Source organism: Lactococcus sp. FSL K6-0773, assembly GCF_038006485.1.
GTDB classification, from domain to species: domain Bacteria; phylum Bacillota; class Bacilli; order Lactobacillales; family Streptococcaceae; genus Lactococcus; species Lactococcus lactis.
In genome coordinates this window covers 519,043-980,415 of sequence record NZ_JBBOVF010000001.1, presented here as the reverse complement: position 1 = coordinate 980,415, position 461,373 = coordinate 519,043, and the positions used below count along the sequence as shown (strand labels likewise).

Genomic DNA, 461,373 nt, shown 5'->3' with positions numbered 1-461,373 from the left:
AGGATATTGACTTTGAACAGGGGGTCATTTACTTGAAGACACAGCTTGATAGTACTTCAACCGTCACAGCACCAAAAATCAAACCTTTAAAAACTACGAAGTCAGAGCGTAATATCACTCTAAAAACAAGAGAAATCGAGATTTTGTTATGGTTCAAGGAAAGAAATTATGACGGAAATGAATTTGTTTTTGTCCAGGAGAATGGCCACTTATTTAGTCAGGGCGTGATTAACAATTATCTAAAAACCTTTCATGAGGTTCTTCCGTATAAACTCATTACTTCTTTTGTTTCTCATGCCATGCGGCACAGTAACGTGCTGGTGCAAAAGGAATTGGGGGTTGATGAACAGATTATTGTGGCACGAGGGGGCTGGGCTGATACGCAGATGATTAGTCGTGTGTATGGTCGACACGTTACCCCTGTTCTGCTTGAAAAAGCAGATCACGTTCTCAAAGACTTCTCCGTCAAAAATTCACAAAAAATTCACAAAAAAAGTAGGAATATTGAGGAATTATTGGGAAAAGCAGCGAAAGCTTAAAAATGAAGCAATCAAATAGGGTGGGCCTTTGGGACGCATGATGAAGAAAATGACAAAGGCCCTTCCTTTTTGGTATAATAAGGGATAAAACTAAAAATTAAGAGAAGTTTTAAGTGAAGGAGATTTTTATGCTCAAGCTTCAAAAAAAATTAAAAAATGATTACGGATTAGTCTTCAATGATGAAGATTTATTAAAAACAGCTTTTACACACTCTTCATTTACAAATGAAGAACGGCTCCCAAAGATTGCAAACAATGAACGTTTGGAATTTTTGGGAGACGTTGCCCTATCTTTGGTTATTTCTGATTATCTTTATCGGACTTATCCTGAGAAATTAGAGGGAGAACTTTCCAAAATGCGCTCAAGCATTGTTCGGACAGAATCACTTGCTAATTTTTCACGCTCATGCGGTTTTGGTGAGTTCTTGCGATTAGGTCATGGTGAAGAAAAAATGGGCGGTCGTGACCGCGAAACAACACTAGAGAACCTTTTTGAGGCTTTTTTAGGTGCGCTTTTTATTGACCAAGGAATGGATGAAGTTCGTAAATTTATCCAACATGTAGTCATTCCTCACGTTAAAAATGATGATTATGTTAAAGTGATTGACTATAAAACAGAACTTCAAGAAGTGTTACAAATTGGTGGAGAAACAACGATTAGCTACAAGATTCTGAAAGAAGAAGGGCCAGCTCATGACCGTTCCTTTGTGGCCGCGGTTTTTAACAATGGTAAAGAACTCGGACGAGGGCTTGGAAAATCTAAAAAAGTTGCAGAACAAAAAGCAGCAGAAAATGCAATAAAAGGGCAAAACCATGTATCTTAAAAAAATGGAAATTGTCGGCTTCAAATCTTTTGCCGATAAGACTAAAGTTGAATTTGATAAAGGGATAACCGCAGTTGTCGGTCCAAATGGTTCTGGGAAATCAAATATTGTTGAAGCATTGCGCTGGGTTTTGGGCGAGCAATCGGCTAAAGCACTTCGTGGTGGAAAAATGCCCGATGTTATTTTTGCTGGAACTGAAAAAAGACGTGCTCTTAATTATGCTGAGGTTATTGCTCATTTTGACAACTCTGATCATTACCTGCAAGGACAAGATGAGAATGAAGAAGTTGTTATTACCCGACGTTTATATCGAAATGGCGATTCCGAATTTTTGATGAATGGTCGTAAATGTCGTTTACGTGATATTCATGATTTATTTACAGATACTGGGCTTGGTCGTGACTCTTTATCGATTATTTCCCAAGGACGAATTGAATCTGTTTTTAATTCTAAACCGGAAGAAAGACGTGCCATTTTTGAAGAAGCGGCAGGTGTTTTAAAATACAAAAATCGACGAAATGAAACTGAATCAAAATTAAATTCAACCCAAGATAATCTTGACCGTTTAGAAGATATCATTTTTGAATTAAATAGTCAGCTCGTTCCCTTACAATCGCAAAGAGATACTGCACTTCGTTTTCAAGAACTAGAAGCAGAACGTTCAGACTTGTCACTTTCTGTACTGGTTGGTCAGTTGGAATCTAAAAAAGCCAAATATGATCAAACAGAACTTGATTTGGCGCAAGTGGCACAGGAATTAGCGAGTTTATCAACTCGTAAAAAAGTTTACGATGAGCAAGTCAGTCAATTACGTACAGAACGCCAAAAAGTAGAAGCCGAGCAAGAAAAATTGCAAGCTGACCAACTTAATTTTTCTAATCTAAAATCAGATTTAACAAGAAAAATTGAATTATTTGATGTTCAAAAAGATTCATCAGAAAAATCAGCTGCGGAACGCGAAGAACGTTTAGAAAACTTAAAAAGTCGTTTAGAAATCACTCAACAAAATTTGGCAGAAGTTCAAAAAAAATCAGAACTTTTACTGACAGAAAAAAATGACTTAGATAAATTACTGACAGAGCTGTCAGCAGATTTAGCGACCTTATCTGAATCACCAGAAGTGGTCATGGAACGGTTACGTGATGAATTTGTTCAATTAGTTGAAGAAGAAGCCCAAATCTCAAATGAAATCGTTAGAAATAAAGCTGAAATTACAGATTTGAGCCGTAGACAATCTGAACAGGATGAGTCTGTCAGAGAAAATTTGACTAAATTTGAAAAAATCAGTCAAGATTTATCTGAAGCACAGGAAAATTTAAATACTGTTAAAAAAGAAATCGAGACCCTTTTAGCGAAATTTGAAGAAGGAAATCAAGCAGAGAAAAAACAGGCAGAATTAGAACGTTTAGCCCAAAATAAAATGTATGATTATCTGCAAGAACTTAACCAACATAAGGCCCGTTTGACTTCCTTGCAAAATATCCGTGAGAGTCATAGTAATTTATTTGCTGGTGTCCGTGCCGTGATGCAAAATGCTTCACAAATTGGTGGTGTGATTGGGGTTGTTTCTGATTTATTGACCTTCGACCCTAAATATACAACAGCCATTGATATTGCTCTAGGTGGCGGGAGCCAAAATGTAGTCACAGAAGACGAAAATGCGGCTAAAAGAGCAATTGCTTTTCTACGTGAAAAAAGATTAGGACGGGCGACTTTTCTACCGTTGACAACGATTAAAGGACGAGACTTTAATGGTTTAAATCGTATTCAAAATATGACAGGATTTGTTGATTTAGCAATCAATCTTGTAAGCTTTGAAAGTCGGTTGCATAAGGCGATGAGCTCACTTTTAGGAACAACGGTGATTGTTGATTCTGGAGAAAATGCAACTGCTATCGCTCGAGCAATGAATTATAATGTTCGGATTGTTACGCTTGACGGAACACAGATTAACCCTGGGGGTTCTTATGCAGGGGGAGCTGGGAAACGTAATTCAACAACTTTTACTTCTGTTGAAATAAGTAATTTAGAAAAACAAACTAAGTTATCAGAAGAGCAGTTAAAAATTTCAGAAAAAGAAGTTCAAAAAGCCCAAAGTGCTCGTCAAGAATTGCTAAAAGAAATTGAACTTTTGAAAACTCAAGGGGAAGAAAAACGTTTTGTTGAACAATCTTTGAATTTGAAAATTGAACAATTAACAGAACAAAAAGTTGCGCTAGAACAATTAACTAATCTGTCAGCAAATCAAGAAGCAACAGGTAATTTGCTTGAATTAACTAAAGAAAATGAACATAAAGTAGAAGTTCTTGCAAAAATTACAGAGCGAAAAGCTGAAATTGAAAAGCAACTTGAAGAAGTTAAAACGAATAGTCAAGCGCATAAAGCCTTGCAATCAGAGAAAACAAGTGCTTTAAATCAGGCTCAACTTCGTCAATCAGAAGTGGTCAGTGAATTGAAATTCACCAAAGCAGATGAAAAACGTTTACTGACAGACTTGTCAGCCTTGACAGAAGAAAAAAATCAACTGATAGCACTTTTAAACCCTGTCCAATTTGATGAAACAGAAAGAAATAATTTCTCAAAACAACTGACAGAAGTAGAAGAACGCTTGAGTCAAATTAATGTCCGAATGGTTAGTTTAAAATTTGAACGTGAAGATTTAGCAGCTCAAATGGAAGATTTAGAACATCACAATCAAGATTTTATCCAGCAAACACAAGAACTTAACACGAAAAAAACGCGTTATGAAATGCAATTGGAACAAATCGAAGGACAATTGATGACACTTCAAGAAACGTTGAATAGTGAATATCAAATCAGTTTCGAAGAGGCGCAAGCCACTGCAAAAATAGTGGATGATTTAGCGGAGGCTGAGCAAAAACTCAAAAATCTAGAACGTCAAATCAAGGCATTAGGACCAATTAACTTGGATGCCATTGCTCAATTTGATGAAGTCAATGAACGCTTTACTTTCCTTTCAAGTCAAAAAGATGATTTATTAGAAGCTAAAAATCTTTTATTGAGTACAATCGATGACATGAATGATGAAGTTAAAATTCGGTTTAAAACAAGTTTTGATGCGATTCGTGAAAGTTTCAAAACGACCTTTGCTCAAATGTTTGTTAGTGGGCTTGCTGATTTAGAATTAACAAGCGACAACCTTTTAGAAGCTGGGGTTGAAATTAAAGTACAACCGCCAGGTAAAAAATTATCAAGTTTAAATTTGATGAGTGGTGGAGAAAAAGCGCTGACAGCTTTAGCTTTAATTTTTGCAATCTTAAGAGTACGAACAGTACCTTTCGTGGTTCTTGATGAGGTTGAAGCGGCACTTGATGAAGCCAATGTTAAACGTTTTGGTGATTACATGAATCACTTTGATAATAGTAATCAATTTATTGTTGTAACACACCGTCGTGGAACTATGGCGGCAGCAGGTTCAATGTATGGCGTTACAATGGCTGATGCCGGGGTTTCTAAGATGATTTCGGTGAAACTTGATTCGGCTATTAATTGAAATTTAAGATAGTTTTAATCTATAAATGCTACACTATAAATTGATTTTTGAAGGACTGCCTAATTTATGGCTTGGTATATGATTTGCCTAAAAATAAGGAAAGTCGTATAATTTAAGCAACAAAAACATGAATTTAAAAAATTTCATTAATTAAAAAAATAATGAAATTGGCGTTTTTCGTATTCATTAATAAGTTTTATATTAATGAATTGACTGCAGTTTTTCTTTAAATTAAGGAAGAATGAGTATATTTTCTGGGGATAATAAATTGAAAAAATTACTATCTGCTTTCAACACACGTGTTGGTTTGCTTAGTTTTATTGTATTTTTTGTATGGGTAAAATCGATGATTGCCTACTTTGGAGTTTTTAATCTTCGCGGAGTTGGTCCAGCAGAATTATTGCTGATGATTATTAACCCAATTGGTTTTACAGCTATTTGTTTTGCTGTTTTACTCTTTATTAGAAGAACTTCGCTTTTCTATTTAGCGACACTGGTCTTAACGATAGCTGCAAACTTTTTGCTCTATCTTAATATTCTCTATTATCGAGAATTCACCGATTTCATCACGATTGATACGATGACTGGTGGGGCCGGAATGTTCCAACATGGTTTCGATTTTGGCTCGGTGCCTGTTCATTTGATGGACTGGGTTTATTGGATTGACCTTGTAGTCATTATTGTTTTATTGATTGCTAAAAAAATGAAATTCGACCAACGACCGGTTGGTGCGAAAAGAGCATTTACTTATTTTTCAATGGGTTTGGCTTTGTTTGGGTTGAATTTCTGGTTTGGAGATTTTAATAAACACCAATTGATTTTGCGTAAGGCCCAATCAGATAAAACCTATATTGTTCGATATCTTGGCTTAGGCCCATGGATGTTAACAGACGGTTATTATACGAATTTAGCAAATACGCAACGGAAAGATGCCAGCAAAGAAAGGTTGCAAGAAATTCAAAAATACATTGCTTCAAATCGTTATTTAGCACCGAACTTGAAAATGTATGGAATTGCTAAAAACCGCAATGTTATTGAGATTCACTTGGAATCTTTCCAACAAGCATTGATTGATTTGAAAATTAAAGGAACAGACGGAAAAGAACATGTTGTTACGCCTTTCCTAAATTCAATCTATCATTCAAATTCGACTTACTCATTCAGTAATTTCTTCAATCAGGTTGGACAAGGAAAAACTTCTGATGCCGAAAATCTATTGGAAACATCAACATTTGGTTTACCAGCTGGCTCACTTTTTGCCAAATATGGTTCAACCCAAACTTTCCAAGCAATGCCGGCTATCTTGAATCAAACCGATGGTTATAGTTCAGCTGTGGTTCATGGGAACGTTGGTGCTTTCTATAATCGATTGAATACATACAAACAAATGGGTTATCAAAACTTCTTTGACCAAAGTTTTTTTGATAATTCCGCATCAAATATGAGTCCTTGGGGAATTAAAGATAAATTACTCTTCCGTGATTCTGTACCATTGCTTGAACAAATGCAACAACCTTTCTATGTTAAGTATTTGACAGTTACAAATCACTTAACATATACAATGGATGATGAAGACAAAGATCCGAACTTTGCAACTGTTGATTCAGGGAATAAATTAGTTGACGGTTACTTTGAAACGGCTCATTACTTAGACCAAGCAGTTCAACAATTTTATGATTATTTGAAGAAATCTGGCTTATACGATAAATCAATTATTGTGTTATATGGTGATCACTACGGAATTTCTGGTAGTGATAATAAGGCATTTGCGCCTTATGTTGGCTATAATGCTGATACTTTCAATAGTTACGATAGTACAATGTTACAAAGAACACCATTCATGGTAGATATTCCTGGACAAACAAATGGTCATATTATCAATACTTATGTTGGTCAACTTGATGTTATGCCAACGCTTGAGCATTTACTTGGGATTGATACGAAAAAATATGTACAGTTTGGTCAAGATATGTTTGCTTCTGGTCGTCAAGATTTTGTTGCTCTAAGAAATGGTGGATTTGTTACTCCAACCATTACTCAACCAAGTTTGAATGGAAACTATTATGATACTCAAACGGGCTTGCAGATTGAAAAACTTAATGCTCAGCAAGAACAATATGTTAAAGAAACCAAGCAAAAAGTTTCTGAGCTCTTAAAAGCATCTGATAAATTAAATAATCAAAATCTCCTCAGGTTCTATACGCCAGAAGGCTTTAAAGCTGTTGACCCTAAAGATTACAACTATACGGTCAAGGCAACCGAGAAGAGACTGAAGAAAGAAAATGAAGATTTAGCAGCTAGATCAAATAGTTTACTTAGTCAAAATCAAGGAAAATCAACTTTACCAGATTATTCGGTTGAAATTCCAGAAGTTGAAAAAGGACAAGATTCACCAAAGGTGAAAGATTAATAAAAATAAGATAAGTTACTGACAAAATGTTTCAAAATGAGTTAATCTAATTTTGAGGCTGGTCAGCACTTTATATTAAGAGAGGAACCAATGAAAACAGGATATTTTCTGCCAGTGTCACTTAATCATCGATTAGTTTTGCTCTGGGGCATCATCATTTTAAGCTTTGAGCGAACACTTTTTTATGAATTTAATAAAGAAGGCAACTGGTTTTTGACTATTTTGGCGATTGTTTCATATATTATCTTTATCACTTTGATTTGGCCACACCGTTTCTTCATTGCTGATGACGAGCTTCACTTTACAACTTTCCCCCGAGTGCGAATGAAAACAATTGAATTGAAATATATCACAGCCGTAAAAACAACTAAATTTGGTTTTGGATTTTCTTATGCTGGCAAACGTTATCAATTCTTCACTTTTGGAAAGTCTAAAGAAGCTTTAGCAACTTTGCATGATACGATAGAACATTCTGATAAAGTCAGTGATTTAAAAGCCTAATAAAAAAGACGGCAGTTTTGTCGTCTTTTGATTTGTCATAAAAAAATAGGACTAAAATTCATTGTTTTAGTCGATGAAAAAAGGAAAGTTATGAATATAAAATGGATATTCAAGAAAATGCTACTTCCCATAATCTTTGCTATTGTTGCATTTTTTCTTGTGAGTCATGACCAATTTTTGTACGAGGCGCCAGTTGGCAAAATTACGGTTGCCAAAACGGTAAGTAGTCACGAAGTGAGTGATGATTTTCAAAATAAAGACCGTCAAGTCACGCAAGAATTGTCAATAAAAGTCCTCAATACAAAAGGAGCAGAGCCTGGCAATTTAAATTTAAAAAACACAACAACTCTCTCTCAAACAACAGGACAAATTTATCGTGTTGGTCAGCAAGTAATTTTAAAGAAAATATCGGGAAATTATCAAATTGTGACCTTAAAAAGGGATGCACTAATTGTTGGACTACTCGTTTTATTTATTGGTTTTGTCATTAGTTTTGAACGATTTAGAGCTTCAATTTTTCTTTTCTTATCTCTGGTCTTAAACCTTCTTTACTTTGTGATTGTCATCGCCCTTAACGTTGAATTTAATCCACCTGTCATTTTGCTATTTGGGATTCTGTCAGTAATTTTTGCAGCTTCCTCCCTTTTATTTGTCTTGGGACCCACAAAACAGATGCTCTATACTTTTATAACTACCGTATTAACCACTGCTTTAACTTTTTCAATTGTTTTATTCGTTCTAAAAATGACAGGGAATTCGGGTATTCATTTTGAATACTTGGACTATGTCACCCAAAATCCATCAGAGTTTTTCTTTGTTGGGACAATGATTTCAGTTTTAGGGGCAATCATGGATGGTACAGGTGATATTGTTGCAGGGCTTTTTGGTATGGCTAGACAAAATAAATTGAACAAAATAAATATGGTCAGAAAAGATTACATTAAATCAGGAATTTCAATTGGGCAAGAGCTCATTGGAACTTTGACAAATGTTTTGTTCATGATTTTCATGGCGGAAACTTTGCCGATGACGCTTTTATTATTGAGAAATGGAAATTCTTGGTCTTATATTGCAACGGTTGGTCTTAATCTTGGGTTATTACGAACAATTATTTCGGCCATTGGAATCGTGTTAGCTGTGCCAATTACCGCTGTTTTCACAAGTTTTGCTTTGACTAGAAGTCATCAAGGAAAGGAGAGTTCTTTATGAATGCACTCTTGATCCTATTAATTTTACTGATTGTGTTGATGCTTATCGTTGCCAAAAAAGATGGCTTACGAAATTTAATTGGTTTGACCTTTAATTTTATTGCTATTTTTGTGTTAATTACTTTAATTTCTTGGGGATTTAATGCAATAGCAGTTTTGATAGTTCTGTCAGTAATTATTTTGGCAATAGCTATCTTTATGTCTGCTGATGAAAGTGAAGTCACGTTGATTGCTTTTAAAACGAGTATCATTGTTGTTTTATCTTTGCTCATTCTTGCTTTAATCATTCAACATTTTGGTCAATTTCAGGGATTTGCTACAGAAGATGTTGATGAATTGGAAAATCTGTCATTAAATGTGGGGCTTAATTTTTCAAATGTAGCCATTGTAGTCATGGTTATTTCCATGCTTGGAGCGGTAGCAGAATCAGCAATGGCTTTAGCAGCTAGCCTTTCGGAAGTTGTTGAGCAGGACGAAAACATGAGTCTTGACCAATTTAAAAATCAAAGAGAAATTATATCTCAACAAATTTTGGGAACGGCTGTCAATACCCTCTTTTTTGGAGTTTTGGGGGCAACTGTCGGTCTAATTCTCTGGTTTGTATGTTTAAACTATCGCTTGGCGGATATTTTTAATTCAAAATTGCTGATGGCCGAAGTTGCCGCCATGCTTTTAGGAATGTTAGGGATTCTATTTGCAATTTGGCTTTCTGGTTATTTTGTTCAAAAATCTTTTGAGCAAAAAAATACTGACAGATAATTCTGTCAGTAAAAACAAAAAGACTTGATTAATTATCAAGTCTTTTTTATTAGTTTAAATTACTGACAGAATCATTCTTTTTTCGATAACTGATAAAGATGATGAAATAAAGAATTGCTGTGAAGACAGTCACACCAATTGGATTAGTAAATAAAATACCAATCAGAATGAGAAAGAGAGCAATCAGTGCTAAGAGACTCATTGTTCTACCGGATAATGATTTTGTTTTAAGAGAGAGACCAAAACCAGCGAGACTAATTAAAATCCAAACGGCTAAAACAGTGTAAGAAAGGGAACCAGCCAAGTAATTAAACAAACGATCACCGACAAAATAAGAAAGAACAACACCGATATAAAGTGTACCTGAACAGAAAATAACTGCTCTTTGAGGAACGTGATGTTTATTTAAATGAGCCATTCTTTGAGCCATTTTACCTTGACGATTTTTTAAACGGAAATACAAAAGGCGAGATGAAGCATAGATTCCAGAATTAATTGATGAGAAGAGGGCAAGAATGATAATCAAGTTGACAATATCGCCAGCAAAAGGAATATGCATTTTATTAAAGACCATCACAAAAGGGCTCATTGAAGAAGTAGCCAACGTTTGCCAATTATAAATCACAAGAAGTAAGAACATCGGAATAATATAAAATGAAATAATTCGCCCGATTACACCGCGGATGGCTTTAGGAATGGCTCTTTTAGGATCTTCTGTTTCACTAACTGTAATAGCAATTAATTCAGAACCACCATACGAATAGATAACAATTAATAAAGAATTAATGACCCCTTTAAAGCCATGAGGAGCAAAGCCACCATGAGCGGTCATTCCAGAGAAAGTAGTCACTAGATTAGTATCAAAAATTTGTTTTGCCACAAGAAAAACACCAAAAATAATCAACAAAATAACAACACTAATTTTAATAAATGCCAACCAGTATTCTGTCTCAGCAAAGAGAGCAACTGAGAATAAGTTAATAAGGGAAGTTAAAAGGGCAATAATCAAGACAAAAACCCAAGTGGGAACATTAGCAAACCAGAGCTGCAAAAAACTTGCAGCAGCAACAGCCTCAGCAATGATATTAATCATCCACATTGACCAATAAACCCAGTCCGTAAAATCAGCCGTATGATTACCCAGATAAGGCTGAACAAGTCCGGACAAGCCGTGTGGATCTTTTGAACTTAGAACAAGCTTTTCTAAACTCTTCATTACAAAATAAAGAACGATTCCTCCGATAAAATAAGCGATTAAGACAGAGGGACCAGCGGCAGCAATGGCTGATGAGCTTCCTTTGAAAAGACCAGCACCAATTGCTCCACCAAGAGCAATCATAGTAATATGGCGTGCGGCCATTTTTTTCTTTAAGGATTGATTAGTTTCCAACGATAATTCCTAGCTTTCTAAATCAATAAGCAGAGACGTCTCTCTTTTATTGACTAATAAATTGATAATAAAACATTAAAAAAAGACGTCCTGAGGACGTCTCTTCGTCCTCGTTAATGACAAACGTCAAAGAGGACTCACACATTTAGCTTAAATTAGCTAGTGTGAGCCCTCCTTCAACAACAAGTTAAAAGAAGCTTGTAAATAAGTCATTTATTGGACCTCGTTTTTTTAATTATTCTAAGTGTAATCAAAAGATTTAGATTTGTCAAATATTTTTATGAATAATCCAAAAATATTAGTAAATAACAAATGAAGACGAATTAATAGTATTGCATTATATAATAAATAATTTTCATTCGTGTAGTTTTTAAATTGGTCTAGTGTGGTATAATATAGACTTATTATGTAATTTATCTATTAGCTGGTAGTTGCTAAAATGATTGATGAGACTGTTCAAATATTTGAAACAAAAACCAACATAGATTTAGATACAATTAAAGATTTTGAAAGATGATTAATTCCATGATTAAGAAAAAATATAAGATATTACTTCTTGTCCTTAGTGCCGCTATTCTTTGTATTAATTTTATTTTTATTTTGAATTTGAATCGATTCTCAGGTTATACCGGCGATGATTTTTTATACCATTTTGTTTATACTGGGGCATGGCCGAGTGAACATTTAAGGGAATATCATAACTTGTGGGACTGGATTTTAGCAGTACATACGCATATGTTGATTTGGAACGCTCGAATGACTTCAATAATCTTTGAAATTTTTGCGATGCAAATTCCTAAAGGATTATTCAATATCATTAATTCTCTTATCTATGTATTAATAGGTCTTTTAATCAATGTTCTTGTTAGTGGAAAAAAAGCATTTTTGAAACCGAGTCACTTATCATTAACCTTTCTTTTAATGTGGTTTTTTCTTCCGGGGATGGGCTCAACAGTGCTTTGGGTAAGTGGTGTGACAAATTATCTTTGGCCAAGTCTTGTGATTATTCTTTTCTTATTAGCTTTTCGATTTGATATAGCTGCTAGAAGTAATTGGATAAGTTTAGGACTATTTATTTTAGGACTTTTGACAGGCTTAACAAATGAAGTGGGTGGTGCAACAGCATTTTTACTTGCCTTGCTTTTTACAATATTTAATTATAGAAGACAGCCGAGTGAACGGGTACTTACGCAGATTTTTGGAGTACTTGGTGCAGGAATTGGATTTTTTATTCAGTTATTACTTTCTTCAGGCTCTTCAGAAACCCAAAATTATGGAAAGTCAGCAGGTTTTTTACAGCATTTAAGTGATGTGTTCACAGGTACCATGCAGTATTCAGGCTTTCTCTTATTGCCTATTATTTTGCTTGGTGGTCTTCTTTATCTGCGACGTATCCAATGGACTGAAAAAGTAAAAACATTAGTAATAACTAGTCTACTTTTCTTAGGGTCGGCTTTGGCAGGTTCTATTGCAATCTTAGCTTCACCAATTAGTCCTGCAAGGCTTTGGTTTGCTCCCAATATATTGCTGATTATAACTTTGTTATTGTTAATTGAAGCTTGGCAAGAACTCCGATTACAAGAAATTAAAACTAGTCTACCTGTAATTATTAGCATAATTATCCTCGCTTTTGTGGCGATTCCGAGTTACGCTTATAATTTAAAAGAGATACAAGCGTCTTATCAATATTTTTATACTGGTCAATCGATGGCTCAAAAAGCTAAAAAGGGAAAAGAAACCACTGCGCGTGTTCCAGGAATGCCTATCACAACCAATCCCTATAATCCTTATGCTGGGACACCTTATATAGCTGCAAGTGAGCATCCAGAAAAAGAATGGGTGAATACCTGGTTTGCAAAATACTATGGCTTAAATAAAGTTTATTTGGATAATACAGTCCCCTTACAAAAAGTTGCTGATAAAAACTTTAGATTAGTAACATGGACGATTAATAACTATGATAAGTATTTAGGAGATTTTCAAAAAGCAACTCTACCAATTGCTCCTAAAATAATTTTGAAAAGAGAAAGCTCATCTAATTTAATTACTTCTCCATCAAATTTAAAACCAAACAACAGCAATTTACCGGCTAATAAACCTTGGCTGCGCAATGCTTTGATTCGTTATGTAAATGTGAAAAATAATCAGGTTGTAGCAACTGAACAAATTACATCGCCATATAATGATGCTTATGATATTTCACATGCTTCTACCAAAGGCTACCAAACACTAAAAAATAATCCTAAATCTTATATTTTTAATCAATCATTTGAACAAACGATAGATATTAAAGTAAGTCCTGAGGTCCATCTAATCACATTATTCTTTAATGCTAAAGATGGGAAAAATGTAAGTACTACAAATACTAAAGGAGTAACAGGAGAGGTTCTTACAATCAAATTACCGGCTGGCTATCAGATTAATGGTTCAAAAACAATGACCTTATCTATTGATTCAGAGATTTCATGGAACAAAGAAATAAAGATGACTAAAATACCATTTTGGAAAGATTGGGGTAGATTTTCAAATTTTTATATTTTAATGATAGGATTTTTAATCTTTGGACTTTATGATTACTGGCTGAATCAAAAGATGAAAAAATAGCATATTCTAAAGTTCTAGGTGATTAAACTTCATTGTTTTTATTGCCCTAGATTTAGTTCCAAACAAAATGTCTGACTTTAGTGAGCATTATTGAACCTGACTGATACAGTGTGCTATAATTAAACAATGAATAAAGAAATTAAACTCATTGCCCTAGATTTGGATGGGACCTTACTCAACTCTTCAAAAGAAATTTCAAAAGAAAATCGTCTGGCTATTAATGCAGCAAGACAAAAAGGGGTCCAGGTTGTTTTAACAACGGGGCGTCCTTTGATTGCAATTCAACCCTTTCTCAAAACCTTAGAAATGCTTGATTTTGAAGATTTTTCAATTACCTTTAATGGTGGTCTGGTCCAAAGAAATACGGGTCAAATCTTATCTAAAAAAAGTTTTTCACATGATGAAATTTTAGAAATTAAAGAATTGACTTCAAATCTTGGCATTCCTTGCGATGTTTTGAGTGAAGAAAAAGTTTATATGACGAAAAGTAAAATTGACTCGCAATATGACACTTTAAATAAGCTTTTAACTTTTATCAAAGTTGATTTTGATCAAGTTCCACTTGATGTGGTTTATAATAAGATTGTTTCTTGTACAGAAAAAGAATTGTTGGACGCTAGTCTTGATAAAATTCCTGAATCTTATTTTGACCAATTTGAGATTTTTAAAACTCAAGCGAAGCTTTTAGAATTTATGCCAAAAGGAATTAATAAAGCTTATGGTTTGACACAATTGATTAATCAGTTAAACTTAAAACCAGAAAATGTAATGGCCATGGGAGATGAAGCAAACGATTTATCAATGATTTCTTGGGCAGGATATGGTGTTGCTATGGCGAATGCTGTCCCAGCAGTTAAAGAAGAAGCAAGAATTATTTCTGATTTAACTAATGACCAACACGCTGTTGCTCATATTATTGAAAAATATGTACTCTAAGGACTAATAATGAAAGATGAAGTTCAACTAAAAAAGTATTTGCCGAGTTTAATTTTTGCGATTATTTTACCAGTTATTGCCTATTTGTTTTTAAAAATGCTTGGGAATTCAGACACTTTAGCTTTAGGAATTGCAACAGCCTTTCCAGTTGTTCATATGCTCTGGTCTTTAATTAGAAAAAAAGAGTTAAATCCTGTTTCTTTAGTGGCAATTATTGGTTTTTTAATTTCACTCTTAGCTGTTTATTTGACGCATGGAAATAATCTTGCTTTCAAGCTCTGGCACCCGATTTTAACGGCTGCTATTGGAACGATTTTTTTGCTGTCAGTCCTTCTAAATCGACCGCTTTTAGAGCTTGCTAGCGAGGGTGAAAATCACAGAAAAATGTTAATAATGACTCTTTTTATGGGCTTGGTTTTTATTTTTCATGCTTTGTCAGTCATTTTATTAGCCTTTTTTGTAGAGACCACGGCTTTCGTTTTGCTTTCAAAGGTAATCGATTTTTCAGCCGTTGGAGTCCTTGTTTTAGGGCTTGCATTTTTAAGAAAAAAATTAAATTAAAATCTTTCATTATATGAATGAACTTTATCATCAAAATGTGATATTTTATTAAGGAGAAAAAATGGGACTTTTTGACCGACTCTTCGGAAAGAAGAAACAAGAGGAAACTAATCATGATGTGCCTGTCAGTGAAAATCAATCTAGTGAAATCACTGAAACAGTCAAGAATGAAAAAGAAAATGAAACTACTAAACGGCCTGAGGTAAATGAAGTGCCAGCAAAAGTAGAAAAAGTTACTGACGAGTCTGTCAGTAAAATGATTGATGTTGAGCCAGAAATTACGGATGAACCTGTCAGTGAAAATGAACCTATTATTTCTGAAAAGGTTGAAGTAGAAGTTACTGACGAACAAATTGTTAAACCAGAAAATGATGAAAAATTAGAAAAAATTACTGACGAAAAAGTAATCTCTGAAACTACAGAAGTGACTGAGAAAAAAGTTACTGACGAAGATGAGGAAGAAGAGATTGTCATTGATATTGATGCTCTGGCTAATATTTTCACTCAATCACGTGAAGAAACTGAGAAAAAATATGAACAGTCATTAACTTTAACTCGTAAGACTTTTTCTGACGGCTTTAATGAACTTTTTGCTAACTTCCGGACAGTTGATGAAGAATTCTTTGAAGAACTTGAAGAAACTTTAATTATGTCAGATGTCGGTGTGGATTTGGCAATGGAAGTGACTGAAGAATTGCGCAAGGAAGCAAAATTAGTTAATGCTAAATCAACAGATGACTTGCGTCAATTGATTATTGAAAAAATTGTTGATAAGTTTGACGGTGAAAAATTACCGACAAAATTGGATATCCAATCGGATGGATTAAGTGTTCTCCTTTTTGTTGGGGTAAATGGTGTTGGTAAAACAACGACCATTGGTAAATTAGCTGCTCGTTATAAAAATGAAGGCAAAAAAGTACTCTTAGCAGCTGCGGATACTTTCCGGGCAGGTGCTATTGACCAATTAGTTGAATGGGGAAATCGTTCAGGCGTTGAAGTAGTCACAAAACCAGCTGGTTCAGATCCAGCGGCAGTCGTTTTTGACGCTCTCGCAAAAGCTAAAGCTGAAAATTATGATATTTTACTTGTGGATACTGCAGGACGTTTGCAAAATAAAGATAATTTGATGAAAGAGCTGGAAAAAATTGGTAAAGTGATTAAACGAGAAATTCCAGATGCTCCGCATGAAACGATTTTGGCACTTGATGCAACAACAGGCCAAAATGCCATTCAACAAGCCAAAGAATTTTCAGCAGTTACTCCAATTACAGGAATTGCTCTGACTAAACTTGACGGTTCGGCAAAAGGTGGGATTGTCTTGTCAATCGTTCAAAGTCTTAAAATTCCAGTTAAATTGATTGGTTTAGGTGAAAAGCTTAATGATTTACAAGATTTTGATGAAGAATTTTTCGTCAGAGGGCTTTTCAAAGAGCTTTTATAAAATATAAAATAAGAAGTAAAAAAGTTTTGTTCAGTTTGGGCAATGCTTTTTTACTTGTCAACGGTTCCATTAAAATAAAGCCGATGAGCGTTTGAAAAAATTGAGAATTTAATGTAAAATAGAATTACATAAAATAGAACTGCTATGTTCTGTAGGAATTAAAGAAAGGCTCTTCATGTCGTATTCAAATTTGAAGTTGTTTTCGCTCTCTTCTAACCACGAATTAGCCCAAAAAGTGGCTAAAGAAATTGGAATTGAGCTTGGAAAAGTAAGTGTTGGTGCACATTCGGATGGCGAAACTGTCGTTCATATTGACGAATCAGTTCGTGGTGATCATGTGTTTATCCTTCAATCAACAAGTGACCCTGTCAATGATAACTTGATGGAACTCTTGATTATGATGGATGCATTGCGTCGTGCCTCTGCTGCATCAATTAACATTGTCTTACCTTACTATGGTTATGCTCGTCAAGACCGTAAAGCTCGTGCTCGTGAACCAATCACATCAAAACTCGTAGCAAACATGCTTCAAATTGCTGGTGCCGACCGTTTAATTACTTTCGACCTTCACGCACCACAAATTCAAGGATTCTTCAACATTCCAGTTGACCACCTTATGGGTTCACCATTGATTGCTGAATATTTCCGTCGTCAATTGGTTTCTGCTGGTGATGATATCGTTGTCGTTTCGCCTGACCATGGTGGAGTAGGACGTGCGCGCAAGTTAGCAAACTTCTTGAAAGCACCACTTGCTATCATTGATAAACGTCGTCCTCGTGCCAATGTGGCAGAAATTATGAATATCATCGGTGATGTTCAAGGGAAAAAATGTATCTTGATTGATGACATGATTGATACGGCTGGAACAATTACTTTAGCGGCCAATGCCCTTAAAGAACTTGGTGCAACAGAAGTCTACGCTTCATGTACTCATGCCGTACTTTCAGGACCAGCTATAGAGAGAATTAATAATTCAGCAATTACTAAACTCGTTGTTTTGGATACTATTGAAATGCCAGAAGAACGTCAAAGTGAAAAAATTGTTCAACTTTCAATTGCTCACTTGCTTGCTGATGCGATTATTCGTATTCACGAACGCCGTCCATTGTCACCACTCTTTGAATTACATCTTCCTTCAGAACAAATCTAAACTAGTAATTGTTGGAATTCAAAGTGGATTTAGGATAAGACTTCAAGCGACCAGAGGTCGCTTTTTTAAAAAATGGAACTAGAAAAAATTAGAAAACTTTACGAGAAAGTTGACCCCAGTCAACTGACAGAGCGAGAAAAGTTACTGACAGAATTGATTTTTACTGACAGAAAATTGAAGACTGATAAACTTCCTAATGGCCGCTATCGTATTTTACAATTTTCAGGAAATAATTTTGAAGAATTGGAAAATACTTTAAAGCTACTTTTACCTGATTTTGTAAAAAGCATTGGGGAAGAAAAAATTGTGATAGAAGCATTTTCAACTGATAGTCCCACAAACTCAGAACTTTTTGATATTTTTCAAACCCTTTCGCAAGATATGGGTGAAGAGGTGACGGCTTATGTTGGCCGTTTTGTCGAGAAAAATAAACTCTCTGAAGTATATTCTGAAGAATACAAAATTTTTGAAAGTCAGCAAACTTTTAGTGAATACATTTTATCAGAAAGCCTAAATCTATCAGAAAATAGAATTTTACAAGAAATCCGTAAAGAATTATTAGAAAATCCTGAAGACCAAAAACTAGTTGAAGCAATGTATAAAGCAAGTAGCAATCAAACGAAAGCAGCAAAAATACTTTATGTTCATCGAAATACGCTGATTAATAAAATCAAAAAATATGAGCAAAAATATGGCTTACAGCTTTCGGGAAGTGACCTAACTCTCGCTTATAATTTATTATAAAAGACAATTTACATTAGCAATATTATGAGAAAGGAACTGAGTTTAATAAAATTGAACTCAAATCTTTAATATGGAATACAATCATCAAGAAATAGAAGCCAAATGGCAAAAATACTGGGCGGATAACAAAACTTTCCGTACAGGAACAGATAAAAATAAACCAAAATTTTATGCTCTAGATATGTTCCCTTATCCATCTGGTGCAGGACTTCACGTTGGACACCCAGAAGGTTATACCGCAACTGATATTTTGAGCCGTTACAAACGCGCTCAAGGGTTCAATGTTCTTCATCCAATGGGCTGGGATGCCTTTGGTTTACCTGCTGAACAATATGCAATGGATACAGGAAATGACCCAGCAGAATTTACAGCTGAAAATATTGCTAACTTTAAACGTCAAATCAATAGCTTAGGCTTTAGTTATGACTGGGAACGTGAAGTTAATACAACTGACCCAAATTTTTATAAATGGACACAGTGGATTTTTACTAAACTTTATGAAAAAGGGTTAGCTTATGAAGCAGAAGTAGCTGTTAACTGGGTTGAAGAACTCGGAACGGCTATTGCTAATGAAGAAGTGCTTCCAGACGGAACTTCTGAACGCGGGGGTTATCCTGTTGTTCGTAAACCAATGCGCCAATGGATGCTTAAAATTACAGCTTATGCGGAACGTTTACTTGAAGACCTTGAAGAAGTTGATTGGCCTGAATCAATCAAAGAAATGCAACGGAATTGGATAGGGAAATCAGTAGGAGCAGATGTGACTTTTGAAGTTGCAGGAACCGACAAATCATTTGAAGTCTTTACGACTCGTCCTGATACCCTTTTTGGGGCAACTTATGCTGTGCTTGCACCTGAACATGATTTAGTTGATGCTATTACGACACCTGAGCAAAAAGAAGCTGTTGCTGAATACCGTCGCAAAGCGAGCTTGAAATCTGATTTAGCCCGTACAGACCTTTCTAAAGAAAAAACTGGAGCATTTACCGGAGCTTACGCGATTAACCCAATTAATGGCCGTAAAATGCCAATTTGGGTTGCAGATTATGTTCTTGCTTCTTATGGACATGGTGCTGTTATGGCAGTTCCTGCTCACGACGAACGTGACTGGGAATTTGCTAAGGTCTATGGACTTGAAATTTTGCCTGTTGTTGAAGGTGGAAATGTAGAAGAAGCTGTTTATACAGAAGATGGCCCTCATATTAATTCAGAATTTTTGAATGGACTTGACAAAGCACAAGCGATTGAAAAAGCCATTGAATTTTTAGAAGAAAAGAAAATTGGGAAAAAGAAAATCACTTACCGCTTGCGCGACTGGCTCTTTAGTCGTCAACGTTATTGGGGTGAACCAATTCCAATTATTCATTGGGAAGATGGCACATCAACAGCGCTCTCAGAAGATGAACTTCCTCTTGTTTTACCAGTAACCTCTGATATCAAACCGTCAGGAACTGGTGAGTCTCCTTTGGCTAACTTGACAGATTGGTTGGAAGTCACACGCGCAGATGGCCTAAAAGGTCGCCGTGAAACTAATACAATGCCACAATGGGCAGGTTCAAGTTGGTATTACCTTCGCTATATTGACCCAAATAATAGCGAAGCTTTGGCAGACCCAGAACTTCTCAAAGAATGGTTGCCAGTTGATATCTATGTGGGAGGGGCTGAACATGCTGTTCTTCACTTACTTTACGCTCGTTTCTGGCATAAAGTGCTTTATGATTTAGGAGTTGTTCCAACTAAAGAACCTTTCCAAAAACTCTTTAACCAAGGAATGATTCTCGGAACCTCTTATCGTGATCATCGTGGGGCCTTGGTTGCAACTGATAAGGTTGAAAAACGTGATGGTGGCTTTTACCATATGGAAACAGGTGAAGCCCTTGAACAAGCTCCAGCTAAAATGTCTAAATCTCTTAAAAATGTTGTTAATCCTGATGATGTTGTTGAACATTATGGAGCTGATACTTTACGTGTTTATGAAATGTTCATGGGTCCACTTGATGCAAGTATTCCATGGTCAGAAGAAGGCCTTGAAGGGGCTCGTAAATTCCTAGACCGAGCTGTTCGAATGATTGAAAATTCAGAGATTAAAGCTGAAAATAATGGAGAGTTGGACAAAGTTTACAATGAAACAGTGAAAAATGTTACTGAGCGTTTGGACTTGATGTACTTTAACACTGCAATTTCCCAATTAATGATTTTTGTTAATGCAGTTAATAAAGCAAAAGCTTTACCGTTAGAATACGCTAATGGCTTTGTCCAACTTTTGGCGCCATTTGCACCACATATTGCTGAAGAACTTTGGGTAAAATTAGGTAATGAAGCTGGAATTTCTTATGTTGCTTGGCCAACATTTGACGAAAGCAAATTAATTGAATCAGAAGTTGAAATTGTTGTTCAAATTAATGGTAAATTAAAAGCAAAAATTAAAATTGCTAAAGATTTAGCGCGTGAAGAACTTGAAAAAATTGGTCGTGAATCAGTTGCTGAGGCTCTTGAAGGTAAAAACGTGGTCAAAGTAATTGCTGTTCCAAATAAATTAGTTAATATTGTTGTAAAATAAAGATGACAATCTGAACATTTATCAGTTAAATCTTATAATAATTAGCTGTCAGTAAAAAAAATGAGAGCTAAAGAATAAAAAGTAAAATAAGCTGGTTGACAATTTGTCGACTGGCTTATTTTATTTTGGAAGTCACAGAAGAGTTTAGAGTTGACCCTCAAAATTCTGTCAGTAATTTATTTATTAAATAAAAATCGATACTGATGAGTTCGCTCAGGATAACAAATAAATAATCAACAACATAAGAAAGGTTGGGTCAGTAAAAATGATTGATTTCTTGCCCGAACAAGTTCGAACGCTCAATGAACTAGAAACTGCGACATTTAATTTTATCTTATCTAATTTATCAAGTATTGATAAAATGTCAGTCAGACAGCTTGCACAAGCTGTCCATGTTTCCACAGCAACAGTTATGCGCATGACCAGAAAACTTGGTTTTGAGGGCTGGGTAGAACTAAAATATTATCTTAAAAACCAAAATCAACTGACAGAAATTCCAGTTAATTACTATGAAAATTTATTACAACTCGACCTATTTTTACGAAAAATAACCTCTAAGGAAGCGGGAAGAAAATTAGAAGAAGCTGTCAAATTAATTCGAGAAGCTCGTTATATTATTTTTATTGGAGTAGGTTCTTCAGGAGCTTTAGCTGAATATGGTGCCCGCTATTTTACAAATATTGGCTTAGAATCTTATGCCATTTCTGATCCTTATCAGGCCGTTAAGGGCAAAGGTGCACCAGATGTTTTAAGCATTGTCTTATCCGCTTCGGGTGAAACAGATAAGATTATTGAACGAGTTGTCAAACTAAGAGAGGAAGCGCCAGCAAAGATTATTTCAATTACAAATCATCCAGAAACGACCTTATCCAAACTTTCAAATATAAATTTAACTTATGGATTCCAAACGGAATATTCCGCCTATGACCCACTTGAAAATTTGACTTCTCAGCTCCCAGTCATTGCTTTTATTGAAATACTAGCTCATCAGGCAATGGAAAAAGCTGATAAATGTAACTAATCCTGTAACAGGTAACAAAGATAGAAAAGCCCCTTGCAAAAAAAATTGTAAGGGGTATTATTGTATTGTAAGCGGTTTAATTAAAAGAGTATAGTCTTCAAAGTATCTGAACTGTCTTAACAAATTGAGTTCGACCTTCTTGAAATAAGTGAAAATGCGATTCGCCTTGCAACTTTGCCTTTTTATCACTTGCTTTAGCAAGTAGAGAAAACGGACAGCGTAGCTGATGAAATCAGCAAAGATAGTCGCTTATAGCGAATGGATTGCGTAGCAGCTTGCTGCGTAGATAGATAAAATACGTTGAGCATTCCAGCTAAGTGCTAAAGCACTTGTTGGCAGGGCAAAACATCAGCACAAAAGACAATTTCCTCATTTCAGAACAGTCGGACTCACATCTTAAAGGAGGTTTATTTATGAACGGCTTCATAAATAATAAAGTCTTACCGCCAATTATGAAATTCGTGAATACACGAGCGATGACTGCTTTGAAAAATGGAATGCTTTTTGCCATGCCATTTATCATTGTTGGGTCAATTTTCTTAATTCTGGCGAATATTCCAATTCCACCTGTGGCAAAATGGTTATCAGACAATGGCTGGTCAGCAATTTTTACCCAAGCATTTAACGTATCATTCGGTATTTTAGCGATTTGGGCAGCAGTCGGTATTGGCTATTCTTATGTCAAAGAAGCTGGATTTGGTGATGTTGCTTTACAAGGAGGATTAACTTCTCTCTCTGCATTTTTCATTGTTCAATCTCTAAGTATTGCAAATCCAATCACAGCGGCACTAGCTACTGGGAAAGAAGCCTCAGGCATTGGGAATCTCACAGGAACACAAGCAACGGCTGCTTTTGAAAAGCTTCCTCATGCCATGCAAGTCTTTCTAAATAATCCAGTGACAGGAGTGCTCAATTTAACTTGGAACGGTGGTCAAGGAATGATTGCGGCCATTATTATTGGTATTCTATCAGGCTGGGCTTATTCAGCAATGATGAAAGCAGGCTGGAAGATTACACTTCCTGAACAAGTCCCATCAAATGTTGCTAATCAATTCACTTCAATGATTCCAACAGGAGTAATTGTCGTCGCTGCTACGGTTGTCTATGCTTTATTTGATAAGATTGGTCATACCGATGCAGTAACTTTTATTTATCATTGGTTATCTGTCCCTCTACAAGGTTTAGGCGGCTCATTTGGTGGAATTATTATTATCTCACTCTTAGTTCCATTCTTCTGGTTCTTTGGGGTTCATGGTGGAATTATCATGGGAGCAATTACCTCTGCCTTTCTGATTCCAAATACCTTTGCCAATGCATCCCTTTATCAATCTCACAAATTGAGTTTAGCTAATGGTGCTCATATTGTGACCAATGAATTCTATAATAACTTTATTAATCTTTCGGGGTCAGGAATTACTTTTGGATTAATTATCTTTACGATTTTCTTTGCTCGTTCAGAACAGATGAAGTCAATTGGTAAAGTAGAGTTAGTCCCAGGTTTATTTAATATCAATGAACCTTTCTTATTTGGATTGCCACTTGTTTTAAATCCAGTCCTTGCTCTGCCATTCTTTCTTGTTCCAGTAGTCGTTTCGGCTACGGTTTACGGAGCGATTTATTTTCACATTGTTCCGCCAATGAATGGTGTTGCCGCGCCTTGGACCACTCCACCAATTATTTCTGGCTTTTTAATCGGAGGCTGGCAATATGCAGTGCTGCAAGTTATTGCGCTTTTAGAATCAATTTTGATTTATCTTCCATTTGCTAAAAAATATGACAAAATGTTGTTAGAACAAGAAGCAAATGCTGAAGTTGAAGAAGTTATTGCTTAGTAATTGAATAAGGAGATTAGAAACTCCGGAGAAACTTTTTCTTCGGGATTTCTTTTTATAAAATTAAAGATAAAAGGGGACAAAATGGAAAATAAAATGCCAAAAGATTTTTTCTGGGGGAATTCAACTTCGTCAATGCAAACCGAAGGCGGCTGGAATGAAGGAGGAAAAGGGCCCTCTGTCTATGATGTGAATACCGTTGGACGTTCTGCCAAAGATTGGCAAGTAACAAATGATAATTATCATCATTATTCCCAAGATCTAGATCTTATGAAAGAAATGAATATGAATATGTATCGTTTCCAAATTTCTTGGTCACGAATTGTTCCTGACGGCGATGGTGAATTTAATGAGGAAGGAATTGCCTTTTATAATCGTCTGATTGATGATTTGCTTGCTCGTGGAATTGAGCCTATGATATGTCTCTATCATTTCGATATGCCATTAAATCTGGCTGAAAAGTACAATGGTTTTTTGAGCCGAAAAGTGAAAGAAGCATTTGTAAGATTTGGGCAAGAAATGATGAAAAGATTTGCTGACAAAGTCAAATATTGGATTGTTTTTAATGAGCATAATCTTTATTTTGCTGACGGTTTTGAGCATTATTCGGGAGTTTTGAAAAAAGAGCTGACACTCTCTGATATGTATACTGTTTTTCATCACACCATGCTTGCTCATTGTGAATTGACCCAATTTTTGCATGAAAATTTTGAAGCAAAAATAGGAGGAATGTTGGCGACTACGGAAATATATCCCGCAACTTTTTCACCAAAAGATAATTTATATCTTAGAAAATTTGATGAATTTTATAATCGAAATCTCTGTGATGTTTATGCTTTTGGTCATTATTCGCATGAGGTTATGACCTATGTTAAAAATCAGAACATCCAAATGGATTTTCAAAAAGGAGATGAAGAAATTTTAAAAAATGGAATTTCTGACTTTATTTCTTTTTCTTATTATCGCTCAATTTTACTTGATGCAAGTCAGCTGACAGAAAATGATGCACCAAATTCTTATTTGACTAAAGGAATGAAATTAAATCCGTTGCTTGAACATAATCAATGGGATTGGTCCATTGACCCAGAAGGCTTTAGAAGAATTCTAAGTAGATTATATAATGAATTTGGATTGCCTGTTTTTCCTATTGAAAATGGCATTGGTCAGTCAGAAATCTGGGATGGGAAAACAAAAATTGCTGATGACTTGAGAATTTCTTATCATCAGAAACATCTTGAAGCCATGAAAAAGGCAATATTTACTGACGGGGTAGAAGTTATGGGTTATCTTGGTTGGGGATTGATTGATATTCCTGCTTCATCTGGTGCTATTGATAAACGTTACGGTGCTGTTTATGTGGATTCAAAAAGTCATAAACGTATTCCAAAAAAATCATTTCATTGGTTTAAAAATGTTTTTGCTTCAAATGGTGATCATTTGGATTAGAATAATCAGTGATAAAAATGAAATAATGATAGAAAACTTATGATTTACTCATATCTCTTAATTAAACTGATAGCTAGGCTGTCAGTTTTTAAATTCATCATTAAAAATTTTACTGACAGAATTTTTTTACTTATTGTCAGTATTTTTATCTGGCTGAAGAATAATCAGTTACTAGAAATCATAATTGGTCAGTGCTGACAGAATTTTTGTTACAATGAAAACATTGGAAAAAGCTTGAGAGGAAACAAAAATGTCTTTTTTTACAACAAATGATTTAGTAAAAATAAATTTTCATGATTATGGTATTCAGTTAAATCAACCTCTGATTCTAATTGGTGGCTATTCGTCCAGTGAAGTTACATGGTTTGCCCAAATAGAAACATTTGTAAATGCTGGTTATCGGGTGATTACTTATGATCATCGCTCACATGGAGATTCACAACAAGTTGATTATGGCTTGACTTTACACCGTTTGGCAATGGACCTAAAAGAATTAATTGACTATTTACAATTAAAAAATGTTGTCTTAATTGGCCATTCGATGGGTGCGGCAACAATTATGGCTTATGAAGAATTATTTACTGACGAAAATGTATCAGCAATAATTACAGAAGATCAGGCCCCAACTTTCTTCAAATCGGCAGATTGGCTCAATGGTCAATATGGGAAAACACTGACAGAGCTGTCAGTATTTATTGATGATTTTCCAAAAACTCGTTTGACACAAAAAAAGTTGTCAGATAGTGTAAAACGAACACTGGGACATGGAATGAAACCTTTTGATTTCAAACGCTATCGTCCTTTACTGCAAAATGTTATTTTGCAAGATTGGCGTCCTGAGCTTGGGCAAGAAAAAAAACCACATTTATTTTTTGCCGGCGAGAAATCTCCGATTTTTCCAGCAATTCATGCTCAAGTAGCGCGTGAATTACAAAACAATCCAAATTCAGAAGTTCAAATTTTTGAAGGATGTGGGCATATCTTACATTTGGAAGAAATTGAGAAATTCAACCAAGCAGTCATTGTTTTTCTCAACAAAATAAAAAAAGACTGATATGGTCAGTCTTTTTTGCTGACCGTCAGTAAAATTTAAACTAGTAAGAAAGGCAGTATTATAGTCTTAAAAGTATTAAATAAATTTTATTTTCATATCATTTTTTTCTCATAATAAAACTTGATAAAATAGAATTAAGAAATGGAAAGGAGCTAAACCATGAAAAATAATAACATGGAACTTGCCCAAGATTCAAAAACTGATGATCAGCAAAAACCAAAGCATTTTAAAATTGAAACAACCGTAATGAAATTAGTAGTAGATAGCTATCTCCATGGCGCTCAAACCTGTGAAGTTCAAAAAGGAAAAATTTTAGGCGTCAGTATTCATCAAGGAGCATGTGATAGTATTCACCTTTTTATTAACGACGACCATAAAGTTACAGTAGAAGTTAGTCAAGGCATTAGCCGAATTTCACTGATGCAAAAGAAAAATATTGAAGATATTGATTATATACTTCCTTTCATGAAATGTTTAGGTGTATCTGAGGGGCAAGTCTTAAAAAATTATTCAATTATTTAAAAAAGCCGTATACTGCGGTTTTTTATTTTAAAAATTACAGAAAGTAAATTTATAAACAGAAAAATGTATATTTATTTCGATAAGAGGTATAATATTTTTTGGAATTATTATTAGTAGGAGGCCAAGAGAAATGGCTAAGAAAAAAATCGTTATTGTAGGTGCTGGATTTGCTGGAGTTTCAGCCACACGCTTACTTGCAAAAAATTTGAAAAATGATGCAGAAATTACAGTTATAGATAAACATGATTTTCAAACTTCAATGACCCAACTTCATGAAGTTGCAGCGAGTCGTGTTGAGGCAGATGCTGTTCAATATCATTTGAATCGAACAATTGGAAAATTTAATAACGTTAAAGTGGTAAAAGAGTCACTTGTTGAACTTGATAAAGCTAACAAAAAAGTGATTACAGATAAAAATAGCTATGACTATGATTATTTAGTCGTTTCAATGGGTGGAGAACCCAATGATTTTGGTGTACCAGGTGTTAACGAATATGGCTTCACACTTTGGTCACTTGAAGATGCTTTGAAAATAAAAGCACATTTGAAAGAAATGGTTCAAGCAGCAGCTAAAGAAGCTGATTCAGAAAAACGCAAAAAATTGTTAACCTTTAGCGTGGCTGGTTCAGGATTCACTGGAATTGAAATGGCCGGAGAATTGATTGATTGGCGTAAAAAAGCATCTAAAAAATACGGCATTCCAGAATCTGAATTTACAATCAATATTGTTGAAATGATGCCAACAATTATGAATATTTTAGACCGTAGTTTAGCAGATAAAGCACTCGTCTACCTTCAAAATAAAAACATCAATGTCCTTGTAAATCATGGAATTACAGCTGTAGCACAAGATCATATCACTGTTAATGTTGGTGGGCGTGACGAGGAAAAAGTTGTTAAAGAAATTCCAGGAAATACCTTAATTTGGACAACAGGGGTACAAGGAAATACAGAAGCAGAAGCTTGTCAACTTTCCGAAACAGAACGTGGTCATCGTCTTCAAGCAAATGAGTACATGGAAGCGATTGGGGAAGAAAATCATGGCATCTATGTTGCAGGAGATGTATCAGGTTATATTGTTCCCGAAAATGGTCGACCAACTCCTCAAATTGTAGAAGCAGCAGAACAAACAGGAAGCACGGCCGCTAAAAATATCATTGCAGATATTAAAGGTGGCGAAAAAACCAAATTTGTTGGAAATTATCGTGGAACACTGGTTTCTATTGGTTCAGGCTATGCGGTTGGGACAGTTGGAAAAACAAAATTAAGTGGTTTTTCAGCAACATTCATGAAACACATGGTTTATCTTGTTTATACCTTTGAAATTCGTTCTGGTCATTATTTCTTCAAATATATCAATGACCAACTTTTCCACAAAGGGGCAATTTAAGTTAAAATAAAATATAAATATAAAACTTTTCCATAAAAAAATTTGGAAAAGTTTTTCTTGTGTAACAGTTTACAAATTGCTCTAAAAAGGATATAATAGTGCCTGACGTTATTATTATATTACTAGTAGGAGAACCATTCTAAATGACTAAGAAACAAATCGTAGTCATCGGTGGTGGTGTTGCAGGAGTACATGCGACGCGTGAGCTTTCTAAAAAGCTCAAAGCAGATGCTGACATCACACTGATTGACAAACATAGTTACCACACAACCATGACTCAACTTCACGAAGTTGCAGCAGGACGTGTTCCATTCACAACTGTACAATATGATTTCCAAAAGCTTTTAGGAAAACGTAAAAACGTTAGTCTTGTCACTGACTCTGTCGTCAGTCTTGACAAAGAAAACAAACAAGTAATCACAAAACATGGTCGTTATAGCTATGATTATGTCATTGTTGCCCTTGGTGGCGAACCAAATGACTTTGGAGTTCCTGGTGTTAAAGAACACGGGTTTACACTTTGGTCACTTGAAGATGCAATGCGAATCAAACGTCATTTGGAAAAAATCGTCCAATATGCATCAACAGAAGTTGATGATGAAAAACGCCGTGCTCTTTTAACAATTTCAGTTGCCGGATCAGGATTTACTGGGATTGAAATGGCAGGTGAATTGATTGATTGGCGTAAAAAAGTTTCAACAGATTGGAAAATACCTGAAGAAGAAATCACAATCAACGTTGTTGAAATGATGCCAACAATCCTTAATACTTTAGACCGTAAACAAGCAGATAAAGCTCATGCATATCTTGAAAAGAAAAATGTTCACGTTTTAACAAACCACGGTATTGTTGAAGTAGCAAAAGATCATATCAAAGTAAATGTTGGTGGGCGTGACGAAGAAAAAGTTGCCAAAGAACTTCCAACTCACACATTAATCTGGACAACTGGTGTTCAAGGAAATACAGCTGCAAAAACAGACCTTAATGAAACAGAACGTGGACATCGTCTTCAAGCAAATGAATACATGCAAGCTGTTGGTTTTGAAGGAAAAGGGATTTATGTTGCTGGTGACGTTTCAGGATATATTGAACCAGATACTGGTCGTCCAACACCACAAATCGTTGAAGCTGCGGAACAAACAGCACACACAGCAGCGGCAAATATTCTTGCAGACATCAATGGTGGAAGCAAACATAAACATGAAAGTAAATACCAAGGAACAATGGTTTCAATTGGTTCAACTTGGGGAGTTGCCAAAATCGGTAGCATGCGTCTAACTGGTTTCTGGGCAATGTTGATGAAGAATATTGTTTACTTTATCTATACTTTACAAATTCGTTCAGCACATTATTTCTGGCGTTATGCCTTGGATGAAGTCTTCCGCGTAAAAGATAATCGTAACTTTATGCGTGGTCATACTTCACGTCAAGGAAATGTACTTTGGGCTGTTCCACTTCGTATTTTCTATGGTGTGGTTTGGTTTACCGAAGCAATTAAGAAAATTGTCGGTGATGGTCAATACTTCAACCCAACGACTTGGTTTGGTAAAGGTTCTTGGTTTACAAATGACCTTAAATTCCCATTCTCATGGTTGCAAGAAGCACCAAAAGCAGCTGACGCAGCCGCAGGCGCTTCAACAGCTGCTTCATCAAGTTCTAGTGTAGCCGATGCAGCCGCAGGTGCTACAGGCGCAGCAACAACGGCCGCTTCAAGTGGTGGTGGCGAAGCTGCTCATAAAGCAACTGAATGGGGTCTCTCGTACGCTTACGGTTCTGACCCAATGACTGTTTTTGACAAAGTGCCACATTGGATGGAACCTATCTTTAAGTTTATGATTCCAAACCGTGAAGTCGCATTGTTCATGCAAAAATTCATGTCAATTGTTGAAATCTTCCTTGCACTTGCCCTTATTTTTGGATTGTTCACTTGGATTGCAGCAGCAGCAACAGCCGCATTGACTGTTATGTTCTCACTTTCAGGAATGTTCTACTGGGTTAACATTTGGTTTATTCCAGTGGCAATTGCACTTATGAATGGTTCAGGTCGTTCATTTGGTTTAGATAAATGGGTTCAACCTTGGATTCAAAGATGGCTAACCAAAATATGGTATGGTCAATCGCGTTCAATTTACAAAGGACGTCAATAGAAAATAGCTCTGCGGAGATATTTTTTTTTGCCTGAAAAAGCTTGAAAATTATGTTATGATATTTGAAGATAAAAGATAGTTTAAAAACTATCTTTGTAAGAACTGAGGTTTAAATGGATAATTTAAGATATAAAAGTGTCTTTGACATCATTGGTCCAGTGATGATTGGACCTTCAAGCTCGCACACAGCTGGTGCTGCTCGAATTGGTAAAATTGTACGTTCTATTTTCGGTGAACTTCCAGAAAAATTGGAGATCCATCTTTATGAATCTTTTGCTAAAACCTATCGGGGTCATGGAACAGATGTTGCTCTTGTTGCAGGTGTTTTAGGAATGGATACAGATGATGAACGTCTGCCAATGGCGCCTCAGCTTGCTTTTGAACAAGGAATGGAAATTTCTTATGTTCCACATCCAGAAGAAAAAGCAGAACATCCCAATACCGCACGTTTATTCGCCAAAAAAGGGGATCGAACAATGACCGTGACTGGAATTTCAATCGGTGGTGGAATGATTCAAGTGACAGAATTGAATGGATTTGATATCGCAATTTCGGCTAGTGTTCCGACATTTGTGGTCATTCATGAAGACGTTCCAGGGATGATTGCTAGAGTTTCTAGTGTCCTTTCAGAACATCAAATTAATATCGCACAAATGAATGTAACTAGAGAAGCTAAGGGTGAAAAAGCGATTATGATTTTAGAAGTTGATACACCAAATGTTAAGGAAGTAATTGAGGAAATGAAACTTATTCCTCGTTTGCACGCCGTTAATTTCTTTAATTAAAAGCAGTATAGGAATAAATATGTTTAAAAATATAGAAGAATTAATCGAGGATTCTAAAAATTATTCCTCGGTCATAGAATTAATGATTGCCATTGAAATGGAACAAACTGGACGAAATCGTGAACAAATTTGGGAAATGATGGAACATAACCTAGAAACGATGCTTGATTCTGTTAAAAAGGGGCTTGCTGGTAAAAAATCACTTACAGGTCTTACTGGTGGCGATGCAAAATTGATGGATGATTATATTAAATCAGGCAAAGCACTTTCGGGTGAGCTCATCTTAGGAGCAGCTCGTGATGCGGTTGCCGTCAATGAAGTGAATGCACAAATGGGGCTCATTTGTGCGACACCAACTGCCGGATCAGCCGGCTGTTTGCCAGGTGTTTTAACTTCAGCTATTAAAACTTTAGACTTGAGTCATGAACAGCAAGTGGAATTTTTATTTGTAGCAGGAGCCTTTGGACTTGCGATTGCAAATAATGCAACGATTTCTGGAGCAGAGGGTGGTTGCCAAGCAGAGGTCGGTTCTGCTTCGGCAATGGCATCAGCTGCACTCGTTTTAGCTGCTGGTGGTTCTGCAGAACAAGCAGGCTATGCGATTGCTATTGTCTTGCAAAACATGTTAGGCTTAATTTGTGACCCTGTTGCTGGTTTGGTTGAAATCCCTTGTGTTCACCGTAATGCAATGGGGGCGTCACAAGCAATGATTTCAGCTGATATGGCTTTGGCTGGGGTTAAAACAGTGATTCCAGTTGACGAGGTGGTCAATACCATGTATAATGTGGGACGTTCTCTACCAGCTGCTTTTAGAGAAACAGCTGAGGGTGGTTTGGCCCAAACACCCACTGGACGTAAAATTATGGAAGAATTATTTGGTTAAGATTAAACTTAAGAATTCGAATGATAAAATTCGAATTTTATTTTTTAGGTTGAATACTTGACTTTTAGTGTTTACACGTGTAAACTTATCTTATGAAAATGAATCGGGAAAGGAGAAAAAATGAACGAAGTAGAATTTAATGTATCAAATGCCGAATTAATCGTTATGCGTGTAATTTGGTCTCTGGGAGAAGCGCGAGTTGATGAAATTTATGCGCAAATCCCCCAAGAATTAGAATGGTCATTGGCCACTGTTAAGACTTTACTTGGTCGACTGGTAAAAAAAGAAATGCTTTCTACCGAAAAAGAAGGAAGAAAATTTGTTTATCGTCCATTGATGGAAGAATGTACGGCTATAAATTTAATGGCCGATGGTCTGATCCAAAAAGTTTGTGAAACGAAACATGTCAATGTTTTGCAAGAGATGATTGAAAAATCGACTTTGACGGCAAAGGATATTGAACTTTTGCAAGAATCACTTAATGCCAAAGAAGTGGTAGGACAAAAACATTGTAATTGCTTAGAAACAAGTGGACTTTGTGCTTGCAAACATGAACATGAGCAGATTTCTGCTTAAAAAGGAGAGTATAAAATGAAAGAAACTTTAAAAATTGAGGGAATGACTTGTGACCACTGTGTAATGCATGTGACAAATGCTTTGGAAGCTATTGATGGTGTTGAAAAAGCGAAAGTCTCTTTGAAAAAGAATGAAGCACTAGTTAAATTTTCTGCCCCAGCAGATATGGATAAAATGGCTGTTGCCGTTGCAGAGGCTGGTTATAAAGTAATTTAAAAAACACTTCGTTTGTGAATTGAATTTAAATTTGCTAGAATGAAATTGGTAAAGCAAACCCCAAATATTGTTTTACTAAATAATAACAGGTCATCTTCATTCCCCAAATGGAGATGATTTTTTCTTGACTTTTTTCGTTTACGGTTGTAGACTATATTTAGAGATAAAATATAGAAGAGGTAAAAATGCGGAGTCAATCATTTGTAATTACAGGAATGACCTGTGCAAATTGTGTAAATACAGTTTCAAAAACATTGAATCAGTCAGATAAAATTATGGAAGCAACGGTAAATTTGGCGACTGAGAAAGCCAAAATTGTTGCTGACGATAATATTTCTGACCAAGAAATTATTAACTTAGTGGAAAAAGCGGGTTATGGAGCCATTGTTAATGACAAAGCTCATCAGGAAAAAATTGCACGTCAAGCTGCAAAAAAAGCAAGAAATTTGGCTTTGTCTTTTTGGATTGCTTTAATTTTGACTTTACCTTTAGTAGTTGCAATGTTTGCTGATATCTTCGGAGTACATGCAAATTGGGTCATGTTTTTACATGAACCAATCGTACAATTGATTTTGGCAACTCCAGTACAATTCGTTATTGGTTGGCGCTTTTATGTTGGCGCTTATCATGCTTTGCGAAATAAATCGGCAAATATGGATGTTTTAGTGGCTTTAGGAACTTCGGTTGCTTACTTTTCGAGTTTGATTTTGGCTGTTTTTATGAGCCAAGCGAATGCTTTGAATTTTGAATCATCGATGGTAATTATCACTTTGGTGGTCATGGGTAAACTTTTAGAACATAATGCAAAAGAGAAAACAACGCAAGCAATTACTGGATTAATGTCTAGTCGAGCAAATTTTGTTCATACGGAATCGACTGATTTAGCGATTGAAGAAGTTCAAATGGGACAAGTGATTCGCATTTTGCCAGGGGAGAAAGTGCCTTTGGATGCGATGATTCTTTCTGGCAAAGCATCCTTTGATGAATCTATTTTGACAGGTGAAGCCTTACCTGTTGTAAAAATGGATGATGAAGTCATTTTTGAAGGAACAATTAATTTAGATGGTGAAGTTAAAGCGGTTGTTGTTCATGATTTAAATGATTCAACAATTTCAAGAATGGTTAAAATGATGAGTGAAGCACAAGGCTCAAAACCAAACATTCAAAAATTAGCTGACAAGATTTCAGGGATTTTTGTGCCAGTTGTGTTAGTTATTGCTCTGATAACTTTCATTGCGACTTGGGCTGTCAGTGGAATTTTACTGACAGCAATCATGCATTCAGTAGCAGTTTTGGTCATTGCTTGTCCTTGTGCGCTTGGTTTAGCTACACCAACTGCCATTATTTCTGGGACTGGTTTGGCTGCTAAAAATGGTTTGTTGATTAAAAATGCCAATGCTTTGGAACTTGCCGGATTAGTTAAAGCAGTATTTTTTGATAAAACTGGGACAATTACAACAGGTGAATTTGAACTGACAGATTTTAAATTGCTGACAGAAAGTGAAAAAGTTACTGACAGCTTTAATTCTATTGAAGAAAAACTAGCAAGTGATAAGTTTAAATTATTGGCTAGTCTAGAAGCTCACTCTAATCACCCTTTGGCTAAATCTCTTAAATTTCAAGGTGATTTATATGAACTGACAGATTTATCAGAACTTGCGGGTCGTGGACTTTCTGCTAAAATTAATGGTCAGGAATATTTTGCGGGCAATGATAAATTAATGACAGACTTAAATCTGTCAGTCCCAGAAACAGATGATACGGTCATTTATTTGGCAAATAAAGAAAAATTATTAGCGATGGCTGTTTTTAGTTCAAGTCTCAAAGATGATGCGCTTAAGACAATTCAAACCTTGCAAAAACGTGGTCTAAAGACTGTTATGTTGACAGGAGATAATCAAAATTCGGCAGAAAAAATTCAAAAACTTGTTCATTTAGATGAAGTTAAAAGTGGTTTAAGACCTGAAGAAAAAGCAGAAATTGTGCAAAATAGCCCAAATTCAATGATGGTTGGTGATGGAATCAATGATGCTATTGCTTTAGCATCAGCGACCGTTGGGCTGGCAATGGCAACTGGGTCAGATATAGCTATGGAAGCTGGTGATGTGACTGTTACTAGCGGTCAGCTTCATAAAATTTCCACTTTCTTTGAAGTAGCTAAAAAAACAATTTCTAAAATTAAGCAAAATTATTTTTGGGCTTTCGTTTATAATGTCATTGGCATTCCGCTTGCAGCTTTTGGATTACTCAATCCAATGCTCGCTGCAGCGGCAATGAGTTTATCATCAGTTTCTGTTATTTTGAATTCCTTACTTTTGACAAAAACAAAAATAAAAAACGTTGAATAATCAACGTTTTTTTGTTTAGAATTTACTGACAGAATTTTTTAAAGACAATCTGTCTTATTTTTTATACAATTCTGGGTCAAGCAAGCCACCTTTTTTGAAATTGACTTCAAAATGTTTGGTCTTTAAAGAATAGGAAACAGGGATGCTGACAGCAACTAGGATTCCGAGCGTAAAGGGGATAATTGATTTAGCTTTCATTTTTTGTTCCTCCAGATTTTTTAGGTTTATTAGTAAAATAGTTGTAACCAATAAATAACAGAATTCCTAAAATAAAGCAAATGATTCCTTCTTTTAGTCCATTAGGGAAGAATTTTAGTTCAAGACGATGACTGCCAGCAGGAACGCTAACTTTCATAAAACCAGATTGAGCTTTACTGACAGCCACTTTTTTTCCATCAACTTTTGCTGACCAGCCTTTATCATAAGGAATTGTCAAGAAAATATCGCCCTTTTCTTTTTCTCTATAAGTCATGCGAACCCCGTTTTTAATCATTTCTGTTTTAGGACTACGAGATTGTAGAAGTGCCATTTCTTTTTGATAAGCTTCAGTGTCCAGACGCCAGAATGAAGTGGTATCAAAAGTAACTTGTGAATTTTCCGGAAATGCTAAGGTCACTTTTAGCTTAGTTTCCTTACTGAAACTTCCTAAATTCAAGAAGGAGCCAGTATCATTTGTACCAACGTAATAACTATTGAGAGAACGTGTCATTTTTGGATTGGAAACATCAGAAATAGTAATCAATGTATTTTCAGCATTACTATTTAGATAAGTAATATTGGGAACAGATAAATAAATTTGACTATTTGCCGCCACGGTAATTCCGTAGGTGACTGAAACATCAGTAGCTGTAGAAGTTTTTGGCCGAGTCAGAGTAACAGAATTGCCAGCACCCGTGATTTTATCAGCAGTTTCTTCACTGGTCGTGTAAAATGGAGTAAAGAATGTAGTTTTCGATTTTGTCAAAGCGTTAACTAAAGCTGTTTGATTATTAATAAAGCTGCTAGCTTGAGCTTTATCAGTGAATTTAGCATCTTCAAATCCATTGGGAACGAAGACACCAAGACCCATCGCATTTGAGTTTTTGCTCAAATTACTGAGAGCATTGGAAACTGGTGAAAATCCAAATTTTGGAGGTTGAGCTTGGCTTATATTATATTTAATTCCAAAAATCGAATCCATCAGTAATGTATTCCCAGGATAACGTAAATTCAAATAAGTACTGTCAGTGTGAAAACCTAATTGACGCATGATTGAACTGGCGTTGCTGTTACGAACAGATGAAAATTGGGAAAGTGCATTAAAATTGTACTTCATGCCATCATTTGCTGTATCAGGAACAGTGTTATCCATTCTGGCAAAACCAGAACCAGTAAGTTCATTCACCTTATTGGCAATCGGTTCTATAGAATTCACTTGGGTATTATAGTAATCACGACTAGCAAAATTCCACTCTTTTTGTATTCCTTGAACCTGATAAAGGGCATTAACACCAGCTTCAACAGTCATGAAAACAAAGAGGATAATGACAAATAGATGAGCTGAAATCCATTTCCTAACAGAATTAATAGACAAGATTAAATAAGCAAGACCAAACAAGAAAGTCAACATAACTTGAGAAGTCATTACATATTTATAGTGTCCAAAAATTAAAGTAGCAAGAAAACCTGTAATTAGAAAAAGACTAATAGTCAAAATATGCCAAGTCTTTATTTCCTCCCAGCGAGATAGAGTTTCCAAAGCCATTAAAACAAGAAGCAAACTAAATAAGAAAGCATAGCGGTGCAAGAACATATTTGGTGAATGCATCCCTTGCCATAGTAAATCTAAAGCTTGAAGATAAAATGAAGCAACAAAGAAAGCAATGATTCCTAGAAAGGCAAATTTACTTCTGAGACGAATACTTTTAGTGAAAAAGAAGAGAATAGCCAAAGCTAAAGGCATCATTCCAACATAAATCATTGGAATGGCATTGAATTGAGTAGTATCATAAGTGCCAACAAAATTCTTAGCGAAAAGGTCAAAAAGATGAGAATTTTCTGTAAAGACACCTGACAAAGTTGAAAGAGCATCGGAATTATTAGACTTCAAATCAAGATACATGGGTAAGAGCATGATTAGGCTGGACAGACCAGCTAAAGCAGAAGAAACCACAAAATCAAGCACTTTTGTCCAAGACCATTTTTCGTAAGTCATCCGTGCCAAGAAATAGAGCACTAAGAAAATAGCCACCATAAAGCCAAAATAATAATTTTGGATAAATAGAATCAATAAACTAACGAAATAAAGCCAGCGTTTTCGTTCATCCATTAAGCGATGAAGTCCCCAAATAATTAGAGGCAAGAGAATGAAAACATCTAACCACATCGTAATTTCAAGCTGTGAGGTCAAAAAACTCATCAGTGCGAAAGCTGTACTTATTGACAAGACAATCAATTTAGAAAGCTTTTGATACATGTTTTTGAAACTGACAAATGCTGATAGACCAATCAAGCCAAATTTTAGTATGGTCAGTAAATATAAAGCATCAGGCATTGATTTTACATCAAAGAAAAATGTAAGTGGCATGAGAAAACTTCCCATGTAGTAAGCCGAAAAAGCATAAAGATTGAGGCCGAGACCACTGGTAAAAGTATATAAGAAACCAGAAGAACCGCCCGAATGTAAAATATTACGATAGAGAGAATGAATGGCGACATACTGATGATATGCATCCCCAGCCAAAATTGACCGTGAACTCCCCCAATAAATCCCAGTCATTGCAAGAACGATAACCATTAATAATAATGGAATAAAAAAACTTGCAAGAAGTGCCCATTTATTTTTCTTGATAAATTTCATATTTCTATTATACCAAAGATACAAAAATCAAACTTATATTAAGTGTATTAAAAAAATACTGACAAACCTGTCAGTACTTTTTATCTAAACGATTTCTAATCTCGTCAGCAATTTCTTCTAATGCTTCAATTCCATTGACTTGCGGGATTTTATAACCAATAAAATAAGGAGAAGTAATAAAGCGAGGAACAATTTTACAAATATATTTATCATCGAAATGATGGAAAAAGAGATTATAAGAATCACAACGCCCATTCATATAGTCTGTCATTAAATAAGAGGTAATCCCGTGAACATTGTCAGCCAATTTTTCAACATTTTCAAGTTCAGAAATAATAACATTAAATTCCACAAAGCCCATAATAGGTCGAGTAGACAAAGTAACAGTCAGACCATTTTTTTGATTTCGACTCCTTCAAAATTTTCTTTTGCAATTTGAGCATAACCGTCAGTTTCTTCTAAGCCAACGACTTGCAAATGAGGGTGGCGCAATGTTCCGCCAGAGCGAGGACCAAAATTTTTGAACATCAAAACGGATTGATATTTGCCAGATTGAATCATTTCATCCCAACATTCAAAAGCAAAAGAAAAAACCTCACGATTTTCTTCCACACCATAAGTAGAAATATCACCTAGATGTTCATCAGACTCAATAATCACAGTCATCATTGAATTTTTAAGTGTTGGAAATTTATTTTTTAACCAAATTTTATGGTCAGAAGTTTTTAAAATACCTGTCAGATTTTCCACATCACAAAAAGGACAAAGAACTTCCTTAGGTACAACTGTTTCATTACGTTTTTTTGTTCCAATAGCTGTATTGAAAACTAAAGGATTTTCACTATGTTTAATCATTATGACATTATACCACTTTTTTTGACTACTTTTTTTATTCAAAGGCTAGTTTTTACTTAGGCAATGTGTTATAATATTCCAGTTACCTATTAATGTTCAGCCTTCAACTGCAACATTTACAAAAGTCAGCCTTCAACTGATATTTTGTCTAACTTGAAAAGAAAAAATTTACTGACGAAATCGTCTAGTTTTTTTCGTCAGCAATTTTATTTCTTTTCAAAATCAAAATAGAAAGAGATGGTGAAAAATTAATGGATAACACACATACTCAACTTATGTCTGGTAAGAGTCCAGCACAAACACGTGTCGTTGTCGGAATGTCCGGTGGTGTCGATAGCTCAGTCACAGCTTTGCTTCTTAAAGAACAAGGTTATGATGTTATTGGTGTCTTCATGAAAAACTGGGATGATACCGACGAAAATGGGGTCTGTACAGCCACTGAAGACTACAAAGATGTAGCTGCAGTAGCTGATCAAATTGGCGTTCCTTATTACTCAGTCAATTTTGAAAAAGAATACTGGGACCGTGTTTTTGAATACTTCCTCGCTGAATATCGCGCTGGACGTACCCCAAATCCTGATGTCATGTGTAATAAGGAAATTAAATTTAAAGCTTTCCTAGATTATGCTATGGAATTAGGAGCAGACTACGTCGCAACAGGTCATTATGCCCAAGTTCGTACAGATGAAAATGGTATCGTTCATATGTTACGTGGTGCGGACAACAACAAAGACCAAACTTATTTCTTAAGTCAATTGACCCAAGAACAACTCAAGAAAACAATGTTCCCATTGGGACATTTGGAAAAGCCTGAAGTACGTAAGATTGCTGAAAAAGCAGGACTTGCAACTGCTAAGAAGAAAGATTCAACAGGAATCTGCTTCATTGGTGAAAAGAATTTCAAAAAGTTCCTTGGAGAATATTTACCAGCTCAACCAGGTAAAATGATGACACTTGACGGTATCGAAATGGGAAATCATGCCGGTTTGATGTATTATACAATCGGTCAACGTGGTGGTCTTGGTATCGGTGGACAACACGGTCAATTAACAAGTGACCCATGGTTTGTTGTTGGTAAAGACTTAACTACTAATACCCTTTATGTTGGACAAGGTTTCCATCATGAACACCTTTATTCAACAAGTCTTGACGCAAGCGATTTGAGCTTTACCAGAGAAATGCCAGAAACTTTTGACCTTCACTGTACAGCAAAATTCCGTTATCGCCAAGAAGATACAGGAGTAACTATTCACGTTAATGGTGATAAAGTAACCGTTGATTTCGACGAACCTGTTCGAGCAATTACTCCCGGACAAGCTGTTGTTTTCTATGATGGAGAAGAATGTCTTGGTGGTGCGATGATTGACGTAGCCTACAAAGCACAAAAAGTAATGCAATATCAATAAAATATTGACCTGTCAAAGTTTTGACAGGTTTTTTTGAAAAAAAAAAGAAACGGTTTTCATAACTTGTCGATAATATTTCTGTACATAATAAAATACTTATAACTTTTTTAATATAAATCAAGAAAAAAGCTTTCCCTAAGCGATTTTTTATGGTATAATGTTTTGTAAGGCTGTGTACCAGCCAAATTGTTGGAGGAATTTTTTTTACAAATGAACGAATTTGAAACATTATTAAACAGCGTTGAAGACGTTAAAGTACGTGACGTCGTTAAGGGTGAAATCCTTTCAGTTGAAAACGGGCAAGCAACTGTTGCCATCGTAGGAACTGGTGTTGAGGGTGTCCTTACACTTCGCGAAATCACTAACGATAAAGATGCTGATATCAATACATTCGTTAAACCTGGAGATGTTCTTGATTTGCTTGTTATCAAACAAATCGTTGGTAAAGAAGCCGAAGGTGCAAACGTATATCTCCTTTCATTGAAACGTCTTGAAGCTCGTAAAGCTTGGACTCAATTGGAAGGCAAAGAAGGCGAAATCGTAACAGTTAAAGTTACTAAAGACGTTAAAGGCGGACTTTCAGTAGACTATAACGGTGTTCGTGGATTTATCCCTGCATCTATGATTGACACTTACTTTGTTAAAGATACTAAGAAATTTGTTGGCGAAGAAATCGAAGCTAAAATTATCGAAGTTAACGCTTCAGAAAACCGCTTCATCCTTAGCCGTCGTGCAGTTGTTGAAGCTGAAGCAATCGAAATGCGTAAAGAAGCTTTTGCACAACTTCAAGAAGGCGATATCGTTGAAGGTACAGTTTCACGCGTAACAAACTTCGGTGCATTCGTTGACCTTGGTGGTATCGACGGATTGGTTCACGTTTCTGAACTTTCACATAGCCGTATCAAACGTCCATCAGACGCAGTAAAACCTGGCGATGTTGTTAACGTTAAGATTTTGAAACTCGACCCAGAAGCTGGACGTCTTTCACTTTCACTTAAAGCTACACAACCTGGACCATGGGAACAAGTTGAAGAAAAAGCACCAGTTGGATCAACTGTTGAAGGAACTGTTAAACGTTTGACAGACTTCGGTGCCTTTGTTGAACTTTATCCAGGTGTTGAAGGACTTGTTCACGTTTCACAAATTTCATGGGAACGTGTTGAAAATCCAAAAGATGTTCTTAAAGTTGGTCAAGTTGTGAACGTAAAAGTTCTTGACGTGAAACCTGCTGAAGAACGTATCTCACTTTCAATCAAAGCGCTTGAAGAAGCTCCAGCTCGTCCAGCTCGTAACAACGACAACGACGGTGAAAAACGTGATCGCAAACCACGCGCACCACGTAAAGCAGCTAAACCTTCATACGATTTGCCTGAAACACAAGAAGGCTTCTCACTTGCTGATTTCCTCGGTGAAGACTTCGATATTAACGATTTGTAAGAAAAATTCAAAAATATCCTCTAAAAGACCCGCTGGGTCTTTTTTTGTACATATAAGCAGTCAAACTAGCTTTGAATTGTCTGAAATATTTGCTATAATTTAATTGTTTAATAGTTAAGGATTATTTGTTTATTAAAAAGAGAGGGAAAAATGGAAGAAGGACAAGCGCATATTCAATTAAAGAAGACTGATGCTAGACTTGATGCAATTATTGTAGGTGATCCAGCTCGAATAGATCAGGTCGCAAAATTTTTGACCGATGTAAAAAACTTAAAATACAATCGAGAATTTCGCTCAATCTGTGGAACTTATAAAGGTAAGGAACTATTAGTTTTGTCAACAGGTGTAGGTGCACCATCAGCTGCTATTGCGATTGAAGAGCTTCATAATATTGGAGTTAAGAGAATTATCAGAGTAGGTTCTGCGGGTGCTTTGCAATTAGGGATCGATTTAGGAAGTCCAATTATTGGAGAAGGAGCAGTACGAGATGACGGTTTGACAAAAATGTATGTACCCGAACAATATCCAGCAGTTCCATCTACTGATTTGTTAAATAAAGCAAAAGAAATTGCTCCTGATGGTTTTTATGGAATTATTCGTTCTCATGATGGTTTTTATATGGATAATCATGAAGAAACTCAAGCATATTGGTCTAAATTTGGAATTGTGGGCGAAGATATGGAATCTGGTGCATTGTTTACAGTCGGACGTTTACGAGGAATAGAAACTTTATCCATTTTGAATAATGTTGTTGCTTACGGAGGAGATTTACAAGCGGGAGTCAATGATTTAGTTTCAGGAAATGATAAAGTTAATAAAGGTGAGCTTCGGACAATTGAGATTGCTCTAGAAATTTTAAATCGCTAATATAACTATTACTTGTAAATTGATTAAAGTTGAAAAATAGAACTGAAATTACCATCATATTTTAAATTAATAAAGCGGTAAGCGTTATTCTTGACTGCTTTTAAGCGTTAGGATAAAAAGGAGAAAAAATGACAAAAGATTCTTGGCTTTTTAAGCAACTTTTTGCAAATTGGAAGAAATTTGAAATCACATATATCTTAATTTTATTGTTCTTACAAGTGATTGTCTATATCATTGCCCCTGATTCTTTCATTGGAATGATATCTGGTGTATTTGGTGTACTTTGTCTCATTTATGGGATGAAAGGCCGTAAAATTAATTTTGCATTTGGTTTAGTTCAGACCTTAGCGATGACTTTAATTGCTTATCAGACTCACTCATGGATGAGTTTTGTTATGGGAATTTTTTATGTCTTATCTCAACCTGTGGGGTGGTTTTTTTGGGGACAGGATGATGCTATCCATGAATTTAGACCAAAAACTCGTCGTCTAATTTTTCTAGGTGCTTTTATTGCTTGGGTGGTCGTTTGGGGCATAGATGCCCTATTAAATGGGCAACTTCCTTATTTTGATGCTCTAAATTTAATTATTCCACTCATTGCACAAGTATTGTATATTTTGAAATATAAAGAAAATTGGTCGCTGTGGATTGTGGTTAACACGGCAGCAGTAATTTATTGGACAATTTTAACGGTACAATTTATTATGGGAGTAAACACCCAAGGGCAGTTAGGAATGTATTTATCGCAGGTTGCCTTACAAGGAGCCCTGCTCTTCAATGCAATCTACGCTAATCGAGTTTGGGCAAGTGGTGAAGCTGATAATGAAGGCGGAACTAAATAACAAGTGAAAATGACTCAAGTAAATGGGTCATTTTTTGTTTTATAAACGTCCAAAAGAAGAGCAGCTCCTACATTTTTTTGCTATAATAAACAATATGAATCAAACGATAAAAGCAAAGTTAGAACTATTACCAGATAGTCCTGGCTGTTATTTACATAAAGATAAAAATGGGACAGTTATTTATGTCGGAAAGGCAAAGAATCTTAAAAATCGAGTGCGCTCTTATTTTCATGGTTCTCATAATACCAAGACAGAATTACTAGTTTCTGAAATTGAAGATTTGGAATGGATTGTTGTAGGTTCAAATATTGAATCCTTAGTTTTGGAAATCAATCTCATTCAACGTTATAAGCCTAAATATAATATTATGCTTAAGGATGATAAATATTATCCTTTCCTAAAAATAACAAATGAAAAATATCCTCGTTTGTTGGTCGTCCGTAAAGTTCAAAAAGATGGTGCGACTTATTTTGGACCTTATCCAGATGTCAAAGCTGCCAATGAAGTTAAACGCCTTTTAGACCGAATTTTTCCATTTAGAAAATGTGGCTTACACGAGAAAAAAGTATGTTTCTATTTTCATATTCATCAGTGCTTATGCCCAGTGGTTAATCATGTTGATCCTCAAGTTTTTAAGGATATGACTCAAGAAGTGAAAGAGTTTTTGACAGGTTCGGATAAAAAAATTGTTAATGAACTCGAAGCGAAAATGATGGTTTCTTCTGATAATATGGAATTTGAGCAAGCTGCTGAGTATCGGGATGTGATTAAGGCAATTGGAACTTTAAGAACAAAACAACGGGTCATGAATCAAGATTTGAAAGACCGCGATGTTTTTGGATATTATGTTGATAAAGGCTGGATGTGTGTCCAAGTATTTTTTGTGCGCCAAGGAAAATTGATTCAGCGTGATGTGAATATGTTTCCTTACTACAATGATGCTGAAGAGGATTTTTTAACTTACATTGGACAATTTTATCAAGATAATAATCATATGATGCCAAGGGAAATTTTTATTCCGCAAGACATCGATAAGGAATCTGTGGAAGCAGTAGTTGCAGCTAGCCAAGAGGGAAATTTATTAACTAAAGCTCAAGCTAAAGAAGTGGATGCAAAAGTTTTTACGGCCAAGACGCTTAAATTTTCTGATCAAAAAGATGTTGAGCAATCAATTGTTAAACTTGATAAAGAATTATCAGCCGAAAAACGTTTATCATCACTTTTAGCTAAAACACAGATTGTTCAACCGAGCCGTGGTGAGAAAAAACAATTGGTTAATATGGCAACTAAGAATGCTCAAAGTCAATTACAATTGAAATTTGATGTGGCTGAGCGTGATATTTTGAAAACGACTAAAGCGGTTGAAAACTTGGGTAAAATTTTGGGAATACCAAAACCTGTAAGAATTGAATCTTTTGATAATTCAAATATTATGGGGACTTCACCAGTATCTGCAATGGTTGTTTTTATTGATGGAAAACCTTCAAAAAAAGATTATCGGAAATATAAAATTAAAACAGTGGTTGGTGCGGATGACTATGCTTCAATGCGCGAGGTGATGACGAGACGTTATTCGCGAGCTTTAAAAGAAGAAACGGCTCTTCCTGATTTGATTGCAATGGATGGTGGAGCTGGTCAAGTTAACATTGCCAAGCAAGTTTTAAAAGAGCTTGGGCTATCGATTCCGGTTGCTGGGATGCAAAAAAATGATAAGCACCAAACGTCAGAATTACTTTTTGGTGATCCTTTAGACGTGGTTCCCTTGTCAAGACAATCTCAAGAATTCTTTTTGCTGACCAGAATTCAAGATGAGGTTCACCGTTTTGCGATTACATTCCATAGACAACTACGTGGTAAAAATACATTTTCAAGTAAATTGGACGGTATTGTTGGACTTGGTCCAAAACGAAAACAAAAGTTACTGACAACTTTCAAAAATTTGAAAGCAATTGAAGAGGCAAGTGTACAAGAAGTGGCAGAAGCTGACATTCCTTATGAAGTAGCAGAACGTGTGAAAACAACTTTGTCTGGACCAATTCAAGAAAATGAAAATTGGGAATCACTCAAGGATAATGTTCCTCTTTTAGAAGGTAAAAAATAAAGTAATCAAAAGAATTGTCAGTAAATCTGTCAGTTCTTTTGATTCTTGAAAAAATATAAAAATTACTGACAGAAATTCTGTCAGTAAAATAAACTAGTTATTGCAAATCTGTCAGTAAATATTTACTGACAAACTAGGAATTAAGAAAGTAATTGGAGAATCGATGGACTGGTCTAAGAATCAAATAAAGGAATTTCAGCAAGATTTACTTTCTTGGTATGATGATAATAAAAAGCCACTCCCTTGGCGAAAAACAACTGAACCTTACAAAATATGGATTTCAGAAATCATGTCCCAACAAACACAGGTTGAAACTGTCATGCCATATTATGAACGTTTCATGAAAAAATATCCGACGATTGAAACTTTAGCTCAAGCTGATGATGCTGAACTTCTAAAACTTTGGGAAGGCTTGGGCTATTATTCTCGCGCTCGTAATCTAAAAATCGCAGCGCAAGAAGTTGTTGATAAATATAATGGAAAATTTCCTGACAATCTAGCCGATATATTATCATTAAAAGGAATTGGACCTTATACAGCCGCTGCAATTGCCTCAATTTCTTTTGGACTCGCTGAGCCAGCAATTGATGGAAATCTAATGCGCGTGACCAGCAGGCTGTTTGAATTAGATTGTGATATTTCTAAAAGCAGTTCAAGGAAAATTTTTGATGGCTACCTAAGAAAGCTCATCAGTAAAAAAAGACCAGGTGATTTCAATCAGGCGCTGATGGATTTAGGTTCTTTAGTTTGTAGTCCAAAGAGTCCGAAATGTGAAGCTTGTCCCTTACTAAACTATTGTGCAGCAGCAGCGTCAGGAAAACAATTAAATTATCCAGTAAAAACAAAAAAGATAAAACAAAAAGATTTGTATTTTACAGCCTTTGCCTTAGAAAATTCATTAGGAGAATATTATTTAGAAAAGCGTCCATCGAAAGGCTTGTTAGCAGACATGTGGACATTTCCACTGACAGAATTACCAGCAGCAGATTTTGAAAAAATGATTACTGACGGCTCTGTCAGTAAAAATATTGTCATTCCAGAACTTCCGGAAAGTATTTCAAAAATGGAATATATAGCTAATTTTACTCACATTTTTTCTCATCAAAAATGGAATTTGGCAATCATTAAATTAAAACCAGAAGAGACCTTTGAAGTTGCTGACGAATTATTATCAGAAGACAAAATGTGGGTTCATTTTGATTCAAAAGTACTGACAGAAAATGGCCAACCAAAAGTAAGTCGTTCACAAATTCCACTTGCTGGGCCACAAGTGAAGATGTTTGAGATTTTAGATAAGAAGAATAAGAAAATTGATCTGCTAAAATAGTGGAGTAACCATCGAAACCAAATTTTTGGTATAATAGATAAATATACTACTTCAAGGAGAAGATTATGACAACTATTGATTTTAAAGCCGAAGTTGAAAAGCGTAAAGACGCTTTGATGGAAGATTTATTTAGCCTTTTGCGCATTGATTCTGCAATGGATATGGAACATGCAGATGCTGAAAATCCATTTGGTCCTGGTCCAAGAAAAGCATTGGATGCATTCTTGAAGATTGCTGAACGTGATGGTTATACAACAAAAAATTATGATAATTATGTTGGACATTTTGAATACGAAAATGGTGCAAGTGATGATGCAGAAGTTCTTGGAATTATCGGTCACTTAGACGTTGTTCCTGCAGGTTCTGGTTGGGATTCAAATCCATTTGAACCAGAAATTCGTAATGGAAATCTTTATGCTCGTGGAGCATCTGATGATAAAGGTCCAACTGTTGCATGTTACTATGCTCTTAAAATCTTGAAAGAACTCAATCTTCCATTAAGCAAAAAAATCCGTTTTATCGTTGGAACAAACGAAGAAACTGGTTGGGCAGATATGGATTACTATTTTGAACATTGTGAATTGCCATTGCCTGACTTTGGTTTCTCACCTGATGCTGAATTCCCAATTATCAATGGTGAAAAAGGAAATATTACAGAATATCTCCATTTTGTAGGCAAAAATGATGGAGAAGTTGTTCTTCACAGCTTTAAAGCTGGTCTTGCCGAAAATATGGTTCCAGAATCTGCAACTGCAGTAATTTCAGGTGCTAAAGATTTACAAGCTGCACTTGAAAAATTCGTAGCTGAACATGCAAGCAAAAATCTTCGTTTTGACCTTGAAGAAAGTGCTGGAAAAGCGACAATTACACTTTATGGTAAATCAGCACATGGTGCGATGCCAGAAAAAGGTGTAAATGGAGCAACTTACCTTACTTTATTCTTGAACCAATTTAATTTTGCTGATGGTGCTGCTGCTTTCATTAAAGTTGGAGCTGAAAAACTTCTTGAAGACCATGAAGGTGAAAAATTGGGAACAGCTTATGTTGATGAATTAATGGGTAATACTTCAATGAACGCTGGTGTTTGGTCATTTGATGAGAATTCTGAAGGTAAAATCGCGCTTAACTTCCGTTTCCCACAAGGAAATAGTCCAGAACGTATGCAAGAAATTCTTGCTAAACTTGATGGTGTTGTTGAAGTTGAACTTTCAAAACATCTTCATGTTCCACATTATGTTCCAATGTCAGACCCACTTGTATCAACATTGATTGATGTTTATGAAAAACACACAGGCCTCAAAGGTTATGAAACAATCATTGGTGGTGGAACTTTTGGTCGTCTTTTAGAACGTGGTGTTGCTTATGGTGCGATGTTTGAAGGGGAACCTGATTCAATGCACCAAGCTAATGAAATGAAACCTGTCGAAAATATTTATAAAGCTGCAGTAATTTATGCTGAAGCAATTTATGAACTTACAAAGTAATTTATAAAATTAAAGAGTTTAGTGACTAAACTTTTAAGGGTTTAAAAATCTGGCATAATTTGCCAGATTTTAACCTTTTATTCCATAAATAGAGGTGGAAAAATGGTTTTTGGAACAGGTGTTGATAATGTAGAGCTTTCTCGAATTCAAAAAGCACTGACACGTTCTGAACGTTTTGTGGAACAGGTTCTTACGGCAGTGGAGTTAGAAAAATATAATAGTTTTCAATCTACAGCTCGTAAAACTGAATTTCTTGCGGGACGTTGGGCAGCAAAAGAAGCTTTTTCTAAAGCTTACGGTACGGGATTTGGTAAGGCTTTGGGCATGCATGACCTTGAAATCAAAAATGATGAATTAGGAAAACCCTTTTTTACTAAACATCCTTTTGATGGACAGGTTCATTTATCTATCTCGCATAGTAATTTAGAAGCTGTTGCTTTTGTTGTTTTGGAAAAGAATTAAGAAGTAATAAAAATTTTTGCTTAAACTAGAGGAAGGTTTAAAAGATGAAAACTTCTCCACATCGCAATACGTCAGCCATTGTTGACTTAAAGGCGATTAGAAATAATATTGAAAAATTTAAAAAACATATTCACCCTAATGCGGAAATTTGGCCAGCAGTGAAAGCAGATGCTTATGGTCATGGCTCGGTTGAGGTTTCTAAAGCGGTGAGCGATTTGGTAGGCGGTTTTTGTGTATCAAACCTTGATGAGGCAATTGAATTACGGAATCATTTGGTAACTAAACCGATTTTAGTTTTATCAGGAATTGTTCCAGAAGATGTTGATATTGCAGCTGCTCTTAATATCAGTCTTACTGCCCCAAGTTTAGAATGGTTAAAATTGGTTGTTCAAGAAGAAGCAGAACTTTCAGATTTAAAAATTCATATTGGTGTAGATTCTGGTATGGGTCGGATTGGGATTCGGGATGTTGAAGAAGCAAATCAGATGATTGAACTTGCTGATAAATATGCGATTAATTTTGAAGGGATTTTCACTCACTTTGCGACCGCCGATATGGCTGATGATACAAAATTTAAAGATCAACAGGCAAGATTTAACAAAATTATGGCCGGATTATCACGTAAACCAAAATTTGTTCACTCAACTAATACGGCCGCCGCTTTATGGCATAAGGAACAGGTTCAAGCTATTGAACGCTTAGGTATTTCAATGTACGGCTTGAATCCAAGTGGTAAAACTTTGGAACTTCCTTTTGAAATCGAACCTGCTCTCTCTTTAGTTTCTGAATTGACTCATATTAAAAAAATAGCCGCAGGCGAAACAGTTGGTTACGGTGCAACTTATGAAACAAGTGAAGAAACATGGATTGGAACCGTTCCAATTGGTTATGCTGATGGTTGGACTCGTCAAATGCAAGGCTTCAAAGTACTGGTAAATGGAGAATTTTGTGAGATTGTTGGTCGAGTTTGTATGGATCAAATGATGATAAAACTTGATAAATCTTATCCTCTAGGAACAAAAGTTACCCTGATTGGTCGTGATAAGACTAATGAAATCACGACGACAGATGTTGCTGATTGGCGTGGAACGATAAATTATGAAGTGCTTTGTTTACTTTCTGATAGAATCAAACGAATTTATAAATAAAATGAAAAAAACTGTATTTTTGCAGTTTTTTTCATTTAGGTTAAAAATGAATTAATTCCTAATTTTTTCCTCATGATACCCTTTACAAATTGTCTTTTTATGGTAAAATATAATTAAGATATAAATGAGAAAGCCATAAGAAAAAAATGAGGTGAACACTATGATAAAAATATACACAGTAGCATCTTGTAGCTCTTGTAAAAAAGCAAAAGAATGGTTGGAGAAACAAAATCTTGCTTACCAAGAAATAAATTTGGTTACGAGTCGAATTTGTAAGGAAGATATATTAGAGATTTTAGCATTGACTGAGGAAGGAACTGGAGATATCATTTCTAGAAGAAGTCAAGCTTATCAACGATTAAATATTGATTTTGAAACGATTAAATTAAATGATTTGATTCAAATAATTGAAGAAAATCCAACGCTCTTACGTCGACCTTTAATTGTCGATCATAAGCGACTACAAGTTGGTTACAATGATGATGAGATTAGAAAATTTTTACCAAGAAAAAAGAGAGAGATTCAAATTAAAGTGGCAACAGAAGCTTCTTATAATTTGGATATTGAAGAACAATTTCATGAAGGATAATTCAGTAGTTAGGCTACTGAATTTTTTCTATATAAAGCAAAATAGTTTATTATTTTAGAGAAAAAAAGTAGAATTAAGCTAAAGTGTTGTATCATGAGTACATTTTAAAGATCTATTAATAATTAGGAGGCTAAAGAATGTTTGATTATATTATTATTGGTGCCGGACCCGGTGGACTAGGATTAGCTTATCGTTTAAAGACTAAAGATAACAAAATCGGAATTATTGAGAATGATAAATGGGGAGGAACTTGTCCAAACTATGGTTGTGACCCAACAAAAATGATGATGGCAGTTGTCGAAGCCAAAAGTCGTGTCGAACAGTTAAAAGGGCAGGGTATTTCTGGTGAATTAAACATTGATTGGAAAGGGCTGAAAAGTCGTAAGCTAAATATTACTGACCCTTATGAAAAATCAACTTTTACTGGTTTGAAAAATGCTGGAATAGAAACAATATATGGCAGTGCCGCTTTTAATGACCAAGGAAAGCTTGAAGTTGAAGGGAAAACTTATCAAGCTAAAACTTACATTATCGCAACAGGAAGCCGTCCACGTCTTTTAGATATTGATGGAAAAGAATTTTTAAAAACAAGTAATGATTTTTTAGCGCTTGAAGAATTTCCCGCTCAAATCAGCTTTTTAGGGAGTGGGCCAATTTCATTAGAACTGGCTCAAATTGCTAAAGCGGCTGGAAGCGATGTTACTATTATTTCACGTAAAAAAGCGAGAGTTGCTCATTTTGATGAAGAAATGGGGCAAGAATTTATTAATTACCTTAAAGCTCAAGGTATTAAATTTATCGAGGATATTTCTGTAGATAAAGTCGAAAAAGTTGCTGACGGATTTTTACTGACTGACGGGACTGATTTTGAACATAAAACAGATTTAGTGATTGCGGGAGTAGGCCGTCAGCCAAATAGTGATAAGCTAAATTTAGAAAAAGTAGGTGTCGAAACGGATGCTAAAGGTATCAAGGTAAACGAATATTTACAAACAAGCAATTCTAAAATTTATGCGATGGGAGATGTACTTTCTAAAAATCAACCTCATTTGACGCCTGTTTCTTCTTTTGAAGGAGCTTATTTAGGTGAAAATTTAGTTAAGGATGAACCGCAAAAAATTGCTTATCCAGCAATTCCTACAATCATTTTTGGAACGGCAAAACTGGCTGAGGTTGGCCATTTGGCAGGTGAGGGGATTCATACCAAGACTTTGGATTTAAGTTCTTGGTATACTTATAAAAGAATTAATGACCCCTTGGCAAAATTAAAAGTTGCACTCAATGAAAAGCGAGAAATCGTGGGGGCATCAACGGTAAGTTCAGTGGCTGATGAAGTGATTAATTTAATTAATATTTTAATTCAACAAAAAATGACTTTGGCGGATGTTGAAAAAATGATTTTCACTTATCCAACAGTGGCTAGTGATTTAGAATATTTTTACTGACAGAAAATAAATTACTACCGACATTATAATAGTAGAAACAATAAGTTACGGCAGAATAAATTTTTTACTGACAGACTTTATTTTCAAGCTGTCAGTAAATTTTACTGATAGAAATGAGGACATTCATGATTGAATTCCAGAATGTGTCCAAGGCTTTTGCTAACAAAAAAATTCTTGATCATGCTAATTTTACAATTAAAGACCAAGAGTTTTTTGTGTTAGTGGGGCCGAGTGGAAGTGGGAAAACGACCACTTTAAAAATGATTAATCAATTAGTCACTCACAGTGAGGGAAAAATATTAATCAATAATGAAGAAATATCAACGGCAAATTTACGAAAATTGCGCTTATCTGTGGGCTATGTGCTGCAGCAAATTGCTCTCTTTCCTAATTTGACTGTCTCAGAAAATATTGCTTTAATTCCTGAAATGAAGGGGTGGGATAAAGCAAAAATTGCTGACAGAACCAATGAGCTACTTGATTTAGTTGGTTTGAATCCTAAAGATTACGCTCAGCGCCAACCTAGTGAATTATCAGGTGGTGAGCAACAGAGGGTAGGAATTTTACGAGCCATTGCCGCAAATCCCAAAATTGTCTTAATGGATGAACCTTTTTCAGCACTTGACCCAATTTCACGACGTCAGTTACAAATATTTATCAAAGACTTACAGAAAAAAATGAATTTAACAGTGGTCTTTGTGACACATGACTTAGATGAAGCGCTCTATTTAGCTGACAGAGTCGCTGTAATGAATGATGGATTAATCCAACAAATTGCTGAACCAGCAGATATCTATCAACATCCGGCAAATGATTTTGTTAAAACATTTTTTAAAGAATACCGTCAGAATTTATCAACGGTTTCTGTTGAAAATTTATTACTGACAGAGCTGTCAGTAAATCCAGAAGCGCAAGAAGTTGCTGACAATACGGCTATTTCGGAAATAATTAATCGTCTTTCTGATAAGGAAGTTTTAAAATACAAGGGCAAGTCAATTTCCTCAGATGATATTATATGCTATATCGCAGGAGGTGACAAATGAATCAGCTAATTTCAACTTTTCAAAGCCAGCAAGGCCAATTTTGGCAGGCGCTTTTAGAACATATCCAGATTTCATTAATTTCAATTTTTATTGCAATTCTGATTTCGATTCCTTTAGCTTTATTGTTACGACGTCTTCCCAAAATTGCTGAACCAGTTTTGCAAGTCACCGGAATTTTTCAAACTATACCTAGTTTGGCACTGCTAGGACTCTTGATTCCATTCATCGGAATCGGAAGTTTACCAGCAATTGTCGCTCTTGTTGTTTATGCGATTTTCCCTATTGTTCAAAATACTTATACTGGTTTAGAGCAAATTGAACCTTCTTTAATCGAAGCTGCAATAGCATTTGGGATGAATCGAAGAGAACGATTGATGAAATTTGAGCTCTCATTAGCGATGCCCTTTATCATGGCAGGAATTCGGACGAGTACAGTTATGGTCATTGGTACCGCAACACTAGCTGCTTTGATTGGTGCTGGAGGCTTAGGGAACTTTATTCTGCTCGGAATCAATATGAATGATGTTTCATTGATTTTAATTGGAGCAATTTCATCAGCACTATTAGCGATTATTTTCAGTAGTCTTTTAAAATTTTTAGAAAAAGCCAAGATAAAAACAATTCTCATCAGTTTTTTCATTGGCTTACTCGTTCTTGGAGGCTCTTATTATCGACCTCAAACTTCTAATCATCCACAAATTACAATTGCTGGTAAATTGGGAGCAGAACCTGATGTTTTGATTAACATGTATAAACTAATGATTGAAAAAGATAGTAATATTCGCGTGAACTTAAAATCTAATTTTGGTGATACCACTTTCTTATATAATGCTTTGAAAGCTGGAAAAATTGATTTATATCCTGAATTCACAGGAACCATTACTTCAACATTTTTGAAAGATCCAGTGAGTTCAACTGATCCTAATGTCGTTTGGCAAAAGGCAGAAGAAGGAATAAAAAAACTTAATCAATTTACATATCTGTCCCCAATGAAATTTCAAGATACATATGCAATTGCCGTCAAATCTGATTTTGCTAAAGAGCATCAGCTCACCAAAATTTCTGATTTAGCGAATGTTTCAGGTTTAACTGCAGGCTTTGACGTTGAGTTTGCTAATCGTTCAGATGGAAATATTGGTTTGAGAAAGCTTTATGGTCTTGATTTAAATGTCAAAACCATGCAAAATAGTTTAATTTATAAAGCACTAAATTCTGGTGCTGTGAATGTCGCTGAGGTTTATTCTACTGATAGTCAAATCAAGCAATATAATCTGACTGTCCTGAAAGATGATAAAAATCTTTTCCCACCTTACCAAGCAGCACCATTGATGAAAGAAAGTTTATTAAAAAAATATCCTGAACTCAAAAAGATTCTCAATAAACTGTCAGGAAAAATTACTGACCAAGAGATGATTGAGATGAATTATGATGTTAATGTCAAACAAGAAGATGCTGCGAAAGTAGCAGAAAGATATTTAAAATCTAAAGGATTGATTTAAAAGAAAAAGTCATTTTATAATGGCTTTTTTGCTTTAGATGATAAGAAAATCTAAAAGAGCGTGTAAAAGTGCAAGAATATGATGTTTTGGTGCTTTAGTGAAAGAGCAGCCTACCACTTTTGGTGGGCTTTTTTGTATTCTAAAAGTCTTGTTTTTAAATTAAGTTAAAATGATTACTTTATTTTTACCAAAGTTTCTAATTAAGCGTATAATATTAAATGATCAGAAAACAAAAAATATTCACTAAAAGGAGGTTTTGCATTGGAAAATCAGAAAAAGCACTTTCAGATGAAGTCATCAAGTAAATTTTGGTTACTTAGCACTGGAATTCTTTTAAGTTTGTTAGTGACTAGTCACCCTTTAGCAGTAAAGGCTGATGAAAATTCGGCTGTTACCCCACCAAGTCAAACTGAAGCTGTCACCAATCCAACTGTAAATTCTTCTCTTGCCGCGTCTGATTCGACAACCGAAGGAAATACAGAAAGTTCACAGGCAGAAACGCAAACTAAAGAGGCAAACTCACTAACTTCGCAGGCAAGCACAACACTAAGCGCCAGTTCAGTTTCATCATCTTCAACCAGTTCGGCTCAGGCTTCAAGTGTAGAAATAAGCTATAATTCGTTAGAAACTGCAAGTTCGACCAGTTCAGGCTCGGAAATAAACGCCTCAACTTCAAAAGCCCCAGGTGTTCCCCTTGATTCATCAAAAGCAAATGTCACAATTGGTTCAAGCCTATCGGCGAGCGGAACAATCATAAGTCCTGCTCTCACAAATGGTTCAATTGCCAGCCAAGCCAATGGTCAAGACCCTGTAATAAGCTCGATTTCTGCGACCGGTTCAGTCGCCAATGACATTACAGGACCAGCCACGCTAGATGGTATCAATATTACAATCAAGGCTAACAACCTTGTGCCAAATAACTTTTTAACGCCTGATGGTCTTCTTTGGTCGGCAAATACAGAGGTTATTCCAATCACAGGTCAAACAACAGGTCAAATCAGTACTGAAAACTTTGGACAAACGGATGGCCCGACCATACCTGCGACCACTTATACTATGAATGCAGGAGATTCTGGACGAATTACTAATGTTGGAAGGACCCTAGCCGGAACCAATCTAGATTTGATCTACAAAGTCATTTCAACAGATGAATCAAGTTGGCAAGCCCCCGCAGAAAGTACGTCTGACTGTCCGATTGGATTGGCTTTTACAGGCGAACAAAACATTGCCAACTCCGACGGAAACTCGATTGTCGCCCTCTACTACGGGGCAAATAATGTCAACCTCAATTATCAAATTGTCGCCCATAACACGAATTTTAAAATCCCTGTTCTCGCCTCTTTTATCACAACGGATATTGATATGGCCCAAAGAGTCAAAACCAATCTTGCCAACCTTTTAACGGTCATTCCAAAGACCACTAATCTTGCGACAGATTCAAGTGGTGTTATTTATGATACAACAATTCCTGATACCGACTTGAACGGTCAAGCTAGTCTCCCTTATGGCGGTTATCTGGGTGTCGGTTTTCTGTCAAAATTTGACTATGATTTTTACAGCCCAGCACCAGCTCGTAGTGAAAATTCCTATCAATATTCACAAGGGGTTCGCTATGACCTCTTTGGTTCAGCGCTTCAAGCACATTTGACGACCCAAGTCAGAGATATTGTTTATCTTAACTATTATGATGCGAACGAAAACAATCAGCTTATCGTTCCCCAACATCAATTTATCTGGTTTCCAAATGTTTCTTGGAATGTTCCAGCCAGTGAATTTCCACATTATGCTTATGGACAAGAAAGTCAGCACAGAAATGGGAACACAATAATAGTTGGTGATTATTATCATATCAAAAGTACCGTCACTTATGATTACTATGGTATGGACGGTACCTATCTAGGACAACAATCAACCACGGGGCTTTATAACAAGCCTTATTCGGTCAATGTGCCTTATCGATTTGGCAATTACTATATCGAAGGAAGCACGACACGGTCAGGACTTTATCCGAAAACTGATGAAACGCTAAACGTTTACTACAAATATATTCCACCGATTGTTTATTACAACACGAGCAATCCCTATGCGACGACTTATTATGCCAATGGCTATGAGTATGTGCCGAATTACATTGCGCCAGTTGTTTATTATGCACCAACTTATGGCTATTACGGTGGAGGTACTTCTTACTCTGGTGATTATGGTTATTCATCAGGAGGAGTATATAGTAATTCTAACGGAACTTACTATCCAAATTATGTACCACAATCTGCTTATTATTCTAAAGAAGCTCAACTTGTGGCGGAGGAAAGAGGATATGGCGGAGAACTTCCAGGCGGAGGAGATAGTGACAATTGGCTAGAAGGTGAGCTAGGGAGCCAATCAATCGGGATTAGCGGAGCTATCGGCTGGGCTAAATATGGTCCAGAATTAGCAGGAGCCTCTGATTTCGCCGGAGGTATCGGAGGAGGATTTTTAACCGCAGGAGTTGAACTAGCGACTGGGCATGATGCGAATGATGCTATGGCGAAAGGTTTTGCCAATGCGGGAATCACTTTGGCCGTTGGCACATTAGTTACTGGTGCAATTGCTGTGGCTGCGCCTGTAGCTGTAGCTGTTGGAGTAGGACTTGCAGTTTCCGCTGCTCTATCTTTTGGTTATGATTGGTTATATGACCATAGAAAGAGAAGAGGGTGAAATCCAATGTACTCTGATAAAGTTATAGTGGATATCGGTGGGAATGCTGATGATAGATATGGATATTCTTATAGAAGTAAGGAACTATTTATAAAAAGCAATAAAAAAATGACAGGCATGAGTATAATACCCGTTCTGATAATATCAGGAGCATTTCCGGCATCTGCGATGAATTTTGTAGAAAATCATTCTCTTGAAATTTCTCCTGTAGAATGGTTAGTTTTGACAACAGTTGCCTGTTTGCTTTTATCTTTTGTAGTAGCGATAATTTTATTATTTCTTTCGGAAAACTTTTTTAATTACAGAAACTTTGAAAAATTAGAAGATAGTAAAAAGGTAGAAAAACTTTATCAAATGCAGGACAGTAAAACAGGGGAAATCATTCTGATAGTTTTTGCTATGATTTGTGGAAGTGTGGGGATAACGTTAGCCGGTCTTTACATCGACTCAGGTGATGTAGGAATTTGGTTAATCTATATTACTGATTTAATTCTTGTGAATTTACTTGTGTATATCTACTGGATTTACATCAGGAGGGCAAGAAAATTTAGAACTTTAGCTCTCATGGAATTAAAAAAAGAACAGGAAATTGAAAAATGAAAGAAGAGATTGACGAAAATAAAGAAAAAGAAGTGATTCAAAAAGCTTATAAATACAATGGTTTGTTAGGAATCTGGATTATCGCTGTATTCATCAGTTTTTTACTACAAGTTGCAAAAATAATAACAGACTCATATCTAGTTTGGGGATTTGGTTTACTTATCCTGATTTATGCTATCGCTCTTCATGTTCAGAATCATAAATTAAGAATAAAAAGTATTGCTTCAATTTTAGTATATAGTCTCAATGTTTTGAGCGTGATTGGTGCTGTCTTGATCATTTTAGCCAATCAGGCACATAATCTTTTAGAGTTAGAGATAGGATTATTAGTAGGATTCGTGACAGTTATTTTGCAAGTTCTAGCCCTTGTATCTGCACTATTGGCAACAAGAAAATTACGAAAGCTCTATCCTGATGTTGTTGGCAATAGAAGAAAGAATATAAAATAATTTTTTTAACTAAATAATAATATAAAAAAATAGAAGAGCATAGGCTCTTCTATTTTTTATCATACCTCAATCCCATCGCGTTGATTGATACAATCACGGTTGAGATTGACATCAGGACTGCTGCAATGAGAGGGTCAATATAAATCCCTGTAAATGGATAAAGAATACCCGCTGCAACAGGAATAGCAATAATGTTATAGCCTGCTCCAAACCAGAGGTTTTGTTTCATTTTTCTAAGCATGCGTTTGGAGATATTAATCATATCCAAGACGTCACTTGGATTGGAGTTAACTAGGACGACATCAGCGGTACTGATAGCAACCGAAGTTCCTGCTCCAATCGCAAAACCAATCGTAGCAGTTGCAAGAGCTGGGGAATCATTGACACCATCACCAATGAAAAGCACGCCGGCTTTCTTTTGGTACTCTTTCACAATTTCTGCTTTATCTTCAGGTTTTAATTCCGCTCTAAATTCGGGAATATTTAGTGCACTAGCAATTTTTTGAGCAGTTTCTTTATTATCACCCGTGAGCATAACAGGGGTAATTCCTTGGGCTAATAAACCATTGATAAAGGCTTTCGCGTCTGCTTTAGGAGAATCTCCTAAGGCAATAAATCCTAAAACATCTTGTTGTTCATTGATTAGGAAAGATACAGTTAAACCTAAATCTAAATATTGAGCAATCTTTTTTTCATCATAAGAAAGTTGATTTTCACGAAGATATTTATAGTTAACAATTTGATAAAAGTTTTGATTAACTTGCCCTTTAATCCCAACTCCTGGAATATTTTCAACCGCTTCAACTTTTAGATTTTCAAGAGGTTTAGCAGCTGAAACGATTGATTGAGCAATCGGGTGGGTGGAACTTCCTTCAAGTGCTGCCATGATTTGGAGAATGTCTGTTTCATCAGTAAAATCAATAACATTACGAACAATAAACTTACCGTCAGTTAATGTTCCCGTTTTATCCATTAAGGCATATTTAATTGTATTTATTTTTTCTAGAGAAGTTCTGTTTTGAATTAATAAACCATTTTTAGCAGAAATACTGGTTAGGCGAGAAACAACAAGTGGAACCGCAAGACCTAAAGCGTGTGGACATGCAATTACAAAAACAGAAACCGCAAGAAGTAGAGCAAAACTAAAGTTAGAACTAATTGTCCAAAAAACTAATGAGAAGATACCAACAATAAGTGCGGCATAGAAAAGGTAACCAGCCACTCTATCTGCCATATTTTCCAAATTAGATTTTTGAGCTTGGGCTTTCTTGACTAATTCGGCCACTTGATTGAGAAATGAATCTTTTCCAAGGGTTGTGACTTTCATCTCAAATGGTTGGTTTTGATTGAGGGAACCACCATAAACAAGATCATTTGTTTTTTTATTGACTGCTCGGCTTTCACCAGTAATCATTGACTCATCAACGAGCGCTTCACTTAATATAAGGCCATCTGCAGGTATTTTCTCATTTTCTTTCACTAAAAGTAAATCGCCAACTTTTAGTTCTGAAAGCTCAACATCCTTCCCGCTTTTTAAGTGAGCTTTTTTGGGAACAAGGCTTGCTAAATCTTTCAATGCATCGCCAGCACCCATGATTGCTTTCATCTCAATCAGGTGACCAATCAACATAATGACAATTAAAGTTGCCAGTTCAAACCAGAAGTTCATGCCCATATGTCCGTTAAGACTCATGATTGTGGCGTAAACAGAATAAGCATAGGCAACGGTAATTCCCATTGTAATCAGCATCATCATGGCTGGCTTACGGCTTTTTAATTCACCTTTTGCTCCGCTAAAAAAAGGAGTCCCAGAGTAAAAGAAGATAATTGTACCAAGGATAAGTTGCAAAATTTCACTTCCGGGGAATTTAAGGATAGTAAAGCCAGCGATTGGTGAAATGAGTAGAAGGGGAATCATTAGAATGATAGCCACTTTGAGCTTTTTACTCATATCACCCATATGCATCATGTGTCCTCCATGATTCATCATATCCATATTGTCCATATCATGCATATTATCCATATTGTGCATGTTGTGCATCTCATGGTTTTCGTGCTCCATATCCATTATTTCATGATTATGATGATGCTCAGACATCATTTCATCGTGATTAGACGAATGAGTTTTATTTGACATATTTTCCTCCTAAATGAATGCTTTGAAATTTCTATCTATATATAGTTTACATTTGTAAACTATCAAAGTCAAGGAAAAAAATTATATTCTATAAATGTTACGAAATAATAATCTATAGGTTTCTTTTGTAACTTAAATGTGATATCATGATATATAATCATAGTGATACTTTATAAAAAGTATCAGCAATGAGAGAATAAATGAAAAAAATACGGCCAGAAGTGACTACTGTTACCTCCAAGTCTCATTTTCGAACTTGGAAATCAGGGAAAAGTTGGTTATTTGCTACTTCAGCATTAGCTATAATTATCGTTTCCGGAACGATTACTGACCAAAATGTAAAAGCGGACACAGCAATTGATAGTAGTCAGCAAATTAGTGGTATTACTGAGGTAACAAGTTATTCAGCACTAGCTTCATCGACAAATAGTGATGTAGCTGCTAGTCAAAATCAAGTTGCTTACGAACAAGCTAGTGACCAAAGTTCTAATAAATCACTGGCTAACACAGTAGAAACTGATACTGAGGGAATAACTTCAAATGTGTCAGATAGTAGCAACTCAATTAATGAAAGCCAAAATACGACAAGTACGGTGGTTATTCAAACTCCTACAAACAATATCGTATCGCTTGCAGATTCAAGCTCATCAAATGATAATGGCAGCAATTCTATATTAAGTTCTTCTAATGCTGCAGACAGTGTTGATTCGGCAGTTGGGTCTCAAAGTTCAACAAGTTCATCAGGAGTTTTGAGTGAAAGTTCAGCAATTGATAGTGGTATTGCATCAGTTTCTCAAAGTTCGGAAATGAATCTTGTGGGAAATAGTAGTGCTAGTGCTTCGAGTGCTGCTGTCGCTTCTTTTACAGCTATTCTAGCGACTAATCCGTCCATGGTGCCAATGCTTACTCAGGCACTAGCTGCAGCAGCGCCTGCTACAACAAGTGGTTCAGCTATTCTTAACACAACACTTGGAGATCTTGTAAATCAAGCAATTTCGACAGTGGGAATTAGTGGTTTAGCAAATATTTTTAGCACTCTTGGAACTTTTAATATTCCAGGAATGACTACAGCCGCGGCAGCTCTTAATGGTGTTGAACAAATCGTCAATATTGTTGGAAATATTCAGGAAGCAGCTGCTAATCCTGGAGCCTTTCTATTAAATGAAATAAAATCTGCAGGTTTAGATGTTAGCCAAATTCCATTAGTTGGAGGGCAAATTGCGGCGGCATTTAATGCTATCCCATCAATGAGCCCTGCTGCTATGCTTACTTTTCTTGAAAATCCAACAATTCCAGGACTTTCAAGTATTCCGGGGGCAAGTCTAGTACTAAGCCCAGTACTTAGCGCAATAAGTACTGTAACAAGTGGGATTGTTAATCAACTTAATACGACAACTTCCAATGCCTTGGGTGGTGTTAATTTTGATTTAGACACACTTGTCTCTCTTCAAGGAAATGATCTTGTCAACTACTTGGCTGGTTTAGTAGTTAATTCAGCGATTAATCGAGTAGGTCAAATTGCTTGGAGTCAATTATCTCCAACTATTAGTAATATTCCACTTGTAGGTACTACAGTTAATAATGTTTTAAGCCCAATATTAAATAATCTTACTGGAGCATCTTTGGGAGAAGTTGCGAATTTAACGGGAGTTTCCAGCCTTCTTGACCAAGTAAATAATAGTTTGGGTAATCTTACAAGCCTTGGTTCAACAGCCTTAGCCACGATTGAGAACACGCTCCAAAATAGTCTAAACTCATTTGGTAATCTTCCTGCTGGTGCTTCGGATATTCTTAACCAAGTGCTCAATCAATTGCAAAATGCGATCAATAATATTGTTGAAAGTGCGACGGGGATTGTAAATAATTTACCAGGTCTTGGAGCTATCGAAAATGGTCTTTCGAACACTATTAGTCAAATACAAAATAATATTAATAATTTCGTTAATAATGCACTTAATGGAATAACGACAATTATCAATTCTTTAACTCCAAGTGTTGGTGCTTCAACAGTTAATCCAAATTCTAGTGCTAATAGTAGCCAATCAAGCAGTAGTGCCAGTTCTTCATCAAGTGCAGCTAGTAGTTCAACTTCATCTTCAAATGTATCAAGCAACACGAGTTCTAATTCTAGTGAAGCAAATACTTCAAGTTCGACTTCTAATGCTTCAAGTTCAAGCTCAAGCTCAGAGGGTTCAAGTGCTTCAAGTTCAAATTCCAGTGAAAGTAGTGTTGCCAGTTCATCTTCGGTAGACTCGAGTCAGTCAAGTTCAGCTGGGGTAAATAGCTCAAGTTCAAGCGCAGAAGGTTCAAGTGCTTCAAGTTCAAATTCCAGTGAAAGTAGTGTTGCCAGTTCATCTTCGGTAGACTCGAGTCAGTCAAGTTCAGCTGGAGTAAATGGCTCAAGTTCAAGCTCAGAGAGTTCAAGTGCTTCAAGTTCAAATTCCAGTGAAGGTAGTGTTGCCAGTTCATCTTCGGTGGACTCGAGTCAGTCAAGTTCAGCTGGGGTAAATAGCTCAAGTTCAAGCGCAGAAGGTTCAAGTGCTTCAAGTTCAAATTCCAGCGAAAGTAGTATTGCCAGTTCATCTTCTGTGGGCTCAAGTCAGTCAAGTTCTACTGGGGTAAGTAGCTCAAGTTCAAGCGCAGAAGGTTCAAGTGCTTCAAGTTCAAATTCCAGTGAAAGTAGTGTTGCCAGTTCATCTTCGGTAGACTCGAGTCAGTCAAGTTCAGCTGGGGTAAATAGCTCAAGTTCAAGCTCAGAAGGTTCAAGTGCTTCAAGTTCAAATTTCAGTGAAAGTAGTATTGGCAGTTCATCTTCGGTAGACTCAAGTCAATCAAGTTCAAGCACAGAAGGTTCAAGTGCTTCAAGCTTAAGTTCAAGTGAAAGTAGTATGACAAGTTCTGGTGGGACAAGTGATTCAAATTCAAACACTGGTCAAACTAGTACTACAAGTTCATCTTCTAAAAATTCAAGTCATTCGAGTCTGAGTTCAAATGAATCAAGTAGTGCAAGTTTGACTTCATCTGAGTCAAGTGGTTCAACAACATCTTCAAGTATGTTGACTAATCCAAATTTACAATCTAATGATAAAAATGGCTCAAGTCTAACTTCAAATAGTTCGTATACTTCAGAAGTGAAACTAAATAACTTGAGTCACTCAAATTTATCTTCAAATGAAGCAAAAGTTTCGACTTTAATTTCTAAGGTATCAAGTAGTCCAAGTCTTTCAAGTTCATTAAGCGCAATGAGCTTGCAACTTGTACCAACTGTAACGAAAGAAGAGCTTCCCAAAACAGGTGCTGATGATGATTTAAGTTTAGTATTAGCAGAATTGGGATTGGGATTAGTGGCAACGTTAACTATTGGAAAAGTTAAATATAAAAAAAGGTTTTGAGTAGTATATTTTAATTAAGGACTTCTTTTCTTTGGAAAGAAGTTTCTTTTTAATTTGGAATTATTCCTTTATTAAAAATTACGAACAATTTAAAATAAAGAAAGAAAAAGGAATGATGATGATTAGAGGATGAATGTTAGCTTATGGTATAATAGTTCTATGAACTTGATAGATGGAAAAGCACTTGCTGCTAAAATGCAAGCTGAGTTGAAAGTTAAAGTCGATAAATTAAAAGAAGCGGACAATGTTCCAGGTCTTGCCGTTATTCTTGTGGGCGAAGATCCTGCGAGTCAAATTTATGTCCGAAATAAAGCACGACAAGCCACAGCAATTGGTTTAAATTCTAGTGTGGTTCGTCTACCAGAAACTGTGTCGGAACAAGAACTGTTAGATTTAATTGAACAGTATAATCAGTCAGAACAATGGCATGGTATTTTGGTACAATTGCCATTGCCAGAACATATTTCTGAAGAAAAGGTTTTACTAGCTATTGATCCAGAAAAAGATGTGGATGGTTTTCACCCAATGAATATGGGACGTTTGTGGTCTGGAAATCCTTTGATGATTCCTTCAACTCCAGCCGGTATTATGGAAATGTTCCGAGAATATGATGTGGAACTTTCTGGTAAACGTGCAGTTGTGATTGGTCGTTCAAATATCGTCGGAAAACCAATGGCGCAATTATTAATGATGGCTGATGCTACTGTGACGATTGCTCATTCGAAAACAGAAAACTTGCGCGAATTGACTAAGGAAGCTGATGTTTTGGTGGTTGCTATTGGCCGTGACCGGATGATTAAAGCTGAGGATGTCAAAGAAGGTGCAGTTGTAATTGATGTTGGGATGAACCGTGATGAAGATGGAAAACTTCATGGCGATGTTGATTTTGATGAAGTAAAAGATGTTGCAAGTTTGATTACCCCCGTTCCTGGTGGAGTTGGTCCGATGACGATTACAATGCTTATGGAACAGACAGTTCGTGCAGCAAGTAGAAAAATGAATGAAAATAAATAGTTAATTAATAAAAGAGTAACTAAGTTTATAGTAATTTCTAAGGACTTATTTTTAAGTTAGAAGTTTTTTGAAGATAAACTTTTTACTTTTTTTCGATTTTAGCAGTAGAAATTTTACTAACAGAATGATTAGTAAAAAGATTAATTGAGAACTAAAGAGTGAGGGAATGACAGAATATTTATCAGTATCAACCTTAACAAAATATTTAAAAGCGAAATTTGACCGTGATCCATATCTTGAACGGGTTTATTTGACAGGAGAAATTTCAAATTTTAGAAGAAGACCAAATCATCAATATTTTGCACTTAAAGATGAGGGCGCTGTGATTCAAGCTACGATGTGGGCGGGACAATTTCGCAAATTAGACTTTGAATTAGAAGAAGGGATGAAAGTTTTGGCTGTCGGTCGAATCAGTATTTATCCACCTTCTGGCTCTTATTCTATAAATATTGAAAGTTTAGTTCCAGATGGCGTTGGAGCTCTTGCGGTTAAGTTTGAACAGTTGAAGAAAAAGCTGACTGCTGAAGGGCTATTTGAACAACGTTGGAAACAAACTTTGCCACAATTTTCTAAGAAAATAGCTGTGGTAACTAGCCCGTCAGGAGCGGTCATTCGAGATATTATCACGACGGTTCAACGTCGTTTTCCGATGAGTCAAATCGTTCTTTATCCGACAAAAGTTCAAGGACAAGGTTCGGCTGAAGAAATTGCTGGAAATATCCGTCGAGCTAATCAACGTGGTGATTTTGATGTCATGATTATTGGTCGTGGTGGTGGGTCTATCGAAGATTTATGGGGATTTAATGAAGAAATTGTGGTTCGAGCAATTTTTGAATCACGTATTCCAATTATTTCATCGGTTGGACATGAAACAGATGTGACTTTAGCTGATTTTGTTGCTGATAGTCGTGCAGCGACTCCAACAGCGGCAGCCGAATTAGCAACACCAAATACGAAGGTTGATTTAATAAATTGGGCGAATGAGCAGGAAAAACGACTTTTTAACCGCTTAACACATGTAATTAAAATAAGGCGTGAACGAGTAGATAAATTAAGCCAGTCAGTCGTTTTTAGACAGCCAGAACGCTTGTACGATGGACACTTACAAAAACTTGACCGTCTGTGTGAACGTTTGTCAGTGCTGACGGAAAATAAAGTTGCAAATATGAAACACCGTTATGAGCTGTCAGCTGGGAAATTAATTCCGACTTACGGAAAGATAGTTGAAGCTAAAAAGAATAAGACGGAGCAACTTTATCAGTCTTTACTTTTATTAGATATTTCGAAAATAAAAGCGCGTGGTTTTTCCCTCGTTACTGACGAAAAGGGAAAGATTATTAAATCCGTAAGTGATGTGAAAAAAGGTCAGACTTTAGATGTTGAATTGACTGACGGAAAAGTAATAGTGGAGGTAAAATAATGGCAACCAAAAAAGAAGATGTAAAATTTGAAGATAATTTGGCAGAGTTAGAAAATATTGTTCGTAAGTTGGAATCTGGTGATGTAGCATTGGAAGATGCTATTGCTGAATTTCAAAAAGGAATGAAAATTTCGGAAACCTTGAAAAAAACACTCAATGAAGCGGAAGAAACATTAGTAAAAATAGTTGGAAAAAATGATCAGGAGAGTGATTTCTCTCCGGAACAGAAAGACTATTAAAATAAAAAACCTTTGATTTTTCAAGGTTTTTTATTTTAAACAAAATTTTACTGACAAAAAAGCCTATTATTCTAATATCAATCTTATTTGTTATATACTAATAGTAGATAGAGTTATGGTCAAGTCTTTTATAGAAAGAGTAGATTAAATGAAGAAAAAATTTGTATTAGCGCCAGATTCTTTCAAAGAAAGTTTGAGTGCGCTGGAAGTTTGTCAAGCAATGGAAAAAGGAATTAAAAAAGTTTTTCCTAAAGCTGAAATAATTTCTATGCCAATGGCTGACGGTGGTGAGGGGACAACAGATGCTTTGATTGATGCAACGGGTGGACGACGGGTATATAAAAAAGTACAAGGTTCATTTGCAAATACAAATGTAGAGGCCTATTTTGGTATTTTGGGAAACTCAAATACGGCGGTCATTGAGATGGCAAAGGCAAATGGTCTGGAATTGGTTGCTTTGGAAGATAGAAATCCAATGATTACATCAACCTATGGAACAGGACAATTAATTAAGGCTGCAATGGATGAAGGAGTAGATAAAATCATCATTGGCATTGGTGGAAGTGCGACTAATGACGGTGGCTCTGGAATGGCTCGTGCTTTGGGAGCTAAATTTTTAAATAAAGACCAAGAAGAGATTCCACTTGGTGGAGGTTTCCTTAAAGAAGTTAGAACAATTGATATGAGTGATTTTGACCCAAGAGTGGAAGAAATTGAAATATTAATTGCTACTGATGTCACCAATCCTTTAACCGGAAATAATGGCGCTTCTTATGTTTTTGGACCACAAAAGGGAGCAACTGAGGAAATGGTCAAAGTATTGGATGAAAACTTGAAGCATTATGCAGAAATTGTTCATAATGATCTGGGGAAAGATGTTAAAAATAAACCGGGAGCTGGTGCAGCAGGTGGTTTGGGAGCAGGTTTGCTTGCTTTTACCAATGCAAAAATGCAATTAGGAATTGAGCTTGTTGCACAAACAATATACTTAGAAGATAAAATTAAAGAAGCTGATTATGTATTTACAGGTGAAGGTGGAATGGATTATCAGACAAAATTTGGTAAAGCACCCTATGGCGTCTGTAAAATTGCTAAAAAATACAAGAAACCTTGCTTTGCTTTGGCAGGATATATTGGGGATGGAGCAGATGTTCTTTATGACGAAGGAATGACCGCTATTTTTGGTGTTTTGAGTCAAGCACAATCTTTGTCAGATGCCTTGGCTGACGGCGCAAAGAACGTTGAGCGAACGAGTGAAAATATTACAAGAGTATTAGCAATGAATGAGCAAAAGGCTCACTTATAAAAATGAAATGGATTTAAAAAATAAAAAAATTTCCACAAATCATCACGGTTTTTAGCCGTGAATTTTGGTATAATTAGGGTAATGGATACGAAGATACTAAAGTTAGAAGACTTTTTAACTGAATTTTATGAAAGCGCTGAATTTCCAACTGGCTTAGCCGAATCAGCAAAATATTCTTTATTGGCAGGCGGTAAACGAATTCGCCCCCTCCTTTTTTTAAACCTATTAGAGGCTTTTGATTTAGAATTGAGTAAGGCTCATTATCATGTGGCAGCCGCACTTGAGATGATTCATACGGGTTCTTTAATCCATGATGACTTACCAGCAATGGATAATGATGATTATCGTCGAGGGCAGTTAACTAATCACAAGAAATTTGACGAGGCAACTGCAATTTTAGCTGGTGATACTTTATTTTTTGACCCTTTCTTTATCCTTTCAACTGCTGATTTATCCGCAGAAATAATAGTAGCGTTGACGCGTGAATTGGCCTTTGCTTCAGGTTCTTATGGAATGGTTGCGGGTCAAATCTTGGATATGGCTGGTGAAGGAAAAGAGTTGACATTAGCTGAAATTGAGCAGATTCATCGCTTGAAAACTGGGCGACTTTTAACTTTTCCTTTTGTAGCTGCTGGAATTGTTGCTCAAAAATCAACGGATGAAGTTGAAAAACTTCGTCAAGTGGGGCAAATTTTGGGATTGGCTTTTCAAATTCGAGACGATATTTTAGATGTCACAGCAACTTTTGCTGAGCTTGGAAAAACACCAGGTAAGGATATTTTAGAGGAGAAATCAACATATGTTGCTCATTTAGGACTTGAGGGAGCAAAAAAATCACTGACAGGAAATTTGTCAGAAGTTAAAAAATTACTGACAGACTTATCAGTTACTGACAGCTCTGAAATTTTTAAAATTATTGAGCAATTGGAAGTGAAATAAAAAAAATAGAAATATAAAAAGAAATTATTAGTTACATTTCTAAGAAAAATACGTATAATTACTATAAAGAAAGATCTACATGAAAGAAAGAATTGACGTACTTGCCACGAATCAAGGTTTGTTTGAAACACGAGAGCAGGCCAAAAGAGGAGTAATGGCTGGTCTAGTTGTTGATAGTAAATCAGGAGAGCGTTACGATAAACCTGGTCAGAAAATTGATGATGGAACAGAACTTCGTCTTAAAGGTGAAAAGTTAAGATATGTTAGTCGAGGAGGGTTAAAATTAGAAAAGGCTCTTAAAGAATTTCATTTAGAAATTAATGGAAAAACTTGTCTTGATATTGGTTCTTCAACTGGTGGTTTTACTGATGTAATGCTTCAAAATGGTGCCAAATTAGTCTATGCTTTAGATGTTGGAACCAATCAATTGGCTTGGAAAATTCGCTCAGATGAACGCGTTGTCGTTATGGAACAATTTAATTTCCGAAATGCTGTTTTAGCTGACTTTGAACAAGGAAGACCGTCATTTACTAGTATAGATGTTAGTTTTATTTCTTTAGATTTAATTCTACCGCCACTTTATGAAATTTTGGAAAAAAATGGCGAAGTAGCAGCTCTTATTAAACCGCAGTTTGAAGCGGGACGTGAACAAGTCGGAAAAAATGGAATTATTCGTGACCCCAAAGTTCACCAAATGACTATTGAAAAAGTTTTAAAAACAGCCACTCAACTTGGTTTTTCAGTAAAAGGTTTGACCTTTTCGCCAATCAAGGGTGGGGCTGGAAACGTTGAATTTCTTGTCCATTTACTTAAAGATGGAAAAGCAGAAATTGCTCAGCAGGTTAATATTGAATCAGTTTTACAAAAAGAAAGTGAAGAACTATGAAAAGAGAAGACCGATTAAACTTTATTGCTCAATTTATCCGTGAAAACGAAATTAAAACGCAAGAAGAACTTGTGAATACCCTCTTAACTCATGGAATTGACGTTACTCAAGCGACCGTTTCCCGCGATATTAAATCACTTGCCCTAATCAAGGTGCCAGCTGAATCTGGTGGTTATCGTTATGATTTACCAAAAAACAAGGAAGTTTTACAGTCAAGCCTTCATAAAGCCTTAGCTTTTGATGCAATTACGGGAACAAAAATCAAAGATAATATGCTCTGGATTCTTGCTAATCCAGGGACAACAAGTCTTGTGAAAAATTATCTTTTGGAAGAATATAGCGATGATATTTTTTCAATCATTATTGATGATGATAGTGCTTTAGTTATTTTTGAAATGGAAGAAGATGCTAAAAATCTTTATAATTTACTGACAGAATTTTAAATTTACTGACAAGAATATTGTGACAAAATTCTGCTGAATATTTTGAGCGAATTAATAGCTGTCAGTAAAAAAAGAATCAAAGTAGGAAAGATAAGGTTATTGGGTTACTAATAGCCTTGTCATTTATTTTTGAGAAAGGAAATTTTGATGTTACAAGAGATTTCAATCAAAAATTTTGCAATTATTGAAGAAATTCATCTATCCTTTGAGAGTGGAATGACGATTTTAACTGGGGAAACTGGTGCGGGAAAATCAATAATTATTGATGCAATGTCTTTATTATTAGGTGGGCGTGCTTCGAGTGATTTTGTGCGGCATGGGGCAAACAAAGCCGAAATAGAAGGTCTCTTTTTCTTTGATAAAACTCCAGAATTGAAGGCGGTATTATTAGAACTTGGCTTTGAAGAAGTAGATTCTGAAATTATTTTAAGACGTGAGATTTTTGCTAATGGTCGTTCCGTTTGTCGAATCAATGGTCAAATGGTTAATTTAGCTACGCTAAGACAAGTGGGTGAATTATTAGTTGATATTCATGGTCAACACGATAGCCAAGAATTGATGAACCCGAAAAGCCATCTTCGTTTACTTGATGAATTTGGTGACGAAGCCTTTGATCAGATAAAAAATAATTACAAACTCAAATTTGAAAACTTCAAAAATTTGCGTCAACAGCTCAATTTACGACAAAAAAATGAGCAAGAATTTGCTCAAAGAATTGAAATTCTTCAATTTCAGGCTGAAGAAATTGAAGCGGCGGAAATTAATCTTGAAGAAGATGAACAATTAGTTAATCGCCGAGAAAAGTTAAATAATATTAAAAATATTGCTGATTCGCTTAGTAGTGCTTATCTAGCGCTTGATGATGAAGATAATGATTATTCAAGTCTTAATAATATCCGAACAACAATGACAGAATTGGATAAAATTAGTAACTTTGATAATGACTATCAAGAACTTGCTGACAAGACAGCTGAAAGTTATTATGTATTAGAAGAAGTTGCTAATCAAATTCAAAGAATCATGAGTGATTTAGAATTTAATCCAGCTGAACTTTTACAAATTGAAGACCGGATTATGACCTTGACCACTTTGAAGAAAAAATATGGGCCAGAACTGTCCGATGTGATGAACTATTTAGAGAAAGTCCAACTTGAACTCTCAGAACTGACGGGTTCGGAAAATGACTCAGAAAATCTAGAAAATTCAGTTAAAGTTGCACAAGTTCAACTCATTGAAGCAAGTAAAAAACTTAATGAAGCGCGCCATAAAATTGCCAAAGAAGTTGAAAAAGATATTAAACACGAACTTTCTGAGCTTTATATGGAAAAAGCTGATTTCAAAGTTAGTTTTGAAGGGGCAAAGTTTTCGGCAAACGGGAATGAGCATGTTGAATTTTTTATTCAAACCAATCCGGGAGAAGGATTTAAACCGCTGGCAAAAACAGCTTCGGGTGGTGAACTTTCACGTTTAATGCTCGCTATAAAATCAAGCTTTTCAAGACGTGAAAATAAAACAGCCATTGTTTTTGATGAGGTCGATACTGGTGTTTCTGGTCGTGTTGCTCAAGCGATTGCTAATAAAATATATAAAATTGCTAGACATGGGCAAGTTCTTGCAATTTCTCACCTTCCACAAGTTGTGGCCATTGCCGATAGACAATTTTATATTGAAAAAGCTTCAACCGATGACATTACTACTTCCACAGTTAGAAAATTAAACGCTGAAGAAAGAGTAAATGAAATTGCGAAAATGCTTGCTGGTGAAGATTTAACTAAAGAAGCCTTAGCTCAGGCTAAACGTTTATTGAGCAAATAAATCGAATATTATTAAGAAAAAGTCTTGATTTTTAATCAGGGCTTTTTATCTTTTAAATGACGAAATCGTAATTAGTGTAAAATTGCAACCACAAATGTGTATAAACCGAAAATAATAAATGTTAAAATTAAATTGTAGTTACACTATTAAAAATATTGGAGTATATGTGAAAGTAAATAAAATTTGGGTTTTAATCATTTTGGTCTGTTTGTTTTTTTCAATTTATGGGCATTATAATCAAAATTATTTTTTCTTGTTCGTAGGTATTGTTGGTGCCTGTGCGGGAATAATCTGTATGTTATGCGAAATGCTGATCCAAATTCTTAGAAATCAAAAGATAAAAAAATAAATTTTAAAAAGCTAGTTTTAGATAAATTTCTTTGAGTTGTTAGCAAATGTTACTGACAAGCCTTTTGAAAAAGGCTAAAATATCTTTATATACTATGTGCCAACTTCCAAGTCAAAGAGCCATAGATAAAAACGCCTTCTCCTATATAAGATAAGGGCGTTTTTATTATAAATTCGAAGCCTCAATTTATTGGGGCTTTTTATCTCCAAAGGAGATATTATGAAGTAAAATTAGATTTTTTACCATTAAGAACTTCTGTTAAAGTTCTTTTATGAATTAAACTCAATATGTTATAATGAGATATCAACCATAGTACTGAAAGGAGAGGTTTGTAATTTAAAAACTGAAGTCGTATTTTATAATTTAGTAGTTAAAAATGAGTAAAACACGTTTAGAAGCATTTACGGATGCTGTCATCGCAATTATCATGACTGTCTTAGTTTTAGAATTGGTCCGTCCAGATTCAGATAGCTTACAAAGTTTTATTGCTTTACTTCCGCATCTGGGTGTCTATTTTGTAAGTTTTTTTATACTGGCTATTAACTGGGTCAATCACCATCATCTTTTTCAAAGCATCAAAAGAATTAATGGAAAAGTTCTATGGATAAATATTAGTTTTCTTTTTGTCTTATCACTTATTCCTATTTTTTCTAACTGGGTATCAATCTATCCTAATTCATTTATCCCAGAATTAGGCTATGTGATTATCTTTTTCTTCGGGAATTTTATTTATCTACTTTTGACAAGAGAATTATTGAAAATCAATGGACATCGTAAGACGTCTGAGACAACGATTAGAAAAAATATCCTAAGTGTTGTGCTCAATATTGTCAGTATTTTATTAGGTTATTTTATAGCTCCAGTAATCATGCTTGTTGGTTCAGCCTTAATTTTTTCAATGTGGGTGATTCCAGATAAAAATATTGAAAAAATGTTTAAATAATCTTTTAATAAAAATATGAGTTTACTTAATAAAAAAGTTTGGAATAAATAACTGACCTTCTGTCAGTAAATAATATTATAAGTAAAGAGGAATAACAATGATTAAAGCATACATCAAATATTGGAAAAAAGCAGGAGATTTAAAATCTTATTCAAATCGTTCGGATTATTGGTGGGTTTTCTTGACTAATTCAATCATATTTGCGATTCTCAGCATTTTAAACTTTATGGTGACAATCCCTAAAGCTGGGAAAATAATGAGCCAATCTGCAACTTTATCACAAAAAGAAATTATTCAACAGGTGACAGACTTATATGCCAACCCCACGGGTGGAGCATTAGTAATAGTTATTGTTACAGCTCTCATTGGTCTAGCTATTCTTGTTCCTAATATCAGTTTGACAGCTCGTCGTTTACGTGATGCTAGGTTTCCTTGGTGGATTGCTCTTGTTTTTGGAGTAGCTGCAATTTATGGGCTGGTTACAATGTTTATTCATCAAGATCTTCTAGCAAAAATGGGTTATTTTGTTGGATTTATCAATTTCATTATTTATATTCTTTGCCTTTTTCCAACCAAATATGGCATTGACGAAGAAGATGATTCAAGAACTTATGAATAATTAAAAAATAGAGAGGTAAAATATGGTTCAAGCTTATAAAAAATTTTGGCTGGGAGCTTTCACTTTCAATAAAAAAACCAGTCGTAAAGATTTTTGGTCAGCCTTATTAACTCATATCATAATATTTGTCATCTTGTTTAAAGCTTATCATTTCTTTAATCTACTAGATTTTTATCAACTAACGACTTTATGGCAAACTTTTGCTTCATTCTTTCAATTAATATTTAATCTATATTTCTTTGGAAGTTTATTGTCCTTCATTGCTCTAACTGTTCGGAGATTGAATGATGCAGATTTACCTTGGGGACTTATTTTTCTTAATTTTATCCTTGGTCTAGGAACTCTTGTGCTCTTGATACTTAACCTATTTCCAAGTTCGCCTAGAGCTTTAAAATTCAAGGAATACGAGATTAATTCTTCTCAAGAATTTAATAATTTACCAGAGACAAAGACATTATCAGGTATATTCAAGGACTATTTTAAAAATTACTTTGAATTTCGCGGAAGAACGACAAGAAGAAATTTTTGGTGGGTGCAACTGTTTTGGGGACTGACCGTTATTCTTTTTCTGTTTTTAATCTATCTTTTCAATCAATTTGAACAAATAATGTTTGGCTATAATTTTATTGGTAGTATGGTCTTGCGTTTATTCTTTTTCCTATTTATCTTAGGAACATTTTTCCCACAACTTACGATTCATGTAAGACGCTTAAGAGATGCTGGTTTGAGTAATTTAGGATTATCACTTTTGTTAGGTGGAACAAGTGGAATATTAATTTTCTATCAAATGTTCACGAAGACATTAAAAATAACATATACAACCGGTCACTATCAATTAGTTCAATATCTCTTATTTTTACTAGTAATGATTGCAGTATTGAGTTTAATTCTTGTAGAAGTAATGGCGACAGGAGAATTAAAAACGAATAAAAAAAATTCTTTATTTGAAAAAATAGACTGATTAATTTCAGTCTATTTTTAGTATTAATTGTTAAACTATAAAAAGTCATGTTTACACAACTTGTAAATTGAATTGACATCAAAGAAGCCAGTAATAGATGCAAATGCAGTTCATGTAAGCCTTTTTATTAAAAAAATCTTTACATAATCATGTAAACTACTACAAAAATAGAAAAAAAGTGATATAATAAACTGTAAGTATACAAGGAGGACGGCGCTCTTGCCAAAAACAATAGCATTTAAGCATGATACAGTCTTACTACATGAAACCGTAGATATGCTTGAAGTAAAGCCAAATGGAATTTATGTTGATGCGACACTAGGTGGCGCAGGACATAGTGAGTATCTTCTTAGTAAACTGACTAATGGTCATCTTTATTCATTTGACCAGGATGAAACTGCTCATGAAAACGCAAAAGTACGCTTAAGTGAGCAACTTGCAGAAGATAAAGTAACATTGATTAAAAGTAATTTTCGCTATCTTAAATCAGCTTTAGCTGAATTAGGAGTCACGAAAATTGATGGAATTCTTTATGATTTAGGAGTTTCCAGCCCACAATTCGATGATAGTCAACGAGGTTTCTCTTATAAAAAAGAGGCAAGATTAGACATGCGGATGGACCAAAATCAAACTCTTTCTGCTTATGAAGTTGTAAATGATTATCCTTACGAAGCATTAGTTCGCATTTTTTTCCGCTACGGCGAAGATAAATTCTCTAAACAAATTGCTCGTAAGATTGAACAAGCAAGAAAAATTAAACCTATTGAGACAACAATTGAGCTTGCAGATTTAATAAAATCTGCATTGCCTCAAAAAGAACTCAAGAAAAAAGGGCATCCAGCCAAACGCATTTTCCAAGCGATTCGTATTGAAGTAAATGATGAACTTGGAGCAGCGGAAGAATCAATCGAACAAGCCATTGATTTATTAAAAGTTGATGGTCGAATCTCGGTAATTACTTTCCATTCTTTGGAAGATCGTTTAACAAAAACAATTTTCAAAGAATATAGTACAGTTAATGTTCCCAAGGGATTACCGATGCTTCCTAAAGATATGGAAGCTAAACTAAAATTGATTAATCGCAAACCAGTTCTTGCAAGCGAAGAAGAACTCGAATTTAATAATCGAGCTCATAGTGCAAAATTAAGAGTAGCGCAAAAACAAAGAGATTAATCAAATAACAAGTTGGTCTAATAAAGAGGGTTTTCCCACTTGAGGATTGTTTTTGGATGTCTTATATAAATGAAATAACAATATTTAGCTTTTCTCTTTTCAATGGTGAAGAGAGTAAGCTGAATTTCTTTAGTAAGATAAACGAGTGGAGGCAAAGATGGCAGCACAGCCTAAAGAATACTTCGATATAGAAACTGCGGCGAAAAAAGATAGTTATCTCATTGATACGGAAACTTTAGCGCCAGAAGTTCTAGCAAGTAAGTTTAAAAAGTTTTCTGGTGTTGAAAAGGTATTCTATCTGACAATGGTAGTTGCTGCTTTAGTGTTGGCTGTTGGTCTACTTTATGTTAAGACTAAGACACTTGAAGTTCAAGGAAATACAATGGACTTACGTTCAAAAATTTCTCAAGAAACAACCCGAAAAACTGAGTATGATCAACAAATTTTAGATTTAACATCAGGTACTAAAGTGCTTGATACGGCGAATAAAGCTGATTTAAAACAAAATCCTTCTAATGTATTGAAAGCAACGAAATGATAAAATTTTTAAAAAAACTAATTTTCTTTCCTTTTAGAAAAGTATCACGAAATGCCCGAAAAACGAATTGGAGTACAGAAAGAAATCGTAAACGAGTAGGTAAGAGCCTGTTTTTCCTAGCTATTGCGCTGTTTACGGTTTTTATATTTCGTTTTGTCTGGCTAATTACCGTCAATCATGTCGGTGGAACCAATCTTACAACGATGGCCAAGAGCAACTATCAAAGCACAGAAACAGTTCATGCGAAGCGTGGAACAATATATGACCGTACAGGTGCGGCTATTGCGGTAGACTCAAGTACCTATACAATTTATGCTGTAATTGATAAAACACAGGTTGATTCAAATGGAAATCCTCTTTATATTGATAAGAAAGATTTTACCAAAGTTGAAGATTTCTTAAATAGTAAACTTGGAATTGACCGCGATTTAATTAAAAAGCAGCTCAATTCTAAATTGAAACAAGTTCAATTTGGCCCTAAAGGTAGTGATATCTCTCTTGAAAAAATGAAAGAGATTCAAAAAGCGGCTGAGAATGAAAAAATTGTTGGACTTGGTTTCACGGCAAATATTTCTCGTTCTTATCCTTTTGGAAATTTTGCTTCTCAATTTATTGGTATTGCTCGTCCTAAAGATGAAAATGGTACTCAAGATCTCAAGGGTGATATGGGCTTGGAAAAAGCCTTCAATAATGTTTTGAGTGGTGAAAATGGTAAAGAAACTTATCAAAAAGATATCTATGGTCGCCCAATTCCAGGAACAACTAAAGTCATTGAACCTGTTAAAAATGGTCAAGACGTTTATACTACACTTGATGCACAACTTCAAAGAAATCTTGAAGGATATATGGACAAGGCGGCTACGGATACTGGAGCACAACAACTTTCAGGAACTTTAGTTGATGCTCATACCGGTGAGATTTTAGCAACAAGTCAACGTCCAACCTATACGGCAACAACGATCAATGATGCTGAGAAACAAAAGTATTTCACTTGGAACAGTTTGCTCTCACAATCAGCCTTTGAACCGGGTTCAACATTTAAAACTTTCTTGATGGCTGGAGCGCTTGATAGTGGAAAAGTAAATCTTAATGAAACTTACCAACGGAAACTTCAAGTTTATGATACAACGATTAATGACTGGGATGTAACAGAAAATAAAAGTTATACTTTGCCAGAAACCGTAACCTATGCTCAAGGTTTTGCTTTATCTTCAAATATTGGGATGAGTAAAATTGAAATGAATATGGGAGATGCTTTATGGGGAAGTTATCTTAATAAATTTAAATTTGGTCTTAAAGTAAGAGCCGGTTTAGATGGTGAAAATCCGGGAGCCCTTCCTTCGTCAAATGCCGTTTCGCAAATTCAATCTTCATTTGGTCAAGGGGTTGCGGTTACTCCACTTCAATTGATTAGAGGTTGGACGGCTATTGCTGGAAATGGAACAATGCTTGAGCCACATATTGTCAGCAAAGTAGTAGATCCGAATACAAAAACAAGTTTGACTTCTAAAGCAGAAGTTGTTGGACATCCGGTCTCTAATGATGCAGCAAGTGGTGTGCGTGATTTGATGTTAACAGTAAATACTGACCCTGTTTACGGAACATCTTATTCAACAAGTGGCGATTCTGAGCAAAATCTTGCTGCTGGTCCTTTATTTATGGTCAATGGTGAACCGGCTGCGGTTAAAACGGGGACGGCCCAAATTGCCTCAACAACGGGTGGTTATATGACAGGTTCTCAAGATTACCTTTACTCTGCTGTTGTGATGTATCCTGCTAAGAATCCTGATTTTATTTTCTATATGAATGTAAAAATTCCTACAGAAAGTTGGACACTTAAATATATTGCTCGAGTGGCAAATCCATTGTTAACAAGTGCTGAAGCAATGAAAAATGATTTATCAGTTAGTGCTGATACTGATACTAAAGCTGGTAAAGTGACCATTGAGAATTATAAAGGCAAAGATTCAGGAGATACTGCTGATAGCTTACGCCGCACTGTCCTTAGTCCAGTTATTATCGGGACAGGGGCAAAAGTAACTGCTCAATCGATTGCTGAAGGTGAAAAAGTTTCAGCAAATTCACGAATTTTACTTTTGACGAATGATAAAGATCAGGTGATGCCTGATATGTATGATTGGTCGAAAAAAGAAGTTGAGCAATTGGCTAATTGGTTTGGAATTAAAGTAACTTATGAAGGGTCAGGAAATAAAGTCTTGACTCAAAGTATCGAAACTTCTACCAATGTTAAAAAAGGTCAAACTCTAACTGTTAAAATGGGAAATTAAAAATTATTAATTGAGGCTCCACAGACACTAGTCTATGTGGAGCTTCAAAAATTAGGAGAAGAAAATGTTATTGAATGGGATAGTGGCGGCGGTAATTACAATGATTATAACAATCATTGGTATTCCTCGCTTCATTATGTTCTTCCACAAGAAAAAATTGGGTGGGCAACCAACCCTTGAAGATGTAAAACAGCATGCAAGTAAAGCTGGGACTCCTACAATGGGCGGTTTTGTCTTCGTTGTTGTGAGTTTAGTAGTTTCATTAATTGCCGCTTTGGTTTTTGGCAAATTTAGTCCAGCTTTCATTACTGCGTGGTGGGTCTTTGCCATGTATGCTGTCATTGGCTTCTTAGATGACTTTTTGAAAGTATTCAAACAAATTAATGAAGGTTTGACTGCCAAACAAAAAATGTTGGCTCAAATTTTAATTGGGATTGTTTCCTATTTCATTTATAGTCATGGGGAAAAATCTCATATTATTCATCTTTTAAGTTGGGAATTTAATATTGGGATTTTCTTTTCAATTTTCATTATTATTTGGCTTGTGGGTTGGTCAAATGCGGTCAATCTTACTGACGGAATCGACGGTCTTGCTTCAATCACTGTTGCGATTTCACTGACAGCTTATGCAGTTATCGCAGTAGCACATCAACAGTACGATGTTTTGTTGATTATCTTGTCAGTCATTGGTGGTTTGCTTGGATTCTTTGTCTTCAATCACAAACCAGCAAAAATTTTCATGGGTGATGTTGGTTCCTTGGCTTTGGGTGGTTTTCTTGCAATTGTTTCAATCTTACTTCATGCCGAATGGACTTTGCTTTTAATTGGTGCGGTTTATGTCATTGAAACACTTTCAGTGATGCTACAAGTTGCTTATTTCAAGAAAACAGGTGGTAAACGTATTTTTAGAATGACTCCTATTCATCATCATTTTGAACTCGGTGGATTTTCTGGAAAAGCAGCTGGTTGGTCAGAATGGAAAATTGACATTGTCTTCTGGTTATTTACAGCAGTGCTGTCAGTAATTGCGCTTTGTATTTACTTTGCTTTTTAATTAATAAATTTACTGACAGAATGGTCAGTGAAAAGTCGCTCTTGTGAGCGACTTTTTTTTATTTTTTAAAGTTAATATTTTACTGACAGAATACTCAAGAAAATATTATTTAACTTTTAGAAAAGCTTAAGTTTTACTTGGGTTGAAATTAAGTTTTAACAATTATAATCAATTTATCAAGAAAAGAAAGGATTCCAAAATGAAAAAAGTTCTTAAACTTTTAAAGGGGAAAGAAATTATTTTTGTTTCATTACTAACATTAATTGTTGGTGGAGTAGGTGGCTTTTTCATTGGTAAGGGCCAAAGTAATCAATCACAGCAAAATAATTTTCAAGAACAAATGCAAAATCGCTTTGGACAAAATGGACGTAGTCCAGACACTAATAGCGGTGCGACTACGGGTGGTTCTAACAGTCAGTCAGGTAATTCAGGAACGACGCAAGAAAGTAGTGACGAAAGTGGAACTGCATCAGCATAAAGGACCAAGTGGTTTTTAAGGACGTTGAGCCAATCATTCTTTCCGTCTTTATTTTTAATAAATTGACTGACGTGCTTAAAATCGACTTACAAAAAAGAGTCTATCAGAAGAAGACTCAGAAATGAGGAAAATATGGATTTTATAAGACGTGCATGGCTTTTCACTAAAGCCAAAATTGGACGGACAATACTTTTAATTGTTGCCTTTTCAGCAATTTTAATTTTTGTACTTTCAGGATTAATTATTAATAGTGCAGCTAATGTTTCTATTGATAATGCTAAAAAATCAGCTGGAGCAACCGTGTCACTCTCTGTTAACATGCAAAATGTTATCAAAGAAGCACAAAATAGTGCAATATCAAGTTCAAGTAGTAGCAGTTCAAGTGATACTGCTGAAGCAGGTAAACGATTTAATATTGATTTACCAACGATTTCAGAAACAACTGCTGAAAAAATTGCCAAACTTGATGGTGTAAAATCAGCAAGTTTCACTTATCAGGCTCAAGCATCAGCAAGTTCTGGTATTGAAAAAGTTTCAACAAGTAGTAGTTCTTCAAGTTCATCAACAGATACGCAAGCAGCTGGTGGGTTTGGTGGACGTGAAGGAGGAATGGGCGGAGGTTCCCAAGAGGATTTCACAATCAGTGGGACAAATGATTTAGCAGCAAGTACAAGCTTCACAGATTCTTATAAGATTAGTTCTGGACGCGCAATTAAGGCTTCAGATGAGGGGACGAACAATGTTGTCATTGAATCAACCCTTGCTAGCCAAAACTCATTAAAAGTGGGTTCAACTTTCACAATCAAAGATAGTAATGACAAAACATATAAAATGACTGTTGTTGGTATCTATACAACAACAAGTAGCTCGACAGAAAGCTCAATTCAATACATGAATACAATGTATACTGCACTTTCTGTAGCAAATTCTATCAAAGGTACGACTGGCAAAGTATCAAATGCAACTTACAGCATGGAAAATCCTGCACAAGCAGATACTTTTGTAAAAGCTGCTAATAAATTAGTTAATGACAGTAATTTCCAAGTTTCTAAAAATGACCAAGCTTATCAAAATGTAAAATCATCATTGAATAATGTTGCAAGTTTTGCTAGAAATATTGTACTCATTGTAGCAATTGCTGGAGCAATTATCTTAGAGCTTATCGTGATGCTCATGGTTCGCGAACGTCGTTTTGAAATTGGTGTTCTGATGAGTCTTGGAGAATCAAAACTCAAAATTATTGGCCAATTTTTCTTTGAACTCTTCATGGTTATGATTGTTTCGGTTGGTATTGCATCAGCTGCTGGAAATGTAGTAGGAAATGTCGTTGGACAACAACTTTTAAAACAAGAAACAACGCAGACAACGGCAAGCACAAGCAACATGCAAGGAGCTCCAGGAGCAAATGGAGGCAAAACCGAAGGTCAAAGACCATCAGAAAATGCTGGCGGATTTATGGGGCGTGCAGGTGGAGCAATTGGCTTTGGACAATCAGCTTCTGAAGCAAAAGCACTTGAAAAATTGAATATTAAAACTTCTGTCAGTGAAATTTTACTTCTTGTTGCTATTGCGATTTTGATTACACTAATCGCTGTCGGTCTAGCAAGTATTGGAATTCTCAGATTGAATCCTAAACAAGTTTTAACAAATTGATTTCTAAGAAGAACCAGTCTAATAATTTACTGACGCCTTCATTTTTTATCAAAAATTAATCACCAGATTTTGTCAGTAAATTTTTAAAATGAGAGGAGCAAAGATGACTCTAAAAGTTGAAAATTTAACTTATTATTATAGCAACCCCGATGACTATCTATTTAAAGATGTCACAGAAAGTTTTGAAAAAGGCACGATGTATGCCATTCTAGGACAATCCGGCTAGGAAAAACTACTTTTCTTTCCCTGCTTGCCGGACTTGATACACCAAAATCTGGAAGTATGTCTTTTGATGATAAAGCAATTAAATCAAGTAATTTAACAAATTATCGCAAAAAAACAGTAAGTACCGTTTTTCAAGCTTATAACTTACTGACCTACATGAGTGCTTATGACAACGTCAAAACAGCCGTAAAAATCTCGTCAGTAAAATTTGAAAATGAAAAAGCAGCAATAGAAGAAGCGTTCAATAAAGTAGGATTGAGCACAGACCTAATTTATAAACCTGTCAGTAAACTTTCAGGTGGTCAGCAACAAAGAGTGGCCATCGCTAGAGCATTAGTTTTAAATCATGAGATAATTATTGCTGACGAACCCACAGGGAATCTCGATGAAGAAACAACAGCCCAAATTGTTGAACTCTTTAAAGAAATTGCTCATAAAGATAATAAAATTGTGATTCTGGTTACTCACGAAAATGAAGTTGCCAAAGCATCAGATGTTGTATTTACCCTTAAACATCGTAAATTTGAAAAGACAGCATAGAATATAAAAACCATTACAATAATTCTAATGGTTTTTTATCCAGCCAAAACAGATAAACTCAAGGTTTATGGACAATTAAACTAGAGTTGCTCAATAATACTTATGGCACTAAGAATAATTACAAAATTATGTTAAAATAGCTTCTAGGAGTATAGCCATGAGTTTAAATTTAAGAGATCTTGAATATTTTTATCAATTGTCAAAATTGCGTTCGTTCACCAATGTTGCCAAACATTTCAGGGTTAGTCAACCCACTATTTCTTACGCAATCAAACGTTTAGAAACCTACTATGACTGTGATTTATTTTATAAAGATTCCTCGCATCAGGTAGTTGATTTAACTCCGGAGGGCGAACTTTTGGCAATGAGAACCAATGAAATTCTCTCTGAACTAAATCACACGAAAAAAGCTATTCATCGTTCGAGTATGAAAGATTTTAAAGTTGGTTTTCCGCCAATTATAAGTTCATATCTTCTATCAAAGCAAGATAATTTGAACTTTTTGAATGCCTTACATATGATTTATGGTGGTTCTAATGAACTCTTGAGCCTACTTTTAAATGAAGAAATAGATTCGAGCCTTTTAGGAAGTCTAGAAAAGATTAAGCATCCCCAATTAGAAATAGGAGAACTCTTTCAAAAAGAATTTTTTATCATTATGTCGGATAGTCATCCACTAGCCAATGAAAAAGAATTAGGATTTAAAGACTTACTTAATGAAGACTTTATCTTATTGGGAGAGCATAATATCCACTTTAATGCCTTTAATCGTTTAAATGAAAAATATAATCAATCAGCTAATGTAGTTTTGAAATTAGATGATGCTCATACCATAAAAGAACTTGTCAGGAAAAATTTAGGGATCAGTCTTATGGCAGATATCCGCTTATCAGAAGACTTTAAAAATCTAGTTAAAGTACCATTTATTGAAGAAGATAAACAATTCTTTCATATTAATTATGCCTATCAAAAAAATTCTATTCTCTCTGAAAGTGAAAAAAACTTTTTAGAAATATTGAAAACATTAAAATAAATATTGCATAAGAGCATCAATGATTTGGTGCTTTTTTGATAGTAATTATTTACAGTAGAAAGCGCACAAAAAACTTTCAGGAAATGTTATAATTAGAAGTATGATGTGAATCGTTTTTAGAGCAAATAGCATTATCCAGTCAAAGAAAAATATAAGGAAATTATATTATAATTTATTAATCACTAAATATTTGAGAAGAAATTAATAAGAAGATAAGACTAGATAGGAATTAAAGTAAAATGGAAAAAGATTATTTAAAAACAAGATTTGAACCAGAAGAATTTGAAAAATTAAAAAAGAAACTTGTCAGATATGAGTGTGCTTTAGATGTTGTCAGAACTCAACTTTCTAATCTAAATACCTATTATAATAATTTTGAGGCGATCAACCCAATTGAGCATATCAAACATCGTTTAAAATCACCGGAAAGTATTGCAGGAAAGCTGAAAAAGAAAGATTTGCCTGTGACCGCCGATGCTGCTGATGAACATTTATCAGATATTGCAGGAATTCGTATTATTTGTTCTTATGCTAAAAATATCTATGAGATTGTTGAAATTATCAAAAGCCAAGAAGCTTTTACAGTTGTTAGCGAAAAAGATTATTTAAGAAACGTTAAAAAAACAGGTTATCGTAGTTATCATATGATTGTCGAAGTTAATTTAGGACATCTATTTAGTGAACAAACTTGTCGAGTTGAAATTCAGTTACGAACTTCGGAAATGGATTTTTGGGCAACGTTGGAACATAAAGTTCGTTATAAATATGATGGACAAATTCCTGAGCAACTCAGTGGTGAACTACAAAATTGTGCAGAGCAAATTCATGCGCTTGATGAGAGAATGTATCTTATTCATAAAGTTGTGGACATGATTAATCAGTCTGAAGTTGATATTGAACAAATTGGTTACTGATAAAACTAAAAATAAGAACTTGTCAAAGGATGGATAATCTGTTATACTTATTGAGTATGTTTTTGCATACTAATAAAACTGTTCATCCGCTGAGCTTAATTTGCTAGATGCTGCTTAATGATGGGCAAGAGGAGAAAAAAATGAACCTTATCGAATCTATCAACGCTGCGCAACTCCGCACTGATATTCCTGACTTCCGTCCTGGTGACACTGTACGTGTTCACGCAAAAGTTGTCGAAGGAACTCGCGAACGTATCCAAATGTTCGAAGGCGTTGTTATCGCTCGTAAAAACTCAGGAATTAACGAAACTTACACTGTTCGTAAAATTTCAAACGGTGTTGGTGTAGAACGTATCTTCCCAGTTCACACTCCACGTGTTGAACAAATCGAAGTTATCCGTCACGGTAAAGTACGTCGTGCGAAACTTTACTACCTCCGTGCACTCACAGGTAAAAAAGCTCGTATCGCTGAACGTCGTCGTTAAGATACACCAGTTTAACCGCTCTATTGAGCGGTTTTTTATTTGGAAAGATTTATGGTTATGCTCAAAGATTTAAGGATATTGTTTTATTGAATCTACTGTGCTAGGTTAATGAAGTAGTTCATAATTTAAAATAGAAGAAGTTGAATAATAAGAGCCGTTTGGTAATTTATCAAGACGACTTTTTTTGTAGTTAAATAATGACATTGGTGATGGATTTTAAGGAAAAAAATGCGATAATTATTTAAATGTAGTTTATAGAGTACAGTGCAATTAAAAAAGATCAGAAAGGACTGAAATGAAAAAAAATATCAGTCGAGAAGAAGCAAAGAAATCTTTAGTCTATGACCCTTATTTTGAAAAAGGCCATTATGGGAGTAAAATTTTTCAAACTATAATTGCTCTTTTAGGATGGTGTGGTGTTATCATACCATTTTTATGGATTATCTTTCCTTTTGTTTTTCCAAATCGAGCACGTTTTGATCATATCATAATTTATAGAGAAGAAAAATCTACACTTTTATTTCTTTTCATTTTTCTTTCTATATCTTTTATTTTCCTATCTATTTTGTATATTATCCTAACTTTTTTGAATAATTATCGTTTTAAACATTTTCTACAAAAAGAAAAGCAGTACGATGCTGAACGTGTCGATGTAAGACGAAAGTTAATAAATCAAGCTTACGATGAACGATTTGGCACAAAAGATTTTCGCCATAATGTTTGTTTTTATTCGGTCAAAGAAGAGCAAAATTTGGAAACAGATTTTGTGAAAAAACTTTATCAGAAGGGAGAAAACAATGATTAGTTTTGTTCAAACGGGAAATGGCATTGTTGACTTTATTCTGACACTGATATTTCTGGTGTTAATTACTTACCCAATTTTAGGCGGATTCGCCTGGTTTATTGGAGTCTTATGTTATAGCTTTTTGTTCAAATATAAGCAAAAGAATTGGGATGATATTCCAGTAGAAGTTGAACCTTTTGTTACTATAATGGTTCCAGCTCATAATGAAGAAATAGTCATTGAAGATACACTTAATTATTTAATGACAAAAATTAATTATGAAAATTATGAGGTTCTAGTTACTGATGATGGTTCAACTGATAGAACTCCCGAAATTTTAAAAGAATTACAAGAAAAATATGATAAATTGCGCGTGATTAGAATTGAAAAAAATAAAGGAAAAGCGCATGCCTTTAATATTGGTTTAGGATTTGCAAAAGGAGAACTAGTTTTAAGCAACGATGCAGATACTGTTCCAGAACCTGACTCTTTAAATCGCTATATCAATTATTTTATTCGACAAGATTCTACTAACATCTCAGCAGTAACAGCTAATATGGATGTTCAGAATCGTGCAAAATTGATTGCGAAATCTCAAACAGTTGAATTTTCTAGTATTGTAGGAATTATTAAACGGACTCAACTTGGTGTGCTAGGGAGTATTTATGCCTATAGTGGTGCAAATACGATGTATCGAAAAGATGCCTTAATTGATGTCGGTTTGTTTCGACAAGATAGAGCCACAGAAGATATTAGTATTGCTTGGGACCATCAAATGGACGGTTGGTTATCATTGTTTGCGCCTCGTATTATGTTTTTTATGGAGGTTCCAGAATCTCTGAAAATGCTCTATCGTCAAAGGAAACGGTGGGCCAAAGGTGGAACAGAGGTTTGGCTGACTAATTTTAAAAAAGTATTTTTACACCCTTTTGACAACGTTGGCCGAACAATTATGTTTATTGACCAAAGTTTCAGCATTATCTGGTCATTCTTTTTCTGGATTTCGTCAGTAATTTTTATCTGGTCTTTATTTCAATTTGCCATTACCGGAAACTTAGAACGGATTTATCACATGTTAACGATGGCCTTTCTCTTTGTTTGCTTTGAAATGATTTCGGGAACTTTTCAATTAGTCGCTTCATTAATAGTTGATGACCGTGGAAGAAAAGTAAAATATCTATTATTTGCTCCACTTTATATGCTTTTTTACTGGGTAATGAATGCATTAACCATTGTAACGACTTTTATTCCAGCAGTAAAAACTATTCTAGGTTTAGGGTCTGGAACCTGGAAAAGTCCGGAGCGTAAAGGGATAAAAGTGACAAATAAAAAAGATAATTGAAATTACTAACGATAAAAGTTTGATTTTATATCTTATCATTTGAAAATTTTTGAGGAGTTAAAGTACTCCTTTTTTTGAATTAACTTTTTTTAAGAAGACTAATAATAAAAATAAAGACTTGTATAAAGACAACTAAGCGTAATTTTTAATCATCATAAATAAAATATTGTATCCATTATGTTATAATTAAATGAGAATTGAAGAATATTTTTTGGAGGTAAAGTTATGTTAACAGATTTTGAAAAACTTCGACGCGGAGTCGGATTTAGTGGGATAATTTCAATTATTATTGGTTTATTGATATTATTCTTACCTACAAAAACAGCAGCTATTGTCGCCGCTCTTGTAGGGGTAGCACTCGTAATTATGGGTGTCATTTATATTGGAGCAAATCTAGTCAAAAGAAGTGAAGAAAAAGGAAATTTCTGGAGAATTTCTCATCTCTTGTTGGGATTTATCTACCTATTTCCAGGAATTTTTGTTTTTTCAGATTTGAATGCAGCCGCAGAATCCCTTTTTGTCCTTATTGGTATTTTTGTAGGGATTAGTTGGATTGTAGATGGAATTGTAACTCTTACAGTTTTGACTAATTTCAATAGTAAATTTTGGGGGATTTTCTTAAGTGTAATTAGTATCATTGCTGGTTTTACTTTAGTATTTTCTCCGCTTTGGGGAGGGGTAACTTTGTGGTTACTTCTTGGAATCGAATTTTTAATTGTTGGGTTCATCAAAATGATTCACTATTACAGATGGGATAAATAGAAACGAAAAGGCCGATGAATATCGGCTTTTTTATTTATGCAACTTTATTAGAGATAAATAAAATTTTTATGGAACAAAATTGATAATGATTGGTCTCAAAAAAAAACTAAAGAATATATTTGGAAGCGTCTGACAATTTTTTATTCGTGATATAATTTTTAGTGGACGTTTTTTGACGTTCTTAGATTGGGGATGAGAATGAAAAATTATCTCAAATGGCTCAAAGATGAGCTAAAATCAATTAATACAGCCGGAAGCATCATGCTTTCGTTTATCATAGGAGTACAGTTGGCTTTCTTTTTAACGTCAACAATTACGGTCTTATCAATTATCACTTTGATTGCTACCTTAATGGGGTCGGCATGTACAGTTTACATGATGATTGGAAAACCAATTAATGGTCTTTTGGGGCTGATTAGTGCTTTTGGTTATATCTATATTAACTGGACTGCTGGTCACTATGCCTCTGTTTTAGATCAAATTGTTTTTGTTTTGCTGATTGACTTGCCATTGATTTTCACTTGGAAAACTTGGGGACATCGAATTGAAAATGGGGTCAAATTCATGAAGACAAAAGGATGGATTTTGACAATCAGCAGTATGTTGGTTCTTTGGTGGCCAATTACAGTCATTTATACAAAACTTGGAGACACCAATCCTTTATGGGATGCTATTACTTTAATTATTGGAGCTGCGGCTTCAATCTTGGTTGTTAGAGGTTATGGGGATAGTTACTCACTTTGGCTCTTATCTGATGTGGTCATGATTATTTTATGGGCAACAGCACTTATGGATGGCTATTCTGCAAGTTCTTTAGCAATGCTTCTAACTATTACTTTCTATTTGGTTACTTCTTTATATGGAAAATTCTTTTCTATTTGGAAGAATGACAAGAAGGCAAGTGGAGAAGTAGTAACTGAGAGAAACTAAAAAGGGAGTTGCTCATTGAGCAACTTTTTTTATTTAAAGTATAACAAAAGCACCTACTCTCAAAATTAAAGTAGATGCCTTTATCGATTGGGATACTCGCCCATTTTTTTCTCCTTAAACTAATTGTTCTAAGTTTTGTACAGCTTCTTCAATAGTATCTCCAGCACCATAAATATTTGAATCATTTACAAGTGATGCTCTGAAGATATTATGAGAAGTATCTAGAGTTACTGTATATTGGAAAAATTTATTTTTGTTAGTGAATGTCATAGTGCATTCTCCTTTCTTTATTTATTATACGAAAGGGAACCAAATTGGTTCATAACGAAATTCCAACTAAATTGTAGCATAAAGAAATCAGAATATCAAAAAAAGTGATTTAATATTTTCATAAAATTATATTTTTACTTCTAAGTAAAATTGGAAAAAAAGTCTTAAAAATAAAAGTTTCTTCTAAAAATATAGTGAGTGTTTAGTTGGACTTCTTAAATATTTTATCATAGAATATAGTAAAGGAGGCGTTTACAATGAGAGATGAATACAAGAAAATTTTAGTTGCAGTTGATGGCTCTGACCAATCGAAAGAAGCAATTCACGAAGCAGTCGCCATTGCCAAAAGAAATAAAACTTCATTATTTGTTTTACATGTTAAAGACGAAACAAGACTTCGGGGAACTCCGTATGCCTTGGCAATTAATTTGGATGATTTAGAAACAGAATCTAAAGAAATTATTGCTGAAGTTGAGGTTCTGATTAATGATGAAGTTGAGTTTGAAGTCCATGCCTTTACAGGAAATCCAAAGAAAGAAATCATTAATTTTGCAAAGCAATTTGAATTGGATTTGATTGTAGTCGGTTCAAATGGTAAGGGATTATTAGACAGGATGCTAGTAGGTTCGACGACAAGTTATGTTGTTAATCATGCACCTTGCAATGTTATGGTTGTAAAATAACCAAAAAATCTTGGCGTAAGCTAGGATTTTTTATGAAGATTTATATGATGACAAAAGAATTCACTAGAGTTAGTGAAGAAAAGGATGATAGGGGAATGTAGAAAATAGGAGGAATGAGTTAATGGCGTCGAAACAGGAGTTAATTGATTATGTAGCAGACCGTACAGAACTTTCAAAAGTAAATGCAGCAAAGGCAATCAATGCCTTTGTCGAGGCAATCACTTACTATATTTCTGAAGGGACTCCCGTACATATTTCAAATTTTGGGACTTTTGAGGTTCGTAAACGTGCAGCCAGAGTCAGTCATGATGTTCATTCAAGAGAAAAAATTTTAGTAGGCGAACAAAATATTCCGGTATTTAGAGCTGGAAAAGCTTTAAAATTGGCTACGAAACAAGAACTATCTGATGAAGATATGGTGATTGAAACATTGAGCAATATGATTTTGGAAGTTCAGCAACATGATTAACACCTGTTAATGGCTGTTATTTTCCAAATAGAATGATAAAAAACGATTCTTCTAAAAGAACCGTTTTTTTTTTAATTTATGAGCTCAACTAATAGATTAGCAATTTGAGTAGGTGTTTCCTTTTGTTTTCGACGAATCCACGATTGAGTAGTTCCAAAAATAGCATTAGCATAGTAGGTTGTCGCATAAATTTCCCCTAATTTTCCTAATTTAAGATGTTTAGATTGAGGGAAAAAGGAACTTTGAATAAGTTCTTTGAGTTTTTGCAACATAAACTGGTGGATTTCTTTGCTACCATTTTCCGAAAGAAGAGCGGCATATATTTGATTTCCTTTTAGAAATTCAAAAGTTTCAAGCATCGTTGCATGAATATTTCCGTTATTTTTTTCAAATACATATTGAATAGTCTCAAAAAGTCGACGTTGATAGGCTTCAATCATGTCATATTTATCTTGATAATGAGTATAAAAACTACTACGACTAACTTTAGCTAATTTCACAAGTTCAGTCGTTGAAATTTGGTCAAAAGATTTCTCGCCTAAAAGTTGAATCATGGCATCTCGTAATTGAAGTTTTGTACGATCTTTTCTGCTGTCATTGGACATTATAGGGGAACCTCCGTCCTTTTTAGAATGTAAGTGCTTTATTTAGACAGATTTAAAAATCTGTCCAAAACTGAATGGATAATAATTGTCAAATTTTCTAAAAAGTTTATAATACGTATTGTAACAATTTTTGGACGTATTGTCCATAAAGAAAGGGGAAAAGATGTTAAAAAAAGAATGGCAAGCCATTTTAAAGCACAAATTTTTTATTATTGTTATTATCGCTTTGGCACTTGTACCAGCAATTTATAACTATATTTTCTTAGGTTCTATGTGGGATCCTTACGGTAAATTGAATGACTTACCAGTAGCGGTTGTAAATTTAGACAAGACGTCTGAATTGAACGGAAAAAATTCAAACTTGGTGATGATGTCATTGCTGAAATGAAAAAATCAAAGGATTTAGATTATCATTTTGTTTCGGAGTATAAAGCTTCTAAAGGGATAAAAAAAGGTGATTATTACATGGTTATCACTTTTCCAGAAAACTTTTCAGAAAATGCAACAACCTTAATGAATAAGAAACCAAAAACGGTTCAGTTAGATTATCAAACGACACGTGGTCATAACTATATTTCATCAAAAATGAGCGAAAGTGCGATGAATCAGCTGAAATCAGAGGTTTCTAAAAATATCACGGAAACTTACACCAAAGAAATTTTCGCTAAACTTGGTGATATGAAGTCAGGAATGAAAGAAGCTTCTGACGGTTCAAATAAATTGGCTGATGGAACTTCGTCAGCATTAAATGGTTCAAAAGAATTAAGTAGTAATTTGAATACTTTATCTTCATCAAGTTTAACTTTTACTGACGGCGCAAATAATTTGAATTCAGGCTTAAATAAATATGTATCAGGAGTGAATCAAGCTGCCAATGGGGGACAACAACTTTCTTCTGGTGCAGACCAATTTGTCAGTGGAACGCAACAATTAGCAGCAGGTACACAAACACTGGCTGATAAATCAAAAGAGCTGTCAGCAGGAATTTCACAAATTTCTCAAGGGTCAGAAGCGGTGAGTCAATTGCAATCGGGTGTGCAACAATTATCTGAAGGCTTAAGTCAAATGGCTCAAAAAACAACTTTATCCGAAACTCAACAGCAAAATATTAGTGCTGTACAAAATGGTCTTACTGAATTAAATCAGGAGTTACAAAAAAATACGATTGACCCAAATTTGGCTGCCAATATCCAAAATAACTTGAAAGGTCTTGGAGCTACGGTCACAAATCTAGCTAATGATCAAGTGGCGGCCTCTAAGACAGCAGTTGAAAGTACTGAGACTTTTAAAACTTTAAGCGAAAGTCAGAAAACAGATATAAGAAATGCATTAGATAATTCTGTTGGTGCTGGAGCAGTTCAAACCGATTTACTATCTTTAAATAAGAATATTAAAGGAGTCCAAGACAGTCTTACAAGTCTACTACCAATGTTTGGAAAAATTGCTGATCTTAAAACATTAGTTCCAGGAGCAAGTCAAATAATTGCTGACCTTTCAGGTGGTCTGAACGAAGTAAACACTAATGTAAACACAAAATTTATTCCTGGTATCAATCAGTTAAATGCTGGTTTGACGAATTTTAATGACCAGTTAACTTCTGGAAGTCAAAAATTAACTTCTGGTTTTGCCCAATATGCTGACGGAGTTAATCAAGCAAACGCTGGCGCTCAACAATTAGCAAGTAAATCAAAAGATTTACAAAGCGGGACAATGCAATTAGTTTCTGGATTGTCACAATTACAAGCGAATGGTTCAACTTTAACTTCAGGTTCAAATCAATTGGCAGGGGGTGCTCAACAAATTTCCTCTGTTTCACAACAATTGGCAAATGGAGGTTCAAGTTTAACAAGTGGTTTGGGAACGCTAAATACAGGGGCTAATAACTTGTCAACAGCGTTAACCAAAGCAGATGATACTCTCTCAGCAACTAATAATTCTAATGAAAATGCTAAAAAAGTAGCTGCACCGTTGAAACTTAAACATACTGACCATGACAATGTACCAGAAAATGGTGCAGGAATGACACCATACATGATTAATGTTGCTCTCTTTATTGGTGCCCTTGCGACAAATGTTGTGATTGGAATTGGTTTCTCAGGTGAAAAATGGAAATCTGGTCGCGAATTTATGTTGGCGAAAATTGGTACAAATGGTTTGGTAGCACTTTTACAAGGAATCATCGTCTGGGGAGCAGTTGCTCTTCTTGGATTGAGACCAAATCATTTGTGGGAAATGTTGTTGTCAGTACTTTTAATCAGCTTCGCTTACATGGCAATCAATACTTTCTTCTTAACGGCTCTAGGTAAGATTGGTGAATTCCTTATGATTGTTGTCTTAGTTCTACAACTGGCGACGAGTGCAGGAACTTACCCCTTACAACTTGCGCCTAAAATATATCAAGTCATCAGTCCTTGGTTACCAATGACTTATGGTTTAAAAATGTTACGCGAAACCATTGGTTTGAATGGAGCAATTTTACCAGAAGCAATCCTATTTGTGGTTATTATCGCTCTCTTTACTTTCATGTTGAGTTTCTTCAAGAAATTCTCACGTTTTGCATAAAATAAATTACTGACAGAAAAAATTTATTCATAAAATTTTCTGTCAGTAATTTTTTATCTAGAAATTTTAAAATAAATTTGGTAAAATAAAGCTGTAAAAAGAATTTGACAATTTGGATTTGTCCTAGAAAGCACATTCGTTCAACTTTTAAAGTTTTGCTTTTTATGACAGCCTAAGGAGATAAAATGGCAGATAAATACACAGAAGAGCAAGTGAATGAAATCAAGGACAAAATTCTCTCTGCCCTTGAAAACGTCATTGACCCAGAGCTTGGGATTGATATTATCAACCTCGGATTAGTTTATGAAATTAGCTTTGAAGATAACGGATTTACAGAAATTAAAATGACATTGACAACAATGGGTTGCCCTTTGGCGGACCTTTTGACTGAACAAATTCATGATGCTTTGAAAGAAGTGCCAGAAGTTGGTGAAATCAAGGTGAACTTGGTTTGGTATCCAGCATGGACAGTTGATAAAATGAGTCGTTATGCCCGTATTGCTTTGGGAATTCGATAAATATAATAAAAAACTCCTTAGTCAGCATTGACTAGGGAGTTTTTTATTTATTAACGAAATTCATTATTCAATTATAAGCTTTTTGTCTGTATATTTTAATCTTTGGTATTTTATTTTAAAAAATAATATTTTTGTCTTAGTTCTAATTTCTAAAAAACTTAGTCATAACAAGAGGTTTAATCCAATAAAAAAATATTTAATTTAGGTAATGCATTTATTATTTGACTAAAAGTATAGGTCGTGTTATAATTTTTTTGCTTAGGAAATATTTTGAAAATTTAATTTAAGCAATTTTGGTTAGAGATTTTCTAACCATCGGTAGGTGAGGCTACCACAGGGATACGGGTTGCTGCCGCAGAGTCGTGGAGACACGATGAGAGGGCCAACAGTTCACGTCGAAAAAAGAAGGCGTGAAATAGTGCAACAACATCGCCCTGCGGAGCTAAAGCTTGAACGATACTGGGTACTTTAGTTCACTTGATAGTGTATCTTTTTGAAATCATACCTTGTCTACGTTCAACCGGCGTAGGCAATTTTTTTATAAAAAAGGAGGTGGTGAAAATGGAAGCACAGAATAACAGTGGCTCAGACCCTGGGAGCTGTAGGAAGAAAGATAGCTTAAAAGTGGAAATGCATTTTTATCACTTCAATCTAATCTAGTTCTCTGAGTTGGAGCTGTACAATCAAAATCTACTATAAATCAGAAATTGAGGTACAAGCCGATGACAAAAATATTAATTCATACAACAATAAAAAATAAAAAAATAAGAAAGAAAAAGTTATTCATTGATTTGCAACTAGAAATACTCTTGGCGTTCATTTGGAAAATTAACGAAGAGGGATTCATTTATGGATAAAAAAATTACAAAAAATAGTTTTTTAGATTTATCTATTTTGATTCCTTATTTGATTCTTTCAGCTGTTGGCTTACTCATGGTGTTTTCAGCAACTGTCCCCTATCAAATTAACCGAGGACTATCTCCTTATCGATTGGCAATTTCTCAAGGAGTTTTTATAATTATAAGTTTTGTGGCTTTAATTATTATTTATCGAGTAAAATTAAGAATTATAAAAAATGAAAAGATTTTAAAAATAATTTTTCTAATTATTATCTTGCTGATGATTTATTCAAGGGTGGGTCCTAATACATCAGCGAATGGAGCGCATGGATGGATTCCCTTATCAGGGATTGGAACTATTCAGCCGGTTGAATTTGCAAAACTTTTTACAGTTTGGTTTCTTGCTTCTATCTTTTCTAACAGACAAGAAGAGATTGAGAAAAATGATATTCAAGCAATTTTTAAGGGTAACAATCTCATAAAAAAAGTTGTAGGGGGATGGCGATTTCCGATTATCTTACTAATGATAGTGGAACTCAGTATGCCTAATTTAGGAAATACAGCAATTATTGGGCTCTTAGCCTTGATAATGATTGGTGCAAGTGGAATTTCTTGGCGATGGTTTTCAGGTTATGGGAAGATGTTGCTTACGATTAGTCTTAGTTTTTTGCTCTTTCTTTTTATCAGTGGAGGCGATTTGATTCCAGGATCTTATATTAATGCTCGATTTAAAGCATTTGTTAATCCTTTTACTGACTTGGCTTCTTCGGGTCATCAACTTGCTAATTCATATTATGCGATTGTAGATGGTGGCTGGTTTGGAAGAGGGCTGGGGAATTCGATTGAAAAACAAGGATTTTTGCCTGAAGCTCATACAGATTTTATATTTTCAGTAATAGTAGAAGAATTGGGAATCATTGGTGGAATTATAATCCTAGCTGTCATTTTTTTCATGATTACCCGAATGCTTTTGGTGGGGATGCGGGCAAAAGATCCATTTAATTCAATGATTTCAATTGGTTGTTCATCTTTTTTGTTGATACAAGTTTTTGTCAATTTAGGTGGAGCAATTGGTTTGGTTCCAGAAACAGGTGTCACCTTTCCCTTTTTATCACAAGGTGGATCATCATTTTTAATTTCAACTTTGGCAGTAGGACTGGTTTTGAATAGCTCGGCTGACGAAAAATTAAAGAGTTTAAGTAAGTTATAATTTTTAATAAAAGAAAGAAGTATTCTTGATATGAAAAGAAAAGAAATTAGACAAAAGAAAAAAATAAAAAGGTCTAAAAAAGTATATTTTGTTCGTTTTATGTCCCTTTTTGTTATTTTAGTCGTGGCAGTTAGTGCGGTTATCTATGTTCAAGCAGAGAAAACATTAACGAAAACTCATGTAAATACAAAAATAAAAAGTTCTAGTATATCTGCAAAAAAACCACTAACTATTTTGCTTATGGGAGTGGATACTGGTGATAATAGTAGGGGTGGTGCAGATTCATGGAATGGAAATTCAGATTCTCAAATTATTTTAACATTGAATCCTCGGACAAAAACAACCACTATTATTTCAGTGGAACGAGATACGATGACGAATATTGAAGATGCATCTGGAAAAATTCAATCTACTCAAAAAATGAATGCTGCTTATCCTTTAGGATTTAATAATGGTGGGTTATCATCTGCTGTTACTTATGCCATGAAAACGATTGGTAATCAAGTAGGGCTGAATCTTAATATTTTTATGATTGTTAATATGGACGGTTTAGTAAATCTTGTGAATGACGTTGGAGGAGTATAAGTTGTCAATGATACTAATGGCTCAGATGTCTATCAAGGGACTGATTCAGGTAAAATAACTTTGCCTGGTTCAGATAAAACTGTAGATAGTGGAGCGATTTATATCTCAAATACAGAACCTGAATATAAAGCTTATGTTCCTTATCTTTCAGGAAATCCTAAGCAGCTCATCAACGGAGAACAAGCTTTAGTTTTTGCCCGAGATAGAGATACGTTAGCTAATGGGAATTATGGACGCGCCGCTCATCAACGAGAAGTTATGACTGAATTAATGAACAAGATGCTTAGTCTTAATAGTGTTTTTAAATATCAATCATTTTTAAATGATATTTCATCAGATTTTAAAACGAACATTTCGATAAATCTTGCTAATTTGACCGCACTTATGGCTTATAAAGATTGTCTTAACAAGGTAGTTTCTATTCAATATCAAGGGGTAAGTCAAATGGTGGATGGTGGAAGTTATGAATTCATACCAGAAAATGTGGATTTGGCTATTCAAAATATAATGAGACAAGCAAATGATGAGTCTGTCAATGATAAGCTTGATCAAAGTGTCATTACTTATGAAAACTATTTTGGAAGTGAAACTGACCAATATTATATGCCTTCTGCGACGGTAACTATCAAAGGTGAAAAAAGTGAAACTTATGGAGTGGATACTAAAGGGAGTCTGGTAAAAATAAATAAGGAGAATGCTCAAGACTATGTTTCAAGTCAAGGAGGAGCTTTAGTCGCTAATTAAAATAGAGAAAATAAAATAAAATAATGTTAACCAGTTGACATTGTTTTATTTATAGGATATACTTAACTGGTTAACTAAATTAATAAATGAAAGGATAATATTTTGGCGAAGAAATCAAAAATTGCTAAATTTAAAAAGCGACAAAAATTAGTTGCTCAATATCAAGAGCTTAGACAGGAACTTAAGAAAGAAAAAAATTATGAAGCTCTCCGAAAACTCCCTAAAGATTCTCATCCCAATCGAATGAAAATGCGAGATCGAATTGACGGAAGACCCAGAGCCTACATGCGAAAATTTGGTATGTCACGAGTTAATTTTAGAAAATTGGCGCATGAAGGTAAGATTCCAGGGGTTAAGAAGTCAAGCTGGTAGAAATCTTTTTGAAAAATTTTATGGGATATGATAAAAATATTTTTATTATGTAATTTAAAGAATACTTCATCTTAATGAATGGAGTATTTTTTCTCTATTTTTCTTAAGTAAAATTTAAGTCTTAAGTCCGAGAAAAAGTAAGCTTTTTTTTGGTACAATAGATTTATGAATAAAAAATTGAAAGCAATCTTTATTATAGAAATTTTTATTGTATTAGGATTGATTTTTCATGTGATTAGTACACCGCGTATGTGGGTAGTTCTAGCTTTAGCTATTCTCTTTACTATCTTGGCGACTCGTTCGCGTGCGCGTGTATTACGTATCATCAGTTTCATTTTTTGGGCAATATCGGTAATGATTCTCTTCACAGTTGGATGGTTCTGGTTAGCAATTATCTTCCCTACGATTGCTTGCATCGTTTTTTGGAAAAATAATCCACGAGAAGGAGGAGTAAAAAATTTTTCTTACGAAGATATTTCTCAAGATGAATCTGAGTCAATCATGAATGAAAATCAAAATGATATCATTGATCTTGATGATGTTACTTTTAAACCTTCTGGAAATAGTCTTTCTATTAAAAAAATGACAGGTAATACAAAAATTATTGTTCCTGAGGACGTAGGAGTTTCGCTTGATTTAACAACAAATGCTGGGCTTGTAAAGATTTTCAATGAGGCAGCACAAATTAATGCGGGAAATGTTCGTTATTTTAGTGAAAATTTAGATCAGGCGGAAAAACGAATTAAAATCAATATCCGTGTTGATTCAGGAAATATTGAGGTGATTAGAGGATGAAAAAATCACTTTTCACAACCTTTTTAGCAGTTTTTAGTATCATCCTTATTATGTACCTTCTACTATTTATAATGATGAATAGTGGTCAACCTTTAGGGGGACTAAATACCGCTAATATTATTAGGGAACTTCGAGATAATTTCTATGGTTTATGGATATTTATATCAGTTGCAGGATTACTTGCGCTGATTTTTACCCTTTTTAATCATATTGAAAATATGGCTATTCAACAAAAATTTCAAGATGATATTAAACTTTTAGAAGAAAATCAACAACCTGAATCTCCTGAATTACAAGCTGTTCATGATAAAATTATGAATATGTCAGCTGAACTCCAAGAATTATCTAAGCAAAAATCTGCTGACAAAGCTGAAATTATTGAATTAGAGCGTAAAAGAATTTCACGTGAACTTCATGATTCTGTCAGTCAAGAACTTTTTGCAGCGACAATGATTTTATCTTCTGTTGCTGGTTCGACACAAAATTTGACTAAAGAACAAATCGAAACACAGACACAATTGGTTTTAAAAGTGCTCCATTCTGCACAAAATGAAATGCGAGCACTCTTACTACATCTTAGACCAGTAGAATTAGATGGTAAGAGTTTAGCAGAAGGGCTGTCAGCACTGACAGACGAGCTCCAAGCGAAAATTTCAGCAAATATTACAGTTAAATTGGCTGACATTGAAGCGACGAGTAATGTTGAGGACAATTTATTTCGAATGGCTCAAGAGATTTTATCGAATACTTTGCGTCATTCGCAAGCCGAGCACATTGAAGTTTCTTTAAGAGAATCACTTGGAAACATTTTTTTGAAAATTGCTGATGATGGAGTTGGTTTTGATGTTTCTACTAGTGATAAGACGGCCAGTTACGGTTTAGCCAATATCAAAGAACGTGCTTTATTAATCGGCGGAGATGCCAAAGTAATCTCGGCACCAGGTGCGGGGACAACTGTTGAAATCATTATCCCTAAAGCGAAGCCGAGCCTTTAAAAATGATGCGTATTTAGAAAGAACAAAATGGAAAAAATTAAACTTTTAATTGTTGATGACCACCAGATGGTGCGACTAGGTTTATCAAGTTTCATGAATATTCAACCCGATATCGAAGTGGTTGGTGAAGCTGCCGATGGCGAGTCAGGATTTTTAAAAACTGAAATGCTTGACCCTGATGTTATTCTCATGGATTTAGTGATGGATCGACTTGATGGAATTGGAGCAACTCAAAAGATTTTAGCCAAAAATCCAGAACGAAAAATTTTAATTCTAACGAGTTTTATTGATGACGAAAAAGTTTTTCCGGCTTTAGCTGCTGGAGCTAAAGGTTATATTCTTAAAACATCACAAGCCGCTGATATTGCATCTGCAATCAGAAAAGTTGCCAATGGAGAAGATGTCCTTTCCGATGCTGTCAAGGAAAAGATTGCTCAACAAAAACATCGAAAACATGAATTATATGATGATTTATCAAAAAGAGAATTAGAAGTATTAAAAGTACTTGCGACGGGACTTTCTAATCAAGAAATTGCTGATGAACTTTTTATCAGTTTAAAAACAGTCAAAACTCATGTTTCTAATATTTTTAATAAGCTTGAAGTGTCAGACCGAACTCAAGCAACAATTTATGCCATTCAACATCACTTAGTTTAAACCTGAGGAAAAACAAGTTAGAAATATGATATAATTAAGTTTGTACAAATAAAATTAAAGTGAAAAAAAGATGGAAAAAATATTAGAAAAAGCCCCAAAAATAAAAATCATTTTTTTTGATATTGATGATACTTTGAGGGTCAAAGATTCAGCTTTCATGCCTGAATCAATTACTGAAGTTTTTTATAAACTTCGTGAAAAAGGAATTATGACAGGAATTGCAACGGGAAGAAATCTTTTCGGAGTTGTTCCAGAAGTTAGGGCATTAAAACCAGATTTCTATGTAGCAATCAATGGTGCCTATGTTGAAAATGCACAAACAGGAGAAGTATTATATAAAAATACTTTTTCTAAGGAGTTAATTGAAGAAATTATCACTTGGCTGAAAAATGAACAAAGTGGATATTCTTTTGTAGCTGCGGATAGTTTGAAAATTTCAAAATGGGATAAAATTGCTAGTGATGCAATTGGTCCAGTTTATTCTGAATTGGAAGAAAATCCCAATTATTATAAAACAAATGAAATTTATCAAATGTTGACAATTTCTGACCATGATGACCAATTAGAATTACCAGAAATTTTATCCGATAAAATTCGTTTGGTTCGTTGGCATCCAAACAGTTCAGATATTGTTCCAATGGAAGGTTCTAAAGCAATCGGCTGTCAAAAAGTTTTACAAGAACTTGGTCTGAAAGCTGAGAACATGATGAACTTTGGTGATGGACTTAATGACCGTGAACTCTTTGATTTTGCCGGTCTGTCAGTAGCTATGAAGATTTCACATCCTGAAATTTTAGAAAAAGCAGATTACATTACTGATTCTGTTGAAAATGATGGAATTCTAAAAGCCTTACAAGCCTTAAAAATTATTGATTAAAGCTATCAGTAAAAACTGTCAGTAAAAATTACTGACAGAAATTTATTAACTTATAAAAAGAAAGGAAGGTATTTTTAGAAATAAAAATACTAACTAAAAAATATGACTTACCCACAACTTGAACTTGAAAACTACAAAGGTACTACAGCAATTATCAATACAAATCATGGAAAAATGACTGTAAAATTATTTGATAATCTTGCTCCAAAAACCGTAAAAAACTTTATTGAACTTAGCAAAGAGGGGTATTATGATGGAGTAATTTTCCACCGTATCATCAAAGATTTCATGGTTCAAGGAGGAGACCCAACAGGAACTGGGATGGGTGGTTCTTCAATCTACGGAGAAAAATTTGAAGATGAGTTCTCAATGGACCTCTTTAATCTTCGGGGAGCTTTGTCAATGGCCAATGCTGGACCTAATACAAACGGAAGTCAATTTTTCATTGTTCAAAATAAAAACTTGCCTTATCCTAAAGATTCACTTATCCAAGGAGGGTGGCCTGAAGAAGTAGCTGAAACATATACTGGCGGCGGAACTCCTCATCTTGATGGCCGTCACACTGTCTTTGGTCAATTGGTTGATGAAGAAAGCTATAAAGTTCTCGATGAAATTGCAGCTGTTCGTGTAGGTGCGCAAGATAAACCAGTCGATGATGTCGTTATTGAATCAGTTGAGATTATCGAGCCATAATATGGAGAAGAAAAGTCCTAAAATCGGTGATATTGTTGAGGTTGAAATTATTGGAATGCAAGATTATGGTGCATTTGTAAAATTTTACCTGGATAATTCATCAAATAAAGAAAAAATTGAACAAAAAGGATTGATTCATATTTCTGAAATTCAATCTGGTTATGTCAAAAGTATTCATGATATTGCTAAAATTGGCCAAAAAGTGATGGCACAAATTATTGATATTGACGAATATAATGGCAAAATTAGCCTGTCAATTCGCAGTCTGGAAAAAAATCCGCAAGTTCACCATATTTACCGAAAAAAACATTTTACTGATTCTCGGGATAAAATTGGCTTTAAAACCCTTGCTAATTATTTGCCAGGTTGGATTGAAGAAAATGAAGCCTACCTTAAAGCCAAAAAAAATGCCCAAAGTGAGGATTTTCTTTGAATGATAACGTATTAAGATATATCAAACGAGTTTTTAATTTAATTACTATTCTTGGCTTTGTTGCGACAATTGTTGGTGGCATTTATTTATGGCGCCTTGGCGCATTTCAAAATCAAGCGGTCTTACAACAATTGATTGTGGCACATCGTTTTTTAGGACCATTAATCTTCCTTTGTATGCAAATTTTGCAAGTCATTGTTCCAATCATACCAGGTGGGATTACAATGGCAGCAGGGGTCATGATTTTTGGACCAGTTTGGGGTTTTGTTTATAATTACTTTGGAATTGTTGCGGGCTCTTTTTTACTTTTTCACTTTGGTAAAAAATATGGTTCTTCATTAGCCAAAACTTTTGTCAAAGAAAAAACATATAATAAATACATGGCTTGGTTGGATAAGGGGCAAAAACGCTTTAATATTGTTTTCGCGCTCCTCATTTTATCTCCTATTGCCCCAGATGATGCCCTTGTTTTAATAGCAAGTCAAACAAAAATGAGTTGGAAATTCTTCACTTGGAGTATCTTATTATGTAAACCATTGCCAATTCTCCTCTATTCTTATCTTTTGATTTTTGGAGGAGACCTTCTTGGGCACATTTTATAAAATGCTGAAAGTGCTTCAGTGTTTTTTTATTGGAATTTTTGAGAAAGAATGCCCAAATCATCCAAAAAAATTGTATAATAGAATGGATTTATGATATTAAACAGAAGTCACCTCAATAATAAAATTGTTTTTGTAAATTTGAAGCAAAAGTTAGAACTAAGTGATAGCAAATTGCCCAAATGAATTGCCAAAACAAGATTAAACTGACTGGAGCTAGTTTTGAAAAACAAGAAAGCAAATAGATTTACATTTGATTCACGAATTGATTATGGGCTAATTTTACCAGCCTTTATGTTAATATTGATTGGTCTTTACGCACTTTATGTTGCAGTAAGTCATGACCACCCCACGCAAGCAACGAATCTAGTTGTTCAACAAGGAACTTGGGTTATTGTCGGACTCTTTGTTGCTTTAATTGTCATGCATATGGATTCAAGGTTTTTATGGAATTTAACACCATTTTTTTACCTATTAGGTCTTATATTAATGGTTCTACCGATCTTTTTCTACGATAAAGCAACCTATGCTTCAACAGGTGCAAAAAACTGGCTCGCTTTTGGAGGACGAAATCTTTTTCAACCGTCCGAGTTTATGAAACTTTCCTATATTTTATTTTCGGCTAGGATTGTGGTTACCTTCCAAAATAATCTAAAAAAACGAGTACTCAAAGATGATTTCCGCTTAATCGGACTTCTGATACTTGAAACAATTCCAGTTGCCATTTTATCAGTCTTTCAAAAAGACTTCGGAACTTTCTTGGTCTTTGCAGCTATCTTTGCTGGAATTATTTTAGTTGCTGGTATTTCTTGGAAAATACTTGCGCCAGCTTTTTTTTTCGTAGCAGCAGTAGCTGTAGGAATTGTTGCTCTAGTTGCTTCACCAGAAGGACAAAAATTTCTTGAAAGTACCAGTTTTGCTCAGTATCAGGTCAATCGTTTTATCGCATGGTTACATCCTTTTGAATATTCTCAGACTTTCAGTCTTCAACAAGCACGCTCATTGATTTCAGTTGGTGTTGGTGGTCTTTGGGGTAAAGGAATTGGTGTAGCTAATGTCAATGTTCCCGTTCGAGAATCAGATATGATTTTCACTGTCATTGCTGAAGATTTCGGATTTATTGGATCAGCCTTTTTGATTTTCCTTTACTTTATGCTGATTTATCGAATGATTCGAGTAACTTTCAAATCAAATAATCAGTTTTATACCTATATTTCAACGGGTATTACTATGATGATTCTCTTCCATGTCTTTGAAAATATTGGAGCAGCGATTGGTGTTGTTCCTTTAACAGGTATTCCCTTACCCTTCATTTCTCAAGGGGGATCGGCCTTAATGGCAAATATCATCGGCTTAGGGCTCGTTTTATCAATGAAATATAATCAATTACCAGAATTTGTCAAGGAACAAAGACAAATTCCAGTTAAGGGTGATAGTCGAAAAAATCGTCGAAGAAATAGACATTAACAATTAATAAGAATACAAAAAGTAAAAGTTACTGACAGAAAATTCAGTAGCTTTTTTATTACGATAAAATATTTAAAAGTCTATATATACCAAGGAAGAAAACGCTTTAAATTTTTGTAAATTATTAGAAATAATGATAGAATAAACTCGTGAGAGAAATCTCAAATACTAAATTTAATTGATTGCCTGAAACGACAACCATCCTATATAGAGGAGGCGTTTTTATGCGCGCAGCACGTTTTTACGACCGCGGGGATATCCGCATTGATGAAATTAATGAACCAATAGTAAAAGCTGGCCAAGTTGGCATTGATGTGGCTTGGTGTGGAATTTGTGGAACAGATCTCCATGAATTTTTAGATGGCCCAATTTTTTGTCCGTCAGCAGAACATCCTAATCCAATTACTGGAGAAGTACCACCAGTCACTCTTGGACATGAAATGTCTGGGGTTGTAAATTTTATAGGTGAAGGAGTAAGCGGACTTAAAGTAGGTGACCATGTCGTTGTCGAACCTTATATCGTTCCCGAAGGGACTGATACAAGTGAAACTGGACATTATAACCTCTCAGAAGGCTCAAACTTTATTGGTTTGGGCGGAAATGGTGGAGGTTTGGCTGAAAAAATTTCTGTTGATGAACGTTGGGTTCACAAAATTCCTGATAACTTACCATTGGATGAAGCTGCTCTAATTGAGCCACTATCAGTCGGCTATCACGCTGTTGAACGAGCAAATTTAAGTGAAAAGAGTACGGTATTAGTTGTTGGTGCTGGACCAATTGGACTATTAACTGCTGCCGTTGCAAAAGCGCAAGGACATACTGTTATCATCAGTGAACCTAGTGGACTTCGTCGTAAAAAAGCACAAGAAGCACAAGTTGCTGATTATTTCTTCAATCCAATTGAAGATGACATTCAAGCTAAAGTTCATGAAATTAATGAAAAAGGAGTGGACGCAGCCTTTGAATGTACCTCTGTCCAACCGGGATTTGACGCTTGTCTAGATGCGATTCGTATGGGTGGAACAGTTGTCATTGTCGCAATTTGGGGCAAGCCGCTAGTGTTGATATGGCAAAATTAGTAATCAAAGAAGCTAACCTTTTAGGAACGATTGCTTATAATAACACTCATCCAAAAACAATTGATTTAGTATCAACAGGTAAAATAAAATTGGACCAATTCATCACAGCTAAAATCGGTTTGGATGATTTGATTGATAAAGGATTCGATACGCTGATTCATCATAATGAAACAGCTGTTAAAATTTTAGTTTCACCAACTGGTAAAGGTCTATAAAATAAATAAATAAAGGAGAAATAAGATGTCTAAAATTGCAGCAGTTACTGGAGCAGGTCAAGGAATAGGTTTTGCAATCGCAAAACGTCTCTATAATGATGGTTTTAAAGTAGCTATTATTGATTACAACGAAGAAACAGCTCAAAAAGCAGCAAAAGAACTTGGAGAAAACTCATTTGCGATTAAAGCTGATGTTTCCGACCGTGAACAAGTTATTTCAGCTTTGAATGCTGTTGTCGACAAATTTGGTGATTTAAATGTTGTAGTTAATAATGCCGGAATTGCCCCAACAACACCAATTGAAACAATTACACCTGAACAATTTCATCAGGTCTATAATATTAATGTTGGTGGAGTTTTGTGGGGGACACAAACATCAACAGCACTTTTTAGAAAATTAGGTCATGGAGGTAAAATTATCAACGCAACCTCACAAGCTGGAGTTGTTGGAAATCCAAATCTAATGCTCTATTCTTCTTCAAAATTTGCTGTTCGTGGGATGACTCAAATTGCTGCTCGTGATTTAGCAGAAGAAGGAATCACAGTTAATGCTTATGCACCAGGGATTGTAAAAACACCAATGATGTTTGATATTGCGCATCAAGTTGGTAAAAATGCTGGTAAAGATGATGAATGGGGAATGCAAACTTTCGCAAAAGATATTGCCATGAAACGTTTATCTGAGCCTGAAGATGTGGCAAATGTTGTTTCATTCTTAGCTGGCCCTGATTCAAACTATATTACCGGTCAAACAATTATTGTTGATGGAGGAATGCAATTCCATTAATCTAAAAATGAACTGTCAAGTTTTTATCTTGACAGTTCATTTTATTTTATGCTATAATTGTCTTAAATAAATGAACGAGGTAAGGTCTATTGAAAATCTAAGTTTTGAACTTTAAAAATATTCGTAAAAATCGAGTGTTTTTGTTGTCTTCATAACTTAGAGAGAATAGACTTTTATTATGTTTACAGATTGGGCAATTTGTCAGAATTTGTATCTTTTAAAGCTCTTTTCACCTAAGTTGTGAAAAGAGTTTTTTAATTTAAGGAGAAAATAATGAATCAAAAACAAAAAGAAATGCAAGCTAAACTAGAACAAATTAAGAAGAATAAACCGCAATTTGCTGGGAAAAATACTAATGGGATGACAGCAGTAAAAGCAACCAAGCAAAATCAACACGGAGCAAAAATTAATGCTCCAAGAAAAGCGGGAATTTGAGATTTATGAACATTCAGAGGAACTCACTCTGAGTTTTCTACTCAAATTAGATTTCTTAATTCTCACAAATGAGAGGAGAATTAAATGTCAAATATTGAATTTAAAGACTTAACCTTTGGCTACGGGGATAATCTGATTTTCAATCATGCCCAAATAAATATTGATGACCGTTGGAAATTAGGATTAGTAGGGCGAAATGGCCGTGGAAAATCAACCCTTTTAAACTTACTACAAGGTAAAATAACTACTGACAGCTCGATAACTACTGACAAAAACTTTGTTTACTTCCCCCAATTACTGACAGAAGAAGATTTTAATGATAAAGATAAATCTAAAAAACAAAATACTGCTGATAAATATTCTGTAGAAAGTCTGTCAGTAAAAATTACTGACAGAAATTCACAATTAACTTATTATGTGCTAAATGAATTAGCCGAATTTGAACAATGGAAATTAGAACGTGAATTATCTTTATTGAAAGTTGATTTAGAAATTCTTTGGCGTCCTTTTGGAAGTTTATCAGGTGGGGAACAAACCAAGTGTCTCTTGGCAATTTTATTTTTAGATGAGGACAATTTTCCACTAATTGATGAACCAACAAATCAATTGGATCTGGAAAGTAGAAAAATAGTTGCTGACTATCTTCAAAAGAAATCAGGATTTATCGTTGTATCACATGACCGAAATTTTCTTGACGAAGTCTGTGACCACACCTTGGCAATTGAACGTCAGCAAATAGTTCTCTATCAGGGAAATTTCTCAACCTATGAACGAGAGAAACAGTTGCGTGATGACTTTGAACTTGCTGAAGACGAAAAATTACGTAAAGATATTTCAAGGCTGAAAAAGACTTCGTTAGAAAAAAGAGATTGGTCTAATCAACGAGAAAATGTTGCCGGAGCAACCTTTGTGGATAAAAAAGTTGCCAAAAAACAGAATCAACGAGCAAAATCAATTGAAAAACGAATGGGACAGGAAGTTGAGAATAAAGAGAAATTACTCAAAAATATCGAAAAAACTGAACCTCTTATCATGAATTTTCAACCTTCACATCATAAAAGACTGATTCAGTTTGAAAATTTTTCTCTTGGATTTACCGAAAAATTACTTTTCCAGCCGATTGATTTTTCTTTGAAAGTGGGAGAGATTGCAGCAATTGTCGGACCAAATGGTCAAGGGAAATCAAGTATTTTTAAATATTTATCGGGTGATTTTTCTGGTGAGCACAGTGGATTTGTTCAATTTCCTCAGGGAATAAGGCTATCATTTGTCCGTCAGATTTATGATAATCGTGGTTATCTGAAAGACTTTGCTACCGAATATCAATTAAATTATGAATTATTTTTAGCTAATCTCAGAAAACTGGGGATGGAGCGCAAGCAATTTAGCCAAAAGATAGAAACGATGAGTCAAGGGCAACAAAAAAAGGTTGAATTAGCTCGTAGTTTATCACAAGAAGCAGAGCTTTATCTCTGGGATGAGCCGCTTAATTATCTTGATGTGTTTAATCGTGAACAAATAATTCAACTTCTAGAAACTTATCATCCAACAATGCTTCTGGTCGAACATGATCAAGCTTTTGTTGAAAAAATTTCTAATCAAATTATTAACCTAAAAGATACATAAATTTAAAAAATAAAAGTAGAGTGATTTTACTCTACTTTTTTAGAATACTTTTATATAATAGAAAATATGAATAAAGCAAAGCGCACAATTTTGTTTTTATTTAAAAAAATGGATACTTTAGATACACAACCACCATTGACAAAAAATCTTAATCTTAAATTGTTTGAAACCCTGATAAATTAGGAATAGTAATAGTAGAAGAACAGTTTATCATTTAATAGTTATAAGCTAATTTTTACTACCATTTCTTTGATTAATATCATCTATTTTTATATAGAGACTTTTAAATAAACATTGACATTATTTATGCGTTATAAATAAAATTTATCAACACTAAGGAATTTGACTATAACGATAAAAGAAGTTTATAGTAATAAAGTAATAACATTAATTATAATTTTTATGGAGGTTGTACGATGCGTGCACATGAAATTTTAAACAATCCTTTTTTAAATAAAGGAACAGCTTTTACTATGAAAGAACGTCAAGAATTGGGGTTGATTGGTCTTCTTCCACCAACTGTTCAAACAATTGAGGAACAAGCTGAACAAACTTACGAACAATATTTGACAAAACCATCTGATTTAGAAAAACGTCATTTCTTGATGGAAATTTTTAATACAAACCGTACTTTGTTTTACTACTTATTCAACAAACATATTGTAGAATTTAATCCAGTTGTTTATGATCCAACAATTGCTGATACAATTGAAAACTACAGTCATTTGTTCGTAGATCCACAATATGCTGCTTATCTTGATATTAACCACCCTGAAAACATTACTGAAACATTGAAAAATGCAGCAGGTGACAGAGAAATTCGTCTTATTGTTGTAACTGATGCTGAAGGAATCCTTGGTATTGGAGACTGGGGAACTCAAGGTGTTGATATCTCAGTTGGTAAATTAATGATTTATACAGCCGCAGCAGGTATTGATCCAGCGTCTGTACTTCCAGTTGTTATTGATGCAGGAACAAATAGAAAAGAACTTTTAGAAGATCATTTGTATCTTGGAAATCATCAAGAACGTATTTACGGTGATCAATACTACAGTTTCGTCGATCAATTTGTAGAAACTGCAGAATCAATTTTCCCTAAATTGTACCTTCACTGGGAAGATTTCGGACGTTCAAATGCTGCAACAATTTTAAATAACTACAAAACAAAAATCCCAACATTTAATGATGACATTCAAGGAACTGGTATTGTTGTTTTAGGTGGTATTTTCGGATCACTTGACATTACAGGTGAAAAATTAACTGATCAAGTATATCTTTGCTATGGTGGTGGTTCAGCCGGTGCAGGGATTGCTGGTCGTGTTCATGCTGAAATGGTTAGTGAAGGTCTTTCTGAAGAAGAAGCTTACAAACATTTCTTCATGATTGATCAACAAGGTTTACTTTTTGATGATATGGAAGACCTTACACCAGCTCAAAAACCATTTGCTAAAAAACGTGCTGATTATAAAGATGCTGGAGATATGACTGACCTTCTTAACGTTGTTAAGACAGTAAAACCAACTATTTTAGTAGGAACTTCAACTAATCCAGGTGCCTTTACAAAAGAAGTTGTTGAAGCAATGTGTGCTAATACAGAACGCCCAGTAATCTTCCCTATCTCAAATCCAACTAAAAAAATGGAAGCTACAGCTGAACAAGTTATTGAGTGGTCTGATGGAAAAGCTTTTGTCGCTACTGGTGTTCCTTCAGGAACAATCAGCTACAAAGGTGTTGATTATCAAATTGGTCAAGCAAATAACTCACTTATCTACCCAGGTTTGGGCTTAGGAATGTTGGCATCTGAAGCAAAACTTTTGACAGATGAAATGATCGGTGCAGCTGCACATTCATTGAGCGGTTTAGTAGATCCAGGTAAACCAGGTGCTCCTGTTCTTCCTCCATTTGAATTTGTTGCTGATGTATCAATTAAAGTTGCAGAAGCAGTTGCTAAGAAAGCTCAAGAACAAGGTCTTACTGAATCTAAAGAAACTGATATGGCTAAAGCAGTTCGTGATCTTAAATGGTATCCAGAGTACTAAGGGGAATATCTTAAATGAAAAAACTTAAAGAAACGAAAATATCGGGAATTAGTCTTCCCTTATATGCCTTTTTCGTAGCTGTCATCATAGTTGTAACACTATTAGGAAAACTTCCACTTGATATGGTAGGGTTAACTCTCCTACTTGTAACATTAGGCCACCTATTATACTTCATAGGAGAAAAACTCCCTATTATGAATTCATACTTAGGTGGGGGATCTGTTTTCACTTTAATTGGTGCTACTCTATTATCTTTCTTCCACATTGTTCCTTCAAATGTTATTGGAGCAGTTTCCAATTTTATGGGTGGAAAATTTGGATTTCTTGATTTTTATATAGCTGCACTTATCTGTGGATCTATTTTAGGAATGAACAGAAATCTTTTGGTTAAAGCTTCCAAGAAATTTATTCCGATTGCTTTAATCACTATGGTTATTGGTTTCTTCTCAGTAGGTCTTGTAGGAATGCTTATTGGTAATGGATTTGCTGATTCTGTAATGTATGTTTCTATGCCAATGATGTCAGGTGGTATGGGAGCCGGAATTACTCCACTCTCTCAAATCTATGCAGCCGGATTGGCTCATGGAAACCAAGCAGCTATCTTCTCTCAACTTGCTCCAGCAGTTACTTTTGGTAATATTCTTGCGATTATTGGTGCCTTATCTATCGCTAAAGTATTCAACAAATCTAAATATAATGGACATGGGACTCTTGTTGCAGCAACTAAAGAAGAGTTGGCTAAACCTAAAATAAAATTAGATGCTCAACAAATCGGAACAGGAATGCTCTTTGCCTTTGCTCTTTTGATGGCTGGTGACATCTTGAACAAATTCTTCCCTAATATTCATCAATATGCATTTATGATTATTATTGTATTTATCTTGAAAGCAACAAATACTGTTCCTAAAGATTTAGAAGAATCTGTTGTAATGTTTAACCAAGTGATTATGACAAACCTTACTCATGCTGTTTTGGCAGGTATTGGTCTTGCTTTGATTGACTTGAATACTCTTGCTTCAGCATTTACATGGCAATTTGTTGTACTTTGCTTGACAAGTGTTGTTGTAATGGGACTTGCTAGCTGGTTCTTGGCTCGCCTCTTTGGACTTTATCCAGTCGAAACTGCCATTGGTGCAGGGATGATCAATAATTCTATGGGTGGAACAGGTAACATTGCTGTCTTGTCTGCATCAGATAGAATGGAAATGATTGCTTTTGCACAGATGGCTAATAGACTCTGTGGTGCAATTGTCCTTATCTTCGGTGGAATTCTTATCCGATTCTTTTATTAAAATAACCAAAAAAACATTTTATATAAAATGTTTTTTTTTGCAAAATTAACTGATTAAGGAAATAAAATAGTTGGGACTATATCGCCTATCGCATGAAGTAGTTCAAGTAAATATAAAATTTTGGAGCCATATTGATAGTAAAATAATGTAAAGATTTAACAAATTTTCTGCAAATCTTTAAGATACACACTCCTTGTTTGATAAAATATTAAGCTATTCTTTTAACTCCATTATGTCTTAAACTCACTAATAATCGAGAACGTAATTTATAAAAACATAATGATGATTGAACCCTAATGAACCCTCTTGATGTATGGTATAATATAAAAATGAATGTAAAAAAACAAATTTTTAAAGGCACACTTTATGCAGTAGTTGCCGGTTGTATGTGGGGAATTTCTGGCATTTTTGGTCAGCTTTTTTTCCGTGATTATCATGGTAGCCCGCTTTGGATTACATCAACACGTTTAACGATTGCTGGTATTATTTTATTGGCCATGTCTTTTTCGCGAGACCATAAGCGTTTTTTTGATGTCTGGAAATCAAAAAAGAATATGCCAACCCTCTTTTTGTATGTTTTTGGTGGGGTATTTTCTGTTCAATATTTTTATTATGTGGCCATTCAACTTTCAAATAGTGCTACAGCGACAATTTTACAATATACAGCACCTGTTTTTATTATGCTTTATTTACTCATTTTTCAACGTCAAGTACCAAAACCCAAATCGGTCTTATTCGTCATTTTAGCAATGATAGGTGTTTTTTTGTTGATTACGGACGGAAATATCAAACATTTATCAATCAGTCCCCTAGCTCTTGTAACAGGCCTTCTCGCTGGTGTAGCTGTTGTTATTTATTCAATCATCCCTCGGCCATTATTAGATAAATATGGCGCACTTAATATGACAGGTTGGGGAATGATGCTTGCGGGGATTGCCTGTAATATCTTCTATCCAGTTTGGCGTATTGATTTTCGAATTGAACCCTTGTCAATTTTTTATGTTTTAACAATTTCTATTGTTGGAACAGCACTGGCTTTTTTATTGCTTTTAAGAGCCTTTCAATTGATTTCACCGCTTGTTGTTTCTGTTGCAACAGCTACTGAACCATTGACTTCTGTTTTTTTAAGTATTCCATTATTTGGCTTGAAATTAACCCCACTTGAATTACTAGGAATTGTTATGGTCATCGTTTCTGTTATTCTTCTATCGAAATCAGAACAAGCTTAAAAGAAACCTAGGGGTTTCTTTTTTTAAAACTGTTTTATTAGAAAATTCTGATATAATATTTTTATTAGGAGAGAATTTTTATGGAAGAGTATTATTTACCATCGGAACTTAAAACGGACGTTTGGAAGTTAGCATTTCTTTGGTCAATTTTTATATTTTTGTCTTTTTTCGAGAATTTTTTTATTCAGGAATCTATCAATTCTGAAAGTTTGCGCCATATTATTTTAAGTTTATTAATTGGACTATTACTTATATATTTTTTGATATTTCTCATCAATCATTCTCGACGAAAGTTGGTCATCATCAACGAAGAAGGAATTCAATTACGGCTATTATTTCGTGAAGTTAAGATTGAGTGGAGAGATATCCGAGGAATGTATGTTCGTTCAGGTGTATTATATATTTGTGAACAAACTTCATTTAATCCTGTCTATATTGAAAAGAAAATTTGGTATAAACGGCTAAAGTTTTATCAAAATTATTTTGACCCAGGTCACAATTTAAAAATTGTATTGTCGATACAGGGCTCTATCATATCTATGGATATTAATGAACTTTCTATTATTTGTGAAGAAGTATGGTTAAAACAGAGTGGTTTTGAACAAAGGGATTTATTTACAGAAAATCCTTTTGAAAAAATTGATGAGGCCACTAGAGCAAGAAAATTAAATCCTTGGAAAAGGATTCTACTTTATGCTGTATTTTTTATTATTGCTCTGGGAGGTTTAATATTTAAAGATAAAATTAAAGAAACCTACAGTTTAGTGGATAATCAAGTTTATTATGTTGTAGATTCAAAAACAAATAATGTACAATTTGCCTTTGAAACTTCAACTTTTGAAAAAAAACAAGAAGCGAGTATTGTTACTGACAGAGCTATGAGAGAGCTTAGTTACTATTCAGAGGATTATTTCAATGATATTGAGAGAAAATATTATGATCATCAATTATTAACGGGAGAAAATTTTGCAATTGTAGCTGCAAGTCATCCAACTTGGTGGAAACAAACCTTTGATTTCAGTAGATATGTTAAGAAAAATCAACTTCAAAAAATTACATTAACGAGTATAAAAAAACCACTTTTAAAGAATTATTTAACAGCACAGATGGAACTAACTCAGAATCAATTTAAAGGTAAAAAATTTCCAGTTAAAATTTTGAAAGCAAACTAAAAATATCCATTTCTGACAAAATGTTAGCTACTAAAGTGTGTTATAATATTAACATGGACTACGAAAATTATATGTGGGATTTAGGCGGAACTTTATTGGACAATTATGAAAGTTCTAGTCATGCATTTGCTGCAACGCTTTGGTCAATGGCAGAGCGTGTTGTTTTGCGCACTGATGTATATGATGCGCTAAAAGTTTCAACGGCTTACGCTGTTGAAAAATATGCCAGTGATTTGCCAGGCTTTTTGGAAGAATACAAAAAGCTAGAAGCAGAGGAATTAGAAAAACCAATTCTCTTTTCCGGTGCTAAAAAAGTACTGACAGACCTATCAGTAAAAGGAAATAAGAATTTTATGATTTCACATCGAAATCATCAAGTTCTGACAATTCTGTCAGCAGCTGAAATTGATTCATATTTTACAGAGGTTGTCACGTCTGATAATGGCTTCAAACGAAAACCAGCACCAGAATCAATTAACTATTTGTTAAATAAATATAAACTCAATCCAAAGAAGACAGTGATGATTGGCGATCGTCCTTTAGATATTGAAGCAGGAAATGCTGCTGGGATATCAACAATTTATTTTGATAGCTCAACAGATTCAACTCTGTCAGGACAAGCGATTAACACTGTAAGTGATGGTTCGCTTAATAGCAAGCCAACTCACATTATTCATCAGCTGACAGAGATTATTTTGTAATCTTAAAAAAAATGAATTAATGATAAGCAGATTTTTAGTCAAAATTGCTTATTTTTTTTACAAGTTTGAGTGACAAAATACCATGCACTAGAGCTAAAATCGCTGATTTATGGTATAATAGTAGTAAGTTTTTCATAGAAATGAGAGTTAACTTTGAACGAAGAAAATAAAAATTTAGAAATGCTTGCAGACGAATATGACGCCAGTCAAATTCAAGTACTTGAAGGTCTTGAAGCAGTACGTATGCGTCCAGGGATGTATATTGGTTCAACCTCAAAAGAAGGGTTGCACCATTTAGTCTGGGAAATTGTTGACAATTCAATTGATGAAGCACTTGCAGGATTTGCAAGCCATATTGAGGTTTTTATTGAGCCTGATAATTCAATTACTGTTGTTGATGATGGACGTGGAATTCCGGTTGATATTCAAGAAAAAACGGGTCGTCCAGCCGTGGAAACAGTCTTCACAGTGTTGCATGCTGGAGGTAAATTTGGTGGAGGCGGCTATAAAGTTTCTGGTGGATTGCACGGTGTTGGTTCATCTGTTGTTAATGCTTTGTCAACAGTACTAGATGTTACTGTTCATAAAGATGGCCAAAAATATTATCAAGAATATCATCGTGGTCTCGTTGGAGATGATTTAAAAATTATTGGTGAAACTGACCGTAGAGGGACAACTGTTCACTTTGTACCAGACCCAGAAATTTTTACAGAAACTGTTGAATTTGATTTTGATAAGCTTGCAACACGTGTTCGTGAGTTAGCCTTTTTGAATCGCGGTCTTCGCATTTCCTTAACAGACAAACGTGAAGGAAATGAAAAAAATGAAGTTCACTTCCATTATGAAGGTGGAATTCAGTCTTATGTTGAATATTTAAATGAAAATAAGACAGTCATTTTTGAACCAGCAATTTTTACTGAAGGTGAAATGGATGGAATTGCTGTTGAAGTAGCAATGCAATATACTGATACTTATCATTCAGTAGTGATGTCCTTTGCTAATAACATCAACACTCATGAAGGTGGAACACATGAGCAAGGTTTTAGAACAGCCCTTACTCGTGTTATTAATAATTACGCAAAACAAAATAAAATTCTTAAAGAAAACGAAGATAATTTAACTGGGGATGATGTCCGCGAAGGATTGACAGCAGTTATTTCGGTTAAGCATCCTAATCCACAATTTGAAGGGCAAACCAAAACAAAACTTGGGAACTCAGAAGTAACAGGAATTGTTAACAAACTCTTTGCGGAAGCTTTGACAACATTTATGTTAGAAAATCCACAAGTTGCTCGTAAAATCGTTGAAAAAGGGATTTTGGCAAGTAAAGCAAGGATTGCAGCAAAACGTGCGCGTGAAGTGACACGTAAAAAATCAGGGCTTGAAATTTCCAACCTTCCTGGTAAATTAGCTGACTGTTCATCAAATAATCCAGAACAAACAGAATTATTCATCGTCGAAGGAGATTCGGCTGGAGGTTCGGCTAAATCAGGACGTAATCGTGAATTCCAAGCAATTTTACCTATTCGTGGTAAGATTTTGAATGTGGAAAAAGCAACGATGGATAAAATTTTGGCCAATGAAGAAATTCGTTCTCTATTCACTGCAATGGGAACTGGTTTTGGAGCAGATTATGATTTGTCGAAAGCACGTTATCACAAACTTGTTATCATGACCGATGCCGATGTCGACGGAGCACACATCCGTACGCTTTTACTAACACTCTTCTACCGTTATATGCGCCCAGTTGTTGAAGCAGGGTATGTTTATATTGCTCAGCCACCAATTTACGGTATCAAAGTTGGTTCAGAAACAAAAGAATACATTCAACCAGGTGAAAATCAAGAAAAAGATTTACAAGAAGCTTTAGCACGTTGGGCACAAGGAAGAACAAAGCCTACTGTACAACGTTATAAAGGTTTAGGGGAAATGGATGACCATCAACTTTGGGATACAACAATGGATCCTGAACACCGTTTAATGGCACGTGTATCTGTTGAAGACGCAGCAGAAGCTGACAAAATCTTTGATATGCTCATGGGAGACAGAGTTGAACCTCGTCGTGAATTTATTGAAAATAATGCTCAGTACTCGACAATTGATGCATAATATAGTAAAAACAACTCATTTTTGTTTGAGTTGTTTTTTTATTGAACATAATGTTAGCGCTTTATCGAAAAGTGTAATATAATGAAGTCAAGAAGGAGGTGGATTATGCCTGAAATAAACCCCAAATTAAGCAATGAGCAAATGAAGGAACTTGAAGATGAAGCACTCCGAAATGCAACAGTTGGTACGCAAACAGGAATTCAAGATACCTTTGAAAAGACCACAAGTAAAGCTGAGGAGCTGTTTAGTGAAGCTTCAAAAGCGCTCAAAGAAGTTGAAGAGAAAGAAAAGTAGGTTCTCCTACTTTTTATTATTAAGATGTATTTATTTATCTACTTAATGATTTTTTAAAGTGCTTATGATAGAATATGACTATAAAATATATAAAGATAATTAATCGAATTATGAAAGAAGATAGATGAACAAAGGAATTATTGCTCAAAAAATTGTAGTTTCCATGTAAATATTTATAAAATGATGAACTATATTTACATGGAGAATGAAAAATGAAACAAAATAAATATGATAATGAACGTTTTTTCAAAAATTATGCATCGATGTCAAGGTCCCAAAAGGGATTGAAGGCCGCTGGTGAATGGTCTGAATTAGAAAAACTACTCCCAAATTTTCAGGATAAAAAAGTTTTGGATTTAGGGTGTGGATATGGATGGCACTGTAAATATGTAGTCAATCATGGAGCTAAAGAAGTAGTAGGAATAGATCTTTCACACAAGATGCTTGAAGTTGCTCTTGATATTAATAATGATAAAAAAATTACCTATCAACAATCTGCAATAGAGGATATTAACTTTCCTGCAGATACTTTTGATGTTGTGTTTAGTTCATTAGCTTTTCACTACATTTCAAATTTTGAAGACCTGGTCTGCAAAATTTCAAAGTGGCTTAAAAAGAATGGTGAATTTATTTTCTCTGTTGAACATCCTCTCTATACCTCATCAGGGAAACAGGATTGGTGCTATGATGCAGAGGGTAAAATTCTTCATTTTCCAGTTGATAATTATTATTATGAAGGAAAACGTGAAGTCAATTTCTTAGGTGAGCCAATTATTAAGTATCATCGGACATTAACAGGCTATATAAATTCTTTGTTAAGTTCTGGTTTTGAACTTACTAATTTAATTGAACCCAAACCTCCTATAGAAATGAGAGAGCTTGAAGAAATGAAAAATGAGATGAGACGTCCAATGATGTTGCTTATTTCTGCAAGAAATAAAAAATCATAGTCATAAAGTAACTATAATAAGAGTTCCTATTCGAATAAAGTATGGGACTCTTATTTTTTATTTAGTTCGTTTAATGATATTAGTAGTTTTTTAATTACTTTTGAAGTAAAATTGTAGTTAGGAGAAGAAAAGATGAAAAAAATATATCTTGTTGCAATTTTTTTTGTAGCAACACTTGGAATGTCAGCCTGTAGTTCAAAACAAAATTCTCAAACAACAAAAGAAAGTTCTAAAAGTAGCCAAAGCTCACGAAGCTCTTCAATAACTCAGAGCACTTCGAGTACTACCCAGTCATCAAGTATTATTAAAGAGTCCTCTTCATCAATAGAAAAATCAATTTCCCCCTCAACTTCTACACAAATAAGAAAATGGAATCCAGAAAAAAATCAACGTCTTGCAGAGTTTATGTCAGCGTGGGGGATAGAAATGGGACAATCTTACAGTCAGTATGGTCCTAATCACAATCTTAATTTATATGGTCTCTCTATTCCTTGGTCAGTTATAGATAATAATTCAACTTGGAAAGCAGCAATAAATAATCAGCCTATTGAATTAAAATGGTCAGAAACGGGAGAAGATTCAGGAGGATATCAATTAGTTGATGTTTATTCAGATATGAATGACAAAAACTCTGGTGTTAATCATGTTTATCTTTTTGTTATTAAATCAGGAAATCCCATGGTGCTTTATACCGCACAAAATCAAGGAAATACAAATAATTATTTATATCTAAAAGAAACAGAGAATAATGAATTAAAAAATGCCTTCGCACGAATTGTTGGATAATTTTAAAAATAAAAAAGCCTATTTTGGAATAGGTTTTTTTATTTTAAAAAAAAAATAAAAACTAAAAATTTTTATTCTTGACAAAAGATAGTGAACGGATTATAATAGTTAACGTCGTTAGTAAATATTACCGTTAGGGAGGAGTGAAAATGGATTACAATAAGGCAGCGGAGGTTTTCCTCACAACTGTTATCAAAAGAGGAAAAGCAGAGATGATGCACCGCTTTAATACCTACTCCCAAGGGGAGCATTTGGTATTGGGCTATCTTTATAAGGAAGCTGGTAAGCAAATTGTTCCAAGTAAGATTGCAAAATTTACGCATACAAGTACTGCAAGAATTGCGACAATCTTGAATAATCTTGAGAGTAAAAATTTAGTTACCCGTGAGATTTCAAGAACAGACCGTCGAAAAATTTTAGTAGCCATTACTGATAAAGGACGTCATGTTGCGGAAGAAATTCGAGTAGAAGCTTGCTCAAATTTAGCACGCGTTTTTGAAGAAATGGGTGAAGAACGAACAGAAAGTTTCATTGAAAATTTCAAATTATTTTTAGAAATTGGAATGAAGCTAGCTAAAGAAGACAAAGAAAAAGAGGAGGAAAAAAATGCCTGATACATACGAAAAAGATTACCATTTAGATATACATGGTAAACATTATAGCCGAATCGGAATGCTTATTTTGATTCTGGTTGGTACATTTGGAGCCATGTTGATGCAAACATCACTCGGGACAGCAATTCCAACATTGATGAATGACTTCAACATCTCCATGTCAACAGCACAACAAGCAACAACATGGTTTTTATTAGCCAATGGGATTATGGTTCCTATTTCAGCATATTTAGCAACAAAATTCCCTACACGTTGGCTTTACGTAACAGCATACGCAACTTTATTTATCGGAATGTTTGTTGCTTACTCGGCTCCAACATCAAGCTGGTGGGTTTTCCTAGCAGGTCGGATTCTGCAAGCTATTGCAGTTGGGATTACAATGCCTTTGATGCAAGTTGCCCTTGTTAATATGTTTCCAGCTAAACAAATGGGAGCAATCATGGGGGTTGCCGGAGTTGTTCTTGTCCTTGCGCCAGCCTTAGGTCCAACATTTGCAGGTTGGTTAATTACTCATAAATTTAACCTTATCTTTTGGACATTTGCAGCAAGTTGGAGAACAATTTTCCTTATTCCAATGATTGTTGTCGGAGTTGTTTTCCTTATTTCAATCTTTGCAATGCGTGATGTTATTCCGAACCGTCCAATGAAATTAGACTTCTTGTCAGTTTTACTTTCAGTTGTTGGTTTTGGTGCTTTCCTATGGGGATTCACTAATGTTGCAACTGACGGATGGGGTAAATTCAACACCGTTATCGCCCCAATTGTTGGAGGGTTGATTATTATCTTCCTCTTTGGTTTACGTCAACTTAAAATGGACGATCCATTCCTTGATATTCGCGTCTTTAAAATTAGACAGTTTACTTTGGTAACTCTTGCACTTGCTTTAAGTACAATGGCAATGATGGGTGTTGAAATGATGCTTCCTCTTTACCTTCAAGATGTTCATGGACTTTCTGCCTTTAATTCAGGTTTGGTTCTCTTACCTGGGTCATTAATGATGGCTGTTGTTGCCCCACTTGCTGGTGGAGTTTATGACCGAATTGGTTCAAAACGTCTTGCGGTGATTGGTTTCCTCGTTTTAGCACTGGGAACTATACCATTTATGTTCTTTACAGCTACGACTCCTGATCACTTTGTTACTCTTCTTTATGGATTACGTATGGTTGGTGTTGGTATGGTAATGATGCCATTAACAACTAGTGCCATGAATGCAGTTCCAGTTAATGAAGTCGCTCAAGCAACAGCTTCAAACAATACAGCGCGTCAAGTCGCGTCATCAGTTGTTGTTGCCCTCCTTTCTTCAGTCGCTCAAAATGTAATTACTAACAATATGCCTGCTTCATCATTAAAATCAACAAATCCATTGCAATTTGCAAATAAAGCAATCGAAGCAATGTTACAAGGTTACCACGCTTCATTCGCAATTGGACTCGTCTTTGCCATTATTGGTATCGGAGTTGCTCTCTTCTTGAAGAGTGGTCGAATGATTTCTGGTGTCCCTGTTGAAGAACAAGACTTGAAAGGAGAAAATAAATAATGCTAATTATATTATTATTGGTAGTGTTTATGATTGGAACTTTCTTTGGTTTCATGTTTATAAAAAACACAATCGCTCATTGGTTAGTTGGTGGAATTTCCTTTCTCTTATTAGCTGGTTCTGTGACCATGCTAACTATGCATATCAGAGATAACTGGGGAATGAAAGAAGTAACAACTTCAACTACGCACCAAATTTATACTGCTGGAGATAAATCAGCTCCTTATGGAATGATGATTAAAGCAGAAATTGGTAAAAACACTGATAATTATGTCTTTGTTTACCGAAATAATGAAAAATCGGAAAAAGCCGACACTAATTTTAAACCTGATGAAAAACACATTTCAGAAGCTGTTAAAAAATCAGCGACTTATAAATTAGTGGATGATACTAAAGCAACAGTTACAACTAAAACGACAAGACGCGTTTGGTCATCTGACTTTTATAAATTACTATTTAGTGTAGGTGGTGAACAAAATGAATTAGTTAAACAAAATTCAGTTGTTTCAGTACCTAAAGATACATGGTTAGTTTTGACTCAAGATCAAGTTAAAAAATTGAGTCAAGAAGCTCCAGCAATGCAAAAACAAATGGAAGCTCAACTTAAAGCTGACCCACAAAAAGCGGCTCAACTTGCTGCACTTCAAAAATCAAATCCAACAGAATATGCTAAGATGCAAGTAAAACAAATTAAGCAACTTCTTGGAATTACTGAATAAATAATAAAAAGACTTCAAAATTATTTGAAGTCTTTTTATTACATTAAAGTTAAGTAAATATAAATAAAACAAAGAAAGTTACTTTTCGTTATTTTTCTTGACAATAAATGAAACTAATAATACAATTGATAAATAAACGCAACTTAAAATTCATGTGTAGTAAAAAAACCTTAAAAAAATAACGAATAATAAAATTATCGCTTGTAAGGTAATGCGTTTTTATATAATTGTTTATTTTTTTTTAATATCTAGCTGGTCATAATGATATAATATTAGAGGTTTTACATTACCAGGAATTCATCAGGTATGTTAACTAATAGCTTCGTGAATAAAATAACTTATTAAGAGTGGAAATATTTACAAACATTTTGTACAATGATGTACTGGTATTTCTTAAAATTGCATTTATAACAAACTATGTATCAATAATTACTATAGTCTAGGCCTTATTTAGTAGGGGTTTTGGATTTTTTAAGAAATTTCAAGGGTGATTATTTTAAAAGTTTCCGAAAAATTTGTGTTTTTCGGAAACTTTTTTTATACTCTTTTATGATTTTACTGGTAAAACAACACAAAATGTAATAGTTAAATTACTTAGATTGCTTTTACTTTTCTCTAAAGTATCTTGATAAATTAAGTGTAGTCATAAACTTAGCTCTATCTCAGGATTTACAATATTATTTGTATTCATTACATTACGATAATTTCCGAAAAACACAAATTTTTCTGAAATAAAAAAAATGTAATAAAGGAGTTTGATTAAAGTGGTAGAAAGTATTTTTTATAATCAATTAATTAGTTTAGCGCAAAAGCATTGTAAATCTATCAATAGGGTAGAAAAAGATTTAGGTTATCCAAGAAATGCTTTACATAACTATAAAAAAGGAGGATCTATTCCTTCAGGGATAAGATTAATGGAACTTGCTAATTATTTTGATGTTACTCCCGAATTTTTAATCGGTAAAGATTCACTATTAAAGAAAAAACAGGATCTTACGAGTAGAGAGATATTTGATAACATGTCGTTATCACAGCGGCATGAAATAGCCGAGCTTTGTCAAGAATGGTTATTATCACTTCCTTATAATTAAGTTAGAAAAATAGTCTAGTTTAAATATAAGAACTTGCTGTTAAAATTATTTACTAAAAATACCAGAAATAGTTTTAAGGTATAGATTAAATAAAGAAAGAAAAGTTGATGTTTAAAAAAATATTGTCAAAAAGCTTAGTTATATTATTTTTGGTAGTAATTATATGCTTTTTGCTAATCCTATCATTAGGGCACATACACGGCAGAAGTAAAAAAAATTCAGCAGTACAAACTCAACAAGTAAAAAAAACCTCAAAATCAAATGGTTATAGTCTTTCAGATTCTCAAATTTCAAATTCTGATAGATTAAAAGAAAATGATCAACCAGATATTTCAGTAGAAGATACAGGTAAAGCTGGTTGGCTTCAGATAGTTTCTCAAGGATCCGGAAAAAAATTTACAGATCTCTCAGATGGTAACTTTAAAATATATAAAGCCCATAGTCCGCAACTCTTGAAAACAGCAACCTCTGCCGATAGTCCCGTGATGAGTATGTCAGAAGTTGTAAGTAAATATCCCAACAGTTTAATTATGAACGCTTCGGGTTTTAATATGAGTACAGGTAAAGTTACAGGATTTCAAATTAACAATGGAAAGTTATTTAAAGATTGGAATTCCGATAAAAGAGCCAAAAATGCTTTTGTTTTTAACAAAGATGGTTCAGTGAAGGTATATGATTCATCAACGCCAGCAAGTAAAATTTTGCAAAATGGTGCTGAGACGAGCTTTAGCTTTGGTTCAATCTTGATAAAAGATGGTAAAAGTTTACCTAGTGACGGAACAGTGAATTGGGAAATTCATTCTTTTTTAGGGAATGATAAAAATAATAACATCTATTTAATAATTTCAGATACTAGTACAGGCTACCAAGCAATCATGTCAGAACTTCAAGCTCTTCACTTGGAAAATGCCATAGTAATGGACGGGGGAGGTTCTAGCCAGATGTCATTAAATGGACAACCAATTTATCCGAGTCAAGATAATCGCTCGGTAAATGACTATATTGTTTTGAAATGATAGAGCTAGATTGACGAATAAAGATGATTAAAATAGACACCAGTAAAGAAAGTCGTTGGAGAAAAGTTTATGGCGTTTTTCTGATAGCTGCAACAATTATGATTCTTCTACTTATTGGAGGAGAACTTTTTGCTTTTATAGATATAGATAAGCCTCCTTATGATTGGATTATCAATACAATGATTTTCTTCTTCACAGTGGACTATTTATGGCGCCTAAAGAGAGCAAAAAAAAAATGGAAGTTCATTAAAAATAATATTTATGATTTAATTGCAATTTTACCATTTAGTTTTTATTTTCTATCGTAGGTTTAACTTCTTTCATCAGCTTGGGACAAATTTCAAAGTTTGCTCTTATTGGTCGCTTGATAGGAATGTTTGGAAAGTTTAATCGCTCCTCTAATCGATTTTTAAATACTAATAGTTTTTATCAAGTTGCTAATATTGCGGTAGCGATAATAATGACAGATAGTTTTGTTTTTTCCCTTTTCGAAAAAATTTCTTTTGGAGATGCTGTATGGTGGGCGATTGTAACGACAACGACAGTTGGTTATGGGGATTTTTATCCTAAAACTATTGTTGGGAAATTTGCAGCAGCTATTTTGATGTTTTTGGGGATTGGTTTGATTGGTTATCTTACATCAACAATTACAAATTATTTTACAAATGATATGGAACAAAAAGAAAAAAGCCAAGAGCTCGAACAAATTTCAAAAATAGAATCACTAGAAAGAAAAATAGATTTACTTGTCAATAAAATAGAAACCTTAGAAGGAAATAATAGAAAAAATAAATGAACACCAATAAAGTAAAGATAAAAGCTGAATATCTAACTAAAAAATTTGAATTGCTTCCAGCAAAAAGTAGTAAAAATAAAGCCAAATCATTAATAGGATCTAATAGTAAAAACGAAAAAGACTTCTGGGCTTTAAGAAATATAAGTTTTGAGATTCGAGATGGTGAGTGTGTAGGAGTAATTGGATTAAATGGTGCAGGGAAATCTACACTTTCCAATATCATTAGTGGTCAAATTGCTCAGACTACTGGACGGGTGGAAATAAATGGTGATGTATCTATTATTGCAGCTAGTGCAGGGATGCAAAATAACCTTTCTGGTCGTGAAAATATTCGTCTTAAGGCGTTGATGGTTGGGCTGACTAATAAAGAAATTAAGTCAAAAATGGATGACATCATCGAATTTTCAGAACTAGGACCATTCATTGATCAACCTGTGAAAACATACTCATCAGGGATGAAAGCTAAGTTAGGCTTTTCCATTATGGTTCACCAAAATCCAGATATTATGATTATAGATGAAGGGTTATCTGTTGGAGATAAAACCTTTGTAGATAAATCTCAAAAGAAAATGTTTGAATTTCGAGATGAAGGAAAAACAATTCTTCTCGTATCTCACGATATGCGCACAATAAAAGAATGGTGTGATCGAGTAATTTGGTTAAATTATGGGGAAGTTAAGGCTTACGGAAGACCAGAAGAAGTCATTCCTGAATATGAAAAATTTGTTCAATGGTTCAAAAAACTTCCTAAAAAAGAACAAGAAAAATTTAAAACTGATCAAAGGCAAGCACAACTTGATTATTCTGTTGAAGAGTTAAAAGCGGAGATTGTGAGCCAAAATCCTTCTAAAAGTAGAAGAGTTCAAAGAGAAGTAACAGAAGAATTAAAAAATAAGAAAGACAATCATAAATTATCACTTATGTCTAAAGTTATTGTTTGGCTTTGCCTTCTTGCATTTATATGGATTACCCTTGTTTCTTTAAGCAATGCAACTTTGGCAGAGTCTTTGAGACATCCTAAAACATTTTTTACTGAACGTCTTTTCAAATCAGATACCAGAAATATGACTTCAACAACAAAAAAAGAAGCTGTAGTTAAAACTTCTTCAAGTCCAAAGAAAAAAGTATCTCAAGCTAAAAAGACTACAAAAGTTTCATCTACTCAGAAGAATACGAGTTCATCAAGCTCAACATCAAATCAAAATACGTATATCGTCCAAGCGGGAGATTCATTAAGTATTATTGCCGAAAATCATGGGTATTCTGTTGAGGAAATTCAACAAGTAAATCCAGGAGTAGACTTTAGCGTCATTCATCCAGGACAAGAAATAAATCTACCAGAACCAACAACAAGCGCAAACTCAACAACAGAACAATCAGACGGGGCCAATCAATAATGAAAGATGCGATTCTTTACATCAAAGAACAAATTAAATATTTCCGAATAGCAGTCAATCTATCAAAATATAGTACAAAGAGTACCTCAATGCAAAACCGTTTAGGGCGCTTATGGGAGATTCTTGATCCCTTGGTGCAATTGGCGATAAATTACATTATCTTTGGTATTTTAATGCACCGTTCTGCACCCGCAGGGTTACCGCCTCTTTCTTGGATGATTATTGGGATGGGTGTTTATTCTTTTGCTCAACATATCATCGTAACAGGTTCCAAAAGTGTCTCAACTCAGTTTAAAATGACTGCTAAAATGAAATTTCCAGTAAGTATTATGCCAACCGCTTCGATGATTGGGTTCCTTACGGAATTTTATATCATGGTTGGCGCTGGACTTGTGATCGCAATGTTTTCTGGATATTATCCATCGCTTTATTGGTTGCAATTACTATATTACTTACCAATGTTAATTATTTTTTCTCTTTCATTGTCATTATTATGTTCTTCAATTGAAATTGTATTTCCTGATTTTAAATTCTTTTTAAATTATATCTTTAAATTTTTGATGTATGGTTCAGGTGTTATTTTTGATTTAAGTCAATTCAAAATTATACCAAAATTTTTAATCCAAGCACAAATGGTAGATCCTTTTTACTATTTGATAGAGGGGTTTCGAGATATTGCTTTTGGGCGAGCTTGGTTTTGGCAAAAAGGAATATTTAATGTAAGTTTTTGGTTGCTCACTATATTTATATTAATTGTAGCAGCTAATTTCCATATGAAGATTCGTGATAGAATCTCAGATTATTTGTAATTTAAAAGACAGGATTTGATTATGAGTGTAAGAAAAGCAGTAAGAAAAGCAGTAAGAAAAGTATTACCTAAAGAATTTAGACAGAAATTAAAAGAACAGTTCAAAATTAAGACTGAGGCTGACGAAGAAAAAACTACTAGAACCAAAGCAAAAATAAGTTCAATTAAATCGGAAACGGTTGCTATTTTTTCAGATAATTTGAATGTCATTTTTGAAAATGAGAAATTTTCGGAAAATACAAAAATCTCTATAAGAAAAAGAGGAAAAGTAGAGCAAGAAATTATAGGTGGAAACTATTCTTCTTCAAAAATTATCATCCCAATAGAAATTTTTTTGGGTGAATTGCAAAAAATGGAAGAAAAAATTGAACGTTTTGATTTTTTTGCAGATTTCGGTAATGGTCATTGGATTCGTTTGAAATCTATGTTGCCTAAAGAGTCAAATCAGTTCGCTTATCAAAATGTTTCTGATGATAAAGTAGAATTAATAAAAATTTATACTACTCTTGATGGGTATTATGCTTTAGCTTTTAATAAATTTGATGAAGGTCTAGTACTTTATGAAATTGATGAAGAACTAGAAATACTTAAATTAAAAAACTTTTCTAACAAAGAAGATAAAGAATTATTGACATCTCATGGTAAACTTCTTTTGAATAAAAATTCAAAAGAAGATTTATCACTCTCCATAAATGAAATTATCAATTATAAAAATCAACAAATAGACGAACTTAATTTTGCACTTTTGGAAGCAAAAACAGTGATTCCTTTAATAGGTTTGACAATCACTTTATCAAGTAATTTGATTCAAAATCTAGTAAAAGTGCAGGTAGTAACAGAAAAATTCCCAGTTATCGAAGCTATTAAACAAGAAAATAAAATTATTTTGAAGACTCAAAATATGATTATTGGTTGGAATAATTCTTTGAGTGTTGTTGCGAAACGATACAATAAAATTACAACACTTTCTGCATCAGTCAGTGAGAATACGATAACGCTTGAAAACAGAAATGAAGACTTAATCAAAGATTTTGCATCGACACTTTACATTTGCAGAAACTTAGAAGAAGATACATCTGTTTTATCTAAACTAGTCATTAACACTCCAAATGAAGAATCAGATATTCTTATCGCTCAGTTGGAAGATGATAAGTTCAACTTTTTGCAAAAAAATGGAAATTTTGATTGTCTTTTTGATAATGAAGATTCAAAAACTTTGCTTTTGTCTAATCCTGCATTTGAGGTAACGGCTGTTTACCTTAGATATATAGAACGTCCTGTTTTTAAGAAAATTGAAATTAATAAAATTGGTGACTATCACATTGAATCAGAGTCTTTAAAAAACAAAGAATTTTTGAAAAATTTTATTGGGCTTCATATTGTCTATCAAGTGAGTGATAAATTTTATTATACATATAAAAAGATCTCAGATCTAATTGTACAGGATGAATTGGAGGCGTTATAATGGAAGAAAAAAATTAGCAATTATCGTTCCAATCTATAATGTAGCGGATTATTTAAAAGATTGTTTGAATAGCTTACTTAAACAAGGGGTTCCAGAGAAAGAGCTTCAAATCATTTTAGTTGATGAAGGGTCAACGGACAATAGCGCTCAAATTGCTCAAAAATTTGTTGAAAAATATCCTAATTTCTTCGAATTACATCAGTTTGAAAATGCGGGACTAGGGGCTGCGCGTAATAGAGGGACAAGATTAGCTCGCGCAAGGTTTATCACATATGTTGATTCAGATGATATAGTTGCTCCGAACAGTTACGAATATATGCTCGGTATATTAGAAAGAACAGGAAGTCAAATTATAACCGGAAATGTACACCGTTTTAACTCGAAAAAGGAATGGCTTAATAATATTCATGCCAGGAGTCATTTGGGAGACTTCGAAAACACGAGCTTAAAAGAACATCCTGAATTAATCTGGGACTCAACTTCATGGAATAAAATTTTCTGTTTAGACTTTTTGAAAGAAAATAATTTATATTTTCCAGAAGGAGTTTTATATGAAGATATTCCTATGATAAATCCTGCATTTGCAGCTGCTAAAAGTATTGATATTGTTAAAAGAATGGTTTATTTGTGGCGAGCAAGAGAAGGATCTATTACAGAATCTTCGACAGATGCAAAAGCTGTGCTAGACCGTATCACGATAACTGAAATCGCCTTAGCTGGACTAAAAAAATATAATGCTCCAAATGAAATATTAGATATACTGTATTTGAAATCTCTAAATTTGGGGATAATATCAATGTTAAGAAAAGAAAAGTATGAGTATATATCGCTTGAAAGAAAGCAAGAATTATTTAATTCCTTAAAGGAATATCTTGAAAAGTTTCCTTCTGATACATTATATCAAGCAAAGTTTGATAAACTCATCTATTTTGATAAAGTTCTGAAAGCCAAAACTCAAGAAGAATTTGATGAAATAACTTCTAAATATCTAAAAAATGAAATCGGCTTTTCTGGATACTGGAATGATGCTGGACAGTATGTTTTGAAAAGTGATTATTCAGATTTAGAAAAAATTGTGACATCAGATGATTTAGAAATTCATCCAAAAATAGAAGAAGTTGTATTTGAAGATGATTCATTAAAGATTCAAGGATATTTCTATGCAAAATACTCAGATATGTCTGCACCTGAAAACGTAAAAATATTAGGAATTTCTGCTTTATCAGATGATGGAAACACTATTAATGAGATTGTAGGAGAGAAAAGGAATTTTGAAAATCAAAGAATCACTGCAAAATTTGGTTATAATCTCAATCATTTTGTAAAAGACGGTGCTGATTTCAACTATGATTATTCTGGATATGAGCTAAAAATTCCACTTAATCATTTAGAGTTTGAAACAACTAATTCCCTTGCTTTTGTATTGGAAGTAGAGATAGATGGTTTGAAATTTGAAGTACCTATCAAAAATCCGATTTCAGGTGATAAGCCGCGTCCTAAAGTTGGATTATCGAATGCACAAGTATTTTCGGTTTCCTATAAAACCGATTGGAGTTTGGTTCTTTCGTTAAAAGAGAGAAGTGTAGAAGAACTTTATTTTTCAGAAGATGGTAAAGAGCTACGGATAAAAGGAAATGCCACTAAAATTGCTTTGAAATCTGGAAAAACAAAATTACCTTTAAAACTTGTTGGTGGACGGGTGATGATTTCACAAGCGGTTCAAGAAAAGATTAAATCGTTTGATAAATCTGTATTTCATTGGTGGCAATTTATTACTTACGTTAATGGAAAAGAAAAGTCAATTTATTATTCTGGTTTTCCTAAAAATTTCCAAAATGACAGTAATTTAGAAATCCTATTTTCTAACAATGGGGTAGCGACTCTTGGTATTTCTTATCTCTATCCACTTGTAGAAAAACTACAAGTTGAAGAAAATGTTTTAAAATTAGCTTTTAGTCTCAAAGGTTGGATGACAGAAGCTACAAAGGTACAGATAGTTGCAGATCCTACTTTGTCAATGATTTGGGAAACCGAGAAGATGAATGAAAACTTGTATCAACTTTCCTTACCGTTGACATTAGATGGTTTTTCAGATAAAGAATGGCTTAATTTTCACGTGCGCCTGACCTTTAATGATGGTTATCAGACAAATGAGTTGTTACGTTGGGGTAAAAAAGAGTTTGCATTGAAAAATGAATGGGTGTCGGCAAATGGTATTGGTTGGTTTTTCCGCTCTGTTGAACAAAAAGAGCATGGGGCATTTGCAATAAAGCGAACTGCTGATAGAGTGTTTCAAGAAAAAGTAGGAAATTTAGAATATGTTCTACAAGAAAAATATCAAAACTGGTTAAAGGAACCTGTTCTAAATGATTATATTATGATGTCTTCATTCTGGGGTAGAAATAATCACTTTAATGATAATCCGGAAGCTTTGTATAGGTATATTGAGAAAAATTATCCGAATATGACGACAATCATTGTCCTAAAAGATGCCATCCGTTCTTATCCAGAGTATCCAAATGCGAAAATAGTTTCTTATGGTACAGCAGATTATTGGTATTATTTGGCACGCTCAAAATATTTTGTTAATAATGTAAACTTTACAGAACCTCCTCGAATAAAACGAGAGGAACAAATTGAAATTCAAACGATGCATGGAACGCCATTGAAAACATTGGGATTTGATGTTCTAGGTGATTGGAAAGATTCAACATATAATGAAGTGCTTAGAAAAAATGGTAATTGGGATTATCTTACTGTCCCAAGTGATTGGGTGGCCAACTATGCACTAAAAGCATTCAGAGTTTCTCCTCAAATTATAAAAAGCGGTTATCCAAGAAATGATAAACTTTTTATAGATTACAAAATGTAAGAAAAAAATGTTATGAAACTTGCTATGGGGCTACCAATTGGGAAGAAAATAGTTGCTTATACACCTACTTGGCGCGATAAAGATGAAACTTCGATAAATAACTTTTTAAACGTTCAAGAGTTTTATTCAAAAATACCAGAGAATACAGTGATTGCTATTAAGAATCATCATTATCAATCGTGGAAAAAGATTGATAAACGATATGCAGATAAAATCATACTGTTGGATTCAAATACAGAAATTGAACAACTTTATCATATTTCAGATGCATTGATTACAGATTATTCGTCCGTGATGTTTGATTATAGTTTACTTAATAAGCCAATGATTTTTTGGGTGTTTGATTATGAAACTTATGTTAAAAATCGAGGACTAAACTTTGATTTTATCGCTGAAGCTCCTGGTCCAGTAATTTTCCAACAATCTGAATTATCGAAATGGATAGAAAACTTTAATAGCATACCAAATGAATTTTCAAATAAAATCCAAAGTTTTAGAAATAAGTTTGGTCAATATGATAGCGGTGATGCATGTGAAATTATTTTGAAGAAGGTGTTAAATGATTAAAGTACTATCCTTTGGCTGTCCTGCTACAAAAGATATATTAGATTATAATCCATTTAATAATAATAGAAACTATTCTTTGACTTACCACAAAGGATATCAAGCAATTCCTGAGTTAAATTTACTTTTAGATGAGATTGTTCCAGATAGTACAAACGTCGTGCTCTTTGATTTTGTATCAGAAGCAATGTTTGGAACTGTTTATCAAAATGAAAAAGTTACAACAAGAAATTTTTGGATAAAGAACTGGGGGAGTGAGCAAGTTTATACTTCAACGGATTTTGAAGCTACATTTGGAATTTGGAAAAAGGAAGTGGCTAAATTTATTCAATATTTTCTTGAAAAAAATATAGTTTTGGTATTAAACTCATTTCGATTTTCTCCTGAAATGGTAATAGATAATGAGAATCCTCAACCAACTTCAAAAGAATATCCAACAATTGAGAGACAAGAATACTACAATCAATTTCTCCAAAAAGCAGAGAAATATGTTGAAGAAAAATTTCCACAAGTAAAAATTATTAAATTTAATCAAAGTAGTAAAGTGGAAAAGAACCATCCGATTAAAGCTTATTCTTTTTATCTTAATGAAGATTATTATTTAGATAGCTTTGTACAATTTGAAACGTTGATAAAGGAACGATTTCTAAAAGATGTTACTGATTATAATCACGTTACCTCGGAAGAAGAAATTTATTTTCAGATGGGAAAAAAAAATTATTCCTTTTTAATTCAGAACGAATTTGAAAAAACTGATAATATGTTGGTAACTGCTTGGAAGAAAAATGACTCTGTAGAGCGTAAAATATTAAATGAGTCAGCCCTTGGAGACTATATCTTAGATGGAAAGTATGGAAATACTTATCGTTTTATACCCAGGAAATCCTTCTTTAGAAAAGAATTGAAAGAATTTATAACTGCTTCGGGGAATAAGATTTTTTTTACTGATAGAAGAGATGAAGTAAGAATGAAATCAGAAACATCTAAAAAAATCGTATTTTATTTTATGCCTATTTCAGGTGGAGTAGATTGGAGATCAGCCAATGCAATGAATAGATTGATGCCTTACTATTTTAAAAATCTTTCTAGAAGCCTAATTAAGAATACTATCATTATCCGTATAGCTGATATAAATGGCGTAAGAGGTTCTGGATATACAAATAGTTATAATTATGAAAATTATGAAAGCGATTTGTCCGAATTTATAGAAGAAATGATTTTAAGGTATATAGTAAATAGAAAGGATGTTGTGTTATATGGAGTATCCAAAGGTGGAGCAGGGGGATTATTTTATGCAGCAAAACACAACCTTAATTCGGTAACTGTGGACCCGTTAATTTCAAAAAATTATTCAATTAATTATGAAAATGATACTTATCTTTTTCATAAAATATCAAAAGATTTAGATTTAGTACCAATCATCAACGAAAAGTTAGAATTTTTGCCAGCACATAATTATGTTATTGGTAATCATTATGTTAAAGAGACATGGGATGAGATATTAAGACTAAAAGGAGTTCAAATTTTTGATATTGATGATGAAACAGTGAAGATACATCGAGATATTTCTCCTAATTGCGTTCCTGAACAACTTATGCTAATAAATAGATTATTGCTCAATATATAGTCTAGTATAAAAGTTCTTATGAACTTAAGAAAAAGAAAGAAAAGATGAAAAATTTTGTACCAAGAGAATATTATTCTCGGTTTTATGAACAAAGTTGCATTAATAGTGACACCATTCTCTATGAAAGTAGAGATGGATCAACCATCTCAGATTCTCCTCTGGCGCTTTTCTTATCACTTGCTAATAACAAGGACTATACTAATTTTCAACATGTTTGGGTTGTTATGGATAAATTATCTAGTTTGAATCTAATCAATGTTCCAGAAAGTTTAAAATCAAAAATACTTTTTGTAGAGCGGAATTCTAAAGAGTATGTTGACTATATGCTCACTGCCAAATATTTAATCACAAATTCAACTTTTCAATCATGGTTTTCTAAAAAGAAAGAACAAGTCTATATTAATACGTGGCACGGTACTCCTTTGAAAGCAATGGGATTTGATATTGAAAATCAGTTAGGGAATACTCAAAATGTCTTAAGAAATCTTTTAATGACTGATTATTTTCTCTCTCCTAATCCTCATACAACTAAAATTTTTGCAGGTTCTGGTTATAAGATGCGAGGAATTTACAAGGGAGAGATTATAGAGTCGGGTTATCCAAGAATTGATTTGACTAAAGAAACTTCAAGTGATGATGCCAAAAATTTATTAAAAGAACTAGGAATAGAGTTGGACTCAAATCTTCCAGTGGTTGTTTATATGCCAACATGGCGAGGAAATGATACACAAAATCCATCTGATTCAATTGCTCAAGTCATTGCTGAATTGAAGTATTTAAGAAAAGAATTTTTGGGTAAGTATAATATTATTTTAAAAGTCCATCCTTATCTTTATAAAAAAGCTAAAAATTATAAGGAATTGAGTGGAGTTTTAATTGATGATGCGATGGATGCTAATCTTGTATTAGCTGCAACGGATATTTTAATTACAGATTTTTCATCGGTATTTTTTGATTATTTAGTTACTGATAAGCCAATAATTTTCTATGCTTGGGATCAGGATATATATTCTGAAGATAGAGGGATGTATCTTGACATGGCTGAACTACCAGCTCCTATTTTAAAGACTGTCATTGAAATTGCTGATTATTTGTCTGATATTGACCAACTTTCTCAAGATTATCTTGGTAAGTATCTACGAGCGAAAGAAAAGTACGTTCCTTATGATGATGGGAATGTTTCTGAGAGAATTGTAGATTATATATTTAAAAAAGAGAAGTCAAGTCAGTTAGTTGTTAAAAAAATTGATTCTGAGAAAGAAAAATTATTATTTTATCCGGGAAATTTGGATAATAATGGGATTACTCAATCATTTATCAATCTAACAAATGCTCTTGATTATCAAAAATATGATGTGACTGTATTTACAAATACTCCTAAATCTCATTTTTTTCACAATTATCAAAAATTAAATAAAAATATTAGACTAATTTTTAGAACTGGTTCCCCAAACTTTAGTGAAAAAGAGCAGATGTTACATGATAAAATAAATAAATCTGGGCATATCACTAGTCTTCCCGAGGTTGCCTTTAAACGTGAGGCTCATCGATTATTTTCTGGATTGTCCTTTGATAAGGCGATTGATTTTTCCGGTTATAGTTTTTATTGGAGTAAGTTTGTAGCTTTTTCGGATTCTAGAGTCAAGATGATTTTTCAGCACAATGATTTATACGCTGAAATGACAAAAGAAATTGATGGAAAGTTTCCTCATAAAAAACTTACAGGAGTTTTTGAACTCTATCATTATTTTGATAAAGTGATAAGTGTTTCAAAAGCTTTAATGACTATTAATTCTCATAAGTTATCAAAATATATTGAAGCAGAACAACTTGACTATCTGCCTAATTTGATTTTTTTAGGAAATGATTTTGTTAGCGAAAAAAAAGAGGAAGCTCTTTTTAATTTGAATGGTATTTATTCTTTCATAAATTCAGAGATTCGGATTTTTCAAAATCCAAAAGTTAATTCCGTATTTGAAGTTAAATCGTTTTCTAAAAATGAGATTGTAAAAGTTTTATCGACTAAAAAAGTTCAGGATATAATTTTTGTAAAGATTTTAGTTAACGATATCTACCTTGGCTGGGTTGAGTTTTCTGAACTTAAGTTTTCGGGTAACGAAACAAAAAAGGTAGTGAAAGTAAAAAAAGTCGCAAGCATTGTAAAGAAACAAAATTTCTTAATATATCAGAATATACCCAATTTTTTTCCTGGGGAAAAAGATGAAGCAGTTACGGAAACAAAATATGTCACTCAACAATACTGGTTTGTGAATAAAGTTTTGTTCACCAAACAAGGTAAGGTAGCTTATATCTCTAATGGACTGGGCATAAAAGGATGGGTGCGTTATGGTGCTTTAAATAGATTTCATAATCTTGCGAATAAACCATATCTAGCATTGGGATTTTTAATCCATAATCTTCGCAATAAATGTTTGACCTCAAGTAAAATTACATTTGAGAAGTATCAGTTTAAGTTAAGAAAAAATAGTACGAGTTACTATTCGAGACCTAAAGGTTTGAAGTTTAGTAAAAAGTTAGAAGCAGGTTTCTTAAATCAATCGCTAGATTATTCAACGGATGAACAACAGATGGTAAAAGGGACTTGGTGGGTAAAAACTTATAATAATGGTAAATTTGTGTGCTGGTTGAAACTAGCAGATATTGAGTTAATCGATGGTATAAGTTCGATAAATAAAAACGAAAACTCTTTTGATGATATAATCCAAAAAATTATGTCTGATAAAAAGGATAAAATTCCTCAATTCGTAAATGTTGCTCGACTTTCTCCTGAAAAAAATCAAAAAGTTTTAATAGAAGCTTTCGCAAAATTGAAGACTACAGGAGTGGAAGCTAAACTATATATTTTAGGTTCAGGAATATTAAAAGAAGAGTTAGAAACTAAAATCATTGAATTAAATTTAAGTGGTTCAGTTCAACTTTTAGGGCATATGGAGAATATTAGAAACTTTCTGTCATTGATGGATTATTTTATATTTCCCTCTCTCTATGAAGGACAAGGAATGGCTTTGCTAGAAGCCATGTCTGTTGGACTTTTGCCAATTGTGAGCGATATTCCTACATCCAGAGAGATTGTGGCTGGAGGAAATTATGGGATTATTTCTGAAAGTAATGATGAACAAGGACTTGCATTAGCAATGATGAAGGCATTAAAAAAAGAAGAATTTTCTAGTTTTGACTTGGAATCTTATAATCAAAATGTGATAAATAGGATTAAGTTGATTTTATAGATTATGCACTACATTCGTAGGGCGTTAGGTTTAAATAGAAAGTCAAAAATGAGGAGAAAAAAGTAACATATTTCATAATTGCTTTAATTTTAATCATTATTGTTGGGATAATCTTTAAATCAAAAGCCGTTAATAATAGTTCTGATTATAAAATAACAAATACTGCTGAATTGGAAAAAGTCTTAAAGTCTCATCGTAATAATTTGGGTGGCCTTACACTTACGATTGATAATCCATCTTCAATTGTGTTTCCTCAAAAGGTGTATAAAGTAACGGAAGGCAATTTAGTTATTAATCTAGTAGGGTCTAGTGGGGCTGATATTGATTTTAATAATTCAACATTTTATATTGGAATTACTGGGAATTTTTTGATTCGAATGATTTCTGGAGGAGAAAGTTCAAATTATGAAACTATAAAAAATGCTTCTTTTTATGGTAGTGCTTCAAATACAGAAGAAGGTAAAGGACGTTTTGGGCTGAATGCTTTAAAAGCTCATAATGTTCATTTTGAATATTTAAGTTTTTATGATGCACAAAGTATGGGATATCATTTATTTGATTTAGCAGCTGTAGATAATTTTATTTTTAACGATTTAGAAGTACGGGGATTTGGAAAGGCAGGCTTATCTTCTTTAGACAGAGACCGATTATATAAAAGCAATCCACACGCTCTTTATTCGGAAGCAATACAAGTTGATTCGGCTTATGAAGGATGCTTTGGAACTTATGGATTTTCAGATTCAACTAATATTATTTTTAACAAAGAGAAAAAGGGTTTGCCTAAAAATGCAGACAGTAAATCCAAAATATCAACTAATATAACATTAAAAAACTCCTATTTTGGGCCTTATACTGGTGTAATAGGTCAGGGGAAAATTGATAATGAACGATATATGGCACGACAATATTTTTCGGCTACAGCTATCGGTTCTCACAGTGGGACAGGAACACCTAAAGTAACAATTATGGACAATACTTTTGAAAACACGATATATTCAGAGTTGACAACCACTGATAGTCGTTTATACCCTATTCATTTTAGAAATCCTAAACTTGATTTTATTTACCAAAGTAAAAATAATTTTATCAATCAACATGGAAATTCTAAAAAAAATGGATATCTTTTGAATAGTCGATATGTTGCTTGGTATAAAAATTAGTAATTAAGGGAGAAAAAATGGATAAAGAAAAAGTTGTTTTAGTTGCAGGGACGTTTGATATTTTACATGAGAGTCATGTTAATATGTTACGAAATGCGAAAAATTTGGGGAGTAAGTTGATTGTTATGCTTTCAACTGATGAGTTTAATGCTGGAAAAGGTAAAAAAGCTTTTCAAGATTATGATACAAGAAAGTATGTTTTAGAATCAATTCGCTATGTGGATTTGGTTGTGCCAGAGCAATCTTGGGATGATAAGAGCCTTTATATTGATATGTTTGATGTTGATATTTTTGCGATGGGTGATGACTGGAAAGGGAAATTTGATTTTCTAAAAGAAGAATTTCCTAATTTAAAAATTATGTATTTTCCACGTGGTAAAGTTTCTTCTTCAAATATAAAAAAGGAAATTGGAAAACTTTATTCAAAAAAGGAAAGCAGTGATAATACTACCAAATGAATAAGTGGTAAGAGCTAATTAATAGAAAATGAGTTTATGAGCGATTTAAGTCTGATTTTTTCTAAATTTTCTTTTTTAGGAAATCCAACTAAACTAATCAAAATATTTTTGCAACTTGAAAATTTGATAAAAAAACAAAAATCAAATTATCCTAAGCCAGATGACAGTGATGTGTTATACGTTAAAGTCGAAGATGATATCTATCGATTGCATAAGAAAAAGTTTATTAAAGAAGTGATTTTACCAAATGGAGCAAACGTGATTATTCTTTCAAAATTAGCGCTTGCCAATTCTTTAAAAATTGTAGGTAAACCGGGAGATGGTGATCTTAATCAAATTTTAAAAGCTTTGCGTAAAGAAAAGGATTTGAAAAAGTGTCAAGAAATTATTAATGAAATTTCAGATTCGTTTTTAACAAATTTATCAATTAAAGAGTTGATAAAAATTATTCGAAAACAAATGGGCTAAAATCATTTGAAAGGGGAAAAATGCTAAATTTATTAGTCAAAATGCGATTATTAATACTTAGAAAAATGTTATCTCTTTTCCTTTTGATTTTAGGGAAATTTGTAAAAACAGATGATAAATTGGTTATTTTCGCTTCTTTTAATGGAAAGGCTTATTCAGATAATCCAAGATATCTTTTTGAATATTTAAGAGATCATGAGGAATTTGCTAGTTATCATTTTGTCTGGGCTTTTAAAGTAAAACGGTCCGTTAATAGGGCTAAGGTAGTTAAATTTAACTCATTTAGTTATTATTATTTACTTTCCAAAGCAAAGTATTGGGTATTTAATTCAAAAATGGCTCCTTATTATCATAAAAAAGGGGAGCAGGTTTATTTACAAACTTGGCATGGAACGCCTTTGAAACGTTTGGGACATGATATTTTAGATAATGGTATTACTTATTATCGAAGTCGTTTATCTTATCAGCAGATGCTTAGGAGTTATGACGAGGATAGTAGGCATTGGGATTATTTGATTTCGCCTAATCCTTTTTCAAGTCAAGCTTTTACTAGCGCTTTTAATCTAGATAGAGGGAAACTATTGGAAGTTGGGTATCCGAGGGTTGATTTTTTGGTAAATGCTGATTCTAATAAATGCATGGAACTGAAATGCCGATATGGTCTACCACTTGATAAAAAAGTTGTTCTCTATGCTCCAACTTGGCGTGATGATTCGTTTGGAATAAGAGGATATAGATTTGAATTGGCTGTTGATTTTTATAAGTGGAAGAATCAGTTAGGTGATGATACGGTTATTTTATTTAAACCTCATTATTTGATTTCTAATGTCTATCAGATTCCGAATGATTTGAGTAATTTTGTGTATCTTATGGCAGCAAGTGCGGATATTAATGATGCTTATTTAATGAGTGATGTTCTAATTACGGATTACTCTAGTGTATTTTTTGATTATGCGAATTTAAACCGTCCAATTTATTTTTATATGTATGACTTTGAACAATATGAGCAAGAATTAAGGGGATTCTACTTAAATGTTCCTGATGAGTTGCCTAATGATGTTATTAGAACAGAAAAAGAATTGTTGAGAAGGATTAAAGAAGATATCTTTGACTATGACCGTTTGCAGGTATTTAATCAAGTCTTTAATTCATGGAATGATGGTAAAGTTAGTTCTAAAGTTGCTAAGAGGATTTTTTATGAAAACTAAATCAATTATTTTGACAATAATTCTTGGAATCTTTTATCCTTTTTCCCTCATTTTGAGGGTGAAGAAGAATCGGATTACTTTTATTTCTCTGGAACATGATAATTTATCAAAAGATTTTAAGTTGATTTATGATCGTTTGAAGAAAAAAGATCAATATGAATTGCGGACAGTTTTGTTCAAATTTGAATCATCACTTTGGGGAAATATAAAATATGGTTATGCTTGTATTCGCCAATTATTTTTGATTGAAAGTTCACGTTTAGTCATTATTGATTACAATAATTTTGTTGTTTCCAAGTTCCCACACCGTAAGAATGTTAAAGTTTTACAGTTGTGGCATGCGACAGGCGCTTTGATAAAATTTGGAAATGATGTGGAGCGAGACTATATCGTTAATCATTATGACTATACGATTGTTAACTCAGATTTTTTAAAACCAATTTTTGCGCGTGCATTTAATGTCATAGAGGATCAGGTTTTTGTTACTGGAATTCCAAATAATGATAAGATTTTCGACCAAAATTTTGTTGACCTGACTTGTCAGAGATTGGTAGGAAAATATCCTCTTTTAAAAGGAAAGAAAATTATCACATATGCTCCAACATTTAGAGGACGGATTAGTACGCATTTTAAGGAAGCACTGATTGATTTAGAAAAGATTCATCAGGCAATTGGAAATGATTATATAGTCATTTATAAAAGTCACCCACTTATTCAGCATTCAAATTATGAAAAAAATGAACATGTTTTATATATTCAAGATGAGTTGATTTCCTCACTCTTTTGTGTGACAGATATTTTAGTGACAGATTATTCGGCAATTGCAATTGATTGGATGGTCTTTAATAAACCAATTCTTGCTTATAGTCCTGATTTAATGACATATTCACATAAGCCTGGATTTACGATTGATTATGAAAATGAATTTCCAGGGCAAGTCACTAAAAATGAAGATGAGTTAATTAAAGCAATAATAGCTGTTAATGATGAAACAGAGAGTGATGATTTGAAACGGCAATTATTTACTGATAAAATGTATAAATTTAGAGATGGAAAATCAACGGACCGAGTCTTAGATTTGATTGAGTCAATTATGAGAGGTTAAGGAGAATAAAATGGTTAAATCCAGAGTGGCAGAAAATGGAAGGCAAATAAAACGTGGAAACAAAAAGAAGAAGAGAAAAGTTTTAAAAATATTTTTATTTGTACTTTTGTTTTTTATCATTATTTTAGGAGCTGTTGGTGGAAAAGTTTATTTTGATTTGAAAACAGCCGTAACGAAGGCTTATGTGAATCCGCCAACGCAAATGACCTCTATTTCCTTAAAAAAGAAAGAGCCATTTACGACGGCAATTCTTGGAATAAGTAAAATTGATGGGAAAGATGTATTGGTGTCGGCAAATTTGGCAGCAACAAACCCTCGTTTACAACAAACAACCGTTATCAATCTTTCTACAAGTGCCATACTTCCAGACAAACAAACCTTATTAACTCTCTATAATTCTAAGGGAGAAGCTGCGGTTATTAAAGAAATGGAAAAACTACTTCAGGTTAAAATTAATAAATTTGTAGGAAGGAATTTCGATCAAATGGGAGAATTAGTTCAAGCGATTGGTGGCGTATCCATTCAAAATGCTAATGAATTTTCGGCACAAGGGTTTAAATTTCCTCAAGGAACAGTTGCTTTAAATAAAGCAGAGGAAGTGGCAGCATATTTTACTTTGTTAAATGCTGGAGATACTAAAAAAGCTTTTGCACGTCAGCAAGAAGTAGTGATGGCAGTCGTTAGCAAACTCAAAAGTCCACGTGTTTTAATTAGACATTATGGTCAAATTTTGACGGCATTCCCTAAGGTTTTTAAAACAAGTTTTAACTTTGGAAATGTTAAGGCTTTAGCATTAAATTATAATGGAGCAATAAGGATTAAAAAAATTAATGTCCGTAGTAGCAAAGTAGCAGGTCAGTCAGAAGTTACAGCAATTTCACAATCAAATCTTGATTTGGCAAAAATACAATTTCAAGAAAGTTTAAAATAAAAAGAAAAAAATCATTGGACAAACATCTAATGATTTTTTTATGACATCTATTTAGTAGAAAATGCAATTTTTGACAAAAAGAATGTATTTTTTTAACAGCTTTGACTGCCCTTTTTGGAAGAGTTTATGTATAATAGAATTAGTTAGTTTTGCTATCGATATAGCAGCAGAAATGGAGAGATATAATGCCTAAAAAATTTGGTCGTATTCATCTTGTTGTAATGGACTCTGTCGGAATTGGTGCTGCACCAGATGCTGACAAATTCTTTAATCATGACGTTGAAACGCATGAAGCAATTAATGATGTGAACTCAGACACGATTGGTCATATTTCAGAAATTCGTGGGCTTGATGTGCCTAACCTTCAAAAATTGGGTTGGGGAAATATCCCGCGCGAAAGTCCGCTCAAAACGGTTCCAAAAGCTGATAAACCAGCAGCATATGTCACTAAACTAGAAGAAATTTCAAAAGGTAAGGATACAATGACTGGGCACTGGGAAATTATGGGCTTAAATATTCAAACGCCATTCCCAACTTATCCAGAAGGTTATCCAGAGGATTTACTTGAAAAAATTGAAGAATTTTCTGGCCGTAAAATCATTCGTGAAGCAAATAAACCTTATTCTGGAACAGCAGTCATTGAAGATTTTGGTCCTCGTCAATTGGAAACTGGTGAGTTGATTATTTATACTTCAGCAGACCCTGTTTTGCAAATTGCGGCACATGAAGATGTCATTTCTCGTGAAGAACTTTATAAAATTTGTGAATATGTTCGTTCAATTACCCTTGAAGGGTCTGGAATCATGATTGGCCGAATCATCGCTCGCCCTTATGTTGGAGAAGCTGGAAACTTTGAACGGACTGATGGACGTCGTGACTATGCTTTGTCACCATTTGCTGAAACAGTTTTGGAAAAACTTTATAAGGCTGGAATTGATACTTATTCAGTTGGGAAGATTTCAGATATTTTCAACACAGTAGGTGTGAAATATGATATGGGGCATAATCATAACGATATGGACGGGGTTGACCGTCTGCTTAAAGCGATGACAAAAGCTGAGTTTACCGAAGGATTTTCTTTCACAAACTTAGTTGACTTCGATGCTAAATATGGACATCGTCGCGATGTTGAAGGTTACGGAAAAGCAATTGAAGACTTTGACGGTCGTTTGCCAGAAATCATTGATGCAATGAAAGAAGATGATTTGTTGATGATTACTGCTGACCACGGAAATGACCCTTCGTACGTAGGAACTGACCATACTCGTGAATATATTCCACTCGTGATTTTCTCTAAATCATTGAAAGACCCTAAAGTTTTACCAGTGGGACATTTTGCTGATATTTCAGCAACTGTTGCCGAAAACTTCTCTGTAAAGAAGGCTCAAACTGGTGAATCATTCTTGGATGCTTTGGTTTAATAGAAAAAAATTTCTGTCAGTAAATTTTACTGACAGAGTTTAGAAAGATTTATTTATGGCTAAGAAAGCATTTTGTCAGTCGTGTGGAATGCCAATTGCTGATGATTCTTATAAGGGAACGCAAGCAAATGGAGAATTTTCAACAGACTATTGTATCTATTGCTATATGCAAGGACGATTTGTCCAACCAGAACTTACTTTTGATGAAATGGTCGAAATTGGGCGAAAAGGTTTAGATAATAATTCAATGCCCAAAATGCAAAAATGGCTTTTCAAAAGGCTTTATCCAATGCAACTCAAAGGTTTGAAACGCTGGAAAAATTAAGTTCTTAACTTACTGATGGAAACTCTGTCAGTAAATTTGATAATTATATTAAAAGAAAAGGAAATTAAAAATGCCAACACCACATATCGAAGCTCAAAAAGGCGAAATCGCAGATAAAATTCTCTTACCAGGAGATCCACTTCGCGCAAAATTTATCGCAGAAAACTTCCTTGAAGATGCTGTGCAATTTAACCAAGTTCGCGGAATGCTTGGCTTTACTGGAACTTACAAGGGCCATCGTGTTTCTGTTATGGGAACAGGAATGGGAATTCCTTCAATCTCAATCTATGCTAATGAATTAATTACAGAATACGGTGTAAAAAGATTAATTCGTGTTGGGACTGCTGGTTCTGTAAATGAAGATGTTCATATTCGTGACCTTGTCATTGGGCAAGCAGCTGCGACAACTTCAGCGATTATTCGTAATGATTTCCCTGATTTTGATTTCCCCCAAATTGCTGATTTTGATTTGCTTGATAAAGCTTATCATATTGCAAAAGACCTTGGAATTACAACTCACGTTGGAAATATTCTCAGCTCTGATTTGTTCTACGGTGGACCAGATGCAGTTAAAGTTGGAAAACTTGGTGTGAAGGCTGTTGAAATGGAAGCTGCTGGCCTTTATTATCTTGGGGCAAAATATAAAGTTCAAACTTTGGGAATTATGACAATTTCTGACCATATTTTGACTGGAGAATCAACAACTTCTGAAGAGCGTCAATTGACTTTCACAGATATGATGAAAGTTGGATTGGAAACTTTGATTTCTGAATAATTAGTTAAAGTTCTGTCTTAATGACAGGACTTTTTTATTTATTATCAATAAAAATGCATTTAATCATCTGTGCTTAAAAAATTTTGATATGATGGAATAAACTAGGAAATTAAATTTTCCTTCAAACAAAGGAGAAAAGATGACTTACGAAGATTTTATCAAAGAAGCAGGATTGGCAAGAGAAAATTTTAGGTGGGCTTGGGCATTTTGTAATGAGGTTGATGGTCCAATAACTGAGCCAGAATTGGCTGATAAACTTTTAGATTTAGTATTAGAGGGAAAGAAAAGTGCGACGGCTAGCGCTGTAGCTGAGTATGGTGAAGATGAACCATTCCCTTCAGTTGATGGAAAATTTGATATTTTACTAGATGGAAAAGGTCAACCAAGAGCTGCTATTACAACTTCTAAAGTTTATGTGCGAAATTTTTTTGATGTCAGCGCTGAGCATGCTTTTAAAGAAGGAGAAGGGGATCAAAGTTTAGACTACTGGCGGAAAGTGCATCAAGACTTTTGGAGTGACTTAAAAGTATATAGTCCTAATATGGAAGTTCTTTGCGAAGAATTTGAAGTTCTTTACCAAAACTAAAAGTAGTAAATAAAAATTGTTGACTATTTTTTAAGTCATGCTATAATTATTTTAAAATTATGCTTTATGAAAAGAGGAATAAAATGGAAGAAATACTTATTGTGACTACAAATGAAGTGGCTGGTTATCGAATTACTGAAGTATATGGTGAAGTTTTCGGATTAACAACGCGTTCAAGAAATTTATTTTCAAGTGCCGGTCAACAGATGAAAACTGTTGTAGGTGGCGAAATAAATGGTTATACAAAACTTCAACATGAAACCCGTGAAACTTCGATTGATCGTATGAGAGAGGAAGCTAAAGCCAAAGGAGCAAATGCAATTGTTGCGATGCGTTTTGACTCATCGACTTTCCAAAATATTGATTCTGTCGCTGCTTATGGAACAGCTGTTAAAATTGAAAAAATCTAAAGGCTAGCGAAAGCTAGTTTTTTTATTTCCGAACAATTTTTAGCTAAGCCTGCCAAAAGAAATACTATTAAGGGAAAATTCCTTCATTTTTTGTTAGAATAATATTAAAATTAGTATAATTAAACTCAAATATGAGAAGCCTTTAGAGGAGAATTATGAAAACGGATATTGAAATTGCTCAAGCTGCTGACATTCAACCTATTACCAAAATTGCTGAAAAGATTGGACTATCATTTGATGATATCGAACTTTATGGTAAATACAAAGCTAAAATTCCTTTAGAGGTTTTAGATAAGTTTGACCAACAGTCTGAAGGAAAACTTGTTTTGGTGACATCAATTAATCCCACACCTGCTGGAGAAGGAAAATCGACAGTTACTGTCGGTTTGGCTGATGCATTTGCAAGACAAGGTAAAAATGTAATGGTGGCCTTGCGTGAACCTTCTTTAGGGCCTGTTATGGGAATTAAGGGTGGAGCTGCTGGTGGTGGTTTTGCACAGGTATTACCAATGGAAGATATTAATCTTCATTTTACAGGGGATATTCATGCGATTACAACTGCCAATAATGCTATTTCGGCATTTCTTGATAATTCGCTTCATCAAGGAAATCCGTTAAATATCGACCCAAGAAGAATCATTTGGAAACGTGTTGTTGATTTGAATGACCGTGCCCTTCGTCATGTCACTGTTGGACTTGGTGGCCCTTTAAATGGTGTGCCCCGTGAAGATGGTTTTGATATTACAGTAGTCAGTGAAATTATGGCGGTTTTATGTTTGGCAACTTCAATCAGCGATTTGAAAGAACGTTTAGGAAAAATTGTTCTGGCTCAGTCTTATGACCGTAAACCTGTAACCCTTGGTGATTTGGGGGTTCAAGGGGCTATTGCGATGCTCTTGAAAGATGCACTGAAACCAAACCTTGTTCAGACAATTGAAGGAACGCCAGCTTTGATTCACGGTGGGCCTTTTGCCAATATTGCGCATGGTTGTAATTCTGTTTTGGCAACAAAAACAGCCTTAAAATTATCTGATATTGTCATTACAGAAGCTGGGTTTGGAGCTGACCTTGGTGGTGAGAAATTTTTAGATATCAAAACTCGTCAGCTCGGAAAACAACCTGATGCGGTAGTAATTGTGGCTACACTTCGTGCACTTAAAATGCATGGTGGCCTTGATAAAAAAGAATTGACTAAGGAAAACGTAGAGGCTGTTAAAAAGGGCTTTGCTAATTTAGAACGTCATATTAAAAATATGCAGAGTTACGGTTTGCCAGTAATTGTGGCAATTAATGAGTTTGCATCAGATACTAAATCTGAAATTTCAGCATTAAAAGATCTGACAGAAGCATTGGGAGTTCCAGTTTCATTGACCCAAGTCTTTGCTAAGGGTGGTGAAGGTGGTTTAGATTTGGCCGAAAAACTGTCAGGAATGTTACAAGAAAAATCTGATTTTAGCTATCTTTATGACCTAAAAGAGCCATTATCAGCTAAAATTGACAAAGTTGTGACAGAAATTTATGGCGGTTCCAAAGTCAATTATTCACCAAAGGCTAAGCGTCAGATGAGAGAAATTGAAGAAAATGGTTGGAATGATTTGCCAGTATGCATGGCTAAAACTCAATATTCATTTTCAGACCAACCAAATCTTTTAGCGGCACCAGAAGGCTTTGAAGTTACAGTTCGTGAACTACTTCCAAAAATTGGAGCTGGATTTATCGTTGCTCTTTTGGGGGACGTAATGACAATGCCAGGGCTTCCTAAAAATCCAGCAGCTTTAAAAATGGATGTCACTGATGATGGAAAAATCTCAGGATTATTTTAGAAATGAGTTTAAGTGGTTTTGTTACGTAAAGATTAAATGTAAATTTTTTCGGTAACAAATTTACAAAAAATTAAAAGCTTGTAAAACCGCTTGTCAGGCGGTTTTTTTGTGTTATACTTGCTAACAATGTTGAAAAAAATAATTATTTCTGCAGCACTTCTTACAAGTTTTAGTGCTGCCCTGATTGCGAATCCTGCAAAAGCAGATTCAGTATTTGATGATAATAAGGCACAAAGTTCACTGACAGATTTGTCAGCAGCAACAAATTCACTTGATGTTTTAACAAAAACAATGAATGATACTGTCAGTGCCGTTTCAAAAGTAGAAAAAACACAAAGTGCGGCTAAAGAAGTTCAGTCACGAGCTGACAAACTTGTCAGTACAGCCAAAAAATATTTAGGTGTTCCCTATGTTTGGGGTGGAACTACACCAGCTGGCTTTGATTGTTCAGGATTCACAAGTTACGTCTATAGAGAAGTTTTAGGTAAAGAAATTGGTCGTACAACTTGGGACCAAATTGCAAGTGGAAAACAAGTCGGACTTGACCAAGCCAAAGTTGGAGATTTGATTATCTTTTATGGTGGAGACCATGTGGGAATTTATCTTGGAAATGGCCAAGTGATTCATGCACCACAACCTGGTGAGTCAGTTAAAATCAGTTCAGTTACTGATATGTCGGCTGATTTTGCATTAGAGTATTAAATATAATAGAAGAAAATAGCATTTATTGCTATTTTTTTGTTATTCTTATAGCTAAATCTGGCTATAAGTTTTTTTTATGGCAAAGGTCTTAAGTTCGTGTTAAGATAGGTCTATCAAATTTTTAAAGGGGAACTTTTATGAGAACATCACTAAAGGTCACATTTGCCGCTCTTTCACTTATCGCTGCTGGAACTTTGGTTGCATGCTCATCAGGTTCAAAAGATTCATCAGATAAAGCAATATCTGTTGTGATTGCGACAGATGGGGCAACAAAGCCATTTACTTATTCAGATAGTCAAGGAAATTTAACGGGTTACGATATTGAGGTTGCTCGTGCGGTTTTCAAGAAATTGCCACAGTATAAAGTGAAATTTCAAGTGACAGATTTTTCTGGGATTTCACCAGGGATTGATTCTGGCCGTTACCAAATGGGTGCTAATGATTTTGGTTGGGAAAAAAGTAGAGCTGAAAAATATTATTTCTCATCACCACTTTCAAAATCAAACAATGCAGTTCTTGTGAAATCTGGGACTTATAAAACTTTGGCAGATTTGGCTGGAAAATCGACAATTGGTAATCCAGCATCAAATTATACAAAGTCAATTCAAGATTGGAACAAAGCCAATCCAGATAAAGAAATCAAAATTAGTTACTCAGCAGATTCTACTTCAATTAACACAAGATTCACGCAAGTTGAATCAGGAAAAATTGATTTCATGCTTTATGATAAGATTTCTTTAGAGTCTGCAGTTAAAGAACAAGGTTTTGACAATCTAAAAATTGAAGATATCAGTATGGATACTGGTGATGCTGAACATGACGGTTATGAATATTTCCTCTTTGGCAAAGATTCGCAAGGTAAAAAACTTCAAAAAGATGTGAATGGAGTTTTGGCAAAAATGCAGGCTGATGGTAGTTTGGCGAAAATTTCCAAGAAATATCTTGGTGGGGATTTCGTGCCAAAAGCAGAAATGTTTAAGTAAATTTTACTGACAAGAAATTTAACCTAAAATCGAAGGGCTGTCAGTAAAATATTTGTCTCTTGACCAATCAAAATTTACTGACAGTTCAGTTCGTAAAAAATAGGAGAAAAAAAGACCAAAATTTTGTATAATAGTAGAAGTGATGGTCAGGTAAAAAATCGAACTTATAAGTAAATGTAAAAATATTAAATAATAAGTTCAATAAATCCGAATAAACTCTGTCACTTTTTTACTGACAGAGTTTTCCCTATTAGAAAAATAAAAAATATGAAAAAAAATAAAAAAATAATTCTTGGGATTGTCTTGCTTTTGGCTTTAATTATCTTGCCAGCTCTTCCCTTTCTCTTAATCAAAGGTCAGTATAATTTTCATGACTTTTGGACCATGTTTTTCACAAAGATTTTTAGTTGGTCAGCATTTGTAGATGCCTTTTTACCAATTATAAAAATGATTCCGTCGTCTCTTGAAATGACAATAATTGCCATGGTCTTTGGGTTACTTTTAGGACTCATTCTTGCTTTGGTTCGTATTAATAAAATTCCAATTTTGAATCAATTGCGTGCTTTGTTTGTTAGTTTCATTCGTGGAACCCCTATTTTGGTACAATTATACCTTTCATATACGGGGATTCCGTTGATTTTAAAAGCAATCAATATGAATTATGGAACGAATTTTAATGTGAATACAATTCCAGCTATGCTTTTTGTCATTGTTGCTTTCGCACTCAATGAAGGAGCTTATAACTCGGAAACAATTCGTGCTGCAATTCAATCCGTTGATAAAGGACAAATCGAAGCAGCCAAATCACTCGGAATGACAAACTTCCAAGTTTTTATGCGTGTGACTTTACCTGAAGCAGCAACCGTTGCAACGGCTCCTTTAGGAAACGCTCTGATTGGACTTTTGAAATCAACTTCACTTGCCTTCGTTGCAGGTGTGGTAGAAATGACAGCTCGTGCTCAAATTATTGGGGGCTCAACCTTCCGTTTATTTGAAACTTATTTAGCCTTAGCTTTAGTTTACTGGCCAATTTGTATTATTTTTGAACTCTTAATTCGTGGATTAGAGCGTAAATTAGACGTAAGAATGCCAAATGATAAACGTAAAAATCGTGCACAAATTTCATTGAGCAAAAATCCATTTAACCAAGCCTAAGGAGGACGATAATGATTAAAATTACAAATATAAGTAAAACATTTTCGGGTAATCAAGTTCTCAATGACATTAGCTTGGAAATTGAAGAAGGAGATGTTGTTGCCCTTATTGGCGCTTCTGGTGCTGGGAAATCAACCTTTCTCCGCGCTTTAAATGATCTTGAAAGACCAGATAGTGGTCAAATTGAAATTGATGACTTAAAGATTGATTATTCGACAATCACAAAGCAAGAAGTACTTGAACTTCGCAGAAAGACTGGAATGGTTTTTCAACAATTTAATCTTTTTGAACGTCGGACTGCCCTTGAAAATGTAATGGAAGGGTTGATTCAGGTTAAAAAATTATCTAAGGCGCAAGCAAAAGAGATTGCCGAAGCTGAATTAGATAAGGTTGGTCTAACTGACCGGAAAGATTACTATCCAAAATTTTTATCAGGTGGTCAAAAACAAAGGGTTGGAATCGCTCGTGCTTTAGCGATGCAACCAAAACTTTTACTTTTAGATGAACCGACATCTGCCCTTGACCCTGAATTAGTTGGTGAAGTTCAAGAAGTAATTTTAAATGCAGCTCAAAATAAGCAAACAATGGTTCTTGTCAGTCATGAAATGGACTTTGTTTATAATGTAGCAACAAAAGTGCTTTTTCTTGAACAAGGGAAAATCATTGAAGCGGGAACTCCTCAAGAAGTTTTCTACTCACCAAAAAATCCTCGTACACGAGAGTTTTTATCACGTCATGTCAAGAATTTAGAGGTTAATAACTAAAATGATGATTTTACAGTTTTATTTAAAAGGTCTATTAATTTCAGCTATCTTTGTTTTATTGGTAGGTGGATTATATGCGTTCACTTACCTTGTGCGAAATACGAAAAAACCGTGGACTGAAAGAAGAAACCGAATTTTTGATTTAATTTTAGTTGGTATTTTAACGACGCCTATCCTGAGTTTTGCTGTTTTAGGAGTACTTGTAATACTAAGAATTCGTGGACTTTGATTTCTATTTATGCTTTAAATAAATCTAATTAATGGAAAAATATCGTTTGACAATGTAAAATGGTGCTATAAGATTTTAGATATTAGAAAAAAGAGTTTTTAGAACTAATAAAAAATGGCTCAAGTTTGCTGAAATGCTAGCTTGAGTTTATGAATTTAAGGGGAGTTCTTTAGCTCTTAGAAAAGGGATTAAAAATGACAGAAAAGAAATATGATGTTGTCATCATTGGTTCAGGCCCTGCGGGAATGACTGCAGCGATGTATACTGCACGTTCTGAAATGAAAACTTTGCTTTTAGAACGTGGTGTTCCTGGTGGTCAAATGAATAACACAGCTGAGATTGAAAATTATCCTGGCTATGAAACAATCATGGGTCCTGAACTTTCAATGAAAATGGCTGAACCTTTGGAAGGTTTAGGTGTAGAAAATGCTTATGGTTTTGTGACGGCTATTGAAGACCATGGGGATTACAAAAAAATTATCACAGAAGATGATGAGTTTGTCACTAAATCAATTATTATTGCGACAGGAGCTAATCACCGTAAGCTTGAAATTCCCGGTGAGGAAGAATATGGAGCTCGCGGAGTTTCCTACTGTGCCGTTTGTGATGGTGCTTTCTTTAGAAACCAAGAAATTTTAGTTATTGGTGGTGGTGACTCTGCTGTTGAAGAAGCTCTCTACTTGACTCGTTTTGGTCAATCAGTAACAATTATGCATCGTCGTGATAAATTGCGTGCACAAGAAATTATCCAACAAAGAGCTTTCAAAGAAGAAAAAATCAACTTTATTTGGGATTCTGTTCCTATGGAAATTAAAGGGGATGACAAAAAAGTTCAATCCGTTGTTTATAAAAACGTTAAAACGGGTGAAGTAACTGAAAAAGCTTTTGGTGGAATCTTCATTTATGTGGGACTTGACCCAGTTGCTGAATTTGCTGGGAATCTTGGAATTACTGATGAAGCCGGTTGGATTATTACCGATGACCATATGAGAACAAGTCTACCTGGTATTTTTGCCGTAGGTGATGTTCGTCAAAAAGATTTCCGTCAAATCACTACAGCTATTGGTGATGGAGCGCAAGCAGCTCAAGAAGCTTATAAATTTGTAGCTGAACTTGATTAAAATAAAAAATTACTGACAAAATCGTCAGTAATTTTTTATTAAAGGATTCGGAATGACTTTTAATCGAAAATATGGTAAAATGTAAGTAACGCAATTTTGAAAAAGGAGATTAGGTTTATCGCCTAAGTAATTTATAAGACTATGGAAAAAGTAATTTATGACATTTTGCTTGTTGCAATGCTTGTAGTTTCAGCATTTATTATTGTAGCGATTTTCATGCAACCTTCAAAACAAGATGGAGCAGCAGATGCTTTTTCGGGTGGAACAGGTGAATTGTTTGAACGTCGTAAAGCGCGCGGTTTTGAGGCAGTGATGCAGCGTTTTACAGCAATCATGATTGGCTTATGGCTAGTTATTGGATTTGCTCTTGTTGTTTTATCAACACGTTAAAATTGCGGGCTGAAAACAGTCCGTATTTTATTTTCTTATAAATGTTTTTCTAATTGCGTCAAATGTTTAATTGTCCAAATTGTCAGTGGTAGAATTGATTCTATCAGTCAAAAATGTCTGATAAAATGATTAATACCACTGATAATCTCTTAAAATATTAGCTAAAAAATCAAGTTAATATTTGAAATAAAAAAAAGAAAGGGGCTTTTTGTCCAATTTTTGTGGTCAAAAAGTTCATTGAGAGAATATAATGAGTATTAGAGAAGTAATCATGGACTATCTTGAGAATAGTTCAAAAAAAGCACTGTCAGTAGAAGAATTGTCAGTTGCGTTACATATGAATAAGGCTAAAGATTACAAAGTATTTGTCAAAACTTTAGCTTCACTAGAAGCCGAGCATTTGCTTAATTTTACTGCAAAAGGTAAAGTTGAACTAGCCGAAAAAGAAGAGGCAAAAGTTGTCATCAGCGGAATTTTACGGGCCAATGCAGCTGGCTTTGGTTTTGTCAGCATTGATGCTGAAGAACCAGACGTTTTTGTCGCAAGAGGCCAAACGGCTTTCGCCCTTGATGGTGACGAAGTTTTTATTGAAATTGATAAAAATGCCAATGCGCTCAAAGGAACTTCTGCTGAAGGGCATGTTGTCGAAATCATTCGCCATGACGTCCATCAGGTTGTTGGAACTTTTGTAGCTTTGAATGATGATGAAAAAGAGCAAACAGGACTGATTGGTTTTGTTAAATCTCGGAATAAAAAAATCCCTTATCGTGTTTATTTAGAAAATGAAGGTTTAATTCCTGAAAATAAAGCGATTGTTCGTGTTGAAATCACTCATTATCCAGATAAGGAATTTCCACAGACAATGCAAGGATTAGTCACTGAAATTATTGGTCAAGCAGATGACCAAGGAATTGACGTTTTGGAAGTTTTGGCTTCAATGGATATTGTTTCTGAATTTCCAAAAGAAGTTTTAGACCAAGCTGAAGCTGTTCCAGAAGAAGTTCCAGAAAATGAAATTGTGGGACGAGTCGATTATCGTAATGAAATCACTTTTACAATTGATGGAGCAGACGCAAAAGACCTTGATGATGCTGTGCATGCTAAACGTTTGGAAAATGGAAACTATGAATTAGGAGTACATATTGCGGATGTTTCACACTACGTCACTGAAAATTCTCCATTAGATAAAGAAGCTTACGAACGTGGAACATCTGTTTATGTGACGGATCGAGTAGTTCCAATGCTGCCCGAACGTCTCTCTAATGGAATTTGTTCATTGAATCCTCGAATCAATCGTCTAACGCAGTCTTGTGTCATGGAAATTAGTCCTGAAGGTCGAGTGATCAACTATCAAATTTCTCAATCAATTATTAAAACGACAGAAAGAATGACTTATGATGCCGTTAATCAAATGATTGCAGGAGATGAGGCAGCACTTGAAAACTATGCTAAAATTGCAGATTCTGTAAAAATAATGGTTGAACTTCACCATATTTTAGAAGCCATGCGTAAAAGACGCGGGGCCATTGATTTTGATACAGTAGAAGCGAAAATCATTGTCAATGAAAAAGGACTGCCAATTGAAATTAGAAAACGAACACGTGGCATTGCTGAGCGAATGATTGAATCATTCATGCTTGAAGCGAATGAAACAGTTGCGACACATTTCGAAGCGCATGGCCTGCCTTTTATCTATCGGATTCACGAACAACCAAAAGCTGATAGATTGCAACGTTTTATTGATTTTGCAGCAACTTTTGGAATGCAGATTGAAGGAACTTCAAATGGTATTGATCAGAAGGTTTTACAAGCTTTCATGAAGAAAATTAAAGGTCAGCCTGGCGAAATGGTCTTGTCAACTATGTTGTTACGGAGTATGCAGCAAGCTCGTTATTCAGAAAACAATGAGGGTCACTTTGGTTTAGCTGCGGAAAATTATACGCACTTTACTTCACCAATTCGTCGTTATCCCGATTTGTTGGTTCATCGATTGATTCGTGAAATTGGTGAGGGAAAAACACCAGCTAATATTTTACAAAAATGGGAAGATAAAATTCCTGAAATTGCAGAACATTCTAGTCATCGTGAACGCCGGGCGGTTGATGCTGAACGTGAAGTTGAAAAAATGAAAAAAGCCGAATTCATGGAAGAACATGTGGGTGAAGAGTATGAAGGGATTATTGCTTCAGTTACCCGTTTTGGAATGTTTATTGAACTTGAAAATACGATTGAAGGTTTAGTTCATATTTCAACCCTTAAAGGTGATTATTTTAATTATCAAGAACGAATGTTGGCGCTTATTGGCGAACGAAGTGGACTTACCTTTAAAATTGGTCAGCCTATTAAAATAAAAGTTGTCAAAGCTGATAGAATGACTGGGGAGATTGATTTTGAATATCTACCTTCAGAATTAGATTTGATTGATAAAGCAGCGAAAGCGAAGAAAAAACCTGATCATAAAGGTCGCAAAAAATCAAATCAATCTCTTAAGGTTAAATCAGTAGCGCCAAAATCTACTGACAAATCTGCTAATAAATCAAAAAATGGCAGAAGAGCTGACGAGAAATCTGAATTTGATAAAAAGAAAAAGAAATCAGCCAAGAAACCATTTTACAGTAAAGCTGCTAAGGGCAAATTTACTGACAAAAAAGATAATGGCAAAAAATTTACTGACGGAAGAAAAAAGCCACATAAAAGAGGCTAAAATTTGAGAGAAAAAAATATGACAACTTTGAATTTAGAAAAAACAGCCTTGGTTATTATTGACCTACAAAAAGGAATTGCAGGGCGTGAGGGATTTGCTCCTTATTCTGCACAAGAGGTTTTAGCTAAAAATAAAGAACTTGTAACAAGTTTAAAAAATACAGGCGCTTTAATTGTTTTTGTTCACGTCAAAAACTACGGTGGCGAAACTTTAAAACCAAAAACTGACAATCCAGCTGTTGCACAAGGACAAATTCCGGCAGATTTTGCAGATTTTGTCATGCCTGAAGCTTATGATAAAGAATATAATAATGTCATTCATGTCGCTAAACATAACTGGGGCGCATTTTACGGCACGGATTTAGATGTCCAATTACGTCGTCGTGGAATTGATGAAATACTCTTGACTGGAATTGCTACAACGATCGGTTGTGATACTACGGCCCGTGAAGCTTTCCAGCATGGTTATCAAGTTATTGCTATTGAAGATGCAATGACAGATTTTAATGGGCAACTCCATCAAGGAATTGTTGAGGGAATTTTCCCACGCCTTGGACGAGTTCGCTCAACACAAGAAGTTTTAAAAATGATTGAAGAAAGTAAATAAGTTTGGGATAAATATTTTACTGACAGACTGTTTAGGAGTGGCTGTCAGTAAATTTTCCTAGAATTATTTAGTGAATAATATGAAAAATCGCTTAAAGTTAATTGGAAAAATCCTTGTCAGCATTATTTTAGTATTTGCTCTGATTATTGGGTCTTATGTCATCTATGTTTATGCACAATATCATCGCCTTCCTAATGATATGAAGCAGACAATTAAAAATCCTCAAACTCAGCAAGTTGAGCTGGGGCAAACCTATAAAATGATGACTTTTAATATCGGTTATGGTTCTTACCCTCCTTCTTTCAATTTTTTCATGGATGGTGGGGATGATGTGCGAGCTTATAGTAAATCTGCTGTCAAATCTGCAATTCAAGAAGATATCAGACTTATTAATAAAGAGAAGCCAGACTTTGGAAATATTCAAGAAATTGATTGGCAAGGAGATCGCAGCCAACAAGTAAATGAACCTCAAATGGTTCGTGCTGGCCTTCCCGATTATACCAGTGTTCTGACACAGAATTACGATTCAGCCTATCTTTTTTATCCGGTTACCAAGCCAATTGGAAAAGCTAAATCTGGAATTATGACTTATTCTAAATATGAAATTGAAAGTTCAACAAGATATAAGTTGCCTATCGAAACTAATTTTAATAAATTTTTTGATTTAGACCGAGCTTTTTCTGTCAGTATTTTGCCAATTAAGAATTCAGATAAAAAATTCGTCATCTTTAATACACATCTGTCAGCATTTATCACTGACCAAAAAATTCAAAAACAACAATTATTGACTTTATTTGATGAGATGAAAAAGTATGTTTCTAAAGGAGATTATGTCATTTGTGGGGCTGATTATAACCATGCCCTAGCTGGTAAAGCTCATCCAGAATTAACATGGATGAAGGAATTTCCCACGGAAAATTTGACAAAAGGAATGCGAGTGGTCGCACCAACCAATGCCCCAACTGTTCGTTCACTTGATTATGCCTATGATAAGAAAAATCCCAAAAATACATTTGGAATTATTGACGGATTTCTTGTTTCAAATAATATAAAAGACTTAAAAATACAAACCATTGATAATCAGTTCAAATCATCGGACCACCAGCCGGTCGTCATGGATTTCTCTTTGGAAAAGTAAAAAAAGCGCTAAGCGCTTTTTTATTTTACTTAAAAATAATTCCCAGTAACAACGTAAGGGCAAGAGAAGCATTAAATAACATCAGATTGTCAATTTGAAGGTGGAAAGTCTCTGATTTACTTTGTTTGGCTCTAAATTTTTTAATATTAGGAATAACTTTCAGGGCAATGATGCTCATTAATAATGACCAAATTGGTAAAATTCCCAAAGCAATGGCAATTAAAATACAAAGTCCAGCAAATAAATATAGTCCAGTAAATACTTTTAAACTGAGTGGAATCTTTAGATAATAAGGTAAAGTATAACGCTCATTGCGAATGTCCTGTTCTAAATCGCAAATATTATCAGAAAACATAATATTAAAATTTTGAACAAAACACATTAGACCGACTAGAAGGATTGGTAAAAGAATTTTAAAGTCCCAAGTCCATGTCATGAACCAATTCCTGTCAAAATTAATGAAAAAATAGCCTTTATCATAAGAATTAATATAGACAGCAAGGAAAAGACCAAAGAACCCTTCGCAAAGACCCGCTAAAATTTCGCCCAAAGGAAAACGAGAAAAAGCAAAAGGACCATAAGTATAGAAAATAGCAATTAAGAAACAAAGTCCACCAATTGGTAAAATCGCAAGATTAGTCAAGAAAAGAACAATTAGTCCAACGACTACATCAATCGCTAAAAGTGCCAAACAAATGTTTAAAGCAAGTTTAGGATTAATCGATTTAGCAACGATAATATTCCATTTCTTATACTCAGGATCAAGTGCTTTTTGATAATCCATCAGATTATTCCAAGCCGAAACAAAAAGATTAATGCTTGCTAAACCAATAAAAAATAGAAGCGTAGGCCAAAAATGAAAACTTCCAAAGTACCAAAAGGCAAAAAGACAGCCAGCAATCGGTGATAATAATGCTGCGGGCAAGGTTTGAATACGTGTAAAATTAAAAAAAGTTTTTAAAGTCATGATAAGCTGATTATAGCAAAAACTAGCCAATAAATCATGAATGATTTTGACTGACAGAGCTGTCAGCAAAAGTTTATTTTACTGACAAGAAAATTGAATGAAAATTTAAATAAAAATGTTATAATAGGATAAAAATTTGAATGGAGAAACAAAATGCGCGCAGTTGTAACAGTAGTAGGAGCAGATAAAATTGGGATTGTTGCTGGAGTCACAGCAACATTGGCAGAACTTGAAGCAAATATCATTGAAATTTCACAAACCTTGATGAGTGGAGCTTTTACCATGATGATGGTAGTTGAAACACAAAATAGTGATTTTTCAGCCTTTCAAGCAGAACTTTCAAGAAAAGGTGAAGCCTTGGGTGTCAATATTCATGTTCAAAATGAAGCAATTTTTAACGCCATGCACAAATTATAATTTACTGACAGAAAAAAATTAGCCAATAAATGACTTTTATTTAAAAGTATTTTTACTGACAGCACGAAAAAAATTTCTGTCAGTAAAATTTTAATCAAAACTAAGGAAATTAAATAATGGATATTCAAAATATCAAAGAAACAATTGCGATGATTGAAGAACAAAATTTCGACATTCGCACAATAACAATGGGAATCAGTCTTCTTGATTGTATCGATGCTGATATTGATAAAGCAGCTGAAAAAATCTATCAAAAAATTGTCAAAAAAGCAGGAAAACTTGTTGAAGTAGGTAACGAGATTGGACATGAACTCGGTATTAAAATTGTCAATAAACGTGTTTCTGTAACACCCATTGCAATTATCGGAGCAGCAACAGCTGCTGATGATTACACACCACTTGCTCTTGCGATGGATCGTGCAGCAAAAGAGATTGGCATCGACTTTATTGGTGGCTATTCTGCTCTTGTGCAAAAAGGCTATCAAAAAGGTGATGAAATTTTGATTAAATCAATGCCTAAAGCACTAGCAGCAACTGAGCGCGTATGTGCTTCGGTAAATGTTGGTTCAACTAAAACAGGTATTAATATGACAGCAGTTCGAGATATGGGTGAAACCATCAAAATCATGTCTAAAGGTGATAAATGGCTCAATGCCAAACTTGTTGTCTTTGCTAATGCCGTTGAAGACAATCCATTTATGGCAGGAGCTTTTCATGGAGTTGGGGAAGCAGATACGATTATCAACGTCGGAGTTTCAGGACCTGGTGTAGTTAAACGTGCTCTTGAAAAAGTCCGCGGAGAATCTTTTGATATTTTAGCCGAAACCATTAAAAAGACAGCTTTTAAAATTACAAGAATTGGTCAACTTGTTGGTCAAATGGCTTCAGAAAGACTTAATGTTGAATTTGGAATAGTTGATTTATCACTTGCACCTACACCAGCAATTGGCGATTCGGTTGCACGCGTTTTAGAAGAAATGGGACTTGAAACTGTTGGGACTCATGGAACAACAGCCGCCCTAGCCATGCTTAATGACGCTGTGAAAAAAGGCGGAGTTATGGCAGCTGAACGTGTTGGTGGACTTTCAGGCGCCTTTATCCCAGTTTCAGAAGATGAAGGAATGATTGCCGCTGTCAATTCTGGGGCATTGAATATTGAAAAATTAGAGGCCATGACTTGTGTTTGTTCAGTTGGCTTGGATATGATTGCAATTCCTGAAGAAACACCGGCATCTACCATTGCAGCAATGATTGCTGACGAAGCCGCCATCGGGGTCATTAATCAAAAAACGACAGCAGTACGGATTATTCCAATGGGCAAAGAAGGCGAACAAATTGAATTTGGTGGACTTTTCGGTGTAGCACCAGTTATGAGAGTAAACAAAGCGTCGTCAGCAGATTTTATTGCTCGTGGCGGTCAAATTCCAGCACCAATTCATTCATTTAAAAACTAAAAATACTTTTAAAATTTAGCTCCTAAACATTTCTAAAAAATGATGAGCGCTTCCAAAAATGATATAATAGAAGAAGTGAAAAAATACGGAGGTTATTTTATGGCTTACAAAGTGAATTTTAAAGATGTAGAAACAGTTGGCTTGGAAACTTCGCCGGTAGCCGATTCTTTAGCAGGTTTACGAGCTAATGAAGCACGTTATTTTTGGAATAAGTATAAATTTGAGTATCTCACATATCCAGCTCATGAAAAAGCCGACGAAGTCGCTTTGTTTGAGAAAATTTTACTTGAAGAACGTAATTTAAAATTTTCAGCAAAAATACTCGAAGTTGCTATCTATGAAAATGATGAACTCTATTGGCCTGAATTCTATTACGAAGACGGTATGGTTTTAAATCTACTCTATGAAAAAGTTGGACAAGAGGGCAAGAAACCAAAACGGGCAGTTGGAATAAAGTTGTCAGTGGGTATGGAAATCCCCAAAGAACTTGAGGGAAAATTCAAATTTGCACGCCAACGTTCAAAACTCGCAGGTGAGATAAGAGGTTCCTACTTTACAATTAAACAGGAATGGCTGTAATTTTCTATATAGATAGAAATATCCTATCGTAATTTTTTTGTTAGAATCATTAAAAAGGGGAGTAGAAATGGTAAATATTTATTTAGTTCGACATGGAAAGACAATGTTTAATACAATTGGTAGAGCGCAAGGTTGGTCTGATACACCTTTAACTGCGGCAGGAGAACAAGGAATTATTGAACTTGGTCTAGGATTCAAAGAAAAAGGCATTAAATTTGACCGAGCTTATTCATCTGATTCTGGACGTACAATCCAGACAATGGGTTTTATCTTGGCTAATTCTGATAATGAAGGAATTCCATACACTTATGATAAAAGAATCCGTGAGTGGTGTTTTGGTTCATTTGATGGTGGCTATGACGGAGAACTTTTTGATGGTGTTTTACCAAGAATATTTACCGAAACTGGAAATCATCATACCGACGAATTTCCTCCAGATGAAGTAATTGCTAATGCGATTTTTGAAGTTGATACGGCTGGCTGGGCTGAACCTTGGGAAAAACTTTCAGGACGTATCATGGATGGTTTTACAGATATTGCCAAGGAATCTGAAGCAAAAGGGGCTAAAAATATTGTTATTGTCAGCCATGGAATGACCATTGGAACTTTTGTAAAACTCGCTCACCCAGAACTCCCTCGTCCACATGGTCTTGATAATGGTTCTGTCACCCATTTAAGTTTTGAGGATGGAAAATTCACCATTGGAAAAGTCGGAGACATGTCTTATCGAGAAATAGGGAGTGAAAAGTTAGCTAAAAAATGAAAAGAAGAATAACATTTAGTTTAATCGTGCTTGTTCTTTTAATCATTGGCGCTTTAGGATTTATTTTAATCAGCAATGATAAGTCAAATTCAACAAACGAATCAGCTAAAAAAACAAGTATTTCGTCATCTAAAGAGGTGGCAAAGAAAAAGGATTTACCTGACGCTAAACAATCAGATTGGGATTTAGTATTGGTGAGTCGAAAATCACCTAAAGATGAAATGAACCCAACACTGGCAACCGTAAATGGGATTCAAGTTGATCAAAGGATAGCATCAGCGGTTCAACAATTTTTAGCAGCAGCCCAACAAATATCACCAGCTGAACATTTAATCTCAGGTTATCGGTCAGTCTCATATCAAGAAGGGCTTTATCAATCTTATGTCCAAGCAGAAATGAATGGTCAAGGAACAGTAAATTCTAGTGGAAATCCAATTTCAGAAGAAGAAGCGATAAAAAATGTACAAACTTATTCTCAGCCGCCAAGAAGTTCAGAACATCAAACAGGATTAGCGATTGATATGAGTAATATTGATAGCCTAAATGAGAGTCAATATGCAAAACAAGTTGCAGCAATTGCTCCCAAATATGGATTTGTTCTTCGTTTTCCAGAAGGGAAAAAGGCAGAGACAGGAATTGGTTATGAAGACTGGCATTTTAGATATGTTGGTTTAGAAAATGCTAAATATATGACCGAACACAATCTTACTTTAGAAGAATATCTAAAACTATTACCAGCATAAAGGAAATGAAATCATGCTAAACCGAACCAGACTTCTACTCTATGTTAATGTTGCTCTATTTATTTACAGTGTCTCGGAAATGATTAAAGTTCTCCTTGTTCATAATAATTTCTTTAGTCAATTTTTTAATAACTTATCGACAAATATAAAAACATTAACGACTAAAATTTCGTCAACAATTACGAGTTGGCAAAGTTTAATCTATTTATTGATTTTTGCTTTATTAATCTTTCTATTATTGAAATTTTGGCGTTTTACTTTTATACTTTTAGAAATTATTTCGGCACTTTTGATTATAGATTATGCCATACTTTTCATTCAACATGAAGTAAAGTATGGAAGCCTCTTTGTCATTGCTGTAATGGTAATTACAGTCATGAATATTTGGCAAACATCCAAAGATTCCAATCTTTTATAAACGAAATTAGCACTCTAACAAAAAGAGTGCTAATTTTTATGTCTTTTTGCTTGACAAGGTATAAACAAAGGGTTATAATAAATTTGTTAGCACTTAGAGATGAAGAGTGCTAAAACAGAAAAAGCTTGTAGATACTAAACAGAAGTCAAAGGCTCAAGAAATTTTTGAGCTTGCGAAAGAAGTTTTGCCGAACTTCTTATCTGTGGAGAAAGGAGTAGTCATGATTACAGAACGTCAAAGACAAATTTTAAATTTGATTGTTTCTCTTTATGCCAAAGAGCATACGCCAATTGGTTCAAAGTCGCTCCTTGATAGTATTCAAGCTTCTAGTGCTACAATCCGAAACGACATGAAAGTCTTGGAAAAACTAGGTTTGATTCAAAAAGAACACACCTCAAGTGGACGTGTTCCAAGTGTTTCAGGTTATAAGTATTTTGTAGAAAATGTCATCCAGTTAGATGAATTTAGTCAAAATGACTTATTTAAAGTGATGAAAGCTTTTGATGGTGATTTTTATCGCTTATCTGACCTGTTTAAAACAGCGGCTAAAAGTTTATCAGGACTCACTGGTTTGACAAGCTTTGTACTTAATGCTCCCCAACGTGACCAACAATTAGTTTCATTTGAAATGGTCATGCTGGATAGTCATTCAGTACTTTCAGTTATAACATTAGGGACTGGTGAAGTAAGAACAAATCAATTTATTCTTCCAAAATCGATGACCGAAGCTGATTTAGCAGTCTTTAGTAATCTAGTTAAAGAACGTCTGGTTGGTAAAAAAGTGATTGATATTCACTATACTTTACGAACAGAGATTCCACAGATTGTTCAGCGTTATTTCAAAGTTACGAGTGAAGTTCTCCAACTCTTTGAATCAATTTTTGATGATTTGTTCAAAGAACGGCTGACCGTCGCTGGGCGTAAAAATATCTTTGATTATGCAACTGACAATCTTGCAGAATTATATAAACTCTTTAGCGATGATGAACGGATGCTTCATGAAATTCGCGAAATCACTAATAACGATGAAATGCGTGCCGTTAAATTTGACAATGACGAAAAATATATGAAAAATTTAACGATTATTTCGCAAAAATTTGTTATCCCATATCGCGGTTTTGGTACACTAACAGTCGTTGGACCTGTAGAAATGGATTATCAAAGGACGTTATCAGTTCTTGACTTAGTTGCTAAAGTTTTAACTATGAAGCTGAGTGACTATTATCGTTATCTTGATGGTAACCATTATGAAATTAGTAAATGATAAAAAAGTTATTTAAAAAAGGAGGGCCTATGTCCGAAGAAACTAAAGAAGAAATCAAAAATGAAAAAGTTGATGAAGAAGTGACTGAGGAGTTGACAGAGGAAGCACTTGAGGATATTGTTGAAGAAGAAATCAACGAACTTGATGAAGCACAAAAGTTAGCGACTGAGTGGGAAAATAAATTCCTTCGCGTTTCTGCAGAAATGCAAAACGTACAACGTCGTGGAAATGAAGAACGTTTGCAACTTATCAAATATCGTTCACAAGATTTAGCAAAAAAAATCTTATCTTCACTAGATAATCTTGAACGTGCACTTGCTGTTGAAGGATTAACGGATGATGTTAAAAAAGGCCTTGAAATGGTCCAAGAAAGCTTGATTTCAGCGCTTAAAGAAGAAGGCGTTGAAGAAGTTTCTTATGAAAGTTTCGACCATAATATTCACATGGCTGTTCAAACTGTCCCAGCTGATGATGAACATCCAGCTGACAGCATCGTGCAAGTTTTCCAAAAAGGTTACCAACTTCACGAACGTTTACTTCGTCCAGCAATGGTTGTCGTAGCACAGTAAATTAAAAAATAAATTGACCGCAAAGTCTTTAAACTATTCATAAGTAATAAGAAATAAAGGAGATTTAATAATATGTCTAAAATTATCGGTATTGACCTTGGTACAACAAACTCAGCAGTAGCAGTTCTTGAAGGAACTGAATCAAAAATTATTCCAAATCCAGAAGGAAATCGTACAACACCTTCAGTTGTAGCTTTCAAAAATGGTGAAATCATTGTCGGTGACGCTGCAAAACGTCAAGCGGTAACTAACCCAGAAACAATTATTTCTATTAAATCAAAAATGGGAACATCTGAAAAAGTTTCTGCAAATGGTAAAGAATATACACCACAAGAAATTTCAGCAATGATTCTTCAAAACTTGAAAGCTACAGCAGAAGCTTATCTTGGAGAAAAAGTAGAAAAAGCAGTTATCACTGTACCTGCATACTTCAATGACGCTCAACGTCAAGCAACTAAAGATGCTGGTAAAATTGCTGGTCTTGAAGTAGAACGTATCGTTAACGAACCAACAGCAGCAGCTCTTGCTTATGGTCTTGATAAAACAGATAAAGATGAAAAGATTCTTGTATTTGACCTTGGTGGTGGTACATTCGACGTTTCAATTCTTGAACTTGGTGATGGTGTCTTTGATGTTCTTGCAACTGCTGGTAACAACAAACTCGGTGGTGATGATTTTGACCAAAAAATCATTGACTGGATGGTTGCCGAATTCAAGAAAGAAAACGGAATTGACCTTGCCCAAGATAAAATGGCTTTGCAACGTTTGAAAGATGCCGCTGAAAAAGCGAAAAAAGACCTTTCAGGTGTAACAACTACTCAAATCAGCTTGCCATTCATCACAGCCGGTGCTGCTGGCCCTCTTCACTTGGAAATGGCTTTGACTCGTGCTAAATTTGATGAATTGACACATGATCTTGTTGAAGCGACACGTCAACCAGTTCGCCAAGCCCTTTCTGATGCTGGCTTGTCAACTTCTGATATTGACGAAGTTCTCTTGGTTGGTGGTTCAACTCGTATCCCTGCTGTTGTTGAACTTGTTCGTCACGAAACAAACAAAGAACCAAATAAATCAGTAAACCCTGATGAAGTTGTTGCTATGGGTGCAGCAATTCAGGGTGGTGTGATTACTGGTGACGTTAAAGATGTTGTTCTCCTTGACGTTACTCCACTTTCACTTGGTATTGAAACAATGGGTGGTGTCTTCACAAAATTGATTGACCGTAACACAACTATCCCAACTTCTAAATCGCAAGTCTTCTCAACTGCTGCTGATAATCAACCCGCTGTAGATATTCATGTCCTTCAAGGTGAACGTCCAATGGCAGCTGATAACAAAACTTTGGGTCGTTTCCAATTAACAGATATCCCTGCAGCACCACGTGGTATTCCACAAATCGAAGTAACATTTGATATTGATAAAAATGGTATTGTTTCTGTTAAAGCTAAAGACCTTGGTACACAAAAAGAACAAACAATCGTTATCAAATCAAACTCAGGTCTTTCTGATGAAGAAATTGATAAAATGATGAAAGATGCTGAAGCGAATGCTGACGCTGATGCAAAACGTAAAGAAGAAGTTGATACACGTAATGAAGCTGATGCTTTAGTTTTCCAAACTGAAAAAACTTTGAAAGACCTTGAAGGAAAAGTAGAAGAAGCTGAAGTTAAAAAAGCTGAAGAAGCTAAAGAAGAACTCAAAAAAGCGCTTGAAGGTGAAGATATTGATGATATCAAAGCTAAATCAGAAGCACTTTCTGAAATCGCTCAAAACCTCGCTGTAAAACTTTATGAACAAGCAAATGCAGCTCAAGGTGAAGCTGGACAAGCAACTGATGCTCAAGAAGCTCCAAAAGATGATAATACATTTGATGGTGACTTTGAAGAAAGCAAATAATAATTTATAAAAGCACTGATTCTTTTGTCAGTGCTTTTTTTATAAAAATGGACAAAATAGACATGTTGTCTAAAAACTATTTCAGATTCTTGCAATCATTTTCTTCTTGTACTATGATGAAATTAGTAAGAGATTGGAGGAAAATTAGAAGTAAAGAGACTAAAAAATTTAGTCAAACTGATGTTGTTTAGATTAGAGGAGGTTAATTATTATGCGTTATACAAATGGAAATTATGAAGCTTTCGTTCACCCAAGAAAACCAGAAAATGTTGATCAAAAATCAGCTTATATTATTGGGGCAGGCCTTGCAGGACTTGCAACAGCAGTATTTTTAATTCGTGACGGTCAAATGTCAGGGGACCGTATTCATATTTTAGAAGAGTTACCGTTGTCAGGAGGTTCTCTTGACGGTTCCTTTATTCCACATGATGGTTTCGTTGTTCGTGGTGGACGTGAAATGGAAAACCATTTTGAATGTCTTTGGGATTTATTCCGAACAATTCCGTCATTAGAAGTGGACGATGCGTCTATTTTAGATGAGTTTTATCGAATTGATCGGGATGACCCAAATTCATCTAACTGTCGTATTATCCATAATCGTGGTGAACGGGTTGATGATGATGGAAAATTTACCCTAAGTCCAAAAGCTCAAGAAGAAATAATCAAATTATTCATGACTAAAGAAGAACTACTTGTAGGTAAAACAATAGAAGATTGCTTTACTGATGAGTTCTTCAAATCAAATTTTTGGCTTTATTGGTGTTCAATGTTTGCTTTTGAAAAATGGCATTCAGCTATTGAAATGCGTCGTTACATTATGCGTTTCATCCACCATATTGAGGGGTTACCTGATTTTTCTGCCCTAAAATTTACAAAATATAATCAATATGAATCGCTAGTAAAACCATTAATTTCATACTTAAAAGATCATGGAGTTGATTTTAAATATGGAGCACAGGTTGAAAATGTTGAAGTTGACTTTTCAAATGGCAAAAAGGTAGCAAAAGCTATTGTATTTGCTGACAAAGAAATAAAAGAACTGACAGAAAATGACTTAGTTTTTGTCACAAATGGTTCAATTACAGAAAGTTCAACTCAAGGTTCACCAACACAAGCCGCTCCGAAAACTAGTGAACTTGGTGGCTCTTGGAAACTTTGGCAAAATTTAGCTAAACAATCAGAAGAATTTGGACATCCAGATGTTTTTTGTAAGGAAATTCCAAAAGAAGCTTGGGTTGTATCAGCAACTGTCACTTGGAAAAATTTAAAGATTCAACCTTATTTTGAAAAATTAACACATCGTCAATTGCGTTCAGGAAAAGTTGTCACAGGAGGAATTATTACTGTTAAAGATTCAAATTGGCTCCTTTCATTTACAACTCACCGCCAACCTCATTTTAAAGAACAAAATGACCAAGAAACAGTAACTTGGGTTTATGGTCTTCTTTCAAATACACCTGGGAACTATATCAAAAAACCAATTGAAGATTGTACAGGTGAAGAAATTACTCAAGAATTACTTTATCATTTAGGAATGCCAGAAGAAGAAATTGAAGCATTTGTTAAAGAAAATACTAATACAATTCCAGTATATATGCCTTTCATTACTTCTTATTTCATGCTTCGTGAACCAGGGGATCGCCCTCTTGTAGTACCTGAACAATCAGTCAATTTAGCGTTTTTAGGAAATTTTGCGGAAACTGAGCGTGATACAGTCTTTACAACAGAGTATTCAGTCAGAACTGCGATGGAAGCTGTTTATCAATTATTAAATGTTGATCGCGGTGTTCCGGAAGTCTATGCTTCGGCTTATGATTTACGAACTTTAGCAAGTTCAGCCTACTATCTATCAGATAAGCAAAAATTAGAAGATTTAGAGCTTTCATTTATTAAAAAACAAGCGCTCAAAGTTGGACTTAAAAAAATCAAAGGGACATATATTGAAGAACTTTTAGAAGATGCGGGTCTGATTTAAAATTTAAATGAAGTCACAAGAAATAGTGAAGGAGCAACCTTCGCTATTTTTGATACAATTATTTTTATGATTGAAGAAAATTTATACCAAGAGCTTGTTGAAATTAGACATTATCTACATGCTCATCCCGAAATATCAGAAAAAGAAGTTGAAACGACAAAATTTATTCGTCAAAAATTAGCAGATTGGCAAATTGAAATAATGGATAGTCAGCTTAAAACAGGACTTGTTGCAAAAATTGGCTCAGGAAAACCGATTATTGCGCTAAGAGCAGATATTGACGCCTTACCTATTCTAGAAGAAACAGGATTAGAATTTTCCTCTGTAAACAAAGGAGCAATGCATGCTTGTGGTCATGACTTACATATGACTAGTCTTTTAGGAGCTGCTAAAATTCTAAAAGAGAAGGAAAGTCAGTTTAGTGGGACAATCAAAATTATATTTCAACCTGCCGAAGAAATTGGCGAAGGATCCAAAGAAGTTCTAAAAACAGGATTAGTTTCAGATGTTCAAGCTTTTATTGGCTACCATAATATGCCTACTTTGTCAGCTGGAGTAATTGGCTTACGTGAGGGAGGAGTAATGGCAGCCGTTGAACGTTTTGAAATTTTAATAAGAGGTCAAGGAAGTCATGCGGCATATCCGCAAGAAGGTCAAGATTTGATTTTAGCTAGTGCTGCGATTGTTCAAAATCTACAACAAATTGTTTCTAGAAATATTTCACCACTGAGAGCTGCTGTTGTATCTGTCACACACATTGAAGCCGGAAATACTTGGAATGTTTTACCAAACAATGCTCGTTTAGAAGGGACAATAAGAACTTTTGACAATGAAGTACGTTCCTTAACAAAGAGAAGATTCAGTCAAATTATCGAGGCCACTGCAAAAGCTTATGATGTTGAACTAGAGATTAAATGGTTAATGGAAGCGGACCTTACGTTCAACGATTTCGAGTTGACAGATGTTATCAGGAAAAGAACCGAGCAATGGCATGATAAGGTAGTATATCCAGAGCCATCAAGTGCGGGGGAAGACTTCGCTAATTATCAAAAGCAAGCTCCAAGTGTCTTTGCTTTTATTGGTTCAAATGAACAAGGGGCCTCTGGACTTCATTTTGCTGACATGGTCGTTCAAGATGAAACTCTAAAAGTTGCTGTTGACTACTATTTGGAAAGCGCTCATCAATTACTTGAACACTTTAAATAAAAACTATTATTAGATAGTTTTTTATTTTTGAGTTTTTTTTGGAAGAAAATGATAGTTAATGATTGATTTTGAAAGATAAAGGTGTTATAATGATTTTTGTAAACGAATTCAGGAGATGGAAATGTTAGCAAATGAAAGAAAAAGACGGATTGTTGACTATCTAAAATTAAAAAGAAGAGCAACGATTGAAGAACTTCTTACGTTAATGGATTGCTCTATATCGACGCTTAGGCGAGATTTGAATGAATTGGAAAAAGAAAAATCTTTAAGACGAGTTCATGGTGGTGCAGAACTTACACAAGACTTATCGGAAGAATTAAGTATTTCTGAAAAAACTTCCAAAAACATTCAAGAAAAAGAAGAAATCGCTCAAAAAGCATTATCGAAAATTAAAGATGGGGATATTATTTTTTTAGATGCTGGGACTACAACTGGTATCTTAGCTGAACTTATCAATCAATCTCATCTTTATTTAACGATTGTAACCAACTCTGTCAGTCATTTGGCAAAATTAACAGATGACCGATTAATCGTCTATCTGCTCGGTGGACGAGTGAAAAAGGTAACAGATGCAATAATTGGGAGTCAGGCTTTAGAACAACTTTCTGCTTATCAATTCAATAGTGCTTTTGTTGGAGCTAACGGCTTTGACAATGAACACGGAGCAATGACGCCAGACCATGAAGAAGCAGCAATAAAAGGACTAGCAGTCAAACAAAGCCAGAATGCTTTCATATTAGCCGATTCTTCTAAATTAGGACAAATGAGTTTTGTCAAATTTGCTAATTCTGAAGAAGTTGAATTAATTACCGAGAACAATTAGCGTTTGTTTTTAAATGAATCGTGTGAAAAAAATTTCACTAAAAGTTAGTATTTGCAAACCTACGTCTTACATAAAGGAGAATTATGATTTATACAGTAACACTCAACCCAGCACTTGACTACTTCATGAATTATGAAGAGTTAGCACTTGGTGAGGTGAACCGAACAGGGAAAACACAGATTTCAGCAGGTGGTAAAGGAATTATGGAAAGTCGCATGCTAAGTCTTGTAGGTGCCAAAAGCAAGGCACTAGGCTTTCTAGGTGGATTTTCTGGTCAATATATTAAAGATTTCTTAAATGAGAATCAGATTGATTCGGATTTCACAGAAATAGAAGATTTGACAAGAATTAATGTCAAGCTGAAAAGTCAGGAAAACGAAACAAGTCTTGATGCGGCTGGACCAAAACTTCAAGAAAGTGAAATTAATCATTTTCTTGAAAAATTTGATCATTTGAAAGAAGATGATATCGTTGTCTTTGCAGGTACAATCCCTAAAAGTCTTGGTGAAGATTTCTATGAGCGTTTGATTGCTAAAGTCCAAAAGCAAAAAGCAACTTTTGTCATGGATGTTGATGGTCAAAAATTACTTGATTCGCTTCCTGCTCATCCCCTACTCATTAAACCAAACCGAGAAGAACTAGAAGCAATCTTTGAAACAAGCTTCAAAAATAATGAGCAAATCATTCCTTATGGTCAAAAACTTTTAGAAATGGGTGCTCAAAATGTTATCGTATCAATGGCTGGTGATGGAGCACTCCTCTTTACAAATGAGAAAGTTTATTTTGCTCAAGGGATTAAAGGAGAGTTAAAAAATTCTATTGGTGCTGGTGATTCGACCGTTGCAGGATTTTTAGCTGAATATAGCCAGTCTAAAGACCCGCTATTAGCATTTAGACAAGCAATCGCTTGTGGAACTTCAAAGGCATTCTCAGATGATATGCCAAGCCGAGCATTTTTGGAAGAAATTTATAAAAAAGTTAATATTTCAGAGGTGAAATGATGGAAATAAAAGATTTACTTAAAACAGAGGTTATGATTCTTGACCTCCAAGCAACTAGCAAAGAAGCCGTTATTGATGAAATGGTCAATAAATTAGTTTCTGAAGGTTATGTCAATGATTTCGCAACTTTTAAAGCAGGAATTATGGCCCGTGAGGCACAGACTTCAACCGGACTTGGCGATGGAATTGCAATGCCTCACAGTAAAAATACAGCGGTCAATGAGCCAGTCGTTCTCTTTGCAAAATCAAAAGTTGGTGTTGACTACGCCGCATTAGATGGACAACCTGTCAATCTTTTCTTCATGATAGCAGCACCAGACGGTGCTAATGATACTCACTTGGAAGCTTTAGCACAACTTTCAACTTATCTTCTTAAAGACGGTTTCCAAGATCGTTTGAGAAAAGTTGAGTATCCAAGAGAGGTCATTCAGCTTTTTTCTGAAAAACAAGAAGAAATTAAGACTGTTGAAAATGCTGAACATTATATTGTAGCTGTAACGGCTTGTACAACGGGTATTGCTCATACTTATATGGCTGAAGAAGCGCTTAAAAAACAAGCCTTGGAAATGGGCGTTGGAATTAAAGTTGAAACCAATGGTGCGCGTGGAATTGATAATAAATTAAGTGCAGCTGATATCCAAAAAGCAGATGCTGTTATTGTGGCTGCGGATAAGAAAGTTGAAATGAATCGTTTTGCTGGTAAAGAAATGGTTCAAGTTCCAGTTGCACATGCCATCCGAGATACTGAAGAATTAATTAATCGTGCACTGTCAGGTAAAGCGCCAATTTATGAAGCAGACGGATCTGATGAAGTAAAAGAAGAAGCATCTGGTGGATTAGGAAAAGCATTCTATAAACACTTAATGGGTGGGGTTTCTGCAATGCTTCCATTCGTTGTCGGTGGTGGGATACTTATTGCTCTTGCTTTCTTGATTGACCAAGCAATGGGAGTTCCTCAAAGTCAATTGGCTAATCTAGGAGTTTATCATCCTTTAGCAGCTTACTTTAAAAATGTTGGTGGTGCAGCTTTTGCCTTTATGTTACCTGTTCTAGCTGGTTTCATTGCCAACTCTATTGCTGATAAACCTGGTTTAGTTGCTGGTTTTGTCGCTGGTTCTATGGCATCTTCTGGTCTTGCATTTGGTCATTTAGATCCTGCTAAAATGATTCCGTCTGGTTTCTTAGGAGCCCTAGTTGGTGGTTTCCTTGCCGGTGGTGTCATTATCCTTTTACGTAAAGCTTTTGCAAAACTTCCTCGTTCACTTGATGGAATTAAAGCTATCTTGATTTATCCATTAGTTGGAACATTTATTACAGGTTTCCTAATGCTCTTTGTCAATATCCCAATGGCAGCAATCAATACTGGTCTTTCTAACTTCTTAGCGAGTCTATCAGGAGCATCTGCTCTTGTACTTGGTTTAGTTGTTGGTGGAATGATGGCTATTGACCTTGGGGGTCCAATTAACAAAGCTGCTTATATCTTTGCAACTGGTACTTTAGCAGCAACAGTTTCAACTGGTGGTTCAGTAACAATGGCTGCCGTTATGGCTGGTGGGATGGTTCCACCACTCGCAACTACAGTAGCTGTTATCTTGTTTAAAAATAAATTTACTAAAGAAGAACGCAATGCTGGTTTGACAAATATCGTTATGGGGCTTTCATTTATCACTGAAGGGTCAATTCCGTTTGGTGCATCTGACCCCGCACGCGCAATTCCATCATTTATGATTGGAGCAGCAGTAGCCGGTGGTTTGACTGGTATGGCAAACATTAAATTGATGGCACCACATGGTGGAGTCTTCGTTCTCGCTTTGACAAACAATCCTTTACTTTATCTCTTGTTCATCTTGATTGGCGCAATTGTTTCAGGCCTATTATTTGGTGCATTGAAAAAAGCAAAATAAAAATGAATGAGAATAATAAGAGCGGTTTAATACCGCTTTTTTTGATATAATAGAGGAAGTAAACTGGGGGATTGGGAGAGATTATTTTGAGTTTTATTGCACTTTTTGAGCTGGCGCTTTTTTTCCTTAATGTTATATTATCCTTTGTCATTATTTTTAGGGAAAGAAAATCAACAGCGGCAACTTGGTCATGGCTCTTTGTAGTTAATTTACTGCCTATCATAGGCTTTATTTTATATTTACTCATTGGACGTGGCATTTCGCATTATCGTATTTTTAAAGACCGAAAAAGGTTTCAGTTGGGTTTTGAAAAACAATTAGAACATGCTGAAAAATCTTACACAGATCGATTATTTATTAAAAAAATGAGACAAAATCATGTAATTGGTCAGTTGATTCATATGCTTTATGTTGAAGAAAAATCAATTATTTCAACAAATACTGGTGTGAAAATCTTCAATGATGGACGTCAGAAATTTAATGCTCTGATTGATGATATTAATAAAGCAAAACATCACGTTCATATGGAATATTATATTTTTCGGATGGATCGAATGGGTCATGAAATCTATGATGCTTTACTTGCAGCTGCAAAACGAGGAGTCGAAGTTAAACTTTTAATTGACGCTTGGGGTTCAAATAAAACAAAAATGTCTAATTTTAAAGAACTTCAGGAGGCTGGTGGGCATGTAGCGCAATTTTTTCCATTAATTATGCCTTTAGTTAATCCACGAACAAACTATCGTTTACACCGTAAAATTGTAGTTATTGATGGAATTATTGGATACACAGGTGGATTTAATGTTGGTGATGAATATGCTTCAATTACAAAGAAATTTGGCTATTGGCGTGACAATCATTTACGTTTGACTGGTGATATTGTTTATAGTCTACAACATCGTTTTATTTTAGACTGGAATTCTCAACATCATTTTGAAGTGACCGAGGGAGAGCCTTATTTCCCAGATTCGATTGTTGAAGGTCATGTAGCGACTCAACTTGTAACTTCGGGACCAGATGAGGACAAAGAGCAAATTAAATTAACTTACATGAAGATGATTTCAGGTGCAGAGCGAGAGATTATCATTCAAACCCCTTATTATATTCCGTCTGATGCTTTACATGAATCTATAAAATTAGCATTGTTATCGGGTGTACAGGTTAAATTATTGATTCCAAATAAGCCGGACCATCCACTGGTTTATTGGGCGACTTATTTCCATGCTGCTGATTTAGTTAAATATGGCGCGAAAGTTTATACTTACGAAAATGGATTTGTTCACTCTAAAACATTGATTATTGATGGAGAGTATGCCTCAGTTGGGTCAGCTAATTTAGATTATCGAAGTTTGCAATTATGTTTTGAAGCTAATGTTGTTATCTATGATTATGACATTTCTCAAAAATTACGAAATGATTTTATGAAGGATTTGAAATTGAGTCGTCCATTAACTTTAGAGCGTTATGAGGAACGCTCTAAGTTAGTTCGTTTTAAAGAAGGTTTAGCTCGTTTAATTGCACCAATGCTCTGATACCTATTATTAAAAATTGAAGTAGTAAGATTTATTGAAGAAAAAATTTAAAAGAGTAAGATGAAAATGGAGGAGAGAAATGGAGAATAAACTCAATATTGTGATTATTACAGGGATGTCTGGGGCAGGTAAGACGGTTGCCATTCAATCCTTTGAGGACATGGGTTATTTCACGGTAGATAATATGCCACCAAATTTAATTGAAAAATTTGTGGGCCTTTTGAATACACCAGATAATAAGATTGATAAAGTTGCCTTGGTTGTCGATATGCGTTCACGCGCTTTCTTTGAAGATATTCAAAGTATTGTGACTGAATTGACTGATAACGGGTCTGTTAATTTCAAACTTTTATTTTTAGATGCAAATGATACTGAATTGGTTTCAAGATATAAGGAAACTAGAAGAAGTCATCCTCTTGCAATTGATGGTAGAACGCTTGATGGAATTACTAAAGAACGTGAAATTTTAGCTGATTTAAAAAATCTTTCAGAAGTGGTTATTGATACAAGCGAATTGACTCCAAGAAATCTTCGAGCAAGAATTTTACAAAAATTTGCTTCTAGTACGGAATCTACATTTAGAATTGAAGTTATGTCATTTGGATTTAAGTATGGCTTGCCTTTAGATGCCGATTTAGTCTTTGACGTCCGATTCTTGCCAAATCCGCATTATATTACTGAATTACGTGATAAAAATGGAACAGATAAAGAAGTTTATGACTATGTTATGGAACATCCACAGTCGGAAGAATTTTATGAAAATTTGATGAAAATGTTAGTTCCAATTCTTCCAGCTTATAAAAAAGAAGGTAAATCAGTTTTAACAATCGCTTTTGGTTGTACGGGTGGTCAACACCGGTCGGTTGCTTTTGCTGAAAGAGTCTCTGCGGCTTTGAAGGATAAATGGCATCTCAATGTCAGTCATAGAGATAAAGACCGTAGAAAGGAAACGGTAAATCGTTCATGAGCAATCCAAAAGTTGTAGTTATTGGTGGAGGAACTGGAATTCCAGTTGTCTTAAAAGCACTTCGTAAAGAAAAAATTGATTTAACGGCTATTGTAACTGTGGCAGACGATGGTGGGTCTTCTGGGCGAATTCGTTCAGCGGTGAATATTGCACCGCCAGGTGATTTGCGTAATGTATTAATTGCCATGTCAGATATGCCCAAGTTTTATGCTGATATTTTACAATATCGTTTTGATAAATCTGATGGTGAATTAGCTGGTCATCCTCTGGGTAATCTAATTATTGCAGCAGTTTCTGAAATGCAGGGTTCAACTTATCGTGCAATTCAAACATTAGCTCAATTTTTTCATGTGGAAGGGAAAATTTATCCTTCGTCTGATGCCGCGTTGACCTTACATGCTGTTTTTAAGGATGGTCATGAGGTCTTAGGTGAAAGTCATATTGCTAGCTATAAGGGATTGATTGACCATGTTTATTTAACTCAAACAGCTAGTGGTGATAGTCCAGTTGCGTCCAAAAATGTAGTGAAATCAATTATGGAAGCAGATACCATTGTCTTGGGACCTGGCTCACTTTTTACTTCGATTTTACCTAATATCGTTATTCCAGAAATCTGCGAGGCTCTTTGGAAAACCTCGGCTAAAATTGTCTATGTTTGTAATATCATGACTCAGCGTGGGGAAACAGAACATTTTTCAGATGCTGACCATGTTCGAGTATTAAATGAACATATTGGGACAAAAGTGATTGATACTGTCTTGGTGAATATTCAAGAAGTTCCTGAAGAATACATGAATACGAATAAATTTGATGAATATCTGGTTCAAGTTGACCATGACTTTGAGGCATTAAAAGCAGAAGAGGTCAACGTTATCTCTAATAACTTCCTTGAACTTCGTGACGGCGGAGCCTTTCATAATGGTGAAGCTGTTGCTAAAGAAATTGTTGCAATTTCACAAAGGCAAGAGTTTAGACATTAAAATAATTTACTGACAGAATGTTTGTCAGTAAATTTTTATAAGAAAAAAGTCTGACAGAAAGAATAGAGCAGGAAAAAATATCCTGTCCTGTATAGAAAGAATTATGAGTTTCACAAGTGATGTAAAAAAAGAATTAACAAGTAATTTAGCAACAACTGGAGCACTTTTGGCACTTGTCAGAATGAATGGCTCTGTGGGTATTTTTAATGGATTAACTTTATCGATTACGACTGAAAATGCTGGAACTGCTAAATATATTTATCAAATGTTAAGAGAACTCTACGATGTTCATGCTGAAATTCGTGTTCATCAAAAGACTACGCTCTCTAAAAATCGGGTTTATACGGTTTTTATAACTGAGGGTGCGAGTGAATTATTAGATGAATTAAGTTTAGCAGATTCGTTGATGTTGGATAATGGTGTGCCAGAATTTGTTAAAAATGATGAATTTATCAAAAAGGACTATTTACGAGGTGCTTTTTTATCGGCAGGCTCTCTCCATAATCCTGAAAAAGGTGAGTATCAGTTATCAATTGCTAGTGTATATCAGGAACATGCGGAAGATTTACAAGAAATTTTTCGAGATTTTGGTTTAAATGCGCGCGTTATTGAAAGGAAAAATCGCTGGATACTCTATTTATCAAAAGCTGAAGAAATAATGGATTTCTTGACTTTAATTGGAGCGATGAAAGCAAGATTGAAATTTGAAGAGGCGAAGATTATGCGTGAAATGCGTGGTTTAGCTAATCGGCAGTCCAATTTTGAAAATGCTAATATTGCTAAATCAGTTATGGCGGCTCAAGAAGCAATTAATGCTATTAAATTTCTTAATGAGAGAAAAGAATTAGAACAACTTCCAGAGAATTTAAAGGAAATTGCTCGTGTACGTCTAGAAAATCCTGAAGCAACAATTAAAGAGTTGGGAGAGTTGCTTGAACCCTCTTTAGGGAAATCTGGAGTAAATCACCGACTTAGAAAACTTGTTGAACAAGCTAATGAGTTAAGAAAAATTGAGAATTAAAAAAACTAGCTAGATATTCTTGCTAGTTTTTTTATACTTTGTCTTATTTCCACCCATTGAGGAAAAAACGAGAAACGATTTCAGTTTTTTCTATAAGTAAATTCATTGATAAACCTTTCATTCCTGAATTGAAAATACTTAAAATCAGAAGAAAATCTTCTTGGCTATAATCACTAGAAATTTTTCCTTCCGCCTGGCCTTTTTGAAAAAGTAATAGATAAATCTGCTTCTGTAAAGAAAGGGCATCATCATCTAGTAATTCAGGACTATTTGTATATTGAGTCATCATGTTTTCTGAAAAAATCGGCTGATAATGTTCAAGTTGCTGAATTTTTAATTGAAGAATTGCTTGATAAGTCTGATTAAAATCTAAATTACTTTCAATAAGAGTTTTAATTTCCAAAGACAATTGATTGAGATTTTGCCTAATAACCTGGTTAATCAATTGATTTTTGCTATGAAAATATTTAAAGAGTGTCACTTTTGAAACATCCGCTTTGTGGGCAATTTCGTCAACGGTAATTTCTCTAATTGTTTTTTGGTTTAATAAGTGAAAAGTGGTTTCTAGAATCGCTTTTTTCTTTTTTTCTGTTTGATTCATAAAAGTTCCTTTCAACTTGATTGGATTTGGTATTTACTATCAAAAATTATAGCTTTTTTCTTGAACTATTTCAAATGTAAGCGTACAATATGAACTATAAGTAATGATTCAGTACATTTTATGATAATAGAGGATAAAATTCAGGAGGAAGAAAGATGTATAAGTTAGTTGAGGTAAAAGGACTTCAAAAAAACTTTGGTCAATTTCAAGCCTTAAAAGATGTTTCTTTTGAGGTAAATGCTGGAGAAGTTCTTGGCTATATTGGCCCTAATGGTGCTGGGAAATCAGCAACAATTAGAATTTTGCTTGGAATCATTCGAGCGACCCAAGGAAAAGTTCAAATTTTTGGTAAGGATGTCTGGCAAGATTCAATTGAGATTCATAAAAAAATTGCTTATGTTCCAAGGGATGTTTACCTTTGGCCAAATTTATCTGGCGGAGAAACGATTGATTTATTTTTAAAACTTCATGGAGCAAGCAATCAAGAAAAACGAGACCAATTAATTAAAAAGTTTGATTTAAATCCTAAGAAAAAAGTTCGCTCTTATTCTAAAGGAAATCGACAAAAGATTGCGCTCATTGCTGCTTTAGCAACTGAGGCTGAGCTCTATATTTTTGATGAGCCAACGAGTGGTTTGGATCCACTTATGGAAGCCGTTTTTCAAGAAGAAGTAAAAGCACTAAAAGCTGCTGGCAAAGCAATTATTTTATCAAGTCATATTTTATCAGAAGTTGAAAAATTAGCTGATAGAGTAGCGGTGATCCGAAAAGGAGAGATTGTTGAAACAGGCACACTTGATGACTTGCGACATTTGACCAGATATCAGTATAAAGTTGAAACGGAACAAGAAGCTGTTGGCTTAAAAGAATTATCTTCTGTTCATGATTTACAAATTAAAGAGAATGAAGCGACATTTCAAGCCGATTCAGATGCAATAGATGAAATTTTAAAAACACTCTTACTTTATGGGGTAAAGAAGCTGGAAGCCACACCACCAACACTTGAAGATCTGTTTATGCGACATTATCAATAGGGGGCTTACTATGAAACAACCACTTTATAATACAGGAGTTTTATTTAAGACTTTAATAAAAAGGGATTGGTTTAAGTTAGTTTTCTGGATTTTAGGAATGCTTGCTTTTGCTGCTTCAGGGGCAGGGAAAATGGAAGTTGCCTCGAATCCGGCGACGGCTAGTACTCTTTATACAATGTTTGTCAAAAATCCAGCAATGGTCGGATTATTTGGACCAACTCCAATAAATAATCCAACTAATTATAGTCTGGGGCCGATTTTTGGTCAAACCATGACTTTAATTACGGGGCTGACTTTCGCTATCATTTCGATTATTTATGTTGTTAATCGAAGCAGAAAAGAAGAAGATGATGGGATTACAGAACTTTTTCGGTCTTACTCTATTGGAAAATTGGCAAATACGACTGCTTTAGTCATGGAACTTTTGCTCTTAAATTTAATAATGGCTGTCTTATTAGCTCTTTCAATAGAGGTCCAAAACGTGGCTGGCTTGAATCATTTAGAAAGTAATTTTCTATTTGCTTTCACAACAAGCGCTCAGGGTTTCCTTTGGGGAATGTTTGCTTTACTTTTCGGTCAAATTTTCTCTGAAGCAAGTACAACTAAAGGGATGACATTTGGTTTACTGGGTTTGTTATATATTGTTCGAATGCTAACAGATGTAACAAATCTTTCCATAGATTGGTTCAATCCTCTGTCTTGGTCTTATCTAGCTTTTCCATATGTTAAAGGTCATGAAAATTGGTTAGCTGTCTTTTTGACTTTTCTCTTAGCTTTTCTAATTTTAGGAATATCCTATATTCTAGAGCTTAAAAGAGATGTGGGAGTGGGGTATCTTCCCGAAAGAAAGGCGCGACTTCATGGGAAAAAGGGACATTTCGGATTTCCTGGTCTCGTTTTGAATCTTGAAAAAAAGATGATTATCGGTTGGCTTTTGGCAAGTTTTGTTCTGGGCTTAGTTTATGGTTCAATGTTTGGACAAATGGACCAATTTATTTCAAGTAATAAAACCGTTAAGGAGCTTTTTGTTGGGAATGAAACGGCAGCGAGTGCGATTAGAGGAAACTTCATGGTCACTCTGTTTTCGATATTGTCAATCTTAATCGCAGCGTTTGGTGTAATTTTACTGACAAAAATGGTGAGCGAGGAAAGAAAAAATCGTCTGGAAGCTCTTTATGCTTTACCACTTTCACGACTAAAAGTGTATTCCACTTATTTACTGATAGCTATTCTGTCAGTAATTTTAGCTCAGTTTTTAGCGCTTTTTGGAATATTTATTGAACAGTTGGGTAATAAAAATGCTTTGAGCTTCTTAGAAATTATGAAATCTGGCATGATTTGGCTTGTTGCTGTCATATTTGTTTTAGCAATACTTAGTCTGTTACTTGGGCTTGTGCCTCGTTTGGCAGAATTAATTTGGGTATATCTTGCTTTCTTACTTTTTATGACTTATCTTGGAAAATTATTATCTTTGCCAAAATGGCTTGAAAATTTAAGCATTTATAACTATATTCCTAAATTGCCAGTTGAGAAAATGAATCTTCCTACCGTTTTATTCATATTAATTTTATCTGTCTTCTTAGTTTTACTTGGCTTTGGAGCTTATAGAAGACGCGATTTAATCACGGGGTAAAATAAATAAAAAAGCTATCATAATTGATAGCTTTTTTTTTATGAAAATTGATATTTTATAGATTACTTTCAAAAGTGTAAGAATAGTACTTTCTAAGTATAGTAAAATAAATATATATAAATTAAGATTTAGGGGAGAATTATGAAAAAAATTATTATTTTTGCTGCTCTTGCAAGTGTATTTACATTTGGCGCTTTTAATTATCTAAAAAAACCGGGGAGTGAGCTGGGAGTCTTGGCCACTAAAGCAGTCACACCTAAAATATTGAATCCTAAAAACAATGAAGTAAATGAGAAAAGTTTAGATAATTTTGCGAAGAATACCCATATAATTATATCGTCACCTGATAAAGAGAAGGCGATTGATGAGGTGGTAGAAGAAGAGTTAAATAAGAAAGATAATAAACTGAATAAGGGTGAATTATACGCTCTATATAATAATTCAACTGAAGCATTGGAAAATACTAGTCGTTCAGTTGCAGATTTTATGAATGATATATTAGGAAGTAAATAGCGAATAGCTTGACTTTTAAATTGTAAAATGAACAACAAAATGTCGTATAAGCCTGATTTTACAGTATTTCTTAGCATTAATAAGAAATTTATGATAGAATGAATGAGTTATTTTATAAATACGCTTTCAGGAGAAAAATTATCATGATGAATCCGGCAGAAATTTTATCTGCGACCATTCACCACGGTCAGGAAAAAATTAAACGTCCATTTTTAGAAAAAGCTGTGCTTGGTTTTATTGGCGGAGCAATGATTTCCTTTGGTTATTTACTTTATATTAGAGTAGTAGCTTCCGTTGCTGAGGAATTAGGAAGTCTTGCGAGCTTAATCGGAGCAAGTGTCTTTCCAATTGGCTTAATTGTTATCTTATTGGGAGGTGGTGAGTTAATCACTTCAAATATGACAGCTGTATCAACTTCATTATTTGCTAAAAAGGTAAGTTTGAGTGATTTGCTTAAAAATTGGTTGATTATTACTTTGTTTAATGTGATTGGAGCAATTTTTGTCGCTTTCGTCTTTGGACATCTCGTAGGATTGACTGGTACAGGAGATTATAAGACGGAACTTTTGAGTTTGGCTCAAGCAAAGATTAATGCGAGTTGGTCACAAGAATTTCTATCAGGGATTGGTTGTAATTGGTTCGTTGGTTTAGCTATGTGGATGTGTTACGGAGCAAAGGATGCGGCAGGGAAAATATTGGCCGTTTGGTTTCCAGTGATGGCTTTTGTTGCGATTGGTTTTCAACATAGTATTGCAAATGCTTTTGTTATTCCTGCAGCAATTTTTGAAAATGGAGCGAGCTGGCTAGATTTTGCTCATAATTTCTTGTTTGTTTATCTTGGAAATCTCTTAGGTGGATCAATTTTTGTTGCTGGTTTTTACAGTTTAGGGTATCGTAGACAGGCTAGAGAACAAGAAGGACTTAAAAATCAAGAATAAATAAAAAAGTTACTGACAGAAAGTCAGTAACTATTTTTTTAACTGATGATAACGATTGTACCAAATCTCGACGTACTCTTTAGAAAAAGGTCCTTTTTCATTGTTAATCCAGTCAACAAGAATTTTGACATTTTCTTTTAGAATATGATCAATTTCTTTTGGATAGTGCATTTTGCGGCGGTGGCGTTCATATTCTTCAACATCGAGTAATTTTTTTTCTCCATCTTTGAAGACCTTCACGTCAAGGTCGTAATCAATATATTTCAGCGCTTCGTTATCGAGGACGAAGGGGCTCGCTAGATTGCAGTAGTAGCTAACGCCTTCCTCACGAATCATAGCAATGATGTTAAACCAAAACTTTTTGTGGAAGTAAACAATAGCAGGTTCGCGTGTCACCCAACGACGGTCGTCAGATTCTGTCACTAATGTGTGATCGTTTACTCCAATAATTGAATTTTCATTTGTTTTTAGAACCATCGTATCGCGCCAAGTGCGATGAAGATTCCCATCATGTTTATAGCTTTGAATCGTGATGAAGTCGCCTTCTTTCGGAATTTTCAAGGCTATTCTCTCTTTCTCAATTCAAAGTTCTCATCTATTAATATACCATTTTTTAAATGAAATTTACAGTAAAAATGTTTAGTTTAAGCAATAAATTACTAATAATTGTTCGGATTTTTTTATTTTTATGTAGTAGAACTGTGTTTTTATACTATCAAGAAATATTAGTCATCCAAGTCAAAAATTGTCAAGGCAGACTGAAATTCTTCCCACAAATGGGCTTTACGAAATTTTAACCAATCGGAACTTTTGCGGATCGCATTGTATCTTTTGCGCAAATGCCAGTTTTCGGCAATTTGATACTGCGGATATTCTTCTAAAAAGTGATTAATCATCTGCTATTCATAAGGATAGCCTAGTGGATGAGCGTGATAGAGGACTTTATCAAAAGTTAATGGCAAGCGTCTTTGATGAAGATGACCAAAAATAACATCACTGATTTTGGGAAATTTCTTAAAGGTTTCATGAAAATGTTGCGAACCTAAGTAGGCATTAAATCGGGCAAATTTTTCATAACGAGTATTAATGATAAATTGCTGATGAGGAACGAAATGAGTACTGACAATAATTCTATCAATCTTAGGATTTGCTGATAGTTCTGTCAGTAACTTTTCTAATTTCTGTAATTCAAGATTTGTTATCTTGGTATCATCAAATTGACGATGAATTTTTCTATCAAAATAAAATGAATTTTTAAAAGCTATGATTTTTTTTATATCAATTTTTCCAGTCATGAAAGAATAATCATACCAACCGTGGAAACTGACAAAAGCAGTAGAAGCAAAAGTTTTTACTTGAAAATTACTGACAGAAATTTCTTCTTCAGAAAGACCAACCATATCGTGATTTCCAAGATTGTAAGTGACTGATAGCTCTGTCAGTAATTCTATTTGCTTGAAAAATGGTTCGGAAATTCCGTGAAAATCATTTGAAATATCACCAGCAAAATGTAAATCTGTAATCTTTAAATCCTTTAAAAGAGACAGAAAAATATCAATTTCTTCTTGAGAAAAATGATTAGAATCCATATGAAAATCAGAAATCACAGCCAAGCGTCTTTTTTTAGTCATAATAAAATTATAGCATGTGATAGAAGTTCTATCTAATAAATAAATTTTTGATGAATCCTTATCTATTGAATAGCTTACTTTAGGCTTATAAGTGGTGAATATGGTATAATGCTACTATGGAATTATCAGAAATTAGAAATTTACTTGAAGGATATGCTGAGAAGATTAATGGCTTTCGGGAATCATTAGATCTTGAGCGTTTGGAAGAAGAAATAGCTCTTTTAGAAAACGATATGGCTCAACCTGAATTTTGGAATGATCAAGCAGCGGCTCAAAAAGTGATTGATGAATCAAATGCTTTGAAAGCCAAGTATGACAATTATCAAGCGATGAATAATATGCTTGAGGAAGCGCAAACGATGCTTGAGATGCTTCAAGAAGAAGCTGACGAAGAGATGCAAGCTGAGTTAGAGGAAATGACAATTGCGCTCGGTCAAAAAATTGAATCTTATGAGCTTGAAATTATGCTCAATCAACCTTATGACCATATGAATGCTGTTCTTGAAATTCACCCAGGTTCTGGGGGAACAGAGTCGCAGGACTGGGGCTCAATGTTGATGCGGATGTACACTCGTTGGGGCGAAGCACATGGATTTAAGGTTGAAATTCTCGACTATCAAGACGGAGATGTTGCCGGATTGAAATCAGTTGCCCTTCGATTTGTTGGACGAAATGCTTATGGTTTTTTGAGAGGAGAAAAAGGAGTACATCGTTTAGTACGTATTTCACCTTTTGATTCAGCCAATCGTCGTCATACTTCATTTACCTCAGTTGATGTGATGCCTGAGTTGGACGATTCTATTGAAGTAGATGTTCGTGATGCCGATGTTAAAATGGATACTTTCCGTTCGGGTGGAGCTGGTGGACAAAATGTCAATAAAGTCTCTACTGGTGTGCGTTTGACTCACATCCCAACGGGAATTGTTGTGCAATCTACAATGGATAGAACGCAATATGGTAACCGGGATAAAGCGATGGCTATGCTGAAATCGAAACTCTATCAATTAGAAATGGATAAAAAGCAAGCTGAAGTTGATGAACTTCGTGGCGACCAATCAGAAATTTCTTGGGGAAGTCAAATTCGTTCATACGTATTCATGCCTTATCAATTAGTTAAAGATACGCGTACTGGTTATGAAACTGGACAAATTTCAAATGTGATGGACGGAGAATTGGACGGGTTTATAAATGCCTATCTCCGTTGGAACTTGTAGATTATAAATTAAAGTTTCGTATGTTTGAAATGTTTACGAAATATTAAAGTTATTAATGAAAAGGTTATAAAATAAAAGTGCCACCTAAAGCACTTTTATTTTGATATAATTATAAGAGTTCAATTGATGATTCATTCTATGAAGCTGTCAGTAGGGCTAAAAGTTCTGTTATTTTAGAAAAAAAGAAAAGGTACATGTGTGCCCGTTTTCTTGTTTTTTGAGAGCAGGATTTAAAAACATCCATAGTGATTAAAAAAATGGATTTTACGGACGAGGCTTAACGTTTGTTAGGACTTGGAAGAAAAATCTAGCATAGGAAAGGTACTATGAGTATTATAAAATTAAGCAACGTTTCCAAGAAATATTCTAATGGAACAACGGCTTTGCGTAATATCTCGCTTGAAATTGAGCCGGGAGAATTTACCTATATCGTTGGTCCATCAGGAGCCGGGAAATCGACCTTTATCAAACTACTTTATCGTGAATTAAAGATTGACCGTGGTTCTGGAACAGTTGCGCAATATGATTTATCTAAATTAAAACGTCGTGATGTGCCAATGCTTCGTCGCTCTGTTGGAGTTGTTTTCCAAGACTATAAACTTTTGCCAAAGAAAACTGTTTTTGAAAATATCTCCTACGCCATGGAAGTTATTGGGAAAAGTCCTCGTGAAATTAAAAAACGAGTGAATGAAGTGCTTGACCTTGTTGGTCTGAAACACAAAATTCGTTCATTTCCAAATGAACTCTCAGGTGGGGAACAGCAGCGTGTAGCAATTGCTCGTTCAATTGCCAATGCACCAAAAGTATTGATTGCTGATGAACCTACAGGGAACTTAGACCCTGAAAACTCTTGGGAAATCATGAATCTGCTTGAAAAAATTAATCTTCAAGGGACAACCATTTTGATGGCAACCCACAATAGCCAAATCGTTAACACTTTAAAACATCGTGTTATCGCAATTGAAAACGGACGAATTGTCCGCGACCAAGAGGAAGGAGTTTACGGCTACGATGATTAGAAATTTCTTCAAACACCTTTTGGAGTCGCTCAAAAACTTAAAACGTAATGGTTGGATGACAGTTGCGGCTGTTTCATCAGTAACAATTACTTTAGTTTTAGTTGGACTTTTCCTTTCAGTTATCTTGAATACTTCAAAAATATCTAATGGGATTGAAAACAATGTTCGGATTGTTGCCTACATGAAATTAGATGTTCATGATCAAGAGACAAAAATTCAAGATCCAAAAGATAATAAAAAAACAATCAATAATCCTGACCACCTGAAGATTTACGATTCAATCAAAAAAGTTCCTAATGTAAAAACAGTTGAATTCTCAAGTAAAGAAGCTCAGTTGAAAGAACTGACAAAGGCCTTAGGAAATAACTGGAATCTCTTTAAAGGTGATGCCAATCCACTTTACGATGCTTATATTGTTGAAGCTGATAAACCAGCAAATGTAAAATCAGTCACTTCAAAAATATCAAAACTTTCAGGAATTGAAAAAGCTACTTATGGTGGTGCAAATACTGCAAAACTTTTCCAAATTGCTCAGGGAATTCGAACTTGGGGAACTGCAGCGGCTATTCTGTTAATTTTCGTTGCTGTCTTCTTGATTTCTAACACCATTCGAATTACTATCCTATCAAGACAACGTGAAATTCAAATTATGCGTCTGGTTGGGGCTAAAAATGGTTATATCCGTTGGCCTTTCTTCTTGGAAGGCGCTTGGGTTGGACTTTTAGGTTCAATTATTCCAGGACTTATTGTTGCTTGGGCTTATCGTCTTGCTTTTGTTAGCTTGACACCAAGTCTTCAGTCACAAAAACTTGCAATGTTTGCTCCTAAAGAGTTCATTCCTGCAATAGTTGGATTGATGGCCGTGATTGGTATTTTGATTGGTTCATTTGGAGCCCTCTTATCAATGCGTCGTTTCCTTAAAATTTAATAAAAATAAAAGAGAAGTTAAATCTTCTCTTTTTTTGCTAAAAAAAGCTGTCAGTAAATAAGTTTTTACTTATTTACTGACAGACTCTTAAATTTGTTTAATTAGATCTCATAATCTTCATCAGACATGGCTTCCACTTCACCAAGAAGGTATGAATTACCAACTTGTGAGAAGAAGTCGTGGTTTGATGACGAAGTTGAAATTCCATTCATAACCACTGGGTTAACGTCTGCTGCGGTATCAGGGAAAAGTGGATCTTGTCCAAGATTCATCAAAGCTTTATTGGCATTATAACGCAAGAAAGTTAAAACTTCATCAGTCCAACCAACTTTGTCATAAAGTAAATGAGAATATTTTTCTTCATTTTCATAAAGTTGATAAAGCAATTCATACATCCAATCACGGAATTCACCTTGCTCATCTTCAGATAACTCATTAAAACCAAGTTGGAATTTGTAACCAATATAAGTACCGTGAACTGACTCATCACGAATAATTAATTTAATAATTTCCGCTGAGTTAATCATTTTGTTATTTCCAAGATAGCGCAAAGGGGTATAGAAACCAGAGTAGAAGAGGCAAGTTTCAAGGAAAACAGAAGCCACTTTCTTTTGCAAAGGAGTACCAGATTCATAAATTTTATTGATGATTTCGGCTTTTGTTTGCATATAAACATTGGTATCTACCCAATTAAAAAGTTCTTCAATTTCTTTTTTCGTGTTTAGAGTTGAAAAAATTGTTGAATAAGACTTTGCATGAACAGATTCCATAAATTGGATATTGTTGAAACAGGCAATTTCTTGAGGTGTTCTTGCATCATGTTTGAGCACTTCAGCACCATCAACAGATTGCAAAGTATCAAGCAATGTCAAACCAGCAAAGGCCTTAGCAAAGGTATCACGTTCCAATTGAGGAAGTTTACGCCAGTCATCTAAATCGTTAGATACAGGAACACGAGTATCTAACCAAAATTGACTTGTTAATTTTTCCCAAGTATATTTGTCAATAGAATCCTCAATAGAATTCCAGTCAATGGCACTGTAATAAGTGGGGACAGTAAGATTTTCAGTTTCAGACATATTTTAAGATATGAGCCTGCTTTAAAAAGGGCAAACTCAATTCCTTTCTCTCATTTATTTACTGACAGAAAATACTGTCAGTATTTTTAGCTTAGTCATAAATTCTGTCAGTAAATTTTCACTTACCAACGAAGCTGTCAGTAAAAATAGGGACTCATTAGACCAAAAACTTTCGATAATTTATCAAAAGTTAATGTCAATAATCGTTTTAGAACATTTCGCAAATGCTTACCCCATTTTCATTCATTGATGATACTTTAATGAATGAAAACAAGTAAGAAAATAGAAAGTCCGTCTTAGCGGCTTCCGTAGAAGCAATAGATGCTTTAGCACCAATGCTTCTGTTGTATTAAATAACGCAACTTTCACATTGGTTAGCACCGACTTCTTCTTGGTCGTCAGTAAATGTACGAATGTAGTAAATTGTTTTGATTCCTTTTTTGTAAGCATAGTTACGCAAAATAGACAAGTCACGAGTTGTCATTTTATTATTTGCCACTTTCCATTCATAGAGACCTTCAGGTAAAGTTGAACGCATAAATAAAGTGAGTGACAAACCTTGGTCAACATGTTCTGTAGCAGCTGCATAAACGTCAATTACTGCACGCATATCTGTATCATAAGCTGATTTGTAATAAGGAATTGTTTCAGTGGCAAGTCCAGCAGCTGGATAATAAATTTTCCCAACTTTCTTTTCTTGACGTTCTTCGATGCGATTGACAATTGGGTGAATAGAAGAAGAACAGTCATTGATATAAGAAATAGAACCATTTGGAGCCACAGCCATACGGTATGAATTATAGAGTCCAGAAGTTTTTACTGTGTCACGTAAAGCAGTCCAATCCTCGATTGTTGGAACAGCAATCCCTTTGAAAAGTTCTTGAACTTTAGAAGAGACAGCTGCAAAATAATCATGTGTTAAATATTTATCAAAATAAGAACCATCAGCATAGGCAGATTTTTCAAAATTCTTGAAGCTAGACCCTTTTTCAACAGCTAATTTATTTGAAGCCACTAAAGTATAATAGTTCAACAACATGAAATAAACACTAGTAAATTCAACGGCTTCTTTGCTGTCATAATGAATTTGATTTTGTGCTAAGAAAGAATGTAAGCCCATTGCTCCAAGCCCAATCGCATGCATTTCATCATTACCTTTACGAACAGTTGGAACAGTATCGAGGTTTGAAGTTTCGGAGATGAAAGTTAAAGCGCGAACCATTGCTTCAATAGAAGTTCCAAATTCATTGCTAGAAGTCATCATATTCAAAACATTAGTTGAACCCAAGTTACAAGCGACGTCAGTTCCAACCACCTTATAAGTTTGGTCATCGTTCAAAACAGAAGGCGTTTGGACTTGCAAAATTTCAGAACAAAGGTTAGACATTGAAATTACACCATCAACAGGGTTAGCTTGATTGACTGTGTCAACATTTACGATGTAAGGATAACCAGATTCTTGTTGAAGTTTTGAAAGTTCTTGTTCAAGTTCACGGGCATTAATCGATGTTTTACGAATTTCTGGATTGGCTACCATTTTGTCATATTCAGCTGTAATATCGACTTCGGCAAAAGGTTTACCATAATATTTTTCAACAAAATATGGCTCAAAGAGATACATTGTTTCTCCCTTTTTAACCAATTCATAGAATTTATCAGGAACAGTAACCCCAAGAGAGAGTGTTTTAACACGAATTTTTTCATCCGCATTTTCTTTTTTAGTGGACAAGAATTCCATAATATCTGGATGGAATAGTGATAAATAAACAACACCAGCACCTTGACGTTGCCCCAATTGATTGGCATAAGAAAAGGCGTCTTCAAAAAGTTTCATGACAGGAACGACACCAGCTGCCACTCCATCGTAACCTTTGATAGGTGCACCAGCAGCACGTAAATTAGTCAAGTTTAGACCAACACCACCACCATTTTTAGAAAGTTGCAAGGCAGAGTTAATTGTTCGTCCAATTGAATTCATATCATCAGTTAATTGTAGAAGGAAACAAGAAACAAATTCACCACGACGCTTACGTCCAGCATTTAGAAAAGTCGGAGTCGCAGGTTGATAACGACGATTAATCATTGCAAAAGCAAGATTATTAGCTAATTTTTCATCGCCGTCAGCCATGTATAAAGCATTCATTAACACACGGTCTTCAAAATCTTCAAGATAGAGAGAACCGTCATTGTTTTTCATGGCATATTGATTATAAAATTTGTAAGCAGCCATAAATGAATCAAAATGAAATTCAAATTTACTCAATTCTTTCCGAAGATTGGTAATAAATTCGGGTTTATATTTTTCAAGAAACTCAGCTTCTAGATATTCTTCTTTAACGAGCCAATTGAGTTTATCGATATATGTATCGGCTTCATAACGATTAGGTTCGACATTTTCTTTAAAAAAAGCAGTAATTGCTTCTTTATCTTTAGCAAGAGGAATGCTACCATTAACGGGAATATTAATCTCGTTATTAAGCTTGAAATAAGTTACATCTTTAAGTTGTTTTAGAGACATAAGTGACCTTTCTTAAAGCGTTCAACCATAAAGAACAGAGGGATGAACTCTAATATTATAATAAGTTCAAACTAATTAATAGAAATAAAAAGTTAAAAATAAAGAGGCTTCACTCATTAAGGTGAAGCCATAAAATCACAGCGGATTTTTGAAGGTGACTTTCGCTCCTTTGTCAAGCTGTGTAGCGAGTTTTTCGACAGCAGCAACATCGGCTGGTGTACCATTAAACTCAAAATCATATAAAAGCGGAATTTGGTATTTTGCAGAAAGTTCTTTAGCAGTAAAAATATAAATACCTGCGAAATTACGATTTCCTGTACCAATAATTCCTAGACAATGTTTATAATTATCATTATAAGCCATAAAGTCAAAAACAGGGTCCATAACATCTATTGATTTAGAAACAGTTGGAGATTCTTCGGCATAACTTGGCGTTATCAAAAGAAAAGGTTCATTCATTTCTATATCATCGTCAGGACTGATTTCGACATTTGGTAAGTTTGTTTTGGAAACAAAGCGACGTGTTTGCCCAGTCACACTGAAATAAGCAAGTTTCATATTAAGCCAACTTTGCTAATTCGCTAGGACGGAAACCAGAGAAGGCAAAGTCATCTTTAGTAATGACAGGTGCAGCACGAAATCCCATTTCAATCACTTTTTCAACAAATTCAGGTTGTTCATCGATATTGATTTCATCGAAGGCAATTTCATGTTCTGAGAGCCATTTTTTGACCATTTTGCATTGCATACAATTGTTTTTAGAATAGACTGTAACCATTTTAAATCTCCTTTGAGGACAAACGTATTTTATTAGTGAGAGTAAAAAGTCTTTGACTTTTTCTCAACTTTTTATAGTCTTATTTTATCGTAAAAAAAATATCTAGTCAAATTAAAGATACTAGATATTGTGTTGAATTATGTAAAATTATAAAAATAACACAACATATTGTGCTATTTTTCTTTTTGTTTTGATAAGTTTAAACCAAATGGGACAAGGGATTCGCAATGATTTTTGATTCTTTTGAGATTTGTTCTATGTCGTAAAATAATAATAATTGCTAAAACAAAAATAATAATTGAGAATAAAAGGTCGTAGGAAGTAAGAATAAATCCGATGCTAGGGAAAATAAGAATTCCCAATGAAGCAAATACAGCACCTATCACACTAGAGAGACTAATCATGCTAAAAAGCCATAGGACAATGATAAAGACAACAAGAAGGTAAATTAAGAAGAGCGGACTAAATCCAAGAATCACACCAGCAGAAGTTGCAACAGCTTTACCACCTTTAAAGCGGTCGAATATTGAAAAAGTATGTCCAATGACAGCAAGAAGACCGAAAATTAGAGGTGAAACACCATTGATATGGAAGAAAAGGGGTAAAAGAGTAGCAAGTGTCCCCTTTAGTAAGTCAAAAGCAAAAACTGAAATTCCTGCCTTTACACCTAGAATTCTAAAAGTATTGGTTGTTCCAGTATTTCCTGAGCCATAGTCATGGAGATTTTTTTTGAAAAAAATCTTGCCAATCCATAAGCCAAATGGAATTGCCCCTAAAAGATAGCTGGCAATGAGAAGAAGAATAATAGTAAGCATAAGTTCTCCGAAGTTTATTTCGTTTAAAATCGATAATCTCTTTTAACTGTACAATTATATCATATTTTTAATAAAGATTACTGACAATATTGAAACATCTTCACTTACTTTTGGAAAAATTCTCACTATTAGATGAAAAAATTGTCAGCAGTCCTTTGACAAAGCTTTCTGAACAAGGTACAATAATCAAGATGAATATTTTTTATTAGCTCATTGTGGATAAAAAAATAGTGATTTAGATAGAAGATATAGGCTTTCGATGAGAGGAAAATAAATGGTAATAGATATTAATAACTATGATGACAGTGCGATTCAGGTTCTTGAAGGATTGGATGCTGTCAGAAAACGTCCAGGAATGTATATTGGATCAACTGACGGAACTGGTTTGCACCATTTGGTTTGGGAAATTGTAGATAATGCGGTTGATGAAGCTTTATCTGGCTTTGGTAACAGAATTTCAGTGACCATTAATGCTGATGGTTCTTTATCAGTAGAAGATGAAGGACGGGGAATGCCAGTTGGGAAACACGCCATGGGTATTCCCACTGTGGAAGTAATTTTTACTATTTTGCACGCAGGTGGTAAATTTGGTCAAGGGGGTTATAAAACTTCTGGTGGACTCCATGGTGTTGGATCTTCAGTCGTAAATGCCCTCTCGACTTGGTTAGAAGTTGAAATTACTCGTGACGGGACTGTTTATCGTCAACGTTTTGAAAATGGTGGACATCCAGCGACAACTTTAGTAAAAATTGGGAAAGCACCAAAGTCTAAAACAGGGACTAAAGTTACCTTCATGCCGGATTCTAGCATTTTTTCGACAACAGAATTTAAATATAATATCATTTCAGAACGACTAAATGAGTCTGCTTTTCTTTTAAAAGAAGTGACGATTAGTCTTGAAGATAAACGAACAGATGAAAAAGAAGAATTTCATTATGAAAATGGGGTTCAAGATTTCGTTTCTTATCTTAATGAAGATAAAGACAGTTTGACTCCAGTTCTTTATTTTGAAGGAAAACAAGATGGTTTTGAAGTTGAAGTTGCCCTTCAATATAATGATGGCTATTCAGAAAACATTCTTTCATTCGTCAATAATGTCCGAACAAAAGATGGCGGAACGCACGAAGCAGGTTTGAAGACGGCAATTACGAAAGCAATGAATGAATATGCTCGTAAAGTAAATTTACTCAAAGAGAAAGATAAAAATCTCGAAGGTTCGGATTATCGTGAAGGTTTGACAGCCGTCTTGTCAGTTTTAATTCCTGAGGAACATCTCCAATTTGAAGGACAAACCAAAGATAAATTGGGTTCTCCTTTAGCTCGTCCAGTTGTTGATTCTTTGGTTTCTGAGAAACTAAGTTTCTATTTGATGGAAAATGGCGAATTAGCGCAAAATTTGATTCGTAAAGCAATCAAAGCCCGTGAGGCTCGTGAAGCGGCTCGTAAAGCGCGTGAAGATTCACGAAATGGAAAGAAATCTAAAAAAGACAAAGGACTTTTGTCTGGTAAATTAACCCCTGCTCAAACAAAAAATCCAAATAAAAATGAACTTTATTTGGTCGAAGGAGATTCTGCCGGAGGGTCCGCTAAACAAGGAAGAGATCGTAAATTCCAAGCCATTTTGCCTTTGCGTGGTAAAGTCATTAACACCGAAAAAGCTAAGATGCAAGATATTCTCAAAAATGAGGAAATCAATACAATGATTTATACCATTGGTGCAGGCGTTGGGGCAGATTTTACCTTGGCCGACCGTAATTATGACAAAATCATTATTATGACCGATGCCGATACTGATGGAGCACACATTCAAACGCTCTTATTGACTTTCTTCTATCGCTATATGAAACCATTGGTTGAAGCGGGTCATGTCTATATTGCCCTTCCACCACTTTATAAAATGAGTGAAGGAAAAGGCAAAAAAGAAAAAATTGAGTATGCTTGGACAGATGGTGAGTTAGCAGAACTTCGCAAGCAATTTGGTAAAAATGCTAATTTGCAACGTTATAAAGGACTTGGAGAAATGAATGCTGACCAACTTTGGGAAACAACAATGGACCCAGAAACTCGGACATTGATTCAAGTGACCATTGATGATGCAGCTCAAGCAGAGAAACGTGTTTCAGTACTGATGGGGGATAAAGTTGAACCTCGTCGTAAATGGATTGAAAATAATGTGAAATTTACAATGGAAGAAGAAACAGTATTCTAAGTTACTTTCTTTAATAATTAACCTCGATTTTTCGAGGTTTTTTACTTTAATTTATGATGTAAGTATCACTATTGCTCACTTTAGGTGTAACAACAAGCCTATTCGTAAGCCAGCAAAGCTAGCAAGAGAAACTTTGTTTCATTTTGTTAGCTATGATATAATGGAAGAAATTCTAAAAGAAGATAAAAAACGAAAAGAGAAAAAATGCAAAAATCAGCTTTAATTATTATTGATTTGCAAGCATTCATTAAAAAATTAGCGAAAGATGCTGTTCCTTATGGCTGGGATAAAATTATTGAAAATAATCGAGCTTTAATTTCTGCATTTGACCAAAAAAATCAGCCAGTTTATATTGTGACTGTTGAACCAAAAATACTTTGGCAATCAGCTAAAAAAGCTTTTTCTCGGATGATTTTGCAAGATGAATTGGATAAAAATCCAAGATTACATCAATTAGTAAAATATGGGCCGTCAGCATTTAAACAATCTGATTATGGCTTAGCCGACGAGTTGAAAAATAATTCTGTCAGTAAAATTTATGTTTCTGGTGTGTCTATGAGTAATGGAGTATTAAAAACAGCCAGAGATGGGGCGGACTTGGGATTTGAAGCGATGATAATTGAAGACGCCTGTGCTGACAGAAAGTTAAAAAACTTCCAGAAAACAAAAACTGACGAAATACCAAAATTTGGGAAATTAATTAAAACAAAAGAAATTATCGAGGAACTGAATAAAAATGTCTGAGAAATATGTCGTATTTGACTTTGAAACTACAGGATTTTCTGCACAAAAAAATGAAATTATTCAAATTGGAGCGGTAAAATATGATGAGAATAATCAAGAGCAAGCTAGATTTAATCAGTTAGTAAAAAATCAACGCTCTTATGTCTCAACTGAAATCACTCAATTGACTGGCATAAAACCAGCTGATTTGTTAAATCAACCAACGATTGAAGAAATTTTACCTGAATTTTTAGACTTCATCAAAGGTCATTTATTAGTGGCTCATAATGCTCCTTTTGATATTTCTTTTCTTTATCAGGCCATTATTGATTGTGCAATTACTGATGTTGAGGCTTTTCGTGTCTATGATACTTTGGCAGAAAGTAAAAAGTTATTAACTATGTCTTCTTATGCTCTAGAAAATTTTAAAGACCTACTAGAAATGAATGATTTACGTTCGCATGATGCGCTCAACGACTGCTTAATCACGGCAAAACTTTATCAATATTTACAGAAAATTGAAGAAGTTGAGCTGTCAGTAGAATCAGAAGTTACTGACGAACTCGGTCAGTTAGATTTATTTGGTGACAGCTCTGATGAAATTACTGACAGCCTTCGCAGAAAGTTAAATTTACCAATCACCAAAGCTTTAGTCTATTATCAGCAAAATCTTGAGCGAAAATGGGAACGATTTGAAGTTCTTGGAATTTCGATTGAACGAGAGTACTCCGTAGGTTCGAGTTTAAATATTCGTTTACATAATTCAGAGAAAGTGAAAATTCATTCTGATTTTCTAAAAGAAATGCAAAAAGCCAATTTCGTGACGATTATGGAGGAAGAAAAATGACAGCAATTTGGAAAGAAAAAAGTTTTAATCAACTTACATTAGATGAGATGTATCAACTTTTAAGCCTGCGTACTGCTGTCTTTGTTGTGGAGCAAAACTGTCCTTATCAAGAGCTTGATGGCAAAGACCAAGTAGCCAAACACCTCTGGTTAGAAAATGAAAATGGTCAACTGATGGCCCTTTGTCGCCTACTTCCCAAAGGGATTTCATTTGCAGAGGCTTCAATTGGGCGTGTCCTTGTCAATCCTGAATTTCGTGGACAAAATTTGGGAAGAGGACTCATTGAAAAAGCCTTAGAAGTCCTTAAAGAAGATGGGGAAGAAGCAGTAACAATTGAAGCACAATATTATTTGCGTGATTTTTATGCTTCATTTGGTTTTGTTGAAAATTCTGAACCTTTTTACGAAGATGATATTAAACATGTCAATATGATTTTGAAATTCTAAGATGAAATAATTTACTGACAGCTTTGTCAGTAATTTTTTCACTTCAAATTAAGCTGTCAGTAGATTTTAAAGAGATAAACAATCTTATCAATTTTGACCAATAAATAATTTGTAAGTTTTTTTCGTTTTGATTTTGTGGTAGAATAGAAAAAGTGATTTTATATTGTAGAATGCCAAAAGCAGAGAACTGTCAGTAAAAATCAAAGATTTATTTATAAATTAGCAAATAATTAATTAAAAAAGTAAACAAATTTTCTAAAAAGAAAGTTAAAATATGTCAAACATTCAAACCTTACCATTAGAAGATATAATGGGTGACCGATTTGGTCGATATTCAAAATATATCATTCAGGAGCGGGCCCTTCCCGATATCCGTGATGGTTTAAAACCGGTACAACGCCGTATTCTTTATTCAATGAATAAAGACGGAAACACATTTGATAAGTCTTATCGTAAATCAGCGAAATCAGTCGGAAATGTCATGGGTAATTTCCACCCACATGGAGATAGCTCAATTTATGAAGCAATGATTCGGATGAGTCAAGACTGGAAGATGGGCGAACCTTTAATCGAAATGCATGGTAATAATGGTTCAATGGATGGTGACCCACCAGCCGCTATGCGTTATACTGAAGCCCGTCTTTCAGAAATTTCAGGCTATCTTTTAGCAGATATTGAGAAAGATACAGTAAGTCAAGCTTGGAACTTTGATGATACTGAGAAAGAACCAACGGTTTTACCAGCAGCTTTCCCAAATCTTTTAGTCAATGGCTCAACCGGGATTTCAGCTGGTTATGCGACAGATATTCCACCTCACAATTTGGGGGAAGTCATTGATGCAACCATTCATATGATTGACCATCCTAAAGCTGATGTAGAAAAAATCATGGAATTCTTACCAGGACCAGATTTTCCTACTGGTGGGATTATTCAAGGAAAAGGCGAAATCAGAAAAGCTTACGAAAAAGGAAAAGGCCGCATCGTTGTTCGTTCAAAAGTCGATATTGAACCAATGAAAGGCGGTCGTGAGCAACTTATTGTTACTGAAATTCCTTTTGAGCTCAATAAAGCAAACTTAGTCAAGAAAATTGATGATGTTCGTGTCAATGCTAAAGTGCCCGGAATTGCAGAAGTCAGAGATGAGTCAGACCGTGAAGGGCTTCGGATTGCAATTGAATTAAAGAAAGAAGCTGATAGCCAGCTTGTTTTGAATTACTTGTTTAAAAATACTGATTTACAAGTGAATTATAACTTCAACATGGTCGCAATTGATAATATGACTCCTGTTCAAACCGGTGTCTTACAAATGCTCCGTTCTTATGTCAAACACCGTGAAGATGTTATCGTTAAACGTTCACAATTTGATTTAAATAAAGCAGAAAAAAGACTTCATATTGTTGAAGGGTTGATTCGCATGGTTTCTATTTTAGATGAAGTGGTCGCAACGATTCGTGCTTCAGAAAATAAAGCAGATGCCAAAGAAAATATCAAAGTTTCATTTGGATTTACCGAAGAGCAAGCCGAAGCCATTGTTACTTTACAACTTTATCGTTTGACCAACACCGATATTGTCACTCTACAAAATGAACAAGCTGAATTAGAGCAAAAAATTCTCGAACTTAAAGCGATTATTAACGATGAACGTACCTTGTTTAATTTAATGAAACGCGAACTTCGTGAAGTTAAGAAAAAATTTGCCAAACCACGCCGTAGCGAATTACAAGATGAAGTTCAAACTATTGAAATTGAAGCGAGCGAATTGATTGTGGCAGAGGATACTGTAGTTTCAGTAACTCGTTCAGGTTACATCAAACGTACTTCACCACGTTCATTTGCTTCCTCAGCACTTGAAGAAATTGGTAAACGTGATGATGACGAGCTCCTTTATTATGCCAATGCTAAAACAACTCAACATCTCTTACTTTTCACAAATCTTGGCAATGTCATTTATCGCCCAATACATGAACTTTCTGATATCCGTTGGAAAGATATTGGTGAGCATCTATCTCAAAGTCTCTCTAATTTCTCAGCTGATGAGAAAGTAATTTTTGTTCAGATTGTGGACGAATTTGCTGGTGAAAATCTACTGGTTGTCACAAGAAATGGACAAATAAAACAAATTGAACGTGAAAGTTTCTCCCCTTGGCGGACCTATCGTTCAAAATCTACTCCATATGCTAAACTTAAAGGAGAAGATGATGAAATTGTTCTAATGACTCCAGTTCAATTTGCAGACCTCATGCTTATTTCTGAAAATGGTTATGCCCTTCGCTTTAATCTTGATGACGTTCCAGTTTTGGGTGCTAGAGCTGCAGGAGTCAAGGCCATGAATCTCAAAAATGGCGATAAAATTAAGTCCGCCTTCTTTGTTAACTCAAATAGTTGGTACCTTTTGACTCAACGGGCATTTATCAAACGTGTTAAGACGGATGATATTCCGGCCACCTCACGTGCTAACCGTGGCCTTCAAGTACTACGAACATTGAAGACAAATAATCATACCGTCTTTGCAGCCGGCTTAATCAATTCAACTGCTGATTTATCAGCATTGACCGAAGAATTAGATTTGTTCAGTCAAGCTAAAGCACCAGCGACAAAAGAAACTGATGAACAAGTATTAGAAGTTATCAGTGAGACTGGCAAGAAATACGATATCAATTTGTGCGATTTATCATTATCAGATCGAACAAGCAATGGACATCCAATTGCTGATGATCTTGAAAAAATTGCAAGCGTAAAAATAAAATAAAAAAAATCAGCTTTGGCTGATTTTTTTATTGTCTTCGACCAATAATATAACGAAAGAGTGCCGCGTAAAGTAGCCAAAGAATAATACAAGCACCAATAATCCAAACCCAAGCATCTTTTTGGTTAGTAAGTGGAAGTGGTACATTCATTCCAAAAAAACCAGTGATGACTGCTAATCCTGCCAAAAGTACAGAAACAATTGTCAAAGTTGTCATATTATCATTCAAATTATTATTAAGGACATTATTATAAGTTCCTGCTAATTGTTCAAGAATTTGAGCATTAAGGTGTGTCATACTGGCAAGCTGTTGTGCTTCGATAATTGCATCTTCAAGCTGCTCTTTTTCAGTTTCATTGAACTGTCTGTAAATACTTTTTGTTTTAAGTTGTTCAAGTAGTAGAGTATTTTGGTTGGCACTAGATACAATATACAGCATTCCCGTTTCAATATCAGAAAGGGCCAACAAATTTTTCTTTGTTGTTTTTTCACGCAACTTTTGATTAATTTCTTCTTTTGATTTATCAATTTGTTCTAAGTAAGGAAAGAAAGCCTCTGAAATCAAAAATAAACTGATGAAAAGAAGATGATAAACTGTTTCTGGTTCATTTTGAAAACAATATTTTTTAATTTGATTAATTAAATATTCATTTTCTGGATGATAAAGAGTAATTAATCGATTTTTTTGTGCTACAAAAGTAATGGGAACCGTCTTATAATGAACTTCTGAATTGAGTAAATCCAGACTATTGAAAATCAGTACAAAGTCTTGACTATCAGGGATGAACTCCGTGTGAGGACGTTCATTTTTATCTTCGGCATATTGAAGCGTTTCTAAGTCAATACCATAAGTAGCAAGTTCAGAAGTATTTCTAAGGTCTTCGACATTAAAAGAAAGCCAAGTGAGTTGAGGGTTTATTTTTATTTCTTGCATGATAAGATATCCTATGTTCTAATAGAGCCATTTTAGCAAAATTGTAATTTTTGAGCAAATAAATAAAAACAAAATTTGATTAATAACTTCTATAATCTGCGCGTGATTTCATTTGATTACAAAAACATTTCTTAATTTTACAATTTGTTTTTCTTGTGATATACTGTTTGAATAGTCAGAATAGTAACACAATTAAAAATGGGAGATTTTAGCATTGGAAAAACAAAAACATCATTTCCGTACGTGGAAGTCAGGTAAAATCTGGCTTTTTAGTAGCGGAATACTTTTAATTTTTGTTATTGGAAGTATAGGATTGACTGCTCAAGCAGACGAAGTCCCTTCTAATACAGAAACAATGACACAAAGTAGTGATGTGACGACTCAAAGCAGTCCTGTAAGTCCAACTGTGAATTCTTCTCTTGCCGCTTCTGACTCGACAACTGAAGAACCAGCAGTAGTATCAAATATGGAAAATACAGCTCAAGTTTCAAGTTCCACAAATATTTTAACTACTGAAAGTTCAACCGTTGATACAAATTCGCCTACTCAATCGAACCAAAACTCAATCGCTATATCATTAACAAAAGCAAGTAGAGAAAGTTCGATAAATGAACCTGCGTCAACGATTGCAAATGAAACTACTACAACAGCAGATGTCACTACTCAAACCACAGCGACACAAGCTCAAACTAGTGATCCAACGACGAGCTTATCATCAGAAAGTCAGGGAAAACCAACAAATCCCTCACAATCAAAAAGTACAGAAATTACAAACATTCAAGTTACAGGAGCAGTAGATAACAATGCCACAGGTTCTGCTGTTTTTGATGGTGTTAATATCACGCTTCAGGGAAAAGACATTACCGATGATAATCTTCTTGATCCTAGTGGGCTACATTGGTCAGAACAAACCCAAGTCATTGCCATAAAAGGCACAGCTACCGGACAACTCAATCAAGAAAATTTTGGAGTACAAGATGGTCCAATCATTCCCGCTACCACCTATACCATGAATGACGGAGATAGTGGGCGTATTACCTATGTCGGAAAATCGCTCTCTGGTCTTGACCTTGATATGATTTATACAGTAGCATCAAGTGATAAAGACAGTTGGCAAGCCAATGAAGGAGCAGAAGGAATTCCGCAAGGACTTACTTTTACTGGCGAACAAAATATCGCGGAGTCAGGCGGAAATTCTATTGTTTGTCTATACAATGGGGCAAATGCGCTTAGTTTGATTTACCAGATTGTCAAACATGATACGACGACAGAAGTTCCGGTTGTTGCTTCATTTATCACGACAGATATTGACAATGCACAAGGCGTCCAAACAAACCTAGCGAATCTCGTGACCATTTTACCTCAAACGACCAATCTCAAACAAGATGGAGATACTATCTACGACGCTTCGCCGAATTATCCAGGGTTAGATGGTGTGGCTAGTCTTCCTTATGGTGGTTATTTGGGTGCTGGATTTGTTTCAGAGTTCTATTACAATTACTATGCACCAGCACCCGAACGGGCCGATGACAGCTATTTCTTTGCACAAGGTGTTCGTTATGACTTGTTTGGCTCAGCGCTACAAGCTCACATGAACACTCAAATTCGCCAAAATTTCACAGTAAATTATTACGATGAGTTTGGACATAAAATCCAAGAGACTGACCATTATCTTGGATTTACAGGACAAGATTACAATCTTCCTATCCCAACGATTAAGGGTTTTGGCTTTGTGAATTTAACCGAGAATGATGCTAGTAAGAACAACCCTGTCATCAACCTCATCTATAATCATAATTTGCCCACTTATTATGGGAACCACAATAATAATATTTATTATCAAGGGACAGCTTATACGCCTAGTTTCACAATTGGTTACCAGAACATAGGAAACCCTGAGGCAAGTATTACTTACACGCCAGTTAATAATGGTAAGGCAAGTTCTGTCACTCTTCCTCTGATTATGGCTGGCGGAAAAACGGATATTATCTATCCAAACTATAATAGTGTAGCCAATAATAAGACCGTTCCTAATGTCGTATCAGGCGTAGATTACTATTACATGGCAAAGAATTTGGGCATCACAGTAGATCAGGCAAAAGAATTATACTCTGATTTATATGTGGCCTCTACCAGCCTTGAAAAAAATCCTAATGACGGTTTTGCGGATTATTTGGCTGGAGTACACTATGGAGGGTCAGATTTTGGGAGTTTACTTCAAAAACCATTGAATGCACTACCCAATGGACTAAATTATAGTTCTGGAACTAATTATCAGTTCAAGGAAATAGTCGAAAAAGTTTCGACAGTAGATTTATCACACTTAGGCACCTCCATTGCCTCTTATAATCAGAATGGATTAACAGGCATACTAGGAGATGGATTAGCAGGGCTCCCCGTTAGATGGGTAGGAAATCCATATGCTGGAGTGTTTGGTGGAATTTCATTTTTTGAAGCAAATAATACCAAGCTGATGAGTAATAGTTTGATTGGTGATGTTCTTACTAATATGGGTAACTTTACCACGAAATCAGGAAGCGCAGATGTCAATGCAGATATGGATGCTTATATTTTAACTCACTATCCAGGTTTTGCGAGTCTTTCACAAGCCGCTGCGATGGCTAAGTATTATAGCATGGCTAACCTTAACATGGAAACTCGTGAAACGATGTACCTTCAATCAATGTCAGGTACGAAAGGAAATTCTGGAATACTTTTAGGAAGTGCAGCTCTGGTATTCTTGAGTCTGAGTTCAATGGCTTCTGTGTACGGGCTGGCAGGTCTAGCCAAAGGTTTGAAAGATGGATTTACTGGCAAAGGCGGGGGAATCATTAACAATGGCAAAATGACAGGACAGCTAGTAGGGCAGTTGGTTAAGATAAATATCAAAGCAGCCCAAGGGCTTATGAAATCCACGGCTACTGTTATTAAAAATGCAAGTTCTCATGCGATAACCGCAGTGAAAAATGCAGCCTCAGCATTAAAAAATCAAGCGATTTCTCATTATCAAAATGCGACAAAGACAGTTGCACAAGTTTTCAATAGTTTCAAGGCAAAGGCAATCGCAGTAGGACAAAGCGTAAAAACTTTTATCAACCAAGGTGTAAAAACGGCTCAAAAAGCACTCAATACTGCAATACAAGTTGCTAAGCAAGCGGCTCAAAAAGCTGCACAGCTCGCTTCGTGGGTCAGTCAACAAGCAAGCAATGCTTGGCACGGAGTTCAAACGGCCTATCGAACTGTAAGCTCATGGGTGGGAAATGTCTATAATAATTATGTTGCTCCTACTGTCAATTATGTGACCAATGCAGTTTCAAACGTCTATAATCGCTATGTTGCACCCGTTGTTAATACCGTGGTAAATGCAGGTAAGTCATTGATTCACACGGTTGGTGGATGGATCAATTCAGGAGTACATACGGTTGTAAATATTGCTTCCAATATAGGAAAAACGGTTTCCAAAGTGACCAAAACCATAGGAAGTTGGTTCCACTGATGATGAAAAGAAAAAAAGTCATACTGATTTTAACCGTCTCATTTTCATGTCTAGCACTTTTCATTGGTACATTATCATTTGTTGGAGGAAACCTAGGGAAATATTCCATATACTATGCCCAAAATCTTCCTCATGAAACAGGAACAAACTCCGTAATGACTGCTGTATTTAAGCATTTAGGAGATGTTTATATTCCGTACAATTCTTTGGATAATGATGGAAATAAAATGCTAGAAACCGAGGACAAAACCATTCATTATCAAGCAGGAGGAATGTTCAGTCCTACTATGATAACTGTAAAATCTACAAAGGATGGCGATGTCTTGTTATCTTTGCAAAGTGATTCCCAATTTCCATATTGTATTTATGATTTTACAGAAAATACTTATTATGGTTTTAACCGAGCAGGAACTCTCGTTGCTGAATTTATTGATAGCAATACCAATGTTCTAAGTAGTCATCGAGTTTCAGCTTTAAATACGGTTAATAAGTTGCAAAATGAAATGTATGGCCCAATTATTTCTCATAGAAAAGTTCCAAAAATAAACCTTCAATTTATCTATAATTTTGTGAATGAAGGCAAATTCAAATAGGAAAATGGTTCAAGAGCCTATGGTAAAAATAAAAAAGAAGCGTAAAGTTCTAATTATTACGTTTAGCGTTTGTTTCACCGTGAATTTATCCTTGGTTGTGCTATTCCAAGGATGGGTGAATCTTGGAAAATATTCTGTTTATTATGCCCAGCATTTGCCTCATAAGGTAGGGACGAACCGTGTGATGGTTGCGGTATTTAATAATCTGGATGCCATATACATTCCGAATGCTAACTACAATGTTCCATTTGGAGGAGTGCGAGTGAAAACTAGCGAGGGGGATATTGAATATCGCTTTGAAGGATTAAAAATTAATGATATTTCGGTTTTCAAGAAAGGAGAATTATCTTTTAGTTTAAAACCTGAGGCAGGTGGTCTCGATTTAATTGACTTTGTAACTCCATATACATACAATTTTAATTCAAAGGGTGAATTTATTTCTGTGACTTATTCTGAAGAAACGACACCTAAGACAATAAAACCTACGCTACAATATATCATCATTGTTAAAGAAAAATTGAATGAAATGTACGGTTTTATTGTTTCTCATCGGTAAGCACCAAAAATAAATTTGCAGTGGATATATAATTTATTCAATTATTGGAGGTTTAATTCATGAATACAGTAAAAAAAGTTGCTAAATCAGTTGGTAATTGGTTTAAGAGTCTATGGTAAGACGTAAAAAGATTGTATTATTTTTGGTTTTCCCACTTGTTTTACTTATTTTATTATTATGGACCTTTCTTTCAATAGAGAAGAATCTCCACGCTTACTCTATTTATTATGCTCAACATGTCCCACATAGAACTGGTACTGACCCTGTTATGTGTGCGGTAATAGATAACTTGGATAATATTTATATTCCGGAACTAAATAAAAAAAGCCATGTGGAGAGGTGGAGAGATGTAGTAAATTTTGTAAGTAATAAAAAGGGCGATATTACATATGATTTTATACAAACTGTAATAAATGTTGAGTTATCCAAAACTGCTCAACTTTCTGTCGGCTTGCCTCAGTATAATCCTATTGGACCTAAGGTAAAGTACCAAATAATTTACTCTACTGGAAAGGCTGGAACAAGTTTTTATAACTTTGAACACTCTGAAAGTCAATGTCTATCTTTTGACTTTTCTGGGAGATTGATGTACATATCAAACTTAGATAACAAAGGATTTTATAATTTAAGGAAAAAAACAACAGATTTGAGTTTAAAAAATATAGAAAATTGGAAAAGGGATGCTTATTCAATTATCGTTAAAAAAAGGAAAGTTCCGTCGATAAAGCTTCAATTTCTTTATAACTGGTTGAATTATAAGAGGTTTAATTCATGAATACAGTAAAAAAAGTTGCTAAATCAGTTGGTAATTGGTTTAAAAATCTATGGTGAAAAAAAGAAAAGGGAGGTTTTTAAAAGTATTTTTGTCTATCATCATTTTTATTGTTTTTGTATTATTAATTAGTGGATATGGATACCGAAATTTAAGGGTTTATTCAATATATTATGCACAAAATATTCCTCATAAGTCAGGAACAGACCCTGTTATGTGTGCAGTTATCTTTAATTTATCAAGCGTCTATCTTCCACATGCGGATTTGAGCACAGAAATAGACAGATTCAAAGATAATCAACATTGGGTTCAGTCATATAATAGGTATTTCACATACAATTTTTCTCAATTTGATATAGAATATCACAGGGCAAATCAAGATTTTGTGAGTTTCAGTTGGTATTTTTTTGAGAATACATATAATTTAGTCATTTCTGATAAAAACGATAATATTTACAGGGCCTATGAATTTAATCGTTCGGGTAGATTGTTATCAATTGATATAGGAGATAAGAGTCGAACGATTCCTACAAATAAGGATAAAGAGATTTTATCCTATTGGAAAAATAAACTTTATGGTGATATCGTTCAAAAGAGAAAAAAGCCAATAATCAATCTTCAGTGGCTCTATAATCGGTTAAATTATAAGAGGTTTAATTCATGAGTATGGTGAAAAAAAGAAGAGGTAAGTTTAGAAAAGTATTTTTGCCTATCCTAATATTTATTGTTTCTGTATTAATCATTATTGGATACGGGCACCATAATTTTAGGGTCTATTCAATTTATTATGCGCAGAATATTCCTCATAAATCAGGGACAGCCCCTGTTATGTGCGCCGTAATAGATAATCTGAATAGTATTTATATTCCTAACCTTAATGAAAAAAGTCGTTATGATAATTGGAGAGATGTAGTGAACACTGTAAGTGATAGGACAGGTGTGATTGAATATGATTTTGTGAACAATAGTATTCTGATAGGAAAAACTTTTAGGATTTAGAGGGGATATCTCCTTTGAATCAGGATAAATTTATCTCAGGTATAAATATGTATACAAGAAAGAAAATTGGATACGTTTTAAATTTCAATATCACAAAAAATAAATTAATAAAAGAATATAAGGTCTATTATAGTAATCAAGGGAGATTTGAAAAAATATTCATTATTGAAAATAACACCGAAAAAGGATTTAGTGTCACGGAGTATAAAAATAATTTAGCAACGATATCCAAACTTCAACAAAAATTATATGGTTCAATTATTCAAAAAAGCCAAGTTCCGTTGATAAATCTTCAAATGCTTTATAACTGGCTGAATTATAAGAGATTTAATTCATGAGAACAAAGGATGAAAATGATGAACAAAAATACACAGAAAACAGATACTACTCCGAAAAAGAAAAGAATTTTGCCATGGTTAATTCCTTTGATTGTGGGGATGATATTTTTATCTCTTGTGATTACCCTTTTTAGTGTTTCCAAAGTAGCGAAAATTTATCATCAGGTAGAAAAACAAGAGTTACTAGACGAGGTAACTCACACGATAAATAATGGGAAAAAGCAACTTGTAACTTCTCAAGGTTCAAATCCATTTTATATAGATATTAAAGCAAGTGAAAGTTGCACAGATACCATTGTTGTAACTTTGATAGTCGAAAATGATTATGTTTCTTATGTCAAAAATGATATGCCTATGATAAAAAAATGGATAATAGAGGGAATGGAGAGTGCAGAAGGAATAAAACTTACAAAATCAGAACATCATGGGTTAAAGAGATGAATTTTAAAATGAGATTTGTTTTAAAGGACAAGACAGGAAAAATTCTTGGGGGCTTTGATTATAAAATTAAATAATATTTAACTATAGTGGACTTTAATAAAGTAGGGTGATGTTCGCTTGTACTATCTGTCTGTGAACTTTTAATGTTTGATTTTAATTTGTTAACTTAAAGAATACGTTTTTATTTCTTGACAATCTTTAAATTTAAATGCTATACTTTAGCTACAATTGAATAAATCTTCAGGGCAGGGTGTAATTCCCTACCGGCGGTATAGCCCGCGAGCTGCTTGCAGCATGATTCGGTGAAACTCCGAGGCCGACAGTATAGTCTGGATGAAAGAAGATAATAAAACCATAATACTCTAGTCAGTATTATGTCTATTTAGCCTAAAACTCTGGAGTGAATTGATACAATTCACTCCATTTTTGGTTTTTTGAGCTGCTTTTTTGCTCAAAAAAAAATAGAAAATTTATCAAAAGACCCTGAAATTTTATTTTAGGGTCTTATTTTTTATTAGAAAGGATGAATAGATGAAAAAAGACGAATACTACATGGATTTAGCAATTGTACTTGCAAAAAAAGGAGGTGGTAATGTCAACCCTAACCCTCAAGTAGGAGCCCTTATTGTCAAAGAAGGGAGAATTATTGGTCAAGGTTATCATGAAAAATATGGGAAAGCTCACGCGGAAATCAATGCTTTTAAGGATTGTAACGAATCTCCCGAAGGAGCCACGCTTTATGTGACCTTAGAGCCTTGTGCGCATCAGGGAAAACAACCCCCTTGTTTTGAAGCGATTATAAAAAATGGAATTAAGCGTGTTGTTATCGGGCATTTAGACCCCAATCCCTTGGTTTCAGGAAAAGGAATTAAAGCAATGAGAGAAGCTGGAATTGAAGTTTCTCTCAATGTTTTAGAAAAAGAATGTGAAGAATTAAATAAAATTTTCTTTTATTATGTTAGTCAAGGGCTTCCCTATGTCATGATGAAGTATGCAATGACTTTAGACGGAAAAATTGCGACATCAGCAGGTCAATCAAAATGGATTACAGGTGAAATTGCAAGACAGAAAGTACATCAAGACCGTTCACGTTTTATGGCAATTATGATTGGTGTTGAAACGCTTATTTTAGATGATCCACAACTCTCTGTCAGGTTGGAAAATGGAAAAAATCCGATAAGAATCATTTGTGATACTCATTTAAGAAGTCCTTTGGCTTCCAAGATTGTTTCCACAGCTACTGAAATTCCAACGATTATTGCTACAGCTGAGTCTGACCCCGAAAAACAAGCTCCCTTTCTTAAAGCGGGTTGTGAAATTATCTTAGTTTCTTGCCTAGAAGGAAGATTGAATTTGAAAGAATTGACCAAAAAGTTAGGAGAAAAGGGGATTGACAGTATCATCTTGGAAGGTGGAGGAACATTAAATGCTTCGGCATTAAAAGCAGGGATAGTCCAAAAAGTTCAAACTTATATTGCCCTTAAAATATTTGGTGGAAAAGAAGCACCAAGTCCAGTTGAAGGACATGGAATCGAGCAACCCAATCAAGCCTATCTCCTAGAAGGGGCTCAAATAACCTATCTAGGAGAAGATATTTTATTAGAAAGTGAGCTTCTTTAATGTTTACAGGAATAATTGAAGAATTAGGGGAAGTGAGTCGCCTGCAAAAAAGAGAAAAATCCTTCAAAATTAGTATCCGTGCTTCCTTGATTTTAGAGGATATGAAACTTGGAGATTCTATTTCAACAAATGGTTTATGCCTGACCGTTTCTGAATTTAATCAAAAAGAATTTACGGCTGATATTATGCCTGAAAGTCTAAATCGCTCAAATCTTGGGACCTTAAATGTGGGTGCCAAAGTTAACTTAGAACGAGCGATGCCATTAAATGGCCGATTTGGTGGGCATATTGTGTCAGGGCATATTGATGGAGTTGGCCAGATTTTAGAAGTAAAAAAAGAAGAAAATGCCATCTGGTTTGAAATCAAAACGAGCTTAAATTTAATGAGATACACCGTCGAAAAAGGCTCGATTACGATTGATGGGATTAGTCTTACAGTTGCTCAGGTTAAGTCGAAATCTTTTAGTGTTTCCATTATTCCACATACGCTCAAAGAAACGATAATGGCAGATAAAAAAGTGGGTGATACTGTTAATTTAGAAAATGATATTTTGGGGAAATATATAGAAAAATTATGGGGCGATAGTAGTTCTTCGATGAAAGAATCTTCAGTAACTAAAGAAAAGCTATTTAACAACGGATTTTTATAGGAGATAAAATGTTCCAATATAATAAAGTAGAAGAAGCACTTGCTGCACTTAAAGCAGGGGAAATGATTATCGTTAGTGACGATGAAAATAGAGAAAATGAGGGCGACCTTATCTGTGCGGCCGAATTTATCAGTCCAGAAATAATTAATTTTATGGTAAGTGAGGCCAAAGGATTGATATGCGCACCACTCAGTGAAACTTATGCTAAGAATTTACAATTAGAAGCAATGGTAGAGAAAAATACAGATAATCATGGAACAGCTTTTACAGTTTCGGTTGATCATATTGAAACTAGCACAGGAATTTCGGCTTTTGAACGGGCCTTAACCATAAAAAAACTTGTTGATGCCGAGAGTTTACCAAGTGATTTTCGTAGACCAGGTCATGTATTTCCACTTATTGCCAAGAAAAATGGTCTTTTTGAGCGAAATGGTCATACTGAGGCTACGGTTGACTTGTTGCGTCTGGCTGGTTTAAAAGAAGTAGGTGTCTGCGTTGAAATAATGGACGAAGATGGAACAATGATGCATAAGGAGAAACTGAAGGAAAAAGCGCAAGAGTGGGGCTTGAAATATATCACAATTAAAGCTATTCAAGAGTATCTTAAGCAAAATGAACTACAAGTAGAACAGGTGACTAGAGCTAAACTACCGACGAAATATGGTATGTTTGATATTTTAGGATTTGTCAATAAAATAAATGGTGAGCACCATGTTGCTTTAGTTAAAGGAGATATTGGTGACGGTCAAGCTATTCTTTGCCGCGTTCACTCAGAATGCTTAACTAGTGATGCTTTTGGTTCTTTGAAATGTGACTGCGGTGGACAATTAGAAGAAGCATTAAAAAAAATAAATGATGAGGGGCGTGGCGTGCTTTTATATCTTCGACAAGAAGGACGTGGAATTGGTTTGATTAATAAACTTCGTGCCTACTCACTTCAAGATGAAGGACTTGATACGGTTGAAGCTAATTTAGCTTTGGGGTTTGAAGAAGATGAGCGAGAATATTCTATTGGAGCACAAATTTTAAAAATAATTGGGGTGAAATCATTGAAATTAATGACTAATAATCCGCAAAAGATTAATGATTTTCAAAAATATGGTCTAGTAGTTGAAGAAAGAGTAGCTCTCCAAATCAAAGATAACCCCTTTGACCTTGATTATTTAAAAGTAAAACAAAATAAAATGGGACATTTGTTTGACTAAAGTAAAATAGAAAGTAAGGATAGAAATATGACAATTATTGAAGGAAATTTAAGAACAGAGAATGCAAAATATGGGATTGTAGTTGCTCGATTTAATGAATTTATCAATGCAAAACTTTTGTCAGGAGCATTAGATGCACTCAAAAGACATGGAGTCCAGGAAGAAGAAATTGATATAGCATGGGTTCCAGGTGCATTTGAAATTCCCATTATTGCCCAAAAAATGGCGACTTCCAATAAATATGAAGCAATTATATGTTTAGGGACTGTCATCAGAGGCTCAACTTCTCATTATGATTTTGTTTGTAATGAAGTTTCTAAGGGGATTGCTCATGTTTCCTTAAACTCTAATATTCCGGTCATGTTTGGTGTACTAACAACTGAAAATATAGAACAAGCCATTGAGCGTGCAGGCACAAAAGCTGGAAATAAAGGTTTTGAAGTAGCGGTTGGAGCAATTGAAATGGTTGATTTAATGAGAAAGATTGGCTAATTTATCTATAAGTGCATTTATTTAAATGCGCTTTTTATTTTGAAATAGGATAAAAACTGTTCTAGCGAGCTATCAGATTGCGAAATATGCTATAATTAAAGCATGAAAAAACTACTGTCACTTGTTATTATCGTTGTCGGAATTGTTGCTGACCAAATTTTTAAAAATTGGATTGTTGCTAATATTCAGCTTGGAGATACAGAAAAAATTTGGCCTAATGTTCTTAGTTTAACTTATATCAAAAATGATGGAGCAGCTTGGTCTTCATTTTCAGGTCAACAATGGTTTTTCCTTATCTTAACACCGATCGTCTTAGTTGTTGCCCTTTGGTTTTTATGGAAAAAAATGGCACAAAACTGGTATTTTATTGGATTAACTTTAATTATTGCGGGTGCTTTGGGAAATTTTATTGACCGAATTCGTCAAGGATTTGTTGTTGATATGTTCCAAACTGAATTTATTAATTTTCCAATTTTTAATATTGCGGATATCTTATTATCTGTTGGTTTTGTTCTTCTTTTCATTGCAATTTTGACAGACAAAGAAACAAAATAAATTGATTAAAAAATCACTGACAGAAAGTTTTATTTAACATTTATAAAAAGGAAAACACACTTGCCTATCATAAAAATTAACGAAGAAAACAAAGGCTTACGTCTTGACAAGGCGCTTGCCAATCAAACAGAATACTCACGGAGCTTACTGACAGAACTTATCAAAAATGATAAAGTATTTGTTAACAGTGAAGCAAAAAAAGCAAAGTATAAAGTAAAAGTAGGGGACAGGATTGAATTTGAAGTTCCGGAAGCGGAAGTTCTTGATATTGTTGCTGAAGATTTGCCACTAGAAATCATTTATGAAGATTCAGATGTTGCAGTAGTAAATAAACCTCAAGGAATGGTAGTTCATCCTGCAGCCGGTCATGCTTCAGGGACATTGGTTAATGCAATCATGTATCATATCAAAGATCTTTCAAGCATTAATGGTGTAATTCGTCCAGGAATTGTGCATCGTATTGATAAGGATACGAGTGGTCTTTTGATGATTGCCAAAAATGATAAAGCACACGAAAGTTTGGCAGCACAATTAAAAGATAAGACTAGCAAACGTCGTTATTTAGCGATTGTCCACGGTGAAATTGCTAATGATAAAGGAACCATTGAAGCGCCAATTGGTCGTAATCTTAAAGATCGCAAAAAACAAGCCGTAGTTTCTGGCGGAAAACCAGCCGTGACTCATTTTGAGGTTTTAGAACGATTTTATGGCTATACTTTGATTGCATTACGCTTGGAAACTGGGCGTACACATCAGATTCGTGTACATATGAATTACATTGGTCATCCTGTGGCTGGTGATCCACTCTATGGGCCAAATAAAACATTGACACCTAATAAAGGGCAATTTTTGCATGCTGAAACATTAGGTTTTGACCATCCAACAACTGGTGAGTTTATGGAATTCCAAGTTGATGCTCCTGAGATATTCAATGAACAATTAGAAAAGCTTAGAGAACAAGTTTAAACTTGTTTTTTTTGTATTTAAAAAAGAACTATATTTACTGACAGACTTTCTGTATTTGTCAGCAAATCAGACATCAATAAAAGATAGATGATGTATAATAGAGTTACTGATAGTTAGTAGGTTTTTATTAGTAAAAGGAGACTATTATGAACTTTTTTAATCAGATTTTTCATAATCAAATTTTAATGACAGCCATTGTGAGTTGGGCTCTGGCTCAGTTAATTAAAATAATTATCGAACTTATTCGGACACATCGTATTAATTGGCAATTAATTTTTGCAACAGGTGGAATGCCCAGCTCTCATAGTTCATTGGTTGTTGCTTTGGCAACGGCTACTGGATTGAGACAAGGATTTGATTCATCGCTTTTTGCTATTGCTACTGTTTTAGCCTTCGTTGTTTTATATGATGCCCAAGGTATTAGAAGACAGGCAGGAAATCAAGCCAGAATTATTAATCGAATGTTACAAAATGTCGAAAATGCCGGAATCAAAGTAGATAAAAATTTAAAAGAATTATTGGGGCATACACCAATTCAAGTGATGGGTGGAACAATTTTAGGAATAATAGTTGCTTTAGTAATGAATTAAGAAAAAATTCTGTTGCAATCAGAGTCGTAAGCGTTAACTATAGTGTAGTTTATAAATGCGAAGTAAAAAATGAGAAATTATCATCTAAAAATTAAGGTTATTGTAAGAAACAAAAGCCAAGCTATGGTAAAATGGTAATATGAATAATATAGTATTTATTAAGTATAAAAAAGGATTCTGTCTTGCATTAATGATAGGAATCTTTCTTTTAATTAACGGGATTGCTATTTCTTTGACGCAAGTGTGGAACGCAGATCACATCATTGCGCTTTTGTTAGGAAATATTCTTTTAATAGCAGCCTATTTTTATTTTGTTGGAATTTATAAATTATCGAAAAAACTTTTTGACTCGAAGAATAAAAATGAAACTACTGACAAGTCTGTCAGTAAAATTGAGTTACTTACAGACTTGTCAGTAACAAAATATTATCGAATAAGCTTTTGGTTAGTAGCTTTGTTAACTTTTATCTTGCCGTTTCTTTTTATGATTCATGTGCCTGATAGTAAGCATGCTTGGGACTATTTCGTTATATTTAATTCTACGACAGAACTCCATGGTCAATCTTTTGGACTGTTACCTGAAACTGCTTCGCGTTTAGGATATTTTCTTCGTTATCCAAATAATCAATTTTTAGGGATTTTATTTAATCAAGTTTTCTCACCATTTGCAGGAAGTGTTGAACTAAAAATGTGGGTTGTGACAGCAGTGTCTGCACTGTTGACAAGTCTCGGAGTTTTAGCTGGAACCTTAAGTGTTAAGGCTTTGAGCGGGAAAAGACATGCGCTCTTATACAATGTTTGTGCTCTCGGGTTCTTACCTTTTTACGTTTATGGTGCACAACTCTATAGTGATACGATTACACTTCCTTTTGTATCCTTTAGTTTGTTGTTCTTTATATATGCCATTAAATCACAAAAAATAACTCAACAAGTTCTATGGTATTTTTTGGCAACAGTATTGGCAGTTATAGGTTATGAATTTAAGCCAACAGTGTTAATTGTGCTTATTGCTGTTTTGATTTTCCTTGGACTTAATAAAAAATGGAAACAACTTTTGCTTTTACTCCCAATGTTTGCTATTTTATTTGTTGGGGGACATTTCATGGTTAAAGCAACTATTGCGACCGAGCCAGCTTTTTCTCAAGAGGCTAATGAACGTCGTAATCTTCCGATGATGCACTGGATTGCTATGTCTTGGTCGCCAACTAATAAAACGGGTGGATTCAATAAGAAAGTGAGGCTTTATTCTGAATCTTTCCCAACTTATGAAGCGAAAAAAGAGGCTGATAAACAACTCTTCATAGACAATCTTAAGAAGATGGGACCTGTCGGAGTTGTGCGACAAATTGGACGTAAGTTGGCCTATACTTGGTTATATGGTGATTTGAACAGTTCGTTTTATACTTATCATCATGAAAATAAATTTATTAATCGTTACTTTGATTATTTATCAGGAACCTCATTTTCTTTGGATGGCCCTGGTAATATAACAGGTTGGTTTATGCTAAAGGCTGTTCAAACCCTTTATTGGATTGGCCTAGTTGTTTTACTGTGGCGTCAAATCTGGCGAATTTTAATCAGCAAGAGAAATTGGTCAAATCCCTGGTTTATTCCAGCTTTGGCCTTTGTTGGATTGAGTTTTTTCCTTATTCTATGGGAAACAAATTCACGTTACCTTTATCAATTTGCCCCTGTTATGATTGCTTTAGCAAGTTTAGGTTTAATAGATAAGCAGTTTAAAAAGAAAAAAATTAAGGAGTGAATATGACTAAGATTCTTTATATGGTCGTGCCATGTTACAATGAAGAACTGGTACTTGATGAAACTTCCGAACGTCTCAAGGCTAAATATGAACAATTGATTTCAAATAATATTATTAGTCCAAAAAGTAGAGTTGTCTATGTTAATGATGGCTCAAAAGATAAGACTTGGGAAAAAATTCAAGAAAAACATAATGAAAATCCGATGTTTAGTGGGATTAATCTCTCGAGAAATCGAGGACATCAAAATGCTTTGCTCGCTGGTTTAATGACCGTGAGAAATTTAGCAGATTGCGTTATTTCAATGGATGCAGATTTGCAAGATGATATTAATGCAATTGATGAAATGCTTGAAAAATTTGAAAATGAGAACTGTGATATCGTTTATGGTGTACGGGATAATCGGGACACTGATACAGTTTTCAAAAGAAGAACTGCTGGAGCTTTTTATAAATTAATGCAAGGTTTGGGGAGCCAAAGTGTTCCTAATCATGCTGATTTTCGTTTAATGAGTCGCCGTGCCCTTGACGGTTTAGCTCAATTTCCTGAACAAAATCTCTTCTTAAGAGGAATGGTTCCTTTGGTTGGCTATAAATCTGATATCGTTTATTATACACGTGGAGAACGTTTTGCCGGTGAAAGTAAGTATCCTTTGAAAAAAATGATTAGTTTTGCGCTGGATGGAATTACTTCAACATCAGCTGCACCGATGCGTTTGATTTTTTGGATTGGTTTAATTTGGTTTTTGCTAGCTATTGTAGGAGCAATTTATATTATTGCTCGCCATTTTATTAATGGTTCTGACGTTGCAGGTTGGGCTTCGACAATGCTGGCTATTGTTGGATTTGGTGGGGCTAATCTATTAGCTCTAGGTGTAATTGGTGAATATATCGGAAAAATCTTCTTGGAAGTTAAACAACGTCCTCGTTATTTGATTGAAGACTTCATTAACGAAGATTAAAAATGATAAATTATCATTAATTATTCAGAAAAACCGTATGGTTTTTTTGTTTTATGCTTGTTATAATGAGCAAGTAAATAAAAATTTTTGATTACATTTGCAATTAAAGAAAGGCGAGGTGCCAAATGAGCTACCATGTTTTGATTGTTGAAGACGAGCCGAGTCTCTCTGATTATGTCAAAAAAGAGTTGATTTTTGAAGATTATCAAGTTTCAACCGCTTTTGATGGCCTTTCTGCTTTGGAAATATTTGAAACTGCTAAGCCTGCTATTGATGTTGTTTTGCTTGATTGGATGATTCCAAAATTAGATGGCTTGACAGTGTTACGTCGAATGAAAAAAATTCAGCCTGATACACCAATTATCTTCTTGACAGCGTGTGATTATATTGGAGATAAAGTCGCCGGTCTTGATGCGGGAGCAGATGATTATATTACTAAACCTTTTGAAATTGAGGAGCTATTGGCTCGGCTGAGGTTGATTTTTAGGAAATGGTCAAATTCTTCTTCCAAGGTCTATGAACTTGATTACTTAAAAGTTGATTTAAGTGCTCATACAACAGAAGTGGCTGGTAAAACAGTCAATTTGACCCAAAGAGAATTTTCTTTGTTAAGCTATTTTTTAGAACATCGTGGTATAGTGGTAAGTCGAGCAGATATTTTGGATGATGTATGGGGCATGGATTTTGACGGTCAGGAAAATACCGTGGATGCTTATGTTCGCTACCTTCGTGCTAAAATTGATTTGCCAAATCATAAATCTCTCATTGAAACCGTTCGTGGTATAGGTTATCGTTTAAATAACGAAAACTGAGAGAGGAAAAGAGGTAGCCATGAATAAAGTGAAAAATAAAGAAGAATTATTAGATGTTAGTTTTAACACAATGCTTCTGGGTAAAAGTATTTTTGCTTTTGTTGAATTTATATCAGGTTTACTTTTAATCTTTGTTCCACTTGATTTAATTAAAGCAACTATTCACCATCTTGCACTGGCTATTTCTCTAAGCCCGTTCTCTACGATGATTACAAATGCAGGAGAAAGGCTGACCAATGATGCTACTTTATTTGCTATTGTATATTTACTTTTACATGGTGCACTAAAGTTGGTGACGTTGGCTCTGCTCTGGAAAAAGATTCTATGGTCATACCCCTTATCAATATTACTTTTAGTTGGTTTTATTCTTTATCAAATCTTTGAATTTTTTAATCATGGGTCAATTTCAATGCTCGTTTTATGTGCGGTTGACGTATTGATGATTATTTTAACCTTATTAGAATACCGTAAGTTAAAAGCACATATTTCAAAAGAGGGCTCATACTCTTCCTTAAAAAATAGTAAAGTAAATTAGCGAATGAAAGAAATAGAATCAAAAACAAGTGCCAAAATTATTACCGATACTTTTGTCCGTATTTTCTTAATTTTTAGTCTGTTGATTACAATCATTGTTTCCGGAATTGTTGCATTTACAAGTTTACAAATCCGTAAGAGTGAGGGAGCGGCACTTTTAAATTCCGTTCAAACGGCAGCAACTAATGGGCAAGTGAATTGGGATGAATTTAAACTTGATAGTGAAAAAGACGAAAAAGCTACATTTGTTCGACTGACAAGTCCTTCAGGTCAAAGAGAAGAGAGTCAAGGAACAACAAATTTTTTAAAATCACGAAAATCTTGGGGAAATTTTAGTCTATTAAGAGATGATATCTTTTTATATAGTTCAAAAACTTCTAAAAATGGAACCAAAGCCGAATTATGGTTGAATATAAATGTTGTAGTTAAATCGATGATTAGAGCTATATTAGTTATTATTGCTGTCATGATTTTCCTCTTTTTCCTTGCTTTGATTTTAATTCAAAAAGCAGCCAGAACGATTAGTCAGCCTTTGACAGATATTGTGGTGGCAACTGATGGAAAGGATGTTAAACAAGTTCCTGTCAGTAAAAATCCTCTTGAAGTTCATCAGTTAAGTCAAAGTTTCAATCGTTTGCTCAATCGACTGAATCAAAAAATTGAAAATGAGCAACAATTTGTCTCGGATGCTTCACATGAGCTAAGAACGCCAGTTGCTGCAATTCGCGGACATGTGAATTTACTCAAAAGACGTTGGCATGAACATCCGGAAATTGTTGATGAGTCACTTTCTTATATTGATGAAGAATCAATGAGAATGAAAGTTTTAATCGAAAATTTACTGACCATTTCTAGAGGAAATCATTTAGAAATAAAAAAAGAAAGAATTAACTTAAGTAAATTTACTGACAAAGTGGTCAGTGAAATTCAACTCGCGCTAAGACAAAAAATAAACTTTGATATCCAAACAGATTTATTTGTCAGCATGGATAAAATGGCGCTATACAAAATTATTATTATCTTTCTTGAAAATGCTGGAAAATATTCACCTTCCAACTCAGAAATTACAATAAATATTACTTTGGAAAATCATCAAGTTGATTTTCAGGTTGCTGACGAAGGTATTGGCGTTCCAGAAGAAGAAAAAGATAATATTTTTGAACGATTTTATCGAATTGATAAATCTCGTTCAAGTGAAATTCCTGGAACAGGACTTGGTTTAGCAATTGCGAAGGAATATGCACAATTGAATGATGCCAAAGTCTTTGTTTCAAATAATTCTCCGAAAGGGTCAACTTTTCATCTCCTAATGGAGTCTATAGAAAACTAATTAATTATGAATAAAAAAATCTATTATATTTCGGGTGCTATTACCACCCTTGCCTTTTTAATTTTAGCGCTCTTTGTTAAAATTGATTTTACTCATGGTCCATTTCCTTTTGATCGACCAATTCAAACTTGGGCTTTTCATTTACAAAGCTCTTCAGGACTCACTTACTTTTTCTCTCATATGACAAATATTTTTGGAGATAAAGGTGGAATAATTGTCGCAGTTCTACTTGCTTTGGTTTTATATCTTCTCTTTAAACAGAAAGAAGCGACAATCTGGTTTGCGGCAACAGTTGTTTTAAGCCTTGCTTTAAATACTGTTATTAAAGTAATTATTGGTCGAGAACGTCCTGATATTCATCGGTTAGCGGCTTTTGCAAATGAAGCTGGGAAAAGTTTTCCAAGCGGACATTCCATTTTTGCAACAATTATTTTTGGAAGTATTTTCTTTATCTGTCTAGGAAAACTTAAAAATCGTTCTTCTAAAATTTTATTAGGCATTTTATGTATTATATTAATTGCATTAATAATGTTTTCAAGAATTTTTGTAGGGGTACATTATCCAAGTGATACAATCGGCGGATTTCTCGAAGGAATTAGTATTCTATTACTTACTTACCCCACATATATTAAGTATCAAGAAAAATCTAAAAAAACCAATTGATATCAATTGGTTTTTATTAACGTCGAAAATAAATTATACCAATTATCGTCTTTTTGAGTTTTATTAGAAGTTTTATACTTGACAATGATAAATAAGTGTAATATAATGCTATTTATAAATAAATATTAGAAAAATAATTAACTATACCAATTTTAAGGGTGAGTTAAATGGAGCTTTATTATGTGTGGGATTGTTGGTGTTGTAGGTAGTAAAAATGCAACTGATATTTTGATGCAAGGACTAGAAAAACTTGAATATCGTGGTTATGATTCAGCAGGTATTTTTGTAAATGGTCAAGAAACAGCAGCAAAATTAGTTAAATCTGTCGGACGTATTGCAGACTTAAGAGGAAAGTTAGGGATTGATGTTTCAGGAACAGCCGGCATTGGTCACACACGTTGGGCTACTCATGGTAAACCAACGGAAGACAATGCTCATCCACATACTTCAACATCAGGTCGCTTTATTTTAGTACATAATGGTGTGATTGAAAATTTTGTTGAACTTAAAAACGAATTTTTGATGAATGATACTTTTAAAGGACAAACCGATACTGAAATTGCGGTTCATTTAATTGCTAAATTTGCTGAAGAAGAAGGACTATCAACACTTGAAGCATTCAAAAAAGCTCTAAGCTTAATTCAAGGTTCTTATGCCTTTGCTCTTATGGATAGCGAAGATGCAGAAGTGATTTATGTTGCCAAAAATAAATCACCATTATTAATCGGCCTTGGCGAAGGCTACAACATGGTCTGCTCAGATGCTATGGCGATGATTCGTGAAACGTCTGAATTTATGGAAATTCACGATAAAGAGCTTGTTGTGTTAACAAAAGATAATGTTACAGTTATGGATTACGAAGGTAATGTACTTTCACGTGAGTCATACACAGCTGAACTTGATTTATCTGACATTGGAAAAGGAACTTATCCTTTCTACATGCTCAAAGAAATTGATGAGCAACCCGCAGTTATGCGTAAACTCATTGCGACTTATGCAAATGAAGATGGAACAATGAAAGTCGATCAAGACATTATCAAAGGAATTCAAGAGGCTGATCGTATTTATATTATTGCCGCCGGAACGTCTTATCATGCAGGTTTTGGGGCAAAAATGATGCTTGAATCTTTGACAAATACACCGGTTGAACTTGGTCTTGCTTCAGAATGGGGCTATGATATGCCTTTGCTGAGCCAAAAACCATTCTTTATTTTCCTTTCACAGTCTGGTGAAACGGCTGACAGCCGTCAGGTTTTAGTAAAAGTAAATGAATTAGGACTTCCAAGCTTAACAGTTACAAATGTTCCCGGTTCTACTTTGTCACGCGAAGCAACTTATACAATGTTAATCGGTGCTGGACCAGAAATTGCAGTTGCTTCAACCAAAGCATATACAGGACAAATTGCAACTTTGGCTTTTCTTGCAAAGGCAGTTGGTGAGGCTGAAGGGGAAGTTAAAGCAAAAGAATTTGATTTAGTTAAAGAATTGTCTTTAGTTGCTCAATCAATTGAAGCCACTTTATCTGAAAAGGATGAAATTGCAGCAATTGTAGCTGACTTATTGCCAACTACTCGCAATGCCTTCTATATTGGTCGAAAACAAGATTATTATGTAGCAATGGAAGCTTCTCTCAAATTAAAAGAAATTTCTTATATTCAATGTGAAGGATTTGCTGCTGGAGAATTAAAACATGGAACGATTTCATTGATTGAAAAAGGAACTCCAGTACTTGCTTTAATTTCTAATAATGAAGAAGTAGCAGCTCATACTCGTGGAAATGTAATGGAAACAGTGGCTCGTGGAGCCTCAGCTATCACAATTGTTGAAGAAGGAGTGGCTCGTGAAGATGATACAATTGTTGTCAACCAAGTTCATCCTTATTTGTCAGCAATTTCAATGGTTATTCCAACACAATTAATTGCTTATTATGCGTCAATGCAGCGTGGACTTGATGTTGATAAACCACGTAACTTAGCTAAAGCAGTAACAGTTGAATAAAAGTTACTGACAGAAATCTCTGTCAGTAAAATGATAACTAAAAATAAAAAGTTCTGAGATTCATCAGAACTTTTTTGGTTAATTAATCTTTTGTCAGTGACAAAGGCCAGATTTTTCCGTATATAATAGTATGTATGAACTAAAAGAAAATCCGTATCCGATGCAACCTAGGGAACGCTTAGAATTTTTAGGAGAAGAGTGCTTGTCTGATGTTGAGCTGTTAGCGATATTATTGCGAACAGGGACAAAAAAATACTCATCATTAAATTTGGCCTTGGAAATTCTTCAACATTTTGAAACTTTGGATAATTTGCGCAAAGCTTCGATTAATGAACTCAGAGAAATTTCAGGCATTGGACTGGCAAAATCCATTGAAATTCGAGCAATGATTGAATTTGGAAAAAGGATACAAACCACTAATAGAAAACGTTACGGTCAAGTTTTGAGTTCCAGAGAATATGGCTTGAGTCTTGCTTTTGAAATGCAAAATTTTGAGCAAGAGCATCTTGTGGCGACTTATTTAGATGGTCAAAATCGAATTATTGAAAAAAAGACAATTTTTATAGGGGCGGTTAATCAGGCAACTGCAAGCCCTAGAGAGATTCTTTATCATGCAATAAAAAATCTCTCAGTAGGACTGTTAGTTGCACATAATCATCCCTCAGGAAATTTAAAACCAAGTCAAGCTGATAAAATATTTACTACCAAAATAAAAAAATCTTGCGAGGATGTGGGGATCAATTTTATTGATCATATTATTGTAGGGGCTGGTAATTATTTTAGCTTTCGGGAAGAAGAGATCAGAAAATGAAGGATTATATAACAAACAATCACTTCTCAACTATAAAGCAAAGAAAAAGAACAGTCAATAAAAACTGTTCTTTTATTTTGTACTAATTTAGTTTTCTTGAGCTCCCATGAAAAATAGTAGTGTTTGCAGCTCCTTAGTTAAGTCAATTGATTGAACAACCACATCTGAAGGGACTTTCAAACGAATTGGGGCAAAGTTTAGGAAACCTTTGATACCAGCTTTGACTAGAGTGTCAACAACTTCTTGGGCATTTTCTTTGCGAACAGAGAGAATTGCTGTTTTGATATCCGATTTTTTAACATTTTTTTCTAAATCAGAAATATTATAAATTGGAATTCCATCATCTGTTTGTGTTCCAACTAAGGGATTGCCAGAAATATCATAGGCTTGCGTGATTCTCATTTTGTTTCTATCTTGGAATTGATAATGAAGTAATGCACGACCGAGATTTCCGACACCAATCAGAGCGATATGCGTTTCTTGGTCTTGGCCAAGAAGTTCTCCAAAGAAATCACGGAGCACTTTCGTTTCATAGCCGTATCCACGTCGGCCTAATTCGCCAAATAAAGAGAAATCTCGGCGAATTGTGGCAGCATCTACTCCAATTTTTTCTGAAATAAGTTGTGAGTTTGTGCGTGTCACATTTTCTTCGACAAGACTTTTGAACAGTCGATAGTACTGTGGCAGTCGTTTAGCAGTTGCTTTAGGCAAGCTTTTGCTTGGTTTATGATCAGTCATTGTTATACCTCAAAAATTTAATTCGATTTTATTAAAACTAATTAATATTTAGTTTCTTTGTGATAATTTTATCAAAAATTTGTGAAATTATCAAACAAAAGGAATGGAACATTCGTAAAAAATGAGAAATTGATTACAATTCTAAAAAAATATTTATTTTCCCCTTTTAATTAAGGCGCTTTCATGTTAGAATAGAAATATGAAAAAATAGATAGGGAGAAAATATGATTAAAATTTATCTTAGTGGTTCATGTTCATCTTGTAGAAAAGCTAAAAAATGGTTACGTAAACATCACATTGAATTTGAAGAAATTAATTTATCAAAAGATTTTATGGAAAAAGATGATTTAATCAAAATTTTATCCTTGACTGAAAACGGATTTGAGGATATAATTGCGACCCGAGGGAAAACATACGCATCTTTAAATTATAATTTCGATGAATTAGGACTAGAAAAAGCTTTTGGATTAATTCAGGAAAATCCACGTCTTCTAAAACGACCATTAATTTTTGACGAGGACTGTCTATTGATTGGTTTTAACGAGGATGGAATCAGAGCGTTTATTCCACCAGAAGTTAGGAGAATTGAATTGCGTGAAAGATTAATTTTAGTCTAATATTAATTTTATTTTTAGCTTATCAGATCTGGTAAGCTTTTTAATTTTAAGAATTTGGAAGAACTACAAAAAGCTTGCCTTAAATGCTATAATAGAAGGACTGCTTTTCTATCATATGAAAAGGAAAAACGAAGTATTAAAAATATGCTTTGAGATTTAACGAAGAGGATAAATATCATGATTTTACTGCAAGGGAATGGAATTGCACGCACTTTTGGTGGCGATGTTTTATTTGAAAATATCAATTTTAGTTTACAAGACCATTCAAGAATTGCCCTAGTTGGCCGAAATGGAGCTGGTAAGTCAACCTTGCTTAAAATTATTGCTGGAGTTGAAGAAGCGAGTCGCGGAACTGTATCCAAGACCAAAGATTTGACAATGAATTATTTAGCGCAAGATACTGGGCTGAATTCCTCAAGGACAATATTTGCCGAAATGCTCTCTGTTTTTGATTCGCTTCGCCAAATGGAAAAACAATTGCGCCAGATGGAATTGCAAATGGGAGAACTTGCTGGGGATGAATTGACAGCTTTGATGAAACGTTACGATGCTTTATCAGAAGAATTTCGGATGAAAAATGGATTTACTTATGAATCTGAAATTAAGTCTGTCTTAAATGGTTTTCGTTTTGATGATGCAATGTGGGAAAGAGAAATTTCAAGTTTATCAGGGGGACAAAAAACACGTTTGGCTCTTGCTAAGATGTTGCTTGAAAGACCACAACTTTTGATTTTGGATGAACCAACTAACCACTTGGATATTGAAACTTTAGCTTGGCTTGAAAATTACCTTAAAAATTACGAAGGTAGTTTATTAATTGTCAGTCATGACCGCTACTTTTTGGATAAAGTGGTTAATGAAGTCTTAGAATTATCTAGAGGAGAATTGACTCGTTTTTCTGGAAATTATTCTCGCTATGTTGAACAAAGAGAGCAAAAACTCTTGTTAGAACTCAAAAATTTTGAAAAACAACAAAAAGAAATTGCTAAATTAGAGGACTATGTTGCCAGAAATTTAGTTCGGGCTTCGACGACTAAAATGGCGCAATCGCGTCGTAAAAAGTTGGAGAAAATGGAGCGTTTAGACGCACCAACAAGTGATGATAAATCGGCCAATGTTACTTTTACTCCTGAAAAAACGTCTGGAAATGTTGTTTTAACCGTTTCAGAAGCAACGGTAGGTTATGAAGATAATCGTCTCTCTGGTCCGATTAACATTGACGAGCGTAAAGGTGAGTCCCTTGCTATTGTTGGACCAAATGGAGTAGGTAAGACAACATTGATTAAGTCAATTGTTGGACAGATTCCATTTTTAGCAGGTCAAGCAAAATTGGGTGCCAATGTTACTTTGGGATATTATGACCAAGAACAAGGAAGATTGACAGCTTCCAATACTGTCTTAGACGAATTATGGAATGAGCATCGCTTACTTAATGAAGTTGAAATTCGCAATATGCTTGGAGCTTTTCTTTTTAGTGGAGATGATGTAAAGAAAACGGTTGGGATGCTTTCTGGTGGTGAAAAAGCCCGTCTTTTACTTGCTAAATTAGCAATGGATCACGATAACTTTTTAGTTTTAGATGAACCAACAAATCACTTGGATATTGATTCACGTGAGGTCTTGGAGAATGCTTTGATTGATTTTCCAGGAACAATCTTGTTTGTTTCTCATGACCGCTATTTCATCAATAGAGTAGCTACCAAAGTTTTAGAAATTGCTCCCGAAGGAAGTACAGAATTTTTGGGAGATTATGATTATTATGTCGAGAAAAAAGAAGAAGTACAAGCTGAGAGTAATTCTTCAGAAAATGGGGAGCCGATAGAAAGTTTAGCTCAACAAGATTTTACAGCTCAGAAAGAAGCTCAAAAGAATCGACGTAAAGTAGAGCGCGAAATCAAGGCTTGTGAAGAGAAACTAGCCGATTTGGAAGCAAAAATTGCAGCTCTATTATTGGAAATGCAAGAAAATACCGCTGATTTTGTTAAATTAGGAGAATTACAAGCTGAAATTGACCTCTTTAATGATGAAAAAGATGAGATAGAAATGACTCTTTTGGAAGCGATGGAAGAATTGGAAAATTTGTAAGTGTTGTGAAGAGAATTTAGTGTAAATATGCTAAAACGCGAAGCTTGAAAGCTTTGCGTTTTTTTATCAAAAAAATTCCGAGATTTCGGAAAAAGTCTTTTCGGACATTTTGATTTGATATAATCAGTTTAGAAAATGATTCATGAATAATGAGTGTCGCTCACTCAAATCAAGAAAGGAGAATTCTTATGTTAAATTTAAAATCAAAGGTATTGATTTCGAGCAGTTTGCTGCAGTTGATCGGTATTGGCTGGAGCACGAGAAGATTATTTGAAAAAACACCACAAGTTTCTAGTAAACCGACAATAAATTTGACAATTTCAAATTACTCAGAATTAAATCGGTCGGATAACCAAAACATTCAAGTTCTTGCGAATGTTGACAAAAAGCAAGCTACATCAGCTTTTGACAAAGCAGCTGGACGAAGGGACACAGACACCCAGGTTCAAAAATCAAGCAACGAAAAAGTGACGACAGTTTCGGAAAAGAATAATGGGGTAGTTGTTGCAGTTGAAACAACCAACACAAATACTAATGAAAGCAACACCTTAGTTAATGAAGGCAATAAATTGATTTTAACCAAGACCGTTTATAACACGGTAAGCAAAAAGTATGACACCAAAGTTGCGGAAGTCCCTTTAGGAGTTGGAAACTCAAACATCCAAATAGTGAAAGTAACCTATGGCTCATGGAAATACACGAATATTGCGATTGGGAAGAGTGCATTAGCTTTTACCCTGGATTGGGTAGGCCCTCAAGCCGTAGTCAGCAAGCTTGCGACTATTTTTAGAGTTAGTGCTAAAGTAGCCAACGGTTTTATTGCGGGACTCGCTTTGAATACGGCAGGTTTTGGGGATAGAATTGCAAACTACTTAGATAAAAATCATAATGGTTGGATTGGCCTGTATCAACGTTGGAAAAAGGATACTTCCTTCAAAAACGGGTTAGTCGCTCAAAATATCACATATACAGAATGGAAAACAGAATGATATGGAAAAAAAACACCTTATTACATCTCTATTCGGGATTGCTGGGGCGATTTTCGTCCCCAGATTGGCTGCACTTCCAAAAGTTTTATCTGGAAGCCATACGATTGAAATTACCGCATCTAACCTGAGCTACACCTTTTTCGGCGTCTTAGTGCTTGGCCTGCTAACAGGAGCAATCAGAAAACAAGAACGCATTTTGACGACTTTCATTAGTCTTATTATCTTTGGGCTTCCGCTCCTCATCCTCTGGCAACAAAAAGTGGTCTTCAATCTCAATGTACTCGTTTGGGGTCTGCTTGTTCTTGTGGGTATTGTGCTAGTCGTAGTTTGGGTGAGACAAATGATTCAAGACGATAAGAATCAATAAAGAACAGAAAAAATGCAAATCGATATTTTAATGAAACACCCTCAGAAAGCCTGCACTTTGTGATGTGCAGGCTTTTTTATCTGTCCTGAATTTTGAGACACAAGAATTTACGCAATTAGCTACACAACATCTTGCGTAAACAAAAAGAAGTTAGTTGGCACACTTAGGCAAGAATATTGAATCCAGAATACCCTTTTCTAATTAATAAGAAAGGGATTTTTATAACTTGAATTTATAATTTAACTGCAACAAAAAAATGATAATTTATAAAATCCAGTATAATAAGTTTTGTTAGACTATTGAAAACTGCAGAAATGATGAATAATCCCTATACTCATCTTACAATATTTGACCGTGAAAAGATATATTTGTGGTATTCACAAAAAATTTCACTAGGAGAATTGCTCATCAATTGAACCGGAGAGAAAATTTCCATCAAGGATTTCTGATAAAATTTCGAGTGTGAATTTTCCTTTTAAGACATCTATTACTTTTCGACAGGGCAACTTCGTTTTGTGACAATTTTGTTTTTATCCGATTTGGAATCAAAAATTGCAGCTCTATTATTGGAAATGCAAGAAAATACCGCTGATTTTGTTAAATCAGGAGAATTACAAGCTGAAATTGACCTCTTTAATGATGAAAAAGATGAGATAGAAATGACTCTTTTGGAAGCGATGGAAGAATTGGAAAATTTGTAAGTGTTGTGAAGAGAATTTAGTGTAAATATGCTAAAACGCGAAGCTTGAAAGCTTTGCGTTTTTTTATTTTGTAATCTAAAAATCCTATATTTAAATAAAGCGAAACAATCATTGCTTTTTTGTTAAAAAGTAGTACAATTTAATCAAAATAAATTGAAATGCTGGAATGTGGAATGGTAAAAAGCAATAGAACAATCTCTTTGATGGGAGAAATTTTCTATGATTTACGAACACAACGAAACTTTAGATTAACTGACTTTGAAAAAGTAGGTTTGTCAAAATCATCACTTTCAGATTTTGAAAGTGGAAAGTCTATTCTTAGATTTGATAAATTAGATGCAGCTTTAGAATTAATGCATATTGAGGTTTCTGAGTTTGAATATTTTTTTAACAATTACCATTCTGATTATTTTGTTGAGATTTGTGATGAAATTGAAGATGCGAATTATATGCAAGATACTGTAAAATTAAAAGCGATTAATAGTGAAGCTGGAAAATATGATAATGAACAAGGAAATCGAATGATATTTCTTGCGACTCAAAATTTGCTTTATGGATTGACAGAGCGAGAAGAAGTTGAAGTTACTGATTTAATGTTTAATATCGAAGTTTGGTCATATTTTGAGTTAAGTATTCTTTCGTTTGTTGTAGAACACTTGAATACCCGTTTGACTCTCTCTTTGATGAAAGACTTTTGGAAAGAAAATTTGCATTATCTCAAAGTTAAAAAATATCGGGAAAAAATTGTCCAAATTGTTTGCCGAGCAGCTGTAAAGTATATTAGTGAGAATAAATATTCCATTGCTCAAAAACTCTTGGAAGATGTTAATATTGCTTTAATACCTTATAAAAAGGATTTATTTTGCCGTAATATGTCTCGCTTTACTCTTGGTTTATTGCTTTATAAATCTGACAAAACTGTCGATGGGAAAGCTAAAATGGAGAGTTCTATCCGTCTTTTTGATGAATTGGGTTTGCCAGAGATGAAGGCTTATTATCAAAAAATATTTGATGAATCTGTAAAAAACTAGTGGGATATAAAAGGGATTTGAGTTCCCTTTTTATTTTTTATAAAAAATTTTTCCGAGATTTCGGAAAAGGCCTTTTGGGGCAGTTTGATTTGATATAATCATTTTAGAAAATGATTCATGAATCTTGAGTGTCGCTCACTCAGAATGGTAAAAGGAGGGTTAAAAATCTTGAAAGAAGAAATGTCACCGTAGCAGTGATGCAAAATCTCTATTGATTTGCATCGCATCTCAAAAAGGAGAAAAAATATGTCACATTTAAAAAATAATCTAGTATTTTCAAGTCTAACAATTTTACTCGTAACGGGTGGAAGTCTTGGGCTTGCCCAATCTGCACACAATAAGGTCTCATCACAAAAACTCGAAGCTAAAAATGTAAATCAAGTTTCAAACTATTCTGGTGATATTGACTTGTTGACAGTAAGCCAACCAACTACGCCAACGACGAATAATGGTCAAATTAATCAATACTTTATCAATCGTTTTGATAATGCTATATCTCTTTTAAATGGGAAATATGTTGTAAATCATAATGTGTTACCTCAAAATACAAGTGGTGAAGAAATAAATATATTAAATGAATCAGTTAAAATTGCAAATCAACAACTTATCGTTGGAGCTCAAAAAATCGAAAAATCTGATATTGATGTTAAGGTTGTTCAAAAAGGAAATTCCATTATTTTAGCTGAAAACCCAACGACTTTGAAGAATTCTGCTACTTCTATGGCTACTAAACATGTAGGAGTAACAAAAGTTGAATTTCACTGGTATGGTGTGCGTTTGTTTTTAAGTAAAAATGATGTAAATAAAATTTTGAAGTATGGTCCTACATCTGTTTCAATTGCGACGATTTGGATGCCAACGACTTGGGTGGTTAAATTGGCAGCATCAGCCGCTGTAGCTTGTGGTTGGATGTCAAGTGTTAATGGAGGAATCTGGATTGACTGGGGACTTATTCCAACTAAGTGGGGATGGCAATGAAGGAGGTTTATGATGAAAAATAATAACAAGAAAAGATTTGTTGCTATAGCTCTCGTTCGTACAATTTTATTTTTAGGTGGTGCTATTCTAATTAACAATTCCGAGAAATGGAGCATTGGTTATATTTTAGGGTTTGTAATTGCACTGTTTGTTTTAGTTTCAACTTTCTTTGATAAGAGTTTGAGAAAATAACTAAGATTTCAGTGGAGGAGTCTGGGGGTTTGAATGGCAATGATTACTAAAAAGAGTATAAGAATCGTACAATATCTGAGTAGTATATTTGCCGTAATACTCGGTGTTTTAATTTTTATTTTTCCAAATGGCCTTAGCATACTTAAATATATTTTTGCAAGTATTGCAGTAATTCTTAGCATTTTAAGTCTTATCATGCAAACTTTTCATAGAAATAAATGATAGGGGTTAGGGCTGAGGGGTGATAGAAATGGTTCGATTCCAATAAGCATTTGGAGGTTTAGCTATGAAAAGAATCTTACCAATTTTTAAAGGAGTGCTTGTGATAAGTGCAAGCATAAGTATATTTTTCTTTCATCAAAATATTTTATTACAAATATTTTATATTGCTGTTCTGCTTCTTATTATCATACCAGAAGCAATTAAAGCTTATAGGAAATCTAAATAAAAGAAAAGAGAAAAGAGCTTATGGACGTAGAATTTGCTTTCAATCATTGAGGGAATTTAATGAAAAAATTTATATTTTTAGCAGATGTTATCTTAAGATATCTTTTTATGGTTTTGGCTTGGTATGTTTATACAAACTATTCGGCTGATAATAAAATGAAATGGGTTGGCTTGTCTATGGTTGCATTCAATATTATTACAATTTTTTTTGATTCCAATTATCATAAGTCGAAAAAATAAGACTTGCAAATCTGGCTCAAGTTTGTTAAACTAATAAACAATATAACTTTTAAACTAGTCCAGAGAGGCTAGCAAGGTTGAAATCAGGAAAAATTGATTCTATTTTTACTGACAGGATTTTCTGTCAGTAAAAGTGAATTTGTTTTGATACTTTTTACACTTGCTAGGATTCTTGGCAAGTGTTTTTTATTGCTGACAACTACCAGGATTGGGCTGCACGTTATCTATACTCGCTACGGTAGTTCTGTCAGTTCAATATGACCAAAGGGAATTATTGAATCGGTAGAAAAATGAACTGTCAGCTTTGCTGATGGTTCTGTCAGTAAACTAGAAGGAGAAATTATGTCAATATCAAAAGCCATTGCTGCAGATTTATTAGAAATTAAAGCGGTCAGTCTTTCACCAAGTCAACCTTTTACTTGGGCTTCAGGAATTAAGTCACCAATATATACTGATAATCGGGTGACTTTAGCTTATCCAGAAGTTAGAAGCCAAATCGAAGGTGCTTTTGCAGAATTGATTAAAGCGGAATTTCCAGAAGTTGAAGTCATTGCAGGAACTGCTACAGCAGGAATTCCTCATGGTGCAATTATTGCTGACTATCTTAAATTACCATTTGCTTATATTCGTAGTAAACCAAAAGACCATGGAGCAGGTAATCAAGTTGAGGGACGTGTGACAAAAGGCCAAAAAATGGTTGTGGTTGAAGATTTGATTTCGACTGGTGGTTCTGTTTTAGAAGCTGTTGCAGCCGCTGAACGTGAAGGTGCTGATGTTCTTGGTGTGGTTGCAATTTTCACTTATGAATTAGAAAAAGCGAACAGAAAATTTGCTGATGCTGGTGTTAAATTAGCCACTTTGACAACTTATTCTGAATTGATTGAAATTGCTAAAGAAACGGGTTATGTGACAAAAGAAGAATTAGAATTACTTAAAAAGTTCAAAGAAAATCAAGAAACTTGGCAAAATTAATTTACTGACAGAAATTCAAGGAGCCTGTCAGTAAATAATTAGGTTCTGGAATAGCTGTCAGTTCAATGCGACCAAAGGGAGACATTGAATCGGAGGATAAATGAACAAGTCGGCAAAGCTGATTGTTCTGTCAGTAATTTATGAAAGGAAGAAAATGACTTTATTAATTAAAAATGGACGACTTGTTGACCCCAAATCAAATCGAGATGAAGTGTTAGATATTCTGATTGAAAATGACAAGATAGTAAAAATCGGCTTAAATTTGTCAGTAGAAAATGCAGAAATTGTTGATGCAAGGGGATTAGTCGTTGCCCCTGGTTTAATTGATGTTCATGTTCATTTTCGTGAACCAGGACAAACACATAAAGAAACGATTCATAGCGGTGCAAAATCAGCTGCGGCTGGTGGTTTTACAAGAGTAGTTATGATGGCAAATACAAAACCTATTTTATCTACGCCAAAAGTACTGACAGAAACTTTAGAAATTGCTGACAAAGAAGATATTAAGATTGATGCAGTTGGGTCAATTACGCAAGATTTTGATGGAGAGCATTTAACAGATTTTGATGAACTCATTAAAGCAGGAGCAATCGGCTTTTCTGATGATGGTATTCCACTGACAGATGCTGGCGTTTTACGTAAAGCTCTGCAAAAAGCGAAATTAACTGACAGCCTGATTTCAATTCATGAAGAAGATCCAAATTTGATTGGAACTTTAGGAGTGAATGATGGCGAAGTGGCTCATAAATGTGGCTTCACAGGGGCACCGACTGTTTCAGAATACAGCATGATGGCGCGTGATAGTATGATTGCTTACGAAACAGGCGCTCGCTTGCACATTCAACATTTATCAGCTGGAGAATCTGTTGAAGTGGTGCGATTTGCCAAAAATTTAGGAGCAAAAATCACAGCAGAAGTGACTCCACAACATTTTTCGATTACAGAACAAATGATTTTTGAGCAAGGGACCAATGCTAAACTCAACCCACCATTGCGTAGAACTACTGATATCGGTAAAATAATTGAGGGATTGAAAGATGGAACGATTGATGTCATCGCCACAGACCATGCCCCTCATACTCATGAAGAGAAAAATGTCAGCCTTGATAAGGCGCCTTCAGGAATGATTGGATTAGAAACTTCATTGCAACTTGGCTTGACAAACTTAGTCGCAAAAGGCCATTTGACACTCAGTGAATTACTGACAAAAATGACAGTTAATCCAGCTAAACTTTATAATTTTGATGCAGGTTACCTCGCAGAAAATGGACCAGCTGACCTCGTCATTTTTGACGCTGAAAATGACTATCAGGTCGGTGAAACATTTGACTCCAAAGCGACCAATTCTCCATTTATCAAACAGAAAGTTCAAGGGCAAGTCAAATATACAATATGTGATGGAAAAATAGTCTATCAAGCGAAATAATAAAAAAAGGACCATAAGAAATTAATTTTCATAGGTCCTTTTTTTGTGTTACTTTACATCAGTATAAAGAACCGTTGTAGAGTAAGTCATTAAGTGAGTGGATAATTTCTAAATTATCTTTGATTGATTTTTCATTTTCTACTTTTTGAGTAATTTTTTCTGTTTGTGTTTTCATTGTTTATTTCCTTTCAAATGTCCTTTTGTTTATAAGTATAGTATATCAAGGATTTGCTTGCTAATTTCTTACAAAAATGTAATTGAAACCCGAATTGCTAGTTAATTTCATTGGAAAATAAATAAGTCGTGCTATCCTAATCTTAAACCACTAAGCATTAGAAAGCGCACGACTTATATGACTTATAATAGCACACTTCCAAAAGTTTTTGTTTATTTACTGACAACCATTGAGACGCTTTATCAAACGAGTGTTCCCCTTGAGGTTCAAAACCGAAAGAACGTCCATCTCGCAACATCAGATTGCTTAGTTATCGCTTGTTACCTATGGGGCGTACTGCATTTTAGTGAAACGCTTAAAGCTAAGCACCAATTGGCTCAAAGTTTATTTCCTAATTTCCTAGAATATTCTCGCTTTGTCCGCCGTTGTAATGCCCTCTTACCGAGTATCCAAGTCATTCGCCAAGCACTCGTCTTTAAAGAGGTTGAAGGAATGAGTGTATCCATTATTGACAGCTTCCCCCTTCCTTTGTGTCAGCCTATTCGTAATTTCAGAAGCAAAGTTCTTGGAGATTATGCAAATGTTGGCTACAATGCTACAAAGGGACAGTACTTCTATGGATGTAAATGTCATGCTTTAGTCAGTGAATCAGGCTATGTCATAGACTACACAATTACTCCTGCTTCAATGGCTGATAGTTCAATGACCGAGGAAGTGTTGAGTCAATTTGGGACACCAACAGTCCTTGGAGATATGGGATATTTAGGTCAGTCACTGCATGATAGGCTGGAATTAGAAGGAATTGATCTAATTACACCTGTCAGGAAGAACATGAAGCAAAAGAAAATCCTTTTCCCTAATTTTTCAAAACGTAGAAAAGTGATTGAGCGAGTTTTCTCTTTTTTGACAAATCTAGGAGCTGAGCGTTGTAAAAGTCGTTCGCCTCAAGGTTTTCAATTGAAATTAGAGATGATACTTTTAGCGTATTCTTTACTGTTAAAATCAGCTAAATCACTGGAACCAGAGACTTTAAGATATTCTATCGGGTATCAAGTCATGGCTAAATAATCAACTAGCAATTCGGGTAATTGAAGAAAATAAATGCTTTAGGAAATTAAGGTCTGAAATTAAATAGTATAAAATAATTGATTAAAAATTTTCTAAAGTTTAACTGATTTAAGTAGTTTTTATGTGAAGTTCATTGAACCATAATGACGCGATATGCTATAATAGTTCTATGAATTATTACGATGAATATAGCAAAGGGCATCTTGTCTTACCAAATGTGATTTTAGCACATTTTAGTAAGCTTTTCCCTTCTGCTTTTGATTTTTTGATTTGGTTATACTTTTTTGAAAATCAAGATATTGCACCTAGTGAAATTGCTGAAAAAACAGGTAAAAAATTATCGGAGGTCAATCAGGCCATTGATAATCTGTCCAAATTTGGAGCAATGAAGGTGACTTTAATTGAAATTGATGGAGACATGGAAACTTTCTTTGATATTAGCCCGGCCTTTAAGCACTTAGATGAAATTTTGGGTGGTGCTGTTGCGAGTTCAACTCCAGAGAATGAAAAAGTTCAGGAAGAGGGGCAGCTTAAAGAATTAGTTAGCATGTTTGAAGCAGAAATGGGCATGATTTCTCCTGTACAAATGGAAGAATTGAGAGCTTGGCTGTTTGAAGATGGTTATGACTTTTCGTTGATTAAACAAGCTTTGCGTGAAGCAGTCCTCAATCGTAAGGTATCTTTAAATTACATTAAAGCTATTTTACGAAATTGGAAAAATGATGGGGTGAATTCTCTTCAAGCGATTGAGAGTCGACAAATGGAACGCGAAGAAGCTAAGAGAAAGAAACCACAAGAAGATTTTTATATTCCTTTGGATGGACCATGGAATAGTTAATAGAGATAATGGACGTGCACGATGTTAAGTAAAAAAAGATATCTTGAAGCTTTAGAAATTATTGAAGACATGTTCCCGCAAGCTCACGGAGAATTAGAGTGGGAAACTCCTTTTCAACTATTGATTGCGACAATTTTATCTGCCCAAGCAACTGACAAAGGAGTTAATAAGGCGACGCCGGCTCTTTTTGCCACTTTTCCAGATGCACAAACAATGTCACAGGCTAAAGTGGAAGAAATTGAAAAGCTGATTCGGACAATTGGTCTTTACAAGACTAAAGCTAAAAATATTTTACGGACATCACAGATGTTAGTGACCGACTTTGGGGACCTTTTGCCTGATTTGCCAAAGGATAAAAAGGTTTTACAAACTTTACCGGGGGTGGGTCGAAAAACAGCAAATGTTGTTTTAGCAGAAGCCTACGGAATTCCGGGGATTGCGGTTGATACACATGTTGAACGAGTTTCTAAACGTTTGGATATCGTTCCCCAAAAAGCAACAGTTTTAGAAGTTGAAGAAAAGTTGATGAAGCTGATTCCGCAAGAAAAATGGGTACAAGCACATCACCATCTCATTTTCTTTGGGCGTTATCATTGTACAGCCAAAAAGCCGAAATGTGCAGACTGTCCTGTTTTAGATTATTGTAAATTTGGAAAGAAATATTTAAAAAATGAATGAAATTAAACTTTCAAAACGTTTGAAAGCAGTAGCTAATTATGTTGATAATGGAGCAAGACTTGCTGATATTGGCTCAGACCATGCTTATTTACCAACTTATTTGATGCAAAAATTGGTGATTGATTTTGCGGTAGCGGGAGAAGTGGTTAAAGGGCCTTTTGAAATTGCTAAAAATCATGTATCAGAAGCTGATTTAAGTGATCGGATTGAGGTTCGATTGGCCAATGGCTTAGGTGCTATTGAAAATACTGACAAGATTGATACAATCGTGATTGCTGGTATGGGAGGAATATTAATTTCCGAAATTTTAGAGGCAGGTAAAGAAAAGTTAGGCCATGTTAAACGTTTGATTTTGCAGCCTAATAATCATGAGGAAAGCCTCCGTCAGTGGTTAGTGAATCATCAATTTGTCATTAAAAAAGAAGAGATTTTATTGGAGGCTGGTAAGTTTTACGAGATTATTGTTGCCGAACCACTCTCAAAATTAATGACAGAAAAGTTGTCAGTAAATGATTTAACATTTGGCCCTTTTTTATCTAAAGAAAAATCAACTGTTTTTCAACAAAAATGGCAAAAGGAATTAAATACTTTGAATAAAATTATTGCTCGTTTGCCTGAAGAACAAGCCGAAAAACGTCAAGAGGTTTTAAATCAAATTGCGAGAATTGAGGAAGTGCTTCGATGAAAATTTCTGATTTTATGCTTGAATACGAAAAATTTTGCCCCAAAGAATTAGCTGTTGAAGGTGATCCTGTAGGTTTACAAGTTGGGAACCCAAACGATGAACTAACAAAAGTTTTGGTAACCTTGGATATTCGTGAGCAAACAGTGGCAGAAGCAAAAGCGCTGGGTGTGAATCTGATTATTGCTAAACATCCTTTGATTTTCCGCCCCCTTTCTGCATTGACTTCAATGAATGATCAGGAAAAATTAGTTTTGGACTTGGCGCGAGCTGGAATTGCTGTCTATACCAGCCATACAAATATTGATGTGGTTACTGGTGGTTTAAATGATTATTTCAGTCAGTTACTTGGAATGACTGATATTGAAGTGCTAGATGACGAAGAAGGATTGGGCCGTGTTGGAAATATTGAACTGACAGAATTATCAGTGCTGACAGAAAAAGTGAAAGCATCATTTGGGTTAGATAGATTACGTCTTATCACTTATGACCATAATTTGACTCAAAAAATTGGAAGAATTGCAATTTGTGGCGGTTCAGGTGGAAAATTATGGCCTAAAGCTTTGGAAAAAAAGGCAGATATTTACATAACAGGAGATATTTATTATCATGTTGGTCATGATATGCTTTCAGCTGGTTTATTAGGAATAGACCCTGGTCATTATATTGAGCATGCTTTTATTAGATTAGTTGCTGACAAGCTTCGTTCTTTTGATATGGGTGTCAAGATTTATGAAAGCCAAGAAAAGACAAATCCATTTTATGACATATAAAAAAGACCCTCTTGGAGGGTCTTTTTGGTTGGAACTAATTAGCTAGCTTTTTGTTTACCACGGAAGTCAACGATTAAAAGGTTAGGGCTAAGCAATTCAGCTGTACTACGCAATTCAATCAAATTATATGAAGGATTAATTTTGGTAGACATTTCATCTTGGAAGAAGTAAGAACCATAGCCTTTATAATAAATTGGTCCAAATTCAGAATCGATACTTGCATCAAAAACTTCAGGAACATTTCCTTTTTCTACGGCAACAATACGATAGCGAGAAATTCCACCAGCACAAGCGTCAACTTCAGTATTGACTTCACTCAAAGTATGGTCAAAATCAAAAACTAAATCAACATCACCAAATGCTTTAATTTTATCAGCTGTTTTTTCATCAAATGTAATTTTCATCTTATTACCTCCACTATATATCAAGAGATGACTTGTAAATTCATCTATTTGTTATCTTTTTATACTTATATTATAACGCTAAAAAGTTCAGTAGGGAACAATAATGCTCATAAATTTTTAATTAATCTTGGTAATCTTTTAAAACCCATTCATTAATCGCATAAGCAACGCCTGATTTAGCATTTGATTTAGTTACATATTTAGCAATTTTTTTCAATTCCGATTTTCCGTTTTCCATCACAACAGGACAACCTGCAACTTCAAGCATTGAACGGTCATTTTCTTCATCTCCAATAGCCATTACTTCATCCAAGTCAAAAGAAAGTTTCTCAGCCAAATGTTGAACTGCTGACCCTTTACTTGCTTTTTTATTCATGAATTCTAAATAAAACGGTGTTGATTTCACTACATTATATCGTTCAAAGAATTCAAAGGGAAGGTATGCAATTCCGTCATCAAGAGCCGCCGGTTCATCAACCATCATTACTTTAGCAATTTCTAAAGCAGCAATATCTTCGGGTTGGCGAATATAAAGTGGCATTTTAACCATTTGGGCTTCTTGGACAGTATATCTTCCGACATCGTGATTTGGAGTATAGATTCCCTCGCGAGTGATTGCGTGAATCGGCAGTCCAATTTTACGAGCAGCAGCATCTAAGTCAAGCCAATCTTCAGAACTCAAAGTTTCTTTGATAAATTCTTCACCAGTTGCTCGCTGAACCAACCCACCATTATAAGTAATAACATAATCACTTTGGTCAGTTAATTCAAGTGCTTTTAGAATATCAACAACGCCAGGTAAAGGTCGGCCAGTTGTAATGACAATTTTAACGCCAGCCGCTTTAGCTTTTTTAACAGCCGTTTTTACTTCGGCAGTAATTTGGCGATTAGGGTCAAGTAAAGTTCCGTCAAGGTCAATAGCAACAAGTTTAATCATAAGAATTTCTCTTTCTATTTCTTTCAATTTATTAAATATTTAGCAATTATAGGTTGTCATCAAGTGATAATTGTTTACTGACAGAGTCGTCAGTATTTTCAGAGGCAGTAGAATTTCTGTCAGTAAAATTTTGATTAATCACCAAGCTGTCATTAACAATATACTTTGTAAATTCAGGATTTTCTAGCATAATTTTTGGAAAATAGAATCGGCTATTTCCATGAATTGTACCTGTCAAACTTTTAATAAGTGGAGAAAGTACTGACAGCTCTGTAAGCGAACCATTTTTTTGTAAAATATTAATTTCAGTCCGCGGTTTTTCAGAACTTGGTCGATAGAAATCATAAGGTAAATCATAATTACTATGAATACCAGTGTAATAGTCAGGATTAAAGCCTGCTTCTTCAACCAAAGAAGATAAAATTTCTAAATCTTCTAATTCTACAGTCTTGGGGTCAAAAGTAATTGATTTGAGTAAATGACGATTGACATAAGCAGAAGCTAAATCAGCGAGAATTTCATCATCATGACTCATCCAAACTTGAAAATAAGTGTTCATAACGCCATCATCAAGTCTTAAATAATCTTGTAAATTATGATTTTGCTCGAAAAAGGGAACGAGACAAGGACTTGATATCGCAAAATAGTCTGGCTGACTGGCATATAAAAACTTAGCACGTGCGAGTAACTTTTGCAGTAAAACTTCCATTGAGCGTGAAGAAGCATGAAAATAAACCTGCATATACATTTGGTATCGACTGACAATATAGTCTTCAACTGCATGCATTCCTGAGTACTTAAAAGCAATTCCATTTTCCGTAGGAACAATCACTCTTAAAATCCAAGTTAAATCAAATTGTCCATAGACAGCACCAGTAAAATAAGCATCTCTAAGGAGATAATCCATGCGGTCAGCATCAATTTGACTTGAAATCAATTGAACAACTTGAGGATTAGAATATTCATGAGAAATAACAGAAGCTACCTTTTCAGGAAAATCAGGAGAGACTTTGCGTAAAATTTCATTAATTTCTGTATCAGGAGAAGTAATTATTTCTTGAGTGACCGCCTCGTGGTCTGTATTAAATAAACCTTCAAAAGTGTGTGAATAAGCACCATGTCCAACATCGTGTAATAAGGCTGCACACTGAGTTAAAAGATTCTCATCAGGATTCCATTCCAAAGGGAAATTCCGACTAAAATAATCAGTAATCCTTTTGGCAATGTGGTAAACACCCAAACAATGAGAAAAACGGGTATGTTCAGCTCCATGGAAGGTAAAGCTTGATGTTCCAAGTTGTTTAATTCGTCTTAAACGTTGGAATTCAGCAGTGTCAATCAATTCTGATATTACAGGATGATTCACCGTGATATAGTCATGAACTGGGTCACGAAAGACTTTTTCCAAAATAAAACCCCCTCTAAAATTTAAGGTCTATTCTCTATTAAAAATAAATCAGATTTTCCCTTATTTTATCCTAATTATACCCTATTTTCTCCTAAAATGCAGACCCTCATCACCTTAATCTTTTTAGCACGGACTATGTTTTTAATATTCAAGGAATTATAGTAAAATATGATTATGGAAATTATAATTAGGAATAGAATTAAAATTGACCAGCAAGAAGAGTTGGTCAAAGAAATATATCAGGGAGAGTTGAAAAAAGGAGAACATCAGACCTTACTCAAGTATCAAAATGCTGCAAATGAAAAAGTTTTACTTAAATTTGATGAAAATGAAGTGATAATGACCCGCTTTGCAAAGCGACCTATCAAAATGCATTTTCATCCAGAAATTCCAAGTTTAACTGAATATGAAGGTTTAGGAGAACTATCAATTCTGACAAATGCTTTAAGCATTGATCATGAGAGCAGGACAATTAAAATTAATTACCAACTTTCGCAAGGTGCCCAAAAAATAGCCGATTATCATTTGAGAATTGACTGGAGAGAGCAAAATGTGGAAGGAGAAACAAATGGATAAAATTCATCTACCTAAAGAAATATATGAACGATTAGACCTTAAGGAAAACGAAGAAATTGAAATCGTCGATTTAGCGGCTGATAGTTTTACCATTCGAAAAATCAATGCCAGAAAATCAGATAAGGCACCCAAATGGTTTATTATTCCGACGATTATTTCTGCATTTATCTTTATTATTTTTGCCTTTGTCCTAAAGCATCCTCATGTTATCGCGCTTTCTGGAAATGAATCTTTGGCAACGGCGGTTATTACAATTGCTAATGCAGTAGGGATGCTAACTTTTATTTCTGCTTATTTCTCTCGGAGAAAAGAATTTTATAAACAGATGACCAAAAGAAGTTACTGGCGGACATTTGCCACAGTCACTTTATCTGTTTTACTTATCGTCATTTTAGCATCTATGGGCCTTTTTTGGTTTTTAGGTCAAATTTTTTATGGTGTAAGTTTTGGACTCTTTACTTCCACCCTAATCTTTACTATTTTTTCTGGAATCATTAATTATGTCATGATTTTTGTTGTAGATACTTTTTCGATTAATATGATGGTAACAATGCTTTTAGTGGTTTCTATTGGTGGTTTCGTCTCAAGTATGGCCACCAATGGAAATCAGTACTGGTGGCAAAGGAATTTTAGTTTGCTTGGAACTCAGGCTTCACGTTCAAGCTGGCAATTTAATCTGACGTTAATTGTTTCGGCAGCCTTATTTGCAGCATTAATTGATTATATTTTTGTTTCATTAAGACAAAAAGCGGGCAGTCATTATCGACAAAATATTTTGCAAGTTTTATTGACACTTTGTGCTATTTCAATTGCTTTAGTTGGATTAATTCCCAATGATCCAGGCTGGATGCATATTGCTCATGACATTGTTGCTCAATTAATAGTCTTATTTATGGCTATTTCGATACTAGGAATTCGTTGGTTTTTACCAAATGCTGATCCAAATTTATATCGTATGTCTTATTTTATTGTAGGTCTTATCTTAATCTCTTATGTTTTATGGCATCCTATTCATTATTTGACATTAACGGCTTTTGAAATTCTTTCTTTTAGCTTGTCTTTTGCTTGGTTACTCTTACTGGTAAATACTTTGATTAATATGCTTTGGAATACGAAAAAGATTTATAAAGTCTCGCTTAATTCTATAGAAGAAAAAAGTGAAAAATAAGACTTGAAAAGTAGAAAAAGAAGTAGTATAATAATATAGTTGTCTTTGTGAAGTCTCATAAAGTGCAACCGCACGAAGTTTCGTATTAAGTGGCATACGCCCACGAACAAAGGCGAGTCTAACAGTCGCTTGACTTAAAAGCGATGAAATCTAACAAGGAGGAATCACAATGTCAAACTATGCAATCATCAAAACTGGTGGTAAACAAGTTAAAGTTGAAGAAGGTTCAGTAATCTACGTTGAAAAACTCAATGTTGAAGCTGGTCAAACCGTTACTTTCGACGAAGTTATCTTTGTCGGAGGCGAAACAACTAAAGTTGGTGCACCACTCGTTGAAGGCGCAACTGTTGTTGGTGAAGTCGAAAAACATGGTAAGCAAAAGAAAGTTGTTACTTTCCAATACAAACCTAAAAAACACTCACACCGTAAACAAGGTCACCGTCAACCATACACTAAAGTTGTTATCAAATCAGTTAACGCTTAATTATGATTGAAGCTTGTATCAGGACAAAAAGAGACAAAATTGTTTCTTATGAAATCTCAGGACATGCTGAATCTGGCGAGTATGGACACGATGTAGTTTGTGCGGCGGTCAGCGTTCTATCAATTACAACGGCAAATAATATCTACGAGATGGCTCACATTAAACCTGTGACTCAGATGGAAGATGGTTACTTGTATGTTGAAATTCCTTTGAGCATACCTGAAAAACAAGGCGTATTGGCTCAAACTTTGCTCGAAGCTTTTGCAAATTCGATGAAAGCAGTTGAGAAAAGCTATGGTCAGTACATTACACTTAAATTTGAAAATGGAGGGCAATAACATGCTTGAACTTAATCTGCAACTCTTCGCCCACAAAAAAGGTGGGGGTTCTACTTCCAATGGACGTGACTCACAAGCTAAACGTCTCGGTGCTAAAGCATCTGACGGTGAACTTGTAAGCGGCGGTTCAATCCTTTTCCGTCAACGTGGTACACATATCCATCCAGGTACTAACGTTGGCCGTGGTGGCGACGATACTCTCTTCGCTAAAATCGAAGGAACTGTTAAATTCGAAATGAAACGTGGTAAAAAACACGTATCAGTTTATCCAGTAGTGGCTAAATAAGAATTTTGAAACCTGTCTTTGACAGGTTTTTTTTATTATATATTAATGAATAAAGTCCTCTTGAGGGCTTTTTTGTATCTTTTTAAACATATTTATAAATATATGCTAAAATATTTGAAAAAAGATAAGGTGGTGCTATAATATTTTTATTATCAGTTATAGATTAAAAAGTTTGATAATTTCTTAAATCGATAATTGATTTATTTTAATTACTATAAAAATATACTTAACATAATGGTTGTTGAATTTTATTCAACTTAGAGCTAGGAGAAATAATGAATGATAAAGAACATCAACGTCATCGATTGATTTATCATACGAATGGAAAATCCTTAGAGGAAATAAATGGGACAGTAGAAGTACCTAAAAATGTTGGCTTTTTCAAAATGTTGCTAACTTACTCAGGACCGGGTGCCTTAGTTGCAGTTGGTTATATGGACCCAGGAAATTGGTCAACCTCAATAACTGGCGGACAAAACTTTCAATACTTACTGATTTCAGTCATTCTGATGTCAAGTCTAATTGCAATGCTCCTTCAATATATGTCGATATGTCGGCAAAATTGGGTATTGTCAGTCAAATGGATTTGGCTCAAGCTATAAGAGCAAGAACAAGTAAATCTTTAGGGATTGTTTTATGGATATTAACTGAGCTTGCCATAATGGCAACGGATATTGCAGAAGTAATTGGGGCTGCTATCGCTCTTTATCTTTTATTTAATATCCCATTAATCTTAGCGGTTTTTATTACAGTTCTTGATGTCTTTTTGCTTTTGTTATTGACGAGAGTAGGTTTTAGAAAAATTGAAGCCCTTGTTATCTGTTTGATTTTAGTCATTTTGGTCATTTTTGCTTATCAAGTCGCTTTATCAAATCCAGATTGGAAAGGAATTATTGAGGGATTTATCCCCAATAGCCGGACGTTTGCCTCTTCACCAACAGTGGCAGGGATGTCTCCTTTAACAGGGGCCTTAGGGATTATTGGTGCTACAGTTATGCCTCATAATTTGTATCTCCATTCTTCTATTTCACAAAGCCGAAAAATCAATCATCAGGATAAATCAGATGTTGCTAGAGCGGTGAGATTTTCAACATGGGATTCTAATATTCAATTGACAGTGGCTTTTGTTGTGAATTCCCTCTTGTTAATCATGGGAGTTGCCGTATTCAAAACGGGCGTGATTGATGATCCATCATTCTTTGGTTTATATGATGCCCTCTCTAATCCAACTGTTTTAAGCAATGGACTGCTTGCCGATGTAGCAAAAACAGGAGCTTTATCCACTTTGTTTGCCGTAGCTCTTCTTGCTTCAGGACAGAATTCTACTATTACAGGGACTTTAACTGGTCAAGTTATTATGGAAGGTTTCATTCATATGAGAATGCCAATGTGGGCCAGAAGATTAGTGACACGTTTGCTTTCAGTTGTTCCAGTATTGATTTGTGTCTCTATGACAAGAGGACAAACTTTGAAAGCACAGCATGAAGCAATTAATAATTTGATGAATAATTCTCAAGTTTTTCTAGCCTTTGCTCTACCTTTTTCAATCATTCCTTTGTTGATGTTGACTAATAGTAAAAAGGAGATGGGTGATTTTAAAAATAATTTCATTATTAAATGTTTGGGCTGGTTTTCAGTTATTGCTTTGACCTATCTTAATTTGATTGGTTTGCCAGATCAAATTGCCAACTTTATACCTCATAATCTTGGACTATCTCATCTTATTTCTGGTTTTCTTATTTTGGGAGTTCTCTTTTTATTAATTTGGACAATCGTAGAACTTTATCGAGGAAATAAAAAAATGATGGCTTGCTAAAATTGATTTAACTCTATTTTAAAATAGAGTTTTTCTTTATATTCAGTAAGGTGTGATTTAAATTAAAATATGAAATGTGCTATAATGTAAGAAAATGATTAATGGAGATTGTGTATTTGACTAAAAATTCAATTGAATTTAAACTAGAAAATCCAGAAGATGCAAGTCTACTTTTTGGGGTACAAGATAAATATTTGAAGTTAGTTGAATCTCAACTAGGGGTTGAGATTAATTATCGTGGCGAAACGGTTCAAATCGTTTCTGAGGATGAATTGACAAGGGAGCGAGCTCGTAAAGCCCTCCAAGCTCTGCAGGTACTAGTAGGTCGAGGAGTTCCAGTACATGCGTCAGATGTCATTATTGCAATAAAGATGGTTTTAAATGATGATATTGAAAATTTCACTGCACTTTATGAAGTTGAACTGACGAAAGATGCAGCTGGAAAGTCAATTCGACTAAAAAATCTGATTCAAAAAACTTATGTTGATTCTGTCAAACATCATGATATTGTTTTTGGAATTGGACCAGCTGGAACAGGGAAAACGTTTTTAGCTGTTGTGATGGCTGTTCAAGCATTACGTAATGGTCAGGTGAAACGAATTATTTTGACAAGACCAGCTGTAGAAGCTGGTGAAAGTCTTGGGTTCTTACCAGGTGATTTGCAAGAAAAGGTTGATCCTTATTTACGACCAGTTTATGATGCCCTTTTCCAAATTTTAGGAAAGACGGCAACTGAACGAATGATGGAACGAGGAATTATTGAAATTGCTCCGCTTGCTTACATGCGCGGTCGTACGCTTGATGATGCCTTCGTCATTTTGGATGAAGCACAGAATACAACAACGATGCAGATGAAAATGTTTTTGACTCGACTCGGCTTTAATTCTAAAATGATTGTTAATGGAGATATTTCACAAATTGACTTACCTAATAAAGTAAAATCAGGTTTGATTGATGCCAAAGATAAATTAAGTCATGTGAAATCAATTGATTTTGTTTATTTCATGGCAAAAGATGTCGTTCGACATCCAGTTGTTGCTGAAATTATCAAAGCCTATGGTGATGAATAGTTTGGGACTTTTGTTAATGTCAGATTGATCAAATTTCTAGATAAGAAGGAAACAATAATGGCCGAAGGTTATGTCATGGATTTGCGCAAAAAAATTGGGCATGTCCCAATGGTAATTGCATGTGCAAGCTTGATTATTTATGATGAAAATCGTGGAATTTTACTTCAAAAACGGGCAGATAATGGGAAATGGTGTTATCATGGTGGGTCAGTTGAACCGAATGAAAAGGTTGAAGAAGCAGCGAAACGTGAACTCTATGAAGAAGTTGGCTTAAAAGCTGGAAAAATTAATTTGTACACTGTCGCTTCTGGGACAGAACAACACTTTTTCTATCCTAATGGGGATGAAGTTCATATTGTTGATACTGTTTTTACTTGTAATGATTTTTCTGGAGAGATTCTTTTAGAAGAATCAGAGGTCCTTGACTGTCAATGGTTTGCCTTTGATAATCTGCCAGAAGATATATTAATTGCCACAAGAGGTCCCATTTTGTCCTTTTGTAAGGAAATGTTGCAAAAAAAGGCTGACAGAAAGTAATTGTTGATTGTAAGTAACAGATTGAATGAGAAATTCTCTGACAGTTCTGTCTGTCATTAAGATTTACTGACAGAATAATAGAAATAGCTAGAATATTGAGCTACTTAGGGCTATTTTATGAATTATTGTCAGTAATTAAATAAGGAAAAAAATGTACGTAGAATTAGTTGATGAAACAGGCCAAGTGCCAAGTGAGATTATTGAACAAACCAAAGAAGTTTTAGCTTTTGCTGCTAAAAAACTGAACTTGAAAGAATCAACAGAAATGTCAGTAACTTTTGTTGATAATGCTCGTTCACATGAGTTGAATTTGCAATATCGCGAAACTGACCGACCAACCGATGTTATCTCATTAGAATACAAACCTGATGAATCAGAATTTTTCTTTGATGAAGATATGGAATTACCAGAGGAATTGTTGGAAGAAATGGATCCATTTATTGGTGAATTGTTTATTTCAATAGATAAGGCTGCTGAACAGGCTGCTGATTATGGTCACTCGATTGAACGTGAATATGGTTGGTTAGCTGTTCATGGCTTTTTGCATATCAATGGTTATGACCACTACACACCAGAAGAAGAGTCAGAAATGTTTGGTTTGCAAGAGGAGATTTTAACTGCCTATGGACTCACAAGATAAAGATGTAAAACTCTTTAAGAAAAAGGATTTTAATAATGGTAAAAGACCTGTTCAAGAGGATAGGGCCCGTTGGAAAAATCCTAATTTACTTTCGAGTTTAGACTTTGCACTGTCTGGAATTTGGACAGCTTTTAAAGAAGAACGTAACATGCGTAAACATGCTTTGGCAGCCTTTTTAGCCATTGTTTTCGGTCTCGTTTTTCAAATTTCAGAATTTGAATGGCTCTTTTTGTTGTTGTCAATTTTTCTAGTTTTTATGGCAGAACTTTTTAATTCTGCTATCGAAAATGTGGTGGATTTAGCATCAGATTACCAATTTTATATGCGTGCAAAACGAGCCAAAGATATGGCAGCTGGGGCAGTTTTAGTTATTTCGGGATTTGCATTGATTGTTGGTCTGATTGTATTTTTACCTAAAATTTGGCATCTTTTCTTTTAGAGGATAAGCGGAAATGGATAGAAAAAATGATTTTCTAAAAATATTGAAAAAGAACTCCGAATTGATGTTCATTTTGGATGAAGTTTCTGTTTTAAATTTGCCTAATTATTATCTAGCCGCAGGAAGTGTCTTTCAAACGGTTTGGAATTATTCTGACGGAAATAATTTAATGACAGGAATTCACGATATTGATATTGTGTACTTTGATAAAGAGATTTCTGCTGACAGCTCTGCTAAAAATGATAAAAAGTTAGAAAAAGTTTTATCTGAAAAATTTCCCTATCAATTTGATATTCATAATGAAGCATACATGCATCTTTGGCATAATGGAAATAAAGTACCGTATAAAAACACAGAAAATGCGATTGAGCGTTGGATTGCTACGGTTCATGCTGTAGGCATAAGTGGTAATTCAAGCAATATTGAAATTTTTGCTCCGTACGGCTTAGAAGATATTTTTACTAAAACAATTCGGCCAATTTATCATGTCGATAATAATCGAATACTTTATGAAAATAAGGTTGCTAGGTGGCAAGAAAGATTTAGTAATTTAAAGATTATTGAATGGTCAGATGAAATAAAGAATTTATAAAAAGCTGAAAGGCTTTTTTATTTGATTTAATGATTAACGGCAGAGAGAAAAGCTCCTTATTTCATGAACACCAGCTTCTTTTAGAATTTGTGATGCGTGATATAAGGTGGTACCTGTTGTATAAATATCGTCAATTAATATAACTTTTGTAGGGACTTTTAGCCCTTTTTTTAATCGAAAAGGATTTGGACTTTCCAATCGTTCTTTTCGATTAAGGCTAGATTGTTTGACCGAATTCTCTTTTTCAAGAAGTTCAATAAAATTATCTTGTTGAAGAAAAGCAGTCACTTGATTGAAACCACGTTCCTCTAATCTTTTTGGTGAAATAGGAATTGGAACCAAAGGAGATTTTTGGGAAATATTTTTAAAATAGGGCTCAAAAATTTGGTATAATCGATAATCTCCAACAAATTTATACTGGCTAAAATAATCTTTCATTGCTTGATTGTAGTGAAAAATTGCCTGATGTCTGATTTTGTATCCTCTTTTTTCCCAATTTTGACAATCAGTACAGATCTCATGGACATTTGGCTTACAGCAGCAAGGACAGTGAGCTTCAGGGATCTTTTCAAAATTTTTTTGACATTTAGAACATAAAAGATTTTGAGGACTTTTGAGTAGGAAAAGTTCACTAAATAGAAAGTTTTGAGCAATATTTCTTGAACAAAGCAAACACTTTATCATGAAAAACCTCCCAGTTGGTTCATTTTTTTGATTTCTCTAACTGCCTGACACATTGCTTTGGATTTTCCGTAATGAAAAAAACTAACTAAGCCTGTTGGACGTTCAGGACTACGACCCACACGTCCAGCCATTTGTATCAGTGCGGATTTAGTGAAGTTTGGGTGCTCACTGTTGATGACAAAAACATCAACATTTGGAAAAGTGACTCCCCGTTCAAGAATTGATGTCGCTATTAAAATAGTAATTTCTTTATTTCTAAAAGCTTTAACAATTTCCAATCTATCTTTTGTTGTTGAAGCAACGGAAGCAATTTTTTCTTTAGGAAATTTCAATTGTAGTTGTTTTGCAAATTCTTGTCCAAATTCAATTTCAGCAGCAAAAATAAGAAGAGGAAAGCCACTATTTCTTTGCTCAATTAATTTCTTATCAAATTTATTTTTCCAAAAAAATTTAGGCACCACTAAAGGGAAATTGTGAAAACGACGCGGGAGAAACAAAGGATAGAGTTTTTGCTTTTTTATATCTTTTTCAAGTTTGTCAGTAGAAGTTGCGGTCAAATATATTAAATTTCCTTCTATTTTTCTTGCTTTTTCTGCCGCAACATAAAGCATTTCATTATCTCTAAAGGGAAAGGCATCAACTTCATCAATAATCAGCAAATCAAAAGCTTCCTTGAAACGTAAAAGCTGATGACTGGTCATTATTATTAATGGAGCTCGGAAATAGCTGTCGCCATCATGATATAAGAGTGGAATCTTACAGGAAAAATCACGTGATAATCGCTGATGAAGTTCAAGACAAACATCAATTCTTGGACTAGCTAGACCAACAACCCCACCGCTTTCTAAAATTTGCTCAATGACTTGATAAATCATTTCAGTTTTTCCAGCTCCAGTCACAGCTTGGACAATTATTTGCTGATGAGAATTAATTTCCTGACAAAGGGCATTTGAAATTGATTTTTGATTCTCTGTCAGTTTTCCAGACCAGTTTATATATGATTTCTTTGGGAAATTCTTTTGTGGCAGAAAGTACAAGAATTCATCGGAGCGGACTCGACCTAATTGAATACAACTTGGACAGTAAAATACACCAATTGGAAGTTTGACAGAATTTTTTATATGAACAGTCCCACAACAGTTGCATTTTATTTTATTGGAAGAAATTGAAGTCATTCCCAAAATTGGATTCACCTTCGTTTCTAACAAAAAATTACTAAAAATTTTACTGACAGAAATCTTGTCAGTATTTTTTATAAGTTGCAAAATATCATTTTTTAATAATAAACGGCCAAATAACTTTTCTTGATTAGTGCTCATACTATTCTATACGAAAATGCTGTTAAAATGTAACAAAATTTGTTAAAATCAGTAGCATGACTATCACTATAAAAACTGATTTTATCAATGAAGAGGAAATCAAAAAATCACGATTTATTTGCCATTTGAAAAGAATTTCATCTGAAGAAGAAGCGCGTGATTTTATTGCGAAAATCAAAAAAGAACACTGGAAAGCCAATCATAACTGCTCGGCCTATACATTAGGTGACCGTCAAGAAATTCAACGAACAAGTGATGATGGAGAGCCGTCAGGGACTGCTGGTGTTCCGATGCTTGAAATTTTAAAGAAAAAAGAAATAATCAATGTTTGTGCCGTTGTTACTCGGTATTTTGGTGGAATAAAATTAGGTGCTGGTGGTTTAATTCGTGCTTATGCGGGCAGTGTAAATCATGCCATCGAAGCTGTTGGTTTAGTTGAATTTATCAATCAACGTGAGCTTATTTTAAACCTTGATTACAGCCTCTATGACAGCTTACAGCGCTTTTTAATTGACCAAAAAATCAAAATTTCGGATAGTGAGTTTTTGTCGGATATCAAAGTAAAATGTTTTATTGACGAAGAAAAGGTTGACGAAGTCATGAATTTACTGACAGAAACTTTTAATGGAAAAATAATCATGAAAAAAGGGGACAGTCAACAAGTAGAAGTTGAATTCCTGTCATAAAATATTGATTTTAAAAAGGGAGAATTCCCTTTTTATTTATATCATAACTGATAAAGGTTTCTGTTTAAGTTAAATCAGTTAAAATACTAAAAGAACAACAATCGAAAACCTATTTTCTTAAGAAAGGAGAAAAATGACAAAAAAATTAGCACAGCTTTTATTTTTCATTTATATATTAGGACTGGTTTGGCTGGTATTATTTAAACTTTCTTTTCATCCATTTGCTTTTCTTGAAATGACGAATACAAGAAGTCTTAATCTGACACCTTTAGCCATGTCCGGTGGTCGTCGCGAGGTTTTATTTAATATTCTAGCTTTTATTCCTTTTGGTATTTTATTGACTATGAATGCACCAAAAATCTCCTTTTTAAATAAATTGGCAATTTCCATTTTATTAAGTTTTTCATTTGAAAGTCTACAATATCTTCTTGCCATTGGTGCAACGGATATTACTGACCTCATCACTAACTCACTTGGAGCCTTACTTGGAATAAGTTTCTATTATTTACTCATAAAAGTCTTTTCAAAAGCAAAAGTCGACCTTATTTTGACAATTTCTTTTACGATTTTGCTCATTTTTACGATAATCTTTATCAGGCAAAGCATAGTTCTAGGCACAGTGAGAGTGTAAAAAGTATGTTAGAATAGATGAGAAGATTATTTTAGAAGAGGAGACCTATGAAAATATTCAGAGGCTCATTTATTGTTAGTTTAATTGCCCTAATTATCGCATTTGTTTATGCCGGGTGGAATGGACTTTTTATTACGCTTATTCTTGCTGTTCTAGAAATTTCCTTATCTATGGATAACGCTATTGTGAATGCACGTATTCTCGAACGAATGAGTTTTGCATGGCAAAAAGCTTTCTTAACCTTAGGGGTTTTGATTGCCGTTCTTGGAATGCGTTTGATTTTTCCACTCTTGATTGTTGGAGTGTCAGCCCAAATTGACCCTATCAGTGCTTTAAAATTAGCTTTAGAAAAGGGAAATCCCAATACAGTAGGAACCTATGGTTATATTTTGCACCATGCTCATCCACAAATCGCAGCTTTCGGTGGAATGTTTCTATTGATGCTAGCCTTAGGATTTTTCTTTGATGAACGGGCACATACTTGGCTTAAAATACCAGAGAAAATCCTTCAAAAAATTGGAAATTTTCCGGCAGCAAATGCAATTATTTCCATTATTTTGCTTTTAATCACATCGGAATTTATTGCTAAAGATGCTCACGCTGTTTTATTTGCTGGAATTTTAGGAATCCTAACTTTCATGCTTGTTGACGGTTTTGGAGAAACGATGAGTCATAGCAAAGCTGCAAACACAACAAGTAGTGTGGTTGCGACTGGTAAGGCTGGACTTGCTTTATTCTTATATTTGGAAGTAATAGATGCTTCATTTAGTTTTGATGGGGTAATAGGTGCCTTTGCAATTACAGCAGACCCGATTATTATTCTTTTAGGATTAGGTGTGATTGGAGCAATGTTTGTAAGAAGTCTAACGCTTTATCTTGTTCAAAAAGGAACATTGAATGACCTTGTATATCTTGAACACGGAGCACATTGGGCCATTCTCACGCTTGCATTTTTAATTTTAGCAAGTATCAAATGGGAGATTGGTGAGGTTGTTACAGGACTTCTAGGAGCTGTATTTATTATTCTTTCTTTTATTTCGAGTGTGATTTATAATCGAAATCATTAAAAAGATGACGCAAGTCATCTTTTTATTTTTAGAAAAAAAGTTTAAGACACAATATATTGTGTTTTTTGTGATAAAATATAGATATTAAATACTATATATAGGTTTGGTTATGATAATGAAACTTAGCATTTTACATATAAATAATACTCATCTCACTCTTGATAAGGATTTTTCTTTAATTAATAAAATCAAAGAAGAAAATAAAAAAAGAGTCATAGAAACTTTAGTTTTAGGAGATGGAAATAGCATTTTTAATAACATTGAGCACAAAAATGATGAGCAAGACCTCCTGAATACCGTTCCTTTTGATGCGACGACATTGGGAAGTCATCAATTTGATGAGGGTTCAAAAGGAATAGTGGAAAATCTAAATAAAATAAATTTTCCAATTTTAGCCGCTAATGTTAATTTTGAAGATGATAAACTTTTAAATCCTTTAGTAAAAGAAGGAAAATTTATTCCTTATCTCCTTAAAAATACAACATCAGGTAAGAAAATAGGAATATTTGGTTTGACAACAATGGATATTGTTTATCGCTCACATCCGAGTGCTGAGACTATCTTTTTTAACCCTTTTGATAAGGCAGATTTCATAGTTAAAATATTAAAGAACCTTGGAGTTGATGTTATTATTTTATTAAGTCAACTTGGAGAAGAAATGAACCAAATGTTAGCTCAACAATTTTTAGAAATTGATATTATTATCGATAAACCCGTAGGGACATCAGGAAAAAAAGTTGAAAAATGCGGAAATACACTCATTATTCAATCTGAAACTGATAACTATTCTCTTATAGAATCTGAAATCAATATTGATGACGAAGGCAATTTACTTTTTATTCAAGAAAATAATTATGTTTGAATATGATAGATAAACCAGAAAATTGATACCAAATAAGACAGAAGTAAGGTCATCAGTTTATTTTGCCTTGACAAAATGGGAAAATAGAGCTAGAATTTATAGGTAGCGACTCGAAGATAGTGAAAGTTCGAGAACAATAATGGCTTAACTTAAAACTGTAATGAACACAAATAAAGTAAAAAATAAAGGTGGAACCGTGCATTTGCACCCTTTGTCTCTTTTCGGATTTTTTCGAGGATTGATGAGTGTGTGAATTGCGGTTTTTTGAACTTCGGAGGAAAATAATGGCAAATAAAAAACTAGCATTTCAAGATATTATCTTGACCCTACAAGGCTTTTGGTCTAAACAAGGGGCAAACTTGATGCAAGCTTATGATAATGAAGTAGGAGCAGGAACAATGAGCCCTTACACTTTCTTGCGTTCAAACGGACCTGAACCTTGGGGAGCCGCCTATGTGCAACCTTCACGTCGTCCTGCTGACGGTCGTTATGGTGAAAACCCAAATCGGTTGTTCCAACACCACCAATTCCAAGTTGTATTAAAACCATCTCCAAAAAATATCCAAGAACTTTATCTTCAAAGTTTAGCTGAACTTGGAATTGATGCTTTAGAGCATGATATCCGCTTTGTTGAAGATAACTGGGAAAATCCTTCAATGGGATGTGCCGGTATTGGATGGGAAGTTTGGATTGATGGGCAAGAATGTACTCAATTTACTTATTTCCAACAAGTCGGAGGAATTGAAGTTGATTCCGTAACTTCAGAAATCACTTATGGTTTGGAACGTATTGCGACAGTTATTCAAGAGGTTGATTCTGTTTATGACCTTGAATGGGGGAATGGCGTAGCTTACGGAGATATTTTCAAAGAGCCTGAATACGAACATTCTAAATTTGCCTTTGAAGAATCAAACCAAGAGCTTTTACTTAAACTTTTTGGAGAATATGAACAAGAAGCGCTTGATTTATTAGATAAAGGCTTGGTTCACCCAGCTTATGATTATATTTTGAAATCTTCACATACCTTCAATTTACTTGATGCACGTGGAGCAGTTTCTGTAACTGAGCGTGCAGGCTATATGCATAGAGTTCGTACAATGGCACGTAAGGTAGCAAAAACTTTTATTGAAGAACGTGCAAAACTTGGTTTCCCGCTCTTAAAAGACGAAGCTTTACGTGAAAAATACCTTGGTAAAAAAGGAAAATATACTAAGATTGTAGAAGGAGAAGAAAAATAATGACAAATTACTTACTTGAAATTGGTTTGGAAGAAATTCCAGCACATTTGGTGACTCCTTCAATCAATCAATTAGCCGAAAGAATGGAAACTTTTCTTAAAGAAAATCGTTTAGAATTTGATAAAATTATTAAATTTTCAACTCCACGTCGTTTAGCAATTATTGTTGAAGGTTTGGCAGAAGCGTCAGAAGCGATTGATGAAGAAGTTAAAGGTCCATCTGCTAAAATTGCTAAAGATGCGCAAGGGAATTGGTCAAAAGCGATTCAAGGTTTCTCAAGAGGACAAGGAGCTACTCCAGATGATTTAATCCTTAAGGGTGATTATTATTATGCTAAAAAACATATTGACGGAGTAAAAGCAGAAGAAATTCTGTCTAAAGTTGGCGATGAAGTCATCGCAAAAATGACATTCTCAACTTATATGAAATGGGGAAATAATGATTTTCTCTTTGTTCGTCCGATTCAATGGATTGTTTCACTTCTAGAAGATAAAGTTGTTGCTTTTGATTTATTGGACGTAACAGCAAATCGTTTTTCACGAGGCCATCGTTTCTTGGCAAATGTTGAGGTTGAACTCAAAAATGCAAATGATTATGCTAGCAAAATGCCAGAAAACTTTGTTTTAGTTGATGCTGAACATCGTAAAGCAGAAATTTCAGCTCAAATTTTGGCTCTTGCGTCTGAAAATAAATGGCAAGTTACTTTGCATAAAGATTTATTAGAAGAAGTAAATAATATTGTTGAATATCCAACTGCCTTTGTTGGTTCATTTGATCCCAAATATCTTTCTGTTCCAGCAGAAGTTTTAGTGACATCAATGCGTGATAATCAACGTTATTTTGAAGTTTATAACCAAGAAGGTCAACTCGCACCAAACTTTATCTCTGTCCGTAATGGGAACGCTGAAAATATTGAAAATGTAGTGCTCGGAAATGAAAAAGTTTTGGTTGCTCGTCTTGAAGATGCAGAGTTTTTCTGGAAAGAAGACCAAAAACTTAAAATTGAAGATTTGGTCGCTAAACTTGCTAAAGTAACTTTCCATGCTAAAATTGGTTCAATTACTGAACACATGGCGCGAACAAAAGAAATAGCCGCTAAATTAGCTGATATTGCTGGCCTGACTGATGAAGAAAAAAGAGACGTTGCTCGTAGTGCTGAAATTTATAAATTTGACCTTTTGACAGGAATGGTTGGAGAATTTGATGAATTACAAGGGGTAATGGGTGAAAAATATGCGCTTTTAGCTGGTGAAAATGCAAATGTTTCTGCAGCAATTCGTGAACATTATATGCCAACTTCAGCCGAGGGAGAATTGCCTGAAACAAAAGTTGGTTCTGTGCTTGCAGCAGCTGACAAAATTGATTCAGTCCTCTCTTTCTTTAATGTTGGTTTAATTCCTTCTGGTTCAAATGACCCTTATGCCCTACGTCGAGCAGTACAAGGCTTGATTCGTATTATTGAAAAAATGAATTGGCATTTCGATTTATCTTTATTTATCGACCAATTTGAAGGTGAAAATCATCTTGAAATTTTGGATTTCGTCAAAGCACGTATTCAAAAACTCTTGCTTGAAAAACTCGATCGTCATGATATTGTTGAAGCGGCAATTAATAGTTCAAACTTTGATATTACAAACATGATGGAATCGGCTTTTGTCATTGATGGGCACAAACTTCACGAACCTTTTAAACCAGCAATTGAAAATGTTTCGCGTTCAATTAATTTGGTTAAAAAAGCAAAAGATATTAAAGAAATAAATCCAACACTTTTTGAAGAAGATGCAGAAGAAGCTCTTTATAACGTTGTTATTTCTCTTCAAAATCAATGGACTTATATGCCTGGTGAAGAAAAATTCAGAGCAATTGTTCATTCACTTGCACCTGCAATTGAAACTTTCTTTGAAAGTGTAATGGTAATGGCTGAAGATTTATCAGTTCGTGATAATCGTATTGCGTTGTTGTCAGAAGTTGTTGCATTAACAAGTGTTATGGCTGATTTTTCTTTGATTAATACAAAATAAAATTGATAAATTTACTGACAGAAAGTTTATTTATGACTTTAAAAAGCTGTCAGTAAAATTTGAGTTCTGTCAGTAATTTTAACAATATTCATGAAGAAAGGAACTAAGAAATGGCAATTACAAATGAACAAGTAGAACGTATTAATGAATTAGCGCGTAAGAAGAAAGCAGAAGGATTATCAGAAGCTGAGCTTGAAGAACAAGCCCTTTTACGTCGTGCTTACCTCGATAGTGTTAAAGCAAATTTCCGCTCACAAGTTGAAACCATCAAAGTTATTGATGAAAAAACAGGAGAAGATGTTACTCCGGATAAACTTAAAGAAATTCAACGTAAGAATGGGATGCGCGACTGAGCTTTTTCTTGCAAATATTTCATAAAATGTTAAAATAAATATTAATAAATGATGGGTATGGTGCACACCCGAAACCGCTTTAAGAATAAAATCTTAAAACTAATGGCGCCTACAAACAAAAGGCTATCTCCAAGTAGTCTTGTTTGTAGCGCCTTTTGTTTTGTAAAATATTATAAAGTGAGTTAAACTCACAAACAAGGAGTTTCAAAAATGAATTTTTTTAAAGTAGGAATTTCAAGAAGCGCAATTTTATATGTCTTCTTAGCTGTAATTATTGGGGGATTAATTGGTATTGTTGATGCTATATTTGGTCGAGGGCTTATCTATATTACTGAATTTAGAGATAGTCATGCCCTATATTTAATTCCATTTTTAACCTTAGCTGGTCTCTTAATCGTTTATATTTATAAGAATTTTGGTAAAGACAGCCAAAAAGGAATGGTCCTAATTTTTGAAGCGGGGAATCATGGGCGAGAAGATATTCCAAAACGTCTTGTTCCGCTGATTGTTTTCTCGACTTGGCTTTCTCATTTGTTTGGTGCCAGTGTTGGTCGTGAAGGAGTTGCAGTTCAAATTGGTGGTGTGATTGGACATGCGATTGGTAAAAAACTCTCAGCAAAAGAAGCTAAAAAAATACTTTTGATTACTGGTATGGCTGCTGGTTTTGCAGGGCTCTTTCAAACGCCAATCGCGGCAACTTTCTTTGCTATTGAAATTTTAATGTTGGGTAAAATTGAGTATAGAGCTTTAATCCCAGCTTTGGTTGGTTCATATGTTGCAAGTTGGACTTCAAGCAGTTTGGGATTAGAAAAATTTTCTTTCGCAATCAATACTAACATTCATATTGACCCTTTGGTTCTTTTAAAATTGGCTGTCATTGCCGTTTGTTTTGGACTTGTAGGAAGATTTTTTGCGGAATCTTTAGCTTTTATGAAAGCAACCGTCGCTAAAAGAATTGTTAATCCTTATTATAGAATTATTTTGATGGGAATTGTCATCTCAATTGGTTTACTTGTTATTCATTTGGACCGTTATGCTGGTCTTGGGACAAATTTGATTTCTTTAAGTTTTAATGGTGGACATATCAATGGATATGATTGGATATTAAAATTAATCTTTACGGTTTTATCAATTTCTGCTGGATTCCAAGGTGGGGAGGTCACACCACTCTTTGCTATTGGTTCAACATTGGGTGCAGCTTTGGCTATGCTCTTTGGTTTACCTGTCGAATTTGTGGCTGCTGCGGGTTATGTTTCAATTTTTTCAGCCGCAACAAACTCTTATTTTGGGCCAATTTTTATTGCTGCGGAGGTCTTTGGCTTTGGTTCGGTTCAATATATCCTACCAATTATGACAATTGCCTACGTTTTGAATGGAAATTCATCCATTTATGCGCAAGAAGTTCTAAATTTGGAAGTTTAAACAAAAAGATGACCTCTCTGGGTCATCTTTTTTTATATAATTTTTCAGTTTTAATGTAATCAATAACGTTTTGAGGTAAGAAGTAAGTGGGTTCAATATTTTTGGCAAACATTTCCCTTAGCATTGTACTAGAAATTGGTAACAAGGGAGCATCAAGCCAAGTAACAGGATAAGGACTTTTGGAGATTGTATCCGTTCTTCTTAAGGCAATGAATGTCACAAGTTTTAGGAGTTCATCAATTTTGTACCATTTGGGAAGATATTCCACCATGTCGCTACCAATAATGAAATAATAATCGGTATCAGGATTAGCTTCAGTCAGGAGTTTGAGCGTGTCATAACTGTAAGATTTTCCACCACGTTCAATTTCAATCAACTCAAGACCGAGTCTAGGATTTTCTTTGATTGCTAACTCAAGCATTTTAACTCGATGTTTTGCAGAAATGGTTTCTTTTTCATCGACATGAGGTGGAATATTTTCAGGCATTAGTAATACCTTATCCAAATTCATTTGTTGGGCAACTTGGTCAGCCATCATTAAATGAGCATGATGAATTGGATTAAAATTTCCTCCTAATAGACCTACTTTTTTTCTGTTCCCTTTATCCATAAGGGGGCTTTCTCCTTAATTTTTGAAATTATTTAATCTACCAATATTTTGAATCAGTCAATTTATATTGTACCATAGCTCATCGCAATCTATAAGACTAAAGAAAAACTCCTCAAGGGAGTTCTTTAATTTAAGATTCGATTTGGACAATGTATCTACTGTTAATATAATGCTCGGTGTTATCCTCATCAATTACAAGGCAATTTCCGTTGCTGTAACCTTTCTTGAAATGTAAGGCAGAGACGACACTTCCGTCTATTAAGTGGATTTTTACACTATCATTTTGTTTAAGTAGTTTCTTTAGATAACTAATCATAATCCTCTCCTTTCTCCATTACTTCTATTGTAGTACAAAAAACATAAGTGGAGCAAAAAATTGACTAGTTTTATATAAAATACATGGCGAAATTTAAATTATAATTTATTGTATAATTATAAAGGGTTCCCAGTACAAATTTAGGGCAAAATTTGATAAAATAAAGATTAGAATTGCGTTAAAATCGGTATGATTAGCGGAAGTGAATATGGGAGAAAAAATTATGCCACATCTATATCAAGACGACAGTCTTACATTACATACGGACTTATATCAAATTAATATGATGCAAACTTACTTTGAGCTTGGACGACATCAGCGTCAGGCGGTCTTTGAGGTTTTTTTCCGTGAGATGCCCTTTAAAAATGGTTATGCTGTTTTTGCTGGTTTAGAAAGAATGGTTGATTATTTAAAGAATCTTAAATTCTCGGAAACAGATATTGCCTATTTGCGTGAATTAGATTATCCGGAAGATTTTCTAAATTATTTAAAAGAATTGCGTTTTACAGGAACAGTTAGAGCGATGCAAGAAGGACAACTTGCTTTTGCTAACGAACCTTTAGTGCAGGTTGAAGGTTCGCTTGCGGAATGTCAGTTGGTCGAAACAGCTATTCTTAATATTATAAATTTCCAAACTTTGATTGCTACTAAAGCTGCTCGTATCAAATCTGTAATTGGGGATGACCCTTTGTTGGAATTTGGGACAAGACGCGCTCAAGAAATGGATGCAGCCATTTGGGGAACACGAGCAGCAATCATTGGTGGTGCTGATGCGACATCAAACGTTCGTGCAGCTAAAATCTTTGGTTTGAAGGCTAGTGGAACACATGCTCATGCTTTGGTTCAATCTTATGGAAATGATTATGAGGCTTTTAAAGCATACGCACAGACACATAAAGATTGTGTCTTCCTTGTGGATACTTATGATACTTTAAGAGTTGGAGTTCCTTCAGCGATTAAAGTGGCGCGTGAATTTGGCGATAAAATTAATTTCCAAGGTGTACGAATTGATTCTGGAGATATGGCCTATATCTCGAAAAAAGTTCGTCAGCAACTTGATGAAGCAGGATTTACTGATGCAAAAATCTACGCTTCAAATGATTTAGATGAAAACACAATTTTAAGTTTAAAAATGCAAAAAGCAAAAATTGATGTTTGGGGAGTTGGAACTAAATTAATTACGGCTTATGATCAGCCAGCGCTTGGTGCAGTTTATAAATTAGTATCTATGGAAGATGAAAGTGGTCAAATGCAGGATACCATTAAACTTTCAAGTAATGCTGAAAAAGTTTCTACACCAGGTAAAAAACAAGTTTGGCGAATCACCAAAAAAGCAGATGGCAAATCAGAGGGGGATTATATTACATTTTCTGATGAACGCCCAGATGTAGCAGAAGAAATTTACATGTTCCACCCGCTTTATACCTACATCAATAAAAATGTGCGAGACTTCAATGCCAATCCACTTTTGAAAGATATTTTTGTGGACGGCGAATTGATTTATGGATTGCCAAGCTTGCAAGAAATTAAAGAATTTGCTCGTGAAAACCTTGAGGAACTTTGGGATGAATATAAACGTGATTTGAATCCTCAACCTTACCCAGTAGATTTGTCACAAGAATTATGGAATCATAAAATGCGCCTAATTTCACAGGTGCGTACAACAGTATCAATGACGAGATTGGATGATGAATGATGAGAATAAGACGAATAGACCTCTGTGATGCAAGACTTTTCTGGGATGTCCAAAAGCAATTGGATACAGAAAGTAAGTTCATGATGCTTGAACCAGAGGAGCGAAGATTTGATTTTAGCCGAACAATTGGTCGAATTTCACGTTTTGATTTTTTAGTTGGTGCTGATGTTGATGGAAAATTTGTTGGATTTCTGTCAGCCAAAAGAGGGAACGCTAATCGAATTAGAAATACGGCTTATGTTGTTGTAGGAATTATTGAAGAATTTCAACACCAAGGAATTGGTTCTCAACTTTTTGAGGAATTAGAAAGATGGGCAAAAGAAAAAGCAGTAAAACGGTTGGAATTAACGGTAATGATTAATAACTATGCTGCGATTGCCCTTTTTCAAAAACATGGATTCACAATAGAAGGCGTTCGCCGTGAGGCAGTGTGTGTTGATGGGAAATACATTGATGAATTCTATATGAGCAAAATTTTAGATTAAAAATAGTTAATGACAGAGCTGTCAGTAAAATATAGAAACTGTCAGTAAAAGGAAGATAAAATGACATTACAAGATGAAATTATTAAAGAACTTGGTGTGAAACCAGTCATTGATCCTAAAGAAGAAATTAGGGTGTCAGTTGATTTTTTGAAAGATTATCTAAAAAAATATCCTTTCATTAAGTCTTTTGTATTAGGGATTTCTGGTGGTCAAGATTCTAGTTTAGCAGGTCGTCTGGTTCAAATTGCTATCGAAGAAATGCGTCAAGAAACTGCTGATGAGACTTATAAATTTGTAGCAATTCGCCTGCCATATGGTGTTCAAGCTGATGAAGAAGATGCCCAACGTGCGCTTGCTTTCATTCAACCCGATGTCAGTTTGACAGTAAATATTAAAGCTGCTGTTGAAGGACAAGTGGCAGCCCTCAATGAAGCTGGAATTGAAGTATCAGATTTCAACAAAGGAAATATTAAGGCACGGCAACGTATGATTACGCAATATGCTGTGGCTGGTCAATATCAAGGAGCTGTTCTTGGAACAGACCATGCAGCAGAAAATATTACTGGATTTTTCACAAAATTTGGTGATGGTGGAGCAGACTTGCTCCCTCTTTTCCGCTTAAATAAACGCCAAGGAAAAGCACTCTTGGCTGAACTTGGCGCTGACCCAGCCATTTATGAGAAAGTTCCGACTGCAGACCTTGAAGAAGGAAAACCAGGACTTGCTGACGAGATTGCATTAGGTGTGACTTACAATGATATTGATGACTACACAGAAGGTAAAGTGATTTCTGAGGATGCTAAGGCTAAAATCGAAGCATGGTGGAAGAAAACACAACATAAACGTCACTTACCAATTAGTGTTTTTGATGATTTTTGGAAATAAACAAAAAATTACTGACAGGATTTCTGTCAGTAATTTTTTTATTAAAAATGATGAGGACTTGAATAAGAAGTAAAATGTAATTATGATATAATTAACTAAAACGTTTACAACAAAAAGGAGGGATAAGATGACATTTATTGAAGTGATTAATGAGTCTAAAATCTATCAATCAGGACAAGAGAAGATTTATGCCAATGACCAAGTAAATTTTGAAATTGAAAAAGGAGAATTGGCTGTCATTTTAGGTTCCTCTGGGGCAGGTAAATCAACAGTCCTAAATATTTTAGGAGGAATGGATACAAATGATGAGGGAGAGGTTATTATTGATGAGGAAAAAATCTCTAATTTTTCAAACAAAGAATTGATTACCTACCGACGTTATGCCGTTGGTTTCGTTTTTCAATTTTATAATCTTGTCAATAATTTGACAGCACTAGAAAATATCGAATTAGCTTCTGAAATTGTCGAAAATGCTCTTGATGCTAAAGAAGTGCTGAAGAGTGTCGGTCTGGAACATCGGCTTCATAATTTTCCTTCGCAACTTTCTGGTGGCGAGCAGCAAAGAGTAGCGATTGCGCGTGCCATAGCCAAAAATCCAAAAATCTTGCTTTGTGATGAACCAACCGGTGCCTTGGATTATCATACAGGAAAACAAATCTTGAAAATTCTTCAAGATATGGCCAGAAAAGAAGGAAAAACAGTTATTATTGTCACGCATAATGCTGCAATTGCTCCAATTGCCAACCGTGTCATTCAAATGCATGATGGAAAAATTAAACAAATTGATAATAATAGCCAACCAGAAGATATCGATAGAATTGAGTGGTAAGCTATGCGAAAAAAAACTTTAAATAAAGAAATTCGCAGGTCAATTACGGGTTCATTAGGTCGCTTTATTTCTATTTTTTCCTTGATGTTGTTAGGGACTTTCGCTTTTGTCGGACTAAAAGTTTCTGGACCCGATATGAGAAGGACAGCGGAAGATTTTTATGCTCAACATCATTTAGCAGATTTGACGCTAACTTCAACTTTGGGATTGGACCATTCTGACCAGCAATTAATTAACGAAACCAAGGGTGTAAAAAAAGCAGAATTTGGCTATTTTCAAGATTTGGTAATCAAAGGAAAAGAAAATAGTCTGCGTTTATTTTCTAAACCAGATGAATTGTCAACTTATGAGTTAATGTCAGGCAAGTTGCCTCAAAAAGATTCAGAAATTGCTTTAGATTATTTATATGATGGACAATATAAAATAGGACAAACCATTGATTTTACCCCTCCCAAATCTAAGGATTCTGATTTGATAAAAAATCATTCCTTTAAAATTGTTGGATTTGTGAAATCAAGTGAATATGTCGATAAAAGTGATTTTGGCTCAACGACAGTCGGAACGGGTAAACTTAATGGTTATGCGCTTGTTACCAAGGAAGCCTTTGATTCTGATGTTTATATGATTGCTCGCCTATCCTATAAAAACTTACAAAATATCTCCATTTTTGATAGTAAATATGATAGCCGTTTAAAAACCGAACAAAAAACCTTAGAAAATACTTTTAAGAATCAACCAGAAAAACGCTTGGCAGCACTGAAAACTGGCCCAGAAAAACAGATTAATGAAGCGAAAAGTCAAATAGTTGAGGAAGAAAATCAACTCACTCAGCAAGAAAATCAATTAATCGCACAAAAGAATCAAATTGGGGAAAATGCATCCGCTCAAGCGATTGAGCAAATCAATGCAGGCCAAAATCAAAATAATGATGGAAAAGAAAAGATTGCTAAAGCTAAAGCAGAGCTTGCAAAGCAGGAAACAGCCCTAAACCAGCTTGAAAAACCGACTTATCAAATTAATAATCGTAAAGAAGGAAATCCGGGTTACAAGACATTTTTAGATGATTCAACAAGAATTGACAGTCTTTCAAATATTTTTCCAGTAGTTCTTTTTGCGATTGCTTTATTAGTGAGTTTGACAACAATGACTCGTTTTGTGGAAGAAGAGCGAGGAAATCTTGGGTTACTGAAGGCTTTGGGATATTCTAACCGTGATATTCGTAAGAAATTTATGGTCTATGGATTAGTTTCTAGCGGTTTAGGAGCTTTAGTAGGAACAATTATTGGACATACCTTTTTGCCGATAGCGGTATTTAATGCTTACACAGCTTCATCTACCTTTAGCAATTTACGGTTAACATTATCTCCTTTATGGACAATAGTTGCTTTTGCGATAGCTATAGCTTGTAGTCTTTTGCCAGCATATTGGGTTGTCCGAATGGAACTAAAAGAAGTACCAGCCAGTCTCTTTTTAGCAAAAGTACCAAAAGCAGGCTCACGGATTCTTTTAGAGAAAATTAATTTTATTTGGAAAAGAATGAGTTTTACTTATAAAGTGACGGCTCGAAATCTATTTCGCTATAAAAAGAGAATGTTAATGACTATCTTTGGTGTCGCTGGCTGTACCGCTTTACTTGTCATGGGATTTGGAATTCGTGATTCCATTTCTGGTTTATCAAATAAACAATTTGGTCAAATTTTGCACTATGACATGATTACTATTGAAAAAAATAAAGTAAATGACAAAGAAAAAGAAGAGATAGATAAAGAGTTAGCCTCATCAGAAATTGAGAATTATTTGCCGATTGCCTTTGAAAATTTGACAAAAGAAGCCAGTGGCAAATTAGAGAAACAAGAGGTTAACTTAATTGCGACAAATCGTTCTGATGATTTATCAAAATACATTAGCTTAAAATCTCGTAAAAATAGTCAAAAAATTGAATTAAATAACTCTGGAGCAGTCCTTTCAGAAAAATTTGCTGAACTTTTAGACCTTAAAGTTGGTGATTCTCTGACACTAAAAGATAGTGAAAATCAGCCTCATAAGATAAAAGTAGCAGCAATTACTGAAATGTATATGGGCCATTATATTTTCATGAATCAATCGGTTTACCAAAAGGTTTTTAAAAAAGATTTTGTGGCAAATGCCCAATTGATTAAGTTGAAAAATGCGTCTACAAATAATATTCAAAAAATGTCAGCTCAATTTATGCAAGAAGACGGAATTCAAGCAGTTTCACAAAATAGTGATCTCAAAAAGGTGATTGAATCCTTTATGTATGGCATTAATAGTGTCATGATTGTTTTGATTACTTGTGCCATTTTACTTGCGATTGTTGTCATATATAATTTAACAAATATCAATGTTTCCGAGAGAATTCGCGAATTAGCCACAATCAAAGTTTTAGGATTCTATGACCGTGAAGTCACACTTTATATTTATCGAGAAACGATTTTATTAAGCTTTTTAGGAATTCTGGTTGGTTTTGGTTTGGGGGATTATTTCCATCAGGTTATTATGAACCAATTGTCAGCTGACCAAATTATGTTTGCACCGGGATTACTTTGGACAAATCTTTTATTATCGGCAGCAATTACTTTTGCGACTACTCTTTTGCTAGCTATTGTTGTTCATTTCAAATTAAAAGCCGTGGATATGCTTGGGGCTTTGAAATCAGTAGATTAATCATTAATATTTTTACTGACAGCTTTTTAAGAAATAAAAAAATTACTGACAGAAATTTCATCAGTAATTTTTTTATTATTTTTCAACTTTACGTTTGAGGTCACCAATTTGTTGGCCTTTATCTTCGTCAGCTAAAATCTCTTCAAAAGCAGGGAGTTGAATTTCTTCTCCATATTTTTGGTAAAGAGCAGTAGTCACCAAACGATAAGCTAGTCGTGCATTTCTTGAAAGAATTGGCCCATGGAAATAAGTTCCAAAAGTATTTTTGTAAATTAAACCTTCGGTTTGGTCATCTGGATTATTTCCACCACCGTAAACGACGGTTCCTAGTGGCTTTTCGTCATCAGACAGATAGGTAATTCCTGAATGGTTTTCAAAACCATAATATGTTTCACCAAATTCTTCATTGTGAGTTTCAATATCACCAATAAAACGGTCAGTTCGTAAATTTTCAGTATAATGTCCAAGAATTCCCGTTCCTTGAATTTTTGTCCCTTCGGAATTAACATAGTACTGACCGAGCATTTGATAACCACCGCAAATTGCAAGAAGTGGTTTTTCAGATTCAATGTAATCTTTTAAAGGTGCTGACAAGTCAATCAATGATTGATCAGCAATAATTTCTTGCTCATAATCTTGACCACCACCCCAGAAAACAAGGTCATAATCTTCTTTTGCAAAAGTATCACCTAAAGAAACGATATTGAAGGTCATCTCTGCCCCTAATTTTTCTCCGACATACTTGAGCATGAGAATATTTCCATTATCACCATAAGTATTCATTAAATCACCATAAAGATGAGCCACATTGAGGGAATACTTTGGATTTTCAAGATTTGATTTTAAAGAGATATAAGCCATTTAACGCATTTCCTTTCCAAGATAATGACCCTCAGCCAATAATTCACGCATTTGTAACATGGCAGTGTAAGTTGCCAAAATATAAACATGCTCTTTTGGACTCTCTTTAATTGCCTCTAAAACTTCTGAAAGTTCCTTGCGTTCAGAAATATTTTCGGCATTAAAACCTGTCACACGCATTCTTCTAGCCATTTCAGATGAACGAACACCACCTGTGATAATTTGGTCAATTTCCATATCATTAATTAATTCAAAATTAGCATCCCAAATCCAACTTGTGTCAATTCCGTCAGCATAATTGGCATTTAAAAGGCTAACTAAAGTGAAAGGATAATTGGCTAATTTCATCATTTCAAGGGCTTGATTAGCACCTACTGGATTTTTAATCAAAACAATGGTTACTTTTTTTCCGTCAATTTCAAGCGTTTCTTGACGACCAAAAACTGCTTTAGAAAGTTCAAAACCAGCCGCAATTGTTTCTTTTGGCACATTGAAATATTCAGCGACAGATACAGCAGCAAGAGCATTATAAATATTATAAAGTCCGCCAACATTAATTTTATAATCTGTCCCATCAATGACAAATTTAGAAGAAGTATTTGTAATTTCTGATAATTCTGTCAGTTGATAATCTAATTCTGGACGACTAAAACCACAATTTTCACAGATATAATTTCCTAAGTTAGCATAGGTATTCATCTTGTAAGCCAAAATATGATGACAAACCGGACAAACAATCCCCTCAGTATTGTAATGAGCATGAGTAGGTTCATGGCTTTCATGGTTGAAACCATAGTATTTTACAGGATTAACTAATTTTTTTGAGTTGAAAAGTGGACTATCGCCATTTAACAAAACCGTACCTTTAGGACTATTTGCCGCACCCTTGACAATAAAGTCATAAGTTGTATAAATCTCGCCATAGCGGTCCATTTGGTCACGGAAAATATTAGTAAACACAAATAACGAAGGTTTGATATATTCAGTGATTTTTGGCAAACTCGCTTCATCAATCTCAAGAACAGCAAATTTTTTTTCGCCAGTTTTCGCTTTGGGAGCTTTCAAAAATGTGGATACAATCCCCGTTATCATATTAGCCCCAGTTGGATTTGTCACAACCGGTCCAAAAGCCTTTTCTAGAATTCCCACGGTCAGTGCTGTGGTCAATGTTTTTCCATTTGTCCCAGTCACAACAATGATTTCATAATTTTTTGTCAGTGATTTAAGAATTTCAGGATCAAATTTTAAAGCAATTTTTCCTGGTAAAGTTGAACCGCGCTTGAAAAATTTTTCCAAGACAAAGCGCGATGAATTACCAGCAAACTTTGCAAATGAAGTTTTTATTGTCATAAGCAATATTATACCAAATACAGGGATTTTTTGCTCTATAAAATTTGAAAAAAAATTTATAAAACATATTTGATACTACTAACAAAAAAAAGTGATAAAATAATATCATTATGAATAGCAGAATATTCCAACACAATACTTTTACGACACTTTCTAGTGGTTTTTACAAGGGAACGATTACCCTCAAAGAAGCACTAGAACACGGATCAGTCGGTATCGGCACACTTGATACTGCAAATGGAGAAGTGACCATTATCAATGGAATCGCTTATCACGGGGACTCAGAAAATCATGTCCGATTAGTTGAAGAAGATGAGACAATGCCTTATGTGGCAATGGTCGAACATCAGCCAATCGCAAAGTTTACTGACAGCTCTGTCAGTAATTCAGAAGATTTTCTGTCAGCACTGACCAAGCGATTTCCAACAGTAAATACCGCTTATACTATTGTTATGACTGGTCAATTCAAAGAAGTGACAGTCAGTAGCAAACCAGCCAATAACACTCGTCCTTATGACGAAATTATGGCTGACCAACCTTATTTTACAAAAGAAAATATTTCTGGAACTATGGTTGGAGTTTGGGCGCCAAAACATTTGACTGACCTTTTTGGTCTTGGTTTTCACTTACATTTTGTCAGTGATGATAAAACTTTTACCGCACATGTCCAAAATTTCATTACAGAAAATCTTGAGATTGAAATTGGTAAAATAACCAAAATTGACCAAGAATTTCCTGACGATGATGAAAACTTTGACCAGCACTTATTTCAATAATTTTGTCTGATATAGAAGACAGACTTCTCAAATTTTGTTACTATTCAATTGAGAAGTCAGTAATTTGATTAAAATGTAATTTATAGAATATTTTGCTATAAAATAAAAGTAATTATAGCTCTCACAGAACCGCTCTCTACATAATAAGAGCGGTTTTTTATTGCAAAATATGCTATAATTATTCTAACTGATTTTTAGTTATAAAAAAGCAAAAAGAAAGTTCAGTGGATGAAAAGTAAATTTCAAACCAGTTTAGGTCCACAAGAACTCTTATAAAGGAATCAAAATGAATCTACAAGAAATGAACGCGCGTAAGGAAAAAATTCGTAATTTTTCGATTATCGCCCATATTGACCACGGAAAATCAACACTTGCTGACCGTATTCTCGAGCAAACTGAAACTGTTTCAAAACGAGAAATGCAAGCTCAACTTCTTGACTCAATGGACCTTGAACGTGAACGCGGAATTACCATTAAATTAAATGCTATTGAGTTAAATTATAAAGCCAAAGATGGTGAAACTTATATTTTCCACCTCATTGACACGCCGGGTCACGTCGATTTTACTTATGAAGTTTCACGAAGCCTTGCTGCCTGTGAGGGAGCAATATTAGTTGTTGATGCCGCACAAGGAATCGAAGCCCAAACCCTTGCAAATGTTTATCTTGCTTTGGATAATGACCTTGAAATTTTACCAGTCATCAATAAGATTGACCTACCAGCTGCTGACCCAGAAATGGTCCGTCAAGAAATTGAAGATGTGATTGGTTTAGATGCCTCTGAAGCCATTCTTGCTTCAGCCAAAGCTGGGATTGGTATTGAAGAAATTCTTGAACAGATTGTTGAGAAAGTTCCTGCCCCTCAAGGTGAAGTTGACGCTCCGCTCAAGGCTTTGATTTTTGACTCAGTTTATGATGCATATCGAGGCGTTATCCTTCAAATACGGGTCATTGACGGCTCGCTTAAAGTTGGGGACCGTATTCAATTGATGAGTAACGGTAAAGAATTTGATGTCACAGAAGTCGGTATTTTCACGCCAAAAGCTGTTTCTCGTGATTTCTTGATGGCTGGAGATGTTGGTTATGTAGCAGCATCTATTAAAACCGTTGCGGACACACGTGTCGGAGATACCGTGACCCTCGCATCAAATCCAGCAACTGAGGCGCTAAAGGGTTATAAAGAAATGAATCCAATGGTATTTGCGGGGATTTATCCAATTGAATCAAATAAATTCAATGACTTGCGCGAAGCTCTAGAAAAACTTCAATTAAATGATGCTAGTCTTCGTTTTGAACCTGAAACATCGCAAGCGCTTGGTTTCGGATTCCGTTGTGGTTTCCTCGGTCTTTTGCATATGGATGTCATTCAAGAGCGTTTAGAACGTGAATTTGGTATTGATTTGATCATGACCGCGCCATCCGTTGTTTATCATATCAATACAACGGACGGTGAAACCCTTGAAGTAGCCAACCCATCAGAATTCCCAGATCCTACACGCATTGAAAACATCGAAGAACCATTTGTTAAAGCTCAAATCATGGTACCAAATGATTTCGTTGGTCCGGTTATGGAATTAGCTCAACGGAAACGTGGAATTTTCCTAACAATGGATTATTTAGACGCAAATCGGGTCAATATCATATATAATATTCCATTGAGTGAAATTGTCTTTGATTTCTTTGATAAACTTAAATCATCAACTAAAGGTTATGCCAGCTTTGATTATGAGATTTCTGATTATCGTCCATCAAATCTTGTGAAAATGGACATTCTCTTAAATGCCGAAAAAGTCGATGCCTTAAGTTTCATTGTCCACAAAGACTTTGCCTTTGAACGCGGAAAAGTCATTGTTGAAAAACTTAAAAAACTCATTCCACGTCAACAATTCGAAGTGCCAATTCAAGCGACTATCGGAAATAAAATCGTTGCCCGTTCAGATATTAAAGCTCTTCGTAAAAACGTATTGGCCAAATGTTATGGTGGTGATATTTCCCGCAAACGAAAACTCCTTGAAAAACAAAAAGCCGGTAAAAAGCGGATGAAAGCCATTGGTTCAGTAGAAGTCCCTCAAGAAGCCTTCTTATCTGTGCTCTCAATGGATGAAGAATAAAACATCTTAAAATCACCATCAAGGTGGTTTTTTGTTACAATAAAAGAAGTAGAAAAGAGGTAGAAAATGTAAATATTTATCGTTGGAAGTACCGGACGTGTAGGTAAAAGTTTGCTTAAATCTCTCTCAACAACGGACTATCAAATCTATGCTGGAGCAAGAAAAGTTGAGCAAGTTCCTCAATATAATAATGTAAAAGCAGTTCATTTTGATGTTGATTGGACACCAGAGGAAATGGCCAAACAATTACATGGAATTGATGCAATTATTAATGTTTCAGGCTCAGGTGGAAAAAGTTTATTGAAAGTTGACTTATATGGGGCTGTCAAACTCATGCAGGCAGCTGAGAAAGCAGAAGTTAAACGATTTATCTTACTAAGTACGATTTTTTCTCTTCAACCAGAAAAATGGATTGGTGCCGGCTTTGATGCATTAAAAGATTATTATATTGCTAAACATTTTGCTGATTTATATCTTACTAAAGAAACAAATTTAGATTATACAATCATTCAACCTGGAGCATTAACAGAGGAAGAGGCAACAGGATTGATTGATATTAATGATGAGGTTTCTGCAAGTAACACAATAGGAGATGTGGCAGATACTATCAAAGAATTAGTGATGACCGATCATTCAATTGGAAAAGTCATTTCAATGCACAATGGAAAAACGGCGATTAAAGAAGCTCTTGAAAGTCTTTAAACTTTTCTTAATATTTAAAAGATACTTAAAAATTTAAGTATCTTTTTTGATTACAGTAAAAAATTGACAGGAGAGACTGTAATATTTTATAATTTTAATGACGCTTAAAAGAAAGCGCTAAACAATAAATTGTCAATGTCCGCAATTTATTCAAAAAACACGTAAGGAGTTTTATGGACACTAAAAAAATTAGATAGTTCACCGTCGCATTCATTGCCTTTAACATGGTTTGGGGAATGGGGAATGTTGTCAATAACTTTGCCCAACAAGGAATTACTGTTGTTACCTCATGGCTGTTAATTTTGGCTTTGTACTTTATTCCCTATGCACTTATTGTTGGTCAACTGGGTTCAACTTTTAAAGATAGTAAAGGTGGGGTCAGTTCATGGGTTGAAAATACCAGTACGAAACGCTTGGCTTATTATGCCGCATGGACTTATTGGGTAGTTCACATTCCTTATTTGGCTCAAAAACCACAAGCGATTTTGATTGCTTTTGGTTGGGTGGGTCAAGGAAACGGAAATCTGGTCAGTCAAATGTCGATGACCGCTGTTGCTCTTATTTCATTAGCGATTTTTTTAGCTTTCTTATGGTTGTCAACAAAAGGGTTAAGTACTCTGAAAGTGATTGGTGGACTTGCGGGAACAGCAATGTTTGTTATGAGTTTACTTTTCATTGTCATGGCGATTGGAGCACCTTTTATCGCAAAAGATTTCCACATTGCAACGCCTGACATGGGAAATATTAAAACTTATATCCCTAAATTTGACTTCAGTTATTTCACAACTATCTCAATGCTGGTTTTTGCTGTCGGTGGTGCTGAAAAAATTTCTCCTTATGTTAATCAAACGAAAAACCCAGCAAAAGAATTTCCAAGAGGGATGTTTTTACTTGCTGGAATGGTTGGTATCTGTGCCGTTTTAGGTTCGATTGCCATGGGAATGATTTTCTCAAGCGGTAATTTACCAAATGATTTAATGGCTAACGGTGCTTATGCCGCATTCCAAATTTTAGGTCAACACTTTGGTGTCGGAAACTTTTTAATGATTGTTTATGCTTTAACTAACGGTGTAGGACAAATTGCTGCCTTAGCTTTCTCTATTGATGCGCCATTACGCATTTTACTTGCTGATGCTGACCCAGAATTCGTTTCAGCATGGTTGCGTAAAAAAACGAACAAAGGAACGCTTAAAAATGGTTATACATTAACAGGGATTCTTGTAAGTATCATTATTCTTTTACCGTTACTTGGAATCGGAGATATGAATGAATTAGTCAAATGGTTGACTAATTTAAATTCAGTTGTGATGCCAATGCGTTATCTTTGGGTCTTCTTTGCCTTCATTATGTTAAATCGGGCAGTAAAACATTTTCAATCTGAATATAAATTTATCAAACAAAAACGTCTAGCCATGATTGCTGGTGCTTGGTGTTTCCTCTTTACACTCATCGCCTGCGTGTTAGGGATGGTTCCAAAATTGGACTATGCTGCTAATCCATCTGCATGGTGGTTCCAACTTGCATCGAATATTTTGACACCAATTGTTTTAATTTTACTTGGTATGCTTTTGCCTTTCATTGCTCGTCGTGAACAACGCAAAACAAATGGTCTTGATTTAAATTCGCTCAATGTGGAATAAAGCCAGATTATCCCTGATTTTTTCAGGGTTTTTTGATGTTTTTTTTAGAATAAAACAAAAGGATAAGTATTCTTAAAAATATCTAAGGATAAATTGTAAAAACTAGTCTATATCTATGAGAAAAGCTGACTTTTTGTGTGAAATTTGGTATAATATAGTTAATCTGTTTGTCAATTGGGGCAAACTCTTCCGAAAGCAAGAAAGGAAAGTAAAATTTCATTTTAATGAGATTTTACAAGGCAAACATGCAAGACAAAAATGTTATCAATGTCAATTTAGTTGAGGAGATGAAGACGTCATTTCGTGACTATGCAATGTCAGTTATCGTTGCACGGGCACTTCCTGATGTACGTGATGGTTTAAAACCCGTTCACCGTCGTATTCTCTACGGAATGAATGAACTTGGAAATACTCCAGATAAACCACATAAAAAATCGGCACGTATTGTCGGTGAAGTTATGGGTAAATATCACCCACACGGAGACAGTTCAATCTATGAAGCAATGGTACGTATGGCTCAATGGTGGTCTTATCGTCATATGCTTGCTGACGGACACGGTAACTTTGGTTCAATGGACGGTGACGGTGCCGCAGCGATGCGTTATACCGAAGCTCGTTTAAGTAAAATTGCCATGGAAATGTTGCGTGATATCAACAAAAATACCGTTGATTTCATGGACAATTTCGACGGTACTGAACGTGAACCGCTCGTTTTACCTGCTCGTTTTCCAAACCTTTTAGTTAATGGAACCACAGGGATTGCCGTTGGGATGGCAACAAACATTCCACCACATAATCTGGGTGAAACAATCGATGCAGTAGATATGCTCATGGAAAATCCAGAAGCATCAGTTACTGATTTAATGTCTGTGATTCCTGGACCTGACTTCCCAACAGGGGCTTTGGTTATGGGTAAATCTGGTATTCGCCGTGCTTATGAAACTGGTAAAGGTTCAATTACATTACGTGCAAAAACCCACATTGAAGAAATGGCTGGTGGGAAAGAACGTATTGTTGTGACTGAACTACCATATATGGTCAATAAAGCACGGTTGGTTGAACATATTGTTCGTTTAAACCATGAAAAACGAATTGAAGGATTGACTGCGGTTCGTGATGAATCCAACCGTGAAGGAATTCGCGTGGTTATCGAAGTTCGTCGTGACTTATCAGCACACGTTATCTTAAATAATCTGTTCAAACTAACAAGTTTGCAAACTTCATTTGGTTTCAATATGTTGGCTATCGAAAAAGGAATTCCTAAAATTCTTTCTTTGAAAGAAATCTTAGTTGATTATATTGAACATCAAATAGAAGTTGTTGAACGTCGTACAGCCTTTGATAAAGCACGTGCAGAAGCACGCGCACATATCTTGGAAGGTTTACGTATCGCTCTTGACAATATTGACCGTATCATTACAATTATCCGTGAATCACAAACGGATGCCATTGCACAAAAAACAATGATGGATGAATTCCTCCTCTCTGAAAAACAATCGCAAGCTATTCTTGATATGCGTTTGCGTCGTTTGACCGGATTGGAACGTGATAAAATTGAGGCAGAATATCAAGATTTAGTCGCTTTGATTGCTGACTTAGCCGATATTTTGGCAAAACCTGAACGTGTTAAGAAAATTATTCGTGAAGAATTAGAAGAAGTTAAACGTAAATTTGCTGACAAACGTCGAACAGAATTGTTAGTTGGTGAAGTTCTTACTCTTGAAGATGAAGATTTGATTGAGGAAGAAGATGTATTGATTACTTTATCAAATAAAGGATATATCAAACGTCTAGCTAATGACGAATTCCGTGCCCAAAATCGTGGTGGACGTGGTGTTCAAGGAATGGGAATGTCTGATGATGACTTTGTTCAACATTTGGTATCTACATCAACACATGATCATTTACTCTTCTTTACAAATCTTGGACGTGTTTACCGAATGAAAGGATATGAAATTCCTGAATACGGTCGGACAGCAAAAGGATTGCCAATTGTCAATCTCCTCAAGCTTGATGACGGTGAAAAAATTGCAACAATCATCAATGTTGACCGTGACCAAGCGGCGAAATATCTCTTCTTCACAACACGTAACGGAATTGTTAAACGAACTTCAACCAGTCAATTTAGCAATATTCGGACAAATGGTTTGAAGGCTTTGAAACTCCGAGATGGTGACGAACTGATTAATGTGCTTAGAACTTCGGGTGAAGATGAGGTGATTATCGGAACTCATTTGGGATACTCAGTTCGCTTTAAAGGTGCAGTTGTTCGTGATATGGGACGTGCAGCAGCCGGTGTTAAAGGGGTTAACCTCAGAGAAGGCGACTATGTTGTCGGAACTTCACGAATTGATGACAGTCAAGAAGTCCTTGTTATCTCAGAAAATGGTCTTGGTAAACGAACTCAGGCTTCAGAATATCCAACAAAAGGCCGTGGTGGTAAAGGGATGAAAGTCATGAATGTCACAGAAAGAACTGGTAAATTAGCTGGTTTAACTGCTGTCAATGGTGACGAAGATTTGATGGTTATTACAGATACAGGGGTTATTATCCGTACAAATGTGGCTAACATTTCTCAAACTGGTCGAGCTGCCCAAGGGGTTAAAGTAATGCGACTTGATGATGAAGCACAAATTGTAACCTTTGCACTTGTAGATCCAGTCATTGAAGATGAAGAAGTTGATGCGCCAGAACTTACTGATGAAACAATTTCTACTGACAATAACGAAGAATAATTGAAAAGAAAGTCTGCCAGTTACTGACAGACTTTCTGACTGAATAAGATGGTGCTGACAGGTCTGTCAGTAAAAATTAGAGAATGAAAAAAATAATAATTTGGGTTCTAGCAGCACTTAGTTTAATTAGCTTAAGTGCTTGCGCTAATGGAAAATCTAGTCAAAAAGATAATCGTAATTTATTAACGTCACCAATTAATAAAGACGTGACGACAATGGGAACTTACATTAAAGTCACTGTTTATGACAAAGGAAAAGAAGCTGCAGTTGAAAAGGCTCTAAAACTTCCTGTTGAATACAATAATTTAACAACCGTTAATCAATCAGGTTCACAAATTGATGAGATTAACCAAAATGCAGGAATTAAACCTATCAAGGTGAATTCAAATGTATATGAATTAGTTAAAGCTGGTTATAACTATTCAGCTAAAGATTTAGGTTATGATATTACAATTGGTTCACTGACAAGTCTTTGGAATATTGGAATGGATAACGCTAGAAAGCCTGCTCAATCAGAAATTGATCAAGTTTTGCCTTTAATTAATTATCATGACATAAAATTTGATGATAAAAATGAAACAATTTATCTGACACAAAAAGGCGCTCGTTTGGACTTGGGTTCCATTGTCAAAGGGTTTGTTGCCATGAAAATGGTTGATTCACTCAAAAAAGATGGTGTTACCACAGGAATTGTCAACTTGGGTTCTAGTTCGATTTATGTGATTGGTCATTCACCGAGAGGTGCTGACAGTCCGTGGACAATCGGAATTAAGAATCCAAATGATCCAACTGGGACTCAAATGGGGATTATTAAAGCTTCTAATGAGCACGTCAATACTTCAGGAATTTACGAGAGATATTTAGAAGTTGATGGGCATAAATACAGTCATATTTTAAATCCTAAGACAGGCTATCCTTTTGAGAATGATATTGCCAGTATCACCTTGTTAATTTCAGGAAAAGATAAGACCAATGGTGATGGTTTGTCAACAATGATATACGCTATGGGAACTAAAAAAGGTTACGAATACGTTGAAAAGTTGAAAAACATTGAGGCTGTATTTGTTGATAAAGATAATAAGGTTTATATCACACCTGGACTGAAAGACAAATTTCAGCTTTCAGATAAAAAAACATTTGAAGTTGGTAATATTACAAACTTAAAATAATTGTTTAAATCTTGCTATACGCAAGATTTTTTTGTAAAACAATTAAAACTTTTGACTCAGAACTTAAAGCATGATACAATGAATAAAAAGAGTACACAAAAAGACAAGGTGGGTAAAATGGCAGAGCGTAAAAAAACTAAAAGAGGAAAATATAACTGGCTGTTAAATACATTTATTGTTCTTTTATTTATAGTAGGATTAGTCTTAATTTTTAATAAGCCAATTCGTAACATGTTGATTGCAACAAATAGTAATAAATATCAACTTCATAATGTTTCACAAGAAAAGATAGAAAAAAACAAAAAAGCTGATGTGAGTTTTGATTTTGCTGCGGTAAAATCAGTAGATTTTCAATCAGTCCTTACCAACCAGTTTAATAGTCAACCTCTACCTGTAATTGGTGGTATTGCAATTCCCGAATTAAATATCAATCTTCCTATCTTTAAAGGGGTTGGAAATACTTCACTTTTATATGGAGCGGGAACAATGAAAGCTGACGAAGTCATGGGTGAAGGTAACTATAGTTTGGCTGGTCATAATATGACTGGATTTACTTCTGACTTATCTATCTTATTCACTCCGTTAGAGAAAGCAAAAGCAGGAATGACAATTTATGTGACTGATAAAGATAATATTTATCAGTATAAAATTGATAAGATTGATGTAGTGACGCCAGAACATGTTGAAGTAATCAATGATAGTCCAGGTAAAAAAGAAATCACTTTAGTAACCTGTGCTGATGCTGAGGCAACTCATCGAATCATTGTACATGGAACTTTTGTAGATAAGACATCTTACGATAAAGCAACTGATACCATGAAAAATGCATTTGAAACCAAATATAATCAAATTAAAAATTTCTGATTTAAGAACTTCGTTATTATACGAAGTTTTTTTTATTTAATATAGCGATTGCAAAAGAAGGAAGATGATAGTATAATTATCTTGGTAAATAAAGTAAACAGAAGGAAACTTATGAAATTTATTTGTAAATTAAAGATTACTTATTCATTTACAGGGTTATTATTTATATGTTTGTTTACGCTTATAGCTATGTTTTCTCAAGAAAACAGCGTTAGTGCTGATAGCGTCCCAACACTAGTTACTAAGAACTTAACTGTATATGCTGTTAGTGGTGACTTTTATAATCACGCTAAAGAAGCAGTTGTAACTGCCATAGACTCTAAGGGGAACCGAGTAGAGGGAGTAGATTATTACAACGGGCCGATAAAGTATAGTATATCAACTGATGCTTTTGGTAATTGGGTTACAGATAAACCAGGTATATACTCGGTAACTTATTCTTTTGTTGACCCTTATACCAAAGCTTCAATTAGTCAGGAAGTTAAGGTTACTAGTGTTTCTTTATCGTCGTCGTCACTACCTATAAGTGAAATAGAAAATACATTAAATAAGAATGCGATTGTAGATGAGGACTCTGATAATAACGCTGTTTATGATAACTATAATGGAAATATACTAATGGCTTTTTATGCACATGACATATCATATATGACAAAAGGCTTTGAAGCCAGAGAAGAAAAAAATTATATTTTAACTGGCGGATATAAAAAATATAACTATAGCGAAAATGAATTGAAATCAGCAACCTCTCTTATGGAAGGTTTCAGTAACGTATTGGAAGGAAAAAATACTGATTTTGACAAAATAGAAGCAATAGAAGATTACGTTGATGATTTAATGACTTATGATCTTGCAGGTGCAGAACAAGATGGCACGGAAGCAAATAATATTATATCTGGTGCACGTTTAAATGAAATTGTTGGCAATGACCATGACCAATATTATGGTCAAGCGTTTAGTGCTTTTTTATCTGGCAAAGGTGATTGCATGCAGTATTCGATGCTTTCAGAACTTGGTTATATCTATGCTGGAATTCCAGCAGTGACAGAAATTAATAATGGAAATATACCTACTGATGGTTTTTACCTTTCCTTTGGAAATGGGGGACACGAGTGGAATGAGGTTCAAGTAAATGGACAATGGTACATTGCTGATGATACATGGGCCGATAATGATATACGTTGGAGAGGGCTTATAGGTATGGATAAACTTCCTACTCAGGATAAGATTGGAATAAATACATTAACAAATCAACCTTTATATTATCATACTGGTAATGTTCGGAAATTAACGTTAATGAATAAATCGATGATTAATCCAACCTTAACTACTCAGCCGATTACAACGATTTCTGGTAGTGGAAACTACCAAAATATTATGTATAATTCCATTGTGAATGCAGTTTATAGTGATGGTAGTTTAGTTCCGCAATCAGAAATACACTTTTGTGTCCCCACTATAACTGTCGATGGATTGAGTTATTGGGCAACAGATTATACTGGAGTTCATAATGTTAATTTCAATTTTAAAGACCCAAACACGGGGATATAATTACTTCAACAGTATTGGTAACTACTGTTAGTCCAATTTTACTTACCACAACCGTTAGTGCAGCTTCTGGCAGTGGAAATTATGAAAAAGTGATGTATAACGCCATAGTGAATGCTAAGTATAGTAATGGAACTCAAGTCCCTCTGTCTTCTATCCATTACCTTGTTCCAACTATAATTGTTGATGGACAAACTCATTGGGCTACCGATTATCCTGGCAACTACAATATTCAATTTAATTTCACAGACATTACAGGACAAATCGTAAAAGCAAATGCAACAGTCATCATAAATTAAACAAAAAGGGAAAAACAAAATGAATGAAGAATTATATAATTTTTTACTGGGAAAAATATTTTATTTTTGTCAATTGCCAAGCTATACAAAATGGGGAATCTGGTTATTTGAACCTGACGGTAAGATAAAAGGAATGCATAGTGACTTTGAACAAACATGGAAAATTGAAAATGGGCGGCTATTAATTTTAGATAGTCAAGGGCACATCACTTGTATTTTTGAAGGTCAGATAGAAAAAATGCAAAAAAGTCATTTGCTTCGTCCAGGAATGGAACATTTTCAAGTTGCTTTGATTGCTACTGATTTAATCGGTTATGATTATTTTGATAGCCTTTGCCCGATTGAAAATGATTTAGTTGCAGCATGTATGGAAACAGGGTCAGTGGCAAATGAAAAACTACGTCAGCTTCTTTTAGAAGATAAAACCATTGACGGTTATTATGCCGGTCGGGCTTATGCTGTTAAGAGAAAAGATTTAGAAATTGGATTAAAGCAATATAAAGGAGTTTTTTATGATTTAGAGCTTTCGCAAAACCAGCCTGATTTTTTTACTAAAAAACTTTTGGTTTGGTTCCCAGGACTATTGAGCTACAATCACGGGAATGCTCGGGAAAACTTCTTTCCTAATCCTTTTGAAGGAATTACAGGCTATATTGCTAAAAATACAGTGGTATTAAGAATTGCCGATAGTAATTTAATTAATGGTTCTTATTATCTCAACACTCCCAATTTTAGAGATTATGAACAAAATATTCAGGAATTAATCGCAAAAACAGCCGAAGAAGAAGGGATACTTAGGGAGAATATACTATGTGCCGGTTCTTCCCGCGGGGGTATGGGTGCACTTTACCATGGATTACTTGGAAATTATGCACTTGTATCAATGGATCCTGTTGTAGATCGTAGTCCCTGGTTGCAATCTGCTGATGTTCAATTAATGTTTGATTGTATTCCTGTTTCATTCGTAGATAAGCTCAATCAATTATTGGAAAAAACAAATTTATCAGCTGAAAAAATACAAGTAATAACAAGCCCTCAAGTTCCGATTACTTATCCATTTATTATTCAGTTAAAAATTTGGAAGTTAGCACTTAAAACTTATCGTATGAAGTTGACAGATGAACAATTTGATTATCAGCCCTATGGTGGGAAAATGCATGGAGATTTTGTAAATCGTAATATCCCCCTGCTCTTGATGAAAATTAATGAATTTCTTTATGGATGCGATTCAATAGAGAATACGATAGATGAAAAAACCTTGTAAATAATCAAGGTTTTTGATTATCCTCCAAATATAAAAATGGATGAAAAATTATTGAAAAAATGATATGATAACGACATATATTAATTATTTTTGGATAAAAGTTATTTGATAGAAGGAAGTTATGAAAAATAAAAAATCAGCTAAAGTTAAGCAAGATAAGGTAAAACAAAGATTAAAACGAGTAAAACCATGGCAGGATAAGTCTGCAAAACTTCTCGGGCATTTATTACAATTTGCCTCAATTTATGCTTTAATAGTTGGGATTGTCGGCTGGTTGATGCCTCCTGTTCAAAAACTATTATCTGGTTTCCTCTATCTTTTTGCCCTTCCTACCGATTTTAGTATTTTTAATGCAATTGTTCTATTTATTTTAGCAAGCTCAATTCGACACCGGAGAAGATTGGCACTTTGGATAGAAATTATCTATTTCCAATTAGCTTTTGTTGCATTTGGTCTTATTTTCTTATTGGCCTATTTCTTTGGACTTGTGACCAAAGAAGCACTTGACATGTCACAATTTTCTATCTTCTCACTTTTATTTGTTATTCTCGGAGTAGTTGTTTCTCTTGCGACAGCTGTATTAATGATTTTATCTCGAAATGCCTTCCCAACAAAAATTGTGAATGGCTCTTGGTGGAAAGGTATAATTATTGCGGCTGTAGGATTTGTCTGCTCTATTATTGGCGGAGTATTCGTTTCATTTTTAACTTTCCATGGTTCTGTATCCTTAGCTCAAAGAATTGCTTACGTTTTTAGAGAATCTGTCAGTGATTTCCGTTACCTTCTTCCTTTTGGTCAGGAAATTTTCCCGTACAGCTCTGGAAATAATATTTGGGTCAGTACTACAATTTCAGTCATAATGCTTCTTGGTTTTATCAGCGCATTTCTCATATTCACGCGCTCTACTCAAAAAGAACTTTCGGCAAATGCGAAACAAGAACTAGCAATCCGTCAGCTAATTCTAGATTATGGTGATAATGACTCACTTGCATACTTTGCGACTCGCAGAGATAAGAAAGCTATCTTTTCTAAAAATAAAAAAGCTGCCATCACTTATCATCTTTTTGGAGATGTTTTGTTAGCCAGCGGCGACCCAATCGGAGATGAAAAATCATGGAAAAGTGCGGGAGAAGCATTTCTCAACCTTGCACGAGCACAGGGCTGGACACCAGGCGTTATTGGCTCCTCTGAAGCAGGAGCAAAAATGTACGCTCAATTAGGGCTGAACGCAACTGTATTCGGGGATGAAGCGGTCGTTATCGTTCGTGACTTTTCTATTGAAAATCCAGCCATGCATGATGTTGCACAAGTTATGCGTCGTGCAAAAAGAGAAAACTATCAAGTCAAGATTCGTCGCCAGGCTGAAATTCCTGCTACAGAACTTAGTGATTTAACCAAATTAACAGAACAATGGCGAAATGGTGATGAACGTGGTTATTCAATGGCTTCAAGTCGATTTGGTGATCCAACAGACCAACAAATAATGATTGTAACAGCATCCGATGCTGCTGGAAAAGTTCAAGGAATTTTATCCTTTGTTCCGGTGGGGTCAGATAAACTGTCGCTTGATACGATGAGACGTTCTCCTGAGGCAATGAATGGAGCTGTCACTTTCATGATTAGCAGTTTGATAGAAGCAGCTAAAGAAAAAGAGATAAGCGAAATTAGTTTAAACTTTGCAGCAGCACGGCAATTCTTCATTAACGGAGAAACATTGCAAGCCAATGCCTTAGATAAAGCGGCACGAACTGTAATGAAATTCTTTTCGCGTTGGTACCAATTGGAATCACTTTATCGTTCAAATGATATTTACTTGCCAGAATGGCGAACTCGTTATATTTGTTATGATAATGGCGGTTCTCTTACTTCAGTTCTTTTTGCAATTGGCCAAGCTGAAGGATTTGTTCCGACGAATATCTTTTCTAAAATCAAAAGTTTCTTTTCACGAGATTATGACCCTAGAACAGAAAATCGCTGGTGGAAAAAATCAGATTTCATCAAAAAGGTTCATCGACTTGAAGAAAATAAACGATTGGAATTATTGAATGAAGCTGGTCATGATGACAGTTATCTAAAAAAATTAAATGATCTTAGAGAAAATGGCATTCCACCATTTAGTCTTCCCGATAGCGAAACTGAATCAGTAGAAACCCTTAGAAATAAATTTGAATCAGTTGATGAATTTGATGAAAAAGAATATAGCATTCATGGGAAGTTAATTAGTTTGCGTGGCCGAGGCGCAATGCAATTTGCAGATTTGGCAGATAATCAAGCAAAAATTCAATTGGTTATAAAACGTGACACTCTTAATGAATATGCTGAATTAGAAAATCGTTTAGAAAATTTTGCAATATGGAAAAAAGATGTGACCATTGGTGATAGAGTATTGGTTAAAGGAAATCTGATGCGCACGCAAACAGGTGAATTGAGTCTACGGGTTAACTCATGGAAAATGCTTTCTAAAACACTAAGAGAACTGACAGATATCGAAAAAATAGACCATACAAAATTTATTGAACGGACAGAATATTTATCAAGAATTAGAAGAGATTTGCTATCAAACAGATTTGTTGAAGTAGATAAGCAGGATTATTTGGCATTGGCTGCGGGATATGATAAGGTATTTTCTATTCAGAATTCAAAAGTAACAGTTTTATGGGCTTATCAATCAATTGAATCCTTAAAGAACCTTCTTAGTAATCTACTTGAAGATGAAGTTCTAATGGATTTATCAGAAGTTTTTCCAGACCCTGAAGCTAATGAAGATGCTTTGCCAGAGTTAAAAAGAGCGCTCAGTTATGGTTTGCCTGCTTTTGCAATGGCAGAGTTCTATTTACCAACTGAAGCAGCTGATTTAGGAGTAGATTCAGAAAATGAAAAAAAGTAATTACTTAATCATTATTGCTATTTGTGCTGCCTTATTGTACAATGCTTGGATTCTTGCATTTTGGTTAAATCCAACTGTAGTTAACTCAAGTCTTTTGAGTGGACTTTCTGCACTTGATCAACCTTATCATCAATTATTCACCTTAACAGATATTCTTTTCGCTTGTTTTTCTTTGATACTTGCGTGGGGACTTTTTAAACAAAATGAAAGAGAAGACAAACGTCTTCTCATAATTTTTCTTTCGATTGCGGGATTTGGTGCAGCAACAGGCTTAGCTACACTTTTTCCTTATGCTGATATTGCTCACAGTGAGGGAATTCCTAATCCTCTTAAAGCACCTGAACTCTTTTTACATGACGGATTAAGTGTTTTAGCCTTATTATTTATTCTTACAGGAGTGATTTTTTCACTTTTAGTTTATCGAAATAAATTTGTTTTCCTTTTGGCCATTGCTTTTGTAATTACAACTTTGCTTTCTTTCATTGCGGGTGCAATTCCTCAGTTAGTAGGCCCTCTTGGTCAGCAGATTAATGGGGTGCTTGGTGGTATATGGTTAGTCTTTATTTGTTGGAGAGTTCTGAACGACATTTCAAAAGAAGTTCGTAAGGAGAACTGACCGTACGCACAGGTGATAATTTAAGGAGTAATCTAGCAGAAATAAAGCCAAAAAAAGCCGCAAATAGATGACCCATATCCCAAATACTATGTTCAACGAATAACGGAAGTAAGATAAATAGTCCTAAAATTATAAGTCCAATATAAAACATTCGTTTTCTCATTATAAGGATGGCAGCAGCGCAACCAGCAACTAAAATATATGAAACACCAACATCAGTTGCCATTGCTAAAGAACTGGGAGCACGTCCGCTATTTATTGCCCAAAGTTCAAGAAAAATAGTAGTGAGACTGGCTAAAATATGACCAGACAATGTGATGACAATCATTCTTGGTGAACCATATTTTCGTTCTGCCCAAGCAATAACGGTCCAAAAAAGGACAACATAAATGAGGAGACCTGCTCCGTTATCCGCAACCCAAAAAGCACTATCAAAAAAAGTAGAGATTGGTTTATCAGAAACTCTGGCTATACTTGTTGAAGAATGGTTCGTTAGAATGTTAATTAAGTGTTGCGGTGCAGTTCTTTGAACTAGCGTAAAAGCGCAAAAAATGGCGGTATAGGTAAATGTTGCAGGAGCTGACTGAAGCCATTTTGAAAGAAAATGAGTATAGACAGATAATTTTCGAACCTCATCGTGAATTTTACGAGAAAAATGAGCTAAAAATTTTAAAAAATACCAAGTACAACATAAAATTAATACAGTTGATAAAAAAATCATAATTTATTCCTTTTCTTTTTATTATACCATTAAAGCTTATGGAGGGGTTAGCATATTTATTAGGCTTAGACCATAAAAATAGAAGATTATAAGAGGCTCGCATTAAGTGATTTACTTATGATATAATTAATAATGATTTGCAGCTAGGAGAATAAAATGAATCCACTATTACAAGGAATGAACGAAAAACAAGCAGAAGCGGTCCAAACTACAGAAGGGCCTTTATTGATTATGGCAGGAGCTGGTTCGGGTAAGACTCGTGTCTTAACTCATCGAATTGCTTACTTAATTGATGAAAAAATGGTTAATCCTTGGAATATTTTAGCGATTACCTTTACAAATAAAGCAGCAAAAGAAATGCGGGAGCGTGCTTTATCACTTACTCCAAGAGCACAAGATACATTAATTGCGACCTTTCACTCAATGTGTGTAAGAATTTTGAGACGTGATGCCGATCATATTGGTTATAATCGTAATTTTACAATTATAGATCCAGGGGACCAAAAATCGTTGATGAAACGAATTTTGAAAGAAGCTAATTTAGATCCTAAAAAATGGGAACCCAAAGGGCTTTTAAATGCGATTTCAAATGCTAAAAATGATTTATTAGATGAATCAGCTTATGAAGCTCAAACAAGCGCTAGACATCCATATGAAATGGTTGTTGCGCGTGTTTATAAGATTTACCAAAAAGAATTACGAAAAGCAGAATCAATGGATTTTGACGATTTAATCATGCAGACGTTGCGCCTTTTTGATGAAAACCCGGATGTCCTTTCTTACTATCAAGGAAAATTTCAATATATTCATGTTGATGAGTATCAAGATACCAACCATGCACAATATCAGTTGGTTAAACTTTTAGCCAGTCGTTTTCAAAATATCTGTGTCGTTGGGGATGCTGACCAATCAATCTATGGTTGGCGCGGAGCAGATATGCAAAATATCTTAGACTTTGAAAAAGATTATCCAAAAGCTAAAGTTGTTTTGCTTGAAGAAAATTACCGCTCAACAAAAACAATTCTTGATGCGGCAAACAATGTTATAAAAAATAATTTAAAACGTCGACCAAAAGAACTCTGGACGCAAAATGATGCTGGAGATAAGATTGTTTATTTCCGCGCTGGAAATGAACAAGAAGAAGCAAATAAGGTTTCTGAAATTATCACATCAGGCATTCGTTCAGGACGTTCTTATGCTGACTATGCTGTGCTTTATCGGACTAATGCTCAGTCTCGGACAATTGAAGATTCTTTTGTTAAATCTAATATTCCCTATACAATGGTTGCGGGAACTAAATTCTACTCACGTAAGGAAATTCGTGATGTTATTGCTTACTTAAATGTAGTAGCAAATCCAGCGGATAATATGAGTTTTGAACGAATTGTTAATGAACCTAAACGAGGAGTCGGTCCGGGGGCATTAGAAAAATTACGTCGTTTTGCTGACAGTCGTGGACTTTCTTTAGCAGATTCAAGTTTTGATATTATGTTATCCGATATTCGTGGAAAAGCGGCTGGTGAGATTTATAATTTGGCAATGGCCTTTGATTTGTTGAGAACCCATAGTGAAAGTTCAACAATCACAGAATTAGTTGAAGAAATGTTAGAGCGTACTGGCTATGTCAAAGCTTTGCAAATGATGCCAAGTATCGAAAATCAAGCACGAATTGAAAATATTGAAGAATTCTTGTCAGTAACTAAAGGGTTTGATGAAAAATCAGAAATTCCTCTAGATGAAGAAACGGGAGAGCCAATTGTTGAAACTGGATTAGATAAGTTGAGCCGTTTCCTTAACGAAGTTAGTTTGCTTTCTGAAACAGATGCTTATGAGGAAGAATCTGACCAAGTAACAATGATGACCCTGCATGCGGCAAAAGGTTTGGAATTTCCAATTGTTTTCTTAATTGGAATGGAAGAAAACATTTTTCCTTTATCACGGGTAAATGAAGATATTGATGAGTTGGAAGAAGAACGTCGTTTGGCTTATGTTGGAATTACACGGGCAGAAGAAACGCTCTACTTAATGAATGCCAATCAACGTGTGCTTTATGGTAAAACGAATTATAATCGTCCCAGCCGTTTTATTTCGGAAATTGATGATGAATTACTAGAATATGCTGGGATTGCTCGTAAAGCAAATTCAAGCTTCAATGCTTCTTATAAATCTGGTGGTTTTGCCAGTGGGATCTCGATGTCAGATGCGCTTCATCAAAGAAAAGCAGTCATTAATCCAACTGCAGCTCAAGCGACGATTAATAATTCTGAAACAGAAGATTGGCAAATTGGCGATACAGCGATTCACCGTAAATGGGGCGAAGGTATGGTATTAGGAATTTCTGGTTCTGGTAAAAATATGGAACTCAAGATTAATTTCCCAGAAGTCGGAATGAAACGTTTATTAGCAGCAATGGCTCCAATTGAGAAAAAATAGAAAAAGTAGTGAAAAAATAATGACTTATCATGAGTTAGAACAAGTCGAATTGACAAATATGTGTGCCATTATTGACGAAAAAAACCATAAAGTTCTTGTTCAAGAGCGTAAAAAATCATGGACTGGAATTGCTTTTCCTGGAGGACATCTGGAAAAAGGTGAGGCTCTTGTTCCGTCAACAATAAGAGAGATTAAGGAAGAAACTGGACTTGATATCACAAATTTAAAACTTTGTGGAGTTAAGGATTGGTTTGAACCTGAGAAGAACAGAAGATATATGGTTTTTCTTTATTCAACAACAGAATTCTCTGGTCAATTAATTAATGAAACAGATGAAGGAAAAGTTTTTTGGCAAGATATTAATCAATTAGCGAATTTGAATCTTGCAAGTAGTTTTCTTGAAATGGCAGACATGATGCTTCACTCAACTTACTCAGAATTTGTTTATGAGATTGATGGAGAGCATTGGGAAAAGAAATTTTATTGATTTTGCATAATAACTATTATGTAAAGTGATTGGATAGAGGTAGAAATGACTGAATTAAGAAGATGTAATTGGTGTTTGTCAACTGATAAAATGATTCATTATCATGATACTTATTGGGGAGTCCCTTTACATAATGATCAGGAACTTTTTGCAAAATTGGTCCTTGATTTAAATCAAGCAGGGCTTTCTTGGGCAACAATATTAAATAAACAAGAAAATTTTTATGAAGCTTTTGATAATTTTGAAATTGAAAAAATAGCAGTATATGACGAGAATAAAGAACAAGAACTTTTACAAAATGCGGGAATTATCAGAAATAAATTAAAGGTTAAAGCGGCGATTGTTAATGCTCAAAAAGTTTTAGAAATTCAAAAAGAATTTGGCTCCTTTAATAAGTACATCTGGTCATTTACTGACGGAAAAGTTTTACAGCATCAAGTTAATGATGAGTCAGAAATTCCAGCAACAAATGAACTTTCTGACAAAATGAGTAAAGATATGAAGAAACGCGGTTTTAAATTTACAGGTTCAACGGTTATCTATGCTTTCTTGCAAGCTGTAGGAGTGATTAATGATCACGCAGATTATTGTTATAGACAAGCAGAATTAATGGATTGAAGCGCTTTCTTGTGGTAAACTGGTTATAGAATTAAAGTTGTAATTACTATAAAATTTTATCAGAAAAGGAGCTTACTATGGCTAATATTCACCCTTATCTTACTTTTAATAATACGAAGGAAGCATTAGATTATTATAAAGATGTTCTTGGAGCGACAAATATTTCACGACTGCCTCTGGCTGAAGAACAAGCTGAACAATTTGGGGTTCCAATTGAGAAGGCTTCAGATTTAACAATGCATTCTCAATGTGACATTCTAGGTTCAACCATTATGGCTGCGGATAATTTTATGAAAGTTGATCCTCTTGTTTATGATTCCATTTCAATTTTAATTGATTTAGATTCGGAAGACGAACAAGCGGTCTCACAAGCAGATGCTTTTTGGAATAAGGCTGTTGAATCGGGGACAGTCACTGTTAATTTACCTTTTGAAAATCAATTCTGGGGTGGAAAAATGGGTGATTTTACTGACAAGTACGGAGTGCGTTGGATGCTACATGCTCAGCCTTATTCTAAGTTACAATCGAACTCATAAATCTTTATAAGTAAAAATGGAAAGTACTGACGATTCTGTCAGTACTTTTTGTGATTTATTCTGAAAATATTTTTAATGACAGCTAAAAATTTTATAGATATTTGGAAAGTTGCTAAAAATTTGTTATAATAACTATGTGAATTTTAACACAAAAGGAGTAATTTATGAAAATTTGGACTAAACTAGGCTTGCTAACGCTTGTGGGCCTCTCTTTGACTTCTTGTGGGAGTAATACAAAGAATACAAAAGGACAATCAAGTTCGTCTCAGAAAGTTGAAACCTCGGCTGGTGCAAGTAAATCAAACATCTATGCTGATCCTTCTACTTTAAGTGATAAATACGATGTGATTATTGTTGGTTCTGGTGGGGCTGGAATGACTGCAGCAATTGAAGCAAAAGATGCTGGAATGAATCCAGTCATTTTAGAAAAAATGCCAATTGCTGGTGGAAATACTTCAAAAGCCTCAGCTGGTTTGAACGCATCAGAAACATCAGTCGAAAAAGCACAAGGTGTCGCTGATTCAAATGATAAATTTTATGAAGAAACGCTCAAAGGTGGTGGTGGTACGAATGACAAGGCACTCCTTCGTTATTTTGTTGACCACTCGGCTGGTGCTGTTGATTGGTTAAATACAAATGGAATTGTTTTAGATAATTTAACTACGACAGGGGGAATGTCAGTTTCAAGAACTCACCGACCACATGATGGTTCAGCAGTTGGTGGTTATTTGGTAAAAGGTCTTGAAGAAAATATTACCAAACGAAATATTCCCTTATTTGTAAATAGTGATGTTACCAAAATTACTGAAAAAGATGGTAAAGTATCTGGAGTTAAAGTTAAGATTGAGGGTGAAACTAAAGATATTTCTTCTAAAGCAGTCGTTGTTACAACAGGTGGATTCGGTGCAAATAAGAAAATGATTGCAAAATATCGTCCTGACCTTAAAGATTATGTGACAACAAATGCGGCTGGTTCAACTGGTGACGGAATTACTATGATTTCAGAACTTGGTGGGGAATTAGTTGACATGGATAAAATTCAAATTCATCCAACTGTATTCCAAAAAACAGGTTATCTTGTTTCAGAATCAATTCGTGGTGAAGGGGCGATTCTTGTAAATCAAAAAGGGAAACGTTTCTTTAATGAAATGGATACTCGTGATAAAGTTTCTGCTGCTGAACTTAAACAACCAGGAAAATATTCTTATGTTATTTTTGGAGAAGGAACTAAAGATAAAGTAAAAGCAGTTGAACAGTATATATCTAAAGATATGGTCGTTGAAGCTGACAGTATCAAGGGACTTGCTGACAAGCTCGACATTAATGAAAAAGCACTGACTTCAACAATTGATGGTTGGAACAAAGCTGTATCAACTAAAAAAGATGAAGACTTTGGTCGTACAACAGGAATGACTACTGAAGTATCAGGTAAGTATTATGCCATTAAAGTGGCTCCAGGAATTCACCATACAATGGCTGGGGTAAAAATTAATACAAATACTCAAGTCTTGAAAAAAGATGGTAGTCCAATTCAAGGATTATATGCTGCCGGAGAAGTTACAGGTGGTCTCCATGGTGGTAACCGCATTGGTGGTAACGCTGTTGCTGATATTGTTATCTTTGGACGACAAGCTGGAACTCAATCTGCGGCCTATGCTAAAACAAGCAATTAATATTTACTTATAAGTAGTTATTAAGAATAAAAGTTACTGACGGAGTATTTGTCAGTAACTTTTTGTATTATTAAGATTGATTAAAGGTAAATTCTTTGAAATAGATAAGAAAATTAAGTATAATTTAATTATGAAAAAGTATTTTTCAAGCTTTATTAAGGAGGCTTTTTATGGCAAAACATTCAAAAGCGAGTTCAAAAAACAGCAAAAAAGTAATTGCAATTGCCAGTTTGGCAGTCATTTTAGTAGTTGCTCTCGGAATCATTGCTTATCAAGTTTTTTATCCTCATAAAACTCCTGATAAGTCAGCCTCTTTTGCACAAACAAGATCGACAAAAGTAAGTAAGAGCACAAGTAGTAAATCACAAAGCTCTAGTACAACGAGTGATTCAACTCAAGAATCAACTTCCGCTTCAAGTAGTTCAAAGACTTCGGCATCTTCAAGTAATGACTCTCCAAAAAGCTGGTCAACTCTAACTGGAAAGCAGCAAGATGCAGTTTATGCCCAATGGGTTAATAATGCTCAAGGCAAATTTGATGTTTATACTGGAGAATCTTACTTAACTTATCTTGTTAATGTAGGTTCAAATGGCGTATCCACGTATTCTGACCCTGTAAATGTTATCCAAAATACAGCACGTATTCAACAAAATGCTGATGGAACCTATTATTTACAAGTTCCTGATCCAACGCAGACAGGTTTAAGAATGGCACAGGATCCATGGCCAATGGTTAAATGGCAAACTAAAGAAACACTGACAGGTGCGCAACTTGTAGCTAAATATGGTTCGGATGCTTCGCTCAATAGTGGTAGTTCACAAATCAAATCAATAAATGCCACAAAAGTTCCAACAGGAAATTAAGTATAAAAAAAGATTGACTTTGGTCAGTCTTTTTTAGTCAGAGAAATTATTGACATTCTGTCAGTAATTTTTTTTATGGAAAGGACCAATCATAAAGACTGTAAGTGATTTTTTAGTCAAAAAATGCTATAATTTTCAGGATGAATGAAAATTTAAATGGCATTTTAAATGTCTATAAAGAAGCGGGCTGGACATCTTTTGATGTTGTAGCCAAACTTCGTGGTATTTTAAAAACAAAAAAAATTGGACATGGTGGAACTTTGGACCCTTCTGTGACAGGCGTTTTGCCAGTGGCCGTTGGAAAATCGACGCGGTTATTAGAATACATGGAAGCGGCAGGTAAAATTTACGAAGGTGAAGTTACTATTGGTTTTTCAACGAAAACCGAAGATGCTGACGGGGAAATTGTTAGTAAAACGCCAGTAGAACGGGAGCTGACAGAGTCTGAAATTGACTCAGTAATGAAAAATTTTATTGGAAAAATAAAGCAAATTCCTCCAATGTATTCAGCCGTAAAAATTAACGGAAAAAAATTGTATGAATATGCCAGAGCTGGTCAGACAGTTGACCGTCCGACAAGAGAGATTACAATCAAATCATTTGTCAGAACAAGTCCCGTGATGACTGATGAAGCGGCAGGTTTGGTAAGCTTTTCTTTCAAAGTTGAGTGCAGTAAAGGAACCTATGTCCGAACATTAGCAGTAGATTTAGCAGAGCAACTTGGTTATGCAGGACATATGTCAAAATTGCAAAGAACAGCAAGTAATGGACTGATGATTAAAGATGCTGTCAAACTCTCAGAGATTGAAGTAGCAATGGAGGCAGGAGAGCTTTCTAGCTTAATGTACCCAGCAGAATATGCTGTCAGTGATTTGCCAAGAGTAAATTTGACTGCTGATCAGTTTGAAATGGCACGAGTTGGAAAAAAATTTGCTGAGGATGATTGGGTTACAGATGAAACTACTGACAGCCCTGTCATTAAGTCTAATAAAAGTGAATTTTTACTGACAGACTTGTCAGAACTGACAAGAGATAAATTTGCAGCCTTTTATGATGATAAATTAATTGCTGTTTACATGAAACATCCAGAAAAAGCAGGAATTTGGAAACCAAATAAAGTATTGGTTTAATTCTTAGCAATATGAGCCAAAGTGAGAAAAATGGAAATATTAGAATTTAATGATGAACTAAAATTTGATGAAGAACTTATCCTTGTCCTCGGTTATTTTGATGGATTACACCGAGGACATCAAAGTCTTTTTACAGAAGCTAAAAAAATTGCGGCGGTATTGAATTTAAAAATAGCTGTTTTTACCTTTCCGGAAAAACCAACATTAACCTTCAACAAATTTGAGCCTGAAATGCTTTTGAAATTAACTTCAGATGAAAAACGAGCAGATCTCTTTGCTGAAAATGGGGTAGATTACCTTGTATTTAAAGATTTCACTTCTAATTTTGCTCATCAAACTTCAACTGAATTCGCAGAAAGTGTCGTCAAAAGATTTAATCCCAAAGTGGTGATTACAGGATTTGATTATACGACAGGTTCTGATATGAAAAATCTCAAGTCAACGGAAGACTACCGTGTGGTCATCATGCCGGAAAAAGCGGATGAACATGGAAAAATTTCATCGACACGGATTAGAAAAGCAGTTGAAGAAGGTGATATTGCACAAGCAAATGAACTTTTAGGTTATTCTTATGAAACAAGAGGCCTTGTTGTTCATGGTTTTGCCCGCGGAAGACAACTGGGCTATCCAACAGCAAATCTAGTAATTAAAGATTACGTTCATTTGCCAGCTGTTGGAGTTTATACCTGTGATGTCATTTTTGCTGGAGAACGTCATCGTGGCTTTGCTTCAATTGGATATAATGATACTTTTAACGGGACTGAAAAAACAGTTGAAGTTCATATTTTTGATTTTAATGGAGAAATTTATGGTGAAAAATTGACTGTTTTATGGCTAGATAAAATTCGCGATATGATTAAATTTGATGGGATAGATCAATTAATTAAACAAATGAAAGAAGACGAGCAAATTGCTCGTGATTTCAAAGCGTAAATAAACTGTAAGTAAATTAGGAAAAGTGATTTGGAAAGGGAGTAGAAAAACAACGTGAGTCAAAATGAGATCCGCTGTTTTTTTATGATGAAAAGAGATGAAAATTAATAACAAAAAAGTTGTAATTGTTGGAGCTGGAGCCGTAGGGAGTACTTATGCTCATAATTTAGTTGTTGATGATTTAGCAGACGAAATTGCAATAATAAATACCAACAAAAGTAAAGCTTCAGCCAACAGTTTGGACTTGCTTCATGCGCTTCCCTATTTAAATGCAGCTCCTAAAAACATTTATGCTGCTGATTATTCAGATGTTTCTGATGCAGATATTGTTGTTTTGTCTGCCAATGCTCCATCAGCAACTTTCGGAAAAAATCCAGATCGCCTACAGTTATTAGAAAATAATGTCGAAATGATTCGTGATATAACTCGTAAAACAATGGATGCAGGTTTTGATGGTATCTTCTTGGTCGCATCAAATCCAGTTGATGTCCTTGCCCAAGTTGTTGCAGAAGTATCTGGCTTGCCTAAACATCGTGTGATAGGGACAGGAACGCTTTTAGAAACTAGTCGGATGCGCCAAATCGTTGCAGAAAAACTCCAAATTAATCCTAAAAGTATTCATGGATATGTTTTAGCTGAGCATGGGAAATCAAGTTTTGCCGCTTGGTCAAACGTGACAGTCGGTGCGATTCCATTAACAACGTGGCTCAAAAAATATCCTAATCCAGAGTTTCCAACCTTCGATGAAATTGATCAAGAAATTCGTGAAGTAGGTTTGGATATCTTTATGCAAAAAGGAAATACCTCTTACGGAATCGCTGCTTCATTAGCTCGTTTGACAAGAGCAATTTTTAGAAACGAAAGCGTGATTCTGCCAGTTTCTGCCTATTTGACAGGAGAGTATGGTCAGTTCGATTTATATACAGGAAGTCCTGCAATTATTGATAGAACAGGTGTTCGAGCAGTCCTAGAGTTAGAATTAACTCAAGAAGAGCAAGAAAAATTTAAAGCTTCAACGGTTCTTCTTAAAGAGAATTTTGATTCAATTAAAGAAAAATGTACTTTGTAAATATAATAAAAAGAATAAAGAAATTTATTCTTTTTATTATACAAAACAATGAAATAATATTTCAAAATAAAAAAAGATTAAATTGATACTTGAAATAATAATTCTTTTAGGTTATAATGAATACGTTATCAAGAAATAATATTTCGGAAGGATAAAAAATGTACGGTTATTCAATTTTTATGAATAGGGACTTGAATGAAAAGGACTATTTATATATTGACAAGATGACTAATCATGGTTTTAAAGGGATTTTCACATCGATGCATATTCCCGAGGATGAAGCAAGTCTATATAAAAAAAGACTAATAGACTTAGGAACAGCTGCTAAAAAGAATCATTTGAAACTTATGGTTGATATTTCAGGTCAAGCTTTAGAAAAAGCTGGATTTTCTATTGATAGAGTAGAAGAACTTCAAGAACTTGGAGTAACTGGTCTCAGGATGGATTATCATATCAGCAATGAGACAATTGCGCAAGTCAGTCAAAAAATGACTGTCAGTCTAAATGCCAGTACGATTAGGCAAGAAGATATTGACGAGTTAAAAGAATACAAGGCAAACTTTAATCAGCTTGAAGCCTGGCACAACTATTACCCAAGACCAGAAACAGGCCTTTCTCGGGAGAGCTTTCTTAGAAAAAATGAATTTTTGAAAAGAAATTCATTTAAAGTTATGGCCTTTATTCCGGGAGATGATTCTCTACGCCATCCTTTATATGAAGGATTACCAACCCTTGAAGCGCACCGCTATCAACATCCACTCTCTTCCTTACTTGATATGGAGTCTCTAAGTATAGATCATATTTATGTTGGGGATGGAGGCTTAAAAGCAAGAACAGCTTGGCAGATTAACCAATATCTTCAAGAGGGGGAACTTGTATTGCAAGCAACCCAAGCAACTAATGATTTTGCTAAAGTCCTCGGTGAGCATGAAAATAGACAAGATGATGCTAGAGATGTGATCCGCAGCGCTCAGGCCCGCTTCAATGAAATTTCTGAAATAAATCCAGAAAATACAATTGAGAGAAAAAAAGGCTCAATTACTATTGATAATTGTGAATATGGTCGTTATATGGGCGAAATTCAAATTACTAAAAGGAATTTGCCAGCAGATAAAAAAGTAAATGTTGTGGGAAATATTATTAAAGAAGATTTAGAACTTATTTCTTTTATTGGCCCAGGACAAAAATTTAAAATAGAAAAAGAGAAAAATAATGATTGATTTATCAACACTAACAACAGAACGACGAAATAACGAAACTTTTAACCTTGACCAAATGACTGTCGCAGAAGCGCTTATTAAAATGAATAATGAAGATAAAAAAGTTGCTTTTGCAGTTGAAGAAGCACTTCCAAATATTGAACCAGTTATTTCATCAGCGATTGAAGCTTTTAACAAAGGTGGCCGTTTGATTTATATGGGTGCTGGAACAAGTGGTCGTTTAGGTGTACTTGATGCCGCTGAATGTGTCCCAACCTTTGGCGTACCAGCTACCCAAGTGATTGGTTTAATTGCCGGTGGTGACAAAGCAATGACGGTTGCTGTCGAAGGGGCTGAGGATAGTCTTGAACTTGGAAGACAAGATTTGATTGATTTGAAGTTGAATGAGAACGACCTTGTTTTAGGAATCGCTGCCAGTGGTCGGACTCCATATGTAATTGGAGCTTTAGATTACGCTAAAGAAATTGGTGCTAAAACGGCAAGTCTTTCTTGTAATCTTAATGCTGAAATTTCAAAACATGCCGAATTTCCAATTGAAGTTGATTGTGGACCAGAATTTTTAACAGGCTCAACAAGATTAAAATCGGGAACAGCTCAAAAATTAATTTTGAATATGATTTCAACAATTTCGATGATTGGGATTGGTAAAGTTTATAATAACTTGATGGTGGATGTTAAACCAACAAATGAAAAATTAGTTGAGCGTAGTAAACGCATCATTATGCAAGCGACAGATTGTACTTATGAAGAAGCCGAAGAAAAATTCATTGAAGCCGATCAAGATGTTAAACTTGCAATTGTCATGTTATTAACTGATTGTGCAGCAGAAGAAGGAAAAACCAAGCTTGTTAGAGCAAATGGTTTTGTGAAAAATACTCTGAATTAAGAATTTACCTTTTAAGGTAGGAGAAGGAGCAAAAATGGCAGAAGAAAAAATAGCTCGTATTGCACGTGAGATTTATGAAAATGTTGGTGGAACACAAAATGTAAAAAAATTGATTCTTTGCATGACTCGTGTTCGGATGACCATTATTGATGATTCAAAAGTTAACTTAGCTGGTTTAAAGGCAATTGATGGAGTGATGGGTGTCGTTGAAGATGAAACACTACAAGTTGTCATCGGACCTGGAACTGTAAATAAAGTTGCTCAAGCAATGGTTGAGACAGTTGGGGTAAGGTTAGGAGAAACTTTCCCAAGTGCTGAAGGTCAATCAATTGATGATTTAATGGCAAAAACAAAATCGGAAGCTAAAGAAAAGTATAATAAGCCTTCAAAATTTAAAGCGGTTCTTAATACGATTTCTAAAATATTCGTTCCATTGATTCCTGCTTTTGTTGGTGCCGGTTTGATTGGTGGGCTGGCCTCTGTTTTAGGAAACTTAGTCACTGCTGGTACCTTAGATGCCGCAACATGGACCCAGTTTATTACCGTCTTAAAAATTATTCAATCCGGAATATTTTCTTACTTAGCCATCTATGTCGGAATTAATTCAGCTCAAGAATTTGGAGCGACACCTTCGCTTGGTGGTGTTATCGGTGCGGTTTCCTTGCTCACAGGAATGAACCCAGAAGCACCATTGAAAAATATCTTTAATGGAAGTGCACTTTCGGCAGGACAAGGTGGAATTATTGGCGTAATTTTCGCTGTTTGGTTACTATCGATTTTAGAAAAACAACTACGTAAATTTATTCCTGACTCAATTGATATTATTGTGACACCAACCATTGGTTTATTGGTCATTGGTTTTGCGGAGATTTTTGCCATTATGCCGGTAGCGGGAGTTATTTCTTCAAGTTTAGTCGGGGCAATTAACTTTATTCTTCAAGTTGGTGGTGGTTTCTCTGGCTTTGTTTTGGGTGTACTTTTCTTACCAATGGTTATGTTTGGTTTACACCAAATCTTAACCCCTATTCATTTAGAAATGATTGCTAAAACGGGCTCAACACAATTATTGCCAATCCTTGCAATGGCTGGAGCTGGTCAAGTTGGTGCTGCGATTGCGCTTTGGCTTCGTTTGAGAAAAGATAAAGAATTTGTCGAACTTGTTAAAGGTGCTCTTCCAGTAGGAATTTTAGGAATTGGAGAACCTTTAATTTATGGGATTACCCTACCTCTTGGTCGTCCATTCATCACGGCCTGTATCGGTGGGGGATTGGTGGTGCAATCATCGGTTCATTAGGTCAAGCTGGAGCCATTGCTATTGGCCCTTCAGGCCTTGCTCTCCTTCCACTTATTGCTAATGGCAAATGGTGGGTTTATCTTCTTGGACTATTGGGTGCTTAAATTGGTGGATTTATTGCTACTTATCTCTTTGGTATTCCTAAAGATGCAAAAGAAAAAGCAGATAATTATGGAAAATCAGTCCAAATGGAAACTATTCAACCTACTTTACGTGTTGTGACAACTCCAGAATTTTCTAGTTCAACAATCGCATCACCACTTGAGGGGAATGTGAAAGAACTTTCTACAATTGAGGATGAAGTTTTCTCAAGCGGAATGTTGGGTAAAGGAGTAGCCATTGAACCAGATAATGGAGATGTCGTTTCGCCCGTCGCTGGAGTTGTTACTACAGTTTTTCCAACTAAGCACGCGATTGGTTTGACTAGTGATGACGGTGTTGAAATTCTTATTCATATTGGAATGGATACTGTTGGCTTAAATGGTGAAGCTTTTGAAAGTTTCGTTAAGCAAAATGACCGTGTCAAAAAAGGAGATTTACTGGTAAGAGCAGATCTTTCAAAAATAAAAGCGGCAGGTTTATCTATAATTACACCTGTGGTTATCACAAATTCTGATACTTATCGAAAAATTATTATCAGTCATGGTGGGAAAATAAGTAAAGGTCAAGAGATTATAACAGTAAAAGCATAAAAGTTAGAGGTTGGTTTATACCAACCTCTTTGTTATAATTAAAGAAGAACGGAGAGGTTAAATGGATACTTTACTTATCATTAGGCAAAATTATTCTAGCTTTACGACAGTTGAGAAAAAAATAGCTGACTATATTTTTGAAGTCGGAGAGAAAATGCTAGAAAAAAGTGCGCAAGAAGTGGCTGGAGAAATTGGTAGCTCCTCTGCGGCTTTAGTAAGATTTTCCAGAAAGTTAGGTTATGATGGATTCTCCCAGTTTAAACAAAAATTGAGTGCCTCGTATGCTGCTCATGTAGATGATGAAGAATACTACAAGGAAGTAAATGATTCTGAATCACCTACTTCAATTAAGAATAAACTCAAAGTCCGGGTAAATCACATGGTAGAGACGACAAATTCTGCTCTGTTGGATGATGAAATCATGGAAGCTGTGTCTTCAATTGATGCTGCTGAGAATATCTTTGTTTTTGGAATTGGAGCATCTTCAATGGTTGCTCAGGATATTTTTCAAAAGTTTAGTCGAATTGGCAAGCAAGTTATCTTTATTCAAGATGCCCATTTATTTGTTTCCTCTCTTTCTGTTTCTAATAAAAAAACAATCTTCATTGGAATTTCAATGAAGGGGGAAACAAAAGAAGTTCTGGAACTCGCAAGCGTGGTGAAAAATATGAAAATCCCCATTATTGCAATTACTTCTCGGGAAAATTCAAGCTTAGGACAAATGGCTGATTGTATTCTTCATTCTGTTTCTGGTGAAGATTATCAAATGCGGACTGCTGCAACAATGAGTTTGATGGCTCAGCTTTATGTTGTTGACATTCTTTTTTATATGTATGTATCAGAGCATTTTACAGAAAGTTATGACAAGTTGGAAAAAACACGTGATGCTATAAAATTATTGGAAAAAAAGTGACAGGATTGAAATTTATTAATGATGAGTTGATTTCTGCAATTTTTTTCACAATATGATAAAATAGACCTTGTAAAAGATGGACTGAAGTCCAAAATTTAAGAGGCTTAAACGCCCTATAAGGAGAATTAGAATGTCACGTAAACCAATTATCGCTGGTAACTGGAAAATGAACAAAACTTTGTCAGAAGCGCAAGCTTTTGTTGAAGCTGTAAAAAATAACTTGCCTTCATCTGATAATGTTGAATCAGTTATCGGTGCACCTGCACTTTTCCTCGCTCCTATGGCTTACCTTCGTCAAGGTTCAGAATTGAAACTTGCTGCTGAAAATAGCTACTTTGAAAATGCTGGAGCGTTCACTGGTGAAAATAGTCCAGCTGCTATCGTTGATTTAGGTGTTGAATACATCATCATCGGTCACAGCGAACGTCGTGAATATTTCCACGAAACTGACGAAGACATCAACAAAAAAGCAAAAGCAATCTTCGCTGCTGGAGCAACTCCAATCCTTTGTTGTGGTGAAACTTTGGAAACTTTTGAAGCTGGAAAAACAGCTGAATGGGTTTCAGGTCAAATCGAAGCTGGTCTTGCTGGCTTGAGTGCTGAACAAGTTTCAAACTTGGTTATTGCTTATGAACCAATCTGGGCAATCGGAACTGGTAAAACTGCAACAAACGAAATCGCTGATGAAACTTGTGGTGTTGTTCGTTCAACAGTTGAAAAACTTTACGGAAAAGAAGTTTCAGAAGCTGTACGTATCCAATACGGTGGTTCAGTTAAACCTGAAACAATCGAAGGATTGATGGCTAAAGAAAACATCGACGGTGCCCTCGTTGGTGGAGCTTCACTTGAAGCTGATAGCTTCCTTGCATTGCTTGAAATGTACAAATAATTTTATAATTATGGGTTGAATGAAAGTACTGATTCTGTCAGTACTTTTTTCGTACATTTTTTAGTTTTTGTTATAGGATTGAAGTTTATAGTTCTGCTAGTATCTTTATCAGTAAAACTTTTGATAAAATAAAGAGATGACAAATTAATTAAGGGGAGAAAAATGTGTACCAGTTTTCAACTAAAGTCAAGTGACGGTGGATTGGTTTTTGCTAGAACAATGGATTGGCATACTTTTAATGCCGCTGCCCTTGTTCTACCAAGAAATTATGAATGGACAAGCGTCTATAACAATCAAAAAATGATTAATCCATATGCCATCCTTGGCGTCGGAAATAGCGAAATGAGATTACATGCTGATATTTCAGATGGTGTAAATGAATATGGCTTGGCGGCACAAAAACTAACTTTTTCAAATCAGTCAGATTATGCTAAAGAAGCAGAGAAGGGAAAAGTTCAACTTGCTGCTTTTGAATTTTTGCTTTGGTTGCTAGGGAATTGCCGTTCAATTGAGGAAGTTCGTCAGAATATTGATAATGTACAGTTGATGACTGATGAAAATGCAATCTACAAATTTGGACGTAATGATTTACATTTTTCTGCGACAGATCCAAGCGGGCAAATGATTAATATTGAACCGCATGGTGGACGATTGGTCATTTCAGATAATCCAATTGGTGTGGTTACAAATGCTCCTAAATTTGAGAATGAAGTCGAGAAATTAAGGACTTATATGGATATCAATTTACTGACAGAAAGTGAAAATACTTCTGTCAGTAAAAATGAGGATAGTAATTCATCATTAGAAAATCTGTCAGTAAAAAATGATAATCCTAACCAAATTTCGACAGGAAGTTTCAATGGGAAACCAGTTTTTCCTGGAGGATTCACACCAACAGCTCGATTTATTCGAGCAGCTATTTACAAAGAAAGAGCGGTGTATCCTAAAGATGAACAGCAAAATATTGTTGAGGCATGGCATATTTTAAATGGTGTTACAGTTCCAAAGTCTGAAGGCCGCTCAGGGACTTATACTGTTTATCGCAGTGCTGTGGAAGTGAACAGTCGCAGACTTTACTTACAAACGTATGATGATTTAAGTATACAAGTCTATCGTTTCCCAGATGAATTATAATCTTAAGATTTTGTTATAATGAAAACAAAATTATTTTAGGAGAATTTAATGCATCTTATCGTTATTTTAGGCGCACTTATTTCAATATCTTTTACAACTACTTATCTTATCGCTAGTCTGCGTGGTCGAGTTAAACCGAATAGAATTACTTGGTTAATTTGGGGAATTGCTCCATTGATTAGTACAGCAGCATCCTTATCAACTGGTGTTTCTTGGGCAAGTTTACCCGTATTTATGGCTGGCTTTGGTCCAATTTTAGTTTTTATTGTTTCGTCATTTAACAAAGCAGCTTATTGGAGAATTGAAAGATTTGATTATATTTGTGGCCTTGTTTCTATTTTAGCCTTAGTAGCTTGGTATTTGACTAAAAGTCCTAATGTTGCAATATCTCTTGCGATATTATCAGATGCTCTAGCCGCATTACCTACCATGTTAAAAGGTTGGAAGTATCCCGAAACAGAAAATAGTTTCTTGTTTTTAGGTAGTCTTTTTTCTGCATCAACAAGTTTTACAGAGATCCATCATTGGAATTTCGCAGAAGTTGCTTTTCCAATTTATCTCATCTTGCTTAGTTTGACAATGTTATTCCTTATTGAAGGAAGAAGAAAATACTTAAATTATAAAAAAGTACTTTGACAAGTACTTTTTTTATAATTTAAGCCCTAAGATAAAGTACGATTCTAATATAAAATTGCAAAATAAAGTAATTTATAATAAAATATAAAGATATAAACGTATTTTATATTTAATTTTTGTATTTTAAAATAATAAATATGGTTTCAATTGGAAGACCTAAACTTTAATATGATTTAAATGGTTTAAGCTCAATAAGTGAAATGTTGAAAAAGTTATGCGAAAGGTAACGAATGTGAGAAAATATCAGAAGGAAAATGTTTACGAAGCTTTCAATAAACGACTAGATTATATTTGTAATTATTTCGACCACTTAATTGTCTCCTTTTCTGGCGGGAAAGATTCTGGATTGATGCTAGAACTTGTTCATCGTTATTATGAAGAAAATAATCTTGCTGACAGAGAAATAGCAGTTTCTGTTTATTATCTTGACTATGAGGGGAATTATCAAGAAACCAAAGACTATATAGAACGCTCAATGGGGAAATATCCTGATTTTGATTATTATCATATTTGTATGCCTGTCTCTGCTTCATGTGGAATATCGATGTCACAATCGACTTGGCTTCCTTGGGACCCTGAACATCCCGAACTCTGGTTGAATTCAGTTCCAGAAGGAGCAATTCATCTTGAAAATCACAATTTCCCATTTTTTGAAATAGGAATGTCTGATTATGATTTTCAAAGCAAATTCTGTCAGTGGCTTCATCAAGAAAAGAAAGCAGAAAGAACAGCAGTTCTTGTCGGAATTAGAGCTCAAGAAAGTTTAAATCGCTTTAATGCTGTGACACGTGATGAAACTTTTTCAAGATTTGGAACTACAAATTATAGCCATCGAATTTTTCATAATGTTTTCAATTTTTATCCGATGTATGATTGGTTGTTTGAGGATGTCTGGGTAGCAAATGCTAAATTTTCTTTTGATTATAATCATTTATATGATTTATATTTTCAAGCAGGAGTACCCTTTAAAAGTATGAGGGTTGCCAATCCTTTTCATCAATGTGGCGTCTCATCTTTGAAATTGTATCAAGCATTGGAGCCAGAGACTTGGGGAAAATTGATTGGTCGTGTCAATGGAGCAAATTTTGCGGCTATTTATGGTGGGACAATTGCTCTTGGTTATCGTGGAGTCAGTCTTCCTAAGGGGCATACTTGGGAGACCTATGTTGACTTTTTACTCAAGACATTACCAGAGGATATTCGAGAAGTTTATCTGAAAAAGTTCCAGAGTTCTCTGACTTACTGGACAAAAAATGGGGGAGCTTTGCCTCAGAAAGTTGTTAGTGAACTAGAAGAAACAAATTTGCAATTTGAAAATTTAGGTACTCCAAAAAATAATCGAAATTACAAACAGGAATATGAATTAGTTCGTTTCAAAAAATACCCTGATGATGTACCAATTAAAAATTTCAGATTAGTCCCCTCTTATAAAAGAATGTGTGTCACCATTTTAAAAAATGATACTTCCTGTCAATATATGGGATTTGGTCAAACGAAAGATGAATTGCAAAAGAAGAAGGAGGCAATGAAAAAATGGGAGAGCTTTTTGTAAGTCCAGCTTATCAAGTGAGACGGGTTCCAATTGAAAAGATTAGAGCAAATTCTTATAATCCTAATAAAACTGCGCCGACTGAATTTAAACTTTTAGAACGGTCGATATTAGAAGATGGTTATACCATGCCAATTGTCTGCTATTATGACAAAGAAAATGATACTTATGAGATTGTGGATGGTTTTCACCGCTATCTTGTAATGAAAAATTCTGAAACGATTGCGCAAAGAGAAGGGAACTGTTTACCCGTTTCTGTGATTGATCGCCCATTAGAAGATAGAATAGCCAGCACTATTCGCCATAATCGTGCCAGAGGGACTCATTCAGTAGAATTAATGACAGAAATTGTTCAACAATTGGTTGAAGCTGGTTTAAGTGATCGGTGGATTATGACAAATATTGGAATGGATAAAGAAGAATTATTAAGGCTCAAACAATTAAGTGGGCTTGCCTCTTTGTTTAAAGGAGGGGAGTTTTCACGGTCTTGGGAATGGGATAAAGAAGAATAGAGTGTAGTTAAAGCTACCCTCTTTTTTATCTATATTTTCCGTTTTGTAAAGTCAATTGCTATCCATAGGTGTGTTATAATAGGTCAAGTATTTGTGATTTTTATTGGTAAGATTAATTTTAGGGTTAATCCTCTCACTATCTTTCATTGAATAGGAAAAATTTTTGAAGGGACTTATAAATGTTGCAAAAACCTAATTCGGCTTATTTTCACATTCCTTTTTGTTCTCATATTTGTTATTATTGCGATTTTGCTAAAGTACTGATGACAGGACAGCCGATTGATGCTTATATTGAATCGCTCATAGAAGAATTTCAAAGTTTTGAGATAGAAAAATTAAGAACAATCTATATTGGTGGTGGAACGCCCAGCGTTTTATCAGCCCAACAACTTGAACGTTTACTGACAGCGATTGCTGAACAGTTAGATTTAGAAGTTTTGGAAGAATTTACTGTTGAAGCAAATCCGGGGGATTTATCAGATGAGGTTATTAAAGTTTTGGCTGATTCAGCAGTAAATCGAATTTCATTAGGTGTCCAAACTTTTAATAATGCTTTGCTCAAAAAAATCGGGCGGACACATACAGAAGTTCAAGTCTATGATTCAGTTGAAAGACTGAAAAAAGCTGGATTTGAAAATATTACGATTGATTTAATCTATGCTTTACCTGGGCAAACGATGGAGATGGTTAAGTCAGATGTTGAAAAATTTTTAGAATTAAAACTACCACATGTGGCATTATATAGTCTTATTTTAGAGGACCATACAGTTTTTATGAATCGACAACGTCGTGGTCTTTTACGCCTACCAAGTGAAGATAAAAATGCGGACATGTATGAATATATCATGGATATTTTAGCTAAAAATGGTTATAATCACTATGAAGTTTCAAATTTTGGCTTACCAGGATTTGAGAGCAAACATAATATAACTTATTGGGATAATGAGGAATATTATGGAATTGGCGCTGGAGCGTCAGGATATTTAGCAGGGATTCGTTATAAAAATCTTGGTCCAGTTCATCATTACCTTAAAGCTGCTCCAACTGAAAAAAGGATAAATGAAGAAGTTTTAAGTAAAAAATCTCAAATAGAAGAAGAAATGTTCTTAGGTCTTCGGAAAAAATCGGGAGTTTTGGTTGAGAAGTTTGAAAATAAATTCAAGTGTTCATTTGAAAAATTATACGGTGAACAAATCACAGAACTTATTAATCAAAAATTATTATATAATGATAGACAAAGAATCCATATGACAGACAAAGGTTTTGAGTTGGGGAATAATGTCTTTGAGAAATTTTTGCTCGATGATATTAATTTTTAATGCTATCGTGATGAATTTTTGTGAAAGTTATGTTACAATATAATTAATGAAACCTAAAATGAGACGTAAACTTAAAAAAATGGGAGCTTTTATCTTTACAGCATCCATGATTGCAATGATCGCCTTACTTGGTTTAGTACGAATTCGACCGGTAGAACCTCCTAAAAAAGCAGCAACTGAAAAAATTGTTGTAAATCATATTTTGGATGAGAAGGTTTTGGATTTGAATAAACCAGTTGTTGACCTTTCGGGTTGGCAACGTCCAGAAGATATTGATTACAACACCTTAAGTCAGCATGTGATTGGTGCGGTTATTCGTGTCAATGGTTCTTATGGTCATGCTGATAATTCAGCAAGCAAGGATGGAGAAGATACTGCCTATAAACAGCACATTAAAGCTTTCCAAGAGCGGGGAATCCCGACTGCGGTTTATGCTTTTGTGACTGGAGAAAACACTTCTGAAATGAGGAAGCAAGCAAGAGACTTTTATCGTCGAGCAAGCCCTTATAAGCCGACCTATTATTGGCTTGATGTCGAGGTAACCAATATGAAAAATATGAACCAAGGGATTGAGGCTTTTCGCTCTGAGTTGGAGAAACAAGGAGCTAAAAACATTGGTATTTATGCCCAAGACTGGTTCTTGCGAGATAATCAAATAAAAGTTGATAAATTTAAAGCGATTTGGATTGCTGCCTATGGACGAAATACAGGTTATTGGGATGCTTCACCAGAAACGACTTTAAGTTATAAAATGCAACAATTTACTGACCAAGGAACTTTACCAGGTTACTCGGGAAATGTTGATTTGAATATGGTTAATAACCAAACCAACTATAATGAATTGTTTAAAAATCAAAAATAAAATTTTTCTTCCAAGTTAATTTATGATTCTCTTGGAAGTTTTTTTATTAAGCCTGAAATAAATAAATTTGCTATAATAAATCAAAAAGCAATTAAGGAGTTCATGATGTCAGAGAAATTTACAAGACCAAGTAAAGATGAATATTTTAAAGAAATTGTCCAAGTGGTTGCAAAACGATCAACTTGTAACCATGCTCAAGTAGGAGCTTTATTGGTCAGTCCTAATGGTCAACTTCTCTCTACGGGATATAATGGTGCGGTTTCGGGGATGCCACATTGTACAGATATTGGTTGTACTGAAGATAAATATGGACACTGTGTAGCAACGGTTCATGCAGAACAAAATGCGATTGCTCAAGCTGCTAAACATGGCGTTTCACCTGAAGGTGCGATTTTATATACAACGTTATTTCCTTGCCTTGCCTGCCTGAAATTAGTTGTTGCTGCTGGTGTGAAAGAAATTAAATACATTGATGAGTATCATGCTAAAGATCCTTATGAAGAATTATTGATTGATACTTTAGAAATCGCCTGTGAAAAAATTTAATTAGCTCTGAGAACTTTAAAAACTCTGGCTAATAGATGAGCAATTTATGAAAATTGCTCTTTTTTTTGCTAAAATAGAAGGCGAGGTTATCATAAAATGGGTATAAAATATCAACAAAATTATCAAGTTCCTTTCTATGAAAGTGATGCTTTTAAAAAAATGCGAATTTCAAGCCTTTTAGCTGTGGCTTTACAGATTTCTGGAGAGCAATCAACTGCACTTGGACGCTCAGATGTCTGGGTATTTGAGAGATATGGCCTCTTTTGGGCAGTTATTGAATATGAATTGACGATTCATCGTTTACCAGAATTTAATGAAAAAATAACAATTGAAACTGAAGCAACTAGTTATAATAAATTCTTTTGTTATCGTAATTTCTCATTTTTAGATGAAAATGGAGAAGTTTTAGTTGAAATTCGTTCAACTTGGGTTTTGATGGATAAGGCAACGAGAAAAATTGACCGTGTATTGGATGAAATTGTTGATCCTTATGAATCTGAAAAAGTATCAAAAATTTCACGTCCTCATAAATTCCGTAAAATTGACGAATTTAGTGATGCTCAAAAAATTGTTTATCCTGTCCGTTTTTCAGCATTAGATATGAATGGACATGTTAATAATGCGAAATATTATGATTGGGCAGCTGATATGGTGGATTTTGAATTCCGTAAAAGTCATCAACCCAAACATGTATTTATAAAATATAATCATGAAGTCCTTTATGGTGAAGAAATTAATGCTTTAATGTCTTGGGAAGACGAAGTGAGTCATCACAATTTTAATGACGGAAGTACTCAAATTGAAATTCACTGGGGAAAAGTTTAATGACAGCTCTGTCAGTAAATTTTAGTGATAAAAAGTAGAAGAGAATAAAATGACAAATAAAAAATATGGTGGTTACTTAATTGACCTTGATGGGACAATTTACTTGGGAAATAAGCGTATTCCTGCAGGCGAGAATTTCATTCATCGGCTACAAGAGGCTAAAATACCTTATCTTTTGGTCACAAATAACACAACAAAAACACCGCGCGTGGTACAACGCCGTTTGAGTCAACAATTTAATATTGACACTCCATTGGAAACGATTTATACTGCAAGTCTTGCTACTGTTGATTATATGAATGATTTAGGCTTAGAAAAAACAGTTTATATCATTGGAGAAGATGGTCTTAAAGAAGCGATTTATGAGGCAGGTTACAAAAAAGATCGTGAGAATCCAGCTTACGTTGTGGTCGCTTTAGATACTGATTTAACTTATGAAATGCTTGTCCTTGCTACTCTGGCAATTCATAAAGGAGCTAAATTTATCGGAACAAATCCAGATTTGAATTTGCCAAACGAACGTGGTTTGACTCCTGGAGCTGGAGCGCTGATAAAAATGCTTGAAGCGGCAACACGAGTTGAAGCAACCATTATTGGTAAACCAGAAGCTATTATAGCCAATAAAGCGGTCGAAAAATTAGGGCTTCCTAAATCTTGTTTATTAATGGTTGGCGATAATTATCTGACAGATATTCATACGGGCATTAATAACGGAATTGATAGCTTGCTTGTCACAACTGGATTTACAAGAGCTGAAGAAGTACCAAATCTTCCAGTTCCTCCGACTTATGTAGTAGCTAGTTTAGATGAGTGGGAAGTTTGAAAATATTACTGACAGGTCTGTCAGTAATTGATTGCTTTTAAAAATTTACTGACGGAAAAATTAATTTCTGTCAGTAAATTTTAGAATACTTTGGGAGCGCCTATGAGAGATAAAGTCATTTTTGGATTTAGTATTTTATGGATTATTGCCTTGTCAGTAACTTTAACTATTTTTTTGGCGATTCCCTTATTTTTTGGTGAAATTTTTTGGTATCAATTAACCGATTTAGTTCAAATGACTGCCGGTAAAATATGGCATAATTTTTTAATTCTGATGAATTATTTAATTAATCCTTTGGAAACGAAACTATCTATGCCAGATTTCCCTTCGTCAGCAAGTGGTCTTCACCATTTCGCAGAAGTGAAAAATTTGTTTATGCTTGTTTTCTTTCTGACAATCATTTTGATTCCTTTCACTATTCGATTTATAAAAGAAAATCTTTCGATTGTTTTCCATAATGCGCTTAGAGTTGTTATGCTATTTCCTTTAGCAATTGGAGTTATTGCTTGGCTAATTGGCTTTGACCGATTTTTTGTAGCTTTTCATGAAGTGCTTTTTCGGGATAATAGTTGGCTCTTTGACCCAGCGACAGACCCGATTATTAGCGTTTTGCCTGAGCAATTTTTCATGCATAGCTTTTTAATCTTTTTACTCATCTATGAATTAATCTTTTTTGTCATTTATAGACGTGGAACTTTATTTTTAAAGAAAAAATACTGACAGAATGATCGGTGTTTTTTTATTGTTTGTTATTTCCGAATGATATAATGTGTTTTTTGAAGAAATAGAAGTAAATACCTAAAAAAACCGTTTAATTGAGATAAAATGAATAAGGAAGGTTGAGCAGACAGAGATTTTATAATCGTTCAACTAGTGAAACCCGAAGGGTTTGGTCGGTCTTTTCTGTAAATCAAATCATAAATGAGTTCACAGGCTAGAAATTCATAAAAGCCTACTCATTCTCAAGGAGAAATTGCAATGAATAATCTAAACTCAGTATTTGACTACGAAGACATCCAACTTATCCCAAATAAATGTGTCATTAACAGCCGTTTAGAAGCAGACACAAGCGTAAAACTAGGAAATTTTACGTTCAAGCTCCCTGTTGTTCCAGCGAATATGCAAACCATTATTGATGATAAAATTGCTGAAATGCTTGCAAAAGAAGGCTATTTCTATATCATGCACCGTTTTGAAGCAGAAAATAGAGCGGCATTTATAAAAAAAATGCACCAACAAGGCCTGATTGCTTCAATTTCTGTTGGTGTTAAAGCAGATGAACATGCTTTTATTCGTGAAATTTCAGCAGACGCACTCATTCCCGAATTTATTACAATTGATATTGCTCATGGACATGCAGATTCTGTTATTAAAACGATTCAATTGATTAAACGTTTGATGCCACAAACTTTTGTGATTGCTGGAAATGTTGGAACGCCAGAAGCTGTCCGTGAATTGGAAAACGCTGGAGCAGATGCGACTAAAGTAGGCATTGGTCCAGGGAAAGTATGTATCACAAAAGTTAAAACTGGATTTGGTACAGGTGGTTGGCAACTTGCAGCGGTAAAATGGTGTGCTAAAGCAGCAAGTAAACCAGTTATTGCTGACGGCGGAATTCGTACCCATGGCGATATTGCGAAATCAATCCGTATGGGAGCAACAATGGTAATGGTCGGTTCACTTTTTGCTGCACACGAAGAATCACCAGGACAAACTGTTGAACGTGACGGACAACTTTTCAAAGAATATTTTGGTTCGGCTTCAGAATATCAAAAAGGTGAACACAAAAATGTCGAAGGAAAGAAAATTCTCCTTCCTCACAAAGGCTCACTTAAAGATACATTGAAAGAAATGGAAGAAGATCTCCAAAGTTCAATTTCTTATGCTGGTGGTCGTGATTTGTCTGCGCTGACAAAAGTTGATTATGTTGTTGTTAAAAACTCAATTTGGAATGGTGATGCGATTTAGTAAGCATTTTCTTTCCCATTGTTCGGGAATACCAAAACTTATGCTTGAAAAACTTTAGCATTTAGTCTATAATAGAACAATCTTATTTATACCTAGGATATGGCTGGGCGTTTCTACCTCGTACCGTAAATGCGAGACAATAAGCAAATTCGATTTTTTAGAAAATTTAATTTCTTTTTTGCGTATTTGAAACGTCTTGTTATTTTTTATAACGAGACGTTTTTCTCACCTGTGGGCACAGATGAGAAAAAATTTTTTTAAGGAGAGAATAATGAAGTTATTAGAAGACCGCATTCATACAGACGGTCAAGTATTAGGACAAGACATTCTTAAAGTTGACCGCTTTTTGACACACCAAGTGGATTATCAATTGATGAAGGAAATCGGGAAACGTTTTGCACAGGTTTATGCAAATGCAGGAGTTACAAAAGTCGTAACCATTGAAGCAAGTGGGATTGCCCCTGCTTTATATGCTGCTGAATCACTCAACGTTCCAATGATTTTTGCTAAAAAAGCAAAAAATGTAACTATGAATGATGATTTATTGATTACAGAAGTTTATTCTTTCACTAAAAAATTAACTTCAACTGTCCAAATTTCAAGCAAACTCATTGAAGAAGGCGATAAAGTCTTGATTATTGATGACTTTTTAGCTAATGGTCAAGCAGCACTTGGTTTGGTTCATTTAATGGAACAAGCTAAAGCAGAAGTTGTCGGTTTAGGAATGGTGATTGAAAAATCTTTCCAAGATGGCCGTCAAAAACTTCTTGACCAAGGAATGAAACTTACCAGTCTTGCCCGGATTGAAAAATTTGAAGATGGTAAAGTCATCTTCGCCCCAGCCGATGATAAAGATTTCGACTAAGCTTAAGCAATAAGAAAATAAAAAAAGAAAAATTTAAGGAAAATCAAAATGTCTCAAAAAAATGAACAAAGCCAGGAGCAAAGTAACTCAAAATCTGCTGTTTTAGGATTACAACATCTGCTGGCCATGTATTCAGGTTCAATTCTTGTTCCAATCATGATTGCTGGAGCTTTAAATTACTCAGCTACTCAGTTAACCTATTTAATTTCGGCAGATATTTTCATGTGTGGTTTAGCCACTTTCTTGCAACTCCAACTACGTAAGCACTTTGGGATTGGCTTACCAGTTGTCCTTGGTGTTGCTTTTCAATCTGTTGCTCCATTAATTATTATTGGTCAAAGACATGGCTCTGGAGCAATGTTTGGTTCATTAATGGTTGCAGGGGTTTTCGTTATTTTGGTTTCAGGAATTTTCTCTAAAATCCGAAAACTATTTCCACCAATCGTTACTGGTTCAGTAATTACAACAATTGGTTTAAGCCTTATTCCTGTTGCTATTGGCAATATGGGTAATAATGTTGATAAACCAACAATCCAAAGTTTAATTTTAGCTGTTTCCACTATAGTGATTATTCTTTTAATTAATATCTTTACTACTGGATTTATTCGTTCTATTGCTATTTTAATTGGACTTATTGCTGGAACAATTTTGGCTGCTAGCATGGGCTTAGTTGATTTTTCAGTTGTTTCTCAAGCACCATGGGCACACTTGCCACAACCTTTTTATTTCTCAGCACCTAAATTTTATTTGGCTGATTCATTAATGATGATTATTATTGCTATCGTGTCATTGGTTGAATCAACAGGAGTTTATTTAGCTCTTGCTGATATTACTGGTGAAAATCTTGATGAAAAACGTTTGCGTAATGGTTATCGTGCGGAAGGATTTGCTGTATTTCTTGGTGGTGTTTTCAACACTTTCCCTTACACTGGTTTTTCACAAAACGTTGGTTTAGTGCAATTATCAGGAATTAAAACACGTAAACCTATTTATTTCACAGCTGGATTTTTAATTGTATTAGGACTTATTCCAAAATTTGCCGCTGTTGCACAACTTATTCCAACTCCAGTATTGGGTGGAGCGATGTTGATTATGTTTGGTATGGTTGCCACACAAGGAATTAGAATGCTGGCAAAAGTTGAATTTGAAGGAAATCAAAATCTTCTGATTGCTGCAGTTGCTATTGCGATGGGTGTTGGTTTTAACTCAACAAACTTATTTACAGCACTTCCAAGCTTTATTCAACCTTTTGTTTCTAATGGGATTGTGATGAGTACTGTTTCAGCAATTATCCTGAATTTAGTATTTAATCATGGAAAAAAAGATGAATTAGTTACTGACGAAACAAAATAAAATAAAAACCACCGTTGAGGTGGTTTTTTTATTGAATTTTTTCTAAATCTCGCTGAAATTTCTTTTCAGAGTAAATTTCAAAAGAACCATCAGGTGCTACTAGGAGGTACTCTCCAAGTCGTCCAAAGGCTGGAATACGTACTTGATTGACTACAAGATAAACATTATCCGGATAAGCATTACTCAGCTTATTTGGCGAAATATAAAGCCCTAGCCAGTCCAAATGTTTTATTTCTTTAGAAAGGGTATCATGCTCAGCTGGATTTTTTGTAGACATTCCGTCAGCAAGTAATTTTTCTTTGGTCTCCTTATTCATTGCAAATTGACCAGACCACGAGAGCTGTCCTTTCTTAAAAGCCTCTAAGACCCACGATTCGTTTGCGGGTTTAGTCAGGCTGATTTGCCAATATTCAACAATTTCATTGCCTAGTTTAGCCTTCATAAAATGCTCCTTATTTTTGTATCTCCTTCTTATTTGCCTTCATTATAGCACCCGCTAAATAAAAGAACAATAAAAAAACGCCTGTCAGTAATAGGGCGTTTGTCTATTTATAAATACAATTATTTTAACTTATCTTTTTCATAAGTATGAACGAGTTCTAGTCCACGGAAATCTTGTTGTTTTAAAGCTTCATAGACAATCATACAAGCACAATTTGATAAATTTAATGACCGAACATGTTCGTCATTCATTGGAATACGAATGCATTCATCACGATGTTCATGCATAAATTCTTCAGGTAAACCTGTATCTTCACGGCCAAACAAGAAGTAGTGATCTTTTTCATCATCGGAGTAATCAACGTCAGAATAAACATGCTCAGCAAATTTACTGACCAAATAGAGTTGTCCTCCGTCATTAATTGAATTCATAAAATCATCTAAATTTTTATGATAGACAATATTTACCTTATCCCAATAGTCTAAACCAGCACGTTTAAGATGCTTATCAGAAATTTCAAAACCAAAGGGTTCAATTAAATGTAAAACGGTATTAGTAGCCGCACAAGTGCGGGCGATATTTCCTGTATTGAAATGAATACGAGGTTCAAAAAGAGCAATATGATTCATGAAATACACTTTCTTAATAACAAAAATTTTACTGACAGCCTTATCAAAAAATCTATGAGTAAAATGCAATTATTTAAGAACATTTTACCATAAGCAGAAGAGCTGTCAGTAAATTAATTAAAGTAAAAAACAAAAAAACTAGACCCCTCGGAGTCAATCTCAGCAAGAAGTCTAGTTGGGGGACTAATTTGCTTTAATCATAACAGGAAAGATTGAAACAAATTAATATAATTGATATCATACCACTTCTTTTGTATTTTGTAAAGAGAAAACTAAATTTTTTTGATAAAAAAAAGAAATTATTTTTAAAAATGAGTGACTAATATCAAACTTGTCAAAGCGAAAACAGCAAAAATTTGCTATAATAGTAAAAGTAAAAATCAATGAGAGGGGTTGCTATGATAATTGGAATATGGGCAGAAGATGAAGCAGGTCTTATCGGTGAAGCTGATAAAATGCCTTGGTCTTTACCTGCTGAACAACAACATTTTAAAGAAACAACCATGAATCAAGTGATTTTGATGGGACGAAAAACGTTTGAAGGAATGAATAAACGTGTATTGCCAGGGAGAATAAGTATTATTTTAACTCGCGATGAAACTTATCAATCAGATAATGAAAAAGTGCTCATCATGCACAGCCCTAAGGAAGTTCTAGATTGGTACCATAAGCAAAATAAAGACTTATTTATCACAGGAGGAGCTGAAATTTTAGCCCTTTTTGAATCTGAACTTGAATTGCTCTATCGAACAGTTGTTCATGAAAAATTTAAAGGAGATACTTATTTTCCAAGTACATTTGACTTTGGAAGATTTAAGCTAGTCTCTGAAAAATTTCACGATAAAGATGAGCGGAATTCTTATACTTTTACAATTAAAAAATATGAAAAAGTGAAACAACCATGACAAAATCAATTTTTGGGCTTTTCACAGCTCTCCTTTGTTGGATTAGCATTGTCATCGCTATTCAATGCTTTAGAAAAAAACGTTGGGGTCTGGGAGTATTGTTTTTACTCAATGCTTTTACGAACCTCGTAAATACAATTCACGCTTTTTCTGGAACTTTATTTTAAAAAATAGAAAAAGTGCCTTTTAAGTAAGCCAATAACACTTACTTTTTATGTTAGTGAAATCAGGAATAAAATAACTATGTCAAATACACAAAATCCAAATATACATTGTTCTTTCTGTGGAAAGAGTCAAGATGATGTAAAAAAAATGATTGCCGGTTCAGACGTTTATATTTGTAATGAATGTATTGAACTTTCAACTCGAATCTTAGAAGAAGAATTAAGAGAAGAACAAGATTCAGAAATGCTTGAAGTTAAAACACCTAAAGAAATGTTTGACCATTTAAATGAATATGTGATAGGTCAAGAAAAAGCAAAACGTGCACTTGCAGTTGCCGTTTATAATCATTACAAACGAATTAATTTTGCAGCAAGTAAAATTGCTGAAGATATTGAACTACAAAAATCAAATATTCTATTAATCGGACCTACCGGTTCTGGTAAGACTTTTCTCGCTCAAACTTTAGCGAAATCACTCAACGTTCCATTTGCGATTGCAGATGCGACAAGTTTAACTGAAGCTGGTTATGTTGGAGAAGACGTTGAAAATATTCTCTTAAAACTTTTACAAGCGAGTGATTTCAATATTGAACGTGCTGAACGTGGAATTATCTATATCGATGAAATTGATAAAATTGCTAAAAAATCTGAAAATGTATCAATTACTCGTGACGTTTCCGGGGAAGGTGTTCAACAAGCCCTTTTGAAAATTATTGAAGGAACGGTAGCTAGTGTTCCACCACAAGGTGGACGTAAACATCCTAATCAAGAAATGATTCAAATTGATACCAAAAATATCTTATTTATTGTTGGTGGAGCTTTTGACGGGATTGAAGAAATTGTCAAACAACGTTTAGGTGAAAAAATTATTGGTTTTGGTGCCAATAATAAAAAATTAAATGACGATGATTCTTATATGCAAGAAATTATTGCCGAGGACATTCAAAAATTCGGATTAATTCCTGAATTTATTGGTCGTCTGCCAATTGTTGCTGCTTTGGAACGTTTGACCGAAGAGGATTTGATTCAAATTTTGACAGAACCTAAAAATGCTTTGATTAAACAATATAAACAACTCCTTTTATTTGATAATGTTGAACTTGAATTTGAAGATGAAGCCCTCATGGCAATTGCTAGAAAAGCAATTGAGCGCAAAACAGGAGCGCGTGGACTTCGTTCAATTATTGAAGAAGTAATGATGGATATCATGTTTGAAGTTCCAAGTCATGAAGAAATTACAAAAGTTATTATTAATGAAGCAGTTGTTGACGGAAAAGCTGAGCCACAAATGATTCGAGAGGCCAAGAAAAAATGACCATAAATACAAATAATCTGACAATAACAATTTCAGCAGCATCAAAAAAACAATATCCAGAAAATGATTGGCCAGAAATTGCCTTAGCTGGGCGTTCAAATGTCGGTAAATCAAGTTTTATTAATACTTTACTTAATCGTAAAAACTTTGCCAGAACTTCTGGTCAACCTGGTAAAACACAGTTGCTCAATTTTTATAATATTGATGATCAACTTCATTTCGTTGACGTACCTGGTTACGGCTACGCTCGTGTTTCTAAAAAGGAACGCGAAAAATGGGGTAAAATGATTGAGGAATATTTGACAACAAGAGAAAATTTAAAAGCAGTTGTCAGCTTAGTTGATATTCGTCATGAACCCTCAGAAGATGATTTGATGATGTATGAGTTTTTGAAATACTACCATATTCCAGTGATTTTAGTTGCGACCAAAGCCGATAAAGTTCCACGTGGTAAGTGGAATAAACATGAATCTATTATCAAAAAAGCAATGAAATTTGATAGTACAGATGATTTTATTATCTTTTCTTCTACTGATAAGACAGGATTTGAAGAAGCTTGGGAAGCGATTTTAAGATATCTCTGAAAATAGTGCTATGAAGAGATTCATAGCCTTTTCTACACTTAAAAAGAGGAAATATGTACAAAATAAAACTTAATAATATAAAATTTAGGGCACATATTGGTGTTCTGCCAGAAGAAAAAGTTCTCGGACAAAATCTCGAAATTGATTTAATCGTGGAAACAAATTTTGATTTTTCAGGAAAAGACGAATTAGATGAAACTTTGTCTTATGTTGATTTCTATGAGGCAACAAAAGCAGTTGTAGAATCTTCAAAAGCTGATTTAATTGAACATGTTGCCTTTGAAATTATTCAAGCAGTAAAGGCTACTTCAGAGCGTATATCAACGGTTGAAGTCCATCTTAGAAAATTAGCCGTACCGATTGAAGGAATTTTTGATTCAGCTGAAATTGAGATGAGAGGCTAAAGCTGGTTTTTAAGATAAATATTTTAAAGAGATAGAAGAGAAACAAAATCATAAAAGATTATGTCTAAATGGAGGACTTATGCAAACAACTTACTTAAGCATGGGAAGTAATATTGGTGACCGTCAGTATTATTTACATGAAGCCATTCGTTTATTGGGAAAACACCCTAAAATTATGATTGAAAAAGTATCAAATTTTTATGAAAGTACTCCAGTCGGCGGCGTCAAACAAGATGATTTTACTAATTTGGCATTAAAGGTGGCAACGCTACTTGAACCTTTGGAATTATTATCTTTTATTCATGAAGTTGAGTTATCTTTGAACCGTGAGCGAAAAATTCATTGGGGGCCAAGAACAATTGATATTGATATTATTTTCTATGACGACTTAGAAATGCAAGAAGAAAACTTGGTTATTCCACATAAAGAAGCTTTTAATCGTCTTTTTGTCTTGAAACCTATTTTTGAACTTATTGATAAAGACTTTAAATATTATGCGTCAATAGAAAAAGCAATAGCCGAACTTTCAGTAAGTGAACAAGAGCTCCATGTAATAAAAGAAGAAAAAACACCGAGAAATCGTATTGAAGATGCCGTTAAAGAGATTCTCTTTGCAGTAGGTGAAAATCCAAATCGAGAAGGATTACTTGAAACTCCAGCAAGAGTAGCTAAAATGTATGAAGAAATTCTTTCGTCACAACGCTTAAGCAAGTTTAATGAGTATAAACTTTTTGAAATTGATTCTTCTAAAACGGATTCAATCGTGTTGATTAAAGATATTCCTTTTTATTCAATGTGTGAGCATCATATGTTACCATTTTTTGGGAAAGCTCATGTTGCATATATTCCAGCTGATGGAAAAATTATTGGCTTGTCAAAAATTCCCCGTTTAGTTGATTATGTTTCGCGCAAACTCTCGGTTCAAGAAAATATCACTCATGATATTGGAGATATTTTGACTGATATTTTGAATCCTAAAGGAGTGGCAGTTCTTGTTGAAGGACGTCATATGTGCGTTGAAATGCGTGGAGTAAAAAAAGTAAATTCTATTACTAAAACTTCTTATTTTTTAGGTGAATTTAAAGAAAATAATGAAAAAAGAATGGAATTTTTAGAAAGTCTTTTATGAAAATCTTAGAACTTAATCAAGAATCTTTTTCTCTTAAAAATATTATCCTAAAATTTGATGAGTTAAATCACAATGAAATGATTTCTCTTCAAAAAAAACTTTATCGAAATGGTAGTTTGACAAGACTGGCTCCAGACTCCTTGTTAGTAGTTTTAACAATTGATGACTTAGCAAAATTGATTAATCTTTTTGAAAATGATGAAGATAAAAAAATGCTTGAAGTGATTTATAAGCGTCATCAAATCATTTGGTCAGGTAAAAATTTCAATTTTGATTTAACTAGAAAGTCAATTGTCTATTCAATCGTCAATGTTACACCAGACTCTTTTTATGATGGAAATCCAGATAATTTAAACCTCTCTCATATTTTAAAAAGAGTAGAAGCTGATTTAGAAAATGGAGCTTCTGTTCTTGAGCTGGGAGGGAAATCATCGAAACCAGGATATGACGATATTAGCCCAGAAGAGGAATGGAACAGACTGAAAGAACCTATTCTTGAGTTGAAAAAAAACTTTCCTAAAGCGATTTTTGCTGTCGATACGGATGAAGCTTATGTCATGGAACGAGTTTTAGACGCTGGGGTTGATATTATTAACGATATTGATGGTTTTGATACAAATGATAAATTAAAAGTGGTAGAAAAGTATCAACCGGCTTTAGTTGCTATGAATAATGGGCGAGCTGGTTTTAGTTATGCTGATAATGTTTATGAAGAACTTCCATTATTTTTTGAAAATAAAAAAGAAGAGTTACTTCAACTTGGTTTAAAAGCTGAGCAAATCGTTATTGATCCTGGAGTTGGTTTTTTTAATGGAGATTCAGGTTCAGATAGTCTTGAGCGGGTTAAAGCAACTGAAATTTTAAGCAGAATAGGTTTACCTCTTATGATTGCAATCTCTCGTAAGTCATTTATGGGAAAACTCTTCAATGCCCAAGGAGATGAGCGGCTTTTTTCAAGCCTTGTCCTAGAAGCGCAAATGGTTGCTGACGGGGGACGGATTTTGCGTGTTCATGATGTTAAGGAGACTAAACGTTTACTCGATGCAATTGAAATTTATAAGGAATTTTAAAAATGAATGAAGACCTAATTGCTGAAATTCAAGCTTTATCTGCTATTGGAAGTGAAGAAAAATTTTCCGAGATTATTCGATTATTGAAAAATTCGACTTTAGAGCTTCGGGGGAAAAAGAATCCAGATTTACAATTGTCAGCAAGTGCATTAGTTTTTAAAAAACATAAACTATTTTTTATTGAACACCCTTATCAAAAGGAGCTTTTGCTTCCAGCAGGTCATGTTGAACTAGGAGAAAAGCCATTGGAAACTGCGATTCGTGAGTTCCATGAAGAAACAGGTTTTTCAGCGTCAGAATCAGGCAAGTTGGTAGATGTTAACTTGATTAATATTCCTTACAACAAAATTAAGAATGAGAAAGAACATCAACACATTGATTTTCGTTTTCTATTGGAACTAAAAGAAAAAGAAGCAGGCCTTGCTGAATTGCCTTTTTTCCTTCTTGATAGAACTGAAGCTCCTGATGAATTTAAAAAATATTATCAATACAAAAGATAAAGTAGAAAAGGTCACAAAATGTCTATAGAAGAAGCATTGGAATGGATACATTCACGTTTAAAATTTAATATTCGCCCAGGCCTAAGTCGTGTTTCGGCCCTTTTAGAATTGCTTGGTCATCCAGAAGAGTCTTTGTCAATGATTCACGTTGCTGGAACAAATGGAAAAGGCTCCACAGTCGCTTTCACACGCTCAATCTTTATGCAGGCAGGTCTGAAGGTTGCTTCTTTCACAAGTCCTTTCATCACCACTTTTGGTGAGCGGATGTCGATTAATGCACTCCCGATTGCTGATGATAAATTAATTTATTATGTAGAAATGATCCAACCACTTGTTGCTGAACTTGATAAAGATGCTGAACTGACTGGAATTACCGAATTTGAAATTATCACGGCAATGGCTTTTAAATATTTCTCTGATGAGCAGGTTGATTTAGCGGTTATTGAAGTTGGTTTAGGTGGACTTCTTGATTCAACAAATGTGATTAAACCTGTTGTTTCTGGAATTACAACAATTGGTTTAGATCATATTGATATTCTTGGTTCGACCATTGAAGAAATCGCAGCTCAAAAGGCTGGAATTATTAAACCAGGAATTCCAGTAGTTGTTGGAAATATTGAATTAAAAGCACTTCGGGTTATATGGGAAGTGGCTAGAAAAAATACAGCGCGTGTTTATCAATTTCCATATGATTATCGTACGGAAGTGGAAGAACACGAACATTTTAATTTCTTTTCTGGTCAAGAAGCAATATTGGATATTGAAAAATCTTTAGTTGGCTTACATCAAATAGAAAATGCTGGTATGGCTATTGAACTTTCTCTGGTTTATGCAAGTAAGGTTGGGATTGAATTGACTGAGGATGTGATTCGCTCTGGAATTCGTGAGGCTTTTTGGCCAGCTCGTATGGAAAAATTGGGTGAAAAACCACTCATTTTACTGGATGGTGCTCATAATGTTCATGCGATGAATCGTTTGCTTGAAAATCTTAGCTCTGAGTTTCCAGATAAAAAAATTACAATCATTTTTTCAGCCATTACCACAAAAGATATTAGTCAAATGATAAAAATGCTTCAAACTGTGAAAAATTCGCATCTGATTTTGACAACTTTTGATTATCCAAAAGCTTTGAATTTGGGAGATTTTCAAAGATTGGAAGAAGAAGGGGTTGAATTGGCTCCAAGTTGGGAATTAGCTTTAGTTCGTGCGCAAAAAAATTTAGCTGAAGATGATTTGTTATTAGTTACAGGCTCTCTCTATTTCTCATCTCAAGTTCGTGAGTTTTTGAAAAAAGAGAAGTAATAACTAAAATGATTTTTTAGTTTTTAAAATTAATAAATAGTTGTAAATTTAAAAAATTCGGCTATAATAAAATAGATTTATAAATTCATTTCTTTCTTTTGAAGAAATGACGAGGAGGAAAAGACAATTTTGATCGTATTAGCAGGTACAATTGGTGCAGGGAAGTCGAGTCTAGCAAAGGCTTTAGGAGAACATTTAAAAACGGATGTTTTTTATGAAGCGGTGGACAATAATCCTGTTCTTGATCTTTATTATCAAGACCCTCAAAAGTATGCTTTCTTGCTACAAATCTATTTTTTGAATAAACGTTTTGAATCAATTAAAATGGCTTATCGTCAGGATAATAACGTGCTTGACCGTTCGATTTTTGAGGATGAACTTTTCCTAACTTTGAACTATAAAAATGGAAATGTAACAAAAACTGAATTGGAAATTTATCAAGATTTATTAGCAAATATGTTAGAAGAACTTGATGGAATGCCCAAAAAACGTCCGGATTTATTGGTTTATATTGATGTGTCATTTGAAACAATGCTCTCAAGAATTGCACAACGTGGACGTTCATTTGAACAAATTGAAAATCAAGAAGGACTAAAAGATTATTATGCTCAAGTGCATGATGAATATCCTGATTGGTATAAAAATTACAACATTTCGCCAAAATTGAGAATCGATGGTGATTCTATTGATTTTGTCAATAATCCTGAACATCTTGATGAAGTTTTGGGACAAATCGATAATGAGTTGAAAAAACTAGATTTGCTTTAAAAAATAGTGAAATTATTATTACTGACAAGGCTGTCAGTAATTTTTATTCTTTTAAATTTACTGAGCTTTCTGTCAGTAAATTTTTTTCGATAAAAATGGTATAATATTAAGAAATTGAGCGAAAGTTATTTTTTGAATTATCTTAAAATTTAATTTTTGTTTGAAAAGGAGAAGTGATGACAGTAAATATAGCAATATTGGGGTTTGGGACAGTTGGAACTGGGCTTCCAACTTTAATTTCTGAGAATAAAGAAAAACTATCAAAAATTTTAGATGAAGAAATCGTCATTTCAAAAGTTTTGATGAGAGATGAAAAAGCAATTGAAAAAGCTAGAGCACAGGGTTATCAATATGATTTTGTTCTAACTTTAGAAGAAATTTTGGCTGATTCTGAGATTTCAATTGTTGTTGAGTTGATGGGACGGATTGAACCAGCTAAGACCTACATTACGAAAGTGATTAAAGCGGGTAAAAATGTTGTCACAGCCAATAAGGATTTACTGGCTGTTCATGGAACTGAATTGCGTGCTTTGGCAGAGAAACATCATGTTGCTCTATATTATGAAGCGGCTGTTGCTGGTGGGATTCCAATCTTAAGAACTTTAGCCAATTCATTTTCATCAGACAAAATCACACATCTTTTAGGAATTCTTAATGGAACAAGTAATTTTATGATGACAAAAATGTCAGAGGAGGCATGGACTTACGACCAATCTTTGGCCAAAGCTCAAGAACTTGGTTATGCTGAATCTGACCCAACAAATGATGTTGACGGAATTGATGCCAGTTATAAATTAGCGATTTTAAGTGAATTTGCTTTCGGAATGACGCTAAGTCCTGATCAAATTTCTAAATCTGGCCTCAGAACGATTCAAAAAACTGACGTTGAGATTGCTCAACAATTTGGCTATGTTTTAAAATTGACAGGTGAAATTAATGAGGTTGAATCAGGAATTTTCGCTGAGGTTAGCCCAACTTTTCTTCCCAAAAGTCATCCATTGGCCAGTGTCAATGGTGTTATGAATGCTGTTTTTATTGAATCAGATGGAATTGGGGATTCAATGTTCTATGGGGCGGGAGCAGGTCAAAAGCCAACCGCTACGAGTGTTTTAGCTGATATTGTTCGAATTGTTAAACGGGAAAAAGATGGAACAATTGGGAAGTCATTTAATGAATACGCACGTCCAACGAGCTTAGCTAATCCTCACGATATTGTAAATAAATATTATTTTTCCGTTGAAACACCAGATTCAACTGGGCAATTATTGCGCTTGGTGGAGTTATTTACAAGTGAAGATGTCTCTTTTGAACAAGTTTTACAACAAAAAGGTGATGGACATCGCGCAGTTGTTGTGATTATCAGTCATCAGATTAACCGCGTTCAACTTTTGGCCATTCAAGATAAATTAAAAGAAGAAGTAGATTTTAAATTACTTAATTATTTTAAAGTTTTGGGGGACTAGGAAAATGAAAATTATTGTACCAGCGACATCAGCAAATTTAGGCGCAGGTTTTGATTCAATTGGTATTGCGGTCAACTTGTATTTGACAGTGGAAGTACTTGAAGAAAGTAATGATTGGAAAATTGACCATGATTTAGGAAATAATATTCCTACTGACGAAAAAAATTTATTACTGACCACGCTGTCAGCAGTTTTGAAAGCTAAAAATAGTAGTCTGTCAGCAAAATATCATTTGAAAATGACTTCGGAAGTTCCTTTAGCAAGAGGTTTGGGTTCATCAAGTTCAGTCATTATTGCTGGGATTGAATTAGCTAATCAACTAGCAAAGCTAAATTTGACAACAGAAGAAAAACTTGAACTTGCTTGTGAAATTGAAGGGCACCCTGATAATGTTGCGCCAGCACTTTTAGGAAATTTAGTTATAGCAAGTACTGTTGCTGACAAAACGAATTATGTTAGCTCAGACTTTCCTTCATGTAAACTTCTAGCTTTTGTTCCAGACTATGAGTTAAAAACTGTTGAAAGTCGAAAAGTTTTACCTAAGGAATTGGCTTACAAAGAGGCCGTTGCTGCCAGCTCTATTGCAAATGTACTGACAGCCAGTCTTTTGACAAAAAATTTAAAAGTTGCTGGGCAAATGATAGAATCTGACCATTTTCATGAAAATTATCGCGCTTCTTTAGTTCCTGAACTGAAAATTTTGCGAGAAATTGGCCATGAATTTGGTGCTTATGGAACTTATTTATCTGGGGCGGGACCAACAGTAATGCTACTTTTACCCGATGATAAGCTGAATTTACTGACAGAAAAAATTAATGAGCAAAATTTATCTGGTCAACTTTATTCCTTGGAAGTTGACAGTAATGGATTACAAGTAAAAGAATCTGTATTATAAATACAGATTTTTTTCTTGATTATTTTACATATAAAATGATATAATCATTAAAGCAAAAAAGAATGTAAAGTAGTTCACTAACTTTCATTTTATTTGTCAGAACAAGGTTTTTGATTGATCATTTTTTTAAAATTAAAAGTAATGAATAATTAAATTTCTTTTATTGACAGGAAATGTGATTTAAATGAAAAACCATTATTGCCCTACTGTCCGCTTTTTTAAAGCAAGAGTTTAAAAAGAAAAGGAAACTCAAATGGCTCAAACAAAAAAGGCAAAAGTCAGAAATCTGATTATTGCTGCGATGCTAACTGCACTTGGAATTTTAATTCCAATGATTATGCCGGCTAAAATTATTATTGGTCCTGCATCATTCACGCTTGCCTCACATGTTCCCGTAATGGCTGCCATGTTTTTCAGTCCATTAATGACCGCTTTTGTTGCTCTAGGAACTACCCTAGGATTTATGATTAGTATTCCGGTACCAACTATTTGGTTGCGTGCCCTTATGCATCTCCCTGTAATGACAGTGGGTGCTTATGTCCTAAAGAAACATCCTGAACTTGTTCATCAAAAAGTTAAAATCCAAATTTTTAATTTTATTCTCGGTATTTTTCATGCTGGTTTGGAAACTTTAGTAGTTTATGTCTTTTATTCTTTAGGTTTTGCAAATATTGATCAAGCTGCTCTACTTAATCTTCTATTATTGATTGGTTTTGGTGGTCTTGTTCACAGTATGATTGATTTCAATTTAGCGCTTGGTTTGTGCAATGTTTTGAGCAAAGCCTTCCCAATTGATATCTTCGATAAAGCTAAAGGTTTCTTGAATAAAAAGAAAGTTAAAGCCGAAATTTAAGACAAAATTGTCATCTTTAATAGAAAATGATAAAATAAGGATATGATAAAAGAAACTGACCTTGAAAATATCCCAGATTTGCTGGTTAAATTTAATGAACCATTATCAAAATATACTTATACAAAAGTAGGTGGACCAGCAGATATCTTAGCTTTTCCAGCTACAATTGAAGCACTGACAGAATTATTAGTCAAAGCAAAATCAACTGACACAGCAGTTACTGTGCTTGGAAATGCTTCAAATTTGATTGTGCGTGATGGTGGAATTCGTGGCCTTGTGATTTTACTTGAAAAATTAGAGTCAGTAAAAGTGGCTGGCTATACGATTGAAGCTCAAGCTGGTGCAAAATTAAAAGAAGTAACACAAGTGGCACAAGCAAATTCACTGATAGGTTTTGAATTTGCCTGCGGAATTCCAGGTTCAATTGGCGGTGCTGTTTTCATGAATGCTGGAGCTTATGGTGGCGAAATTTCTCAAGTTTTGGTAAGTTGCAAAGTTATGGATACTGACGGAAACATTTCGGTTCTGACTGCAAGTGAAATGCAATTTGGCTACCGTCATTCTGTCATTCGTGACAAAAATTTGGTTGTTTTGTCAGCAAAATTTGAACTCCAAGCAGGTGATCCGACTCAAATTCAAAATGAAATGAATCGACTCAATTTCCTGCGCGAAAGTAAGCAACCCTTGGAATATCCAAGTTGCGGTTCAGTTTTCAAACGCCCAGTCGGTCATTTTGCTGGACAATTAATCCAAGAAGCTAATCTACAAGGTGTACGCATTGGCGGTGTTGAAGTTAGCAAAAAACATGCAGGTTTCATGGTTAATGTTGCAAATGGAAATGCGACAGATTATGAAAAACTTATCGCACATGTTATTGATAAAGTGAAAGAAAACTCAGGGGTCACTCTTGAACCTGAAGTTAGAATAATCGGTGAAAAATAAGACAGGATTTTCCTGTCTTTTTCAAATTTCAACTTGATAAATCATCTAATTTAAGCTATAATTAATGGTGTTCTGTGCATATACAGAAGATTTGACCGCTCAATTTTACTGATGAATAAACCGTCAGCAAATTAGACCTTTCTATCTGCTAACTTAATGGTTGAATTCTGGATTTAATTTACTGATAGAAATTTCAGCAAAGCTGAAACTTCCCTTACCCACCGATTCAATGACTTCCTTTGGTCCCATTGAACTGATGAAACTAAAAATTTCTCAAAAATACTTTTCGTCAGTAAAAATAACATCTCGTCAGTAAAATATTGACGATTTGTCAGTAAAAATTGAGCCAAGGCCAGACGGACAGCCGGGTCAAAAGCCGAAATTGGCGACTTTCGTTGCCTTATTGATTAACTCTTTTTAGGAGTTATGGGGAATATAAAAGCCCCACCCAAGAAAAACACGCTTTGGCGCATCAATAAGAGTATTAAAAGTTCTTCTGCTGTATAGACTCTGCACTAGATTTTTCTGTTTTTCCTTTTGGAATCAGAAAACTTAAATTGATGATGAAACCAAGCGTTGGCTTGGTTTTTTATATTACTTACAAGCAATTTTACGGCTTATCACATCTTTATATTCAAAGGAATTAAAAAAATGTCAAAAACAATTATCGAATTTAAAAATGTCAGTAAAACTTATGCTGACACTGATACAACCGTTCTTAAAGATATTTCATTTGAACTAGAAGAGGGAAAATTTTATACTCTTTTAGGCGCGTCAGGTTCAGGAAAATCAACAATTTTAAATATTATTGCTGGGCTTCTTGATGCAACCGATGGTGATGTTATTCTTGATAATAAAAGAATTAATGACTTACCCGCAAATAAACGAAATGTTCATACTATTTTTCAATCCTATGCTCTTTTTCCGAATATGAACGTTTTTGATAACGTCGCTTTCGCTCTTAAAATTAAAGGGGTAGATAAAAAGGAAATTGCCAAGCGTGTCTCTGAGAGTTTAAAACTCGTGCGCTTAGATGGCTTTGAAAAGCGTTCAATTACTAAATTATCAGGAGGGCAAAAACAAAGGGTAGCTATTGCCCGTGCCATAATTGATCGCCCTAAAGTTCTCTTACTTGATGAATCTCTTTCAGCACTTGATATGAAACTCAGAAAAGATATGCAATATGAATTAAGAGAGTTACAACAAAGTCTTGGAATTACATTTATCTTTGTTACGCATGACCAAGAAGAAGCGCTAGCGATGTCTGATTGGGTCTTCATCATGAATGAAGGCGAAATTGTGCAATCAGGGACTCCAACTGATATTTATGATGAACCAATTAATCATTTTGTTGCTGATTTCATTGGTGAATCAAACATTCTAAACGGAAGAATGATTGAAGACTACCTCGTTGAATTTAATGGTCAGAAATTTGAAGCTGTCGATGGTGGGATGCGTAAAAATGAACCAATTGAGGTTGTTATTCGCCCTGAAGATATCTGGTTTACACTTCCTGACGAAGGCAAATTCAATGTAAAAGTAGATACTCAACTCTTTCGTGGCGTCCATTATGAAATTGTAGCCTACGATGAATTTAATAACGAATGGCTCATTCATTCAACACATAAAGCCATTGTTGGAGAAACAGTTGGACTCGATTTTGACCCAGAAGCCATTCACATCATGCGTCTTAATGAAACAGAAGAAGAATTTGACGCACGTATTGAAGAATATGTTGAAGAAGAAGAAACGGTCGGTTTAGCTAATGCTGTCGAAGAAGAAAATGCCGAAGAAGAAGCTGCCATTCAAGAAGCCGTTAAAGAAGCGCTTGAAAACACGATGGAATTGACAGAACTTGCTGAAACAGTGAATGAAATTTTACAAAAGCAAGAGAATGAACCTGAGTCAGAAAATAAAGAAAGTGGGGCCAATAAGTGACCAAAAGAATTTATTCTGTTCCCTATTTTCTCTGGATTCTTTTCTTTGTTATCGTCCCTTTGGCCATGCTTTTATGGCAATCATTTTTTGATTTAAATGGTCACTTTACCCTTAACAATTATATCCTCTATTTTTCTAGCGGAACTTACCTCTTAATGACATGGAACTCTATTCTCTACGCACTGATTATTACTGTAGCGACCCTTGTCATCTCCTACCCCGTAGCTTATGTTTTGACCAAACTAAAAATGAAACAATTTTGGCTCATGCTTATTATTTTACCTACTTGGGTTAACTTGTTACTCAAAGCTTATGCCTTTATTGGAATTTTTGGTAAATATGGTTCAGTTAATAACTTTTTACAGTTTTTGGGAATTGGACGGACACAGATTCTATTTACTGACCTAAGTTTTATTTTGGTCGCATCATATATTTCCATTCCCTTTATGGTTTTACCAATTTTTAATGCTTTAAATGATTTAGATGATAATTTGGTAAATGCGAGTGCCGATTTAGGCGCCTCACGTTTCCAAACTTTTACTCAAGTGATTTGGCCACTTTCATTAAACGGTGTTAGAGCTGGAGTGCAGGCTGTCTTTATTCCTAGTTTGTCACTCTTCATGTTGACGCGTTTAATCGGTGGGAATAAAGTCATCACACTCGGTACGGCCGTTGAAGAACACTTCCTAACGACACAAAACTGGGGAATGGGTTCAACCATTGCTGTTGTTTTAGTTGTAGCCATGTTGCTTGTCATGAGAATGACGAAAGAAAGGAGAGATTGATTTGCGAAATAAAAATTCACTTGGTAAAGTTTACCTCACCTTTGTCCTCATCCTTTTATATGCACCTATTTTTTACCTTATTTTTTACTCATTCAACTCCGGAAGTGATATGAGCAAATTTACAGGTTTCACATTAGATAATTTCAAAACGTTATTTGCTGACAGTCGTCTAATTCTGATTGTTGTTCAAACTTTCTTTCTCGCCTTTTTAAGCTCACTGATTGCTACAGTTATTGGAACAATTGGTGCTTTGAACCTTGTTAAATTCAAGAGAAGACGTCGTGAAACTTTACTGGGCTTAAATAATGTCTTAATGGTTTCCCCAGACGTTGTCATCGGTGCTTCCTTCCTGATTTTATTTACAATTGTTGGAATAAAACTTGGTTTTATGTCTGTTTTACTCAGTCATATTGCCTTCTCTATCCCTATTGTTGTTCTGATGGTAATGCCGCTTTATCAAGAAATGGATAGTTCACTCATTGATGCCGCAAATGATTTAGGGGCAAATTCAAGCCAAATAATGCGTGAAATTACCCTGCCCTATTTAACACCAGGAATTATTGCTGGTTTCTTTATGGCATTTACTTATTCTTTAGATGATTTTGCTGTCACTTTCTTTGTCACAGGAAATGATTTCACAACCCTATCAGTTGAAATCTATTCCAGAGCTCGCGCCGGAATTTCTTTAGAAATTAATGCCCTTTCTACTCTTGTATTTCTCTTTTCAATTCTATTAGTTATAGGCTATTATTATATTATGAGAGATTCAGAAACTGTTGGAAAATCTTCAAATCTGACTTAAAACTATTTTACTGATACTTTGTAGCTCAAAGTATAGAAAGGAGAAACTTGAAAAAATTATCATACTTCTTTGTAGGAATTTTGATTATTACTGCCTCGTTAGGGCTGATTACTAATAGAATGAAAGCTGCTGATGGAGTCAAAACTCAAAATAATAGCCTGACCATTTTTAACTGGGGAGAGTATATCGACCCAGACTTGATTAGTAAATTTCAAAAAGAAACAGGTTATAAAGTAAACTATATGACCTTTGATTCCAATGAAGCCATGTATTCAAAAGTCAAACAAGGAGGAACAGCTTATGACCTGATTGTTCCTTCCGATTACATGATTGAAAAAATGGCCAAAGAAAATTTGCTCATTAAGCTAGACCATAGTAAGATTAAAGGTTTAAAAGATGATGACCCTAAACTCCTAAATCCGGCTTTTGACCAAGGAAATCAATATTCTGTTCCATACTTTTGGGGAACATTAGGGATTGTTTATAATTCAAAAACAGTAACAAGGCCACCAAAAACGTGGAATGATATCTGGTCACCAACTTACAAAAACTCAATTTTACTGACAGACAGTGTGCGTGACGTTATGGCAATGGTCCTTAGTAAACATGGATATTCATTAAATACAACCAACCAAAAAGAGCTAGATATAGCCTATCAAGATCTTCTAAAACTTACGCCAAATGTAAAAGCAATTTTGGGTGATGAAATCATGAATTACATGATTAATAATGAAACACCTTTAGCTGTCGTCTATAGTGGACAAGCAGCAGAGATGACCTCTGAAAATAAAAATTTGAAATACGTTATCCCCGAGCGAACAAACATTTGGTATGACAATTTAGCCATTCCAAAAACAGCTAAAAACGTCAAAGCAGCTTACGCATTTATCAATTTCATGCAAGAACCCAAAAATGCAGCCCAAAATGCGCAGTGGATTGGTTATGCAACCCCAAATTTGAAAGCCAAAGCCCTCTTACCCAAAGAAATTCGAGATAATAAATCCTTTTATCCAGATGAAGCAACCATCAAAGACGATGAAGCCTACAAAAACCTTAATCCATATTGGACTGGAATTTATAATGATTTATATTTAGAATTTAAGATGAATAAATAAAAAGTGATATTTAGAGTGATTTAGTCTAATTTGAAGAAAAATGCTTGGACGTAAATAAACAACGAGTATATATAAATAAGAAATAATTTAAATTTGAATGGGTACAGTGGTACAAGAATTTGAGCGCATATAATTGTCTCAGAAAATACAACAGCATACGCAACAAAGCAAGCGAGAAGTTTCACAATGCATTATGACTAAATCCAGCTAATCGTTTGGAACCACACATTGGGACTGCAAAGGATGAAGACTAGCGTAAAAATGGAGTATAAGCTCCATTTTTTTGTTCCATAATATCACTCTGAGCACATACCTCATACCTTACAGAGATTTTTGGTATAATTTGTTTGAATATATGAGAAAGCGAAAAAATAATGGGAAATAAAACTGGCAAGATATTTTCGATTCTTAGAGAGGCGAAGCACTTAACACTTAGAGAAGTGACGGCAAATGAATTCTCTTTGGCTCAGGAATCAAAGTTTGAACGTGGAGAAACCTCACTCACGATTGATAAATTTTTACTTTTGCTCCAAAACACTCAACTCTCGTTAGATGAATTTCAAGATTTTTATGATAATTATTCCTTGTCTGAAGACTATACTTTTCATGATGAGCTTCGAGAAGCCCATCGTATCAAAGACTTGAATCAAATCAAAAAATGGTTGCATTATTGGAAAGAGAAATCAGAAAAAAATTCGGATAAAAAATATTTCAAATTAAATTACATTGTATCTAAGGTATCACTCGCTTCTACTGCTGGTGGGAAGCCCACCAAAGATGATATTGATGTTTTGATGAGTTATTTGGATTTAGTAGAACAGTGGGGGAGGTATGAAATTTGGGTGTTCAGTGTTTGTCAGCATTATCTTGACGATAATATGTTGGATTATTATGGTACAGAAATATTTGATAAGTCAAGTTACTATAAAAATGTTCACCAGAACCAACAAATGGTCATTCGGACAATGTTGAATCTTGCAGACACCTGGCTTAATCGAAAAAAATTAGAGAAGGCATTGGTTTGTCTTAATCGTGTTAAGACAATCGAAATACCGATTGAGTTTTTTGAAGAAGCCATTACATTAAGATATTTGGAAGGACATTATCTCCATCTATTGGAGGACCCAAAAGGGAAACTAATGATGCAAGATTGTGCTAAAGACATCGAAAAATATGGATATACTCAAGCAGCTCAGGAGCTTTATGAAGAGATTTACGATTTAGGAGAATTGTAATGTTTTCATATATTTAAAAGTTTAAAAAATATTTAAGATAAAATGATAAAATCTCGATAACTTAGTTTAGTTATTGAGATTTTATTTTAGGAGTACTCATGATGAAGTCAATGTTAATTTTTCCGCCAGGTTGGGATCCACGGGGGCCCTATTTATCTTTGCCTGTATTAAAAGCCTATCTTCAACAAAATAATCAAGAGGTTTTAATTCGTGATGAAAATGTTGAATTTTATGACTTTTTCTTCTCAGAACAGTTTTTCAAGCGGATGAGTAGAGAAACTTCAACTCTAAAAAAGAGTATTTATTTCAATTCAACATTACATATCCAAGAAGCAAAAGATGTAATACGCTCAAAAGATTCAAAGTCTTGGCAAAGAAAGTTTGCTTGGAATGTTTTATCCAATTTGAATTATCTTGCAGGAAAAGTTTATAAAGGATTCGAAATCGATTTTAACAGCATGCATTTCAAATATTCGCACGATTCCACTTCAGAGATAATGAAAGCATTATCAGATAGAGCAGCCAATCCACTCATTGAATATTTTGAAAAGGATTGTTCAACCATTGAAGAAATTAAAAATCAAGAGATTGAATATATTGGTTTCTCTGTCACAGGAAATACCCAACTCATTCCAACTTTAACAATGTGTAAGGCAATTAAAGAATTATGTCCAAGCGTAAAACACATCCAGTTAGGCGGTAATTTTATTACTCGTATTTCATCACTTATTGGTAATCTACATCCTTTTTGGAACTACATTGACTCTATGCTTCTTTATGATGGTGAAGAAAACTTATCATCTTTTTTACAGCAGTTGGAAAACAATAAAGATTACTCAAACATTCCTAATCTATATTATTTGGATGATCATAGAAATTTGAAACGAAATGAGATCGTAGAGTCTAAAACAATAAATAGCTTACCGCCAGATTTTGATGGATTTGATTTTTCCAAATACTTCACAGATAATCTATGGATTCCCATTTATACCTCAAGAGCTTGCGTAAATAAGAGTACCTTCTGTACAATTCCTAACGCTTCAGGGGGGAAATTTAGACATATGCCTGCTAAAAAAGTCGTAGAAAACATGGAAGTTGTGAAGGAAAAATACGGCATTTCTCATTTTTCATTTGTAGATGAAACATTTCTTGTGCCTAAAATGAAGCAAATTGCAAAGTTACTGATTGACAATGAGCAGAAAGACATTTCATGGTATTGCGAAACCCGCTTTTCAAAGTTGCTTACCGCAGATACGACACAAATCTTGAGAAAAGGGGGATGTTCTAATATTCAATTTGGGCTTGAATCTTATAATCAAAGGGTACTGGACCTGATGGATAAAAATATTGATATTGCTTGGATTGAACCCAATATTATAAATTGTTTTGAAGCAGGAATTTCGGTTCACCTCTTTTTTATGACAGGATTTCCGACAGAAACCTTAGAAGAAGCAAAGAATACCTATCATTTTGCAAATGAAATGATTTTGAAATCCAAAAAGGATTATGGCCTTCCTTATTCTACAAAGGGATTTGGCACGTTTGGACTTAAAGTGGGCGCAGGCGTTTATGAGAAACCCGAAGTATTTAATATTGAAATTTTAGAACCAGCTGATGATGAAGATTTAAGGCTCTCTCGGGATTATAATATTCACGAAGGCTTGATATCAGATGAGGCCAAACAACTTGTGAGCACGATGCGTAGCTCTAAAATTTCTCTGCAAACCTCTTTTGATGCTCAACAATTTGATATTGAATTCCCTAAGTCTATTCTCCCATCAGAAATTGATTTAATCAACGAACGTGAAAAAAGGGCAGCAGAACGTTCTTATAAGGTTTATGGATTCTGTTTTGAGAATGAAAGTCTTAAAATAAATCGCTATGTTAGCTTGATTATAGATGAAGAAACGCAGATGACTCTTTTGTATAATGTTAAGCATGGAATATTTCTTTCTTATCCTACTTCAGATTTGCAGATAGGAAATGCTAAGATTACCTTTGCTTTAGATAATATTAAATCAGATTTAGCCTATTATGATTTTTTGGAACTTGAAAATTCACAAGAAAAATATTCTACTATGGATGAAATTTTTGAAGGAAAATATAAATTATGCCTGAACGATTATTTTTTTGAGCACTATAATTCAACGGATTTGTTGATATACAACAAGATGTTTAAGGAAGTGATACAGACTAATGTTTTGGGGCATGAGTTATTAAAATACTTCACGATTTCGCATAAGATTCAGGAATGGTTTACTGAGATAACACGCTCGGGCTTAAATTTACCTGTTGAAAAGTTAGAAAAGCTGATCGTGGACGCTCTGGAATCAAAGGTATTGAAAGTCATGATATGAGGTTTATGTATAAATCCTCACCGGAGAAAAAATACAAATTTTAATAAAGGAGAGCGAAAAATGGATTTTGAAAAAATTAAATCACTTGCTGAAGTGATGGAAGTACAATCCACAAAAGATTCTGCTCAAGCAGTAGATTCTGAGATGAACACAAAGTATTGCTAATCTTTTGATAAGGGGAAAGTAATAGACTTTCTCTTTTTCTGGTCTTATTCAGATTTTAAGGAGTTGTCTTGTCTAAAATTGAATATTTGTTTATTTCTCGCTGCTTATCTGAGTTTGCAGGAGCAATATTACCCGTAGTATTCCCGTTATTCATTTTGAAAACAACCCATTCTTTAAGTCTTTCGGGTTTATTTTTTACGATTACAATGTTACCGAGTGTTTTGCTTACTCCAGCTATGGTAGTGTGGATTGAAAAATATGAAAAGAAGAAAGTAACATTCTTTTCAGTTTTGACTCTTGCAATCTTATGTAGTATTGAGTCTATGCTCTTAAAGTTTGGGCGTTATGACTTTATTTATCTTGTTTGTTTTGCAATCTTAGTTGCAATTTTTTCTATGATGCTTGATTTATCTTCAAAACGCAAATTGTAAAATGAAGTTAGCCACCTTGAGTCAAGCAAAAAACATCTGAATCTCTTATACTAGAAGTTCGACCAAATAGTATAAAAAGGAAATTCAGATGCAAGACTATTCTATCACAAGCCAGAGCAAAGGGAAACACCTGACCAATCAAGACCGTTTAAACATTGAACGTTGGCACAATAAAGAAGGACTGAGCAACCGTGAGATTGCGCGCTTATTGAATAAAGCTCATGGGACGATTGACAGAGAGATGAAGCGAGGGGAAATCCAGCTCAAGCGGAAGGTAAAATACTCTGCTAAAAAGGCTCAAGAAAATTATGAAGGATTGAGGGCTCACAGTGTTCGTCCGAGTAAACTCACGACTGAGATTGATTGTTATGTGAGTACACGTCTTAAAGAAGACAAGGACTCTTTGGAAGTCATTCATCAGGCTCTAAAAGGAGTTTCTCTGAGCAGCCTCTACAATTGGGTCAACTGGGGCTGGTTAGAAGCCAAGCGTCATCATCTTTTCTATCCGCAGTATAAGGCGGCAAAGAAAATCAAACCTCGTGCGCCAAAGCATCCTTTTGGCAAGTCTATTGAAGAACGGCCTGAGTTCATTAACAATCGCTTAGAAGTGGGGCATTACGAGATTGACACGGTCATTCTTACGAGAGCTAAGAACAAGGTGCTTTTGACGCTCACAGAGCGAAAATACCGCACGGAGATCATTCGCTTGATTGATGGGAAAACAGCACAGGCGGTCAATGATGAGCTGGTGGAACTTCAAAAAAGTTATGACTTCAAATCCATTACCCCTGACAATGGCCATGAATTTGCAAGGCTCTCTGAGGTCGTAAGCTGTCCAGTTTACTATGCACACGCCTACGCGAGCTTTGAGCGAGGGACGAATGAAAACCATAACCGAATGATTCGTAGGCATCTGCCAAAAGGCACAACAAAGACGACCCCTGAAGAAGTCGCCGCTATCGAGTATTGGATGAACCATTATCCAAGAAAAATGTTCAACTATAAGAGTTCATATGAGATGAGCTTGGCTGGCTAACTTGGACTTGCAATTTGCGTTTATCTTCAAAAGTTCTATTTACTGAACTTGTTGATGAATCAGAATTAGAAAAATATAATGGTATTAGAAGTATCTTAGATAACCTTTCTGTTTTCGGTGCACCGATGCTTGGAACCTTGGTGTATGGAGTGTTCGGTTTCTCAAGTGTTATTTTAATTTTAGCTATACTTTATGTTTTGGCAGCTGTGGTCATTGCGTTTATTCCATTGGAAAGTAAGAACGGAGGAAATGATCAAATTGTTGAAGAAAGTTTTGTCCAGAAATTTAGGATAGGTCTTCATTTTATTCGGACAGAAAAAGCGATATTAAAATATTTTTTGCTCATTATGGCACTTAACTTTTTTGTTGCTTCATCAGAAGAAGTGACGAACCCAGGGATTGCCATTCAAAAATATCATCTTCCAACTTCTATTTTTGGACTGGTGTCAATTGCCTTTTCAATAGGTGTAATATTATCAGGGATTTTCATTGCTAAAAACTCAAAAATTGAGTTCAGAAAGCATATTTCCAAACTCTTCGTGCTAAACAGTTTGGTCATGGTTTTAATTGGATTTTCATCAGTTTTTTTAATCTCTTTTAATGCTTTTGTTTTCTTTGGACTAATGCTTTTCTTTGAAGTGTTACTTGGGTTTATTACAATTTTAGTGAATGTACCAATGACGTCTTTTTTTCAGAGCCAAGTTCCCCTAAATATTCAAAGTCGATTTTTTGCTCTCCTTTCTTTTTCTGCAAATTTGATCGTCCCTCTTGGAATCCTGTACACAGGATTTTTAGCATCAGCTATTGGAGCCGATGTCACATATATCATCAATAATATTTTAGTTATAGTAATTGTATGTTTTGCATTTTGGAAAGAAATAGGAAGAGGCTTTCGTGCATTTCTGTTGAAAAAATGGAAAATGTCGAAATGATTGATAGGACAGAAGAGACCGTATGAAAAAAATAGTTAAAAATCTCCAAGTGATAGTCGCTCTAGTTTTTGCATTGTTGATGTTATCAGCTTGTTTCACCTCAAAGAGTGAACTGCCAAGAAATACGTCAAATGCACACTCAAATAAAGAGAACACAGTTACTGTAATAATTGAGGGAAAATCAAAGCGTTATCAAGTAAAAAAAGGCACTACCTTACTTTCATTTGCAATCTCTCAGTTGAATGCAAAAGAGCACGAGGGCTTTATTACCTCTGTCGGTAATTTAAGGCAGAATACAAAAGAATCAATTTATTTAATGTTTGATATAAATGGAAAAAGATCAGTGATTGGCGCAGGGGGCGTTAAAATAATAAATGGTGAAAAAATCAGATTTTATTTGGAAAAATACTAAATTGACAGTTCGTAAGCTTACGCTAATTGCGATGACAATAGCACTGTGCTCCGTAATTCGTTTTCCATTTTCATATCTGCCAAATATTACTCCTTTAACAACAATCTACTTACTCATTTGTTTAAACATTGGATTGAGCGAAGCAATTATTATTGCTGACATGACGATTATAGCAACATCCGTTTATCTAGGAATGGGCTACTGGGTAGTCGGTCAGTTACTAGCATATTCTCTAATAATTTTTTTATATTGGCTGTTTATAAAAATTGATATTATGAAGTTTTTAATTATGCAAGCAATATTATGCCTTATACTGGGGCTAATTTATGGAATTGTAATCTCAATGTTTGAGGTTTTTGTTTTACAAATTTCATCATTTGAAATTTATTATATTGCTGGTCTCCCCTTTGACTTGATGCATGGATTAGGGAATTTTCTATTTATGATATTGGTATTTAGACCAGCTCGAATTCTCAAGCGGCAATTCAATAGCTTAACAAGGTTTTACAACGATGATTCTGTTTGAAATTTGGTGTTACATACCTTTCCTTGTATTATTTTTTATGTAAAATAAAACCTCAAAACTGAGTTGTCAGAGAATAAAGACAGCAAAGTAAACACTCGTTATTTTGGGTTTAATTTATAGAGATAATAAAAGCACTTAATAAGTGCATTTTCCTATTTAAAAGATATATAATTTATTCTTTATTATTGACATACGGCTAACATTATCTTTGTGAATGTTGGTGAAATGAGACAAACGGCTCTACTGAGCTCTAAAGAGCAGTTGTTAAGTCGGTTAAGTTGAGTAAAATGGCAAGAGATTTTTATCTTGAAAATCAAACACAATGGCTCAAAATCCATTTAATAGTGGGACTTGGGTGGCAAAATCAACCATCACTAAAACGGATTCAATGAGAGAATAATTTTCGAAAACGAACGATGTTGTTTCATAATTAATTGCAGAACATGCAAATTTAACGAATCCGGTAGAATAATTAAAACTTTTAATCGTAAATATTTTTGTATTTTGCTATATTATGTTTTGAAAGAAATGTGCTACATAAGTATTAATAAAACAGTATTAATGAAATACTGTTTTGTTATTGTATTTGAAAGTTATCAATTAATTTTATTAGAATAAATATAAAAAAGATTGAAAAGATGGAAATTACTGAATTGATACGTCATGATATTTTCGACTTATTTGAAAATGGATGTATTGAACAGATCTATTTTGGGAGTGATAAAAAATACTTTTATCCATATTATGGACGACTTAAAGAAATAGATTTCTTGAAAAGGATCTATCCTTTAGAAAATATGGTAACAACAGATGAAAGATTTAATAACGTAGATGAAGAGATGTGGCAACATACCATTAACAATGATACTTGGAATTTTGGGTGGGTTTTTAATGACTCTCGGTTTGACTTAATGGATGGCCCGGATTCTACCTTATTGGAATTCTTATGTGAGGTTTTCCATCCTATATCAATAACTCAGGGTTAACTGAAGAAAATGAACAAGCAGATAGAAATGGAACAATTAGTTTAGGAGATGTCATTCAGTTTGATTGAACCATATATCATACGTTAAAAAGTAAAAAAATAGGAGAAAAAAAGATTAAAATAATTACTGGTAGTTCTTGTTCAAGAAAAGCATCCGCGTGTCTGATAACATATAATATTTCCTTTGAGGAGAAAAAATCAATGAGATGAATTTTGAAAATTTGATACTGAAAGAAAAAGATGTATGTATTGTGGATAGGCTTTCTTTTGTTACTGCAATGGCGCGTGGCAAAGAAAAGGCTGAGAGTTGGTTTATTTAAATGCTATAGATAAGACAAATGCATTAAGAATTAATGAATCAATAATACTTATAAAAATAACATTAAATTTTGCTTAGATAAAATACATAAAGTATCCAATAAATTTTGATATAATTAGATAAATAATATTATTTTATGGAGATTATGGAGAAATATTTTATGTCACTTGCGACAATTTATAGTTTGATGGGAACACTAATAACGATTAACACATTGCTTGCCCTTGTGACAATTTTTCGGAAACCTAGGTCTATTGCCAGTATTTTTGCGTGGTCTATGTTCTTGTTCTTTTTACCAGGGGTTGGTTTCCTTGGCTATCTTTTTTTAGGAAGAGGGCTTGATCGAACAACAACAAATCGTTTTGAAGAAGAAAATAAATATAATCTGTCTATTCTTGCTCAAAGGGTGCGTGAAAATAATGAAAAATTTGAGCCAAAAGAAATGGCACCCCATGAAAGATTACTGAAAAGGTATTTTAATAATATGGAACGTACACCACTTTGTCGTGGGAATAAAGTGAATTTTTATCTGAATGGAGAAGATAAATTTTCAGCCTTGTTTGATGACATAAAGAATGCTAAAGATAATATTCATGTAGAATACTATGCATTCTTTAATGACAAAATTGGAACTGCTTTTCGCGATAATCTAATTGAAAAAGCTAAAGAAGGGGTGGAAGTTAGAGTAGTTTACGATCCATGGGGAGGAAAAACGAGAAAGGATTTCTTTAAACCTTTGGAAGAGGCAGGAGGTAAGGTCACAGCCTTTATCACATCGCGTAATACACTAACAAAAACCCGACTTAACTATCATTTACATCGTAAAATTGTAGTGATAGATGGTCAAATTGGTTGGACTGGCGGATTTAATGTTGGTGATCAATATATTTATAACAGTAAAAAGTTTGGCTTCTGGCGCGATACACACGGTAGAATTGTTGGTACAGCAGCTTTTGGTCTTCAAGAAACATTTATTCGAGATTGGAATGTTTCAGTCAGAGATCCTAAAGATAAGCTTGAAAGAGAAGATTCATATTTTGTGGTACCGGAAGAAGAAGGGAACATTGATATTCAGATTGTCGCTAACGGACCAGAGAGTGATAATAAAACCTTAAGAACAGGTTTTATTAAAATGATTATGGATGCGGAAGACTATATTTGGCTTCAATCGCCTTACTTGATACCTGATGACTCTATGATAACAGCGCTTGTAGCAGCGGCGAATTCTGGTGTTGATGTAAGAATTATGATTCCCAATATGCCAGATCATCCGTTTATTTTTAGAGCAACACAATATTACGCAAATTATCTACATAAACACGGTGTGAAAATATACAATTATACAAATGGCTTCATACACTCTAAAACTCTTGTAATGGATGGAAAATTAGGAGTATTTGGTACAACTAATCAAGATATTCGCAGTTATGAATTAAATTTCGAGATAAGTGCTTTTTGTTATGATGAAACTGTAGCAAAAGAGATGAGCAGGACCTTTGAGGGAGACTTAAGAAATTCAAAGCTACTTACTGATGAAGAAATTGCCCAACAATCTATCTGGCTTAAAATCAAGCAAAACTTTTCGAGATTACTTAGTCCGATATTATAAATGGTCTTGTATATAGGGCTTAATAAGGATGAATTGACTCCTTTAAAATACATTAATATTGAAAAATAAAAATCACTTGAAAATTTTAGTGATTTTTATTTTGGAGAAATTCTTCCTATATTCAACTGAAAGTTAATTATTCAAGAGTAGAGTAATAGATGCTACAAATCATTCATACTCACTAAGACCTTGATTGTCTACTAAAAGTCAAAAGGTTTGCTGAACTTATGCGAGCATTTTTTATTAATATCAGACCAGAGGGTTAATCTCCAAAAGATAAATTTAGTAGAAAAACGTCTTTTAATGCATGTTTTTTTAGCCACTGCATGAGGCGACTTTTTTACTTGTCTGATATTGAACAAATAAAAATCTTTTATAATCAATAGATAATTTAAAAGCTAAAAAGTTATTAGAATTATTAGCCTTCTAATAACTTTTTTGATAAAATAATTTTTCAAATACTTTCAAAAATGTAAGAAAAAAAGGTAAAATTTTAGATATAATAATAATTAAAGAAATTAGTTTAGGAGGAAAAGCAGATATTGAATAAAGTAAACATGACCGAAGGACTGTCAAATGCAGAAGTCGAAGAACAAAAAAGACTTGGAAATTTGAATATCATGACGGTTAAAGTTGGGAATTCAAATAAAGATATTATCATTAAAAATTCAATGACCTTATTTAATTTACTCAATCTAGTACTTGCGGTTGTGTTATTTATCATTGGTTCTTATAAAAATATGCTGTTTATTTTCTCAATTATTTCTAATACCTCAATTGGCATCTATCAAGAAATTAAAGCCAAAAGAATTATTGAAAAACTTTCTTTTCTAAAACAAGATAAAGTAGAAGTGATAAGAGCAGGTGAACAAGTAAGTATTGAAAAAGAAGAGCTTGTTTTAAAGGATATTATTTGTCTGAAAAAAGGGGTTCAGGTTCCGGTTGATGCGATATGTTTGGAAGAAGGACTAGATGTTGATGAATCCATGATTACCGGAGAATCTGATTTTATCGAAAAACATGTTGGTGATTTCATCTATTCAGGTAGTCTTGTCATGCAAGGTGCTTCAAAAGCACAAGTTCAGGCAGTCGGGAATCATACATTTATCAGTAAACTCACAAAAGAAGCTTCAGTTTTAAAAAAATAAAAATCAAAAATTCAACAACAAATTGATAAAATTTTAAAAATTATCGCAATAGGAATTATTCCTATTTCAATTCTTGTTTTGCTGAACCAGTTCGTCTTTTCATCATTAAACTTATCAGTGATTCCTCAAAGAAAGATGGCGATTGTTGGAACATCAACAACGATTACAAGTTTAATTCCTGAAGGATTAGTCTTGCTTACATCAGTTGCTTTGGCCTTAGGTGTCATTAAACTTTCACAAATGGATGTTTTGACTCAAGAATTATCAGCAATTGAAACATTGGCTAGGGTTGACGTTTTATGTTTAGATAAAACGGGAACAATTACTGAAGGACAAATGAATGTTGAAAATGTTCTATACTATAATGATAAAGCTGAAACAAATGATATCATTTCATATATTATCTCCTTAGATAAAGAACAAAATTCCTCAATGGAGGCTTTGACAAAATATTTTACTAGTGGTCAACAAAATACCTTTGAATTAGTTTCATACCAACCTTTTAGCTCAGAAACTAAATATCAATCTGTAGAAATTAAAAATAAAGGAAATTATATTTTAGGAGCTTTTGATTTAGTAGCGAAAGAGGTTACCTCTAAACAAAAAGCTGATATTGAGGAAGCCTTGGAAAAAGGTTATAGAATTCTCGCTCTCTCTCATAATGTTTTGGGAGAAAAAAGCCAACTTCTTTGTCTTATTTTCTTAAAAGATAGACCTAAAAAAGAAGCTAAAAAAATATTAGAATACTTTGAAAAACAAGGGACTCAGATTAAAATTATTTCGGGTGACCATCCAAAAACGGTCTCACTTATTGCAAAAGAGGTCGGTTTAGAAGCGGATTATATTGGTCTATCAGAACTTCCTGAAAGTGAAAAAGAACTACAGGAAGTGGTAGAAGAAAAGACAATATTCGGTCGCATAACTCCAGAAAGAAAACGTGATATCATTGCTGCCTTACAAGCAAATGGTCATACTGTGGGAATGATTGGTGATGGAATTAATGATATTCTTGCCCTTAAAAAATCAGATTGTCCAATTGCCTTAGGAAGCGGTAATGAAGCTACAAAGTCAGTTGCTCAATTTATTCTATTGAAAAATGATTTCTCTGTTCTTCCAAATATTCTCAAAGAGGGAAGAAAGGTAATTAATAATATTACACGTGTCGCTAGTATGAATCTTCTAAGAGTGATATACATCTTTACCTTAACAGTTCTATTGTTAATTACACGTCATCTCTTCCCATTAGAATCAATAAATTTAATGATGATGGGTATCTTTACCGTCGGAATTCCTAGTGCTCTACTTGTGCTAGAAAAAGATGAAAAAAGAAATGAAGATGATATTCTCCAAAAAATTAGAGACAACGCTCTCCCTACGGGAATTATTATTGGGATTGCTATATTTGTAATGTTCAGCTTGGCCTATAAATTCCCAATCTATACGACATTTACTGATGGACACTTTGTGACTCATTATAAGGAGTTTATCAGTGATGTAACTTTGGTTATTGGTAGTGTTCAACTCTTTTCACTCTATCTCTTATTCCGTCCGTTAAGCCGCTTTAGAGCTATTGTTATTGTCGGAATGACAGCACTCTTTTATGGAACTTACTTTATTTCACCAGTAACTAAATTTTTAGGAATTGCACCTTTCAAAAGTTTCAGATTTGTTATACCAACAATTATCTGTATCTTAATGATTCTTATGGTTAGAGCTTTATTCTCTAAAAATATAAAGAGAAAAACAAAGAAAATTGCGATACTTCTTGTAGGTTTAGCCTTAATCAGTGGATTTTCATTTACCAAATTAAGGCAGTATAATGCAAAAGCAGCGATTGAAAGACCTCAATATAAGAAGATATTAGTCGATAATTGGGAAAGATCTCAGGTTAATAAAGAAAATGTAAACGAGAGATAAGCATAAAAAAAAGACACCATCCTTTTTGGAGGTATCTTTTTTTATTCTGATGAATGGGCTACTATTTTTCACCAATTGCTTTTATAAATCGTGTGGCAATCTCAAAAGGTCTGGTTATTGCTCCCCCGATAACCATGGCATCAACACCGATATCATAAACGCGTTTGGCTTGTTCTGGACTATGAATTCTTCCCTCTGCAATGACTGGAATCTTCTCCTCAACTAGTTTTTCAAGTAAGGTAAAATCAGGTTCATCTTGTTTTGGACTTTCATCTGTATAACCACTAAGCGTTGTACCAACAAAATCTACCCCAGCTTCATATGCATTTTTACATTCTTCAAAGGTTGAACAATCTGCCATCAAAAGTTGGTTTGGATATTTTTCTTTGATTGATTTGATAAATTCATTAATAGTTAGGCCATCATAACGTTCTCTAGAGGTACAATCCAAGGCGATGACTTCACAAGAAGTGGCTACTAACTCATCAATTTCTTTCATGGTAGCAGTAATAAAAGGTTTTTGTGGTGGATAATCTCTTTTAATAATACCAATTATTGGTAAATCAACTATTTTTTGAATTTCTTTAATATCTCTTACAGAATTTGCCCTAATTCCAACGGCTCCCGCTTGTGCAGCTGCTTTAGCCATCAAAGGCATTATACCACCTTTTTCAGAATATAAAGCTTCACCAGGTAAAGCCTGACAGGATACAATAATACCATTTTTTACTTTGTCTAAAAATACTTCTTTTTTCACCGTTTATTTATCCTCCAATTTAAGGTATAATGGAGTAATTCTCCAATAACTAATATAGCATGCGCTTACATTTTTGTCAACTTTTTCTAATTAATTATAAAAAATATAAAAAAATAGTAAAATAAAGAAAAAGCTAACTACATTTACCAAAGGGATATTATGAAAATCGAACAAGTCATTGAAGAAAAATATAAAACTCTTACCAAATCTGAGAAAAAAATTGCTAACTATGTATTAGAGTCACCTAATCATATTATTTATGGAACGATGAATGATATTAAAAGTGAGATTCATGTAGGGGATGCGACAATTATCAGATTCTGTCAAAAATTAGGTTTTTCAGGATTCTCAGATTTAAAAATTGAGATAGCAAAAGAAGACTATTCTCAAAAAGAATCTCAGGCTAAAGATAGTGAGCTATTCTTTGACGAAAAAGAGAGAAAAATTGTCAACAGTCTAGAAACAACAAAAAGAAAATTGTCTATAGAACTATTGGAGAGGAGTTCTGCATTACTCTCAAATGCCTCAGCAATTTATATTTTTGGTGTTGGCTTAAGCGGAAATACGGCAAAAGATTTGGAGGCAATGTTCTTACGGATTGGTATTCAAGCTAAAGCAATTAGTGATACTCACTTTCAGGCGCAAACGGCCGCTATTCTAAAAAACACTGATTTGGTTATTGGAATTTCTTTATCAGGAAGGACTTTAGATTTATATGAATCGCTTAAAATCGCTAAAGGACATACAGCTAAAATCCTTTCAATAACCAGTAATTTAGTGTCTCCAATTGCTCAGCTTTCAGACATTGTGCTACAAACAACAGCTGAAGAATTTTTTGATGGTGGTTCTTTATCTGGTAAAATATCACAGTTATATATTTGTGAACTCCTAGTAAGACATCACGAAAAGATTTTTGAAAATGAGGCTTTAAAAAGTCGTGAAGAAATTATCAGAGCGGTTATTAGTAAATCAATAGATTAATTATTTGGTGATTAGTAATCTCGCGTAAAAAATTCAGCTTTATATTTACCTATCTACTGTTTAAATTTGATTTTCTTTCACCGTGATGAAGATATTAAAGAAATTAAAAAGTGGCTTAGGCTGGTTGAAAGTGGACTGAAGAAAGAAATTAAATGATTTTAAAGAGTAAAGATGGAAAATATATTCCATCTTATTTAAATTAATAAGCAAATGATAAATATTTAAGTTTTTGACGATCTTATGCTATGATATTTATTGAATAAAAAGAATAAGGAGTATTGTTTCAATGGCGAAATCAAAAAAAAAAATTGAAAAAATAATTTTAGAACAAACTAATTTTGTTCCACGTAATGAAAAAGGACAAGAAATTTATATTTCACTGAAATCTAAAAAAAATGGCAAAAAAAATATGAAACATAATGAAAAATTTGCTAAAAGTGCAGAATTTGATAAATTAGTAAAACTTTTTGGAGAAAATAAAGTGAAACTCATTCATGCAAGTGCTCAACGTAGAATAGAGATTTTGCGTTAATGTAAATTCATAATAAAGACTACACTTTCTTTATTAGATAAATTAGAACTACTTACCTTGTGAGTGGCTTTTTTATTTTCGAAAAATATTTGACTACACTTTTAACTACATTTTAGGTGAAAGAATTAGGGAATTATGGAGTATATTTTTTCAAAAATTTAAATACTCTTCATTTATAGGAACCAAATGATAATATGTGTTATAATATGGACATGACAAATTTCAAGAAAAACGATATATTTGAAGCAGAAGTCCTTGACTTAACACATGAAGGACAAGGGGTTGTTAAAATCGACTCTTTCCCTTTCTTTGTGGATAATGCTTTACCTGGGGAACGTATCAAAATGCATGTGCTTAAGGTTGGGAAATCTTTTGGATTTGGGCGTGTGGATGAATTTATAAGTCAGAGTAAACATCGTGTTACTCAGCTTAACCTTGATTATTTGCGCACCGGAATCGCAGATTTTGGTCATCTATCTTATGATGAACAAGTGAAATTTAAACATAAGCAAGTAGTAGATATTTTGAGAAAAACAGCTGGTAAATCTGATTATCCAGTTTTACCAGTAGTTGAAGCAATTAAAACAATTAATTATCGAAATAAAGCACAAATTCCTGTCCAAATGGTTGACGGGCTTTTAACTACAGGATTTTATCGAAAGAATTCTCATACTTTGATTCCTGTGGAAGATTTTTATATTCAACATCCTGAGATTGACGCTGTGGTTCTTTTTTTGCGCGATGAGTTTCGAAAGATTAATTTACAAGCTTATGATGAGAAAACAAGAAAAGGTTGGTTGCGAAATATTGTTGTCCGTCGAGCATTTCACACGGGTGAAATGATGATTACTTTAGTCGTTACAAGTAAAAAACTTCCAGAAAAGGTTGAACTTGTGATTGATCATTTGGTTGAACGTTTTACAAATATAAAATCTGTTCAATTAAATATTAATTCTGGAACAGGTTCATTTATTTTAGGAAAAGAATTTATTTTATTATACGGCAAAGATTTCATCACAGATTTGATGCTAGATAAAACTTATCAAATTTCGGCTCCTGCCTTTTATCAAGTTAACACACCTCAAGCTGAAAAGCTTTATGAAACTGCCTATGAATTTGCGGGTTTAAAACCAGGTGATGTTGTTATTGATGCATACTCTGGAATTGGAACAATTGGAATTAGTATGGCTGATAGAGTTGCAAAAGTCTATGGCATGGAAGTTGTTCCAGCAGCCGTTGAAAATGCTAAACGTAATGCTCAATTAAATGAACTTGAAAATACACATTATGAGGTTGGAACTGCTGAAAAAATCATGCCTAAATGGCTTTCAGAAGGAATAAAACCCGATGTCATTTTTGTTGATCCACCAAGAAAAGGGTTGGATGAAGGCTTTATTAAAGCAGCAGCAATGATGAATCCTCGACGTATTGTTTATATTTCTTGTAATCCAGCAACTTTTGCTCGTGATGTTGTTCGCTTTGAAGCTGAGGGGTATTTGCTGGATAAAGTTCAACCAGTTGATTTATTCCCACAAACGCATCATATTGAATTAGTTGCTAGTTTTAATAAAAAATAAAAGAGGATAATAAATCCTATTCATAGAAAGAAAATCATGATTCGCATAACACAAATCAAAATTTCAATTGATGAACCTGTCAGTAAGGTTAAAAGTCTTGTTTTGAAAAAACTAAGACTACAAGAATCTGACTTACTGGATTATCGAATTTACAAAGAATCAATTGATGCAAGACATAGAGGCGAAATTGATTTTATCTATACTGTTGATATTAAACTTAAAGATGAAGCAAGAATTCTGTCTAAAAAAATAAAAAATGTTTCTTTGGCACCTGAATTAGATTATGTCAATCCAGTTATAGGAAGTAAAAAAATGCTTCATCGGCCTGTAGTCATTGGATTTGGTCCCGCAGGAATGTTTGCGGCTTTATTATTGGCTCAAAATGGTTATCGTCCAATTGTTCTTGAAAGAGGCCAAGCTGTTGATGAGCGTGTAAAATCAATTGATAAGTTTTGGCTTGAAGGAAAACTTAATCCAAAATCGAATGTTCAATTTGGTGAAGGTGGAGCAGGAACTTTTTCTGACGGTAAATTAACGAGTCGTGTTCGTGATTTGCGTGGTCGTAAGGTTTTGGAGGAATTTGTACAAGCTGGTGCCCCAGAAGATATTCTTTATAAGGCACATCCTCATGTCGGAACTGATTTACTTCGTGACATTGTTAAAAATATCCGAAAGCAAATTATTGAGTTGGGCGGAGAAGTTCATTTTGATGCTCAAGTTGAAGAGTTTTTAATTGAAGATGAAGAATTACAGGCTGTAAAACTTGCTGACGGAAATATTATCAAAACAAATCAGGCTATTTTAGCCATTGGTCATTCGGCACGTGATACTTTCTCAGAACTTTATGATAAAGGGGTAACGATTACAGCTAAACCCTTTGCTGTTGGAGTCAGAATTGAACATCCCCAATCTTTAATCAATAAAGCACAATATAAAGAATTTGCTGACCATCCGCGTCTTGGAGCAGCAGAATATCGCTTAACTTATAAGGCATCATCAGGGCGTGGCGTTTATACTTTCTGTATGTGTCCAGGAGGACTGGTTGTTCCAGCTGCATCAGAAGAAGGTGGCCTTGTGACTAATGGGATGTCTGAACATGCTAGAGACCAAAAAAATGCAAATTCTGGACTTTTAGTCCAAGTTTTTCCAGAAGATTTCCCAACTGATCATCCACTTGCTGGAGTAGAGTTCCAAAAGGAATTAGAACATAAAGCCTTTGAATTAGGCGGTTCTAATTATCAAGCACCAGCTCAACTTGTTGGAGATTTTCTTGATGGAAAAGCCTCTAAAGCAATGGGAACAGTTGAACCTAGTTATGCTTTGGGAGTGAAACCAACTAATCTTGAATTACTATTCCCAGGCTATATTACACAATCTATGCGTGAAGCAATTGTTGGATTAGATAAAAAAATGCATGGCTTTGCCCTTTCTGATGCTGTAATGACAGGGGTTGAATCTCGTTCATCTTCACCGGTCAGAATTAATCGTGATGAAGAAAATTATCAATCTGTTTCGACAAAAGGAATCTATCCTTCAGGTGAAGGGGCTGGTTTTGCTGGCGGAATTGTCTCAGCCGGTATTGACGGTTTAAAATGTGCTGAGAGCATGATTGCAGAATTCGCTAAACCTTTGATGGAGGACTAAAATGGCTCAAAAGACTCATGATTACGAAAGAGAATCTGAAGACTTTTATGACCATATTGCGAGTCGTTTTGATCATAGTTTTGATGGATTTTTAGCCAGTTTTTTCAAGAGATTTATTATAAAACATTTAAAAATTGAAAAAAATTCAAGAATCTTAGATGTTGGTTGTGCTAATGGAAATCTTTTGGCAATGTTAAATCAAAAAGAGAAAATTTTTGGAAGTGGCTTAGATATTTCGTCAGAAATGATAAAAATTGCTCAAGTTAAGCATCCTAATTTTACTTTTAAGCAAGGCTCTGCTCAAAAAATTCCCTTTGAGGATGCTAATTTTGATTTGATTATTTGTTCAGCGAGCTTTCATCATTTTCCTTCACCTGAAGCTTTTTTAGCAGAAGCTAAACGACTACTGGCACCAGAGGGTAAATTGGTCATCGCTGAGATTCATATTCCATTTATTACAAAAGCCTATAATTGGCGACTTAATAAATTTTCAACAGAAGGAGATGTAAAAGTCTATCAGCCAAAAGAACTGACAAGAATTTTTAATCACAACGGTTGGAAAATTACTGACAAAAAGTTTTTTTTACAGATTCAATATTATGAACTAGAAAAAAATTACTGACAGAACACTAAATGACTTTGAACAATATCTGTCAGTAATTCTAAAAAAAGAATTAGGAAAAAAATATGGAACAAGAACAACACCGAGGTTTCAAAGCCTCTTGGTTTTTCAAGTGGTTTATTAATAATAAAGTAGTTGCAGCTTTAGCAATCGTCCTTCTCTTATTGCTGAATATTCTCTTACTCAATAAAGTTGGATTTATTTTTAAACCTGTAGGAGAATTTATAACGGTTATCTCGCTGCCCGTTATTTTGGCAGCTGTATTTTATTATCTTCTTAACCCAATTGTTGATTTTTTGGAAAAGAAAAGAGTCCCACGAGTTGTTACGATTATTGTTCTTTTCTTAATAATTGCAGCTTTGATTGCTTGGGGCTTAATTGTTGCTATTCCTAATATTATCAGTGGAGTAGATAATTTTGCTTCGTCAGTCCCTCACTATGTGAATACAGCTCAAAAAGAGATTAATGCTTTAGCAAAAAATCCACATTTTGAACAATTTCGACCACAAGTTGACCAGTTTGCTAAGTCAATTGGTAATCAATTGATTGATTGGTCAAAAGCTTTCTCTGTTAATGCTGTTACGACTCTTTCACATCTCATCAGTAAAACAACAAGTATCTTAATTTCACTAATTGTATTCCCGTTTGTTCTTTTTTACTTATTGAGAGATGGTCAAAGATTAAATGGATTTGTCACTCATTTATTGCCAAATGATTGGCGTAAAGAAACTTCAAAAGTTTTGCACGAAATTAATAGTCAGCTTTCAAATTATGTCCGTGGCCAAGTTTTGGTCGCAATTGCGGTTGCTATCATGTTTATGATTGGCTTACCGATTATTGGTTTGCGTTATGCAGTTGCTTTAGCAATCACCGCTGGATTTTTGAATTTAGTTCCATTTTTAGGCTCATTTTTAGCTGCTATCCCAATGGTAATTGTTGGTTTAGCAATTGGTGGACCTTTGATGCTTGTAAAAGTAATCATTGTCCTTATTATTGAGCAAACACTTGAAGGAAGATTTATTTCTCCTTTAGTTCTTGGAAAACAAATGTCAATTCATCCAATTACAATATTATTTGTTTTACTGACAGCAGGTCAAATTCTGGGTGTCTGGGGAGTATTACTTGCTATCCCATTCTATGCAACTTTGAAAGTTATTATTGTCCATGTTTACGAATGGTATCGTGAAATTTCAGTTCTTTATCGTGAAGAAACGGCTACAGAAGAAGCAAATGAGTAATTAATAGAATAAAAAATAAGGAGAAAAATGTCTTATTCAGAAGATACAATTGATTTCTTACATCAGGGAGATCTGATTGGAATGCAAAATTCACTTGCCAAAGCGTTAAAAAATGATAATAGTGAAATGTTGGCTGACCTAGCCGAATATTTACAAATGATGGGTTTCATTGATGAAAGTCAAAAAATTTATGATCAAATTATGTCAGAAGATCCGGAAACAACTGATTACCTGATTAACTTAGCAGAAATCGCAGAAGATAACGGTAATTTGGATGAAGCATTAAATTATCTTTATCAAATCCCGGTGAATGATGAAAATTATATTGCTGCTTTAGTTAAAATTGCTGACTTATATCAATTTGAAGGTGATTTTGAAACAGCAATTTCTAAGTTAGAAGAAGCAAGAGAATTATCGGATTCTCCTCTGATTACTTTTGCTTTGGCTGAGTCCTACTTTGAACAAGGTGATTATTCAGCTGCCATTACCGAATATGCAAAACTTTCAGAACGCAAAATTTTACATGAAACAAAAATTTCTATTTATCAAAGAATTGGTGACTCTTATGCCCAATTAGGTAATTTTGAGAATGCCATATCATTTCTTGAAAAATCACTAGAATTTGATGAAAAACCGGAAACCTTGTATAAAATTGCTCTTCTTTATGGAGAAACTCATAATGAAACAAGAGCCATTGCTAATTTCAAACGGTTAGAAAAAATGGATGTTGAATTCTTGAAATATGAATTAGCCTATGCCCAAACCCTAGAAGCTAATCAAGAATTTGAAGCTGCACTAGAAATGGCAAAGAAAGGGATGAAAAAAAATCCTAATGCCGTTCCTCTCTTACACTTCGCTTCAAAAATTAGTTTCAAACTTAAGGACAAAGCTGCAGCAGAACGTTATCTCATGGATGCTTTAAATTTACCAGAATTACATGACGAAACAGTCTTTTTGCTTGCTAATTTATACTTCAACGAAGAAGATTTTGAAGCTGTCATTAATCTTGAAGAGCTTTTAGAAGATGAACATTTATTAGCTAAATGGCTTTTTGCAGGAGCACATAAAGCTTTGGAAAATGATTCTGAAGCGGCTGCTTTGTATGAAGAACTCATTCAAACCAATCTGTCAGAGAATCCAGAGTTTTTAGAAGACTATATTGATTTTCTTAAAGAAATTGGTCAAATTTCTAAAACAGAACCAATTATTGAACAATATTTGGAACTTGTTCCAGATGATGAAAATATGAGAAATTTACTGACAGACTTAAAAAATAATTACTGACAAAGCTGTCAGTAATTATTTTTATTGTAAGCTAGAAAATTCACAAACTTGCGTCAAAATAATTGTAAAAGGTTCTATTATCTGATAAAATGATTGTGAAGTAATCCAAGAGATTATGAAATATGAATTAGAACAAATAGAGGTAAAATAAAAAATGTCTGAGAAACAATTTGGGGCGAACTTGGTTGTCGATAGTTTGATTAACCATAAAGTGAAGTATGTATTTGGGATTCCAGGAGCAAAAATTGACCGGGTTTTTGATTTATTAGAAAATGAAGAAGGCCCTCAAATGGTCGTGACTCGTCATGAGCAAGGAGCTGCTTTCATGGCTCAAGCTGTTGGTCGTTTGACTGGCGAACCTGGTGTAGTAGTTGTTACGAGTGGGCCTGGTGTATCAAACCTTGCGACTCCGCTTTTGACCGCGACTTCAGAAGGTGATGCTATTTTGGCTATCGGTGGACAAGTTAAACGAAGTGACCGTCTTAAACGTGCGCACCAATCAATGGATAATGCTGGAATGATGCAATCAGCAACAAAATATTCAGCAGAAGTTCTTGACCCTGATACACTTTCTGAATCAATTGCCAACGCTTATCGTATTGCAAAATCAGGACATCCAGGTGCAACTTTCTTATCAATCCCCCAAGATGTAACGGATGCCGAAGTATCAATCAAGGCCATTCAACCACTTTCAGACCCTAAAATGGGGAATGCCTCTATTGATGACATTAATTATTTAGCACAAGCAATTAAAAATGCTGTATTGCCAGTAATTTTGGTTGGAGCTGGTGCTTCAGATGCTAAAGTCGCTTCATCATTGCGTAATCTATTAACTCATGTTAATATTCCTGTCGTTGAAACATTCCAAGGTGCAGGGGTTATTTCACATGATTTAGAACATACTTTTTATGGACGTATCGGTCTTTTCCGCAATCAACCAGGAGATATGCTTCTGAAACGTTCTGACCTTGTTATTGCTGTTGGTTATGACCCAATTGAATATGAAGCTCGTAACTGGAATGCAGAAATTGATAGTCGAATTATCGTTATTGATAATGCCATTGCTGAAATTGATACTTACTACCAACCAGAACGTGAATTAATTGGTGATATCGCAGCAACATTGGATAATCTTTTACCAGCTGTTCGTGGATACAAAATTCCAAAAGGAACAAAAGATTATCTCGATGGCCTTCATGAAGTTGCTGAGCAACACGAATTTGATACTGAAAATACTGAAGAAGGTAGAATGCACCCTCTTGATTTGGTCAGCACTTTCCAAGAAATCGTTAAAGATGATGAAACAGTAACCGTTGACGTAGGTTCACTCTACATTTGGATGGCACGTCATTTCAAATCATACGAACCACGTCATCTCCTCTTCTCAAACGGAATGCAAACACTTGGAGTTGCACTTCCTTGGGCAATTACAGCCGCATTGTTGCGCCCAGGTAAAAAAGTTTATTCACACTCTGGTGATGGAGGCTTCCTTTTCACAGGGCAAGAGTTGGAAACAGCTGTACGTTTGAATCTTCCAATCGTTCAAATTATCTGGAATGACGGCCATTATGATATGGTTAAATTCCAAGAAGAAATGAAATATGGTCGTTCAGCAGCCGTTGATTTTGGCTATGTTGATTACGTAAAATATGCTGAAGCAATGGGAGCAAAAGGTTACCGTGCACACAGCAAAGAAGAACTTGCTGAAATTCTTAAATCAATCCCAGATACTACTGGACCAGTAGTAATTGACGTTCCTTTGGACTATTCTGATAACATTAAATTAGCAGAAAAATTATTGCCAGAAGAATTTTACTAAGATAAAATAAAAATACCAAATAATCCTAAATTTACTTGGAAACAAAAAGAGAGTCCTTTATATAAGGACTCTTTTTTATTTTAGAATGGGGGGATTTCTAATTTGAAATCTAGTTATGACCAATTAGAGGTTGAAATTATGAAAAATAGAATAATTAGGCAGAATATTTTAAACATAAAAACCTTTAATTATCTGCTATTAATAACCTTTGCTTATTAATTGATTACAAAGTTGTGACAAATAACTATTGAGAGAATACAAACATTTCGTTATAATAAAACAATTATATTGTTTTCGTTTTCATTAGAAAATATAGTTTCCAATAATTATTAGCTCAAAACTGGCTTTATTCCTGATTATAACAAGAAAAAAAGATCTAGTACTATGAGTTTTGATAATATCATCATGCATTAAAAGAAAGTTGAGGCGAAAAGAGCAATATGCAGAAGTATCACTCAAAACATGAAAATATCGCAAAACAAACTCAATTCAGAACATGGAAAAAGGGTAAATCGTGGCTTTATGCTGCCAGTATCCTAACCGTTCTCACAGGTGGCGCAGCCGCAAGCTCAGTTGTCACACCAGACACAGTCACGGCAAGTGCTGACACGGTGACGCCTGCGGCTTATCGGCCAGCAGGAGAAGCGACGGGTCCGGGTTCGGTTGTTTCATCTGAAGTAGCAGCGAATGCGAGCAGCTATTATGCAGCGGCGAGTTCAGCCCTTAGCGGTACAGATTCAGACGGCGTGCACAGCAGTGGTGCGAGCGATATTGTCAGCTCAGCCAATGATAAAGCGGCCGACGCGAACAGCTACATCAGTTCAAGCACTGGCTCACTCTCGTCAGGCGCTTCTAGTGTCGCATCAGGCACGCTTGATGACTGGAATAATGCTGCTTCAAGTTTTGTATCAGCAGCTTCGTCGAATACTACGACGAATAGTCTTTCGAGCGCTGTCAGCAACTATCAGAATGCCCTTGATTCGGCGAACAGTTACAATGTTGCCAATAACATCAAGACATCAGGCGGTGCCAACTCTGAGTATGCGGCAACTTACAGCGACGGTTCAGGCAATACCTACTCAAGCAATGCGGTTAGTCAGTATCAGTCCGCTGTTGACAGCTACAGCACAGCAGTTCACAACTACTATAATTCTGCTGTAGCGACGCTGGATAAGAATGCCACGCTTTCAGGCTGGTACGATACACTCACAGCAGACAAAAATATTCTCAACGCTTATGATAGCGATAGCGCAGCAAACACGCCGGCGGGTGCTCTAAAGAGTGATTCATCAGCTTTTGCAACCGCACTTTCTGGCCTCAACAGTCTCGTCTCCGCCTCAGGCGCCTCAAACTTCTTTAGCTCAGCGGCCGCATCAGTTGCTGCTGCAGGAAGTGATGTCGCGACTTACGATTACTCATCCGCTTACAGCTTAGCTGTCGTAAGATTGCAGACGACGGCAAATCAAGTTCTGACGCAATATCAGACGGACTACGGCACCTACATAACGGCTGCGGAGCAATACGCACAAGACTCAAATACTGCTAAAGCAGCAGGATACAACGGCACAGTAACTGCGCTTACCGACTCAGCCACACAGCAGATAAACTTTGATACAGCATGGGGCAACGCCAGTCAAACTATCAAGGACTTCACGACCAGCGCAAATACAAACGGCACATTAATGAACGATAATGCGCAGATAATGGCAGATTACGAAGTGGCAAGCCTTGCTTATACCGACTTTTCAAATGCTGCCACACAGCAAAATACCGACTTGGTGACGCTTACTGACATCGTTACCAACTTCCCAATGAGCGCCTCAACATCAGGCGAGACAACAGCAACCGATACTTTGACTAGCTGGGAATCTCAATATACAGCTGCTATCCATGCTCTCCAGTCCGATGTCGCAAAGACGGAATACTATCAAGGTATTTATAATGACAAGCTGGCTGCTTACAACGACGATGCGACTGACCCTCTTTATCCGTCAGACAATCCGACTCTCCCAACAGCGACAGGCAATACGGCGGCGGACTATCTCAATAAAATCCAGACAGGACTTGGAACGATTGATGCGGCGCAGAATGGCACGGTCTCAGCTGATGCTGCACAAGTACTGACGAATTATGAGACAGATTTTACTAAGTACAATCAAGACTTTCAAACTTATCTGACTGCACTTGCAACCTATCAGTCTGACTATGAAACGGCTTACACGAATGCTATGCAGAATAATCAGGGAGCGCCTGCTCTGCCAACACCGCCAACGGCTCCAAATCCTGCCGACTATTTTAATGGGACAGTAACAGGGACAACTGCAATAACAGGCGACATTCCAACGGCAGCAGTGACCTACCTCACGAATCATCTCCAGCAAGACCAGTATAATTTAGTAAGCGCGTCTTATGACCAATTACAGACTGATATTAATGCTCTGATACATACAATCAATGACTTCAAAGCAACAAATGCACCAAGCTATGCACAAATTACCAGTATTTTGAATACATATAACGGCTTGACAGAGCTGAGTTTGGATAATATCAAAGATTTATTGAGTCTACCAACACTCTGTGATTCTTTGTCGTCAGCAATCGCGCAGCTTATAGCAGCAGAACCTGCGCTTATTAAAACTGTTCAGGCAGATTTAGGTGCTTATCTTTCATCTGCGACTATTTATAATACTTATAATGGTTGGGACGGCTCAACAGGCCTGACGACAACTCCTTATTTGACATGGAATATTAAAAATCCGCTTTACACACTTAATCAAGCCCTACGGCAGTACGGTGTGAATAATTTTAGCGGACAAACACCGAATGGTGGTGTTCTTAATAATCTGTCAGCACTGGACACGATTTATAGTTCACTTTATAATAGCAACAATGTACCTGGTGCTTGGGCAATCACTGAAAATTATTCAGGACTTGCAAGCGGTTATCAAGATTGGCTTCTTGCTGAAATCAATGCGGCAAATCCAGGGCTAAATGCGACCACATTGCTTGACCCAGATTTATGGAACGATTTTTATGCGGTAAATGGCTTTGCTAATCCCAATGCTCCTACACAGGCTGGCGTTGTTCAAAACCCAGTCCCACTTACTCCACTGACTCCGCCAGACCTTAATACAGGCTACACAGGCACAACTTCTGATGAGATGACAACGAACGCGCCAACACAGCCGAACACGCCCGCTTACAAGACACCTAATCTTGCTGCCAGTCTCGTACTCTGCGAAACTGTGACGGTTACGCCACCTATCTATGGCACACTTCAAGCGCCGCCAACAGCACCGAACTTGATGCTGAACGCTGTTTATCCACCGGCCGTAACTACGCTTCCGACCGCACCAGAAGCACCCACGTCACCAACTCTAGGTACTTTGCTTCCAGCACCGAGTGTTCCAAGTCTTAATTTGCCAACACCTCCAACTCCACCGACGATTAGCCTACCAAGCGCTCCGACACCGCCAACGCTGACAAATCCGAATGTCACTATCCCAGCTTTACCAGCCCTGCCGAGCTTTACGCCGGTTGATGATATGCCGGCACCATCAAAAGCCGTCACTAATGGTAGCACTTCCATCAACGGTCAGACGACAGATCCGAGTATTCTTTGGGACTGGATTATTTCCCAGCAGACGAACGGCGCACCAACAACTTATAGCGACTTTGAAAACTATGTCGCAGCAGTTTCTGCATGGAAAGAGCAAGTTGCTCAAGTCATCAGTGTTTATCAGAAACAAGTCGCAGATGCTGACGGAGCTTATGATGCGGACACAGCAGCGATTGCAACTTACCTCACTGCTTATCAGACTTATTCTGAGAACTACGATACAGCGGTCAGTGGTTATAATACTGCTTGGACGACCTACGACAGTGCCTATCAGATTTACGAAAGCAGTTATGATGCAGCGGTTACCAAGTATCAGAGCGAGTTCAACGACTATAAGCAAGCGCAGAGTGATTATGAGAGCCAGTACGAGAGTGTAGTTTCCGCTTATCAGTCAGCGTGGTCGGCCTATGTCTCAGCTTATGGCGATTATCAGAATGCTTATGAAAAAGCCGTCTCGGACTACACGACAGCATGGGCGACTTATGTCTCTGCCCATAATGACTATGCCGGCAAGTATGACGCTGAGGTCTCGGCTTATACAAGCGCATGGACACAGTATCTGACGCAGTTTAGTCAGTATTCTGAGGACTATGACACAGCCGTCAGTCAGTATGAGAGCGACTGGACGAACTATGATACGGACTATCAGACCTATAAGACAGGCTATGATAGCGCCGTTAGCAACTACAATAATGATTGGAACACTTACGATGTTGCCTATCAAGCTTACACGATTGATTATGCGACTGCTGTCGGCAATTACAATAGCACATGGACGAAGTATCTGAGTGATTACAGCACTTATTCTAGTACTTATGACAGTGTCACAGGAACTTATGAAGGTGATTGGACAGCTTATGATGCCACTTATCAGACTTACAAGACTGCGTGGAAAGCCTACGACAGCGCTTATCAACAGCTCGTTACTGACAGCTACGACATGACAGACTTTACAGAGACGCCATTAGTCGCTGAGGAAACGAAGACGACCTATGCGGACAAAGTCACTCAGGAAACGAAAGAAACACCTGCTGCAATGTCTGACGAAGCAACAAAAGCCGACATTCCAACGCTGTCAGACGAAGCCGCAAAAGACAGTATCGCAGACAAAACAACCGAAGCTGAGAAAGCAAACATTCCTGAAAAGAGCACGCTCGCCGAAGAAGCAACAATTCCTGATAAGGAAGACAAGGCAAGCGAAGCCACGATTGAGCCAATGACCGACGGACCAAGTGCTGACCTCTCAGCTGACTCTAGCCTTGTCCCTGAAGCGATAAAAGAAAGCCTTGCCGATAAGGACGCAGAGCAGACGCTTACGCAGGGCGACCGTCCAATAGTACAAGAGATTGCTGTCCCTGATACGCCGGACACGGATGCTGGCGACTATCTCTACACGTCTGACATCATTCTTGACACCTTTGACACGACACAGATTATCCTGCCGACGGATGTTTCACAGATTACTGTGCATGATAAATACGGCAATCTCGTCTCGCCAGACCAATACACGGTTACAATTACAGACGTTGACGCGACCCACAAGCTGGTTACAATTACCTTTGCTTCAAGTTTTGTTCTCTCCGACCGTTTCTATAACAACACCCTGACGGTTTCAATCCCGACCCACTCGACATGGGCGATAGCAGGACTTGGCCCCGACTATGATAATACGGCTTACACCATTACCACAAGTCCGAAAGGCAAGACGAAGCAGCCGACGAATACTGTGCACGTAAGACCGGTGTTACCGAACACACCTCCAACAGTGCCACCAGTTGCACCGCCTGAAACACCAAATATCCCTGAAAAGCCAAATCTGCCGAACAGTCCAAGGATACCACAAGTTCCAAAGGTGCCAAATCAGCCAATGATACCGAGAAAACCTACGCTATCATTGACGTCAAGTCGATTAAAAATACCAGAACCTCTCAAGTATGTGCCAGTAGGTAAAATACTTCCTCATACCGGAGATAATAGCGATTCATCTCTCACCATATACGGAGGGGCGGCTCTAATTGGCTTTATAGGTTTGGAAATTTATAGTTTGAAACGACGCAAAAAATCAACTGTAAAAAAATCATAATTTCTGAGACTTATAAGGAATCTCAAAATGAATCTTTTTAATAAAAATCTTGAATACCTTGTTATTCAAGGTTTTTTACGCAAATTGCAAGTCCAAGTTAGCCAGCCAAGCTCATCTCATATGAACTCTTATAGTTGAACATTTTTCTTGGATAATGGTTCATCCAATACTCGATAGCGGCGACTTCTTCAGGGGTCGTCTTTGTTGTGCCTTTTGGCAGATGCCTACGAATCATTCGGTTATGGTTTTCATTCGTCCCTCGCTCAAAGCTCGCGTAGGCGTGTGCATAGTAAACTGGACAGCTTACGACCTCAGAGAGCCTTGCAAATTCATGGCCATTGTCAGGGGTAATGGATTTGAAGTCATAACTTTTTTGAAGTTCCACCAGCTCATCATTGACCGCCTGTGCTGTTTTCCCATCAATCAAGCGAATGATCTCCGTGCGGTATTTTCGCTCTGTGAGCGTCAAAAGCACCTTGTTCTTAGCTCTCGTAAGAATGACCGTGTCAATCTCGTAATGCCCCACTTCTAAGCGATTGTTAATGAACTCAGGCCGTTCTTCAATAGACTTGCCAAAAGGATGCTTTGGCGCACGAGGTTTGATTTTCTTTGCCGCCTTATACTGCGGATAGAAAAGATGATGACGCTTGGCTTCTAACCAGCCCCAGTTGACCCAATTGTAGAGGCTGCTCAGAGAAACTCCTTTTAGAGCCTGATGAATGACTTCCAAAGAGTCCTTGTCTTCTTTAAGACGTGTACTCACATAACAATCAATCTCAGTCGTGAGTTTACTCGGACGAACACTGTGAGCCCTCAATCCTTCATAATTTTCTTGAGCCTTTTTAGCAGAGTATTTTACCTTCCGCTTGAGCTGGATTTCCCCTCGCTTCATCTCTCTGTCAATCGTCCCATGAGCTTTATTCAATAAGCGCGCAATCTCACGGTTGCTCAGTCCTTCTTTATTGTGCCAACGTTCAATGTTTAAACGGTCTTGATTGGTCAGGTGTTTCCCTTTGCTCTGGCTTGTGATAGAATAGTCTTGCATCTGAATTTCCTTTTTATACTATTTGGTCGAACTTCTAGTATAAGAGATTCAGATGTTTTTTGCTTGACTCAAGGTGGCTAACTTCATTTTACAATTTGCGTCAAGGTTTTTTAATACAAATATATTGTCATTTCTACAACTAATCATCTTATGGTTAGAAAAAAAGAACAGTTAAGGAGTGCGTTTTAATAAAAAACCGTTGAACTTTATATAATACACAATTCAAAAAAGAAGTCAGGATATTATTTTGGGACAAAAATAATTAATGATATAATGAAAACGAATACATCGATGTAGTTGAGGTAATAAATTAAATACAAAATCGAAAGCAGGTGAAGAATGATTCTAAACAAAAAAAGAACTGTAATATTCTCTCTAATTGGTTTAATATTTATTAGTCTATTAACATTGCTATCAGTTCAAGCTAAACAGACTAATGCTGAGGAAGTAGTTACTGTTCATTCAACTGATGTTGATACGGGAGCAACGACACTTACTAGGAGTGATTTCAATGATAATTTTACTTTATCAGGCACTGTTGGCATGCGTTATCAAGTCGGTGGAGCATTTAATCCTTTTGGTCCTGCTCTAACTGATGACGAAACGAAAGCCAGATATGATGAAGAAACAGGAATTATCACCTTAACCCCCAATCGAAATGACTGGTCAGGCAATTTCACGCTTAATAATCGAATCTCAACAGAACAACCTTTTAAACTTAAAGGTGCTATTTATTTGGGAGATAGGACAGATGAAGACTGGAGAGATAAAGAAGAAGCTAGCGAAAATGGAGGAACTCCAAGTGGAGGTGCGGACGGGATAGGTTTTGCTTTTCATCCTGAAGAAGTAGGAAAGGTTGGTTTTACAGGGGCTAACATGGGAATTGGCGGTCTTAAAGGTGCGATTGGTTATAAGTTTGATACTTACTGGAATACTGCGCAGCAAAGTAATGATGATGATAACCATCGCTTGGGCTGGGAAAATGATCCTGGAAGCAACGCACCTCACGAAGGTAATCCTTTCGGATCTTTTATCGAGACGACAACTGAACCTACTCCATCCAACACTCTCCTTTTGGATTCAGGACGAGTCGTACCTTTTGCAACTGATGCAGGATTTGGTGTAGCCGATTGGAATCAAGTTGCTTGGCTAGACACAAGTAAGATACTACAAAATTCAGGTGTCAGTCGCCGTGGTGAAATTGGTGATGATATCGACGGCAACCCTGTACAAGGGGAAAGTAGAAGATTAATTTCCGATTATGGGTATGATGCTAATGATGATTTACTAAGTGGTTCAACTAAAGATGACACCACAGGTTTTCAAAATGTCATCTATGATTATAAACCTGGAGATTCAGGAAAAGGAACGCTTCGAATTTATTTGCTCCATGGTATAACAACTAATCCAATCTCATCAGGTGCATTGACGGAAGAGGGCATTGTTTATGATTTAATTGGTCAAAAAGAAATTGATTCAACTGACTCGCTAGCTTTAGCTGTATCTGCATCAACAGGTGCCTTTCGTAATCTTCAACAATTTAGATTTGATTCTTTTGAATACTCAGCGGTAAAAAGATTGACAATCGATAAAATTTGGGAAGATGAGAGCGATATAAACGGTCTAAGGCCCGATACCATTGAAGTTCAAGTTTGGGCAAATCTTAAAGCAACGAATAATAAAGAAGAAGTTCGACTTCCTTATAAGACCCCAATAGAAATAAGAGCTACAGATAATTGGACCTATGTTTATGATAATCTACCAAAATATAATAACGAAGGGCGTGAAATTTTCTATGACGTGACAGAAATTCCCGTAGCTGGTTATGAGTCAACAAGCCAAAGATTAAATGACGAAAATGATTCAGAAATTCAATTTAAACTTTCTAATAAGATTCAAAACCCACTTACCATTTCGGGCGAAAAAATCTGGTTGGATGATGGAAATATTACTTCACGACCAGCTCATATCACAGTTCAACTATGGAGAAAAGATGGTGAGCAAGAACGTCAGGTTCAATTCAATGAATTAGCAACCGGTTATCAAAGCTTTTATGGACAAGTAAATTCTAATGATTTTGTGACACAAGAGACAAATTCAAATAAGAACTGGGAATATACTTTCTCTCACTTGCATGGAACGGAGGAGATAGAAGAAGGAGTTGAACAAGGAATTCAGTATTTCTTAAAAGAAGAGTTGTCAACTGACTATAAATATCGCTATGAGTCACAAGTTATAGGACGAGATATTGTCAATACAGCTATTGAAGTAGAAAAAATGATCTTGATTGTTAATAAAGAGTGGGATGATAAAGGCTATGAATCTATCAGACCAGAAACAATTACAATTCAACTATTGGCAAATAATAAGTTGCAAGGGAATCCAGTCACTATTGGAGTCAGTGAAAAATGGACTTGGGAATTTACCGATTTAGCCATAAGAGATGAACTGGGCAATGATATTTTATATTCAATTAAAGAAATTGACGTAGCTAAGCATTATCAAGTTGATCAAATTCAAGAAAATAATAAAATTACTTTGATTAATAAATTTGTGAAGGAAGAGCCTAATCCTGAAGAAGAGGAGGAGGACAACAGCATTAATAATGACGGTGACAGCGAACCTACTAATAATAATGATGGTAACTCAAATCATTCAGAAGAAGCACACAACGATGCTAAAAAAGAAACCACAGAAAATCTCCCTGTGGTGGGGCAATATTCAGGATTTTGGTTGATACTTGTTGGTGCCGCATTACTATTTGGAGTTGTATTGTTAGTGAAGCATAAACAAGAAAGAAAAAAATGATAAACTAAAAAAGAACCAAAGCATTATATAAATTCTGGCCAGTTCTGTTAAAAGCAAAAAAACTCTATTTTCATGGAATCTGAAGATACTATGAAAATAGAGTTTTTTTGTTGAAAAATTAAAGTATACTTAGTTGTGAGGCCAAGTCTTGTTTCTTTAACTAAGCAGAAATTCCAAAATTGAATTATTTTGAAGATTGTAAAATTGGAAGGGTTAGAAAGTTTATGTCATTAATGGACTACGTTTTTTTATGCTATAATATGGACAAGAAAATTTAGAGGCAACCAATGAAAAAGGGAAAACTAAAGATATATTTTGGCTATGCTGCTGGTGTTGGAAAAACATTTGCTATGCTCGAAGGGGCGCGTGAGGTTCAGAAATCTGGAATTGATGTTGTTTCAGGCTACATTGAACCTCATAATCGACCAGAGACCTCAAAATTAATTGAAGGGCTCGAAACCTTACCTTTAAAAAAATAAATTATAAAGGAATTCAATTAATAGAGTTCAATTTGGAAGAAGCTTTGATTCGTCGACCTCAGGTTATCCTAGTTGATGAATTAGCCCACACAAATTGCCATGGTTCAAGAAATAAGAAGAGATTTCAAGATATTGAAGAACTTTTGAAAGCAGGAATAGATGTTTTTACAACAATAAATATTCAGCATCTTGAAGGTCTAAATGATGTAATTGAAAAAATAACTGGGATTATTGTAAATGAAAAAATTCCTGATTACATATTTGAAGAGGCTGATCAAATTGAGCTAATTGATATTGAACCCGTTGATTTATTAGAACGACTAGATAAAGGAAAAATTTATCAGTTAAACAAAGTAAATCAAGCAAAAGAAAATTTTTTTACATTAGAAAAACTTATCGCCCTTCGGGAAATTGCTTTACGAAAAACTGCTGACCAAGTCAATAAGAGCGCTATTCGTAAAGCTCAAAATAAAAAAAGTATTTATGCAAAAGAACATGTTTTAGTATGTGTTTCAGCTTCACCCTCAGCCTCTCATGTTATTCATGCAGCTGCGAGACTTGCAGTTGCATTTAAAGCAGAATTTACGGCATTATATATCGGTGATTTAGAAAATTCTTCCAAAGAAGAAAAAGATAGACTGAGACAGAATTTACGTTTGGCTGAACAGTTAGGCGCAAAACTATCTGTCCTTTATGGAGATAATGTTTCTAAGCAAATTGTCGAATATGCTAAAATTAGTCAAATATCAAAGCTGGTAATTGGTAAAAGTGTACAAAGTTCATTTTGGAGTAGGGAAAATATTGTAGATCTTATAAGTCTGGAAGCGCCAGAACTTGATATCTATGTCATTCCAAATGCAAGAGGACAACAAAAAAATACTTCTGGAACTTTGTATAATTTTAAAAAAATCCGGTTTTCATTAAGTGATTTATTGAAAACAATACTGATGCTAACTCTTGTCACTTCATGTGGGTTAGCCTTCAAATACTGGAACTTCAATGTTGCTAATATAATTATGCTTTATATTTTAGGAGTTCAGATTAATGCTATTTTTACAAAAGGAAGAATTTTTAGTCTCATATCCTCAGTCTTATCTGTACTTTGCTTTAATTATTTTTTCACAGAACCTTATTACACTTTTGTAGCCTTTAGCTCTAATTATCCAATTACTTTCTTAATTATGTTGGCTGCTGGATTAATTACGTCGACATTAATCAAAAGAATTCAAGAACAAGTTCGAGTCTCTGCGGAAAAATCATATCGAACAGAAGTACTTTTACAAACGAATAAAGATTTAGCACAGGTTGATTCGGTAGTAGAAATTCTAGAAGCAACAGTTCAACAGTTAAAAAAATTACTTGATCGAGATATTGTGATTTATCCAATCAAAGATAAAGTTTTAGGAGATGAATCATATTTTTCAACTGAGTCTTCTAAGTATAATTTAGAAAAATACCAGAATTTTAATGAGAGAGGTGTAGCTGAGTGGGTAATGCACAATAATAAACGTGCAGGAGCAACGACCAATACATTATCAGCTGCTAATTACTTATATTTGTCAATTCGTGGGAAAAATCAATCTTTTGCGGTGATTGGTATCCTAATGAAGGACAAAAATGAGTTGGAAACATTTGAAAAATCTATAATTCTGGCTATATTAGGTGAAGCAGGATTAGCTTTAGAAAAAGAAATTCTTCGAGAAGTCCAACAAAAAAACGAAATTCAAATTGAGCAAGAACAGTTACGTGTAAATTTGTTACGTGCTATTTCACATGATTTAAGAACTCCACTTACTAGTATTTCTGGACATGCAAAATTACTGATGAAAAATGATAGCACAATAAATAAACTTCAAATTCAAGAATTATCAGCTTATATCTATGATGATTCAATGTGGTTGATTAATTTAGTTGAAAATCTTTTATCTATCACAAGATTGGATGAAAAAATAGAATTAAAGTTGGAAGCAAATATTATTGATGAAGTAGTTGAAGAAGCCCTTAAACATGTAGACAGGCATTTGAAACAGCATGAATTTAGTTTAAATTTAGCCGACGAACTCTTAATGGCAAAAATGGATGTGGCTCTTATGATACAAGTGATTGTAAACTTGATTAATAATGCAGTGAAATATACACCAATTAATTCTAAAATAGAACTACAAACCAAAAAAATTAATGATGAGTTAGTTCTTGAAGTTTCTGATAATGGGCCTGGCATTACTGATAAAGCCAAAGAAAAAATATTTGATTTATTTTATACTGACGAAAATCGGCAAGTTGATTCTAAGCGTGGTTTAGGTTTAGGACTTTCTTTGTGTAAAAGTATTATTTTAGCACATGGAGGACAAATTTATGTTAAAGATAATCAGCCAAATGGAGCAATTATTGGTTTCAAATTACCTTTAGAGGAGGTTTTAATTTCTGATGAACAATGATGATATAAAAATATTGATTTGTGAAGATGATTTGTCAATTAATAAACTCTTATCTTTGACAATGGAGGTTGAAGATTATAATTATGTAGCTGTTCAAAATGGTAAGGAAGCGTTAAGAGAGATTATCTCTCAGCGCCCAGATTTACTAATTTTAGATTTAGGCTTACCGGATATGGACGGAAAAGAGATTATTTCTAAAGTTCGTGGATTCTCTCAACTTCCAATTATCGTAGTCAGCGCCAGAGGAGAAGATGCTGATAAAATAGCAGCTTTAGATGCTGGTGCGGATGATTATTTGACAAAACCATTTAGTACTGATGAACTTTTGGCTCGACTTAGGGTAAGTTTGAGAAGAGCTAAGTTTTCTGGAAATAATCAAAATTTACTGACAGAAGTAACAACTTTTACTAATGGCTGGTTGAAAATAAATTATTTATCAAAGTGTGTTTTCGTAAATGAAAAAGAGATACATCTCACACCGATTGAGTACAAACTTCTTTGTTTATTAGCAGAAAATTTGGACCGTGTGATGACCTACAACTATCTTGTCAAAGAAATTTGGGGGGTATTATGAGGAAGATTTTTCAGCACTTAGAGTATTTGCAAATACGCTACGTAAGAAGATTGAACTTGATTCCAATTATCCAAAGTTGATACAGACACATATTGGTGTCGGCTATCGAATGATAAAAATTGACTAAAAAGTACTGACAGATTCGTCAGTACTTTTTTTATGAGAATCTTTAGATTATCTTTATACGAACAACCCAATCTTTACACTCTTTTTATTTTTCAAGTGTTAAAATAATTTCAACATCAAGGAGGAGGAAAATATTTTGATGGATTTATTGATGCTTGGAGGATTAGTAGTAAGTTTTCTACTAATTCTGGCTCTAATAGCTTGGTGTGACAAGCAAATTAAAGAAATTTAGAAAGAAGTTTTTAAAATGTTTATTATTTTAGGGATTATTATCATGTTATTGGCGATTTATCTCTTTTATGCTCTGATTTATCCAGAGAGGTTTTAGGGGGAACAGATGTTACAAATTATTTTCGTATTGGCAGTGGCCATATTATTAATGATACCTACAGGTAAATACCTTTATCACATAGCAACAGATCAAAAGACCTTTGCAGATCCGGTCATGGATAAATTTGATGGCTTTATATATAAATTGATTGCTATGAAAAAACAGCCCATGACTTGGAAAAAATACGCGCTATCTCTAGTATTAACAAATGCTGTAATGGTTTTTATTGGTTATTTAATTTTGAGAATTCAAGAAATTCCCTTTCTAAATCCTAACCACATTGGGGCAATGGAGCAAAGTCTAAGTTTTAATACAGTAATTTCATTTATCACTAATACTAACTTACAAAACTATTCTGGAGAGTCTGCCCTTTCCTATATGAGTCAAATGATTGTCATTACCTTTATGATGTTTACATCAGCAGCTTCTGGTTTTGCAGCCTCAATGGCTTTCATTCGAGGACTGTCTGGAAAATACAAAGATATGGGAAATTTCTATTATGATTTTGTACGAGTGATTACTCGTGTATTACTTCCATTTTCTATTATTGGCGCTTTATTATTGATATCACAAGGCGTTCCTCAGACATTAGTACATAATTTAACAATTACAACCCTTGAAGGGAAAATGCAAGATATTGCTCTAGGCCCAGTGGCAGCTCTTGAAATCATCAAACATTTGGGAACAAATGGCGGCGGTTTTTTTGCAGCAAATTCAGCAATGCCTTTTGAAAATCCAAATATTATTACAAATATAATTGAAATGCTATCAATGATGCTATTACCTGGTTCGATATTATTTGCTTTTGGATATATTGTTTCAGATAGTCATCAAGAAAATAAACTATTAAATTCTCAATTAAAAAGTAAAAGAAGATTTTTCTTAGGAAAAGAGGCTCGACCATTAATTATCGTAATGAGTGTTTTATTTTTAATCGGGCTTACAATAATTATTTGGGCTGAGTCCAAAGGTAATCCTATTTTACAGCACCTAGGCTTAAGTCAAGCTATGGGTAACATGGAAGGGAAAGAAACTAGATTTGGCACAAATATGTCAGCTTTATTTACCGAAATTACTACTGCTTTCACAACAGGTTCTGTAAATAACATGCATGATAGTCTGGCACCATTAAGTGGTGGTATTGCCATGATTAATATGATGCTTAATCTTGTTTTTGGAGGAAAAGGCGTTGGATTAATGAATATGATTCTCTACGTTCTTTTGACAGTATTCATCTGTGGTTTAATGATTGGCCGAACTCCTGTTTACTTAGGGAAAAAAATTGAAGGAAAAGAAATGAAATTGACTGCTCTAGCAATTATCATACACCCTTTAATTATTTTAAGTTTTACGGCACTAGCCGTTTCTGTTTCCGCGGGTATTGCTGGATTATCCAATCCTGGCTTTCACGGTTTATCGCAAATTGTTTATCAGTATACATCTTCGGCGGCGAACAACGGTTCGGGTTTTGAGGGGTTAAAAGATAATACCGCTTTTTGGAATATTACGACTGGAGTTGCTATATTTTTAGGCCGATATCTCACTTTAATTATTCAACTTGCGATTGCTTCATCATTAATGATGAAAAGGTCGGTAAATAATTCTGTAGGTTCACTTAAAACAGATAGTGGAACTTTCACCGTTGTTCTATTTGTAATAGTGATTGTAATATCAGCATTAACATTTTTACCAGTTTTGGTTCTTGGACCAATCGCTGAATCTTTAACATTATGAGGCTTATGATGATTTCTAAAAATAAAAAACTATTGAATCAAGAGATTCTAAAAAGTTCTATCAAAGGAGCTTTTATCAAACTTAATCCGGCATATATGATGAAAAATCCAGTCATGTTTGTCGTTGAGGTTGGATTTACTATTACATTAATTCTATCTATTTTTCCTAACTTATTTGGGACAGTTCAATCGTCAAGTCAAATTTATAATATAATTGTGACTTTAATCTTATTCTTAACAATTCTTTTTGCTAATTTTGCAGAATCTGTCGCTGAAGGCAGAGGAAAAGCTCAGGCAGAGAGCTTGAAAAAAACGCAAAAAAATATGAAAGCAAGAATTATTAATAAAGATAAAGCTACTAATCAGATTAAGGAAACTATTATTGATGCAATTGAGTTAAAAAAAGATGATATAGTTCTAGTTAAAGCAGGTGAATTGATACCAAGTGATGGAGAAGTGATTGAAGGAATTGTTTCCGTCGATGAATCGGCAATAACAGGAGAATCTGCTCCTGTTGTAAAAGAATCTGGTGGTGACTTTGCCTCAGTAACAGGAGGAACAACTGTTTCAAGCGACTGGCTCAAGATAAAAATCACTTCTAGTTCAGGAGAATCATTTCTTGATAAAATGATTTCTCTTGTTGAAGGAGCCTCGCGGAAAAAAACGCCGAATGAAATAGCATTAAATACTCTACTTGTGAGTTTAACTATTATTTTCTTAATAGTTATTGTGACACTCTACCCCATTGCTTCTTTTGTTCATGTGAAGTTAAGTGTAACGACACTCATTGCCTTGACGGTCTGCTTAATTCCAACAACAATTGGTGGCTTACTATCGGCAATTGGGATCGCTGGAATGGATAGAGTGACACGTTTTAATGTGATTGCAATGTCTGGTAAAGCAGTTGAAGCCAGTGGTGATGTGGATACTATGATTTTAGATAAAACGGGAACAATTACATTTGGTAATAGAATGGCCGCAAAATTTCTTCCAGTAAACGGTGTTTCTTTAGAAGAATTGACAGAAAATGCTGTTTTAACTTCATTGAAAGATGAAACACCAGAAGGCAAGTCTATTATTAGATTAGCAGAAGAACAAGAAGATAAGGACTTTATGACCCCAGCTGAAATGACTTTTGTAGAGTTCACAGCTCAAACAAGAATGAGTGGAGTTGATTTTCCGACAGGAAAAACAATTCGTAAAGGAGCAACAGATGCTGTGATTGATTATATTCAACAACAAGGAGGGGGAGTTCCTAACGATTTGAAGAGAATTACCGATGAAATATCTTCGGTAGGTGGCACCCCATTGGTAGTATCAGAAGATTCAAAGATTCTGGGAGTTATCTATTTAAAAGATACAATAAAGCCAGGATTGGTAGAACGGTTTGCTCGTTTACGTGAAATGGGAATTAAAACAATTATGTGTACTGGTGATAATCCTTTGACGGCCGCAACGATTGCTCAAGAAGCTGGGGTTGATAGTTATATCGCTGAATGTAAACCAGAGGATAAAATCAAAGCAATAAAAGTTGAACAAAACGATGGAAAAGTTGTTGCAATGACAGGGGATGGAACTAATGATGCACCAGCACTAGCACAAGCTGACGTTGGTATTGCAATGAATTCAGGGACAAGTGCGGCCAAAGAAGCAGCAAATATGGTAGATTTAGACAGTGATCCGACTAAAATTCTTGATATTGTAGAGATTGGTAAACAACTTTTAATTGCAAGAGGAGCACTAACAACATTTTCTATTGCCAATGATATCGCCAAATATTTTGCGATTATTCCCGCAATGTTTATGCTTGCTATTCCACAAATTCATGTTTTAAATATCATGAATCTTGCAACGCCTTCCAGTGCAATATTATCAGCATTAATTTTTAATGCAATAATCATTCCGCTTTTAATCCCTCTAGCGATGAAGGGCGTAAAATATAAACCACAGCATTCGGATAAAATGCTGACACATAATATGTTAGTTTATGGTTTAGGAGGAGTTATTGCTCCATTCATTGGAATAAAAATTATTGACTTAATCATTGCTCCGTTACTGCACATGATTGGTCTTTAATGCTAAAAGGAGAAGTGATGAGAAAAATATTTAAAGAATTAAAAACACCTTTTCTAGTTACAGTGGTTTTTACAGTGATTTGTGGTCTTTTCTATCCATTGCTCATAACAGGTCTGGGACAAAGTATCTTTCCCTATCAGGCTAATGGTAGTCTTATCGTTAATAAGGGGAAAGTGACAGGATCTGAATTAATTGGGCAACAATTTTCTGATGAAGGATTCATGAAGGGACGTCCCTCAGCTGTTAATTATAATACTTATACTGCAAAAGAAAAATCTGAGGGTAAATATTTGGGAGTGGCTTCAGGTTCTCAAAATTTATCACCTAGTAATCCCTTACTAAAAGAACGAGTAGATAGTGATTTACAAAACTTTCTAAATAATAATCCGAGCATAATTAAAAAAGATATCCCTACAGATTTATTGACATCATCAGGATCAGGCCTTGATCCTAGCATTAGCCAACAAAGTGCCCTGATTCAAATTCCTCAAATTTCGAAGTATACAGGTATAAGCGTAGATAATTTGAAAAAAATTATTGATAAAAATACTCAAAATAAAACTTTAGGATTTCTAGGTGAACAAACAGTCAATGTATTAAAAGTTAATCTTGAAATTTACAATCAATTAAGTGAAAAAAGTGATTAATAAAGGTAAAAAAAGAAAAACTATAAATCACTATGATTTATAGTTTTTTTAGATATTCTCTTTTTATAAAAATAGTATGGAAAGATTTTAAGACTATCTTTCCAATTGTATACTTCTAAAAATAAGCATTTACTGATGGTAACATAAAAAGTAAGAAGTTTTAAATTAGCGATAAATTAAGCCAAAAATGATTTAGAATAAACAATTAGATAACAGAAAATCAATGGTCTTGGTTTATGAGAAATATTTTGGTGAGAATTATTCTAAGAAACCCTTTCAAAGAAGCTAAAAAATACCAGTGAAGTATTAACAATTTTTGAAATTTCTATCGAAAAAATTAATGGATTAGGACATGAAATGGAATAAAATCGTTTGGTTCAATTAACATATATATAAAACATGTTGGCAAAAAAATAAAAAAATGTATAATATAGAGTACATGTAATTAATGTAACATTTTTATAATTAAAAAAAGTCTGATGAATAAGGTATTTAAACAGTTAGTTGTTTAAATATCATGATGTTCCGTAACATATTATAATAAGACTCCGAAAAATTAAGATTTTTCGGAGTCTTTTTGTGCTGAAAAATACATAATATGCCACTTATGATTCGTTACGATTCCCATACCATGACTTTTATTTACTTAATTGTTTTATTTTAAATACCTTTTTTTTTTCAGTATTTTTGTAAATGCTGTTTTAAGCGAATTGTTCATATATAAGTATAACAGAACAGTCACAGTACTTTCCGAAAAATCTTAATTTTTCTGAAAATTAGATTTTGATATTTTGAAAGGAAAAGCGATGGAAGAAAGTATATTTTATAAGAGAGTTAGAAAGCTAGCGACTGATTTAGGAAAATCATTTAATCAAATCGAAAAAGAATTAGGATATTCTCGAAATGCCTTAAGTAATTATAAAACACAAACCATGCCATCAGCCATTCGGTTATTAGAGTTAGCAGAGTATTTTGATGTAACACCAAGATATTTACTAGGGATGGATAAAATTTGTTCAAAAAATCATGAAGAAAGAGATTTTGCAGAGTTTCTTTTTAAAAGTCTTGATAAAAATCAAAAAATTGAAATATGTAAGTTTTCGCAAACCTGGATGTTGCAAGAATTAAAGGAGGAACAATCTCACAATTAAAAAGAATTTAGAGATTGTATGGAGTTTATTTATTATGATAATAAAAAATAAGATGGTAAAAAGACTTATAAGTACTTTTTTAATGTCATTATTGCTTGCATCAATGATGTTAGTAATTGGAGCTGGAAAGGTTTATGCTCAAGGTTCAGTTTCGAGTACGAGTCTACAGGTCTCTGCCGATGGTTCTGATTACTATATCATAGGTTCTGACTTTTATAATCACTTCGTTAGGCCTACAACCGTTGACTTAGCGAAAAATAAAGTTGTTTATAATAAACAGATACTAACAGTATATAATGGCAGAATAGATAAATGGAAAATGTCTTTCTTGAATCAGGATTCATCAGGAAAATCCTGGTTCAAATTTTTATCTTATCCAGAAGCAACTAAAGGAGACATAAAAATTACTTATACAACGGATGGGATTAACTATTCTGATAGTAAACCAAGTCTAGAACAGCTAAAAGGCTACATGGTCGAGCTTCTTAAACCAATTGTATATCCAGATGATGCAAATAACCAAGAGAATGATATAGAGGTTTCTTTTCAACTTTCTCCTGATACTGATTACATATTGAGCAATTCCAATTTAAATAAACAGTTTATTCCTTTTAGCGGAGAGTACTGGTTACAAAATTATAGTCCTTATCCCTTTTTTACTGATCGAAATCAACTCCAATTCGTATACCCAGATTATTCTAAAGGAGTAATGGTGAAGTATGTTGATGAGGAAGGAAATGAAATTCATGATCCACAAACTATTAGTGGTTCAAAAGGAGATGTTTATGACGCCAGTACAGATCAGTACAAATTGGTCTTAGATGGTTACACATTAGACACATCTAAACTACCACAAAATAGTATAGGAAATTTTAAAGAAGCGCTTCAAACAGTCACTTATGTTTATTCTAAAAATCCAGTGGTTGCAGCTGATGTGACAGTAAGATATGTAGATATAGAGAATAATCCTATTTCAGAAGATATCATTTTACAAGGAAATATTGGTGAAAACTATTATACTGATAAAAAAAATATTAAAGATTATACTCTAAAAGAAGTTCAAGGAAATTCATCAGGTCAGTTTTCAGAAAAGGCACAAACAGTTACTTATATATACAAAAAAAATGAGTTACCTATTGCTACAGGAAAAGTTGTTGTAAAATATATAGATACAGATGGAAAATCAATTTTAAATGATGTTGTTAGAACTGGAACTGTTGGGGAAGATTATATAACTGAAGAAAAAAATATTTCTGGTTATACTTTTCAAGGAATTCGAGGTAATTCAAAAGGTAAATATACGGATAAAATTCAGACCATAACTTATGTTTATACTAAAAATCATATTATAAAACCAAAAGATGAATTAGTAAATTCTGGAACAAAAATAATAAATAAAACTAATCCAAAAGTTAAAAACTCCAGTTCTGAAAAATCCCAAAAACTACTTGAAACTGGTGAAAACAAAAAAAGGAGTATATTGTTTTTCATTAGTGGACTCACTCTTATAACTTTAGGGTCAACTATTATAGTATTTCGACATAAAAAAGAATAAATAAAAGGCTATAAAAGGCCTTTTTATTATTAATAGTCGAATATTGCTTACTGATTATGTTATGATAGAAAGATACAATTGGAGGAAGAAATAAATATATATGGTTCAGCTATCAGAATTAGCATCAGCACTTAATCAAACAGAAAGTAAGGGAGTATTTTCTAAACATCCTAAAGGTTTCGGATTTGTTCATCCAGAAGACGCAACAGATAAAACAAATGATATCTATATCGGTAAAAATGATACTAAATTTGCGATGGATGGAGATAAAGTTACCGTTAAAGTTACCTATCCTAAAACTGAAAAACGCGGTGCAAGTGGACAAATTACTAAAATAAATGAACGAGCCGTAGTTGATACGGTCGGGACTTACCGTTCTTTGTCAAATCGTCAAGTCAAAGCATTAGGATACAAAGGAAGAATAGAACTCTATAATGATCGAATTTCTGATACTTTATATATCAAACAACCTTTATCAGGGGTTCAAGAAGAAGATGTAGTAAGTCTTAAAATAACCCAATATCCAACCGATACCAAGACATTTGAAGGAAAAATTACAGGTATTATTGGACATAAAGGCGAAGTAGGACTAGATATTTTAGAAGTGCTTTGTGCTATGAAAATTCCACAAGAGTTCTCTTCTGAAACTTTAGCTGAGGCTGAGGCATTTTCCGAAAAATTAACTGATTCAGATTTGCAAGATCGTGAAGATTATCGGAATGAAATTACCTATACCATTGATGGAGATGATTCTAAGGATTTGGATGATGCCATCCACGTTAAAAAATTATCAAATGGACATTTTGAATTAGGAGTCCATATCGCTGACGTCAGTCATTATGTGACTGAGGGTTCTTCTTTAGATGAAGAAGCCTACTCACGCGCAACATCAGTCTATGTAACTGACCGAGTTGTTCCGATGTTGCCTGTTAAGTTATCCAATAATTTGTGTTCACTCAATGAAGCTCAAGAGCGACTAACAATGTCTTGTCTAATGGAAATTGATGACAAAGGTAAGATTGTCAGTTATAAAATATCACCTTCAGTCATAAAAACAACTTATCGAATGACTTATAATAATGTCAATAAAATGATTCATCAAGGACAAGAAGGTCATAGAGAAGCCCTTGAAAACTTCTATAAAATTACCGATTCGATTAAAGTAGCCGTTGAACTTCATGAAATTCTTGAAACAATGCGAAAAGACAGAGGAATGATTGAATTTGACGAGAGTGAAGCAAAAATTATTTTAGATGAAAAAGGTCATCCAATCGAAATTGTAAAACGTGATCGTGATACTGCAGAACGAATGATTGAATCCTTTATGCTGATGGCAAATGAAACTGTTGCCCTTGATTTTCAAAAGAAAAAACTACCTTCCTTATATCGAGTTCACGATAACCCTAAAGAGAAAGCTTTTGCTAAATTGATGGAAGCTGCTGCTAATGCTGGCTTTTCCTTAAATTCAGATTCTCATCAAGCCATTAATTTCTTTGCTGATGAGATTAAAGGAACAAGTTCTGAAAAGGCATTGACTTATCAACTTCGACATACGATGTCAACAGCGGTTTACTCTGAAAAAAATACAAAACATTTTGGGCTCGCAGCGACTAACTATACGCATTTCACAAGCCCAATTAGGCGTTATCCTGATTTAATTATCCATCGTTTATTACATTTATATCCTTCTGACCATTCTAACCGTACTAAAGACGAATGGAAAGAACGTTTACCTGAAATTGCTAGCCATTCTTCTGATATGGAACACCGTGCGGTCGTCACTGAACGAATTATTGATGCAATGAAAAAAGCAGAATATATGTCAGAGCGGATTGGAGAAGTTTACACTGGTACAATTACAGGCCTGCAAAAATTTGGAATCTTTGTTGCATTAGATAATACAGTTGAAGGTTTAATTCGTGTACCTAATTTACATACTGGGACTACAGAAGAACTTGAATTTGATGAAGAAGCAAGTATTTTTACAGGAAAAAAATCAGAAACAGTCTATCAAATAGGACAAGAAATAAAAATTCGTGTTATTGCTGCTAATAAACGAAAAGGAACAGTTGATTTTGAACAAATTGCTCCTGAATAAAGCCAGTCTACTATTATGTCGAATAAATAAAGGACTAATAAGATAAATTAAACTATTGAAATTTAAATATTTTCGAGTAAAATACCAGTATTTACTGGTATTTTTATTATGCTAAATAACAAGATAGATATTTTGTTAAAATAAATGTTGACTTTTAAAAATATAAGTATTATAATTCAGATAATTAAGAATTAACAAACAAGAGATGAAAGAGTAGTCTTAGGTATCAGTTGAGAGAGCCTTGTTGCTGAGAAAAGGTCTGATAATGGGATGAACCACACTCATCGCTATCTTACTCACATTATTATGTGAGCGTTAGCTGCGTTAATGCTAAGTTGTTATAACTTACCGAGGTCACTTTTGTGAAAAAGTGATAAATTAAGGTGGAACCACGATTAAACCGTCCTTTAAGCCAAGTGCTTTTAGGCGTTTTTTTATATTATCTTTCTATTCTCGAAAGGAGAAATCTATGAGTTGGCAAAATAACCTTCGGTCAGTAAGTCCCTATATTGCAGGTGAACAACCTGAACTTACTGACATGATCAAATTAAACACTAACGAAAATCCATATCCGCCCACTAGTGTAGCTCAATTATTTAATGAACGTTATAAGACAAAAAATTTGCGTCTTTACCCAAGTACTGACGCGAAAAGTTTAAGAAAAAAATTGGCCGACTATCATCATTTAGAAGTTGAACAGGTTTTTATTGGAAATGGCTCTGACGAAGTTTTGTCACTTAGTTTTCTGACCTTTTTTAATAGTCAAAGCCCTTTATTAATGCCTGACATTACTTATTCTTTTTACCCTATTTATTGCGAACTCTATCGAATTCCCTTTCAAAAAGTCCCTGTGGATGATGATTTTAAAGTTTCAATAAAAGATTATTGTATTGAAAATGGCGGAATTGTGATTGCAAATCCTAATGCTCCAACGGCTTTGGCGCTAAATCTTAAAGATATAGAAGAAATTCTGAAAAAAAATCAAAAATCAATTGTCTTGATTGATGAAGCTTATATTGATTTTGGTGGTGAAACATGTCTTCCTTTGCTTAAAAAATACGATAATTTAGTAGTGGTTCAAACTTTTTCTAAATCACGGAGTTTGGCAGGAATTCGTTTGGGTGTAGCTTATGGCTCTGCTGAAGCAATTTCTCATTTGTATGATGTGAAAAATTCATTTAATTCCTATCCAATTGATAGTTTGGCACAAATTATTGGAGAAGCAAGTTTAATGGATGAACATTATTTTCAAAAAAACATTCAGAAAATCATTAAGACAAGAGAAGTTTTTAAAGATAATCTGGTTAATTTAGGATTTGAAGTGACTGATTCAAAGGCTAACTTTGTTTTTGTTCATCATCCAAAAGTAAAAGCAGAAGAACTTTTTAAGGCGCTTTATGAGGCAAAAATTATTGTCAGGCATTGGAATCAACCACGGATTGATGATTGGTTACGGATAACTATTGGAACTAATAAAGAAATGAACAAAGTGATTGAATTTTTAAAAGGCTATTTAAAAAAGAATGAGGAAATTGACGAATGGAAAAAATAAATTATCTGCTTCCTGAAGAATCGGCAGAAATGACCTTGAATCAAGTTAAAAGTCTACGGCAGATAGAAGGTCGTTTAAGGAAATTATTTGGCTTGAAGAATTATCAGGAAGTCATGCCTCCAAGCTTTGAATATACACAACTCTATACAGCACTTGAAAGTAATGGAAAAACTTTTAATCAAGAAAAAATGTTTCAGTTTATCAATCATGAGGGACAATCAATTACACTCCGTTATGATTTTACACTTCCTTTAGTTAGACTTTATTCGCAAATCAAGGATTCTACTAGTGCTCGTTATTCATATTTTGGAAAAATATTTAGAAAAGAAAAACGGCATAAAGGTCGTTCAACGGAAAATTATCAGATTGGTATTGAACTTTTTGGTGAATCAGCCGATAAGTCAGAATTAGAAATTCTTAGTTTAGCCCTTCAAGTGATTGAACAGTTAGGTTTGAATAAAACGGTCTTTGAAATAGGCTCAGCAAAATTTTTTCAACGTTTATGTCATTTAGCTGACGGTTCAACAGAGTTACTTACAGAACTTTTACTCAAGAAAGATTTGAGTGGTCTTAATGCTTTTATCGAAAAAAATAGTTTTTCTAAGGAATTAAGAGAACTTTTGAAAGAAATATTTATTACTAATGAGTTATCAAGGTTGGAAAATTTAGTGACAAATACAAAAGATGATGTGCTCATTTCTTCCTTTGATCAGCTCAAAGAATTTTCAGAGAAACTTTCAATGATTAAACCGATTATCATTGATTTGGGAATGGTTCCTAAAATGGATTATTATACTGATTTAATGTTTAAAGCTTACAGTTCAGCAGCTAATCAACCTATTTTATCAGGAGGAAGATATGACCAACTATTAAGTAATTTTCAAGAAGAGGCGGTTGCCATTGGTTTTTGTTGTCATATGGACACCATTCTAAAGGCTCTGGAAAGACAAGAATTGGAGGAAGACAATGATTAAAATCGCCATAACTAAAGGACGAATCCAAAAACAAGTCACCAATTTATTGGAAAATGCAAACTATGATGTTGAACCAATTCTAAATCTAGGACGTGAATTACAAATTAAAACGAAAGATGATTTACAAATCATTTTTGGAAAAGCTAATGATGTCATTACTTTTTTAGAACATGGAATTGTTGATATTGGCTTTGTTGGTAAAGATACGCTTGATGAAAATGATTTTGATGACTACTATGAATTATTGGATTTAAAAATTGGACAGTGTATTTTTGCCCTTGCTTCTTATCCTGACTTTTCAAATAAAAATTTTCAAAGACGTAAACGAATTGCTTCAAAATATCCAAGAGTGACAAAAAAATATTTTGCTCAAAAGCAAGAAGATATTGAAATTATCAAGTTGGAAGGCTCTGTTGAGCTTGGACCAGTTGTTGGTTTAGCCGATGCAATTGTTGACATTGTCGAAACAGGAAATACTTTATCTGCAAATGGTTTAGAGGTCATTGAAAAAATCAGTGACATTTCAACACGGATGATTGTGGTTCTGTTGCAAAGTTTTCTGATAAGTCTATTTTAGTGTAAAATGAATAAAAATGACAGCGAGGATATATCAATGAACTATTTTAAAGGTAAACAATTTCAAAAAGATGTGATTATTGTCGCTGTTGGTTATTATCTACGTTACAATCTAAGCTATCGTGAAATTCAAGAACTCCTTTATGATCGTGGGATTAACGTTTGTCACACAACTATTTATCGTTGGGTACAAGAATACAGTAAAGTCCTCTATCATCTCTGGAAAAAGAAAAATAGACAGTCCTTCTATTCGTGGAAAATGGATGAAACTTATATCAAAATCAAAGGTCGTTGGCATTATCTCTATCGTGCAATTGATGCGGATGGATTGACTTTAGACATCTGGCTACGCAAGAAACGGGATACTCAAGCTGCTTATGCGTTCTTGAAACGACTACATAAACAGTTTGGTCAACCAAGAGTAATTGTCACGGATAAAGCGCCCTCTATTGGTTCTGCATTTAGAAAGTTACAGAGTAACGGTTTATATACTAAGACAGAGCATCGAACCGTGAAGTATCTCAATAACCTCATTGAGCAAGACCATCGACCAATCAAACGACGCAATAAATTTTATCGAAGTCTACGAACTGCCTCAACCACGATTAAGGGCATGGAAACAATTCGAGGAATATACAAAAAGAACCGAAGAAATGGAACGCTCTTCGGATTTTCGGTATCTACTGAGATTAAGGTCTTAATGGGAATATTAGCTTAAGAACAAGAAGGATTATAAACCTTGTATTTGATTTTTAAACTTTGCAACAGAACCGATAAAATTATAGAAATGGTGGAGAGGTTAGAAGATGCTCAAACAAATTGATTATCAAGGAAAGCTTGAAGAAATTGCTGAAAAATTTCAAGGTCGAAAAACAGAAGTATCAAAAGAAGTTAATAAAACTGTTCAACAGATTGTAGAAGACATTCAAAAAAGTGGAGATACTGCCTTATTTAACTATGCTAAAAAGTTCGATGGTTATGATGTGAATATTAGTAATTTACTCGTCACGCCCATGGAACGTGAAACAGGACTAGAACAAATTGATGAGGATTATTTTAGAATTCTTAGACGCACCAAATCACAAATCGAAGAATTTCATAAGCACCAACTGGAAAATTCATGGAATATTTTTAAGAAAAATGGTGTTATCATGGGACAAATTGCGCGTCCTCTGGAACGTGTTGCTCTCTATGTTCCCGGAGGAACGGCTGCATATCCCTCAACAGTCATTATGAATGCTGTTCCAGCGCTTTTAGCAGGCGTCAAAGAAATTATTATGATTACTCCAGTTAAAGCTGATGGAAAAGTAAATCCAAATATTTTAGCAGCTGCTGAAGTTTGTGGAATAGAAACAATCTATAAGGTGGGTGGAGCACAAGGCGTTGCTGCCGTTGCGTATGGGACAGAATCTATTCCCAAAGTTGATAAGATTGTCGGACTTGGAAATATTTTTGTGGCTACAGCTAAGAAAATCTGTTATGGGGTGGTAGATATTGATATGATAGCCGGTCCGTCAGAAGTTCTAGTTATTGCTGACAAAACTGCCAATCCAAAATATATCGCTGCTGATTTAATGGCGCAAGCAGAACATGATAAACTTGCGTCAGCGATTCTAGTGACGACTTCTGAAAAACTTGTTCAACAAGTAGATGAGGAATTAAATAGACAAGTTCAAAATTTGGAACGTCGTGAAATCATTGAAAGTTCCATCAGGAATTACGGTGGAGCCATTGTTGTAAAAAATATTGATGAAGCCTTTGATGTTTCCAATCAGCTGGCTCCAGAACATTTAGAAGTTTTGACTAGTGAACCTTTAACCCAACTTACAAAAATCAAAAATGCTGGCTCAATTTTTATTGGAGAGTATACGCCAGAACCGTTAGGCGACTATATGTCAGGAAGCAATCATGTCTTACCAACTGGAGGAACAGCCAAATTTTACTCTGGTTTGGGTGTTTATAATTTTATAAAATATTTGACTTATAGCTATTATCCTAAAGAAGTTTTGGCTGACTTTAAAGAGGATGTTGAGACATTTGCAAAATCAGAAGGATTGACGGCTCATGCTAACTCAATTTCTGTGAGATTTGATGAAATGTAATACTTGAGACAAGATTTTCAAAATTTATTGGTCAAGGCGTGAGGAGCCACATGGATTTTAAAATATTGAATAAGAAAAATAGTAGGGAGAAAAACATGACAAAACAAGAAAATTATTACGCAGAAGTTTTCGAAAAACCATGGGGTCGGATGTTCTATGACTTACTTTTTCCACAGCTCCTACCAAATTTGACAAAAGATTCAAAAATTCTGAGTTTCGGCTCTGGATTTGGACGGACGGAAACATTTTTGGAGGAAAAGGGATTTGAAGTCACGGGCTATGAGCCTGATGTAGAAAAGCTCGAGATGATGTCTGACCAAACTTTTCGTCAGTTGACAGGAACTTTTGACGACTTTGCAGAAACTGTTAAAAATGAGCGTTACGACGTGATTCTCATTCACAATGTTTTAGAATACGTCCTCGACCGAAAAGTCGTGTTGGAATTACTCTTGTCACTTTTGACAGATGGCGGCACGCTTTCTATTGTCAAGCACAGTAAGTACGGTAGCATGATAGAAATGGCAGCAGGACGTGATAATCCGCAGGCAGCGCTTGATGTTTATGAAAATGAAGCTGTCGCTTCTCACAACCACGGCGATATCCTAGTTTATGACGATGATTGGCTGACAGATTTTGTGGCAAATTACAAACTGAAACTCCAAGAAAAATTTGGAATTCGTCATTTTTACGGTATTTCACAAAACGCAGAAATCAAAGAAACAGACAACTGGTATCAACCCATGCTTAAGTTAGAGCAAAAAGTAGCGAAGGACCAAACGCTGTATCCAGTCGCACGATTACATCATTTGATATTTAAAAAAACTAAGGAGAATCTGTTATGACACGCATATCACACATCACGCGTAATACCAAAGAAACACAAATCGAACTTTCCATCAATCTTGACGGCACAGGTCAAGCGGACATTAGTACAGGTATTGGTTTTCTCGACCACATGCTGACACTTCTCACCTTTCACAGCGATTTTGACTTAAAAATCATAGGACATGGGGATCATGAAACAGTAGGGATGGACCCGCACCATCTCATTGAAGATGTTGCGATTGCTCTTGGAAAATGTATCAGCGAAGCATTAGGTAATAAGCTCGGTATTCGACGTTATGGAAGTTTTACCATTCCAATGGATGAAGCTTTGGTGACTTGTGATTTAGATATTAGTGGACGACCTTATTTGGTATTTCATGCTGATTTATCAGGAAATCAAAAACTTGGTGGCTATGATACAGAAATGACTGAAGAATTTTTTCGTGCCCTTGCTTTTAATGCTGGGATTACGTTACATCTGAACGAACATTATGGGCAAAATACGCATCATATTATTGAAGGCATGTTTAAATCTACAGCAAGAGCGCTAAAACAAGCTGTAAGTATTGATGAATCGAAAGTTGGAGAAATACCGAGCAGTAAGGGAGTGTTATGACGAATCTAAAAGAATTAAGAATTAATATTGAGAAATTTCCTGAAGCACTTCACAATACGCTAAAAGATGCAAAAATATATGATAGCAGTTCCTCTCCTGAAGCTCAAGTGTTATTCATTGATAAAAAAGATGGCTATTATTTAAAAATAGCTTCATCAAAAACTTTAGAGCGAGAAGCTGAAATGACTGCTTATTTTCAAAAGAAAAAGTTAGGTTTAGGATATATTTCTTATTTATCAGACCAGTCACAGGATTTTTTACTCAAGAAAAAAATTCAAGGAGAAAATTATTTGGCTAAACAATATCTTAATAATCCGAAACGTCTGTGTGATAATCTTGCTGAAAATTTACGATTTCTTCATGAACAAAATTTTGAGGATTGTCCCATATTAGACCATTCTGAACGTTATCTGAAAAAAGTCGAAAAGAACGCAAGTATAAATAATTCAAATCTAGATTTTGTCAATAATTATAATATCCGAACAACAGAAGAAGCTTATGATTATATAGAAAATAAAAAATTGCTATTAAGGAATGATACGCTTTTACATGGAGATTATTGTTTACCCAATATAATCCTAGACAATTGGAAGTTCAAAGGTTTTATTGATTTGGATTGTGCAGGTGTTGGCGACCGACATATTGACCTCTTTTGGGGTGCATGGACGCTTAATTTTAATATTGGTACTGATCAATATCGTGACCGATTTTTTGATGCTTATGGTCGGGATAGAATCGATGTTGATCGTTTGAAATTGGTTGGCTGCTGTGAGGTTTTTGGTTAAATTAAATTTTAGTATATTTTGATATTGAAAGGAGCATTATGAAAAAAATTGTTATCATCGACTACAATATTGGAAATCTTCAAAGTGTACAGGCCGCATTTTTACGATTGAGACAAGAAACAGTGATTTCAAGAGATTTAGAGGATATTCGTAAAGCAGATGCACTTATTCTTCCAGGAGTTGGGGCTTTTCCTACAGCAATGAATAATTTAAAAAAGTTTAATTTGATTGAACTTATACAAGAACGAGCTGCTGCTGGAATACCAATATTGGGAATTTGTTTAGGAATGCAAGTGCTTTTTGAAAAAGGATACGAGATAGAAGAAAGACAAGGTCTTGGACTTTTAAAGGGAGCGGTAATTCCAATCAAAACTAATGAGAAAATTCCGCATATGGGATGGAATCAATTAAACCTGGCTAAAACCAGTCCAACAACTCATTATTTGTCTGATAATGATGAGGTCTATTTTGTCCATTCTTATCAGGCGACTTGTCCTGATGATGAACTCATTGCCTACACCACTTATGGCGAAGTAAAAATTCCGGCAATTGTTGGAAAAAATAATGTGATAGGCTGTCAATTTCACCCTGAAAAGAGTGGAGAAATTGGCAGAAAGATACTAAAAGCATTCTTGGAGGAAATTTAAATGAAGATTATTCCAGCAATTGATTTGCAAAATGGTGAAGCCGTGCGTCTCTACAAAGGAGATTATGATAAGAAAACGGTCTATTCAAAAAATCCCCTTGAAATTGCTCAAAAATTTGAAAGAATGGGGGCGACTGACCTCCATTTGGTTGATTTAGATGGTGCTAAGATAGGACAAACTCGTAATTTAGAGCTTGTGCGAAAAATAAAAGATGAAACAAGATTGAAAATCGAGATTGGTGGTGGAATTAGAGATTTCGATACAGTTAGAATGTATCTTGAACAAATTGGTGTGGAACGAGTGATTTTAGGAACCGCAGCGGTAGAAAAACCTGATTTTCTTAAGGAATTATTAATTAAATATGGTCCAAGCAAAATCATTGTTGGGGTAGATATTAGAGAGGGTTTTGTATCAACAAGTGGTTGGTTAGAAAAAACAAGTCTTCCTTACCTGTCATTTTTAAAAAAATTAGAGAGAATAGGGGTTAAAACCACTATTATTACTGATATCTCCAAAGACGGAACACTGACAGGTCCAAATTTTAAACTTTATGATGAAATTTCAAAGGAAAGTTCCCTAAACGTGATTATTTCTGGAGGTGTAAAGGATAATTCTGATATTCAACGTGCAACTCGTTCTGACTTCTATGGAATTATCGTTGGGAAAGCTTACTATGAGAAGAAAATTAATCTTGAAAAGGAGTTCAGGAATGCTAACTAAAAGAATCATCCCTTGTCTTGATATTAAAAATGGTAAGGTTGTTAAAGGAATCAATTTTGTGGGTTTAAGAGAAATAGGTGATCCAGTGGAATTGGCCAAAATATATGAAGAACAGTGTGCAGATGAAATTGTTTTTCTTGATATTACAGCATCTTTTGAAGAACGTGAAATTATTGGTGAATTAATTGGTCGGGCGGCGCGTGAACTTTCAATTCCATTAACCGTTGGTGGAGGAATTCGTTCAATTGACGATTTTAGAAGAATTCTTGCTAGAGGAGCTGATAAAGTATCCGTCAACTCAGCTGCAATTGAAAATCCTGAACTTATTCGTCAAGCGGCTAACGAACTTGGCGTTCAATGTGTTGTTGTTGCTATTGATGCTAAAAAACGAGCAGACCATAGGGGATATGATGTCTATATCAAAGGTGGGCGTGAAAATGCAGGTCTTGACTTAGTTGATTGGGCTAAAAAGTGTGAAAGATTAGGAGCAGGCGAAATTTTACTAACCTCAATGGATAAGGATGGAACAAAGACAGGCTACGATTTGGAAATGCTGAATGACGTTTGTACTGCTGTTAATATTCCTGTTGTAGCAAGTGGCGGTTGTGGGAAGATTTCGGACATTGTTGAAGTTTTTCAAAATACAAGAAGCGATGCTGCCCTTGTTGCTTCATTATTTCATTATGGCGAAGCAACAGTTGATGAAGTTAAAGACGAACTTATAAAAAATAATATTCCAGCAAGAATTATTAAGAAGGAGACATTATGAGACCAGATTTTCATAAGCAGGAACTTATTCCTGTTATTGTTCAAGATTATCAAACAAATCAAGTATTAATGCTTGCCTATACAAATGAAGTGGCTTTTGAGAAAATGCTTGAAACTGGTGAAACTTGGTTTTGGTCACGTTCACGACAAAAACTTTGGCACAAAGGAGAAGAATCAGGTCATTTTCAAAAAATAAAAGGAATGCGTTTGGATTGCGACCAAGATACTTTATTGGTTTTTGTTGAACAAATTGGTAATGCTTGCCATACCGGAACTTACTCTTGTTTTTATGATGAACTTATTCCTTTTGATGACTCTGATATTTTTAGTGAGTTGGAGAAGCAAATCATCGACCGAAAGTTACATCCAGTCGAAAAATCTTATACGAATTATTTGCTTGGAGAGGGCATTGATAAAGTATTAAAAAAAGTTGGTGAAGAAGCAAGTGAAGTGATTATTGCTAGTAAAAATTCAGATAAAGGAGAACTTTTAGGAGAAATTGATGATTTACTTTATCATTTGTTTGTATTAATGAATCAGCAAGGTATTTCTCTAGAAGAAGTACGGCAAAAAGCAAAAGAACGGCATCAGCTAGAAGGAAATAAGAAGGAATTTCATACAAGGACGGCAGATTAAATGAAAAAATTAGATTATCATTTCCACTCTCATTTTTCGGCTGATAGCGAGGAGCTTCCTAGAAAGCATGTGACAGAAGCTATAGCACATGGTTTAGAAGAAATTTGTTTTACAGAGCATCGAGATTTTTATTTTCCAGGAATGGATTTTTCACTAAATCTACCTGAGTATTTTCAAGAAATCAATCGATTACAAGCAGAATTTAAAGATAAAATTAAAATAAAAATTGGCTTGGAAATGGGAATTGATTTACGTTTTAAATCAGAAATTAATCAGTTTATTGATTCGGCTCCTTTTGACTTTGTGATTGCCTCTGTTCATGAAATTGGAGATATTGAAGTTTATGACGGAACAGAATTTTATCTACAGAAAATAAAAGAAGAAGCACAAAGAGAATATCTTTTAGCTTGTTTAGATGTTGTTCAAAATTTTGAGAATTATAATTCATTTGGTCATTTAGATTATGTTGCTAGATATGGGCCTTACACGGATAAATCAATAAAGTTTGCAGAGAATCGGGAGATTTTATTTGAAATCTTGCGGGCTTTAGCTTCAAAAGAAAAAGCATTAGAAATAAATACTAGATTGTTTGATGATCCGAAAACTGAACAATTTTATAGTGATTTATTGATTAATTTTAAAAAATTAGGTGGAAAATTTATAACTTTAGGAACGGACAGTCATATAGCAAAGCGTGATTGGCTTTCAATTCATAAAGCAAGAACTTTAATTAAAAAAGCTGGTTTTCACGAACTAGCAACTTTTAGTGGGATGAAAATTGATAAAAATAAAAAGTCTATTAAAGAATAATAGACTTTTTATATTATGATGCTAAATCTTTCTCAAGTAGCGCAAGACGTTCTTGAACTTCTTGATTTGATAGTTGGTGGGCTTTGATGTAACGGTTATTGGGATGAACTCGACATTCATGTGAACAAGCACCAAGATATTTTGCTTCGTTTTCCTCTGAAGCTAACATTTGTCTGTTACATTCTGGATTTCCGCAATTGATGTAACGTTCACATGGGCTTCCATCAAACCAATCACGTCCGACAATGACATGTTCTTTTTGGTTGATTGGAACTGCGATTCGGCTATCAAAAACATACATTTGTCCATCCCAGAGATCTCCTTGAACTTCTGGGTCTTTTCCGTATGTGGCAATTCCTCCGTGAAGTTGACCAACGTCTTTGAAGCCTTCCCGAACGAGCCATCCTGAAAATTTTTCACAACGTATTCCACCGGTACAGTAGGTTAAAACACGTTTTTCCATGAATTGTTCTTTGTTATCTCGAATCCACTGTGGAAGTTCTCTAAAACTTCTTATTTCTGGACGAATGGCGCCACGAAAATGCCCTAAGTCAAATTCATAATCATTTCGTGCATCAATCACTACTGTATTTTCATCAAGCATGGCCTCACGAAACTCTTTTGGATCAAGATAAGCCCCAGTAAGTTCCAAGGGATTGACGTCATCTTCTAAACTTAAATTGACTAATTCAGGGCGATAACGAACATGCATTTTCTTAAAAGCATTTTGCTCGGCTTCATCAATTTTGAAAATTGTTGAGCTAAAGCGAGGGTCATTTTTCATCAATTCCATGTAGGCATTTGTTTGCTCGATAGTACCAGAAACAGTTCCATTAATTCCTTCGTCAGCAACTAAAATGCGTCCTTTTAAACCTAATTCTTTACAGTCTGCGAGGTGTTTTTGGGCAAAAGTTTCTCCATCTTCAATTGGGACATATTGGTAATATAATAAAACTCGATAATCTTGAGTCATAATTTCTCCTTAATCTTATTAGTACATTAGAATCCATTATAATTTAATCATTTTATGTCTACCTAAAGCAACAAAATTGCTTGTATATTTTCTAACAAGCTTAATTATTGTGGATTTAATTGAATATTAAAGGGAGAAGTTGTAATCTATTTGTTGTTAAATTCTTGTTAATGCAAATAAATTTATTAAATATTATTATTTTATTGACAATTTAAAATATTAAGAGTATTATAATGTAAATTAACAAAAAAGAGGAACTTGAAATGACATACACACAATTTTCATTGTTGTTGATCAAGGTGGACCTACATTAGCTTTTGTGGCTAAAATATGTGGGTCCTGTTTGGCGATAGTCATTTCGAGGACCGAGAGACGTCCTCACGGGCGTCTTTTTTGTTTCTTAATAAAAAATAGAGGTAATATTATGCGAAAAATTGAATTCTTTGACACAAGTTTGAGAGATGGCGAACAGACGCCGGGCGTTAGTTTCTGCATTTCAGAAAAAGTAACGATTGCTAAACAACTGGAAAAATGGGGGATTTCTGTCATAGAGGCTGGTTTTCCTGCGGCAAGTCCAGATAGTTTTGAAGCAGTAAAGCAAATTGCTGATTCTTTGAATGATACGGCTGTCACTGCATTAGCTCGTTGTGTTATCTCAGATATCGATAAAGCGGTTGAAGCGGTAAAGGGGGCTAAATATCCGCAAATTCATGTTTTCATTGCCACTTCACCTATTCACATGAAATATAAACTTAAAATCAGTACCGAAGAAGTTTTGAAAAATATTGATAAATGTGTGAAATACGCACGTGAACGGGTTGAGGTTGTTGAGTTTTCTCCAGAGGATGCAACAAGGACAGAGTTGAATTTTCTTTTAGAGGCTGTTCAAACGGCTGTCGATGCTGGAGCAACTTATATTAATATTCCTGACACTGTCGGTTATACGACACCAGAAGAATATGGAAAAATTTTTAAATTTTTGATTGATAATACTAAGTCTGAGAGAGAAATTATTTTTAGTCCACATTGTCATGATGATTTAGGAATGGCTGTAGCTAATTCATTAGCCGCAATTAAAGCTGGGGCTGGGAGAGTTGAAGGAACTGTCAATGGTATTGGAGAGCGAGCTGGGAATGCTGCTCTTGAAGAAATTGCTGTGGCACTACATATTCGTAAAGATTTTTATCAGGCACAAAGTCCTTTAAAACTTTCAGAAACGGCTGCAACGGCAGAACTAATTTCACAATTTTCAGGAATTGCTATTCCAAAAAATAAAGCAATTGTTGGTGCTAATGCTTTTGCACACGAATCAGTAATTCATCAAGATGGTGTCCTTAAAAATGCTGAAACTTATGAAATTATTACACCAGAACTTGTCGGAATAAAGCATAATTCGTTGCCTTTAGGTAAACTTTCTGGTCGTCATGCTTTTAGTGAAAAATTGACGGAACTTAATATTGCTTATGACGATGAAAGTCTTGCAATTTTATTTGAAAAATTTAAAAAATTAGCTGACAAGAAAAAAGAAATTACTGACGCAGATATTCACGCCTTGTTTACAGGAGAAACGGTAAAAAATCTAGCTGGATTTATACTTGATAATGTTCAAATTGATGGCCACAAAGCACTGGTGCAACTAAAAAATCAAGAAGAGGAAATTTATGTTAGTCAAGGAGAGGGGGCAGGTTCAGTGGATGCAATTTTTAAAGCTATTGATAAAGTCTTTAATCATCAACTAAAATTAATTTCCTATTCAGTTGATGCTGTAACTGATGGAATTGATGCACAAGCAACGACTTTGGTTTCTGTTGAAAATCTATCTACAGGCACTATATTTAATGCTAAAGATGTTGATTATGATGTATTGAAAGGAAGCGCCATTGCTTACATGAACGCTAATGTTTTAGTTCAAAAAGAAAATTTACAAGGAAAGGTTGAACAAATTTCAGCTCATGATGGAATTTAAGGTGAAAAATATTGTCTAAAAAAATTGTGACACTTGCGGGAGATGGAATTGGGCCAGAAATTATGTCAGCTGGTTTAAGTGTTTTAAAAGCTGTCAGTAAAAAAATTGATTTTGAGTATGAATTAGAAGCTAAAGATTTTGGAGGAATTGCAATTGATAAGCATGGTCATCCTTTACCAGAAGAAACTTTGCAAGCAGTTAAAAATGCTGACGCAATCTTGCTCGCTGCAATTGGTCATCCTAAATACAACAATGCAAAAGTTAGACCAGAACAAGGGCTACTTGCTTTACGAAAAGAATTAGGACTGTATGCTAATGTTCGTCCATTAAAAATTTATCCGGCTCTAAAAAAACTTTCTCCTATCCGAAATGTTGAAAATGTTGATTTCCTAATGATTCGCGAACTGACAGGGGGAATCTATTTCGGTCAGCATGAATTGGCAGATGACAAAGCACGGGATGTCAATGATTATTCTGCTGATGAAATAAGAAGAATTCTTCATTTTGCTTTCAAAAGTGCTCAAAGTCGGCCCAGAAAATTACTGACTTCGGTTGATAAACAAAATGTCCTTGCAACTTCTAAATTATGGCGAAAAATGGCTGATGAAATTGCTGACGAATATCCTGATGTACGATTAGAGCACCAATTGGTCGATTCTTGTGCGATGTTACTGATTACTAATCCGCAACAATTTGATGTGATAGTCACTGAAAATCTATTTGGTGATATTCTCTCTGATGAAGCAAGTAGTTTGGCCGGTAGCTTAGGAGTGATGCCTTCGAGTTCGCATGGATTTAACGGTTTAGCACTCTATGAGCCAATTCATGGTTCGGCACCAGACATTGCAGGAAAAGGAATTGCGAACCCTGTTTCGACGATTCTATCAATTGCCATGATGCTAAGAGAATCTTTTGGGCAAGAAGATGGGGCTACGATGATTGAGAAAGCCGTAACCCAAACTTTTACTGACTGAATTTTGACTAAAGCTTTAGGTGGGACTGCAACAACTAAAGAAATGACAGAAGCAATCCTGAAAAATTGTCAGTAAAATGCGATTGAATAGTGAGCATTTTAGTTGTAGATAAAAGAACCGTCAGCGCAGCTGACAGTTCTGTCAGTAATTGCGATTGAATAGTGAGCATTTTAGTTGTAGATAAAAGAACCGTCAGCGCAGCTGACAGTTCTGTCAGTAATTGCGATTGAATAGTGAGCATTTTAGTTGTAGATAAAAGAACCGTCAGCGCAGCTGACAGTTCTGTCAGTAATTGCGATTGAATAGTGAGCATTTTAGTTGTAGATAAAAGAACCGTCAGCATAGCTGACAGTTCTGTCAGTAATTGCGATTGAATAATGAGCATTTTAGTTGTAAATAAAAGAACTATCAGCGTAACTGACAATTCTGTCAGTAAATATTACTGACAGAATTTGTCAGAATAAATTTTTAAAAAAGGAAATAAAAAAATGTCAGGTAAAACAATATTTGATAAACTTTGGGATCAGCATGTGATTGCTGGAAATGAGGGAGAACCTCAACTGCTTTATATTGACCTTCATGTTATTCATGAGGTTACGAGTCCGCAAGCATTTCAGGGCTTACGTGAAGCAGGACGTCGTGTTCGGAGAAAAGATTTGACATACGGAACTCTTGACCACAATGTTCCAACACAAGATATTTTTAATATTCAAGATTTGATTTCTAAAAAACAAATTGATACTTTTACTAAAAATGTCAAAGAATTTGATGTTCCAGCGGAGACTCATGGTGGAAAAGGACAAGGAATTGTTCACATGGTAGCACCTGAATCTGGCAGAACTCAACCGGGAAAAACAATTGTTTGTGGCGATAGTCATACCGCAACAAATGGAGCATTTGGTGCAATTGCTTTTGGAATTGGTACAAGTGAAGTTGAACATGTTCTTGCAACTCAAACCATTTGGCAAGTTAAACCCAAGCGTATGAAAATTGAATTTCAAGGTCATCCACAAAAAGGAATTTATAGCAAAGACTTTATCCTCGCATTAATTGCTAAATATGGTGTGGATGCAGGTGTAGGTTATGCGGTTGAATATAGTGGGGATGCTATCAGTGATTTAAGCATGGAAGAACGGATGACAATCTGTAACATGTCAATTGAATTTGGGGCAAAAATTGGCCTGATGAATCCTGATGAAAAAACTTATGACTATGTCAAAGGGCGTGAACATGCACCTAAAAACTTTGATGAAGCTGTCAGTAAATGGGAAAAACTTGTCAGTGATTCTGATGCACAATACGATAAGATTTTAAGTCTTGATGTCAGCCAGTTGAAACCAATGGTGACATGGGGAACAAATCCCGGAATGGGCCTAGAATTTGGCGAAAAGTTTCCGGAAATTAACAATGATTTGAATTATGAACGTGCTTATCAGTACATGGATTTAAAGCCAGGCCAAACTGCTTCTGCTATTGATTTAGGCTATATTTTCATTGGTTCTTGTACGAATGCTAGACTTGGTGATTTAGAAGAAGCAGCAAAAATTATTGGAGACAGACATATTGCTGATGGACTGACAGGAATTGTCGTCCCTGGAAGCAGACCTGTGAAAGAAGCGGCTGAAGCACAAGGTCTTGATAAAATTTTTAAAGAAGCTGGTTTTGAATGGCGGGAACCGGGTTGCTCAGCCTGTCTTGGAATGAATCCTGACCAAATTCCAGAATACGTTCATTGTGCTTCAACCTCTAATCGAAATTTTGAAGGACGTCAAGGACATAATGCAAGAACGCACCTGTGCTCTCCAGCTATGGCCGCTGCCGCCGCAATCGCTGGTAAATTTGTAGATGTTAGAACGCTCGTAACAGATTAGTCTGTAGAAAGAAAAAAAGATGGAAAAATTCACGATTTACAAAGGGACAAGTGTTCCAGTCATGAACGATAATATTGACACAGACCAAATTATTCCTAAACAATTTTTGAAAGCAATCGATAAAAAGGGCTTTGGGAAAAATTTATTTTATGAATGGCGTTATCTTAAAGATTACGATGAGAATCCTGATTTTATTTTGAATGCTCCAAAATACAAAAAAGCTTCTCTGTTAATTTCAGGAGATAATTTTGGTTCGGGTTCTTCAAGAGAACATGCGGCATGGGCCTTATCAGATTACGGCTTTCGGGCAATTATTGCTGGCTCTTACTCAGATATTTTTTATAATAATGCTTTAAAAAATGGCTTGTTACCAATTAAACAACCAAGAGAAGTTCTAAATCAACTGACAAAACTGTCAAGTCAAGAAGAAATTACAATTGATTTACCCCATCAGCTAATCATCACAAGCCTTGGTGACTTTCATTTTGAGATTGACCCCATTTGGAAAGATAAATTAATTAATGGCTTAGATGATATTGGAATAACTTTGCAATATGAAGAAGCAATCTCAGCTTACGAACAAAAAAATCAATAAGAGCGAGCCTAAAATGACAATTATTAATTTAAAGAATATAAATCTTACTCGAAATAAAAAAGAAATTCTTAAAGATATTACTTGGAAAGTAAATCCCGGCGAAAATTGGGTTATTCTGGGCCTCAACGGCTCTGGAAAATCAAGTCTTTTGAAATTGATTTTAGCAGAAGAATGGAAAACTTCTGGCGAAATCACTGTTTTAAATACTCAATTTGGAAATGGAGAAATTCCTAAGTTGAGAAAAAGAATCAGCGTAGTTGGCTCATTTATTGCTGAAAGATTTCAACCAAATATTAAGGCTGAAAACCTTGTTTATACTGGGAAATTTAATTCGAGCATGCTCTATAAACCCTACACAGATCAGGAACTTGATGAGGCCCGTCAGCTTTTAAGACAAATGGGTGCAAAATCACTTATTGGCCGAAATTATGCCAGCCTTTCTCAAGGGGAAAAGCAAGTTCTTCTTATTGCTAGGAGCTTAATTTTAAAGCCTGAGCTTTTAATTTTGGACGAAGCAACGAACGGTTTAGATTTATTTGCTAAAGAAAAATTATTAAAGCAACTGCAGCAGATTAATCAATTAAAAACCGCACCAACACTCATTTATATTTCTCATCATCCCGATGAAATCACTGATATTTTTACTCACCTTTTACTTTTAAGAGAAGGAAAAGTGATTCAATCAGGGAAAAAAGAAAACTTATTAAATGAAAAGATACTTACTGATTTTTATCAAGAAAAAGTAGAAGTTCACCGTTTTGAGCAGAAATATTTTGTAATTCCTGCTAACTGAGAAAGGAAAGCAAAAGTATTTTATAGACTATATAGAATATTCTGACAAATTATTGTATTTTCATTTTTTTAGTGATAAAATAGCTCTATGTAAATTTACGGGGAGGTCAAAAAGATAACATATGGAATTCAAATATAACGGAAAAGTTGAATCAGTGGAACTCAATAAATATTCTAAGACATTGACTCAAGATCCAACACAACCAGCGACTCAAGCGATGTACTACGGCATTGGTTTTAAAGATGAGGATTTCAAAAAAGCTCAGGTCGGAATCGTCAGCATGGATTGGGACGGAAATCCATGTAATATGCACTTGGGAACACTTGGGAGTAAAATCAAAAGTTCTGTCAACCAAACTGACGGATTGATTGGACTTCAATTTCATACTATTGGAGTTTCTGATGGAATTGCTAACGGAAAGCTTGGCATGAGATATTCTTTGGTCAGTCGTGAAGTGATTGCTGACAGCATCGAAACCAACGCTGGCGCAGAATATTATGATGCCATCGTTGCCATTCCCGGTTGTGATAAAAATATGCCAGGGTCAATTATCGGAATGGCTCGCTTAAATCGTCCGTCAATTATGGTCTATGGTGGAACGATTGAACATGGCGAATATAAAGGTGAAAAATTAAATATTGTTTCGGCCTTTGAAGCTCTGGGACAAAAAATCACTGGAAATATTTCTGATGAAGATTATCATGGCGTTATTTGCAATGCCATTCCAGGGCAAGGTGCTTGCGGAGGAATGTACACTGCTAATACCCTGGCTGCCGCTATTGAAACTTTAGGAATGAGTTTACCTTATTCCTCTTCCAATCCAGCAGTCAGTCAAGAAAAACAAGAAGAGTGTGATGAAATTGGTTTAGCCATCAAAAATTTATTAGAAAAAGATATTAAACCAAGTGATATCATGACCAAAGAAGCTTTTGAAAATGCCATAACAATTGTCATGGTCCTTGGAGGCTCAACCAATGCTGTGCTTCATATCATTGCAATGGCAAATGCCATAGGTGTAGAAATTACGCAAGATGATTTCCAACGTATTTCAGATATTACCCCTGTTCTTGGCGATTTCAAACCGAGCGGAAAATATATGATGGAAGATCTGCACAAAATTGGTGGCCTTCCTGCTGTTTTGAAATACCTACTTAAAGAAGGAAAACTTCACGGTGATTGTTTGACCGTCACAGGTAAAACTTTGGCTGAAAATGTTGAAACAGCATTAGATTTGGACTTTGACAGCCAAGATATTATGCGACCACTAAAAAATCCAATTAAAGCTACTGGACATTTACAAATCTTGTACGGTAATCTTGCCCAAGGGGGTTCTGTTGCAAAAATTTCTGGTAAAGAAGGCGAATTTTTCAAAGGAACTGCTCGTGTTTTTGACGGAGAACAACACTTTATCGATGGCATTGAGTCTGGCCGATTGCATGCCGGTGATGTTGCGGTCATTAGAAATATTGGCCCAGTCGGAGGTCCGGGAATGCCAGAGATGTTAAAACCAACCTCAGCATTAATTGGAGCAGGACTTGGAAAATCTTGTGCCCTAATTACTGACGGAAGATTTTCTGGCGGCACACACGGCTTTGTTGTGGGTCATATCGTCCCTGAAGCAGTTGAAGGTGGGTTGATTGGTTTAGTTGAAGATGATGATATTATCGAAATTGATGCGGTGAATAATAGTATTAGTTTAAAAGTTTCTGATGAAGAAATTGCTAAACGACGTGCCAATTATCAAAAACCAACCCCTAAAGCAACGCGTGGTGTCCTTGCAAAATTTGCCAAACTTACACGCCCCGCTAGTGAAGGTTGCGTTACAGATTTATAGAAAGGTTTGAATGAAAAAAATAAAGTTAGAAAAACCTACTTCCGGTTCCCAACTTGTTCTCCAAACCTTAAAAGAACTTGGAGTAGAAATTATTTTTGGTTATCCTGGTGGGGCCATGCTCCCCTTGTATGATGCGATTCATAATTTTGAAGGAATTCAACATATTTTAGCCCGTCATGAGCAAGGAGCAACGCATGAAGCCGAAGGTTACGCTAAATCGTCTGGTAAAGTTGGTGTCGTCGTTGTTACGTCTGGACCGGGAGCGACTAATGCAGTAACCGGAATTGCTGACGCTTATCTTGATTCAGTCCCATTGTTAGTTTTCACAGGTCAAGTTGGCCGTCTGTCAATTGGTAAAGATGCTTTTCAAGAAGCAGATACTGTTGGAATTACAGCCCCAATTACAAAATATAATTATCAAATTAGGGAAACTGCAGATATTCCAAGAATTGTTACAGAAGCCTATTATTTGGCAAGGACAGGACGTCCTGGACCAGTAGAAATTGATTTACCAAAAGATGTTTCCACCCTTGAAGTCACTGAAATTAATGACCCAAGCTTGAATCTTCCTCATTATCACGAAAGTGAAAAAGCGACTGATGAACAATTGCAAGAATTACTGACAGAACTTTCTGTCAGTAAAAAACCAGTCATTATTGCTGGCGGAGGAATTAATTATTCTGGCTCAGTTGATATTTTCAGAGCATTTGTCGAAAAATATCAAATTCCAGTTGTTTCTACATTGCTTGGCTTAGGAACATTACCAATCAGCCACGAATTGCAACTAGGAATGGCAGGAATGCACGGTTCATACGCTGCAAATATGGCTTTAGTTGAAGCTGACTATATTATTAATTTGGGATCACGTTTTGACGATAGAGTTGTATCCAATCCTGCAAAATTTGCTAAAAATGCTGTCGTTGCTCATATTGATATTGACGCTGCTGAACTTGGCAAAATTGTAAAAACCGATATTCCAATCCTTTCTGATTTGAAAGCGGCTTTAAGCAGACTTTTGCAATTAAATAAGGTCAGGACTGACTTTAATGATTGGATTAAAACTGTCACTAAAAATAAAGAGAAAGCACCATTTACTTATGAGCCCCAAAACCATGATATCCGTCCACAGGAAACAATTAAATTAATTGGAGAATACACTCAAGGAGATGCAATCATTGTGACCGATGTTGGGCAACATCAAATGTGGGTGGCGCAATATTATCCTTATAAAAATGCAAGGCAACTTATTACTTCTGGGGGAATGGGAACGATGGGCTTTGGCATTCCTGCAGCAATCGGTGCAAAGCTGGCACAGCCAAATAAAAATGTCATTGTTTTTGTTGGCGATGGTGGCTTTCAAATGACTAATCAAGAATTAGCATTACTTAATGGCTACGGTATTGCAATCAAAGTTGTTCTGATTAATAATCATTCATTGGGAATGGTACGTCAATGGCAAGAATCATTCTATGAAGAGCGACGTTCACAATCGGTTTTTGATGTTGAACCCAATTTTCAATTGTTAGCCGAAGCTTATGGCATCAAACATGTTAAGTTAGATAATCCAAAAACTTTGGCTGATGATTTAAAAATTATTACAGAAGATGAGCCAATGCTTATTGAAGTTCTAATTTCAAAATCTGAACATGTTTTACCAATGATACCAGCTGGGTTACACAGTGACGAAATGATTGGACTTCATTTTACTGATGAGAATGAGGAGGTAGATAATGCGTAGAATGATTATCGCAAAACTTCATAATGTAACAGGAATTATGAATCGATTTACCGCCGTTCTCAATCGAAGGCAAGTGAACATTCTCTCAATTACCGCTGGAGTTACAGAAAGTCAAGACTTAACTCATACCACTTTTGTTATTGAAGTTGATCATCTTGATGAAGTAGAACAAATCATTAAACAATTAAATCGCTTAATAGATGTGATTGAAGTAGCTGATATTACAGATTTGCCTCATGTAGAACGTGAAGTCGTCTTGATTAAAGTATCAGCTCCACCGACCATTAGGGCAGAAATTTTTACAATGATTGAACCTTTTAGAGTAAATGTAGTTGATGTCAATCTGGAAAATGTCACCATTCAATTAACGGGTGATTCAGCAAAAATCGAAGCACTTATTGATGTTGTTAGTCCTTATGGCATTCTAAATATGGCTCGGACAGGTAGTGCAGGTTTTGAGCGTGGCTAAATTTAAATAAGTTAACAAATAAATAGAAAAATAGAGGAAACAAAAATGGCAGTTACAATGTATTATGAAGATGATGTAGAAGTATCAGCACTTGCTGGAAAGCAAATTGCAGTAATCGGTTATGGTTCACAAGGACATGCTCACGCACAGAATTTGCGTGATTCTGGTCACAACGTTATCATTGGTGTGCGCCACGGAAAATCTTTTGATAAAGCAAAAGAAGATGGCTTTGAAACATTTGAAGTAGGAGAAGCGGTAGCTAAAGCTGATGTTATTATGGTTTTGGCGCCAGATGAACTTCAACAATCCATTTATGAAGAGGACATCAAACCAAACTTGAAAGCAGGTTCAGCACTTGGTTTTGCTCACGGATTTAATATCCATTTTGGCTATATTAAAGTACCAGAAGACGTTGACGTCTTTATGGTTGCACCTAAGGCTCCAGGTCACCTTGTCCGTCGGACTTATACTGAAGGTTTTGGTACACCAGCTTTGTTTGTTTCACACCAAAATGCAAGTGGTCATGCGCGTGAAATCGCAATGGATTGGGCCAAAGGAATTGGTTGTGCTCGAGTGGGAATTATTGAAACAACCTTTAAAGAAGAAACAGAAGAAGATTTGTTTGGAGAACAAGCTGTTCTATGTGGAGGTTTGACAGCACTTGTTGAAGCCGGTTTTGAAACACTGACAGAAGCTGGATACGCTGGCGAATTGGCTTACTTTGAAGTTTTGCACGAAATGAAATTGATTGTTGACCTCATGTATGAAGGTGGTTTTACTAAAATTCGTCAATCCATCTCAAATACTGCTGAGTTTGGCGATTATGTGACTGGTCCAAGGATTATTACTGACGCAGTTAAAAAGAATATGAAGCTTGTTTTGGCTGATATTCAATCTGGAAAATTTGCTCAAGATTTCGTTGATGACTTCAAAGCGGGGCGTCCAAAATTAACAGCCTATCGCGAAGCTGCTAAAAATCTTGAAATTGAAAAAATTGGGGCAGAATTACGTAAAGCAATGCCATTCACACAATCTGGTGATGACGATGCCTTTAAAATCTATCAGTAATTTCTCTTATTGATTGAACAAAAACATAAAAGCATTTTATGGAGGAATGACATAAATGATAAGTGCCAAAGAGGTTGAAGATGCCTATGATTTGTTAAAAGCAGTTGTCACTAAAACACCTTTACAATTAGACCCCTACCTTTCCAATAAATATCAAGCAAATATTTACTTAAAAGAAGAAAATTTACAGAAAGTTCGTTCTTTTAAATTACGAGGAGCTTATTATTCTATCAGTAAATTATCTGATGAGCAACGCTCTAAAGGAGTGGTTTGTGCCTCCGCAGGTAATCACGCACAAGGAGTTGCTTTTGCTGCAAATCAATTAAATATTTCTGCGACAATTTTCATGCCCGTTACTACACCTAACCAAAAAATTTCACAAGTTAAATTTTTTGGCGAAAGTCATGTAACAATTCGTTTAATTGGTGATACTTTTGATGAATCAGCCAGAGCAGCAAAAGCTTTTTCTCAAGATAATGACAAACCATTTATAGACCCTTTTGATGATGAAAATGTAATTGCTGGTCAAGGGACAGTGGCTTTAGAAATTTTTGCGCAAGCTAAAAAACAAGGAATAAGTTTAGATAAGATTTTTGTACAGATTGGTGGAGGTGGTTTAATTGCAGGAATTACGGCCTACAGTAAGGAGCGCTATCCCCAAACTGAAATTATTGGAGTTGAAGCAAAAGGGGCAACAAGTATGAAAGCTGCCTACTCTGCTGGTCAGCCCGTCACCTTGGAACACATTGATAAATTTGCTGACGGAATTGCGGTTGTGACTGTTGGTCAGAAAACTTACCAACTTATTAATGACAAAGTGAAACAATTGCTTGCGGTTGATGAAGGTTTAATTTCTCAAACCATACTCGAATTGTATTCAAAATTAGGAATTGTCGCCGAACCAGCAGGTGCAACATCTGTTGCCGCACTTGAACTTATTAAAGATGAAATCAAGGGTAAAAATATTGTCTGTATCATCAGCGGCGGAAATAATGATATTAGTCGAATGCAAGAAATTGAAGAAAGAGCTTTGGTTTATGAAGGTCTAAAACATTATTTTGTCATTAACTTTCCTCAAAGACCAGGAGCCTTAAGAACTTTTGTCAGTGATATTTTAGGGCCAAATGATGATATTACCCGATTTGAGTACATCAAAAGGGCTGATAAAGGTAAAGGGCCTTGTCTTGTTGGGATTTTACTTTCAGATGCTAGTGATTATGATTCATTGATTGATCGGATTGAAAGATTTGATAATCGTTATGTTAACTTACATGGAAATGATAGTTTATACGAACTTTTGGTCTAACTAACCAATTGGTTTGAGCCATTTTCTAGTTTCAATTCTCTTTAAATCACTAGAAATTTGATATAATTTAATTAATAAATTATTTAAATTTAATGAGATAGAAAAGAGAAATATCATGACAGAAATCACACAACTTTTTCAATATAATACCCTTGGAGCTTTAATGGCAGGCCTTTACGAGGGGACAATGACAATTGGTGAACTTCTGAAACATGGTGATTTAGGAATTGGAACTTTAGATTCTGTTGATGGAGAATTGATTGTTTTGGACGGTAAAGCCTACCAAGCTAAAGGTGATAAAACCATCGTAGAATTAACTGATGACATCAAAGTTCCTTATGCTGCAGTTGTTCCCCATCAGGCAGAGGTAGTTTTTAAACAAAAATTTACGGCCAGTGATAAGGAATTAGAAGACCGAATCGAAAGCTATTTTGACGGGCAAAACTTATTTCGCTCAATCAAAATAACTGGTGAGTTTCCAAAAATGCACGTTCGTATGATTCCACGGGCAAAATCAGGGACAAGATTTGTAGAAGTTTCACAAAATCAACCCGAATACACTGAAGAAAACGTCAAAGGAACAATTGTTGGGATTTGGACTCCAGAAATGTTTCATGGTGTGAGTGTTGCTGGTTATCATCTCCATTTTATTAGTGAAGATTTTACTTTTGGTGGACATGTCCTTGATTTTATTATTGATAATGGTACTGTTGAAATTGGCGCAATTGACCAATTGAACCAATCATTCCCCGTTCAAGATCGCAAATTCTTGTTTGCTGACCTTGATATTGAAGCACTAAAAAAAGATATCGATGTAGCTGAATGATAATCACTAGATTTCTTTAGCTATATTAAAGGAGAAATCTATGAAAATAATTGCAACATTAGATGCACCAGCCGCTATCGGTCCTTATGTTCAAGGCAAAATTGTTAATGGTTTACTCTATGCATCAGGCCAAATTCCGTTGAATCCATTGAATGGAGAGATTGTTGGAGATAGCATTGAGACTCAAACCGAACAGGTGATGAAAAATATTTCTGCTATTTTGAAAGAAGCACATTCTGATTTTGACTTAGTCATCAAAACAACATGTTTCTTGAAAAATATTGAAGATTTTTCAAGATTTAATGCAATTTATTCAAAGTTTTTTGATAAGGAATTCCCAGCGCGTTCCGCTGTTGGAGTCGCAGGATTACCTAAAAATGTCCTTATTGAAATAGAAGTCATTGCAGAAGTTAAATCCTAAAATTAAAACATATTAGCTATAAAAATTACTGACAAGATTTCTGTCAGTAATTTTTTTGGTTACAAGTCAGTCTTTTTTACGTATAGAAAATTATAAGCCAATTTTAAAATTGCTGACAAAGCTGTCAGTAAAAAATGGAGGAATTATGATAACAAATTTTGATTTATATCGTTGGAAAAAAGCTGGCATGACCAATTTAGGAGTAAATAAACTTTTAAAATTTTTTCATAGATATGATAAAAAAATAAGTTTAAGACAAATGGGACAAGTAGCACAACTTAAATCAATTCCCAACTTTATTGAACAATATAAAAATCAAGACGTAAGTAAACTGAGAGAAGAGTATAAAATATACCCATCATTTTCTCTTCTTGATGAAATTTATCCCGAAAGGCTCAAGGAAATTTACAATCCACCGGTTCTATTATTTTATCAAGGAGATATAAGACTCTTAAAAACTCCTAAATTAGCTTTTGTTGGTATTCGACAAGCAAGCTCACAAGGAATTAAAGCCGTTCAAAAAATTGTGACAGAGTTGAACCAAAATTTTACGATTGTCAGCGGACTCGCTAAAGGAATTGATACAGCAAGTCATCTCTCTGCCATTAAAAATAAAATCCCTACAATTGCAGTTATCGGTACAGGCTTAGATATCTTTTATCCTTTAGAAAATCGAAAAATTCAAGAATATCTTGCTAAAAACCAACTCATACTATCAGAATATTGAGTCGGAGAAAAACCACTTCGCTATCATTTTCCTGAACGCAATCGTATCATTGGGGGACTTTCACATGGTGTAGTAGTGATAGAAGCAAAGTTACGAAGTGGTAGTTTAATTACTTGTGAACGCGCTCTGGAAGAAGGAAGAGATATTTTCGCTGTACCAGGAAACATAGCAGATGGATTTTCAGATGGCTGTAATCATCTAATACAACAAGGAGCAAAATTAATCTATCAAGCCCAAGATATCTTAGAAGAATATTTGTATGATTAAAAAAAGCCTTATCACCTTGCACCACATGACTTAAGTCTGTTTTTATAGTACAAAAAAATATCAAGTTCTACTATAAGAAAACTAAATAACTTGACATATTGAAGAAAAGCATTTATTATGAGAGAGTGAATTTAATGTAAATAAGAGTATTAACACCTCTTAAACTATTATTTTACTTCCACATTCGATATATACCTCTATGAATTAAGATACAATAACTAAAAGATAGTGGATACCAAAAAGAATAAATAGGAAAAATTATGCCAACTTCAACTAAAAGTAAAACAAAAACAACTACAAAGAAAAAAACAACACGAAAAAGAGTCACTCCAGGTAAAAATCTGGTTATTGTAGAATCGCCAGCAAAAGCTAAAACAATTGAAAAATATTTAGGTCGAAACTACAAAGTTGTGGCTTCAGTAGGTCATATTCGTGATTTGAAAAAATCAACCATGTCTGTTGATATAGAGAATGACTATGAACCTCAATATATTAATATTCGTGGGAAAGCCCCATTAATCAACTCTCTCAAAAAAGAAGCAAAGGCTGCCAAAGCCGTCTATCTCGCAAGTGACCCGGACCGTGAAGGTGAAGCAATTTCTTGGCACTTAGCACATATCTTAAATCTTCCACTTGAAGAAAAAAATCGAGTGGTCTTTAATGAAATCACTAAAGATGCTGTTAAAAATGCCTTTAAGGAGCCGCGTCAAATTGATGTGGATCTAGTTGATGCCCAACAAGCACGCCGAGTTCTTGACCGTTTGGTGGGTTATTCAATTAGTCCTATTCTATGGAAAAAAGTCAAAAAAGGACTTTCAGCAGGTCGAGTTCAATCTATTGCCTTAAAACTAATTGTTGACCGCGAGAATGAAATTAATGCTTTTATTCCAGAAGAGTATTGGTCAATTGATGGTGAATTTAAAAAAGGAACTAAAAAATTCAAAGCATCCTTCTGGGGAATTGACGGAAAAAAACATCCTTTAAAAACCAATGAAGATGTCATCAAAGTCATGGAACGTTTAGACGGTCCTGATTTTAACGTAGATAAAGTTGAAAAGAAAGAACGTCGCAGAAACGCTCCTCTTCCTTATACAACTAGCTCAATGCAACAAGACGCAGCTAATAAACTTAACTTTCGTACCCGTAAAACAATGATGGTTGCTCAACAACTTTATGAAGGTCTTACTTTAGGAAGCCAGGGCCATCAAGGTTTAATTACCTATATGCGTACAGACTCAACACGTATTTCTCCTGTTGCACAAAGTGCAGCTCACAATTATATTGCTGATCAATTTGGAGAAAAATATAGTAAACACGGTTCAAAAGTTAAAAATGCCTCTGGAGCCCAAGATGCCCACGAAGCAATTCGACCTTCAAATGTCTTTAACACTCCAGACGCCATTGCTAAATATCTAGACAAAGATCAACTAAAACTTTACACACTCATCTGGAATCGTTTCGTTGCCAGTCAAATGGTCGCAGCTATTTTCGATACTGTTAAAGTAAATCTGTCTCAAAATGGTGTTATCTTTATTGCTAATGGTTCACAAGTGAAATTTGACGGTTATCTGCGAATCTACAATGATTCTGATAAATCAAATATGCTTCCAGAGATGGAAGAAAATGAAACTGTCAAAAAAGCGAATGTTAAACCAGAACAACATTTCACTCAACCACCAGCTAGATATTCCGAAGCAACACTCATCAAGACATTGGAAGAAAATGGAGTGGGACGTCCCTCAACCTATGCGCCTACACTAGAAACAATTCAAAAACGTTACTATGTGAGATTGTCAGCAAAACGTTTTGAACCTACAGAGCTTGGAGAAATTGTCAATAAGCTTATTGTTGAGTTCTTCCCTAACATTGTAAATACTGAATTTACAGCTGAAATGGAAAAAGATCTTGATGAAGTTGAAGAAGGAAAACGTCAATGGATTGAGGTTGTTGACCAATTTTACAAACCCTTTGCAAAAGAACTTGAAAATGCCGAAGAAGGTATGGAAAAAATTCAAATCAAGGATGAACCTGCTGGCTTTGACTGTGATGTTTGTGGAAGTCCGATGGTAATTAAGTTGGGACGTTTTGGAAAATTTTACGCTTGTAGCAACTTCCCAGATTGCCGAAACACCAAAGCAATTGTCAAAGAAATAGGCGTAAAATGTCCACTTTGCCATGAAGGAAATATTATTGAACGCAAAACAAAGAAAAATAGAATTTTCTATGGTTGTGATCGTTACCCAGACTGTGAATTCACAAGTTGGGACAAACCTATCGGACGTGATTGTCCTAAATCTGGACATTTTCTTGTTGAAAAGAAAGTTCGTGGTGGCGGTAAACAAGTGGTATGTTCAAATGATGAATGTGATTATCAAGAAGAAAAACAAAAATAAAAGGCGCTTCCGCGCTTTTTTATTATATTAATCAATGGAAAAATTTACTAAATTTAGATATAATTGGGACTATGAAAAAAACACATATTAACGTTATAGGAGCGGGACTTGCTGGTTCTGAAGCTGCTTATCAAATTGCTAAGCGTGGCATTCCCGTTAAACTATACGAAATGCGAGGCGTTAAACAAACCCCTCAACACAAAACAGATAAATTTGCTGAACTAGTCTGTTCAAATTCTCTTCGTGGAGCTGCAATCACTAACGCGGTTGGTCTCTTAAAAGAAGAAATGAGAAGACTTGATTCTGTAATTATCAAGGCAGCGGAAGTGACTCAAGTACCTGCTGGAGGAGCCTTAGCTGTTGATAGAGAAGGTTTCTCTGATTTTGTCACAAGAGAAGTTTCTAACCATCCATTGGTTGAAGTAATTCGTGAAGAAATTACTGATCTTCCAGAAGATGAAATTACAATTATTGCTACTGGACCTCTAACTTCAGATAAATTAGCAGAAAAAATTCATGAGTTTAACGGTGCGGATGGCTTTTATTTTTATGATGCAGCAGCACCAATTATTGACGCCAACTCGATTAATTTTGATAAAGTCTATAAAAAATCTCGATATGATAAAGGTGAGGCTGACTATATCAACTGTCCAATGACCAAGGAAGAATTTCAAGCCTTTCAAGAAGCTTTAATTTCTGCTGAAGAAGCTCCTTTAAACTCTTTTGAAGATTTAAAAGTCTTTGAAGGTTGTATGCCTATTGAAGAAATGGCCAAGCGTGGTTATAAAACGATGCTATTTGGCCCGATGAAACCTGTTGGATTGGAATATCCTGAAGATTATAAAGGCCCCAGAGATGGTGATTTTAAGACTCCCTATGCAGTTGTTCAACTTCGCCAAGATAATGCTTCCGCATCTTTGTACAATATCGTAGGATTTCAAACTCATTTAAAATGGGGAGAACAAAAACGAGTTTTCCAAATGATTCCAGGTCTTGAAAATGCTGAATTCGTTCGTTATGGAGTCATGCATCGTAATTCTTACATGGATTCTCCAAATCTTCTTAAACAAACTTTCCAATCTCGCAAACAAGAGAATCTGTTCTTTGCAGGACAAATGACAGGAGTAGAGGGCTATGTAGAATCAGCTGCTTCTGGTTTAGTTGCTGGAATTAATGCTGTCAAACTCTTTAATGACGAAGAAGTAGTTATATTCCCAAAAACAACGGCGATTGGAAGTTTACCTTACTACATCACCCATACTGACAGCAAACATTTTCAACCAATGAATGTAACCTTCGGAATTGTTGAAGAATTAGAAGGCCCACGAATTCGTGATAAAAAAGAACGTTATACTAAGGTAGCAGAGCGTGCTTTAAATAGCTTAACAGATATTATTTCAAAAGATAATCTATAACAAATAAAAAACACTTGGAATTTGAATCAAGTGTTTTTTATTTGTTATAGATTATCTAGAGCATTTTTTTGTTCTTCATTGATAATATGAGTATAAAGGTCTGTAACTTGAGTTGAAGCATGCCCTAACTGATTGCTCACCAATACCTGAGAATTTGTTTGAGCATAAAGTCGAGTCGCAAGTGTATGTCTAAGCTTGTGAGGGGTCACTCGCACTTTAAAAGCTTGAGAATATTTAGCAACTAATTTTTCAACACTAGAAGGATCTATTCGGCTAGGAACGTCTCTATAAAGTGTCACAAAAAATGCCGTATCTTTCGCTGTAGTCTTATAACGTTGACTTCGTACTTCCAAGTATCTTTCAAAATAAGTTTTGGCAAAAGGAGCATAAGGAACAGCATCCCTTTTTCCTCCTTTACGAGTTACCTCAACAACCATAGTAATAAGATTTAAATCTCTTAAATCTACATTAACTGCCTCAGAAAGACGAATACCAGAGGCTAAAATAAGTGCAATAATTGCTAAATCACGTTCTTTATTTTTGAAAAAACTAGAACGAGCTCTATTTGATAATGTTTTTTCATATTCATTATCAATATAGTCAAGAAAACCTTGAGTTTCATCTCCCAAAAAAAGCTTCCCTTTAATATTCTCAGCACGAGAAGCTAAAGTTTCGGATTTTTTCTTAGTCTGTACCTTCTTCATAACATTACGATAGAAGTAAGGCTCACCATCTTCATTTTCAACCTCTTCAGTAAGGTATTTATAAAGACTAGAAAGAGCAGATAGAGTACGATTAATTGTTGTTTGACTTACCCCATAACGAGTAGAGCGCGTATTTAAACGGGGTCTCTCCCTAAGATAGAGGATAAATGACTCCAAATCTCGTTTAGTTAAGTTTTCTAAAACAGAGAGGGAAACATCAGTTATCTTATCAACATCAGCAACTCCAGAATCGACCAACCAACTAAAGAAACGTTCATATTCTTTAAGATATTCATAAAGTGTATTCAAACTATAAGGAATAGTAAGTTTAGATTGATAATATTCTAAAACATAAGAAGGCATGATGTGTTTTAGTTTTTCAATATTTTGTATTAATTGTTCACGTTTCATAAATTTAAGTATACCAGAAGAGATATCCAATTGTCAAGAAAATTACAGTTTTTCGGAAAGATGTTACTTAAAACATATAGGAGTTCTGTGTCACACATTTTCTAAAGGTTTCGTAAACCTTGCTATTATAAGGTTTTGTTACACATTGCTCTCCTACTTTTTGTTTTAATTATCTTTCAAAAAATTTTTTCAGAAGTTTTTTCTTTTTCTTACTAAAATAAAATAATAGATATTATTATAAATCAAATCACTCACAAAAAAGAGAGATCCGATTAAGAATCTCCCTTTTACATCATTTGACTTGACTTTTTATGCATATTTTCCAATACAAAAATCCATCCTTTGAGGTAACTACGGCAACAATCTTAATCCTCTGTGGCCCACTTTTGGTTTCAACAGCCGCCTCGTCGCCTTTACGTAGTCTAATTGGTTGTAGGTGGTCTGGTACCTTCCAATAGCGTTTATGTTTGTCAGTTCCTTTAATATGGACTGCTTGAATGATTTACATGGTTACTCCCCTGTCATTTAATTACGTTAATCTGATTATATCAAAAATTACACGTTAAATAAATTTTTGATAGTTTGTGAATTTCATAACTTTCTTAACGCATCTTTAGCTTCAGCACTGACAATATGGGTATATAACTCAGTTGGTTTGGTTGAAGAATGTCCTAATTGGTTGCTGACAAGGACTTGAGAGTGACTGACATTATATAGACTTGTTGCGAATGTATGCCTTAGAGTATGAGGGGTTACTCTAACTTTATAGGCTTCTGAATGCTTTGCGACTAGCTTATTTATCGATGCGTTTGAAATTTTTCTAATTGTTTGATTATAGTCTGTGATAAATAAAGCTTCTACATCAGTATTTAAGCTACTTCTTGCCTCAAAATAATCTGTTATATATTTATGCTAAAAATGAGCAATAGGCACTACATCCTTCTTTCCTTCTTTTCGCATCACTCTTACTTTTCCAGTTTCAAGGTTTAAATCGTTAAGATTGATTCCTACAAGTTCCGCACAACGTAATCCAGATGATAAAAAAAGACTTAATATAGCTAAATCCCTGACTTTATTTTTCTTGAAACTTGTTCTTGCACGATTACTGATAGACTTTTCATAGTCATGTTCAACAAATTCTAAAAAGACTTTGGTCTCATCTCCTAAAAATAGTTTACCTTCCAGTTGAGACGCACGGTAATGCAAGGTTTCGCTTTTTTTTCGGATATGAATTAAACGGCTAGCATTTCTAGTAATGTAAGTATTGCCATTACTATCTTCGGTTTGTTCACAAAGATAATTATATAGGCTCTTTATTGCAGCAATTGTTCGATTTAATGATGATGTATGTGTATTAGAACCACATTTTGATTCTAAACGGAGTCGTTCGTGAAAGTACGAAGGCTTCTAGCTCACGTTTCGTTACGTTTTCCATTTCGTTCAAAGTGATTTCTTTGATGTTAGCATGGTTCGTTATGTAATTTTCACTCATCCAATTCAAATATTTCCTGAACTCTAGGCAGTAAGAGTAAATAGAGGCAATACTCAGCGGTACAGTGTCCTTAGACTGGATAAACTCATTGACGTATTAGGGAAACTCAAGCATGAGTTTATTTACATTATAACGATAACCATGATTTTCTGACATCTCTTTTTATTGTTCCTCAACATTTTCTATTCAAATTAGAATATATAGTAGTTAAATGTTAAAGTATTGTCAATTTTTATTTTAAGGGGGTCTGTTTAGGCTGCTTTTTTAGTTTTTCCCTTTTATTATTTATAATCCTCCTCGTCTATTCAAATGTTTTTTTGGTAAAAGATACTTATTTTGTTACTATTTTTAGTTTGTTAATAGTGGGTAATTTGTAGTGGCTGATTTAACGGAATCTGGTAAATCCGTAATACGATAAATCCAATCTCTGGAATATCCGTAATACGGAAAAGGCGTTCTACGGTAACCGAAATACGGATTTTCAGTAATATGGTTATTTCATCCGAAAAACGGGTTTTCAGTATTTCGGTGTTTAAACCTCAGAAAGAGTCTTCAGCATCGTATAAATGGATAGAAATTACTTAGCAGGTATGAACTTTTTTAAATGATATATATCTTTCCGAAAAAGTTTGCTTTTTCTCATATTAATTTGATTAATTTTTGTAGATACAATACCGACTCTAATACCGACCTTAATACTGACTTATTTTAGAGATTAAGTTTTTGTCAGAAAGTTTGAACCTTTTTCTGCAATTTTTCTTAGCACTATTCAAAAATTGAATACCGAGTTTATATTTACAAACATTATTCATAATTGGTATTTTACAAGTACCGGTACACCACTTATAATAAGCTTATAAAATAAAAGTTGGAGGCCAAATATGGTTGTGAAAATTACAGATAAAATGAAATTTAGTCGTTCTTTCGATTATGTCGATAATGGTATAGAACATGGTGTGTTAAGTAAGTTTGAACCTAAAGAAATTTTATTAAAGAAAGGAACGCTTATTGCTGAAGGTTTTAAACCGTTGAATTGTGATATCAAAATGCTTAAAGATGTCCCTGTGAAATTAAGAGACGGTGTAACAATTTATACAGACATATACTTACCAAATAACTGTAAAAAAGTTCCGACACTTATTGCTTGGAGTCCCTATGGTAAGAGTGCTGGGACTGCACCTCGCTATAAGAATCTCTTCAATATGCTTGGTATGGGAAATGCATGGAATTCTGGTCTAACAAAATTTGAAGCACCAGATCCTTCATATTGGTGTGCACATGGGTATGCTGTATGCAATCCGGATATGAGAGGGATTGCACATAGTGAAGGGAATACCACTATGGTAGGGTCTCAAGAAGACCAAGATGGTTATGATTTAATTGAATGGATTGCTAGTCAAGAATGGAGTAATAGTAAAACAGCACTTACTGGCACCTCTTATCTTGCCTTTTCTCAATGGTATATAGCTGCTGAACAGCCTCCTCACCTTACTTGCATTAATCCTACTGAAGGACTCTCAGATGGTTATAGAGATTTGGCTTTTATTGGAGGAATTCCCGATAAAAACTTCATTGAGAGATTACAAGTTAATCATGTAAGTGCAAAAGGAGCGAAGCGTGAAAATTTAGTAAAAGAGATGGACTGCTATCCTTTAGCCACTGCTGAAGTTTGGAAAGATAAAGTGGCTGATACATCAAAAATTACTGTACCTGCTTTTGTCATTGCAAGTTATTCTAATACACTTCATACGATGGGGACTTTCCGCTCTTGGAGAAACTTAGGTTCAAAAGAAAAATGGTTGAGAATTCACGATAAGCAAGAATGGCCATACTATTATGATAAAGATAATGTTGAAGAATTGCGTCGTTTCTTTGATTATTACTTATTAGATAAAGACAATGGTTGGAATAAAACTTCACAAGTTCGTTATTCATTAATAGATTTTCAAGGAAATAATACTAACGATATCTCAACGGGCACATTCCCACCCTCAGAAACCTCAAATACAAAATACTTCTTTAATCCACTTACTAGAACTCTGCAAGATAATGCGGGGAAAACGGATGTTGTATTACGATACGATACTCAAAGTTTGCCAGGAAAAATTTCCTTTCAGAAAACTTTTGATAAGAAAACTACGTTTGTAGGTTATCCTAAGCTCAAATTATACATGGAAGTTGAAAATTATAATGATATGGATGTTTTTGTGTGGCTACAAAAACTAGATAAATTTGGTAACGTACTAAGTGAATTTGTTGTACCTAATCACGGTGCAGTATTGCAAGACTTTACCCAAAATGGTGCCTCAGCACTCCGATATAAAGGTGCTTGGGGGAGGTTAAGAGCTTCAATGCGCCATCTTGATGTAGAACATTCAACTGACGAAATCCCTGCTTATAGTTTTGATCGAGTTGAAAAACTCTCTGAGAAACAAATAGTAGAACTTGATATTGTCTTAAGCCCAATCGGTCTTTCATATGATAAAGATGAAACGCTTAGAATCGTTATAAGTTCAAAGGATGAACTCGGCTCAGTAATGCCAGGCACACCTGGTTGCACACCTGATAATGGAGGGATTCACATTTTGCATACTGGAGGTATTACTACTTCTTATCTTCAACTTCCTCTTCTAAACTAATTATTCTGCCTTTTACCATATGACTTTAGGGATCATTTATGATATTCTAGTAATGATCGGAGGCCAGATGAAATTATCAACTCTACGATATTTTGTTGAGGTAGCAACTGAGAACAGCTTCACAAAAGCTTCACAAAATTTATTTATCTCTCAACCAACTTTAAGCAGAAGGATTCAAGAATTAGAGTCAGAGTTAGGGGTAACACTCTTTAACCGCAATAACACAAATAATATAATCCTTTCCCCAGAAGGTAAACAATTACTGGTGAAAGTTAGAGATGTTTTAGATCAAATTGAATCTATATCAGGGATGTTTGATCCTGAAGGGCCTAACAAGAACAATAAGGCATCAATTAAAATTGGATGTTTAACCAATTTTGACTTTAGTAAATTGTACGATTTAATAGAGCAGTTTAAAACACAATACCCAAACGTAAAATTTATAATTGAACAAGGTTCTCCCATGGAGCTAAATGATGGATTATTGAACAGGACGTATGATTTGGTACTTAATTTAGATAATTATATTTCTAATAATGATGTGCTCAAAACTTCTTTATATAAAAATAATAATTTACAAGTAGCCATTCAAAATAATCACAGATTAGCATCAAAACAAGAAATACAATTTTCTGATTTAACTGATGAAACACTTATTCTCATTGAAAGAAATAAATCCCCTCTGGTATTTGATTATGTAATCAATCAATGTTTGAAACATGGTTTTCATGCAAAAGCTAATTATTATGTTAAGAATTTAGATGAGGGACTTTCTAAAACATCACTTGGAGAAGGGATTTCATTTCTTTACTCAGGCATGGATAATGGTTATTTATCAAAAAAATATCGTGTAAAATTTTTAAATTTGAACGAAGAGAAAAGTTCACAAAATTTGGTTTATGCTTTTCAAGAAAATAATAATCCTATGTTGGATGAATTTTTAAACTTCGTTCATCAAAATAGATCTGATTTATATTAAAAACTCATCTTGCTATTCATTGCAAGATGAGTTTTTGACTGACCATAATTATTTTATATGTTATTAATACCAATCCGCTTTGTACAAGCTTTTTTTATATAAATTAGTAAACAAAAAGTACCTAATTGCGACAGTCAATTTTTTACATACATTTTATTATGCATAAAGCTTATTTTAATGTAATTGGTGATAGAATGAGCTAATATATTTTTTGCTACTATTGCTGCTGCGGCAATGGAATTAATACTCAAAGAAATATAATTGTTTCTTCAAGATTTAATACTTAAAAATCGTGAACAATCTTCACTAAAGATATTCTCGCTCAAAATCTTACTTAAATCTTGACTCACATTTCGGTAGATCAGTGATGGAGTATTAGGAACAACATAATAGTATTTTCCATCATTTTCGTAGATGGGGTCATCCATACTAGTAAAATGCGTTCCTTCAATAGTATTTCCAGCATCAGCTGCTACATCAATAATAAAAGTCCCTTTTTTCAATGATTTTTGTTCTGAAAAGCTTAAAATTGGATCATCCTCTTTCCCAATTTCAATTCCATTGATGATGATGTCGTACTTTGTATAATTTTCTTTGAAGATGGACATTGTTTTTCGATAATACATTCGGATGTTTGAGGAATATTTTGAGATACTACTAAAGGCACCCTGTGCAACATTTCCGGAACCTAAAATAGCTATTTTTGTCTCTTCAGTTGGAATAAATCCATATTGCAATAAAGCATCAAGGACACCTGCATAGCCTGCGTAAAAACTATTTTTATATAAAAGTCCCTTCGGAATACCTGATTCAAATATCTCATTTTCATAATAAATACAAGGTGAATTACTATCTAAATCTACTACAATTAACTTTTTAGGTAGAGCTTGCTCTTTCATGAATAATCGTCCTGAACCAAAAGGATGTGTCCACCCTATAATCATCTGCCCCTCTCTAAGATAAGGGTAATCAGTAGGCTGGATGAGTTTTAGTGAGAAGATTGCCTCTGATTCCGAAAAAACCTCAGCTCTTGATAAAATATGACATCCTTTATCAATGTATTCTTGATCATCAATATCTAAAAATTTTCCAAACCCCTCCTCTACTAATATTTCATTTTTAAAATCTTTAATGTCTTTTGGTAGAAGTGGGACTCGTCTCTCTCCTGGGAAGTTTGTTTTTACTAGGCCAATTTTCATAGTTTTTCCTTCTTCTTTCTATAATTTTATAAATTTCTCTAAAAAGTTTTTTTCTTTTTTAACCAGTACCAAACTAATACACTGATTAGAAGCGAAACAACCACTACAAATAACGAACGATAATGGACGACTTGAAAAGGCAACTTGAGATTTCCCCAAAACCCGTAAGTAATTGTTGGTATTGTTAAGACAATGGTAAGCTCAGTTAATATTTTCATAATATTATTCGACTGCTTCGATATAGTCTATCATGAAAGATTTCCTTAGACCTATTGACTTGATACTTCTATCTAAATAAAAAACTATATAATTGAAGTAACTTACTAAAAAAGCCTCACAATAGAGGCCTTTGTTCATCAGGATTTATCTAGAAATTTATTTAACTCTAGCTTCTTTATCTGTACTGTCTTCTACTTTGTCTTTTACTTTATCAACTTGTTCAGAGGTGAATTTTCCAGTCGTTTGAGCCGCACTAGTCACTCGATCTTGAATACTTACATCATCATCTTTTTGTTGCTCTTTCGTTTTAATATCTGTGACTGTTACGTTAACTTCAACAACATCTAATTCTGTCATTGCCGCAACCTCTTTACGAATGACTTCTTTAATTTTTTCATAAATATCAGGCACATTCTTATGATATTCTGTAACTACTTTCAAGTCTACTGCAACTTGTGTTTTACCAACTTCTACGTCAACGCCTGTTGTAACATCATCAGTATTAATAAGTTTTCCTGTTAGGTTTGAGAAGAAGCCACCTTCTACGGAAAGAAGTCCATCCACTGATTCTAATGCTAGTCCTACAATCTTTTGCACCACTTTATCTTCATAAGTCAAAGCCCCCTTAATTTCTGGTTGGGTTTCCTTTGTTTTAGGAGTTTCTTTTTCTGCCATTGTTCCAAATGCTTTCATGTTTTCTTGTACCATAATATTCTCCTTTTATAATGTTATTTACGATTTATAAATAGATCAATGATTCCTGTCCTCTTTAAAAATAGACCAATATAAATTCCTAATCCAATTAAAAATAAAACCAGAATCATTTTCCAAAATCCAATAGTGAAGATACACAGAGCAATGAGTGCACCTACGATTCCTCCTATAATCGGGTATCGATTTTTTTCGAGATAATCCATTGATCCCTCCTATATAACACGTTGTCGTTTAGGGCTATCGTCTTTACTTAATGTATTGACTTTTACTTTAAGTTTAACTGTATGTTCCAATCCAAAGAAACTTTTTAACCCTTCAATAATTTCCTGTTCCAGAACTTGGGCTTTTTGTGCCACTTCAACTCTAGGAATAATCTCACCTTTTATATCAATTTTTATCTTATTTTTAAAAAGTGAAACAGTAATTTTTGAGTTTTTAAGGTAATCATTTTCTTTTACTTTTTCACCTACAAAACCTTCAATGGCAGACTTTTTTAAAGTTAAATCTCCATTATTTGAAGTGAGTTGTACATCCATATAGGTTAGAGGGTAAAAAAGGATTACAATCAAGGCGAGAATTAATATGACTGTTAAAACGATGTTCCCCCAAAACAAATAGTCTGTCATATATTTGCCTATGAAGGGAATGTTACTAGAGGTCGTTGTCATCCAATCATATTCCATGAAATTGTAATAATCCCAAGTCATTGGTAGAACAAGTGTAAGTAAAAGGAGATCAAGGATAATTAGTATTATTTTCTTTCCAGTTGCCAAAATTCCTCCTTTCTAGATCTTAAAATCTTAAGATCTAATGATTCATTCTAGATAAAAAGAAAGAAACTACAGCAACCACAATCACTGCTCCAACAATGGATGGTATTAATGCCATACCAGCTAGCGAAGGTCCCCAAGTTCCAAGTAATGCTTGACCCACAAAAGATCCAACTAACCCTGCTAAAATGTTAGCAATCCAGCCCATTGAACTTCCTTTATTTGTAATCGCACCAGCGATTAATCCGATTAATGCACCAACAATTAATGACCAAATCATAAGCCACCTCTTTCTTTAGAATACATTTTATGATCTAACTCAAATCTAACACAATTAGAAAGCGCATTCAAATGATATGACTTATTTTATAATTTATTAATACTATATTTAGCTTCAACTATCTCAGAAAGACTATTAAAGAACTGAATAATGTCCTTTACTTAACCCCAATTTTTATTATATCTCTCATTTTTTAAGCACTATAATATTATATGCTACCATCAAATCGCATCTTTTAAAAATCTTTTTTTAATATCTAAATTTGCATCAAAGATTTGCTCCTGGTATGATAAAACTTATACAATAGAGGTAAAGCTTATTGGAAAAACAATAATAAACATATTATTTCACAATTGAGTATAGTTACGTTAAACTTTGTAATATACAGTTAACGATTAGATATTCGATTAACTTTGAAAACCTGCAAAAGTTTAGTATTATTGACATAATATTCATAAACTTAAACAATCAGAAAGGAAAATAGAACAAGAAAATGATTGAACAAGAAAAATATACGCTTAATGATGGACATTTGATTCCTAAAATAGGGTTAGGAACATTTCAGATTCGTGGATATGAAGGGGTGGAGCAAATTTTAACGGCTATACAAAGCGGTTATCGTTTACTTGATACCTCAACTAATTATGATAGCGAAGGAGCAGTTGGAGAGGCAATTCGTCGTTCTGGCATCCCTCGATCAAATTTTTTTGTGACAACTAAGCTACCTGGTAAATATCATCATTTTGAAGATGCTTTGAAGATGATTGAAGAGTCTTTATTACGAACAGGATTGAGCTATTTTGATCTTTACTTGATCCACTGGCCACTACCAAAGCGAGATAATTATGTTGAAGCTTGGAAAGCACTAATTGCAGCAAAAAAAAGGGGTCTTGTAAGATCAATTGGGGTATCTAATTTTGAGGAAGACCATCTCGACAAAATAATTCAAGAAACTGGTGTTATACCAGCAATTAATCAAAATGAGATTCACCCTTACTGGCCTCAAGAAAAGCTATTAAAAATTAATAAAAAGTATGGCATTTTAACTGAGGCATGGAGCCCTTTAGGCCGAGGCAGTAAAGAGCTTGAGGAAAGCCTGATTCAAAACATAGCTCAAAAATATGGTAAGGATACTGGGCAAATCATTCTAAGATGGCAAGTTGAAAGAGGTATTATACCTATTGTTAAAGCAACTTCTCCAGAACACCAAAGAAGAAATATAGATATTTTTGATTTTTCACTTTCTTCTGAAGAGATTAATAAAATCACAGCCTTAAAACAAGAAAATGGCAGGGTAGATAATCAAGATCCTAATGAGTATGAAGAATTTGTGTAATTGTATTACTCTGCTCTTGAATAATTAATTTCAATTGAATATATGAAGAATTGTTTCAAAAAAAACCACTAAAATTTTCAAGTGGTTTTTTAGCTTCTATTTTGAATCATTTTAAAGGAATCCTCCAATATTCCCATATTCGAAATAAAAAAATATATGACATGCACAACTAAATAATATATCCCCCCTTACAGAACATCTATATTGTAATCATCAAACATATCTATGGAATGGCCTTAGATAACTACCAATACCAGGTTGTATAATCTAACAATAGAAATCAAGTACAAGTAGGAAACACTTAAACATGCTGGGCAGACTTTCCATAATCATCAATAATTATATTTGAATTAAATTTTTTCTCAATTGATTTTGTGACTTTGATTATAGAAAATTTTTTCTTATGGCTCATTTATTTTTAATAAAAAGAGTTAGAACTTTGTCTAACTCTTTTTTTATATATTATTTCAGTTTATTTACTTGCAAATTGAATAACCATGTTAAAGAGAAGGGCGCCCAAGCTACCTCCAATGATTGGACCTACGACAGGAATCCATGCGTAAGACCAGTCTGAATCCCCTTTGCCTTTGATAGGCAAGATAGCGTGCATGATACGGGGACCTAAGTCACGTGCGGGATTTAAAGAGTATCCTGTTGTTGCACCAAGTGATAAACCAATAGCTGTGATGATAGCACCCACTAAAAGAGGTGAAACACCTGAAGTTTGCGTAATTGCGTATTGACCAAAGGCCAGAATACCTGTCGTTAAGACTGCTGTTCCCACAATCTCACTGATTAAGTTTGAACTCGTCTGGCGAATGGCAGGACCTGTAGAAAACGTGCCCAAGATATCTGCTGGATTCTTTGTTTCAGCATAGTGAGGGTAAAACATTAGGTAGAGGATAATGCTGGCTACCATTGCACCAAGCATTTGCGCAATAATATAAGGAAGAACCAAACTCCAGCTAAAGCTCCCAATCATTGCCATTGCAATTGTTACTGCTGGATTCAAATGGGCTGGCGACATAAATCCAGAAATGTAAACCCCCATCATTACTGCAAATCCCCAACCGAGAGTGATAGCAACCCAACCCGCTCCTGTTGCTTTCGTTTTGTTCAGGACAACGCCTGAAACGACCCCGTTACCAAGAAGTATTAAGATAAATGTTCCTAAAAATTCACCAAGTAGCTGTACCATTTCTGAGTGCATATTGACCCCTTATTTCTATTTTTTATTTGTTTCAATCATTTTTGCATTTTTTACTTCTTCAAATCCGACAAGTCCGATTCACGAAGTGCTTCTTCCAAAGCTTTTTCTTGTTCTGCCTTTTCTTCTGCAGACCAGCCAAGGTCGTCCGCCATGGCATTGACAACATGTACCTTGATAGCATCTACTCCTTCACGCATAAACAAGATGTGGTTGGTACGACGAAGCAAGTAGTCCACTGGTGTTAAGATCATTTCATCCTCAAGCGCATAGCAAAGACGTGCGGATTCGGCTAGAGATAAGCCTTCATAAGCTTCCATTTCAGAAGCATAGGCAAAGACTTGGAGTGCATTCATACCATAAAAGTCAGCAATGTATTTTGCTTCTTCTTCTGTAAGACCTGCAGCGACACCAACTTTCATGTTTTCAGCAACAACTTCTTCAACTTTAGTTGGGTCAAATTCGCCACCAGAGATTTGGTATTTTTTAGAGTCAATAGGTTCGTATTTCAAACCAAAGTCCTCCTCAAGCAATTGGCAAATAAGCTCCATCGCACCTGCCGCCATTTTACGGTAGTCCGTGATTTTACCACCCGCTAAAGTAATCAAACCATCGCTCTCGCGTTCAAGTGAGCTGCCACGAGAAACGGAAGATGGTGCATCTCCTTTTTCGGAAAGGCTTGATTCCATATTGTTCAACAAATGCTCCACTTCGGCTTTTGTTGCTGTTTTATTTTTATAGCGGAGCACCGCCTCAACGACAGCGTTAAAGCTGGTTTCAGAGACCGCACCATTATCACCGCCGTTATAGTCTGATCCAGAATTTCCGCCTAACAATGGACGCAATCCTGCCCATGAAGCTTCGATGTCATTAATCGTAATATTTGCTTCTGGGTAACGGAAATTAATAACATCCAAGAGGTAATCTACATCTTCTTGAGTTACTTTTGGATCGGTAAAGTCGCCATGACAATCCGTATCTGTCGTACCAAAATAAGTTTTATTTTCACGTGGAATGGCAAAGACCATGCGTTTATCGTGTTTGCCTGTATCAAAATAAGTTGGTTGTGGTACAGGCAATTTGGCCGCATCTACTACAAGATGGACACCTTTTGTTGGACGCATTTTGGGCACGATGGGACGAGTGAAGTTCAGGTAACGGATCTTATCTACCCAAGGTCCACTTGTGTTAATCACAAGTTTAGCTTTGACTTCAATGACTTGATCTGTCAACAAATCACGCGCACGAATACCAGAAATTTGTCCATCCGTATAGATAAAATCAATCACTTTCATCTTGCTTATGGCTTGGGCACCGTCTTCCACAGCTTTTTTGATGTTATCAATCACCAAGCGGGCATCGTTGTTACGGTAGTCAAGATAGACTCCAGCCCCTTGCAAACCTTTTTTCTTGATGAGTGGCTCGCGGCGCAGGACTTCTTCTGGTGAGATAGTGTAGTTGGCATATGGCGAATCTTCATCCACACCGGCCAAACGGTCATACAAATCCATCGCAATTTTCACAGAAAACATATCAAACGTTGTCTTGCCTTCATCATCGTAGATAGGAAGTAACATCGGATCTGGCTTAGGAATATGTGGCGCAATGCCTTGAACAACAGCGCGTTCTGAAACTGTATCGGAAACGACTTCGACATCGAAGTTTTTGAGGTAACGGATGCCACCATGCACGAGTTTTGTTGAGCGTGAGGATGTCCCTTCTGAGAAATCCTGCATTTCAAGTACAGCAACTTTCATGCCAGCAGCCGCCGCTTGTAATGTCAAACCAGCACCAGTGATCCCTCCTCCGATAACGAGTAAATCCATCTCTTCATTTTGAATTTTTGTGATTGCTTCTTGTCTTGTTTTTTTAGAAAAAGCCATTTCTATTCTCCTTTTAGATTACTGTCTGATTGATTATTATTTGAAAGCACGTGTTGCATTCACGGCTTTTTTCCAACCGGCATAGAGTTCTTCTCTACGTTCTTCTTGCATCTGAGTTTGGAAAATTTTGCCCGGTTCATAGGATTCTTTAAGCTCTTCTAAGTCTTTCCAGAAACCAACGGCAAGTCCTGCAAGGAAGGCTGCACCAAGTGCTGTCGTTTCCAAATCTCCCGCACGTTGGATTGGGATATTCAAGATATCAGCTTGGAACTGCATCAAATATTCATTGTTTGCAGCGCCACCGTCTACCTTGAGCACAGACATATCAATTCCTGTATCTTCTTTCATGGTGCTGACTACATCACGAACTTGATAAGCTATCCCTTGTAAGGTTGCTTTCACAATATCTTCTTTTGTTGTTCCACGTGTCAAGCCAAACATCGCACCACGCGCCTCTTGGTCCCAATACGGAGCACCAAGGCCGACAAAAGCTGGCACCACATAAACTTCATCTTGACTCCTAGACTGGAGTGCCACTTCTTCGGAATCACTGGCACGTTCCAACATTTTCAAACCATCACGTAACCATTGGATAGAGGACCCCGCAACAAAGATGCTTCCTTCTAAGGCGTAATAAACTTTTCCATTAATGCCATAACCAATCGTTGTAAGCATATTATTTTTCGAAATATGTGGTTTCTCACCTGTGTTCATGACGATAAACGAACCTGTACCATAGGTATTTTTAATCATTCCAGGTTCAAAGGCCATTTGACCAAATAATGCAGCTTGCTGGTCCCCTGCCATACCTGAGATTGGCACTTCAGAGCCAAAGAAATGGAAACCTTTAGTCACGCCGTAAACTTCTGAGTTGGACTTGACTTCTGGAAGCATTGAAGCTGGGATATTAAGAATTTTCAGGATTTCTTCGTCCCATTTCAACTCATGAATGTTGTAGAGCATGGTACGGCTGGCATTAGAATAGTCAGTATAGTGTGCATCACCATCTGTCAACTTCCACAAGAGCCATGTATCGATGGTTCCAAAGAGGAGCTCTCCGCGTTCTGCACGCTCTTGTGCTCCTTCGACATGGTCAAGGATCCAACGAATTTTTGTGGCTGAAAAATATGAATCGACAATAAGTCCTGTCTTTTTATGGAAGAGTTCCTCATGTCCTGCTTCTTTAAGACCATTGGCAATATCGGCAGATTGACGAGATTGCCAAACAATAGCATGATAGATTGGTTTTCCTGTTTTCTTGTCCCATATAATGGTAGTTTCACGTTGGTTAGTAATACCGATACCCGCAACCTGTACAGGCTTAATCCCCGACTCGATAAAAGCCCCTGCGATAACAGACTGAACAGAGTTCCAAATTTCGTTGGCATCATGTTCCACCCAACCTTCTTTAGGAAAGTACTGTGTAAATTCCTTTTGGGAGCTGCCGATATGTTTACCATGTTTATCAAATATAATAGCTCTTGAGCTTGTTGTACCTTGGTCAATTGCCATAATGTAAGAAGTTTCTGTCATGTTGTTTCTCCTTTGTAAACGTTTTCTATGATTTATATTATAGCATTTTAAAACGAATAGAAACTTTCATTTTTTATCAAATTCAAAAAAAAATTGGCAGTCGAAAATAAACAACAGATTCGCATAGAAAAATTACTTGAATTTGGGCAGTTTGTGCTTACTAAGAAATAATGAGAGAGGGAGTCTCTACCCCAATTTAATTTTAAACTTATTTGAGTTGCTATTCTTAATTCTTCATCTATTCTGTAATAAATTCAGTGAGAAAATGCTAAATAATGGGACCGCAGTAATATATTCATAAATGTAAAATAATATTCACGTGAAAACATAAAAAAAGAGGAGAGCACCCCTCTTTCGTGTTTCATTCTTAATTCAAAATTGCTTTTTTTTGAAATTTTTCTTTTTTTAAGTTTTCAATACGCGACAATAACTCTTCAAAATCATAATCACTGGAAAACTCGGAAAGTATATAGACAAACTTTCGACTGTCATTTCTTTTACTTGAGATAAGTAGATCATAACTCTGGCTTTCTTGATAATGCTCTAATTTTATCTTTTCAACAGATCTGAGGTGATTTTTCAGATAGTGTTCCATCGGGATTTGATAGGCAGGTGTATCAGACAAATCATAAGCCACCGTCAATTGTTGAGCAGATAAGAGCTCCAGCAGCATCAAGGCATTGCGATAACCAAAGATGAGTTCTGGCAAATCCTGCTCTTTGGGTATATAACTTAAAGCAATATCTTTGAGGTTATCGAGTAAATCTTGAAAACTCTTATCGACCCAGTTTTGTTTATGTAGCATCAAATCTTCTTGAATTTTGGTAAAGAGGCTACCTTGGAAAAAGGTGAATTTATTGTTTACTTGAGCTAACTGATAACTGATGGATTTCTCCTCTTCGAAACCTAAACGATGGGGACGATAGTGGTTTAACATTCGCTCTCTTAAAGAAATATTCAAGAGAACAGTTGGAATTTTTTTACTGCGATAAATATCAAAACGGTAATAACTTTCTTTATCTAGAATGAAAAAAGATTGTAGAAAACCGTAGAAAAAAATTGTCTCACAGTTATCCTTGCTCTGATTATCATAAATATGTTGATAAAAAAGAGAATCCAATAGTTGATAGAGATGGTCATCTTGGTATATTTTCTTCATTTCTAAAGATTTAGTAATTTGGATATCTGTAAGTTTCCGCCTTCTTTCTGTGATTGCCAACCACCGATAAAGTTTATCTTTGCTACTTTCGGAAAAATTTACTTTTAATGTTTCTTCAAGTTGCCGTACAAATTCAACCTGAAATTTAGTGACTTGCAGCAAATCTGGTCGAAATTTAGGATGAAGCGAATCAAATAGCAGATAGTAAAAATAGCGAATTTGACTTTCTTCTCCGATCAATTTATTATTTTTGATTTGAATATCAAATTCCAATAAAAGTTTATTGAGTTCTTTGATTTTGCGAAACAAAGTAGATTCACTGAGTAGCAAGAGTTCTGCTAATTCAAAAATCATGTAATTTTTTTGTTCTAAAAATAAGAGAATCAGGCGATATTTGACACTATCTTGGATTAAAAAACTGATGACTTCATCTAAGGTTTGTGATTCCGACATGTTTAGAACGAGTTTATTGTTCTGACGAATAACTTCCATGGGTTCCCCAATCATCCGTCCTATATAAGATATATCCTCCAAATAACTCTGAACTGAAGGTCGAGAGAGGTTTACCCAATCACACAGTTCCTGCGCAGTTAGCTTATCATGTTTGAGGAACAACTGACGTAAAATCTTAACCTGTATTTGTTCTTTCTTTTCGAGTAAAACTTCAATATTCACAGCTGTTCCTCTTTTTCTAAATTAATATTTTTTGTAGGAGTTTTCATATTCTCATTCTATTTTATCACTCCCCTATATTTTGTTATTAAAAATTGCTCAGTATGAACATAGTAAATTGGACACTAAAAAGAATATGACCAAAAGCCTTATTCTTCTTTTAAACTTCTATATTTTGCGACTAAACTATAAAAGTGATTAGATAAACTTAGATTATAATCTGTTTATCAAACACTAAACATGTTTTATATTAATTCACGATAATATATAAACTAATATAACCAAATCCCTTTTAGTAAATATACCAATGAATCAATAAAAAAATAAATACCAATACCTAATATAAATAATGATATTATTATTCTAGTGACATTACTTAATTTTTTTCTTCGGTTATTTTTATCTAAATAACTACTTGCTATTTTAATCAATTTTTCATAGACATTAAATATTAATGATACTACTAAAGTATATAAAGGAATCTGTCCTAACAACATCCAAATTGTTAAACATAATATTGTTAATAGTATATTCCCCTCTTTTGCACTTAGTGCAACCACTGCCCAAAAAGTCGGATCTGACATAGCCCAAAACCCAAAAATAAAACCTGCAAGTGGCATACTTCTCTTTGCAAATTTCATAAATTTCGATTCTTTCTGATCATCTACTCTTTCTTTATTTCCTTTTAGTAAGGTAGATCTTATAAACCAAGCTACACATACAATGGATATCAAAAAACCGGTAAATACATAAGCCATATCTGGAATATGATTCATTATATCTATAAAATAATTCAAGCTTATACTAGTACCGTATGAAAATATTAATCCGAAAACGACCGTGGAAAGTAGAGCCATCAAAGAAAATAAATATACTTGTTTTTTCTTTGTTCCATTTGCTAGTGCAGCCATTATAAGCACTGCTCCCACTGGATCAAATCCACCGAATCCTAACAAAATTGATGATAGTATTAATTTCATCTATCATTACCTCCATGTATCAATTTCTCTAGCAACAATCTTTTAAATTTTTGTAAATTCATTAGGCATCCATTACTTGTTACAGACTGATTTTATTATTATCAATGAAATAATAAAGACACTTCAACATCATAAGCTCTTGTCCAACACAAGCATATTCTAGCAAATAGAATTGATAATTACCAGTAATCAACTGAGTTCTAATAAAGAGGGTAATGATCCTACGGCTGTTTGATGGAACATAATCGTTTATCGTTGCTATGAACCATGCGAATCAACTTTATTGGTAATATATTTAGTTACTTTAGAAAAAAGCCTCAATAGGCTTTTTATTGTTTCTGTAATTGTAAAACTTGAGCATTATTTATCTCTTTAAAAAGTTTATTACTTGTTTCTTTAGAAATTACATCAGTTTTTACCTGGTTCAATATAAATTGATATTCAAGTTGAAAAGCCTCTATGAGTAATTCGTTTGGAATAATTGTATCTTCTTGAATTTCGTTACGAATACGGTAATGTCTATTTTCCAAAATATGTTTTACTTCTTCAATATCACTAAAGTCAGTTATCTTATTTTCTAATCGCTCTTTTTCAAGAGAACTTAATTTTTCGATTGTTTGTTGATATAAACTGCTTTCTAGTCGGCTTATATCAGTTCTTATTGTCGCAAATTCTTGCATTTCTACTGAATCTACTCTTCTGCCACGTCGTCTTTTGGAGAATAATCGTCTTATTTTCTTACTAGTTGAATGTTTACTACTGTTTTCTAGATAAATTCTAAAATAGTCAATAACTTTAGATGAAAATTGTGCTTTTATAGTTGTTGTATCAAGTAATGTTTCCTGCCAACTTATTATCTCGTCCATTAATTTACTACTCTTAGTGTGGTCAGGGATTTGTAATCCTTTTTGTGATTGTAGTTGTTTGGTAAGACTACTACGAACTTTACTATCCTCAATTTCTTCTACCATATGAAGAATCGCATAATCAACCATATCGTTACGAACCTGATTTATATTATCAGTACTTTCACCTCCAAGTGCCGGTAATAATTTTGGCAGAATCAGTGTTGGTACAATAAGACTTAAAAGAATAACAATAGCGGCCATTGTAATAATAATTTCCCTATTCTCGTTGCTCAAAATACTAGTATTCAAAGGTAAAGAGAAAGCCATTGCTAATGTCATTGTTCCATGGGCTCCTGACAAAGCAAAAATTGTTGAATCACTATTACGCTCTTCTTTTACATCAGAGAAAAAGTGTTCGATTGATCTATTTCCTTTTCTATTAGTCCAAAATTTTCTTATGAATAACATAAGTAAATAAACTAAAACGCTTATCAAAAATAGTACAATTGATTCTTTCCAACCAAGTGATTTAAAAATGTCCCAAATTCCAAATAGACTTACACCCAAGAGAATGAAAACAAAGTTATTCAGAATATCGCTTAAAATCTCCCAGATTGTATTATTCGTTAATTGAACATTTGTTGAAGTCAGTTTGAGCATATCTCCTTCAAAATTATGAATCAACCCAGCAGCAACTACAGCTAAAACACCGGAAGTTCCAAAATGTTCTGCTAACAAATAAATAAAGAAGGGGGTCAGAATTGAAATAGGAATTATGGTAGCTTCTGGCCGAGTTGCTCTGAGATTGATTGCCGTTCTAATTCGTACCAGTAGAGCACCGACAACTAAACCAATTATAATTCCACCAATTGAGACAAATATAAAGCGACCAAGTCCTTCCCAAATACTGAAATGCCCACTCTCTAAAACAGATAATCCTAAGCTCAGTAAAACTAACCCTGTTGCATCATTAAATAAAGATTCAAATTCAACTGCTTCATTAACCCCTTCGGGCATTTTCTTTCCAGAAATTATTGATTTTACAGCAACTGCATCTGTGGGCGTTACAATTGCTGCAAAACAGATAGCTAAAGGGAAAATCCAACTACCCATTATATTATTCGTAAGCACTGCTACTAAAAGTACAGTCACCACTGCTAAAGTAATTGATAGAAATAATATTCCTCTAAAATTTTTCCGTACTTTTTTTAATGAAGTTTTACTTCCCTCATAAAACATTAATGGAGCAATGATTAACATCATAAAAAACTCTGGCTCCAATTCAAAATTTTGAAATTCTGGTAGGAAACTCAAAATAAGGCCCACACCAATCAAGATAAAAGTTTCTGAAATTTGTGGAAAAAACTCTTTGATTATATTTGCCCCGATAACACCAATCATCATCACAGCAATAAAACTAATAGCTGACATAAAACACCATTTCCTAATTTTTATACTCTTACAGTATAACATGTTCAAGATTGGGTTTCCAAGACTAGTATTAAAATTTATGAAATATACAAGACGATTTGTCATTTTTATAGTATATAAAAGTGATTTAGATTATTAATATAATGATAAAAAGACATCTATTTTGACGTCTTTTTATTTATTTTGATTTGGTCATTAGTAATTTTGCTGAACATTTTAACCATCCAGTAAACTATCACGATATTCAATATTCAGTAATTCTTTTTCAGGAAATAAGAATCTGTCAAACCAGTTTTGGCTTTCAAAAAAATTGATTTTATCATGTTCTAGCGGATGATAGTCTTTTTCCAAAAAATTAGATAAGTTCTCTATTGAGTCCTCTCCTAAAATAAAAATATTATCAGGATGATAAAATAGGTAATGCTTGATGGCTTTATTTGTTGTAACTAATTTTTTCTTAAAGAAAATAGCCTCCATTGTTCTCAAGGTCAAACCTGTCTGGTTTTCTTGCATAATTTCAAGAATACCATTACTATTAATTAAGAACTCTAAAAATTTTGGATAGGGTAAATATCCTTTATTTTTAAAACCTTTTTCTCCATTAATGATATAAAGTAATATTGAAATATCTAAACTGGCACATTTATCTAAAATAACATGTGCAAGTTGAGTTCTTTCTTTATCATTTCCTCCAAAAAACAAATCATAATCTGGTATTTGAAGAGGTAAATTTATACAAGGAGTATAAAAAGTAGAATTATTATAGAGCCCATATTTTTTTGCTTCAATAGGGTCAAAACTATAGTAGGAATCAATTACTCCTATTTCTCTAGAGGTGTGTAGCAAATCAATATATTTTTGAGTCAAATGATTCCAAAAAAATAGAATCATCTTTGCCTCGGTAAAATCCTTTACAATATTAGGATAGTTAGCTTTAAAACCAGAATCTAAAAATATAATAAGCTGATAACGGGCAAGCCGGTGCTTTCCCAAATCACTTTTTATAAAATGGACTAATCGGCGTCCTGAAATTACATCAATATTATTTAAGGAATCGAAAAAATAAAGATGTGCATTTTTAGCTACTAAGAGTATTTTGCTGTAAGAAATTTCTTTCATGTTCTAACTCCTTTCAATTCAGTATAAATTCATTGTATGATTAAATTTCAGAATATTCAAAAATATCGTCTTACAAAAAATACATTCACCAATGATGATAGTATTATATTTTTGAATATTCTAATTAATTCTAAAACATTCTGCTGTCCTTCAGATTCCTTTTTGTGTATACTAATTATTAATAGCGCTAGTTTTTAGAAAAGAATGTATCAATTTGAAAAAGGAGAAATGATTTTATGAAAACAATCCTTCAAGCTTTTGAATGGTATTTACCCTCAGATTCTCAGCACTGGAATAATATAAAAGAGAATATTCCTGACTTGGGAAAGTTAGGATTTTCAGGATTGTGGTTACCTCCAGCTTCCAAGGCAGCTTCTGGAGTTGAAGATGTTGGTTATGGGACCTATGATTTATTCGACTTAGGGGAATTTGATCAAAAAGGGACAATTCCTACAAAATATGGGACTAAAGATGAATATCTTGATTTAATTAATACACTACACCACAACAATATTGAAGTGTATGCGGATATCGTTTTTAATCACATGATGGGTGCTGATGAAACAGAAACTATTGAAGCTGATATTAAAGCAGAAGATAATCATCTTCATAACATCGAAAATAATAAAACTGTTGAAGTTTGGACCAAATTTACATTTCCAGGAAGACAAGGAAAATACGACAATTATATATGGACCAGGCACAACTTTACGGGAATTGATTATGATGAAAGGAAAAATCAAGAAGAAATTCTTGAATTTGAAGGACATGAATGGGATGAGAATGTAGATTCAGAGAATAATAATTTTGATTATTTAATGGGGGCTGATCTTGATTTTAGTGTTTCGGAAACGGTAGAACAACTTGAAAAATGGGGACATTGGTTTTCAGAAATGACAAAAATTGATGGTTTTCGATTAGATGCAATTAAACATATTGATTTCAAATATTTTGATAAATGGCTTGAGCAGAGAGCAAAGCAATTGGATAGAAAACTTTTTATTGTTGGCGAGTACTGGTCTGATGATCTTGGCAAATTAGAGTATTATCTAGAACAATCCAGTGATAGAATACAATTATTTGATGTACCACTACATTTTAATATGAAAGAAGCCTCTTCAACCAATGGAGAATTTGATATGCGTACTCTTTTTGATCACACACTCACTGCCAGCCAGCCAGAACTCTCGGTCACTTTTGTTGATAACCATGATACTCAAGAAGGACAGGCTCTTCAATCTTGGATTCCAGCTTGGTTTAAAGAGCACGCTTATAGCTTAATTTTACTTCGAAAAAAAGAAACTCCTACTGTCTTTTGGGGAGATTTATATGGAATACCCTCACATAATGTTAATCCTGTAGGTGATAACTTAAGAACTATGATAGCATTACGTAAGGACTCTGAGTTTTTAAGGGAAAATGATTATTTTGATCATCCTGATATTATTGGATGGACAAATATTTTAAAAATAGATAATAAGGAATATGGATTATCATGTATTTTAACTAATAAAAATGGTGGCTCAAAATATATGATAATTGATAAGGCGTATGCAGGTAAAGTTTATATAGATTTATTTGGAAGACACGAAATACCTATTACGCTGGATCAAAATGGTGGAGCTGAATTTTATGTCAATGATGGAAGTGTTTCGGTTTGGGTAGATAAGGAAATTGTTTCAAAAATTGATCAAATGAACTTTCAAAACTAACTATTTTATCAAATAGGATAAGGATAAAAAAAGTACCTCTAATAAGGTACTTTTTTATTTGAACTATTAGTCAATCAATGAGGTATGTTTGATTTCTTCAATATTTTTTGTTCCAGCAAGTTGCATAGTAATACTTAGCTCTTTGTTTAAGTGTTCAAAAACAGATTGAACACCTTTGGCTCCCCCTAAATTCAAACCATAAAGAACTGGTCGACCTACCGCAACAACATCTGCTCCTTGTGCTAAAGCTTTGAAGACATGTTCCCCACGTCTAACTCCACTATCAAAAACAATAGGAACTCGATGATTAACACTTTTGGCGATGAGGGGTAGGACATCAATTGAAGCAGGTCCTCCATCTAATTGTCTTCCCCCATGATTTGAAACCCAGATACCGTCTGCCCCAGCGTTAATGGCATCATCTGCATCTATAGGAGATTGAACCCCCTTAACAATTACAGGAAGATTAGTTATTTTTTTAATTTTTTGAATATCTTCTAAAACAAGACCTTGTTTTGCTGCTGCATAGATTTCGCTGATTCCCTTGCCCGTTCCATCACTTTCTGAAAAAGCAGCTAGATTTGGCATTGGAAAAGGAAATTGGAAATGATTGACAATGTCTTCTTCTCGATAGCCACCTAGTGTTGAATCAGCGGTTAAAATAATCGCCTTAACTCCAGCTGATACAGCTTTTTTCAAAAGAAATTCATTAAATTTATCATCTTTACTCATATATAATTGGAAAAATTGCGGTGCATCTGGTGCTGCTTTTGCGGCGTCTTCCACTGATGTACTTCCGTAAGTACTAATTGAAAAGATTGAGCCAACTTCAGCCATCGCTTTAGCAGTTGCAACTTCTCCTTCTTCATGAGCAAGGCCTTGGGCGGCAACTGGCGCTTGGATAATTGGTGTTTTTAGTTTTATACCAAAGAGTGAGGTACTTAAATCTGCAGAATCAATTCCTCTCAATACTCGAGGCATAATTTGTTTTTTGTTAAATGCTGATGTATTTTCATTCAGTGTCCACTCATCTTCAGAGCCACTACGAATATAGCCAAAGGCACCTTTATTTCCCGCAGCCTCCATACTTTGTTTCACTTTACCTTCAAGTGATTTAACATTTACAATTTCTAACGCTTTGTTTTCAGTACTAGTTTTATAAGTCATCTTAGTTCTCCTATTTTTTATAAAGTTTACATCTGTAGATGATAGATGCATTATACATCTTATTTTTAAAAAATACACAAATGAAAGATTTATTTTAAAAAAACTAAAACTTATATAAAAAGATAAATTAAAAAAGTAGCAAAACTACTCTTTTATATTATTATTTTAAAAGGTGGTACGATAAGGTTTGGTTCTTTACTTTTGATAGAAAAATTTATTTTCTATTTGAACAGAATATGAAAATATTCTATTAAGTTTCTCACTCATCCCTTCTCATTTTACAATCACAAATTATAAATTTCATTAATAAGTTCTTCTGTTTTATCCCAACCCAAACATGGGTCAGTGATTGATTTTCCAAATACTTCTGGTTTGTCTTGACGACCGTCTTCAAGATATGATTCAATCATAAATCCTCTGACATATTTATGAATTTGTTCATCCCAATTACGATTGACTAATGTTTGACGAACAATTCTTATTTGTTCCATATACTTCTTCCCAGAGTTATCATGATTAGTATCAATAACAATAAATGGATTTTGTAAACCCATTTTTTCGTATATTTCGATACTTTCAAGAAGATTATCTGTATAGTAATTTGGATGGTTTTTACCATTTTCATCTTGTCCACCACGAAGGATGGCATGAGCTAATGGATTTCCTGATGTTTCTACTTCAGCATTCCCAAATAGAAAATCTTGAGATTGTTGGGCTGCATACATTCCATTAAACATAACTTTTAAATTCCCTGATGTCGGGTTTTTCATTCCTGTTGGGGCATCTATTCCTGAGGCAACAAAGCGATGTTGTTGATTTTCAACTGAGCGAGCGCCAACTGCATAGTAACTTACTAAGTCATCAACTAATGGTAGATTTTCTGGGTATAGCATCTCATCTGCTGTAGTCAGACCAGTTTCAGTAATTACTTTATAGTGAAGGTCACGAACCATTTTTATCCCATTGATAAGGTCTGTATGTCCATCTGCATCAGGTTCGTGAATGAGGCCTTTATAGCCATCTCCGTTTGTCCGCGGTTTTGCAGTATAAACACGCATCACAATAAAAATTTTATCTTCTACTTCTTTTTGAAGTTTTGACAATCTGTGAGCATATTCTAGAACTGCAGCTTCATTATCCGATGAGCAGGGGCCAATGACTAAGAGGATTCTATCGTCTTCACCCTTAATTATCGCTTCAAGTTCCTTATCACGTTTTTCTTTCTTTTCTTGTTGCTCATCATTTAAATGATTTAGCTCTCTTACATCTTTAATGTTAATTTTGTTACTGAGTTCTTTAAAAGTCATCTTTTACCTTTTTTCTATAGTTTTTTAGTAAAAATACTTAATAATATTTTACTTGCAATAAATTTTTTCTATTTTACTTTTTATGTGCCTCCTTTATAATAAAAAAAGACGTCCCAGGGGACGTCTTCTTTATCCCCTAGATGATTAACGAACATCAAAGAGGACCCACATTTTATTAGCCAAAAACTAATGTGGATCATTCATAAAGAAAAAATAAAATTTTTTAAAGTTGTTAATCATTTTGGAACCTCGATATTTAATATTATTAGTTAGTATAATTAAAATTTCGCAAATTGCAAGTCCAAGTTAGCCAGCCAAGCTCATCTCATATGAACTCTTATAGTTGAACATTTTTCTTGGATAATGGTTCATCCAATACTCGATAGCGGCGACTTCTTCAGGGGTCGTCTTTGTTGTGCCTTTTGGCAGATGCCTACGAATCATTCGGTTATGGTTTTCATTCGTCCCTCGCTCAAAGCTCGCGTAGGCGTGTGCATAGTAAACTGGACAGCTTACGACCTCAGAGAGCCTTGCAAATTCATGGCCATTGTCAGGGGTAATGGATTTGAAGTCATAACTTTTTTGAAGTTCCACCAGCTCATCATTGACCGCCTGTGCTGTTTTCCCATCAATCAAGCGAATGATCTCCGTGCGGTATTTTCGCTCTGTGAGCGTCAAAAGCACCTTGTTCTTAGCTCTCGTAAGAATGACCGTGTCAATCTCGTAATGCCCCACTTCTAAGCGATTGTTAATGAACTCAGGCCGTTCTTCAATAGACTTGCCAAAAGGATGCTTTGGCGCACGAGGTTTGATTTTCTTTGCCGCCTTATACTGCGGATAGAAAAGATGATGACGCTTGGCTTCTAACCAGCCCCAGTTGACCCAATTGTAGAGGCTGCTCAGAGAAACTCCTTTTAGAGCCTGATGAATGACTTCCAAAGAGTCCTTGTCTTCTTTAAGACGTGTACTCACATAACAATCAATCTCAGTCGTGAGTTTACTCGGACGAACACTGTGAGCCCTCAATCCTTCATAATTTTCTTGAGCCTTTTTAGCAGAGTATTTTACCTTCCGCTTGAGCTGGATTTCCCCTCGCTTCATCTCTCTGTCAATCGTCCCATGAGCTTTATTCAATAAGCGCGCAATCTCACGGTTGCTCAGTCCTTCTTTATTGTGCCAACGTTCAATGTTTAAACGGTCTTGATTGGTCAGGTGTTTCCCTTTGCTCTGGCTTGTGATAGAATAGTCTTGCATCTGAATTTCCTTTTTATACTATTTGGTCGAACTTCTAGTATAAGAGATTCAGATGTTTTTTGCTTGACTCAAGGTGGCTAACTTCATTTTACAATTTGCGATAATTAAAATTTTTTGATTTGTCAATTATTTATCTATTTTTTCTTAATTTTATTTCAAAATTTCATTTTACATAACTTTTATTATGTATCAAAAGGTAAATAAAGAAGAAATTGAAGCATGGATGGAGTGTGCCGTATTTGCATTATTCATCGTATAGAGGTGAATTCCAGCAACATCCTCTGTTACTAAATCAACGATTTGATCGATGGCGTAAGCAATTCCAGCATCCCTTAAAGCGATAAGATTATGTTCATATTTTTCGAGTATTCTAATGAATTTTGCTGGTAATGGCGTATTACAATTTTTTAATAGACGAAGAATTTGATTTCGATTGATTACTGGCATTATTCCGGCGAATATCGGAGTATTTATCTCAGCAATTGCGCATCGTTCTTGAAAATCATAGAAACTATCATTATCAAAAAATAGTTGCGTGATTAATCTGTCACAACCAGCATCTACTTTTTCTTTCAGATAATGAAAATCACTCACTCGATTTACTGATTCGGGATGAATATCGGGGTAGCAAGCACCTAAAACTTCAAAACTATCATCATAATCTTTGATAAATTTAACCAAATCACTTGCAAATTTAAAATCATCTTTCATCGGTTCATCGCTGATATCACCTCTTAAAGCAAGAATTTTTTTGATTTGTTTATCTTTTAACCGTTCCAAAATTTCGATCACTTGAGCTTTATCTAAATAAGCGGCAGGTAAATGAGCAACCGCTGGAATATCTAGTGTATTGTTTACATAATCAGCAAACTTTATAGTTGTATCTCCAATATTATCATAATTATTGTTACTACAAGTTACACTGATAAAATCTGGCGAGAGAGTTCTTAGGCTATCCAAGGTCTTTACCAAGTTGGTACTTCCAATTTGAGTTGTAGGTGGAAAAACTTCAAAAGAAAGAATTTTGGAATTACTTGTCATATTCAACCTTTTCCTTTCTTAACACCCTAGTTGCCTCAACTAAGTGTCTTAAACTAGGAATGGTTTCGGCATTACCACGTGTTTTAAGACCACAATCAGGGTTTACCCAAACTTGTTCAATTGGTAATTTGTCCAATATTTTTTCTAATTGATTTTGTATTTCTTTTACGCTAGGTATTCGTGGAGAATGAATATCATAGACTCCAGGTCCAACCAAAGTTTTAAAATGGTGAGCTTTCAATTCATCGATAATTGATAGCTCACTTCTACTTGCTTCAAAAGAAATTACATCAGCATCCATTGCGTCAATGGATGGAATAATATCTTCAAATTCAGAATAACACATATGCGTGTGAATTTGTGTTTCCGGTTTTACTTTAGAGTGAACTAAACGAAAGGCAGGAATTGCCCAATCTAGATATTCTTTATACCAATCACTTTTGCGAAGAGGTAACTTTTCTCTCAAAGCTGCCTCATCAATTTGAATAATCTTAATGCCAGCTTTCTCTAAGTCAAGAACTTCTTCTTGAACAGCTAATGCCAATTGTAAAGTACTTGCTTTTAGCGAAATATCTTCTCGCGGAAAAGACCAATTTAGAATCGTTACAGGACCTGTCAGCATTCCTTTTACTGGTTTAGATGTTTGAGATTGAGCATAGGCTGACCAACGGACGGTCATAGCTTCCGGTCTAGTGACATCAGTCCACACGATTGGAGGTTTGACACAACGTGTCCCATAAGATTGAACCCATGCTTTTTGAGTAAAAACATAACCTTCTAACTTTTCTCCAAAATACTCTACCATGTCATTTCGTTCAAATTCACCATGAACTAAAACGTCTAATCCAATATCTTCTTGGAGTTTAAGACATTCTTTTATTTTTTCTTCTAAGAATGTGTCATAATCTGCTTGGCTTAATTCTCCTCGCTTATTTTGTAGCCGAACTTTTCTCACTTCTGCCGTTTGAGGAAATGAACCGATGGTTGTGGTTGGTAAAACTGGTAAATTAAGCGATTGAGATTGACTTGCTCGTCTTTCGACTAGTGAAGGTTGTCTAGTAAAGTCTTTTTCTGTTAATTTATCAAGTTTTTGCTTAAGTTTAGAATTTTCACGAACTCTTTCATTTTCAAAAAGTTCGACATTCTTCTTCAAAAAAGAAGTGTTTTTATTAAAATAAATATCGGAAATTTCATCAATTTCATTTAATTTTTCTGTGGCAAATGAAAAGTGTTTAAGGATTTCTTTTGATAATTTAGTTTCGTTTTTAATTGTTACTGGAACGTGTTGTAAAGAGCAGCTTGTATTAATTACGATATCTGCTACTTCATCTAAAGCGGTTAGTAGCTCAAGTGTCTTTTGATAATTATTACGCCAAATATTTTTTCCATTTACTAATCCTGCAAAAAGTATTTTCTTTTTGGGAAAACCGTATTTTTGAATAAGAGCTAAAGAATCTCTTCCTTCTATAAAATCAAGACCAATACCATCAAAATCAAGCTTTATTATTTCTTTATAGCTATCACGAACATCTCCAAAATAAGTTTGAAGAAGTATATTAAGGTTGTTTTTACTCTTAAGTAGTTCTTCATAAATACTCACAAATAATTTTTTTTCTTCTTCAGTTTGGTCTAAAACAAGTGCTGGTTCTTCAATCTGTAACCATTCTACTCCTAGTTGATTAAGTTCTTTTAATAGTGTTTGAAAAGCTACAATAACATCAGATAATACTGTATCTTTCGTGGCTCCTGACTTGTAATCTGCTAAAACTAAAAATGTATATGGGCCAATAATTGTTGGTCTGGTTTCAAATCCAGCAGATTTTGCTTCCTTATATTCATTTAATAATTTTGAAAAATTTGCTTTAATAATTGTATCTTTGTTAATTTCTGGAACTAAATAATGATAGTTTGTATTAAACCATTTTTTCATTGGTCTTGCTTTTACGTCATTTTGTTCATCTTGGAAACCACGCGCTAATGCAAATAAAGTATCTAGTTCACTTAATTCTAAATTTTTATAAGACCCTGGAATTGCACCAAGAGCAATTGATAGATCTAAGGTTTGGTCATAGAAAGAAAAGTCATTGGAAATAGGTGAGTCAATTCCAGCTTCTTTTTGACTTTTCCAATTTTCCAACCGAATTTCTTTGGCTACTGTTTGTAATTCTTCTTCTGTAATTTCTTTACGAAAATATTTTTCAAGAGCAAATTTTAATTCACGGTTTGAACCGATACGTGGGAAAGCAATAATTGATTTTTTCATAGTCATAGTCTCCAATTTTTAATAGGTCTATCTTATCAAATTTAATAAAACTTTAATAATACATTTTTAATATGATGACCTATAGTTTTAAACTATATGAAAACTCAAAAATAAAAAGTCCAAATAAATTACTTGGACTTTTAGTGTTATCTTATCTTCTATGCATGAGATGAATTTTATCCTGTAAAAATGGTGGAATAACAATTGAACTTTCTCTATCTTCTTTAATAATTATTGATTTATCTTCTAATATATCGATTACTTTAATAAGATGCGGAAGAGAAATTTCTAATTTTTTGAAAAAGTTTTTTCCTTCTTCTTCTATCAGAGTAACATGATAGGTCTGTTCAACTTGTGCCTCATCAAGCGTTAATTCCACTTCATTTTTCAGCCAAAATGATTCTGTAGGAATTTCTGAGCCGTGAGGGTCAGTTGCTGGATAGCCCATCAGGACATATAGAGATTCAATCAACCTTGGTGATGAAGCATGTTCTAAATTTTCGGCTTCATCATGCACTTCCTCCATTGTATATCCAACCTTCTCAAAAAGAAAAGTTTCCCAGACCCTATGACTTTTTAAAATAAATCTCGCTTCGTGATTTCCTAAGTCTGTAAGTGATACCCCATAATAAGGTTTATGAATAACAAGTTCTTTTTTGGCTAATCGTTTAATCATTTCAGTGGCGCTTGGTGATGATACTGATAATTTTTGAGCAATGGCATTAATACTAACAGATCCATTATTTTCATTTTTTAGGCTATATATTGCCTTTAGATAGTCTTGTTCATTTTTTGATGTTTTCATTTTTTTACCTTACTTTTCTTGATTTAATTATAGCATAGACTATACCAAAGTAAAATAAAAGTGGGACAAATTATCACCACTTTTATTTTTTATTTAAAGTAATTCACCGTATTTTGAAACAAATATTTTTTTAAATATGGTGACAAGCATCATATACATCACTACTGTTAAAATTAGCCATGGGAAAAAGTTAATTGGTAAAGCCATTAAACCAATTGAATGTCCAAAGCTTGTGAATGGAATGATTGTGAGTCCAATGATTCCCATGAAAGTTAAGATTGTTAGTGGAGCCGAAGCACGACTTTGTAAAAATGGGATTTTAGGAGTACGAATCATATGGATAACCAAGGTTTGAGTCCACATTGATTCAACAAACCAACCAGTATGGAAGAGCGCGATAAATCCAATATATGCTACACTTCCAGGAACAAGAGAGCTAAATGGTCCAAATGTTGCTGGACAAATCACAAAGAACATTAGGAGATAAGTTGTAATATCGAATACGGAACTTGTTGGGCCAATCCACAACATGAATTTACTTACAGAACTTGCATCCCATTTTCTTGGAACAACCAAATATTCTTCATCGACATTATCCCAAGGAATAGCGGTACAAGAGAAATCATAGATTAAATTAAGTAAGAGAATATGAATAGATAACATTGGAATAAATGGTAAAAATGCACTAGCGATTAGAACTGAGAACATATTACCAAAGTTAGAACTTGCTGTCATTTTTATATACTTAATCATGTTAGCATAGGTTTTTCTTCCTTCAATAATTCCTTTTTCAAGAACCATTAAATCTTTTTCTAACAAAATTACATCAGCTGACTCTTTGGCAATATCTACAGCACTATCTACTGAAATTCCAACGTCAGATGATTTCATTGCTGCTGCGTCATTAATACCATCTCCCATATAGCCGACACTATTGCCTGAATTTCTAAGTGTTGTTACTATTCTGGCTTTTTGTTGAGGTGATAACTTAGCAAAAACAGAAGCTTCCTTGGCAACCTTTGCCAATTCATTATCATCTAATTGGTCGATATCAGAACCTAAAATAGTTTTATCAACTGGAAGTCCTACTTGTTTGCAAACTGAACGAGTAACTTTATCGTTATCACCAGTCAAGATTTTAACTGATACCCCATATTTATTGAGTGCTTTGATTGCTTTTGCTGTAGATTCTTTGGGTGGATCAAGAAAGGCAAGATAACCCATTAACACCATTTCAGATTCATCTTGAACCGAGAATGTATCTATTGGTGAAGGATTTGTTTTTTGAGCGACTAAAATCACGCGCATTCCTTCTTCGTTAAGTTCATCAACTTTTTTCAGAATGTATGCTCTGAGTTCAGGAGTTAAATGAACAACATTTCCCTTATCTTCGACTAAAGTACAGATGTCTAACATTTCTTCAGCTGCACCTTTAGTAATCATTTGCGTTTTTGAAGTCGCTCCATTAGTATTGCTTTTTACTACAACACTCATCCGACGTCTTTCAAAATCAAAAGGAATTTCATCAACTTTTGTATATTTACTACTTAGACCACCCAGTTCAGGATTTTTATCTTGCTTGGCTTCGGCTCCTTCAATAATTGCCAAATCCATTAAATTCTTTAAACCAGTTTGGTAGTAACTATTCAAAAATCCATGTCTTAATACTCGAATATTTTCTTGCCCATGAATATCTAAATGACGCATTAATACTACTTTATCTTGTGTTAATGTTCCAGTTTTATCAGTGCAGAGAATATTCATTGAACCTAGATTTTGAATAGAATTTAGGTTCTTGATGATTGTTTTTTCTTTTGACATTGTGACTGCACCTTTTGCTAGGCAAGTTGTCACAATCATTGGTAACATTTCTGGTGTTAAACCAACAGCAACTGCTAAAGCAAATAGTGCAGCTTCCATCCAATCACCTTTAGTGAAACCATTGATCAATAAGACAAATGGAACCATAACTAACATAAAGCGAATAAGGACCCATGAAACTGAGTTAACGCCTTTTTCAAAAGTTGTTTTAGTTGAGTCTTCGGTTACACTTTTTGCCATTTCACCAAAAATGGTCGCATCTCCAGTTGCAATTACAACTCCATAAGCACTACCAGAAATGACATTTGAACCCATGAAGGCTAGGTTTACTGACTCTGTGATTGAATCATCTTTTTCATCAGTAGCTAAATCTAGTTTTTCTACTGGTTCGCTTTCACCAGTTAAAGAGGCTTGGCTGATAAATAAGTCTTTTGCTTGAATAATCCTAAGGTCTGCTGGAACCATGTCTCCAGCTGATAGATGGATAATATCGCCTACGAGAACTTCTTCAATAGGAATCTCTTGACTTCCTGATTCTAATCTATGAACGTTTGTCGTCGTCGTAATCATTTTTAAGAGATTCTCAGCAGCATTTCCACTTCTAGTCTCTTGAACGAAACGCAGAATTCCTGAGATTAAAACCATTGTAGTAATGATAATGAGTCCTTGGGGATTTTTCTCACCAGGAGCTGCTAAGATAATATCCGTAAAAGCTGAAACTAATGCTAAGACAAACAATATAATGGTAAAAGGATTGATGAACGCTTGATAAAGCCGTTTAATAAGTGAACTTTTTTTACCACGCGTAATCGTATTATCTCCATATTGTTCACGAGAGATTTCTACTTGTTCTTCACTTAATCCTTTATTTGATGTTTTAAATTTTTGAAATAGCTCCTCTTTTGTAGAAGTTTTTGCAAATTCTAATCTTGCATTTATTTCATTGTTATCTACAAATGTTGTAGCTCTTTTTGTGTTTTCGAGTGTTTTTCTAATTTTTTTCATTGGTCTGTACCTCATATTCTATAATATTTTTGCGTGTACAGTCCCAAACGTTAGGCACTTTAAAGAAGGTGATAAAAACGGAAAGCTGCTCTTATCACGTTAATTATCTGCGGCCTATCAGGCTCGGGACTATTAATGGTCTGGGATTCCATTTCCGTTTTTCACCTCCTTTTTTAAATACAAAAAACCTTGCCTACAAAACTTGAACGTAGGCAAGGGAATAATTCCAAAAAAGATATCACTATTATAGAGCGAATCAGTTACAAGCTATCGTTCAAGCTTTAGCTCCGCAGGGCGATGTTGTTGCACTATTTCACGCCTTGTTTTTCGACGTGAACTGTTGGCCCTCTCATCGTGTCTCCACGACTCTGCGGCAGCAACCCGTATCCCTGCGGTAGCCTCACCTACCGACGGCTATGCTTATGGCATAACCAAAACAATTATAACTGTTCTTTCTATTTTTGTCAATCTTTTTTTATTATTTAATTTATGATAGACTCTGTTGCACCATTCATTGCCCAATCTTTTGATAAAAATAACGAATTATCAATATGATAGTTGACCTTACTTGGTGTCTTCATGAATTTTTCAATTGCTTTGTCTGTAGCCAACCAACCTTTAGTACCAAAGTGGACAGTGTCACCAGAGGCATAAGGCGTGTTATACATATCTGTTAAGTCAGCAATTTGATAAAAGCCTTGACTGCGCAATTGTGTTTTAATTTTAGAGCTGAAATTTTCGAGTGTTGCTTTTGATACTCCAGTGTAAGATGACCATGAGCCATTTACTGGTTGAATAACAAATAAAACATCATTATTATTTTTGGCAAACACATTTAAGAGCTGTTGGAAATCCTGATACTCTGGGCTTTCTAAATAGGTAACATGCTTTTTAAAATTTTCAAGATGTTTGTATTTGGATTTTATTTTCTTATCCCAAACTTTATTATTGATTTGGAAAGGATTGTTATTTGAACTATCTTTTCCTTGATCAACTGCCAATTTTTCTAAGTTTTCAGAGGTTGGATCATTGGGTAATTCTTTAGCAAACTTATTAATTTTTGGTGTAAGTCCAAGAGGTTGTGCTGTGAATTGTGAAACACTTGAGAAGAGTAAATCTTCTTTTCGCCAAAATTGAAGATTGGTCGCCACAGTCATTTTTTGTAGAGTGGTCAGTGGTTTTTTATCTGCTAGACGTTCTAGAGAATTATAAATCGTCTCTTCAGATTTAAGCGATCTAAATCTTAATAAATGTTTTGCAAGTTGGGTGGTGGTATTTTCTTTAGGATCTGCTTCTTTTAACCAACCGTAAATCTCACCTTTGGATACAAAGTTTTTCAATTCACTTTCAACAATTCCTTGTTTTGAAAACCATTGTGGACTAATGACAAAAACAATTTTACGATTTTTTAACTCATTTGCCACAGAGTTCATGTAGAAAAAGTGGGTTAAAGTAGTTGTTCCTGGTTGTCCTACTAAGAATGGCGTAAAACCAGAATTGTATTTTTTGAAATAGGCACTTGGGTGAAAAGAATCCACATGTTCCATTTCTGATGAACCAAGAACTGGTAAAAACTCGGGGTCTGAATAGGCTTGTTTTTTAATTGAATAGCCTGTAAAGCTTGGAGTATTTAGTGGTGATTGAGCAAATTTAATAAGTTGGTCTTTTGAGTATTTCATACCAACATTTATTGGGAGAAATATCAGTAAGCCAACAAGGGCTAAAGCTGCAATTAATGGGCCAATGGCTCTAAAAATTTTAATTTTCATCCTTTTTTTCCTGAACGCGTGCTGCTATTTTATTTGCTGTATTCCAATCTTCACGGTCCATTTCTGATGGTGGAAGACTGATATCAAAAGCGCCTTCTAATTCAACAATGAGCATGATGGCTCTCATTGAATCAAGAATTCCTTCTTCAAATAAATCCATGTCTAAGTCTTCACGGAATTCGTCTGTGCCTGATACGGTTTCGATAATATCAAAAATTTGTTCTTTCATTTTGTTTCTCCTAATGTTTTTTTATGATATGCCTAACGCCTTTTAGAAGTTAGGAAGTGGAAAATGTGGATCTATGCAGTGCATAATGATGTGATTTGGTATTCCTGAGAAAATAAGGAAACTGATAAATACTAGATTAAATGTAATGAAAATACTTATAGCACTTGTCCATTTATTATCTGGAATTTTCCAGTTTTTACGTTTCTTCAGACGTTTCCATGCGTCATACCCAATCATTAACATGGCGTGGTAGAAACCATAAAGGATGTAATACCAAGTTAAACCATGCCAGAATCCCATGAGTAACATATTTGCGAGGTAACCAACATTTGAGATGGTTATCATATTTTTCGACCATTTTTTAACCATGAATGTTTTCACTAATCTCATGAATACAAAGTCACGGAACCAAAAACTCAAAGTCATGTGCCATCTTTGCCAAAAGTCATGAATATTTTTAGCTAGGAAGGGTTTGTTAAAGTTGTGTGGGAGGTCATATCCCATTAAATTGCTGACACCAATAGCGAAGAGTGAGTAGCCAGCAAAGTCAAAGAATAGATAGAGTCCGTAAGCATACATTGATGATGAAACATTCAAGAAGCTTGGGTGTATTGTTGCAGAGATTGCAATGCCATGTAGCCAATATTGGTCAATCAAGTATCCGATGATGAATTTATAAAGGAAACCTTGGAAAATTCTAAAGACACCTTTATTTAATAAATCAAGGTATTTCTCAGTGACAACTGGCGCTTTTAGTTCTTTAACAAAACGTCGGAAGCGGTCAATTGGTCCTGATGAAATCGTTGGATAGAAATAGAGGAAATAAAGAAATTCTTTAAGAGGAACGGCTTTAATAAGTCCGTCTCGTATTTCCATAATCATGGCTACTGTCTTAAAACTGATGTAAGAGATTCCTAAGAATCCAAGAATTGAACCTGGTCCAGGTCCTGGATTGAACAGAGGATGCACTTTGACAATCACTAATGGCAAAATAGAGAGCAGAATGATGAGGTAGAAAACAAAACTCTGATTCTTGTTTTGTTTTACTCGATACCACTCATAGAATTTTACAATGATGGTCTGGAAGACTCCGAAGCCGATTAATGCCCAAATTGTCACTGTTCCCGAAAATGTCAGCCAAAGAAAAGCGATGGTCAATAGGACTTGATACCACATGAGTTTTTTGCCCAGAAGCTGGGCAATAACGATAGGAATTAAAGCAAGTCCTAAAATCACGAAGTAAAAGGGTGTTGAATAGGGTTGCACTAGTTGTCACCTCGCTCTTTTTGGGCGAGTGCCTTGCGGTCAACTTTGCCATTTTGATTCAATGGGAACTTTTTAAGATAAACAAACTTAGTTGGCATCATGTAATCCATAATTGTTTTTGAAAGTTCAGCTTTGAGTTCTTTTGTGAAGGCGCGTTCGGCTGCACGGTCTTCAAATGTTTTTTCTGTTTCTAAATAAGCGATTAATGCGGTGACTTTATGCTGGTCATTCGTTTTCGGTAAGACTACCGCTTTTTCAATCTCTTTTAAGTTTTGAATATTGGCTTCAATATCTTGAAGTTCAATACGGAATCCATTAAATTTAACTTGAAAATCAATTCGTCCTTGGTAACGGAGCATTCCGTCAGCCGAAATTGAACCGGCATCTCCTGTATGATAAGCGGGTTTTCCGTCGACTGTGAAAAAGGCTTGCTCAGTTTTTTCTGGATTTTCAAAGTAACCTTTGGCTACCGAATCACCAACAATGATGATTTCCTTATCCATAATTTTTAAGTCAACACCTGGTTTGGCAAAACCAATTGGGACACGATCATTTTCTGTCAGTAATTCTTTCGTGATTTTTACTGACGAAATGGCTCCTGTTGCTTCTGTTGGACCATAGGTATTGTATATATTTGCTGACGGAAAAGCTGTTAGTAATTTTTCTGCTGTTTTCTTTGTTAATTCTTCACCGCAGAGAATAAATTGAACTAATTGAGGGTGTTCTTTCTCAGTGAACGAAGGGTCCAATAAGCAAATATCAACAAATGATGGTGTTGAAATCCAAGTATTAATGACCGTTTTGTTCAAACGCTCAAAAAGTAATTTGAAGTTGGTTGTTTCGTCACGTGAGAGTGAAATTAATGTTCCGCCAGTTGTAAGACTTGGATACAAGCTGAAAATTGATAAATCAAAGCTGTAAAGGGCTTGTGACAAGATTTGATTATTTTCAATTTTCATAAAATCATTGTTCATCCAATTGGTGAAAGTCACAAGATTATCATGACTGACTTCAACACCTTTTGGTACTCCTGTTGTTCCAGAAGTATAAATAATATAATTGCTGTCATTTCCAGAAACAGCTTTAGAAAAATCAAGTGCTGGAAGTTTGTCAGTCAAAATCTGGTCAGTAAGTTCAAGAGAAATTCTGTCAGTAAAAAGTGCTTCAAAATCTGCTGACAGCTCAACTGTAGTGAGTACCGCCGCTGGTTTTGCCGCTGATTTAATCATTTCTGTCCGCTCAAATGGTGTGTGAGCATCAACAGGAATATAAGCGTGACCCCTTAAATTTGTCGCAAGCATGGCTGCTAAAGTGATAAAATCGTTTTTACCGAAAATCAAGATTGGACGCTGATTTAAATTGCGTTCATTGATTTGTTCTGAGATATGTGAAACCGCGGCAAATAATTGACGGTAAGTAAATTTCTGCTCACGCTCGGCAAGTACAATAAGGTCTGGTTCTTTTTTTGCAATTTCAAAAATTTGTTCTAATAATTTCATAATTAACTCCTTCGATAATTCTCTCTAAAATTCGTTATAGATAAAGTGTGCTCCGCCAGTATGACTGTAGGAATAAAGATAGAGCAGAATTAAAATAATTATAAAGTAAAATACTGTTTTAGCCAAAAATAGACGAATTTCTTTTTTCTTGTCCATTGGAACTCCTTTTAAATATAAATCAATAAGAGGTTTTTAGAATACTCAGTTAATCTCATATCATTTATGACTCTGATTATAACATTTATTAAAGAAAAAAAACTTACATTTGTGTAAGTTTAATTTATATAATAAAAAGAAAACGGAATCATTTTGTTTTGTTGTATTTTTAAGGGTACAACATCTTTTTCATCTAATATTTTGCTTAATTTTTTGAACCATATTTTTGTAATTTTCGGATTCTGTCAGCAAAGAAATTACCGCAACTCCACCCAGACCAATTTTTGAAAGCTCTGTCAGTGAATTTTCAGTAATTCCACCAATTCCAACAGTTGGTAATTGATTATGCTCAAGCATTTTTCTTAAATGGTCAACCCCAATTGGTTCTGCTGCGTCGGACTTGCTATTTGTTGGATAAATTGGACCAATTCCCAAATAGTCAGCCCCACTCTTTTGAGCGCTTTCTAATTCCATATCATTACTGACAGAAAGTCCTACCCACATTTCTTGGCCAATCAGCTCACGAATTTTACTGACAGAATCATCGTCTTGTCCGACATGAATCCCGTCAGCTGACAATTCACGCGCTAATTCAACATCATCATTCACAATAAAAGAAACAGCCGCTTTCTGAGCTACTTCTTGTAGTCTTTTTGCTACTTCTAATCGTTGATTTTTATTTTTATAAATTGTTCCCTTATCACGAAATTGATAAACCGTTACTCCACTTTTTATGATTACAGAAATTTTATCGATTGCATCATCAATTGAAAGTTTTGGAAAATCTTGTGGGCCAGCAATAAAATATGCCCTCAGGTCTAAAATTTTATTTTTCATTAATTGTCACCCAATGGTTTAACGGTCCGTGACCGTGACCAACATTGATTGTTTGTGAAATAGCTTCAGTAATAAACAATTTAGCTTTTGGCATCACTTCTTTTAAATCTTCTCCTAAAGCTAAATGAGCTGTAATATAAGAAGAAAGTGTATCTCCGGTTCCGTGTGTTCTTTCTGTCAGTAATCTTTTAGAGTCATAAGTACTGACAGAACCATCTGTCATCAATAAATAATCTCTGACCAGTTCTCCATTGCCATGTCCCCCTTTAATCAGCACATTTTTAGTACCTAACTTTTGAATATCATGAAGGGCTTTTAAAACTTCCTTTTCGTCAGTAATTTTATAGCCACACATAACCTCTGCCTCTTCCAAATTGGGAGTGACCAATTCTGCTAAAGGTAACAATTCATTTTTTATCAAATCAATGGCTTCTCTTGTCAAAAGAATTGCCCCGCCTTTAGCCACCATTACCGGATCCACCAGCAAATGCTTCGGTTTATATTTTTTCAAGCCTTGAATTACCGCTTCAACTTGAGCAGTATCAAAAAGTGCCCCCGTTTTAGCTGCCGAAATTTCCAAATCAGAAAATACTGAGTCAAATTGAGCCAAAATAAAAGCTTTATTTGTCGGTAAAATTTCTTGTACTCCATAGGTATTTTGCGCTGTCAACCCTGTCACAATCGTTGCCGAATATACTTTTTGATTATGAAAAGTTTTTAGGTCAGCATTAATACCAGCCCCACCAGAAGAATCAATTCCAGCGATTGTCACAACTTTAGAAACATCAATCATTTCTTTTTCTCCCTTATATAACCTCTTGCGTCGCTTGATAAATTTTATCAAGAAAACGATTCACAAAATTTCCTGGTAGATTTTCTACTTGCTCAGTAGCTTTCACACCAGATTCACCGAAGAATTCTGTCGCTTCATAAGCCGCCTTAAATAAATCATCAGATACAGCCGCAAAAGTTCCAACAATTGCTGACAACATATCCCCACAGCCAACATTAATTTTAAAAAGTGGACTATCAGTTTCAACAAATAGTTCCTCAAACCCATTAGAAATAACATCAACTTTTCCAGTTTGAATAATGACTGCCCCTGTTTTTTGAGCAGCAACTCGCGCGTGCTCAACTTCTAAATTTGACTCAAGTGCATCAATTCCTTTGTTCAAGCTTTCTTTATCAGCAAACCAAGCAATTTCCGCTGAATTCCCACGAATGATATCAAATTTCACCTCTTGCATTAATCTTTTGACAAAATTTGCTCTAAAAGGGACATTGACAGCAACTGGGTCCAAAATTAAAGGTTTGTGCTTTTGATTTGCTAACTGACAAATAGTCAAAAAAAGCGGATAATCCTTTTCTGAAATGGTTCCAATATTAACCACTACAGCATCTGCAATTTCAACTAAAGTTTCACTTTCTGAAATTTCCGCAGTCATTAATGGTGAACCACCAGCAAAACTAATCGCATCCGCAACTCTTTGTGGAGTTACAAAATTCGCTAAATTTAAGATAAGTGGTTGTTTTTCTTGAATCTTTTCTAAAATTGACATCAAAAAACTCCTTTATTAACACAAGGAGGGCTCTAGTATGATAAGAAAGTAAGCTAAAAGATTTTCATAAAGAAAATACAATTAAAACTCGGACACATTCTTACGCAGGTCTTAACCTGTTCAAGTCTGATGGTCTTTCTCAACCGGTAATTTTAGTTTTTACCAGTACCCATTGTGTTATTGATTTATTATTAAAACTACAACTACTTTAACATATTTAAACTAAAAAAACTAATTTCGCAAATATACAAAAGAAAAAACCTAGCCCAAAAGGCAGGTTTTTCTTATTTTTTATGCTCATCAATATGAGGGTCAACACTTTCTTCTTGACGATTAGCTTTTACCCAATCATTTTTAGAGTTGAAATATCGAATGGCTGACTGCGGATAAATTTGAGTTAAAATAAGTAGAAATTTCGTCAGATTAACCGTATCTTTCACTACATCCCACACCCTTGTTTTTTCTTGAGATTTTCCTTTGTTATAAAGAATAGCCCATACAAAATTCACAAAGATAATATAAATTGACATCACGATAAAAAGCACAACAACAATTTTAAGTGATTGAGTAATCCCTGATAGGATAGCAGAATTAACAATCATAATCAGTGTATAAATTACAATGATATATTCAATCCCCATTAACCAAGGTTTCAGTAGGGTCATCAATAATTCAAACTTCTGTTTATTCTGCAATTTTTTTGACCGAATCGTCGGTAAAATATATTTTGAAGATTGAATATTTCCCTGTGCCCATCGCACTCGTTGTTTAACCAAAGCTTCATTATCATTGATAATCCCTGTCTGTTCAATGTAAATATCATCAAATTGAGCATTTTTAACTTCAATATCTGACAGAAAGAGACGAGTTGATAAATCAAAATCTTCAACAAGTGAATCTGTCCAAGGGTCTTCATTCAATGCCTGAAGAGTACTTAATTTACAGAACTGTCCATTTCCACCAAAAGCAACTGTATTGGTCAAAGTCCGAAACATCTGTGTCGCATTGATAATTTCAGAAAATTCCAAGTCTTGTGAAGCATCTTTAATCAAATTGGCAACACGAACCTTGGATTGCAAACCAGTAAGCTTAGCATCATGATTGAAAGCCATATTTACTTTTTCAAAATAATTGTTATCAAGTTTTGTATCGGCATCAATTATCGCAATAAGAACATCCTCCGGAGCAATTCCAGCTTCTTGAATTTGTTCACTAATTTGATAATAAGCCCAATTCAAAGCCGTCCCTTTTCCTTTTTGCGCATTAGGTTTAATACGTCTTAGAACATTCAATCGAGAATCTTGAATTTCAGAAATTTTTTCTAAGCTCCGATCATCACTTGCATCATCAATAACAGTTACCACTAGATTTTCGTAATCATTTTTTAAAATACTTTTTAAAGTTGTTTGAATCACTAATTCTTCATTCAGACATGGGATTAAAACATAGATATGGAACTGCTTTTTTAGTCCTTCATTTTTTAAAGTAAGAGCGTTAATTCTTTGTCTTTTACTATAAGAATACCAAAGAATGAAGACTTCCACAGTATAATAAAGAAAAACAAAAATTGAAAAAAGAAAGAAAATATAATTGATACGGTCAAAAATATCAAAAACCAAATAACTTTGTTTCCAATAATGATATCTTACAATATATAAATAGAGGAAAGGCAAGCTTGAACCAATATATAGCAATATCTTCGTTCTTGGTCTGATAAATTTTTTCAAACCTGTATAGATTGTCAAAAGCATAATCACAACAACTTCAAAAATTTGTAGCGCAAAATAACTATTAAAAATTTTGTTATTAAAATGAATAAAATTAGTTGGTGGATTAAGAAGGAAAAGATAAGCATAAACTCCCAGAGCAACCAGTATTAATACATAAATTGGTTTTAATGACAGTATCTTTTTCTTTGATTTTTCTCCCTTATATCCAATAACTAAAGCAAAAGCAATAATTGGTAGGACGAATTGAGAAAATACAGTCAATCCTTCTATCCAATGTGCCAAAAAGACATTATAATTAAGCTCAATGCTATTAAAGAAACCTTCTTGAGCAAAATTAAAGGTAATATTTACTTGAGTTCCTGAATAAACGATTAATGCAACGATGTAGACAACTAAGAGCACATAAACCGTATATTTGATATTCTTTCCTAATTGTTTGGCATCAATCCCACTAAATTTACAAAAACTCAAATACATGATTGGCATAAATGGTACAATCAGATACCTGATATCCATATTACTGACAATCGAGAAATCAAACCCTTGATGTTCAACCAAGAATTTAATAATGAATTGAATCGTTATAATTGGCAATGTAACGAACCACAAAGAAGCAATCAATGTTGCCAATTTATAAATTAACATCTTCTTTGTTGAAACATAATAAGCTAAAGCACAACAAAGTAAAATGAAGATAGCAATCAAAAATCGGAAGGGAAATAACTGTGGAACAGCATGTTCCCCACCTATGAGGTAAGTCAAGGAAACGATTAAGCGATTGGAACCATACATCAGGAAACCAAAGACACCGAGAATACTCAAATTTCTAACTGAATTCGGAATTTTTTCGCTATCCGTAATGATAAAAAATGAGCTAAGCATCAAAGGAGCCACAAAAAAGAAAATGGTAAAGAATTTTTCTCTAGAAGTAAAATTTGATAAGCGGAAAATAAACTCAAAATTAAAAAGGAAGATAAAAATGAGACAGACAGACTGGAAAGACTTTAAATTAATTTTTTTATTTTTCATTTAGAATATTAACAATCTGCAAGGAAGTTGTTCCGTCACCATAAGGATTCTTACTTCCTGACATCCTTTCATATTTAGTCTTGTCTGTCAGTAAAGTCCTAGTCTCATTAACAATATTTTCTTTTGAAGTCCCCACAAGTTTTAAAGTACCAGCCAGTACACCCTCGGGTCTTTCAGTTGTATCACGTAAAACAAGCACTGGAATCCCTAAGAAAGCCGCTTCTTCTTGAATTCCACCAGAATCAGTTAAAATCAACTCGGCATGACGCATCACATTATGAAAGTTAATTTTATCCAGCGGGTCAATGATTTTAATATTACTATGTTCCAGTAATTTTTGCGCTTTTTCACGAATGATTGGATTCATATGAATTGGATAAATGATTTTATGTGTTTCTCTAAATTCATCAGCAATCTCTGCAATTCCATCAAAAATTTCTTCTAAATCACTCAAATTTTCACGACGGTGAGCCGTCACTAAAATCATTTTCTTATCAGCTTGCCATGATAAAGCTTCATTTGTATAATCATCCTTTAAAGTATACTGAAACATATCAATAGCACTGTTTCCAACTACAAAAATCTGATTTTTCGGCTTACCTTCTTTTAAAAGATTTTCTTTCGTCATTTCTGTTGGTGTAAAATGATAATCAGCCATCAAACCAACAATTTGACGATTCATTTCTTCAGGAAATGGTGAAAATTTATTGTAAGTTCGCAAACTTGCTTCAATATGTGCCAACTTTATCTGATTAAAATAAGCAACCAAACTTCCAGCCAAAGTAGCTGCAGTATCACCATGAACTAAGATGACATCTGGTTGTTCCTTTTTAATAATTGGGTCAAGACCGCTAATTGATCCTGCCACAATTTCTGATAAACCAGAATATTTTTCCATGATTTTTAAATCGTAATCAACTTCCACAGAAAATTCATCTAAAAGTTCATTGAGCATTTCTTTGTGCTGCCCTGTGTTAACCAGAACAATTGGATTGCCTTGCCTTTTCGCCTCTTGGATTACTGGATAAACTTTAATAAATTCTGGCCTAGTCCCAAATATAAAGAGTAACTTTTTCATCTCTACCTCACCATCTATTTTTATAAATATACTTTTTGCTTCATCTAAAATTATTCCTGTTGTAGTTTATTACCTACTTCACTTCTATTCTAATAGATATTGGTTTCAAGAGCAAATATATTGCATGGAATAAGATTAAATTTGGAATTTATTAGCCTATTAATCTATTAATAAAATACATAAATCAATTAATTTTGTAATTATTAGCTGACAATTATTGATTAAATCTGACAAAATAGATTTTCATTAGCACTTTATTCATTTTTCGTAGACAGTCATTGTCAAAAAAAAAAAGAGATAAATTCTCTTTCTTTAAAATATATTCAATTGACATTTTGTGAATTTTGATTTATTTTTAAGTCTGAAAAGACAAGATATTCATTAACCTCTAAACAATTATTGAAATTAACAGTAAGCTCTTCACATTAAAGATACACAAATCATTTTCGTTTATAATTAAAATATTATAAAATAAGATTATAATTATAAATTGTGGTTTTACTTTTTAATTTTTGAATGATGAGAAAGGAGTCTCCTATGAATCCAAACAAGCAATCAACAACTTTTAACTATTATTTTAACATCACTGATAAAATGAAAAACTTTATTAAAAATAGTGGCACTAGTCCATCTGTCAAGTTTGAAAATAGACAAGATTATCAGCCTATTTTTGATAATAAGCGACAAGTCGGATTGGCAATCAGTTCAGACTCTAGTCAAACAGAACATGAAATTGCTGATTTTTCGCTCACTCTGCCTGGTTACCACTTTGAAGGTTGGAAAATTGTTCGCGATAGTCATTATGTGATCCCGCATAATATCTCCCGCGAGCAAGCTGCACTCTACGCTGGTGAAAATTCTGCCTTGCACAAAACAGGAATAAGCCCCGATTTCCTTTGGACTGCAGGTGATTATCTTCAAAATGTTGGTAAAGAATATGATTTATATGCCCAGTGGACTCCTTTAGAATACGAAATTCGCTATTCTTCTCGTACAATAAACAAGGTCGAACTCTCTTGGACCCACCCCTCAGATGTACGAACAGTTGAAAAAAATTTCATTCCCTATCTAAAACCCGAGTTGCGTGGCTATGACTTTGCCGGTTGGACAAGCATTGTCGATTCAACTGAACAAACAATTTTTGAACCATATACGATTATCCCTGCTGGTATTGGGGCAGTTAAACTTATTGCTCTATTTGAAGAAGAATTTTGAAAATTTGAGACTCATAGATAGCAAAAAAAATACTACCAAGAAAAGACTTGGTAGTATTTTTAATAGAAAATCGATAATATTCAATTTTCTTTTTAAACAAGAATAAAATTCTTATTTAAGTGTGATTGAAGCACCAGCTGCTTCAAGTTTTTCTTTAACTTCGTTAGCTTCTGATTCAGAAAGACCTTCTTTGATCATTGTTGGTGCACCATCAACGAGTTCTTTAGCTTCTTTAAGTCCAAGACCAGTGATTCCACGTACTTCTTTGATTACTGCAACTTTTTTGTCGCCAGCTGATGTCAATTCAACGTCGAATGAATCTTTAGCTGCTGCTGCATCACCAGCACCTGCTGCTGCTGCAACTGGAGCTGCTGCTGTTACGTCAAATTTTTCTTCGATTGCTTTTACAAGTTCAGAAAGTTCAAGGATTGTTGCGTTTTCAAGTTCAGCAACGATGTTTTCAATGTTCAATGCCATTTTAATATTCTCCTATTAATTTTTTAGTTTGTTGCGTAAATCCGCCGATATAAGTAATGTTGCTTATAATTAAGCAGCTGATTCTTCTTTTTCTGCAACAGCTTTGACTGCAAGAGCCACGTTGCGGACAGGTGCTTGAAGCACTGAAAGAAGCATAGAAAGAAGTCCATCGCGGCTTGGAAGAGACGCAATAGCTTGGATTTCTTCTTTAGAAGAAACTTTACCTTCGATAACACCAGCTTTGATTTCAAGATTTTCAGCATCTTTTGCAAAGTCAGCCAAAACTTTTGCTGGTGCTACAACATCTTCGTTAGAAAATGCTACTGCTGATGGGCCAGAGAATGCTTCTGACAAACCTTCAAGACCAGCTTTTTCAGCTGCACGACGCAAAACTGAGTTTTTAACGACTTTGAATTCAACGCCTGCTTCACGAAGTTGTTTACGAAGTTGAGTATCTTGATCAACTGACAAACCACGTGAATCTGCAACAACGATAGATGCTGCTTCAGTCATTTTTTGTGCGTAAACATCAACCAATTCTGCTTTCTTAGCAATTGTTGCTTCATTTACTTTGTAATCGCTCATTTTTTTACCTCCATTTTATTTTGGTTGTAGAAATAAAAAATCTCTACACACAAAAGACATAGAGAGTTCAATTATCATTTTGATATTTGTCCTCGGTAGGAAGTTTATGACTTTCGTCCCCTACTGTCTTCGGTCAGTTCTTTTAGAACCGTAAATAAGTATATCAAAGTTTTTCTGAAATTGCAAGACTAAACTTATTCTTTTTTCTTTTTTATTTTAGTTCATGCAATGTTCTTTTGGTTTTTTGAAAGATGAAAAAATTTGACATTAACAATCTTTTTTTCCTTTTTTATTTTCTCTTTGCTATCATTTTCTATCAATTTCTGTGAAAGCCATAAAACTAATTCATAAGCAATTGCAAAAATTGATCCAATTCCCAGTATTGGTAAAATTTCTCTTATCCAATTCATTTTTAAGCCCTCATTTTAATCTATAATCTGTGATTCTTCAATTTCTTCAAAATTATCAACTACTGGTCCAATAATTCGGAAATTATCTTCCTGTCCTAGATAAAAATCCTTGTATTGTGGATCTGGATTGAGTGAATGAATTCTAAATTGTCCATCTTCTTCTTCAAATACTTGTTTGATATACAAACGTTCTTCGCCCAAATCTCCTTCAGCAATGGCGTAAATATCCCCACTCCGACCGAAACCCGTGTGTAAGAATGTTGCAATAGAAAAATTAGGGAATTCAGGTTCCATCGATTCCCCTTTTACTCTAGCTGCACCATCATATCGACCAAGAGTTTCAGATGTGTAAGCTTTGTAATGCCCCCCTGTATTGCTTTGAGATTGACCAAAACCTGCCGATAATTCTTCATCTTCAACAATGGCATAATCTAAAGAAGAACGTCTGTAGGTTTTCAAATTAATAATCTCTGTTTTATTTTGTTCAATGAGAAAATCCGTAAAATTAATAACTGATTCTTGTTGTTCTCCTGTCAGTGAACGATAATTATCGATTAATTGTTTTTCTGCATTATTATCAGTTTCTTTGATTAATTCTTGAATAGGTAAATCATAGATATCTGCGAGTTTTTCTAGTATTTCTAACGTTGGGTTGGTTGATTTTTGTTCCCAAAGTACATAAGCATTTTGCTTCATTCCTAGCTTTTCTGCTAATTGACTCTGTGTCAATTTTGCATTTTTTCTTAATTTTTTTAAGTTCTGACCAAAATTCATAAACTCTCCCTTCCCGATTCTTTATCAATCTTTCTTATATTATATCGTTTATTTTATTTTTTGTCAATATTTTTTATCAGAAAAACTGATAAATGAAAAACCGCTGCTATCAGTGGTTTTTCATAGTTCTTTTTGTAAAGTTTGAATTCGATACATGTCTGCATAATAACCATTAAGCTCTAAAAGTTGGTCATGATTTCCTCGCTCAATAATTTCTCCCTTGTTCAAGACTAAAATTTGGTCAGCATCTTTAATCGTTGATAAACGGTGAGCAATTGCCATTGTCGTTCGATTTTGTCGCATATTTATCAGACCTTCTTGAATAAGCGCTTCAGTTTCAGTATCAATATTGGCTGTTGCTTCATCTAATAAGAGAATTTTCGGATTACGCACAATCGTTCGAGCAAAGTTAATTAATTGACGTTCACCGGCCGAGAAGGCAGCTCCACCTTCAATTACTTTGGTTTCGTAACCATTTTCCAAATCCTTGATGAATTTGTCAGCTTGAACAAATCGAGCCGCTTCTTTGGCTGCTTGGTCAGTAATCTGTGGATTCATCATTTTGATATTGTCAGTAACTGACGCAACAAACATAAAGGAATCTTGCAATACTAAACCAATTTTTTTCCGAAGTTCTTCTTTTGAATAACTTCTAATGTCCTGATCATCAATCAAAACTTGACCTTCTGTGAATTCATAGAAGCGCATGAAAACATTAATAATACTCGATTTTCCTGAACCTGTATGACCTACAAAAGCAAGCGTTTCTCCAGGATTCACAATGAATGAGATATTTTTCAAAACTTGATGTTCTCCGTCATATGAAAAACTGACATTGCGAAATTCAATTTTTCCTTCTTGAATGATTGGAGAATTGCTGACAGATTTTCTGTCAGTAAATTTTTCATCAACATTTTTACTGACAGAAGTTGAAATTCCTTGTTGTGGCGCAAATTCTTTTTCTTCCATGATTGTCTTAATGCGACTAGAGGCCACCAATCCATTTGAAAAGTTTGATAAAGAATCCATCAATCCTGAAATAGGATTAAAGTAAATTTGTACATTACTGATGAAAGCATAAATTAAACCAGCCTCAACCACTGCATGTAGACTTCGATTAGAATACATCAACAAGACAACAACAATTGAGATGGCCATCAAAAAATTAACCAAAGGGCTCAACAAAATCCCATTAATCTGAATCACTCGTTTTCGATAACCATAATATTCATCATTTGTTTTTTCAAATTCATTTCCTAGTCTGCTCTCTTGACGAAATTGTTGAATAATTCTCATCCCAGAAATGTATTCATTTAATTTCGTATTCAATTCTGAACGCTTAGCAAGCATGGCTTGATAAACTTTTGTACTCACTTTTTAATAAATCAATACTGCCAAAATCAATAGGGGAAGAATCAACAACATCACAAGCGCAATTTGGTGGTCAATAATAAACAAAGCAATGAAGGCAATGATAATAGAAAGCAAACTTGTTAATGCATTAAACAAAGTCTGCCAGAAATCAAATAAATCGGTGTCATTTGTGATTCTGGTGATTAACCAACCCGTCGGTTTTTGGTCAAAATATCGCATGCCTAGCTGATGAATTTTTCGATAAACTTTCTTACGAATGTATTGATTAACAAAAATCGAACCATTTTGCAGATAATTCCATTTGAAAAAGAAAGCTATTGAATTGATTATTGCTAAAATCAAATAAAGACCTGCAAAATAGAAAATAATCTGGTCAGTCGCTTTCATAGGTGTCAAATAAGAATCCATAAAAACGGACAAAACAAAAGGCATAAGTGAAGCCAGAGCAGTTGTAATTACACTAAAAACAAAAGCCCAAACGAAATACTTTTTGAAAGGTAATAAGAATTTGAAAATAAATTTAAAAACTTGCCAACTTTCTCTGACAGACATTTTGTCAGTAGATTTCTCCATTTTCTTCTCCTTCCCGATTTACTGACGATCCTGTCAGTAAATTCTCATCTTCATCATTCGCTGTCAAATGACTTTCAATCTGTTGCATTTGCCACATTTGAGCATACCAACCTCCAGATTTAATCAAATCTTCATGCAAACCACGCTCAATCACTTTTCCTTCATCTAGTACGAGAATTTCATTAGCTTCCATTACTGATGACAATCTGTGACTGACAACTAACGTTGAACTTTCATGACGTAAGGCCTTCAAATTTGACAAAATTAACTGTTCAGTCTTGGCATCAACAGCTGACAGCGCATCATCTAAAATCAATAATTTAGGCTGAATAAGTAGCGCCCTCGCAATAGATAACCTTTGCTTTTGTCCACCAGAAAGTGAAACGCCACGCTCGCCAACCAAAGTATCATAACCTTCAGGAAAAGCAATAATATCATCATGAATTCCAGCTGTTTTAGCTGCAATTTCAACTTCTTCTTGACTCGCTGACATCTTAGCAAAGCGAATATTATCTCTGACAGACATCGAAAATAGAAAATGTTCTTGCGGAACATAACCAATCGCTGGCAAATATTCATCTAATTGATAATCCATAATATCATGGTCAACAAAAGTAATATGTCCTTTGTAATGGTCAAACTCTCTCATTAAAAGTTTAATAATCGTTGATTTTCCTGCACCTGTTCGTCCGACCAAACCTAAAACATGACCTTCTTTTAAATTAAATTGAACTTTCTCCAAATTGCGCCCTTCATTCTCATTTGGATAAGTAAAACTTTCAATATCAAAAAGGAGTTGACCTTCTTTTGGCATTTTCAAAGTACCTTCAGAAATTTTTGATTCCGCTTTTTGAGCTAATAATTTTTCTACTCGACTGTATGAAGCTCTTCCACGTTCAATAACATTAAAAAGAACACCAATAGCAAACATCGGCCAGACCAAATTTCCGATATAAGTCATAAAAGCAACTAACTGACCAATCGTTAAAACATGGTGAACAACATAGTAGCCCCCTAAAAGAATGGTTAAAGTATAAGATAAACCAACAATTAAAGTGATTAAAGGATCGTACATTGAGTCAATCCAATTGACCCTGATAAAGGCTTTATCAATATTATCTAACTTAACTTGGAAATCAGCCATATCTTGTTCTTCTTCACCAAAAGATTTGATTGCTTTCATTCCTGTAATCGATTCTTGGACTTTATCATTCATTTCAGAGAAGGTTTCTTGGGCATGTTCAAAACTTACATGAATTTTATCCCCTAAAACTTTAGATACTAGCGCGAGTAAAGGCAAAGGAAGGACAGCAATAATCGTCAAACGCCAGTCGATAAATAAGAGCATAGCAATGATTGTCATCCCGCCCGTCATTAAAGAATCTGCCCAAGTCAAAACACCAAGTCCAGCAACACTCTGTATCGCTTGTAGGTCATTTGTCGCATGAGCCATCAAATCGCCAGTCCGATTTCTCTGATAAAAAAGGGTATCCATTCTTAAAAAATGCCTAAAAAGCCGACTACGGATTATTTTTTCCAGTTTAAAGGCTTCACCCCAAATATTTTTAGACCAAAGAAAACGAAAGCCATATTCAACGAGTGCAGTGATCAATAAAATACCAGAAAAACTCAAAATTAAGGGTAAAGTCAGGTTACGCTTAACAATATGGTCAATAATTTTTCCGATAATTAAAGGCGGAATCAAGTGAGTTAACGAAACAATAAAAAGGGCTAATAGACCAACGCCATAACCTTTTCTCTCTGCCTTAAAAAACCACCATAAATCTTTAAAAATTTTCATACAGTCTATTCCATTTTATTTTATAATATTCTAAATATTAGTATACCATAAAGAAAGCGTTTAAAACAGACTATATGAATTGAGATTCCCACTTATTTACTATTTAAATAAAAAAAGAAACTTCAAATCAATGAAATTTCTTTTTTTATTAAGCATTATAAAATTTTACGACTTTGTTTTTCTTGAACACTGCAACAATCAATCCAAATACCAGAGCAAAGATGATGTACTGCAAAGCATTAAAAGGTAAAACTACTGTTAAAAGATAAGTTGGATTCAAAGTAACTGATAGAGAACCCATATTAAAAAGATGAGTTGCTCCAACAAAAATCTTATCAACATCGAAGCCAGCAGCTAAACGATAGAGAGGGAGTGCGTAGAAAACATTCAATACCATCATCACAAGAACTGATGCGATGGCTGCTAA

At 34.7% G+C, this 461,373-nt stretch carries 403 protein-coding genes, 16 pseudogenes, 6 riboswitches and 2 other annotated features (2 of these 427 cut by a window edge); of the genes and pseudogenes, 346 read left to right on the top strand and 73 right to left on the bottom strand.

The window, feature by feature from the left end; translation table 11 throughout:
* From MHB61_RS04660 to MHB61_RS04630, 7 genes are all read left to right on the top strand, one after another.
* Positions 1-539, top strand: the end of a protein-coding gene (locus MHB61_RS04660) for a tyrosine-type recombinase/integrase (RefSeq protein WP_161487263.1). The gene continues 715 nt to the left of window position 1, outside the view; the window shows 539 of its 1,254 coding nt (coding positions 716-1,254); the start codon falls outside the window, past its left edge; it ends in the stop codon at positions 537-539.
* A 128-nt stretch (positions 540-667) separates the two neighbouring features.
* Positions 668-1,363: a ribonuclease III gene (gene rnc / locus MHB61_RS04655; RefSeq protein ID WP_010905569.1), complete on the top strand. Its 696-nt coding sequence runs from the start codon at positions 668-670 to the stop codon at positions 1,361-1,363.
* Positions 1,353-4,877 (top strand): chromosome segregation protein SMC, encoded by a 3,525-nt coding sequence (smc, locus tag MHB61_RS04650; protein ID WP_003132554.1) that lies wholly within the window; start codon positions 1,353-1,355, stop codon positions 4,875-4,877. The genes rnc and smc overlap by 11 nt, the downstream gene beginning before the upstream one ends.
* Positions 4,878-5,118: 241 nt before the next feature.
* The gene (locus MHB61_RS04645; protein WP_137015918.1) at positions 5,119-7,287 is read left to right on the top strand and encodes an LTA synthase family protein; all 2,169 of its coding nucleotides are present in this window, start codon (positions 5,119-5,121) and stop codon (positions 7,285-7,287) included.
* 90 nt (positions 7,288-7,377) lie between these two features.
* A complete protein-coding gene (locus MHB61_RS04640) occupies positions 7,378-7,788 on the top strand; it encodes an EbsA family protein (protein ID WP_003132556.1) in 411 nt (136 codons plus the stop codon).
* A 90-nt stretch (positions 7,789-7,878) separates the two neighbouring features.
* A complete protein-coding gene (locus MHB61_RS04635; protein ID WP_170959137.1) occupies positions 7,879-8,997 on the top strand; it encodes a YibE/F family protein in 1,119 nt (372 codons plus the stop codon).
* Positions 8,994-9,755 carry a YibE/F family protein gene (locus MHB61_RS04630; RefSeq protein ID WP_137015914.1) on the top strand — a complete coding sequence of 254 codons (762 nt, stop codon included), beginning with the start codon at positions 8,994-8,996 and terminating at the stop codon, positions 9,753-9,755. Before MHB61_RS04635 ends, MHB61_RS04630 begins: the two co-directional genes overlap by 4 nt.
* 49 nt (positions 9,756-9,804) lie before the next feature.
* Here the strand turns inward: MHB61_RS04630 and MHB61_RS04625 are convergent, their stop codons facing one another.
* On the bottom strand, positions 9,805-11,145 hold the full coding sequence (locus MHB61_RS04625; RefSeq protein WP_003132560.1) for an amino acid permease: 1,341 nt from the start codon (positions 11,143-11,145) through the stop codon (positions 9,805-9,807).
* 525 nt (positions 11,146-11,670) lie between these two features.
* Here MHB61_RS04625 and MHB61_RS04620 point away from each other — a divergent pair.
* From MHB61_RS04620 to MHB61_RS04530, 19 genes and pseudogenes are all read left to right on the top strand, one after another.
* Positions 11,671-13,749, top strand: a complete 2,079-nt coding sequence (locus MHB61_RS04620) for a DUF3329 domain-containing protein (RefSeq protein ID WP_170959136.1) — start codon at positions 11,671-11,673, stop codon at positions 13,747-13,749.
* A 126-nt stretch (positions 13,750-13,875) separates the two neighbouring features.
* Positions 13,876-14,685, top strand: a complete 810-nt coding sequence (locus MHB61_RS04615; protein WP_003132563.1) for a Cof-type HAD-IIB family hydrolase — start codon at positions 13,876-13,878, stop codon at positions 14,683-14,685.
* A gap of 9 nt (positions 14,686-14,694) precedes the next feature.
* Positions 14,695-15,246 (top strand): hypothetical protein, encoded by a 552-nt coding sequence (locus MHB61_RS04610; RefSeq protein WP_003132565.1) that lies wholly within the window; start codon positions 14,695-14,697, stop codon positions 15,244-15,246.
* 61 nt (positions 15,247-15,307) lie between these two features.
* Complete coding sequence (gene ftsY, locus MHB61_RS04605) at positions 15,308-16,687, top strand: signal recognition particle-docking protein FtsY (RefSeq protein WP_137015910.1); 1,380 nt, start codon at positions 15,308-15,310, stop codon at positions 16,685-16,687.
* Between the two features lie 175 nt (positions 16,688-16,862).
* A complete protein-coding gene (locus MHB61_RS04600) occupies positions 16,863-17,837 on the top strand; it encodes a ribose-phosphate diphosphokinase (RefSeq protein WP_011835531.1) in 975 nt (324 codons plus the stop codon).
* Positions 17,838-17,909: 72 nt separating this feature from the next.
* Positions 17,910-18,581 carry a helix-turn-helix domain-containing protein gene (locus MHB61_RS04595; protein WP_003132570.1) on the top strand — a complete coding sequence of 224 codons (672 nt, stop codon included), beginning with the start codon at positions 17,910-17,912 and terminating at the stop codon, positions 18,579-18,581.
* Between the two features lie 70 nt (positions 18,582-18,651).
* Positions 18,652-21,141 (top strand): leucine--tRNA ligase, encoded by a 2,490-nt coding sequence (gene leuS / locus MHB61_RS04590; RefSeq protein ID WP_003132571.1) that lies wholly within the window; start codon positions 18,652-18,654, stop codon positions 21,139-21,141.
* Between the two features lie 265 nt (positions 21,142-21,406).
* The gene (locus tag MHB61_RS04585; protein ID WP_003132572.1) at positions 21,407-22,162 is read left to right on the top strand and encodes a MurR/RpiR family transcriptional regulator; all 756 of its coding nucleotides are present in this window, start codon (positions 21,407-21,409) and stop codon (positions 22,160-22,162) included.
* Between the two features lie 413 nt (positions 22,163-22,575).
* Positions 22,576-23,994: a PTS sugar transporter subunit IIC gene (locus MHB61_RS04580; protein WP_010905577.1), complete on the top strand. Its 1,419-nt coding sequence runs from the start codon at positions 22,576-22,578 to the stop codon at positions 23,992-23,994.
* 84 nt (positions 23,995-24,078) lie between these two features.
* The gene (locus MHB61_RS04575; protein ID WP_003132574.1) at positions 24,079-25,440 is read left to right on the top strand and encodes a glycoside hydrolase family 1 protein; all 1,362 of its coding nucleotides are present in this window, start codon (positions 24,079-24,081) and stop codon (positions 25,438-25,440) included.
* Positions 25,441-25,690: 250 nt separating this feature from the next.
* The gene (locus MHB61_RS04570) at positions 25,691-26,494 is read left to right on the top strand and encodes an alpha/beta fold hydrolase (RefSeq protein WP_137015907.1); all 804 of its coding nucleotides are present in this window, start codon (positions 25,691-25,693) and stop codon (positions 26,492-26,494) included.
* A 159-nt stretch (positions 26,495-26,653) separates the two neighbouring features.
* Entirely contained in the window at positions 26,654-27,016 is a 363-nt protein-coding gene (locus MHB61_RS04565; protein ID WP_003132576.1) for a hypothetical protein, read from the top strand.
* A 130-nt stretch (positions 27,017-27,146) separates the two neighbouring features.
* Positions 27,147-28,388, top strand: a pseudogene (locus MHB61_RS04560) (NAD(P)/FAD-dependent oxidoreductase); the annotation flags it as partial.
* A gap of 161 nt (positions 28,389-28,549) precedes the next feature.
* Complete coding sequence (locus MHB61_RS04555) at positions 28,550-30,553, top strand: NAD(P)/FAD-dependent oxidoreductase (RefSeq protein WP_003132579.1); 2,004 nt, start codon at positions 28,550-28,552, stop codon at positions 30,551-30,553.
* A 113-nt stretch (positions 30,554-30,666) separates the two neighbouring features.
* Positions 30,667-31,338, top strand: coding sequence for an L-serine ammonia-lyase, iron-sulfur-dependent subunit beta (sdaAB, locus tag MHB61_RS04550; protein ID WP_137015905.1), 672 nt, complete (start codon positions 30,667-30,669; stop codon positions 31,336-31,338).
* A 19-nt stretch (positions 31,339-31,357) separates the two neighbouring features.
* A complete protein-coding gene (gene sdaAA, locus MHB61_RS04545; protein ID WP_014570485.1) occupies positions 31,358-32,221 on the top strand; it encodes an L-serine ammonia-lyase, iron-sulfur-dependent, subunit alpha in 864 nt (287 codons plus the stop codon).
* 120 nt (positions 32,222-32,341) lie between these two features.
* Positions 32,342-32,797, top strand: a complete 456-nt coding sequence (locus MHB61_RS04540) for a CopY/TcrY family copper transport repressor (RefSeq protein WP_003132584.1) — start codon at positions 32,342-32,344, stop codon at positions 32,795-32,797.
* A gap of 15 nt (positions 32,798-32,812) precedes the next feature.
* Positions 32,813-33,013 carry a heavy-metal-associated domain-containing protein gene (locus MHB61_RS04535; RefSeq protein WP_003132585.1) on the top strand — a complete coding sequence of 67 codons (201 nt, stop codon included), beginning with the start codon at positions 32,813-32,815 and terminating at the stop codon, positions 33,011-33,013.
* A gap of 185 nt (positions 33,014-33,198) precedes the next feature.
* Entirely contained in the window at positions 33,199-35,361 is a 2,163-nt protein-coding gene (locus tag MHB61_RS04530) for a heavy metal translocating P-type ATPase (RefSeq protein ID WP_003132586.1), read from the top strand.
* A gap of 54 nt (positions 35,362-35,415) precedes the next feature.
* Here the strand turns inward: MHB61_RS04530 and MHB61_RS04525 are convergent, their stop codons facing one another.
* The 3 genes and pseudogenes from MHB61_RS04525 to MHB61_RS04515 all read right to left on the bottom strand — a co-directional run bounded on the left by MHB61_RS04525 (position 35,416) and on the right by MHB61_RS04515 (position 39,055).
* Positions 35,416-35,559 carry a hypothetical protein gene (locus MHB61_RS04525; RefSeq protein ID WP_003132587.1) on the bottom strand — a complete coding sequence of 48 codons (144 nt, stop codon included), beginning with the start codon at positions 35,557-35,559 and terminating at the stop codon, positions 35,416-35,418.
* Entirely contained in the window at positions 35,549-38,200 is a 2,652-nt protein-coding gene (locus MHB61_RS04520) for a YfhO family protein (RefSeq protein ID WP_014570486.1), read from the bottom strand. The genes MHB61_RS04525 and MHB61_RS04520 overlap by 11 nt, the downstream gene beginning before the upstream one ends.
* Positions 38,201-38,270: 70 nt before the next feature.
* Positions 38,271-39,055 (bottom strand): annotated as a pseudogene (locus tag MHB61_RS04515) (DUF4931 domain-containing protein).
* A 275-nt stretch (positions 39,056-39,330) separates the two neighbouring features.
* Between MHB61_RS04515 and mnmA the strand changes: the two are divergent.
* The 16 genes and pseudogenes from mnmA to MHB61_RS04435 all read left to right on the top strand — a co-directional run bounded on the left by mnmA (position 39,331) and on the right by MHB61_RS04435 (position 58,451).
* Entirely contained in the window at positions 39,331-40,461 is a 1,131-nt protein-coding gene (gene mnmA, locus MHB61_RS04510) for a tRNA 2-thiouridine(34) synthase MnmA (RefSeq protein ID WP_003132592.1), read from the top strand.
* Between the two features lie 210 nt (positions 40,462-40,671).
* Positions 40,672-41,898: a 30S ribosomal protein S1 gene (gene rpsA / locus MHB61_RS04505; RefSeq protein ID WP_003132594.1), complete on the top strand. Its 1,227-nt coding sequence runs from the start codon at positions 40,672-40,674 to the stop codon at positions 41,896-41,898.
* 150 nt (positions 41,899-42,048) lie between these two features.
* Positions 42,049-42,765: a nucleoside phosphorylase gene (locus MHB61_RS04500; RefSeq protein ID WP_003132595.1), complete on the top strand. Its 717-nt coding sequence runs from the start codon at positions 42,049-42,051 to the stop codon at positions 42,763-42,765.
* A 128-nt stretch (positions 42,766-42,893) separates the two neighbouring features.
* Entirely contained in the window at positions 42,894-43,607 is a 714-nt protein-coding gene (gene pnuC / locus MHB61_RS04495; protein WP_003132596.1) for a nicotinamide riboside transporter PnuC, read from the top strand.
* A 94-nt stretch (positions 43,608-43,701) separates the two neighbouring features.
* A pseudogene (gene uvrC, locus MHB61_RS04490) lies at positions 43,702-45,636 on the top strand (excinuclease ABC subunit UvrC); the annotation flags it as partial.
* A gap of 235 nt (positions 45,637-45,871) precedes the next feature.
* Positions 45,872-47,035 (top strand): A/G-specific adenine glycosylase, encoded by a 1,164-nt coding sequence (mutY, locus tag MHB61_RS04485; RefSeq protein ID WP_003132598.1) that lies wholly within the window; start codon positions 45,872-45,874, stop codon positions 47,033-47,035.
* Positions 47,036-47,100: 65 nt separating this feature from the next.
* Positions 47,101-48,519 carry a dipeptidase PepV gene (pepV, locus tag MHB61_RS04480; protein WP_003132599.1) on the top strand — a complete coding sequence of 473 codons (1,419 nt, stop codon included), beginning with the start codon at positions 47,101-47,103 and terminating at the stop codon, positions 48,517-48,519.
* A 102-nt stretch (positions 48,520-48,621) separates the two neighbouring features.
* Positions 48,622-48,981, top strand: a complete 360-nt coding sequence (gene acpS, locus MHB61_RS04475) for a holo-ACP synthase (protein ID WP_003132600.1) — start codon at positions 48,622-48,624, stop codon at positions 48,979-48,981.
* Positions 48,982-49,025: 44 nt separating this feature from the next.
* Positions 49,026-50,129, top strand: a complete 1,104-nt coding sequence (gene alr, locus MHB61_RS04470) for an alanine racemase (protein ID WP_003132601.1) — start codon at positions 49,026-49,028, stop codon at positions 50,127-50,129.
* 160 nt (positions 50,130-50,289) lie between these two features.
* Positions 50,290-50,718 (top strand): Spx/MgsR family RNA polymerase-binding regulatory protein, encoded by a 429-nt coding sequence (locus MHB61_RS04465; RefSeq protein ID WP_010905585.1) that lies wholly within the window; start codon positions 50,290-50,292, stop codon positions 50,716-50,718.
* Positions 50,719-50,855: 137 nt separating this feature from the next.
* Positions 50,856-52,163, top strand: coding sequence for a dihydrolipoyl dehydrogenase family protein (locus tag MHB61_RS04460; protein WP_003132604.1), 1,308 nt, complete (start codon positions 50,856-50,858; stop codon positions 52,161-52,163).
* Positions 52,164-52,288: 125 nt separating this feature from the next.
* A complete protein-coding gene (locus MHB61_RS04455) occupies positions 52,289-53,206 on the top strand; it encodes an ABC transporter ATP-binding protein (protein ID WP_010905586.1) in 918 nt (305 codons plus the stop codon).
* On the top strand, positions 53,203-54,705 hold the full coding sequence (locus tag MHB61_RS04450; RefSeq protein ID WP_003132607.1) for an ABC transporter permease/substrate-binding protein: 1,503 nt from the start codon (positions 53,203-53,205) through the stop codon (positions 54,703-54,705). Before MHB61_RS04455 ends, MHB61_RS04450 begins: the two co-directional genes overlap by 4 nt.
* 261 nt (positions 54,706-54,966) lie before the next feature.
* On the top strand, positions 54,967-57,402 hold the full coding sequence (locus MHB61_RS04445; RefSeq protein ID WP_014570489.1) for a hypothetical protein: 2,436 nt from the start codon (positions 54,967-54,969) through the stop codon (positions 57,400-57,402).
* A gap of 6 nt (positions 57,403-57,408) precedes the next feature.
* Positions 57,409-58,002, top strand: a complete 594-nt coding sequence (locus MHB61_RS04440) for a hypothetical protein (protein WP_010905589.1) — start codon at positions 57,409-57,411, stop codon at positions 58,000-58,002.
* Positions 57,999-58,451, top strand: coding sequence for a hypothetical protein (locus MHB61_RS04435; RefSeq protein WP_003131340.1), 453 nt, complete (start codon positions 57,999-58,001; stop codon positions 58,449-58,451). The genes MHB61_RS04440 and MHB61_RS04435 overlap by 4 nt, the downstream gene beginning before the upstream one ends.
* Before the next feature lie 49 nt (positions 58,452-58,500).
* Here MHB61_RS04435 and MHB61_RS04430 read toward each other — a convergent pair whose 3' ends face one another.
* Entirely contained in the window at positions 58,501-60,588 is a 2,088-nt protein-coding gene (locus MHB61_RS04430; protein ID WP_260309314.1) for a heavy metal translocating P-type ATPase, read from the bottom strand.
* 200 nt (positions 60,589-60,788) lie between these two features.
* On the opposite strand from MHB61_RS04430, the gene MHB61_RS04425 reads away from it, so the two are divergent.
* The 26 genes and pseudogenes from MHB61_RS04425 (at position 60,789) to pnuC (MHB61_RS04300) (ending at position 89,113) form a co-directional block, all read left to right on the top strand.
* The gene (locus MHB61_RS04425; protein ID WP_081144273.1) at positions 60,789-63,980 is read left to right on the top strand and encodes a KxYKxGKxW signal peptide domain-containing protein; all 3,192 of its coding nucleotides are present in this window, start codon (positions 60,789-60,791) and stop codon (positions 63,978-63,980) included.
* Between the two features lie 159 nt (positions 63,981-64,139).
* Entirely contained in the window at positions 64,140-64,994 is an 855-nt protein-coding gene (locus tag MHB61_RS04420) for a bifunctional methylenetetrahydrofolate dehydrogenase/methenyltetrahydrofolate cyclohydrolase (protein ID WP_003131344.1), read from the top strand.
* A gap of 166 nt (positions 64,995-65,160) precedes the next feature.
* Positions 65,161-66,414: an exodeoxyribonuclease VII large subunit gene (gene xseA / locus MHB61_RS04415; RefSeq protein WP_003131345.1), complete on the top strand. Its 1,254-nt coding sequence runs from the start codon at positions 65,161-65,163 to the stop codon at positions 66,412-66,414.
* A complete protein-coding gene (locus MHB61_RS04410) occupies positions 66,414-66,653 on the top strand; it encodes an exodeoxyribonuclease VII small subunit (RefSeq protein WP_003131346.1) in 240 nt (79 codons plus the stop codon). Before xseA ends, MHB61_RS04410 begins: the two co-directional genes overlap by 1 nt.
* A 148-nt stretch (positions 66,654-66,801) precedes the next feature.
* Positions 66,802-67,959, top strand: a complete 1,158-nt coding sequence (locus MHB61_RS04405) for a glycerate kinase family protein (RefSeq protein WP_003131347.1) — start codon at positions 66,802-66,804, stop codon at positions 67,957-67,959.
* Between the two features lie 81 nt (positions 67,960-68,040).
* Positions 68,041-68,898 carry a polyprenyl synthetase family protein gene (locus MHB61_RS04400; RefSeq protein ID WP_003131348.1) on the top strand — a complete coding sequence of 286 codons (858 nt, stop codon included), beginning with the start codon at positions 68,041-68,043 and terminating at the stop codon, positions 68,896-68,898.
* A 79-nt stretch (positions 68,899-68,977) separates the two neighbouring features.
* A complete protein-coding gene (locus MHB61_RS04395) occupies positions 68,978-69,784 on the top strand; it encodes a TlyA family RNA methyltransferase (protein WP_003131349.1) in 807 nt (268 codons plus the stop codon).
* Positions 69,781-70,227 (top strand): arginine repressor, encoded by a 447-nt coding sequence (locus MHB61_RS04390; RefSeq protein WP_003131351.1) that lies wholly within the window; start codon positions 69,781-69,783, stop codon positions 70,225-70,227. The genes MHB61_RS04395 and MHB61_RS04390 overlap by 4 nt, the downstream gene beginning before the upstream one ends.
* 147 nt (positions 70,228-70,374) lie before the next feature.
* Positions 70,375-72,042: a DNA repair protein RecN gene (gene recN, locus MHB61_RS04385; protein WP_003131352.1), complete on the top strand. Its 1,668-nt coding sequence runs from the start codon at positions 70,375-70,377 to the stop codon at positions 72,040-72,042.
* A gap of 725 nt (positions 72,043-72,767) precedes the next feature.
* A complete protein-coding gene (locus MHB61_RS04380; protein ID WP_137016206.1) occupies positions 72,768-73,334 on the top strand; it encodes a TMEM175 family protein in 567 nt (188 codons plus the stop codon).
* A 97-nt stretch (positions 73,335-73,431) separates the two neighbouring features.
* Positions 73,432-73,953, top strand: a complete 522-nt coding sequence (locus MHB61_RS04375; RefSeq protein ID WP_003131354.1) for a DUF805 domain-containing protein — start codon at positions 73,432-73,434, stop codon at positions 73,951-73,953.
* Positions 73,954-73,975: 22 nt separating this feature from the next.
* Entirely contained in the window at positions 73,976-74,914 is a 939-nt protein-coding gene (locus MHB61_RS04370) for a DUF805 domain-containing protein (RefSeq protein ID WP_003131355.1), read from the top strand.
* Between the two features lie 219 nt (positions 74,915-75,133).
* Positions 75,134-76,087 (top strand): 16S rRNA (cytosine(1402)-N(4))-methyltransferase RsmH, encoded by a 954-nt coding sequence (rsmH, locus tag MHB61_RS04365; RefSeq protein ID WP_010905597.1) that lies wholly within the window; start codon positions 75,134-75,136, stop codon positions 76,085-76,087.
* 157 nt (positions 76,088-76,244) lie between these two features.
* Positions 76,245-76,625 (top strand): cell division protein FtsL, encoded by a 381-nt coding sequence (gene ftsL2, locus MHB61_RS04360; RefSeq protein ID WP_003131357.1) that lies wholly within the window; start codon positions 76,245-76,247, stop codon positions 76,623-76,625.
* Positions 76,622-78,913, top strand: a complete 2,292-nt coding sequence (locus MHB61_RS04355; RefSeq protein WP_137016204.1) for a penicillin-binding protein — start codon at positions 76,622-76,624, stop codon at positions 78,911-78,913. The genes ftsL2 and MHB61_RS04355 overlap by 4 nt, the downstream gene beginning before the upstream one ends.
* A 64-nt stretch (positions 78,914-78,977) precedes the next feature.
* A complete protein-coding gene (gene mraY, locus MHB61_RS04350; RefSeq protein ID WP_010905599.1) occupies positions 78,978-79,967 on the top strand; it encodes a phospho-N-acetylmuramoyl-pentapeptide-transferase in 990 nt (329 codons plus the stop codon).
* A 199-nt stretch (positions 79,968-80,166) separates the two neighbouring features.
* Positions 80,167-80,445, top strand: a complete 279-nt coding sequence (locus tag MHB61_RS04345) for a hypothetical protein (RefSeq protein ID WP_003131365.1) — start codon at positions 80,167-80,169, stop codon at positions 80,443-80,445.
* A gap of 132 nt (positions 80,446-80,577) precedes the next feature.
* Positions 80,578-82,098 carry an ABC transporter permease gene (locus tag MHB61_RS04340; RefSeq protein WP_137016201.1) on the top strand — a complete coding sequence of 507 codons (1,521 nt, stop codon included), beginning with the start codon at positions 80,578-80,580 and terminating at the stop codon, positions 82,096-82,098.
* Between the two features lie 103 nt (positions 82,099-82,201).
* Positions 82,202-82,863 (top strand): annotated as a pseudogene (locus MHB61_RS04335) (ABC transporter ATP-binding protein).
* Positions 82,864-83,020: 157 nt separating this feature from the next.
* On the top strand, positions 83,021-83,896 hold the full coding sequence (locus MHB61_RS04330) for a LysR family transcriptional regulator (RefSeq protein WP_137016199.1): 876 nt from the start codon (positions 83,021-83,023) through the stop codon (positions 83,894-83,896).
* 239 nt (positions 83,897-84,135) lie between these two features.
* Positions 84,136-84,810 carry a GTP pyrophosphokinase gene (locus tag MHB61_RS04325; RefSeq protein WP_137016196.1) on the top strand — a complete coding sequence of 225 codons (675 nt, stop codon included), beginning with the start codon at positions 84,136-84,138 and terminating at the stop codon, positions 84,808-84,810.
* 140 nt (positions 84,811-84,950) lie between these two features.
* The gene (rplS, locus tag MHB61_RS04320) at positions 84,951-85,295 is read left to right on the top strand and encodes a 50S ribosomal protein L19 (RefSeq protein ID WP_012897519.1); all 345 of its coding nucleotides are present in this window, start codon (positions 84,951-84,953) and stop codon (positions 85,293-85,295) included.
* A 295-nt stretch (positions 85,296-85,590) separates the two neighbouring features.
* A complete protein-coding gene (locus MHB61_RS04315) occupies positions 85,591-86,100 on the top strand; it encodes a hypothetical protein (protein ID WP_003131379.1) in 510 nt (169 codons plus the stop codon).
* Positions 86,093-87,421 carry a glycosyltransferase family 2 protein gene (locus tag MHB61_RS04310; protein ID WP_003131380.1) on the top strand — a complete coding sequence of 443 codons (1,329 nt, stop codon included), beginning with the start codon at positions 86,093-86,095 and terminating at the stop codon, positions 87,419-87,421. The genes MHB61_RS04315 and MHB61_RS04310 overlap by 8 nt, the downstream gene beginning before the upstream one ends.
* Positions 87,422-87,646: 225 nt before the next feature.
* Positions 87,647-88,183 (top strand): HdeD family acid-resistance protein, encoded by a 537-nt coding sequence (locus MHB61_RS04305; protein ID WP_014570493.1) that lies wholly within the window; start codon positions 87,647-87,649, stop codon positions 88,181-88,183.
* A 198-nt stretch (positions 88,184-88,381) separates the two neighbouring features.
* Entirely contained in the window at positions 88,382-89,113 is a 732-nt protein-coding gene (gene pnuC / locus MHB61_RS04300) for a nicotinamide riboside transporter PnuC (RefSeq protein ID WP_003131382.1), read from the top strand.
* A gap of 114 nt (positions 89,114-89,227) precedes the next feature.
* Here pnuC (MHB61_RS04300) and MHB61_RS04295 read toward each other — a convergent pair whose 3' ends face one another.
* Positions 89,228-89,383, bottom strand: coding sequence for a hypothetical protein (locus MHB61_RS04295; RefSeq protein WP_003131383.1), 156 nt, complete (start codon positions 89,381-89,383; stop codon positions 89,228-89,230).
* A 257-nt stretch (positions 89,384-89,640) separates the two neighbouring features.
* On the opposite strand from MHB61_RS04295, the gene MHB61_RS04290 reads away from it, so the two are divergent.
* Together MHB61_RS04290 and MHB61_RS04285 are read left to right on the top strand one after the other, a co-directional pair.
* Positions 89,641-90,066, top strand: coding sequence for a universal stress protein (locus MHB61_RS04290; RefSeq protein ID WP_003131384.1), 426 nt, complete (start codon positions 89,641-89,643; stop codon positions 90,064-90,066).
* A gap of 121 nt (positions 90,067-90,187) precedes the next feature.
* Positions 90,188-90,535, top strand: coding sequence for an HU family DNA-binding protein (locus tag MHB61_RS04285; protein ID WP_003131385.1), 348 nt, complete (start codon positions 90,188-90,190; stop codon positions 90,533-90,535).
* 71 nt (positions 90,536-90,606) lie between these two features.
* Here the strand turns inward: MHB61_RS04285 and MHB61_RS04280 are convergent, their stop codons facing one another.
* On the bottom strand, positions 90,607-91,140 hold the full coding sequence (locus tag MHB61_RS04280) for a TetR/AcrR family transcriptional regulator (RefSeq protein ID WP_003131387.1): 534 nt from the start codon (positions 91,138-91,140) through the stop codon (positions 90,607-90,609).
* A 163-nt stretch (positions 91,141-91,303) separates the two neighbouring features.
* Here MHB61_RS04280 and MHB61_RS04275 point away from each other — a divergent pair, with 163 nt between their 5' ends.
* The 64 genes and pseudogenes from MHB61_RS04275 (at position 91,304) to MHB61_RS03960 (ending at position 157,416) form a co-directional block, all read left to right on the top strand.
* Positions 91,304-91,528: a hypothetical protein gene (locus MHB61_RS04275; protein WP_257012270.1), complete on the top strand. Its 225-nt coding sequence runs from the start codon at positions 91,304-91,306 to the stop codon at positions 91,526-91,528.
* Positions 91,525-93,702, top strand: coding sequence for a YhgE/Pip domain-containing protein (locus MHB61_RS04270; protein ID WP_257012271.1), 2,178 nt, complete (start codon positions 91,525-91,527; stop codon positions 93,700-93,702). Before MHB61_RS04275 ends, MHB61_RS04270 begins: the two co-directional genes overlap by 4 nt.
* A gap of 185 nt (positions 93,703-93,887) precedes the next feature.
* Entirely contained in the window at positions 93,888-94,220 is a 333-nt protein-coding gene (locus MHB61_RS04265) for a metal-sulfur cluster assembly factor (protein WP_003131392.1), read from the top strand.
* Positions 94,221-94,527: 307 nt separating this feature from the next.
* A riboswitch (M-box (ykoK) riboswitch) is annotated at positions 94,528-94,689 on the top strand.
* A 380-nt stretch (positions 94,690-95,069) separates the two neighbouring features.
* On the top strand, positions 95,070-96,269 hold the full coding sequence (locus tag MHB61_RS04260; protein ID WP_003131394.1) for an FtsW/RodA/SpoVE family cell cycle protein: 1,200 nt from the start codon (positions 95,070-95,072) through the stop codon (positions 96,267-96,269).
* A 30-nt stretch (positions 96,270-96,299) separates the two neighbouring features.
* Positions 96,300-96,854 carry an LCP family protein gene (locus tag MHB61_RS04255; protein WP_249351744.1) on the top strand — a complete coding sequence of 185 codons (555 nt, stop codon included), beginning with the start codon at positions 96,300-96,302 and terminating at the stop codon, positions 96,852-96,854.
* Between the two features lie 60 nt (positions 96,855-96,914).
* Positions 96,915-97,598: an LCP family protein gene (locus MHB61_RS04250; protein WP_003131396.1), complete on the top strand. Its 684-nt coding sequence runs from the start codon at positions 96,915-96,917 to the stop codon at positions 97,596-97,598.
* A gap of 102 nt (positions 97,599-97,700) precedes the next feature.
* The gene (rpsN, locus tag MHB61_RS04245) at positions 97,701-97,970 is read left to right on the top strand and encodes a 30S ribosomal protein S14 (RefSeq protein ID WP_003131398.1); all 270 of its coding nucleotides are present in this window, start codon (positions 97,701-97,703) and stop codon (positions 97,968-97,970) included.
* 165 nt (positions 97,971-98,135) lie between these two features.
* Positions 98,136-98,765 (top strand): cell wall-active antibiotics response protein LiaF, encoded by a 630-nt coding sequence (gene liaF, locus MHB61_RS04240; protein ID WP_003131399.1) that lies wholly within the window; start codon positions 98,136-98,138, stop codon positions 98,763-98,765.
* A complete protein-coding gene (locus MHB61_RS04235; RefSeq protein WP_012897540.1) occupies positions 98,762-99,760 on the top strand; it encodes a sensor histidine kinase in 999 nt (332 codons plus the stop codon). Before liaF ends, MHB61_RS04235 begins: the two co-directional genes overlap by 4 nt.
* A 27-nt stretch (positions 99,761-99,787) precedes the next feature.
* Positions 99,788-100,417: a LuxR C-terminal-related transcriptional regulator gene (locus MHB61_RS04230; RefSeq protein WP_003131402.1), complete on the top strand. Its 630-nt coding sequence runs from the start codon at positions 99,788-99,790 to the stop codon at positions 100,415-100,417.
* Between the two features lie 70 nt (positions 100,418-100,487).
* Positions 100,488-101,294, top strand: a complete 807-nt coding sequence (locus MHB61_RS04225; protein ID WP_003131403.1) for a Cof-type HAD-IIB family hydrolase — start codon at positions 100,488-100,490, stop codon at positions 101,292-101,294.
* Between the two features lie 102 nt (positions 101,295-101,396).
* Positions 101,397-101,987: a peptidylprolyl isomerase gene (locus MHB61_RS04220; RefSeq protein WP_003131404.1), complete on the top strand. Its 591-nt coding sequence runs from the start codon at positions 101,397-101,399 to the stop codon at positions 101,985-101,987.
* 1 nt (position 101,988) lies between these two features.
* On the top strand, positions 101,989-102,420 hold the full coding sequence (locus MHB61_RS04215; protein ID WP_003131405.1) for a CvfD/Ygs/GSP13 family RNA-binding post-transcriptional regulator: 432 nt from the start codon (positions 101,989-101,991) through the stop codon (positions 102,418-102,420).
* A complete protein-coding gene (locus tag MHB61_RS04210) occupies positions 102,417-103,022 on the top strand; it encodes a TVP38/TMEM64 family protein (RefSeq protein WP_003131406.1) in 606 nt (201 codons plus the stop codon). The genes MHB61_RS04215 and MHB61_RS04210 overlap by 4 nt, the downstream gene beginning before the upstream one ends.
* Before the next feature lie 219 nt (positions 103,023-103,241).
* Positions 103,242-104,486 carry an FtsW/RodA/SpoVE family cell cycle protein gene (locus tag MHB61_RS04205; protein ID WP_137016189.1) on the top strand — a complete coding sequence of 415 codons (1,245 nt, stop codon included), beginning with the start codon at positions 103,242-103,244 and terminating at the stop codon, positions 104,484-104,486.
* Positions 104,487-104,710: 224 nt separating this feature from the next.
* Positions 104,711-105,565 carry a 2,3-butanediol dehydrogenase gene (locus tag MHB61_RS04200; protein ID WP_003131408.1) on the top strand — a complete coding sequence of 285 codons (855 nt, stop codon included), beginning with the start codon at positions 104,711-104,713 and terminating at the stop codon, positions 105,563-105,565.
* Positions 105,553-105,780, top strand: coding sequence for a hypothetical protein (locus MHB61_RS04195; RefSeq protein WP_003131410.1), 228 nt, complete (start codon positions 105,553-105,555; stop codon positions 105,778-105,780). Before MHB61_RS04200 ends, MHB61_RS04195 begins: the two co-directional genes overlap by 13 nt.
* Positions 105,781-105,805: 25 nt before the next feature.
* The gene (locus tag MHB61_RS04190; RefSeq protein ID WP_003131411.1) at positions 105,806-106,567 is read left to right on the top strand and encodes a (S)-acetoin forming diacetyl reductase; all 762 of its coding nucleotides are present in this window, start codon (positions 105,806-105,808) and stop codon (positions 106,565-106,567) included.
* 273 nt (positions 106,568-106,840) lie between these two features.
* Positions 106,841-107,002, top strand: coding sequence for a hypothetical protein (locus MHB61_RS04185; protein ID WP_003131412.1), 162 nt, complete (start codon positions 106,841-106,843; stop codon positions 107,000-107,002).
* An 84-nt stretch (positions 107,003-107,086) separates the two neighbouring features.
* Positions 107,087-108,628, top strand: a complete 1,542-nt coding sequence (gene abc-f / locus MHB61_RS04180; RefSeq protein ID WP_014570498.1) for a ribosomal protection-like ABC-F family protein — start codon at positions 107,087-107,089, stop codon at positions 108,626-108,628.
* 416 nt (positions 108,629-109,044) lie between these two features.
* Complete coding sequence (locus MHB61_RS04175) at positions 109,045-110,667, top strand: malolactic enzyme (RefSeq protein WP_003131415.1); 1,623 nt, start codon at positions 109,045-109,047, stop codon at positions 110,665-110,667.
* Between the two features lie 14 nt (positions 110,668-110,681).
* Complete coding sequence (locus tag MHB61_RS04170; protein WP_003131417.1) at positions 110,682-111,959, top strand: 2-hydroxycarboxylate transporter family protein; 1,278 nt, start codon at positions 110,682-110,684, stop codon at positions 111,957-111,959.
* Positions 111,960-112,288: 329 nt separating this feature from the next.
* A complete protein-coding gene (locus MHB61_RS04165; protein ID WP_003131418.1) occupies positions 112,289-113,188 on the top strand; it encodes a DMT family transporter in 900 nt (299 codons plus the stop codon).
* Positions 113,189-113,268: 80 nt separating this feature from the next.
* Complete coding sequence (locus MHB61_RS04160) at positions 113,269-114,360, top strand: hypothetical protein (protein ID WP_010905619.1); 1,092 nt, start codon at positions 113,269-113,271, stop codon at positions 114,358-114,360.
* Between the two features lie 53 nt (positions 114,361-114,413).
* Entirely contained in the window at positions 114,414-115,061 is a 648-nt protein-coding gene (locus MHB61_RS04155; protein ID WP_137016186.1) for an HAD family hydrolase, read from the top strand.
* A gap of 153 nt (positions 115,062-115,214) precedes the next feature.
* Positions 115,215-117,170, top strand: a complete 1,956-nt coding sequence (gene gyrB, locus MHB61_RS04150; RefSeq protein ID WP_003131421.1) for a DNA topoisomerase (ATP-hydrolyzing) subunit B — start codon at positions 115,215-115,217, stop codon at positions 117,168-117,170.
* A gap of 105 nt (positions 117,171-117,275) precedes the next feature.
* The gene (locus MHB61_RS04145) at positions 117,276-117,464 is read left to right on the top strand and encodes a hypothetical protein (protein WP_003131422.1); all 189 of its coding nucleotides are present in this window, start codon (positions 117,276-117,278) and stop codon (positions 117,462-117,464) included.
* 212 nt (positions 117,465-117,676) lie between these two features.
* On the top strand, positions 117,677-118,414 hold the full coding sequence (locus MHB61_RS04140; RefSeq protein ID WP_003131423.1) for a class I SAM-dependent methyltransferase: 738 nt from the start codon (positions 117,677-117,679) through the stop codon (positions 118,412-118,414).
* A gap of 132 nt (positions 118,415-118,546) precedes the next feature.
* Positions 118,547-119,200, top strand: coding sequence for a DUF4767 domain-containing protein (locus tag MHB61_RS04135; protein WP_003131424.1), 654 nt, complete (start codon positions 118,547-118,549; stop codon positions 119,198-119,200).
* A 149-nt stretch (positions 119,201-119,349) separates the two neighbouring features.
* A complete protein-coding gene (locus tag MHB61_RS04130; protein ID WP_012897558.1) occupies positions 119,350-119,814 on the top strand; it encodes a MarR family winged helix-turn-helix transcriptional regulator in 465 nt (154 codons plus the stop codon).
* Complete coding sequence (locus MHB61_RS04125) at positions 119,807-121,351, top strand: MDR family MFS transporter (protein ID WP_021214567.1); 1,545 nt, start codon at positions 119,807-119,809, stop codon at positions 121,349-121,351. The genes MHB61_RS04130 and MHB61_RS04125 overlap by 8 nt, the downstream gene beginning before the upstream one ends.
* Positions 121,351-122,070, top strand: coding sequence for a DUF4811 domain-containing protein (locus MHB61_RS04120; RefSeq protein WP_014570501.1), 720 nt, complete (start codon positions 121,351-121,353; stop codon positions 122,068-122,070). The genes MHB61_RS04125 and MHB61_RS04120 overlap by 1 nt, the downstream gene beginning before the upstream one ends.
* A gap of 764 nt (positions 122,071-122,834) precedes the next feature.
* On the top strand, positions 122,835-123,161 hold the full coding sequence (locus MHB61_RS04115; RefSeq protein WP_003131428.1) for a helix-turn-helix domain-containing protein: 327 nt from the start codon (positions 122,835-122,837) through the stop codon (positions 123,159-123,161).
* A gap of 107 nt (positions 123,162-123,268) precedes the next feature.
* Positions 123,269-124,177 carry a phosphodiester glycosidase family protein gene (locus MHB61_RS04110; protein WP_010905625.1) on the top strand — a complete coding sequence of 303 codons (909 nt, stop codon included), beginning with the start codon at positions 123,269-123,271 and terminating at the stop codon, positions 124,175-124,177.
* Between the two features lie 23 nt (positions 124,178-124,200).
* On the top strand, positions 124,201-124,485 hold the full coding sequence (locus tag MHB61_RS04105) for a hypothetical protein (protein WP_003131430.1): 285 nt from the start codon (positions 124,201-124,203) through the stop codon (positions 124,483-124,485).
* 152 nt (positions 124,486-124,637) lie between these two features.
* Complete coding sequence (locus tag MHB61_RS04100; protein WP_324187053.1) at positions 124,638-124,973, top strand: ion channel; 336 nt, start codon at positions 124,638-124,640, stop codon at positions 124,971-124,973.
* Positions 124,970-126,370 carry an ATP-binding cassette domain-containing protein gene (locus MHB61_RS04095; RefSeq protein WP_003131432.1) on the top strand — a complete coding sequence of 467 codons (1,401 nt, stop codon included), beginning with the start codon at positions 124,970-124,972 and terminating at the stop codon, positions 126,368-126,370. Before MHB61_RS04100 ends, MHB61_RS04095 begins: the two co-directional genes overlap by 4 nt.
* Complete coding sequence (locus tag MHB61_RS04090; protein ID WP_137016182.1) at positions 126,370-127,179, top strand: ABC transporter permease; 810 nt, start codon at positions 126,370-126,372, stop codon at positions 127,177-127,179. Before MHB61_RS04095 ends, MHB61_RS04090 begins: the two co-directional genes overlap by 1 nt.
* A 21-nt stretch (positions 127,180-127,200) precedes the next feature.
* Complete coding sequence (locus MHB61_RS04085) at positions 127,201-128,643, top strand: hypothetical protein (RefSeq protein WP_014570505.1); 1,443 nt, start codon at positions 127,201-127,203, stop codon at positions 128,641-128,643.
* Positions 128,624-132,082: pseudogene (locus MHB61_RS04080) on the top strand (CDP-glycerol glycerophosphotransferase family protein). Before MHB61_RS04085 ends, MHB61_RS04080 begins: the two are co-directional and overlap by 20 nt.
* Positions 132,075-133,706 carry an XcbB/CpsF family capsular polysaccharide biosynthesis protein gene (locus MHB61_RS04075; protein ID WP_137016180.1) on the top strand — a complete coding sequence of 544 codons (1,632 nt, stop codon included), beginning with the start codon at positions 132,075-132,077 and terminating at the stop codon, positions 133,704-133,706. The pseudogene MHB61_RS04080 and the gene MHB61_RS04075 overlap by 8 nt, the downstream one beginning before the upstream one ends.
* A 44-nt stretch (positions 133,707-133,750) precedes the next feature.
* The gene (locus tag MHB61_RS04070) at positions 133,751-136,954 is read left to right on the top strand and encodes a CDP-glycerol glycerophosphotransferase family protein (protein ID WP_058225907.1); all 3,204 of its coding nucleotides are present in this window, start codon (positions 133,751-133,753) and stop codon (positions 136,952-136,954) included.
* Between the two features lie 170 nt (positions 136,955-137,124).
* Positions 137,125-138,114 (top strand): hypothetical protein, encoded by a 990-nt coding sequence (locus tag MHB61_RS04065; RefSeq protein WP_080554620.1) that lies wholly within the window; start codon positions 137,125-137,127, stop codon positions 138,112-138,114.
* Between the two features lie 17 nt (positions 138,115-138,131).
* Positions 138,132-138,572 carry a glycerol-3-phosphate cytidylyltransferase gene (gene tagD, locus MHB61_RS04060; RefSeq protein ID WP_003130272.1) on the top strand — a complete coding sequence of 147 codons (441 nt, stop codon included), beginning with the start codon at positions 138,132-138,134 and terminating at the stop codon, positions 138,570-138,572.
* Positions 138,573-138,608: 36 nt separating this feature from the next.
* Complete coding sequence (locus tag MHB61_RS04055; RefSeq protein ID WP_137016178.1) at positions 138,609-139,040, top strand: hypothetical protein; 432 nt, start codon at positions 138,609-138,611, stop codon at positions 139,038-139,040.
* Between the two features lie 20 nt (positions 139,041-139,060).
* A complete protein-coding gene (locus MHB61_RS04050; RefSeq protein WP_014570507.1) occupies positions 139,061-140,248 on the top strand; it encodes a CDP-glycerol glycerophosphotransferase family protein in 1,188 nt (395 codons plus the stop codon).
* Positions 140,238-141,353 carry a CDP-glycerol glycerophosphotransferase family protein gene (locus MHB61_RS04045; protein ID WP_137016176.1) on the top strand — a complete coding sequence of 372 codons (1,116 nt, stop codon included), beginning with the start codon at positions 140,238-140,240 and terminating at the stop codon, positions 141,351-141,353. Before MHB61_RS04050 ends, MHB61_RS04045 begins: the two co-directional genes overlap by 11 nt.
* 10 nt (positions 141,354-141,363) lie before the next feature.
* Complete coding sequence (locus MHB61_RS04040) at positions 141,364-142,284, top strand: LCP family protein (protein WP_010905636.1); 921 nt, start codon at positions 141,364-141,366, stop codon at positions 142,282-142,284.
* Positions 142,285-142,469: 185 nt separating this feature from the next.
* The gene (locus tag MHB61_RS04035; RefSeq protein WP_004255006.1) at positions 142,470-143,705 is read left to right on the top strand and encodes a phosphopentomutase; all 1,236 of its coding nucleotides are present in this window, start codon (positions 142,470-142,472) and stop codon (positions 143,703-143,705) included.
* A 55-nt stretch (positions 143,706-143,760) separates the two neighbouring features.
* Positions 143,761-144,030, top strand: coding sequence for a zinc ribbon domain-containing protein (locus MHB61_RS04030; RefSeq protein WP_004255008.1), 270 nt, complete (start codon positions 143,761-143,763; stop codon positions 144,028-144,030).
* A gap of 70 nt (positions 144,031-144,100) precedes the next feature.
* Complete coding sequence (gene deoD / locus MHB61_RS04025) at positions 144,101-144,805, top strand: purine-nucleoside phosphorylase (protein ID WP_004255010.1); 705 nt, start codon at positions 144,101-144,103, stop codon at positions 144,803-144,805.
* Positions 144,806-144,944: 139 nt separating this feature from the next.
* Positions 144,945-145,391 (top strand): ASCH domain-containing protein, encoded by a 447-nt coding sequence (locus MHB61_RS04020; RefSeq protein WP_004255012.1) that lies wholly within the window; start codon positions 144,945-144,947, stop codon positions 145,389-145,391.
* An 83-nt stretch (positions 145,392-145,474) separates the two neighbouring features.
* A complete protein-coding gene (locus MHB61_RS04015; RefSeq protein WP_010905638.1) occupies positions 145,475-145,801 on the top strand; it encodes a heavy metal-binding domain-containing protein in 327 nt (108 codons plus the stop codon).
* Positions 145,802-145,956: 155 nt separating this feature from the next.
* Positions 145,957-147,624, top strand: a complete 1,668-nt coding sequence (locus MHB61_RS04010; protein WP_004255019.1) for a formate--tetrahydrofolate ligase — start codon at positions 145,957-145,959, stop codon at positions 147,622-147,624.
* A 108-nt stretch (positions 147,625-147,732) separates the two neighbouring features.
* Entirely contained in the window at positions 147,733-148,326 is a 594-nt protein-coding gene (locus MHB61_RS04005; protein ID WP_010905640.1) for a C40 family peptidase, read from the top strand.
* Positions 148,327-148,463: 137 nt separating this feature from the next.
* On the top strand, positions 148,464-149,309 hold the full coding sequence (locus tag MHB61_RS04000; protein WP_004255024.1) for an amino acid ABC transporter substrate-binding protein: 846 nt from the start codon (positions 148,464-148,466) through the stop codon (positions 149,307-149,309).
* Positions 149,310-149,576: 267 nt separating this feature from the next.
* Positions 149,577-150,464 (top strand): amino acid ABC transporter permease, encoded by an 888-nt coding sequence (locus MHB61_RS03995; protein WP_004255026.1) that lies wholly within the window; start codon positions 149,577-149,579, stop codon positions 150,462-150,464.
* Between the two features lie 11 nt (positions 150,465-150,475).
* Positions 150,476-151,228 (top strand): amino acid ABC transporter ATP-binding protein, encoded by a 753-nt coding sequence (locus MHB61_RS03990; RefSeq protein WP_004255031.1) that lies wholly within the window; start codon positions 150,476-150,478, stop codon positions 151,226-151,228.
* 1 nt (position 151,229) lies between these two features.
* Positions 151,230-151,457: a DUF4059 family protein gene (locus MHB61_RS03985; RefSeq protein ID WP_004255037.1), complete on the top strand. Its 228-nt coding sequence runs from the start codon at positions 151,230-151,232 to the stop codon at positions 151,455-151,457.
* 194 nt (positions 151,458-151,651) lie between these two features.
* On the top strand, positions 151,652-152,578 hold the full coding sequence (gene trxB / locus MHB61_RS03980) for a thioredoxin-disulfide reductase (RefSeq protein WP_010905642.1): 927 nt from the start codon (positions 151,652-151,654) through the stop codon (positions 152,576-152,578).
* 141 nt (positions 152,579-152,719) lie between these two features.
* On the top strand, positions 152,720-152,968 hold the full coding sequence (gene secG, locus MHB61_RS03975) for a preprotein translocase subunit SecG (RefSeq protein WP_003130913.1): 249 nt from the start codon (positions 152,720-152,722) through the stop codon (positions 152,966-152,968).
* A gap of 250 nt (positions 152,969-153,218) precedes the next feature.
* Positions 153,219-155,672, top strand: a complete 2,454-nt coding sequence (gene rnr / locus MHB61_RS03970) for a ribonuclease R (protein WP_137016173.1) — start codon at positions 153,219-153,221, stop codon at positions 155,670-155,672.
* An 18-nt stretch (positions 155,673-155,690) separates the two neighbouring features.
* Complete coding sequence (locus tag MHB61_RS03965; RefSeq protein ID WP_003130916.1) at positions 155,691-156,278, top strand: isochorismatase family protein; 588 nt, start codon at positions 155,691-155,693, stop codon at positions 156,276-156,278.
* 79 nt (positions 156,279-156,357) lie between these two features.
* The gene (locus MHB61_RS03960; protein ID WP_010905645.1) at positions 156,358-157,416 is read left to right on the top strand and encodes an endonuclease; all 1,059 of its coding nucleotides are present in this window, start codon (positions 156,358-156,360) and stop codon (positions 157,414-157,416) included.
* A gap of 25 nt (positions 157,417-157,441) precedes the next feature.
* On the opposite strand, the gene MHB61_RS03955 is transcribed toward MHB61_RS03960, so the two are convergent.
* Positions 157,442-158,383: a UbiA family prenyltransferase gene (locus MHB61_RS03955; protein ID WP_014570511.1), complete on the bottom strand. Its 942-nt coding sequence runs from the start codon at positions 158,381-158,383 to the stop codon at positions 157,442-157,444.
* Positions 158,384-158,536: 153 nt separating this feature from the next.
* Between MHB61_RS03955 and MHB61_RS03950 the strand changes: the two genes are divergently transcribed.
* From MHB61_RS03950 to whiA, 18 genes are all read left to right on the top strand, one after another.
* Positions 158,537-158,800 (top strand): ACT domain-containing protein, encoded by a 264-nt coding sequence (locus MHB61_RS03950; protein ID WP_003130922.1) that lies wholly within the window; start codon positions 158,537-158,539, stop codon positions 158,798-158,800.
* A gap of 116 nt (positions 158,801-158,916) precedes the next feature.
* A complete protein-coding gene (locus MHB61_RS03945) occupies positions 158,917-160,254 on the top strand; it encodes a PFL family protein (protein WP_003130925.1) in 1,338 nt (445 codons plus the stop codon).
* A 99-nt stretch (positions 160,255-160,353) separates the two neighbouring features.
* The gene (locus MHB61_RS03940; RefSeq protein ID WP_010905647.1) at positions 160,354-160,833 is read left to right on the top strand and encodes a hypothetical protein; all 480 of its coding nucleotides are present in this window, start codon (positions 160,354-160,356) and stop codon (positions 160,831-160,833) included.
* Between the two features lie 67 nt (positions 160,834-160,900).
* A complete protein-coding gene (locus tag MHB61_RS03935) occupies positions 160,901-161,596 on the top strand; it encodes a histidine phosphatase family protein (RefSeq protein ID WP_003130927.1) in 696 nt (231 codons plus the stop codon).
* Positions 161,593-162,339: a M15 family metallopeptidase gene (locus MHB61_RS03930; protein ID WP_014570512.1), complete on the top strand. Its 747-nt coding sequence runs from the start codon at positions 161,593-161,595 to the stop codon at positions 162,337-162,339. Before MHB61_RS03935 ends, MHB61_RS03930 begins: the two co-directional genes overlap by 4 nt.
* 13 nt (positions 162,340-162,352) lie before the next feature.
* Entirely contained in the window at positions 162,353-162,757 is a 405-nt protein-coding gene (locus MHB61_RS03925; protein WP_010905649.1) for a hypothetical protein, read from the top strand.
* Between the two features lie 220 nt (positions 162,758-162,977).
* Positions 162,978-164,021 carry a heat-inducible transcriptional repressor HrcA gene (gene hrcA, locus MHB61_RS03920; RefSeq protein WP_010905650.1) on the top strand — a complete coding sequence of 348 codons (1,044 nt, stop codon included), beginning with the start codon at positions 162,978-162,980 and terminating at the stop codon, positions 164,019-164,021.
* A gap of 29 nt (positions 164,022-164,050) precedes the next feature.
* Positions 164,051-164,590 (top strand): nucleotide exchange factor GrpE, encoded by a 540-nt coding sequence (gene grpE, locus MHB61_RS03915; protein ID WP_010905651.1) that lies wholly within the window; start codon positions 164,051-164,053, stop codon positions 164,588-164,590.
* A 72-nt stretch (positions 164,591-164,662) separates the two neighbouring features.
* A complete protein-coding gene (gene dnaK, locus MHB61_RS03910) occupies positions 164,663-166,486 on the top strand; it encodes a molecular chaperone DnaK (protein ID WP_010905652.1) in 1,824 nt (607 codons plus the stop codon).
* A 211-nt stretch (positions 166,487-166,697) separates the two neighbouring features.
* The gene (locus MHB61_RS03905) at positions 166,698-168,461 is read left to right on the top strand and encodes an oleate hydratase (protein ID WP_003130933.1); all 1,764 of its coding nucleotides are present in this window, start codon (positions 166,698-166,700) and stop codon (positions 168,459-168,461) included.
* Positions 168,462-168,527: 66 nt separating this feature from the next.
* Positions 168,528-169,667, top strand: a complete 1,140-nt coding sequence (locus tag MHB61_RS03900) for a M20 peptidase aminoacylase family protein (RefSeq protein ID WP_003130934.1) — start codon at positions 168,528-168,530, stop codon at positions 169,665-169,667.
* A 121-nt stretch (positions 169,668-169,788) separates the two neighbouring features.
* Positions 169,789-170,490, top strand: coding sequence for a DeoR/GlpR family DNA-binding transcription regulator (locus tag MHB61_RS03895; protein ID WP_010905655.1), 702 nt, complete (start codon positions 169,789-169,791; stop codon positions 170,488-170,490).
* Positions 170,491-170,573: 83 nt separating this feature from the next.
* Positions 170,574-171,491 carry a 1-phosphofructokinase gene (gene pfkB, locus MHB61_RS03890; protein WP_003130937.1) on the top strand — a complete coding sequence of 306 codons (918 nt, stop codon included), beginning with the start codon at positions 170,574-170,576 and terminating at the stop codon, positions 171,489-171,491.
* Positions 171,491-173,395, top strand: a complete 1,905-nt coding sequence (locus MHB61_RS03885; RefSeq protein ID WP_003130940.1) for a PTS fructose transporter subunit IIABC — start codon at positions 171,491-171,493, stop codon at positions 173,393-173,395. Before pfkB ends, MHB61_RS03885 begins: the two co-directional genes overlap by 1 nt.
* Before the next feature lie 86 nt (positions 173,396-173,481).
* Complete coding sequence (gene cls, locus MHB61_RS03880) at positions 173,482-174,927, top strand: cardiolipin synthase (protein WP_010905657.1); 1,446 nt, start codon at positions 173,482-173,484, stop codon at positions 174,925-174,927.
* A gap of 79 nt (positions 174,928-175,006) precedes the next feature.
* Complete coding sequence (gene rapZ / locus MHB61_RS03875; RefSeq protein WP_003130943.1) at positions 175,007-175,894, top strand: RNase adapter RapZ; 888 nt, start codon at positions 175,007-175,009, stop codon at positions 175,892-175,894.
* A complete protein-coding gene (locus MHB61_RS03870; protein WP_010905658.1) occupies positions 175,891-176,874 on the top strand; it encodes a gluconeogenesis factor YvcK family protein in 984 nt (327 codons plus the stop codon). Before rapZ ends, MHB61_RS03870 begins: the two co-directional genes overlap by 4 nt.
* 103 nt (positions 176,875-176,977) lie before the next feature.
* A complete protein-coding gene (gene whiA / locus MHB61_RS03865) occupies positions 176,978-177,895 on the top strand; it encodes a DNA-binding protein WhiA (protein ID WP_003130947.1) in 918 nt (305 codons plus the stop codon).
* 43 nt (positions 177,896-177,938) lie between these two features.
* Here the strand turns inward: whiA and MHB61_RS03860 are convergent, their stop codons facing one another.
* Positions 177,939-178,496: a TetR/AcrR family transcriptional regulator gene (locus MHB61_RS03860; protein ID WP_014570516.1), complete on the bottom strand. Its 558-nt coding sequence runs from the start codon at positions 178,494-178,496 to the stop codon at positions 177,939-177,941.
* Positions 178,497-178,651: 155 nt separating this feature from the next.
* Here MHB61_RS03860 and MHB61_RS03855 point away from each other — a divergent pair, with 155 nt between their 5' ends.
* The 4 genes from MHB61_RS03855 (at position 178,652) to MHB61_RS03840 (ending at position 182,614) form a co-directional block, all read left to right on the top strand.
* Positions 178,652-179,530 (top strand): ABC transporter ATP-binding protein, encoded by an 879-nt coding sequence (locus MHB61_RS03855; RefSeq protein ID WP_003130950.1) that lies wholly within the window; start codon positions 178,652-178,654, stop codon positions 179,528-179,530.
* A 10-nt stretch (positions 179,531-179,540) separates the two neighbouring features.
* Positions 179,541-181,163, top strand: a complete 1,623-nt coding sequence (locus tag MHB61_RS03850) for an ABC transporter permease (RefSeq protein ID WP_137016171.1) — start codon at positions 179,541-179,543, stop codon at positions 181,161-181,163.
* A gap of 141 nt (positions 181,164-181,304) precedes the next feature.
* Entirely contained in the window at positions 181,305-181,676 is a 372-nt protein-coding gene (locus MHB61_RS03845; protein ID WP_003130954.1) for a hypothetical protein, read from the top strand.
* Between the two features lie 143 nt (positions 181,677-181,819).
* Complete coding sequence (locus MHB61_RS03840) at positions 181,820-182,614, top strand: formate/nitrite transporter family protein (protein WP_010905662.1); 795 nt, start codon at positions 181,820-181,822, stop codon at positions 182,612-182,614.
* 30 nt (positions 182,615-182,644) lie between these two features.
* On the opposite strand, the gene ntdP is transcribed toward MHB61_RS03840, so the two are convergent.
* Both ntdP and MHB61_RS03830 read right to left on the bottom strand, forming a co-directional pair.
* Positions 182,645-183,175 carry a nucleoside tri-diphosphate phosphatase gene (gene ntdP, locus MHB61_RS03835; RefSeq protein ID WP_003130958.1) on the bottom strand — a complete coding sequence of 177 codons (531 nt, stop codon included), beginning with the start codon at positions 183,173-183,175 and terminating at the stop codon, positions 182,645-182,647.
* 164 nt (positions 183,176-183,339) lie between these two features.
* Positions 183,340-184,245: pseudogene (locus MHB61_RS03830) on the bottom strand (metallophosphoesterase).
* A gap of 116 nt (positions 184,246-184,361) precedes the next feature.
* Between MHB61_RS03830 and prfB the strand changes: the two are divergent.
* The 3 genes from prfB (at position 184,362) to ftsX (ending at position 187,406) form a co-directional block, all read left to right on the top strand.
* Positions 184,362-185,459: a peptide chain release factor 2 gene (gene prfB, locus MHB61_RS03825; RefSeq protein ID WP_003130963.1), complete on the top strand. Its 1,098-nt coding sequence runs from the start codon at positions 184,362-184,364 to the stop codon at positions 185,457-185,459.
* 326 nt (positions 185,460-185,785) lie between these two features.
* Positions 185,786-186,478 carry a cell division ATP-binding protein FtsE gene (gene ftsE, locus MHB61_RS03820; RefSeq protein WP_003130964.1) on the top strand — a complete coding sequence of 231 codons (693 nt, stop codon included), beginning with the start codon at positions 185,786-185,788 and terminating at the stop codon, positions 186,476-186,478.
* Positions 186,471-187,406 carry a permease-like cell division protein FtsX gene (gene ftsX, locus MHB61_RS03815; RefSeq protein WP_010905664.1) on the top strand — a complete coding sequence of 312 codons (936 nt, stop codon included), beginning with the start codon at positions 186,471-186,473 and terminating at the stop codon, positions 187,404-187,406. Before ftsE ends, ftsX begins: the two co-directional genes overlap by 8 nt.
* A gap of 101 nt (positions 187,407-187,507) precedes the next feature.
* Here the strand turns inward: ftsX and nrdF are convergent, their stop codons facing one another.
* The 5 genes from nrdF to plsY form a co-directional block, all read right to left on the bottom strand.
* On the bottom strand, positions 187,508-188,485 hold the full coding sequence (gene nrdF, locus MHB61_RS03810; RefSeq protein WP_003130966.1) for a class 1b ribonucleoside-diphosphate reductase subunit beta: 978 nt from the start codon (positions 188,483-188,485) through the stop codon (positions 187,508-187,510).
* Between the two features lie 349 nt (positions 188,486-188,834).
* A complete protein-coding gene (gene nrdE, locus MHB61_RS03805) occupies positions 188,835-191,003 on the bottom strand; it encodes a class 1b ribonucleoside-diphosphate reductase subunit alpha (protein ID WP_003130967.1) in 2,169 nt (722 codons plus the stop codon).
* Positions 191,004-191,138: 135 nt separating this feature from the next.
* Positions 191,139-191,561, bottom strand: a complete 423-nt coding sequence (nrdI, locus tag MHB61_RS03800) for a class Ib ribonucleoside-diphosphate reductase assembly flavoprotein NrdI (RefSeq protein WP_003130968.1) — start codon at positions 191,559-191,561, stop codon at positions 191,139-191,141.
* A gap of 1 nt (position 191,562) precedes the next feature.
* Entirely contained in the window at positions 191,563-191,781 is a 219-nt protein-coding gene (locus MHB61_RS03795) for a redoxin NrdH (RefSeq protein ID WP_012897612.1), read from the bottom strand.
* A 173-nt stretch (positions 191,782-191,954) separates the two neighbouring features.
* Positions 191,955-192,596 carry a glycerol-3-phosphate 1-O-acyltransferase PlsY gene (plsY, locus tag MHB61_RS03790; RefSeq protein WP_003130972.1) on the bottom strand — a complete coding sequence of 214 codons (642 nt, stop codon included), beginning with the start codon at positions 192,594-192,596 and terminating at the stop codon, positions 191,955-191,957.
* A gap of 274 nt (positions 192,597-192,870) precedes the next feature.
* On the opposite strand from plsY, the gene parE reads away from it, so the two are divergent.
* From parE to parC, 5 genes are all read left to right on the top strand, one after another.
* Positions 192,871-194,805 (top strand): DNA topoisomerase IV subunit B, encoded by a 1,935-nt coding sequence (gene parE, locus MHB61_RS03785; protein WP_003130974.1) that lies wholly within the window; start codon positions 192,871-192,873, stop codon positions 194,803-194,805.
* 204 nt (positions 194,806-195,009) lie between these two features.
* On the top strand, positions 195,010-195,549 hold the full coding sequence (locus tag MHB61_RS03780; RefSeq protein WP_003130975.1) for an isochorismatase family cysteine hydrolase: 540 nt from the start codon (positions 195,010-195,012) through the stop codon (positions 195,547-195,549).
* Positions 195,542-196,375: a 3'-5' exonuclease gene (locus tag MHB61_RS03775; protein WP_003130976.1), complete on the top strand. Its 834-nt coding sequence runs from the start codon at positions 195,542-195,544 to the stop codon at positions 196,373-196,375. The genes MHB61_RS03780 and MHB61_RS03775 overlap by 8 nt, the downstream gene beginning before the upstream one ends.
* Complete coding sequence (locus MHB61_RS03770; protein WP_003130977.1) at positions 196,372-196,821, top strand: GNAT family N-acetyltransferase; 450 nt, start codon at positions 196,372-196,374, stop codon at positions 196,819-196,821. Before MHB61_RS03775 ends, MHB61_RS03770 begins: the two co-directional genes overlap by 4 nt.
* A 274-nt stretch (positions 196,822-197,095) precedes the next feature.
* The gene (gene parC, locus MHB61_RS03765; RefSeq protein ID WP_137016168.1) at positions 197,096-199,570 is read left to right on the top strand and encodes a DNA topoisomerase IV subunit A; all 2,475 of its coding nucleotides are present in this window, start codon (positions 197,096-197,098) and stop codon (positions 199,568-199,570) included.
* 25 nt (positions 199,571-199,595) lie between these two features.
* Here parC and MHB61_RS03760 read toward each other — a convergent pair whose 3' ends face one another.
* Positions 199,596-200,501 (bottom strand): magnesium transporter CorA family protein, encoded by a 906-nt coding sequence (locus tag MHB61_RS03760; protein ID WP_003130981.1) that lies wholly within the window; start codon positions 200,499-200,501, stop codon positions 199,596-199,598.
* 214 nt (positions 200,502-200,715) lie between these two features.
* Here MHB61_RS03760 and MHB61_RS03755 point away from each other — a divergent pair, with 214 nt between their 5' ends.
* The 22 genes from MHB61_RS03755 to radC all read left to right on the top strand — a co-directional run bounded on the left by MHB61_RS03755 (position 200,716) and on the right by radC (position 222,643).
* A complete protein-coding gene (locus tag MHB61_RS03755) occupies positions 200,716-203,997 on the top strand; it encodes a KxYKxGKxW signal peptide domain-containing protein (RefSeq protein WP_003130982.1) in 3,282 nt (1,093 codons plus the stop codon).
* Positions 203,997-204,590 (top strand): hypothetical protein, encoded by a 594-nt coding sequence (locus tag MHB61_RS03750; RefSeq protein ID WP_003130983.1) that lies wholly within the window; start codon positions 203,997-203,999, stop codon positions 204,588-204,590. The genes MHB61_RS03755 and MHB61_RS03750 overlap by 1 nt, the downstream gene beginning before the upstream one ends.
* A gap of 4 nt (positions 204,591-204,594) precedes the next feature.
* Complete coding sequence (locus tag MHB61_RS03745; RefSeq protein WP_023164044.1) at positions 204,595-205,146, top strand: hypothetical protein; 552 nt, start codon at positions 204,595-204,597, stop codon at positions 205,144-205,146.
* 112 nt (positions 205,147-205,258) lie between these two features.
* Positions 205,259-205,921, top strand: coding sequence for a hypothetical protein (locus MHB61_RS03740; RefSeq protein ID WP_137016166.1), 663 nt, complete (start codon positions 205,259-205,261; stop codon positions 205,919-205,921).
* A 49-nt stretch (positions 205,922-205,970) separates the two neighbouring features.
* Positions 205,971-206,582, top strand: coding sequence for a hypothetical protein (locus MHB61_RS03735; protein WP_003130986.1), 612 nt, complete (start codon positions 205,971-205,973; stop codon positions 206,580-206,582).
* Positions 206,583-206,931: 349 nt separating this feature from the next.
* Complete coding sequence (locus MHB61_RS03730; protein ID WP_249351742.1) at positions 206,932-207,255, top strand: hypothetical protein; 324 nt, start codon at positions 206,932-206,934, stop codon at positions 207,253-207,255.
* A gap of 18 nt (positions 207,256-207,273) precedes the next feature.
* Positions 207,274-207,696: a hypothetical protein gene (locus MHB61_RS03725; RefSeq protein WP_223203847.1), complete on the top strand. Its 423-nt coding sequence runs from the start codon at positions 207,274-207,276 to the stop codon at positions 207,694-207,696.
* A 232-nt stretch (positions 207,697-207,928) separates the two neighbouring features.
* A riboswitch (FMN riboswitch) is annotated at positions 207,929-208,045 on the top strand.
* A 182-nt stretch (positions 208,046-208,227) separates the two neighbouring features.
* A complete protein-coding gene (gene ribD, locus MHB61_RS03720; protein ID WP_023189371.1) occupies positions 208,228-209,316 on the top strand; it encodes a bifunctional diaminohydroxyphosphoribosylaminopyrimidine deaminase/5-amino-6-(5-phosphoribosylamino)uracil reductase RibD in 1,089 nt (362 codons plus the stop codon).
* Positions 209,316-209,966: a riboflavin synthase gene (locus tag MHB61_RS03715; protein WP_003130990.1), complete on the top strand. Its 651-nt coding sequence runs from the start codon at positions 209,316-209,318 to the stop codon at positions 209,964-209,966. The genes ribD and MHB61_RS03715 overlap by 1 nt, the downstream gene beginning before the upstream one ends.
* Before the next feature lie 8 nt (positions 209,967-209,974).
* Positions 209,975-211,171, top strand: coding sequence for a bifunctional 3,4-dihydroxy-2-butanone-4-phosphate synthase/GTP cyclohydrolase II (locus tag MHB61_RS03710; RefSeq protein WP_003130992.1), 1,197 nt, complete (start codon positions 209,975-209,977; stop codon positions 211,169-211,171).
* Positions 211,172-211,198: 27 nt separating this feature from the next.
* Positions 211,199-211,663, top strand: coding sequence for a 6,7-dimethyl-8-ribityllumazine synthase (ribH, locus tag MHB61_RS03705; RefSeq protein ID WP_003130993.1), 465 nt, complete (start codon positions 211,199-211,201; stop codon positions 211,661-211,663).
* A gap of 102 nt (positions 211,664-211,765) precedes the next feature.
* The gene (lspA, locus tag MHB61_RS03700; RefSeq protein WP_003130994.1) at positions 211,766-212,218 is read left to right on the top strand and encodes a signal peptidase II; all 453 of its coding nucleotides are present in this window, start codon (positions 211,766-211,768) and stop codon (positions 212,216-212,218) included.
* A gap of 60 nt (positions 212,219-212,278) precedes the next feature.
* The gene (locus tag MHB61_RS03695; protein ID WP_003130995.1) at positions 212,279-213,184 is read left to right on the top strand and encodes an RluA family pseudouridine synthase; all 906 of its coding nucleotides are present in this window, start codon (positions 212,279-212,281) and stop codon (positions 213,182-213,184) included.
* A gap of 146 nt (positions 213,185-213,330) precedes the next feature.
* On the top strand, positions 213,331-213,774 hold the full coding sequence (locus tag MHB61_RS03690) for a divergent PAP2 family protein (RefSeq protein ID WP_003130996.1): 444 nt from the start codon (positions 213,331-213,333) through the stop codon (positions 213,772-213,774).
* A gap of 139 nt (positions 213,775-213,913) precedes the next feature.
* Complete coding sequence (locus tag MHB61_RS03685) at positions 213,914-215,536, top strand: glycosyltransferase family 39 protein (protein ID WP_032398531.1); 1,623 nt, start codon at positions 213,914-213,916, stop codon at positions 215,534-215,536.
* Between the two features lie 2 nt (positions 215,537-215,538).
* Positions 215,539-216,495, top strand: a complete 957-nt coding sequence (locus MHB61_RS03680) for a glycosyltransferase family 2 protein (protein ID WP_014570525.1) — start codon at positions 215,539-215,541, stop codon at positions 216,493-216,495.
* Between the two features lie 125 nt (positions 216,496-216,620).
* Positions 216,621-217,307 (top strand): response regulator transcription factor, encoded by a 687-nt coding sequence (locus MHB61_RS03675; RefSeq protein ID WP_003131888.1) that lies wholly within the window; start codon positions 216,621-216,623, stop codon positions 217,305-217,307.
* Between the two features lie 19 nt (positions 217,308-217,326).
* A complete protein-coding gene (locus tag MHB61_RS03670) occupies positions 217,327-217,842 on the top strand; it encodes a DUF2127 domain-containing protein (protein WP_003131889.1) in 516 nt (171 codons plus the stop codon).
* Positions 217,843-217,845: 3 nt separating this feature from the next.
* On the top strand, positions 217,846-219,171 hold the full coding sequence (locus MHB61_RS03665) for a sensor histidine kinase (protein ID WP_003131891.1): 1,326 nt from the start codon (positions 217,846-217,848) through the stop codon (positions 219,169-219,171).
* A 6-nt stretch (positions 219,172-219,177) separates the two neighbouring features.
* Positions 219,178-219,834 (top strand): phosphatase PAP2 family protein, encoded by a 657-nt coding sequence (locus MHB61_RS03660; RefSeq protein ID WP_003131894.1) that lies wholly within the window; start codon positions 219,178-219,180, stop codon positions 219,832-219,834.
* Between the two features lie 180 nt (positions 219,835-220,014).
* On the top strand, positions 220,015-221,832 hold the full coding sequence (gene glmS, locus MHB61_RS03655; protein WP_010905678.1) for a glutamine--fructose-6-phosphate transaminase (isomerizing): 1,818 nt from the start codon (positions 220,015-220,017) through the stop codon (positions 221,830-221,832).
* A 130-nt stretch (positions 221,833-221,962) separates the two neighbouring features.
* On the top strand, positions 221,963-222,643 hold the full coding sequence (gene radC, locus MHB61_RS03650; RefSeq protein WP_003131898.1) for a RadC family protein: 681 nt from the start codon (positions 221,963-221,965) through the stop codon (positions 222,641-222,643).
* Positions 222,644-222,730: 87 nt separating this feature from the next.
* On the opposite strand, the gene MHB61_RS03645 is transcribed toward radC, so the two are convergent.
* Positions 222,731-223,381: a redox-sensing transcriptional repressor Rex gene (locus MHB61_RS03645; protein ID WP_021464703.1), complete on the bottom strand. Its 651-nt coding sequence runs from the start codon at positions 223,379-223,381 to the stop codon at positions 222,731-222,733.
* Between the two features lie 224 nt (positions 223,382-223,605).
* Between MHB61_RS03645 and MHB61_RS03640 the strand changes: the two genes are divergently transcribed.
* From MHB61_RS03640 to MHB61_RS03565, 16 genes are all read left to right on the top strand, one after another.
* The gene (locus MHB61_RS03640; protein WP_003132739.1) at positions 223,606-223,998 is read left to right on the top strand and encodes a Spx/MgsR family RNA polymerase-binding regulatory protein; all 393 of its coding nucleotides are present in this window, start codon (positions 223,606-223,608) and stop codon (positions 223,996-223,998) included.
* A 177-nt stretch (positions 223,999-224,175) separates the two neighbouring features.
* Entirely contained in the window at positions 224,176-226,083 is a 1,908-nt protein-coding gene (locus tag MHB61_RS03635) for an ABC-F family ATP-binding cassette domain-containing protein (RefSeq protein ID WP_003132741.1), read from the top strand.
* A gap of 188 nt (positions 226,084-226,271) precedes the next feature.
* Entirely contained in the window at positions 226,272-227,072 is an 801-nt protein-coding gene (locus tag MHB61_RS03630) for a hypothetical protein (protein ID WP_010905736.1), read from the top strand.
* Positions 227,073-227,136: 64 nt separating this feature from the next.
* Positions 227,137-227,439 (top strand): hypothetical protein, encoded by a 303-nt coding sequence (locus tag MHB61_RS03625; RefSeq protein ID WP_225210391.1) that lies wholly within the window; start codon positions 227,137-227,139, stop codon positions 227,437-227,439.
* 515 nt (positions 227,440-227,954) lie between these two features.
* Positions 227,955-228,140: a hypothetical protein gene (locus MHB61_RS03620; protein ID WP_003132749.1), complete on the top strand. Its 186-nt coding sequence runs from the start codon at positions 227,955-227,957 to the stop codon at positions 228,138-228,140.
* A 173-nt stretch (positions 228,141-228,313) separates the two neighbouring features.
* Positions 228,314-229,171 carry an XRE/MutR family transcriptional regulator gene (locus MHB61_RS03615; protein ID WP_010905739.1) on the top strand — a complete coding sequence of 286 codons (858 nt, stop codon included), beginning with the start codon at positions 228,314-228,316 and terminating at the stop codon, positions 229,169-229,171.
* Positions 229,172-229,417: 246 nt separating this feature from the next.
* Positions 229,418-230,149 carry a hypothetical protein gene (locus MHB61_RS03610; RefSeq protein ID WP_003132752.1) on the top strand — a complete coding sequence of 244 codons (732 nt, stop codon included), beginning with the start codon at positions 229,418-229,420 and terminating at the stop codon, positions 230,147-230,149.
* A 12-nt stretch (positions 230,150-230,161) separates the two neighbouring features.
* The gene (locus tag MHB61_RS03605; protein WP_012897690.1) at positions 230,162-230,341 is read left to right on the top strand and encodes a hypothetical protein; all 180 of its coding nucleotides are present in this window, start codon (positions 230,162-230,164) and stop codon (positions 230,339-230,341) included.
* A gap of 286 nt (positions 230,342-230,627) precedes the next feature.
* Entirely contained in the window at positions 230,628-230,789 is a 162-nt protein-coding gene (locus tag MHB61_RS03600; protein ID WP_170959147.1) for a hypothetical protein, read from the top strand.
* Between the two features lie 581 nt (positions 230,790-231,370).
* Complete coding sequence (pyrE, locus tag MHB61_RS03595; protein WP_003132758.1) at positions 231,371-232,000, top strand: orotate phosphoribosyltransferase; 630 nt, start codon at positions 231,371-231,373, stop codon at positions 231,998-232,000.
* Positions 232,001-232,154: 154 nt separating this feature from the next.
* Positions 232,155-233,426, top strand: a complete 1,272-nt coding sequence (locus MHB61_RS03590) for a dihydroorotase (protein WP_021722527.1) — start codon at positions 232,155-232,157, stop codon at positions 233,424-233,426.
* A gap of 352 nt (positions 233,427-233,778) precedes the next feature.
* Positions 233,779-234,669, top strand: coding sequence for an IS982-like element ISLll1 family transposase (locus MHB61_RS03585; protein ID WP_340817483.1), 891 nt, complete (start codon positions 233,779-233,781; stop codon positions 234,667-234,669).
* Positions 234,670-234,838: 169 nt separating this feature from the next.
* Positions 234,839-235,507, top strand: a complete 669-nt coding sequence (locus MHB61_RS03580; RefSeq protein ID WP_003130626.1) for a DnaD domain-containing protein — start codon at positions 234,839-234,841, stop codon at positions 235,505-235,507.
* Positions 235,508-235,528: 21 nt separating this feature from the next.
* The gene (gene nth, locus MHB61_RS03575; RefSeq protein ID WP_003130627.1) at positions 235,529-236,185 is read left to right on the top strand and encodes an endonuclease III; all 657 of its coding nucleotides are present in this window, start codon (positions 235,529-235,531) and stop codon (positions 236,183-236,185) included.
* Positions 236,178-236,870 carry a tRNA (adenine(22)-N(1))-methyltransferase gene (locus tag MHB61_RS03570; protein WP_003130628.1) on the top strand — a complete coding sequence of 231 codons (693 nt, stop codon included), beginning with the start codon at positions 236,178-236,180 and terminating at the stop codon, positions 236,868-236,870. The genes nth and MHB61_RS03570 overlap by 8 nt, the downstream gene beginning before the upstream one ends.
* A complete protein-coding gene (locus MHB61_RS03565) occupies positions 236,867-237,640 on the top strand; it encodes a Nif3-like dinuclear metal center hexameric protein (protein WP_010905742.1) in 774 nt (257 codons plus the stop codon). The genes MHB61_RS03570 and MHB61_RS03565 overlap by 4 nt, the downstream gene beginning before the upstream one ends.
* 38 nt (positions 237,641-237,678) lie before the next feature.
* Here the strand turns inward: MHB61_RS03565 and MHB61_RS03560 are convergent, their stop codons facing one another.
* The 3 genes from MHB61_RS03560 to MHB61_RS03550 form a co-directional block, all read right to left on the bottom strand.
* Positions 237,679-238,044 (bottom strand): iron-sulfur cluster biosynthesis family protein, encoded by a 366-nt coding sequence (locus MHB61_RS03560; protein ID WP_003130630.1) that lies wholly within the window; start codon positions 238,042-238,044, stop codon positions 237,679-237,681.
* 121 nt (positions 238,045-238,165) lie between these two features.
* The gene (gene yidA, locus MHB61_RS03555) at positions 238,166-238,981 is read right to left on the bottom strand and encodes a sugar-phosphatase (RefSeq protein ID WP_003130632.1); all 816 of its coding nucleotides are present in this window, start codon (positions 238,979-238,981) and stop codon (positions 238,166-238,168) included.
* Positions 238,982-239,027: 46 nt separating this feature from the next.
* Positions 239,028-240,389, bottom strand: a complete 1,362-nt coding sequence (locus MHB61_RS03550; RefSeq protein ID WP_003130634.1) for an HD domain-containing protein — start codon at positions 240,387-240,389, stop codon at positions 239,028-239,030.
* Positions 240,390-240,557: 168 nt separating this feature from the next.
* Between MHB61_RS03550 and MHB61_RS03545 the strand changes: the two genes are divergently transcribed.
* The 11 genes and pseudogenes from MHB61_RS03545 to MHB61_RS03495 all read left to right on the top strand — a co-directional run bounded on the left by MHB61_RS03545 (position 240,558) and on the right by MHB61_RS03495 (position 248,335).
* A complete protein-coding gene (locus MHB61_RS03545; protein ID WP_014570571.1) occupies positions 240,558-240,965 on the top strand; it encodes a DUF1934 domain-containing protein in 408 nt (135 codons plus the stop codon).
* Entirely contained in the window at positions 240,958-242,133 is a 1,176-nt protein-coding gene (locus MHB61_RS03540; protein WP_003130638.1) for a DUF998 domain-containing protein, read from the top strand. Before MHB61_RS03545 ends, MHB61_RS03540 begins: the two co-directional genes overlap by 8 nt.
* Positions 242,134-242,189: 56 nt before the next feature.
* Positions 242,190-242,263 (top strand) — a sequence feature (ribosomal protein L21 leader region).
* 39 nt (positions 242,264-242,302) lie between these two features.
* The gene (rplU, locus tag MHB61_RS03535) at positions 242,303-242,617 is read left to right on the top strand and encodes a 50S ribosomal protein L21 (RefSeq protein WP_003130644.1); all 315 of its coding nucleotides are present in this window, start codon (positions 242,303-242,305) and stop codon (positions 242,615-242,617) included.
* Positions 242,618-242,619: 2 nt separating this feature from the next.
* Complete coding sequence (locus tag MHB61_RS03530) at positions 242,620-242,955, top strand: ribosomal-processing cysteine protease Prp (RefSeq protein ID WP_003130645.1); 336 nt, start codon at positions 242,620-242,622, stop codon at positions 242,953-242,955.
* Between the two features lies 1 nt (position 242,956).
* Positions 242,957-243,241 carry a 50S ribosomal protein L27 gene (gene rpmA, locus MHB61_RS03525; RefSeq protein ID WP_003130646.1) on the top strand — a complete coding sequence of 95 codons (285 nt, stop codon included), beginning with the start codon at positions 242,957-242,959 and terminating at the stop codon, positions 243,239-243,241.
* A gap of 275 nt (positions 243,242-243,516) precedes the next feature.
* Positions 243,517-244,935: pseudogene (locus MHB61_RS03520) on the top strand (Nramp family divalent metal transporter); the annotation flags it as partial.
* Between the two features lie 223 nt (positions 244,936-245,158).
* Positions 245,159-246,127: a PhoH family protein gene (locus tag MHB61_RS03515; RefSeq protein WP_003130649.1), complete on the top strand. Its 969-nt coding sequence runs from the start codon at positions 245,159-245,161 to the stop codon at positions 246,125-246,127.
* Between the two features lie 57 nt (positions 246,128-246,184).
* Positions 246,185-246,664, top strand: coding sequence for an NUDIX hydrolase (locus MHB61_RS03510; RefSeq protein WP_003130650.1), 480 nt, complete (start codon positions 246,185-246,187; stop codon positions 246,662-246,664).
* Positions 246,665-246,815: 151 nt separating this feature from the next.
* Complete coding sequence (ybeY, locus tag MHB61_RS03505; protein ID WP_003130652.1) at positions 246,816-247,304, top strand: rRNA maturation RNase YbeY; 489 nt, start codon at positions 246,816-246,818, stop codon at positions 247,302-247,304.
* Positions 247,288-247,743: a diacylglycerol kinase family protein gene (locus MHB61_RS03500; RefSeq protein WP_003130653.1), complete on the top strand. Its 456-nt coding sequence runs from the start codon at positions 247,288-247,290 to the stop codon at positions 247,741-247,743. The genes ybeY and MHB61_RS03500 overlap by 17 nt, the downstream gene beginning before the upstream one ends.
* A 13-nt stretch (positions 247,744-247,756) precedes the next feature.
* Positions 247,757-248,335, top strand: coding sequence for a nucleotidyltransferase family protein (locus MHB61_RS03495; RefSeq protein WP_003130655.1), 579 nt, complete (start codon positions 247,757-247,759; stop codon positions 248,333-248,335).
* Between the two features lie 33 nt (positions 248,336-248,368).
* Here the strand turns inward: MHB61_RS03495 and MHB61_RS03490 are convergent, their stop codons facing one another.
* Together MHB61_RS03490 and MHB61_RS03485 are read right to left on the bottom strand one after the other, a co-directional pair.
* Positions 248,369-248,773, bottom strand: a complete 405-nt coding sequence (locus tag MHB61_RS03490) for a ComF family protein (RefSeq protein WP_003130657.1) — start codon at positions 248,771-248,773, stop codon at positions 248,369-248,371.
* A gap of 242 nt (positions 248,774-249,015) precedes the next feature.
* Positions 249,016-250,338 carry a DEAD/DEAH box helicase gene (locus MHB61_RS03485; RefSeq protein ID WP_003130658.1) on the bottom strand — a complete coding sequence of 441 codons (1,323 nt, stop codon included), beginning with the start codon at positions 250,336-250,338 and terminating at the stop codon, positions 249,016-249,018.
* A 56-nt stretch (positions 250,339-250,394) separates the two neighbouring features.
* On the opposite strand from MHB61_RS03485, the gene MHB61_RS03480 reads away from it, so the two are divergent.
* From MHB61_RS03480 to MHB61_RS03445, 8 genes are all read left to right on the top strand, one after another.
* The gene (locus MHB61_RS03480) at positions 250,395-251,024 is read left to right on the top strand and encodes a YigZ family protein (RefSeq protein WP_003130660.1); all 630 of its coding nucleotides are present in this window, start codon (positions 250,395-250,397) and stop codon (positions 251,022-251,024) included.
* Between the two features lie 133 nt (positions 251,025-251,157).
* A complete protein-coding gene (locus MHB61_RS03475) occupies positions 251,158-251,655 on the top strand; it encodes a VanZ family protein (protein WP_003130662.1) in 498 nt (165 codons plus the stop codon).
* A gap of 47 nt (positions 251,656-251,702) precedes the next feature.
* Positions 251,703-252,722, top strand: a complete 1,020-nt coding sequence (locus MHB61_RS03470) for a DUF475 domain-containing protein (RefSeq protein ID WP_003130663.1) — start codon at positions 251,703-251,705, stop codon at positions 252,720-252,722.
* A 115-nt stretch (positions 252,723-252,837) separates the two neighbouring features.
* Positions 252,838-253,584 carry a bifunctional metallophosphatase/5'-nucleotidase gene (locus MHB61_RS03465; RefSeq protein ID WP_003130666.1) on the top strand — a complete coding sequence of 249 codons (747 nt, stop codon included), beginning with the start codon at positions 252,838-252,840 and terminating at the stop codon, positions 253,582-253,584.
* Between the two features lie 284 nt (positions 253,585-253,868).
* A complete protein-coding gene (glyQ, locus tag MHB61_RS03460) occupies positions 253,869-254,822 on the top strand; it encodes a glycine--tRNA ligase subunit alpha (protein WP_003130667.1) in 954 nt (317 codons plus the stop codon).
* Complete coding sequence (gene glyS / locus MHB61_RS03455; protein WP_003130669.1) at positions 254,822-256,843, top strand: glycine--tRNA ligase subunit beta; 2,022 nt, start codon at positions 254,822-254,824, stop codon at positions 256,841-256,843. Before glyQ ends, glyS begins: the two co-directional genes overlap by 1 nt.
* 110 nt (positions 256,844-256,953) lie before the next feature.
* On the top strand, positions 256,954-257,196 hold the full coding sequence (locus tag MHB61_RS03450) for a DUF896 domain-containing protein (RefSeq protein WP_004255340.1): 243 nt from the start codon (positions 256,954-256,956) through the stop codon (positions 257,194-257,196).
* A 44-nt stretch (positions 257,197-257,240) separates the two neighbouring features.
* A riboswitch (Fluoride riboswitch) is annotated at positions 257,241-257,315 on the top strand.
* A gap of 91 nt (positions 257,316-257,406) precedes the next feature.
* Entirely contained in the window at positions 257,407-258,618 is a 1,212-nt protein-coding gene (locus MHB61_RS03445; RefSeq protein WP_137015831.1) for a voltage-gated chloride channel family protein, read from the top strand.
* A gap of 22 nt (positions 258,619-258,640) precedes the next feature.
* On the opposite strand, the gene MHB61_RS03440 is transcribed toward MHB61_RS03445, so the two are convergent.
* Positions 258,641-259,228 carry a nicotinate-nucleotide adenylyltransferase gene (locus MHB61_RS03440; RefSeq protein ID WP_004255345.1) on the bottom strand — a complete coding sequence of 196 codons (588 nt, stop codon included), beginning with the start codon at positions 259,226-259,228 and terminating at the stop codon, positions 258,641-258,643.
* 539 nt (positions 259,229-259,767) lie between these two features.
* On the opposite strand from MHB61_RS03440, the gene MHB61_RS03435 reads away from it, so the two are divergent.
* The 5 genes from MHB61_RS03435 to MHB61_RS03415 all read left to right on the top strand — a co-directional run bounded on the left by MHB61_RS03435 (position 259,768) and on the right by MHB61_RS03415 (position 266,124).
* The gene (locus MHB61_RS03435; protein WP_031296478.1) at positions 259,768-261,240 is read left to right on the top strand and encodes a nicotinate phosphoribosyltransferase; all 1,473 of its coding nucleotides are present in this window, start codon (positions 259,768-259,770) and stop codon (positions 261,238-261,240) included.
* Positions 261,237-261,725 carry a GNAT family N-acetyltransferase gene (locus tag MHB61_RS03430; RefSeq protein WP_010905757.1) on the top strand — a complete coding sequence of 163 codons (489 nt, stop codon included), beginning with the start codon at positions 261,237-261,239 and terminating at the stop codon, positions 261,723-261,725. The genes MHB61_RS03435 and MHB61_RS03430 overlap by 4 nt, the downstream gene beginning before the upstream one ends.
* A 60-nt stretch (positions 261,726-261,785) precedes the next feature.
* A complete protein-coding gene (nadE, locus tag MHB61_RS03425) occupies positions 261,786-262,610 on the top strand; it encodes an ammonia-dependent NAD(+) synthetase (protein WP_137015833.1) in 825 nt (274 codons plus the stop codon).
* Positions 262,611-262,737: 127 nt separating this feature from the next.
* On the top strand, positions 262,738-263,439 hold the full coding sequence (locus MHB61_RS03420; protein ID WP_004255356.1) for an ABC transporter ATP-binding protein: 702 nt from the start codon (positions 262,738-262,740) through the stop codon (positions 263,437-263,439).
* Positions 263,440-263,442: 3 nt separating this feature from the next.
* Positions 263,443-266,124, top strand: coding sequence for an FtsX-like permease family protein (locus MHB61_RS03415; RefSeq protein WP_014570573.1), 2,682 nt, complete (start codon positions 263,443-263,445; stop codon positions 266,122-266,124).
* Positions 266,125-266,199: 75 nt separating this feature from the next.
* Here the strand turns inward: MHB61_RS03415 and gatD are convergent, their stop codons facing one another.
* Positions 266,200-266,985 (bottom strand): lipid II isoglutaminyl synthase subunit GatD, encoded by a 786-nt coding sequence (gatD, locus tag MHB61_RS03410; protein ID WP_010905760.1) that lies wholly within the window; start codon positions 266,983-266,985, stop codon positions 266,200-266,202.
* Complete coding sequence (gene murT / locus MHB61_RS03405; RefSeq protein WP_003132046.1) at positions 266,986-268,335, bottom strand: lipid II isoglutaminyl synthase subunit MurT; 1,350 nt, start codon at positions 268,333-268,335, stop codon at positions 266,986-266,988.
* Between the two features lie 110 nt (positions 268,336-268,445).
* On the opposite strand from murT, the gene MHB61_RS03400 reads away from it, so the two are divergent.
* From MHB61_RS03400 to MHB61_RS03345, 12 genes and pseudogenes are all read left to right on the top strand, one after another.
* Entirely contained in the window at positions 268,446-269,111 is a 666-nt protein-coding gene (locus MHB61_RS03400) for an acetolactate decarboxylase (protein WP_003132047.1), read from the top strand.
* 286 nt (positions 269,112-269,397) lie between these two features.
* Positions 269,398-271,221: a translation elongation factor 4 gene (lepA, locus tag MHB61_RS03395; RefSeq protein ID WP_003132048.1), complete on the top strand. Its 1,824-nt coding sequence runs from the start codon at positions 269,398-269,400 to the stop codon at positions 271,219-271,221.
* A gap of 72 nt (positions 271,222-271,293) precedes the next feature.
* A complete protein-coding gene (locus MHB61_RS03390; RefSeq protein WP_310915992.1) occupies positions 271,294-271,923 on the top strand; it encodes an SDR family oxidoreductase in 630 nt (209 codons plus the stop codon).
* A 173-nt stretch (positions 271,924-272,096) separates the two neighbouring features.
* Positions 272,097-273,563 (top strand): annotated as a pseudogene (locus MHB61_RS03385) (APC family permease).
* A gap of 245 nt (positions 273,564-273,808) precedes the next feature.
* Complete coding sequence (gene gyrA / locus MHB61_RS03380) at positions 273,809-276,298, top strand: DNA gyrase subunit A (RefSeq protein WP_010905763.1); 2,490 nt, start codon at positions 273,809-273,811, stop codon at positions 276,296-276,298.
* An 83-nt stretch (positions 276,299-276,381) separates the two neighbouring features.
* Positions 276,382-277,467, top strand: a complete 1,086-nt coding sequence (locus tag MHB61_RS03375) for an FAD:protein FMN transferase (RefSeq protein ID WP_003132052.1) — start codon at positions 276,382-276,384, stop codon at positions 277,465-277,467.
* A 117-nt stretch (positions 277,468-277,584) separates the two neighbouring features.
* Positions 277,585-278,331: a class A sortase gene (locus MHB61_RS03370; protein WP_012897725.1), complete on the top strand. Its 747-nt coding sequence runs from the start codon at positions 277,585-277,587 to the stop codon at positions 278,329-278,331.
* Positions 278,332-278,442: 111 nt separating this feature from the next.
* Positions 278,443-279,882 carry a transglutaminase-like domain-containing protein gene (locus tag MHB61_RS03365; RefSeq protein ID WP_021214542.1) on the top strand — a complete coding sequence of 480 codons (1,440 nt, stop codon included), beginning with the start codon at positions 278,443-278,445 and terminating at the stop codon, positions 279,880-279,882.
* Positions 279,883-279,896: 14 nt separating this feature from the next.
* A complete protein-coding gene (locus MHB61_RS03360) occupies positions 279,897-280,178 on the top strand; it encodes a hypothetical protein (RefSeq protein WP_003132055.1) in 282 nt (93 codons plus the stop codon).
* 19 nt (positions 280,179-280,197) lie between these two features.
* Entirely contained in the window at positions 280,198-281,442 is a 1,245-nt protein-coding gene (locus tag MHB61_RS03355) for an XcbB/CpsF family capsular polysaccharide biosynthesis protein (RefSeq protein WP_137015836.1), read from the top strand.
* A 121-nt stretch (positions 281,443-281,563) separates the two neighbouring features.
* Positions 281,564-284,329, top strand: coding sequence for a phosphatidylglycerol lysyltransferase domain-containing protein (locus MHB61_RS03350; protein WP_137015838.1), 2,766 nt, complete (start codon positions 281,564-281,566; stop codon positions 284,327-284,329).
* Positions 284,316-284,945 carry a DUF998 domain-containing protein gene (locus MHB61_RS03345; protein WP_010905768.1) on the top strand — a complete coding sequence of 210 codons (630 nt, stop codon included), beginning with the start codon at positions 284,316-284,318 and terminating at the stop codon, positions 284,943-284,945. The genes MHB61_RS03350 and MHB61_RS03345 overlap by 14 nt, the downstream gene beginning before the upstream one ends.
* Here the strand turns inward: MHB61_RS03345 and MHB61_RS03340 are convergent.
* Positions 284,890-285,666 carry a rhomboid-like protein gene (locus MHB61_RS03340; protein WP_010905769.1) on the bottom strand — a complete coding sequence of 259 codons (777 nt, stop codon included), beginning with the start codon at positions 285,664-285,666 and terminating at the stop codon, positions 284,890-284,892. The two genes, MHB61_RS03345 and MHB61_RS03340, sit on opposite strands and share 56 nt — an antisense overlap.
* A gap of 156 nt (positions 285,667-285,822) precedes the next feature.
* Between MHB61_RS03340 and pcrA the strand changes: the two genes are divergently transcribed.
* The 27 genes and pseudogenes from pcrA (at position 285,823) to MHB61_RS03205 (ending at position 313,694) form a co-directional block, all read left to right on the top strand.
* Complete coding sequence (pcrA, locus tag MHB61_RS03335) at positions 285,823-288,099, top strand: DNA helicase PcrA (protein ID WP_003132060.1); 2,277 nt, start codon at positions 285,823-285,825, stop codon at positions 288,097-288,099.
* Between the two features lie 19 nt (positions 288,100-288,118).
* Positions 288,119-288,586: an 8-oxo-dGTP diphosphatase gene (locus MHB61_RS03330; RefSeq protein ID WP_003132061.1), complete on the top strand. Its 468-nt coding sequence runs from the start codon at positions 288,119-288,121 to the stop codon at positions 288,584-288,586.
* A 45-nt stretch (positions 288,587-288,631) separates the two neighbouring features.
* Positions 288,632-289,204 carry a DNA-3-methyladenine glycosylase I gene (locus MHB61_RS03325; RefSeq protein ID WP_014570578.1) on the top strand — a complete coding sequence of 191 codons (573 nt, stop codon included), beginning with the start codon at positions 288,632-288,634 and terminating at the stop codon, positions 289,202-289,204.
* A 77-nt stretch (positions 289,205-289,281) separates the two neighbouring features.
* On the top strand, positions 289,282-289,740 hold the full coding sequence (locus MHB61_RS03320) for a VOC family protein (protein ID WP_003132063.1): 459 nt from the start codon (positions 289,282-289,284) through the stop codon (positions 289,738-289,740).
* 164 nt (positions 289,741-289,904) lie between these two features.
* Complete coding sequence (locus MHB61_RS03315; RefSeq protein WP_003132064.1) at positions 289,905-291,413, top strand: flavocytochrome c; 1,509 nt, start codon at positions 289,905-289,907, stop codon at positions 291,411-291,413.
* A gap of 170 nt (positions 291,414-291,583) precedes the next feature.
* Positions 291,584-292,276 carry a hypothetical protein gene (locus tag MHB61_RS03310; protein ID WP_003132066.1) on the top strand — a complete coding sequence of 231 codons (693 nt, stop codon included), beginning with the start codon at positions 291,584-291,586 and terminating at the stop codon, positions 292,274-292,276.
* Between the two features lie 140 nt (positions 292,277-292,416).
* Positions 292,417-293,406, top strand: a complete 990-nt coding sequence (gene truB / locus MHB61_RS03305) for a tRNA pseudouridine(55) synthase TruB (protein WP_137015841.1) — start codon at positions 292,417-292,419, stop codon at positions 293,404-293,406.
* 30 nt (positions 293,407-293,436) lie between these two features.
* Positions 293,437-294,339 carry a bifunctional riboflavin kinase/FAD synthetase gene (locus tag MHB61_RS03300; protein WP_003132069.1) on the top strand — a complete coding sequence of 301 codons (903 nt, stop codon included), beginning with the start codon at positions 293,437-293,439 and terminating at the stop codon, positions 294,337-294,339.
* A 97-nt stretch (positions 294,340-294,436) separates the two neighbouring features.
* Complete coding sequence (locus MHB61_RS03295; protein WP_003132070.1) at positions 294,437-295,408, top strand: L-lactate dehydrogenase; 972 nt, start codon at positions 294,437-294,439, stop codon at positions 295,406-295,408.
* 158 nt (positions 295,409-295,566) lie between these two features.
* Positions 295,567-296,628, top strand: coding sequence for a DUF871 domain-containing protein (locus MHB61_RS03290; protein ID WP_014570579.1), 1,062 nt, complete (start codon positions 295,567-295,569; stop codon positions 296,626-296,628).
* On the top strand, positions 296,621-297,514 hold the full coding sequence (gene murQ, locus MHB61_RS03285; protein ID WP_003132073.1) for an N-acetylmuramic acid 6-phosphate etherase: 894 nt from the start codon (positions 296,621-296,623) through the stop codon (positions 297,512-297,514). Before MHB61_RS03290 ends, murQ begins: the two co-directional genes overlap by 8 nt.
* A gap of 34 nt (positions 297,515-297,548) precedes the next feature.
* Positions 297,549-299,500 (top strand): annotated as a pseudogene (locus MHB61_RS03280) (glucose PTS transporter subunit IIA).
* A 61-nt stretch (positions 299,501-299,561) separates the two neighbouring features.
* Positions 299,562-300,413 carry a MurR/RpiR family transcriptional regulator gene (locus tag MHB61_RS03275; RefSeq protein ID WP_003132077.1) on the top strand — a complete coding sequence of 284 codons (852 nt, stop codon included), beginning with the start codon at positions 299,562-299,564 and terminating at the stop codon, positions 300,411-300,413.
* Positions 300,414-300,543: 130 nt separating this feature from the next.
* Entirely contained in the window at positions 300,544-301,302 is a 759-nt protein-coding gene (gene tpiA / locus MHB61_RS03270; protein WP_003132078.1) for a triose-phosphate isomerase, read from the top strand.
* Positions 301,303-301,464: 162 nt separating this feature from the next.
* Positions 301,465-302,436 (top strand): choloylglycine hydrolase family protein, encoded by a 972-nt coding sequence (locus MHB61_RS03265; RefSeq protein WP_003132079.1) that lies wholly within the window; start codon positions 301,465-301,467, stop codon positions 302,434-302,436.
* A 48-nt stretch (positions 302,437-302,484) separates the two neighbouring features.
* Positions 302,485-303,072, top strand: a complete 588-nt coding sequence (locus tag MHB61_RS03260; RefSeq protein WP_014570580.1) for a hypothetical protein — start codon at positions 302,485-302,487, stop codon at positions 303,070-303,072.
* 232 nt (positions 303,073-303,304) lie between these two features.
* Entirely contained in the window at positions 303,305-304,624 is a 1,320-nt protein-coding gene (locus MHB61_RS03255; RefSeq protein WP_277424081.1) for a phosphoadenosine phosphosulfate reductase, read from the top strand.
* Positions 304,606-305,133 carry an IbrB-like domain-containing protein gene (locus tag MHB61_RS03250; RefSeq protein ID WP_003132085.1) on the top strand — a complete coding sequence of 176 codons (528 nt, stop codon included), beginning with the start codon at positions 304,606-304,608 and terminating at the stop codon, positions 305,131-305,133. The genes MHB61_RS03255 and MHB61_RS03250 overlap by 19 nt, the downstream gene beginning before the upstream one ends.
* A 179-nt stretch (positions 305,134-305,312) precedes the next feature.
* Positions 305,313-306,452 carry a radical SAM family heme chaperone HemW gene (gene hemW, locus MHB61_RS03245; RefSeq protein ID WP_003132086.1) on the top strand — a complete coding sequence of 380 codons (1,140 nt, stop codon included), beginning with the start codon at positions 305,313-305,315 and terminating at the stop codon, positions 306,450-306,452.
* Between the two features lie 58 nt (positions 306,453-306,510).
* The gene (locus tag MHB61_RS03240; RefSeq protein ID WP_014570581.1) at positions 306,511-307,314 is read left to right on the top strand and encodes a glycoside hydrolase family 25 protein; all 804 of its coding nucleotides are present in this window, start codon (positions 306,511-306,513) and stop codon (positions 307,312-307,314) included.
* 105 nt (positions 307,315-307,419) lie between these two features.
* Entirely contained in the window at positions 307,420-307,860 is a 441-nt protein-coding gene (locus tag MHB61_RS03235; protein WP_021721810.1) for a deoxycytidylate deaminase, read from the top strand.
* Positions 307,861-307,956: 96 nt separating this feature from the next.
* The gene (locus tag MHB61_RS03230) at positions 307,957-308,685 is read left to right on the top strand and encodes an acyl-[acyl-carrier-protein] thioesterase (RefSeq protein WP_003132089.1); all 729 of its coding nucleotides are present in this window, start codon (positions 307,957-307,959) and stop codon (positions 308,683-308,685) included.
* 49 nt (positions 308,686-308,734) lie between these two features.
* Positions 308,735-309,508: a TIGR01457 family HAD-type hydrolase gene (locus tag MHB61_RS03225; RefSeq protein WP_003132090.1), complete on the top strand. Its 774-nt coding sequence runs from the start codon at positions 308,735-308,737 to the stop codon at positions 309,506-309,508.
* Between the two features lie 102 nt (positions 309,509-309,610).
* Positions 309,611-310,228, top strand: a complete 618-nt coding sequence (locus tag MHB61_RS03220) for a TIGR01906 family membrane protein (RefSeq protein ID WP_003132091.1) — start codon at positions 309,611-309,613, stop codon at positions 310,226-310,228.
* 258 nt (positions 310,229-310,486) lie between these two features.
* The gene (guaC, locus tag MHB61_RS03215) at positions 310,487-311,476 is read left to right on the top strand and encodes a GMP reductase (protein WP_010905784.1); all 990 of its coding nucleotides are present in this window, start codon (positions 310,487-310,489) and stop codon (positions 311,474-311,476) included.
* 62 nt (positions 311,477-311,538) lie between these two features.
* Positions 311,539-311,636: riboswitch (purine riboswitch) on the top strand.
* A 111-nt stretch (positions 311,637-311,747) separates the two neighbouring features.
* Positions 311,748-312,341 carry a xanthine phosphoribosyltransferase gene (locus MHB61_RS03210; protein WP_003132093.1) on the top strand — a complete coding sequence of 198 codons (594 nt, stop codon included), beginning with the start codon at positions 311,748-311,750 and terminating at the stop codon, positions 312,339-312,341.
* Positions 312,342-312,389: 48 nt separating this feature from the next.
* Positions 312,390-313,694, top strand: coding sequence for a nucleobase:cation symporter-2 family protein (locus tag MHB61_RS03205; protein WP_003132095.1), 1,305 nt, complete (start codon positions 312,390-312,392; stop codon positions 313,692-313,694).
* A 28-nt stretch (positions 313,695-313,722) separates the two neighbouring features.
* Here the strand turns inward: MHB61_RS03205 and MHB61_RS03200 are convergent, their stop codons facing one another.
* On the bottom strand, positions 313,723-314,136 hold the full coding sequence (locus MHB61_RS03200) for a hypothetical protein (RefSeq protein WP_003132097.1): 414 nt from the start codon (positions 314,134-314,136) through the stop codon (positions 313,723-313,725).
* Positions 314,137-314,255: 119 nt separating this feature from the next.
* A complete protein-coding gene (locus tag MHB61_RS03195; protein ID WP_010905785.1) occupies positions 314,256-314,765 on the bottom strand; it encodes a tRNA (cytidine(34)-2'-O)-methyltransferase in 510 nt (169 codons plus the stop codon).
* Between the two features lie 398 nt (positions 314,766-315,163).
* On the opposite strand from MHB61_RS03195, the gene MHB61_RS03190 reads away from it, so the two are divergent.
* The 28 genes from MHB61_RS03190 (at position 315,164) to MHB61_RS03055 (ending at position 344,771) form a co-directional block, all read left to right on the top strand.
* The gene (locus MHB61_RS03190) at positions 315,164-315,670 is read left to right on the top strand and encodes a dihydrofolate reductase (RefSeq protein ID WP_010905786.1); all 507 of its coding nucleotides are present in this window, start codon (positions 315,164-315,166) and stop codon (positions 315,668-315,670) included.
* Positions 315,671-315,913: 243 nt separating this feature from the next.
* The gene (clpX, locus tag MHB61_RS03185; RefSeq protein ID WP_014570582.1) at positions 315,914-317,149 is read left to right on the top strand and encodes an ATP-dependent Clp protease ATP-binding subunit ClpX; all 1,236 of its coding nucleotides are present in this window, start codon (positions 315,914-315,916) and stop codon (positions 317,147-317,149) included.
* Entirely contained in the window at positions 317,146-317,733 is a 588-nt protein-coding gene (yihA, locus tag MHB61_RS03180; RefSeq protein WP_010905788.1) for a ribosome biogenesis GTP-binding protein YihA/YsxC, read from the top strand. Before clpX ends, yihA begins: the two co-directional genes overlap by 4 nt.
* Before the next feature lie 53 nt (positions 317,734-317,786).
* Positions 317,787-318,137 (top strand): dihydroneopterin aldolase, encoded by a 351-nt coding sequence (folB, locus tag MHB61_RS03175; protein WP_003132106.1) that lies wholly within the window; start codon positions 317,787-317,789, stop codon positions 318,135-318,137.
* A 79-nt stretch (positions 318,138-318,216) separates the two neighbouring features.
* Positions 318,217-319,266, top strand: coding sequence for a GTP cyclohydrolase I FolE (gene folE, locus MHB61_RS03170; RefSeq protein ID WP_014570583.1), 1,050 nt, complete (start codon positions 318,217-318,219; stop codon positions 319,264-319,266).
* A complete protein-coding gene (gene folP, locus MHB61_RS03165; protein ID WP_003132109.1) occupies positions 319,263-320,336 on the top strand; it encodes a dihydropteroate synthase in 1,074 nt (357 codons plus the stop codon). The genes folE and folP overlap by 4 nt, the downstream gene beginning before the upstream one ends.
* A gap of 2 nt (positions 320,337-320,338) precedes the next feature.
* On the top strand, positions 320,339-320,836 hold the full coding sequence (locus MHB61_RS03160) for an NUDIX domain-containing protein (RefSeq protein ID WP_003132112.1): 498 nt from the start codon (positions 320,339-320,341) through the stop codon (positions 320,834-320,836).
* Positions 320,837-320,854: 18 nt separating this feature from the next.
* Complete coding sequence (locus tag MHB61_RS03155) at positions 320,855-322,138, top strand: bifunctional folylpolyglutamate synthase/dihydrofolate synthase (protein ID WP_003132113.1); 1,284 nt, start codon at positions 320,855-320,857, stop codon at positions 322,136-322,138.
* A 126-nt stretch (positions 322,139-322,264) separates the two neighbouring features.
* Positions 322,265-322,906, top strand: a complete 642-nt coding sequence (locus tag MHB61_RS03150; protein ID WP_032398530.1) for a deoxynucleoside kinase — start codon at positions 322,265-322,267, stop codon at positions 322,904-322,906.
* A gap of 176 nt (positions 322,907-323,082) precedes the next feature.
* Positions 323,083-324,369, top strand: a complete 1,287-nt coding sequence (locus MHB61_RS03145) for a homoserine dehydrogenase (RefSeq protein WP_003132116.1) — start codon at positions 323,083-323,085, stop codon at positions 324,367-324,369.
* Between the two features lie 4 nt (positions 324,370-324,373).
* Positions 324,374-325,264: a homoserine kinase gene (thrB, locus tag MHB61_RS03140; RefSeq protein ID WP_003132119.1), complete on the top strand. Its 891-nt coding sequence runs from the start codon at positions 324,374-324,376 to the stop codon at positions 325,262-325,264.
* Between the two features lie 253 nt (positions 325,265-325,517).
* The gene (gene niaX / locus MHB61_RS03135) at positions 325,518-326,117 is read left to right on the top strand and encodes a niacin ECF transporter S component NiaX (protein ID WP_003132120.1); all 600 of its coding nucleotides are present in this window, start codon (positions 325,518-325,520) and stop codon (positions 326,115-326,117) included.
* Positions 326,118-326,159: 42 nt separating this feature from the next.
* Positions 326,160-327,059: a UDP-N-acetylmuramate dehydrogenase gene (gene murB, locus MHB61_RS03130; RefSeq protein ID WP_003132121.1), complete on the top strand. Its 900-nt coding sequence runs from the start codon at positions 326,160-326,162 to the stop codon at positions 327,057-327,059.
* 651 nt (positions 327,060-327,710) lie between these two features.
* Positions 327,711-328,997, top strand: coding sequence for an ABC transporter ATP-binding protein (locus MHB61_RS03125; protein ID WP_003132123.1), 1,287 nt, complete (start codon positions 327,711-327,713; stop codon positions 328,995-328,997).
* Positions 328,994-329,782, top strand: coding sequence for an ABC transporter permease (locus MHB61_RS03120; RefSeq protein ID WP_003132125.1), 789 nt, complete (start codon positions 328,994-328,996; stop codon positions 329,780-329,782). Before MHB61_RS03125 ends, MHB61_RS03120 begins: the two co-directional genes overlap by 4 nt.
* A 1-nt stretch (position 329,783) precedes the next feature.
* On the top strand, positions 329,784-330,584 hold the full coding sequence (locus MHB61_RS03115; protein ID WP_014570584.1) for an ABC transporter permease: 801 nt from the start codon (positions 329,784-329,786) through the stop codon (positions 330,582-330,584).
* Between the two features lie 47 nt (positions 330,585-330,631).
* On the top strand, positions 330,632-331,699 hold the full coding sequence (locus MHB61_RS03110; RefSeq protein WP_003132128.1) for an ABC transporter substrate-binding protein: 1,068 nt from the start codon (positions 330,632-330,634) through the stop codon (positions 331,697-331,699).
* A gap of 374 nt (positions 331,700-332,073) precedes the next feature.
* Positions 332,074-332,934: an Rgg/GadR/MutR family transcriptional regulator gene (locus MHB61_RS03105; RefSeq protein WP_003132129.1), complete on the top strand. Its 861-nt coding sequence runs from the start codon at positions 332,074-332,076 to the stop codon at positions 332,932-332,934.
* Between the two features lie 110 nt (positions 332,935-333,044).
* A complete protein-coding gene (locus MHB61_RS03100; protein WP_262652227.1) occupies positions 333,045-335,291 on the top strand; it encodes a B12-binding domain-containing radical SAM protein in 2,247 nt (748 codons plus the stop codon).
* Positions 335,292-335,524: 233 nt separating this feature from the next.
* The gene (locus tag MHB61_RS03095) at positions 335,525-335,887 is read left to right on the top strand and encodes a hypothetical protein (RefSeq protein WP_032398529.1); all 363 of its coding nucleotides are present in this window, start codon (positions 335,525-335,527) and stop codon (positions 335,885-335,887) included.
* A gap of 88 nt (positions 335,888-335,975) precedes the next feature.
* Positions 335,976-336,923 carry an IS30 family transposase gene (locus tag MHB61_RS03090; RefSeq protein WP_003130410.1) on the top strand — a complete coding sequence of 316 codons (948 nt, stop codon included), beginning with the start codon at positions 335,976-335,978 and terminating at the stop codon, positions 336,921-336,923.
* A gap of 14 nt (positions 336,924-336,937) precedes the next feature.
* On the top strand, positions 336,938-337,855 hold the full coding sequence (locus MHB61_RS03085; RefSeq protein WP_014570588.1) for an MFS transporter: 918 nt from the start codon (positions 336,938-336,940) through the stop codon (positions 337,853-337,855).
* A 22-nt stretch (positions 337,856-337,877) separates the two neighbouring features.
* Positions 337,878-338,267, top strand: coding sequence for a DUF4430 domain-containing protein (locus MHB61_RS03080; RefSeq protein WP_003130152.1), 390 nt, complete (start codon positions 337,878-337,880; stop codon positions 338,265-338,267).
* Positions 338,230-338,793: a hypothetical protein gene (locus tag MHB61_RS03075; RefSeq protein WP_010905797.1), complete on the top strand. Its 564-nt coding sequence runs from the start codon at positions 338,230-338,232 to the stop codon at positions 338,791-338,793. The genes MHB61_RS03080 and MHB61_RS03075 overlap by 38 nt, the downstream gene beginning before the upstream one ends.
* A gap of 638 nt (positions 338,794-339,431) precedes the next feature.
* Complete coding sequence (locus MHB61_RS03070; protein WP_003130146.1) at positions 339,432-339,779, top strand: AbiJ-related protein; 348 nt, start codon at positions 339,432-339,434, stop codon at positions 339,777-339,779.
* A 478-nt stretch (positions 339,780-340,257) separates the two neighbouring features.
* Complete coding sequence (gene cls / locus MHB61_RS03065) at positions 340,258-341,706, top strand: cardiolipin synthase (RefSeq protein WP_021214497.1); 1,449 nt, start codon at positions 340,258-340,260, stop codon at positions 341,704-341,706.
* 542 nt (positions 341,707-342,248) lie between these two features.
* Positions 342,249-342,854 (top strand): P-type ATPase, encoded by a 606-nt coding sequence (locus MHB61_RS03060; RefSeq protein WP_228763115.1) that lies wholly within the window; start codon positions 342,249-342,251, stop codon positions 342,852-342,854.
* A gap of 9 nt (positions 342,855-342,863) precedes the next feature.
* The gene (locus tag MHB61_RS03055; RefSeq protein ID WP_310915990.1) at positions 342,864-344,771 is read left to right on the top strand and encodes an HAD-IC family P-type ATPase; all 1,908 of its coding nucleotides are present in this window, start codon (positions 342,864-342,866) and stop codon (positions 344,769-344,771) included.
* Positions 344,772-344,832: 61 nt separating this feature from the next.
* On the opposite strand, the gene MHB61_RS03050 is transcribed toward MHB61_RS03055, so the two are convergent.
* Positions 344,833-345,528 (bottom strand): N-acetylmannosamine-6-phosphate 2-epimerase, encoded by a 696-nt coding sequence (locus tag MHB61_RS03050; protein ID WP_003130140.1) that lies wholly within the window; start codon positions 345,526-345,528, stop codon positions 344,833-344,835.
* Between the two features lie 159 nt (positions 345,529-345,687).
* Between MHB61_RS03050 and MHB61_RS03045 the strand changes: the two genes are divergently transcribed.
* The 9 genes from MHB61_RS03045 to MHB61_RS03005 all read left to right on the top strand — a co-directional run bounded on the left by MHB61_RS03045 (position 345,688) and on the right by MHB61_RS03005 (position 360,927).
* Entirely contained in the window at positions 345,688-346,509 is an 822-nt protein-coding gene (locus MHB61_RS03045; protein WP_003130139.1) for a MurR/RpiR family transcriptional regulator, read from the top strand.
* 286 nt (positions 346,510-346,795) lie between these two features.
* The gene (locus MHB61_RS03040) at positions 346,796-347,041 is read left to right on the top strand and encodes a hypothetical protein (RefSeq protein ID WP_137015868.1); all 246 of its coding nucleotides are present in this window, start codon (positions 346,796-346,798) and stop codon (positions 347,039-347,041) included.
* Positions 347,042-347,247: 206 nt separating this feature from the next.
* Complete coding sequence (gene rlmD, locus MHB61_RS03035) at positions 347,248-348,618, top strand: 23S rRNA (uracil(1939)-C(5))-methyltransferase RlmD (RefSeq protein WP_003130137.1); 1,371 nt, start codon at positions 347,248-347,250, stop codon at positions 348,616-348,618.
* 36 nt (positions 348,619-348,654) lie between these two features.
* Entirely contained in the window at positions 348,655-350,262 is a 1,608-nt protein-coding gene (locus MHB61_RS03030; RefSeq protein ID WP_137015870.1) for an NAD(P)/FAD-dependent oxidoreductase, read from the top strand.
* Position 350,263: 1 nt separating this feature from the next.
* Positions 350,264-350,884, top strand: coding sequence for a class I SAM-dependent methyltransferase (locus MHB61_RS03025; RefSeq protein WP_003130135.1), 621 nt, complete (start codon positions 350,264-350,266; stop codon positions 350,882-350,884).
* Between the two features lie 65 nt (positions 350,885-350,949).
* Positions 350,950-352,122 carry an AI-2E family transporter gene (locus MHB61_RS03020; protein WP_003130134.1) on the top strand — a complete coding sequence of 391 codons (1,173 nt, stop codon included), beginning with the start codon at positions 350,950-350,952 and terminating at the stop codon, positions 352,120-352,122.
* A 27-nt stretch (positions 352,123-352,149) separates the two neighbouring features.
* Positions 352,150-353,406, top strand: a complete 1,257-nt coding sequence (locus tag MHB61_RS03015) for a tetratricopeptide repeat protein (protein ID WP_003130132.1) — start codon at positions 352,150-352,152, stop codon at positions 353,404-353,406.
* Between the two features lie 154 nt (positions 353,407-353,560).
* On the top strand, positions 353,561-355,225 hold the full coding sequence (alsS, locus tag MHB61_RS03010; protein ID WP_003130131.1) for an acetolactate synthase AlsS: 1,665 nt from the start codon (positions 353,561-353,563) through the stop codon (positions 355,223-355,225).
* 440 nt (positions 355,226-355,665) lie between these two features.
* Positions 355,666-360,927 (top strand): LPXTG cell wall anchor domain-containing protein, encoded by a 5,262-nt coding sequence (locus tag MHB61_RS03005; RefSeq protein WP_058225977.1) that lies wholly within the window; start codon positions 355,666-355,668, stop codon positions 360,925-360,927.
* Positions 360,928-361,024: 97 nt separating this feature from the next.
* On the opposite strand, the gene MHB61_RS03000 is transcribed toward MHB61_RS03005, so the two are convergent.
* The gene (locus MHB61_RS03000; RefSeq protein WP_003130410.1) at positions 361,025-361,972 is read right to left on the bottom strand and encodes an IS30 family transposase; all 948 of its coding nucleotides are present in this window, start codon (positions 361,970-361,972) and stop codon (positions 361,025-361,027) included.
* A gap of 339 nt (positions 361,973-362,311) precedes the next feature.
* On the opposite strand from MHB61_RS03000, the gene MHB61_RS02995 reads away from it, so the two are divergent.
* The 24 genes and pseudogenes from MHB61_RS02995 (at position 362,312) to MHB61_RS02885 (ending at position 388,999) form a co-directional block, all read left to right on the top strand.
* Positions 362,312-364,780, top strand: a complete 2,469-nt coding sequence (locus tag MHB61_RS02995; protein WP_137016044.1) for a lectin-like domain-containing protein — start codon at positions 362,312-362,314, stop codon at positions 364,778-364,780.
* A 287-nt stretch (positions 364,781-365,067) separates the two neighbouring features.
* Positions 365,068-365,639 (top strand): annotated as a pseudogene (locus tag MHB61_RS13810) (histidine kinase); the annotation flags it as partial.
* Positions 365,640-366,206: 567 nt separating this feature from the next.
* A complete protein-coding gene (locus tag MHB61_RS13805; RefSeq protein WP_228766055.1) occupies positions 366,207-367,697 on the top strand; it encodes a DUF4118 domain-containing protein in 1,491 nt (496 codons plus the stop codon).
* A pseudogene (locus tag MHB61_RS02980) lies at positions 367,687-368,398 on the top strand (response regulator transcription factor). The gene MHB61_RS13805 and the pseudogene MHB61_RS02980 overlap by 11 nt, the downstream one beginning before the upstream one ends.
* Positions 368,399-368,644: 246 nt before the next feature.
* Positions 368,645-368,725 carry a K(+)-transporting ATPase subunit F gene (kdpF, locus tag MHB61_RS13800; RefSeq protein WP_072285303.1) on the top strand — a complete coding sequence of 27 codons (81 nt, stop codon included), beginning with the start codon at positions 368,645-368,647 and terminating at the stop codon, positions 368,723-368,725.
* Between the two features lie 9 nt (positions 368,726-368,734).
* Positions 368,735-370,462 (top strand): potassium-transporting ATPase subunit KdpA, encoded by a 1,728-nt coding sequence (locus MHB61_RS02975; RefSeq protein WP_014570594.1) that lies wholly within the window; start codon positions 368,735-368,737, stop codon positions 370,460-370,462.
* Positions 370,463-370,470: 8 nt separating this feature from the next.
* Positions 370,471-372,537 carry a potassium-transporting ATPase subunit KdpB gene (gene kdpB, locus MHB61_RS02970; RefSeq protein ID WP_137016050.1) on the top strand — a complete coding sequence of 689 codons (2,067 nt, stop codon included), beginning with the start codon at positions 370,471-370,473 and terminating at the stop codon, positions 372,535-372,537.
* Positions 372,538-372,554: 17 nt separating this feature from the next.
* A complete protein-coding gene (gene kdpC / locus MHB61_RS02965; RefSeq protein WP_014570596.1) occupies positions 372,555-373,184 on the top strand; it encodes a potassium-transporting ATPase subunit KdpC in 630 nt (209 codons plus the stop codon).
* A gap of 806 nt (positions 373,185-373,990) precedes the next feature.
* The gene (locus MHB61_RS02960) at positions 373,991-374,335 is read left to right on the top strand and encodes a helix-turn-helix domain-containing protein (RefSeq protein ID WP_012897802.1); all 345 of its coding nucleotides are present in this window, start codon (positions 373,991-373,993) and stop codon (positions 374,333-374,335) included.
* Positions 374,336-374,369: 34 nt separating this feature from the next.
* Positions 374,370-375,890 (top strand): MucBP domain-containing protein, encoded by a 1,521-nt coding sequence (locus tag MHB61_RS02955; RefSeq protein WP_137016046.1) that lies wholly within the window; start codon positions 374,370-374,372, stop codon positions 375,888-375,890.
* 100 nt (positions 375,891-375,990) lie between these two features.
* Positions 375,991-377,988, top strand: coding sequence for a ribonuclease R (rnr, locus tag MHB61_RS02950; protein ID WP_003131104.1), 1,998 nt, complete (start codon positions 375,991-375,993; stop codon positions 377,986-377,988).
* Between the two features lie 469 nt (positions 377,989-378,457).
* Positions 378,458-379,540: a histidinol-phosphate transaminase gene (hisC, locus tag MHB61_RS02945; protein ID WP_003131105.1), complete on the top strand. Its 1,083-nt coding sequence runs from the start codon at positions 378,458-378,460 to the stop codon at positions 379,538-379,540.
* Complete coding sequence (locus MHB61_RS02940) at positions 379,528-380,514, top strand: ATP phosphoribosyltransferase regulatory subunit (RefSeq protein WP_003131106.1); 987 nt, start codon at positions 379,528-379,530, stop codon at positions 380,512-380,514. Before hisC ends, MHB61_RS02940 begins: the two co-directional genes overlap by 13 nt.
* Complete coding sequence (gene hisG / locus MHB61_RS02935) at positions 380,507-381,091, top strand: ATP phosphoribosyltransferase (RefSeq protein WP_262651895.1); 585 nt, start codon at positions 380,507-380,509, stop codon at positions 381,089-381,091. The genes MHB61_RS02940 and hisG overlap by 8 nt, the downstream gene beginning before the upstream one ends.
* Before the next feature lie 36 nt (positions 381,092-381,127).
* Positions 381,128-381,808 carry an IS6-like element ISS1S family transposase gene (locus MHB61_RS02930; RefSeq protein ID WP_010890648.1) on the top strand — a complete coding sequence of 227 codons (681 nt, stop codon included), beginning with the start codon at positions 381,128-381,130 and terminating at the stop codon, positions 381,806-381,808.
* Between the two features lie 88 nt (positions 381,809-381,896).
* Positions 381,897-383,192: a histidinol dehydrogenase gene (gene hisD / locus MHB61_RS02925; RefSeq protein WP_137015825.1), complete on the top strand. Its 1,296-nt coding sequence runs from the start codon at positions 381,897-381,899 to the stop codon at positions 383,190-383,192.
* A gap of 95 nt (positions 383,193-383,287) precedes the next feature.
* Positions 383,288-384,034 carry a class I SAM-dependent methyltransferase gene (locus tag MHB61_RS02920; RefSeq protein WP_228763255.1) on the top strand — a complete coding sequence of 249 codons (747 nt, stop codon included), beginning with the start codon at positions 383,288-383,290 and terminating at the stop codon, positions 384,032-384,034.
* The gene (hisB, locus tag MHB61_RS02915) at positions 384,031-384,633 is read left to right on the top strand and encodes an imidazoleglycerol-phosphate dehydratase HisB (RefSeq protein ID WP_003131113.1); all 603 of its coding nucleotides are present in this window, start codon (positions 384,031-384,033) and stop codon (positions 384,631-384,633) included. Before MHB61_RS02920 ends, hisB begins: the two co-directional genes overlap by 4 nt.
* Positions 384,630-385,418, top strand: coding sequence for an aminoglycoside 3'-phosphotransferase (locus MHB61_RS02910; RefSeq protein WP_003131115.1), 789 nt, complete (start codon positions 384,630-384,632; stop codon positions 385,416-385,418). Before hisB ends, MHB61_RS02910 begins: the two co-directional genes overlap by 4 nt.
* Positions 385,419-385,456: 38 nt before the next feature.
* Positions 385,457-386,065: an imidazole glycerol phosphate synthase subunit HisH gene (gene hisH / locus MHB61_RS02905; protein ID WP_003131116.1), complete on the top strand. Its 609-nt coding sequence runs from the start codon at positions 385,457-385,459 to the stop codon at positions 386,063-386,065.
* Positions 386,066-386,785 carry a 1-(5-phosphoribosyl)-5-[(5-phosphoribosylamino)methylideneamino]imidazole-4-carboxamide isomerase gene (gene hisA, locus MHB61_RS02900; RefSeq protein ID WP_003131117.1) on the top strand — a complete coding sequence of 240 codons (720 nt, stop codon included), beginning with the start codon at positions 386,066-386,068 and terminating at the stop codon, positions 386,783-386,785. It abuts the gene before it with no gap.
* On the top strand, positions 386,775-387,554 hold the full coding sequence (hisF, locus tag MHB61_RS02895; protein ID WP_014570598.1) for an imidazole glycerol phosphate synthase subunit HisF: 780 nt from the start codon (positions 386,775-386,777) through the stop codon (positions 387,552-387,554). The genes hisA and hisF overlap by 11 nt, the downstream gene beginning before the upstream one ends.
* The gene (hisIE, locus tag MHB61_RS02890; protein WP_003131119.1) at positions 387,551-388,189 is read left to right on the top strand and encodes a bifunctional phosphoribosyl-AMP cyclohydrolase/phosphoribosyl-ATP diphosphatase HisIE; all 639 of its coding nucleotides are present in this window, start codon (positions 387,551-387,553) and stop codon (positions 388,187-388,189) included. Before hisF ends, hisIE begins: the two co-directional genes overlap by 4 nt.
* Positions 388,190-388,999, top strand: a complete 810-nt coding sequence (locus tag MHB61_RS02885; RefSeq protein ID WP_003131121.1) for a histidinol-phosphatase — start codon at positions 388,190-388,192, stop codon at positions 388,997-388,999.
* A gap of 13 nt (positions 389,000-389,012) precedes the next feature.
* On the opposite strand, the gene trhO is transcribed toward MHB61_RS02885, so the two are convergent.
* A complete protein-coding gene (gene trhO, locus MHB61_RS02880) occupies positions 389,013-389,972 on the bottom strand; it encodes an oxygen-dependent tRNA uridine(34) hydroxylase TrhO (protein WP_003131122.1) in 960 nt (319 codons plus the stop codon).
* A gap of 424 nt (positions 389,973-390,396) precedes the next feature.
* Here trhO and MHB61_RS02875 point away from each other — a divergent pair, with 424 nt between their 5' ends.
* Together MHB61_RS02875 and leuB are read left to right on the top strand one after the other, a co-directional pair.
* The gene (locus MHB61_RS02875) at positions 390,397-391,938 is read left to right on the top strand and encodes a 2-isopropylmalate synthase (RefSeq protein ID WP_003131124.1); all 1,542 of its coding nucleotides are present in this window, start codon (positions 390,397-390,399) and stop codon (positions 391,936-391,938) included.
* Between the two features lie 11 nt (positions 391,939-391,949).
* Positions 391,950-392,987 (top strand): annotated as a pseudogene (leuB, locus tag MHB61_RS02870) (3-isopropylmalate dehydrogenase).
* Here leuB and MHB61_RS02865 read toward each other — a convergent pair.
* Positions 392,947-393,297: a hypothetical protein gene (locus tag MHB61_RS02865; RefSeq protein WP_230963378.1), complete on the bottom strand. Its 351-nt coding sequence runs from the start codon at positions 393,295-393,297 to the stop codon at positions 392,947-392,949. The pseudogene leuB and the gene MHB61_RS02865 overlap by 41 nt on opposite strands.
* Before the next feature lie 103 nt (positions 393,298-393,400).
* Between MHB61_RS02865 and leuC the strand changes: the two genes are divergently transcribed.
* The 13 genes and pseudogenes from leuC (at position 393,401) to trmFO (ending at position 408,635) form a co-directional block, all read left to right on the top strand.
* On the top strand, positions 393,401-394,783 hold the full coding sequence (gene leuC / locus MHB61_RS02860; protein ID WP_003131128.1) for a 3-isopropylmalate dehydratase large subunit: 1,383 nt from the start codon (positions 393,401-393,403) through the stop codon (positions 394,781-394,783).
* Positions 394,784-394,802: 19 nt separating this feature from the next.
* On the top strand, positions 394,803-395,378 hold the full coding sequence (gene leuD / locus MHB61_RS02855; protein ID WP_003131129.1) for a 3-isopropylmalate dehydratase small subunit: 576 nt from the start codon (positions 394,803-394,805) through the stop codon (positions 395,376-395,378).
* Positions 395,379-395,391: 13 nt separating this feature from the next.
* Complete coding sequence (locus MHB61_RS02850; protein WP_003131130.1) at positions 395,392-396,171, top strand: ABC transporter ATP-binding protein; 780 nt, start codon at positions 395,392-395,394, stop codon at positions 396,169-396,171.
* Positions 396,172-396,292: 121 nt separating this feature from the next.
* Entirely contained in the window at positions 396,293-398,005 is a 1,713-nt protein-coding gene (gene ilvD / locus MHB61_RS02845; RefSeq protein WP_014570601.1) for a dihydroxy-acid dehydratase, read from the top strand.
* 10 nt (positions 398,006-398,015) lie between these two features.
* Complete coding sequence (locus MHB61_RS02840) at positions 398,016-399,743, top strand: acetolactate synthase large subunit (RefSeq protein WP_003131132.1); 1,728 nt, start codon at positions 398,016-398,018, stop codon at positions 399,741-399,743.
* A complete protein-coding gene (ilvN, locus tag MHB61_RS02835; protein WP_010905839.1) occupies positions 399,736-400,212 on the top strand; it encodes an acetolactate synthase small subunit in 477 nt (158 codons plus the stop codon). The genes MHB61_RS02840 and ilvN overlap by 8 nt, the downstream gene beginning before the upstream one ends.
* A gap of 45 nt (positions 400,213-400,257) precedes the next feature.
* Positions 400,258-401,280, top strand: a complete 1,023-nt coding sequence (gene ilvC / locus MHB61_RS02830) for a ketol-acid reductoisomerase (protein WP_137015821.1) — start codon at positions 400,258-400,260, stop codon at positions 401,278-401,280.
* A gap of 55 nt (positions 401,281-401,335) precedes the next feature.
* Positions 401,336-402,586 carry a threonine ammonia-lyase IlvA gene (ilvA, locus tag MHB61_RS02825; protein WP_137015818.1) on the top strand — a complete coding sequence of 417 codons (1,251 nt, stop codon included), beginning with the start codon at positions 401,336-401,338 and terminating at the stop codon, positions 402,584-402,586.
* Between the two features lie 115 nt (positions 402,587-402,701).
* Positions 402,702-403,412: an acetolactate decarboxylase gene (gene budA, locus MHB61_RS02820; protein ID WP_003131140.1), complete on the top strand. Its 711-nt coding sequence runs from the start codon at positions 402,702-402,704 to the stop codon at positions 403,410-403,412.
* A 40-nt stretch (positions 403,413-403,452) separates the two neighbouring features.
* Positions 403,453-403,833 (top strand): RidA family protein, encoded by a 381-nt coding sequence (locus MHB61_RS02815; protein ID WP_003131142.1) that lies wholly within the window; start codon positions 403,453-403,455, stop codon positions 403,831-403,833.
* Between the two features lie 148 nt (positions 403,834-403,981).
* Positions 403,982-404,827: pseudogene (gene dprA / locus MHB61_RS02810) on the top strand (DNA-processing protein DprA).
* Between the two features lie 260 nt (positions 404,828-405,087).
* The gene (gene topA / locus MHB61_RS02805; RefSeq protein WP_003131148.1) at positions 405,088-407,220 is read left to right on the top strand and encodes a type I DNA topoisomerase; all 2,133 of its coding nucleotides are present in this window, start codon (positions 405,088-405,090) and stop codon (positions 407,218-407,220) included.
* A gap of 71 nt (positions 407,221-407,291) precedes the next feature.
* Positions 407,292-408,635 (top strand): methylenetetrahydrofolate--tRNA-(uracil(54)-C(5))-methyltransferase (FADH(2)-oxidizing) TrmFO, encoded by a 1,344-nt coding sequence (gene trmFO / locus MHB61_RS02800; RefSeq protein WP_003131150.1) that lies wholly within the window; start codon positions 407,292-407,294, stop codon positions 408,633-408,635.
* Between the two features lie 44 nt (positions 408,636-408,679).
* On the opposite strand, the gene xerS is transcribed toward trmFO, so the two are convergent.
* The 3 genes and pseudogenes from xerS to MHB61_RS02785 form a co-directional block, all read right to left on the bottom strand.
* Positions 408,680-409,750 carry a tyrosine recombinase XerS gene (gene xerS, locus MHB61_RS02795; RefSeq protein ID WP_003131037.1) on the bottom strand — a complete coding sequence of 357 codons (1,071 nt, stop codon included), beginning with the start codon at positions 409,748-409,750 and terminating at the stop codon, positions 408,680-408,682.
* Positions 409,751-410,341: 591 nt separating this feature from the next.
* Positions 410,342-410,956 (bottom strand): annotated as a pseudogene (locus MHB61_RS02790) (tyrosine-type recombinase/integrase).
* Between the two features lie 148 nt (positions 410,957-411,104).
* Entirely contained in the window at positions 411,105-411,242 is a 138-nt protein-coding gene (locus MHB61_RS02785) for a hypothetical protein (protein ID WP_153915251.1), read from the bottom strand.
* Positions 411,243-412,123: 881 nt separating this feature from the next.
* On the opposite strand from MHB61_RS02785, the gene MHB61_RS02780 reads away from it, so the two are divergent.
* Together MHB61_RS02780 and MHB61_RS02775 are read left to right on the top strand one after the other, a co-directional pair.
* A complete protein-coding gene (locus tag MHB61_RS02780) occupies positions 412,124-413,881 on the top strand; it encodes a CocE/NonD family hydrolase (protein WP_014570605.1) in 1,758 nt (585 codons plus the stop codon).
* A 67-nt stretch (positions 413,882-413,948) separates the two neighbouring features.
* Complete coding sequence (locus MHB61_RS02775) at positions 413,949-414,860, top strand: LysR family transcriptional regulator (RefSeq protein WP_010905843.1); 912 nt, start codon at positions 413,949-413,951, stop codon at positions 414,858-414,860.
* Between the two features lie 269 nt (positions 414,861-415,129).
* Here MHB61_RS02775 and MHB61_RS02770 read toward each other — a convergent pair whose 3' ends face one another.
* From MHB61_RS02770 to MHB61_RS02745, 6 genes and pseudogenes are all read right to left on the bottom strand, one after another.
* On the bottom strand, positions 415,130-416,059 hold the full coding sequence (locus MHB61_RS02770) for a N(5)-(carboxyethyl)ornithine synthase (RefSeq protein ID WP_003131029.1): 930 nt from the start codon (positions 416,057-416,059) through the stop codon (positions 415,130-415,132).
* A gap of 38 nt (positions 416,060-416,097) precedes the next feature.
* Positions 416,098-416,301, bottom strand: a pseudogene (locus MHB61_RS02765) (CorA family divalent cation transporter); the annotation flags it as partial.
* 133 nt (positions 416,302-416,434) lie between these two features.
* Positions 416,435-416,986, bottom strand: a complete 552-nt coding sequence (locus tag MHB61_RS02760) for an Asp23/Gls24 family envelope stress response protein (RefSeq protein ID WP_003131027.1) — start codon at positions 416,984-416,986, stop codon at positions 416,435-416,437.
* A 20-nt stretch (positions 416,987-417,006) separates the two neighbouring features.
* On the bottom strand, positions 417,007-417,195 hold the full coding sequence (locus MHB61_RS02755; RefSeq protein ID WP_010905844.1) for a DUF2273 domain-containing protein: 189 nt from the start codon (positions 417,193-417,195) through the stop codon (positions 417,007-417,009).
* Between the two features lie 9 nt (positions 417,196-417,204).
* Positions 417,205-417,765 carry an alkaline shock response membrane anchor protein AmaP gene (amaP, locus tag MHB61_RS02750; RefSeq protein WP_003131026.1) on the bottom strand — a complete coding sequence of 187 codons (561 nt, stop codon included), beginning with the start codon at positions 417,763-417,765 and terminating at the stop codon, positions 417,205-417,207.
* A gap of 34 nt (positions 417,766-417,799) precedes the next feature.
* The gene (locus MHB61_RS02745; protein WP_003131025.1) at positions 417,800-418,042 is read right to left on the bottom strand and encodes a GlsB/YeaQ/YmgE family stress response membrane protein; all 243 of its coding nucleotides are present in this window, start codon (positions 418,040-418,042) and stop codon (positions 417,800-417,802) included.
* A 493-nt stretch (positions 418,043-418,535) separates the two neighbouring features.
* Between MHB61_RS02745 and MHB61_RS02740 the strand changes: the two genes are divergently transcribed.
* A complete protein-coding gene (locus MHB61_RS02740; RefSeq protein ID WP_003131024.1) occupies positions 418,536-419,378 on the top strand; it encodes an aldo/keto reductase in 843 nt (280 codons plus the stop codon).
* Positions 419,379-419,850: 472 nt separating this feature from the next.
* Here the strand turns inward: MHB61_RS02740 and MHB61_RS02735 are convergent, their stop codons facing one another.
* The 7 genes from MHB61_RS02735 to MHB61_RS02705 all read right to left on the bottom strand — a co-directional run bounded on the left by MHB61_RS02735 (position 419,851) and on the right by MHB61_RS02705 (position 430,210).
* Positions 419,851-420,588, bottom strand: coding sequence for an MIP/aquaporin family protein (locus MHB61_RS02735; RefSeq protein WP_003131021.1), 738 nt, complete (start codon positions 420,586-420,588; stop codon positions 419,851-419,853).
* Positions 420,589-420,638: 50 nt separating this feature from the next.
* Complete coding sequence (gene glpO / locus MHB61_RS02730) at positions 420,639-422,468, bottom strand: type 1 glycerol-3-phosphate oxidase (RefSeq protein WP_003131020.1); 1,830 nt, start codon at positions 422,466-422,468, stop codon at positions 420,639-420,641.
* A gap of 36 nt (positions 422,469-422,504) precedes the next feature.
* Entirely contained in the window at positions 422,505-424,001 is a 1,497-nt protein-coding gene (glpK, locus tag MHB61_RS02725) for a glycerol kinase GlpK (protein WP_003131019.1), read from the bottom strand.
* A 367-nt stretch (positions 424,002-424,368) separates the two neighbouring features.
* Positions 424,369-425,835 carry a helix-turn-helix domain-containing protein gene (locus tag MHB61_RS02720; RefSeq protein WP_010905846.1) on the bottom strand — a complete coding sequence of 489 codons (1,467 nt, stop codon included), beginning with the start codon at positions 425,833-425,835 and terminating at the stop codon, positions 424,369-424,371.
* A 269-nt stretch (positions 425,836-426,104) separates the two neighbouring features.
* Positions 426,105-426,812, bottom strand: a complete 708-nt coding sequence (locus tag MHB61_RS02715) for a hypothetical protein (RefSeq protein WP_003131017.1) — start codon at positions 426,810-426,812, stop codon at positions 426,105-426,107.
* Positions 426,813-427,141: 329 nt separating this feature from the next.
* Positions 427,142-429,091 (bottom strand): cation:proton antiporter, encoded by a 1,950-nt coding sequence (locus tag MHB61_RS02710; protein ID WP_003131016.1) that lies wholly within the window; start codon positions 429,089-429,091, stop codon positions 427,142-427,144.
* A gap of 216 nt (positions 429,092-429,307) precedes the next feature.
* Complete coding sequence (locus MHB61_RS02705; protein ID WP_137015816.1) at positions 429,308-430,210, bottom strand: hexosyltransferase; 903 nt, start codon at positions 430,208-430,210, stop codon at positions 429,308-429,310.
* A 236-nt stretch (positions 430,211-430,446) separates the two neighbouring features.
* Here MHB61_RS02705 and MHB61_RS02700 point away from each other — a divergent pair, with 236 nt between their 5' ends.
* On the top strand, positions 430,447-431,922 hold the full coding sequence (locus MHB61_RS02700; RefSeq protein ID WP_137015814.1) for an alpha-amylase: 1,476 nt from the start codon (positions 430,447-430,449) through the stop codon (positions 431,920-431,922).
* 66 nt (positions 431,923-431,988) lie between these two features.
* Here MHB61_RS02700 and MHB61_RS02695 read toward each other — a convergent pair whose 3' ends face one another.
* The 17 genes from MHB61_RS02695 to wecB form a co-directional block, all read right to left on the bottom strand.
* Entirely contained in the window at positions 431,989-433,089 is a 1,101-nt protein-coding gene (locus MHB61_RS02695) for a lactate oxidase (RefSeq protein ID WP_170959131.1), read from the bottom strand.
* Between the two features lie 284 nt (positions 433,090-433,373).
* A complete protein-coding gene (locus MHB61_RS02690; protein ID WP_137015809.1) occupies positions 433,374-434,396 on the bottom strand; it encodes a 3-deoxy-7-phosphoheptulonate synthase in 1,023 nt (340 codons plus the stop codon).
* 306 nt (positions 434,397-434,702) lie between these two features.
* Positions 434,703-435,650 carry an IS30 family transposase gene (locus MHB61_RS02685; RefSeq protein ID WP_003130410.1) on the bottom strand — a complete coding sequence of 316 codons (948 nt, stop codon included), beginning with the start codon at positions 435,648-435,650 and terminating at the stop codon, positions 434,703-434,705.
* A gap of 189 nt (positions 435,651-435,839) precedes the next feature.
* Positions 435,840-436,691, bottom strand: coding sequence for a methylenetetrahydrofolate reductase [NAD(P)H] (metF, locus tag MHB61_RS02680; RefSeq protein WP_003130232.1), 852 nt, complete (start codon positions 436,689-436,691; stop codon positions 435,840-435,842).
* Entirely contained in the window at positions 436,681-438,954 is a 2,274-nt protein-coding gene (metE, locus tag MHB61_RS02675) for a 5-methyltetrahydropteroyltriglutamate--homocysteine S-methyltransferase (RefSeq protein WP_043991150.1), read from the bottom strand. The genes metF and metE overlap by 11 nt, the downstream gene beginning before the upstream one ends.
* A gap of 151 nt (positions 438,955-439,105) precedes the next feature.
* Positions 439,106-439,759 (bottom strand): metal-dependent transcriptional regulator, encoded by a 654-nt coding sequence (locus MHB61_RS02670; RefSeq protein ID WP_003130230.1) that lies wholly within the window; start codon positions 439,757-439,759, stop codon positions 439,106-439,108.
* 93 nt (positions 439,760-439,852) lie between these two features.
* Positions 439,853-442,585, bottom strand: a complete 2,733-nt coding sequence (mgtA, locus tag MHB61_RS02665; RefSeq protein WP_003130229.1) for a magnesium-translocating P-type ATPase — start codon at positions 442,583-442,585, stop codon at positions 439,853-439,855.
* Between the two features lie 258 nt (positions 442,586-442,843).
* Positions 442,844-443,004: riboswitch (M-box (ykoK) riboswitch) on the bottom strand.
* 63 nt (positions 443,005-443,067) lie between these two features.
* The gene (dltD, locus tag MHB61_RS02660) at positions 443,068-444,354 is read right to left on the bottom strand and encodes a D-alanyl-lipoteichoic acid biosynthesis protein DltD (protein ID WP_010905855.1); all 1,287 of its coding nucleotides are present in this window, start codon (positions 444,352-444,354) and stop codon (positions 443,068-443,070) included.
* Positions 444,344-444,583, bottom strand: coding sequence for a D-alanine--poly(phosphoribitol) ligase subunit DltC (gene dltC, locus MHB61_RS02655; RefSeq protein ID WP_003130226.1), 240 nt, complete (start codon positions 444,581-444,583; stop codon positions 444,344-444,346). The genes dltD and dltC overlap by 11 nt, the downstream gene beginning before the upstream one ends.
* Before the next feature lie 42 nt (positions 444,584-444,625).
* The gene (gene dltB, locus MHB61_RS02650; RefSeq protein ID WP_010905856.1) at positions 444,626-445,849 is read right to left on the bottom strand and encodes a D-alanyl-lipoteichoic acid biosynthesis protein DltB; all 1,224 of its coding nucleotides are present in this window, start codon (positions 445,847-445,849) and stop codon (positions 444,626-444,628) included.
* Positions 445,849-447,348 (bottom strand): D-alanine--poly(phosphoribitol) ligase subunit DltA, encoded by a 1,500-nt coding sequence (dltA, locus tag MHB61_RS02645; RefSeq protein WP_003130224.1) that lies wholly within the window; start codon positions 447,346-447,348, stop codon positions 445,849-445,851. Before dltA ends, dltB begins: the two co-directional genes overlap by 1 nt.
* 24 nt (positions 447,349-447,372) lie before the next feature.
* Entirely contained in the window at positions 447,373-447,504 is a 132-nt protein-coding gene (gene dltX / locus MHB61_RS02640; RefSeq protein ID WP_003130223.1) for a teichoic acid D-Ala incorporation-associated protein DltX, read from the bottom strand.
* 189 nt (positions 447,505-447,693) lie between these two features.
* The gene (thiE, locus tag MHB61_RS02635) at positions 447,694-448,341 is read right to left on the bottom strand and encodes a thiamine phosphate synthase (protein WP_003130222.1); all 648 of its coding nucleotides are present in this window, start codon (positions 448,339-448,341) and stop codon (positions 447,694-447,696) included.
* Positions 448,331-449,134, bottom strand: a complete 804-nt coding sequence (gene thiD / locus MHB61_RS02630) for a bifunctional hydroxymethylpyrimidine kinase/phosphomethylpyrimidine kinase (protein WP_003130221.1) — start codon at positions 449,132-449,134, stop codon at positions 448,331-448,333. The genes thiE and thiD overlap by 11 nt, the downstream gene beginning before the upstream one ends.
* A gap of 13 nt (positions 449,135-449,147) precedes the next feature.
* Complete coding sequence (thiM, locus tag MHB61_RS02625; RefSeq protein ID WP_003130220.1) at positions 449,148-449,900, bottom strand: hydroxyethylthiazole kinase; 753 nt, start codon at positions 449,898-449,900, stop codon at positions 449,148-449,150.
* Between the two features lie 80 nt (positions 449,901-449,980).
* A riboswitch (TPP riboswitch) is annotated at positions 449,981-450,083 on the bottom strand.
* A gap of 101 nt (positions 450,084-450,184) precedes the next feature.
* Positions 450,185-452,659, bottom strand: a complete 2,475-nt coding sequence (locus MHB61_RS02620; protein WP_137015872.1) for a glycosyltransferase — start codon at positions 452,657-452,659, stop codon at positions 450,185-450,187.
* A complete protein-coding gene (gene wecB / locus MHB61_RS02615; protein WP_003130218.1) occupies positions 452,649-453,737 on the bottom strand; it encodes a non-hydrolyzing UDP-N-acetylglucosamine 2-epimerase in 1,089 nt (362 codons plus the stop codon). Before wecB ends, MHB61_RS02620 begins: the two co-directional genes overlap by 11 nt.
* Positions 453,738-454,274: 537 nt before the next feature.
* On the opposite strand from wecB, the gene MHB61_RS02610 reads away from it, so the two are divergent.
* Positions 454,275-454,952 carry a hypothetical protein gene (locus MHB61_RS02610; RefSeq protein ID WP_003130216.1) on the top strand — a complete coding sequence of 226 codons (678 nt, stop codon included), beginning with the start codon at positions 454,275-454,277 and terminating at the stop codon, positions 454,950-454,952.
* Positions 454,953-455,063: 111 nt separating this feature from the next.
* Here the strand turns inward: MHB61_RS02610 and rplL are convergent, their stop codons facing one another.
* The 7 genes and pseudogenes from rplL to MHB61_RS02575 all read right to left on the bottom strand — a co-directional run.
* A complete protein-coding gene (gene rplL, locus MHB61_RS02605; protein WP_003130214.1) occupies positions 455,064-455,429 on the bottom strand; it encodes a 50S ribosomal protein L7/L12 in 366 nt (121 codons plus the stop codon).
* A gap of 69 nt (positions 455,430-455,498) precedes the next feature.
* A complete protein-coding gene (gene rplJ, locus MHB61_RS02600) occupies positions 455,499-456,014 on the bottom strand; it encodes a 50S ribosomal protein L10 (protein WP_003130213.1) in 516 nt (171 codons plus the stop codon).
* A gap of 25 nt (positions 456,015-456,039) precedes the next feature.
* Positions 456,040-456,165: a sequence feature (ribosomal protein L10 leader region), on the bottom strand.
* A 70-nt stretch (positions 456,166-456,235) separates the two neighbouring features.
* Entirely contained in the window at positions 456,236-456,424 is a 189-nt protein-coding gene (locus MHB61_RS02595; RefSeq protein WP_003130209.1) for a hypothetical protein, read from the bottom strand.
* 15 nt (positions 456,425-456,439) lie between these two features.
* Positions 456,440-457,198: a helix-turn-helix domain-containing protein gene (locus tag MHB61_RS02590; RefSeq protein WP_003130207.1), complete on the bottom strand. Its 759-nt coding sequence runs from the start codon at positions 457,196-457,198 to the stop codon at positions 456,440-456,442.
* Between the two features lie 120 nt (positions 457,199-457,318).
* A pseudogene (locus MHB61_RS02585) lies at positions 457,319-459,145 on the bottom strand (ABC transporter ATP-binding protein).
* Positions 459,129-460,946, bottom strand: coding sequence for an ABC transporter ATP-binding protein (locus MHB61_RS02580; RefSeq protein WP_010905861.1), 1,818 nt, complete (start codon positions 460,944-460,946; stop codon positions 459,129-459,131). Before MHB61_RS02580 ends, MHB61_RS02585 begins: the two are co-directional and overlap by 17 nt.
* A 148-nt stretch (positions 460,947-461,094) precedes the next feature.
* On the bottom strand, positions 461,095-461,373 hold the end of the coding sequence (locus tag MHB61_RS02575) for an ECF transporter S component (protein WP_003130203.1). It continues 342 nt past the right edge of the window; the window shows 279 of its 621 coding nt (coding positions 343-621); the start codon falls outside the window, past its right edge; the stop codon is at positions 461,095-461,097.

What these genes read in the sequence shown, in the direction of transcription:
- rnc (WP_010905569.1), top strand. Translation starts at nt 668, where the DNA reads ATGCTCAAGCTTCAAAAAAAATTAAAAAATGATTACGGATTAGTCTTC.
- smc (WP_003132554.1), top strand. Translation starts at nt 1,353, where the DNA reads ATGTATCTTAAAAAAATGGAAATTGTCGGCTTCAAATCTTTTGCCGAT.
- MHB61_RS04645 (WP_137015918.1), top strand. Translation starts at nt 5,119, where the DNA reads ATGAGTATATTTTCTGGGGATAATAAATTGAAAAAATTACTATCTGCT.
- MHB61_RS04640 (WP_003132556.1), top strand. Translation starts at nt 7,378, where the DNA reads ATGAAAACAGGATATTTTCTGCCAGTGTCACTTAATCATCGATTAGTT.
- MHB61_RS04635 (WP_170959137.1), top strand. Translation starts at nt 7,879, where the DNA reads ATGAATATAAAATGGATATTCAAGAAAATGCTACTTCCCATAATCTTT.
- MHB61_RS04630 (WP_137015914.1), top strand. Translation starts at nt 8,994, where the DNA reads ATGAATGCACTCTTGATCCTATTAATTTTACTGATTGTGTTGATGCTT.
- MHB61_RS04620 (WP_170959136.1), top strand. Translation starts at nt 11,671, where the DNA reads ATGATTAAGAAAAAATATAAGATATTACTTCTTGTCCTTAGTGCCGCT.
- MHB61_RS04615 (WP_003132563.1), top strand. Translation starts at nt 13,876, where the DNA reads ATGAATAAAGAAATTAAACTCATTGCCCTAGATTTGGATGGGACCTTA.
- MHB61_RS04610 (WP_003132565.1), top strand. Translation starts at nt 14,695, where the DNA reads ATGAAAGATGAAGTTCAACTAAAAAAGTATTTGCCGAGTTTAATTTTT.
- ftsY (WP_137015910.1), top strand. Translation starts at nt 15,308, where the DNA reads ATGGGACTTTTTGACCGACTCTTCGGAAAGAAGAAACAAGAGGAAACT.
- MHB61_RS04600 (WP_011835531.1), top strand. Translation starts at nt 16,863, where the DNA reads ATGTCGTATTCAAATTTGAAGTTGTTTTCGCTCTCTTCTAACCACGAA.
- MHB61_RS04595 (WP_003132570.1), top strand. Translation starts at nt 17,910, where the DNA reads ATGGAACTAGAAAAAATTAGAAAACTTTACGAGAAAGTTGACCCCAGT.
- leuS (WP_003132571.1), top strand. Translation starts at nt 18,652, where the DNA reads ATGGAATACAATCATCAAGAAATAGAAGCCAAATGGCAAAAATACTGG.
- MHB61_RS04585 (WP_003132572.1), top strand. Translation starts at nt 21,407, where the DNA reads ATGATTGATTTCTTGCCCGAACAAGTTCGAACGCTCAATGAACTAGAA.
- MHB61_RS04580 (WP_010905577.1), top strand. Translation starts at nt 22,576, where the DNA reads ATGAACGGCTTCATAAATAATAAAGTCTTACCGCCAATTATGAAATTC.
- MHB61_RS04575 (WP_003132574.1), top strand. Translation starts at nt 24,079, where the DNA reads ATGGAAAATAAAATGCCAAAAGATTTTTTCTGGGGGAATTCAACTTCG.
- MHB61_RS04570 (WP_137015907.1), top strand. Translation starts at nt 25,691, where the DNA reads ATGTCTTTTTTTACAACAAATGATTTAGTAAAAATAAATTTTCATGAT.
- MHB61_RS04565 (WP_003132576.1), top strand. Translation starts at nt 26,654, where the DNA reads ATGAAAAATAATAACATGGAACTTGCCCAAGATTCAAAAACTGATGAT.
- MHB61_RS04555 (WP_003132579.1), top strand. Translation starts at nt 28,550, where the DNA reads ATGACTAAGAAACAAATCGTAGTCATCGGTGGTGGTGTTGCAGGAGTA.
- sdaAB (WP_137015905.1), top strand. Translation starts at nt 30,667, where the DNA reads ATGGATAATTTAAGATATAAAAGTGTCTTTGACATCATTGGTCCAGTG.
- sdaAA (WP_014570485.1), top strand. Translation starts at nt 31,358, where the DNA reads ATGTTTAAAAATATAGAAGAATTAATCGAGGATTCTAAAAATTATTCC.
- MHB61_RS04540 (WP_003132584.1), top strand. Translation starts at nt 32,342, where the DNA reads ATGAACGAAGTAGAATTTAATGTATCAAATGCCGAATTAATCGTTATG.
- MHB61_RS04535 (WP_003132585.1), top strand. Translation starts at nt 32,813, where the DNA reads ATGAAAGAAACTTTAAAAATTGAGGGAATGACTTGTGACCACTGTGTA.
- MHB61_RS04530 (WP_003132586.1), top strand. Translation starts at nt 33,199, where the DNA reads ATGCGGAGTCAATCATTTGTAATTACAGGAATGACCTGTGCAAATTGT.
- MHB61_RS04525 (WP_003132587.1), bottom strand. Translation starts at nt 35,559, where the DNA reads ATGAAAGCTAAATCAATTATCCCCTTTACGCTCGGAATCCTAGTTGCT.
- MHB61_RS04520 (WP_014570486.1), bottom strand. Translation starts at nt 38,200, where the DNA reads ATGAAATTTATCAAGAAAAATAAATGGGCACTTCTTGCAAGTTTTTTT.
- mnmA (WP_003132592.1), top strand. Translation starts at nt 39,331, where the DNA reads ATGTCTGGTAAGAGTCCAGCACAAACACGTGTCGTTGTCGGAATGTCC.
- rpsA (WP_003132594.1), top strand. Translation starts at nt 40,672, where the DNA reads ATGAACGAATTTGAAACATTATTAAACAGCGTTGAAGACGTTAAAGTA.
- MHB61_RS04500 (WP_003132595.1), top strand. Translation starts at nt 42,049, where the DNA reads ATGGAAGAAGGACAAGCGCATATTCAATTAAAGAAGACTGATGCTAGA.
- pnuC (WP_003132596.1), top strand. Translation starts at nt 42,894, where the DNA reads ATGACAAAAGATTCTTGGCTTTTTAAGCAACTTTTTGCAAATTGGAAG.
- mutY (WP_003132598.1), top strand. Translation starts at nt 45,872, where the DNA reads ATGGACTGGTCTAAGAATCAAATAAAGGAATTTCAGCAAGATTTACTT.
- pepV (WP_003132599.1), top strand. Translation starts at nt 47,101, where the DNA reads ATGACAACTATTGATTTTAAAGCCGAAGTTGAAAAGCGTAAAGACGCT.
- acpS (WP_003132600.1), top strand. Translation starts at nt 48,622, where the DNA reads ATGGTTTTTGGAACAGGTGTTGATAATGTAGAGCTTTCTCGAATTCAA.
- alr (WP_003132601.1), top strand. Translation starts at nt 49,026, where the DNA reads ATGAAAACTTCTCCACATCGCAATACGTCAGCCATTGTTGACTTAAAG.
- MHB61_RS04465 (WP_010905585.1), top strand. Translation starts at nt 50,290, where the DNA reads ATGATAAAAATATACACAGTAGCATCTTGTAGCTCTTGTAAAAAAGCA.
- MHB61_RS04460 (WP_003132604.1), top strand. Translation starts at nt 50,856, where the DNA reads ATGTTTGATTATATTATTATTGGTGCCGGACCCGGTGGACTAGGATTA.
- MHB61_RS04455 (WP_010905586.1), top strand. Translation starts at nt 52,289, where the DNA reads ATGATTGAATTCCAGAATGTGTCCAAGGCTTTTGCTAACAAAAAAATT.
- MHB61_RS04450 (WP_003132607.1), top strand. Translation starts at nt 53,203, where the DNA reads ATGAATCAGCTAATTTCAACTTTTCAAAGCCAGCAAGGCCAATTTTGG.
- MHB61_RS04440 (WP_010905589.1), top strand. Translation starts at nt 57,409, where the DNA reads ATGTACTCTGATAAAGTTATAGTGGATATCGGTGGGAATGCTGATGAT.
- MHB61_RS04435 (WP_003131340.1), top strand. Translation starts at nt 57,999, where the DNA reads ATGAAAGAAGAGATTGACGAAAATAAAGAAAAAGAAGTGATTCAAAAA.
- MHB61_RS04430 (WP_260309314.1), bottom strand. Translation starts at nt 60,588, where the DNA reads ATGTCAAATAAAACTCATTCGTCTAATCACGATGAAATGATGTCTGAG.
- MHB61_RS04425 (WP_081144273.1), top strand. Translation starts at nt 60,789, where the DNA reads ATGAAAAAAATACGGCCAGAAGTGACTACTGTTACCTCCAAGTCTCAT.
- MHB61_RS04420 (WP_003131344.1), top strand. Translation starts at nt 64,140, where the DNA reads ATGAACTTGATAGATGGAAAAGCACTTGCTGCTAAAATGCAAGCTGAG.
- xseA (WP_003131345.1), top strand. Translation starts at nt 65,161, where the DNA reads ATGACAGAATATTTATCAGTATCAACCTTAACAAAATATTTAAAAGCG.
- MHB61_RS04410 (WP_003131346.1), top strand. Translation starts at nt 66,414, where the DNA reads ATGGCAACCAAAAAAGAAGATGTAAAATTTGAAGATAATTTGGCAGAG.
- MHB61_RS04405 (WP_003131347.1), top strand. Translation starts at nt 66,802, where the DNA reads ATGAAGAAAAAATTTGTATTAGCGCCAGATTCTTTCAAAGAAAGTTTG.
- MHB61_RS04400 (WP_003131348.1), top strand. Translation starts at nt 68,041, where the DNA reads ATGGATACGAAGATACTAAAGTTAGAAGACTTTTTAACTGAATTTTAT.
- MHB61_RS04395 (WP_003131349.1), top strand. Translation starts at nt 68,978, where the DNA reads ATGAAAGAAAGAATTGACGTACTTGCCACGAATCAAGGTTTGTTTGAA.
- MHB61_RS04390 (WP_003131351.1), top strand. Translation starts at nt 69,781, where the DNA reads ATGAAAAGAGAAGACCGATTAAACTTTATTGCTCAATTTATCCGTGAA.
- recN (WP_003131352.1), top strand. Translation starts at nt 70,375, where the DNA reads ATGTTACAAGAGATTTCAATCAAAAATTTTGCAATTATTGAAGAAATT.
- MHB61_RS04380 (WP_137016206.1), top strand. Translation starts at nt 72,768, where the DNA reads ATGAGTAAAACACGTTTAGAAGCATTTACGGATGCTGTCATCGCAATT.
- MHB61_RS04375 (WP_003131354.1), top strand. Translation starts at nt 73,432, where the DNA reads ATGATTAAAGCATACATCAAATATTGGAAAAAAGCAGGAGATTTAAAA.
- MHB61_RS04370 (WP_003131355.1), top strand. Translation starts at nt 73,976, where the DNA reads ATGGTTCAAGCTTATAAAAAATTTTGGCTGGGAGCTTTCACTTTCAAT.
- ftsL2 (WP_003131357.1), top strand. Translation starts at nt 76,245, where the DNA reads ATGGCAGCACAGCCTAAAGAATACTTCGATATAGAAACTGCGGCGAAA.
- MHB61_RS04355 (WP_137016204.1), top strand. Translation starts at nt 76,622, where the DNA reads ATGATAAAATTTTTAAAAAAACTAATTTTCTTTCCTTTTAGAAAAGTA.
- mraY (WP_010905599.1), top strand. Translation starts at nt 78,978, where the DNA reads ATGTTATTGAATGGGATAGTGGCGGCGGTAATTACAATGATTATAACA.
- MHB61_RS04345 (WP_003131365.1), top strand. Translation starts at nt 80,167, where the DNA reads ATGAAAAAAGTTCTTAAACTTTTAAAGGGGAAAGAAATTATTTTTGTT.
- MHB61_RS04340 (WP_137016201.1), top strand. Translation starts at nt 80,578, where the DNA reads ATGGATTTTATAAGACGTGCATGGCTTTTCACTAAAGCCAAAATTGGA.
- MHB61_RS04330 (WP_137016199.1), top strand. Translation starts at nt 83,021, where the DNA reads ATGAGTTTAAATTTAAGAGATCTTGAATATTTTTATCAATTGTCAAAA.
- MHB61_RS04325 (WP_137016196.1), top strand. Translation starts at nt 84,136, where the DNA reads ATGGAAAAAGATTATTTAAAAACAAGATTTGAACCAGAAGAATTTGAA.
- rplS (WP_012897519.1), top strand. Translation starts at nt 84,951, where the DNA reads ATGAACCTTATCGAATCTATCAACGCTGCGCAACTCCGCACTGATATT.
- MHB61_RS04315 (WP_003131379.1), top strand. Translation starts at nt 85,591, where the DNA reads ATGAAAAAAAATATCAGTCGAGAAGAAGCAAAGAAATCTTTAGTCTAT.
- MHB61_RS04310 (WP_003131380.1), top strand. Translation starts at nt 86,093, where the DNA reads ATGATTAGTTTTGTTCAAACGGGAAATGGCATTGTTGACTTTATTCTG.
- MHB61_RS04305 (WP_014570493.1), top strand. Translation starts at nt 87,647, where the DNA reads ATGTTAACAGATTTTGAAAAACTTCGACGCGGAGTCGGATTTAGTGGG.
- pnuC (WP_003131382.1), top strand. Translation starts at nt 88,382, where the DNA reads ATGAAAAATTATCTCAAATGGCTCAAAGATGAGCTAAAATCAATTAAT.
- MHB61_RS04295 (WP_003131383.1), bottom strand. Translation starts at nt 89,383, where the DNA reads ATGACATTCACTAACAAAAATAAATTTTTCCAATATACAGTAACTCTA.
- MHB61_RS04290 (WP_003131384.1), top strand. Translation starts at nt 89,641, where the DNA reads ATGAGAGATGAATACAAGAAAATTTTAGTTGCAGTTGATGGCTCTGAC.
- MHB61_RS04285 (WP_003131385.1), top strand. Translation starts at nt 90,188, where the DNA reads ATGGCGTCGAAACAGGAGTTAATTGATTATGTAGCAGACCGTACAGAA.
- MHB61_RS04280 (WP_003131387.1), bottom strand. Translation starts at nt 91,140, where the DNA reads ATGTCCAATGACAGCAGAAAAGATCGTACAAAACTTCAATTACGAGAT.
- MHB61_RS04275 (WP_257012270.1), top strand. Translation starts at nt 91,304, where the DNA reads ATGTTAAAAAAAGAATGGCAAGCCATTTTAAAGCACAAATTTTTTATT.
- MHB61_RS04270 (WP_257012271.1), top strand. Translation starts at nt 91,525, where the DNA reads ATGAAAAAATCAAAGGATTTAGATTATCATTTTGTTTCGGAGTATAAA.
- MHB61_RS04265 (WP_003131392.1), top strand. Translation starts at nt 93,888, where the DNA reads ATGGCAGATAAATACACAGAAGAGCAAGTGAATGAAATCAAGGACAAA.
- MHB61_RS04260 (WP_003131394.1), top strand. Translation starts at nt 95,070, where the DNA reads ATGGATAAAAAAATTACAAAAAATAGTTTTTTAGATTTATCTATTTTG.
- MHB61_RS04255 (WP_249351744.1), top strand. Translation starts at nt 96,300, where the DNA reads ATGAAAAGAAAAGAAATTAGACAAAAGAAAAAAATAAAAAGGTCTAAA.
- liaF (WP_003131399.1), top strand. Translation starts at nt 98,136, where the DNA reads ATGAATAAAAAATTGAAAGCAATCTTTATTATAGAAATTTTTATTGTA.
- MHB61_RS04235 (WP_012897540.1), top strand. Translation starts at nt 98,762, where the DNA reads ATGAAAAAATCACTTTTCACAACCTTTTTAGCAGTTTTTAGTATCATC.
- MHB61_RS04230 (WP_003131402.1), top strand. Translation starts at nt 99,788, where the DNA reads ATGGAAAAAATTAAACTTTTAATTGTTGATGACCACCAGATGGTGCGA.
- MHB61_RS04225 (WP_003131403.1), top strand. Translation starts at nt 100,488, where the DNA reads ATGGAAAAAATATTAGAAAAAGCCCCAAAAATAAAAATCATTTTTTTT.
- MHB61_RS04220 (WP_003131404.1), top strand. Translation starts at nt 101,397, where the DNA reads ATGACTTACCCACAACTTGAACTTGAAAACTACAAAGGTACTACAGCA.
- MHB61_RS04215 (WP_003131405.1), top strand. Translation starts at nt 101,989, where the DNA reads ATGGAGAAGAAAAGTCCTAAAATCGGTGATATTGTTGAGGTTGAAATT.
- MHB61_RS04200 (WP_003131408.1), top strand. Translation starts at nt 104,711, where the DNA reads ATGCGCGCAGCACGTTTTTACGACCGCGGGGATATCCGCATTGATGAA.
- MHB61_RS04195 (WP_003131410.1), top strand. Translation starts at nt 105,553, where the DNA reads ATGGCAAAATTAGTAATCAAAGAAGCTAACCTTTTAGGAACGATTGCT.
- MHB61_RS04190 (WP_003131411.1), top strand. Translation starts at nt 105,806, where the DNA reads ATGTCTAAAATTGCAGCAGTTACTGGAGCAGGTCAAGGAATAGGTTTT.
- MHB61_RS04185 (WP_003131412.1), top strand. Translation starts at nt 106,841, where the DNA reads ATGAATCAAAAACAAAAAGAAATGCAAGCTAAACTAGAACAAATTAAG.
- abc-f (WP_014570498.1), top strand. Translation starts at nt 107,087, where the DNA reads ATGTCAAATATTGAATTTAAAGACTTAACCTTTGGCTACGGGGATAAT.
- MHB61_RS04175 (WP_003131415.1), top strand. Translation starts at nt 109,045, where the DNA reads ATGCGTGCACATGAAATTTTAAACAATCCTTTTTTAAATAAAGGAACA.
- MHB61_RS04170 (WP_003131417.1), top strand. Translation starts at nt 110,682, where the DNA reads ATGAAAAAACTTAAAGAAACGAAAATATCGGGAATTAGTCTTCCCTTA.
- MHB61_RS04165 (WP_003131418.1), top strand. Translation starts at nt 112,289, where the DNA reads ATGAATGTAAAAAAACAAATTTTTAAAGGCACACTTTATGCAGTAGTT.
- MHB61_RS04160 (WP_010905619.1), top strand. Translation starts at nt 113,269, where the DNA reads ATGGAAGAGTATTATTTACCATCGGAACTTAAAACGGACGTTTGGAAG.
- MHB61_RS04155 (WP_137016186.1), top strand. Translation starts at nt 114,414, where the DNA reads ATGGACTACGAAAATTATATGTGGGATTTAGGCGGAACTTTATTGGAC.
- MHB61_RS04145 (WP_003131422.1), top strand. Translation starts at nt 117,276, where the DNA reads ATGCCTGAAATAAACCCCAAATTAAGCAATGAGCAAATGAAGGAACTT.
- MHB61_RS04140 (WP_003131423.1), top strand. Translation starts at nt 117,677, where the DNA reads ATGAAACAAAATAAATATGATAATGAACGTTTTTTCAAAAATTATGCA.
- MHB61_RS04135 (WP_003131424.1), top strand. Translation starts at nt 118,547, where the DNA reads ATGAAAAAAATATATCTTGTTGCAATTTTTTTTGTAGCAACACTTGGA.
- MHB61_RS04130 (WP_012897558.1), top strand. Translation starts at nt 119,350, where the DNA reads ATGGATTACAATAAGGCAGCGGAGGTTTTCCTCACAACTGTTATCAAA.
- MHB61_RS04125 (WP_021214567.1), top strand. Translation starts at nt 119,807, where the DNA reads ATGCCTGATACATACGAAAAAGATTACCATTTAGATATACATGGTAAA.
- MHB61_RS04120 (WP_014570501.1), top strand. Translation starts at nt 121,351, where the DNA reads ATGCTAATTATATTATTATTGGTAGTGTTTATGATTGGAACTTTCTTT.
- MHB61_RS04110 (WP_010905625.1), top strand. Translation starts at nt 123,269, where the DNA reads ATGTTTAAAAAAATATTGTCAAAAAGCTTAGTTATATTATTTTTGGTA.
- MHB61_RS04105 (WP_003131430.1), top strand. Translation starts at nt 124,201, where the DNA reads ATGATTAAAATAGACACCAGTAAAGAAAGTCGTTGGAGAAAAGTTTAT.
- MHB61_RS04100 (WP_324187053.1), top strand. Translation starts at nt 124,638, where the DNA reads ATGACAGATAGTTTTGTTTTTTCCCTTTTCGAAAAAATTTCTTTTGGA.
- MHB61_RS04095 (WP_003131432.1), top strand. Translation starts at nt 124,970, where the DNA reads ATGAACACCAATAAAGTAAAGATAAAAGCTGAATATCTAACTAAAAAA.
- MHB61_RS04090 (WP_137016182.1), top strand. Translation starts at nt 126,370, where the DNA reads ATGAAAGATGCGATTCTTTACATCAAAGAACAAATTAAATATTTCCGA.
- MHB61_RS04085 (WP_014570505.1), top strand. Translation starts at nt 127,201, where the DNA reads ATGAGTGTAAGAAAAGCAGTAAGAAAAGCAGTAAGAAAAGTATTACCT.
- MHB61_RS04075 (WP_137016180.1), top strand. Translation starts at nt 132,075, where the DNA reads ATGATTAAAGTACTATCCTTTGGCTGTCCTGCTACAAAAGATATATTA.
- MHB61_RS04070 (WP_058225907.1), top strand. Translation starts at nt 133,751, where the DNA reads ATGAAAAATTTTGTACCAAGAGAATATTATTCTCGGTTTTATGAACAA.
- tagD (WP_003130272.1), top strand. Translation starts at nt 138,132, where the DNA reads ATGGATAAAGAAAAAGTTGTTTTAGTTGCAGGGACGTTTGATATTTTA.
- MHB61_RS04055 (WP_137016178.1), top strand. Translation starts at nt 138,609, where the DNA reads ATGAGCGATTTAAGTCTGATTTTTTCTAAATTTTCTTTTTTAGGAAAT.
- MHB61_RS04050 (WP_014570507.1), top strand. Translation starts at nt 139,061, where the DNA reads ATGCTAAATTTATTAGTCAAAATGCGATTATTAATACTTAGAAAAATG.
- MHB61_RS04045 (WP_137016176.1), top strand. Translation starts at nt 140,238, where the DNA reads ATGAAAACTAAATCAATTATTTTGACAATAATTCTTGGAATCTTTTAT.
- MHB61_RS04040 (WP_010905636.1), top strand. Translation starts at nt 141,364, where the DNA reads ATGGTTAAATCCAGAGTGGCAGAAAATGGAAGGCAAATAAAACGTGGA.
- MHB61_RS04035 (WP_004255006.1), top strand. Translation starts at nt 142,470, where the DNA reads ATGCCTAAAAAATTTGGTCGTATTCATCTTGTTGTAATGGACTCTGTC.
- MHB61_RS04030 (WP_004255008.1), top strand. Translation starts at nt 143,761, where the DNA reads ATGGCTAAGAAAGCATTTTGTCAGTCGTGTGGAATGCCAATTGCTGAT.
- deoD (WP_004255010.1), top strand. Translation starts at nt 144,101, where the DNA reads ATGCCAACACCACATATCGAAGCTCAAAAAGGCGAAATCGCAGATAAA.
- MHB61_RS04020 (WP_004255012.1), top strand. Translation starts at nt 144,945, where the DNA reads ATGACTTACGAAGATTTTATCAAAGAAGCAGGATTGGCAAGAGAAAAT.
- MHB61_RS04015 (WP_010905638.1), top strand. Translation starts at nt 145,475, where the DNA reads ATGGAAGAAATACTTATTGTGACTACAAATGAAGTGGCTGGTTATCGA.
- MHB61_RS04010 (WP_004255019.1), top strand. Translation starts at nt 145,957, where the DNA reads ATGAAAACGGATATTGAAATTGCTCAAGCTGCTGACATTCAACCTATT.
- MHB61_RS04000 (WP_004255024.1), top strand. Translation starts at nt 148,464, where the DNA reads ATGAGAACATCACTAAAGGTCACATTTGCCGCTCTTTCACTTATCGCT.
- MHB61_RS03995 (WP_004255026.1), top strand. Translation starts at nt 149,577, where the DNA reads ATGAAAAAAAATAAAAAAATAATTCTTGGGATTGTCTTGCTTTTGGCT.
- MHB61_RS03990 (WP_004255031.1), top strand. Translation starts at nt 150,476, where the DNA reads ATGATTAAAATTACAAATATAAGTAAAACATTTTCGGGTAATCAAGTT.
- MHB61_RS03985 (WP_004255037.1), top strand. Translation starts at nt 151,230, where the DNA reads ATGATGATTTTACAGTTTTATTTAAAAGGTCTATTAATTTCAGCTATC.
- trxB (WP_010905642.1), top strand. Translation starts at nt 151,652, where the DNA reads ATGACAGAAAAGAAATATGATGTTGTCATCATTGGTTCAGGCCCTGCG.
- secG (WP_003130913.1), top strand. Translation starts at nt 152,720, where the DNA reads ATGGAAAAAGTAATTTATGACATTTTGCTTGTTGCAATGCTTGTAGTT.
- rnr (WP_137016173.1), top strand. Translation starts at nt 153,219, where the DNA reads ATGAGTATTAGAGAAGTAATCATGGACTATCTTGAGAATAGTTCAAAA.
- MHB61_RS03965 (WP_003130916.1), top strand. Translation starts at nt 155,691, where the DNA reads ATGACAACTTTGAATTTAGAAAAAACAGCCTTGGTTATTATTGACCTA.
- MHB61_RS03960 (WP_010905645.1), top strand. Translation starts at nt 156,358, where the DNA reads ATGAAAAATCGCTTAAAGTTAATTGGAAAAATCCTTGTCAGCATTATT.
- MHB61_RS03955 (WP_014570511.1), bottom strand. Translation starts at nt 158,383, where the DNA reads ATGACTTTAAAAACTTTTTTTAATTTTACACGTATTCAAACCTTGCCC.
- MHB61_RS03950 (WP_003130922.1), top strand. Translation starts at nt 158,537, where the DNA reads ATGCGCGCAGTTGTAACAGTAGTAGGAGCAGATAAAATTGGGATTGTT.
- MHB61_RS03945 (WP_003130925.1), top strand. Translation starts at nt 158,917, where the DNA reads ATGGATATTCAAAATATCAAAGAAACAATTGCGATGATTGAAGAACAA.
- MHB61_RS03940 (WP_010905647.1), top strand. Translation starts at nt 160,354, where the DNA reads ATGGCTTACAAAGTGAATTTTAAAGATGTAGAAACAGTTGGCTTGGAA.
- MHB61_RS03935 (WP_003130927.1), top strand. Translation starts at nt 160,901, where the DNA reads ATGGTAAATATTTATTTAGTTCGACATGGAAAGACAATGTTTAATACA.
- MHB61_RS03930 (WP_014570512.1), top strand. Translation starts at nt 161,593, where the DNA reads ATGAAAAGAAGAATAACATTTAGTTTAATCGTGCTTGTTCTTTTAATC.
- MHB61_RS03925 (WP_010905649.1), top strand. Translation starts at nt 162,353, where the DNA reads ATGCTAAACCGAACCAGACTTCTACTCTATGTTAATGTTGCTCTATTT.
- hrcA (WP_010905650.1), top strand. Translation starts at nt 162,978, where the DNA reads ATGATTACAGAACGTCAAAGACAAATTTTAAATTTGATTGTTTCTCTT.
- grpE (WP_010905651.1), top strand. Translation starts at nt 164,051, where the DNA reads ATGTCCGAAGAAACTAAAGAAGAAATCAAAAATGAAAAAGTTGATGAA.
- dnaK (WP_010905652.1), top strand. Translation starts at nt 164,663, where the DNA reads ATGTCTAAAATTATCGGTATTGACCTTGGTACAACAAACTCAGCAGTA.
- MHB61_RS03905 (WP_003130933.1), top strand. Translation starts at nt 166,698, where the DNA reads ATGCGTTATACAAATGGAAATTATGAAGCTTTCGTTCACCCAAGAAAA.
- MHB61_RS03900 (WP_003130934.1), top strand. Translation starts at nt 168,528, where the DNA reads ATGATTGAAGAAAATTTATACCAAGAGCTTGTTGAAATTAGACATTAT.
- MHB61_RS03895 (WP_010905655.1), top strand. Translation starts at nt 169,789, where the DNA reads ATGTTAGCAAATGAAAGAAAAAGACGGATTGTTGACTATCTAAAATTA.
- pfkB (WP_003130937.1), top strand. Translation starts at nt 170,574, where the DNA reads ATGATTTATACAGTAACACTCAACCCAGCACTTGACTACTTCATGAAT.
- MHB61_RS03885 (WP_003130940.1), top strand. Translation starts at nt 171,491, where the DNA reads ATGGAAATAAAAGATTTACTTAAAACAGAGGTTATGATTCTTGACCTC.
- rapZ (WP_003130943.1), top strand. Translation starts at nt 175,007, where the DNA reads ATGGAGAATAAACTCAATATTGTGATTATTACAGGGATGTCTGGGGCA.
- MHB61_RS03870 (WP_010905658.1), top strand. Translation starts at nt 175,891, where the DNA reads ATGAGCAATCCAAAAGTTGTAGTTATTGGTGGAGGAACTGGAATTCCA.
- whiA (WP_003130947.1), top strand. Translation starts at nt 176,978, where the DNA reads ATGAGTTTCACAAGTGATGTAAAAAAAGAATTAACAAGTAATTTAGCA.
- MHB61_RS03860 (WP_014570516.1), bottom strand. Translation starts at nt 178,496, where the DNA reads ATGAATCAAACAGAAAAAAAGAAAAAAGCGATTCTAGAAACCACTTTT.
- MHB61_RS03855 (WP_003130950.1), top strand. Translation starts at nt 178,652, where the DNA reads ATGTATAAGTTAGTTGAGGTAAAAGGACTTCAAAAAAACTTTGGTCAA.
- MHB61_RS03850 (WP_137016171.1), top strand. Translation starts at nt 179,541, where the DNA reads ATGAAACAACCACTTTATAATACAGGAGTTTTATTTAAGACTTTAATA.
- MHB61_RS03845 (WP_003130954.1), top strand. Translation starts at nt 181,305, where the DNA reads ATGAAAAAAATTATTATTTTTGCTGCTCTTGCAAGTGTATTTACATTT.
- MHB61_RS03840 (WP_010905662.1), top strand. Translation starts at nt 181,820, where the DNA reads ATGATGAATCCGGCAGAAATTTTATCTGCGACCATTCACCACGGTCAG.
- prfB (WP_003130963.1), top strand. Translation starts at nt 184,362, where the DNA reads ATGGAATTATCAGAAATTAGAAATTTACTTGAAGGATATGCTGAGAAG.
- ftsE (WP_003130964.1), top strand. Translation starts at nt 185,786, where the DNA reads ATGAGTATTATAAAATTAAGCAACGTTTCCAAGAAATATTCTAATGGA.
- ftsX (WP_010905664.1), top strand. Translation starts at nt 186,471, where the DNA reads ATGATTAGAAATTTCTTCAAACACCTTTTGGAGTCGCTCAAAAACTTA.
- nrdF (WP_003130966.1), bottom strand. Translation starts at nt 188,485, where the DNA reads ATGTCTGAAACTGAAAATCTTACTGTCCCCACTTATTACAGTGCCATT.
- nrdE (WP_003130967.1), bottom strand. Translation starts at nt 191,003, where the DNA reads ATGTCTCTAAAACAACTTAAAGATGTAACTTATTTCAAGCTTAATAAC.
- nrdI (WP_003130968.1), bottom strand. Translation starts at nt 191,561, where the DNA reads ATGAAACTTGCTTATTTCAGTGTGACTGGGCAAACACGTCGCTTTGTT.
- MHB61_RS03795 (WP_012897612.1), bottom strand. Translation starts at nt 191,781, where the DNA reads ATGGTTACAGTCTATTCTAAAAACAATTGTATGCAATGCAAAATGGTC.
- plsY (WP_003130972.1), bottom strand. Translation starts at nt 192,596, where the DNA reads ATGCTTACTATTATTCTTCTTCTCATTGCCAGCTATCTTTTAGGGGCA.
- parE (WP_003130974.1), top strand. Translation starts at nt 192,871, where the DNA reads ATGGTAATAGATATTAATAACTATGATGACAGTGCGATTCAGGTTCTT.
- MHB61_RS03780 (WP_003130975.1), top strand. Translation starts at nt 195,010, where the DNA reads ATGCAAAAATCAGCTTTAATTATTATTGATTTGCAAGCATTCATTAAA.
- MHB61_RS03775 (WP_003130976.1), top strand. Translation starts at nt 195,542, where the DNA reads ATGTCTGAGAAATATGTCGTATTTGACTTTGAAACTACAGGATTTTCT.
- MHB61_RS03770 (WP_003130977.1), top strand. Translation starts at nt 196,372, where the DNA reads ATGACAGCAATTTGGAAAGAAAAAAGTTTTAATCAACTTACATTAGAT.
- parC (WP_137016168.1), top strand. Translation starts at nt 197,096, where the DNA reads ATGTCAAACATTCAAACCTTACCATTAGAAGATATAATGGGTGACCGA.
- MHB61_RS03760 (WP_003130981.1), bottom strand. Translation starts at nt 200,501, where the DNA reads ATGCAAGAAATAAAAATAAACCCTCAACTCACTTGGCTTTCTTTTAAT.
- MHB61_RS03750 (WP_003130983.1), top strand. Translation starts at nt 203,997, where the DNA reads ATGATGAAAAGAAAAAAAGTCATACTGATTTTAACCGTCTCATTTTCA.
- MHB61_RS03745 (WP_023164044.1), top strand. Translation starts at nt 204,595, where the DNA reads ATGGTTCAAGAGCCTATGGTAAAAATAAAAAAGAAGCGTAAAGTTCTA.
- MHB61_RS03740 (WP_137016166.1), top strand. Translation starts at nt 205,259, where the DNA reads ATGGTAAGACGTAAAAAGATTGTATTATTTTTGGTTTTCCCACTTGTT.
- MHB61_RS03735 (WP_003130986.1), top strand. Translation starts at nt 205,971, where the DNA reads ATGGTGAAAAAAAGAAAAGGGAGGTTTTTAAAAGTATTTTTGTCTATC.
- MHB61_RS03725 (WP_223203847.1), top strand. Translation starts at nt 207,274, where the DNA reads ATGAACAAAAATACACAGAAAACAGATACTACTCCGAAAAAGAAAAGA.
- ribD (WP_023189371.1), top strand. Translation starts at nt 208,228, where the DNA reads ATGAAAAAAGACGAATACTACATGGATTTAGCAATTGTACTTGCAAAA.
- MHB61_RS03715 (WP_003130990.1), top strand. Translation starts at nt 209,316, where the DNA reads ATGTTTACAGGAATAATTGAAGAATTAGGGGAAGTGAGTCGCCTGCAA.
- MHB61_RS03710 (WP_003130992.1), top strand. Translation starts at nt 209,975, where the DNA reads ATGTTCCAATATAATAAAGTAGAAGAAGCACTTGCTGCACTTAAAGCA.
- ribH (WP_003130993.1), top strand. Translation starts at nt 211,199, where the DNA reads ATGACAATTATTGAAGGAAATTTAAGAACAGAGAATGCAAAATATGGG.
- lspA (WP_003130994.1), top strand. Translation starts at nt 211,766, where the DNA reads ATGAAAAAACTACTGTCACTTGTTATTATCGTTGTCGGAATTGTTGCT.
- MHB61_RS03690 (WP_003130996.1), top strand. Translation starts at nt 213,331, where the DNA reads ATGAACTTTTTTAATCAGATTTTTCATAATCAAATTTTAATGACAGCC.
- MHB61_RS03685 (WP_032398531.1), top strand. Translation starts at nt 213,914, where the DNA reads ATGAATAATATAGTATTTATTAAGTATAAAAAAGGATTCTGTCTTGCA.
- MHB61_RS03680 (WP_014570525.1), top strand. Translation starts at nt 215,539, where the DNA reads ATGACTAAGATTCTTTATATGGTCGTGCCATGTTACAATGAAGAACTG.
- MHB61_RS03675 (WP_003131888.1), top strand. Translation starts at nt 216,621, where the DNA reads ATGAGCTACCATGTTTTGATTGTTGAAGACGAGCCGAGTCTCTCTGAT.
- MHB61_RS03670 (WP_003131889.1), top strand. Translation starts at nt 217,327, where the DNA reads ATGAATAAAGTGAAAAATAAAGAAGAATTATTAGATGTTAGTTTTAAC.
- MHB61_RS03665 (WP_003131891.1), top strand. Translation starts at nt 217,846, where the DNA reads ATGAAAGAAATAGAATCAAAAACAAGTGCCAAAATTATTACCGATACT.
- MHB61_RS03660 (WP_003131894.1), top strand. Translation starts at nt 219,178, where the DNA reads ATGAATAAAAAAATCTATTATATTTCGGGTGCTATTACCACCCTTGCC.
- glmS (WP_010905678.1), top strand. Translation starts at nt 220,015, where the DNA reads ATGTGTGGGATTGTTGGTGTTGTAGGTAGTAAAAATGCAACTGATATT.
- radC (WP_003131898.1), top strand. Translation starts at nt 221,963, where the DNA reads ATGTATGAACTAAAAGAAAATCCGTATCCGATGCAACCTAGGGAACGC.
- MHB61_RS03645 (WP_021464703.1), bottom strand. Translation starts at nt 223,381, where the DNA reads ATGACTGATCATAAACCAAGCAAAAGCTTGCCTAAAGCAACTGCTAAA.
- MHB61_RS03640 (WP_003132739.1), top strand. Translation starts at nt 223,606, where the DNA reads ATGATTAAAATTTATCTTAGTGGTTCATGTTCATCTTGTAGAAAAGCT.
- MHB61_RS03635 (WP_003132741.1), top strand. Translation starts at nt 224,176, where the DNA reads ATGATTTTACTGCAAGGGAATGGAATTGCACGCACTTTTGGTGGCGAT.
- MHB61_RS03630 (WP_010905736.1), top strand. Translation starts at nt 226,272, where the DNA reads ATGTTAAATTTAAAATCAAAGGTATTGATTTCGAGCAGTTTGCTGCAG.
- MHB61_RS03615 (WP_010905739.1), top strand. Translation starts at nt 228,314, where the DNA reads ATGGTAAAAAGCAATAGAACAATCTCTTTGATGGGAGAAATTTTCTAT.
- MHB61_RS03610 (WP_003132752.1), top strand. Translation starts at nt 229,418, where the DNA reads ATGTCACATTTAAAAAATAATCTAGTATTTTCAAGTCTAACAATTTTA.
- MHB61_RS03605 (WP_012897690.1), top strand. Translation starts at nt 230,162, where the DNA reads ATGAAAAATAATAACAAGAAAAGATTTGTTGCTATAGCTCTCGTTCGT.
- MHB61_RS03600 (WP_170959147.1), top strand. Translation starts at nt 230,628, where the DNA reads ATGAAAAGAATCTTACCAATTTTTAAAGGAGTGCTTGTGATAAGTGCA.
- pyrE (WP_003132758.1), top strand. Translation starts at nt 231,371, where the DNA reads ATGTCAATATCAAAAGCCATTGCTGCAGATTTATTAGAAATTAAAGCG.
- MHB61_RS03590 (WP_021722527.1), top strand. Translation starts at nt 232,155, where the DNA reads ATGACTTTATTAATTAAAAATGGACGACTTGTTGACCCCAAATCAAAT.
- MHB61_RS03585 (WP_340817483.1), top strand. Translation starts at nt 233,779, where the DNA reads ATGACTTATAATAGCACACTTCCAAAAGTTTTTGTTTATTTACTGACA.
- MHB61_RS03580 (WP_003130626.1), top strand. Translation starts at nt 234,839, where the DNA reads ATGAATTATTACGATGAATATAGCAAAGGGCATCTTGTCTTACCAAAT.
- nth (WP_003130627.1), top strand. Translation starts at nt 235,529, where the DNA reads ATGTTAAGTAAAAAAAGATATCTTGAAGCTTTAGAAATTATTGAAGAC.
- MHB61_RS03570 (WP_003130628.1), top strand. Translation starts at nt 236,178, where the DNA reads ATGAATGAAATTAAACTTTCAAAACGTTTGAAAGCAGTAGCTAATTAT.
- MHB61_RS03565 (WP_010905742.1), top strand. Translation starts at nt 236,867, where the DNA reads ATGAAAATTTCTGATTTTATGCTTGAATACGAAAAATTTTGCCCCAAA.
- MHB61_RS03560 (WP_003130630.1), bottom strand. Translation starts at nt 238,044, where the DNA reads ATGAAAATTACATTTGATGAAAAAACAGCTGATAAAATTAAAGCATTT.
- yidA (WP_003130632.1), bottom strand. Translation starts at nt 238,981, where the DNA reads ATGATTAAACTTGTTGCTATTGACCTTGACGGAACTTTACTTGACCCT.
- MHB61_RS03545 (WP_014570571.1), top strand. Translation starts at nt 240,558, where the DNA reads ATGATTATGGAAATTATAATTAGGAATAGAATTAAAATTGACCAGCAA.
- MHB61_RS03540 (WP_003130638.1), top strand. Translation starts at nt 240,958, where the DNA reads ATGGATAAAATTCATCTACCTAAAGAAATATATGAACGATTAGACCTT.
- rplU (WP_003130644.1), top strand. Translation starts at nt 242,303, where the DNA reads ATGTCAAACTATGCAATCATCAAAACTGGTGGTAAACAAGTTAAAGTT.
- MHB61_RS03530 (WP_003130645.1), top strand. Translation starts at nt 242,620, where the DNA reads ATGATTGAAGCTTGTATCAGGACAAAAAGAGACAAAATTGTTTCTTAT.
- rpmA (WP_003130646.1), top strand. Translation starts at nt 242,957, where the DNA reads ATGCTTGAACTTAATCTGCAACTCTTCGCCCACAAAAAAGGTGGGGGT.
- MHB61_RS03515 (WP_003130649.1), top strand. Translation starts at nt 245,159, where the DNA reads ATGGAGATTGTGTATTTGACTAAAAATTCAATTGAATTTAAACTAGAA.
- MHB61_RS03510 (WP_003130650.1), top strand. Translation starts at nt 246,185, where the DNA reads ATGGCCGAAGGTTATGTCATGGATTTGCGCAAAAAAATTGGGCATGTC.
- ybeY (WP_003130652.1), top strand. Translation starts at nt 246,816, where the DNA reads ATGTACGTAGAATTAGTTGATGAAACAGGCCAAGTGCCAAGTGAGATT.
- MHB61_RS03500 (WP_003130653.1), top strand. Translation starts at nt 247,288, where the DNA reads ATGGACTCACAAGATAAAGATGTAAAACTCTTTAAGAAAAAGGATTTT.
- MHB61_RS03495 (WP_003130655.1), top strand. Translation starts at nt 247,757, where the DNA reads ATGGATAGAAAAAATGATTTTCTAAAAATATTGAAAAAGAACTCCGAA.
- MHB61_RS03490 (WP_003130657.1), bottom strand. Translation starts at nt 248,773, where the DNA reads ATGAAAGATTATTTTAGCCAGTATAAATTTGTTGGAGATTATCGATTA.
- MHB61_RS03485 (WP_003130658.1), bottom strand. Translation starts at nt 250,338, where the DNA reads ATGAGCACTAATCAAGAAAAGTTATTTGGCCGTTTATTATTAAAAAAT.
- MHB61_RS03480 (WP_003130660.1), top strand. Translation starts at nt 250,395, where the DNA reads ATGACTATCACTATAAAAACTGATTTTATCAATGAAGAGGAAATCAAA.
- MHB61_RS03475 (WP_003130662.1), top strand. Translation starts at nt 251,158, where the DNA reads ATGACAAAAAAATTAGCACAGCTTTTATTTTTCATTTATATATTAGGA.
- MHB61_RS03470 (WP_003130663.1), top strand. Translation starts at nt 251,703, where the DNA reads ATGAAAATATTCAGAGGCTCATTTATTGTTAGTTTAATTGCCCTAATT.
- MHB61_RS03465 (WP_003130666.1), top strand. Translation starts at nt 252,838, where the DNA reads ATGAAACTTAGCATTTTACATATAAATAATACTCATCTCACTCTTGAT.
- glyQ (WP_003130667.1), top strand. Translation starts at nt 253,869, where the DNA reads ATGGCAAATAAAAAACTAGCATTTCAAGATATTATCTTGACCCTACAA.
- glyS (WP_003130669.1), top strand. Translation starts at nt 254,822, where the DNA reads ATGACAAATTACTTACTTGAAATTGGTTTGGAAGAAATTCCAGCACAT.
- MHB61_RS03450 (WP_004255340.1), top strand. Translation starts at nt 256,954, where the DNA reads ATGGCAATTACAAATGAACAAGTAGAACGTATTAATGAATTAGCGCGT.
- MHB61_RS03445 (WP_137015831.1), top strand. Translation starts at nt 257,407, where the DNA reads ATGAATTTTTTTAAAGTAGGAATTTCAAGAAGCGCAATTTTATATGTC.
- MHB61_RS03440 (WP_004255345.1), bottom strand. Translation starts at nt 259,228, where the DNA reads ATGGATAAAGGGAACAGAAAAAAAGTAGGTCTATTAGGAGGAAATTTT.
- MHB61_RS03435 (WP_031296478.1), top strand. Translation starts at nt 259,768, where the DNA reads ATGCCACATCTATATCAAGACGACAGTCTTACATTACATACGGACTTA.
- MHB61_RS03430 (WP_010905757.1), top strand. Translation starts at nt 261,237, where the DNA reads ATGATGAGAATAAGACGAATAGACCTCTGTGATGCAAGACTTTTCTGG.
- nadE (WP_137015833.1), top strand. Translation starts at nt 261,786, where the DNA reads ATGACATTACAAGATGAAATTATTAAAGAACTTGGTGTGAAACCAGTC.
- MHB61_RS03420 (WP_004255356.1), top strand. Translation starts at nt 262,738, where the DNA reads ATGACATTTATTGAAGTGATTAATGAGTCTAAAATCTATCAATCAGGA.
- MHB61_RS03415 (WP_014570573.1), top strand. Translation starts at nt 263,443, where the DNA reads ATGCGAAAAAAAACTTTAAATAAAGAAATTCGCAGGTCAATTACGGGT.
- gatD (WP_010905760.1), bottom strand. Translation starts at nt 266,985, where the DNA reads ATGGCTTATATCTCTTTAAAATCAAATCTTGAAAATCCAAAGTATTCC.
- murT (WP_003132046.1), bottom strand. Translation starts at nt 268,335, where the DNA reads ATGACAATAAAAACTTCATTTGCAAAGTTTGCTGGTAATTCATCGCGC.
- MHB61_RS03400 (WP_003132047.1), top strand. Translation starts at nt 268,446, where the DNA reads ATGAATAGCAGAATATTCCAACACAATACTTTTACGACACTTTCTAGT.
- lepA (WP_003132048.1), top strand. Translation starts at nt 269,398, where the DNA reads ATGAATCTACAAGAAATGAACGCGCGTAAGGAAAAAATTCGTAATTTT.
- gyrA (WP_010905763.1), top strand. Translation starts at nt 273,809, where the DNA reads ATGCAAGACAAAAATGTTATCAATGTCAATTTAGTTGAGGAGATGAAG.
- MHB61_RS03375 (WP_003132052.1), top strand. Translation starts at nt 276,382, where the DNA reads ATGAAAAAAATAATAATTTGGGTTCTAGCAGCACTTAGTTTAATTAGC.
- MHB61_RS03370 (WP_012897725.1), top strand. Translation starts at nt 277,585, where the DNA reads ATGGCAGAGCGTAAAAAAACTAAAAGAGGAAAATATAACTGGCTGTTA.
- MHB61_RS03365 (WP_021214542.1), top strand. Translation starts at nt 278,443, where the DNA reads ATGAAATTTATTTGTAAATTAAAGATTACTTATTCATTTACAGGGTTA.
- MHB61_RS03355 (WP_137015836.1), top strand. Translation starts at nt 280,198, where the DNA reads ATGAATGAAGAATTATATAATTTTTTACTGGGAAAAATATTTTATTTT.
- MHB61_RS03350 (WP_137015838.1), top strand. Translation starts at nt 281,564, where the DNA reads ATGAAAAATAAAAAATCAGCTAAAGTTAAGCAAGATAAGGTAAAACAA.
- MHB61_RS03345 (WP_010905768.1), top strand. Translation starts at nt 284,316, where the DNA reads ATGAAAAAAAGTAATTACTTAATCATTATTGCTATTTGTGCTGCCTTA.
- MHB61_RS03340 (WP_010905769.1), bottom strand. Translation starts at nt 285,666, where the DNA reads ATGATTTTTTTATCAACTGTATTAATTTTATGTTGTACTTGGTATTTT.
- pcrA (WP_003132060.1), top strand. Translation starts at nt 285,823, where the DNA reads ATGAATCCACTATTACAAGGAATGAACGAAAAACAAGCAGAAGCGGTC.
- MHB61_RS03330 (WP_003132061.1), top strand. Translation starts at nt 288,119, where the DNA reads ATGACTTATCATGAGTTAGAACAAGTCGAATTGACAAATATGTGTGCC.
- MHB61_RS03325 (WP_014570578.1), top strand. Translation starts at nt 288,632, where the DNA reads ATGACTGAATTAAGAAGATGTAATTGGTGTTTGTCAACTGATAAAATG.
- MHB61_RS03320 (WP_003132063.1), top strand. Translation starts at nt 289,282, where the DNA reads ATGGCTAATATTCACCCTTATCTTACTTTTAATAATACGAAGGAAGCA.
- MHB61_RS03315 (WP_003132064.1), top strand. Translation starts at nt 289,905, where the DNA reads ATGAAAATTTGGACTAAACTAGGCTTGCTAACGCTTGTGGGCCTCTCT.
- MHB61_RS03310 (WP_003132066.1), top strand. Translation starts at nt 291,584, where the DNA reads ATGGCAAAACATTCAAAAGCGAGTTCAAAAAACAGCAAAAAAGTAATT.
- truB (WP_137015841.1), top strand. Translation starts at nt 292,417, where the DNA reads ATGAATGAAAATTTAAATGGCATTTTAAATGTCTATAAAGAAGCGGGC.
- MHB61_RS03300 (WP_003132069.1), top strand. Translation starts at nt 293,437, where the DNA reads ATGGAAATATTAGAATTTAATGATGAACTAAAATTTGATGAAGAACTT.
- MHB61_RS03295 (WP_003132070.1), top strand. Translation starts at nt 294,437, where the DNA reads ATGAAAATTAATAACAAAAAAGTTGTAATTGTTGGAGCTGGAGCCGTA.
- MHB61_RS03290 (WP_014570579.1), top strand. Translation starts at nt 295,567, where the DNA reads ATGTACGGTTATTCAATTTTTATGAATAGGGACTTGAATGAAAAGGAC.
- murQ (WP_003132073.1), top strand. Translation starts at nt 296,621, where the DNA reads ATGATTGATTTATCAACACTAACAACAGAACGACGAAATAACGAAACT.
- MHB61_RS03275 (WP_003132077.1), top strand. Translation starts at nt 299,562, where the DNA reads ATGGATACTTTACTTATCATTAGGCAAAATTATTCTAGCTTTACGACA.
- tpiA (WP_003132078.1), top strand. Translation starts at nt 300,544, where the DNA reads ATGTCACGTAAACCAATTATCGCTGGTAACTGGAAAATGAACAAAACT.
- MHB61_RS03265 (WP_003132079.1), top strand. Translation starts at nt 301,465, where the DNA reads ATGTGTACCAGTTTTCAACTAAAGTCAAGTGACGGTGGATTGGTTTTT.
- MHB61_RS03260 (WP_014570580.1), top strand. Translation starts at nt 302,485, where the DNA reads ATGCATCTTATCGTTATTTTAGGCGCACTTATTTCAATATCTTTTACA.
- MHB61_RS03250 (WP_003132085.1), top strand. Translation starts at nt 304,606, where the DNA reads ATGGGAGAGCTTTTTGTAAGTCCAGCTTATCAAGTGAGACGGGTTCCA.
- hemW (WP_003132086.1), top strand. Translation starts at nt 305,313, where the DNA reads ATGTTGCAAAAACCTAATTCGGCTTATTTTCACATTCCTTTTTGTTCT.
- MHB61_RS03240 (WP_014570581.1), top strand. Translation starts at nt 306,511, where the DNA reads ATGAGACGTAAACTTAAAAAAATGGGAGCTTTTATCTTTACAGCATCC.
- MHB61_RS03235 (WP_021721810.1), top strand. Translation starts at nt 307,420, where the DNA reads ATGTCAGAGAAATTTACAAGACCAAGTAAAGATGAATATTTTAAAGAA.
- MHB61_RS03230 (WP_003132089.1), top strand. Translation starts at nt 307,957, where the DNA reads ATGGGTATAAAATATCAACAAAATTATCAAGTTCCTTTCTATGAAAGT.
- MHB61_RS03225 (WP_003132090.1), top strand. Translation starts at nt 308,735, where the DNA reads ATGACAAATAAAAAATATGGTGGTTACTTAATTGACCTTGATGGGACA.
- MHB61_RS03220 (WP_003132091.1), top strand. Translation starts at nt 309,611, where the DNA reads ATGAGAGATAAAGTCATTTTTGGATTTAGTATTTTATGGATTATTGCC.
- guaC (WP_010905784.1), top strand. Translation starts at nt 310,487, where the DNA reads ATGAATAATCTAAACTCAGTATTTGACTACGAAGACATCCAACTTATC.
- MHB61_RS03210 (WP_003132093.1), top strand. Translation starts at nt 311,748, where the DNA reads ATGAAGTTATTAGAAGACCGCATTCATACAGACGGTCAAGTATTAGGA.
- MHB61_RS03205 (WP_003132095.1), top strand. Translation starts at nt 312,390, where the DNA reads ATGTCTCAAAAAAATGAACAAAGCCAGGAGCAAAGTAACTCAAAATCT.
- MHB61_RS03200 (WP_003132097.1), bottom strand. Translation starts at nt 314,136, where the DNA reads ATGAAGGCTAAACTAGGCAATGAAATTGTTGAATATTGGCAAATCAGC.
- MHB61_RS03195 (WP_010905785.1), bottom strand. Translation starts at nt 314,765, where the DNA reads ATGAATCATATTGCTCTTTTTGAACCTCGTATTCATTTCAATACAGGA.
- MHB61_RS03190 (WP_010905786.1), top strand. Translation starts at nt 315,164, where the DNA reads ATGATAATTGGAATATGGGCAGAAGATGAAGCAGGTCTTATCGGTGAA.
- clpX (WP_014570582.1), top strand. Translation starts at nt 315,914, where the DNA reads ATGTCAAATACACAAAATCCAAATATACATTGTTCTTTCTGTGGAAAG.
- yihA (WP_010905788.1), top strand. Translation starts at nt 317,146, where the DNA reads ATGACCATAAATACAAATAATCTGACAATAACAATTTCAGCAGCATCA.
- folB (WP_003132106.1), top strand. Translation starts at nt 317,787, where the DNA reads ATGTACAAAATAAAACTTAATAATATAAAATTTAGGGCACATATTGGT.
- folE (WP_014570583.1), top strand. Translation starts at nt 318,217, where the DNA reads ATGCAAACAACTTACTTAAGCATGGGAAGTAATATTGGTGACCGTCAG.
- folP (WP_003132109.1), top strand. Translation starts at nt 319,263, where the DNA reads ATGAAAATCTTAGAACTTAATCAAGAATCTTTTTCTCTTAAAAATATT.
- MHB61_RS03160 (WP_003132112.1), top strand. Translation starts at nt 320,339, where the DNA reads ATGAATGAAGACCTAATTGCTGAAATTCAAGCTTTATCTGCTATTGGA.
- MHB61_RS03155 (WP_003132113.1), top strand. Translation starts at nt 320,855, where the DNA reads ATGTCTATAGAAGAAGCATTGGAATGGATACATTCACGTTTAAAATTT.
- MHB61_RS03145 (WP_003132116.1), top strand. Translation starts at nt 323,083, where the DNA reads ATGACAGTAAATATAGCAATATTGGGGTTTGGGACAGTTGGAACTGGG.
- thrB (WP_003132119.1), top strand. Translation starts at nt 324,374, where the DNA reads ATGAAAATTATTGTACCAGCGACATCAGCAAATTTAGGCGCAGGTTTT.
- niaX (WP_003132120.1), top strand. Translation starts at nt 325,518, where the DNA reads ATGGCTCAAACAAAAAAGGCAAAAGTCAGAAATCTGATTATTGCTGCG.
- murB (WP_003132121.1), top strand. Translation starts at nt 326,160, where the DNA reads ATGATAAAAGAAACTGACCTTGAAAATATCCCAGATTTGCTGGTTAAA.
- MHB61_RS03125 (WP_003132123.1), top strand. Translation starts at nt 327,711, where the DNA reads ATGTCAAAAACAATTATCGAATTTAAAAATGTCAGTAAAACTTATGCT.
- MHB61_RS03105 (WP_003132129.1), top strand. Translation starts at nt 332,074, where the DNA reads ATGGGAAATAAAACTGGCAAGATATTTTCGATTCTTAGAGAGGCGAAG.
- MHB61_RS03100 (WP_262652227.1), top strand. Translation starts at nt 333,045, where the DNA reads ATGTTAATTTTTCCGCCAGGTTGGGATCCACGGGGGCCCTATTTATCT.
- MHB61_RS03090 (WP_003130410.1), top strand. Translation starts at nt 335,976, where the DNA reads ATGCAAGACTATTCTATCACAAGCCAGAGCAAAGGGAAACACCTGACC.
- MHB61_RS03080 (WP_003130152.1), top strand. Translation starts at nt 337,878, where the DNA reads ATGAAAAAAATAGTTAAAAATCTCCAAGTGATAGTCGCTCTAGTTTTT.
- MHB61_RS03075 (WP_010905797.1), top strand. Translation starts at nt 338,230, where the DNA reads ATGGTGAAAAAATCAGATTTTATTTGGAAAAATACTAAATTGACAGTT.
- MHB61_RS03070 (WP_003130146.1), top strand. Translation starts at nt 339,432, where the DNA reads ATGGAAATTACTGAATTGATACGTCATGATATTTTCGACTTATTTGAA.
- cls (WP_021214497.1), top strand. Translation starts at nt 340,258, where the DNA reads ATGTCACTTGCGACAATTTATAGTTTGATGGGAACACTAATAACGATT.
- MHB61_RS03045 (WP_003130139.1), top strand. Translation starts at nt 345,688, where the DNA reads ATGAAAATCGAACAAGTCATTGAAGAAAAATATAAAACTCTTACCAAA.
- MHB61_RS03040 (WP_137015868.1), top strand. Translation starts at nt 346,796, where the DNA reads ATGGCGAAATCAAAAAAAAAAATTGAAAAAATAATTTTAGAACAAACT.
- rlmD (WP_003130137.1), top strand. Translation starts at nt 347,248, where the DNA reads ATGGACATGACAAATTTCAAGAAAAACGATATATTTGAAGCAGAAGTC.
- MHB61_RS03030 (WP_137015870.1), top strand. Translation starts at nt 348,655, where the DNA reads ATGATTCGCATAACACAAATCAAAATTTCAATTGATGAACCTGTCAGT.
- MHB61_RS03025 (WP_003130135.1), top strand. Translation starts at nt 350,264, where the DNA reads ATGGCTCAAAAGACTCATGATTACGAAAGAGAATCTGAAGACTTTTAT.
- MHB61_RS03020 (WP_003130134.1), top strand. Translation starts at nt 350,950, where the DNA reads ATGGAACAAGAACAACACCGAGGTTTCAAAGCCTCTTGGTTTTTCAAG.
- MHB61_RS03015 (WP_003130132.1), top strand. Translation starts at nt 352,150, where the DNA reads ATGTCTTATTCAGAAGATACAATTGATTTCTTACATCAGGGAGATCTG.
- alsS (WP_003130131.1), top strand. Translation starts at nt 353,561, where the DNA reads ATGTCTGAGAAACAATTTGGGGCGAACTTGGTTGTCGATAGTTTGATT.
- MHB61_RS03005 (WP_058225977.1), top strand. Translation starts at nt 355,666, where the DNA reads ATGCAGAAGTATCACTCAAAACATGAAAATATCGCAAAACAAACTCAA.
- MHB61_RS03000 (WP_003130410.1), bottom strand. Translation starts at nt 361,972, where the DNA reads ATGCAAGACTATTCTATCACAAGCCAGAGCAAAGGGAAACACCTGACC.
- MHB61_RS02995 (WP_137016044.1), top strand. Translation starts at nt 362,312, where the DNA reads ATGATTCTAAACAAAAAAAGAACTGTAATATTCTCTCTAATTGGTTTA.
- MHB61_RS13805 (WP_228766055.1), top strand. Translation starts at nt 366,207, where the DNA reads ATGCTAACTCTTGTCACTTCATGTGGGTTAGCCTTCAAATACTGGAAC.
- kdpF (WP_072285303.1), top strand. Translation starts at nt 368,645, where the DNA reads ATGTTTATTATTTTAGGGATTATTATCATGTTATTGGCGATTTATCTC.
- MHB61_RS02975 (WP_014570594.1), top strand. Translation starts at nt 368,735, where the DNA reads ATGTTACAAATTATTTTCGTATTGGCAGTGGCCATATTATTAATGATA.
- kdpB (WP_137016050.1), top strand. Translation starts at nt 370,471, where the DNA reads ATGATTTCTAAAAATAAAAAACTATTGAATCAAGAGATTCTAAAAAGT.
- kdpC (WP_014570596.1), top strand. Translation starts at nt 372,555, where the DNA reads ATGAGAAAAATATTTAAAGAATTAAAAACACCTTTTCTAGTTACAGTG.
- MHB61_RS02960 (WP_012897802.1), top strand. Translation starts at nt 373,991, where the DNA reads ATGGAAGAAAGTATATTTTATAAGAGAGTTAGAAAGCTAGCGACTGAT.
- MHB61_RS02955 (WP_137016046.1), top strand. Translation starts at nt 374,370, where the DNA reads ATGATAATAAAAAATAAGATGGTAAAAAGACTTATAAGTACTTTTTTA.
- rnr (WP_003131104.1), top strand. Translation starts at nt 375,991, where the DNA reads ATGGTTCAGCTATCAGAATTAGCATCAGCACTTAATCAAACAGAAAGT.
- hisC (WP_003131105.1), top strand. Translation starts at nt 378,458, where the DNA reads ATGAGTTGGCAAAATAACCTTCGGTCAGTAAGTCCCTATATTGCAGGT.
- MHB61_RS02940 (WP_003131106.1), top strand. Translation starts at nt 379,528, where the DNA reads ATGGAAAAAATAAATTATCTGCTTCCTGAAGAATCGGCAGAAATGACC.
- hisG (WP_262651895.1), top strand. Translation starts at nt 380,507, where the DNA reads ATGATTAAAATCGCCATAACTAAAGGACGAATCCAAAAACAAGTCACC.
- MHB61_RS02930 (WP_010890648.1), top strand. Translation starts at nt 381,128, where the DNA reads ATGAACTATTTTAAAGGTAAACAATTTCAAAAAGATGTGATTATTGTC.
- hisD (WP_137015825.1), top strand. Translation starts at nt 381,897, where the DNA reads ATGCTCAAACAAATTGATTATCAAGGAAAGCTTGAAGAAATTGCTGAA.
- MHB61_RS02920 (WP_228763255.1), top strand. Translation starts at nt 383,288, where the DNA reads ATGACAAAACAAGAAAATTATTACGCAGAAGTTTTCGAAAAACCATGG.
- hisB (WP_003131113.1), top strand. Translation starts at nt 384,031, where the DNA reads ATGACACGCATATCACACATCACGCGTAATACCAAAGAAACACAAATC.
- MHB61_RS02910 (WP_003131115.1), top strand. Translation starts at nt 384,630, where the DNA reads ATGACGAATCTAAAAGAATTAAGAATTAATATTGAGAAATTTCCTGAA.
- hisH (WP_003131116.1), top strand. Translation starts at nt 385,457, where the DNA reads ATGAAAAAAATTGTTATCATCGACTACAATATTGGAAATCTTCAAAGT.
- hisA (WP_003131117.1), top strand. Translation starts at nt 386,066, where the DNA reads ATGAAGATTATTCCAGCAATTGATTTGCAAAATGGTGAAGCCGTGCGT.
- hisF (WP_014570598.1), top strand. Translation starts at nt 386,775, where the DNA reads ATGCTAACTAAAAGAATCATCCCTTGTCTTGATATTAAAAATGGTAAG.
- hisIE (WP_003131119.1), top strand. Translation starts at nt 387,551, where the DNA reads ATGAGACCAGATTTTCATAAGCAGGAACTTATTCCTGTTATTGTTCAA.
- MHB61_RS02885 (WP_003131121.1), top strand. Translation starts at nt 388,190, where the DNA reads ATGAAAAAATTAGATTATCATTTCCACTCTCATTTTTCGGCTGATAGC.
- trhO (WP_003131122.1), bottom strand. Translation starts at nt 389,972, where the DNA reads ATGACTCAAGATTATCGAGTTTTATTATATTACCAATATGTCCCAATT.
- MHB61_RS02875 (WP_003131124.1), top strand. Translation starts at nt 390,397, where the DNA reads ATGCGAAAAATTGAATTCTTTGACACAAGTTTGAGAGATGGCGAACAG.
- MHB61_RS02865 (WP_230963378.1), bottom strand. Translation starts at nt 393,297, where the DNA reads ATGCTCATTATTCAATCGCAATTACTGACAGAACTGTCAGCTATGCTG.
- leuC (WP_003131128.1), top strand. Translation starts at nt 393,401, where the DNA reads ATGTCAGGTAAAACAATATTTGATAAACTTTGGGATCAGCATGTGATT.
- leuD (WP_003131129.1), top strand. Translation starts at nt 394,803, where the DNA reads ATGGAAAAATTCACGATTTACAAAGGGACAAGTGTTCCAGTCATGAAC.
- MHB61_RS02850 (WP_003131130.1), top strand. Translation starts at nt 395,392, where the DNA reads ATGACAATTATTAATTTAAAGAATATAAATCTTACTCGAAATAAAAAA.
- ilvD (WP_014570601.1), top strand. Translation starts at nt 396,293, where the DNA reads ATGGAATTCAAATATAACGGAAAAGTTGAATCAGTGGAACTCAATAAA.
- MHB61_RS02840 (WP_003131132.1), top strand. Translation starts at nt 398,016, where the DNA reads ATGAAAAAAATAAAGTTAGAAAAACCTACTTCCGGTTCCCAACTTGTT.
- ilvN (WP_010905839.1), top strand. Translation starts at nt 399,736, where the DNA reads ATGCGTAGAATGATTATCGCAAAACTTCATAATGTAACAGGAATTATG.
- ilvC (WP_137015821.1), top strand. Translation starts at nt 400,258, where the DNA reads ATGGCAGTTACAATGTATTATGAAGATGATGTAGAAGTATCAGCACTT.
- ilvA (WP_137015818.1), top strand. Translation starts at nt 401,336, where the DNA reads ATGATAAGTGCCAAAGAGGTTGAAGATGCCTATGATTTGTTAAAAGCA.
- budA (WP_003131140.1), top strand. Translation starts at nt 402,702, where the DNA reads ATGACAGAAATCACACAACTTTTTCAATATAATACCCTTGGAGCTTTA.
- MHB61_RS02815 (WP_003131142.1), top strand. Translation starts at nt 403,453, where the DNA reads ATGAAAATAATTGCAACATTAGATGCACCAGCCGCTATCGGTCCTTAT.
- topA (WP_003131148.1), top strand. Translation starts at nt 405,088, where the DNA reads ATGCCAACTTCAACTAAAAGTAAAACAAAAACAACTACAAAGAAAAAA.
- trmFO (WP_003131150.1), top strand. Translation starts at nt 407,292, where the DNA reads ATGAAAAAAACACATATTAACGTTATAGGAGCGGGACTTGCTGGTTCT.
- xerS (WP_003131037.1), bottom strand. Translation starts at nt 409,750, where the DNA reads ATGAAACGTGAACAATTAATACAAAATATTGAAAAACTAAAACACATC.
- MHB61_RS02785 (WP_153915251.1), bottom strand. Translation starts at nt 411,242, where the DNA reads ATGAGTGAAAATTACATAACGAACCATGCTAACATCAAAGAAATCACT.
- MHB61_RS02780 (WP_014570605.1), top strand. Translation starts at nt 412,124, where the DNA reads ATGGTTGTGAAAATTACAGATAAAATGAAATTTAGTCGTTCTTTCGAT.
- MHB61_RS02775 (WP_010905843.1), top strand. Translation starts at nt 413,949, where the DNA reads ATGAAATTATCAACTCTACGATATTTTGTTGAGGTAGCAACTGAGAAC.
- MHB61_RS02770 (WP_003131029.1), bottom strand. Translation starts at nt 416,059, where the DNA reads ATGAAAATTGGCCTAGTAAAAACAAACTTCCCAGGAGAGAGACGAGTC.
- MHB61_RS02760 (WP_003131027.1), bottom strand. Translation starts at nt 416,986, where the DNA reads ATGGTACAAGAAAACATGAAAGCATTTGGAACAATGGCAGAAAAAGAA.
- MHB61_RS02755 (WP_010905844.1), bottom strand. Translation starts at nt 417,195, where the DNA reads ATGGATTATCTCGAAAAAAATCGATACCCGATTATAGGAGGAATCGTA.
- MHB61_RS02745 (WP_003131025.1), bottom strand. Translation starts at nt 418,042, where the DNA reads ATGATTTGGTCATTAATTGTTGGTGCATTAATCGGATTAATCGCTGGT.
- MHB61_RS02740 (WP_003131024.1), top strand. Translation starts at nt 418,536, where the DNA reads ATGATTGAACAAGAAAAATATACGCTTAATGATGGACATTTGATTCCT.
- MHB61_RS02735 (WP_003131021.1), bottom strand. Translation starts at nt 420,588, where the DNA reads ATGCACTCAGAAATGGTACAGCTACTTGGTGAATTTTTAGGAACATTT.
- glpO (WP_003131020.1), bottom strand. Translation starts at nt 422,468, where the DNA reads ATGGCTTTTTCTAAAAAAACAAGACAAGAAGCAATCACAAAAATTCAA.
- glpK (WP_003131019.1), bottom strand. Translation starts at nt 424,001, where the DNA reads ATGACAGAAACTTCTTACATTATGGCAATTGACCAAGGTACAACAAGC.
- MHB61_RS02715 (WP_003131017.1), bottom strand. Translation starts at nt 426,812, where the DNA reads ATGAAATTAATACTATCATCAATTTTGTTAGGATTCGGTGGATTTGAT.
- MHB61_RS02710 (WP_003131016.1), bottom strand. Translation starts at nt 429,091, where the DNA reads ATGTCAGCTATTAGTTTTATTGCTGTGATGATGATTGGTGTTATCGGG.
- MHB61_RS02705 (WP_137015816.1), bottom strand. Translation starts at nt 430,210, where the DNA reads ATGAAAGAAATTTCTTACAGCAAAATACTCTTAGTAGCTAAAAATGCA.
- MHB61_RS02700 (WP_137015814.1), top strand. Translation starts at nt 430,447, where the DNA reads ATGAAAACAATCCTTCAAGCTTTTGAATGGTATTTACCCTCAGATTCT.
- MHB61_RS02695 (WP_170959131.1), bottom strand. Translation starts at nt 433,089, where the DNA reads ATGACTTATAAAACTAGTACTGAAAACAAAGCGTTAGAAATTGTAAAT.
- MHB61_RS02690 (WP_137015809.1), bottom strand. Translation starts at nt 434,396, where the DNA reads ATGACTTTTAAAGAACTCAGTAACAAAATTAACATTAAAGATGTAAGA.
- MHB61_RS02685 (WP_003130410.1), bottom strand. Translation starts at nt 435,650, where the DNA reads ATGCAAGACTATTCTATCACAAGCCAGAGCAAAGGGAAACACCTGACC.
- metF (WP_003130232.1), bottom strand. Translation starts at nt 436,691, where the DNA reads ATGACAAGTAATTCCAAAATTCTTTCTTTTGAAGTTTTTCCACCTACA.
- metE (WP_043991150.1), bottom strand. Translation starts at nt 438,954, where the DNA reads ATGAAAAAATCAATTATTGCTTTCCCACGTATCGGTTCAAACCGTGAA.
- MHB61_RS02670 (WP_003130230.1), bottom strand. Translation starts at nt 439,759, where the DNA reads ATGAAAACATCAAAAAATGAACAAGACTATCTAAAGGCAATATATAGC.
- mgtA (WP_003130229.1), bottom strand. Translation starts at nt 442,585, where the DNA reads ATGAAAAAAATTAGAAAAACACTCGAAAACACAAAAAGAGCTACAACA.
- dltD (WP_010905855.1), bottom strand. Translation starts at nt 444,354, where the DNA reads ATGAAAATTAAAATTTTTAGAGCCATTGGCCCATTAATTGCAGCTTTA.
- dltC (WP_003130226.1), bottom strand. Translation starts at nt 444,583, where the DNA reads ATGAAAGAACAAATTTTTGATATTATCGAAACCGTATCAGGCACAGAC.
- dltA (WP_003130224.1), bottom strand. Translation starts at nt 447,348, where the DNA reads ATGAAATTATTAGAACAAATTTTTGAAATTGCAAAAAAAGAACCAGAC.
- dltX (WP_003130223.1), bottom strand. Translation starts at nt 447,504, where the DNA reads ATGGACAAGAAAAAAGAAATTCGTCTATTTTTGGCTAAAACAGTATTT.
- thiE (WP_003130222.1), bottom strand. Translation starts at nt 448,341, where the DNA reads ATGAAAAATAAAATTTTAGACCTGAGGGCATATTTTATTGCTGGCCCA.
- thiD (WP_003130221.1), bottom strand. Translation starts at nt 449,134, where the DNA reads ATGATTGATGTTTCTAAAGTTGTGACAATCGCTGGAATTGATTCTTCT.
- thiM (WP_003130220.1), bottom strand. Translation starts at nt 449,900, where the DNA reads ATGTCAATTTTAGAAAAGATTCAAGAAAAACAACCACTTATCTTAAAT.
- MHB61_RS02620 (WP_137015872.1), bottom strand. Translation starts at nt 452,659, where the DNA reads ATGAAAAATAAAAAAATTAATTTAAAGTCTTTCCAGTCTGTCTGTCTC.
- wecB (WP_003130218.1), bottom strand. Translation starts at nt 453,737, where the DNA reads ATGAAAAAGTTACTCTTTATATTTGGGACTAGGCCAGAATTTATTAAA.
- MHB61_RS02610 (WP_003130216.1), top strand. Translation starts at nt 454,275, where the DNA reads ATGAATCCAAACAAGCAATCAACAACTTTTAACTATTATTTTAACATC.
- rplL (WP_003130214.1), bottom strand. Translation starts at nt 455,429, where the DNA reads ATGGCATTGAACATTGAAAACATCGTTGCTGAACTTGAAAACGCAACA.
- rplJ (WP_003130213.1), bottom strand. Translation starts at nt 456,014, where the DNA reads ATGAGCGATTACAAAGTAAATGAAGCAACAATTGCTAAGAAAGCAGAA.
- MHB61_RS02595 (WP_003130209.1), bottom strand. Translation starts at nt 456,424, where the DNA reads ATGAATTGGATAAGAGAAATTTTACCAATACTGGGAATTGGATCAATT.
- MHB61_RS02590 (WP_003130207.1), bottom strand. Translation starts at nt 457,198, where the DNA reads ATGAATTTTGGTCAGAACTTAAAAAAATTAAGAAAAAATGCAAAATTG.
- MHB61_RS02580 (WP_010905861.1), bottom strand. Translation starts at nt 460,946, where the DNA reads ATGAAAATTTTTAAAGATTTATGGTGGTTTTTTAAGGCAGAGAGAAAA.